Source organism: Sphingopyxis granuli, assembly GCF_001559015.1.
Taxonomy (GTDB): Bacteria; Pseudomonadota; Alphaproteobacteria; order Sphingomonadales; family Sphingomonadaceae; genus Sphingopyxis; species Sphingopyxis granuli.
Window position 1 is genome coordinate 2,482,174 of record NZ_CP012199.1, and the last position, 452,476, is coordinate 2,934,649.

Consider the following 452,476-nt stretch of genomic DNA (forward strand, 5'->3'; position numbering starts at 1 on the left):
CTTGCGCGCGCTGACGGTCGATCCGGCGCGCGAGGTCGTGCTGATCGCCGGCTCGCTCTATCTCGCGGGCGAAGTGCTCAGCGCGAACGGGGAACTGCCCGACTGAAGCGCCTATCCGGGTGCGGTTTCACCCTCTGCTTTCCCGGCCGAGCCAACCGACAGGTCGACGAGCCCGGTTCGCATCATCCACCAGAAAAGCAGGATTCCCGGCACCGCCGCGGCGGTCGTGAGCAGATAGAATTGCACATAGCCGAACTGCTCGATCAGCGCGCCGGCGGTCGTCCCGGTGACGAAGCGCCCGATGATGCTCGCTGCGGATGAAATCAGCGCATAGTGGGCCGCCGTGAAGCGCAGGTCGCACAACGCCGAGAAATAGGCGACGACCACCACGCCGCCGATGCCGCTCGCGAAATTCTCGAACCCAATCGCGCCCGCCATTCCCCAATTGCTCTTGCCGGTCGCGGCGAGCAGCGCGAAGCTGAAATTCGACACCGCCATCAGCACCAGGCTGAGCAGGACCGAGCGCTTCATTCCCATGCGGGCGTACAGGATGCCGCCGATGAAGATGCCGATCAGATAGGCCCAGAATCCGATCCCGACATCATAGATGGCGATTTCGTCATTGGTGTAGCCAAGATCGTCGAACAGCAGGCGAAAGGTCAGGTTTGCAAGCGTGTCGCCGATCTTGTGGACGAGGATGAAGAGGAGGACGAGCAGCGCGCCGTGGCGCTGGAAGAACTCGACAAACGGGCCGACGATCGACTGGATGATCGCGCTGCCGCCCCGGCGTTCGGTCGGATCGCGGTGTCGCTCGGGTTCGCCGACCCACAGCGCCGCGACGACCGCGGGCAAGGCGAACAGCGCGCAGGCCAGATAGGCCGGCTCCCATCCGTGCCGGGCCGCGAGATAAAGCGCCAGCGCGCCGGCGCTCGCCGAGCCGATGCGCCAGCCATACTGGCTCATGCCGGACCCGATGCCGAGTTGTTCGGGCTTCAGTATCTCGATGCGGTAGGCGTCGATCACGATGTCGAAGGTCGCACCCGCCAGCCCGACGAGGATCGCCGCGACGGCGGTTCGGTAAATGTCGGCCTGCGGGTCCTGCAACGCCAGATTGGCCACGGCCGCCATCACCAGCACCGCCGACAGGATGATCCACGACACGCGCTGCCCCATCCGCCCGAGCAGCGGCAGGCGCACCCCGTCGACGACCCACGACCATAGCGGCTTGAGATTGTAGACGAGGAAGGCGAGCGTGAAGGCAGTGACGGTCTTCTTGTCGATGCCGTCCTGCGCGAGTCGCGTCGTCAGCGTCGCGCCGATCATCGCATAGGGAAAACCCGACGATACACCGAGCAGGAAGGCCGCGATCGGCGCCCGCTCCAGATAGGGGTGGACGCTGGCCCACCATCCCTGCGGGGGCGGCGTCATGGTTTCCTGCGGCTGCACCTGGCGCTCCTTCCCCGGCAATCGAGTGATGAAGGCCTAAAGCCTTGGCGCCAAATTGGAAGCGGTGATTTGGCGGTCCGACGGATCGCGGCGGCGGCCGGTCGACTCAGGCTGCCTCGGGCCGCCAATAGGTCTGAAGCCCGCTGATCTTGCGCGGCTTCTTCTTCAGGCAGATCATCGTCTCGATCGCGCGCAGTGCGCCGATCAGCGCGGCGGCGGCGTGCGGCTTGGCGAGGCAGGCGAGCGCGATCTCGGCGGCATCCTCGGGCGGCAGGCCGGTGACGAGCAGCACCGCAATGCCGCGATCGCGTGCGATCCGGGCAACCTCGCGCCCCGTCATGTGGCCCGCGAGATTCAGGTCTAGGACGAGCGCGTCGACCTGGTCGATCGCCAGTACCGCCACCGCCGCCTCGCCCGAATCGACCGTCGCGACGACGTCGTAGCCCGCGTGTTTCAGCGTCCGTTCGTTGTCGAACGCGATCAGCGGATCGTCTTCGACGATCAGCAGGCGCTTGATGCACGACGGGCGGGACGCAAAGAGCATGAAAACTCCCTTCGATGGCGCCATGGCGCGCTCTAGCCCGTCCTGCAATATCGCTTCGGCATGCCATCGACGAAGCGGTGCGTTTCCGGCTATGAGCGTGACCACAAGGCCACAGTTTCCTTCCCCCCTCAACGCCATGAAAGCCGCTTGCGTTCCGATGACGACACGCCGACCGCCCCGCTCCGCCCCTCAGCCCGCCGCACCGCGCGGCCGCCGCGCCGCGCGTTCCGCGCAACCCCGCCCCCCTGTCGCCGCCGAACGCGAGGAAGAGGGGCCGCAGCGGATCGCCAAGCTGCTCGCCCGCGCCGGAGTCGGCTCGCGCCGCGACGTCGAGCGGATGATCGAGGAAGGCCGCATCGCGCTGAACGGCAGGGCGATCGCGCAGCCAGCGCCGCTGCTCTCCTCGCTCGAAGGCCTGACGGTCGACGGCAATCCGGTCGCGAAGCCGGTTTCGACGCGCCTCTATCGCTTCCACAAGCCGGCGGGCTGCCTCACCGCCGCGCGCGACCCCAAGGGCCGCAAGACCATCTACGACATCCTGCCCAAAGGCCTGCCGCGGCTGATGCCGGTGGGACGGCTCGACTATAACACCGAGGGGCTGCTGCTGCTGACCAACGACGGCGAGTTCAAGCGCCAGCTCGAACTGCCTTCGAGCGGGGTCGAACGCAGCTATCGCGCGCGCGCCTTCGGCGAGATCAGCCAGGCGCAGCTCGAGGAACTGGCGCTCGGCATCACCATCGACGGCGTCCGCTATGGAAAGATCGACGCCAACCTCGAACGCCGCACCGGGCGCAACCAGTGGATCGAACTGACGCTGACCGAGGGCAAGAACCGGGAGGTGCGCCGCGTGCTCGAACATCTGGGCTTGCAGGTCAGCCGGCTGATCCGGACGCGCTACGGCGCCTTCTCCCTCGATGGGCTCGACAGCGGCGCGGTCGAGATCGTGCCGCGCGACGCGCTGTTCCAGTTTCGCCGGCGGATGGGCTGAGGATGCGGGTGATCGCCGGCGAATGGCGCGGCCGCAAGCTGCTCGCGCCCCGGACCGATGCGACGCGGCCGACCGCGGACCGCACGCGCGAGACGCTGTTCTCGATGCTCGCGAGCCGCCTCGGCAGTTTCGAGGGGCTGCACGTCGCCGACCTGTTCGCGGGCTCGGGCGCGCTCGGCATCGAGGCGTTGTCGCGCGGCGCCGCGCACTGCCTGTTCGGCGAGCAGGACAGGGACGCGCTCGACGCGCTGCGGAAAAACCTCGCGGCGCTGGGTGCGGGGCCGCGCGCGGAGATACGCGCCGGATCGGTCCTTTCCCTCGGTCCCGCGCCGCGCGCCTGCGACCTGCTGCTGTTCGACGCGCCCTATGGCACCGGCGCCGGCAGCGTCGCGCTCGACAAGCTGGCCCGCCTCGGCTGGGCCGGCCCCGACAGCTGGGTTTCGATCGAGACCGCCGACCGGGAAGCGGTCGATGTCGCCGGCTTCGCGATCGAAGCGGAACGCCGCGTCGGCAAGGCGAAGCTGACCCTGCTGCGCCGCGCCTGACCGTCGTTCAGCCGGCGGCGGCGCCCTGCCGGCGCACCATCAGCAGCCCGATCCAGCTGACGACCCCGGCCAGCGCCAGATAGAGGCCGACGACCCGCGTCCCGCCCCAGTCGCCGAGCGCCTGCGCGATGATCGGCGCCAGCGCGCCGCCCAATATGCCGCCGACGTTGAAGGCAACCGACGCGCCGGTGTAGCGCACCTCGACGGGGAACAGCGCGGTCAGCCAGCTGCCGAGCGGGCCATAGACCAGCCCCATGACGAACAGCGACGCCGCGAGCCCGAGGAAGATGAGCAGCCACGACTGCGACGCCAGCGACGGCCCGAACAGCAGGCCGACGAGGATCGTCGCGCCGCACCCCCAGGTCAGCACCCGCTGCGCGCTGACCGCGTCGCTCCGGTAGCCGGCATAGACGATCCCCACCGCCATGAAGAGGATCGCGCCGAGCTGGATCAGCAGGAACTGCTCCTTCGGATAGCCGAGCGCCGTCGTCCCGTGGGCCAGCGCGAAGCTGGTCGCGAGATAGAAGATCGCGAAGCAGGCGACGACCGCGAAGGTGCCCGCGAGCGTCGGGACGAGGTGGCGGCGGAACAGTTCGCCCAGCGGCACCGCGACGGGCGCCTGCCTTTCCAGCGCAGCGGCGAAGGCGGGCGTCTCCCCGATCCTGAGCCGCACCCAGAGCCCGAGCCCGACGAGCACCGCCGAGACGAGGAAGGGGATGCGCCAGCCCCACGCCGCGAACTCCGCATCGCTGAGCCACAGGCCGAGCAGCAGGAACAGGCCGTTGGCGGCGATGAAGCCGACCGGCGCGCCGAGTTGCGGGAACATGCCGAAGCGCGCGCGCCAGCCCGGCGGCGCATTCTCGACCGCCAGCAGCGCCGCCCCGCCCCATTCGCCGCCGAGCCCGAATCCCTGTCCGAAACGCAGGATACACAGCAGCAGCGGCGCGACCCAGCCGACCATCGCATAGGTCGGCAGGAACGCGATCAGCAGCGTCGAGGCGCCCATCAGCATCAGCGAGGCGACGAGCGTCGACTTGCGGCCGATGCGGTCGCCGTAATGGCCGAAGACGATCGCCCCGACGGGCCGCGCCAGAAAGGCGAGCCCGAAGCTCATGAAGCTCAGCATCAATTGCGCCGAGGGTGATTCGGACGGAAAGAACAGCGGCCCGAACACCAGCGCCGCGGCGGTGCCGTAGATGTAGAAATCGTAGAATTCGACCGCGGTCCCGACGAGGCTGGCGGTCAGGATGCGCGCCTGCGCGCGATAGGGTGTCAGATCCACGGGCGGCGCCCCTTCCCTTCGTGATGGCGGGTCGCTTTGAACGGATCATGCGCTCCGGCGCAAGACCAAAGACCGTCCGCCGCGCAGCGCCGCCGCGTCCCGCCGCCTTGCACTGGACAGCATCGGCGCCGTTCCCTAATCGTTCGCGCGTGAACAGCCGCCCCGCCTCCCCGCCCGATCTTCCCCCGCCGCACCCGTCGGACCCGCCCTATCTGCAGGGGCTGAACGGCCCGCAGCGGCAGGCGGTGCTGACCACCGAAGGCCCGGTGCTGATGCTCGCGGGGGCGGGCACCGGCAAGACGGCGGCGCTGACGGCGCGGCTGGCGCACATCATCGCGACGCGGCGCGCGTGGCCGTCCGAAATCCTGGCCGTCACCTTCACCAACAAGGCGGCGCGCGAGATGCGCGAGCGCATCGGCCGGATGATCGGCGACGCGGTCGAGGGAATGCCGTGGCTCGGCACCTTTCACAGCATCGCGGCGAAGATGCTGCGCCGCCATGCCGAACTGGTGGGGCTGCAGAGCAATTTCACCATCCTCGACACCGACGACCAGCTTCGCGTCCTCAAGCAGCTCATCCAGGCCGAGGGGCTCGACGAGAAGCGCTGGCCGGCGCGCCAGCTCGCGGGGCTGATCGACAGGTGGAAGAACCGCGGCCTGACCCCGCCCGACCTCGACGCCGCGGACCGCGAAGCCTATGCCGATGGCAAGGGGCAGCATTTCTATGCCCTTTATCAGGCGCGGCTCAAGACGCTGAACGCCTGCGATTTCGGCGACCTGCTGCTCCACATGCTGGTGATATTGAAGACGCACCGCGACGTGCTCGAACAATATCAGCAGCGCTTCAAATATATCCTCGTCGACGAATATCAGGACACCAACGCCAGCCAGTATCTCTGGCTCCGCCTGCTCGCCCAGGCGCGCAAGAACATCTGCTGCGTCGGCGACGACGACCAGTCGATCTATTCGTGGCGCGGCGCCGAGGTGGCGAACATCCTGCGTTTCGAAAAGGATTTCCCCGGCGCGACCGTGATCCGTCTCGAACAGAATTACCGCTCGACCCCGCAGATTCTTGCCGCCGCCTCGGCGCTGATCGCTCAGAATTCGGGGCGGCTCGGCAAGACGCTGTGGACCGATCTCGAGGCGGGCGACAAGGTCCGGGTGGTCGGCGTCTGGGACGGGCCCGAGGAAGCGCGGCGGATCGGCGAGGAGCTCGAAGACCTCCAGCGCCGCGGCACCAGCCTCGACCGCGCCGCCATCCTCGTCCGCGCGCAGTTCCAGACCCGCGAGTTCGAGGATCGCTTCATCGCCATCGGCCTCCCCTACCGCATCGTCGGCGGCTACCGCTTCTACGAACGCGCGGAGATTCGCGATGCGCTCGCCTATCTGCGCCTCGTCCAGTCGAGCGCCGACGACCTGGCTTTCGAACGGATCGTCAACGTGCCGAAGCGCGGGCTCGGCGACAAGGCGGTGTCGCGCATCCACCAGTTCGCCCGGATCGAGCGCACGCCGCTGTTCCATGCCGCGGCGCGGATCACCGAGACCGACGAGCTGACCCCGCAGGCGCGCCGCCAGCTCGCGAACTTCGTCGCGATGATGCGGACCTGGCAGGCGAAGGCGAACGACCTGCCGCACCCCGAACTGACCCAGCTGATCCTCGACGAATCGGGCTATACCGCGATGCTTCAGGCCGACCGCAGCGCCGAAGCGGCGGGGCGCCTCGAAAACCTCTCCGAACTCGTCCGTGCGATGGAGGAATATGATTCGCTCGAAGCCTTCCTCGAGCATGTCAGCCTCGTCATGGATCGCGACAACGACGATCAGACGGAGACCGTCACCATCATGACGATCCACGCCGCGAAAGGCCTCGAATTCGATCATGTCTTCCTAGCCGGATGGGAAGACGGCGTCTTTCCGTCGCAGCGCGCGATGGACGAAGGCGGCACCGCGAGCCTGGAGGAGGAGCGCCGCCTCGCCTATGTCGCGATCACCCGCGCCCGGCAGCGCGCGAGCATCTATCATGCCGCCAACCGCCGCATCTACGGCCAGTGGATGAGCAGCATTCCGAGCCGCTTCATCGCGGAGATTCCGCCCGAGTTCGTCGACAGCGAGAACAGCTTCGGCGGCGGCGCTTCGCTTTGGCGCGCCAACTGGTCGGCGCAGGGCGACCCGTTCGCGCATGTCGCGACGCAGAGCCCGGCACGCACGGCGACCCGCGGCCCTGCATGGCAGCGCGCGCTGGCCGCGTCCTCGACCATCACCCGGGCCCCTGCGCCGAGCGAAGGCGCCCCCGCCGCCTCGGTCGGCGCGAAGCCGCGCGCCGACCTGGCGATCGGCATGCGCGTCTTTCACGAGAAATTCGGTTACGGCCAGATCATCGACGTCGACGGCAACAAGCTGGAGGTCGAATTCGAGCAGGCGGGCACCAAGCGGGTCCTCGACGGCTTCGTCCGCGCCGCCTGAGAGCGCAGGCGGGGCGATGGAGGCTTAGACCCACAAAAGCCCTGTATACGCGCATCGATTATGTGTCTTTTTGCGGCTTTATGGCCTTTAGGGATTCGGATTTCGACACGGTTTGTCCCTTTCGTCACCCTGAACTTGTTTCGCAATTACCCCCTTCCGACAGGTGAGCGTTCCCCGGCGAAAGCCGGGGTCCAGATGGCACAGCGCTACCTCGCATGGATCCCGGCTTTCGCCGGGGATCACCAGCGTCCCTGTCTCAGGGGTATAAACGCCAACTTGTTTCAGAGCCTGCCCCGGACCCGATCCGGGGGTCCATGGTCTGCCCTCACCTGAAAGGCGGCACAAAAGGAGAGGTCCGGCCATGGATGCTGAAACGAGTTCAGCATGACGAACGGATGAGGCGGCGCGCCGAACGCCAGATCCCCACAGACCATAGAGCATGATAATATTGGATCGACACTTCGTCATTGCGAGCGAAGCGAAGCAATCCAGGGCGGTTACCGCCACTCTGGATTGCCGCGCGGCTTCGCCGCTCGCAATGACGATTCCAGTCGATGTCATCACGCTCTGAGGAGAGCGCCGGCAGCCGACGACATGCGGGCGAACGGGCAATGGAAAGAGCCGAAGAATCGGGCTGGCACCGCCGGATAATGTAGGAAAGCCCTGATGCCGGCCGAACGACCGGCATTCTCCGACGCGAGGCGCGGCCACCGCCATCGCTCCACCAGCCTTGTTGCAAACACGCCGCGCCGCGCTATGCCGGGGCCATGACGCAGGGTGGGGACTGGATGGGACAGGCGCGCGCGGCGTTTCAGCGCGGCGACGATGCTGGCGAGATAGCGGCGCTCGAAGGCGCGATCCGCGCCGACCGTGGCAATATCCTGGCGCTGCTCGCCATGGCGGAGGCCAAGCGGCGGCGCGACGACTCGCGTGCCGCGTGCAGTTTCTACCGGCTGGCGCTGAGCACGGCGGCGATCATGCCCAACGTGCCGTCCTCGCTGCACGCCGGCCTGATCCGCGGCCAGGAATTCATCGCCGAAAGCGAGAAGATGCTGGCAGCGCATCTGGCGACCGAGTTGCGCGATGCGGGGATTTCGGCCGCCAGCGCGCCGCCTCGGGTCGCCGAAGCACTGCGCCTGCTGACGGGAGAGCAAGCGCTCTACCTCCAGCAACCAGCGATGTTCTATTTTCCCGGCCTGGCGCAGCGGGCCTTCTTCGATCGCGAGGAATTCGACTGGGTGCCCGCGATCGAGGCCGAGACGGCGGCGATTCGCGGCGAGCTGGAAGCGCTCATCGCCGATGCCGGCGACCGCTTCGCGCCCTATGTGACCGCGCATCCCGACCGACCGCCGCCGAACAATCCGCTGCTCGACAAACCCGACTGGGGCGCGGCCTGGCTGTGGCAGAGCGGCCGGATCGTCGACGGCATGGACCTGCTGTGCCCGCGGACGCTGGCGGCGCTCGAATCGGCGCCGCAACCGGTCATTCCGGAACGCGCACCGATCGCCCTCTTCTCCCGTCTCACCCCCGGCACGCACATCCAGCCGCATCACGGGCTGCTCAACACACGGCTGATCTGCCACCTGCCGCTGATCGTGCCGGAGGATTGCGCGATTCGGGTCGGCGCCGAAACGCGCGCGTGGCGCGAAGGCGAACTGCTGATCTTCGACGACAGTTTCGAGCATGAGGCGTGGAATCGCGGCACGAGCGACCGCACCGTGCTGCTGTTCGAGGTCTGGCGGCCCGATATCGATGCCGACGAGCGCGAACAGCTTGCACGAATCTTCACGGCGATCGCCGCCTATGACGAATCCGACCACGGATAAGGGAAAAGGGTCGCTGGTGGAGCCGAGGGGAATCGAACCCCTGACCTCTGCAGTGCGATTGCAGCGCTCTCCCATCTGAGCTACGGCCCCGCGACCGGGCGGCTCTTAACGAGCCTGCTTGACACTGGCAACGGCTTTTCTGACGATCTTTCGCGAAACGCGAAAATTGGGGAGATATCGAATGGCCAAGGCATGGCATCTGACCCGCCGCCCCTCCGCTTTGCCGACGATGGAGCATTTCGCACTGCGCGACCTGCCCGACGATCCCTTGCAGGAGAATCAGCTGCGCGTCCGCAACCTGTGGCTGTCGGTTGACCCCTATATGCGCGGGCGGATGAACGACGCGAAAAGCTATACCGCGAGCTTCCAGATCGACCAGCCGATGACCGGCGGCGCGATCGGCGAGGTCGTCGAAAGCCGGATGGAGGGCTTCGCGCCGGGCGACCTGATCCTGCACATGGGCGGCTGGCGCGACGGCGGCGTCATCGGCCTCGACATGGCGCCGTTCAAGCTGCCTGCCGAGGCGCTGGCGGCGGGGATGGCGCCGCAGACCTTCCTGCACAACATGGGCCTGACCGGCGGCACCGCGTGGATCGGCCTGCTGCGCGTCGCGGCGGCGAAAGCCGGCGACACCGTTTTCGTGTCCGCCGCGGCGGGCGCGGTGGGATCGGCGGTGGTGCAGATCGCCAAGGCGCGCGAAATGACGGTGATCGGCGCCGCGGGCGGCGCGGAAAAATGCGCCTGGGTCCGCGAACTCGGCGCCGATGCCGCCGTCGATTACAAGGCCGGGCCGGTGCTCGATGGACTATCGGATGCCCTTCGCACGCTCGGCAAGCCGGGGATCGACGTCTATTTCGACAATGTCGGCGGCGACCATCTCGACGCCGCTTTCGCGACCGCGAACGATTTCGCCCGCTTCGCCATCTGCGGGATGATCGACGTCTACAACGACGGGCATCCGCAGGAGATGAAATATCTGATCCGCGCCATCCCCGCGCGCATCCGCATGGAAGGCTTTATCTACACCGACCAGTTCTTCGATTGCATGGAAGAATTCTATGCCGACATGGGCAATCTGATCGCGAGCGGCGCGGTGACGATGCGCGAGACCGTGCGCGACGGCATCGAGTCGGCACCCGAAGCCTTCCTCGGCCTCTTCGCCGGCGCCAATATCGGAAAGATGCTCGTCCGCCTCTGATGACGTTTCCGGCAAGGTGGGATGATGGCTGGGATTGCTTCGTCGCCTGCGGTTCCCCGCAAATGACGGAAGTGGGTCAATCCAGCGCCATCATGTCCGGATGAACCGTGCCGCATCCCCGCGCAGGCGGGGGCCCAGAGCGTGCCGGCGCCGACCTTGACTTTCCCGCTCTGGGCTCCCGCCTGCGCGGGAGCACACGGCTTTGCAAGCCAAGACGATCAGGCGTCAGGTGCCGAAGCCGACCGAGAGGAAGTCCGGCATCGGGCCGTTCCAGCCGTCGTCGGGACCATCGTCGTCGCGACGAGTCGCCGCGGGAGCGGGCTTTCGGCCTGCGTCCTTCTTTGCGGCATGGCCGTCGCCGTTTCTGGGTTTCGCCTCGCCGCGCTTTGCCCGGGGCTTGCGCTCCTCTTCGCGGCGTCCTTCTTCACGGCGCCCCTCTTCGCGTCGTTTACCGTCGCGCGCGGGCTGCGTTTCTTCCTTGCGCTCGCCGGCGCTTTCGGGGCGTCCGAGGATCGCGATCTTCGAGCCGGTCAGCTTCTGGATATTGTCGATCGCCTCGTCGTCCGACGGCGTCACCAGCGTGAAGGCACGGCCTTTCGCCCCGGCGCGGCCGGTGCGGCCGATGCGATGGACATAATCGTCGGGATGCCAGGGCGCGTCGAAGTTGAAGACGTGGCTGACGCCCTTGACGTCGAGCCCGCGCGCCGCGACGTCCGACGCGACGAGGATGTTGATGTCGCCGTTCTTGAAACGGTCGAGTTCGGCGATGCGGCTCGACTGATCCATGTCGCCGTGAATCTCGCCCGCGCGATAGCGGTGCCGCTTCAGCGACTTGGCGAGCTCGCGCACCGTCGTCTTGCGGTTGCAGAAGATGATCGCGGTGGCGACGCCCTCTTCCTCGATCAGGTCGCGCAGCGTATCGCGCTTGGCGCGTTCGCTGGTCTTGACGAGGAACTGGGCGATGTTCACGTTGGTGCTCGCGGGCCGCGCCACCTCGATCGTCTTGGGATTCGACAGGAATTTGTCGGCAAGCTTCTTGATCGGCGGCGGCATCGTCGCGGAGAAGAGCAGGGTCTGGCGATTCGTCGGCAGCTTGGTGCAGATATTCTCGATGTCGGGGATGAAGCCCATGTCGAGCATCCGGTCCGCCTCGTCGATGACGAGCATGTTGCAGCCGGTGAGCAGGATCTTGCCGCGCTCGAACAGGTCCATCAGGCGGCCCGGCGTCGCGATCAGCACGTCGACGCCCTTTTCGAGCGCCTTGATCTGATCGCCCATCTGCACGCCGCCGATCAGCAGCGCCATCGAAAGCTTGTGATACCGGCCGTAATTCTCGAAATTCTCGGCCACCTGCGCGGCAAGCTCGCGCGTCGGTTCGAGGATCAGCGAGCGCGGCATCAGCGCGCGGGCACGGCCCTGCGCGAGGATGTCGATCATCGGCAGCACGAAAGAGGCGGTCTTGCCGGTCCCCGTCTGGGCGATGCCGATCATGTCGCGCATCATCAGGACCGACGGGATCGCTCCCGCCTGAATCGGTGTCGGTTCGTCATAGCCCGCTTCGGTGACAGCGCGCAAAAGTTCATCGGAGAGGCCGAGGTCGGCAAATTTCATAAAGGTCAACTGTCCGGATAGGTTCGAGCGCGGCGCCCACGCCCGCCGTCGCTGCCGCGGCCATTGGGCAAAAGGTCGGGAAAAGTCAAGGAATGCCGTTAAAAAGCCATGCGGCGGGACGGGCGCGATCAATCCTCCTCGCGCGGGACGGGCACGAGCAGCCGGAATTTGTCGATCTCGCACTTGGCGCCGGTCCGGGCGTGGATCTGGTCGCGATCCTCGCACAGCTTTCCGTCCTTGTTCCCCTGCATGTAGAAGCCGGCATAGAAATCGAGCGCCCGGCAGCCGCGGTTGAGCTGCGCGCGCAAGAGTTGGTTCTGGCGTGTGATCAGGTCGATGCTGTCACGCTGAACCGCCTGCATCCCCATGATGTTCCGCATCGGAATGCATTTCGGCGCCTTCTTTTCCTTCCACACGATCGTCGTCGGGCGGGGCGATCGCTGCGGCATCGGGCCCGCGGCGAAATTGTTGATCGGGCTGCGGCGCGCAGGCACGCGGATGATCAGTTCCTGCTCGATCACCACCTGCCAATAGGGCGCGGCGGGCGGTTCGGCGGGCGGCGGCACCAGCGACACCAGCGGCTCGGGCGGCGCGGCCGTGGGGGCGTTGGCGGCATTGGCCACCGGCGCCGCGGCGGCCATCAGCAGGGCAGCGGACGTCAGCACGGCCTTGCGACCGCTCCTGCCCCGTGCTGACCCATAATGCTTTTCACCAGTGCCTCCCGCACCCCCAAGCTGGACGGCGCCCCGCCGATCGTTCATTGCACCTTTAACCGCCATGATTGAACATCAAATGAATTGCTGTCGAGCCCCGAGGCGGAATCGTGCGCGGGCAGGCGCGGCAGCAAGCCGGACCGGGACCCGATGACACGCCCACCCTCTCCCTCGCTTCTTGCCGATCTCGCCGCGCTGCTGGGCCCCAAGGGCTTCACGACCGATCCCGAGGTCCTCGCGCCGTGGCTGACCGACTGGCGCGGCAAATATCACGGCGCCGCGGCGGCGATGCTGTCGCCCGCCACGACCGAAGAGGTGGCGGCGGCGGTGCGGCTGTGCGGCGAGGCCGGCGCCGCGATCGTGCCGCAAGGCGGCAACAGCGGCATGGTCGGCGGCGCCACCCCCGACGCGACCGGCACGCAGCTGCTGCTCAGCACCCGGCGGCTCGACCGCATCCGCGCCATCGACGCGGCGGCACGGCTGGCGGTCGTCGAGGCCGGCGTGGTGCTCGAGAATTTCCACAATGCCGTGCTCGCCCACGGGCTGCGCTTTCCGCTGAGCCTCGGCGGCAAGGGGTCGGCGACGATCGGAGGGCTCGTCTCGACCAACGCCGGCGGCACGCAGGTGCTGCGCCACGGCACGATGCGCGCGCTGGTCGCCGGAATCGAGGCGGTGCTGCCCGACGGCAGCATCTTCGACGGCCTGGCGCCGCTGAAGAAGGACAACCGCGGTTACGACCTGCGCCACCTGCTGTGCGGCGCCGAGGGCACGCTGGGAATCGTGACGGCGGCCTGCCTGCGCCTCGTTCCCGTCGCGGCCGCGCGCGCCACCGCGTGGATCGGGCTCGAATCGCCCGACCAGGCACTCGTCCTGCTGCGGCGGCTCGACGCGGCGCTGGGCGACGCCCTCGAAGGGTTCGAGATCGTCCCGCACACGTGCCTCGACGCGGTGCTGCGCCATATTCCGCAGACGCGCGCGCCGCTCGCCGCGCCCTGCCCCTGGTATGCGCTGATCGAACTCGCGGGCGACGATGCCGAAGCGCTCGACGCGGCGCTGCTCGCCGAACTGGCGCCGGCATTGGACGAAGGGCTCGTCCGCGATGTCGCGATCGCCAAGAACGAGCGCGAGAGCGAGGATTTCTGGCGCCTGCGCGATTCGATCTCGGAGGCGGAGCGCGCCGAGGGACCCGCGCTTCAGCACGACATCAGCGTGCCGGTCGACCGGATGCCGACCTTCATCGCCGACAATCCGGCGCGCCTGTCCGCCGCCTTTCCCGGCGCGCGCGCGCTGTCGTTCGGCCACCTCGGCGACGGCAATGTCCATCACCATGTCCAGCCGCCGGCGGGCTGCGACGGCAAGGCATGGATCGCCGAACATGGCGAGGCGGTCAGCCGGCTCGTCTATCGCCACGTCGTCGAACTGGGCGGCTCGATCTCCGCCGAACACGGCATCGGGCAGGCGAAGCGCGCCATGCTGGCGGAAATCGACAGTCCGGCGCGGCTCGCGGCGCTGCGCGGGGTCAAGGCGGGACTCGACCCGCTCGGCATCCTCAACCCGGGCAAGCTCGTCTGACGCATAAACCGCGCGTCGGCGGCAATCGGCCTCTTGCGCGGCGCGGCGCGGCCCAATAAGGCGCGAAAACCGCTTTCTTCCGCCACGCGGAAACCTGTTTCGGAGAATCATGATGGCCACGGCGCCGACCGCTTCCAATCTGCCCCTCTTCTACAAGGATCTGGTGCCGCTTTCGAGCGTCGACCACGCCGATTTCCATGCGCGCCCGCTCGACAGCGCCGATTTCCTGATCAACCAGCACGCCGTGCCGCTGACCTCCGACGAGTTCGTTTCCGCGTCGCGCCACTATCCGATCGTCTTCTCAGCCGGCGACAATCCGGTTCCGCTCGCGCTGATGGGCCTCAACGAGGGCATCAACACCTTCGTCAGCGAAGAGGGCAAGCTGATCAATCCGGTCTATGTCCCGGCCTATATCCGCCGTTATCCCTTCATGCTCGCCCGCCTGCGCCCCGACACCGACGAGCTTTCGCTCTGCTTCGACCCGACCTCGGGCGCGATCGGCAAGTTCGACGAGGGCGATGTGCTGTTCGTCGACGGCAAGCCGTCGGACGCGGTCAACAATATCCTCGAATTCTGCAAGAATTTCGAGGAAGCGGGCCAGCGCACCGGCCAGTTCGTCGAGGAACTGCAGAAGGCGGACCTGCTGATGGACGGCGAAGTCAGCATCCAGGCCGACGGCTATGAACAGCCCTTCGTCTATCGCGGCTTCAAGATGGTCGACGAAACGAAGCTGCGCGAACTGCGCGGCGACGTGCTGCGCAAGATGATGCAGAACGGCATCCTCGCGCTGATCTTCGCGCATCTCTTCTCGCTGCAGCTGATGCGCGAGATCTTTGCGGAACAGGTGAAGGCCGGCAAGATGCCGGCGGTGACGGTCGCCCCGACGACCGCCTGAGGGAGAACGAGCCATGGCCACCGACGCGACGGCGGGAACCACCGCGAGCCCGCGTTACACGAAGGTGGCCATCTGGCTTCATTGGCTGATCGGCGCCGCGGTCATCGTCAACATCGGCCTTGCGATGCTGACCGAGGGCCTGCCGCGCGAAACCCACCGCGAAGCGATGGCGATCCACAAGGCGCTGGGTGTCACGGTGCTGGCGCTGACCCTGATCCGGATCGCGTGGCGGCTCGGACACCGGCCGCCGCCGCTTCCGGCAAGCATTCCGGCATGGCAGCGCCCGCTCAGCCGGATCGTCCATTTCCTCTTCTATGCGCTGCTGATCCTGTTGCCGCTGTCGGGCTGGGTCTGGATGTCGGCGGCGGATCGGCCGATCGATTTCTTCGGCCTGTTCACTCTTCCCCCGATCGCCGCGCCGGGCAAGGCGCTCGCCGACACGATGCACGAACGGCACGAGATGCTGGGCCTGACGATGCTGGCGCTGGTGATCGTCCATGTCCTGGCGGCGCTCAAGCACCAGTTCGTCGACCGGTCGGGGGTCAACGCGCGGATGAATCCCTTTTGACAGGCACCGCTCCCCCCGCGTCAGAAGTCGATCGCCAGTCCCTTATATTCCCAGTCGCCATAGCGCACCGGGTCGCGGCCGCCCGGCTGGCTTTCCGCCGGGGCGGGTGCGGCGGCCGCGGGGGCCGGAACCGGCGTGGCGGTCCAGCCTGCCGGCGCCTTGACATGGGCCGGACGCCGGGTCGCGCGCGGCGTCCCGCTGATGCTGCCCTGTTTCGCTCTATCGGTCATGCCGATCCCATAGGCCGCCTTGGCGCCGCCGCCAAGCGCGATGGCACGGAAGGAGCGCACCGTGGCTGATGCCCGCAAGCGCAGGCGGGGGCGTGCCGATGCGGGCGATCCGCCGGGCACCGCGCCGCGCCGCGCGGCCCTGCGGCTGCTCGACGCCGTGCTGCGACGCGGCGAGCCGCTCGATCTTGCCGCCCATGCCGCGACGCAGGGTCTGACGCCGCCCGATCGCGCCTTTGCGATCGCGATCGTGTCGGAAGCGCTGCGCTGGCTGACCGCCATCGACGCGCTGATCGACGGAGCCACCGAACAGCCGCTGCCCGAGGACGTCAAGGCGCGCGCGGTGCTGCGGATCGCGCTGGCCCAGTTGCTCGTGCTGCGCAGCCCCGCCCATGCGGTGGTGGCGACGGCGCTGCCGCTCGTCGCGGGCGGACCCCGGCGGCTGGTCCACGCGCTGTTGTCGCGCGCGCAGAAAGAGGCATGGGAACTGCCCGACCGGGCGGCCCTGCCCGCCGCCGCCACCGCGCGCTGGGCCGAGCAATGGGGGACGGACATGGTCGAGGCCGCCGCCGCCGCGTGGAGCGCGCCGCCGCCCGTCGACCTGAGCTTCGCCGCCGAGCCGCTCGAACCGCTGCCCGAAGCGTTGGCGCTGGCGCCGCTGCATCGTCGCCTGCCGCGCGGCGGCGCGATCGAGGAGATCGCCGGCTATCGCGAAGGCGGCTGGTGGGTGCAGGATCTGGCGGCGTCGATCCCGGCGCGCCTGCTCGGCCGCGGCGAAGGGCGAAGCGTGCTCGACCTGTGCGCCGCGCCGGGCGGCAAGACGATGCAATTCGCCGCCGCCGGGTGGCAGGTCGTGGCGGTCGATGCCAGCGCGAAGCGGCTCGAACGGCTGCGGGCCAATCTCGCGCGGACGAATTTGCAGGCCGAGGTGGTGCAGGGCGACATCCGGCGCTGGCAACCCGACGAGCCCGCCGATGCTGTGCTGCTCGACGCCCCCTGCTCGGCAACCGGCATCTTCCGGCGCCACCCCGACGTGCTCCACCGCGTCGAGGCGGCGCAGATCGCCGAAATGGCGGCGCTGCAGGCCGACCTGCTCGACCGCGCCGCGGCGTGGGTCAAGCCCGGCGGGCGGCTCGTCTATGCCACCTGCTCGCTCGAACGCGCCGAGGGCGAAGAGCGGATCGCCGCTTTTCTGGACGAGCATCCGGGATGGGTCGTCCTGCCCGCGACGGCCGATGAACTGCCGGCGGGCGTCGAACCCGACGCGTCGGGCTTCGTCCGCACATTGCCGACGATGCTCGCCGACCGCGGCGGGCTCGACGGCTTCTTCGTCGCGCGGCTGGAGGCGCCATCCTGCTGACGGCAGGGTTCAGCGTGCAGCTTATGCCCTGAAAGCCGGGTGCTCGCGCGAAGGCGGGAGCCCAGTGCGTATCGGCGCTGCCTCTTTTGTCACACTCTGGGTCCCCGCCTTCGCGGGGACACCGGTTTCCATCACAAGCCCCGCAGGCTTAGAGCATCGAGCATTAAATCTGAACCGTTTGCCCTGAGCTTGTCGAAGGGCCGTTCTTTCTTTCGGGGACGCAAGAAGAAGGACGGTGCTTCGACAAGCTCAGCACGAACGGCAGAAAGGGTGATGCAGATTTAACGCACGATTTTCTAGAACACCGCCTTCGGCGCGTCTTCCTTCATCATCGCCTGACGCACCATCGGGATCGGCGGGCCGCCGTAGGACAGGAACTGGTCGTGGAAGGCCTTCCACTTGGTCCGGTCGCCCGCCCCCCCGTTCTTGGCTGTCCAGTCCTCGCGCAGCTTGCGGATCATCAGCTTGCCCATCGTGTAGTTGAGGTAGAGCGGGTCATAAGTGCCGCGCGCCGCCTGTTGCCGGGCGTTGCCCTCATCCTGCCAGCATTGTTCCTTGAACAGCTTTTCGGAGTCGGCGACGGTCATGCCCTTGGTGTGCAGGCCGATCGCCGAAAGATAGCGGCAGTCGCGCAGCAGCGCGTTCGAAAGCTGGCCGATATGCGTTTCGGGGTCGCCGTCCCCCAGCCCGGCATCCCACATCATCTCCTCGGTATAATGCGCCCAGCCCTCGGCGAAGGCATAGCCGACGAACAGCTTGCCGAAGATGCTCTCGGCGCGGTTCGAGTGGAGGAAGTTGAGGAAATGGCCCGGCCACACCTCGTGGACCGAGGTGAACATCAGGTCCTTGCGGCCCGGCACGAAATCCATCTGCGTCTGCTTGTCCCACGCGGGGTCGGGCGGCGAGATGTAATAGATCGACGGCAGGCCTTTCTCATACGGCCCGGGGATGTCGATATAGGCGCTGTTCTGCCGGTTGTAGGGCGGCGACTCCTCGACCTGCGCCTGTTCGGTGCCGGGAATCGTGACGAGGTCCTTTTCGACGAGGAAGGCGCGCAGGGCGGGAAGCTGCCGCCGCGCCTCGGCGACCGGACCGTCGGCGGGCTTGTCCGCGTTCATCTTCTTCATGCAGTCGGCGATCGTCATGCCCGCGGCATAGGTCGCGCAGGCGGCCTTGAGCGCGTCCTGGTTGCGCTTGAGGTCGGCCTGGCCGATGCGTTCGAGTTCGTCGAGCGGCGTGTCGACCCCCTCGTTGGCGAGCAGCATCTTCGCGAACCGGTCGGGACCCAGCGCCCAGCCGTCGGCGGTGCCGGGCTTCGAGCCGACATAGGCCGCAAGGTCCTTCATCGCCGCCGCCGCCTTTGCCGCCGCGTCGTCGAACTGCTTCTGGAGTTCGGGGTCCTTGACCTCTGCAAAGGCCTTCTTGGCGTCGCCGGTATAATAGTCGGCAAAGCCGCCGAAGCCCGCCGTGCCGAACTTGACGAAGGTCGCGGGCAGCGGAAGCGTCAGGTTCGCCTTGATCTGCTCCGCGGCGGCGGGGACCTTCTGCGCATAGGCGATGAACGCCTTCATCCGCGTCGCGGCGTCGGCATAGGGGCGCGAGACATAGACGTTGGGATCGAGCGAGCCGACGTAGAAGGCCGGGTTCCGGTGCGGGAAGTCCGCATCCTTCAGGAAGAAGAGCTGCCCCTCGGCCACATGGACCAGATAGTCGCGCTCGAATTTCTCGGCATCGGTCATCTGCGCGTCGAATGCCCTGGCGTCGGCGATCGTCTTTTCGAGATAGGCGATCTGCTTCTGGATGCCTTCGGGCGACCAGTCGGGCAGTTGCCCGTCATATTCATGCTTGCCCTGATAGACCGCGAAGTTCGGATTGAGCGGGAAATAGCCGGCGAGGAAATTGTCGCGGAACTCGGTCCAGTTCTTCGCCTGCTGCGTCGAGGCGGCCCCGTCGCCCGATGCGTCGCCCGACGCGTTGCCCGACGCGTTGCAGGCGGTCAGGACGAGGAGCGCGGCCGCCATCGCGGCCCCGCCGAGGTGGGCAAATCTGGGTTTCATGCGGGTATCTCCCTGTTTTCCGATAGAGCCTCTTCTGGCATCCGCCCCCGCGCGTGGCACCCGATAATCGACGAACGACAGCATCGCGCCTCTGGACAGCCGGGATTGCCGGGCTAGGAGCGGGACCATGGCCACCATCCCACCACCGCCCGACGAAGAGCCCGTGCTGCCGGGGGATGCCGCGGCCAAAGCCCCTTCCCCGCTGCGCTATGCCGATTACCGATATTACTGGTTCGCGCGCTTCACCGCGGTGATGGCGACGATGGCGATGGTGGTGGTCATCGGCTATCAGCTCTACGATACCGCGCGCACCGATTACGGCATGTCGATCCGCGAGGCGTCGTTTCAACTCGGCCTGCTGGGCCTCGTGCAGTTCGTGCCGCTGGCGATCCTGACCCCGGTCGCGGGCTGGGCGGCCGACCGGTTCGAGCGGCGCAGCGTCGCGATCTTTTCCAACCTGATCGACATCGGCATCGCCGCAACGCTCGGCTGGTTCACCTGGACCGGCGGGCTAACGCTGCCGCTGTTGTTCACGCTCGCCGCGCTGCACGGCGTGGCGCGGGTCTTTTCCGGCCCGGCGATGTCGGCGATCGCCCCCAATATCGTCCCCATCGAGGTGCTGCCGCGCGCCATCGCGATGAGCAGCATCGCCTGGCAGTCGGCCGCGGTCGTCGGCCCCGCCGCAGGCGGGCTGATCTACGCCGCGCATCCGGCCTCGGTCTATGTCTTCGCGGCGGTGCTGCTCGCGCTGTCGGCGCTCACCCTCGGCCGGGTGCGCCCCGTGCTACCGCCGCCCGCCGAGGTGCGCGGCCACCCGCTACGCGAGATGGTCGACGGGCTGCAATTCACCTGGAAGGAGCGCTTCCTGCTCGGCACGATCACCCTCGACCTGTTCGCGGTGATCCTGTCGGGCGCCACCGCGATGCTGCCCGTCTACGCCCGCGACATCCTGCACGCCGGGTCGGAGGGGCTGGGCTTCCTGCGCGCCGCGCCCGCGATCGGGGCGGCGATCGTCGCGCTGGGGCTCGCGATCCGGCCGATCGAGCGCAACGTCGGGGTCAAGATGCTGTGGGCGGTCGCGGTGTTCGGCGCCGGCACCGTGGCGTTCGGCCTGTCGACCAACTTCGCGCTCTCGATGCTGCTGCTGATCGTCATGGGCGCGGCGGACATGTTCTCGGTCTTCGTGCGCGGCACGCTGATCCAGCTCAACACCCCCGACCATATGCGCGGCCGCGTGAGCGCCGTGTCGGGCCTCGCCATTTCGGCGTCGAACGAGCTTGGCGAGATGCGCGCGGGCGCGATGGCCGCGGTGCTCGGCCCGATCGGCGCGGTCGTCGTCGGCGGCGCGGCGGCGATCGGCGTCACCGCGATCTGGGCCTGGCTGTTCCCCGAACTGCGCCACGCGCGCACCTTCAAGCCGCAGTTCGAACCGGCGGCGCGCTGAGCGCATCACCGCTGGTCGCAAAAGGTCCTCGCCCCGTCCAAAAGCCATTGTCTATTTATTTAGTTGAATTATGGTGAGCGCACCCGTCACCGCGGCTTCCTCTTCCCTCGATGGAGAAACCGCCATGCACAATGCCACCATCCGCCACCGGATCCTGACCATCCCCGGCCTCAACAACAGCGGGCCCACCCATTGGCAGAGCCTGTGGGAGCGCAAATTCTCCCGCTGCGAGCGCATCGATCTCGGCCGCTGGGACGCGCCCGACAAGGACGAGTGGGTCGGACGGATCGACCATGCGATCGCCGATGCCACCGACGACGAACCCATCCTGGTCGCCGCGCACAGCCTGGGTTGCCACGCCTTCGCCCACTGGTTCGCCGCCGCCGGCGGACTGGCCCGCGCGCGGCTGGCGGGGGCGCTGCTCGTCGCCCCGCCCGACCTGTCGCGCCTGCGGAACGATCACGGCCTGACCGGCTTCGCCGATGCGCCCTCCTTCACCTCGCGCGTCCCGATGACCGTCGTCGCCAGCGACAACGATCCCTATGCGAAGACCGCCCACGTCTGGCGCCTGTCGCGGCAATGGGACGCGCGCTTCGTCAACGCCGGTCCCTTCGGTCATCTCAATGCCGACTCGGGGCTCGGGGACTGGCCTTATGGACAGTATCTGCTGGCCTCGTTACAACCTGCGCCGACGCCCGCGCTGGCCGACGAAAGGCTTTGGATCCGCTCGGGAGACTGGCCGAACCGGGTCCGTCGCGATCCCCGCTTCGAACATAGGGAAAGTGCACACAGACGATGAAAGCCAATTCGATCCTCGAAACCATCGGCAACACGCCGCACATCCGCGTCGCGAAACTGTTTCCCGACGCGGAGGTGTGGATCAAGTCGGAACGCAGCAATCCCGGCGGGTCGATCAAGGATCGTATCGGGCTGGCGATGATCGAGGCGGCCGAGCGTGACGGCAGCCTGAAGCAAGGCGGCACCATCGTCGAGCCGACGTCGGGCAACACCGGCATCGGCCTGGCGATGGCCGCCGCGGTCAAGGGCTACAAGCTGATCCTCGTCATGCCCGAAAGCATGTCGATCGAGCGGCGGCGCCTGATGCTCGCTTATGGCGCGACCTTCGACCTGACCCCGCGCGAAAAGGGCATGAAGGGCGCGATCGAACGCGCGATCGAACTGGTCGAGACGACCCCCGGCGCCTGGATGCCCCAGCAGTTCGAGAACGACGCCAACGTCGAGGTCCACCTTCGCACGACGGCGCAGGAAATCCTGGACGATTTCGCCGATTCGCCGATCGACGCGCTGATCACCGGCGTCGGCACCGGCGGCCACATCACCGGCTGCGCCCAGTTGCTGAAACAGCATTGGCCGAATCTGAAGGTGTTCGCGGTCGAACCGACCGCGTCGCCCGTCATTTCGGGCGGCCAGCCGGGTCCGCATCCGATCCAGGGCCTCGGTGCCGGCTTCATCCCGCGCAACCTGCACACCGACCTGCTCGACGGCGTGATCCAGGTCGATGCGGGGGATGCCAAGCAATGGGCGCTCCGCTCCGCGGCGGAGGAAGGCCTGCTCGTCGGCATCTCCTCGGGCGCGACGCTCGCCGCGATCCACCAGAAGCTTCCCGACCTGCCCGCGGGCGCACGCATTCTCGGTTTCAACTACGACACCGGCGAGCGCTATCTGTCGGTCCCCGATTTCCTGCCCGAAATCTAGGGTCACCACTATGCCGGGCAGCGACGAACGCGATCCGCCGGCCTTGCGGCGCGACGGCGCGGGATGGCTGTTCGTCCTGCTGGCGGCGATCGCGATCGTCGCCGTCCTGCATGCCAGCGGGCGCGGACCGGGCGCGGATGCCGCCATCCGCCCGCACCCCGTCGCGCCGCCGCCCGACGTCGTGCCCGCGGTGCTACCGACCGAACTCGCCCCCGTCACCGAGGATGACGCGCGCACCGAAAACGCCCATATCCCGCTGGTGAAGAAGGGTTTCGTCGCGGCGCGACCCTTCGTCTATCCCGGCAATGGCGACAACCGCGCCCGGGCGCGCGATTGCCTTGCCTCGGCGATGCTCTACGAGGCCGGCGACGATGCCAAGGGCCAGCGCGCGGTCGGACAGGTCGTGATCAACCGCGTCCGCCACCCCGCCTTTCCCAAGTCGATCTGCGGCGTCGTGTTCCAGGGGTCGGAGCGGGCGACCGGATGCCAGTTCACCTTCACCTGCGACGGGGCGCTCGACCGCCGCTATTCCGATGCAGCTTGGACGCGCGCCCGCGCGCTCGCCGACCGGATGCTGTCGGGATCGACCGACCCCGAGGTCGGGCTCGCCACCCATTATCATACCGACTGGGTCCGCCCCTATTGGAGCGACAGCCTCGAAAAGATCGCGGTCGTCGATACGCATCTGTTCTTCCGCTGGCCGGGCTATTGGGGCACGCCCGGCGCCTTTCGCGGCGCCGTCGCGGGAAGCGACGGCCCGGTCGCCAAGCTTGCCGCGCTGTCCCCGTTCCATGCGGCAGCGCTGGCCGCGCCGGTCGAACTGGCGGGCGTCGATGCCAAGGCCGAGATCGGCGAGACGCGGATCGTTCCGGGTTCCGGCGGCGGCGCGGGGCGCGACGCCCTCTATGTCCAACTCGACCACCGCGCCGCGCCCGAAAGCTTCGTGGCCACGGCGCTGCGGCTGTGCGGCGACCGGCCCTATTGCAAGTTCATGGGCTGGACCAACCCGGTGCTGAAGCCCGATTCCGACGCGATGAGCGAAACCCAGCGCGCGGCGATGAGCTTTTCCTATCTGCGCGACGACAAGGCGGCGTTCGAGAAGGCGCTGTGGAACTGCACCGAATACAAGCGCGACGACAAGCGTCAGTGCATGAAGCGGTAAAGCGGCGCTGTTCCATCGTCGTTACGAGCGGAGCGAAGCAATCCAGAGCGGTTACCACAAGCTCCGGATTGCCACGCGGCTTCGCCGCTCGCAATGACGAGCGGGTTCATGCCGACGCTGCCCCGGATCAGCCGTGCGGACGGATCAGATATTTCTCGCCCGTCCGCTTGGCATTATAGGCGGCGACCGCATCGAGCGACAGCGTATCGACCAGCGAGATGTCGTGGCTGTAGTGGCTCTTGAAGGTCGTGGTCAGCTCGTCCGCGACGCGCTGGCGCATGCGGCCGACGACCTCGGCACCAGCCTTCTGCATGAAGGGGGTGAGCAGGAAGCCCGAGAGCGACCAGGCGAAGCCGAAGCTGCGGTTGAGCACGGTCGGCCCCATGTCGAGCCCGCCATAGATATAGACCTGCTTGAAGCTGTCGGAGCCATAGCGGCTGTAATTAGTCATCCGCTTCACCGCCGCGGCCTCCATCGCCGACAATATCTGTCCCGCCAGCTTGCCGCCGCCGATCGCGTCGAAGCCGAGCGTCGCGCCCGTCTCGGTGATCGCGGCGATCAGCCGGTCCATGAAATCATCGTCGCTGCTGTTGACGATATGCTTCGCGCCCAGCCCTTTCAGGATTTCGACCTGCGCGGCGCTGCGCACGATGTTGACGAGCGGAATGCCATCCTTCGCGCAGATCTTCACCAGCATCTGGCCCAGGTTCGACGCCGCCGCGGTATGGACGATCGCGCTGTGCCCCTCCATCCGCATCGTTTCCGTGAAGGCGAGGCTGGTCAGCGGGTTGACGAAGCAGGAGGCGCCGTCCTTCGGGTCGGTGCCGTCGGGCAGCGGCATGCACATCTGGACGGGCAGGCAGCGATATTCGGCGTACATCTCGCCGCCGAGCAAGGCTACCGTCCGGCCGAGCAGCGCCTGCGCCTCCGGCGAATCGCCGGCCTTGACGACAAGGCCGCAGCCTTCGTTGCCGATCGGCAGCGCGTCGCCGACGCGGCTCGCCATCGCGCGCATCCCCTGCGGCGGAATGTCGGCGGTGACGACCGGCAGGCCGTCGCGGGTCGCGGCGCGCGCCGTCGTCATGTCGGCCCCGCCGAACAGCAGGCCGAGGTCCGACGGATTGATCGGCGTCGCCAGCACTTTCACCAATACCTCGTGCGCTTTGGGTTCGGGCATCGGGCGCCGCTCAAAAAAGACTTCGAGCTCGCCCTCGGGCTTGACCAGCGTCAGCATGACGAGGTTGGTGGCTGGCAGGTCGGTCATCGCATATCTCCCGGTTTTCAGTTTCTCGATGCAACCGATCTAGGCGAGCGCGTGCCGGCTGGCAATGGCGACCTCACCCCTGCGCGGGTCGATATGCCGCTGCCAGTCGCAGCACCGCGTCGGCCAGCTCCTTCCGGCAGATCAGCAGGTCGGGCAGATAGGGATCGGGGTTGTTGTAGCGGATCGGCGACCCGTCGACGCGGCTGACGTGCAGCCCGGCGGCGGCGGCGACCGCGGCGGGGGCGCAATTGTCCCATTCATACTGGCCGCCGGTGTGGAGGTAGATGTCGGCCTGCCCCTGCACCACCGCCATCGCCTTGGCGCCTGCCGATCCCATCGCGACGAGTTCGGCGCCGAGCCGCTCGGCGACGAACACCGCTTCGGCGGCGGGCCGCGTGCGGCTGACGAGCATCCGCGGCGGCGTGTTGGCGGGGATCAGGGCGATGGGAGTGCCCGACGTCAGCGTCACCCCCTGCCCCGGCAAGGCGACCGCGCCGACGCTCGCCACGCCGTCGATCGCGAGCGCGACATGCACTGCCCAATCGCGGCGCCCCTCGCCATATTCGCGCGTGCCGTCGAGCGGATCGACGATCCAGACGCGGCGGTGCGCGAGGCGCGCGGCGTCGTCCTTCTCTTCTTCGGACAGCAGTGCATCGTCGGGGCGCGCGGCCCGCAGTTCGCGGCACAGCAGCGCATTGGCGCGCGCATCGCCCTCCGTGCCGAGCGCCTTGCCTTCGAGGCCACCATCGGCGCGCAGTTCGTCGAGCAGGCGCCCCGCCGCCGTCGCGAGCCGTTCGGCCAGCTGCTCGTCGCTTTCGGGCGCGCTCATCCCAGCAGCCGCTCGACGATCAGTTCGGCGGCCTGCTCGGGCGTCATATCGGTGGTATCGATGCGAATTTCGGGGTTCTCCGGAACCTCATAGGGGCTGTCGATGCCGGTGAAATTCTTGAGCTGCCCGGCGCGCGCCTTCTTGTAGAGGCCCTTGACGTCGCGCCTCTCGGCCTCGGCGAGCGGGGTGTCGATGAAGATCTCGATGAACTCGCCCTCGGGCAGCATCGCGCGCACCATCTCGCGCTCCGCCCGGAAGGGCGAGATGAAGGCGGTGATGACGATCAGCCCGGCATCGGTCATCAGCTTCGCGACCTCGCCGACGCGGCGGATATTCTCGATCCGGTCGGCCTCGGTGAAGCCGAGGTCCTTGTTGAGCCCGTGGCGGACATTGTCGCCGTCGAGCAGGAAGCTGTGGCGGTTCATCCGGTGCAGCTTCTTTTCGACCAGATTGGCGATCGTCGACTTGCCCGACCCCGACAGGCCGGTGAACCACAGCAGCGCGGGCCGCTGATTCTTGAGGTCGGCGCGCATCTCGCGATCGATGTCGGTCGCCTGCCAGTGGACGTTCTGCGCGCGGCGCAGGCTGAAATGCAGCATCCCCGCCGCGACCGTCGCATTGGTCAGCTTGTCGATCAGGATGAAGCCGCCGAGCGCGGGATTGTCGGCATAGGCCTCGAACACGATCGGCCTGTCGGTCGACACTTCGACGACGCCGATGCCGTTCAACTCCAGCGTCTTGGCCGCGAGGCGGTCGAGCGTGTTGACGTTGATCTCGTACTTCGGCGCCTGCACGGTCACCGACACGCTCTGCGTCGCGAGCTTGAGCCAATAGGCGCGGCCGGGAATCATCGCCTCGTCGGCCATCCAGACGAGCGTCGCCTCGAACTGGTCGGCGGCCTCGGGCGGCGCGTCGGCGGCGGCGATCACGTCGCCGCGCGAACAGTCGATCTCGTCGGCGAGCGTCAGCGTGACCGACTGGCCCGCGACGGCTTCGGAAAGGTCGCCGTCCATCGTCACGATCCGCCCGATCGTCGTGGTCTTGCCGCTTGGCAGGATGCGGATCGCGTCGCCCGGCGCGACCCGGCCGCTGGCGATCTGTCCCGAAAAGCCGCGGAAATCGAGATTGGGGCGGTTCACCCATTGCACCGGCATGCGAAACGGCTTCGCCTCGTCCGCGGCGCCGCCGACATCGACGCTCTCCAGATGCTCGATCAGCGCCGGTCCCTTGAACCACGGCGTGTTCGGCGACAGCGCGGTGATATTGTCGCCCTTGAACCCCGAAATCGGGATGGCGGTGAAATTCGTGATCCCGATCTCGCTCGCGAAGGCGCGATAGGCGAGCGCGATGCGGTCGAAGACCGCCTTGTCGTAGCCGACGAGGTCCATCTTGTTCACCGCGAGCACGATGTGCCGGATGCCGAGCAGGTGCGCGAGGAAGCTGTGCCGCCGCGTCTGGGTCAGCACCCCCTTGCGCGCGTCGATCAGGATGACCGCGAGGTCGGCGGTAGAAGCGCCCGTCACCATGTTGCGCGTATATTGTTCGTGCCCCGGCGTGTCGGCGACGATGAACTTGCGCTTTTCGGTGGTGAAGAAGCGATAGGCGACGTCGATCGTGATCCCCTGCTCGCGCTCGGCGGCGAGCCCGTCGACGAGCAGCGCGAAGTCGATCTCCTGCCCCTGCGTGCCGACGCGCCTGCTGTCGGCCTCGAGCGCGGCAAGCTGATCCTCGAAGATCATCTTGCTGTCGTAGAGCAGCCGCCCGATCAGCGTCGACTTGCCGTCGTCGACCGATCCACAGGTGATGAAGCGCAGCAGCGACTTGCGCTCGTGCTGCGCGAGATAGGCGTCGATGTCCTCGGCGATGAGGGCGTCAGTGACGTAGACGGGGTCGGTCATGCCCGATCCTCCCCGGAACGGGGAGGTGGCAGCGCGCAGCGCTGACGGAGGGGGCGAAACCTCTCCAATTGGCGGTGCGCTGAACCGATAGCCCCCGGTCCCTCCGCCACCCTGCGGGTGGTCCCCCTCCCCGTTCCGGGGAGGATTTGCAGGATCAGCCATCAGAAATACCCCTCCTGCTTCTTTTTCTCCATCGACGCGTCGCCGCCGTCCTTGTCGATGATGCGGCCCTGCCGTTCGCTGGTGGTGGTCAGCAGCATTTCCTGGATGACCGCGGACAGCGTCGCCGCCTCGCTCTCGACCGCGCCGGTCAGCGGATAGCAGCCGAGGGTGCGGAAGCGCACCGAGCGCTCGACCGGCACCTCGCCGTCGCGCAGCGGAAAGCGGTCGTCGTCGACCATCAGCAACAGGCCGTCGCGCTCGACCGTCGGGCGCGGCGCGGCGAAATAGAGCGGCACGATCGGGATATTCTCGCGCGCGATATATTGCCAGATATCGAGCTCGGTCCAGTTCGAGATCGGGAAGACACGGATGCTTTCGCCTTTGGCCTTGCGGGCGTTGTAGAGGTTCCACAGCTCGGGCCGCTGCTGCTTCGGGTCCCAGCCGTGGCTTGCGGTGCGGAAAGAGAAGATGCGCTCCTTCGCCCGGCTCTTTTCCTCGTCGCGCCGCGCGCCGCCGAACGCGACGTCGAAGCCGTGGAGGTCGAGCGCCTGCTTCAGTCCCTCGGTCTTCCACATATCGGTGTGGAGGGGGCCATGGTCGAACGGGTTGATCCCGCGCGCCTTCGCCTCCGGGTTCTGATAGACGATCAGTTCCATCCCGCTCTCGGCCGCCATGCGGTCGCGCAGCTCGTACATCGCGCGGAACTTCCACGTCGTGTCGACATGCATCAGCGGGAAAGGCGGCGGCGAGGGATAAAAGGCCTTGCGCGCCAGATGCAGCATCACCGCGCTGTCCTTGCCCACCGAATAAAGCATCACCGGCCGGGCGGCGTCCGCCATCACCTCGCGCAGGATATGGATGCTCTCGGCCTCCAGCCGGTCCAGATGGGTCAGCGTATCGATCATCCCCCGCCCTTGCCGTCCCGCTTCGCGCCGGGCAAGCTGTATGCCCTTTTCCCCGTGCAAGCCAGACTTGTGCGGCTTGGTCCTGACCCTAACCATCGACTTTCGCCGCGCGCCAGTCGGTCGCCGCGCGCTCGATCGCGGGCAGCGCGTGCGCGAGCCGCGGCGCGACATCGGCCTGCGCGCGCCACGCCGGATGGATCAGCAGGCCGAGTTCGCGGCGCAGATCATAGCCGCCGACGCGCAGCGGCACGATGCCCTCGATCGCGAGCGACACCGGCGCGGTGGTGATGCCCACCCCCGCCGCGACCATGCGCAGGCAGCGTTCGTCACTGTCGCTGCGCAGCGCGAAGCGCGGGCGAACGCGGTGGCGCGTGAAGAAGCGACTGGTCGCGTCGAGCAATTCGCAGGCGCGGCGCGCGATCATCGTCTCGGGCGCCAGCTCCTCGGGCCCGACCTCCCCGCGCCCGGCGAGCGGATGGTCGGCGGCGACGAACATCACCAGCGGTTCGTCATAGAGCGGGACGACATGCGGCCCGCGCTCGCCGGGGCGCAGCGGGACGAGCGCGATATGAAGCCGTCCGCCATGGACGCCGGCGCGCAGGTCCGACTCGCCATTCTCGACGACCTCGATCGCGAAGTCGCGCGCGAGCAGCGCCGCGACGGCCTGCAGGAACTCGCCGGGAACCGACCGGATCGTGCCGAGTTTCAGCGCCGGCCGGTCGCTTTCCTCGGCGCGGCCGAAGGTGTCGGCGGCGCGAAAACCGCGTTCGAGATCGCGCGCGATCGGCAGGAAGCGGCCGCCCGCCTCGGTCAGGCGGATCTGGCGGCGGTTGCGGATGAACAAAGGCGCGCCGACGAGCCGTTCGAGGTCGGCGATGCCGGTCGACAGCGCGGGCTGGGTCACGCGGATATGCTGCGCGGCGCGCGTGAAGCTGCCCGCATCGACGACGGCAAGGAACTGGCGGATATGCGCGCGCTTTATCATAAATTTTTCTTATGCTGAAACGCATGAAGTTTCAATTTTCATATGCTGCGGCTTTGCGGCAGACTCCGCGGCGACCACGTTCGTGCGGGCAGTTCGCGCGGGCGGGGGCATTGTTCCGCTCCCGATCAAAGGAACCCTGATGCGCGCCACCCCCGATTTCGATTTCGCGCTCGGCGAGACCGCCGACATGATCCGCGGCACCACCGCCCGCTTCGCCGACGAGGTGATCGCGCCGCTTGCCGACCGCGCCGACCGCGAGGACTGGTTCCCGCGCGCTGAACTGTGGTCCGCGATGGGCGATCTCGGCCTGCACGGCATCACCGTCGAAGAGGAATGGGGCGGGCTGGGCCTCGGCTATCTGGAGCATGTGATCGCGGTCGAGGAAGTGTCGCGGGCGTCGGGCGCCATCGGCCTGTCCTATGGCGCGCACTCGAACCTGTGCGTCAACCAGATCCGCCGCTGGGGCAACGAAGCGCAGAAGCGCAAATATCTGCCGAAGCTGATTTCGGGCGAGCATGTCGGCAGCCTCGCCATGTCGGAAGCCGGCGCGGGCAGCGACGTCGTGTCGATGAAGCTGAAGGCCGAGAAGAAGGGCGACCGCTTCGTCCTCAACGGCACGAAATACTGGATCACCAACGCGGCCCATGCCGACACGCTGGTCGTTTACGCGAAGACCAGCCCCGAGGCGGGATCGCGCGGCATCACGGCCTTCCTGATCGAAAAGGACATGCCGGGTTTCGCCATCGGGCAGAAGATCGACAAGGTCGGAATGCGCGGCTCCCCCACCGCCGAACTCGTCTTCACCGATTGCGAGGTCAGCGAGGAACAGGTCATGGGGCCGGAGAATGGCGGCGTCGGCGTGCTGATGTCGGGGCTCGACTACGAACGCGTCGTGCTCGCCGGGCTCCAGCTCGGCATCATGCAGGCGTGCCTCGACACGGTCATCCCCTATGTCCGCGAGCGCCGGCAGTTCGGCAAGCCGATCGGTTCGTTCCAGCTGATGCAGGCGAAGGTCGCCGACATGTATGTCGCGCTCCAGTCGGCGCGTTCCTATGTCTATAACGTCGCCAAGGCCTGCGATGCCGGGCAGACGACGCGCTTCGACGCGGCGGGCGCGATCCTGCTCGCGAGCGAGAGCGCGGTGAAGGTCGCGGGCGAGGCGATCCAGGCGCTCGGTGGTGCGGGTTACACCAGGGACTGGCCGGTCGAGCGCTATTGGCGCGACGCCAAGCTGCTCGACATCGGCGCGGGCACCAACGAGATACGGCGCATGCTGATCGGCCGCGAACTGATCGGCGCCGGCGCGTGAGCCTGCTCTGGCTGTCGGCGGCGCTGATGGCGGCCACGGCCTTCGTCCACGGCGTCCTCGGCGAGCGGCGGCTGATCGGACCGCTGATGATACTCGATCAGGGCGTGATGGGTGTCGATCTGGCGCGCCGCGTCTTTCGCCTCGCCTGGCATGCGCTGTCGCTGCTGATGCTGGTATCGGCGGCGGCGGTGATCTGGCCGGGAACGCCGCGCGGGCTGATCCTGCTGATCGGCGCGGCGTGGACCGCGACCGGGCTGTTCGATGCCATCTACACGCGCGGGCGGCACATCGGCTGGCCTTTCCTCACCGCATCGGGCGCGCTCGCGCTGCTGGGGGCGGCATGAGCGAGACGATGCTCGACGCGCTGCAATATTATGGCGCCGCCGCAGCGACGATCGCGGCGCTGCTCGTCTCGCTCAACCTCGGCGAGCGGTGGAACGGCTGGGCGTTCGTCATCTTCGTGACGAGCAGCCTCGCGCTGATCGCGTGGGGGTTCCTGCAATCCGACAGCGAAGGCATCGGATGGCAGAATGTCGCGCTGCTCTGCATCAACTGCGTCGGCGTCTATCGCCACCTGATCCGCAGGAAGCCGGTTGGCAAACAGGCCTCAAATGATTGACGTCATTGCGAGGAGCGGAGCGACGCAATCCAAGGCGATTACCGCACGCTCTACACCGAGCCTTAAATCTACACCGCTTGCCCTGAGCTTGTCGAAGGGCCGCTCTTTTCTTTGGCGCCGCAAAAGAAGGGCGGTGCTTCGACAAGCTCAGCACGAACGGACGATGGAGTGTCTCAGATTTAACGCACCCCGCTCTGGATTGCCGCGTCGCTTCGCTCCTCGCAATGACGGGGCTGAATCACCCCCACACGCGCACGCGCTTGTCGGGCGCGAGGTAGAGGGCATCGCCTTCCTTGACGTCGAACGCCTTGTACCACGCGTCGAGGTTGCGAACGGTCAGTGCGCGATACATGCCCGGCGCGTGGCCGTCGGTGGCGACGCGCTGGCGCAGCGCCTCGTCGCGCATCTTGGTCGCCCAGGTCTGCGCATAGGCGATGAAGAAGCGCTGGTCGCCGGTGAAGCCGTCGATCACCGGCGCGTCCTTGCCGTTCAGCGACGCATGATAGGCGTCATAGGCGGCCTGGAGCCCCGCGACGTCCGCGATATTCTCTCCCAGCGTCAGCTTGCCGTTCACCGCGAGGTCGGGAAACGGCTTGTAGGTGTCGAACTGCGCCGCGAGCGCCGCGCCCGCTTCCTCGAACTTCCTGAGGTCGGCGGCCGTCCACCAATTGCGCAGCGCGCCGGTCGAATCGAACGCCGCGCCGTTGTTGTCGAAGCTGTGGCTGATCTCGTGCCCAATCACGGCACCGATCGCCCCGTAATTATAGGCGGGATCGGCAGCCGCGTTGAAGAAGGGCGGCTGCAGGATCGCGGCGGGGAAGTTCAGCGCATTCTGCACCGGCAGGTTGACCGCGTTGACCGTCTGCGGCGTCATCCACCATTCGGCCTTGTCCATCGGCTTGCCGATCTTGGCGAGCTGGTGGACATATTCGGCCTTTTCGCCCGCGATCTCGTTCGCATAGGCGTTGTCGGCGCTGATCGTGTAGCTGCCATAGTCGCGCCACGTCTCCGGGTAGCCGACGCCGACGACGATCGTCTCGACCTTCTTGATCGCTTCCTTCTTGGTTTCGGGGGCCATCCAGTCGATCGCGCCGACGCGCTTCGCGAACGCCGCCTTGATCCCCTTCACCATGTCGCCGACCTCGGCCTTCGCCGACGCCGGGAAATATTTCTCGGCATAGACGCGGCCGACCGCGTCGCCGAGATATGTGTTCAGCGCGTCGAGCGCGCGCTTGTCGCGGCTGCGCTGCTGCGGCGTGCCGAAAAGCGCTGTCCCGTAGAAAGCGAAATGCGCCGTGTCGATCGCGCTCGGCAGCACGTCGGCGTGGCTGTTGATCTGGTGGAAGGCCAGCCAGTCCTTCCACGCATCGAGCGGCTCCGACGCCACGAGCGCCGACAGGCCGGTGATCGCCTTCGCATGATAGGCGCCGAACTTCGCCGCCTTGTCGAGACCCGCCGCCGCGAAATAAGCGTCCCAGTCGATGCCCGGCGCCTTTTTCGCGAAGTCGGCCCGCGTCCACACGTCGGCGGATCTGGTGAAATCCTCGCTGGCCTCGCGCGTCGCATGGGCGCGCGCGATCTTGACCTCCAGGTCGTAGATGCGCTTCGCCTTCGCCGCGGCGTCCGGCTGCCCCGCCGCGGTCAGCAGCTTGGCGATATAGGCCTGATATTGCGTGCGCAGCGCCGCCATCTTCGGATCGGCCGACAGATAATATTCGCGCTCGGGCAGCCCGAGCCCGCCCTGCAATATATAGGGAATGACGTCGCCGGGGGTCGCGAGGCCCTGCGTCACGAAGATGCCGAACAGGTTTTCGGTGTTGAAGTCGGTCGCGTTGAGCGGATCGACGTCGGCGCGCGTCTGTTCGCCCAGCACCTTCGCCAACGCCGCCTTGTCGCCGATCGCCGCGAAGCGCGCGAGGTCGGCCTCGACCGGCTTCATCCCCGCAGCGTCGATCGCGTCGGTGCTGACATAGGCCTTGTAGAAAGCGGCGATGCGGCCGGCGTCGCTGTCCGCGTCCCCGCCCCGCTTGACGATCGCGTCGACCAGTTCGCGCGTGCGCTTCTCGGTTTCGAGGAAAGCCGTATAGAAGGCGCCGGTCGACGAGCGGTCGGCGGGAATCTCGGTGGTCTTCTGCCAGTTGCCGTTCGCATAGGCATAGAAATCGTCGCCGGGCTTGACGCTCGTGTCCATCGCGGCCTTGCTGATGCCCAGCTCGGTGCCGACGGTGTAGCTCGCCTCCTGCTTGTCGCCGCCCTTCGAGCAGGCGACGGGCCCCGCGACGATCGCGGCGGTGGACAGGAGAAGGACGAAGACGGTTTTTCTCATGGAAGCGGCCTTGCTTGTTGGGGGTCGGTCGAGAGGCATAAGCCTGCGGCCATCCGGTTTCAATGCCAACCAAATTCGGCCTGCGGTCCTTCCCAACCGACGAACGGCGGGATAGGCCGACACGCCTGCAAAGGAGAGAGACGAAGGTGAGCGCACCGGTTCTGGGAACGATGGTCGATGCGGACGGCGACGCATTCCGCGCCAATGCCGCGCACAACCGCGCCTTGCGCGACGCGCTTCGGGCGCGCGTCGCCGCGGCGGCGCGGGGCGGGAGCGAGAAGGCGCGCGAGCGCCACACGAGCCGCGGCAAGCTGCTGCCGCGCGAACGCGTCGAGCGGCTGCTCGATCCGGGATCGCCCTTTCTCGAGATCGGCCAGCTCGCCGCGTGCGACATGTATGGCGGCGATATCGCGGGCGCCGGGATGATCACTGGGATCGGCCGCGTCGCGGGACGGCAGGCGATGATCGTCTGCAACGACGCGACGGTGAAGGGCGGCACATACTATCCGATGACGGTGAAGAAGCATCTGCGCGCGCAGGAGATCGCCGAAGCGAACCGCCTGCCGTGCATCTACCTCGTCGACAGCGGCGGCGCGAACCTGCCGCATCAGGCCGAGGTGTTTCCCGACCGCGACCATTTCGGCCGCATCTTCTTCAACCAGGCGACGATGTCGGCGAAGCGCATCCCGCAGGTCGCCTGCGTGATGGGAAGCTGCACCGCGGGCGGCGCCTATGTCCCCGCGATGAGCGACGAGACGGTGATCGTCCGGGACCAGGGCACGATCTTCCTCGCCGGCCCGCCGCTGGTGAAGGCCGCGACGGGCGAGGAGATCAGCGCCGAGGAACTGGGCGGCGGCGACCTGCACGCGCGCAAATCGGGCGTCGTCGACCATCTCGCCGAGAATGACGAACATGCGCTGACGATCGTGCGCGACATCGTCTCGACCTTCGGTGCCGAGCAAGGCTTCGAGGTGGCGATGAAGGACCCGCGCCCGCCAAAATATGATGCCGAGGACCTGTACGGCATCATCCCGCAGGACGTGCGCGCGCCCTATGACGTGCACGAGGTGATCGCGCGCATCGTCGACGGCAGCGAGTTCCACGAATTCAAGGCCGCCTATGGCACGACGCTCGTCTGCGGCTTCGCGCATATCTGGGGCATTCCGGTCGCGATCCTCGCGAACAACGGCGTCCTGTTCAGCGAGAGCGCGGTGAAGGGCGCGCATTTCATCGAACTGGCGCAGCAGCGCCGCATCCCCCTGCTCTTCCTCCAGAATATCAGCGGCTTCATGGTCGGCGGTAGATATGAGGCCGAGGGGATCGCCAAGCATGGCGCGAAGCTGGTGACCGCGGTCGCGACCGCGACGGTGCCCAAGATCACCGTGCTGATCGGCGGCAGCTTCGGCGCGGGCAATTACGGCATGTGCGGGCGCGCCTATTCGCCCCGCTTCCTGTTCACCTGGCCCAATGCGCGGATCAGCGTGATGGGCGGCGAGCAGGCGGCGAGCGTGCTGGCGACCGTCCACCGCGACGCCGACAGATGGACGCCGGAAGAAGCCGAAGCCTTCAAGGCGCCGATCCGCCAGACCTATGAGGACGAGGGCAATCCCTATTATGCGACCGCGCGATTGTGGGACGACGGGATCATCGACCCCGCCCAGACGCGCGACGTGCTGGGACTGGCCTTCGCCGCAACGCTGAACGCCCCGGTCGAGGATCGCGGGTTCGGCGTGTTCAGGATGTGAATATGATTATTCGAAGTAAGGTAGATTTGGCAACGGCTCTCAGGCAACGAGAGGAGAAGCACTACGTCTACATCCTGCGCTATCCGGACGATGTCATTGCTTGCGATGGCGAGGGGACGCCATTTTATGTCGGCATTGGTCAAAACGACCGACTCTTCAGCCATGAGGAGAATGCACTGCACAAAGGCGAGATCAGTGAGAAAGCGGATGCGATCCGAGAGATTCAAGCATCGGGTAGAGAAGTTGTGCGTACTATCGACAGTTTCCACTTTGTTGAGCCATTCATCCGGGAGGCCGAGCTCATCCTCGAAATTGGTCGAAAAGCTGAAGGGACTGGCCCTCTCCTGAATGCCCAGACCTATTCGCCATCGCATCGACTCGAGGGAGTCGAGCTACGAAAGTATGCTGTCAACCAAATCGCCGCAGGCGGTATCGACGCCATCCCAGCCAGATTCAAGCTGCGTAACGTGAGGCTCATGGGTGGACCAAACATCCCCAGATCAATACAGAAAAATGGGTCAAAAATCTGCGTGATGGGCAAGGTTTACCAGGCTGCTCAAGCCAATCCCGGTATAACCGGAGAACAGCTTGTCCATGCACTTGCAAAGCTTGACTGGAGTGAAAACAAGTCCGCCTACACTCAAGGCGGACAGGTCTGTGCTTCATGGTTGTGCGGATATATCGAAGGTGCATTTTTCCGTTCCGACAAGCTGCACCTGCAAGAGTTTCGGCCATGATCGCCTCTCTCCTCATCGCCAATCGCGGCGAAATCGCGTGCCGTATCATCCGCACCGCGCGCGAGATGGGCATACGGACCGTTGCGGTCTATTCGGACGCCGACGCCAAGGCGCTGCATGTGCGCGAGGCTGACGAAGTCGTGCATATCGGACCGTCGCCGGCGCGCGAATCCTATCTGGTCGGCGCGAAGATCATCGCCGCCGCCAAGGCGACCGGCGCCGAGGCGATCCATCCGGGATACGGGTTCCTGTCCGAAAATGCCGAATTCGCGCAGGCGGTGATGGATGCCGGGCTGGTGTGGGTCGGGCCGAAACCGTCGTCGATCACCGCGATGGGCCTCAAGGACGCCGCCAAGGCGTTAATGGCCGATGCCGGGGTGCCGGTGACGCCTGGCTATATGGGCGCGAACCAGGACCCCGCTTTCCTCGCCGAACAGGCGGCCGAGATCGGTTATCCGGTGCTGATAAAGGCGGTCGCGGGCGGCGGCGGCAAGGGGATGCGCAAGGTGGACGGCGCGGCGGACTTCGCCGATGCGCTCGCCTCGTGCCAACGCGAAGCGGCGGCGTCGTTCGGCAACGCCCATGTGCTGATCGAGAAATATATCCTGACCCCGCGCCATATCGAGGTGCAGGTGTTCGGCGATACGCACGGCAATATCGTCCACCTGTTCGAGCGCGACTGCTCGCTCCAGCGCCGCCACCAGAAGGTGATCGAGGAAGCCCCCGCCCCCGGCATGGACGACGCAACCCGGCAGCAGCTTTGCGCCGCCGCCGTGCGCGCGGCCAAGGCGGTCGACTATGTCGGCGCGGGGACGATCGAGTTCATCGCCGACGCCAGCGATGGCCTGCGCGCCGACCGCATCTGGTTCATGGAAATGAACACGCGGTTGCAGGTCGAGCATCCGGTGACCGAGGAGATCACCGGCGTCGACCTCGTCGAATGGCAACTTCGCGTCGCGAGCGGCGAGCCACTGCCGCTGACGCAAGACGATCTCACGATCGAGGGCTGGGCGATGGAGGCGCGCCTCTATGCCGAGGACCCGGCGAAAGGCTTCCTTCCCTCGACCGGCCCACTCGAACTGTTTCAACTGCCCGACCATATCGGCCGGGTCGATACCGGCGTCCATGAAGGCGCGGAGGTTTCGCCCTTCTACGACCCGATGATCGCCAAGCTGATCGCGCACGGCGAGGACCGCGAGGCGGCGCGCGAGACGCTGTCGGAGATGCTGGAGGACAGCGCGGTCTGGCCGGTCAGGACCAACGCGGCCTTTCTGATCCGCGCGCTCGATCATCCCGATTTCGTCGCGGGGGCGGTCGACACCGGGCTGATCGGCCGCGACGGCGAAGCGATGGCGGCCGCGCCGGAGCCCTCCGCCGCGGCGCTGACCAATGCGGCGATGGCGATGGTGCCGCGTTCGTTGCAGGCCGGCTTCCGCCTCAACGCCCCCGGCGTGCGTAGTGCGCCCTTCCTGCTCGACGGAAAGCGGGTCGACGTGGCGCTCCACGGACCCGGCACCGACGAACCCGCGCCCGCGATGCTCGTCGCCGAAGCGGGCGCCGTATGGCAACTCACCCCGTGGCGCGTCGAGGGCGGTGCGGGCGGCGCGGCAAGCGACGGCGCGATCCTGTCGCCGATGCCCGGCAAGATCATCGCGGTCGCCGTCGCCGCCGGCGAGCCGGTGGCGAAGGGACAGAAGCTGCTGACGCTGGAGGCCATGAAGATGGAACACAGCCTGATCGCGCCTTTCGATGGCGTGGTCGCCGAACTCAACGCCACGCCGGGGGCGCAGGTGCAGGTCGAGGCGCTGCTCGCGCGGATCGAGGCGGCCGGATGAGCGATCTGATCCTGCGCGATGCGACGACGGCGGACCTGCCCGCGATCCTGGCGATGCTTGCAGAGGAAACGATCCCGGCGAACCGCGAAGCCGACCCGTCCGACCCGCGCTACCTCGCCGCGTTCGAGGCGATCGAGGCCGACCCGAACCAGCGGCTTATCGCGGCCGAGCTGGACGACCGCGTCGTCGGAACGATGCAACTGAGCTTCCTGCCGGGGCTTTCCTTCATCGGAAGCTGGCGGGGACTGATCGAGGCGGTGCGCATCGTCGCCGACCTGCGCGGGCAAAGGCTGGGCGAACAGATGATCCTGTGGGCGGTGGACCAGTGCCGTACGCGCGATTGCAAGCTCGTCCAGCTCACTTCGTCTGCTACACGCACCGCCGCGCACCGCTTCTACGCCCGCCTTGGCTTCGTGCAGAGCCATGTCGGCATGAAATTGCACTTGAGGGAGTGACAATGGCAGGACGATTTTTCGACGAATGGAGCATCGGCGACACGCTGTCGCACGATATCCGCCGCACGGTGACCGAAACCGACAATCTGCTGTTCACGACGATGACGCATAATCCGCAGCCGCTGCATCTCGATATCGAGGCGGCGAAGGCGTCGGAATTCGGGCAGATCCTCGTCAACGGCACCTTCACCTTCAGCCTGATGGTCGGCCTGTCGGTCGGCGACACGACGCTCGGCACGCTGATCGCCAACCTCGGCTACGACAAGCTGGTGATGCCGAAGCCAGTGTTCCTTGGCGACACGCTGCGCGCGACGAGCGAGGTGATCGGTCTGCGGGAGTCCCAATCGCGGCCGAATGCGGGTATCGTCACCTTCCTCCACCGCTGCCTCAACCAGCGCGACGAGATCGTCTGCCAGTGCGAACGGTCGGCGCTGATCAAAAGGAAAGGCCCCTGATGCGTCTTCGTTCGCTCCTCTTCGTTCCCGGTGACAGGCCCGAACGCTTCGCCAAGGCGGCGGCGTCGGGGGCCGACGCGATCATCCTCGACCTCGAGGATTCGGTGTCGCCTGCGAACAAGGAGGCCGCGCGCGCCGCGGTGGCCGATTATCTGGCAGGAGAACGCGAGGTCATCACGCTCGTCCGCGTCAATCCGCTCGACGGGCACATGACCGCCGCCGACGTCGCCGCGATCGCGGCGGCGCGGCCCGATGCGATCATGCTGCCCAAGGCGGAAGGCGCACCGGCAGTCGCGCAGCTCGATACGATCCTGCGCAGCGAAAGCCCGGCCGGTGCCTCGCTGCCGCCGATCCTGCCGATCGCGACCGAAACGCCTGCCGCCATCTTCACGCTCGGCAGCTATCGCGAAGTCGGCGCACGGCTGATCGGCCTGACCTGGGGCGCCGAGGACCTGCCCGCCGCAATCGGCGCGGCGACCAGCCGCGAGGCCGACGGCGATTATACCGATCCCTATCGCGTCGCGCGCGCGCTGACCCTGTTCGCGGCGCACGGCGCCGGGGTCGCGGCGATCGACACAGTGTTTCCCGCGATCGACGACGCGGACGGGCTGGCAGCCTATGCGACGCGCGCGCGCCGCGACGGTTTCACCGGCATGATGGCGATCCACCCGGCGCAGGTGGCGCCGATCAACGCCGCCTTCACCCCTTCCGCCGAAGAGGTCGCGCGCGCGCAGGCGATCGTAGATGCCTTCGCGGCCAACCCCGGCGCGGGCGTGCTGCAACTGGGCGGCAAGATGGTCGACGCGCCGCACCTGAAACAGGCGCGGCATATCCTGTCGCTGGCGGACTGAGTCCGGCCTGTCATCGTCTATTTGAACGGCCGGTGGCGCTTCATCCATGCCTTGCCGCGGTGCCAGCTTTTCCGGAGGCCGCGCTCGGTCAGGCTTTCGAACATGGCATCGGGGCTCGTCGGGTCGAGCAATTCGTTCTCGGCGATATATTCGTCGAGCGGGCCGGGCGCAATCAGGTCGAGCCATTCGAGCGAGCGGCCGTCGCCGCGCAGCGCCTCTATGGTCTCGATCAACGATCCGGTGCGGTCGAAGGCGCGCGCGACGTCGTCGGGTTCGACGCCCAGATGCTCGGCGATCAGCGATTCGCGCAGGCGCCGGATCGTCGGCCCGACGTCGCGATTGGCGGGTAGCGCAGCGTCGATCGTCACGTCGCATTCGCTGTCGAGCCCCATCGAGCGGTTGTTGAGATTGGCCGATCCGACACGGATCAGCCGGTCGTCGACGATCGCGGTCTTGGCATGGACATAGATGGGATCGCCGCCCTCGGTATGCGGAACATAGATGCGCAGCCGGTCGCCGTGCTTCGCCTTGGCGATCTCGCGCACCAGCTTCGCGCGCGAAGCGTCCATGGCCATCTGTTCGAGCCAGCCGTCGGCCTGTTTCGGCATCACCAGCACGAATTCGGGCGGATCGTCCTCGTTCAGCCGTTCGGCGATCGCGGCGGCGATCTTGCCGCAGGTGAAATATTGATTCTCGAAATAGATGAAGCGCTTCGCACCCGCGATGAGGTCGAGATAGAGCTGCTCGATCTCGCGTATCTCGGGATAGCCGTCATATTCGGCGCGGGTGCGCGAAATGGCGACATCGACGTCGCGGAAATCGGGCTCCAGCCCCTCGGGCCACGGTTCGCCCGCGCCGCTCAGGTCGCGTAGCGGCTTGTTCGTCGCGCGCTGCCAGCGTTCGTTGCCGAGTTCGGCCAGCGCCTCGCCGACGGGACCGGCGAGGATCATCGTCGAATCGTGCCAGGGCATATAGGGCTTGCCGTCGGGGGTCGTGCGGTGCGGGTCGGCGTCGGCATGCGCGCGCGTGTCCCAGCGCCGCGCGCCGACATCGATTCCGCCGCACACCGCGAGATGATCGTCGAACACCGCGACTTTCTGATGATGGCTGCATCCCACGGGATGCGCGCTGTCGAGCCGGAAGCTGATCGATCGCGTGACCTTCCAGCGCAATATCATCGTGACGATGCTCGGCATCGCGAGTTGTTTGAGGCCGCCGAAATTCCAGCGCAATATGTCGATGTCGCGGTCGGGGCAGTTTTTGGCCAGCCGCAGCATGTAATGGCCGAGCGCCTCGCCGCTGCCGTCGGCATCGGGGGTCAGCGCGATCCGCGGGTCGAAATCCCAGCCGATCAGCAGGATGCGCTCCTTCGCATCGGCCATCAGCCGCGCGAGCAAGGCGTAATAATCGGCGGCATCGACGATCATCCGCGCCCTGCGCGCCCGCGCGACGCGCCAGCAATTGCGCCCCTCGGCGACGATCGGGGTCAGGTCGGCTGCGCTCATCGCCATCGCCACGCACGACGGCGGCAATGGTTGCGCGCGCCCATCGTCAGGCCCCGACGAACTGCTCCGGCGTCAACGCCATCATCGCTTCGCTGCCCGCCTCGATCTTGCGGCGCAGCGCCCCCGCGTCGGGGATGAAGCGTTCGCCGAAATGGCGTGCCGTAACCAGCTTGGCTTCGAGGAAGGCGGCATCGCCGCGGCCTTCGTCCAGCGCCTTCTGCGCCGCCTCGGCGATGCGCAGCCACATCAGCCCCAGCGCGACGATCCCCATGATGTGCATATAGTGATGCGCGCCCGCGCCGACATTGTTCGGATTGGCCATGCCGTTCTGCATGAACCACATCGTCGCGGCCTTGAGTTCGCCGTTCGCCTTTTCGAGGCGCCCGGCGAGGTCGGCAAAGGCGGGCTTATCTTTCGCAGCGGCACATTCGGCGTCGACGATGGCGAAGAAAGCCTGGATGGCGCGCCCGCCGTTCTGCGCGAGCTTGCGGCCGACGAGGTCCATCGCCTGCACCCCGTTGGCGCCTTCGTAGATCATCGTGATGCGCGCATCGCGGACATATTGGGACATGCCCTGTTCCTCGATATAGCCGTGCCCGCCGAACACCTGCTGCGCGTTGACCGCGACGTCGAATCCCTTGTCGGTGCCATAGCCCTTGATCACCGGGGTCAGCAGGCTGATCAGGTCGTCGGCCTGCTGGCGCTCCTCCTCGCTCTCGGCGGCGTGCGACAGGTCGACCTGCAGGGCGCCCCACAGGCAGAGCGCGCGCAGGCCCTCGACCACTGCCTTGCCGTCCATCAGCATGCGGCGCACGTCGGGATGGACGAACAGCGGATCGGCCTTTTCCTGCGAATCCTGCGGGCCGGTGAGCGCGCGGCCCTGGCGCCGGTCCTGCGCATATTGCACGGCGTTCTGGAACGCGATGTCGGCCTGCCCCAGCCCCTGGATGCCGACGCCGAGACGCGCCGCGTTCATCATCACGAACATCGCGGCGAGCCCCTTGTTCTCCTCGCCGACCATCCAGCCCTTCGCGCCGTCGTAGTTCATCACGCAGGTCGCGTTGGCGTGGATGCCCATCTTGTGCTCGATCGACCCGCACGACAGCGTGTTGCGCTCGCCCAGCGCGCCGTCCTCATTGACGAGGAACTTGGGCACGATGAACAGCGAGATGCCCTTGACGCTGTCGGGCGCGTCGGGGGTCTTGGCGAGGACGAGGTGAACGATATTGTCGGTCAGGTCGTGCTCGCCCGACGAGATGAATATCTTGGTCCCGGTGATGCCGTAGCTGCCGTCGCCGTTCGGCACCGCGCGGGTGCGGATCAGGCCGAGGTCGGTGCCGCAATGCGGCTCGGTCAGGTTCATGGTCCCGCCCCACTCGCCCGAAATCATCTTCGGAACATAGACGGCCTTCTGCTCGTCCGATCCCTTGACGAGGATCGCCGCGACCGCCGCCTGCGTCAGCCCCGGATACATGGCGAAGGCCTGGTTCGCCGCCATGCGATATTCTTCGACCGGAAAGCCGACGACGTGGGGAAGCCCCTGTCCGCCGAATTCCTCCGGCTGGGTCAGCAGCGTCCAGCCGGCCTCGCAATAGGCCTTGTACGCGTCCTTGAACCCTTCTGGCGTCGTCACGCTGCCATCCTCGTGACGCGTGCAGCCCTGCTGGTCACCCGAATAGTTGATCGGGAAAAGCACCTCCTCGCAGAATCGCCCCGCCTCGGTCAGCACCGCTTCGACCATGTCGGGGGTCGCGTTGGCGAAACCGGGAAGCCCGGCATAGCGTTCGATGCCGAGCACCTCATTCAACAGGAACAGCGAATCCTTCACGGGGGCGCGATAGACGGGCATGGGTCATCTTTCCGAAAGTCAGGTTGGCAACAATGTCCGTCCCGGGGAGGGTTTCAGTCGGCCTTTTCGCCTTGATCGACCTTTTTCACCGTATCGATGAAGCGCGTCAACTCCTCGACCGCGCTGTCGATATCGTCGCGCTGACGGCGCAACAGCGAGATGCGCTCCTGGCATTTCTCGATCGTCACCTGCCGCTGCAGCCTGCGGCCGTCGCCGACGTCGTAGAGGTCGATCATCTCGCGGATGTCGGCGAGGCTGAAGCCGGTGCGCTTGGCGCGCAATATCCACGCCAGCCGCGCGCGGTCGCGCTTCGAATAGATGCGCGACAATCCCTTGCGCGACGGACTGATGAGTCCTTCGTCCTCGTAAAAGCGCAGCGCGCGCGCGGTCACGCCGAATTCGGTGGAAAGATCGGTAATGCTATATTGCTCACGCCCCAGATGATCGGGCGTGTCGATATGGGCGTGGCCGTATTCTTCGGTCATGCGGGCAAGACTAGTTTCCGTTGACGTGAACGTCAAGGGCAGCAGGTCGGGTGGAAAGCCCGCGAGTCAGCGATCGCACGGCCGGAACCTGTTGCCGTCTTTTCCGGCGATCTGCAAGCGTCTCGCATCCTCTTCCGACCAGCTCGCGCGCGGGAGGCGGAGGCCAGCGAGCGACGCGCGCTCGGGGCAGAGGTTGGCGCATTGCGGCGGCAGGCGCCCCGGAAGGGCAAGCTCGTCGTCCTCCTCGCGCACCGCCACGTCGCACCCCGGCGTCCCGGCGAACGACAGGCGCCACCGCCCCTCGCCTTCCGCCGCGCGTACGAGCGTTCCCTTCGTCGTGCAGGAAAGGCCCGGACCGAAGGCGGCGGTCAGCGCGAACCGCCACCGCCCCGGCCCGTCGGGCACCACGCACATCGCGTCGCGGCCCAGGTCGTGGGCGCGCTCGAACACGCCGGCGGGCTCGCTCGCCTCGGCCCGGACGATACCGCGTTCGCGCGCCGCGCGTTCGAGCGGGTTGCGCGTGTCGATCGCGCCCTCCCCGTCCCCCGGCGGCGGCGAGCCGCATCCGGCAAGCAACGCCAGCGCGCCGAACAGCAGGCCGTCAGCCCTGCGCATCGTCGTCCAGAAAAGTCAGGCCGCCGTCGGCCTCGACCCGGCGATAGAAGCACGACCGGCGCCCGGTGTGGCACGCGGGTCCCGCCGGACGCACGCGAAGCAGCAGCGCGTCCTGATCGCAATCGACACGCATCTCGACGACGGTCAGCCCGTTGCCCGAGGTTTCGCCCTTGCGCCAGAGCGCCTGCCGCGACCGCGACCAGAAATGCGCCTGTCCGGTCGCGCGCGTCCGCGCGATCGCCTCCTCGTTCATATGCGCGACCATCAGCAGGGTCGAACGATCGGCATCGACGACGATCGCGGTCAGGAGGCCTGCGGCGTCGAAGCGCGGCAGGAAACGGTCGGTTGCATCGCGGGACGGGTCCATGAAACGGCGCTTTAGAGCAGGATCGGCGGGGCTGTCACCCCACCGCGGCCCGTCCGGGCGACCGGAAGGCGAAATGAGGGGGCGACATTTGCCATTGCCGCTCCTATATGCGCGGCAGTCCCAGCCCCCCTGCCCCCGGATTGACATGCTGACGACCCATCCTTTCGACGACGACAAGCTCCGCGAGGAGTGCGGCGTCTTTGGCATCCATGGCGCCGACAGCGCCGCCGCGGTCGCCGCGCTCGGCCTGCACGCGCTGCAGCATCGCGGACAGGAAGCCGCCGGCATCACCGCCTTCGACGGCCGCGATTTCCATACCCACCGTGCGATGGGCCATGTCGCTGGCAATTTCGACCGCGACGACATCATCCGCCAGCTTTCGGGCGCCGCGGCGATCGGCCATGTCCGCTATTCGACGACGGGCGAGACGGCGCTGCGCAACGTCCAGCCGCTGTTCGCGGAGCTTGCCACGGGCGGCTTCGCGATCGCGCACAACGGCAATATCTCCAACGCCATGGCGCTGCGCAAACAGCTCGTTCGGCGCGGTGCCATCTTCCAGTCGACCAGCGATACGGAGGTGATCATCCACCTCGTCGCCACGTCGAGCTATCGCACCCTGCTCGACCGCTTCATCGACGCGCTGAAGCAGGTCGAGGGCGCCTATTCGCTGATCGTGCTGACCGCGGAAGGCATGATCGGGTGCCGCGATCCACTCGGCATTCGGCCGCTCGTCATCGGCCGGCTGAACGACGCCTATATCTTCGCGTCGGAAACGGTGGCGCTCGACGTGGTCGGCGCCAAATTCGTCCGCACGGTCGAACCGGGCGAACTGGTGATCGTACGCGACGGCGAACTCATCTCGCACCACCCCTTCGCCAGCCATCCGGCGCGGCCCTGCATCTTCGAATATGTCTATTTCTCGCGCCCCGACTCGATCGTCGACGGCACCAGCGTCTATTCGGTGCGCAAGGCGATCGGCGCGGAACTGGCGCGCGAGAATCCGGTCGATGCCGACCTCGTCATCCCCGTCCCCGATTCGGGCACGCCCGCCGCTATCGGCTATGCGCAGGAATCGGGCATTCCCTTCGAACTCGGCATCATCCGATCGCACTATGTCGGGCGCACCTTCATCCAGCCGAGCGACAAGGTCCGTCACCTCGGCGTCAAGCTCAAGCACAATGCCAACCGGGCGCTGATCAACGGCAAGCGGGTCGTGCTGATCGACGATTCGATCGTGCGCGGCACCACCAGCCTCAAGATCGTGCAGATGATGCGCGATGCCGGCGCCGCCGAGGTCCATATGCGCATCGCGAGCCCGCCGACCTCGCACAGCTGCTTCTATGGCGTCGACACGCCCGAGCGCGCGAAGCTGCTCGCCGCGCAGATGACGGTCGGACAGATGGCGAATTTCATCAACGCCGACAGCCTCGCCTTCCTGACCATCGACGGCCTGTATCGCGCGCTCGGCGAAGCGCGGCGCACCGACGCCTGCCCGCAATATTGCGACGCCTGCTTCACCGGCGACTATCCGACCACGCTGACCGACTTCGACGAGAACAGCCTGGAAGATCAATTTTCACTGCTTGCCGAGCGGGTTGTCTGACGAAATGACCAAAACATCCGAAGAACTGGCGGGGCAGGTCGCGCTCGTCACCGGCGCGAGCCGCGGCATCGGCGAGGCGATCGCCTATTCGCTCGCGCAGCGCGGCGCGCATGTTGTGATCACCGCGCGCACCGCGGGCGGGCTCGAGGAACTGGAGGATCGCATCCATGCCGCGGGCGGCAGCGCGACGATCGCGCCGCTCGACCTGACGGACGGCGACAGCATCGCGCGGCTGGCGAGCGCGATGGCCGAGCGCTGGCAGCAGATCGACATGCTGGTGATGAACGCCGCGATGCTCGGCACATTGACCCCCGTCGCCGCGATCGACGGCAAGGAATTCAACCGGCTGCTGACGCTGAACCTGATCGCGCAACAGGCACTGATCGCCAATTTCGACCCGCTGCTGCGGCGGTCGGCGAACGGCCGCCTGCTCGCGCTGTCGACCGGCGTCGCGCGGAATCCGCGCGCCTATTGGGGCGCCTATGCAGCGTCCAAGGCGGCGTTCGAGACGCTGGTGACCTGCTATGGCGCCGAAATGCGCAACATCTCGACCGTGCGCACCGCGATCCTCGACCCCGGCGGCACGCGCACCCAGATGCGCGCCCGCGCCTATCCCGGCGAGGACCCGCAGAGCATCAAGGACCCGGCGGCGGTCGGCGAATATGTCGCACAGCTGATGGTCGAGGGCTTCGACAGCACCGCCTATCATGCGCTTCCCAAGGTGATGGAAGAGGCTTAACGCGATCTTTGCTTTCCTGTGGCAACAGGCTTGCTCGACAGGACCAATTCGCAAAGGCATCGGGAATGAGCAGCAACATCCTGCGTTCGGCGATCGCGGCCGTGGCCGGCATCGTCATCGCCTTCGGCCTGATCTGGCTCGCCCAATATGCGGGCAGCGAATTGTCGCCCGATGTCTATGATCCGCAGACCGGCGAAGTGCTGATCCCGGTCGGTTCGACCGTCGCGCTGCTCGTCGGCTGGTTCGTCGGCACCTTCGCCGGCGGCTGGGTCGCGATGCGCGTGTCGGGCGGCACGGGCGCGGGATGGATCGTCGCGGGCGCGGTGATCGGCGCCGGCGTCTATCGCGCGGTCACGCTCGCCGACGCCTGGTGGATCATACTGCTCGGCATCCTGATCCCGCTCGCCGCCGCATGGGCAGCGCAGCGCGCCACCGCCGTCGCGGCGCCCTGATCCGCGGCCCGGTGAGCGCCGGGAATACAGCATGACGCCTTGGAAGGAATCGTCATTGCGAGCGGAGCGAAGCAATCCAGGGCGGTTTACGCCACTCTGGATTGCTTCGCTCCGCTCGCAATGACGGAGAAGTTTCCGCGCCTTCGCGGGGATGCCGATGAAGGTCCCGGTTTTCGCTGGCAACGTGATTTTCGCGGGATGGCTATTGGCCTTCCCGGTCCACCGCCGCCTGCACCTGCTTGTAGAAAGCCTCGCGCGCCGCGCCGACGCCCTCGGGGTCGGTCGCGGTCGGCCAGTTGCCGTTCGACGCGATCACCAGCCGCCGCTTCGGGTCGATGAAGATGCCCTGGCCGAAGATGCCCTGCGCGGCGAAGCTGCCGTCGTCGTTGGTCCACCATTGATAGCCATAGCCGCGCCCCGGCATGTCGATATCGGCCTGCTTCGTCGTCGCGGCGGCAAGCCAGTCGTCGGGCAGCACCGTCTGCCCGCCCGCGACGCCGCCGCCGAGGATGAACTCGCCGAAGCGCGCATAGTCGCGCAGGCTCGCCGACAGGCAGCAGCCGCTGATCTCGTGCCCCGTCGGGCCGAGCATCCACACGGCGTTCTGCTCCATCCCGAACGGCCGCCAGACCTTTTCGGACAGATAGGCGGACAGCGTCTTGCCGGTCGCGCTCGATACGAGCACCCCGATCAGATTGGTCTCGCCGGTCTTGTAGACCCACTTCGACCCCGCGGGCGCTTCGCGCGGCAAGGTCTTCATATAGCTGACCGTTATATCCTCACCCGGGACCGGCTGTTGCAGGTTGAACTGCGCGACGTCGGATTTGGGATCGGTATAATCCTCGTTCCATTTGACGCCCGACGTCATCATAGGCCGAACCTTTCAGCCCCGGGATATAGGCGGTGACCTTGTCGTCGAGGCTCTTGATGAAGCCGTCCTTCACCGCGGCGCCGACCAGCGTCGAGGTGAAGCTCTTGGCCACCGAAAAGCTCGTCCAGCGCCCATCGGCGGCATAGCCGAGCGCATATTTCTCGAGGCGTATCTTCCCGTCCTGAACGATGATCAGTCCGGCGTTGCGCTGCCCCGCCATATAGGCATCGACGTCGATGCCGAGGTCGATCGGCGCGCCCTGCGGCAGCGGGTGGACCGGGCCGCCCGCCTCGACCGTGTGGACGACCACCTTCGGGACCGTCTCCATCGTGCGAAAGGCGAGGTCACGCTGGTCCTGGCTCCAAAACAGCACGTTCAGATCCTCCGGCAATTGGGTTGTCGTCTGGGCCGATGCGGGGGCACTCCCCACGGCCGCCGCGGCGCAAAGCAGCGCCGCCATTGCAAATCGTCGCAAATCCGCTCCCCTTCTTCCTCTTTTTCAGCCCGCCTTTTCGAGCGTGACCTGCGCGACGTCGATGCCGCCGCCACGGAAACCGCCCTCGCAATATTGCAGATAATAGCGCCACAGGCCGACGAAGCGGTCGTCGAAACCGGCGGGCAGGCGCCCGTCGCCGACCGCCGCGTCGAAGCGCGCGCGCCATTCGCGCAGCGTTTCGGCATAGTCGCCGCCGAACCGCCGGACGTCGCGCCACGCCAGCCCGCGCGCTTCGGCGAGCGCCCGGAAGCGGCTTTCCGAGATCAGGCAGCCGCCGGGAAAAATGTGGGCCTGAATGAAATCGCTGCTGGCGGCATAGCGCTCGAACAGCGCGTCGTTGATCGCGATGTACTGGATCGCCGCCTTCCCCCCGGGCCGCAGCAGCCGCGCGATCGTGTCGAGATAGGCGGGCCAATAGGCCTGCCCCACCGCCTCGACCATCTCGACGCTCGCGATCGCATCGAACGCGCCGGTCATGTCGCGATAGTCGCACAGGGCGATGCGCGAGCGGTCCGACAGGTCGACCGCGGCCAGCCGCGCGGCGGCGACCTCCGCCTGCGCCGGCGACAGCGTGATGCCGGTGTAGAGGACGTCGTGCCGCTCGACCGCGCGCTCGGCCAGCGCGCCCCAGCCGCAGCCGATCTCGAGCAGGCGGCTGCCCGACCGCAGGTCGAGCCGGTCGAGGATCGCATCGACCTTCGCCGCCTGCGCCTCCTCCAGCGTCTGCGCGGCGTCGGTGAACAGCGCGCTCGAATAGTTCAGCCCCTCGTCGAGCCACAGGCGGTAGAAATCATTGCCGAGATCGTAATGCGCGAGGATGTTGCGGCGCGCGCCGCGGCGGCTGTTGCGATTGAGGAAATGCGCGGCGCGATTGATCCAGCGCCATGGTCCGCGCGCGCGGGCCACCCGGCCCAGCGACTCCGCGTTGCGCATGAACAGATCGAACAGCGGCACCGGGTCGACCGACGACCATTCGCCGCGATCCCATGCGCGATACCAGCCCACCGAGCCCGAGAGCGCAAGGCGAACCAGCGCGGACCAGCTCTGCACATGGACGACCGCGACCGGTCCCTTGCCGCGGCCACCCAGCATGCGGACGCTGCCGTCGGGCAGATGCCCCTCGATCGCGCCATGGTCGAGCCCCGCGTCGATGCGGTCGAGCTGGCGGTGGAAGAAGGCGGCGGGCGCGTGCCGGATCAGCCGCGCCGCGAGCCCGCCGGAGCGGAACGAACGCTCCGCCCCCAGCAGCCTCTCGCCGCGCGCCTTCCTGACATGCGTGTTCATAGACCTTGTGTGCCGCAAAGCGGCGCGCAAGACAATCGCCTGTCGCGCGGCGCCATGACATCAGGGTCCGGCACCGTACATGGCGGAACCTAAAGGTCGGGTCCGCCTTCCTTCACCGTCCAGGTCTGCCCCTTCTTGAGCAGCCCCTGGAGGTCGGCCGTCTTGCCCGCGGCCGCCGCCTCGTTCTGGCGCCAAACATCGGCCTCGAAGGTCGGGCGCGGGTCGTCGTAGAGGACGCCGAGCGCCATCGGGAACTCGCCGAAGCGCATTTCGACCAGCATGTGCGCGACGCTGCGGTTGGTGACGTCGTGGACGATCACCCCCGCCGCCTGCCAGTCGCCGTCGACCACGTCGACGACCTTGAGCGTCAGCGCCGCATGGTCGAGCGCAATCCCCTTGGCGCCCTTGGCGAACAGCATCGGCTCGCCATGCTTCAGCCAGAGTTGGCGGTCCTCCGCCCCCTTGGGCGCGGCGAAATCCTCGAACACGTCCTTGTTATAGACGATACAGTTCTGAAAAATCTCGATAAAGGCCGCGCCCTTGTGGGCGTGCGCGGCCTTCAGCACGTTCGGCAGCTCCTTCGACACGTCGAAGCCGCGCGCGACGAAGCGCGCCCCCGCGCCGAGCGCGAAGGCACAGGGCTGCGCCGGGCGGTCGATCGAACCGAAGGGGGTCGAGGGGCTGTTCGTCCCGACGCGGCTCGTCGGCGAATATTGCCCCTTGGTCAGGCCGTAAATCTCGTTGTTGAACAGCATGATCTGGCAGTCGAGATTGCGGCGGATGACGTGCATCGTGTGGTTGCCGCCGATCGACAGCCCGTCGCCGTCGCCGGTGATGATCCACACATCGAGGTCCGGATTGGCGAGCTTCAGCCCCGTCGCGAACGCCGGCGCGCGGCCGTGGATCGTGTGGAAACCATAGCTTTCGACATAATAGGGAAAGCGCGACGAACAGCCGATACCGCTGATGAACACCGTATTCTCCGGCACCGCGCCGATGTCGGGCAGCGTGCGCTGCACCGCCTTCAGGATCGCATAGTCGCCGCAGCCGGGGCACCAGCGGACCTCCTGATCGGTCTCCCAGTCCTTGAGCGTCGTGGTGCGGGCGATGGTGGTCATCTCGTTCATGCTGTTTCCTCTCGGGGCAACGACGCTTTCGCGTCAGCCCAGCGCCTCCTCGATGGCGGCTTCGATCTCGGCGATGCGGAAGGGCTGGCCCGATACCTTGTTCACCGGTTTCGCGTCGACCAGATACTGGTCGCGGAGCACCGTCTTGAGCTGGCCGGTGTTCATCTCCGGCACGATGACCCGGTCGTAGCTCTTGAGCAGTTCGCCAAGGTTCGCAGGTAGCGGCCAGATGTGGCGGATATGGATGTGGCTGACGTCCGCCCCTTCGGCGCGCTTGCGGCGCACCGCCTGGTGGATCGGGCCATAGGTCGATCCCCAGCCGACGACCGCGAGCCGGCCGCCCTCGGCGCCGAGTTCGACGATCTGGTCGGGAACCTTGACCCCGTCGATCTTCGTCTTGCGCAGGTCGGTCATCGCCTGATGGTTGGCGGGCTGATAGTTGAGGTGGCCGGTGTCGACCTCCTTCTCGATCCCGCCGATGCGATGGAGCAGGCCGGGCGTTCCCGGCTTCACCCACGGGCGCGCCAGCTTTTCGTCGCGGCCATAGGGCTTGAATCCGCCCTCCGGCACTTCGGTCAGGAACTCGACCGGGAACGCCTCGTAAGCGGTCAGGTCGGGGACCTTCCACGGTTCGGCGGCATTGGCGATGTAGCCGTCGGTCAGCAGCATCACCGGCGTCATATATTGCGTCGCGATGCGGCACGCCTCGATCGCGCATTCGAAGGCGTCGCCCGGCGAGCGCGCGGCGATCACCGGCATCGGCGCGTCGCCGTTGCGGCCATAGACCGCCTGATAGAGGTCGGATTGCTCGGTCTTGGTCGGCAGGCCGGTCGAGGGGCCGCCGCGCTGCGAATTGACGATGACCAGCGGCAGCTCGGTCATGATCGCGAGCCCCATCGCCTCGCCCTTGAGCGCGATACCCGGCCCCGACGAACTGGTCACGCCGAGCGAACCGCCATAGCTGGCACCGATCGCTGAGCAGATGGCGGCGATTTCGTCCTCGGCCTGAAAGGTCGTGACGTCATATTCCTTGAGCCGCGACAGATGGTGGAGGATCGCCGACGCAGGCGTGATCGGATAGCCGCCGAAGAACATCGGCAGCTTCGCAAGCTGCGCGCCCGCAACGAGGCCGAGCGCGATCGCCTCGGCCCCCGTCAGCGTGCGATAGAGGCCCGGTGCGACGGGCGCCGGCGCGACGTGATGCTGCTTGAGCGGCCCCGACAGCTCGGCCGTCTCGCCGAAGGCGTGGCCCGCGTTGAGCGCCGCGATATTGGCGTCGGCGAGATTGGGGTCCTTGGCGAACTTCGCCTTGAGCCATTCGATCAGCGGCTGGCGGTCGCGGTCGAACATCCAGAGCGCCAGCCCCAGCGTCCACATGTTCTTGCAGCGCAGCGCTTCCTTGTTGCCGAGCCCGAAGGGCTTGACCGCGTCCATCGTCGCCTGGCTGATGTTGAGCTTGAGGAGCTGCCATTTGGCGAGGCTGCCGTCCTCGAGCGGGTTCGCGTCATATTTCGCCTTGGCGAGGTTGCGGTCGTTGAACTCGCCCTCGTCGGCGATGATCAGCCCGCCGGGCTTGAGCTGGGGGACATTGGTCTTGAGCGCCGCGGGGTTCATCGCGACGAGCACGTCGGGCGCGTCGCCCGCGGTCGTGATCTCGCTCGACCCGAAATTGATCTGGAAAGCCGAAACGCCGAACAGCGTGCCCTGCGGCGCGCGGATTTCGGCGGGAAAGTCGGGGAAAGTCGCCAGATCGTTTCCGGCCAGCGCGGTCGAAAGCGTGAACTGCCCCCCCGTGAGCTGCATCCCGTCGCCCGAGTCGCCCGCGAAACGCACCACCACCGCATCGGAAAGGGAGGACTCGGGTGCTGCCGCCTCGTCCGCTACCGCTGTCGCCATTCTATCTTCTGCCTTCAAAACCTGCGAACCGTGATTCGGCCTAGGCTCGTCCGCGCCAAGCCGCAATTGAGAAAAAATTGTCGGCGGCCAAGCAGCCGCGCACCCGCCATTCCAAAACCAGTTGTCAAATGCCATTGAATTATCCGCGGCGATGCCGAATAGCTTGCGCAGACCACAAGCAAGGGATCGACAGGATGACCGACGGCACCACCCCCTATGTCCGCCCCGATGTGGCGGGTTTTCTCGCCTTCCTGAACGCGCAGGAGGGCCCGAAGATGGAGGAACTGCCGCCGGAGGGCGCGCGCGGGATGATGCGCGCGATGGGGCAGCTTGCCGACGTCCCGCGCGGCGCCATCGCCAAGGTCGAGGATCGCACCATCCCGGGGCCGGCAGGCGCGATTCCGATCCGCATCTACGACGACCGCCCCGACCGCGAAGCGGGGCCGGTGATGGTCTTCTATCACGGCGGCGGCTTCGTGATCGGCGATCTCGAAACCCACGATCCCTATTGCGCGGAGGCGGCGCGCATCCTCGACATGCCGGTGATCGCGGTCGATTACCGCCTGGCTCCGGAACACCCCTTCCCCGCCGCGCCCGAGGATTGCGAAGCCGCGACACGCTGGGTCGCCGACAATTTTCCCTGCACCGGCCTGGTCCTGTCGGGCGACAGCGCGGGCGGCAACCTGACCATCGTCACGGCGCTGTCGCTGCGCGATCGGCCGGCGTCGAAACCGGTGATCGCCATCCATCCCATCTATCCGGCCGTGTCGACCCACAACGACTGGCAGAGCTACCGCGATTTCAAGGAAGGCCATTTGCTGACCGAAGCCGGCATGACCTGGTTCGGCGACCAGTATCAGTGGGTCGAGGACGATTACCGCGCCGCGCCGCTGAACTTCCCTGCCGAAGGCCTGCCGCCGACGCTGCTCGTCACCGCGGGCCTCGACCCGCTGCGCGACCAGGGCCGTGCCTATGCCGCCAAGCTGATCGAGGCGGGCGTGCCCACGACCTATCGCGAGGCGGCGGGCACCATCCACGGCTATATCTGCCTTTCGCAGGGCGTTCCGAGCGCCAGGGACGATATTCGCGGCAACCTGACCGTCCTCAAGGCGATCGTGGCCGAACAGACGGCATGAGCGACGCCGGCGCCCTGCCCTATCGCCCCTGCGCGGGGGTGATGCTGGCCAATCGGACCGGCCGCATCTTCGTCGGCCAGCGGATCGATTCGAGCGCCGACGCCTGGCAGATGCCGCAGGGCGGCATCGACCCCGGCGAGGATGCCGAAGCCGCGGCGCTGCGCGAGCTCGAGGAGGAAACGGGCGTCCACGCGGGGCTGGTCGACATCATCGCGCGCAGCCGGACCGAGCATCTCTACGACCTTCCCGACGATCTGATCGGCACGGTGTGGGGCGGCCGCTATCGCGGGCAGCGCCAGAACTGGTTCCTGATGCGCTTCATGGGCGAGGATGCCGACGTCCATATCGTCACCCCCCATCAGGAATTCCGCGCGTGGCGCTGGGCCGAGCTCGACGAGCTCGAAAGGCTGATCGTCCCGTTCAAGCGCGCGCTCTATCGCGCCGTGGTCGAGGAGTTCCGCCCGCTCGTTTAGATTCTGTGGGGATACGGTTTCGGCGCGGTTTCTCCCTCTCGTCACCCTGAACTTGTTTCAGGGTCCATGGTCTGCCCTCACCCGAAAGGCGGCGTAAAAGGGGAGGTCCGGCCATGGATGCTGAAACGAGTTCAGCATGACGAACGGATGAGGCAGCGCGCCAAAACCCGAATCCCCACAAGCCTTGATCTGCGCCCGGGACGGTGACTCGGATAGGGTGCACCAAGGGCGCACCCCACGGATTTCACACCAGGCTTACAATTGCCGGCCGCTTGCGATAGGCGCCGCCGCATGCGCGACGCGCCATCCCATGTTCCCGAGCCGCTGGCGCTCTATGCCATCGGGCTCGGGTCGAACCGTCGCCATGCGCGCCATGGCGATCCGCGGCGGGTGCTGCTGGCCGCGCTCGCCGCGATGGAGAGCGTCGGGATCGAGCCGGTCGACGCAAGTGCGATCATCGCCAGCGCACCGCTCGGCCCGTCGCGGCGGCGCTACGCCAATGCGGTCGCGCTCGTCGCGTCGCCGCTCAGCCCGCCCGAAATGCTCGATCGACTGAAGGCGATCGAGGCGGCCTTCGGGCGCCGCAAGGGCCAGCGCTGGAGCGCGCGGACGCTCGACCTCGATATCCTGCTCTGGTCGGGCGGGGCGTGGAGCGACGCGGCGCTGACCATCCCGCATCCAGAGATGGCGCGGCGCCTTTTCGTGCTGCGTCCCCTGACGACGATCGCGCCGCGCTGGCGCCATCCGCTGGCGCAGCACAGCATCCGCCAATTGCTGCGAAGACTCGAACGCCCGAGGCCCATCGACCGCAAGACACAGGCGCACGCGGCCGGCGGACGGTCGGGGGACTAGGTTTCGTTTACATTCACGCGGCACATTTGATGGCTGCGACGAGATTGAGGAAGCCAGCGTAGTTTCTGGCGAGCTTGTCGTATCGGGTTGCGATGCGTCGGAAGTGTTTGATCTTGTTGAAGAAGCGTTCGATGAGATTACGTTCTTTGTAGAGATGGGAGTCGAAGCTGCGCCATTGCGCGGTTGTTCGGCGCCGCGGGACGACTGGTTTTGCGCCGCTGGCGGCGATGGCGTCCATGGCGCGCTGCCCGTCATATCCCTTGTCCGCGAGAACATGTCTGGCCTGCAATCCGTCGAGCAGGCCTTCGATCTGGGTGATGTCGTTGCGCTCTCCGCCTGTCAGGAGGAAGCGGACCGGGTTACCCAAAGCGTCGGTAGCAGCATGGATTTTGGTGCTCAGGCCGCCTTTTGATCGGCCCAGCGCGTGAGCTTCAAACCGATCTTCGGATCGATCGCTTTTTTGGGGCACCGGCACTATGCTGATGCGCCCGCACGATGGTGCTGTCGACGAGGATGTACTCGAAGTCGGCATCATCGCTCAGCGCCGCAAAAAGCCGTTCCCAGACCCCATTGCGGCACCAGCGGTTGAACCGCTGATACACCGTGTGCCAGCGCCCGAACTCCTTCGGCAGAACGCGCCAATGCGCTCCCGACCGCGCCAGCCACAAGACCGCCTCGACAAACAGCCGATTGTCTCGGCCCGTCCGGCCAGGATCGCCTGCCTTGCCCGGCAAATGAGGTTCAATCCGCTCCCAAAGCGCGTCGCTTACTTCCTGTCGATCCATCCATGCCGACCTCCAAACAGCCAGCAGCTTGAATCACAATCCTGCGCCAATGGAAATCCTGAATGTAAACGAAACCTAGGCTCCGGAAGGTGAACCGTTCGGAGCGGGCGCGACGATGGTCGGGTCCAGCGGCACCTCCCTGGGTGTCGCATATCCCTGATAGCGGATCGCGTGCAGATCGGTCAGGCACTCGGCAACCTGGGCCCAGAAATCGGCTTCGGCCACTTCGCCGGATGCCTTGAACTGCTCGATCTTGCCGGCGATGATCCGCGGCGCATCGTCGCCATAACGGCTTTCGAACGCGAGCGCCTGGCCCCACAGGTCATGATCGGCATTGGCTCCCATATCGCGACTCCATTGTCTATGCCTGTGGGCTGCAAGGACGATATGGACCGCTCGCAATGGCTTCCATAACAAAGGTTAGGAACGCACGCGCGGTGCGAGCCCGTCAGTTTCGCGCAGCGCGCTATCGGCCGAAAGCAGACTTTCGAGCGCGAGCGCATCGCCCAGTGCGGCGAAGGACGCCGTATTGTCGAATATGCACCACGCCGGCGCCGTCGATTCCGCCTGCACGAGCTGCGCGCCATAGGCTTTCAGCCGATCGGCTCCATAGGGCGAATGATAGACGACCGGCGACCCGTGCAGCCGCCAATAGGAAAAGCCGCGCCATCCGCCGGGCATCGCCGCCGCAGGAACCCGGGCGGGATCGGCGGCGACCCGCGCGATCCGCAGGCTGGCGAGCAGGTCGTCGGCCTCGGCCGCGAACCAGCTTGCATGCCGTGGTTCGCACACCACGCGAGCCGCCGACGCGGCGGTAAGCTGGTGAAAGAAGGCTTCGGCAATAGCGGAATCGAAGACGAGCTTCGGCGGCAACTGAACGAGCAGCACGCCCAGCTTGTCGCCAAGACCGGCCGTCTCGTCGAGCAGCTTCGCGATCGGGTCGCCGCAATCGGCCAGCGCCCTTTCATGGGTGATCGTGCGGGGCACCTTGACCGAAAAGCGGAAATCGCGCGGCACGATGGCGCCCCATCGCGACCATGTCTCGGGACGGTGGGATCGGTAGAAGGATGAATTGACCTCCACGCACGAAAGCCGCGCGGCATAGCGTTCGAGCGCGAAGCCTTCGTGGGGAAAAGCGTCGGCGTAGCGCGCCGCGATGCTCCAGCCCGCCGTTCCGATCCTGACCGACATGTGTCTCCCAACGCCCTTGCGGAGCGGGCGTTCCGGTGTCGGCGGCCCTCGTCGAAGGCTTTATCCCGCCCGTTCCCTTCGGGCGAATTTCCGAACCGCGACGCAAAGCGCGATGGTCAGCGCAATCGCGGCGAGGTCGGCATACCAGTCGCCGATGTCGCCGTCGCGGTGCAGCGTCGGCACCGACTGCACGAACTCGATCAACGCGCCAAGCGCCGCCAGCGCCGCGAGGATCCAGAACCAGCGGACGGCGGGATAGGCCAGGAAGAACAGCAGGGTCAGCACCACGAAAGCCAGCATATGCTGCGATTTGTCGCTCTCGATCAGCATGGGGGGTTGCGGAGACCATGCGAACCAGAGCGTGACGAGCAGCGCCAGCCAGAAGAAGAGCCTGAACAATCGATCCATACGGCCGCCCTATACCGCATCAGGACCATGTGCGTGCAAGCACTTCCGCCCTCGCGTCCATCTCGCCAGGTTCGCTTTCGCCGACCAGCGCGTAGGACATGTCCCCGCGCCGCCAATAGGCGACCGACTGCGCGCCCTCGCGGATCGCGTCGGGCTGTTCGGGCGCCCCGTTCTTCCGGCGCTGCAGGAAGATGGAAAGCCGGTCGCCCTCCTGCGTCTGCACCGCCATCAGCAGCGCGGGGCCCCGCTCCGTCGGAAAGAGCTGTACGTCGGTGACCGTCCAGTCCTCCGGAACCGCGGGCACGGCGATGTTGGTCGCGCGGCGGATTTCCTGCGCGTTGAAGCGCGGCGCCTCGACCTGCGAATCCATCGCCGCGCGCAAAAGGGCGACACGGTGCGAGGTCAGCGCATCGTCGACATAGGCAGGCGGCGTGCGGATAACGATCGTCAGCACCAGCGCTGCCATTCCCGCGGCCGCCAGCCCGCCCAGCGGCGCCCAGAGCCGGCGCCACGCGGGTGCGGCGGAAAGCGAGCGCGCCGCCTCGATCAGATGCGCCGGCACCGGCTGCCGGCCGCGCGCGAGGAGTTGCAACGCGCTGCGCCGCCCCATGTCGCCCAGAACCGCCGCTGCCTTTTCGGGATGGCGGCGCAGATAGTCCTCGACCGCGAAACGGCCTTCGACATCGAGCTCGCCGTCGATATAGGCATCGATCTCCATATCGCTCGGTCCGTCAGTCACCCCGCCCTCCCACGATGCGCAGCGCGGTCGTCGGGACCGGCTGCTCGTCCAGTTCGCGAAGCGCCGTGCGCGCCCGGGCGAGCCGCGACATCACCGTCCCGACCGGAACATCCAGCAGGTCGGCGCATTCCTGATAGCTCAGCCCCTCGACCGCGGTCAGGTGCAGCACCGCGCGCTGATGCTCGGGCAGCGCCGCGAAGCAGCGCGCGATATCAGTTAGCCGGGCGTGATGTTCCTGCGCCGCGTCCGAATGGGCGACCAGCGTCTCGGCGAAGCGGTCGTCGCGCCGTCGCTCGGCCGCCCGCCGCCGGAGCCCGGAAACGAAGACGTTGTGAACGATCGCGAGCAGCCAGCGCCGGCGGCTCCGGCCCCGCTTGTAACCAGCATCGCGCTCGATCGCGCGAACGACGGCGTCCTGCACCACGTCGTCGGCGTCGTGGTGATCGCGCGCCAGCGCGCGAGCATAGCGTCGCATCGCAGCCAGCTCGCCGGCGATATCGTCGTCTTCATGGCGATCGGTCATCGCGGGCTCATATGCACCAAAAGCACCGGTTTCGCCATCGTCAGGCGACTTTCGCCAAGGTCGGAACGGATTCGCGGCGCGCGACGCGCTCATAGACGCGCGCGACCTCCGCCAGTATCTCGTCCCAGCGGAAGCGGTCGGCCGCGTCGCTCGCCGCGCGGCCCAGCAGGCGAAGGCGGGCCGGCTCGCCGATGAGCCGCGCCGCCGCGGCCGCATAGGCCCCGGCGTCGCGCGCCGGCACTAGCAGGCCGGTCCGTTCGTGATCGATCAGCGCCGACGCGCTCGCGACATCGGCCGACACCACGCCGAGGCCGGACGCCATCGCCTCCAGATTGACGTTTCCGAAGGCTTCGGTGACGCTGGGGTTGATGAGAAGATCGGCGCTCGCCACCGCCTGGCCCAGTTCGCTTCCTTCGAGCAGGCCCATGAAGGTCGCGTTGGGCAAACGGCGCGCGATCCAGTCGCGCGCCGGACCGTCGCCGACGATCATCGGGCGCACCGCCAACCCCTGCGACCGCAGTCGGGCGATCGTCTCGGCGAACAGGCCGAGCCCCTTTTCGAGCACCAGCCGGCCGAAGAACAGCGGCACGATCTCGTCCGGCTTGTAGCCCAGCCGGGCACGCAGCGCCTCGCTCCGCAGCGCCGGATGAAACATCGCGCGGTCGACCCCGCGCGACCATATCGAGACCTTCCGATCGCCGAAGCGGCTGGCCATCTCGTCGCGGATCGGCGGCGTCGGCGCGAGGATGTGATCGCTGTCGCCGTAGAAACGCGCCAGATAATCGACGACGGGCCGCCGCAGGAAGCCGAGGCGATAATAGTCGAGATAGGTTTCGAACCGGGTGTGCAGGCTCGCCACCACCGGGATGCCGGCGGCCCGCGCATACTTCTGGGCCTGCCGACCGAGAATGTCGGGCGCGGACAGGTGGACGATGTCGGGTGCAAAAGCCTCCATGTCCGCGCGGGCCGCGCGCGTGAAGCCGAGCGCGAGCCGATATTCGGGGCGCCCGGGAATGCAGGCCGAGCGGACCGACACGACGTCGCCGACCGAAGCGAAAGCCTTTTGCGGAGCCGTCGGCGAATAGATGCGCACCTGCGCGCCAGCCTGGCGCAGAAGATGGTCCACCAGACGGTTCAGGGCGCGGTTGGCGCCATCGCGAACGCAATCATAATTTCCGGAAAACAAGGCGATCCGCAAGGGAGCGGCCCGCGTGGACCGCGGATGGACAAGCAAGGGAGAGGAACGTGATAAAATGCCGGACATGCCAGGCATACGCCTGTCGCGGCCCGGTTATTCCATCGGCTCTCGCCCGATCTATGGAGCGCCGGTTCCCTCCCGGTCGATCAGCCCGGTGTCGAGCAGCGGCGCGGCGTCGATATCCGCGGCGCCCAGAAGCGCCGCCAGCCGCTCGGTACTCGCGAGGATCATCGCCTGTTCCCACGACGGCAGCGCGGCGAAGCGATGCGCGAAGATTTCCTGCAGCGCATCCGGCGCATCGGCGAGCCGCTGCCGCCCCTCCGCGGTCGCATCCAGGAATATCTGCCGCTTGTCCCGCTCGCTGCGCCGCCGCGTCACGAGGCCGAGGGCGACGAGCCGGTCGGTGATGGCCGTGATCGTGGCGTGGCTGAACTGGAGCCGCTGGGCGATCGTTCCCGGCGTGACCTCTTCCCGCGCCTCGACCTCGCGCAGGACGAGCAGTTGCGACGGGGTCAGGCCGGTCGCCGCTGCCAGCTTGCGGCTCCCACGATCGGTCGCGCGCAGGATACGCCGCAAGGCCTTCAGGGTCGCATTCGCAATCTCGGTCTGCATTCGCCCCTGTTAGCGGCACGGAGGGGCGGTACCAATCCCATTCTTCCCGATGAATGCGCACAAATATATTTCGTTTTATGAACCATTTTTCCCCACAGGGGTTGATCGCTTCTCAATAATGCGTATGTTTTTGCGCATCCCCACTCGCAATTTTTCATGCGACTCCGAAATATATTTCAGGAGATGAACGATACTGGATCAACGCCAGAATAATGAATCCTTGCCCTTGAGGCCTGTGTCGGACGCGGCGCCGGCATCGATGCCGGGTCTGCAACTGCGCAGACCGGTTGCCGAAGACGGACCGGCGATCACCGCCCTGATCGCGCGCTGCCCGCCACTCGATCGCAATTCCGCCTATTGCAACCTCATCCAGTGCGCACATTTCGCCGATCAGTGCATCGTGGCGGAAAAGGACGGCCGGATCGTCGGCTGGGTGTCCGGCCACCGCCCGCCGTCCGACCCGCACGCCTTTTTCGTGTGGCAGGTGGCGGTCGCGGTTGAGGGGCGCGGGAAAGGACTCGCCAGCCGGATGATCGGGGCATTGCTCGCCCGTCCGGCGCAGCAGGATGCAACGCATCTGACGACGACCGTCACCGACGACAATGATGCCTCGTGGGCGCTCTTTCGCGGCCTCGCGCGCGCCTGGGATGCGCCGTTCGAGCGCAGCGTCCTGTTCGACAACCAGACCCATTTCGCCGGTGCGCACGCCACCGAATATCAGGCCCGCATCGGCCCGATCGATCGCAGCAAGTTTCAGCAAGCACAGGGATAATCATGACCATGACACCTCAACCGTCCGGCGCGATTCCGGACAGGAGCATCTATGAGCGCCGTGAATCGGGGGTCCGCAGCTATGCCCGGTCGATGCCGCGCCAGTTCGGCAAGGCGGCGGGCGTGTGGATGCACGACAATCGCGGCGGCCGCTATCTCGATTTCCTGTCGGGCTGCTCGACGCTCAACTATGGACACAACCATCCGATCCTGAAGCAGGCGCTGCTCGACTATATCGGCGGCGACGGCATCGCTCACGGCCTCGACCTTCACACCGACGCGAAGGCGGCCTTCCTCGAAACCTATGAGGCGCTGATCCTGAAGCCGCGCGGGCTCGACTATCGCGCGATGTTCACGGGCCCGACCGGCACTAACGCGGTCGAGGCGGCGATCAAGCTCGCGCGCAAGGTCACGGGGCGCGAGATGGTCGTCGCCTTCACCAATGGCTTTCACGGCATGACGCTGGGCGCGCTCGCCTGCACCGGCAATGCCGCGAAGCGCGGCGGCGCGGGCGTGCCGCTGTCCCACGTCAGCCACGAACCCTATGACGGCTATCACGGGCCCGAAGTCGATACCGCCGACCTGCTCGCGCAGCGGCTCGCCGACCCGTCGAGCGGCCTCGACGCCCCCGCCGCGATCCTCGTCGAAACGGTACAGGGCGAGGGCGGCCTCAACACCGCATCGCCCGAATGGCTGCGCCGCATCGCCGCGCTGGCGAAAGCGCATGGCGCGCTGCTGATCGTCGACGACATCCAGGCCGGCTGTGGGCGAACCGGCTCCTTCTTCAGCTTTGAAGGGATGGGTTTCACGCCCGACATCGTCACCCAGGCCAAGTCGCTGTCGGGCATGGGGCTGCCCTTTGCGCTGACGCTGTTCCGGCCCGAATTCGACCAATGGTCGCCGGGCGAGCATAACGGCACCTTTCGCGGCAACAACCACGCCTTCGTCACCGCCACCGCCGCACTGCGCCATTTCTGGAGCGACGGGGCCTTCACGGCGGATATCGCGCGACGCGGCGACCTGCTCGCGGCGCGGCTCGATGCGATGGCCGCCGAGCATGGCTTCGAGACCCGCGGTCGCGGCATGATGCGCGGCATCAATGTCGGATCGGGCGAGCTTGCCGACGCGGTGACCGCCGCCTGTTTCGATGCAGGTCTGATCATCGAGACCAGCGGCGCGCACGGCGAGGTCATCAAGATCCTCGCCCCGCTTATCATCGACGACGCGCTGCTCGCGGGCGGCCTCGACATTCTCGAAACGAGCCTGCGCGAGGCGATGGCCGACGATTTCGCCGTCGCCGCCGAATAGGCCTCATCAACAGGAGACACATCCATGCTCATCCGCAATCTCGGCGATATCCGCAAATCGGATCGCAACGTCCGCTCGAACGGCTGGGTCAGCGCCCGCCTGCTGCTCAAGGACGACGATATGGGCTTTTCCTTCCACGTCACGACGATGTTCGCCGGCGAGGAATTGAAGATGCACTATCAGAACCACCTCGAAGCCGTGCTCGTCCTCAAGGGCACCGGGACGATCGAGGATCTCGCGACCGGCGAAATCCACAGGCTGCAGCCCGGCGTCATGTATGCGCTCAACGACCACGACCGGCACGTCGTGCGGCCCGAGACCGACATATTGACCGCGTGCGTCTTCAACCCGCCGGTCACCGGCAAGGAAGTGCATGACGAGAATGGCGCCTATCCGGCCGAGGCCGATCTCGTCGCCGCCGACTGAATCCATCCATCATCAGCAGGGGGACGTCCCGTGAAAGACCTCTACCCATCGCGGCACGCGGCGAGCGCCGAACTGCTGCCGCGTCTCGACCCCGTCGTCCATGGCGACTGGAACCCGGATGCGCCGATCAGCGAGGCGCAGGCCGCCCGGTTCGACCGCGACGGCTATCTCGTCCTCGAAGGCGTCTTCTCGGACGCCGAGGTCGCGCATCTGCAGGGGGCGGCGAGCAAGCTGCTCGCCGATCCCGCCGCGCTCGACGCGGAGACGATCGTCGCCGAGCCGCAGAGCCGCGAGATCCGCTCGATCTTCGAGATTCACCGCCAGAGCGACGCGATGGCGCGGCTCGCGTCCGACGCGCGGCTCGCCGACGTTGCGCGCTTCCTGCTCGGCGACGAGGTTTACATCCACCAGTCGCGCCTCAACTACAAACCGGGTTTCAAGGGCAAGGAATTCTATTGGCACAGCGATTTCGAGACGTGGCATGTCGAGGACGGCATGCCGCGGATGCGCGCGCTGTCGATGTCGGTGCTGCTCGCCGAGAACACGCCGCACAACGGACCGCTGATGGTCATTCCGGGGTCGCACCGATCCTATCTGACCTGCGTCGGCGAGACGCCCGACGACCATTATCTGAGTTCGCTCAAAAAACAGGAATATGGCGTGCCCGACGAGGACCACCTCGCCGAACTGGCGCACGATCATGGCATCGTCGCGCCGACCGGCAAGCCCGGCACCGTCATCCTGTTCGATTGTAACCTGATGCACGGATCGAACGGCAACATCACGCCCTTCCCCCGCGCCAACGCCTTCCTCGTCTATAACGCGGTCAGCAACCGGCTGGAAAAGCCGTTCGGCGTCGACAAGCCGCGGCCTTGGTTCCTGGCCCATCGCGGCGAGCCCGAGCCGCTGACGATCGCGTCGGGCACGCTCGTCGAAGCGGTGCCGGCATGAGGGGGCATCATAGCGTCGAGAAGGTCGGCGGCACCTCGATGGCCGCGACCGCGACCCTGTTCGACAATGTGCTGATCGCGGGACGTTCGGGCGGCGACCTCTATAACCGCATCTTCGTCGTCTCCGCCTATGCCGGGATGACCGACCTGCTGCTCGAAAACAAGAAGAGCGGCGAACCCGGCGTCTATGGCCATTTCGTCGACGACGACGATGCCGGAGCGTGGCGCGCGGCGATGGAGCGGGTGCGCGCGGCGATGCGCGCGCGCAATGCGGAGATGTTCGCGCGGCCCGAAAGCCGTGCCGAAGCCGACCGCTTCGTCGATGCGCGGGTCGATGCCGTCGCCGCCTGCCTCGACGACCTCGCGCGGCTGCGCAGCCATGGGCGATTCAGCCTGAAGGACCAGTTCGTGACGGTGCGCGAACTGCTCGCCGGGATCGGCGAGGCACACAGCGCGCACAGCACCGCGCTGCTGCTCCGCGACCGGGATGTCAACGCGCGCTTCGTCGACCTGACGCTGTGGGACGAGGACGACGTGCGCAGCCTCGACGCGCGGATCGAAGAGGCGTTCGCGGCGATCGACCTTCGCACCACCCTGCCGATCGTCACCGGCTATGCCGGCTGCGAGGGCGGCATGGTGCGGCGCTATGCGCGCGGCTACACCGAAATGACCTTTTCGCGCATTGCCGTCCTGACCGGCGCGCGCGAGGCGATCATCCACAAGGAGTTTCACCTGTCGAGCGCCGACCCGAAGCTGGTCGGCGAGCGGCGGGCGCGCAAGATCGGGCGCACCAATTATGACGTCGCCGACCAGCTCGCCAATCTGGGCATGGAGGCGATCCATCCGGGCGCGGGGCGCGGACTGCGCCAGTCGGGCATTTCGCTGCGCGTCCGCAACAGTTTCGACCGCGAGGATGCGGGGACGCTCGTCACCGGCGACTATGTCTCCGACGTCCCGCGCGTCGAGATCGTCACCGGGCTGCGCCAGATGCAGGCGCTGCAATTCTTCGAGCAGGACATGGTCGGGGTGAAGGGGTATGATGCCGCGATCCTTGCCGCGCTGACCCGCCACAAGCTGTGGATCGTCAGCAAATCGTCGAACGCCAACACCATCACCCATTATCTGTCGGCGAACGCCGCCACGGTGAACAGGGCGGCCGCCGAGTTGCAGGACCAATATCCCGACGCGTCGATCACCACGCAGCCGGTCGCGATGGTGTCGGTGATCGGCAGCGACATCTCGCGCCCCGGCCTCGTCACCGAGGCGCTGCGCGCGCTCGACGCGGCGGGGGTGCCGATGATCGCGATGCAGCACCAAATCCGCAACGTTGACGTGCAGTTCCTCGTCGCGCCGCGCGATTTCGATACCGCGGTGCGCGCACTGCACAAGGTGTTGGTCGAGGATGGGGCGCTGGTCGAGGACAAGGCTGCGTCAGCGGAGGATCGGCGCGCCGCCTGACGCGCCGCCTATGCTCGCCTCGATCCGCCCGGTCCGCAGCCTGCTGATCGCCATCTTCGTGATGATGGCGGGCAGCGGCTTTCTGTCGACGCTGATCGGCCTGCGGCTCGAACGCGAGGGCAGCGGCACGATGGTCATCGGCCTCGTCGCGACCGCCTATTTCGGCGGACTCGTGATCGGTGCGCTGCGCGCCGGGGGCGTGGTGCGGGGGGTGGGGCATATCCGGTCCTTTGCGGCGTTCGTTGCGTTGCTTTCGGCCAGCACCCTTGCCTATGCGCTGGTCCAGCAGCCATTGCTGTGGGGCGCGTTGCGCCTGATCGACGGCGTCTGCGTCGCGGGGGTCTTCGTCTGCCTCGAAAGCTGGCTCAACGACCGCGCCGAGCCCGATACGCGCGGCACGGTGCTCGCGTCCTACATGGTCGCCCTCTATTCGGGGCAGGCGATCGGCCAGTTGCTGCTCCGTTCGGGCAGCACGGCGCCGCAGGTGCCGTTCGAACTCGCCTCGATCCTGATCTCGCTCGCGATCATCCCGATCTGCCTGACGCGCAGCACCGCCCCGGCGCTGACGGAAGCCGCGTCGCTGCCGCTCCGCCGCCTGTTCGCCGCCTCGCCGCTCGGCGTCGTCGGCGCCGGGATCACCGGACTGCTGCTCGGCGCCTTCTACGGCCTCGCCGCCATCTATGCGCGGCGGCTCGGGCTCAGCCTCGCAGCGACCGCGACCTTCATGATGGTCGTGATCCTCGGCGGGGTGGCGCTGCAATGGCCGCTCGGGCACCTGTCCGACCGCTACGACCGCCGCCGCGTGATCGTCGGCGGCTTCGCGCTGACGCTGGCGGTCAGCGTCGCGCTGGCGATGCAGCCGTCGGGCGCGCTGCTGCTCGCGCTCGGCTTCGCCTTCGGCGGGCTCGGTTTCGCGCTCTATCCGCTCAGCGTCGCGCACGCCAACGACCGGCTGCTGCCGTCGGAGCGCGTGACCGCAAGCGGGCAACTCGTCCTCCTCTATTCGGTCGGCGCCGCGCTCGGCCCGATCGGCGGCGCGGCGGCGATGACGCTCGCGGGCGCTGGCGGCCTTTTCCTCTTCATCGCGCTCGCAGCCGGCGCGATGCTCGCCTTCGGCCTCTGGCGCCTCGCGGTGACCGACGCGGTGCCCGGCGAGGCGCAGCAGGATTTCCAGATCCTGCCGCGCACGACCCCGACCGCCGCGCTGCTCGATCCCGCCGCCGACCCGCAACAACAGGTGATGACATGACCACGCAAACCCTCGCGCAACCCGCCTGCGCGCCATCCAGCAGCGACCCCTCGACGCTGCGCCGCGCGATCGCCGCCTCGGCGCTCGGCAATGCGACCGAATGGTTCGACTACGGCATCTATGCCTATGGCGTCACCTATATCTCGGCAGCGCTGTTCCCGGGCGATACCGACGAGGCGATATTGTTCGCGCTCGCGACCTTCGCCATCTCCTTTCTCGTGCGGCCGCTGGGCGGCCTGTTCTGGGGGCCGCTCGGCGACCGGATCGGGCGCAAGTCGGTGCTCGCGCTCACCATCCTGATGATGGCGGGCGCGACGCTGTGCGTCGGGCTGATCCCATCCTATGACCGCATCGGCTTCTGGGCGCCGACGCTGCTGATCGTCCTGCGCATGATCCAGGGCTTTTCGACCGGCGGCGAATATGGCGGCGCGGCGACCTTCATGGCCGAATATGCGCCCGACGACCGCCGCGGCTTCTTCGGCAGCTTCCTCGAATTCGGCACGCTCGCGGGCTTCTCGCTCGGCGCTTCGCTGATGCTGATCTTCTCGCTGACGCTCGGCGACGCGGCGATGCACGACTGGGGCTGGCGCATCCCCTTCCTGATCGCCGCGCCCCTGGGGCTGATCGGCACCTATCTGCGCTCGCGGATGGAAGACACGCCGATCTTCCTGGAGGAATGCGTCGTTGCCGAAGCCCGGCAAGCCTCCGGGCTCGGCACGCTGATGCGCGATCACTGGCGCCCGCTGCTCGTCGTCGGCGGGCTCGTCGTCGCGCTGAACGTCGTCAACTATACGCTGCTCAGCTATATGCCCACCTATCTCCAGCGGCGCATCGGCCTGTCGCCCGACGAGGCGCTGATCGTGCCGATCGTCGGCATGTTCTTCATGATGCTGTTCCTGCCCTTCGCCGGCGCGCTGTCGGATCGCGTCGGGCGGCGGCCGATGTGGCGCGTCTCGCTGATCGGCCTGCTGATCGGCGTGGTGCCGCTCTACATGCTGATGGGCACGGGCCTTGCTGGCGCCACCATCGCCTTCATCCTGCTCGGCCTGCTCTATGTTCCGCAGCTCGCGACCATCTCGGCGACCTTTCCCGCGCTGTTCCCGACCCCGGTGCGCTTCGCGGGCTTCGCGATCGCCTATAATGTCTCGACCTCGATCTTCGGCGGCACCGCCCCGGCGATCGGCAGCGCGCTGATCGGCTGGACGGGCGACCAGCTCATGCCCGCCTATTACATGATCCTGTCGTGCCTGATCGGGCTCGCCGCGCTGCGCTTCATGCCCGAGACGGCGGGCAGCTCGCTGCGCAACGATCCGTTCGCGCGACCGGTATCGGTGATCGACCGCTAGCTCCATCGCGGATCGGCCGGGCCTGCCGCGATCCTCCATTCCCGAGGCAAATCTCGAGCCAGCGATGCATCGTTCGTCGAGGCAGTGCGTTGCACCGCAGGGCGCATCCGCCCCGACAGTGAAGGATATGGCGATGAATCGGCTACGCCAGATGTTCCCCGCCCCGCTCCTGACCCTGATCGCCGGACTGATCATCGCGTTCATCGCGCTGGTCCTGCTGATCGGCGGCGTCTGGCTCGCCGCGCTCGGCGGATCGGCCTATTATCTGGTGACCGGCGTCGCAATGCTCGCCTCCGGTCTGCTGCTGATGCGCGGGCGGATGCTCGGCGGCTGGATTTATGTCGCCGTCGTCTTCTTCACCCTGCTCTGGGCCTTCTGGGAGGTCGGGGGCAATGGCTGGGCGCTCGTGCCGCGGGTCGTCGCACCGGTCGTGCTGCTGGTCCTCGTCCTGTTCGCGATGGCGACGCTGTCGGTCCGCCCGCACCGCTGGCGGCTCGCGCTGGCGAGCAGCGCCATGGTTATCCTGCTCTGCGCGGCGGGCAGCGCGATGCTCGGCTGGCTCAACAACGCGCGGCCGCTGCAGCCGCTTCCCGGCCCGCGCTGGACGATGACCGATCCCGCGCCGATGCAGGCCGGTGCCGACTGGCCCGCCTATGGCGGTACCTACAGCGCGCGGCGCTATTCGCCGCTGGCCCAGATCACCCCGGCCAATGTCGGCAAGCTGAAGCGCGCGTGGACGATCCATACCGGCGACCTGCCCTCGTCGAAGCGGGTGCGCGGCACCTATGGCGCGGAGAATACGCCGCTGAAGGTGGGCGACAGCCTGTATGTCTGCACGCCGAAGAATATCGTCCTGTCGCTCGACCCCGCGACCGGCAAGCAGCGCTGGCGGTTCGACCCCAAGGTGTCCGACGATGCGATCCCCTATACCGCCGCCTGCCGCGGCGTGAGCTATTATGCCGTGCCCGGCGCCGCCGCCGAACAGGCGTGTGCGCGGCGGATCATCTTCGGCACGCTCGACGCGCGGCTGTTCGCGCTCGACGCCGCGACGGGGCGGCCGTGTCAGGATTTCGGCGCCAACGGCCAGGTCGATACCAAGATCGGCATGGGCGACACGCCGCCGGGCTATGTCTCGATCAACTCGCCGCCGACCATCGTGCGCGGCGTGGTGGTCACCGGGCACCAGGTGCTCGACGGGCAGGACCGCTGGGCGCCGTCGGGCGTGATCCGCGGCTTCGACGCGGTCACCGGCAAGCTCCAATGGGCGTGGGACATGATGCACCCCGACTGGGACGGCTATCCGCCGCCGGGACAGACATGGGCGCGCGGCACGCCGAACATGTGGACGATCGCGTCGGGCGACGAGCAGCTCGGCCTCGTCTACCTGCCGATGGGCAATGCCGCCGCCGATTATTATTCGAGCCTGCGCCGCCCGGCCGAGAACGACTATGCGACCTCGCTCGTCGCGCTCGACGTGACGACGGGCAAGCCGCGCTGGCGCTTTCAGGCGGTGAAGAAGGACGTCTGGGACTATGACTTCGGCGCGCAGGCGACGCTGATCGACTATCGGAGCGCGGGCGGGACGGTCCCCGCACTGATCCTGCCGTCGAAGCAGGGCGACGTCTATGTGCTCGACCGGCGCACCGGCCAGCCGCTGACCCCGGTCGGCACGATCAAGGCGCCCGGCGGCGGGGTCGAGCCCGCCGAGCGGTCGCCGACGCAGATCGTGTCGCTGTGGCATACACTGCGCAAGCCGGACCTGACCGAGCGCGACATGTGGGGCATGTCGCCGATCGATCAGATGATCTGCCGCATCCAGTTCCGCAAGGCGAGCTACAAGGGTTTCTTCACCCCGCCGACGAGCGATGGCCGCTCGATCGAATATCCGGGCTATAATGGCGGCACCGACTGGGGCGGCGTCGCGGTCGATCCGGTGCGCGGCGTGATCGTCGCGAACTATAACGACATGCCCAACTATGTCCGCCTCGTCCCCCGCGCCGAGGCCGACAAAAGGGGGTGGGCGCCACGCGACCAGGCCCGCGGCGAGATCGGCGGCCCCGAAGGCGCCGGCGATCCGCAGGCCGGGACGCCCTATGCGATCGACGTCAATGCGGGCTGGCGCCTGCCCTTTACCGGCATGCTGTGCAAGCAGCCGCCCTATGGCGGCATCCGCGCGATCGATATCGCGACCGGCAAGACGATCTGGGACCGTCCGCTGGGCACCGCGCGCACCAACGGGCCGTTCGGCATCCCGTCGATGCTGCCGGTGACGATCGGGACGCCGAACAACGGCGGCGCGGTGGTCACCGCAAGCGGGCTGATCTTCATCGCCGCCGCGACCGACAATCTGATCCGTGCGATCGACCTCGCCACCGGCAAGACCGTCTGGTCCAACGTGCTGCCCGCGGGCGGGCAGGCAACGCCGATGACCTATGAAGCGAATGGCAGGCAATATGTCGTCATCTATGCCGGCGGCCATCATTTCATGGAGACCCCGATCGGCGACGAGGTCGTCGCCTACGCCTTGCCGTAATCCGCCGCCATGGCCGACGGTCCGCGCATCGGACACATCAAGGCGAACATCGTCCTTTACGGAGCGCTGTTCGCCAATCTCGGCATCGCCGCCGCGAAGTTCGTCGCGGCGGCGATCAGCGGTTCGTCGTCGATGCTGTCCGAAGGCGTGCACTCGCTTGTCGACAGCGGCAACCAGCTTCTGCTCCTTTACGGCCAGGCGCGGGCGAAGCGGGCGCCCGACGATCAACATCCCTTCGGCTATGGCCGCGAACTCTATTTCTGGGCGTTCGTCGTCGCGATCCTGATCTTCGCGGTTGGTGCGGGCATTTCGATCTATGAGGGCTGGACACATATCGCCGCGCCCGAACCGCTGCGCGACCCGACGATCAACTATATCGTCCTCGGGGTCGCCTTCCTGCTCGAGGGGGCATCGTGGACAATCGCGGTGCGCCAGTTCGACGCCGGTCGCAACGGGTTGGGCTGGTGGCAGGCGATCCGGCGGTCGAAGGACCCCGCCGGCTTCATCGTGCTGTTCGAGGACAGCGCGGCGCTGGCCGGGCTGGTCATCGCGGCGGCCGGCGTCTGGCTGAGTCATGCGACGGGCGACGCGCGGATCGACGGGGTGGCCTCGATCCTGATCGGCCTGATCCTGGCAGCGGTCGCCGCGCTGCTCGCGCGCGAATCGAAGGAGCTTCTGATCGGCGAAGCCGCCGATCCGGCACTGATCGCGATGATCTGGCGGATCGTCGAGCGGCGACGCGAGATCAGCGCCGTCAACCATGTCCGTACCATCCACACGGCGCCCGATTCGATCTTCGTGGCGGTCAGCGCCGATTTCGAGGATGCGCTGACGATGGGAGACGGCGAGCGCCTGATCGAGGAGATCGAGGCCGAACTGAAGGCCGCGTCACCGGAAATCAGTTCGATCTACATCCGCCCCGAAAAGCGCCGCGACGCGGTCCTTCAGCCGCGCCCCAAGGCCTGAATCCGGCGGTCGGCGTGCCCGCTATCTGCCCAGTTGCAGTTCCGCCCGATAAGCGTCCACCGTCCAATCGCGGCCAAGGAAATTCCTGGCGAGCTGATTCATCGAGGCCGACCCGCCGGGGGCGAGGATGAGATCGCGGTAGCGCTTCGCTGTGGCCGGATCGCGCAGGCCATGTTTGCGGAACTCGCTCAGTAGGTCGCTCGAAAGCGCCTTGGACCATTGATAGGTGTAATAGGAGGCGCCGTAGCCGGTGAGATGGCCGAAAGCGGCATAGCCATGCGTGCCTTCGGGATCGGGAGCGAGAGCGTAGCGATTATAGGCCTCGTCATAGACTGCGGCCAGATCGCGATCCTTGGGAACGCCCGAATAGAAAGCAAGCGAGGCGCCGGCATAGCCGAGCTGCATCATCGTCCCGAACGCTTCCCCAAAACGGCGGCTGACGTTCATCTTCTCCACCAGAGCGGCCGGGATCGGTTCACCCGCCGCGTTGCTCGCGAACCGCTTCAACGTGTCGTAATCCCACACCCATTCCTCGAGCAGCTGCGATGGCGCCTCGATGACGTCATTCTCCAGCTCCATCGGATTCTGGGCTGCATAATCCTGCCCGCCGGCGAAGATCCAGTGCAGCAGATGCCCGAATTCGTGGAGGAAGGTGACGACGTCGCTATGCTCCATCAGCCCGTTGGGAAAGTTCGTCTCGAGCACCGCGACCGGCAGCACCCGGTCCCTGATGCCGAAGCGCAGCGGCGCCATCTGGGCATGGGTGAACTTGCCTTCGCGCGGATGCATGTCGAGGTAGAAGCGGCCGATGACCGCGCCGTCCTGCACCATTTCAAAGGCGCGGACGTCCGGATGCCAGACCTCGGTCGCCCAGGGCCTGATTTCGACGCCGAACAGATCGCGCGTTAGGTCGAGAATGCCGGCCTGGACCTTGTCGAACGCGAAATATTGACGGACCTGCTCCGGATCGACCGCATAATCCTCCTTGCGGATGAGCCGCAGGGCGTAACTGCTGTTCCAGGAGCCGAGCGAGGCGAGTGACGGATCATCCTTGTGCAACCGGGCCAGCATCCGCCCCGCCTCGGCCTCGCCGATCGGCCGGGCCACGCGGTCGATCTCGTCGAGAAAAGATTGCACTCGTCCGGGATTTTCCGCCATGCGATTGGCGAAGTCGTAGCCCGCGAAATCGGAATAGCCCAGCAGGCCGGCGAATTGGGCCCGATCGTCGATGAGCCGCCGCAGCACCGCGTTGTTGGTCGGATAGGCGCGGTTCGCGAAGGCCGTCATCACGCGCTTCCGCACGTCCGCGCGGTCGGCATAGCGCAACAGCGGCATGACGTCGGGATAGCTCATGCCGATCTGCACCAACCCGTCCGCGCCGGCCGGACGCGCCGCGAGCCAGTCCGGCGGCATACCCGCAAGCTCTTCGGGGGTCGCCGTGACGGTGCGGGTGTCGGCAGAGATATTCCCCTCGAACTCGATCGATGCGGCGGTGATGCCATTCTGGAGCTCGCCGATGCGCGCCCGCGTCGCCGCGTCCTTGTCGACGCCCAGGCGGCGGTAGGAATCGAGCTGGCGGTCCACCATATAGCGCAGAGCGGGCGAAATATCCGCCTTTCCGACCGTCAGCAGGCGTTCATAGATCGGCCGGGACATGCCCAGATCGACCAGCACAGCGCTGGCGCGTTGAAAACAGTCCTCGGCCGCCTTGCGGATCGCCGCATCGGGGTTCGTATCCTTGATGACGCCCGGTTCGGTATAGGCGGTGGTGAAAGCGAGATTATAGAGGTCGTCATAGGCGGCGAGCAAATCCAGCGGCTCGGTCGACAGCGGCATCGCCTCGACGCGCGCGCGCAGGCTCGCCAGCGCATCGAGACGGGTGTCGCATTGCGCGGTAACCTCGGCGGCGCTCTTCGGCGCCGCGCTGACAGCTCCGATGATGCGGTCCGACACGGGTTGATACTCCGCGCCGAGCGCCGGCATCGCCGTCCCGCTGAGCATGAGTGGAAACACAAACGAACGCAGCATCGACATGATGGTCTTCCCCCTTGAAATGGCTTCGATGCGGAGCCGCTCCATCGCCCGTCGCCGTCCGCCCGTATTTCCCTTCTGGCTCGCTAGCGCACTCCGGTCGGGCTGGCGCTGGAAATTTTTGCGTATATTTTCCGATCCATAGCTCCTACACGCTTTTTCGCTCAATAGACGTCGATTATCGCAAAGTAAGAGCGTGAACGCAGCCAGCTCCACCAAAGCCCATGACCCTCATTTCAAGGTCGATTATTGGTCCGCGGAATCGATCCTTCGCCATCCGGATTTCCCGCACGCGCGCAGAGCCTATTTCGACAAGGTGCTGGCACTCTACGGCGACGATCCGTTCCTCAACAAATTGCTGATGGAGGCGGTGCGGATCGTGGTCTTTGCCGTAGCCATCTGCATGGAGGCCGGATATCGCCCGGACGATCGGGACACATGGCCGACGATCGGCAACCTCAAAAAGGCGCTGGCGCTGTTCGGTGTCGCAAGCCCCCCCCACACCTGCGGCACCAATAGGGCGGCGATTGAGTAGTCAGTCGCCGCCCATTTTTCTGATCGCGATATGCGCCCCGCTGTCCGGTGTAGAGCGCGAGCATGTCAATCTGCGCGCAAAAGGGACCCCCGATCGGCGTCGAAGAGGGACCCCCTTATCGGATATGATGCTGGTTTGTTGAGGATGGCCTTGCGCCGCGTGCGGCGGAGGGCGGGCGTAGCCCGACCGGAGGCGCGCGCAGCGCAAGATAGATTTTTGAAGGCGCCGAAGATGGCGGTCAGCTGCGGTTTTTGAAGCGCCAGCTGTCGTTGCCCGTCTCGATGATATCGCAGTGGTGGGTGACGCGGTCGAGCAGCGCCGTAGTCATCTTGGGATCGCCGAAGACGGTAGGCCACTCGCCGAAGGCTAGGTTCGTGGTGATGATGACGCTGGTGCGCTCATAGAGCTTGCTGACCAGGTGGAACAGCAACTGCCCTCCCGAACGGGCGAACGGCAGATAACCAAGCTCGTCGAGCACGATCAGGTCGAGCCGCGACAGCTGTGCCGCCAGGGTCCCGCCCTTGCCGATCCGGGTCTCCTCTTCGAGGCGTGTCACCACTCTATGGCGAAATGCCCCTGTGGGCCTCTGACATCATCCGCACGGCGGCAGACCGTCGTGAACGACCAATCTTTGCGGTACCGCTGGAGACGGCCGTGAGAACGAATTGAAGCCCGTTTCGTGGTCGCGGGTGCGCGCCATCCTATTGGCACTGTGCGCGCGGTGGCTGCTGCCCTTTTCCATCTGAGCGGCAGCCACCGTTTCAACAAGGGGCGGGGAGGTCATCTTTGGAAAATGGTCGACCATCGCCCGCGCGCTGAAGATCGATGTCGACACGATGCGGAAGCATTTCAGCGCGGAGTTGGCCGATGGTTTCGCTCAGAGGAGGGCCGAATTGATCGGCATCTTGTTCGATGCGGCCCGAGCTGGGAAGGTCGCTGCCATCAATGCGCTCGACAAGATGGTCCGCGCAGCGCGTGCTGATGACGACGGGAATATTTCGTGATGCTGCGCCCGAAAGGCGCAAATGGCTTCAAGCCGCGTTCGCGCGTGTCGCCACCTTCGCCAGCAGCTTGAATGCGGCGTCCGGATCGACCTCTACCATTCCCAGTAGCGTCCGGGCAGGCCCTTCAGGCATACGGCGTCCCTGCTCCCAATCGCGCAAGGTAGCGGCGCTGATATGTAGTTTTTCCGCAAAGGCGGCCTGCGATAATTTCACCTTGCCGCGAATCGCCTTGATGTCTGGACCGACCGCAATCTTCCCCCGCGAGGCGTCACCCTCTGCAAAGGCGATGGCGTCGTTGAGACCAGCCGCGATCTTGTCGAATGCTCCCTTGGCCATGAATACCTCCTACAGTGTGCTCTTCAGGGTCTTTGTCAGGGCGGCCAGAGCATTGCGCTCGCCCTGCGATAGCGAAATCTTCTCTCCCTTGCCGAACACGGTCAGCAAGAAAGCGGGAACGTCCTCACCCGCGAAATAGGTGATGACGCGATAGCCCCCCGACTTGCCCTTCCCGGGCTTGGCGTAGCGCAGCTTACGGGCGCCACCACAACCGGGCATAATTTCCCCCGCCTGAGGATTGGCAGCGATCAGGTCGACCACCGCCGCGCGCTCGTCGTCGGACATGCCGGCATCTTTGGCGGCGGAGAGATAGGCATTGGTTTCGATCACCGTCTGCATGGAGAGAATATACGGCATTGCCGTATATAATGCAAGGTATCGATTATCAGCCAGACGGTGATCGCTCCACACTGATTGCCCAGCCCACCACCGGATATGCGCGCTTAGTTAGTTTCGGCGGAGACTGTCGCTCACCGATAGCATGGGCGCGGCGCAAGGAGGCGTATGAGGCGCTGCACCCGGAGACGGCCAACGGCGCTACCGGACGTGGGCGCGATAAGGTTCGCCAAGTTGGCGAAGCTAACGACCGCTTCACCGCCGACACCGCCAGCAAGACCCGACCGGTTGTTACCTTGTGCGTTACCTAGAAGCGAAAGGTGAAAACTGCCTCGCTCACAATTCCCATAAAACCGTTTAATATTATGGTGTTATGGTGAGCCCTGCTGGGTTCGAACCAGCGACCTACTGATTAAAAGTCAGTTGCTCTACCGACTGAGCTAAGGGCCCGTTGCCATTCGCGGCACCGCCCGGCAGCGGGCGGAACCCTTTTGCTGCGAAGCGAGCGGCCCGCTATCATGGCCTAACCCTCCGTGCAATAATATTGTTCAATATCCTTTACGGGCACGCCGGCATTTCTCTCATCGATGTATGAGGAAGTTTCCTCAGCGATGGGAAATCCCTATTAGCGTTTGACCAGTATAGAGGATTTCGTTCCCACGGATCGGTGAGCGAATGGAGACACGATGAAGGTTCTTCTGACAGGCGGCGCGGGCTATATCGGCAGCCATTGCGCGGTCGCCTTGATCGCTGCGGGGTATCAGGTCGTCTGTTTCGACAATCTGTCGAACAGCAGGCCGCAAGCCATCGAGCGGGTCGAAAGCATCACCGGCACGCGCATTCCGCTGGTCGTCGGCGACATTCGCGACCGGGAGGCCGTCCGCCGCGCCCTGACCGATCATGCCATCGAGGCCGTCGTGCATTTCGCCGGGCTGAAGGCGGTCGGGGAATCGGTCGAAAAGCCGATGCTCTATTACGATAACAATGTGCGCGGGACGCTGGCCCTCGTCGAAGCGATGGCCGAATGCGGTGTCCGCCGCCTCGTCTTCTCATCGAGCGCGACCGTGTACGGCCAGCCGCAATATCTGCCGCTCGACGAAGCCCATCCGACATCGGCAACCAACCCTTACGGCCGGACCAAGCTGATGATCGAGGAGATGCTGGGCGACATAGCCGCCGCCGATCCCGGCTGGCGCATCGGCGTGCTGCGCTATTTCAACCCGGTCGGTGCGCACGACAGCGCGTTGATCGGTGAGGATCCGAACGGCGTCCCCAACAATCTGATGCCCTTCATCAGTCGTGTCGCCGCGGGCCGGCTACCCGAACTGTCGGTGTTCGGCGATGATTACGATACCGCCGACGGCACTGGCGTGCGCGATTATGTGCATATCGTCGACCTGGCCGAAGGGCATGTCGCGGCGCTGGCAGCGTTGACGACCATCGACCGGCCGCTCTCGATCTGGAACCTCGGCACCGGTCAGGGCTATTCGGTCCTCGACATGATCCGCAGCTTCGAGCGCGTGAACGCCGTCTCGATCCCCTATCGCATCGCGTCGCGCCGCCCGGGCGACGTGGCGACCTGCTACGCGAGCCCGGCCAAGGCGCGCGACGAACTGGGCTGGCAAGCCAGCCGCGGGCTCGACGCCATGTGCGCATCGGCCTGGCGGTTCGAGCGCATGCTGGCGACGCGCAACAGCGGTTAGCCGATCCAGCCCGCGGTCTGCACAAGAACCCACAGTCCTATAATCAGGAACAGGCCAGCGGCGACCAGCCGCACCTTGGCGAGGTCGATACGCTTCAGCAATTCGTGGCCGAGGAAGATGGCGGGGACATTGGCGATCATCATGCCGAGAGTCGTACCCGCCGTCACGCTGACAACGTCGTGAAAGCGCGCGCCCAGGGCGATGGTGGCGATCTGCGTCTTGTCACCCATCTCGACGAGAAAGAAGGCGATCAGTGTCGTCAGGAACGCGCCGAAACGCGGCCGCGGCGCCTCTTCGTCGTCGAGTTTGTCGGGGATCAGCGTCCACGCCGCCATGGCGATGAAGGACATGCCGACCGCGTAGCGAAAGACCGGACTGTCGAGGAAAGCGGCGGCCTGCGCGCCAAGCAGTGCGGCGAGCGCGTGATTGGCCAGTGTCGCGACCAGGATGCCGAATATGATCGGCAGCGGACGTCGAAAGCGCGTCGCAAGCAGCATGGCGAGAAGCTGGGTTTTGTCGCCGATCTCGGCCAGCGCGACCACTGCGGTCGAGGTGAACAGGGCTTCCATGAAAAGACACTCCGGGGCCGGGCGGCGCAGCGAACTCCAACGGTCATCGTACCCCGCCGCCCGGCCCGGACGTGAGGTCGATGCCATTGGTCTCGCCCAAGCGGTGTCCCGCTTCCATCGCGCCACGACCTCTCGGCCGAGTATGTTGACGCGGTGGCCCGTCGGATCGACGGCTGGCTACTCCCCAGATGACGGCGGCGGGGTAGCCGCCTTGTCGTCGGTTGGCAAGGCGGAACTGCCCCCTTCCGTTTCGCCCGCCGCGCGGGCGGCTTTTTCGGATGCCGCGACGGCGGCATCCATGGCTTTCGCGCGCGCCTCTATTTCGCTGGCGACCGCGTCGTAGCGGGTGTCGAAATCGGGCTCCCGGTCGCAGGCCGCGAGCAGAAGAAGCGGCAGGATCATGAGGGCACGAGCCATCAATAATCCTTGCGATAGCGGATGCTGAGGTTCGACTGCCCCGAACCGCCGGCTTGGCTGAGCAGCGACAGGGCGCGGGTCAGGCTGATCTCCAGCTGCGTCGCGGTATAGCCGCGCGCGTCAGTGATCACCTCCAGATAGATGTCCTTCGAAATATATTGCCCCGCGGCGAGCGCGGTGCCGCGCCCGACGGTGTCGTCGGGGCCGAGCACGCGCAACCGGTCGATTCCCGTCGCCGATCGCAGGGCTCCGAGCGGGCTGAGCCCTCCGCCGCCGCCACGCAGCGTGTTGAGCGAAGCCGCGAGCTGGACGGCCTGCAAGGGCGACAGCGTGGTGATCGAGTCGCCGAACAGGATGCGCGAGAGGATTTCGTCCTGCGGCAGGCCGGGAACGCTGGAAAATGTCACTTGCGGATTCATCGCGCGGCCCGAAACATTGACGTTCACCGTAACCGTCTCGATCGTGTCGGTGGCGAGAAGCTGGATCGACGGGTCATAGGCATCGCCGGTCGGGAAGGTCACTTTCCCTTCCTCCAGGTCGAAGGAACGCCCGGCGAAGCCCAGCGTACCGCGTACCAGTTCGATGTCGCCCGTCACGCGCGGCGCCTGCGTCGTGCCCTTGAGCGTGATGTCGGCCTGCCATTCGGACTCGAGTCCCATGCCGCTGACATAAACCTCGTCGCCCGCGCGCAAGCGGATATCGAGGCGGATCAGGTCGAACAGGCTGCCGCCTGCGGCCGCGAGCCCGTCGCCGCTGATACGGCGCCGGCCCGCCGGGGGTTTCCGGCGCACGCCGGTCAGCACCGGGACGCTCGCCGCCCCTTCGCGTACGATGCGATAGCGGGTTTCGGGAAGGCGCAGGTCCCCCGACAGGAGCGCGGTCTGGCCCGCGACCTTGTCGAGCGTCAGATTGCCCGTTGCCCGCGCCGCGATATTGTCGCTGCGCGCGAGACGCGCATTGTCGAGCGTCGCCTCGATATGCATCGGGTAACCGTCCGCCGCGGCGAGGCTGACGAACCCCTTGGCCTTGACGGTGCCGTCACCCGCCGTCGCGGCGAGGTCTTCGATTTCGAGACGGTTGCCGGTGAAGCGGCCGTTGACCGCCATGTTGGTCAGCCGCGTACCATAGGTCTGGTTCTCATAGACCATGTCCTTGCCGCGTATGACGCCGTTGAGGCAGGGGTCGGCGACGCGACAGCTGAAATCGGCGGCAACGGCGATCGGACCGGAAACCCCCTGATCGGCGGGCCCGAAGAAGGAATAGAGCGTATCCGCCGGCCCGTTGTAGCGCAGCCCGCCACCGAGCGGCGCCGCCTGCAAACGGGTCGTCCACGGGCCGACCTCTGGCCCGAGCGGCCGCAGCGAGGCTTGCAGGCGTCCGATCACGGTGCCGCGCTTGCGCATCACCGCCCGCGCCTCCCCGCCATCGGGGAGCAGTTTGCCGACGAAGTTGACGTCGACCGGCTGGCTCACCGATGCGGCGCTGGTACGGGTGAAGTCGTTGATCGTCAGCCGGGCATCGGCGCGCGGAAAGGCGTCGGCATTCGCCTGCGCGAAGTCGAGACTGCCGGTCGCGTGGCCGCCCAGCCCCATATCGGGGTAGATGGCGTTGAGCAGTGCCATGTTGACGCGGTCGAGCCGGCTCTGGAGCATGATGCCCTCTCCAAAGCGTCCCGCGACACGCGCGCTGCTGCCACGTCCGAGGTCGATCGTCGTCGGCAACAGTTCATAGCCGTCCTTGCCCGGCACGATGCGCGCGGGTAACACGGTCCGGAAATTGACGCCGGTCGCGCGGCCCTGGACCGAGGCGCGCCACAGCTCGGGCTGAAGGTCCGCATTGGCGGCGATGCGGAACGGCACGCCGCTCGTCCCCTCGACAAGCGCCTGCGCCTTACCGCGGCCATCGCGATAATCGATCTTCACGCGCCCAACCGCGATGTCGAATTCGCGGATACGCGTGTCGGCAAGCTGAATGTCGGCGATCACGCGCGGCTGGTCATAGAGGGTGACGTCGGCGTCGACGATCGCCGAGCCGACCGCAAGCCGCGCAGGTCCGGGCAGAACGACGTTGTTCGCGCGCAAATTGACCGATGCCGCCTGATATTTGCCGTCGGCGCTCAGCCGGATGATTCCGCCAAGCCCCTGCCCTGCCGCGTCGAGCTGGCCGGTGAACGGTCCCGCCGCGCTCTGGACAAGGCGGCCCGTCATGCCGATGCCCGACAGGTCGGCGCGTTCGACGTCGATAGTCAGCGGCCCGGCGGCGGTGAGCAGCACGACATCGGCCGACAGCGGGCCATAATCGGTCGTGCCCTTCGCGGCCAGGCGATAGCCCTTCGGCGCTCCCGTGATCCGCGCTTCGAGGTCGGCGAGACCGATGCCCAGCCCGGGGCGCTTCGCGGTCAGCGTCGCGCGTGGATCGCTGATCGTTCCGGCAAGCTGGAGACCGAGCGGGCCATATTCGCGCGAATCCGCGCGCGCGCTGAGTTGGACGCGCCCGTCGGGGGCGTAGCTTCCCTGCCCGCTGACGACTCTCAGCAGCGGCGACGTCAGTCGCAGGTTGGCGAAACGGACGACACCATCGGTGCCATAACGCACGTCGCTGGTCGCCACCGCATTGCCGCCGAGCAAGTCGCGCACGCCAGAATTGAAGAGCCGCGTCGAGCGCGCGCGCACCCTGCCCGCGATTTCGAAACCGCCGCCGGGCGCCGTCTTGAGGTCGGCGTCGGTGTCGATATCGAAGATACCGACGCTTTCGATCCGGTAATCGTTGACCCGCCCGTCGATCGCGCCGGTGTAGAAGCCGCGGTTCATGTCGGCGACGATGATGGCCTTGGCATCGATGCGCGGCGAACGCAGGCGCAGATTGTCGCTGAGGATGCGCCCGTCCGCATAGGCGAGATCGCCGTCGAGCCGTACCGAAACGAGCGTTCCTCCGGCAACCGTGTCGAGCCCGCGGATGCGCGCGGCGCGCCCGGCGACGGGAATCAATATCTGGTCCGCATCGACGCGCGCCTTGCCGGAGAGGTTCAGCGATTCGACGACGATATCGTTGACAGCCAACGCCTTGGCGCTTGCCTGATAATCGACGGTCGGCAGCGCGAAGGCGCCGTCGAGCCGCGCTGTCGCGCGCACGTCGTTGCCGCGTACCGCCGGGGCCAACGCACCCGGCCGCAACAGCACGAACGCAAGTTGCAAGGCCTCATAGCGATTGGCGCCGAGATCGACGCCGCCGCTGATCCCCAGCCGAAACGCCTCGGATGCGACGCGTGCATCGAGATCGGCCTTGCGCTCGGCCAGGCGCGCCGTCACGTCGAGGTCGGTCTGCGCTCCCAGCAGCGATGCGGCCGGGCCGTCGAACAGGCGCGAAGCCTGCGTCGTCCCTTTCGCCGCGAACGTGCCGTCGCGCGCCGACAGCGCGATGCGCGCCAGCGGCCCCGTGCCGAGATCGGCGGTCAGATTGCCATTCCACGCCTTCCAGTCGCCGCGCCCGTCGAGCCGTGCGACGAGCGGCTCTTCGAACCCGCCCATCGCCACGAGCACGCCGCCCTGCGGCGCGGTGAGGTCGAGCGTCATCGCCAGCCGGTTCTTGTCCGGAATCGCGTCGAGCAGCAGCTTCAGCGCGTCGCCCTTGCCATTCGCTCCGATCGTCTCGGCATCGGCCTGCACCAGTGCGCGCCGGTCGGCGATCGCAATCTTGCCGGCGAGTCGAGCCTCCTGCCGTTCCCCTGCCACGGCCGGCGCAAAGACGATGCGATCGACCGACAGGCGCCCGACATCGATATCGATGTCGGGCAGCAGCGGCTCGCCGGTGTCGGGAACCGGCTTGAACTCGGGCAGGCGCTGAACCGTGATGATCTTGGCCGACGCCGACCGGACGTCGACATGGTTCGCCAGATAAGCGAAGGGCCGCCAGTCGATCCGCAATTCGGGCGAGGTCAGAAAACGCCCCTTGGGGTCGGATAACGAAAAATCGCGCACGATCATCTGGCTGTAGAGCGATCCGTCGAGCCGGCCGATGCCGATCTTCATTCCGTTTTCGAATTCATATTTCTCGATCTGGGTGACGACGAAGCGCCGCCCGGCGTCGCTGTTCAATCCGATGAGGAACAACGCCAGCAGCGCGACGATCCCGAGCAGTGTGATGCCGACCCCGCGCGCGATGCGCCACGGCCGGCTCGTTCGCGTCTGTGCCGACCCGGCTTCAACAGGCGCCGCTTCTCCCGCCATCAGAAGGCCTGCCCGATCGAGACATAAACGCTGATCCGCGCTTCACCCGGTTGGCGGTTGATCGGCGTTGCGACGTCGATCCGCATCGGTCCGAAATTGGTGTAATAACGCGCGCCGATCCCGGCGCCAAAACGCATGTCGGAAAAGGTCGGGGTCGAGCCGCGATAGACCTGTCCAGCGTCGACGAAGCCGACGACACCGAAGTTGCCGAAGCGATAGCGCGCCTCAACCGCCGCCTCGTTGAGGCTGCGACCGCCTATCGGATCGAGGTTCGGATCTTTCGGCCCGAGCTGCTGATAGCCGAAACCACGCACCGATCCGCCGCCGCCGGCATAGAAGCGCCGCGACGGTGCCAGTCGCTCGCGCGCCGCGCCCATGATCGAACCGACGCGCACCCGCCCGGCGAGCACGATGTTATCGGTCACGGGATAATAACCGCTCGCGTCGAGGCGCACGCGCGCATAGGGAGAGAAGTGCCCACGCATGGAGCCTTCGGGCTGGACGAGCGCGGTGATGCGGAAACCCTTGGTCGGATCGAGCAGGCTGTCGGTCCGGTCCATCCCGATCTGCCCGGTCAGGCCGAATATCGTGTAGAAATCGCGGTTGCGGGCGCCGCGTGTGAAATCATAATCATCCTCGCTCGTCGCGATCAGTTCGGCACCATAGGCATAGGTCCATCGCTTCTGCCACAACGGCGTCGAATCATAGCTCCAGCGCACGCCGACCCGCCCGGTCAGCGCCTCGAATGCATTATAGTCGCTGCGCGTCGCCTCAGCGACCAGCTCAAAGGTCTTGTCGCGGCGCCCGGCGTTCGAACGGCGGAAGGTAACGCCCAACCCCTGCTCCTGCGTCCCGGCAACGCCGCGCACGATCAGCGCGCCTTCGGGCGGGAAAAGGTTGCGATGCATCCAACTCCCCTCCAGCCGGATGCCCTCGCCGGTTCCATAGCCCGCGCTCGCCGCCAGCGTACGCGGTGGACCGGCCTGTTGCGTCACCATCATCGTCACATATTCGGTGTCGTCGCCGGCGCTCTCGCCGGTGCGTTGCGGCTCGACCGCTACTGTCGAGAAAAGGCCCGAGGCGACCATCGCCTGGCGCAGATCGTCGACCATCCGGCTGTCGTAAAGATCGCCGCGTTCGAAGCGCGAAAGCACCGCGACATGCTCGGCATCAAAAGCCAGGTCGCCGGTCGTCTCGAAACCACCGAATCGCGCGCGCGGGCCGATCTCGACCGGCAGTGTATAGGCGCCTTCGCCAGTCGCGCCATCGAGCAATATGTCGCGCTGTTCGACCTTGGCGAAGGGATAGCCTTCCTGCGGCAATTTGAGCGCGATCGCCGCTTCCGCCCCCTGCACCCGCTCGGCGACGATGGGTTCGCCGACCTTCAATGGGAAATTATCGTCGATCAGCCGCGGCGGCACCGTCGGGTCGGCCTTGATCGTGATTTCCGAAAATTTGTAACGAACGCCCGGCGTCACATCGACAACCGCTTTCAGCGGGTCACCCCGTTCGCGTCCGCTGCGGTCGATCCGCGTATCGACGACGGCGTCGTAATAGCCTTCCGATGCAAGGATGCGCTGCATCAGTTCGGCATCGGCGGACAGGCGCGCGCGGATCATGGCACCATTCGCAGCTTCGCCGTCGCCATCGTAGAGCGCCGACAGGTCGTGAAACAGGTCGGCCAGATCGATGTCAGTGGACTCGTCCGCCACGACCAGGCCGTTGACCTCCACCTTGTATCGGATCTTCACATCGTCGCGGTCGGGCTCGGATTCGGCGAATTGCACGGGTTCGACGTTGAAGCTGTCGAGCGGGGGAAGCGGTGCGGCGAGTTCGCTGTCGCTGATCGGCGCATCGCCGATCGCTTCAGCCGTATCACCGTCGGCGAGCGCGGGAACCGGCGTACCGCCCGCCACCGGAACGGCCGCATCTTCACCCTCCTGCCGTTCCTTGGCCGCCTGCCGGCGCTCGAATTCCGCGATCGATTCGAGCGGACGGTCGAGCTCAGGATCATCCTCGGCGCCGATCGGGGGGATGGCCTTTTGGAACTCTTCGTCTTCGATGATCGGCTCGACCTGCGGCAAAGACGCTCCGGGCGGCGGGGGCGCAGGGGCTGCAATATCCTTGCCGTCGGCTTCATCGGCCTCTGCTGGCGGCACGGACGGCGCTTCGGCCTGTTGCGCGGCCACCGCGCTGCCCGCGATGACGCCCCATAGCGACACGGAAAGGGTCAGCGCCCAGCGCGCTCCTTTTATGTCACCTGATTTTCGAGATTTTTCCGGAATTTGCATCTGTTCACAACCGATGCGCACTTGTGGCTTGCCCCGCGAACCGGCGCAACCGGATTTTGCGACGGGACTGATCCCGATACGGCATCTTCATGTCGAACGGCTTTCCCGGTTGCTGGCGGCCTGTTCCCCTAACGAGCCGAAACGGGTCAGGTTCCGCAAAAGGTCGTATAGGGACCAAAGGTTTCGGGCGCCGGCTGCGCATAGACTTCCCAATCGTCACGGCTCTCGAAGGGATGACGAACGACTTCCAGCAAATCCCGCCACGGCCCCATGTCGCCCGCTTCGGCCGCTTCAAGCGCCGCCTCGACGAGGTGGTTGCGCGGGATATACAGCGGGTTCACCGCATCCATCGCCGCCGCGCGCTCCATCAGATCGACCGTCGCGAGGTCGATCCGCTTGCGCCAGTTGTCGATCCAGGACGCCATGCCATCGCGCTGGGGAAGCAGCGCCGACAGCGGCGCGTCGTCACCGCGCAGCAGCATCGCGAGCGCCCGGAAGAAAGACGTGAAATCGACCGAGTGCCGCTCGAGCGCATCGAACAGGCCGTCGAACAGGTCGGCGTCGGTCTCGCTACTAGCGACCAAACCCAGCTTCGCGCGCATCCGTGCGAACCATGCTTCGCGGAAGCGTTCGGGAACCGCCGCGACGATCGCCTTCGCCTGCTCGACATCCACCGGGTCGACAGCATGAATCGCCGGTAGCAGCGCTTCGGCGAAGCGTGCCATGTTCCAGTGCATGATTTGCGGCTGCCGCCCATAGGCATAGCGGCCGTTGACGTCGATCGAACTGAAGACGGTGTTCACAGCGAAACGGTCCATGAAGGCGCACGGACCATAATCGAGCGTCTCGCCCGAGATCGCGATGTTATCGGTATTCATCACGCCGTGGATGAAGCCGACGCCCAGCCAGTGCGCGACAAGGTCGCATTGCAGTCCGATTACCCGGTCGAGTAGCGCGATATGCGGGTTCGCGGCATCGGCAAGGTCAGGGAAATGGCGGTTAATGCTGTAGTCCGAAAGACGGATCACATGGTCCGCACCGTAATGCGCGGCGAAGAATTGGAAGGTGCCGACGCGGATATGGCTACTAGCGACGCGGGTCAGCACCGCACCCGGATGCGCCCGCTCCCGCTGCACGCGGTCACCGGTCGCCACCGCGGCGAGCGACCGCGTCGTCGGCACCCCCATCGCCGCCATCGCCTCCGACACCAGATATTCGCGCAGCACCGGCCCGATTGCCGCCTTGCCGTCGCCATTGCGGGAAAATGGCGTCGGCCCCGATCCCTTGAGCTGAATATCGAAACGCGCGCCATCGGGCGCGACGATTTCGCCGAGCAGCAGCGCGCGGCCATCGCCCAGTTGCGGCGAGAAATGGCCGAATTGATGCCCGGCATAGGCGAATGCGAGCAGGTTGGCGCCATCTGGAAGCTTCTGCCCGGAAAGAATACGCGCCAAATCGTCTTCGCCGGCACCCGCTACCGGCAGACCCAGCCGCTTTGCAAGATCGTCGTTGAACGCTAGCAGTTTCGGCGCCAGCGGAGCCGCCACCTCGGCCGCGGCGTAAAAACCCTTCATCGTGACATAGAAGCTATTGTCGAAAGCGAAATCCATGGACGGCTCCTCCGGCCGCTAGCTTCAGGACGATTGCATGTTCTGCCCGTCGCAAGTTCTGGCGATTGCGATCGCCGGACAGGGCTGGCGATGCCTGCCCTATTTCGCGCCAAATCCACGAATTACGACTAGCACGGTCTTGAACAGGATCACCAGTTCGATCCACATCGAGAAGTTCTTTATGTAATAAAAATCGAAGCGCAGCTTGTCATGCACTTCACTGATCCCGGCAACATGCCCCTGGTTCACCTGCGCCCAGCCCGTGACGCCAGGGCGCACGATATGGCGATAGGAATAAAAGGGAATCTCGCGTTCATACCACTCGGACAGCGGCCGGGCTTCCGGGCGCGGGCCGATCCAACTCATCTCGCCACGCAAGATATTATAAAGCTGAGGCAATTCGTCGATCCGAGTCTGGCGAAGAAAACGGCCGACGCGTGTGATCCGATCGTCGCCGTCCCGGGTGATCGCCCGGTGCACCGGATCGTCGTCTGCCGCGGCGGGCGTCGAAATCCGCATGGTGCGGAATTTCAGGACGTCGAATGGCCGGCCGCGATAGCCGATGCGCTCTTGACGAAAAAAAACCGGCCCCGGCGAGTCCAGCCGTATCAGTACGGCGGCGACCAACAGGGGCACCAGCAGAAACGGCAGGATAAATACTGTCAGGACAACGTCGATCAGCCGTTTCATCTTCGCATAGGAATTGCTGGGAATCAGCGACCCGAGGCTGTTTTCTGACAATTTCTCGATGCGGACCATGCCGGTCTGCGCTTCCCACACCTGCTTATAATGATAGACGCCGATGCCGCGTAGCGCCGCCGTCGCGAACGCCCGCTCCCATTCGGCCGAATGATCGTGGTGCAGATCGGCAACGATAATCGCACCGGGTTGATGTGGCAGTTGCGGGCTGGTCAGCATGATGCAGGGGACTTCCAAGTCGCGCCTGATCCGTTCGATACCTCCGCCCGGCACCAGGAAATACAGCCTTTTGTCGGACCGCTGTTCCAATGCGCCGATTGCAAACCGTGTGACCAGGCTGGCGGAAAATATCAGGAACAGAAGAATGCCGCTGTAGGGCGCGCGGGCGAACAGGATGGTTGCCACCACAATGCTATACGTCGCGGCAAAGGCCGGAAAAATATAGCTTGCGCCGATGGTTCCGGGGAATTCGCCCAACTTGCGGACAACGATCACGCCGACCAGCGTTGCGATAGCCCCCGCGATAACCGAATTACGCGCTGCGACATTCGCGATGACCGCGCCCCAATTGCCGAAGACATAAAAGGCGTAGATGGACACCGGCAACAGGAGACCGAGCCCCAAGCAAAGCAACAATTGTATTCGAAACGAGCCTAGCGCGAAGGACCAGGATCGTCTGCTTCGGATCGGATGTTCTACAGCCTTCACGATAAACGGGCTTTCATGTTCGGCCTTTTGCCTCATAGATTTGCAAAACGATTTCGGGAGCCGGAAATCAACCCGTGTGCGTCCTGAACCGATGCCACAAATCCACTCCCCGATCCATTCCGGCAGAGCGATGCCTGCCTATCCGGTCGACATATAGATATGCCAACTCTGGCAACCGATGAAAAGTTCGGCCAAAGCGACAATTATTCGGGCGACGTGGCAGGAATTAAAAACTCCAGCATCTTCCGGTTGATGATCTTCACATCGAATTTTCTCGCGACGAGTTCAAGACTGGCCTGACCGTGCCGTGCCGCCAAATCTGGTTGCTCGGCATATTGGATCATGGCGTCGGCGAGGGCCTGCGGCGATCGAACAGGAACGAGAAATCCGTTTCGGCCGTCCTCCACGGTTTCCCGGCAACCGGGCGCATCGGTAGTAATGATCGCCAAACCCATTGCCATCGCTTCCTGTGTGCTGCGCGGTATGCCTTCACGATAATAAGACGGCAAAACAAATACATCTGCTTGCCCAAGCCATGAACGAACATCATCGACTTTGCCGGTCCAGTTTATGACGCCCGCGCTGTGCCATGCGGACACGTCTTTCTCTTGTAGAGAACTGGGGTTCGAATCGAGACCGCCGACAACGAAAACATCGACGTCATGCCCGCGTTCGCGGACGATCCTCGTCGCCTCGACCAGTTCCGCGACGCCCTTCTCGCGCAATAGGCGGCCCGTCCATATGAAGGTCAACGGACGGCCATTCCGAGGCGCAAGATTTTTTGACTGGAAACGATCCAGATTGACCCCGCTGCCATCGATTAACACCGCTCTATCGGGGGGCGCGGCGCCGGCTTCAACCATCACCGCCAAGTCGTCGCGATTCTGGAAGATGATTTTATCGACGCGATGGAAAACCAGGGAATAAAGCCACGTGACGAAAAGCCTTAGGAATCGAAGCTTTCGGGCTGGTTTTTGATCATTATCGATAAAAACATATCCAAGACCAGCAACCATCACAACTCGGCGGGGAACACGCGCAAGCCACGCTGCCAGCCCACCATAAATGACCGGTTTCATAAAATAACCGAAGAAGATGTCGGGGCGGATGCGGCGAAATAACTTACACAATTCCATCAGGCAAATGAAGTCGCGGATCAAATTCGTCCCATTGCGATCGAGTTGGATGTCGATAGGAATAGCGCCAAGATCTCTCAACCGGGCTTTGCTGACGGCATCATAATCGGGGGCCAGCGCGTAAGCTCGCATCCCATTGTCAACGAGCGAACGGATCAGGTCGCCGCGGAAATTATACAACGACTCCGCAGAGTTCGCTAAAATCGCGATCGACAGAGGTCGAGTTTCCGGACGAAATCGCAAATCCGATTTTCCTGTCAGCCATAAAGGCAGAAACATGGCGTCCCCGGCCTTAGGTGGTCTACCGGCCACTTTCAACGCAATATTATTGCCGATATTCGGACCACACGACCAACGTCGCTTCTACTGTGCGTCCAGCCAAGCTTGGAACATCAGTATGTCCCACACATGATAATGCAGACGACGACGGCCGCTCCGCGTGTCGGACCAAAGGCCGACGATCGAATCGACATCAAAGAAACCGTCGCGCTTCAGTCGATCAGGAGCCAGCAAATCATCGGCCCAGTCCCGCAGCGGACCGCGAAGCCAATGGTCGATGGGAACGCCGAATCCCATCTTGGGTCGTTCCATCATCGCGCGCGGTACATAGCGGTGGAGCAGTTGCCGCAGCGGCCATTTCGCTTGTCCGTGCCGCAATTTACAGGACAGTGGCAAGGCCAGCGCAAACTCCACAACTCGGTGGTCGAGCATCGGAACCCGCGATTCCAAGCTGACTGCCATGCTGGCGCGATCCACCTTCACCAATATGTCGTCGGGCAGATAGGTTCGCATGTCGAGATACATCATGCGTTCTCGGAAGTCACCGTCCACGGGCCAGTTCGGATCAGAAGTCGACAATAAAGTTGCCGGTTCCCTTCCGCCCAATACCAGATCGGCGGGACGTTTGGCATGTGATACCAACGAACGATAGAAATCATCCGCCCGGTCGGTGTCGATCACATCGGCCAGCTTGAGCAATCGGTCACCCACCGCCATGTTGCGGATTCGTGCAGGCGCCAGTTTCATCGTCGCATCTATCGCCCGCGCGGGCGTCTTCCGCAGCGCCTCAGCCGCGAATTTCCTCAGTCCACGCGGCATGACAGCCAAGTGGCGCCAGATATCGTAACCCTGAGCATAGCGGTTATAGCCGCAAAAAAGTTCGTCCCCGCCATCTCCCGACAAACTAACCGTAACCTTGTGTCGCGCAAGGCGGCTGACCAGCATCGTCGGAATCTGCGAAGAATCGGCAAAGGGTTCGTCCCAATGATGCGGCAACCCCGGAATTTCCGCCAGCGCGTCGGCCGGCGTCACATAAAGTTCGCTGTGGTCGGTCCCCAGATGCTCCGCCACCCGCTTGGCGTGGTGCGCCTCGTCATACTCAGCTTCGGAAAAGCCGATAGAAAAGGTCTTGATCGGGCGCGCCGATTGGCGTTGCATCAGGGCAACGACTGTGCTGGAGTCATATCCGCCCGATAGAAAAGCGCCTAGCGGCACATCCGCCATCATGCGAATACCGACCGCGTCTGACAATAGCCGTTCAAGCTCATCAACGGCCTCTTCAGGCGATCCGGAAAAGCGATTCGCTCTTCCTTCCTGTGCCCGTTCGGCGATGTCCCAAAAGGCCACCGGTTCGCCCGGTCTGACGTCTTCCGGACCGACCTCCAGATAATGGGCGGGCGGCAGCTTGCGAATGCCTTGAAATATGGAATAGGGGCCAGGCACATAATTGTGCCGCAGGAACAGGGTGAGCGCATCGCGATCGATCTCTCCCCGCCAATCCGGATGCTGGCGCAACGCCTTGAGCTCAGAACCGAAAAGCAGCGTCCCGCCCTGCACTCCATAATAGAGCGGCTTTTCTCCCATCCGGTCGCGCGCGAGAAATAATCTGCGCGTCTTGCGATCCCACAGGGCAAAGGCGAACATGCCGTTCGCGCGCCGCAACGTTTCCACAATGCCCCATGCGGAAAAGCCATGGAGCATGGTTTCGGTATCCGAATGGCCGCGCCAGCTTATCGCCCCCTGCTCCGCTTCCAACTCGGCACGCAGGTCGAGGTGATTGTAAACCTCCCCGTTATAAGTGAAGACATAACGACCGTCAGGGCTCACCATCGGTTGATGCCCCGCGGCCGTCACATCGATGATGGCAAGGCGTCGATGGGCCAACGCGATGCCCGCCTCAGCATCGATCCAACTCCCCTCGCTGTCAGGCCCGCGATGGACGATCGTATCGGACATCCGCTGAAGAATCGCCTCCCCATTGGCGAAACCGGCCCGATCCAGAAACCCTGCAAAACCGCACATCAAGCGTCTCTTTTCGTCAGAGTATCATAAAGCGCTCTATTGGCATCCAATGTGGCGCCAAAGCCATAATTATCGACGATTCTTTGCCGCGCCGCGGCCCCGATGGCCTGACGCTCTTCAGTCGTCAGCTGACAAATCTCGCTTATGGAATTCGCCATCGTGGCGGCATCGCCAGGCGGAACAATGCGGCCATGCCCACCCAGAACCCGTGCGCAATCGCCGACGTCGGTTGCTATACAGGGCAGGCCCGTCGCCATCGCCTCCCCGAGCACATTGGGAAAGCCTTCGCTGGCGGAAGACAGGCAAAACAGGTCAAATGCGGCCATCACCGCTTCGATATCGCTGCGCCGGCCGAGCATATGGACCCGCTCTGCCGGCAGACGCGCGAAACCGGACGCCAATGCCGGATTCTCCTCGTTCAACCCTTCGCCGACCAGCGCGACGTGCAGCCGGCGTTCCGCCGCCATCGCGCGCGCGCAGGCATCAAGGAAGGTCGGCACGTCCTTGATCGGATGATAGCGCCCGACAAAACCCAACAGCAGGTCGTCATCGCCAAGTCCGAGCGCGCCGCGGACGGCCCGGCGGCGCTGTGCGTCGGGACGCCAGCGCTGTGCGTCGAAGCCGTTGACGATCACCACCCCGCGCGCCGGCGCGAAACCGAAATCTTCATGGTGCGCGCGCGCTTGGTGGCTGTTGTAGACGATGGCGCGGGGCCGCCGCGACAATCGGGTGAGGGCGCGGATCACCCACCGAGTGCCGGTCTTTTCGGTGCCGATGTCGTAGAGGGACTGGCGGATATTCCACGCGACCGGAACCCGGCGGCCGGCGAACATGCCGGCGACCGAGGCCGCCAGGCTGCCGTGATACATCCAGCCCTGGATCAGTTCGGGCCGGGCCCGCCGCACGATCCGCCGCAGATGCCGAACCGCAGATGCCAGCGAGACGCCTTCCCCAATGCCCAGCGAATCGACGGGGACGCCGTGCGCCTCCAGGACCGGCGCATAATGACCCCTGCCGCCGAGCGACACGACATGCGCGCGGTCGCCCTCGCCCGGCAGCGTTCCGGCGAGCAGGTTCACCAGCGACCGCTCCGCGCCGCCGGTTTCAAGGCCGGTTATAATGTGCAGAATTCGCTGGGAGCAATCAGTCTTCACCTAGACCCCAATCCCGATATGTAAAAAAACCATTGGGCAGCCATATAAATTATCAAAAGGGTTAGCGAGAAATGCTTTAGTCCTGGCCTACAGGTTAGAATAGTTGCCAATATATACGGATATGACAATGCAAGAAATCTTACCGAATAAGACGATGTAAACAAGTTTACCGTAACCAGAGAAAGAATAAATAAGGAAAATCTTCCCTCCATGCTTTTTAAAAATATCTTTATAATTTATCATGAATAGAAAAAATAAAATAATCCAGAAACTTAGATACAAAGGACTACTAGACATTTCGATATATTCGGCACGTCGATCATTCACCGAACTTAGGACGAATTCCCGAAACGGACCAATTAGTATTCCTACAAATGCCCCCGCCCCTACTATAATAAGAAGGCGCATTTCCAATGACCATTTCGAGAAAATCCCTCCCTTCTCTGACGTGGATACACATAAGTAATAAATTGATAAAAATATCGACATTGCCGTATGAATTGATACTGAAAATATGCATAGAGCAGAAGATAATATCTTGGAGCTCGGCCTTACAAGGTATACAATATTAATTATGCATATCGCCAACGCTGTCCGAAGCTGTGAATATGCAAGGTCAAAAATTAAAGGATTTACCATTAGCGACAATGCCAACAGCCCGCCACGCCGGTAAACTATTAGAGAAGAAGTAACCAAAAAAGACGTACTTATAAACTGAAAAAAAGATTCATATTGAAACGGAAATTGTCCATTTTGAATAAAGTAAATTATACTTTGCCAAGTATATTCGAACGTAAAATATGATAATATATCATCATAATTAAAATAACTAAACAGGGAGTCGCCTGATGTTATTATTTGAATGTAAACTTCGCGATCCCATAATATAGCATTGTATTTATCAAGAATTATATCAACCCATGGGATTAGCGATATCAAGCCGACAAGCAATGATGCCAGCCAGAAATTCTTATAATGCGTCGTGTAAACTTGATAGCTAGGTGGACGTATGGTCATTCTAGGCGACACTGCCTTCTGATAATTAAGAATTCCACGGAGACCTGTAATGAAAATTCTTTTCCTGACTTCTTCAATGGAAGGTGGCGGCGCGGAGCGGGTCGCCGCCTTGCTGGCCAATGCTTGGGATGCCAAGGGCCATGACGTCACGCTGATGCCGACATTTTCCGGGCGGGGGGAATGCGTCTATCCTCTCTCCGCCGGCGTCCATCTTGAATTCCTCTCCGATGCAGTCGGCGAAAATGCGGGAAAAATAACCCGATTGAGGGCATTGCGCGCCATCATAAAGGCAGCGAATCCTGATGTCATCCTTTCATTCATGTCCCATGTAAATGTCGCGGCCCTGCTAGCGGCAGGAGGAACAGGGATTCCGGTCATTGCCTGCGAACGGACCTATCCGCCCGGTCTGTCCCCGCCCCTGCCCCTTTCCTATCGCCTGCTCCGCCGCCTGACTTATCCGTTCGCCGCCGCGCTCGTTGCCCAGACGCGGGCGACCGCCGACTGGATGCGCGCGCGCGCGCCGCGCACTGAAATCGCGATCTTGCCCAATCCGGTCATCCTTCCCATGAAGGATACCGACCCGGCGATACCGATCGCAGATCATCTGGAAACGCCGGACCGTTTAGTCCTGTGGGTGGGGCGGATGGATGACGCGAAGCGGCCCAGCGTCATGGTGGACGCCTTCGCCGCCGCCGCCGGATCGTTGCCGGGCTGGAAACTGGTCATGCTGGGCGACGGGCCGCTTCGCGACCGCATCCGAAGCGAATTGCCGGCCAGGGGGCTGGAAAGCCGCATATTGCTGCCCGGCTTCGCGGGCAATCTGCGCCAGTGGTACGAGCGGGCGGACATATATGCGATGACGTCCAGCTACGAAGGCTTTCCCAACAGCTTGCTCGAGGCGATGGCCCATGGCACCGCATCCGTCGTATTCGACGTAAAGACGGGGCCCGCGCAATTGAGCGACGCCGGGCAGCGGGCGATCCTGCTGCCGGACAATCGGCATGTCGAGCGTCTGGCCGCGAGCCTTTGCGACCTAGGCCTGCATCCGGAACGGCGGGCTGTGCTCGCCGCGTCCGCGCGCGAAGTCGTCGAACTTTATTCGCGGGAGGCGATTCTGGACCAATGGCAACGGCTGTTTGCATCCGCCACGGCGCGTCAGGACGATCCCAGCTCATCATAAAGAAAGGCGACGAATCCAATCGGCCACGCCAGCAATGCCAGAAAGCGTCCGGGAAACGTCCGGGGCGAATGGCGAACAGAACCGCCGCCGCGGCGCAGGTGTAAAGAAAAACGGCCATGATTCGCCGCAACCTTCAGCACCTTGATCGGCGCCCGGAAAAACCACCGCCACTCATGATCGGCAAAATCCGCGGCAGCAAAACATTGCCCCTCAGCCACGCCCCGCATCTTCGCGACCGTCTTCCGGCTGTGGATCAGCGAATCCTGCTCTATATGATATATACGAACGACATCGTTGACATAACGGGTGCGATATTTGCGGGCGATGGCGTTCCAGATCAGGCCTTCGCCGACTAGCCCCTCGATAAACTCGGGAAAAGGATATTCGCGCAGCACAGCCGTTCGCTGAAACCCCCATTTTTCTCCGCCAATGCCATCGCCGAGCGTCGAGGACAAGGTGTCGCTGTCATAAGGATCGGTCGGATAGCTGTCCCCCACGATCACCCCCTGTTCGTCGATGCACAGTCCCGTGACGCCGACATAAGCCCCGCGTTCCGCCTCAGGAATGCTGTTCCAACGATCGTGAAATATCCGAAGCGCGTCCGCGGGCGCCGTGTCGTCGCTGTCCCAACAGAGAAACAATTCGCCCCGCGCCTCGCGGACGCCATGATTGAAGGCCGTTTTCTTGTGGCCATTCGTCTGATGGAAGTAGCGGATGGGGAAATCCGCTTCCGCAGCCCAGCCGGCGATCAGTTCGGCGCTGTTGTCGGTTGAGCCGTCATCGACGACGACCCATTCGAAATCGCGAAATGTCTGCGCGGTAATGCTTTCGTATACGCGTGGCAGCGTATGCGCGCGATTATAGGTTGGGGTGAAAATCGTGAAGAGAGGTGTGGCCATGACTATTGGGCTAGCAACTGCCGTACCTGTGGATCACGCGACGCCACGACGTTCTGGACAAGCGGGAACGGATGGTCGCCATCGACAACCAGATGCCAGCCATAGTCTCCCTTCGCCTTGTCCTGGGCGAAAATGGTAAAGCCCTGTGCGGTCAGCAGTTGATGGATGTCGGCATAACGGTAACCGAATTGCTCAAAATGAGCGTCACCTACCTCGATGAGTAGGTGACGTGTGCGTCCCAAGGATTTCTCCAGCCCCTTGAGCACGAACAATTCAAAACCCTCGACGTCAATCTTGATCAAATCGATATCCGCTTCAGGTAAAAGATATTGCGCCGGGATGACCGGCACGACGATATCACCCTTGCCGATCTGATTCATGTCGTCGGACCGCATATCGCTGAACTGCGTCCAACCGAATTCCGAACCGCAAGCGGCATTCACGGGATGGATATTAGTCCGCTGATTCAGGCGCACATTTTGCGACATCAATCCGAAAATCCGAGGGTGCGCTTCGAATGCAAAGACTCTACCGTTGGCCCCGACGGCCTGGGCGCCCGCGAGAACGAGATCTCCAATGTTGGCGCCGATATCGACATAGATTCCGCCAGGCGCCAACAGCGACTGGATGATATTGACGTCGTCCGATCGTTCCTGCGCGTAAAGCCACAGGTTCATCGAAAGGGCCGTATTGAAGAAATGAAGTTGATAGCCGCGGCGGCGAATCTGCAACCCTAACCTTTCGGCCGCCCCCGTCCGCGCCAGTATGCGTGACGCCAAGAACCGAACAGGCTGCCGCTCTTCTCCCAGTCTTTTGACGATTTGCGAGATTTTCATGCCTGTTCCACATCTGTTCTGAAGGTTGCAGCAAGTGCCCTGTCGGGAACCGGCCCGAAAACTGCACAATTGATTCCGATCGTCCTGTACACAGCCCGGAACGCAAGCGCACGATAGCTGACCAGCGCGATCGATGCCGCCAAGCTAGCTCCCACTACGCCGAAAGGCGGGATGAGCGCGAGGCAGAGAACCACCGATATCGCAAGCCCCATCCCGACCAGCGCCGTAATTCGATTATGATGACCCGTCATATTCAATAAGTATATGGGATCGCCAAAAAAGAAGGTGATGAAATGGCCCATCGCGAGCACCGAAAGCGCCAGACCGGCACCGGCATAGTCAACGCCGAAAACCAGCGTTATGATCTGCTTTGAAAAAAAGATAAGCGGGACAGCGGCAAACACGCCCGCCGCCATGATCAATCGAGCTGTTTGCCGAACCAGTCGCTGCAGTTTCTCATGATCCTCCGCTGCATACAAGCGCGCATATTCGGGAGCGAGCACCGTCGTCGCCGCGCCATATGCGAACGCCACGAGCAGTCCGCCTTCCACGGCGACGCGATAGAGGCCGACCGCCTCTTCATTGGCGATCAGCCCCAGCATCAACAGATCGACCCGCATCAGCGCCATATACACAAGCGCATTCACCATGAATCCGAGCCCGGTGCGCACGAGCATTCCGCCACCGCGTTTTATACCGCTGTTCGGAATCTCCTGACCGCGCAAAAGCGACCACAGGTGAATGCAGGCGACTGACAACATAAAAAAAACGGCCAAAAAACGCGCTTCGACCGCTATTTCTGCATAATAGCGCCCCGTCGCCAACATCACGGCGGCACTAACAAGCAGCGTCACCAGCGACAAAAGCAGCGTGCCATAGAATTGGAACGCAAGAGTCCGGCCAAGGCCGCGAAGCACGCCGATCGTCACTTCGAAAAAAACCGTCGGAAAAATCAGCCAGAGGCCGATCTTCATCAACCGATTGAGCGAGGTCGGCGGAAGAAACTGCAGCACCAGCTGGCCGATCGCAACGATCACCAGCGCCGCTAGGCCGACCAGCAGATATCCCTTCCGGATTGTGTCGCGGATATCGACCGCCATGTCGCGCCCACGTGCCGCGGCGATATCGCGCGTCAACAATTCAGGCAGGCCAAGTCTCGCCGGCAACAGCAGCAGCCCCACCGCGGCAATGACGAAAGAATAGGCGCCGAATTCTGCGGGGCCGAGCCAGCGCGCGAAAACGATCCCCAGGCCGACCGCCACCGCGCGGTCCAACAGGCTTACCGCGCCTACTCCCGCCGCTTGTTGTATGAATGCGCGCAATTGCATCGGTATCGATCGTAAGCTCGTCGTCGATCTACAAGCGTAAATCGCTCTCGGCGAGAGGCAATATACCTTTCACGTCGACAAGAATCGAATCCGGCTTCCCAAACGCGCGCAGCGCCGCGCTTCCGTTCTCGGCAAATTCGCGATGTCCCACTGCCAGCACTACGGCGTCATATTCGCCTGCCGCCGGATGATCAGTGAGGTCGATGCCATATTCATGCTGCGCGTTCGCAGCATCAACCCAAGGATCATACACATCGACCTTGACGCCATATTCCATGAGTTCGGACACGACGTCGACGACGCGGGTATTGCGGATGTCGGGACAATTCTCCTTGAACGCCAGTCCAAGCACCAAGATACGCGCGCCCTGCACTGGCAGGGTGCGCTTGATCATCAGGCGCACGATCTGACTGGCGATATAATTCCCCATCCCGTCGTTGACCCGGCGTCCCGCCAGGATGACTTCGGGATGATAGCCGACCGCCTGCGCCTTGTGCGTCAGATAATAGGGATCGACGCCGATGCAGTGTCCGCCGACAAGGCCGGGAGTGAAGTTCAAGAAATTCCACTTGGTACCCGCCGCCGCCAGCACGGCCTGCGTATCGATCCCCAACCGCCCGAAGATGATCGCCAATTCATTCATCAGCGCGATATTCAAGTCGCGCTGGGTGTTTTCGATCACCTTCGCCGCCTCAGCCACCTTGATGCTTTGCGCCATGAAGGTGCCGGCGGTGATAATCTGGCCATAAAGCCGGTCGATCCACCGTGCGACTTCCGGCGTCGATCCGCTCGTCACCTTGCGGATTGTCGGCAGCCGATGTTCCTTGTCGCCCGGATTGATCCGTTCGGGACTGTAACCGCAAAAGAAATCCCGGTTGAACCGCAGCCCGCTTTCGCGCTCCAGGATTGGAACACAATCCTCCTCGGTGCATCCCGGATAAACAGTACTTTCGTAGATGACGATATCGCCGCGCTTCAGGACTCGCCCGACACTTTCCGACGCCTTGATCAGCGGCGTAAGATCAGGCCGCTTGTGCCGGTCGATCGGCGTCGGAACTGTCACGATATAAACGTTCGCATCGGCAAGATCGTCGATATCGTGCGAAAAGGTCAGCCGATCCGCTGCCGCCAGTTCGGTCGCCGTGGTTTCCAGCGTATCGTCGCGCCCGCTCCGCAGTGCGGTGATACGACCCACGTTGATGTCGAAACCGGTGACAAGCCGCTGGCGGCCGAATTCCACCGCCAGCGGTAGCCCGACATAGCCGAGTCCGATCACCGCGATCCTCGCGGCATCGAAATCGGGTAGCGCAGCTTGATCGGAGCCGGCGTCGATATCGGTCATTTGCGGAAATAATCCCTATACCAAGCGACGAACTGCGCGACGCCGACACGAAAATCGGTTTGCGGGCGGTATCCGGTCAGACGTTCAAGCAGGCCGGCGTCAGCCCAAGTCGCCGGAACGTCACCCATTTGCATCGGCATCAGGTTATGCTTTGCCTTCATGCCCAGGGATTCCTCGATCGCGGCCACGAAATCGAGCAACCGCACCTTGTCGTTATTTCCAATATTAACGATGCGAAACGGGGCGACCGGCGACAGGCTGTCACCCTCTTCTATATCCGACGCGTCCGCTGGCCGCTGCGGCACAGCGTCGATCAGCAGTCGGATGCCTCGGACCAGATCGTCGACATAGGTAAAATCGCGATACATGTTCCCGCCGTTGTACAAGTCGATCGGGCGACCATCGAGCATCGCATCGACGAATTTATATAGCGCCATGTCAGGGCGTCCCCATGGTCCGTAAACCGTGAAGAAGCGAAACATGGTGGTCGGCACATTCCACAGATGAGCATGAGCGTGCGCCATCGATTCCGTGGCTTTCTTCGTCGCCGCATAGATGGTCAGTTGCGTGTCCGCCTTTTCGGTCTCAGTAAAAGGCATATCGTCATTGGCACCGTAAACCGACGAGGTGGATGCCATCAGCAAATGCCCCACCGAATTGCGCCTCGCCGCCTCCATCACGTTGAAGGTGCCGACCACGTTGGCAGAGATATAAGCGTGCGGATTTTCCAGCGAGTATCGCACGCCAGCTTGCGCGGCAAGATGTACGATCACATCCGGCCGGAAATCATCGATCACGCCGTCGATGCCATCCCGATCCTCCAGCATCGCTTCGACAGCCTGGAAATGCTGGTTCTGCAGCAGTATCTGATGCCGCCGTCGCTTCAGTTCGACGTCGTAATAATCGGTCATCCCGTCAAAGCCGCACACCTCATACCCCTCGGCGAGCAACAGCCTAGCGAGATGAAAGCCAATAAAACCGGCGGTCCCGGTGACAAAAATCTTGCGGCGCACCATCTACTCCAATCTCTGCTCGTTCAATGTTGCACGGCGGTTTTCTGGTCATCATCCGAACGGCGAACATCATTCGACAGGGCCAGTCGGTTCAGCCTGACGTCGACCCCCGCATCGCTCTGCGTCGTGTCGAGTTCGATGCCCGCACGATACCAGCGACAATCGGACGGCGGGACAATCACCGTCTCGCTGCCGTCCCCTTCCGACAGCGTGACCGGGGCGATCGGGGTACCACCCTTCCCGCGTTCAGCGCAGGTCAGGCGAAACTTGAGCATTGCGCCGGGAGCCGCGGCAATTCCTGATACTTTCCAGTTCAGTCGATAACGCCCCGCTTGCGGTACCAGGGCAAGTTGATCGGCTGTTACGCCGTTTGCGGCGGGCAGACTCGATATGAAAAGGCCTTGACTGCCGCGTTCCATGGCCGCGCCGATCTCGCCCGTCTGCCGCAACTCCCAATCGAAAGGCATGAATTGCGGCGCGTGAGAGAAATCGGAATTCCGCAGGAAAGCGCCCGCCGGCGGCGCCTTCAGCCCGAGCGAGCGCGCAAGATCATAAGCCAGGTCGAAATGATTTGCGTGTCCAAGTTGCACAATTAGGGTCCGGTCCGTGTCCGACGCCTCGCGAAGATTCCACGGCGGCCCCGCAATTCGCAGTCTCAACTCGCCAGCTTGCGGCGCCACCGCCGGTACTTGTAAAATCGCGTTCCAATAATCGGTGCTCCAGCCCGGTAAATTCCCGAGCAAGGGAGCCAAGGCTTCCAGCGCGCCGGGACTGCCCGTCGCCGCCGCCATCCGATTCATGTAAAAGGATCGCATCTCGTAACTGACTGCCATTGCGCGCCCAAGCAACGTGATTGCGCGTCTCGGATTATTTTCCGCCAGTGCCTGATCGATCAACATGACGTTAACCAGATTTTCCCGCCGCGTTACCCGACTGGCAAGTTCCAGGAACTGTGATGCCCGATCCGTTGCTCCATTGACCGTCAATGCCCGAAACATGACGGGAAAAGCAGCCGAAGCGAGAGGCTCTTCGGCGAACCCCTCTTCGGCAAGCTTCCGTTCCAGCGCCGTCGGCATGGCTTGCGGATCTTTCGAAAGGCGCGCGGAATAGGACGATCGCGACAGTACCGCCTTGGAAAGGCCGGTCGGGAAAATCGCGACCTGCATTGCCCGCGCGGGCGCCCGTGATTGATTGACAAGCGTATAACTCATCAACCCCACAGCGATGGATGTCAGCAGGGCCGTGACCAGAAAAGCAGACAGCTTCATATAATCAGTCATGTCTTTGGCGACTTTTTGACGACGGGATCAATCCGTCTTTTCGGGGTTCGTGTCGACGCCGTAGCCATAGCCATAACCGTAACCATAGCCATAACCGTAACCATAAATCTCGTTCCTTCGGCCGACCTTGGTAACCAGGGCGCCGAATATCTGCGCATCTGACTGCCGCAGCCGACTGAGAGCCGATTTGACGGCACGCGAGCTATTGCTCGACGCATCGAGGGTGAAAATGATGCCTTCCACCTGTCTGGACAGCAAAGGCGCGTCGGCCAATCCGAGCACCGGTGGCGAATCCAGGATAACATGATCATAGTCGCGCAGCAGCAGGTCGATCAGCCTGCCCAGCCGCGATGAACTGAACAGTTCCGCCGCATTGGGCGGGGTCGGGCCAGCCAGCATATAGTCGAAACCGAACTGTTCCGATGGATGGACGAGCCCCGTCAGATCGTCGGCCCCGGTCAGATAATTGCTGAGACCATATTTGTTTTCGACCCCCAGCATTTCATTCAACGACGGGCTGCGAATATCGGCGTCGATCAGGACGATCCTCTTACCGGTGGCGCTGAATATATGCGCCAGGCTCAGCGCCGAGCTTGATTTGCCTTCGGCAGGACGAGTCGACGTCAGCATGAAACTGCGCGGGGCTCCGTGCTGAGTCAGGAAAGTCAGGTTAGACTGAGCAGCGAGATAGGATTCATAGATCATCGATTTCTTGTCTAGCAGCATATCCTTGAAATCGTCGGACGCGACCTGAGGGATAGAACCGAGTAGCGGCAATCCGAACCGTTTCGTCACATCGGCCGGGTCGCGAATGGACTGGTCCAGCTGTTCAAGGATGAAGACAAGCGCGACAGCCAACATCATACCCGCGATCAACGACAGCAGCAGGTTCAGGATCAACCGTGGACTCGATGGAGCATTTGCCGGTACCCCCGTATCCACCACCGCGATATTGTTGGTTCCGACGCCAGCTGCACCGATTTCCTTATACCGCTGCAACAGGCCGTCATAAAGTTGCCGGTTCGTATCGACTTCGCGTTGCAGGTTTGAATAAGCAATCGAACGGCGCTGTTGATCGCGGTAATCAGCCGTGATGCGATCCAATTCCGCTATCAGTTCGCGTTCCCGCTTTAACGCGGCGGTATAGGTTTCCTTGTTGATATTCCGGGTCCGCGCCGTTTCCGCTGCAACCCCGCGATTCAGAACATCTAGCTGTTCCTTTTTAGCGATAACCTCCGGATAATCGTCGCCAAAGGTCGCTTGAAGCTGCGACAGTTCCGCTGCAGCTTCCGTGCTTTTCTGCCGCAATACGCTGACCGCATTGTTGCTGGAGGTATCGGCCGTGGCGGTCGAATTCTGTAACTGGCTTTCGGCGATGATCCGGTTGTCGCGCGCCAGCGCCAGCGCCTGGCTGACCTGCTCGATATCACTCGACACCAATGTACGTTCGGCGACAGTGCGTCCCGTGAGAGAATCGGTCCGGCTTTGCAGCGTGATGATCCCGTTGTTCGTCGCATAGGTGATCAGCTGACGCTCTGAATCCTCCAGATTTTGCCGGAGGGTTCCTATGCGCTGCTCCAGGAACCGCCGCGCATCGCTGGTCGCTGCAAAGCGCCGGTCGAGGTTGGCGGCAATATACTGTTGAACCCACAGATTCGCCAATCGCGCAGAAAGGGCTGGCGACGGAGTGGAAAAGCCGACATCGATGAGGCTGGACGTGCGAACGGGCGTGATGGTGACGCTGTCCAGCAAGATGTCCATCGCACGCTTGGTCATGCGGTCGCGTTGCGCGCTGTTGGGCACGGCGTCCGCGTTTTCCATTTCATCCAATCCGAAAGCGCTGACAAACTCCTTATCGTTCAGCAGATTTCCAGCGCGAACGGCGCGCTCCGCCAGCGAGCGCGATTCCAACAGGCTGTATTGCGTGTTGTAAAACGCAATTTCGTTCGACATCGTCTTTTCGCGCGCACCCTCCACCTGCGTTTCCACGGGGGATTGCGGCGACACCTCGATGCGCGACGTGCTCGTGTAAAGCGGCGTCATCAGAAAGGTGATGGCCAACCCGAGACCGACGCATGCAGCAATACTGCCGATGACCCACGCCTTATGGCTCATCAATGCGACGAACGCCCGTTCGAGCACGTGCATGTCGAACAGGCCACGGTCATCGCGGGACTCGTCAACGTGATTTTCTGTTATATCGGAGGTCGCCACCAACTGCCCGCGCGCGCTGTCCATTTTTTGAATGATCCGTTTAGAGTTGGTTGCCAAGGATGACGAGCGGCGTGCTCAGCAGCGTAGAGGCTTTGAGAATATTATCGAGCATCCGCCGTTGCGGCGAATCCCCGACGACGACGACGTCGTTAGGAAAAACTTCCGGGTCTGCATAATTCCCCCGCCGGATAGCGAGGAGATTATAGACGCCGACATATTGCTGCCCGGCGACGTTACGAAAAACAAGCACGTCGTCCAGTTTCGAAAACTCGGTGGTGCCACCCGCCAGCGCGACAGCACGCATCAACGTCGCCTTGCCGGAAAGAGGATATTGCCCCGGTTTCCTCACCTCTCCGTCGATGGTCACGCCCTGCGCTTGAAACGTCAGAGGGTTTTGCGGCGTCCGGAAATTTACGGTCACGCGCGGATCGCGCAAATAGCGTCCGCGCAGTCGCGTCTCGATCTCGGTCGCAAGCTGTTCCGGCGTCTTGCCGGCGCCCTCCACGGCTCCGATCAAGGGGAATGTGAAGCGCCCCTCGCCGTCAGTCACGACGTCCAGCCGAAGGTCGCGAACCCCGAAAACATCCAGCGACAGCTCGGAAAAAGGGCCGACGAAGGAGGTCCGGACGCTCGACCGCACATCGTCGCCCGTCGGTACAGGCAAGCTTGTCAACAACGTAACCCCGCTGGCCGGATCGACGGCGACCGGCCCGGCGGGCTTCACGCAAGCCGACAAGCCCAGCATCGCGACAGCTGACAGAAAACGCAGATCCATCATAAACATATTCCAGAACGAAACCCAGCAGGCAGCGCCACGGCCATAGGGCGAAAAAAACGGATTAGGAAGCAGGTTTAGCCGCCTCGTCGATCCCGGCGGAGCGCGTTCGGCATTTGACAGAAAGGACGACAAGAAAGGCCGCGACCATTTCCAGCGACGGCACACGCAACGGATAATCGACGAAACTACATATCGCCAGACAGGCGAAGGCCGCACCCAGCAACATGGCCTCGACTTTCACCGGCGTCGTTACCCTTCCCCGGCCGAAAACCGCGCCGACCAGAGTCACGGCCAGCCACACAAGACCGGCCAAAGCGATCAGAACCCCCGGCAACCCGCCTTCGATGGGAAGTTGCAGCCAGTCGTTATGCGCCTGGTTGAAATAGGACGGCAACAGTAATGCGTCGGGTTCGACGGTTTGAAATAATTTGGAGAAGGAGCCAAATCCTCCTCCGAGGACCCATTGGGATTTCAGCAACCCCAGTACGGTGCCGAATGCCGCGAAACGCATGTCCGCCGCAGCATCTCCATCGCCGTCGATCAGGCGCACGATGGCATTGGAACGGTCGGACCAGTAGAAAAGCGCAATTAGTCCCCCGATGACGACAAAGGGCAGGACGATCACCGCCACGCGAACCAACGGTCGCGCCGGCATCGCTCCTGCCGTCCGCCGGCCCACTGCCTTTGCCCGTTGCCCCGATCCCCAGCGGATCGCGCCGAAAATGACGGTTAATGCGAGCAGTCCACAGATCAATCCCTGCCGCGATCCGATTGTCAGAATCAGCAGGATTAGGATCAATATGCTGCCGGACAGTGCCGGCACCACAACCGGGCGGGAATGCTTGCGCAGAAATTCCTGCGTTATCAGCCAGCCCGCCGCCAATATGCCCAGCGCCAGGAGCAGCGCCTGATGATTGCGGTTGGCGAACAAACCGACGAGAGCGCCCTCGTTGGTGATGCGATAGAGATAGAATGCGCTGCGCGCACCTGCGACGAACTGGAACAGGGAAAAAGCCGCGGACAGCATCGCGAAGGCCCAGATCGCCCACCATAGCCGGACACGTTCCTCAACCGGGATCGCGGCGGACAGCAACAAAGCGGCGGCAGGTACCGACAATGCCAGCAGGCTGTTCCGCGTCAGCGAAGGCGTCATGCTGATCGGCCGCCACCGGTCGGCATGCCCCAGCAGCCGGTCCATGCGGTATATAATATCGCGGCCTGGCAGCGATGACCAGACGTCCGCCGGCAGAGGAACCAATTGAGCGATCATCCATAGCGCCAGCAATCCCAGCAGGGTCAACGGCAGGCGAATTTCGCGCCATGTTCCCGTGCGCGTCGTGGCGAGCGCGAAAAAAGCGAACAGCACGGCAGAGGCGCGAAAAAATGGTAGCGATGCGATATCGCTTCGCGAGCTGCCGCCCATGACCGCGATGAGAAATCCGAAAGCCAGCAGAACCAGCCAGCGTTCGCGCGGTAGCATGTCGCCCGAAAAAATCGATCGAGTCTTCGTCTTCATCGAAACTCCACCCTCATCGATGTCCGCCGAACTGTTACCACCATGTTCCCGTCCCAAAGGGCATATACTATCATCCCCAAAATCGTCGCTGCGCTGAAAAATCAGTCAACGGTATCCAGGAACCAGCGATCCGTGCCTTCCAGGCCCACCGCGGTCAAACGACCGGTCATATAGGCGCCGGTATCGATGCCGATACGGTGGGGGGCTTCGTCGACGGTCTCCGATATCGTATGACCGTAGACGACAGTTGCGCCAAACCCACCCTCCGCATTCAAGAATTCCTCACGAATCCAGCGCAGGTCTGAAGTTTGCTGACGGTCGAGCGCAACACCGGGACGGACGCCAGCATGAACGAAGGCATAGTCCCCCTTGCGGATCATGTCATCGCCCCGGCCCAAGAAATTGACGTGCGACTGCGGCACCAGTTGCGGCAGCCGTTCGGCAACCTCGTCAAAACTGGCAGCCGCATACGCCGCGTCGTCGCGCCAATAGCTCTTGATGGTTGCGTCCCCACCGATACGGATGAAATAACGCACGCGCTTGAGTTCACCAGTCAAGGCGGCGAGAAAGCATTCCTCATGATTGCCAATCAACAGCCGGATATCGTCGAACGGAGCGCTCAGGCGCATCGCGCGCTCAATCACCGACGCGGAATCAGGTCCGCGGTCGATCAGATCACCCAGCATGATCAGCGTCGTCCGCGCCGGACCGCGGGCGCCATTGTCGACCTCGATCCGAGCAAGCAGTTCGGCGAACAGATCGTCGCGACCATGAATGTCGCCGATGGCATAGACACGCTCCCCTGCCGGTACGCGGGGGCGCTCTTGCGGCGCCGGCTTGCCAGCCTGCCGGCGTTTCAAAAATCCAAGGAACGACATGTGACTTTTTTGAACAATTTTAATATATTAATATATATGTCCTGATCGTCATCCAACATGGGCCCGGCCGGCATTTGGAAAATCCAGCCAGCTTTACACCATATCCCAACGATGGCTGCCGCGAATAGAGACAAGTTAAGCGACCAGCAAGACCTTTGCGCTAAGCCGTCTGAAATCATAGCCGGGGAATATCAAGATATGGTCGATGAAGCGCCGCTCTCGCTCGCTTCTTCCATTGCGCGGATCATGGTGGTTTTCGGGACTCGTCCCGAAGCGATCAAGATGTTTCCGGTCGTTCATGCCCTGCGCTGTCGCGACAATGTCGATGTTTCTGTCTGCGTCACCGCGCAGCATCGCGAGATGCTCGATCAGGTTCTCGACATCGCGCGCATCGCTCCCGACGTCGACCTCGACGTCATGACCCCCAACCAGTCGCTCGACGCGCTGCTCGCGCGGCTCGTGACCGGGCTTGGAGAGGTTTTCGATCGCGACAGGCCCGATCGCATACTCGTCCACGGCGATACGCTTACAACCATGGCGGCGACACTTGCGGCTTATTTTCGCAAGATACCGGTCGGTCATGTCGAGGCGGGGCTGCGCAGCGGTAACATCTATCACCCCTGGCCCGAGGAGGTGAATCGCAAGGTCGCGGGCGCGGTCGCCGACCTGCATTTCGCGCCGACCGAGACCGCCGCCGCCGCACTGCGTGCCGAAAATGTCCCTGCCGAGCGCATCCACGTGACCGGCAACACCGTGATCGACGCGCTGCTCGCCACGCGGGCGCGGATCGACGAGGAGCCGTCGCTCGCCGCCGGTCTCGATCCCCTGCTCGCGCGTTTCGCGGGCCGGCGGATCATCGCCATGACGTCGCACCGCCGCGAGAATTTCGGCAACGGGATGACGGCGATCGCCGAAGCCATCGCGGGGATTGCGGCGCGCGACGACGTCGCGGTGATCTTTCCCGTTCATCCCAACCCGCACGTCCGCGGCGCCATGGAACCGACCCTTGGAGGCCTGTCCAACGTGGCCCTGATCGACCCGCTCGATTATCCGCATTTCGTCCGGCTGCTCGCCGCGAGCGACCTGGTGCTGACCGACAGCGGCGGCGTGCAGGAGGAGGCGCCGTCGCTCGGCAAGCCGGTGCTGGTAATGCGCGAGACGACCGAACGGCCCGAGGGCATCGAGGCTGGCACTGCACGCCTCGTCGGAACCGACCGCAATCGAATCGTTGCGGAAATCTTCAGCCTTTTGGACGATAAGGACGCCTATGACGCCATGGCCCGCGCCCATAATCCCTTCGGCGACGGGTGTGCGGCGGAAAGAATTGCGGAGATTGTTGCGCGTGCCCATCGATAGCGAACAGAAAGTCACCGTCCTCGGCCTCGGTTATATCGGCCTGCCCACCGCGGCGCTGATCGCGCGGTCGGGGTGCCGGGTCACGGGCGTCGACGTCAGCCGGCATGTCGTCGACACCGTCAACAGCGGCCACGTCCATATCGAGGAGGTCGACCTCGACGGTCTCGTTCAGGGTGTCGTCGCGCGCGGTACGCTGACCGCCTCGACCGAGGTCGCGCCCGCCGACGTCTTCGTCATCGCGGTGCCGACGCCGCACGACGAGGAGCATCGCCCCGACATCCACCATGTCCTGTCCGCCGCCCGCGCACTGGCGCCGGTGGTGAAGGCAGGCGATCTCGTCATCCTCGAATCGACCTCGCCCGTGGGCACGACCGAAAAGGTCGCGGCGCTGATCGCCGAACTGCGCCCCGATCTGAAGGTGCCGGGCGCGTGCAGCGGCGCCGCCGATATCTTCATCGCCCATTGCCCCGAACGCGTTCTTCCCGGCCGCATCCTGATCGAGCTGGTCGACAACGACCGCTGCATCGGCGGCATCACCCCGCGCTGCGCGCGGCGCGCGATGACCTTCTATCGCCAGTTCGTGCGCGGCGCCTGCATCACCACCTCGGCGCGCGCCGCCGAAATGGTGAAGCTGGTCGAGAACAGCTATCGCGACGTCAACATCGCCTTCGCCAACGAGCTGTCGATGATGGCGGAGGAAATGGGCGTCGACGTGTGGGAGGTGATCCGCCTCGCCAACCGGCACCCGCGCGTCAACATCCTCCAGCCCGGACCCGGTGTCGGCGGGCATTGCATCGCGGTCGATCCGTGGTTCCTCGTCCACGGCGCCCCCGCGCACAGCCGCCTGATCCGCACCGCGCGCGAGGTCAACCTCGCCAAGACCGCGCATGTCGTCGGCGCGGCCGAAATGCTCGTCTCGCAGCATCCGGAGGCGCGCGTCGCCTGCCTCGGCCTCGCCTTCAAGCCCAATATCGACGATTTCCGCGAAAGCCCCGCGGTCGAGGTCGCCGCGGCGCTCGCGCGTCGGTTTGGCAAGCAAATCCACATCGTCGAGCCCTTCGCGCGCACGCTTCCGGCCGCGTTCGCCGATACCGGCGCCGAACTGATCGATCTCGATAGCGCGCTGGCGTCGTGCGACATCCTGATCGTGCTGGTCGATCACGACCTGTTCCGCTCGATCCCGCTCGAGGAGCGTGCCGACAAGATCGTCTACGACACACGCGGCCTCTGGCCCGACCAGCCGGGAGCGGCGACCAGCCACCGTCTGCACAGGGCGGCCTGACCCTTCCCGCTTGACGCAGCGGGGGCGGCTCCACATCTCTTCACCATGCTCGTGCGCCTGCAAACGCTTGTCGTGGAAAAGCCCTGGGGCCGAACCGACATACCCGGGGATTTCGGGGATTTCGGCGGCCGCCGGATCGGCGAGATCTGGTTTGCCCATCCCGATGGTGATAACGCGCCGATCCTGGTCAAATTCCTCTTCACTTCCGAACGCCTGTCGATTCAGGTCCATCCCGACGACGCGGCGGCGCAGGCCGCCGGCTTCGCGCGCGGCAAGGACGAGTGCTGGCTGGTGCTCGATGCCGATCCCGGCGCCGAACTCGGAGTCGGGCTGGTCGCCGAAACGTCGCGCGAGGCGCTGCGCGACGCCGCGCTCGACGGATCGATCGTCGACATGATCGACTGGCGGCCTGCACGGGAAGGCGATTTCGTCTATAATCGGGCGGGGACGATCCACGCGATCGGCGCCGGGCTGACGGTGGTCGAGGTGCAGCAGAATGTCGACTGCACCTATCGGCTCTACGATTACGGCCGGCCGCGCGAATTGCACCTCGACGCCGGGCTGGCGGTCGCGGCACCGGGGCCGCGCCCCGATCCGCGCGACGGCCGCGTCGAACCAGGCGACAATCGCTTGCTGGTCGACGGCCCGCATTTCCGCCTGCTGCATCTGGCGGGCCCGGACGCCGCGGCAATGCTGCCCCGCACGGACGGCACATACAGCTTCGTACCGCTCTCGCCGGGGTGCCGCGTCGATGACGAGGCGGTGGCGCTTGGCGAGTGCGTCGTCATCGACCGCGCCGACGGCATCGCACTGGCCCCGGATGCCCGCGCCCTTCTGTGCTGGTCCTGCTGATGGCGATGCCGGGCGAAGGGTGGTAACAGGAAGTCCATGATCGTCCCCGTCATCCTGTCCGGCGGATCGGGCACCCGCCTGTGGCCGGTGTCGACCAGCGCCGCGCCCAAGCAGTTCCAGCCGCTGATCGGGGAGGTCAGCCTGTTTCGCCAGACGCTGGATCGCGTCGCCGATCGCACGCGCTTCGCCGCGCCGCTGGTCGTCTGCGGCCCCGGGCACGTCGCGCCGGTCGAGGCCGATCTGGCGGCGGCGGGAATCGCCGACGCGCGGGTCATTGTCGAGCCCGCGGCGCGCAACACCGCCCCGGCGATCGCGCTGGCCGCGCGCGCCTGCGGCCCCGACTCGCTGCTTCTCGTCATGCCCGCCGATCATGTCATGACCGACGTCACCGCTTTCCTGCGCGCGATCGACACGGCGCGCCCCGCGGTCGAAGCGGGCGCGATCGCGACCTTCGGGATTGCTCCGTCGCATCCCGAAACCGGCTATGGCTATATCGCGGCGGGCGAAGCGCATCCCGATGCGCCCGGCGTCCACAGCGTGCGGCGCTTCGTCGAGAAACCCCCACGCGAGCGAGCGGAAGCGATGCTCGCCGAAGGCGGCCATTACTGGAACGCCGGCATCTTCCTGATGCGCGCCGATCATTTCCTGACCGAGCTCGAACGCCAGCAACCTGCGATGGCCGCGGCCTGCACCGCCGCGATGACGGACGCACGGCACGATGGCGGACGCGTCCATCCCGACACCGACGCCTTCCTGCGCAGCCCCGCCGATTCGATCGACTATGCGGTGATGGAGGGCGCGGACCGGGTCGTCGTCGCGCCAGTCGAACCCGGCTGGTCCGACGTCGGCGGCTGGGCAGCGCTGCACGCGCTCGGGACCAAGGACGACGCCGGCAACGTCCGCATCGGCGACGTCGTCACGCTCGACGCCGAACGCAACTATCTGCGCGCCGATGGCGGCAAGCGCATCGCCGTGGTCGGTGTGTCCGACCTGATCGTGGTGACGCACGGCGACGACATCTTGGTCATCCCGCGCGAGCGCGCGCAGGAAGTCAAGGCGATCGTCGAATATCTGGCCGCACACCCGCCGCGCTGACGCGGGAAGCTCCTTCCGTCCGCAGTAGTGCCCTTGCGCCGCGCGGTGGCGGCGTTAAACCGCTTTCATGCGAAACCATCTCCTGTCCAGCGCGATCGCGCTCGCCGCCGTCCTGTCCACCCCCGCCCTCGCCCGGCCGATGACCGAGGTCGATCTGGCGACAATGAAACGCGTTGCCGCTCCCGCCGCCTCGCCCGACGGACGCTGGGTCGCATTCCAGATCACCGAGACCGAGGCGGAGTCCTACAAGCGCTCGACCGGCCTGTGGCTTCTCGACCGCAAGGCGAAGGGAGCCGTGCCGGTGCGCGTCGCCGACACCCCGGGCAAGAACGAGACGAGCCCGGCGTTCGGCCCCGATGGCGCGCTTTACTTCCTCTCCGACGCGTCGGGCAGCGACCAGCTCTGGCGGATCGCCGTCGGCGACAGCGGCGCCCCGGCAACGCAGGTCACCAGCGAGAAGGCCGACGTCGCGGGCTTCAAGCTGTCGCCCGATGGCCGGCGCCTGCTCGTCTGGGGCGACGTGCCGCGCGAGTGCACGAGCTTCGGCTGCGATGCGAAGGAAAAAGGCGCGCTCGTCGGACCGGGCAGCGGCCGCCACTACAAGGACGGCGTCGGTTTCGTCCGCCACTGGGATCAATGGGAGACGCCGGGCACCCATAGCCGCCCCTTCGTCTTCGATCTCGTCGACGGCAAAGCGACCGCGGGGCGCGCGGTCGACGGCTCGCTGATCGGCGACACGCCGTCGAAACCCTTCGGCGGCGGCGAGGAGCTCGCCTGGGGCGCCGACAGCCGCACGATCTTCTTCACGCTGCGCAAGGCCGACCGCGACGAGCCGACCTCGACCAACCTCGACATCTATCAGGCGAAGGTCGATGCGCGCATCGCGCCGATCAACCTGACCGAAGCCAACAAGGCGACCGACACGCTGCCCACCCCTTCCCCCGACGGCAAGTGGCTCGCCTATGCCGCGATGGCGCGACCCGGCTATGAAAGCGACCGGCAGGTGCTGATGCTGCGCAACCTCGAAAACGGCGAGACGCGCAAGCTGACCGACGCCTGGGATCGCTCGGTCGCGTCGATCGCCTGGGCGCCCGGCGGCAAGGCGCTCTACGTTACCGCGCAGGAGGTGCTCGACCATCCCGTCTTCCGCGTCGATGTCGCGACAGGCAAGGTCGAGCGTCTGAAGGCCTCGAACGCGGCGACCGAGGGCAATATCGGCGACGTGACCCCGCTCGCCGACGGCGGTCTGCTCTATTCACGCAATTCGATCCTGCTGCCGACCGACCTCTACCTCCGCGATGCCAAGGGCAAGGTGACCCAGATCACCGACGCCAATGCCGCGATTCTCGCCGAACTCGATCCGGTCAAGGTCGAACGCATGCAATTCGCCGGTGCGAACGGCGACACGGTGTGGGGACAGATCATCAAGCCCGCCGATGCCACCGGCAAGCTGCCCGTCGCCTTCCTCGTCCACGGCGGCCCGCAGGGCAGTTTCGGCGACAGCTGGTCGACGCGCTGGAACCCGCGCCTGTTCGCGCAGCAGGGCTATGGCGCGGTGACCGTCGATTTTCACGGCTCGACCGGCTATGGTCAGGCCTTTACCGACAGCATCAACAAGGACTGGGGCGGCAAGCCGCTCGAAGACCTGAAGCTCGGCCTTGTCGCCGCGGGTCAGAAAGATGCGCAGCTCGACATCGGCAACGCCTGCGCGCTCGGGGCTTCCTATGGCGGCTACATGGTGAACTGGATCGCCGGGCAATGGACCGACGGCTTCAAATGCCTCGTCCAGCACGACGGCGTCTTCGACGCGCGCGCCATGGCCTATGAGACCGAGGAGCTGTGGTTCGACGAATGGGAGCATGGCGGGCCCTATTTCGCGGTTCCGCAGGAATATGAGAAATGGAATCCGGTGCACCATGTCGACAAGTGGCAGACGCCGATGCTGGTGATCACCGGCGAAAAGGATTTCCGCATTCCCTATACGCAGGGCCTCGCCGCCTTCACTGCCCTCCAGCGGCGGGGGGTGCCGTCCGAACTGCTCGTCTTCCCCGACGAGAATCACTGGGTGCTGAAGGGCGCGAACAGCGTCCAGTGGCACCGCACGGTGTTCGACTGGATGAAGCGCTATCTGAAGAAATAGCCTCTATTTCCCGCCTCTCGTCACCCCGGACGTAATCCGGAGTCTCGTTTATCCCACAAAAGCGGGATGCCGGATCAAGTCCGGCATGACGAAAGAGGCAGGGCGGCGAAACGATCACCCTCTTGCCGCATCGCAGCATGGCTGGCAAAGGCCCCGGTCATGCCGATGGAAAAAACCTTCGATCCCGCCGCCATAGAAGCGAAATGGGCCCATGAGTGGGAAAGCCGCGGGCTGTTCCGCCCCGCGCGCCCGAATGCGCAGCCCTTCACCATCGTCAACCCGCCGCCCAACGTCACCGGCGCGCTGCATATTGGTCATGCGCTCGACAACACATTGCAGGACGTGCTCGTCCGCTACGAGCGGCTGCGCGGCAAGGATGCGCTGTGGGTGGTCGGCACCGACCATGCCGGCATCGCGACCCAGATGGTCGTCGAGCGCCAGCTCGAAGCGCGGCAGGACAAGCGCACCAACTACACGCGCGACGAATTCGTCGAGAAGGTGTGGGAATGGAAGGCGACAAGCGGCGGCCAGATCACCCGCCAGCTCCGCCGCCTCGGCTGCTCGATGGACTGGAGCCTAAATTCCAGAGACAATAACGGGCAGTTCACGATGGACCCGCATTTCACCCGCGCGGTGGTCAAGGTGTTCGTCGACCTGCACCGACAGGGCCTGATCTATCGCGACAAGCGCCTCGTGAACTGGGACCCCAAGCTCAAGACCGCGATTTCGGATCTGGAGGTCGATGCCCGCGAAGTGAACGGCCACATGTGGCACTTCAAATATCCGCTCGCGGGCGGCGAAACCTATCGCTACGTCGAGCGCGATGGCGACGGCAACATCCTGTTCGAGGAAGAGCGCGACTATATTTCGATCGCGACGACGCGGCCGGAAACGATGCTGGGCGACGGGGCCGTGGCGGTCCATCCCGACGACGAACGCTATCGCCCGATCGTCGGGAAGCTGTGCGAAATTCCGGTCGGCCCCAAGGAACATCGGCGGCTGATCCCGATCATCACCGACGATTATCCCGATCCGAATTTCGGTTCGGGTGCGGTCAAGATCACGGGCGCGCACGACGAAAACGACTATGGCGTCGCCCAGCGCAACGGCATCCCCATGTATCGCCTGATGGACGAAGTGGCGGCGATGCGAACCGACGGCCCAAGCTATGCGGAGGCCACCGCCCGCGCGAAGGCCATCGCCATGGGCGAAAAAGCCAGCGCGGCGGAGATCGACAAGCTGAACCTCGTCCCCGAAGCCTATCGCGGGCTCGACCGGTATGAGGCACGCGAACGGGTCGTCGCCGACATCGACGCCGAAGGGCTGATGATCAAGGTCGAGGACAAGCTGATCATGCAACCGTTCGGCGACCGCGGCGGCGTGGTGATCGAACCGATGCTGACCGATCAATGGTATGTCGATGCCAAGACGCTGGCGCAGCCGCCGATGCAGGCGGTGCGCGACGGGCGCATCCGGATCGTCCCGAAGACGTGGGAAAAGACCTTCTTCAACTGGATGGAGAACATCCAGCCGTGGTGCGTGTCGCGCCAGCTCTGGTGGGGGCACCGGATTCCGGCGTGGTATGCCGCAGACGGCCGCATCTTCGTCGCCGAGACCGAGGAAGAGGCGCAGGCCGAAGCAGGTGCAGGCGTCGCCCTTACCCGCGACCCCGATGTCCTCGACACCTGGTTCTCCTCGGCCCTCTGGCCCTTCGCGACGCTCGGCTGGCCCGATGATACCGAAATGCTGCGCCGCCATTATCCCAACGACGTGCTCGTCTCGGGTTTCGACATCCTGTTCTTCTGGGATGCGCGCATGGCGATGCAGGGGATGCACTTCATGAACGAGGTGCCGTGGAAGACGCTTTATCTCCACGGCCTCGTCCGCGCGCCCGACGGGCAGAAGATGTCGAAATCGAAGGGCAACGTCGTCGATCCGCTCGGCCTGATCGACCAATATGGCGCCGACGCGCTGCGCTTTTTCATGGCGGCGATGGAAAGCCAGGGCCGCGACATCAAGATGGATGACGCGCGTCTCGCGGGCTATCGCAATTTCGCGACCAAGCTGTGGAACGCCGCGCGCTTCTGCGAGGCGAACGGCATTTCGGCCTCGACCAGCCTCGCAGCGCCCGCGGCGAGCCTGCCCGTCAATCGCTGGATCATTGGCGAGGTCACCGACACCGTCGCCGCGATGGAAAAAGCCTTTGCGGCCTTCCGCTTCGACGACGCCGCGAATGCGATCTACAGCTTTGCGTGGGACCGCTTCTGCGACTGGTATCTGGAACTGATCAAGGGTTCGATCGATGAAGAGACGAAAGCCGTCGCCGGCTGGGTTCTCGATCAGATTCTCGTCATGCTCCATCCCTTCATGCCCTTTATCACCGAAGAGCTTTGGACCGGCCTCGGCGACCGCGAAGGTTACCCGCTGATCACCGCGAAATGGCCCGAGCCGCAGGCGCAGCGCGATACGCAGGCGAGCGCCGACATCGACTGGCTGATCGGTTTAATACGAGAGATTCGTACCGCACGAAACGAACTCAATGTGCCGGCTGCGGCTCGACCAAAAATGATCATAGAGGTCTCGGTCGATGCCGAAATCGAACGGACATGGACTCATTCAAGCATTCTTGCCCGGCTCGCTCGTGTCGAATTGGTCGATGCAATGGGAATTGATGTTGCAGGCGGTAATGTGCAAGTCTCTGCTGGTAATACCGATTTCATAATACTGCTCGAAGGCGTGATCGATACCGCCGCCGAGCGCGACCGCCTGTCGAAGGCGCTCGCCGCGGCCGTCAAGGAACGCGACAGCCTTGCCGGGCGCCTCGCCAATCCGAATTTCGTCGAGCGCGCAAAACCCGAAGCGGTCGACAAGGCGCGCGCCGACCATGATGCCAAGGCGGCCGAGGCCGACCGGTTGACCGCCGCACTGGCGCGGCTGGGGTGAAGGAAGAGGCACCCGTCGCGCCCGTCGTCGCCGCGGCCGACCCCGCTTCGGGGCCGGTGCCGCCGCGCCAGACCGCGCGCGGCAATGGGCGGCTCGACCTGACCGACGGGCCGATCACGCGGACACTGGTCCTTTTCGCGCTGCCGACGCTGGCGTCGAATATTCTCCAGACGCTCTCGGGCTCGGTGAATTCGGTGTGGGTGGGGCAATTCCTCGGCGAAAGCGCGCTCGCCGCGACCGCCAATGCGAATATTGTCATGTTCCTGATGTTCGCGACCTTCTTCGGTTTCGGCATGGCGGCGACGGTGCTGATCGGCCAGTCGATCGGCCGCGGCGACATCGATGCCGCGCGCCGCGCATCGGGCGGCGCGATCGGCCTGTCGCTGTTCTTCTCGCTCGTCATCGCGGTCGTCGGCTGGTTCGCCTCGGATGCGATCCTGCGCCTGCTCGAAACCCCGGCGGAGGCCTTTGGGCTCGCGCACGACTATCTGCGCGTCACCTTCATCGCAATCCCCGCCAGCATGCTGATGGTTACGCTGATGATGGCGTCGCGCGGCGCGGGCGACGCAGTCACGCCGCTGCGCTTCATGATCCTGTCGGTCGTGCTCGACATCGTGCTCAATCCCGTGCTGATCCTCGGCCTGGGCCCCTTCCCGCGCCTCGGCATCACCGGGAGCGCGCTCGCCACTGCCAGCTCCGGGACGATCAGCCTCGTCGCGATGCTTGTCTGGTTCTACGCCAGGGATCATGTCCTGCGCCTGCGCGGCCGCGAACTCGCTTATTTGATCCCAAAGATCGACGAACTGCGCTTCATCGTCGCCAAAGGCGTACCGATGGGCGCGCAGATGCTCGTCATCTCGGGCGCCGGGCTGGTCATGGTCGGCCTCGTCAACCGCGAGGGGCTGGTGACGGCGGCGGCTTATGGCGCGACGCTCCAGCTCTGGAACTATGTTCAGATGCCCGCGCTCGCGGTCGGCGCCGCGGTCAGCGCAATGGCGGCGCAGAATATCGGCGCGCACAGGTGGGACCGCGTCACCGCGATCACCAACAGCGGCATGGCAATCAACCTCGCGATGACGGGGGTGCTGATCGCGCTCCTGCTCGCTTTCGACCGCGCCGCGCTCGGCCTGTTCCTTGGCAGCGGCAGCGAGGCGGTCGACGTCGCGCGGCACGCCCAGTATATCGCGACCTGGACCTTCCTCCCCTTCGGCACGACGATCGTCCTGATCGGCACGCTGCGCGCCAACGGATCGGTGGTGCCGCCGCTGATCATCCTCTTCCTGTCGATGTTCCCGATCCGTCTCGGCATCTATCATTTCGCCTATCCGTGGCTCGGCGGCGACGCGATCTGGTGGAGCTTCCCGCTGTCGTCGCTCACCTCGCTGGCGATGGCCTGGTGGGTGTACCAGCGCGGCAACTGGCGCAGAACCATGCCGCAGCCGGGGGTCGGATGAGGGCGCGGCACCCGACGACTTTCGACCAAGGCGCCCGCCGCTTCGACTGGCGGTTCGAAGCCCGCTGGCCTCGTCCCCGCCTTTACGGCTAGACCGGCGCCATGAACCGCGACCGCCACCCCGACCCGATGCGCGAGCAGCGCGCGCGCATGCTTGCGGCGGCGCCCGACTGGCGTGCGTCCGACGCACGCGTCAACCCGCGCGTCGCGATCGGGTCGATCATCGCGATGTGGCTGCTCTATTTCCTGATCACGACGGGGCTTTCGGCGCTGACCGGCGCGCCGGGGCAATGGTCCTTCATCAACCAACGCGGTATCGTGGTGGTCGCCGGAATCCTCTGCACCTTCCTGCTCTATCAGCTTCTCCAGCGTGTCCAGCCGCGCAGCTTCGGCGCGCGGCTCGCCGTCGCAATGGGAGCGGCGGTGCCGCTCGTCGCCCTTTATGCGAGCATCAACATGCTCGTCTTCTTCTATTGGTTTCCGTCGGACGAGACGGCCAAGATCATCGAGGATCTGCACGACAAATATCCGATCGCCTGGGAACTGGTGCTCATCCTCGACAGTTCGATCCGCTGGTATTTCTTCTTCGCGGTGTGGGCCGCGCTCTACGTCGCGCTCGGCTACGCGAACGAGATGCGCGCGGTCGAACGGCGCGCCAACGCCTATCGCCTCGAGGCGAAGAATGCGCAGCTTCGCGCGCTGCACTATCAGGTCAACCCGCATTTCCTGTTCAACACGCTCAATTCCTTGTCGACGCTGGTCATGCGCGGTTCGCAGAGCGAGGCGGAGGCGATGATCATGAACCTCTCCTCCTTCCTGCGGTCGAGTCTCGAGGTCGACCCCGAACAATTGGTCAGCCTCGACGAGGAGATCGCGCTCCAGCGTCTCTATCTCGACATCGAACAGGCGCGTTTCCCCGACCGGCTGCAGGTCGCGGTCGACGTGCCCGACGCGCTCGGCAATGCGTGCGTCCCGGTCCTGATCCTGCAGCCCGTCATCGAAAATGCGATCAAATATGGCGTCGCGCCCAGCAAGGGCCGCATCGGCATCCGCGTTACCGTGTCGAGCGACTACGGCCTGCTGATCCTGCGGGTCGAGAATGACGTCGACCCCGCAGCGCCCGCGCCCGATCCGGGGATCGGCCTTGGCCTCGGCAACGTGCGCGAGCGGCTGATCACGCGCTATGGACCCGTCGCGGGGTGCGAGTGGGGGCGGTCCGGAAAGGGCGGCTTCTACGTCTCGCTCTGGCTGCCGCTGGCGCGGGACGGATGCTGATGCCGCCGACGCTGCGCACCCTGATCGTCGACGACGAGCCGCTCGCGATCGAGCGGCTGCAGATTCTCGCAGGACAGCAGGACGGCATCGCACTCGTCGGCACCGCGGGCGACGGCGCCTCTGCGCTGCGTATGGTCGAAGCGCTCGCGCCCGATCTCGTGCTGTGCGACATCGCGATGCCGGACCTCAACGGCATCGAGGTCGCGGCGGCGATCGACAAGCTCGACAACCCGCCGGCAGTGGTCTTCGTCACCGCCTTCGATCGTTATGCGGTCGCCGCTTTCGATGTCGCGGCAGTCGATTATCTGCTCAAGCCGGTTTCACCCGACCGGTTGGCCCGCGCGATCGCGCGCGTGCGCGAATGGCGCCAGACCGACCACAGCCACGACATCAAAAGCCGATGGATCAACGAATTCTGGGTCCAGAACCGCGGCGAGATGCTGCGTATCGATGCCGGGCAGGTCGACCTGATCGAAGCCGAGCGCGATTATATGCGCCTGCATGTCGGCAGCCGGAGTTGGCTGATCCACCAGACGATCAAATCGCTCGAAGAACGGATGAATCCCGATCAGTTCATCCGCATCCACCGATCGAAGATGGTCCGCCGCGGCGGCATCGTCGGGCTCAAGCATCATGGCGACGGCGCGTGGAGCGTCGATCTGGGCGAAGGCGGGCTGCATCGCATCGGCCGCACCTATCTGCACGACGTCAAGGCGATCATGCAGGGGCGGTGATCCGACTACAGCCAACGATATGAAGCGGAACACGCAGGCCCGGACCGGGGTAGACCACCGCCTCCGTGTTCCACATCCGCATCATGCCGCGCGATGCGGCGATTCTCGGCCCGCTTTCGATCGAATCCTGTGGCCGGTCGACGGGCCGACGAAAGTCGCCCGACGATCGACCAACGGCGTCCGTATCAGCGCCTCATGTCAGCGCTGCGGTTCGGGCAATGGATGCGCGCAACGCGTGGTGTCACCGGCCTTGCAGGCCGCGACATCGGCTTCCCACTGCATCCGTTCCTCGGCGCCCATCGCCGCGACGCGGGCCTTCTCCGCCTCGTAGGCCGCGGTTTCGGCGGCGTATTTCTCCTGCTCCGCCTGTTCCTGCGCAGCGGCGGCGGCTACCTCCTGCTCATAGGTGACATTCTCGGCTTTCGCCCGCGCCGCCTGTTCCGCGTTGAGCCGCGCGGTATTCGCACGCTCTTCCGGTGTCGTGCCGTCGGGCTTGGTCTGGACGGCAGCGGCCGTGTCGGCGGCGTCGGGTTCGGTCTGGGCAGTAGCCTGCCTGGCTCCGAACAGCGCCAGCGCGGCGGTGGCGGCCAATAGCATCCTGGTCATCGAAGTTTCTCCTTCACGGCAACGGCGATTGCCTGCCGTGCAAACGCCTTCGCCGCGAAGCCGTTCCCAGACGGTTCCCGGTGCGGACGGCCGCCAGAGGCGCGCCGATCGCGACCTACCAGATCCGTGTCCGCGCCTCTGGCTTCAGATAATATTTCGCATCCGCCGGCACATCGAACGCCTTGTACCAGGCATCGACGTTGCGCAGCGGCCCGATGATGCGCCAGCGTGACGGGCTGTGTTCGTCGCTAGCCACCTGCTGCTTGATCGCATCGTCGCGCGCCTTGTTGCGCCACGCCTGCGCGAAAGCGAGGAAGAAGCGCTGGTCGCCGGTCAGCCCGTCGATCACCGGTGCCTCCTTGCCGCCCAACGAGCGGTGGTAGGCGTCATAGGCGATCTCCAGCCCGCCCAGGTCGGCGATATTCTCTCCCATCGTCAGTTCGGGATTGATGAAGGCGCCCGGTGCCGCCTCATAGGTCGCATATTGCGCGCCGAACCCTTTCGCCTGCGCCTCGAAGCGCGCGGCGTCCTCGGCGGTCCACCAGTCGCGCACCGCGCCTTCGGCGTCGATCTTGCGCCCCTGATCGTCGAAGCCGTGCACGATCTCGTGCCCGATCACCGCCCCGATCGCGCCGTAGTTGACCGCGTCGTCGACGGACTCGCTGAAGAAGGGCGCCTGAAGAATGCCGGCGGGAAAGACGATCTTGTTTTCCAGCCCGCCGTTATAGGCGTTCACTTCCTGCGGGTTCATCGCCCATTTCTTGCGATCGACCGGCTTGCCGAGGTCGGATAGCAGATAGGCATATTCGAAAGCGGCGCTGCGTTCGACGTTGCCATAGAGGTCGGCAGGATCGATCTTCAGTCCCGAATAGTCGCGCCACTTGTCGGGGTAGCCGACCATCACGTCCATCCGTGCGAGCTTGGCGAGCGCCGCCTCCTTCGTCGCGGGCGCCATCCAGTCGTTGGCGCGGATGCGGTCGGCCATCGCCAGCTTCAGATTCGCGACGAGCTTCTCCATTTCCGCCTTGGCGCTCGGCGGGAAATAGGCGTGGGCATAGGTTTCGCCGACCAGTTCGCCGAGGCTGCCGTCGACGAGCCGCAGGCCCCGTTTCCAGCGCGGCCGCAACTCCGCGACACCGCTCATCGCCTTGGTGAATTCGAACCGGCTGTCGACCCAGTCCTTCGACAGATAGTTCGCCGCATTGTCGGCGACGTGGAACTGCTGCCACGCCTTGATCGTGTCGAGCGGCGTCTTCGCATAGAGAGCAGCGATGTCGCGAACGGCGGTGTTTTCGTTGACGATGACGCGCTTCTGCGGCGCGATGCCGGCGCCCGCGAACCAGGCCGTCCAGTCGAGCCCGGGCGCATAGGCGGCCAGTTCGTCGGACGACATCGGATTGTTGATCTTGCCGAGGTCGCGGCGGTCGGCGATCGGCCAGCTCGCCCGGGCGATACCGGTTTCGAACGCCAGGATCGCATCCGCCGCCCCTTCGGGCGCCGGATCGCCGATCATCGTCATCGTCCGCACGATATAGGCGCGATAGGCATCGCGCTGCGCCTGGAAATCGTCCGACAGATAATATTCGCGGTCGGGCAGCCCCAATCCGCTCTGGCCGAGCCACAGCACGTTCGTCGTCGGATCGGCCGAGTCGGCATAGGGCTCGCCGGAAACGACGCTGAAACCGAAGGCACCCTGCGACTGCCCCATGAAGCGCGCCATCGCGCTCTTGTCCCCGATCGCCCGCACCCTGGCGATGTCGACCATCAGCGGCTTGCGGCCCAGCGCCTCAACCCGCGCTTCGTCCATGAAACTCTGGTAGAGGCCGCCGAGCTGGCTGGTCGCCGGTGCGCTCGTCACCAGTTGGCGGAGCTGGCGCTGGGTCAGGTTATAGACGTCGTAATCAACCCCCGCCGACGGCTGGTCGGCCGGAATCTCGGTGCGCGCGGACCAGCCGCCGTTGGCATATCGGTCGAAATCGTCGCCCGGCTTCACCGACGGATCGCGCGCCGACAGGTCGACGCCCCACGCCCCGAAGGTCAGCGCCCGAAGCGACGCCGCGTCCGCATCTGCCGCTGCGGCAGACGCCGTCGTATCGCGCGCCGGCGCCGGCATCCCCGTCAGCATCGCGGCCATCGCCAGCATCGCCGCCCCCATGTGGATCGACTTCATCTTCTTCTCCCCGTTTCGCACGCCGTCGCGGTCGGACGGCGGATATGCCATGCTTGTTCGCCCTTGGCGGCAGGGGGTCAAGCGAGCGGGCGAACATTGGTCGAAGGGTTCGGCGGGTTGGTGGAAAGTTCGCGTCGATCGTCGCATTGCGGGCCACCTTCGTGCTTCCTATTTAAGAGGCGACGCTCGCCTCTTGCGCGTCGAGAACAAATCTGGAACACACCCCTCCCATGAGTCTCACCCACATTTCGGTGCGCGGCGCGCGCGAGCATAATCTCAAGGGCGTCGACGTCGACCTGCCGCGCGACAGCCTGATCGTCATCACCGGCCTTTCCGGGTCGGGCAAGTCCAGCCTCGCCTTCGACACCATCTATGCCGAGGGGCAGCGGCGCTATGTCGAGAGCCTGTCCGCCTATGCGCGCCAGTTCCTCGAGATGATGCAGAAACCCGACGTCGAGCATATCGACGGACTGTCGCCGGCGATCAGCATCGAGCAGAAGACGACGAGCCGCAACCCGCGCTCGACCGTCGCGACGGTCACCGAAATATACGATTATATGCGCCTGCTGTGGGCGCGCGTCGGCATCCCCTATTCGCCCGCGACCGGCGAGCCGATCAGCGCGCAGACGGTCAGCCAGATGGTCGACCGCGTGATGGAATTGCCCGAAGGCACGCGCGCCTATCTGCTCGCCCCCGTCGTGCGGGGCCGCAAGGGCGAATATCGCAAGGAACTGGCGCAGTGGCAGAAGGAAGGCTTCACCCGCGTCCGCATCGACGGCGAATTCCACGCGATCGAGGACGCCCCCGCGCTCGACAAGAAATACAAGCATGACATCGAGGTCGTCGTCGACCGTATCGCGGTGCGCGAAGGCATCGAGACACGGCTCGCCGACAGCTTCGAGACGGCGCTGAAGCTGGCCGAGGGGCTGGCCTATGTCGATCTGGCGGACACGACGGTGGCGGAGGCGCTGTCTTCCCCCCTCCGCTTGCGGGAGGGGTCGGGGGTGGGCCGACTTCTGAACCGGCATCTGGGGGACATGCCCACCCCCAACCCCTCCCGCAAGCGGGAGGGGAGCCTGAAGGGGGCGGGAATCCCCGCGAACCGCATCATCTTTTCCGAGAAATTCGCCTGCCCGGTCTCGGGCTTCACCATCGCCGAGATCGAACCGCGCCTGTTCAGCTTCAACGCGCCGCAGGGCGCCTGCCCCGCATGCGACGGGTTGGGCGAGCGGCTCGAATTCGATCCCGACCTTGTCGTCCCCAACCACGCGCTCAGCCTCAAGAAGGGCGCGGTGGTGCCGTGGGCGAAATCGAACCCGCCCTCCCCTTATTATATGCAGGTGCTCGAAAGCCTCGGCAAAGCCTATGGTTTCGGCCTCGAAACGCCGTGGCAGGACCTGCCCGGCGAGGTGCAGCTCGTCATCCTCTACGGCAGCGGCGGCAAGCCGGTCGAACTGACCTTCCGCGACGGCAAGCGCACCTATACCACGCACAAGCCGTTCGAGGGGGTGATCGGAAACCTCAACCGCCGCATGCTCCAAACCGAAAGCGCGTGGACGCGCGAGGAACTCGGCAAATATCAGACCGCGCAGCCGTGCGAGACCTGCCACGGCGCGCGCCTGCGCCCCGAACCGCTCGCGGTGAAGATCGCGGGCGAGGACATCAGCCAGTCGGCGCGGCGGTCGGTTGCGGACGCGCTCCACTGGTTCGGCACGCTCGAAGCGAAATTGAACGCGCAGCAGAAGCAGATCGCCAAGGCGATCCTCAAGGAAATCAACGAGCGGCTCGGCTTCCTCAACAACGTCGGGCTCGACTATCTCAACCTCAACCGCACCAGCGGCACGCTGTCGGGCGGCGAAAGCCAGCGCATCCGCCTCGCCAGCCAGATCGGCAGCGGGCTGTCGGGCGTCCTCTACGTCCTCGACGAACCGTCGATCGGCCTCCACCAGCGCGACAACGACCGGTTGCTCGCGACGCTCAAGCGGCTGCGCAACCTCGGCAACACGGTGATCGTCGTTGAGCATGACGAGGATGCGATCCGCACCGCCGACCATATCGTCGACATGGGGCCCGGCGCCGGCGTTCATGGCGGCAAGGTGGTCGCCGAGGGCACGCTGGAACAGGTGCTGGCGAACGAGAAGAGCCTGACCGCCGCCTATCTGACCGGCGCGCGCAGGATCGAGGTGCCGTCGCATCGCCGCCCCGGCAACGGCTTCGACCTGGTGCTGAAGGGCGCGCGCGCGAACAATCTGCGGAACGTCACCGCGAAGATTCCGCTCGGCACCTTCACCTGCGTCACCGGGCTGTCGGGCAGCGGCAAGTCGAGCCTCGTCATCGACACGCTCTACGCCAGCGCGGCGCGCACCCTGAACGGCGCCCGTATGGTCGCCGGACCGCACGACAGCCTGTCGGGGCTCGAACATTGCGACAAGGTGATCGACATCGACCAGTCGCCGATCGGCCGCACCCCGCGCTCGAACCCCGCGACCTATACCGGCGCCTTCACCGTGATCCGCGACTGGTTCGCGGGGCTGCCGGAGGCGCAGGCGCGCGGCTACAAGCCCGGCCGCTTCAGCTTCAACGTCAAGGGCGGGCGCTGCGAGACCTGCACCGGCGACGGGCTGATCAAGATCGAGATGCACTTCCTGCCCGATGTCTATGTGACGTGCGAGACCTGCGGCGGCAAACGCTACAACCGCGAAACGCTGGAGGTGAAGTTCAAGGGCAAGAGCATCGCCGACGTGCTCGACATGACGGTCGAGGACGCGGCGGAATTCTTCAAGGCGGTGCCCGCGATCCGCGACAAGATGGCGATGCTCGTCCGCGTCGGCCTCGGCTATATCAAGGTCGGGCAGCAGGCGACGACGCTGTCGGGCGGCGAGGCGCAGCGGGTGAAGCTGGCGAAGGAATTGTCGCGGCGCTCGACCGGGCAGACGCTCTACATCCTCGACGAGCCGACGACGGGCCTGCATTTCGAGGATGTCCGCAAGCTGCTCGAGGTGCTCCAGGCACTGGTCGATCAGGGCAACAGCGTCGTTGTGATCGAGCATAATCTCGACGTCATCAAGACCGCCGACTGGATCGTCGACCTCGGCCCCGAAGGCGGCGTCAAGGGCGGCGAAATCGTCGCCGCGGGCACGCCCGAACAGGTGGTGAAGGAGAAACGCAGCTTCACCGGACAGTATCTGGCGCCGCTGCTGGGGAAATGAAGATGACTCCCTTCCCGCTTGCGGGAGGGGTTGGGGGTGGGCAGCGACGTTGCAGTGGCCCACCCCGCTGCGACTAACGAGCAAGCTCGCAAGTCTCGCTGCCCCTCCCGCAAGCGGGAGGGGAGGAAATCTCAGCCCATCAGCTTCGCGGTGATATCCTCGGCGGCGTAGATGCGGATCACGGGCGGTTCGGGCGAGAGACGGCGCATTTCGGCGACGAAAGCCCCCGACGCCGGCACCGCAAAATGCGCCCGCACCGCGTCGGCGCTCTCCCACTCCTCGACGAAAACGAGGCGGTCGGGGTTCTCGACATCGACATGGCAATGATGCGCCAGACACCCCGCCTCGCCCCGCGACCGCGCGCTATGCTCGGCGCCGAGCGCGATCATGCGCTCGCGATGCTCGGGGGTGAGGATGACGTGGCCGGTGATGAGGATCATCACTGTTCGTTCCTTTCCTGTTACGTTCGCAATGGCGGTCTTCGGATCGTCACCATCACGGCGTCCATGACACTTATGTGACGCCATCTGTCACATACGCGTCATACAAAACCCCCATTGGCGGTTCAGCGAGTCGCCCTCGGGGGTGGCGGCTTGGTTGGATAGCGACTCCCGACAGGATTTTTCCATGGCCAAGACATTTGCCCTTGCCATCGGCGTCGCGACCGCCGCGCTGGCGCTGTCCGCTTGTCAGGATCAGGCGGCATCGGGCGGCGGCGCGCGCGATTATATCAGCGCGGTCGGCTCCTCCACCGTCTATCCCTTTGCCACCGCGGCGGGCGAGAAATTCGCCGAGGCGACCGGCAACAAGGTGCCGAAGATCGACTCGACCGGCACCGGCGGCGGTTTCGAGCGCTTCTGCCAGGGTGTCGGCGGCGACACGCCCGATATCGCCAACGCCTCGCGCCGGATCAAGAAGAAGGAATTCGACAGTTGCGCGGCGAACGGCGTCAAGGACATCGTCGAAATCCAGATCGGCATCGACGGCATCGCGCTGGGCGAAGCGGCGCGCGGCCCCGGTTTCAAGCTGACCGAGGAAGACGTCTACAAGGCGCTCGCCGCCAATCCCTATGGCAAGCCGAACACCGCGAAGACGTGGAAGGACGTCAACCCCGCCCTCCCCGCGGTCGGCATCTCGGTCTTCGGTCCGCCGTCGACCAGCGGCACCTATGACGCGTTCAAGGAACTGATCATGGGCAAGGGCTGCGACGCCGACCCCGCGATGAAGGCGCTGAAGGACAGCGACAAGGACAAGCATGAAGCGGTGTGCACCGGCCTGCGCGGCGCGCCCTTCTATGTCGAGCAGGGCGAGAACGACAATCTGATCATCTCGAAGCTCGACAAGAACCCGAGCAGCCTAGGCATCTTCGGCTTTTCCTACCTCGACGCCAACAAGGACAAGATCAAGGCGGTGCCGGTGCAGGGCGTGTCGCCGACCTATGCGACGATCGCCGACGGCAGCTATCCCGGATCGCGCCCGCTGTTCGTCTACGTCAAGAAGGCGCACGTCGGCGTGATCCCCGGCCTGGCCGAATATGTCGCCGAAGTCCTGAAGGGCGCGGCCGAGGGCGGCTATCTGGCGCCCAAGGGGCTGATCGTGTCGCCGAAGGCGGTGGCGGACGCGGCCAACGCGGCGGCGAAAGCGATGACGCCGCTCGACGGGTCGGTGCTGAAATAAGCTTCTCCCCCGCCACCGATTTTCCCTGACCCCGTTCGTGTCGAGCGAAGTCGAGACACCCATCGAAGACGCGCAAGGCCGAGGGGCATCTCGACTTCGCTCGATGCGAACGGAACAAGATAGGCCGAAATTACTCCGTGACCTTCAACCCCGCCGCCCTTCTGCTCCTGATCCTCGGCCTCGCGCTGATCGGCTGGCTGGCCGGCCGCGCGCGGTCGGCGATGCTCGCGGGCCGCACGGGTACGAAGCTGCATTCGCGCCCGCAATATCACGGCTGGTACGTCGCGCTGTGGCTGTTCGCGCCCGCCGCGATCTTCCTCGCCGTGTGGACCAGCGTATCGCCGGCGCTGATCACCAACGAGGTGCTGACCAGCGAAGCGGCGAAGGACCTTCCCGCCTTCGGTTTCGAGCGCGGGGCGATCCTGTCCGACGCGCGCGGCGTCGCGCAGGGCAGGCAGGCCGCGGTGCGCCTCCCCGCCGCCGCGCCGCTGGTCCGGCCCTATGCCGAGGCGACGCGCGAATATGCGTGGATCGGCATCGCGGCGATGCTCGCGCTGGGGCTGGCGGGGGGCCTCTATGCCTTCACGCGCATTCGTCCCGATTTCCGCGCGCGGACGTGGGTCGAGCGGATCGTGATGGGGGTGCTGCTGCTCGCTTCGCTCGTCGCGATCCTCACCACCTTCGGCATCGTGCTGTCGCTATTGTTCGAATCGATCCGCTTCTTCCGCCTCGTTCCGGCGACCGAGCTGCTGTTCGGCACCAACTGGAACCCGCAGAGCGGCGCGCCGCAGCCCGGCACGTTCGGCGGCATTCCGCTGTTCTGGGGAACGGTGTTGATCGGGGCGATCATCGCGATGATCGTCGCGATCCCGATCGGCATGATGACCGCCGTCTACCTGACTCAATATGCCGCGCCGACGGTGCGCAAATGGGTGAAGCCGTGCCTCGAGATCCTCGCGGGGGTGCCGACCGTCGTCTATGGCTATTTCGCCGCGCTGACCGTCGCACCGGCATTGCGCGAGTTCGCGGTGATGCTCGGCATCCCCAACGCGTCGACCGAGAGCGCGCTCGCGGCGGGCATCGTGATGGGGGTGATGATCATCCCCTTCGTCTCGTCGATGGCCGACGACAGCATCAACGCGGTGCCGCAGGCGATGCGCGACGGCAGCCTCGCGCTGGGCGCGACGCCGAACGAGACGATCCGCCAGGTGCTGATCCCCGCCGCGCTGCCCGGCGTGATGGGCGGCATCCTGCTCGCCGTCAGCCGCGCGATCGGCGAGACGATGATCGTGGTGATGGCCGCCGGGCTGTCCGCCAACCTGACCGCCAACCCCTTCGCCAGCGTCACCACCGTGACCGCGCAGATCGTCAAGCTGCTCACCGGCGACCAGGAATTCGACAGCGCCAAGACGCTCGCCGCCTTCGCGCTCGGCCTCGTGCTGTTCCTCGTCACTTTGCTGCTCAACATCGTCGCGCTGCGCGTCGTCAAAAAGTATCGCGAAGCCTATGAATAGCGAGACCGCCCCCACCGACTGGAAAGGCCGGGCGATGCAGGCCCGCATCGCCAGGCGTTACGCCGCCGAGCGCCGCTTCAAGGCGCTCGGGCTGGGCGCGGTGCTGCTTTCGGGCGCCTTCCTCGCCTTCCTGCTGATCGTCATGGTCGGCAACGGCGCGCGCGGCTTCACCTATACGCACGTCGCAGTGCCGGTCGATTTCCGGACGACGCCGCTGACGATCGACCCCGCCCGCCTGTCCGACCCCGACGCCGATCAGGCGATCGCGGGCGCCGGCCTGTCCGACATCGTCGCCTTTGCCGCCGACGAGGCGCTGGGCGACGGCGGATCGGCGCTGATCAGCGAAAATGCCTGGAAAAAGGTCCGCAGCGCGATCAAGGCCGACCCCGATCTTCTCAAGCGCCGGACGGTGTTCGAGCTGCCCGCATCGAGCGCCATCGACATCGCCGCCAAGGAAGGCGCGAAGGGCGAACTGGGCGCGCGGGTCGATGCGCTGGAACGCGACGGACGGCTGTCGACCGGAATCCACTGGCCCTTCTTCCGCAACGCCGATGCCACCGACCCGGCGGTCGCGGGCATCTGGGGGGCGCTCAAGGGATCGGTGCTGACGATCGTCATCGCCTTCCTGATCGCCTTTCCGACCGGGGTGCTCGCGGCGCTCTATCTCGAGGAATATGCGCCCAAGAACCGCTGGACCGACCTGATCGAAGTGTCGATCAACAATCTGGCCGCGGTGCCGTCGATCATCTTCGGCCTGCTCGCGCTCGCGGTGTTCATCAACTGGTTCGGCCTCTGCCAGGCGAGCGCGCTGGTCGGCGGGCTCACGCTGGCGCTGATGACGATGCCGGTCATCGTCATCGCCGCGCGCAACGCGATCAAGGCGGTGCCGCCGTCGATCCGCGACGCGGCGCTCGGCGTCGGCGCCAGCCCGGTGCAGGTGGTGTTCCACCACGTGCTGCCGCTCGCGCTGCCCGGCATCCTGACCGGCACGATCATCGGCATGGCGCGCGCGCTGGGCGAGACGGCGCCGCTGCTGCTGATCGGGATGCGCGCCTTCATCGGCGACGTGCCGAACGGCATCTGCGCCCCCTCGACCGTGCTGCCGATGCAGATTTTCCTCTGGTCGGACGAGGTCGACCGCGGTTTCGTCGAAAAGACCTCCGCCGCGATCATCGTGCTGCTCATCGTGCTGCTGTCGATGAACGCGCTGGCCATCTATCTTCGCAACAAGTTCGAAAAACGCTGGTGATCATGACTCAAGACGATCTTATCATCGCCGACCCCAAGATGCGGGCAGAGGGCGTCGACGTCTTCTACGGCGAAAAGCAGGCCATCAAGGACGTGTCGATCGACGTCGGCACCGACCTCGTCACCGCCTTCATCGGCCCGTCGGGCTGCGGCAAGTCGACCTTCCTGCGCTCGCTGAACCGGATGAACGACACGGTCGCGAGCGCGCGCGTCACCGGGCGCATCGAACTCGACGGCGAAGATATCTATGCCCCGTCGATGGACGTGGTGCAGCTTCGCGCCCGCGTCGGCATGGTGTTCCAGAAGCCGAACCCGTTCCCCAAGTCGATCTACGACAATGTCGCCTATGGCTCGCGCATCCACGGGCTTGCGGCGAACAAGGCCGACCTCGACGTCATCGTCGAGCGCGCGCTGACCCGAGCCGGCCTGTGGGACGAGGTCAAGGACCGGCTGAACGAAAGCGGTACCGCGCTGTCGGGCGGCCAGCAGCAGCGCCTGTGTATCGCGCGCGCGATCGCGGTCGATCCCGAAGTCATATTGATGGACGAGCCCTGCTCGGCGCTCGATCCGATCGCGACGGCGAAGATCGAGGAGCTGATCCACGAACTGCGCGGCAAATATGCGATCGTGATCGTCACCCACAACATGCAGCAGGCTGCGCGCGTGTCGCAGCGCACCGCCTTTTTCCACCTCGGGACGCTGGTCGAATACGGCAAGACCACCGACATCTTCACCAACCCGAAGCAGGAACGCACCAAGGATTATATTACCGGCCGCTATGGTTGAGCCATAGGCGCGAAAGGACAGCATGATGGCAATAGTCAACGATCATACCGTCAAGGCCTTCGACGAGGACCTCAACCGCCTGCGCGGGTTGATCAGCGAGATGGGCGGCCGCGCCGAACAGGCGCTGCTTCAGGCGATGACCGCGCTCAACATGGGCGACCTCGACCTCGCGGCGCAGGTCGTACAGGGCGACAAGAAGATCGACGCGCTCGAAACCGAGGTCGAGCAACTGACCGTCCAGACGATCGCGCTGCGCGCGCCGATGGCCGATGACCTGCGCGAGATGATCGCAGCGCTGAAAATCGTGTCGGTCGTCGAGCGGATCGGCGACTATGCGAAGAATATCGCCAAGCGCGTCGCACTGATGGACCAGACGCGTTCGATCGAGGCGATCCCGGTGCTGATGTCGATGTCGTCGCTCGTCGTCGAACTGGTCCACGACGCGCTCGACAGCTTTGCCGCGCGCGATGCCGAACTCGCGGTGCGGGTGACGATCCGCGACAAGACCGTCGACGATTTCTACAACAGCATCTTCCGCGCGCTCGTCACCTTCATGATGGAAAATCCGAAGCATATCACCGAAAGCGCGCACCTGCTGTTCGTCGCCAAGAATCTGGAACGGATCGGCGATCACGCGACCAACATCGCCGAAATGGTCCATTATGTCGTCACCGGCGAGCGGATGGAGGAGCGCGAGCGCGGCGAGCAGCCCGAGGATGGCGCCGCGGAGCAGGAGCAAGGCTGATGCCGCAGCCCGACCTGCTGCTGATCGAGGATGACGAGGCGATCGCCGAACTGATCGTCTGGCATTTCGCGCGCGAAGGCTTTTCGGTGCGCCAGACCCCCGACGGCGAACAGGCGCTTATCCTGGTCGAGGAACGGGTGCCCGACATCGTGCTGCTCGACTGGATGATCGAAAGCCTGCCCGGGATCGAGGTATGCCGCCGGCTGCGCCGCAACCCCAAGTCGGCGAACGTGCCGATCATCATGCTCACCGCGCGCGGCGAGGAGGAGGACCGCATCCGCGGTCTCGAAACCGGCGCCGACGATTATGTGACCAAGCCGTTCAGCCCGCGCGAACTGGTGGCGCGCGTCCAGGCGGTACTGCGCCGCCTGCGCCCGGCGCTGGCGGGCGAGATGCTGACCTATGCCGACATCGAGCTCGATTCGGTCGCGCACAAGGTGGTGCGCGACGGGCGGCTGGTGAGCATGGGGCCCACCGAGTTCCGCCTGCTGCGCCATTTCATGGAGCATCCGGGCCGCGTCTTTTCACGCGGGCAGTTGCTCGACAGCGTGTGGGGGCAGGACAGCGACATCGAACTGCGCACGGTCGACGTCCATATCCGCCGGCTGCGCAAGGCGATCAACCTGCCCGGCACTGCCGACATCATCCGCACCGTGCGCTCGGCAGGCTATGCGCTGGATGCGGCGAATAGTGTGTAGGGATCATCGAGCGGCTGCAGGGATAGACCGTAGCCCCCGATCGTCATCCCGGACTTGATCCAAGATCCATTTGCTCGACGCGGGTGTGATTGGAACCCGGATCAAGTCGGCCATTATCCCTTTCCGGCAAGCAACCGTTCCCCGGCGAAAGCCGGGGTCCATGCGAAGCGGCGCTGTGCCATCTGGACCCCGGCTTTCGCCGGGGAACGGCTCCCGGCTTGCCGGAAGGGTGTATATGCCGATCAAAGTCCCGGATGACGGAATTTGGGGAACGCTCGCCGGCCCTTCAAAACCGCCCCGTCAGAAATCGATCTGCGTCCGCAATCCGAACGTATCCGCCGAATAATCGCGGTCGCCCGCCGCCGTCGCGATGCGCGCGTCGTCGATCCACAGCCTGCCGTAGTTGGCGGTGATGCGGACATAGTCGATCGGCGCCCAGACCAGCCCGATCAGGGCCGCCTTCTGCCGTCCCCCGACGATGCCCGCATCATTGAGGTCGAGATGGTCGTACCGCGCGTTCACCTCGAACGCGCCGATCCCGCCCGCGGTGATCGGGCTGGACGGTTTCAGCCGGTCGAAGGCGCCGTCCTTGTAGGTCCGGCTATCGCCCGTCAGCACCATGCCGACCTCCGCATAGCCGCCGAAGAAGGTCGGATCGGGAAGCCCCGGCCGCCGGACCGTCTGCCAGAAGGTTTCGCCCGCGGCATGGAAAGGCCCTGACAACAGCGCCGCCTCCAGCCCCAGCCCGCGCTCGCCGGTCGCTGCGATCGCGCCGGTATCGACCAGCCGGACGTCGGTGGTGTGCGCGAACGGGCGCGCGCGATAACGGGTCGTCGCCGCGGAATCGTTGAAGTCGCGCCAATGCGCCGATCCGCCGAGATGGAGTTGCGTGTCGCCGAACTTCGGCATCCACACGGCGCGGCCGTCGACGCCGAAACTGTTGTTGGCATCGTCGAGCAGGTCGTTGGCATTGTCGCCGAAGACGCCCGCCTGCGCGAGGAACGCCTTGCCCTTATACTGCGCCGACAGCCCCAGACGGCGTTCGAAACCGAACGCCTGGGTGAAGGCGGCGCGCTCCATGACGCTGGTGAACAGGTCGCTCGTCATCTCGTCGAGCGACCAGAAGGGTTTGACCTGCCCCGCCGTGACCGACAGCGGCCCCGGACCATAGGTGAGGTAGACGTCGGTCAGTTCCACCGATCCGTTCGCCAGATCCGCCTCGACCCGATAAGAGAAACCGCCCGGAATCTTGCCGTCGACGCCCAGATAAACACGGCGAAATTCGCTCCCGATACCGCCGCGGTTCCCGGTCGCGCCGGGCGTGTCGATGCCCGCGACGTCGATCTGCACCCGCCCGCGCGGCTTGAAGCTCCACCCGTCGGCATTGCCGATCTCGGGCGCGCCCTTCCACGTCGTCACCGGTGCGGCGGATGCCGCGGGGGCCGTTGCGGAGGCGGAAGGCGATGCGCCCGGCGATCCCGCGTCCGCCGCATCGAGCCGCGCCTCCAGCCTCTCCACCTGCGTCCGCAACGCGGCAAGTTCCGCGCGGAGCGCCGAAGCCTCCTCAGCAGTCATGGCCTGGGCGTGCGCGGTTGCAGGCAGACAAAGCATCGTGGTCGCGAGCAGAGCCGCTGGACAGGCGAGGCGCATCGAAATCGCTCCATTGCGAAAGGGTGGCTATTCGGGGGCCGTATGACCGATAGATGACAGTTGCACGTCATTTGAATGACATTTCGATGAATATCGCCCTTGTGTCCTTCCCCCTTGCCAGCACGGCCCGAACGGCTAAGGACATCCCCGTTTTCTTCCGCAACGCTTCGCGGACGGCTCAATTCAGGAGATCATCATGGCGATCAAATTCGACGGACGTGTAGCCATCGTCACCGGCGCCGGCGGCGGGCTGGGCCGCGCCTATGCGCTCGAACTCGCGCGGCGCGGCGCAAAGGTCGTCGTCAACGACCTCGGCGGCGCGCGCGACGGCACCGGCCATTCGGACGCCGCGCTGCAGGTGGTCGAGGAAATCCGCGCCGCCGGCGGAACCGCCATGTCGAACGGCGGCAGCGTCACCGAATATGAGCAGATGGTCGAAATGGTCGCCAAGGCGAAGGAAGAATGGGGCGGCGTTCACGTCCTGATCAACAACGCCGGCATCCTGCGCGACAAGAGCTTCGCGAAGATGACGATGGACGACTTCGACCTCGTCGTGAAGGTTCACCTGCTCGGCAGCGCCAACGTCACCAAGGCGTGCTGGGACATCATGCGCGACCAGGCCTATGGCCGCATCCTGATGACCGCCTCGTCGACCGGCCTCTACGGCAATTTTGGTCAGGCCAATTACGGCGCGGCGAAGCTCGGTCTGGCCGGCCTGACCAAGACGCTGCATCTCGAAGGCGCGAAATACAACGTCCGCTGCAACACGATCGCCCCGGTCGCGGGCACGCGCATGACCGAGGATATCTTCCCGCCCGAACTGTTCGAGAAGTTCACGCCCGAAAACGTCGTGCCCGCCGCGCTGTTCCTCGTCAGCGAAGACGCCCCGACCAACATGATCGTCGGCGCGGGCGCCGGGGCCTTCCATGCCGCCTATGTCACCGCCACGCCGGGCGTCGCGCTGCCCGAGGACGAGCGCACGCCCGAGGGCATCGCCGCGGCATGGGAGAAGATCATCGACCGCACCGGCGAAATCGTCCCGCAATCGGGCAGCGAGCAGTCGATGATCGTGATGAAGGCGCTGCAGGCGCTGGGCTGACGCGAAAATCCTCCCTGTCGCATGGCGATGGGGAGGATAGGCCGCCCGGTGGTGCCGTGGTTTGAAGGTTTCCTGCCTCAGAGCTTGGGCGACCCGTATCGACGCTGTATTGACACACTAACACGCCTATGCGATAACCGTCGTGGGGCAAGGGGATCGGACGAAAAGGACGACCCCGATGTATAGTGAAAGCGACCTGCAAGCCGCGGTCGATGCGAAGGTGTTGACGCCGGAAGCCGTTCAGGCCTTTCGGTCGCATGTCGCATCGGTGCGCGACGCCCCCGGAGCGGACGAGGAATCCTTCCGCCTCATCACCGGATTCAACGATATTTTCGTCAGCATCGCGGCGGTCATCCTGCTCGTCGCGGTGGGCTGGATCGGCGAATCGATCCACACGGCGCTCGCGGGCGCCTTCGTCGCGGCGTCGGCGTGGCTGCTCGCCGAATATTTCACCCGGCACCGCCGGATGGCGCTCCCCAGCATCGTGCTCGTCCTCGCCTTTTCGGGCGGCGTCTGCGCGGCGATGCTCGGCTTCTTCTTCCGGCACGGCGAGGCGCTGTTCGGTCCGCGTCTCGGCGACACGGCCGGCGCCCTGCTGATCGGCGGCATCGCGCTCGTCACCGCGGCGGCGACCTGGCTGCACTGGAAGCGCTTCATGGTGCCGATCACCGTCGCCGCCGGCACCGCCGCGCTCGCCGCGACGGCGGTCGCGCTGATCCTGTCGGTCGTCGGCAGCTTCGGGTCGCCCGACCTGGTGATGGCGCTGGTGCTCGTCGCGGGGCTCGGCGTCTTCACGCTCGCCATGTGGTGGGACCGCAGCGACCGCACGCGCACGACGCGCCGCAGCGACGTCGCCTTCTGGCTGCACCTGCTCGCGGCGCCGATGATCGCGCACCCGATCTTCCACCTGCTCGGCGTGACGCAGGGCGACGATATTTCCAGCGCCGCCGCGGTGATGGTCGTCGGCATCTATGTGCTGTTCGGGCTGATCGCGCTGGCGGTCGACCGCCGCGCGCTGCTCGTTTCGGCGCTCGCCTATGTGCTCTTCGCGCTGACCCAGCTTTTCCGCACCTTCGGCGCCGTCGAACTCAACGTCGCGCTGACCGCCTTCGTGATCGGATCGGCGCTGCTGCTGCTTTCCGCCTTCTGGCAGAATGCCCGCGCGGTGATCGTCGCGATGCTGCCCGCCGGGCTGGCGGAACAGCTTCCCGCTACGATCCGCCCGCAACCAGCTTCATAAGCTTGCGCTCGACGGGGGCGAGCACATTCGTCAGCTCGTCCCCGCGCTTCAGCACCGCTCCGCCCTCGGACACCAGCGCCCACATGCCCTGGCGGCTCCGCAAGGCGGGGCGTTTCTCTATGCGATATTCGGGACGCTCGGCGCTGCGGCGAAAGGCGGAGAAGATCGCGACGTCGTGATGGAAGTCCATCGCATAGTCGCGCCACTTCCCGGCCGCGACCATGCGGCCGTAGAGATCGAGGATGCGGGTCAGTTCGTGCCGGTCGAACCCCGTCTGCCGCGGCGTGGCGCGGCCGGCGAAGGGGAGCGGCGTGACCGTCCCCATCAGGCGCTTTTCCGACCTCCCTTGCGCCGCGGCGCATTGTCCTCGGCCCCGTCAGCATCGCGCTCCGCGATCAGCGCGGCGAGCTGCTTCTGAAGCTGGTCGAGCTGGCACTGGAGCAGTTCGATCTTCTGCGTCGCCGGATCGAAGGTTTCGCTGCACGGCGTGCCATAAGGCACGAACTCGCGCGCATATTCGGTCGCATCGACCAGCGTCGAGCGCGCCGGAATGCCGACCATTACCGCGCCCTCGGGCACGTCCCTGGTCACCACGGCGTTGGCGCCGACACGCGCACGCGCGTTGACGACGACCGGCCCCAATATCTGCGCGCCCGATCCGACGATGACATCGTCGCACAGCGTCGGATGCCGCTTGCCGCCGATGCCGTTGGCGGGATCGGTGCCGCCCAGCGTCACGTCCTGATAGATGGAGACATTGTCGCCGATCTCCGCCGTTTCGCCGATGACGACACCAAAGCCGTGATCGATGAACAGATGGCGGCCGATCGTCGCGCCCGGGTGGATGTCGATCCCGGTCAGCCAGCGCGCCAGATGATTGACGAAGCGCGCAAGGAAGAACAGGTCGGCCTCGAACAGCCAGTGCGCGATGCGGTGCATTCCGACCGCGAGCAAGCCCGGATAGAGCAGGATTTCCCAGCGGGTCCGCGGCGCGGGGTCGCGCGCCTTGATCGAATCCAGATAGGCGACGAGCCCGTTGAACATCGCATTTTTCCCCTGCGACCCTGTCTTGTTCGCGGCAAGATAGAGGTTCGGCGGGCGCATTTCCACCCCCGCCGCCGCACTTTCGTCAGCGGCCCAGAAGCCCGATCCGGAAAAGCAGCAGTTCCTCGCGGCGCCAGCGGCGCTCGCCCCCATGCGCAGCGATCGCCCCGGCCCAGCGGTCGAGCATCAGCAGCGCGCGATGACCGACGGCGGCCCGCGACGGCCGCGGACGGTCGCGGGCATCGGCGAACAGCCGGTGCGCCGCCTCCGCTTCGCCCTGCAATGTTGCTGCCCAGACGAGGCCCCAGCGCTCACCGCCGCCGCCGCCCGACAGGGCGAAAAGCGCCGTGCCGAAGTCACATGCGGCCGCGCTCCGTACCGCGCCATCGTCGGCGAGCAACAGCGCCTCGGCGGCATCGGGAAGCGCGCCAAGCCCGGCCTTCCCCGCCCAGTCCGTCTGCAGCTCGGCGAGCAACGGCTCGCCCTTCGGCAGCGCGGTCGGGTCGTTTTCGAGCGTCGCCATCATGTCGCGCCACCAGGCGAGCTTGATCTGCGCGATCAGCGGCTCGCGCGCATCGCGGACCAGCTTGCCCAGCCGCTCGGCCAGCGCCCACAGCGCCGTCATCGCGGCGCGGCGGTCGCGCGGCACGGCGACCATGACGCGCGGATCGCGCAGGTCGGGGTAGAGGCTTACCTCGGATTCGTCGTCGCCGGTCATGTGCGGCGCGCTATCATTTCAAAGCCGTCATTGCGACCTCGACACACTCATCGCCTGCCGCCCGACCGTCGCCCCGCCTTCGCGCGGACGACGGTCATGGCAAGGATGCGGTCAACCGCGGTTGCACACAGCCTTCACCGCCGCGATCACGCGCGGCGTGTCGACCAGCGCCGCCTTTTCGAGATTGGCGGCGTAGGGCAGCGGCACATCCTCGTCGGTCACACGCATCACGGGCGCATCGAGGTCGTCGAAGCCCTGCTCCATCGCGACCATCGCCAGTTCGCTGGCGATCGAGCAGGTCGGCCAGCCTTCCTCGACGATGACCATGCGGTTCGTCTTCTTCAGGCTGGCGAGCACCGTCGCGGTGTCGAGCGGGCGCAGCGTGCGCAGGTCGATGACCTCTGCGTCGATGCCCTCGCCCGCCAGCGCCTCGGCCGCCTCGAGCGCGAGCCCGACGCCGATCGAATAGCTGACGATGGTAACGTCGCTGCCTTCGCGCATGATCCGCGCCTTGCCGATCGGCAGCACATAATCCTCGACATCGGGAATCTCGAAACTGCGGCCATAGAGCAGCTCGTTCTCGAGGAAGACCACCGGGTCCTCGCTGCGGATCGCGGCCTTGAGCAGCCCCTTGGCATCGGCCGCGTCATAGGGCGCGATCACGATCAGGCCGGGGACGCTCGCATACCACGGAGCGTAATTCTGGCTGTGCTGCGCCGCGACGCGCGATGCGGCGCCGTTGGGGCCGCGGAACACGATCGGGCAGCGCATCTGTCCGCCCGACATGTAATTGGTCTTTGCCGCCGAGTTGATGATGTGGTCGATCGCCTGCATCGCGAAGTTAAAAGTCATGAACTCGATGATCGGACGCAGCCCGCCCATCGCCGCGCCGGTGCCCAGCCCGGCAAAGCCGTATTCGGTGATCGGCGTATCGACGACGCGCCGCGCCCCGAACTCGTCGAGCAGCCCCTGCGTGACCTTGTAGGCGCCCTGATATTCGGCGACCTCCTCGCCCATCACGAAGATGCGGTCGTCGGCGCGCATTTCCTCCGCCATAGCATCGCGCAGCGCCTCGCGGACGGTGAGCTTGACCATCGCGGTGCCGGCGGGAATGTCGGGGTCCGCGACCTGCGCCTTCGCCTTGACGGCAAGCTGATCGGTGCCCGATTCGGCCTTCTTCGGCGCTTCCTCGCTCTCGCTCTCGCTCTCGCTCTTCGCCTCGGCGGCCGTCGGCGCCTGTTCCGCGGGGGCGGGGGCGGGGGCAGGCGCAGTTGCTGGAGCGGCCTCCTCCCCCTCGCCCGCGATCAGCGCGATCACCGTGCCGACCTTCACATTGTCGGTGCCTTCGGGGATCAGGATCTGCGCGACCGTGCCTTCGTCGACCGCTTCATATTCCATCGTCGCCTTGTCGGTTTCGATCTCGGCGAGAATGTCGCCCGACTTCACCTCGTCGCCTTCCTTGACGAGCCATTTGGCGAGCGTGCCTTCTTCCATCGTCGGCGACAGCGCCGGCATCTTCAGTTCGATCGCCATCTCAATATTGCTCCACCAGCACATCGGTATAAAGGTCGGAAAGCTCCGGTTCCGGCGCGCTTTCGGCGAAGTCTGCGGCCTCGTTCACGACCTGGCGGATTTCCTTGTCGATCTCCTTGATCTTTTCCTCGCCGATCCCGGCATCGAGCATCAGCTTTTTCAGCCCCTCGATCGCGTCCGACTTGTCGCGCACCGCCTGCACCTCTTCGCGGCTGCGATATTTGGCGGGGTCGGACATCGAGTGGCCGCGATAGCGATAGGTCTTGAGTTCGAGCAGGATCGGTCCCTTACCCGCGCGCACCCATTCGAGCGCCGCCTCGGCCGCGCCGCGCACCGCGAGCACGTCCATGCCGTCGATCTGCATGCCGGGAATGCGGAAGCTCTCGCCGCGGCGATAGAGCTGGTCCTCGGCCGACGAGCGGTTGACCGACGTGCCCATCGCATACTGGTTGTTCTCGATCACGAAGATGATCGGCAGCTTCCACAGCTCGGCCATGTTGAAGCTTTCGTACACCTGACCCTGGTTCGCGGCGCCGTCGCCGAAATAGGCCATGGCGACGCCGCCGTCGCCGCGATATTTGTGCGCGAAGGCAAGACCGGTGCCGAGCGCGACCTGCGCGCCGACGATGCCATGACCGCCATAGAATTTATGCTCGACGCTGAACATGTGCATCGAGCCGCCCTTGCCGCGTGAAATGCCGGCGGCGCGGCCGGTCAGTTCGGCCATGATCACCTTGGGATCGATGCCATAGGCAAGCATGTGGCCATGGTCGCGATAGCCGGTGATGACGCTGTCCTTGTCGCCGTCGAGCGCCGATTGCAGGCCAACCGCGACGGCCTCCTGCCCGATATAGAGGTGACAGAAGCCGCCGATCAGGCCGAGGCCGTAGAGCTGGCCGGCCTTCTCCTCGAAACGCCGGATGAGCAGCATCTCGCGATAGAATGTCTCGAGTTCCTCCGGTGTCGCCTTATAGGGAGCAGGATCGCGCGGTGTTTCGCGGTTGGACGTGGGGGCTGGGGTGGATGCAGTTTTTTTTGGCGCGGCAGTCTTGCGCGCAGGTGCTTTGGCCAAGGCGGTTTCCTTTGCGTTTAGCCGTTACGGCAAGGCCTCCTATAGGACTGCCCAGCCATGATTGGCAACGCCCGCTTCGGGCCGCCCGATATGCCTTTCCGGGTTTCTCCGTCCGTCGGGACGTCTAGGTCTGTGACCTAGGGCTTTTCCGATCCGTCCATCGGAATGATCACCTCGTCCTGGTGATTGACGCCCAGCTTCTCGCGCACATATTCGTCCGCCAGATCGGGGTCGACGCGCCGCCGGTCGAGCAGGTTGACGCGGTTCTGCAGTTCGTTCTGCTTCTTGGCCAGTTCGCTCAGCACGACGCGCTTCTTCTCGACCGACTGGCTGTAATCGCCCCATGCGTAGAGCCCGGTCGGACCGAAGATGATATAGCCGATCATCGCCAGCACCGCGATCAGCGCCACCGCGGGACCGACGGCTCGGCTCATCGACTTGCGGAATTTGTGGCGCTGCGTCATTCGGGCGTTGAATCACAAGTGATTCCAGACGTCAAGCGGCATGATGCGATCCCCCTCCGCCTTCGGACGAAACAGGCGGGCACGGAACTTGCGCGGGGCAAAAGCCTGTGGGAAGACGCCCGGAATGAGCAGCCATCACGATGATCGCGTCCGCGAACAGTTCGGCCCGACCGCCCGGTCCTATGTCACCAGCGCCGTGCATGCGACGGGGGACGATCTTGCGCGGATCGCCGCGCGCGCCGCGGCGTTGCGGCCGCGGCGGGCGCTCGACCTCGGTTGCGGCGGAGGCCATGTCGCCTATGCGATCGCGCCGCACGCGGGTGCCGTCACGGCGTGCGACCTGTCGTCCGACATGCTCGCGGCGGTCGAGGCCGAAGCCGCGCGGCGGCAGATCGGCAATATCGAGACGATCGTCGCTTCGGCCGAAGCCCTCCCCTTTCCCGACGGCGGCTTCGACTTCCTCGCCTGCCGCTTTTCGGTCCACCACTGGCGCGACACCGAGGCGGGGCTGCGCGAAGCGCGACGCGTGCTGGCGCGCGGGGCCCCGGCCCTGTTCATCGATATCGTGTCCCCCGGCGAAGCCGCTCGCGACACGCACCTTCAGTCGGTCGAGCTATTGCGCGATACGTCGCATGTCCGCGATTATTCCCAGGCCGAATGGACCGCGATGCTGGCGCGCGCCGGCTTCTCGGTCGGCGCCGTCGTCACGGCGCGGCTGCGAATGGATTTCGCCGACTGGACCGCGCGCATGCGAACGCCGTCCGTCCAGGTCGAAGCGATCCGCGCGTTGCAGGCGGCGACGAGCGATACGGTCGCGCGCCATTATGCGATCGAGGCCGACGGCTCCTTCACGATCGACATGGCACTGTTCGAAGCGGCGTAGCTCAACCGAAGATCGACGCACCCGGATAGCGCGCCATATCGCCCAGTTCCTCCTCGATGCGGATGAGCTGGTTGTATTTGGCGAGCCGGTCGGACCGCGCGAGGCTGCCGGTCTTGATCTGGCCGCAGTTGGTCGCGACCGCGAGGTCGGCGATCGTCGAATCCTCGGTCTCGCCCGAACGGTGCGACATCACCGCCGTGTAACGCGCGCGATGCGCCATATCGACCGCGTCGAGCGTCTCCGACAGCGTGCCGATCTGGTTGACCTTGACGAGCAGCGAATTGGCGAGCCCGCCCTTGATCCCCTCTTCGAGACGCGCCGGGTTGGTGACGAACAGGTCGTCGCCGACAAGCTGGCACCGGTCGCCGATCAGGTCGGTCAGCGCCTTCCATCCGGTGAAATCATCCTCGCTCATCCCGTCCTCGATCGACTTGATCGGATAATCCCTGACCAGCGCGGCGAGATAATCGGCCATCTGTTCGGGGGTCAGCGACAGGCTTTCGCCGCTGATCTCATATTTGCCGCCCTTGAAGAATTCGGTCGCGGCGCAATCGAGCGCCAGCACGACGTCGCTGCCCAGCTTGAACCCGGCCTGCTCGACCGACGCGGCGATGAAGTCGAGCGCGTCGCGCGTCGAGGCGAGGTTCGGGGCAAAGCCGCCCTCGTCGCCGACTGCGGTCGCGAGCCCCTTTTGCGCGAGCCCCTTCTTCAGCGTGTGGAAGATTTCGCTGCCCCAGCGCACGGCATCGGCGATGCTGCCCGCACCGACCGGCATGATCATGAATTCCTGCACGTCGATCGGATTGTCGGCATGCTCGCCGCCGTTGATGATGTTCATCATCGGCACCGGCAGGGTACGCGCCGACACGCCGCTGACATAGCGGTAGAGCGGCAGGCCGCGCGCATCGGCCGCGGCCTTCGCGGCGGCCAGGCTGACGCCCAGGATCGCATTGGCGCCGAGGCGGCCCTTGTTGGGCGTGCCGTCGAGGTCGATCATCGCCATGTCGAGGTCGCGCTGATCCTCGGCCTCCATGCCGATCAGCGCCTCGGCGATCTCGCCGTTCACCGCCGCGACGGCCTTGGTCACGCCCTTGCCCAGATAGCGCGCCTTGTCGCCGTCGCGCAGTTCGACCGCCTCGTGCGCGCCGGTCGAGGCGCCCGAGGGCACCGCGGCGCGACCGAAGCTGCCGTCCTCCAGCAGCACATCGACTTCGACGGTGGGATTGCCGCGGCTGTCGAGGATTTCGCGGCCGTGGATGTCGATGATCGCGGTCATGGGTCGGGTCCTGTTGAAAAGGCCATCGCTGGCCGGATGAGGAAGGCGCCCGCCTGTTATCGACGCCGCGCCGGCAAGGCAACCGGTGCCGCGGGAATTTTCGCGGGAAATTCGCGGCGCTATGGAACCATTCGGCGCGCCTTGCTATATAATGGGGACAGGATCATCGACGGCACGGCAGGCGTGGCGTTCGACACAGATGAAGAGGATGACGTGATGGCCAAAGCCGCTACTCCCGCGACGAAAAAGGCTGCTCCCCGCGCCAAGGCACCGGCAAAGGCCGGTGCGACCAAGGCTGCCCCGGCTCGCAATCCCGCGACCGTGAAGGCGGCGAAGGACCATCCGATCCGCGATCAGCTTGCCGCGACGCGCGACACGATCAAGACCGAAGCCGGCAAGAAGGCCGCCTCGCTGAAGGACGAAGCGACGACGCTCGCCAACCAGGCATCGACGAAGGCCCGCGACGCGGCAGCCAAGGGCAAGGACAAGGCCGCCGAAGCCGTCGGCAACCTCGCCAAGATGCTCGAGGACAGCGCCGGTACCGTCGACAGCAAGTTCGGCAAGCAATATGGCGACTATGCTCGCTCGGCCGCCTCGACCGTCGCGGGCCTCGCCTCGACGCTCGACCAGAAGGATCTCGACGAACTCGCCGCTTCGACGCGCGATTTCGTCAAGAAGAGCCCGGCGGTCGCTGTCGGCGCCGCGGCGGTGATCGGTTTCGTTCTCGCCCGGATGCTGAAGGGCTCGAACAACGGCTGATCTGTCTTGCCGCCGCACGATCCCGACACGCCGCCCGCCTCCGATAGGCGCGCCTTCGATGGCGTAAGCCACGGTTACGCGCCCAACGGTCCCGCCGCGCCGCCGCCACCGGTGCCGCTCGAGGACATCGTCCGCGATGTCGTCGACAATCTGTCGACGACCGCCAGAGCGGAACTGGCGCTGCTCGAAGCACGCGGCGCGCTCGCCGGACACGGAATCAAATGGGCGTCGGCCTGGGGTTTCGTCGCCGCCTGCGCGCTGCTCGTGGCGATGCTGGCGGTGGCGTTCGGCGCGATCCTGGTCCTCGCACCGCACGTCGGGCCGTTGCTCGCGACGCTGATCGTCTTTGCGTCGCTGATCGCGCTTGCGGGCTTCGCCGGGTGGCGCGCAAAGATCAGCGTCGGCGATGTCAGGACGGCGCTGCGCCGCGACCTGATGCACGAGGGAGACGACGACTGATGCCCGCATCGCGCAACCGCCTGATCAACGCCGCGCGCCGGTCGATGATGCAGCGCGCGCAACTGCGCCGCAAACTGGACGTGGCGCAGCAGGCCTTCAAACCGCAGGCGCTCGTCGATCGCGGCAAATATCGCCTGAGCGCGGCGGTCGACGACACCGCGCACGCGGTCCGCAAGCAGTTTCGCGACAACCGCCTGCCGATCACGCTGGCCGCCGTCGCCGGGCTCGCATGGATGTTTCGCGAACCGATCAGAACGCACGCCCCCACGGTCGGGCGCAAGGCACGCGATCTCGCGAACGCGCTCGCCGAACGACTGCGCCCCGCCGACACGGCTACGGACGAAAGTGCACAGACGATGGAGAATGACGATGAAGCCCTTCGGTGAGACCGCCCGTGACGCGCAGGCGAAAGCGAATGAACTTGCGGAGAAAACCGCCGAAAATGCCCGCGCAACCGCCGAGGCGGCTAAGGCGCGCATCCAGGAAGGCTATGGCCGCGCCCGCGCGGCGACGAGCGATCTCGCGACCAAAGGCCGCGAACAGGCCGACGCGGCACGCGAGGTCGCTGAGCAAGCCTATGAGAAGGGCAAGGCCCAGGCGAAGCGTGCGGGCGGCAAGCTCAAGACCGTGGCCGAGGAACAGCCGCTTGCCCTGCTCGCCGGCGCCGCGGCGGTGGGGGCCCTGCTCGGCTCACTGCTGCCGAAGCGCGGGGATTCCGAATAGGCCGTCGCCCGCGCTGAACCGGGCGCGCTAAGCCAGGAGCGCCGAAGCTGGTCCACCGTGGCCTGCTGCGACCATGGCGGCCCCTTGCCGTAACGGCGCGGGGCTGTTAGGGGCGCGCCCTTCCCTCCCCAGCGCTGCACGCCAAGGAATATAGACAATGAGCAAGCTGCACCTCGTCTTCGGTGGTCGCGTCAGCGATCCCCAGGGCCTCGATTTCGTCGACCTGAACAACCTCGACATCGTCGGCCTGTTCCCCGACTACAAGGCCGCCGAAAAGGCATGGCGCGCCGCCGCGCAGCGCACCGTCGACGACGCTGAGATGAAATATGTCGTCGTCCACCTGCACAAACTGCTGCAGCCCGACGCCGACGCCTGATCCGTCGTTCCGCCGCAAGCCGCGATCACTCGTTTCCTTTCCCACATCCGCCGTCTGCTCCGTCCACGCTAATCGTTTGCGGATTCGGCGACGAAGTGGCAGATGACCGGCGCTGGATCGGTGGGAACGGGATATGCACTGGGGCGACACCGTAAAATCGAAGATCGAAACGGTCGGCTCCCTCGTTCTGGGAATCGATCCGGCGCCGGATCATGCACCCTTGTCGCTGTGCGACCGGTCCGATCTGTTCCTGGAACGATACGTCAAGGCCCTTCTCGACGGCGCGGAAGGCAAGGTCGGCTTCGTCAAATTCCAGTCGGCCTATTTCGAGGCATTCGGCAGCGGCGGGATGGCCAGCCTCGCACGATGCATCGCGATCGCGCGCGAACGTAGGATGGCGGTGATCCTCGATGCGAAGCGCGGAGATATCGGATCGACCGCCGATGCTTACGCGCGCGCCTATCTGGTGCCGGGCGGTTCGGACCTTGAAGTCGACTGCCTGACGGTCAATCCGTTCCTGGGGCCGGAAACGCTCAAGCCCTTCGTCGATTGCGCCCGCGATTACGGCAAGGGGCTCTTCATTCTCGTCAAGACCTCCAATCCCGGATCGGGATGGCTTCAGGACCAAATCGTGGATGGCACTTCGGTATCGGAGCGGGTGGCCGAAGCCGTAGCCGTCTGGGCGGACGAAACCATCGGCGATCATGGGATAGGCGCGGTCGGCGCCGTTGTCGGCGCGACTTATCCGTCGCAGGGGCAACGATTGCGAACTGTCATGCCGCGATCGGTCTTTCTCGCGCCGGGCCTGGGTTTCCAGGGCGGGGACCCGCGCGCGACGTCCGCCCTCGCGACGCCGACCGGGCCCGTGCTCATTTCCGCCTCGCGCGGCGTCGCAGCCGTCGAAGATCGCGAGATGCCGCTCGATGCCTATCGCGCCCTGATCCGAAGCCGCCTTGACGGATTTCGCCAGACCCTCAGCCCCGCCGCGATACCCGCTTCCTTGTCGGGCTGATGGTCAGCGGAAATTGTCGGCGTAGGCCTGAATCTTCAGACGGCGCGTCGGCGTCGGAATGATTTCGACCTCCAGCCCCTCGCGCTCGGCATAGGCGAGCGCCTCGTCGCGGCTCGCAAAGCCCAGGCGAAGCTGACGCTGCGTGTCGCCGCTGCCCGCCCAGCCCATCAGCGGATCGGCCTTGCGCGGTTCGGCGGGGGCGAACTCCAGCATCCAGCGCTGCGTTCCGGCGCGACCGGACTGCATCGCATTCTTGGGCTTCTGGAAAATCCGCGCTTTCATGGTTCGTCCTCAACTGGTGCTGGTGCCGATGCCGCCGCCTTAGCCATTTGCGGCGCGCCCGGAAAGAGGGCTTATCGCGCGTCGCGCCGCGCCTGCGCCGCCTTGGTGAGCAAGGTCGGCCGCGCGCTCGCCGGGTCGTCAGGCCAGCTGTGTTTCGGATAGCGTCCGCGCATCTCGCGCGCCACCTCGTGCCAGCTTCCTTTCCAGAATGAAACGATGTCGCGCGTCGTCTGGATCGGGCGATGCGCCGGCGACGTCAGCGCGAGGACGAGCGGCATCGGCGGATCGCCGACGGTCGGATGGCGCGCGAGGCCGAACATCTCCTGCACCCGCACGCTGACCGTCGGTCCGCCCTCGGCGCCATAGTCGATCGCGTGGCGGCTGCCCGCCGGCGTCGCATAGTCGGCGGGCGCCAGCTTTTCGAGCAACTGCCGTGCCGGCCAATCGAGCAGGCCCGCCAACGCGTCGGCCAGCCGCCGGTCGCCGATGTCGCGCAGCCCCCGGCAATTGCCGAGCAACGGTTCGAGCCAGATGTCGAGGCTGTCGGCAAGCGCGGCCGTCGACAGCGCGTCGAGCCCGGCGAAAGAGGCCCGCTGGCGCAGCGCCTGCGATGCCGGACCCCAGCCGATCAGCCCGAGCCCCTTATCGCGCACCGCGGCAAGCCGCACCGCGCCGTCGTCCTCGGCCCCGGCCTCGCGCGCCGTCCTGCCGCTTGTCAGCACAACCGCGCCCAACCGCCGTTCGCGGCGGTGGTCGACGCGGTCGGTATCGGCGTCGTAGCGGCTCGCCGTCTGCTGAACGATGCGGTCGGCGAAGATCGCCTCGACCTCGGCCGCGTCGATCGCCGCCGCGGCGAGGATGCGCACGCCCGCCGCATGCCCTTGCGCATCGGCTATGGCGAGCCATTCGCTGCCCGCGAGCGGATCGACGGGGTCGATGCGATAGGCCCGCCCGCCGACGCTCAGATATTCGCCGCGCTGGCCGGCGCGCCGGCGCGCGACGCGGTCGGGCCACGCCGTCGCGATCCAGCCGCCGATCGAGCGCGTTTCGCTCGATCCGGATGGCTCCGCCAATCGCTCGCCCAGCGCGGCAAGGCGCCGGGCCAGACGTATCGCGCCCTCGGCGCGGTCGCCCTTCATCGCCTTCCAGCGGCCGAGCCGCGCCTCGATATCGACGCCGCGACCGCCAAGCCCCGGCTCGGTGAGCAACACCGCGAGCCGCGCCGCGAGACCGGCCTCACCCGCCCCCGCCGCGTCGAGCAGCATGTGCGCAAGCGGCACCGGCAGCGGCACGGCCGCGAGCGCCTGGCCATGCGGCGTGATCCGCCCGTCGTCGCCGAGCGCGCCGATCGCCTGCAATCGCCCTTTGGCCTCGGCGACCGCGGCCGGCGACGGCGGATCGAGCCAGCCGAGCTGCCGCGGATCGACGATGCCCCAGCTCGCGCAATCGAGCACGACCGGCATCAGGTCGTTCTCGTGGATCTCGGGCGGGTCGAACGGCGGCATACCCGCGGTCGCCGCCGCTTCCCACAATCGATAGGCAACCCCCGGCGCCTGACGCGCCGCGCGCCCCGCACGCTGGGTCGCCGATGCCTGGCTTGCTCGTTCGGTGACGAGCCGCGCGATCCCCGCCGCCTTGTCGAAACGCGGGCGGCGCGACAAGCCGGCGTCGATGACGATGCGCACGCCGTCGATGGTCAGGCTGGTCTCCGCGATGCTCGTCGCGAGGATCAGCTTGCGCGCGCCATCGGGGTCGCGCACCAGCGCCTTGCGCTGCTGCGCCGGGTCGACCTGCCCATGGAGGCGATGGACGACGAGAGGCAGGCCGGCCGCCTCGACCGCCGCCGCGGCGCGCTCGATGTCGGCAGCGCCGGGCAGGAAGGCGAGCATGTCGCCCTCCGGTTCGTCGGCCATCGCCTGCCGCACCGTCGCCAGCAGCGATGCTTCGAGCCGATCCTCGGCACGGCGGCCGACATGCCGCAGGTCGAGCGGCCAGCTTTTCCCCTCGCTCCGGATCACCGCCGCGTCGCCGAGCAGGGCGCTAAAGCGTGCGCCATCGAGCGTCGCCGACATGGCGACGAGACGCAGGTCGTCGCGCAGCCCCTGTTGCGCGTCGATGGCCAGCGCGAGCGCGAAATCGCCGTCGAGGCTGCGTTCGTGGACCTCGTCGAACAGCACCGCCGACACGCCCTGAAGCTCCGGGTCGGCGAGGATGCGATTGCGGAACAGGCCGGGGGTCATCACCAGCAGCCGCGTCGCGGGCGACTGGCGGCTGTCGAGCCGCGTCGCATAGCCGACGAGCCCACCGACCGCGGCGCCCATTTCCTCGGCGATCCGTTCGGCCGCGGCGCGCGCCGCGAGCCGGCGCGGCGAAAGCAGCCATATCGCGCCCTTGCACCACGGTTGGTCGAGCAGGGCGGGCGCGACGCGCGTCGTCTTGCCCGCACCGGGCGGCGCGACGACGACAGCATTGGGTTTCAGGGTCAGCGCCGCCAATATGTCGGGCAGCACCGCGTCGATCGGCAGGATCGTCGACCCGCGCGTCATCCCCGGTTCAATAGGCGCGGGCGACCGCGAAGGCGACGGCTTCGGTCAGCGCCGCCTTGGCCCGGCTGGCACGGAAGCCGCCGATCGCATCGACCGCGCGCTGGCCGTAGTGACGCGCCCGCGCCAGCGTGTCGGCAATCGTGTCGTGCTTCAGCAGCAGCGCGGTCGCATGGGCGAGGTCGTCGTCCGAGGTCCGGTGGCCGACGATCGCCTGCTTCCAGAATTCGCGCTCCTCCGCCGTGCCGCGCGCATAGGCGAGGATGACGGGCAGCGTGACCTTGCCATCGCGGAAATCGTCGCCGACCCCCTTCCCCATCGTCGCCTCGTCGGAGACATAGTCGATCGCATCGTCGACAAGCTGGAAGGCGATGCCGAGATTGCGGCCATAGGCGTCGAGCGCCGCCTCGGTCGCCTCGTCGCGCTCGGCGACCACCGCCGCGATCTTGCACGCCGCGGCGAACAGTTCGGCGGTCTTGGCGTTGATGATCTCCAGATACTGGTCCTCGCTCGTCTCGATCCGGCGCTGCGCCGAAAGCTGGTTCACCTCGCCCTCGGCAATCACCGCGGACGCGCGGGAGAGGATCTTCAGCACCTTCAGCGAACCGTCCTCGACCATCACCTCGAAAGCGCGGCTGAACAGGAAATCGCCGACGAGGACCGACGCGCTGTTGCCCCAGATGATGTTCGCGGTCTTGCGGCCGCGGCGCAGGTCCGACCCGTCGACGACATCGTCGTGGAGCAGCGTCGCGGTGTGGATGAACTCGACCGCCGCGGCGAGCTTGCAATGGCGGTGGCCCGGATAATCGAGCAACTTTCCGCACGCCAGCGTCAGCATCGGCCGCATCCGCTTGCCGCCGCCCGCGATCAGATGACCCGCCAGCTCGGGGATCAAGGGCACCTGCGACTGCATGCGGTCGAGGATGACCGCATTCACCTCGTTCATATCGGCAGCGACGAGCGCCATCATCGGGTCGAGCGAGGGCGGCCGGTCGCCGTGGAGCTGGAGGATTTCGGCAGTCATGACGCGGCGAGCCTTGGCCGCGCGATCCCGATTTTGCAACGACTTTCGGCTTGCCAGCCGCCCCCCGCCGGTGCCAAGCGTGCCGGGCACGAGAGGAGCCGCGCATGGACGACCAGTTGAGCCGTTACCGCCAGAGCATCGACAATATCGACGCGGCGCTGATCTATATGCTCGCCGAACGGTTCAAGGTGACGAAGGCGGTGGGCGAGCTGAAGGCACGGATCGACCTGCCGCCTGCCGATCCCGACCGCGAGGCGCGCCAGGTCGAGCGGCTGCGCGGTCTGGCCCGCGAGGCCGACCTCGACCCCGAATTCAGCGAGAAATTCCTCCGCTTCATCATCGACGAAGTGATCCGCCATCACGAACATTTCAAAAGGGAGGCCGGTGCATGACCCTTGATCACCCCATTTTCGCCAAATGGCCGGCGCGCCATCCCGAGCGGCTGCAACTCTTCACCGCGCCGACCCCCAACGGCGTCAAGGCGAGCATCATGCTCGAGGAAACGGGCCTGCCCTATGAGGCGCATCGCATCGACATCATGGCGAACGAAAGCCATGACCCGGCCTTTCTGGCCCTGAACCCCAACGGCAAGATTCCGGCGATCTACGACCCCGATGGACCGGGCGGAAAGCCGCTGGCGCTGTTCGAATCGGGCGCGATCCTGATTTATCTCGCCGACAAGACGGGGATGTTCCTGCCCGCCGATCCGAACGCCCGCTACGAAACGATCCAGTGGGTGATGTGGCAGATGGGCGGTGCCGGCCCGATGTTCGGCCAGCTCGGTTTTTTCCACAAGTTCGCCGGACGCGAATATGAGGACAAGCGTCCGCGCGACCGCTACGCGGCCGAATCCGCGCGGCTGCTCGGGGTGCTCGACGACCGGCTCGATGGACGGACGTGGATCATGGACGAGGGTTACAGCATCGCCGACATCTCGCTGCTCGGCTGGGTGCGCAACCTGATCGGGTTCTACGACGCCGCCGACATCGTCGGGTTCGAGCGGTTCCGCAACGTGCAGGCTTGGCTCGACCGCGGGCTCGCGCGGCCGGCGGTGCAGCGCGGGCTGGAGGTCGGGGCGGCTTAAGCCACAAAAGCCCCGTATGCGCGATTGGGCAGGCGAACGGCGAACGGGTCAAAGAGTCATCGTCATGCCGGCACGGCCGGATAATGCAGGACAGCGGAATTTCGCGCGGGTTCGGTGAGCCGGGAGGTGGAGCGCCCTTCTTACTTTCACCTTGTCGTTCCCGCGAAAGCGGGAAGCCAGGGAAAGGTCAGCTGGCGCATGCTCTGGACCCCCGCTTTCGCGGGGATGACGAAGATGGGGAATGTCCACCGCTCCAGCAACCTGTACCGCTACCCCGCCGGTAGCCGTAGGCGCACGAGCGCGCCGCCCAAATCCTCGCTTTCCTCCAGCGCGACGCTGCCGCCATAGATTTCGGCGACGTCGCGGACGATCGCCAGGCCCAGACCGGTTCCGGGCTTGTTGCTGTCGAGCCTTACGCCGCGGTCGAAGATGCGATCGCGATCGGTCGGCGAAATGCCCGCGCCGTCGTCCTCGATCAATATCTCTGCCATGTTGCCGTCGCGCTGCACCGTGACGAAGACGCTGCCGCCGCCATATTTGGCGGCATTGTCGAGCAGGTTGCCGACCAGTTCGTCGAGGTCCTGGCGCTCGACGCGCGCGACGACATTCCTGTCGCCCGCGGCGTCCAGCCGCACGTCGGGATAGAGCGCGGCGACCGCGCGCGACACGCTGTCGACGCTGGCGAAGACATTGGCGCGCGCCTGCGCCGCGCCGCGCCGACCGACCGCGCGCGCACGCGCCAGATGATGGTCGACCTGCCGCCGCATCGCCGCCGCCTCGCGCCGCACGATCTCGGCAAGGTCGCTCGTCGATCCAGTGGCACTGGTGAGCAGGACGGTCAGCGGCGTCTTGAGCGCATGGGCGAGGTTGCCGGCGTGCAGCCGCGCCTCCTCCGCCTGCTTTTCATTGTGCGCGAGCAGCGCGTTGAGTTCGTCGACCATCGGCTGCACCTCCAGCGGCAGCGGCGCGATGATGCGGCGATTTTCCCCGCCGCGCATCGCCGCGATCGCGCGGCGGATATGGCGCAGCGGCCACAGGCCGTAGAAGGTCTGCAAGCCCGCGAGCACGATCAGGCCGAGGCCGAGCAGCGCCAGGCTGGGGATCAGCGTCGCGCGCACCGCCCGGATCTGAAGGTCGAGCGCCTCGCGCGACTGGGCGATCTGGAAGCGCCAGTTGACCTTGCTGCCGGGCAGCACGACATCGCGTTCGAGCACGCGCAGTTCCTCGTCGGGGAACTGGCGGCTGTCGTAGGTGTGGAGTTGCCGGTCGTCGTGCTTGTCCGACGTGTCGAGGCGACGCTCCCACAGCGAGCGCGACGGATAGGGTTCCTGCCCGCCGCCGCTGATCTGCCAGTAAAGGCCGCTGTATGGTTCGAGGAATCGCTGATCGCCGAGCGGCTCGATCATCCGCACCTCCCCGTCGGGACCGATTTCCGACGAGCGGATCATCGCGATCAGCACATATTCGAGGTTCGAATCGAAATTGCGCGTGATCGCGCCGGTCAGCACCCGGTCGAGCGCGAAGCCGCCGCCGATCAGCAGCAGCGATATCCACAGCGCGGCGATCGCGATCATGCGCCGCGCCAGCGAGCCGGTGATGCGGCTCGTCAGCGCCGGGCGCGATGCGAAATCGTCGCTCGCCGCTTCCGCTTTCGCCGCATCCCCCTCGGTCATCGGCCGACGGTCAATCCCGTGGATCGTCGAGCTGGTATCCGAGGCCGCGGATGGTGGTGATGATGTCGGCGCCCAGCTTCTTGCGGATGCGCGTCACGAAAACCTCGATCGTGTTCGAATCGCGGTCGAAATCCTGATCGTAGATATGCTCGATCAGCTCGGTGCGCGACACCACCTTGCCCTTGTGGTGCAGGAGGTAGGAGAGCAGCTTATATTCCTGCGCGGTCAGCTTCACCGGCTCGCCGCCGAGCGTCACCCGGCCCGAGCGGGTGTCGAGGCGCACCTTGCCCGCGACGAGTTCGCTCGACGCATTGCCTGAGGCACGGCGGATCAGCGCGCGCAGCCGCGCGATCAGTTCCTCGGTCTGGAAAGGCTTGGCGAGATAGTCGTCGGCACCGGCGTCGAGCCCGGCGACCTTGTCCGACCAGCTGTCGCGCGCGGTCAGGACGAGCACGGGGAAATTGCGCTTTTCCTTGCGCCAGCGGTCGAGCACGGTCAGCCCGTCGATCTCCGGCAGGCCGAGGTCGAGGATCGCGGCATCGTAGCTTTCGGTCGAACCCAGGAAATGCCCCTCCTCGCCGTCGGTGGCAAGGTCGACGGCATAGCCGTTCGCTTCGAGCGTCGCCTTGAGCTGCGGCCCGAGCGTGGGTTCGTCTTCAACAATCAGGATCCGCATTCAAAGACCTTTCTGCCGCGGACCGGCACCCGCCGGCCGCCTGGGTTGCGACTGTCTAACAACTCCGAACGATCATCGCAAAATGTCGTTGCACGAAGCGGGATTCAGCGGAAGGAATTCAGGGCTTGCGGCCCACGATGCGGCCGGTGCGCGCGTCGACATAGACGACGACGACCTGGCTGCCGTCCATGAACTTGAGCGCATAGACCATCTGGCTGGCGATGAACTGCGGCCCGCCGAGATAGGTCATTCCATTATAGGGCGGACGCGAGCGCACCTCCGCGATCAGCTTGTTGAGCGGGATCACCTCGCCCTGCGCCGCCGCCTCGCGCAGATGGTCCTGATCGCGGTCGCCGCGCGCGGCCGCGGGGGCGCCCGTCGAAAGCAGGACCGCCGAAGCGAGCGAAAGGATCAGGGCGCGGGTCATGACCGCATCCTGTAAGTCCGACGCATTGAATAGGCGATGAATGACGTGGTCAGCCCCCATATCGCTTCGGGTTCGGCCGTCCGGACCATGGTGGGCGCGGCAAGGATTGAACTTGCGACCCCACCCGTGTGAAGGGTGTGCTCTACCACTGAGCTACGCGCCCGTTCCGGCATGTTGCGGCTGATGCCGCGTCCGAAAGCGGGTCGTCCATAACCGCTGCGGCGATGATTGCAACGGGCTTTTGCACGCACCGCATGCAAATCGGGCCGCGACTTGCGCCGCGGCCCGAGATTTGTTCGCCAAAAGGCGCCTGCCTTAGTTGCAGGCGTCCTTGAGGGCCTTGCCGGCCTTGAACTTCGGCTGGTTCGACGCCGCGATGGTCATCGTCTCGCCGGTGCGCGGGTTGCGGCCGGTCGACGCCTTGCGCTTGCTGACCGAGAACGTCCCGAAGCCGACGAGACGGACTTCGCCGCCCTTCTTCAGCGATGCGGTAATCGCGTCGAAAACGGCCTCGACCGCCTTGCTCGCATCGCCCTTGGTCAGGCCGCTCGAGTCAGCGACGGTGGCGATCAGGTCTTGCTTGTTCATGCCTAAGGAACCCCTGTGAGTGGTTGTAAGTGATTCATGGCCTTGCCATGGCGCGTCACTAACGCCGTTTCACCCCGCCTTGTCAAAGCAAAAAACGGGGAAAAACGCCCCGAATCGGCGTTTTTGCGACGAAAAGCGCTCCGTACGCCACGCCCGGTCGGCGCCCGGTCAGTGCCGGATCGCCGATTCGGGGTCGGCGCCGGGCGCCAGCGGTGGCGACGCGGCCAGTTCGTCGGCCTCGGTCCACTCGATCGGTTCGACGGGTCCGGTCAACGCTTCGGCCAGGACCTGATCGGCGTGACTGACCGGCACGATCCGGAGCTTCTCGGTGATATTCGCCGGAATCTCGACCAGATCCTTCTCATTCTCCTCGGGAATCAGGACGGTCGTGATGCCGCCGCGCAGCGCCGCGAGCAGCTTTTCCTTGAGCCCGCCGATCGCGAGCACCCGCCCGCGCAGCGTCACCTCGCCGGTCATCGCGACATCCTTGCGCACCGGGATGCCGGTGAGCGTCGACACCATCGCGGTCACCATACCGACGCCCGCCGACGGACCGTCCTTGGGCACCGCGCCTTCGGGCAGGTGGATATGGATGTCCTTGCGCGCGAACAGGCTGGGCTTGATGCCATAGGCCGGGGCGCGCGCCTTCACGAAGGACAGCGCGGCCTGCACCGATTCGGTCATCACCTCGCCGAGCTTGCCGGTCGTCCGCACCTGGCCCTTGCCGGCGACGGTCACCGCCTCGATCGTCAGCAGTTCGCCGCCGACCTCGGTCCACGCCAGACCGGTGACCGCACCGACCTGATCCTCGCGATCGCCGACGCCGTGGCGGAATTTCCGCACGCCGGAAAACTCGGCCAGATTCTCGGGCGTGATGGTGACGCTCGTCGCCTTGCCTTCGAGAATCTTGCGCAGCGCCTTGCGCGCCAGCCGCGCGATCTCGCGCTCCAGCGTGCGGACGCCCGCTTCACGCGTGTAGTAACGGATGAGGTCGCGCAGCCCGTCTTCGGTCAGTTCGAACTCGTCGGGCTTCAGCCCATGCGCCTCGACCTGCTTGGCGATCAGGTGACGCTTGGCGATCTCGACCTTCTCGTCCTCGGTATAGCCTTCGAGCCGGATGATCTCCATGCGGTCGAGCAAAGGCTGCGGCAGGTTGAGCGAGTTGGCCGTCGTCACGAACATCACGTCCGACAGGTCGACGTCGATTTCCAGATAATGGTCCTGGAACTTCGCATTCTGTTCGGGATCGAGCACCTCGAGCAGCGCCGACGCCGGGTCGCCGCGGAAATCCTGGCCAAGCTTGTCGATCTCGTCGAGCAGGATCAGCGGGTTCATCGCCCCCGCCTTCTTGAGGTTGGTGACGATCTTGCCCGGCAGCGAGCCGATGTAGGTGCGGCGATGGCCGCGAATCTCGGCCTCGTCGCGCACGCCACCCAGCGACTGGCGCACGAACGCGCGGCCCGTCGCCTTGGCGATGCTGCGCCCCAGCGAGGTCTTGCCGACGCCCGGCGGGCCGACGAGGCACAGGATCGGCCCCTTCAGCTTGTTGGTCCGTGCCTGCACCGCGAGATATTCGACGATGCGGTCCTTGACCTTTTCGAGCGCATAATGGTCGTCGTCGAGCACCGCCTGCGCGGTGGCGATATCCTTCTTGAGCTTCGACTTCTTGCCCCAGGGCAGGCCGAGCAGCGTGTCGAGATAGTTGCGGACGACCGTCGCCTCGGCCGACATCGGCGCCATCGCACGGAGCTTTTTCAATTCGGCTTCGGCCTTGGCCTTGGCTTCCTTCGACAGCTTGAGCGTGTCGATCTTCGTCTGGAGTTCGGCGAGGTCGTCGCCGCCCTCGCCATTGTCGTTGCCGAGTTCGCGCTGGATCGCCTTCAACTGTTCGTTGAGATAATATTCGCGCTGGCTCTTCTCCATCTGCCGCTTGACGCGGCCGCGGATTTTCTTTTCGACCTGCAGCACGCCGAGTTCGCCCTCCATGAAGGCGAACACCATTTCGAGCCGCTTGGCGGGCGCCTCTTCCACAAGCAGCGCCTGCTTGTCGGCGACCTTGATATTGAGGTTGCCGGCGACCGAATCGGCGAGGCGCGAGGCGTCGTCGATCTGCGAGAGCTGGACCGCGGTTTCGGCGGGCATCTTCTTGTTGAGCTTCGCATATTGCTCGAACTGGTCGACCACCGACCGCATCAGCGCGGCGGTGTCGACGCTGTCGTCGACCGCGTCGGCGGCGGGCTCGACGGTCGCCATCACGGTCTTGTCCTCGGTCGCGAGGTCGATCAGCCGAGCGCGCTGCTTGCCCTCGACGAGCACACGGACGGTGCCGTCGGGCAGCTTCAAAAGCTGGAGCACCGTCGCGATCACGCCGGTATCGTAAAGATCGTCGCGTGCCGGATCGTCCTCGCCCGGATCGAGCTGGGCGACGAGGAAAATCTCCTTGTCGGCCTCCATCGCCGCCTCGAGCGCCGCGACCGACCGGTCGCGGCCGACGAACAGCGGAACGATCATGTGCGGGAAAACGACGATGTCACGTAGCGGAAGAAGGGGAAAGGTCTGGCTCATCAGGGCTCCTGGAAGGCGTTCCGAGCGGGCGCGCCTCCCTGTTCATAGGGTCGTTATCGCTAATATGGCGTAACCTGCCGCCTATTCAATGACACGGGGCTGAACGGCCACCTTCCGACCGCCGCGAACAGGGGGTCAGGGCGCCGGAGAGACCTCAGAACGGCAGCTTGAAGCCCGGGGGCAGCGGCAGGCCGCTCGTCATCTTGCCCATTTCCTCGTTGCTCGCCTGGTCGGCCTTGTCGCGCGCATCGTTGAAGGCGGCGGCGAGCAGGTCTTCGAGCATCTGCTTTTCGCCCGGGACCATCAGGCTGTCGTCGATCGCGATGCCCTTGATCCGCCCCTTCGCGCTGGCGCGAATCCGCACGAGCCCGCCGCCCGAGACGCCTTCGACCTCGATCGTGTCGAGCTTGGCCTGCGCCTCCTGCATCTGCGCCTGCACCGAGGCGGCCGCTTCCTGCGCCGCCTTCATCATTTCCTCGATGGATTTCATGACTGGAACCTTTGCTGATGATGCTCGTCCTCGACAAGCCTTGCGTCGGGAAAAGCCGCCAGGGCGGCCTTCACGACCGGCAGTTCGCGAATCCGCGCGTCATTGTCGGCGCTCTTCGCTTCCGCCACGTCCTTCAGGCTCGGGCGCGCCTCGCCTTCGCCGGCGCGCACCTGCCAATGACTGCCCGTCTGCGCGCGCAACACCTCCCCCAGCCGGCGCGCGAAATCGCCGTCGAGCGTCGGGACCGCGGCGAACACCAGCAGCCCGGGCTCCAGCTCGATCACGCGCACCTCGTCATGGACCTGCCGTGCGAGCTGCTGGTGCCCGCTGCTGTCGAGAAGATGATGAATCTGCCGGATGGTGAGCGCCGCCACCGGAGTCTCGGTGGGCGCCACTGCCGCGCTCTCCGGTCCGGCCGCCGCGGGACCCGGCGAAGGGGGCGCCGACAGGGCGGACGCACCGCCCGCCTCGATGCGCTTCGCAAGCTCGCCCGGATCGGGCAGCGAGGCGGCGTAGATGACGCGCAGCAGCAGCATTTCGAGATGTTCGAGCGGATTATTCGCGCGCAGCACCTCCTCATGCCCCTTGAGCAGGAGCTGCCAGAGGCGGTTCAGCGGCGCGAAGCCCAGCTTCTGCGCCCAGTCGCCGATGCGCGCGCGGTCATCGTCCGACAGCGCCGGGTCCTCGTGGCGCGACACCTTGGCAAGGGTGACGGCATGCGTAAGGTCCATCAGTCCGCGCACCATCGCGACGGGCTCGATCCCCAGCGCATATTGGGCGCGGGCGAGGTCGATCGCGCCGCCCGCATCGCCCTCCAGGATCGCCGCCATGAGTTGCGCGATCGTCGAGCGATCCGACAGGCCGAGCATCGTACGCACCTGCTCGGCGGCGATCCGGCCACCGCCGCCGCCGGATTCGAGATCGGCGTGCGCGATCGCCTGATCGAGGATCGACAGCCCGTCGCGCACCGAACCCTCGGCCGCATTGGCGATCAGCCAGATCGCCGGCGCCTCCGCCTCCACCCCTTCCTTCTGGAGGATGGCGCTGAAATGCGCGAACAGCATGTCGGGGGTGATGCGGCGGAGGTCGAAGCGCTGGCAGCGCGACAGCACCGTCACCGGCACCTTGTTGACCTCTGTCGTCGCGAACAGGAACTTGACGTGCGGCGGCGGTTCCTCAAGCGTTTTCAGCAGCGCGTTGAAGGCGTTGCGCGACAGCATGTGCACTTCGTCGATGATGTAGATCTTGTAGCGTGCCGACACGGCGGCATAGCGCACCGCCTCGATGATCTCGCGCACGTCGTCGACGCCGGTGTTCGACGCGGCATCCATCTCGATCACGTCGATATGGCGGCCTTCGGTGATCGCGCGGCACGGTTCGCAGACGCCGCACGGATCGATCGTCGGCCCGCCCTGCCCGTCGGGACCGATGCAGTTGAGCGCCTTGGCGATCAGCCGCGCGGTCGAGGTCTTGCCGACACCGCGCACCCCGGTCATCAGGAAAGCATGCGCGAGCCGATCGCGGGCGATCGCATTGCCGAGCGTGCGGACCATCGCGTCCTGGCCGATCAGTTCGGCAAATGTCTGCGGCCGATATTTGCGCGCAAGGACGCGGTAAGGCCCGGCCTGCGCGGCGGGCTGCGCCGGCGTTTCGGGCAGGTCCATTCCCGGCATCGCGGGTTCGTCGTCGGCGGAATCGCTCATGCGCCCGTCTTAGGGGCGGCCGGAGCGCTTGTCGAAGGGGAATGCGAGGCCGCCGCGCCCACATGCTTACGTCATCCCGGGGTGACGATTCAGACATGTCGTGAGGGTGGGAGCCGGAACGACCCGCAGCGAATTCGTTGCGGCTGCTTCCTTCCGGACCTGACCGGGTTGGCGAAGACTGCGTCCGCCCGACTCCCGGCGCGGATATGGCGGCGGATCGCGCGAAATGCAAGCAGGAGCCGTTCTGTAGGCGTCTTCCGGATTTGAATTTCCATTTCCGGCTTCCTACAGATCGTGGCCGCACCCGGAGGACGGACGATGGAAGCCAGCGTAAGAAGGTTCTTCGAAAGATATGAGAGCTTCTTCAACCGGTCCCTCGCCGGCGACACCGATATGAAGGAGGTCGCGGCGCTATACGCGTCGGAGTTCATCGCAGCATCGCCCGCGGGCGTGATGACCGGCAAGAACGACGACCAGCTGAAGCAGGTCATGGCGCAGGGCTATGAACGCTATCGGGCGATGGGAACGAAGGAGATGCGGATACGCGACATCCGCGTTTCCCCCATGGATGAGCATCATTGCGTGGCCCATGTCGCCTGGACGGCATATTATGCCCGCAAGGACGGACCGGACGTGACCATAAACTTCGATGTCCACTATTTCGTTCAGAAACTGGACGGCGAACCAAAGGTTTTCGGCTGGGTATCGGGCGACGAACAGGCGCTTCTGAAAGAGCATGGCATCGTCTGAGGCCGATTCAACGCGCGCCCTGCATGTTGCGGCTTTCCCCCGGGATATGCACGGTCAGCCCGTCGAGCGCCTCGGTCAGCACGACCTGGCACGACAGGCGGCTGGTGCGGCGGGCGCCGGCGGCGAGGTCGAGCATATCCTCTTCCTCTTCGCTCGCGGGCGGCAGGCGGTCGAAATCCTCGCGTGCGACAATGACGTGGCAGGTCGAGCAGGCCATCTGGCCTTCGCATGTGCCCTCGAGCGGCATCAGATGCGCCTGCGCGACGTCGAGCAGGATGTCGCCGGGGACCGCCTCGGCCTCGGTGCGGCCCTTGCCATCGGCGTGGATGAAAGTGACGCGCATCAATCGACTCCCTGCAGCCGCGCCGCGTCCCTGATCGCGGTCAGGCCGTCGCGCAATTCCGCCTCGCTGGTATAGCGCCCCCAGCCGAGGCGGATCGAGGCGCGCGCGTCGGCCTCGCCCACCCCCATCGCGCGCAACACATGGCTGACCTTTCCGGAGCCGCTGCCGCACGCGCTGCCGAGCGAGAAGGCGACGTTCCGCGCATCGGACATCAGGCGCAGTCCGTTCACCCCCTCGCGCCGGATATTGAGATTGCCGTGGTAGCGCCGCTCGACCGAGCCGTTCACCGTCCATCCGGGCAGGCCGTCGAGCGCGAGCGACCAGAGGCGCTCGACATGGCGCGCATCGGCTTCGGCGCGCTCCGCCATCAGCGCCGCCGCCGCGCCGAAACCAGCGCACAGTGCGGGCGACACGGTGCCCGACCGCATTCCCTGTTCCTGCGCGCCGCCGAGCAGCAGCGGCGGCAGGTCGACGCCGTCCTTCACCCACAGCGCGCCGATCCCCTTCGGCCCGTGAATCTTGTGCGCCGACAGCGCGATCAGGTCCGGCCCGTCGGAGATCGCGACGCGGCCGTAACCCTGTACCGCATCGCACAGCAGCAGGCTTTGCCTCGCATGCGCGGCGGCGACGAAATCGGCAACCGGCTGAATCGTCCCGACCTCGTTGTTCACCAGCATCGCCGCGACGATGCCGCCCTCCGGAATCAGCGCCGCATCGGGGGACAGCGCCAGCCCCTCGCCATCGACCGGCAGGACCGCCGCATTCAGGCGTTCGAGGCATTGCAGCGACGCGGCATGTTCGATGGCGAGCCCCGCGACGCCGCCCGGCTTCGCCTCCGCTCCGCGCAACAGCGCCCAGTTGAGCGCCTCGGTCGCGCCCGAGGTGAAGAAGACGCGCCCTCCCTTCGGCAGCAGCGCCGCGACCTGGTCGCGCGCGACCTCGACCGCGGCGGCGGCGGCGCGGCCGGCCTTGTGCGTGCTCGACGGATTGGCGAAGCTGTCGCCTTCATCCCCCAGCCAGCGCAGCATCGCCTCGCGCGCTTCGGGAGCGAGCGGCGTGGTGGCCTGGTAGTCGAGGTAGATCATTCCGCGAGCCTCTATTCTTCCGTCTCCATCCTCGTCACCCCGGACTTGATCCGGGGTCCCGCTCAGCGACGTGGGAAAGCGGGACCCCGGATCAAGTCCGGGGTGACGAATGAAGGGTAATCACCATCTTATTGCGAGCGATTCGCAAAAGTTGCAACTTGCCACCGATTTTCTATATAGGCGCCAATTCCGCTCCGCCACCCCGTACCCCACGCGAATCGGTGGCCAGCCCGACACAGATAAAGGTGCTCCATGCCCGACGTCATTTTCCCCGGCCCCGAGGGCCGCATCGAAGGCCGCTTCTCTCCCCCGCCGCGCCCGCGCGCGCCGGTCGCGCTGATCCTGCATCCGCATCCGCAGGGCGGCGGCACGATGAACGACCGCATCACGCAGGCGATGTACAAGAGCTTCGTCGCGCGCGGCTTTGCGACCCTGCGCTTCAACTTCCGCGGCGTCGGGCGCAGCCAGGGGACGTTCGACAACGGCATCGGCGAACTCTCCGATGCCGCGTCGGCGCTCGACTGGGTGCAATCGATCCACCCAGAGGCGCAGACGACCTGGGTCGCCGGCTTCAGCTTCGGCGCCTGGATCGGCATGCAGCTTCTGATGCGCCGTCCCGAGATCCGCGGCTTCCTGTCGGTGGCGCCGCCCGCGAACATGTATGATTTCAGTTTCCTCGCGCCCTGCCCTTCGTCGGGGATCATCGTCGCGGGCGGCGCGGACGAGATCGTGCCGCCCACCGCGGTGCAGAAGCTGGTCGACAAGCTGCGCACGCAAAAGGGCATCACCATCCATCACGACGAGATTCCGCGCGCGAACCACTTCTTCGAGCATGAACTCGACCAGTTGATGAAGAGCCTCGACAATTATCTGGACATGCGGCTCGCGCCCGATTCTCCGATCCGGTAACAACCCGTCGCGGGGGCGACGGATCAGGTCGTCGGGATCAGCCAGATCGCGACATTGGCGAACATCACCAGCGCCGCGACGAACATCAGCAGTGCGCGGCGCCGGTCTCCCTTGCGAAAGAGATAGGCGCCGCCGCCGGTCAGCGCGACCCCGGTGAACACCAGAACGGACATGATCGTGTCGGACATCGCGCCGCCTTATCGCCCGCGTCACAAATTTACCACCTCGCTTATGGCAAAGCGGGGCGGCTTCGCCTAAAGCGCGCTCATCCGATTCCCTCGAAACCCAGCGGGAGACGCGCCATGCGCATCGCCATTGCATCCGACCATGCCGCATATGAGCTGAAGGCCCTGCTGGCGGAATGGCTGCGCGGCGAGGGGTACGAAGTCGCCGACCTCGGCACCAACGGGCCGGAATCGGTCGATTATCCCGATTATGGCTACGCTCTCGCCGATGCGGTCGCGAGCGGCGACGCGGAGCGCGGCGTCGCGCTGTGCGGGTCGGGCATCGGCATCTCGATCTCGGTCAATCGCAACCCGGCGTGCCGCTGTGCGCTCGTTTCCGAACCGCTGTCGGCCAGGCTCGCACGCGAGCATAATGACGCGAACGTCATCGCGATGGGGGCGCGGCTGACCGGCATCGACATGGCGAAGGCGTGCCTGACCGCGTTCCTGTCCACCGATTTCGCCGGCGACCGCCACGCGCGCCGCGTCGACAAGCTTTCCAACCCGCAACTGGAGACCAGCCGATGACCACAGATACGCTCGACAAGCCCATCAAATCGGCCGGTTATTTCACCGACGGCGTCGGCACGACCGACCCCGCGGTCGCGGCGGCGATGCAGCATGAGCTGGAACGCGAACGCTATCAGATCGAACTGATCGCGTCCGAGAACATCGTTTCCAAGGCGGTGCTCGAGGCGCAGGGATCGGTCTTCACCAACAAATATGCCGAAGGCTATCCGGGCCGCCGCTATTATCAGGGCTGCGGTCCGTCGGACGAGGTCGAGACGCTGGCGATCGACCGCGCGAAGCAGCTTTTCGACTGCAATTTCGCCAACGTCCAGCCGCATTCGGGCGCGCAAGCGAACGGTGCGGTGATGCTGGCGCTGACCAAGCCGGGCGCGACGATCCTCGGCATGAGCCTCGACGCCGGCGGCCACCTGACGCACGGCGCCGCGCCGGCGCTGTCCGGCAAATGGTTTAACGCCATCCAATATGGCGTGCGCGCCGACGATCATCTCGTCGATTTCGACCAGGTCGAACGCCTTGCCAAGGAGCATCGGCCGGCGCTGATCATCGCGGGCGGTTCGGCCTATCCGCGCACGCTCGACTTCGCGCGCTTCCGCGCCATCGCCGACGATGTCGGCGCGCTGCTGATGGTCGACATGGCGCATTTCGCGGGCCTCGTCGCGGGCGGCGCGCACCCGTCGCCGATGGAACATGCGCATGTCGTCACCACGACGACGCACAAGACGCTGCGCGGCCCGCGCGGCGGCATGGTGCTGACCAATGACGAAGCGATCGCGAAGCGGATCAACTCGGCGGTCTTCCCCGGCCTGCAGGGCGGTCCGCTGGTGCATGTCATCGCCGCGAAGGCGGTCGCCTTCGGCGAAGCGCTGCGCCCCGAGTTCAAGACCTATGCCAGGGCGACGATCGCCAACGCGCAGGCGCTGGCGAACCGGCTGAAGGCGCGGGGCGCCGATATCGTCGCGGGCGGCACCGACACGCACCTCGCGCTGATCGACCTGCGCCCGCTCGGCATCACCGGCCGCGACGCGGACGAGGCGCTCGAACGCAGCGCGATCACCTGCAACAAGAACGGCGTCCCCTTCGACCCGCTGCCGCCGGTCAAGACCAGCGGCATCCGCGTCGGATCGCCCGCCGGCACGACGCGCGGCTTCGGCATCGCCGAATTCGAGGCGATCGGCGACATGGTCGCCGACGTGCTCGAAGCGCTGCGCGACAAGGGCGAGCAGGGCGACGCCGATGTCGAGGCCGACGTCCGCGCGCGCGTCCGCGCCCTGTGCGAACGCTTCCCCATCTATCAGGGATAGGATGATGGCGCGCCAGCACCCCGAGGAGCCGACGCTGGTCGAACTGACGATCGAAGAGGTCAAGGCGATGGGCCGTCAGGGGATGGACCATCCCTCGACGCGCCCGGTGCTGACCGGCGGGGCGATCGGCGCGGTCGCCGGTGCGTTGCTGCCCGTCGTGAGCTGGCCGGTCGGCCTGCTCGCGGGGGCGTCGATCGCGCTCTATGGCCGGGTGAAACGCTGAGCGATGCGCTGTCCCTATTGCGGCCATGAAGACAGCCAGGTGAAGGACAGCCGTCCGACCGAGGACGGCGCCGCGATCCGCCGCCGCCGCCAGTGCGAGGACTGCGGCGCGCGCTTCACCACCTTCGAGCGCATCCAGCTTCGCGAGGTCGCGGTGCTCAAGGCGGGCGGCAGCCGCGAACCCTTCGACCGCGAGAAGCTGATGCGCAGCGTCCAGATCGCGTGCCGCAAGCGCCCGATCGACGGCGCGCGCATCGAGCGGCTGGTGTCGGGCATCCAGCGCCAGCTCGAAACATCGGGCGAGAATGAGGTGAAAGCCTCGCAGATCGGCGCGATGGTGATGGAGGCGCTGAAAGGCTTCGACAGCGTCGCCTATATCCGCTTCGCCAGCGTGTATCGCGATTTCACCGAAGCGAAGGATTTCGAGGAGTTCGCCTCGACGATCAACGAAGCGGCGCACAAGGGCGGCTCGTGACCAAGGCGCCCGCCCCGGTTATCGTCCTCGTCCGTCCGCAGCTCGGTGAGAATATCGGCACCGTGGCGCGCGCGATGCTTAACTTCGGGCTGACCGAACTCCGCCTCGTCGCCCCGCGCGACGGCTGGCCCAATCCGGCCGCCGGCCCTGCGGCGTCGGGCGCCGACGTCGTGCTTGCCAACGCCCGGGTCTTCGACACGCTCGCCGATGCGGTCGCCGACTGCACTGACGTCTACGCCACGACCGTGCGCAAGCGCGGCGTCACCAAGCCGGTGCTGACGCCCGAAGCCGCCGCGACGCAGGTTCATGCCACGTCCGGTCGCTCGGCCTATGTCTTCGGCCCCGAACGGTCGGGGCTCGACAGCGACGATGTCGCGCTCGCGCACAACATCGTCACCGTGCCGATCAATCCTGCTTTCGGATCGCTGAATCTGGCGCAGGCGGTGATCCTGATCGCCTATGAATGGTCGAAGGGCGAAGCGCTCGCGAGCCCGCCCGAGGTGCCGCTCGATCCCCCTGCTCCGCATCGGGAACTGGAGGATCTGATCGATCACCTCGTCCGCGATCTCGATGCGGCGGGCTATTTCTTTCCGCCCGAGCGCACCACCGCGACGCTGCGCACGCTTCGCACCGCGCTGACCAAGACGGGATGGTCGCACAATGATATCAGGATGATGCACGGCATCGTTACGACGCTGGGGAAAGCGCGGAAATCGACTCGCGGCGGCGATAATTAGGCGCGCAGATCGTCCCAGCGGTCGAATTCGTGCGCGATCGACTGTTCGACCAACTCGTTCCACACGGCCCGGATGCGCGCCGCGTCGAGCCCCGCCGCTTCGGCCGCGCGTCCGACATTGTCGAGCACCTGCGCCTTGCGCGGCTCGTCGCGGACCGCGCCGCGCTCAGCCTTGATCCGCGCCGCCGCGTCCATATAGCCGAAGCGGCGCGCCAGCAGCGCGACCAGTTCGCGGTCGACCTGGTCGACCCCTTCGCGCACCTCGATCATCGTCTGGCATTGTTCGGGCGGTTTGGCTGTCATGTGCGTCGCCTTTAGCGGCTTTTTCGGCGCTGTCGAGCGGGTCGCCGCACTTGACTCGGACACACGCTCCGTCTAACCGCGCGCCTTCGCAATGGACCCCGCACCCCGGTGAAGCGGCGGTCGCGCAGGAAGGCTTTCCTGTGGTGCGACCCGGGACACAAGCCGAAATCCCTCGGCACACAGCAGATTGGAGACGACCGATGTCGAAGCGCCATAGCGCCAAGTACAAACTCGACCGCCGCATGGGCGAGAATATCTGGGGCCGCCCGAAGAGCCCGGTCAACCGCCGCGAATACGGCCCCGGCCAGCATGGCCAGCGCCGCAAGGGCAAGATGTCCGACTATGGCATCCAGCTTCGCGCCAAGCAGAAGCTGAAGGGTTACTACGGCGACATCACCGAAAAGCAGTTCAAGAAGAACTATATCGAAGCCGCGCGAATGAAGGGCGACACGAGCCAGAATCTGATCGGCCTGCTCGAACGCCGCCTCGACGCGATCGTCTACCGCGCCAAGTTCGCGCCGACGATCTTCTCGGCCCGCCAACTCGTCAGCCACGGCCACGTCTATGTGAACGGCGTCAAGTGCAACATCGCGAGCCGCCTCGTGAAGCCGGGCGACGAAGTCACGCTGGGCAAGAAGGCCCAGGAAATGGCGCTGGTCGCCGAAGCGCAGAGCCTGCCCGAGCGCGACCTGCCCGAATATGTCGCGGTCGACGGCACCAAGGCGACCTTCGTCCGCGTCCCCGCGCTCGACGAAGTGCCCTATCCGGTGAAGATGGAACCGAACCTGGTCGTCGAATTCTATTCGCGCTGATCGGTCCGGATCACGAAATCAAAGAGGCGGTCCGGCAACGGGCCGCCTCTTTTCGTTCACCCCTAATCTTCGCAGGCGCGTCAGGGATCGCGATCACCCTGTTCATGTGTGGTCTCCACGCCCTTGCATCGGTCCGACCGGGCTGCCAAAAGACGCCCTTCGTCGATTTTCGAGAAGGAATTTCCATGCCCCGCACCTCTCTGGTCGCGCTTTCGGTCACGGCGCTGCTCGCCGTTGCCGGGTGCAGCGCTCCCGACAAGGCGGCCTCTTCCGCCCTGCCCGACGTGCAGTTTCCCGAACTGTCGCTCCAGACGCTTCAGGACGCGACGAAGGAATTGTCGTCGGACGCCTACGAGGGGCGTGCGCCGGGCACCGCGGGCGAGGAGAAGACGCTCGCCTATCTGATCAGGCAGTTCGAGGCGGCGGGGCTTCAGCCGGGCAACGACGGCAAGTGGACGCAGGACGTGCCGCTGGTCGAGATCACCGCGAAGAATGCGACGCCGCTGACCTTCACCGGCGGAAAGACGCCCGTAACGCTGCAATATGCGAAGGATTATGTCGCGTTCAGCTATCGCGTCCAGCCGAAGACCGAAGTCAAGGACAGCGACGTCGTCTTCGTCGGCTATGGCATCAACGCCCCCGAAAAGGGGTGGAACGACTATGCCGGGCTCGACGTCAAGGGGAAGACGGTCATCATTCTCGTCAACGATCCCGATTGGCAGACCAAGGAAGCGAAGGGCGAATTCAACGGCCGTGCGATGACCTATTACGGCCGCTGGACCTATAAATATGAGGAAGCGGCGCGGCAGGGCGCGGCCGCGGCGCTGATCGTCCACGACACCGAACCCGCCGCCTATGGCTGGAACGTCGTCGAGTCGAGCAACACCGGCACGCAATATCTGGCCGACAGCCAGAATGGCGGCGCCGACCAGACCGCCGCCAACGGCTGGATCCAGCTCGGCAAGGCGAAGGAATTGTTCGCGAGCGCCGGGCAGGATTTCGACAAGCTGCGCGAAGCCGCGGGCAAGAAGGGCTTCAAGGCGGTCCCGCTGACCGGGGTCAAGGCCTCGCTGGGCTTCGACAACGCCATCACCAAGAAATTGTCGCACAATGTGGTCGGCATCCTGCCGGGCGCCAAGCGGCCCGACGAATATGTGCTCTATACCGCGCATTGGGATCATCTCGGCCGCTGCACGCCGGTGAACGGCGACGGCATCTGCAACGGCGCGGTCGACAATGCGACCGGCACCGCGGCGCTGATCACGCTCGCGCAGGCCTATCAGAAGGCCGGGGCTCCCGACCGCAGCGTCGTCTTCGTCGCCGTCACGGCCGAAGAATCGGGGCTGCTCGGATCCGAATATTATGCCGCCAATCCGATCTTCCCCCTCGCCCAAACGGTCGGCGGGGTGAACATGGATGCGCTGAATCCCAACGGCCCCGCCAAGGACATCGTCGTCGTCGGGCGCGGCAAGTCGGAACTCGATACCTATCTCGAAAAGATCGCCAAGGCGGCGAACGTCACGATCGTCGACGAACCGACGCCGGAAAAGGGCTTCTATTACCGGTCCGACCATTTCAGCTTCGCCAAGCGCGGCGTGCCCTTCTTCAACTTCGGCGCCGGCCAGGATCTGGTCGAAGGCGGCACCGACGCCGGCAAGAAGGCGTCGGAGGATTATGAGAAGAACCGCTATCACGCCCCCGCCGACGAATATGCGGCGATCAAGAACTGGGACGGCATGCTCGCCGATCTCAAGCTCTTCTATGCCGCCGGCCGCATGCTCGCATCGACCGACGCCTGGCCGAACTGGGTGAAGGGCGACGAGTTCCGCGCCGCGCGCGACAAGTCGCGCCCGACGAAGTAGGTCGGAGTCCGCTCCTCGTCATGGCGAGGGGCGACGCGGCACGGTAATCTCCGGCTGCCGTCCCGAAAGGGGCGCCGGCTGGAGATTGCTTAGCCCTGCTCGCCATGGCGGAGCAGGAAACAAGGATCGAGAGCAGACATGACGTTGCGCATGGCCGCCGAATGGGCGCCGCACGAAGCGGTGTGGATCGGCTTCCCGCACCTCGACGCGGAGTGGGCGGGCCGGATCGACGCCGCGCGCCGCGACGTCGCGGCGTTCGCCAATGCGGTCCATGACGGCGGCCGGGGCGAAGAGGTGCGGCTGGTCGTCAACGACGAGCGCCAGGCCGAGGTCGCGGCGGCGCTCGTCGATCCGGCGGTGCGCATCCTCGTCCAGCCGCTCGGCGACATCTGGCTGCGCGATACCGGGCCGATCGTCGCCGGAACCGGCGCGGCGCGACGGGCGCGAAACTTCGAATTCAACTGGTGGGGCGAGAAATTCGTCATGCCCGGCGACCAGGAGGTCGGCGCCGCGCTCGCGCGTGCCGGCGGCCTGCCGGTCGACGATCAGGACTGGGTGCTCGAAGGCGGCGGCATCGACGTCGACGGCACCGGCCTTTGCGTCACGACCGAGGAATGCCTGCTCAACACGAACCGCAACCCGACGCTGACGCGCGAGGATATCGCGGTGCGGCTTCACCAGTCGCTCGGCATCGAGCGGCTGCTATGGCTGGGCAATGGACTGATCGGCGACCATACCGACGGGCATGTCGACAATCTGGCGCGCTTCGTCGGCGAGGGGCGGCTGGCGATTCCCATGGCGACAGACGATCATGACCCCAACGCTTCCGTCTATGCCGACGCGCGCGCGCGCACCGCGGCGTTCGGTGGGATCGAGATTGTCGATCTACCCTCGCCCGGCCGCATCGAAATCGACGGCGACCTTGCGGCGGCGAGTTATATGAATTTCTATATCGGCAACAGCGTGGTAGTCGTCCCGACCTATGGCGCGGCGAACGACCGGGTGGCGGTCGACACGATCGGCGCGCTGTTCCCCGATCGCCGCACGGTCGGGATCGATGCGCGCGGGATCATCGTCGGCGGCGGCAGCTTCCATTGCTCGAGCCAGCAGCTTCCGGCCTAGGGCGGATCGCCATTCAGCCCTGACGGCTTGCAAATGGCGGCTTTTCGGCTCGCTATCTTCTGAATGGCGATCCGTCCTAGCATCGGGCGCAAAGCCCCCTATATTCCGGCTCGTTTCGAGCCCATCACGGATCCGCCATGCCCCGCACCCTCACCGTCGCCGCGCTTCAGCTTCCCCTGCCCGGTCCCGTCGAACCCAATATCGCGGCCGTGTCGACACTGGTCGAAGAGGCCGCAGCGCAGGGCGCGCAGGTCATCCTGCCGCCCGAACTGTTCGAAGGCCCCTATTTCTGTCAGGTCGAGGAAGAGGAATTGTTCGCCGGCGCGCGGCCGACCGCCGAGCACCCGAGCGTCGTTGCGATGCGGGCGCTCGCCGCCCGACTGGGCGTCGCCATCCCGACCAGCTTCTTCGAGAAGGATGGGCCGCATTACTACAACACGCTCGCGATGATCGGCCCCGACGGCGCCATCATGGGAACATACCGCAAGAGCCACATTCCCGACGGCCCCGGCTATGAAGAGAAATATTATTTCCGCCCCGGCAACACGGGGTTCAAGGTCTGGGACCTGTTCGGCACGCGGATCGGCGTCGGTGTCTGCTGGGACCAATGGTATCCCGAATGCGCGCGCGCGATGGCGCTGATGGGCGCGGAACTGCTTTTCTATCCGACTGCGATCGGATCGGAGCCCTATGACCCCGACCTCGACACGAGCCAGATGTGGCGCCGCGCGATGCAGGGGCACGCGGTTTCGAACTGCATGCCGGTGATCGCCGCCAACCGCATCGGCACCGAGGGCGAATCCGATTTCTATGGCCACAGCTTCATCAGCGACGAGTGGGGCAATTTGTCCAAGGCGTTCGGAGCGGTGGAAACGGGTGTGCTGGTCGAGACGATCGACCTCGACCGCGCCGCTAAGCATCGGGCAGGAATGGGTTTCTTCCGCGATCGCCGCCCGCAGCTCTATGGCCGGCTGGTCGAGGACGTCTGACCCTCGCTCCATTGCGTCCGCGACGGACCGATGGTACCTTTAAATCATGAATTCCTGCGATGCCTGCGTCGTCCGCAACCGGTCGATATGCGCTGCGCTCGACTCCGTCGAGGTTGAGGCGCTCAATGCGATCGGCCGTCGCCGCACGCTGGAGCCGGGAGAGTCGTTGATCTGGGAGGACAGCGAGTCCGTCCTCGTCGCCAACGTCGTCGAAGGCGTGCTCAAATTGTCCACCGGTACCGAGGACGGGCGCGAGCAGATCGTCGGCGTCGTCTATCCTTCGGACTTCATCGGTCGGCCGTTCGGCGCCACGACGCCGCATTCGGTGACGGCGATGACCGAAGCGAAGGTCTGCGTCTTTTCGCGCACCGATTTCGACGGCTTCGCGAGCCGCCACCCCGCGCTCGAACACAAGCTGCTCCAGCGCACGCTGACCGAGCTCGACCGGACGCGACGCTGGATGCTGCTGCTCGGACGCAAGAATGCCGAGGAACGGGTCGCGACCTTCCTGCTCGACATGTCGGAACGGCTCGTCGATCCGGGCTGCGACACGCCCGACCAGCCGCTCGATCGCTTCGACCTGCCCTTCTCGCGCCAGCAGGTGGGCGACATATTGGGGCTGACGATCGAAACCGTCAGCCGTCAGTTCACCAAGCTGAAGCGCGACGGAATCGTCGACCTGCCATCGCGCCGCGCGGTCGTCATTCGCGACCGCGCGGAGCTGAAGGCACTCGCCGGCTGATCAGAAGCGCAGCGCGACCCCGGCGCTGATCACCCACGGGTCGAGCTGGTGGCGCGTTTCCAGCACCTTCGTGGTACCGGCGAACCAGCGCGCATTGGTGTCGATGAAATAGCGCTTGGCATCGAGGCTGACCGCAAGCCCAGTGTCATTCACCGGAATATCGACGCCCGCCTGCAGAGCGAAGCCGAGTTCGTTCGACATGTCGAAGCGCGTCGCGCCGAGCGTGCGCGTCGCGGCGCCGGGCTTTTCCTTGAAGAACAGGAAATAGGCCGGCCCCGCTCCGACATAGGGCGACACGCCGCCGGGATTGAAATGATATTTGACCGTGACGGTCGCGGGCACCAGCTTTGCGTTGGACACCAGTTCGGCGCCGGGAAGCCCCGCGGTTCCGTCGACGTCATGCTGCGTCATGCAGCAGATGGTTTCGACCGACACGGCGGGCGAGACGAAATATTCGATAGCCAGCGTCGGGACGACATTGTCGTTCGCGCTGGTCTGCGTGCCCGCGGGGAGGCCGATCAGGTCGGTGCGCACCTTGTCGATCTTGCCGTCGGGCAGCACGCCCGTCGCCAGCAGCTTGACCTGCAACCGGCCCTGCCCTTCCTGGGCATAGACGGGCTGGACGGCCGCGGCGAAGGCAGCGGTTGCCAGCAGGAGGGGAAGCTTACGCATGGATAGTCTCCGTGCGCCATAGCGGCCGCCCTTCGCGGCCCAGGGTGATTATGGCGCGGCGGCCTGCTGCGCCGCTTCACGACCCGCGACATTGATCCTGCGCAAAAAGGGTTCCGCCCCGCCGAAGCGGCGCGAAATATTGGTCGTTCCCGGCTTGATAATTGATCCGGATCAATGTTTCACCGACAGGCGGGGCGCAGGGCGGCCCCGTTCAGTAGGGGTAAGATTCATGGACAAAGTCGTAGCGCGCGGCGGCATCTGGATCGCCGTGATGCTGGTGGCCCTGGTGGCCGCGGCCACCGCGAAGGACGCCGGCTTCTCGATCCACATGACGATCGTCGCCTTCACGGCACTGGTCATCATGGCGATCGGCGTCTCCAAGGCGGATTATAGCACGATCGCGCGCGGCGTCCTGCGGATGCCGTCGGGCGAGACAACCTATGACGACGATCCGGTGCGCTGGGGCGTGCTCGCGACCGTCTTCTGGGGAATCGTCGGTTTCCTGGTCGGCCTCTACATCGCCCTGCAGCTCGCCTTTCCGGCGCTGAACCTCGGCCTTGAATACACGACCTTCGGGCGGCTGCGGCCGCTGCATACTTCTGCGGTCGTCTTCGCCTTCGGCGGCAACGCGCTCATCGCGACGAGCTTCTACGTCGTGCAGCGCACCTGTCGCGCGCGGCTGGCCTTCCCCGGGATCGCCCGCTTCGTCTTCTGGGGCTATCAGATGTTCCTGGTGCTCGCGGCGAGCGGCTATGTCCTCGGCATCACGCAGTCGCGCGAATATGCCGAGCCCGAATGGTATGTCGACCTGTGGCTGACGATCGTCTGGGTCCTCTATGGCGCGGTGTTCGTCGGCACGCTGCTGAAGCGCAAGGAGCCGCATATCTATGTGGCGAACTGGTTCTACCTGTCGTTCATCATCACCATCGCGATGCTGCACATCCTCAACAATCTGGCGGTGCCGGTGTCGTGGACGGGATCGCTGTCCTACTCGGCCTTCTCGGGCGTGCAGGATGCGCTGGTCCAGTGGTGGTACGGGCACAATGCGGTCGCCTTCTTCCTGACCGTGCCCTTCCTCGCGATGATGTATTATTTCGTGCCCAAGCAGGCGCAGCGGCCGATCTACAGCTATCGGCTGTCGATCCTGCACTTCTGGTCGCTGATCTTCCTCTACATCTGGGCGGGCCCGCACCACCTGCACTATACCGCGCTGCCTGACTGGGCGCAGACGCTGGGCATGGTCTTCTCCGTCATCCTGTGGATGCCGAGCTGGGGCGGCATGATCAACGGGCTGATGACGCTGAACGGCGCGTGGGACAAGGTGCGCACCGACCCGATCATCCGCATGATGGTCGTCGCCCTCGCCTTCTATGGCATGGCGACGTTCGAGGGCCCGATGCTGAGCGTCAAGGTCGTCAACTCGCTGTCGCACTATACCGACTGGACGATCGGCCATGTCCACGCCGGCGCGCTCGGCTGGAACGGGATGATCACCTTTGCCGCAGTCTACTACCTCGTTCCGCGGCTGTGGAACCGCGAGCGGCTCTACAGTCTGCGCATGGTCAACTGGCACTTCTGGCTCGCGACGCTGGGGATCGTCTTCTATGCCTCGGCCATGTGGGTTGCCGGCGTGACCCAGGGGCTGATGTGGCGCGAATATGGCGCCGACGGCTATCTGGTGAACAGCTTCGTCGACACGGTCGCCGCGCTGCACCCGATGTACCTGCTCCGCGCGTTCGGCGGCGTGCTCTACCTCGCGGGCGGCGTGCTGATGGTCGTCAACGTCTGGCGCACGATCCAGGGTCGCCAGCGCGAAGAGGCCCCGATGTCCTCCGCTCCCTATGACGCGGCTGCCGATCGCCCGATCGCGCCCGCCCCGGCCGAATAAGGATAGTCGCCATGGCCAGTGTCACCCAACATCACAAGAAGCTGGAACGCAACGTCACCCTGCTCGGCGTCTTCGCCTTCATCGCGGTGGCGATCGGCGGCATCGTCGAGATCGCACCGCTGTTCTGGATCGACAACACGATCGAGAAGGTGAAGGGGATGCGTCCCTATACGCCGCTCGAACAGGCGGGGCGCGACATCTATGTCCGCGAGGGCTGCTATACCTGTCACAGCCAGATGATCCGTCCGTTCCGCGACGAGGTCGAGCGCTATGGCCACTACAGCCTTGCCGCGGAAAGCATGTACGACCACCCGTTCCAGTGGGGATCGAAGCGCACCGGGCCCGACCTTGCGCGCGTCGGCGGCCGCTATTCGGACGAGTGGCACGTCCAGCACCTCAAGGACCCGCGGTCGGTCGTGCCCGAAAGCATCATGCCGCCCTACGCCTTCCTCGCCGAGAAGGAACTGAAGGTCGGCGACCCCGCCGCGCGGCTGGAAGCGCTGCGCAAGGTCGGCGTGCCCTATACGAAGGCCGACATCGAGCAGGCGGAGGCCGACCTGCGCGCGCAGGCCGACCCTGATGCCGACGCCGGCGACCTCGCGAAGCGCTATCCCAAGGCGCAGATTCGCGATTTCGACGGCAATCCCGGCCGCGTCACCGAGATGGATGCGCTGGTCGCCTATCTCCAGATGCTCGGCACGCTGGTCGACGTGAACAGCGCGGCAGCGCAGGAAGAGCTGGCGTCGGAGAAGGGCCGATGAACGATCATTCGACCTATGAAACGCTGCGCCATCTCGCCGACAGCTGGGGGCTGCTCGCGATGCTGGTCGTGTTCGTGATCCTGTGCGCATGGCCCTTCCGGCCCGGCGCCCGGTCGCGCAATCAGGAAGCCGCCGAGGCGATTTTCAAGGACGACAACGATGGCGAATGACAAGCTCGCAGCCGGTAGCCGCCTGGACGAAGCGACGGGCACGCAGACCGTCGGCCACGAATGGGACGGCATCGAGGAACTCGACACGCCGATGCCGCGCTGGTGGCTCTGGGCCTTTTACGCCACGATAGTCTGGGGCATCGCCTATGTGATCGCCTATCCCGCCTGGCCGATGATCGATCGCGCGACCGAGGGCGTGCTCGGCTGGTCGAGCCGCGGACAACTCGCGACCGAGATCGCGGAACAGGACAAGGCGCGCGCCGCGACCGTCGCGGCGCTCGCCGACATGCCGATCGAGAAGCTGCCCGACGATCCGGCGCTGATGCGCGCCGCCGTCGCGGGCGGACGCGCCGCCTTCAAGGTCAATTGCGTCCAGTGCCACGGTGCCGGCGCGGCTGGTTCGATCGGCTATCCGAATCTCAACGACGACGACTGGCTGTGGGGCGGCAATCTGAAGGAGATCGAATATACGATCATCCATGGCACGCGCCAGCCGGGCGGCAAGGATACGCACACCAGCCTGATGCCCGCCTTCGGCCGCGACCAGATGCTGACCGACGGACAGATTTCGGCGGTCGCCGACCATGTGCTGAGCCTGTCGGGCCGGGCAAAACCGAATGCGTCCGGTGCACAGATCTTCGCCGACAATTGCGCGGCGTGCCACGGCGCCGACGGCAAGGGCGATCGCCAGTTCGGCGCCCCCAACCTGGCCGACGCCATATGGCTTTATGGCGGATCGAAGGCGCAGGTCGTGCAGCAGATCAGCAACGCGCGGCTCGGCGTGATGCCCGCGTGGGGCGGACGGCTCGATCCGGTGACGATCAAGATGCTGGCGGCCTATGTCCATTCGCTGGGAGGCGGCGAAGCCTTTGCGGCCACCGCTGCGGCGCCCGGCGAAACCGCCGCGGCGCAGGCCGGCGCGGTGCCGCAAGAGGCGGGCGATGTCCGGCCCTGACCCCCTGTCCGTACTCGCGGCGGACGCCGCGGCGCTGCGTGCATCGTCCCGCAAGCAACGCACGCCGCCGCCCCCGCCCGAGAACGAGCCGCAGCTCTACGAAAAGCGCCGGGGCGTCTACCCGCAGAAGGTGCAAGGCCCGTTCCGCCGCTTCAAATGGCTGGTGATGTTCGTCACCCTGGGCATCTATTACATCACGCCATGGATCCGCTGGGACCGCGGCCCCTATGCGCCCGATCAGGCGGTGCTCGTCGATCTCGCGCATCGCCGCTTCTACATGTTCGGGATCGAGATATGGCCGCACGAATTCTATTTCGTCGCCGGCATGCTGATCATGGCCGGCATCGGCCTGTTCCTCGTCACCAGCGCCGTCGGGCGCGCCTGGTGCGGTTATAGCTGCCCGCAGACCGTCTGGACCGACCTGTTCCAGCATGTCGACCGCCTGATCGACGGCGACCGCAACGCGCAGATCCGGCTCGCCAACGGGCCGTGGACCGCCGAGAAGATCGCGAAGCGCGCGGTCAAATGGACGATCTATCTGGTCATCAGCTTCTGGACCGGCGGCGCGTGGATCATGTATTTCGCCGATGCGCCGACGCTGACGCGCGATTTCTGGGCCGGCGACGCCGCGCCCGTCGCCTATGCGACCGTCGCCATCCTGACCGCGACGACCTTCACCCTCGGCGGTTTCATGCGCGAGCAGGTGTGCATATACATGTGCCCGTGGCCGCGCATCCAGACCGCGATGCTCGACGAGAAATCGTTGATCGTCACCTACAAGGACTGGCGGGGCGAGCCGCGCGGCAGCGTCAAGAAGGCGGCGAAGGACCCGGGGGCCTTCGGCGACTGCATCGACTGCAACCAGTGCGTCGCGGTCTGCCCGACCGGAATCGACATTCGCGAGGGGCCGCAGATCGGCTGCATCACCTGCGCGCTGTGCATCGACGCCTGCGACCGGGTGATGGGCGAGATCGGGCGGCCGCGTGGGCTGATCGACTATGCGACGCTCGACGACTGCAAGCGCGAAGCCGCGGGCGAAACGCCGCGTCCGGCGTGGAAGACGCTGCTGCGTCCGCGCACCATCGTCTATTTCCTCGCCTGGTGCGGGATCGGCCTCGGGCTGCTGTTCCTGCTCGGCGCGCGGACGCGGACCGATATTTCGGTCGCGCCCGACCGCAACCCGCCCTTCATGCTGCTCAGCGACGGCAGCGTCCGCAACGCATACACGATCAAGCTGCGCAACATGGAAAGCCGGCCGCGCGACATGGCGATCACGATCGACGGCGTCCGGGGCGCGATGATGTGGACCGACGAGATGGACCGCGCCGACGCGGCGCGGTCGCTGACCCTGACCGTCCCCGCCGACGCGACCCAGCCGCTGCGCCTTTATGTCGTCGCGCCGCGCGACACCCCGGCGCAAGCGATCACCTTCGCCGTCCGTTCGCTCGACGAGCGCGGCGAGCGGGACAGCAGCGAAACGCGCTTCGAAGCGCCGGAGGTCAATCCATGAACCGCCCCTTCACCGGCCGCCACATGGCGCTCGTCCTCGTCGGTTTCTTCGGCACGATCATCGCGGTCAACGTCGTCATGGCGCGCTATGCCGCGTCGACCTTCGGCGGCATCGTGGTCGAGAACAGCTATGTCGCGAGCCAGCATTTCAACAAGTGGCTCGACGATGCGGAGGCGGAACGCGCGCTCGGCTGGGACGCGGTGACCGCATGGCGCCCCGACGGCCGGCTGCTCGTGACGCTGAAAGGGCCGGGTGAGGAGGCCAGCGTGGCCGGCGTCGCGCGCCATCCGCTCGGCCGCCTGCCCGACCGGGCGCTCCGCTTCGAGGCGATCGGCGAGGGTCGCTATCTGTCGCACGAAGCCGTGCCGGAGGGCCGGTGGACGCTGCGCCTCGCGGTCGCCGACGGCGCACAGCGCTGGCGCCGCGAAGAAGCACTGCAATGAGCGCACAGCCGCGCCCCGACGTCGCGCCGCTGCGCACCGTGCTCGCAGTGCCGGGGATGCATTGCGCCGGTTGTATGAGCAAGGTCGAGCGCGGGCTGAGCACCCTGCCCGGCGTTTCGGGCGCACGCGTCAACCTGTCGGCGCGCACGGTGACCGTCGCGCACGGCGACCGCGTCGAGGAACGCGATCTGGTCGATGCACTTGCAGTGCTGGGGTTCGAGGCGCAGCCGCGCCGTGACGAACTTGCACCCAATCTGTCGGCGGTGAAGCCGCTGCTCGCCCCGTTCGCGGTCGCGGGCTTCGCCGCGATGAACGTCATGCTGCTGTCGGTCAGCATCTGGTCGGGCGCGGACGGCGCAACACGATCGTTGTTCCACTGGATTTCGGCGGCGATCGCGATTCCCGCGGTCGCCTACGCCGGACGCCCCTTCTTCGCCTCAGCATGGCGCGTGCTGCGGCACGGGCGCACCAACATGGACGTGCCGATCTCGATCGGCGTCCTGATCGCTACCGGCCTCAGCTTCTACGAGACCGCCGTCGGCGGCGAGCATGCGTGGTTCGACGGTGTGCTGATGCTGCTGACCTTCCTGCTCGCGGGGCGGGTGCTCGACGCGATGATGCGCGACAAGGCGCGCGCCGGTGTCGATGCGCTGATCCGCCAGGCGGCGCAGGGCGCGACGGTGGTCGCCGCCGACGGCACGCTGGCATGGCGCAAGGCCGACGAGCTCGCCGCCGGCATGGTGATGCGCGTCGCGGCGGGCGAACGCCTCGCCGCCGACGGAGAAATCGTTGCGGGGCAGAGCCGCTTCGACCAGTCGCTGCTGACCGGCGAAAGCGCACCGATCGCGCTGCATCGCGGCGATGCCGCGCTCGCGGGCACGCTCAACCTCGACGCGCCGGTCGACGTGCGCGTCAGCCATGCCGGGCAGGACACGACGCTTGCCGAGATCGCGCGGCTGATGGAAGCCTCGACGCAGAGCCGATCGCGCTACGTTCGCATCGCCGACCGGGCATCGCGCCTCTATGCGCCCGCGGTCCACACGCTCGCCGCCATCTCGGTGATCGGCTGGCTGATCGCGGGTGCGAGCCTGTACGAGGCGCTGGTCATCGGCGTCGCGGTGCTGATCATCACGTGCCCCTGTGCGCTCGGCCTCGCGGTGCCGGTGGCGCAGGTCGTGGCGAGCGGCGCGCTGATGCGTGCGGGGCTGATGGTTAAGGACGGCTCGGCGCTCGAACGGCTCGCGACCATCGACCGCGCATTGCTCGACAAGACGGGAACGCTGACGCTGGGGCGCCTGACGCCCGATCCGGCCGCGCTCGACGCGCTGCCGCCGACCGAGGCCGGGATCGCGCTCGCGCTGGCGTCGCACAGCCGCCACCCGCTGTCGCGCGCGCTGGCCGGTGCGCTCGCGGCCCGCGGCGTCCGCGCGGCGAGCCTGTGGGGCGTCGAGGAGCGACCCGGCGAAGGCGTGTTCGCGCATCATGACGATGGCGCAGTGGCCTTGCGCCGCCCCGAACAGGCGACCGGCACCGCCGTGGTGCTCGACATAGACGGCGCCCCCGCCCGGCTGATCGTCTGCAGCGACCGGCTGCGTCCCGACGCGGCGGAGGCGCTCGCCGGGCTGCGCGCACTCGGCGTCGAATGCTCGATCCTGTCGGGCGACAACATCGCCGCGGTCGCCGAGGTCGCACGCGAGACCGGCCTGACGGCGCAGGCGAGCGCGACGCCCGCCGACAAGCAGGCGGCGATCGCCCGCCTGCGCGCCTCCGGACACCATGTGCTGATGGTCGGCGACGGGCTCAACGACGGCCCCGCGCTCGCCGCCGCCGACGCCTCGATCGCGCCGGGCACCGCCAGCGATGTCGGATTGCAGGCGTCCGACCTCGTCTTCGTGCAGGATTCTTTGATCGCCCTGCCCCGCGCCGTGCGCGCATCGCGCGCGACGATGCGCATCGTGCGGCAGAATTTCGCGCTGGCGATCCTCTACAACGTCTTCGCGGTGCCGCTCGCCATCGCGGGGCTGGTGACGCCGCTGATCGCGGCGCTGGCGATGTCGATCAGTTCGCTGATCGTCGTCGGCAATTCCCTGCGTCTGGCGAGGGTCGCGCGATGACCGGCCTTGCGATCCTGATTCCCGCCGCGCTCGCGCTCGGCCTGCTCGGCCTCGGTGCCTTCTTCTGGGCGCTTCGGAACGGCCAGTTCGACGATCCCGACGGCTCTGCGGCGCGCATCCTGATCGACGAGGAAGACATATGACGCCCAGCCCGCTGCTCTTCGCGCTGTCGGCGCTGATCCCGGCGATGACCGGGCCGTTGCCGGGCACGTCGCAGCGAATGCTGGCGGTCATGCTTTGCGGCGGCGGCGCGACGTCGGTTCCGCTCGGCGGCCAGGCGCCGTCGGGCGACACCCCCGCGCCCTGCTGTGCGAAGGGGTGCCACAACAGCCGTTCGCGCAAGCAAATTGACCGGGCGCAATGACAGCCCGCCCGTCCTCAGCGACAAGCGCCTGCATGTGGCCCTATCATCCCGATCTGCTCGCAACGCCGGTCCCGCGCTACACCAGCTTTCCGACGGCGGCGGAGTTCACCCCCGACGTCGGTCCCGACCGGTTCGCCGAAGCGGTCGCCACCGCGACCGGCGACGTCTCGCTCTATCTCCATATCCCCTATTGCGAGCATATCTGCTGGTATTGCGGCTGCAACACGGGCGCCGCCAACAAGGCGCAGCGGCTGACCAGCTATCTGACCGCACTGCACCGCGAGATCGCACTGGTCGCCGGATTGCTGCCCGCGAGCACGCGGGTGCGCCGCATCGCCTTTGGCGGCGGCAGTCCGAATGCGATCGCGCCGACCGATTTCATCCACCTGATGGAAGCGCTGGTCATCCATTTCCCGCTCGACGATCCGACCATCTCGATCGAACTCGATCCGCGCGCCATGTCGCCGACATGGGGCGATGTCGTGGCCGGGGTCGGCGCGACGCAGGCCAGCCTGGGCGTCCAGACCTTCGCCCCGCATCTGCAGGCCGCGATAGGCCGCATCCAGCCGGTCGAGACGATCGAAGCGAGCGTCGAGACATTGCGCCGCGGCGGCATCCGATCGCTCAACTTCGACCTGATGTACGGACTGCCGGGGCAGACGCAGGAGGATCTGGCCGATACGCTCGACCGCACGGTGCGCTTCGGCGCCGATCGCATCGCGCTGTTCGGCTATGCCCACGTCCCGCACCTGATCCCGCGCCAGCGGCGCATCGACGACAGCGCGCTGCCGGGGCAAGCCGAGCGGTTCCGCATGGCGGCGCTCGGCCATCGGACGCTGGTCGAGGCAGGTTATGTCCCGATCGGTTTCGATCATTTCGCCCTGCCCGACGATCCGATCGCGCAGGCGGCGCGCGCCGGGCGGCTGCGGCGCAATTTCCAGGGCTTCACCGACGACGGCGCGCAGGCGCTGATCGGCCTCGGCGCGTCGGCGATCAGCAGCTTTCCCTCGCTGCTCGCGCAGAATGAAAAGAATTCGGGGCGTTATCGCATGCTGTTGTCGCACGACATCCTGCCCATCGCGCTCGGCAAGGCGCGCGACGTCGAGGATCGCCGGCGCGGCGCGGTCATCAGCGAATTGCTCTGCCACGGGCGGGCCCGGGCCGACAAGCCGCTGGTCGACGAGGCGTGGGAACGGCTGGCGCCCTATGTCGAGGCCGGGCTGTGCACGTTCGACCATGGCGCGGTAGCGATTCCGCCCGAGGGTCTGCCCTACGCCCGAAGCATCGCGGCGGCCTTCGACCCCTATCGCCAGCATTCGCCACGCCGGTTCAGCTCGGCGGTCTAGGTCGGGTTTCGACGCGCTACCTCATCCGTTCGTCATGCTGAACTCGTTTCAGCATCCATTTTCTGCCGTTCGTGCTGACTCCGGATCAAGTCGGCGTTTATACCCTTGAGACAAGAACGCTGGTGATCCCCGGCGAAAGCCGGGGTTCAGCTACGTGCGCCTGCCTCGCATGGACCCCGGCTTTCGCCGGGGAACGCTCACCTGTCGGAAGGAGATGATTGCCGACCTGATCCTGGGGAAGCACCGTCCCTTTTGTTGCGGCGCCAAAAAAAGGACCGCCCCCTTCGACTGCCTTGCATACGCTCAGGACAGGCTTCGACAAGCTCAGGGCAACGGTTCAGATTTAGAGCAGCGTGCCATAAACCCGCAACGCCCCTATATCCGTTCGTGTCGAGCGCAGTCGAGACACCCATCGGCCTTGCGCCGCGCTGATAGGTGTCTCGACTGCGCTCGACACGAACGGGACGATGGGTCAGATTTAAGGCTCGATGCTCTGACGATCACGGAAAAGCTGGTACGGGTGGCCGGACTCGAACCGGCATTCTGTTGCCAGAGGCGGATTTTGAATCCGCTGCGTCTACCAATTCCGCCACACCCGCACGGCGACCGCCCGGCGGGCCGATCGACAGATTCGCCCCTATAAGGATGCGCGCGGGGGATGGCCATAGCCTATCGTCGGTCCCGCGACGCCTCGGCCGGTGTGCCGTATGTTCCTATTTCTTGAGCTCGCGCGCCAGCGTCTTTTCGGTCGCCTTGCCATAGGGCGGCTTGAAACCCGCCAGCCCCGCGACATCGAATTTGGGCTGACGATAGACGGCACGGGCGTGGCTGAAGGTGCGGAAGCCGTCGACCCCGTGGTAATTGCCCATCCCCGACGGCCCGACCCCGCCGAAGGGCAGATCTTCCATCGCGTTGTGGAACAGCACGTCGTTGACGGTGACGCCGCCCGAGATGGTGCGGGTAAGCACGCGCTCCTCCTCGCTCCGGTCCTGGCCGAAATAATAGAGGCCGAGCGGACGGTCGTGCGCATTCACATAGTCGATGGCATCGTCGATCGTCCGATAGGTGCGCACCGGCAGGATTGGGCCGAAAATCTCTTCCTGCATCACCTTCATCTCGTCGGTCGCGCCGCGGACGATGTGGAGCGGCATCTTGTGGCCGTTCGAACTGGCGAAATCCTCGTTCCCCGGGTTGACCTCGATCACCTCGGCGCCCTTGTCGCGCGCATCGGCAAGGTAGGATTGCAGCCGGTCGTAATTGCGCGTGTTGACGACCGAGGTGTAGTCGTCGTTGGCGAGCAGGGTCGGATAGAGCGCGGCCGCCCCCTTGGCGACGCCGTCGATCACCGCCGCCTCCTGATCGTCGGGAACGAGCAGATAGTCGGGCGCGAGGCAGATCTGTCCGGCGTTCATCAGCTTGCCCATCGCGACGCGCTGTCCCGCCAGGTCCTTGTTCGCGCTGCGCCCGATGAAGGTCGGCGACTTGCCCCCGAGTTCGAGCGTCACCGGCACCAGATTTTCGGCGGCGGCGCGCATGATGTGCCGTCCGACGCTCGTCGCGCCGGTGAAGATCAGATGGTCGAAGGCGAGCTTCGAGAAGGCGATGCCGACCTCCGCATCGCCGGTGAACACCGCCATCTCGCTTTCGTCGAAATAGTCGGGAACGAGCCGCGCCATCAGCGTCGAGACATTCTCGGTGAACTCGCTCGGCTTGACCATCGCGCGATTGCCCGCGGCGAGGATGCCGGCCATCGGCACGAACACCATGCCGATCGGGAAATTCCACGGGCTCACGACGCCGACGACGCCCTTAGGCTGGTACATGACCTCTGCCTTCGCGCCGAGCAGGCCGAGCGGGAAGGTCGGTTTGCGCTTCTCCCCCCTCGCCCAGTTCGCCAGATGCTTCTTCGCATGCTTGAGCGCGCTGACCGAGGGCATGATGTCGGTCATCAGCGTCTGTTCGCGGCTGCGGTGGCCGAAATCCTCGCTGACCGCCTTGGCGAAATCCTCCGCATGATCGACGAGCAGCGCGATGGCGCGGTCGATGCGGTCGCGGCGCACCGCGAGGCTTTCGGGCATGGCGGCGGTGAAGCTCGCTTTCTGCGCGGCAAGGACCTGCTGCATGCGGGCGGCTTCCCCGGCGATATCCTGCTTGATGGCGGTGGCCATGACCGTCTCCCCTATGACTTGCGGCCGGCAATTGACCATGCCGCGCGGCGGGTTGCAAGATGAAACCCGCCTGACGCGCGCGCAACCGGGCGGAAGGCCGGAAAACCGTGCAACTTCACACTGGAACGAGAAACGCTGGCGCCTTATTCGAGCGACGGGGGACGAAAAGCCCTACAAGCAGGGTACGAAACTATGCCCTTTGCGACTTTAAGCCGATGGGGCGCCGCGTAGGACAGGAGCACACTGAAGCGTGGAAAGCATGCAAGAATAACGCGGCGAACGATTGTAGCACAGCGGTTTTCGGCAAACAAAAACCACAGGGGCCACCGCCCTCCTCCCCTCGCCGGCAGGCGGACGCAGGAGAGGAGGATTGCTCACCATGCCCCCTCCCTACCAGCCGAACGTGATACCGGCGCGCGCGCCCGTCGATCCTCCAACGGTCGATCCGGCGATGCCACTCGATACCCAGACACGCTCGCTGATACGGGCCACCAGAGACCCTGAAAATCCCTGCTGCCCGCGGAAAGTCGCCAGATTGAACGACAGGGCGAAGTCGACATCGGCGGGCATCACCGTTCCGCCCAACGCCATGGCCGTGGCAATCCCGCCGTCAGCACGGCGTGTCGCGCGGTTCAGGGCGCTGCCGATCGCGTTAACGCCGCTTTCGATCGCATCGAGCCTGTTTCCCAAATTCTGGAGAGCGTTGACGTCGAGATCGAGCGTCGCAAGATTGCCCGCGATGTCGGACGTCACGAGACTGACCGCGCCCTGCTGGGCGGCACGACTGGCGTCCGACGCGATGCCCGCCAGCTTGTATGTCGAGCGCGCGCTACCCAGCGCCACCTGATTGGCGCGCCCGGCCACCGCATCGGGGCCGATGGCGACCGCGCCGTCACCGGTGGCGCTTGCACCATTGCCCAGCGCAACCGCGCCGGCGCCATAGGCCTGATTGGCATTGCCAAGAGCAATGGCGCCGATACCCGTCGCGACATTGTCTTCGCCGATGGCAACCGCGCCGGTTCCGGTTGCGACATTGGGGTCGCCAATGGCAACGGCCCCATTGCCAGAGGCGATATTGCCGAAGCCGATCGACACCGCGTTGCCGTCCGTAGCCTGAGCGCCGCCACCGATGGCAACCGCATTGGGACCACTGGCGACCGGTGCGTCGCCCTCACCGCTGATGGCGATATGCTCGGTCCGGGCAAGCGAGACGCGGGCCTCCTGTGCCGCGCTGCGTGCATCCTCAGCCGCAGCGGTTGCCTCGACCGTAGCGGTGCGGGCGCCTGCCGCCGCATTCACGGCATCCGCTGCGGCGGTCGTTGCGCCCGCAGCGGCCAAATTGGCCGACTGCGCGGCATCCCGCGCTGCAGAGGTTGCCGCGGCGCTCGACTGAACCGCCGCACCCGCCTGATCTTCCAGCGTAGCGACACGCCCTTCCAGTCCCGCCACGGCCTGGTTGGTGTCATAAAGCTGGGCGCCCGTCACGGCGTCGCTGCTGTTTTCATCGATTGCGCCCGCTCCAACGCGGGTGATGACGCGAGTCTGCGACGCGTTGCCGACCGACAGCGTGTTCGCCGTATCCGCCAGCGATCCGGCGCCGAATGCGATAGCGCCTGCAGCAGACGCCGAAGCGCCCTTACCGATCGCTATGGCGTCGTCGGCGCTCGCCGAAGCATCTGTCCCGATGGCGATGGCATCATTCGCACTCTCGTCTTCAACCGCAGCCGCGGCTGCGAACAGGATCGGGCCCGTCGGAATCGAAAGGATATCGAAGCTCCGGCCACCCGTGCGTGCACCCGATCCGATAGCGATGGATGTCTTGCCTGCCGCATCCGCCTTGCCCCCGAGGGCGAGCGCCTGCTCCCCCGACGCCGCCGAAGAGGCGCCGATGGCAACGGCTTGCGTTCCCTGCGATGACGCATTGCCCCCCATCGCGAGCGATGTGTCGCCGGACGCATTCGATCCGTTGCCAAGCGCGAGCGTGCCAAGGCCAGCGACGACACCTGACGGAATGCTGGTTTCCAGTTGGGAAACGCGCTGGGACACGGCATCGAGTTGCCCCAAATTGACCGCGTCGGTTCCGCTTTGCCCGGCGGCGACATGAACGATGCGTCCGGGGGCATCAATCGAACCGACCGAAAGCGCGCCCGCGACGTCGCCGACTGCTCCGAAACCGATGGCCGTGGAACCGGTCGCGATGGCGATGGCGTTGACGCCGAACGCACTGCTGTAGTCGCCCGACGCGCGAACGCCGCTGCCTACCGCGACGGCGCTTATACCCATTGCCGCTGCGGTTTCGTCGGTGTCGACGTTCAGATAATCGGGGGACAGGAAGTTGCCGTCGCCGTTCCGGTCGTACCAGCCAGCCAGCGCCAGGCCGCCGGCGGCGCTCACGCCGGTGGCGGCATTCAGGCCCAGCGCGGTGCTGTAGTCGCCCAGCGCGGTGCTGTAGGTGCCGATGGCATGGCTGAATGTACCGGATGCGCCATTGCCGTAACCGAAAGCGGAGCTTGCTATGCCGCTCGTGGTGTTTGCGATGCCCAATGCGGTGCTTCCGGTGGCGGAGCTGTGATTGCCGATACCGGCCGCGACCGAGACGGCCGCGCCGTCCGCGACATTCTGCATCCCCATCGCCACATTCGTTTGTCCGAGCGCCTCATTGGCGGCGCCTATGGCGACGCCGTTCGAGCCATCCGCCAGATTGGCCGTCCCAACCGCGATGGCGCGCTGACCGCTGGCCGTGTTCGACACGCCGACGGCGACAGCGCCTTCGCCCATCGCCACCGACAGATCGCCGGTGGCGAAGCTCGCCTCTGGATCGACCGGCGTGGGAGTCGGGGTTGGGGTTGGGGTTGGGGTCGGGGCTGGGGTTGGGGCTGGGGTTGGGGCTGGGGTTGGGGCTGGGGTCGGGGTCGGTTGTGGAGGATCGGCGGGGCAAAAGCCGGTGAAACTGATCAAACCACCCGGACACAAAGTATAGCCCGGATCGTCCGCAAGGGCCGCCGAAGGCGACAGGGCGAACAGGAAGCCGGCGGCCCCCAGGACGCTTCCCGGCCATATGAAACGATCCCGGCGGACCAGACGCAGCCGACGTTCCGCGCGTGCGGCAGCGTTAACTTTGTGAAACTCATTCGACAATCGCCCCATCTCTACCTCCTTGGTCAGACCGGGCGCGTCGGGCCCCGGCCGCAGATCAAATCGGTCGCCTGCATAGACGCGGCGGATGCCCGGCCGTTAGTGCGGCTGTTCCAGCCTTCGGCCGCTTGTCTCGATGAAGCGAATCCCGGCCAGTTGAACGCCATCGAGAGATACGCTAGAAAAAAGGGGGGGCGAATATGGAGAAAAAACGCAATTTGAGCGCTCAACGGGCGGCGCGTTTCTTTTCGGTCAATACGAACGGTGTCGCTCCGGACGATGCATTCGAATTCTGGCGATCGCATTTCCCCGAGGTGGATCTGGCGCCGATGCCGCTGCTCGATCACAGCCACTATGGCGCGGGCGTCATCGGCTGCGAGGGAGACGACGGGATCGGCTTTTCCGAAACGGTCTGCGCTCCCACTAAAGCCCGGTTTACCGAAGTAGACGAGCGGGACATGTGCCTGGCGCTGGTCAGCGGCGGCGCGATCGAGGTGACCGACCGCGGCGACGGCCGGACCCTTTTTTCACACGCGTCCGGCATCGCCCTGTTCGACGCGCAGCGCGCACGCACGGCGAATTCGCCCGCCGGTTATCGCGCTTTCTATATCTCGTTGCCTCGCGCGTTGGTGCACCGGGCAACCGGCCTGTCCTCCTTGCGGGGAGACGACCCCCTGATGCGCCTTCCCGATACGCCGCTGGCGCGAATGATTGCGATCGACCTGCGGGCGATAGCGCAACTCGGCCCGAAGATGGACGCCGCGGCATCGGGTGCGGCCATGGATTCGCTCGGGTTGTTGGTCCGCGCCTATCTTGCACAATGCGGCGAGCGGTTCGGGGTGAACCGGCCCATGGCCGACCGATCGCTGTTCGCCGCCGCCTGCCGCTTTATCGATCAGCATCGCGCTGATACGCGCCTGACGGTCGGCGCGGTCGCGCAGGCGCTTCATTGCTCGCGCGCGCGCCTCTATCGCCTGTTCGATCGGCGCGGAGTGGCCGTAGCGGAATATATTCGCGATGTTCGGCTGAACGGTGCGCGCCAGTTGCTGCGCGACCTGAGCCTGGACATCGGCGAGGTCGCCCTGCAAAGCGGCTACGAAGACCCGTCCGCCTTCACCAAGGCCTTTCGCCGTCGCTTCGGCATGACTCCACGCGACTGGCGGTCGTCACTGGGCTGAAGACGGACGGTGGCCGGGTTCCGTCATCGCCCGGCGCTCGATCGACGATACGGCTCAATCTTCTTTCGCACGTGCAGCATTTCCGCTAGACCGGCGTCCGACCTTTTCCACCGGAGTCTCGCATCATGACCGCAACCGATCCCGTCGTCTTTCTTTCCTATGCCCGCACCCCGATGGGCGGCATGCAGGGCGTGCTGTCGGACGCGAGTGCGACCGATCTGGGCGCGACCGCGGTCAAGGCGGCGGTCGAGCGCGCCGGGGTGAAGGGCGAGGATGTCGAGCGTATCTACATGGGCTGCGTCCTCCCCGCCGGGCTGGGCCAGGCACCGGCGCGGCAGGCGGCGATCAAGGCGGGCCTGCCCAAGTCGGTGCAGGCGACCACCGTCAACAAGGTGTGCGGTTCGGGCATGCAGACCGTGATCATGGGCGCCGAGGCGCTGGCGGCGGGCAGCATCGACCTGGTCGTCGCGGGCGGCATGGAATCGATGACCAACGCGCCCTATCTGCTCAAGAAGCATCGCTCCGGCGCGCGGATCGGCCACGACACCGCCTATGACCATATGTTCCTCGACGGGCTCGAGGATGCCTATGAGGCGGGCCGCGCGATGGGCACCTTCGCACAGGACACCGCCGACGCCTATCAGCTCAGCCGACAGGCGCAGGACGATTATGCGATCGAATCGCTGAAGCGCGCGCAGGCGGCGATCGCAGGCGGCGCCTTCGCCACGGAGATTACCCCGGTGACGCTGACCACGCGCAAGGGCGAAGTCGTCGTCGACACCGACGAACAGCCCGGCAAGGGCAACCCCGACAAGATTCCGACGCTGCGCCCCGCTTTCGCCAAGGACGGCACGATCACCGCCGCGACCAGCTCGTCGATTTCCGACGGCGCCGCCGCGGTCGTGCTGACGCGCCAGTCGGTCGCCGATGCGAAGGGCGCAAAGCCGGTCGCGAAGCTGGTCGCCCACGCCGCACACGCGCAGGAGCCCAAGGATTTCACCGTCGCCCCGGTCGGCGCGATCAACAAGGTGCTGGAAAAAGCGGGCTGGTCGATTGCCGATGTCGACCTGTTCGAGGTCAACGAGGCCTTCGCCTGCGTCGCGATGTTCGCGATGCACGACCTGGGCATTCCGCACGACAGGATCAACGTCCATGGCGGCGCGACCGCGCTCGGCCACCCGATCGGCGCGAGCGGCACGCGGATCATCACGACGCTGATCGCGGCGCTCCAGCGTCACGGCAAGACGCGCGGCATCGCGAGCCTGTGCATCGGCGGCGGCGAGGCCACGGCAGTGGCGGTCGAACTGGTCTGACAAGGCATAGACCTCGTCATTGCGATCCCCGACCTGATCGACATATATATCCTTAAGGCAAGTAGGGGCCTGTTCCCCGGCGAAAGCCGGGGTCCAGATGGCATGGCACCGCTCCGCGTGGACCCCGGCTTCCGCCTGGGAACGGTTACCTGTCGAAAAGGGATATTGCCGAGCCGATCCGGGGGAAGCAATTCAGAAGGGGGCCGCCCACTCTGGATTGCCGCGGCGCTTCGCTCCTCCCGCCATTCGACCGCGACAAACTGCGACACTGATGAGCCGGAGATAAACGCGGCATTCCGGGTTCGTTCAAACCGACTCGCCTAATCCTTTCCCTGTCATCGGGCAGATCCCCTCCCCCGTGACCGATCAAAGGAATGGCACCATGAAGAATAAAATTCTCACCGCCGGCCTGATTGCCGCGATGATGGTTCCCGCAATGGCGCAGGCCCAGACCCACGAGCTGCGCCGCGACCGGCAGGATATCCGCTATGCGCAGACGCACGGCAACCAGCGCGACGTGCGCGATGCGAAGCGCGAATATCGCCAGGACGTCCGCGACTGGCGCCGCGACAATCGCTATCAGAACTGGCGCGCCCCGTTCAAATATCAGCAGTTCCGCGCCGGTTCGACGCTGCGCTCCAACTATTATGCGCCGGCCTATCGGCTGAATTACGACAGCCGCTGGGGCGTACCGCGTGCGGGCCGCAACCTCGCCTATGTCCGCCACTACAACGACCTGTTGCTGGTCAATGTGCGCAGCGGCAAGGTGATGAAGGTTTACCGCAACCACTTCCGCTGGCGCTGATCACCGGCGGGCGGGCGAAGGGTCGGGCGTTCGCGCCCGGCCCTTTTGTATCGCCCTGAATCAGGTCGGGAGGGTCGCGGGCAGCGGGGTCCTGCCGCCGACGGCTTTCGCGACCTGCCGGAGCCACGGGCGGCGCACCAGCCGGCCGGCCGCGACGAGCGCCGCCGCGGCGAGCGCGATCCCAGCAAGAACATCGACCAGATAATGTCCCCCGTAGATCGGCGTCGCCAGCAGCATCAGACCTGCCCACCAGACGCCGGGCCATCCAGCCCGGCCGAGTTGCGTGAAACCCCAGATGAAGATCGCGCCGAGTGCTGAGTGATAGCTGGGAAAGACGATGATGCCTTCGAGCCTCATCAGTTCGATCAGGCGCAAACTGCCATCGCGCACCCCGGAGAAATCGACATATTGCGCAAAAGTTGCGACCATAGCCCCTTGAAGGTTCGGCAGATCGCCAGGCCCGAGGTTCAGGTGGATATAATTGCCGACTGCCGGCGTCAGGCCCGAAAGCAGCACCGCCGCCAGCCCCGCGAGGATCGCGGCGCATATCGCGATCCGCATCTCGCGCAGCCGGCTCGTGGCGGTCAGAGCGAGCACCATTACCAGAAGCTGCGGGATCATGCTGACATAGGCCCAGCGATAGAGGGTGGCGAGCGTCGGATGCTCGTTGACCCAGCGCGCATAGCCGAGCCAGTCGAAGCCGAGCGCCAGGTCCCAGCGCTGAAGCCGCGCATCCCAGAGTGCCCCGCCCTGCGCGGCGACCAGATAGCTGAGGATGCCGCCGACGATCGAGAAGAGGATGATCAGCATGACCGACGTGACCAGCGCGGCAAAGGCCGGGCGGACGCGATAACGGGTATAGAAGCGGTCGGTGGTCCACAGCAGGCCGATCATCGCGGCAGATCCGCCGAAGCCGTTCGCCGCGAAAGCGAAGGGCGCGGCAAGCTGGAAAGCGATCAGGAACAGCAGGCAGAGCCCGATGAGCAGCCAGGACGCGTCGTCGAAACCCTGCGATTCGGGTTCACGATGGAGGGATGCGCTCATGGTCCGCCTGTTAGCGGCGCGCGCATAAAATTCGATTAATGGCGGCCCCGATCGGCCGCGCGTGCGCGAAAAATCAATCGCCCCAGATATGCGCGGTTTCGATCCAGCCGCGGCGGCCCTTGACGTCGAAACGGCACCAGCCGTCGCGGCAATCGCTGATCCGCCCGACGACGCCGGCTTCGGCGCGATAGGCGACGGGCGCGGATTCGTTCGGCGATTCGCGCATCGGGCGGGTTCCGCCGGTGACGATCGCGGTGCGCGTGCGGCTGAGCAGCCGCGCCGCCATCCAGCCGCGGGTGCCGTCGGGATCCTCGACCTTGCGCCACAGTTCGTGCCGCGCGATCACCTTCACCGGCAGGTCCCTGCGGCGATATTCCCAGATCACCGGCACGTCGGGCGACGGCCCCTTGCGCATCCGCGCCTCGTCGACGCTGATCGAGGCCCAATAGGGCAGTTGCGGGTCGGACTGGGCGGCGGCGGGGCCGATCACGGCCACCAGCGCCAGCACAGCGAGAATCTGGCGGCTTTTCATGGCCGATGCCTTGTCAAACTCCGCCCGCTTTTTCAACCGCTCGCGGCACACGCGGCACGGTTCGTCCACAGGCTTCGTCGCGCCCGCCCCTCTTGACCCCTTCGCCGCGGCACGCTCTATCGGCGGTCATGTCCGATTCCTCCCGTCCCCGGCGCCCGCGCGTCATCGTCACCCGCCAGCTCATGCCGCACGTCGAAGGGCGCATGGCCGAGCTGTTCGACGTCACCCTCTCGGCGCGCGACCGCGCCTTCACGACCGACGAACTGCGCGCCGCGGTGCAGAATTGCGACGTGCTCGTCCCGACGGTGACCGACCGCATCGACGCGGAGATCATCGCGGCGGCGGGCGAGCGGCTGAAGCTGATCGCCAATTTCGGCGCCGGCGTCGACCATATCGACCTGGCCGCGGCGCGCGCGAAGGGCATCATGGTCGCGAACACCCCCGGCGTGTTCACCGAGGACACCGCCGACATGACGATGGCGCTGATCCTGTCGGTCCCGCGCCGGCTGGCCGAGGGCGAGAAGCTGATGCGATCGGGCCGGTGGGAAGGCTGGGCGCCCAGCACGATGCTCGGCCGCCGCGTCGGGGGCAAGCTGCTCGGCATCATCGGCATGGGCCGTATCGGGCTGGCGGTCGCGCGCCGCGCCCGCGCCTTCGGCCTGTCGATCCACTATCACAACCGCCGGCGCCTGCCCGAAGCGATCGAGGACGAGCTGGGCGCGAGCTATCACGCGAGCGTCGACACGCTGCTGCGGATCAGCGACGTGGTGACGATCCACTGCCCGCACACCACCGAGACGCACGAGATGGTGAACGCGGCACGGATCGCGGCGATGAAGCCGACCGCCTATCTGATCAACACCGCGCGCGGCGAAATCATCGACGAAAAGGCGCTGATCGCGGCGCTGAAGAGCCGCCGCATCGCGGGCGCGGGACTCGACGTCTATGCGCAGGAACCGGTGGTCGATCCCGAACTGCTGACGCTCGACAATGCGGTACTGCTACCGCACCTCGCCTCGGCCACGATCGAGGGGCGCGAGGCGTCGGGCGAAAAGGTCATCGCCAACATCCGCGCCTGGGCAGACGGGCACCGGCCGCCGGATCAGGTGCTGGAGGGGTGGGTGTAGTTTCCCAACGGGCGCGTTGAGCCGCTCTGGATTGCTTCGTCGCTTCGCTCCTCGCAATGACGGAGTTTCGTAACGCACCGTCATTGCGAGCGAAGCGAAGCAATCCAGAGTGTCACTCGCTGCCGTCGAGAATGTCAGGCCACAAATCGCGCCAGAGCGGATTTTCCGCCTCGATCAGCGCCAGTTTCTTCGCGCGGCTGCCAGCTTTAAGTTGCTTTTCCCGCGCAATGGCAAATTCCATGTTTGCGTGAATTTCAAACCACACAAGCATCCCGCAATCATAACGACCGGAAAAGCCGCCCAATCCTTCGCGATGCTGCCACACGCGCTGCGCCAAGTTCGAGGTTACGCCAGTATACAGCGTCCCGTTGCGCCGGCTCGCCATGATATAGACCGCCGGCTGAGGTTCGCGCATGGCCTCACCTCAATAGAAGCGTGTCATTGCGAGCGCAGCGAAGCAATGACGGGGACATATTCAATCCCCCGTCAGGATGCGGTCCACCAGTTCCTTCACCGTCGGGGTGAAGTTGTTCGAGTAGAAGGGGTCGGTCTTGAAATTGAACGCGGCGTGGCCCGCGAACATCAGATTCTGTTCGACGTCGCCGCCGTGCGCGATGTCCTGCAGCGTCTTCTGGATGCAGAAGCTGCGCGGGTCGGCGAGATAGCCGGTCGAATAATCGTCATGGTCCTTCCACGACGAGAAGCCGCAATGCGACAGGCAGCCCATGCAGTCGGCCTGGTCCTTGCGGATCGTGGCCTTGTCGGTCTCGGTGACGAAGACGACCGTGTTGTCGGGGGTCTTGAGCGCGGTCGTATAGCCTTCGGCGACCCAGCCCCGCGCGCGGTCGCGGTCGTGCGGGGTAACCCAGAAATTCTTGCCTTTCACCCCGGCGTCGAGCTGGACGACATGGTCGCCCGCCTGCCGCTTCGAATAGGGAATCTGGCGTTCCGAGCGCGCCTCGAGGTCGCGCAGGAAGGGGTTGCGCACCGCGCTCGAATAAAAGCCGGTGGGCGAAAAGCGGTGGAGCAGCACGTCGCCGTCTTCTAGGGTGCGCAAGCGATCCTTCCACGCCTGCGGGATCGGGCTTTCCTGCGTCAGCAGCGGCCGCGTGCCGTACTGGAAGACGATCTGGCCGAGTTCGGGATTGTCGATCCAGTCCTCCCAGTCGCGCAGATACCAGACGCCGCCCGCCATCACGATCGGCACGCTGTCGGCGATCCCCTCTGCGCGCATCGTGTCGCGCAGCGCCTTGACGCGCGGATAGGGATCCTCGGGCTTCAGCGGGTCCTCGGCATTCGACAGGCCGTTGTGGCCGCCGGCGAGCCACGGGTCCTCGTACACCACCGCCGCCATCAGGTCGGCGACCTTGTTGTAGGCGCGCTTCCACAAGGCGCGGAAGGCGCGCGCCGACGAGATGATCGGCAGATAATGAACATTGTGCCGCGCCGCGATCTCGCTGAGCTTGTAGGGCATGCCCGCGCCGCAGGTAACGCCGGTGACGAGCCCCTTCGTCCGTTCGAGCACGCCTTCGAGCACGCGCTGCGCCCCGCCCATTTCCCACAGGACGTTGATGTTGATCGCACCCTGGCCGCCGGCGATGTCGTGGGCGCGCGTCACCTGCTCGACCGCGCCGTCGATCGCATATTGCACCAGCTCGTCGTGCCGCTCGCGCCGCGTCAGCGCGCGATAGACCTGCGGGACGATCTTGCCCTCCGCGTCATAGCTGTCGGCGTTGACCGCCGAAACCGTGCCGATCCCGCCCGCCGCGGCCCAGGCACCGCTGGAGGCGTGGTTGGTCGCCGACACGCCCTTGCCCCCCTCGACCAGCGGCCAGACTTCGCGGTCGCCGTAAAGGATGGGCTTCAAACCTTTGAACACTCTATACCTCTTTCTCTCGGCCAACCGCCTGCTCGGCCCCGGCCCCCATTTTCCGTTTCCGTAAGCGGAAGACGGCCCCCTTTGTCAATCGATCGCGACCCGTTCGCCGCCGAACAGGCCATATCCACCCAGCGGTCGAGCATAAAGCTTTTCATAGGCTGCGACCATCGTTGATTCGTCGAAGCGTTCGGCGGCGACGCGCCGATTCGCCGCGCCGACGGCCGCCCGCAATGCGGCGGCGCCCGCCATCCGCGCTAGCGCGGCGCGAAACGCGCTTTCGTCGCCGGCGACGAACGGCCGGTTCGCGTCCGACACCATCGCCGCGACGTCGCCGACGTCGGGGCTGACGACGGGAAGCCCCGCCGCCATCGCCTCGATCACCGCGATCGGCGCCTGTTCGCTGAGCGACGACAGCGCGAGCAGATCGAAATGGCCGATCCAGCGCGCCGGCTGCGCCATGAAACCGGGCATGACGAGACGGTCGGCGATGCCGCACGCCGCCGCCTCCGCGGCGATCGCGTCGCGATCCGGCCCCTCGCCGACGATCGCGAGCCGCACGTGCGGCGGCAACGTCGCCACCGCGCGCACGAGGCGCGGCAGGTCCTTCACCTTGCGCAGCCCGGCAACGGTGCCGATCACCACCTCGCCTTCGCGCCGGACGAGGCCGGGGATCGGCACATCCGGCGCGAGGCCATAGGCGGCGACGTCGATGCCGTTGCGGATCAGCCGGGTGCGGTCGGCAACGCCCCATTCGGCGGCGGCGATCCGCTGGAGCAGCGTCGAGGGCACGACGAGCGCCTCCGCCGAACGCAGCGCAAGGCGACGGAACAGATTGCGCTTCCAGTTACGCCGCGCGCTTTCATCCTCGTTGAACCCGTCCTCATGGTGGATCAGGCCAGGCAGGCGGCGCCGATGGAGCCGATGCGCCATCACCCCGTCCATGGCGCCCCAATTGTAGCTGAGCGCGAGATCGAAATCCTGCAAGTAGCGCGCGATCTCGCGGTAGCGCGCCAGCGACGGCCGCCCGGCGAGCGACGGCGCGTCGGCGGGGAAACGCACGTCGATGCCCGGCGCGATCGCGTCGCGCGCGCCGAGCGCGCCGGGCACCGCCGACAGCACGACGTGCCGCGCGCGATCCTCCATCAGGTTCATCAGCCGCACCGCCCGCGCCTCCTTGCCGCCCAGCGAAAAGCTGGAGTGGAGGTGGACGATGCGAACCGGACGCTCGCGCGCGATCGCGGGCCGGTCCTTCACGCCGCGGGCAGGTCCGCGATCCACGCGTCGATCGCCGCGCGCGCTTCGGGTTCGTCCATCGTCGGGGCATGGCCGACGCCGGGCACCTCGACCAGCCGCGCGCCCGGCAGGGCCGCCGCCATCTTCGCGGCCGCGCGTCCCGCCAATATGTCCGACAGCGCCCCGCGCAGGATCTGCACCGGCGCGTCGCCGAAGGCGCGATAGGCGGGCCACAGGTCGACCCCGTCGCCGGCGGGCAGGCGCAGCGGCGCGGCGATCTGCTTGTCGTAATCGGCGACGATCCGCCCCTCCGGGGTCAGCCGATGGGTGCGCTTGGTCAGCCGCAGCCAGTCGTGGATGCCATAGTGCGGAAAGACCGCGTGGTTCAGGTCGCGGAACGCGCGCGCGGCGTGCATCCACGTCGGCTGGCTGCCCCCCACGCCGATATAGTCGCGGATGCGGTCGAGCCCGGCGCTTTCGAGTTCGGGCCCGACATCGTTGAGCAACGCGCCGGCCAGCCGCCCCGGCAGGCTCGCCGCCATCAGCATCGACACCAGCCCGCCGAGCGAGGTCCCGACGGTCGCAAAGCGCCCGATCCCCAGTTCGTCGAGCAGCGCCACCATGTCCTGAACATAGGTCAGCGGGACATAGGTCATCGGGTCCTTCGCATAGGCGCTTTCGCCGCGCCCGCGGAATTCGGCGACGATCACGCGCCGCCGCGCCGCCATGTGCGGCGCCACCGCCTCGAAGTCGCGGGCGTTGCGCGCGAGCCCCGGCATGCACAGGATCGGTGGCAGCGCAGCCGCCTCCTCCGGGCCGGGATAGAGGCGCGCGTGCAGCCGGACGCCGTCGGCCGACCACCAATAATGGTCGTCCCACTCGCGGCGATGATCCTGTCTTGCCAAAATGGCGGGTCCCCTTCCTGTCCGCACGGACGCCCTGCTGCGTCTATCGCCAACCCGGCGCGCCGCGCAAGCCATCCCGCGCCGCCGCCGGTTGCCGCGGGCGGCTTTCACCGATAAGAGGCGAGCGACCATGAGCGAAGCCCTGCTTTCCTTCGAACCCGCCACCGGAAAAGAGCTTTGGCGCGGCGCGATCAGCGATGTCGACGCAGAGGTCGCGATCGCCCGCCGCGGCTGGCCCGAATGGGCGGCAAAGCCGCTTACTTTCCGCTCCGAAACGCTGCGCCGCTTCGCCGACCGGGTGAAGGCGGAGGGCGAGACGCTCGCCGACCTGATCGCGCGCGAGACCGGCAAGCCATTGTGGGAAGCGCGCACCGAGGCCGAATCGGTCGCGAACAAGGTCGACATCTCGATCAAGGCCTATGCCGAACGGACCCCCAACCGCCGCATCGAAGGCGCAATGGGCCTGCGCAACGCGGTGCGGCACAAGCCGCACGGGACGCTCGCGGTTCTCGGCCCCTATAATTTCCCGGCGCATCTGCCGAACGGCCACATCGTCCCGGCGCTGCTTGCGGGCAATTCGGTGCTGTTCAAGCCGTCGGAAAAGACCCCGGCGGTCGGCGCGAAGCTGGTCGAACTGTTCCACGAAGCGGGGGTGCCGCAAGAGGTGCTGCGGCTGATCGTCGGCGGCCCCGATCAGGGCAAGGCGCTGGCGGGGCACGAGGGCATCGACGGGCTGCTGTTCACCGGATCGGCACGGACCGGCGTCGCGCTGAGCCGCCAGTTCGCCGGTCAGCCGGGCAAGATACTGGCGCTCGAAATGGGCGGCAACAACCCGATCGTCGCATGGGACACCGCGGACATCCGTACCGCCGCCATCCTGATCGTCCAGTCGGCCTTCCTCAGCGCCGGGCAGCGGTGCAGCAACGCGCGGCGGCTGATCGTCCGGGACAGCATGGCCGACGCGCTGATCGAGGAGGTCAAGGCGCTCGCAAACCGGCTGATCGTCGATCATCCGCACGCCGACCCCGCCCCCTATATGGGGCCGGTGATCGACAATGAGGCGGCCGACGGCCTGACCGAAAGCTTCCTGATCCTGATGTCCAACGGCGGTCAGGTCGTCCGCCACATGACGCGGCCGGTCGAGGGTCGCCCCTTCCTGACCCCCGGCATCATCGACGTGACCGACATGCGCGAGCGCCCCGATGTCGAACTGTTCGGCCCGCTGCTCCAAGTCATTCGTGTCGACAGCTTCGAGGCGGCGATCGCCGAGGCGAACAACACCCACTTCGGCCTGTCGGCGGCGCTGATCGGCGGCAACCCGCAACTTTACGACCAGTTCTGGGCCAATGCCCGCGCCGGCGTCATCAACTGGAACCGGCCGACCAACGGCGCCTCGTCCGCCGCGCCCTTCGGCGGCATCGGGCTGTCGGGGAATCACCGGCCGAGCGCCTTCTACGCCGCGGACTATTGCGCCTATCCGGTGGCGTCGTCCGAAAGCGACGCGATGCGCGCCTCGATCGGCATCGGCCTGCGCGATCCCGAAGGGTCGAAGCTGATCCGCAAGGGTTTTCTCTGAGCGCGGGCCAATCCCGCGATTGACAGAAATGAAGCCACGGGCTACATCGTGCGCGTGAAGCCCATCGCCTACACCCGGTCCGCCATCAGGACGCTGGGCCGTATGCCGGCGAATACGGCGCGATTGATCCGGTCGAAGATCGAACAATATGCAAGCGATCCCGCATCGCTGGCGAACAATGTCAAAGCCTTGAAGGGGCGCGACGCCGTCCGCCTTCGCGTCGGCGACTGGCGTGTGATCATGGAAGACGGGGTCGTTGTCGCGGTTCTGGAAATCGGCTCGCGCGGCAGCATCTATGAGTGAAGGACGATGGCGTGAACAAGATGGTGACGATCCCGCAAGACGAATATGACCGCCTTCGCGAAGCGGCGGAGGAGCTAGTCGACCTTCGCGCCTATGATCGGGCGAAGGCGCGTCTTGATGCGGGCGAAGACGAGCTGGTTCCCGCCGAATATGCCGATCGCATCCTTGACGGCGAAAATCCGCTTCGCGTCTGGCGCGATCTGCGCGGATGGACCCAGCAGGGCCTGGCACAGGCGTCGGGCGTCAACCGGGTCCAGATCGCCGATATCGAATCGGGCCGAAAGCGGGGATCGGTGGAAACCATAGCGCGGCTGGCACGCGCGCTGCGCGTCGGAATGGAGGATCTGGTGCGAGGCTGAATTTCAATACGCAAATTTTGCTTCACCCCAGCAAAAAAAGCCTGCTTTGCCATCTTTCGGGCCGACGGCCACACCGGCGGCATGGACAAGCATCCTCTCCCCCAGGGCAAGCTGTGGCTTGTCGGCGCCGGTCCGGGCGATCCGGACCTGCTGACGCTGCGCGCGGCGCGCCTTCTCGAAAGCGCCGACCTGATCGTTCACGACGGGCTGGTCGGTGCGGGCGTGCTCGCGCTGATTCCGCCGCACGTCGAGCGCATCTCGGTCGCCAAGCAACGCAGCCGCCACACGATGAAGCAGGAGGCGATCAACGCGCTGCTGATCCGCGAGACGCGCGCGGGGCGGCGGGTCGTGCGGCTGAAGGGCGGCGATCCCTTCATCTTCGGGCGCGGCGGCGAGGAACTCGACGCGGCACGCGACGCGGGCATCGCCTGCGAGGTCGTTCCCGGCATAACCGCCGCGGCGGGCTGCGCCGCGCAGGCCGGCCTCCCCCTCACCCACCGCGAGGATGCCAGCGCGGTCAGCTTCGTCGCCGGTCAGTGCAAGAATCTGACCGATCAGGACTGGTCGGGTCTCGCGGGTCACGGCCGCACCCTCGTCATCTATATGGGGCTCGCGACCGCCTCGGCGATTGCCGACAAGCTGATCGCAGACGGGGTCTCGCCCGGTCTGCCGGTCGCGGTGATCGAGCGCGGCACCACCGCCGACGCCCGCGTGCTGCGCACCCTGCTCACCGACCTCGGCGATCTCGTCGCGCGCGAGCGGGTCGCCAGCCCCGCGCTGATTATCGTCGGCAAGGTCGCGGCGCGCGCCGACGCGCTCGACTGCCTCGGCGCGCCGGGACTGATTGCTTCATTGAAGGATATGGCATGCGACTCCTGACCGGAAACGATCTGAAGACGGGCGCCGTGATCTGGTGGACTGGCCGCGGCTGGTCGATCCACGTCGAGGACGCCGCCGACGTCGGCGAACATGGCGAGGCGATCCTGTCGGCCGAGGACGGCGCGCGCCGCGTCAACGGCGGCTATCTGATCGACGCGGTGGACACCGCCAAGGGACCGCGCCCCGCGCATATCAAGGACCGCATCCGCGCGCGCGGCCCGACGGTGCGCCCCGACCTGACATTGAAACCCGCCGATCCGGTGGCCGGCGACTGGGTGATCTGACATGTACAAATACGACCAATATGACCGCGCGATGGTCGATGCGCGCGTCGAGGAATTCCGCGACCAGACCCGCCGCCGCATCGCGGGCGACATGAACGACGACCAGTTCAAGCCGCTGCGGCTCAAGAACGGGCTCTACCTCCAGCTTCACGCCTATATGCTGCGCGTCGCCATTCCCTATGGCACGCTCAATTCGACGCAGCTTCGCAAGCTTGCCGAGATCGCGCGCAAGTATGACCGCGGCTACGGCCATTTCACGACGCGCCAGAATCTCCAGTATCACTGGATCAAACTGGAAGACGCGCCCGACATCCTCGCCGAGCTGGCGACGGTCGAGATGCACGCGATCCAGACCAGCGGCGAGAGCATCCGCAACATCTCCGCCGACCAATATGCGGGCGCCGCCGCCGACGAGATATGCGATCCGCGCCCTTGGGCCGAACTGCTGCGGCAGGCGACGACCTTTCACCCCGAATTCAGCTATCTGCCGCGCAAGTTCAAGATCTGCGTGATCTCGTCGCCGGCCGACCGCGCGGCGCTGCGCTGGCACGACTGCGCGCTGCGCATTGTCCGCAATGAAGCGGGCGAGGAAGGTTTCGAGGTCTATGCCGGCGGCGGCATGGGACGTACCCCCTTCATCGCCTACAAGATCCGCGATTTCTGCCCGGCGTCGCAGATATTCTCCTACCTCCAGGCGATATTGCGCGTGTGGAACCTCCACGCGCGGCGCGACAATATCCACAAGCAGCGGATGAAGATCCTCGTCCACGATCTGGGCGAAGAGGAGTTCCGCCGCCAGGTCGAGGAAGCGTTCCAGCATTTCCTGACGCTCGGCACCGACTTTCCGCAGGCCGAATACGACCGCATCGCCGCCTATTTCGCGCCGCCACCGTTCGAGGCGGGTCTGTCCGCGGCCATCGACCGGTCGGACCCCGATTTCTCGCTGTGGGTCGATCACCAGACCGTGGCGCACAAGGCGGCCGGCTATGCGATCGTCAACGTCAGTCTCAAGCCGATCGGCGGCATCGGCGGCGACGTCACCGCCGAGCAGATGGAGGCGCTTGCCGACCTCGCCGAACGCTACAGCTTCGACGATCTGCGCGTGACCCATGCCCAGAATGTCGTGCTGCCGCATGTCCGCAAACAGGACCTGCATGCGGTGTGGCAGGCGCTGAAGGCGGCGGGGCTCGCCGACGCCAACCTCGACCTCGTCACCGATGTCATCGCCTGCCCCGGCCTCGATTATTGCACCCTCGCCAACGCGCGGTCGATCCCGGTCGCGCAGAAGATCCAACAGCGCTTCGCCGACATGGATCGCCAGCGCGACCTCGGCGAGCTCAAGATCAAGATTTCGGGGTGCATCAACGCCTGCGGGCACCACCATGCGGGGCACATCGGCATCCTCGGCGTCGACCGCAAGGGCACCGAGAACTACCAGCTGCTGCTCGGCGGATCGGGCGCGGAGGACACGACGCAGGCGAAGATCACCGGCCCCGGCTTCGACGAGGACGGCGTCGTCGATGCGGTCGAGCGCGCAATCGAGCGCTACCGCGAACTGCGCACCGGGGACGAACGCTTCCTCGACACCTATCGCCGCGTCGGCCTCGACGCCTTCAAGGAGGCCATTTATGGCTGATGCCCTGCGTTTTCGGAACGACGAACCGGTCGAGGAACCCGCGGTCACGCTCGACGCCTTCCTCGAACAGCCCGACGCCAGCGCGGTGCGGCTCGAAGCGGGCGAGGACCCGCGGCGGCTGATTCCCGAACTCGGGCGGGTGAAGCTGGTCGAACTCGGCATTCCCCGCTTTCGCGACGGCCGCTGCTTCACCGCGGCGCGCATCCTGCGCGAGGCGGGTTATGAGGGCGAGATTCGCGCCGAAGGCGACGTGCTCGTCGACCTCGTCGCCTTCATGCGGCGCTGCGGCATCGACAGCTTCGCCCCGCACAGCCAGCTTAACCGCGCCGACATCGATGCGTCGCTGCGCCGGTACGATCATGTCTATCAGCATGCGGCGGACGGCGCGGTGCCGATCTGGAAACTGAGGCATGGCTGACACCTCTAAACTCCCGTTCGCGTCGAACGAGGTCGAGACGCCCCAAGGCCATGCGCGGCCGATGGGTGTCCCGACCGCGCGCGATGCGAGCGGTGATGCGGGGGATGACAGGAGGCGCGACCGGATCGACGTCGCGCCGCGCTTCACGCAGGCCGACGTCGTCCGCCTGAACAATCTGTTCCGCGGGCAGGACGCCGCGGAGGTGGTCGCGAGCGTGCTCGGCGCGGGCTTGCTCGGCGACACCGCGATCGTTTCGAGCTTCGGCGCCGAAAGCGCGGTGCTGCTCCATCTGGTGACGCGGGCGGCGCCCGATATTCCGGTGCTCTTTTTGGACACCGGCAAGCATTTTCCCGAAACGCTCGCCTATCGCGACACGCTCGCGGCGCGGCTCGGGCTCAACCTCGTCACGCTGACACCCGATCCGGAGGAACTGGCGAAGAAGGACGAGACGGGCCTGCGCTGGTCCTACGACCCCGACGGCTGCTGCGAGATCCGCAAGGTCAGGCCGCTCGAAAAGGCGCTCGCCGACTTCGACGCCTCGATCACCGGCCGCAAGGGTTTCCAGTCCGCGACGCGCACCGGCCTGCCGCGCTTCGAGCTCGATGGCAGCTCGGGCCGCCTCAAGTTCAACCCGCTCGCCAACTGGACACGCGAGGCGCTCGACGCCTGGTTCGAGGCGCACGACCTGCTGCGCCATCCGCTGGAGGCGGAAGGCTATCCGTCGATCGGCTGCTCGCCCTGCACCTCGAAGGTGAAGCCGGGCGAAGACCCGCGCGCCGGCCGCTGGCGCGGCTGGGACAAGACCGAATGCGGCATCCACGAAGCGGTGACGCCGATCGGCGACGATCCGGCGAACGACCCGGCGTTTTGAGGCTCTGTCATTGCGAGGAGCCGAAGGAATCTCCAGCTATCGACCTTGTGCGAGACCGATAGCTGGAGATTGCTTCGCTTCGCTCGCAATGACGACGCTATTGAGCGATCGGCCTACTCGTAATCCGCATAGGCCATGCTGTCGTCGGCGAGGTCGCTGAACTTGGTCGTCTTGGCCTCGAAGTGCAGGCGCACCTTGCCGGTCGAGCCGTGACGCGACTTGGCGACGATCAGTTCGGCCAGGCCGAAGACGCGCTCCATCTCCGCCGCCCATTCCTCGTGCGCGGCGTGGATCTTGATGTCGTCGCCTTCCACCGGGCGCTTCGGCTCGCGTGCCGCGACATAATAATCCTCGCGGAACACGAAGAGCACCATGTCGGCGTCCTGTTCGATCGAGCCCGATTCGCGCAGGTCCGAAAGCTGCGGGCGCTTGTCCTCGCGGCTTTCGACCTGACGGCTGAGCTGCGACAGCGCCATCACCGGCACATTAAGTTCCTTCGCCAACGTCTTGAGACCGCGCGAAATCTCTGAAATCTCCTGCACCCGATTGTCGCCGCTGCGCGACGAGCCCTGCAGAAGCTGGAGATAGTCGACGACGATGAACCCGATACCGTGCCGCCGCTGCAGCCGCCGCGCCCGCGTGCGCAGACCGGCGATCGTCAGGCCCGGCGTATCGTCGATGAACAGCGGCAGCGTCTGGAGCTGCTGCGCGGCGCGCGACAGTTGCTGGAACTGCTCCTTGCTGATCTTGCCCATGCGCAGCGCTTCGCCCGACACGCCCGACTGCTCGGCCAGAACGCGCGTCGCGAGCTGGTCGGCCGACATTTCGAGGCTGAAGAAGGCGACCTTCGCGCCCATGTTCTTTTCGGGCGGAATCCCGTCCTCCTCGTCGCGGCGCCAGCGCTCGGCGGCGTTATAGGCGATGTTCGTCGCCAGCGAGGTCTTGCCCATGCCCGGCCGGCCGGCGAGGATCATCAGGTCCGAATTGTGCATGCCGCCGATCTTGGCGTTGACGCTCGCGATGCCGGTCGTCGTGCCCGACAGGTGACCGCCCGAATTGAGCGCGCGTTCGGCCGCCTGGAGCGCGGTCAGGCTCGCGGCGCTGAAGCTCTTGACCGACCCCAGTTCGGCATCGCCGCCCGCGACCTTGTAGAGCGAGGTCTCGGCCTCTTCGATCTGCGCCTGCGGATCGACGCTCTCGCTGGTGTCGAGCGCATTGTCGACGAGCGTGCGGCCGACTCCGACCAGCTCGCGCAGCAGGGCGAGGTCGTAGATCTGCCGCGCGAAGTCGCGCACGCCGATCAACCCGGCGCCGCTGCCGGTGAGCTGCGCGAGGTAGCCGACGCCGCCGACCGCCTTCATCGCCTCGTCGCCCTCGAAAAAGGGTTTGAGCGTCACGGGCGTCGCGATGCTGTTGCGCTCGACCAGCGCCATCGCCTGCGCGAAGATGCGCCCGTGCAGCGGTTCGAAGAAATGCGCGGGCGAAAGCTGCACCGGCAGATCCTCGACGACTCGGTTGTCGATCAGGATCGCGCCCAGGAACGCGGCCTCGGCCTCGATATTGCGGGGCAATTGGCGGTCGTCCCCGGCGGGAGCCGGGATCGGGAAACGGGCGACTTCGGGCATGGCGACGCATAATGGAACCCCCTGAAACCATATGCAATGGCGTTGATCGTCGCAGCCACGCCTGCCGTGGAGCGTTCTGGGGATAGTTTTGCGGCCTCCCCCTCCCGCAGGCGGGAGGGAGTCCTCGCCGCCCCCTTGCCCTTCGCCGTGCGGCGGGTAGAAGCACCTTCATCATGACCGACGCCGACCCATCGAAGCAGCGCATCATCTCGGTCGAGCTCGACGAGGGCACGATCGTCTGGCGCAATCCCGATGTCGAGCAGGAACGGCGCGTCGCCATCTTCGACCTGATCGAGGACAACAAGTTCGTGCCGCAGCGCGGCCATCCCGACGGCTATGCCGGGCCCTATCGCCTGATGCTGCGGGTCGAGGACGGACGGCTGATCTTCGAGATCAGCCGCGAGGACGGTTCGCCGCTCGAGGCGGTCATCCTCGGCCTCGGCCGCTTCCGCCGCCCGATCCGCGACTATTTCGCGATCTGCGATTCCTATTATCAGGCAATCCGGTCGGCGACCGCGCAGCAGATCGAAACCGTCGACATGGCGCGCCGCGCGCTTCACAATGATGCGGCTGAGATGCTGATGGACCGGCTCGACGGCAAGATCGCGGTCGATTTCGACACCGCGCGCCGCCTGTTCACGCTCATCTGCGTCCTCCACATCAAGGGGTGAGCATGGCGAAGGGGGCGATCCAGCGCAGGAACAAGCCGGCGACGACCGGCTGGCGCGATGCGGCGGCGCGCGGCCTGCGGCGCATCGGCGGGGTGCTGCTGCTGGCCGTGCTCGCCATCGGGGTCGGATTATGGTGGGCGGCGCGCTGGACGCCGCAGCGCGCGCAATATCCGTTGCAGGGGGTAACGCTCGACGCCTCGAACGGCCAGGTCCACTGGGGTTCGGTCAAGGCGGCGGGCGCCGATTTCGCCTATCTGGCGGCGACCGACGGCGACAGCGGCGTCGATCCGCTCTACGCGCGCAACATGGCCGCGGCGCGCGACGCCGGGGTGCGCACCGGTCCGATCCACCATTACAGCCTGTGCCGCCTCGCCACCGACCAGGCGGCCAATTTCATCCGCCACGTCCCGCGGCGCACCGACGCGCTGCCTCCGGTGGTCTGGCTCGATTACGACGACCGCTGCCCCGACCGGCCGACGCGCGCGCTGCTGCTGAGCGAACTCGCGACCTTTCTGGCGCAGATCGAGGCGCATATGGGCAAGCGCAGCCTGATCGCACCCGGCGCCGCGTTCGAGGCCGATTACAAAGTGACGAGCGGCATCGCGCGCACCACCTGGCTGCGCCGCGATTTCTTCGAGCCCGACTATGGCGCCCATCCGTGGGTGATGTGGCAGGCCAACCATTATCTGCGCATCGCCGGCGCCGACGGCACGGTCGGCTGGAACGTCGTGCGCCCCGAAGGAACCACGCCATGACCGACGATCCGACCGATGCCGACCGCGACGCGCTGATCGACGCGGCGCGCGAGGCGGCCGCGCGCGCCTATGCCCCCTATTCGGGCTTTCACGTCGGTGCGGCGCTATTGCTCAAGAATGGCGACGTCGTCACTGGCGCCAATGTCGAGAATGCGAGCTATGGCCTGACGCTGTGCGCCGAAACCGCGGCGATCGCGAAGATCGCCAACGAAGGCTGGATCGGCGAACTCGCCGCGGTCGCGATCGTCGGCGGCCGCCCCGAAGGCGCGGCGCTGGCCGGTGCCGAGGCGGTGCATCCGTGCGGCCGCTGCCGCCAGATATTGAACGAGGCGGCCGAGCAGTCGAAGACCGACATCTGGGTCCATTGCGCATCGGGCGACGGCACGGCGGTGGAAAGCTATCGGCTGAGCGATCTGCTCCCCGCCGCCTTCGGGCCGAAGGATATGGGCCTCGTCCGCGACTGACCGCTTGCGCAAAGGCGCGCGCGCCGACAAGACGGCGGCATGGCCATTCTTTCCGACAAATGGATTCGCGACGCCGCCCGCACGCAGCAGATGATCGAGCCGTTCGTGGAGGCGCAGCGGCGCGACGGCTGCATCAGCTATGGCCTGTCGTCCTACGGCTATGACGCGCGCGTTGCCGACGAGTTCAAGATTTTCACCAATGTCGACAGCGCGGTCGTCGATCCCAAGGATTTCGCGTCGAACAGCTTCGTCGACCGCAAGACCGACGTCTGCATCATCCCGCCGAACAGCTTCGCGCTCGCGCGCACGGTCGAATATTTCCGCATCCCCAGGGACGTGCTCGTCATCTGCCTCGGCAAATCGACCTATGCGCGCTGCGGAATCATCGTCAACGTCACCCCGCTCGAACCCGGCTGGGAGGGTCATGTGACGCTGGAGTTTTCGAACACCACCCCCCTACCCGCGAAAATCTATGCCAACGAGGGCGCGTGCCAGTTCCTGTTCCTGCAGGGCAACGAGCCGTGCGAGACGAGCTACGCCGACCGCGCGGGCAAATATATGGGGCAGAAGGGCGTGACGCTGCCCAAGCTCTGATCCCGCGGAACCGCACCGCCCTCTCGCGCGTCATCTCCCCAAGCGGAAGGGGCGCGTGTCGGAGGATGTTCCATGTCCATGATCGCCGTCTTCATCGGCCGCCTGTTCATCGCGCTGATCTTCGTCGTCTCGGGGATCAACAAGCTGATCCACGTCAACGACACCAGCGCGATGATCTCCGCCGCCGACCTGCCCGGCTGGCTCGCCGTTCCGACCGGGCTGTTCGAACTGATCGCGGGCGTCTGCATCGCACTCGGCATTTATGCGCGAGCCTTCTCGCTGCTGCTGGCGGCGTTCGTGCTGCTCACCATCCTCTTCTTCCACCGCGATTTCACCGATCCCGTGCAGGCGATGGCGGCGATGAAGAATCTGGCGATCGCGGGCGGCCTGCTCTGCCTCTTCGGCTATGGCCACACGCGCTGGAGCTATGATGCGCTGCGCCGCAGGCGCCGCGACGAGATCGAATTGCACGAGGCCGAACTGCGCGCCGCGCGCGCCGAGGGTCAGGCCGAAGCCGTGGGCGCGCCGGTCGTCGTCAAGCGGCCGTGGTGGCGCTTCTGACGCTTCGCGCTTGGCATCGCGGTCCGCCTGCGCTAGCCTTCGCTTGACGTTTACGTAAAGGGAGGGTTTCATGGCATCCCGCGATCTCGACATCATCGTCTATGGCGCGACGGGTTTCACCGGGCGGCTCGTCGCCGAATATCTCGCGCATCATTACAAGGGCCGTGCGGACGCGCCGCGCTGGGCGATGGCCGGGCGCAGCCTCGACAAGCTGGCGGAGGTGCGCGACCTGATCGGCGCCGACGAGGAAACCCCGCTGATCGTCGCCGACGCCGACGATCCCGGCAGCCTCGACGCGATGGCCGCGCGCACGCGCGTGGTGTTGACCACGGTCGGCCCCTACCAGCTTTACGGCAGCGCCCTCGTCGCCGCCTGCGTGCGTGCGGGCACCGCCTATGCCGACCTGTGCGGAGAGCCGGGCTGGATGCGCGAAATGATCGACGCGCACCAGGGCGCGGCCAGGGCGTCGGGCGCGCGCATCACCTTTTCGTGCGGCTTCGATTCGATTCCCTTCGACCTGGGCGTGCTGTTCCTGCAGGCCGAGGCGGTGAAGCGCCACGGCGCCCCCGCGCCGCGCGTCAAGGGCCGGGTGCGCCAGATGAAGGGCGGCGCATCGGGCGGCACGATCGCCAGCCTGACCGAGACGCTGAAAGCCGTCGCGAAGAAGCCGTCGCTGGCGCTGCTGCTCAAATCGAGCTTCGCGCTCACCCCCGGTTTCGAAGGGCCGCACCAGCCGAGCGGGCTGGTTCCCGAACATGATCCGGCGACCGGCACCTGGACCGCGCCCTTCGTGATGGCGCCGATCAACACCAAGAACGTCCACCGCACCAATTTCCTGCTCGGGCACCGCTGGGGCACCGACCTCGTCTATGACGAAATGGTGATGACGACGATCGGCGACGCCGGAAAGGCGATGGCCGAAGCGATGGCGAAGGCGAATCCGTTCGGCGACGCGAAACTCAAGCCCGGCGAAGGGCCGAGCAGGGAGGACCGCGAGAACGGTTTCTACGACATCCTGTTCATCGGCGAATATCCCGACGGGCGGACGATTCGCGCCTCGGTGCGGGGCGACCGCGACCCCGGCTATGGCTCGACGTCGAAGATGCTCGCCGAAACCGGCATGACGCTGCTGGCGACCGAGGGCGAAGGCGGCATCTGGACGCCGGGCGCGCTGCTGGGGCAGGCGTTGATCGACCGGCTGACCGCCGAGGCCGGGTTGAGCTTCCAGATCGAGGAATGACCCATCTTCCGTTCGTGCTGACCCCGGATCAAGTCCGGGGGAAGCACCGTTCTTCTTTCCCTCGAAGGAAGGGCGGCCCTTCGACAGGCTCGGTGCGAACGGATTCATGACGAAATGACGGATATGACCCTCTCCTCTCTCTCTCCCCTCGACACCCTTCTCTCGACGCTGCGGACCGACGGCGATGTCGCGACCGCGCATATCGACGAAGGCTGGATGCAGGGACGCACCGCCTATGGCGGGATCAGTTCGGCGGTGGCGCTCGCGGGCACGATGGCGCTGCATCCGACCGATGCGCCGCTGCGCTATGCCCAGATCAGTTTCGTCGGGCCGGTCGCCGGCGATTGCACAGTCGAGACACGGGTGCTGCGCCGGTCGAAATCGAGCCTGTTCGTCGATGCGGGCGTGTCGAGCGAGGCGGGTTTCGGCACCGCCGCGGTGTTCGCCTTCTCGCCCGACCGGGAAAGCCACGTCGATCACAATCGCCTGACCATGCCCGACGCCCCGCCGCCCGAGGCGCTGGAACCGGTTCCTCAGCACAAGGTGCGCCCGACCTTCTCGAAGCATTTCGACATGCGCCCGACCACCGGCCCGCGCTTCGGCTGGAAGCAGGAGGTCGGCGAGTATCTGACCTGGGTGCGCTTCGTCGAGGAACCGCGGTGCCACCCCACCGTCGCGCTGCTCGCGCTCGGCGACGCGTTGCCGCCCGCGGCGATGGCGCTGTTCAGCGAATTCGGGCCGATCAGCTCGATGAACTGGACCGTCAACATGCTCACCGCGACGCCCGAGACCGACGACGGCTGGTGGCTTTTGTCGGCCAGGACAGGCTATGCGCGCCGCGGGCTGTCGGTGCAGGACATGATGCTGTGGAACCGCGCCGGCGAGCCGGTGCTGAGCGGTAGCCAGGCGGTTGCGGTGTACGCATGACGATCGCGATCTAACCGCCGATAGCAGGACGTCGCTTCACTCCGGAACCGGCAGCGCGATCACCGCGTCGAGGCCGCCGCCCGCGCGGTTGGCCAGCGTCAGGCGGCCGCCTTCGCTTTCGGCAATCTCGCGCGCGATCGCCAGTCCCAGACCGGCGCCGCCGGTCGCGCGGTTGCGCGATTCCTCGCCGCGCGCGAAGGGCTCCATCAGCGCTTCGATTTGCGTCTCGGCGAGCCCGGGACCGTCGTCGGACACGATCAGGCGCGCCTCGCCGTCCGCGACCTTCACCGACAGGCGTGCGCGCAGGCCATAGGCGACCGCATTGTCGATCAGGTTGCGCAGCGCCCGGCGCAGCAGCATCGGCCGCGCCTGCACCGTCACGGCGGCGACGGCGGCGAGCGAGACGTCCTTGCCCTGCTCGCGATAATCGGCCGCCACGTCGCCGGCCAGCACGTCCAGCCTCACCGCCTCGCGCGCTTCGGTGCCCGAGCCGGCGCGGGCCAGCGCCAATATGTCGGCGAGCATCGCCGTCATTTCCTCGATCGACGCGATCATCTTGTCGCGCAGCCGCGCATCCTCGACCTGCTCGACGCGCACGCGCAGGCTGGCGAGCGGGGTCCGCAGGTCGTGCCCGACCGCGCCGAGCATCCGGTCCTTGTCGGCGAGCATCGCCGCGATCCGCGCGCGATAGGCGTTGAAGGCGCTGATCAGGTCGCGCACGTCCGACGGCCCCGCCTCGACGAGCGGGGTCGTGTCGCGCAGCGCCGGATTGCCGCGCGCGGCGCGCGTCAGGTCGCGCAGCGGCGCGGCGGCGCGCCAGGCGATGAACAGGATCGGCACCAGCAGCAGCAGATAGAGCGAGAGCGTCTGCCACAGCAGGAAACCCTGCAGCCGCTTTCCGTCGGTCGGAATCCGGCTGCGCACCGCATAATAGCGATCCCCCACCTTTGCCGACACGACGACCGTCCGCGAGGAGAAGCCCGTGCGCTGCGCGTGCGGCCGCGGCGGCAGGGCCCAGGCATCGACCCGCTCGGCGCGGACGTCGGCTTCGTCGAGCAGCCCGGCGACATAGGCGGCGAGCGCGGGGGCCGCCTCGGCCTGCGGCGGCGGCCGGGTCGGTTCGTTCGATATGACGAGCCGCTGCACGCGCTCGCGCCGGTTGCGATCGCTGTCGTCGGCTTCGGCCACGCCGCGCCGGTCGCGTTCGACCGCGTCGATGATCCGCGCGACCGCCATGCCGCCGCCGTGAGCCAGGATCTGCTGCCGCTGCCCGCGCGCGAGCATCGCGAAATTGACCGCCTGCGCGATGAACAGCATCGCGGCAACCGCGAAGACAAGCTGCCCGATCAGGCTGCGGGGCCACAGGCGCAGCGTCATGTCGCCGCGTCCAGCCGCTTGACCTCGCACGCCAGCGTATAGCCGCCGCCCCACACGGTCTTGACGATCTGCGGCCGCGCCGGATCGTCCTCGATCTTCTTGCGCAGGCGGCTGACCAGATTGTCGATCGCGCGGTCGAAAATGTCGGCCTCCCGCCCGCGCACGAGGTCGAGCAGCCGGTCGCGGCTCATCACCTGCCGCGGGTGACGCACCAGCGCGTGGAGCAGGTGATATTCGCCCGACGACAACGCCACCTCGCGCCCGTCGCGATCGACCAGCACGCGCTCGACCTCGCGCAGCACCCAGGGGCCGAAGGCATAGCTCGTCCCGCCGGCGTCGAGCGCGCGGCCGTTCGCCTGCGTCCGGCGCAGCACGGTGCGGATGCGCGCGACCAGTTCGCGCGGGTTGAAGGGTTTGACGACATAGTCGTCGGCGCCGATCTCCAGCCCGATGATCCGTTCGGTGTCCTCGGCCCGCGCGGTCAGCAGGATGACGGGAATATGGCTCGTCTCGCGCAGGTGGCGGGTCAGCGACAGCCCGTCCTCGCCGGGCATCATGATGTCGCTCACCACCAGGTCGATGCTCTTGGCGCGCAGCACCGACCGCGCCTCGGCCGCGCTCGCGGCGTCGCTGACGGCAAAACCCTGTCCTTCCAGATACTCGGACAGCGGCTCGCGGATCGACGGCTCGTCGTCGATCAGCAGGATGCGGGGGGTATCGCTGTCGGTCATCGTCGATCTGCCTGAAACATGAGGTTCGCCCACCGGCCGGGGGCCGATGGGCGATACCGTGCTGGCAGCGGACTGCGGCAAAGGCAATGGCGAGACCGCCCGGCCGCCGTCCGCGCGCCGATCAGTTGGTGGCGGGGGCCGGAGCGGCGTTGCGCTTGGCCTGCCACTCGGCGCGCTTCGCCTCGCGCTGCGCCTTGCGTTCCTCGGCCGTCACCTGCCCGTCCTTGTTGGCGTCGAGGCGATCGAAGCGCGCCAGGGCGGCCGTTTCGAACTCGGCGCGGCTGATCGCCTTGTCGCCGTTGGTGTCGGCCTTCATCATCATCCCGCCGCGCATGCCATGGCCGCCACGCTTGCCGTGATGGCCGCGCATCGCGCGCGGGCCTTCGCGAGCCTCGCCGGCAGCGGCGGCGCGCTTTTCCTTCCGTTCGCCGCGCTTCGCCTGACGCTCGGCGGCGCGCTGGTCCCATTCGGCCTTGCTGATGCTGCCGTCCTTGTTCGCGTCGAGCCGTTCGAACATCTTCGCCTGCATCGCGGCGCGCGCCGCGGCGCGGTCGGCGGCATCGAGCTTGCCGTCGCCATTGGCGTCAAGCTTGGCGAACATCCGCGCGGCGTGCGCCTGCGCCTCGGCGCGGGTCAGCACGCCATTGCCATCGGCGTCGCCCATGGTGCGCGGGCCGCCCGCGGGGGCGGCAAGCACCGGACCCGCGATCAGCGCGGCGCCCAGTGTCAGAAAAGCGATCTTCTTTTTCACGTCACCTAACTCCTTGTTCTGGGACCGAGGGGAGAGAAGCCAGTCCCGATGACGGCCTTCTAGGGGTCATTTGTCCCAAGCTATTGCCCGCTCGACGAAAAATTGTCGCAAATTGTCGTAAAACCGGCGGTCCGTTCATGACGGCGCAAGCCGGCGGCCCGGTTGCGGCCCGCCCGCGCGAAGTCTAGCACGCGCGATCGATAAGGAGAAAAGACATGAGGGGTTTCGCACTCGACCGACGGACTTTGCTCGCAGGATTGGGGCTCGCCGGAATGGGGAGCGTCGCGGTCGCCGCGATCGCCCGGCCGGCGTTCGCGGCGGACAGCGCCGACGCGCGGCTCGACGCGCTGCTCGCGGCGCAGTTCGAGGCGGGGCTGCGCGACGACCCGACCCGCGCCACCTCGCTCGGGCTCGACACCGGCGCGCTCGCCGACCTGCGCGCGCGCTTTCCCGACTGGTCGCCCGCCGGGCGCGCCGCGCGCGACCGCCGCATCGACAGCGACCTCGCCGCGGTGCGCGCGATCGACCCCGACACGCTGGGCGACACCGCCCGCGCCGCGCACGACAGCGCCGAGTTCGACCTCACCGCGCGCCAGCGGCTCGCGCGCTTCCCCTATCACAGCGGCGGCTTCGGCCACCGGGCCGGTCCCTATGCCGTGACCCAGCTCGGCGGCTTCTACACCGGCGTCAGCACCTTCCTCGACAGCCAGCACCCGGTCGCGACCAAGGCCGACGCCGATGCCTATATGGCGCGACTCGAAGCGGTCCCGGCGCTTCTCGACGACGACACCGGCATCGTCGCCGCCAACGCGGCGATGAACGTCGTGGCGCCGCGCTTCATCCTCGAACAGGCGCTCCAGCAGCTCGCGCGGCTGCGCGACGGCGACGTCGCGAGCAAGACGCTCGTCGCCTCGATCGCGCGGCGCAGCGCCGCGATCGGTATCGACGGCTATGGCGAGCGCGCCGCCGCGGTTTTCGAAGGGCCGATCCGCGCCGCCCTCTCCCGCCAGATCGACGCGCTCACCGCGCTGCTGCCGCGCGCGGGCGATGCGGCGGGCGTCGGCCGCCTGCCCGATGGCGAGGCCTATTATGCCGCGACGCTTGCGCAGCATACGACGACCAGCCTGGGCGCCGCCGAAATCCATCGCATCGGCCGCGAGCAGCTTGCCGACCTGACCGCGCGCATGGACGAACTGCTCAAGGCGCAGGGTTACGCCAACGGCAGCCTTCGCGAACGGCTCGACGCGCTGGGCAAGGCGGAGGGACAGTTGTTCGCGAACGACGACGCCGGTCGCGCCGAGATGCTCGCCTACCTGAACGGACGCCTGACCGCGGTGCGCGCGCGCCTGCCGCAGGTGTTCAGCCGCATGCCCAGGGCGCCCTACGAGATCCGGCGCGTGCCGCCGGAGATCGAGATCGGCGCCCCCGGCGGGTCGGCGCAGGCGGGCACGCCCGACGGATCGCGCCCCGGCATCTTCTTCATCAACCTGCGCGATACCGGCGAATGGCCGCGCTACACCCTGCCCACCCTCGCCTATCACGAAGGCGCGCCGGGGCATCTGTTCGAGGGTGCGCTCAAATATGAGGATGCGGCGCTGCCGCTCTATCGCCAGACGGCGTCGGTGACGGCGTTCGGCGAAGGCTGGGGCCTGTATGCCGAACAGGTCGCCGACGAACTCGGCATGTACGACGACGATCCGCTGGGCAAGATCGGCTACCTCGCCTCCTATGCCTTCCGCGCGTCGCGCCTCGTCGTCGACACCGGGCTGCACGCGATGGGATGGAGCCGCGAACAGGCGATCGACTTCATGGTGCAGAATTCGTCGGAGGCCCCCAGCGCGGCGCGGACCGAGATCGACCGCTATATCGTCTATCCGGGCCAGGCCTGTTCGTACAAGATCGGCCAGACGGCGATCAGCCGGCTGCGCGACGAGGTGTCGGGGCGGCCGGGCTATGACATCAAGCGCTTCCACGACGTCGTGCTCGGTGCGGGTCGCATCCCGCTCGCGGTGCTCGAGAACCGGGTGCGCGCCGCCTTTCCGGCCTGAACCAAAAAGTAAGCCCCGTCGCATCTCTGCGGCGGGGCTTCCCTAGGTTGCGTCCGAAGACGCGAACCAAATCTACTCTTTCTTTCGATCAAGTAGGCCATGGAAACGCCCGGCGAAGCGGGAAGGTTCCATGGACGTTAAAAAAATCGGCGGTCAGGTGACTTTCCGGGCCGCTGCGGCGCCCAGGATCAGGAACAGAACCACCAGCGCCAGCCCGATGAAGAACAATATTTTCGCGATGCCGGCCGCCGCGCCAGCGATGCCGCCGAAGCCGAGCACCGCGGCAACCAGGGCGATCACGGCGAAAATAAGGGCCCATTTGAACATCCGATACCTCCTCCAAGCCGGCGCGCAAATCGGCCTTGGGAAACGCGCGTCAACGCAGTTTTCCAAGGACGGACGGCCCTTGGCCGCGCCGCAATCTGCTGAATAGCAAGGGCCCTGATCAAACGACCGCACCGGCCGAAAGTTCCGGGGCGTGGCCGGCACGGGATGGAGGCGCGACCCCTTGTCCGGCGTTACGCCGCCTGTTCCCGGTCTACCGCCGCCTGAACGCGCTTGTAGAAGGCCTCGCGCTCCGCGACGAGGCCGTCGGGATCGGTGGCGACCGGCCAGTTGCCGTTCGACGCGATGACCAGCCGCCGCGCGGCGTCGACGAATATGCCCTGCCCGTATATGCCCTGCGCCGAATAGCTGCCGTCGTCGTTCGTCCACCATTGATAGCCGTAGCCGCGGCCGGGAATGTCGACATCATACGCCTTCGTCGTCGCCTGCGCGATCCAGTCATCGGGCAGGACCTGCTGTCCGCCCGCCACGCCGCCGCTCATCATGAACAGCCCGAAGCGCGCAAAATCCCGTAACCTCGCGGAAATGCAGCAGCCCGCGATCTCGTGCCCGGTGGCGCCGAGCATCCATACCGCATCGTCCTCCATGCCGAACGGCTTCCAGATCTTCTCGGAAAGATAGTCGGACAGCCGCTTGCCGGTCGCCGCAGAAACGAGGACGCCGATCAGGTTCGTCTCGCCCGTCTTGTACACCCATGTCGTGCCGGGCGCCGCCTCGCGTGGCAGCGCCTTCATGTAGCTGACGGAGACATCCTCGCCCGGCACCGGTTTCTGGCTGTTGAACCGCGATACGTCGGACGCGGGGTCCTCATAATCCTCGTTCCATTTCACGCCGGAGGACATGGTGAGCAACTGGCGCACCGTCACCTCTTCGAGGGCCGAGCCCAGCAGCGCCGGAAGATAGGTCGACACCCTGTCGTCGAGGCTTCCGATATATCCGTCCTGCAGCGCCGCCCCGACCAGCGTGGACGTGATGCTCTTGGCGACCGAAAAACTCGTCCAGCGGCCGGTCGCGGTATAGCCGAGCGCATAGCGTTCGAACCGGATCGCGCCATCCTGGACGATGATCAACCCGGCGTTGCGCTGTTTCGCCATATGCGCGCCGATATCGAACCCCAGGTCGATGATCCGCCCCTGCGGGACCGGGTGCATCCGGTTTCCGGCGCGAATCGTGGCGACCTTGATGCCCGGAAGTTCCTCGACCGCGCGAAAGGCCGCATCGCGATGGTCCTGGCTGGCTAACAACATGGCTTATCCTCGATCGATGGATGGACGGGCAAAACGCCCCGCGCGGTTGCGGCGCGGAACGCGGAGCATCGCTTGCGGCAGCCCCGATCGCGAGGCCGCCGAAGCCGTGCCTAAGGTCTGTGGGGATTCAGAGTCTATCGCCGCGATATTGTATAAAGCCGTGTTCCCCCGCGAAGGCGGGGGTCCATCTTCGGCCGGTTCCATCTCGAAACCACCGCAGATGGGTCCCCGCCTTCGCGGGGACACACGATAAAGGACAGTTGCAAGATGAATCCCCACACGCCTTAAAGGGTGATGTCGGCCAACTGGTCGTGCATCTCTGCAAGAACGCGCAGCAGCGGCTTCGGCGCCTTGCCCATGTCGCCCTGCATCGAAACCCGACCGGCCTTCGCCATCGCCATGGCATGCACCGCCTGCGCCGCATTCTCCTCGGGCGTGGCGCGGCGCCGGTTCAGTCGCGCCGCCGGCAGCATGGCGTCATGGTCGCCCCGGACGACGACATCGGCGTCGATCTCCGTATCGAAGAATTCGACGCTCTCGCCCGTGATCCGCGCGGCGAGCACCACGGTCCCGCCGTCCGGCGGAACCGCCGTCACCACCTCGCACATGCGGAAATCCGCGTCGGGAAAATCGTGCCGATGCCGGTCGACCAGCGCGGTCAGGATCGCGCGCATTGCATCGCACCAGCCGGGCGACGCATAGGCGTGGCGCGCGGCGGTCATGGGACGCGATCCGGCCGGACGAGCGGCGCAGGTGCGGCGGCTTCGGCGCAGGCCGATGCGTGACGACGATAGGAAATGGAACCCTCCCGCAATAATATAGTGCAATCATAGCACTATATTATTGCGGGATCAACTGGCCCCCATAGAGATCGAGTACCGACGCCTCGCCCAGTTCGCCGAGCACGATGTCCTTGAGCTGCTGCATATGCTGCCGCCACACCGCGGCCGCGGCCTCGGCGTTGCGGGACTCGATCATGTCGGTCAGCAACGTGTGGTTCGCCAGCGCCACCTTGTTGAGCTCGAGCTGGTCCTCGCGCGCGCGGGCGATGAAATGCGTCACGTGACGGCGGAATATGTCGTCGAGCATTCCCGTCATCAGCGCCAGCACGACATTGCCCGCGCGCTGCATCAATATGCGGTGGAATTCGGCGGTCGCGAGCGCGAATACGTTGAAATTCTCCAGATTGTCGCGTTCCTTGGCCAGATGGTCGCGGAGCGCCTTCAGGTCATCGTCGGTGCGCGTCGTCGCCAGCGCGCGCATCAGCGGCGGCTCGATGATCAGGCGCGCCTCCAGCACCTCCTTGAGCGAGGCGCCGCGAATTTGCAGCAGGGTGCCGATCGACTTGGCCGCGATCTCGTCCTTGGGCAGCTTGATCCGCGCCCCGCCACCGGCGCCGCGCTTCACCTCGATCAGCGATTCGGCTTCCAACACGCGGAACGCCTCGCGCAACGAAGAACGCGAAACACTGAACTCAAGCATCATTTCCGCTTCTGCAGGCAGTGCGTCGCCGGCCTTGAGCTCGCCCAGAACAATACGGCGCCGCAGTTTCTCGGCAATGATCTCGGCCGCCTTGGGAACATGGATCGGCTGGGATTTGGCGACGGGTTCGCGCTCGCGGCGCGGCGTCTTCGTTCTGGTTGCCAAAGGCTTATTCCCTCGTAGAGTCCGGATAAGGTGCGATGATAGTCCTATAAAATGGGGAATCCCTCGTTTCAATGCCCCGTCGACGGTCGAAAAGGCCGAAAGAGGCGCGGAAACATAATTGGTGCACTCTTTTTATTGCGCAGTCCGCGGCTTTCGCACATGGTCGTGAAAACAACAACGACATGCGGGAGAGGATGTGACCACAGACGCATCGACGGCCACCCCTGGCCGTGAGCAATCGGCGGAGCGGCGCAACGCCCTGCACGGCTGGCGGACCATGGCCTTCGCGAGCCCGTCCTTCGCGCTGACGGCCATGCTGCTGCCGGTGCTGATGTATCTGCCCGATTATTATGCCCGCGACCTCGGCGTCGATCTGGCGGTCGTCGCCTTCGTGCTGACGACGGTGCGGATAGCCGACATCGCCTTCGACCCTGTGCTGGGGCTGATGATGGACCGCAGCCATCCCCGCACGGGGCGCTACCGGACATGGTTCCTCTGCGGTATCCCGCTGGCGGCGATCGCGATCTACATGCTCTATAACGCCCCCGTCGGCGTGTCGGGCGCCTATCTCTTCCTGTGGCTGGCCGCCGCCAACGTCGGGCAGTCGGTCAGCTATCTGGCGCATATCTCGTGGGCGGCCTCGGCGGCGCGCTCCTACGATCACCGGTCCAACATCTTCGGCTGGCTGATGGTCTTTTCAGTGCTCGGCATGTTCCTGATCATGGCGCTGCCCCCCGTGCTGAGCCTCACCCTCGGCTGGGAGCGGCCGCACGCCGTGCAATCGATGGGCTGGCTGATGATCGCCTCGCTGCCGCTGACCGCGCTGCTGGCGATCGCCGCGGTCGGCGAGCCGCCCCGCCGGCCGACGCTGGTACGCCCCTCGCGCCAGGAACTGCTCGCGTTGCTGCGCCGGGGGCTCGTGGTCCGGCTGATCGCCGCGGACATCGTCTGGGGCATCGGGCCGTCGGTCGCGGCGGCGTTGCTCTTCGCCTTTTTCGACAGCCTCAAGCTGATCGAGCGCGACCTCGCCGGGCTGGCGCTGCTCGCCTATTTCGTCGGCGGCATGCTGGGCGCACCGATCTGGGTCCGGATCGCGAAGCGCACGGGCAAGCATCGCGCGCTACTGTGGTCGGGGCTGACCTATGCCGTCGTCCAGTCGGCGATCCTGCTCGTCCCGGCGGGCAATGTGCCGCTCGCCCTCGCCGGAATGGCGATCGCCGGCCTGCCCAGCAATGCGGGGCCCATCCTCATCCGGTCGATGATGGCCGACGTCGCCGACGAAGTCCGGCTCGCAACGGGAGTCGATCGCCTGTCGCTGCTGCTGTCGCTGCTGTCGTCGATCGGAAAGATCGGGCCAGCGGTCATGACCGGGCTCGCCCTCTATGCCCTCAGCCTTGCGGATTTCGACATCGCGCTCGGCGCCCGCAACAGCACGGAGAGCCTGTGGCTGCTCGGCTTCCTCTATGCGATCGTTCCCGCCGCAACCGGCCTGCTGACCGCATGGGTTATCCGCGGTTACCGGCTCGACGCCACGACCCACGCCGATATCTGCCGCCAACTCGACGAACGCGACCGGACGGCGGAGCGCGAAGCGGAAACGCCCGAGCCGGCACAGAAAAAAACTTCGCTTGCATCAATTTAGTGTATTGAGTGCACTAATTAATAGCTTTATCGTCGACATGTTGCACCGAATCCCGCTGCGAGACGGCGACACGGCGCGACGAGGCAAACACAACATGTCTCTGGGGAGAGGCCTAAATGTCAGATAATTTCCGGCGCCTGCGCGCCCTGCTGTTCGTCTCCGCGACCTTCGCCGTTCCGCTTTCCGCCGCTCAGGCGCAGGACGCCGCCTTGCCAGCCGACATGGCAGCGACCGGGGGCGGAGCGAGCGACATCGTCGTCACGGCCCAGAAGCGAGTGCAGAATGTGAAGGACGTTCCGATCGCGGTGACCGTCATCGGCGGCAACCGGATCGAGGAAGAGCAGATCACCAGCTTCCACGACATCGAGCGCATCGCGCCGAGCTTCAAGTCGCTGCAGCTCGGCGATGCCCGCGCATCGACCATGAACATGCGCGGCGTCAGTTCGGTCCAGGGCAATCCCGGCCGCCAGTCGTCGCTCGGCGTCTTCATCGACGGGGTTTTCATGGCGCGAACCGGCATGGCGTCCTCGCAGGATTTCCTCGATATCGAGCGCATCGAGGTGCTGCGCGGTCCACAGGGCACGCTGTTCGGCATGAACACCGCCGGCGGCCTGATCCACATCATCACGCGCAAGCCGAACCTGTCCGAATTGTCGGGCCGGGCCGAAGTTGTCATCGGCGAATATGATACGCTGGAAGCGCGCGGCTATGCGACCGCGCCGCTGATCGAGAACAAGCTGGGCCTGAGCGTCTCGGCCGCGAAGAGCACGCGCGGCGGCCTTCTTTACAATTCGGTGCTCGACCGCCGGGTCGATACCGAGAACAAGTTCAACGTTCGCGGCAAGCTCTATTATGCCGACGACGGTATCGACGTCCTGCTGTCGGCCGACTACCACAAGGAAACGTCGATCTGCTGCAGCGCCGTCTTCACCCGGGTGACGGGCACGCCGGCGACCGGCCTGGGCGCCTATCCCGTCACCGTGCCCCCCGGCTCGCCATACAGCCGGATCACGATCCAGGACGGGCTCAGCACGAATCCCAACGAAGGCGGCGGCGTCAGCGCCGAAATCAACGTCGCCGTCGGCGATCACACGCTGACGTCGCTCACCGCATGGCGCCAGTGGACCGTTCGCTCGATCAACGATCCCGATTCGGTGAACTGGAATTTCCTCAACGATTTCCTGATCTATCAGAAGCACAGCCAGTTCAGCCAGGAATTGCGGCTCGCTTCGCCCGCAGACCAGCCGCTGACCTATCTCGCCGGCCTGTTCTTCTATGACCGGCGATCGCGTGACTACGAGGATCTGCACATCGGCAAAAATCCGCTGCCGCCCGTGCTGCTCACCGGACAGGCGGCGATCACCGATTCGCGGGTCAAAGACCGCACCTACGCCATCTTCGGCCAGGCGGAATACAAGCTCACCGACAAGCTGACCGCCGCGCTCGGCGCCCGCTACACATGGGAACCGCAGAAGTTCAGCTTCGACCAGCAGTCCCAGATCTATATCTATCCCAATTTCGGGCAGATCTATCGCAGCCGCACGGACAAGGCGCTCACCTGGAAGGCCGACCTGCGCTATGCCTGGACGCCCGAGGTGACGACCTATGTCAGCGTCGCGCGCGGCTTCAAGCCCGGCGGCATGACCATGACGCGCGTTTCCAGCCTGTCGGGCCTGATGTTCGAGGAAGAGACCAATATCAATTACGAGATCGGTCTGAAGGGCATTTTCTTCGACCGCACCCTTACCCTGAACACCGCCGCTTTCTACACCGAATATAATGACTTCCAGACGACGGCGTTCGACGGCACGCGCTACATCACCGCCAATGCCGAGCAGTTCACGACCCAGGGCATCGAAGTCGAAGGCCAGTGGGCGCCGTCACGGCACGTCTCGCTGTTCTTCGGGGGCAGCTATGTCGACGCGCATTACACCGATTTCACCAACGGCCAGTGCACCGGCGTCGCCGGCGCGTGCGACCTGTCGGGCCAGCGCCTGAACGGATCGGCGAAGTGGAATCTCAATATCGGGGGCAGTTTCTCCGCGCCGATCACCACCGGTCTCGATGGCTATCTCCGACTCGACTACGCATGGAAGAGCGATTCCTACGTCGCGCAGGACCTCGACCCGAATTCGCGCATCGCGCCCTATGGCGTCGCGAACGCACGTGTCGGGATCGAAACCGGCGACGGCTTCAGTGTCGAAGTCTTTGCCAAGAATCTGTTCGACAAGAAATATCTGCTCTTCACCTACGGCCTGCCCTTCGGCGCCGGCGGTCATGTCGGCTACGTCGGCGCGCCGCGCCTGATCGGCGTTCGTCTTTCGAAGGCCTTCTAGATGAGGGTCGCCCCAAAGGACGGACCGGGCGCCGGAGCCGACCGTTTCGGGACTTGCCGCTTTTTGAATTAGTGCTATGATTCAACTATAAATATATCATTGGGATAGCCTTGCCCTGCGCAAGCCAGAGGAGATGCACATGCCTTATGTTGAAAACCAGATCGTCCATGACGCCGATGCCCATATCGTCGAAATGCCCGACTGCCTCGATCCCTATTTCGATCCCGGCATGCTCGAAGTGTATCACGAGGCGCGCAATCAGGAACGCGAGTTCCGCGCGCGCATGGCCCCGCTGATCGAGATGGGGGCGTTCGACAAATGGGCGGCGAAACATGACGATCCCGAATTCCGCGCCGGCGCGGACGAGAATGTCCACAGGCGCAAAATGTATGAAGCGCTCGGCGCCTTCCGGGCCGATGACCGCCCCCATGTGCTCGATCTTCAGGGCTATGCCAGCCAGCTGATCTTCACCTCGCTGTGCCTGCGCAACTTCGACTTCGACAAGGGTCCGAACATGGACCTCGCCTATGCCTCGGCGCGGGCGCACAACCGGATGATGGTCGATTACTGCTCGGTCGACCGGCGACTGCTGCCGACGGCCTATATCCCGATCGCCGACATGAAGCGCACCGTGACGGAGGCTCGCTATGCGATCGAGCTGGGGGCCAAGGCACTGATGATCCCGGCCCACCCGCCGGCAACGCATTCGCACGCCCATATCGACCTCGAACCGCTGTGGGCGATGGCACAGGAAGCCGGTCTGCCGATCGTCTTCCATATCGCCGGGACCGAACTGCCGCAGGGGTACAAGTTCACGGGCCGCGCCAATGTGAACGACACGGTGAGCGGCGGCGACGGCGATCACAATTCGCTGGGCCTGATCGCTATCCCGCATCCTATCCTGCTCACGCTTTCGGCGCTCATGTTCGATGGCGTGATGTGCAAATTCCCGAAGCTGAAGTTCGGGGTCATCGAACTCGGCGCGTCGTGGCTGCCCAGCCTGATGAAACTGCTCGATTCGAGTGTCCTGGCCTTTTCGCGGCACGAGGAGCGGCTGCGCCAGCTGTCCGCGACGCCCAGCGAGATCATCCGCCGCCAGGTGCGCGTCACGCCCTACCCCACCGACGACACGGGCTGGATCATCGCCAATTCGGGACCGGAAATCTGCATGTATTCGTCGGATTACCCGCATCCGGAGGGCGGCACCGATCCGATGAAGCGGTTCCGCGCCTCGATGGAGGCCGCCAACCTGCCGCAGGCGACGTTCGACGCGTTCCTGCGCGAAAATTACATCGACATGATGGGCGAAGCGCTCGCGCCGGACCTGCGCTATCCCAAGCATCTGGTTGCCGCCTGATTTCCTTGCTTGGCGGGGCCGCCTCGGGCCGGCGTTTCCGGCGCCGGCCCATTTTTCCGGGGCAGACCCATCAAAACTGAATGCGCTCGAGGGATAGGTGAGGACGATATGACGTCAGCGAATGACAGCACGTTGCCGGACGGACCGCTGGCGGGGGTCAGAATACTCGAAATCGGGCATTATATCGCGGCCCCGCATTGCGCGATGATGCTCGCCGATCAAGGCGCCGACGTCGTCAAGCTGGAGCCGCTGTCGGGCGATCCCGGGCGGCAATCGCCTCCCCTCGCCGACAATGGCGAAAGCCTCGCCTTCGCCTGCCACAACCGCGGCAAGCGCAGCGTCGCGATCGACCTGCGCGATCCGGCGAACCGCCCTGCCCTCGACTCGCTGCTCGGCTGGGCCGACATCGTCGTCACCAACTATGCGGCCGGCATACCCGAAAAGCTGGGGTTCGGCTTCGACCGCCTGCAGGAGGTCAACCCGGCGGCGTCGATGGTTCACATCACCGGCTATGGCGCCGACGATCCGCGCCGCGATTTCCTTGCATTCGACCCGACGATCCAGGCGATGAGCGGCTTTGCGGCGCTCAACGCGACGATCGACGGCCCGCCGCTCGCCAGCCCCTTCTTCATGGCCGATCATTCGGTCGCGATGAACGCCGCCTTCGCCGCGATGTGCGCACTGTGGGAACAGCGTCGCACCGGAAAGGGCCGCTTCGTCTCGCTCTCGATGATGGAATCGATGACTTCGCAGCTCAGCTATCACATCCCCTCGGCGGGGGTGAAGGGCAAGGTCGCCGGGCGCGGCTCCGGCTTCGGCATGTTCGACATGTTCCCGACGAAGGATGCGCCGATCTTCCTGGCGCCCGGCGCGCCCGACATGTGGAGCGCGCTGTTCCGCCTGCTTGGCCACCCCGAATGGATACCCGAAAAGGGTGAGAAGCTCGACCTCGCGTCGAATCCCGCGCGCATCATGGAGGTGATGAAGGCCGTAACCGCCTGGCTCGCCGAGCGCAGTTCGAAGCAGGCCTTCACCGAATTGCAGCAGGTCGGCATCGCGTGCGGCGTCGCGCGCAGCGTCGAACAGCTTTATCAGGAGGAGCGCGCCGACGAGACGAGCGCCATCGTCTTCGCCGAACTGGCTCGCGATGGCGGCTCGGTGCCGGTGCCGGGCGCGGCGTTCCGCATGATGCCCGACGGATCGGTTCCGACCGGCGTCCCCAGTCTTGGCGCTGATACGCGCGCAGTGCTGGGCGATCTGGGGCTAAGCGGCGACCGGCTCGACGCGCTCCAGGGGCACACCGCCGCCGCGGCGTCCTGATCCGAACGAAACGAGCCCTCGATATGCCCGATTCCCATGCGGACGAGCCGTTCAGGCGCGAGGTCCGCGCATGGCTGGACACCCATTGCCCACTTGAAATGCGCGGCCCCGCCGACGGCGAAGAGGATCACTGCTGGGGCGGCCGCAACCCCGAATTCAAGAATGATGCGCAGCGACGCTGGATGGAGGCGATGGCAGCGCGTGGGTGGACCGTTCCCGACTGGCCGGTCGAATATGGCGGGGGCGGCCTTTCGTCCGGGCAATGCCGGATATTGAAGCAGGAACTGGCGCGTATCGAAGCGCGCAACCCGTTGTTCAGCTTCGGCATCTCGATGCTCGGCCCGGCGCTGCTGAAATTCGGCACCGAAGAGCAGAAGCGCCGCTTCCTTCCCGAGATCGCACGCGGCGAGATCCGGTGGTGCCAGGGTTATTCGGAACCCAACGCCGGCTCCGACCTTGCCGCGCTGCAGACGCGGGCGGACGACAAGGGAGACCATTGGCTGGTCAACGGCCAGAAGATATGGACCAGCTATGCCGACAAGGCCGACTGGATCTTCTGCCTGACGCGCACCGACCCCGCCGCGCCGAAGCATCGGGGGATCAGCTTCCTGCTTTTCGACATGGCCAGCCCGGGCGTCACGACGCGGCCGATCCGGCTGATCTCGGGCCTGTCGCCATTCTGCGAAACCTTCTTCGACGACGTCCGCGTTCCCAAAGACCAGGTGGTCGGCGAGGTCGGCAAAGGCTGGGACGTCGCGAAATTCCTGCTCGGCCACGAACGGGAGATGTGAGGTGGTCCCGCCTATTTGGACAGTTTGGCGGCTAAGTTAAGCTAATCCCGGTTGTCGTTCATGCCGCCTGTTTGATCATCAGATCATGGGGGGCATGCCCCCCATGATCTGATTGCCCGATCCGCCGATAGGCCTCTGCCGGGGTCCTCCCGGCAAGGCCCGAGTGTGGACGCTGGGTGTTGTAATAGGTGATCCACCGGCCAAGACCAGCCCGCAACTCGGAGCCGGTCTCGAAGGCGTGCAGATACACGCATTCGTATTTCAGGGAACGCCAGAGGCGCTCGATGAAGACATTGTCCATCCACCGCCCCCGGCCATCCATGCTGATGCGGACCTCTGCGTCGCGCAGCACGCTGGTGAAGGCAAAGCTGGTGAACTGGCTACCCTGATCGGTATTGAAGATCTCGGGGCTGCCGAAGCGCGTCAGCGCTTCCTCCAATGCCGTGACGCAGAAGCCCGCGTCCATGGTGTTCGACAGTCGCCACGCCAGTACCTTTCGGGTGGCCCAGTCCATGATCGCGACCAGGTAAAGGAAGCCCCGGCGCATCGGGATATAGGTCACGTCAGCGCACCACACATGGTTGGGCCGCTCGATCGTCAGCTTGCGCAGCAGATACGGATAAACCCGGTGCTGCGGGTGCGGATCGCTCGTGCGCGGCCGCTGATAAATGGGCGATAGCCCCATCTTCGCCATCAGCCGCCGCACCCGTCGTCGCCCAACGTCATGACCATTACGGCGCAGATGCCGGACCATCTGCCGACTGCCGTACCACGGCATGTCGAGGAACGCCGCGTCGATCACCCGCATCAGCGCCAACGTCTCCTCGGTCTCCGGCACTGGCGCGTAATAGTAGCTCGACCGGCTGATCGACAGCAGTCGGCATTGCGCCGCGATCGACAGGCGACGGTGAGCAGCCTCGATCATCGATCGCCTCCGTGCCACGCTCATCGACCGGAGGCTTTCGCTAAAAAATCCCGCTCGACCAGCAACTGCCCGATCTTCGCATGCAGCTTGTCCACTTCGGCCTCGCTGGCCGCCCTGGCCGCTTCACCTGCGCCGGAAAATGTGCCTGCCATCCCCGCAATCGCCTGCCGCTTCCACGACGCAATCATCGTGTGGTGAACGCCATGCTTGGCTGCCAGCTCCGCCAGCGTCAGATCGCCCCGGATCGCTTCAAGCGCAACCTTCGCCTTGAAATCCGCGCTGTACCGCTTCCTCGTCGTCTTCATTCCCGTACCATTCCTTCAGGTCGGGACTAGCTTAACACCCTGTCCAGAAAACCGGCACCACCTCAATGATCGCCGGCATCGGCCTGCTCGGCCCCGAGGAGGGGCTGGGCGCCGAATTTGCCGATCTGCTTGCGGCCGATCCCATCCTGCGGGCGGAGGTCGCGGCGTTCGACGTCGACGCGCTCGCCTTTCGCGCGATGAGCGAGCGCTTCGTCGACGAGCTGAAAAGCGGCCGGGCGCACCCCGTGCAGCCGTCCCTGATGAAATATGCCGCCACCGAATTGCACAAGCGCCGCCACGAACTGCGGATGGCGCTCGGCGGCACCGCCACGCTCGAATGGGAAAGCGAACGCACCGCTTTTGGCATACCGGCGCGAGAATGGTTGCGAACCAAGGGCAATTCAATCGAAGGCGGAACCAGCGAAGTCCAACTCGGCATCATCGCCAAACGGCTGCTGAACCTGCCGGGCGCCTGAACCGGAAGGCGGCCGAACATGTGGTAGCGGGAGCCACACCATCCACCTAATGGCATGTTAATATTGAATATTCTCTCCGATCGGACAGGACATACCCTCACTCATACCCTCACGCGACCACAAAGAAAAAATGGGAATCGAAAAGAGGGATGAAACGCGAAAAAAGGGAATCGAACACGCCGGTGGTGGGGCTTACTTGTCCTTCATCCTGCATTTGGCGAAAACGCGAAATTGCAGGATAAATTGCCTATGGACAGGCGCGAGCGATCTTGCCTGTCGTTCCTGCGGCTCGCTCATGGCACCTAACTTTTCTCGAACAGGCGCTTGAGACTGGCGTATCGGACGAAGGTTGATCGACCGACCTTTACCGTTTCAAGCTCGCCGGCCTTGATGAGTTCGTAGAGCGTCGATCGACCTATGCCGGTGAGTTTCACCGCGGCGGCTATGCGGACGCATACCCGAGCGCGTCGGGGCGAAGGCCATGACATGCTCCGGCCCGTCGTGGCGAAGATAGCGCCACCGCTTGCGGCCGAGAAAGACGCTGCTGTCGCTGAGCAGGCCGGCGCGGTCGATCTCGCCGTTTGTAGCCCAGCGCGCGGAGCCGTATGTGGTGACATGCCGCGACTGGCGCGCGCGCCATAGCGACCCGGCGATGGCGGACGCGCAGCCGAGAAAGCCGCTCGCTCCGGCGATCATCCCGGCCTTGTCGAAAACCTCGGGCGCGTAGGCTTCGTAGTGATACCACCACGGAAATATCGCCCACGGCCGATAGACCGGCGTGTCGAACAGGACAAACCATGCCGGTCCAAGCTGCGGCTGATAACCTAGCTGTGCCGCACACCATTGCGTGGCGATCCAGACGCCTGCGATTACCATCGCGAAAACGACGAAAATCTGTCCGACAAGGAGTTTGGTAGGCGTTAAGACATTTTCCCGGCGACGCAGGGATCGCGTCGGCGTCCCAAAAATCAGCCGGGCCGGTGAAATCTCATATGACGGTTATGGCGCGTGATGACGCGCCGCGACGCAGTGCGAAGGGCTATCAGATTTCGCTATAGGTATCGGCGTGACTGCATCGCGCCTGATGTCGGCCGTTCCACCTCTGATGAGCCCGAGCCGAAATGCGGGCACCGCCGTCCTTTTCGCTCTCCGCCAGCGGCCGGTCGAGCACGATGCCGCACGCCGTACGGTATTACTCGACATGCTTGGGCATTTGGCCGAGCACAGTTAGTGCTAGGAGACCGCGCCGCGGAGCGCGGAATAGGAAATTGATCGACGAGGCCGCGACTTTCGAAGGTTCCTCAACACTTTCAGCGTTTTGGGCGAATAGCGTTCCGACAGAGCGGCTGGCCGCCGGAGCATCCTACCTTTTGCGGATACCGTGATCGACCGAAGGGCGCTTATAGCCATCCCGTATCCGGTATTTGAAAGCCGATAGATTCGGGTTAGTCCCTCCCAGCTACAAGTAGCTCCCTCTGACCTTCATTTACGCTACCGACATAATTCAGGATTCCGGCGACTTGTTCGTCCGAACCGCCTTGAATATTTTCGAGAAATTCGACCATCCGATCAGCAGCAATTTCCATACGCCTGCTACCGATATGGATGTTGAAAGCGGTGATCTCTGCTGCGGGCCCATCGGACTTGGCATCATTTATAACGAAGCCGGATGCATCGGCGGCAGCGCGTATTTCGCTCAAAGCATGATCAACCGTCGCAACATCGTGCGAGGACACGATGATGTCGTCTACATATATCGACACTGGCCAGACTGCGTTGTTGACGCAAGCGATCGCCGCGCCGAGAGCCGAATGGTCAAGCACGACAGACGCTAACAATGGCGATTGAATTAAACCGAACCGCAGGCTGAAGTTCCGTTGCCCCCTTAACCGTCGCTATTATCGCAGATGGCCGCCGTGGTTTCGCAAGCCTCTTGGAACGGCGCTTATTGCAGAAGACATAGGAAGCTATGCATTGTGCGGCTCTGGAAGGTGGTTATTCCGCCCGGCACGGACATAGATACATCCAGCCAATCCCGCCGCGTTGGCGACGTCCCAATCAATAGCTCATGCAGAGCACACGACGCTTATATCGGCACCAGAGCTGACATCGACGCGCATCGCGCAGATCCGCCAGCAGGTCGAGAAGGCGACGAGAGGCCGCGACCGTAAGAAGCTGCGATTGAATAATTCCAGTCCTCAAAGAGAAAAACAGGAAACACCGCCCTCGCCATTTAATGAAAATCCAGGCAGAAACTTGACTTTTCGAAAAGGATGGCCCATATCACAGTTGCTAACGTCGCCTGCGACGGAATTTTGATACCCCGCTCCGGGGCGATTCTTCCCTTCTCACGCTTCCAGCTCTGTCGGTGCTTTTGCCGGCGGATATCCTGTTTTCGTGAAAGGAAACACTCATGCCGATCGGCAAAGTCAAATTCTTCAACAGCGACAAGGGCTATGGCTTCATCTCGAATGAAGACGGCTCGGGCGACAGCTTCGTCCATGTGACTGCCGTCGAGCGCGCCGGAATGGCGTCGCTGGGCAAGGACCAGCGCGTCTCGTACGAACTGGAAACCGGCCGCGACGGCAAGATCTCCGCGGTCAATCTCGAAGCGGCCTGACCCGGCCCTTCGGCAATGGCCAAGGAAGATGTCCTCAGCTTCGAGGGCTCGATCGAGGAAATCCTGCCCGACGGGCGGTTCCGCGTCATCCTTGAAAATGGCCATCGGCTGATCGCCTATACCGCCGGACGGATGCGACGCTTTCGTATCCGTTCGGTGGTCGGCGACGCCGTCCGCGTCGAAATGACGCCCTATGACCTGACCAAGGGCCGCATCGTCTACCGCGATCGCGGCCCCGGCGGTCCAGCCGGCGGCGCGCGCAAGCGCCGCTGACACCTGAGAATCAAGAAGACCAATATGTTTCAGACCAACACCATTCTACCCGCGCTCGCCGGCCTCCCGCTGGCAGGCAATCCGATCACTATAGGCCGCACGCCGCGCCGTTCGCCAACGCTCTCGCGCCGCGAACTGAAGCGGCTGATCGCCGACATGATCGATTGAACGAAAGGAAAGCGCCGTGGCAGCAACCAGCGACAATTATCGCGAACAGGCCGAGCGATGCGAGGCCGACGCCGCCGCGGCGGACCTGACACTAGTTCGCGAGCGCAATCTCCGTTCGGCCGCCGCGTGGCACGCGCTGGCCAACCGCCAGTTCAAATCCGAACAGGCCCGCGCTGACAGGGATCGGCTCGCCGAAGCGGTCCGTGCCCAATGTCTCGCCTGAATCCGCGAGCGCGAACCTGAATCACCGGCACGGCGGCCGTCAGCATGACGAAAGGCCCCACCAGGACACCATCATGGATATGAACCAGCTCTTCTATCATCATCAAATGGCCGTGATCGCTGCCGACCGGGCACACCGCGCCGGCGAAGCACCCGCCGGTTTCGATCTCCCGAACCACTATGCCCGGCGGATCAACCGGTTTCGCGAAAAACGCGGTCTCGAACCTGATTTTGTCGGATATAGCAGCGCGCATGCGCGGCGGCCCGTCGCGGTGATAAAGACCGGCTCGGGCGCGATCGCGCTCGACATCGCCTAGCATCGGCCTATTGTCGTATGACAAAGGCTTTCCTCGCGACCCGGGAAGGCCAATGGGGCTTCCTTTGGTCACGAGCGCAGAGGATGAAAGGGCTTCGCATGCAGATGCGAGGCCCTTTTGCGATGGAGATTTGCCCGATCGTCCGAAGTCTCTTCGCGATGGCCCGCACGATTTCCGGTGCAGCAGAAAGTCCAAATCCCGCGCGCTATCAAACGCGCGGGAGCGACAGCAAAGCAGCCGGCGGGAAACCGCCACCGTCGACGGTGAGATAAAAACGCCGCGACGAGCCGTGCTGTAGCGCCACGATATCGATCCTCTCTTCCTGGAACCATATCCAGAAGCGATGAACCTCGTCCTTCGTCCAGTCGATGATCTGATCGACGAGGAACAGGCTTTCGCCGACTTTTACCGCCGCGATATGATGCGTCCGTCCGTCCATCCCGCCTTGCCGGATGCCGGTGATTTCATAATCGGCCATGCCGGATGCTCCATCCCTGTGTCATGGCCACTAGTAGCGAACGGGCACGATGCGAATGCGATCGATCGCGCCGGGCGACGCCCGCGACCGGGCGATCGCTTCCGTACGCAGCATGTCGAGAGTAAGCGCGTCATAGTCCTGCTCGTCGGGCTGCATGGCCAGATCGGTTTCGACGACAAGAATGACTTTGCGTGCCAGCCCGTCGATTTCCCACTCGAACCATGTGCGCGTGATATGCCGCGCGGCTTCCCGATCACCTGACATGGCGCTCACCGGTCTCGGCCGCGCGCGAGCGGATTTCCCGCTCGACGAGAGCGTAGCCCGTATCGCTCAGGGTGGCGATTGCGATCGGGCGGCCGCGCAATTCGGCGCTTTCGCCATTCAGGAAGGTCAGCGCGGGATCGCGCCCGCCGAGCAACTGGAAAGCGAGCGCGCTGATCGCGCCCTGACGCTTCGCTTCTTGCGGCGGAAGCGGTGCGAAGGGCCGGCGCCGCCTGAACGGATTGGTCCGCGCGCGCGCCGCCGGCATCTCCTTGCGGTCAGGCATCATTGGCTTGCCTCCCGGAATTCGCAGCGCTCTCGCGCTGACGACGCAGCGCGGCGCGGGCATCCTCGATATTGGTATAGCGAAAGCTTCCCACGCTGAACTGGTCAACATAGCTATGGACGATGCCCTCGTCCGACTGCGGGCGGAAAGGCCGCAGATGCACGGCCTGCCGTTCGTGGGGGGGGGGCGGAGGCAGGTCGGCAGCCAGCTTCGCGAGTTTTTCCTCGTCGAGATCGAGGGCCTGGTAGATATCGTGTCCGATGACCCACAGCTCTTCGTGGAGATCGGTCAAGCGCTCGGCTATGCCGCCCAGCGCGCATGCCGCGCGCTCGGCCTCGGTCATGGCCAGCGCCTTGTTGACGAGAAGTTCGGCAACCAGCGTGTCGCCAAGAAAAACCGGATAGTCGTCGCCCTGTGCCGAGGTCGGAGGATCCGCGCGCGGGCCGCCGTCTCGATCGGCCATGAGGGCCGGACCGACGCCGAGGCCGCGCCGCGCGCGATACTCGCCGATCCGCTTCGCATAATAGCGCGGAAGATCGAAATTGGCGTGGGGCCGCCCATCGCGGTGGGCGCGGTTCGCTGCGATCAGCGCCATCTGGTGATGATAAAGGAGTTGATTGAGATCCACGTCCACCTCCCGTTCAGCGGGAGCGCGATGGTCTCTCAGTCCCCGGCAAGCGAAAGGACGCCGACGATCTCATGGAGATGGGGTAGCGGCTTCTCATTTACAAGAGAGGGGGTTCGGCCCCGTGCTTGCCGGCTCGCAATGCTGCGGATCGACAGCGGCTTGCAGCCGACAACCGGGCGGCGCCGAAATTCAGCCTGGGTGCTTTGATAGCCGATATTGAACCCGTCGAAGAGAAAGGGTCGAGCTAATCACTCTGAAACTGATCGACTGAGTTCAATTGCACGCGTTCCGCGGGTGTATCCGGCGAGGCCGAATTGCATGGCGTGTGTGCACTTTGGCGCTGGCCGCGCGGCCCGTCCATATTGACGGCGCAAGCGCCCGGCAGGCGGATCGCATGCAGATCGGTCAGGCATCCGGCGACCTGCGACCAGAATTCCGCGTCCTCGATTTCACCAGCATCGCGCAGCCGGTCGATACGCCGTGCGAGAACCTCGGGCCCACGATCGCCAAACTGATTTTCGATGGCGAGGGCTTGGCCCCACAGGTCGCGAGTGGCCTTCGTTCCCATAGGTGCGACTCCAATTATCTCCCGAATATATCGCCGGCCTTGCGGGAATCCAAAATCCGGCGCGCTTCGAACGGCTGACCAAATGTTTGGCCGGTGGCACCCCGTCGCTTCACAGCCAAGACCACAGCCGACGAGCCAGACGATTTTCGGCGATTTTCCGGGAGAGGGTCCTATGATTCAGATCTTGGGGGGCTTGGGTGGAACCGATTCATCCGGTACCGCTCCGGGCTGCGCTGATCCTGATTCCGTTCCACACGACCGAGTCGCGGATCGCACGCAGTGACATCTGGAATGCCGTCGCGCCGCGGTTGTTCGGCTTTGGCTAAGCTCGGCCGTCTCGGCAGGCATAAGTTGAACCGCCGTCGCGGCAGCCTTCTCGATCATGTGCGGCATTTGCGTCGCGCCGGGACGGCGCGAAGCCTTTCATCGACCTAAAGCTTGCGGGTACCGAGCCACCTCACCTTCGCCGGGTCGCGGTGATCGAAGAAGCTGCTGGCCTTCCGATCGAGGGTCGCGATCCTGGCGAGATCCTCGTCGTCGAGCTGGAAGTCGAGGATCGCGAAATTCTCGACCATGCGTTCCTGGCGCACAGACTTGGGGATCGCAACGATACCGCGGTGGTTCGCTGCGAAACGGGTCAGCGCGACCATCTGGCCTTGTAAAGAGCGGTTGTTCGCACCACCTACGGGGGTATCGTCAGCCTCATTTTTGCATGTTGGCGACCGAGAGACTTTCGCGCTCCCGCACGCGGGAGACGGAATATGGATTTCGATCAACTTCTCTATCATCATCAGATGGCCTTGATTGCCGTAAGCCGGGCGCGGCGCGACGGACATCCTCCGTCCAGCTTCGATCTGTCCGACTCTTATGCCAGGCGGATCGCCGAATATCGCGACCGGCGCGGTCTCGACGACGGGCCTGCCGACAAAAGGCGGCCCGGTTCCGCCCGCCTCAAAGCCGACCCGACAACCTCGGAGCAGGCTGCCGGATATGCGGATTTCCTCGGCGACACATTCATTGCCGAGCTTCTCATTCATAAGGCGCTCAGCATGACGCCCCAAGAACGCAGCGCCTCCGCACTCGAAGATATAGTCGATCGACTGGCCGAGATAGAAGAAGCGCGCTGGGTCATCGGCCGCGATATCTATCGGTCGCTCGGATACGATGAAATGGCGCTCGCAGCGCTTGCCGACAATATATCGATGGACGACGGTGGGAACAGCAGCGCCGTCAATCCCGGCTCTGCATGGCCATCGACGGACAAGGACATCGCGCGCGGCCATACCGGGCAATTGCCCTTGGAGACTTGGCGAAACGTCAACATCCATGATGAACGCGCCGAACTCCTCCGCCAGCGGATTCGGGAGCGCAGCTTGAGCGAACAAGCCGATGCGCCTGATCGCGAACAGGTCATTTCAAGGGCGATGCTCGACGCGGAATATCGCTACGGCAATGCTTCGGAACAATTTGCCGTCGACGAGGAAGCCGGGGCGGTTCGCCTTGGCGATCGCGGGGCCGCCCATATCTGGCAAATCGTCGGCGAGCGCCTTCATACGCTCCATGACATAGGCAGGCCGCCCAGGCAGGACTAATGAATTGATCGCGCGCGGCGCAACGCTGCGGAAACGACAAGCCAATAGCGAACGGGCTCGATACGAATGCGGTCGATTGCCCCCGGCGAGGCGTGCGGCCGACTGCGTTCGCAACCGCGCGCAAATCCTCCAAAATCAACAGATCATAGCCATTGCCGTCAGGTTGGTGTCGCTCTGCCCGGGAAGTGTTGGCCGCAATGATAAACATATAGGCATTCGAATTGCCCCGAATTCGTGGGGTGGTTTGCGCGATCCGTGGTATAAGGCCCTCATCACCTGAATTTTGAACAAGCTCCATGTGACAGAGGGACAAAAATTGTGCTCTCGCTTGATGCAGGAGCACGCACCATGTGCCTCAATCAGCTACTCGAAGACGAACAGATCGCGCTGATGCGCTATTCCGCCGCGACCAAACCCTCGGAGGTCATGCGATATCGGCGCAAGATCGAAAGCCTCGGTCAGTGCTTCAAATCCTTCCCCTACCGTCACCGTCCCTATCTTTCTCCGAATGTCCGGAGCGGAGCGATCGCTTCGGCCCGCCCGCGGCGTTCGGACGAATTCTCGTATCGGATGATCGAACGGAAGGACGTCTGACATGGCAAAATCGCAAAAGCGCAGCAATCGCGAGATCCGCAAGCCCAAGGCAGCAAAACCCAAAGCACTCACTGCCCTTGCCGCCCAAGAGGCGTCTGCGGTGAAAATGACCGCCAAACCGAAAGGCAAGCACTGAGATGGCCTGCACACGCCGGCGCTGCGGATCGCGTTCGTCGGCAATGCCCTCCCGCGCCGCTGCGGCATAGCCACCTTCACGACCGACCTCGAACTCGCGGTCGGCGCGCTCGGCGAGGTTGCGGATACGGCCATTGTCGCGATGATCGAGCCGGGCGGCGACCACGAATTTCCGCCAGCCGTCCGCAAGACAATCCGGCAGGGCCAGGTGGCCGACTATCGCGCCGCCGCCGATTTCATCAATCGCGAGGCGTTCGATCTCGTCTGCCTCCAGCATGAGTTCGGCATCTTCGGCGGCGAGGCAGGCGCGCTGATTCTCGGCCTCATAGCGAGGCTCGATGCGCCGCTCGTCACCACCTTGCACACGGTTCTCGATCGGCCGACCACGGCGCAGCGCCGCGTCATGAAGGATATCGTTACCGCATCGGCGCGGGTGGTCGTCATGGCCGACAAGGCCCGCGACATGCTGATCAATGTCTATGGCGCCGATCCGGGGAAGATTGACGTTATCGCCCACGGCATTCCCGATGTTCCGCTCGCCTCGGCGCGAGCCGCCAAGGAGCGGTTGGGGTTTACCGATCGCAAGGTGATCCTGACATTCGGGCTGATGAGCCCGAACAAAGGTATCGAGACGATGATCGAGGCCATGCCCGAGATTGTCCGGCGCACGCCCGATGTCCTCTATGTGGTGATGGGCGCCACCCACCCCGCCTTGCTGGCCCGTGAGGGCGAGCGTTATCGCGACACGCTGACGGCGCGGGTACGCGAGCTTGGCCTCGATGACCATGTCGCGTTCATCAACCGTTTCGTCGACCGCCCCGAACTGCTCGACCATATCGCGATGTGCGATGTCTATGCGACGCCCTATCTGGCGGCGGCGCAAATGACGTCGGGAACGCTCGCCTATTCGCATGGTCTGGGGCGTCCGGTCGTTTCCACGCCCTATTGGCACGCCGCCGAGTTGCTCGCCGACGGGTCGGGCGTCCTGATCCCGTTCGACAATCCGGCAGGCTTCGGCCCGGCGATTTCCGATCTGCTGGGCAACGACACCGAACGTCTGGCGATGGGGCGCAAGGCCTATGCGGCGAGCCGCCCCATGATCTGGGCCAATTCGGCGCGGCGCTATGCCGCGAGCTTTCGCAAGGCTTGCCGTGAGCGCAGGCTCGCGTCCGGCGGCCAGGCGGGGATGCCCGAACCCGGGCCAGTCCGCCTGCGGACGAACGTCCAACCCGACCTCCCACCGATCTCGCTCGACCATCTCGCCGCGATGTCCGACGACACGGGGATATTCCAGCATGCCGTTCACGCAATCGCCGACCGCAGTCATGGATATTGCATCGACGACAATGCACGGGCGCTGCTCCTGTGCTGCGGTCTCGCCGGCGGCCCCGATGCGCCGCTGGCGCGCCGGCTGTCATCCACATTCGCGGCCTTCATCCAGCACGGCTGGAATCCGGGCAATCGGCGTTTTCGCAATTTCATGGGCTTCGACCGGCGATGGCTGGAAGATGCGGGCTCGGAGGACAGTCACGGGCGGACGCTCTGGGCGCTGGGCGCCTATAGTGCGCGTGCCTGCTCCCTTGGCCATGCGCGCTGGGCAAAAGAGCTGTTCAGCGAGGCGCTGGCCGACGTCGAGGCCTTCACCTCACCGCGGTCCTGGGCGTTCACCTTGCTCGGCCTCGCATCCTATTGCGCGGTTTATGCCGAAGATCATGCCGCCGCGCGCCTGCGTGCCGAACTCGCCGGCCGCCTCGAAAGGTTGCTGGGCGAACAGGAAGGTCCCGAATGGACATGGTTCGAAAATGGCCTCAGCTATGACAACGCCCGGCTGCCGCAAGCGCTGATCGTCACGGGCGCCGCAGCGCTCTCGGCGACCATGGTCGAAGCGGGATTGCGAAGTCTGCGCTGGTTGGTGGCGATGCAGACGGCGCCCGAAGGTCATTTCCGGCCCGTCGGCTCGCATGGCTTCCTGATGACCTCGCGCAATAGTCCCGAACCGTTCGATCAACAGCCGCTGGAGGCTTGCGCGACGATCGCGGCCTGTATCGCGGCGAAAGGCGTCGATCCAGACTCTTCGTGGCGTGCGGAAGCCGAGCGCGCCTTCGCATGGTTTCTTGGCGCGAACGATCTCGGCATCAAGCTGGCTGACCTCGCGACGGGCAGTTGCCGCGACGGCCTCCACCCGGACCGCGCGAACGAGAACCGGGGGGCGGAATCGGTGCTATCCTTCCTGCTCGCGCTGGCCGATATGCAGCGCCTGAGAGCGGCGGACCGGCGGGCGCCGTCACAGCCGAGCCCATCCACACACGAAGCCATCAATGCCTGACGGGGCTCCGCCATCCGCGCCCTTCTTCAACCGGCAGGCGCTTCACTTGCGGCCCGACCCGTCGCGCGTCGTCGTCCGGCCGTTCCGGCCGGCGGTCGAACCCCGAGACCTGCATCCCGTCGACAAGACCCGCGCCAATCACATCGTCGACCGCGTCCTCGCAATGACCGCGGACGAGACCGACGCGCTGCTTGCCGAAACGCTGCGAAACTTCGACGACCGGCACCGCAACCTCCCCGCAATATTCGAACGGCGCGCCGCGGAAATGGAGGATGCCTTCACAGCTCACAAGAGCTTCTCGCAGGCGCAGCGTCAGCTCGTCGGCGCCTACTTTCTTCATGAGTACAGCTTCGAAGCAGCCGCGCTGTTCAATCCCAGCATCGTGCCGCACCCCGACCAGTCGGGAGTCGCCGCAGGATGCCGCCGCTTCATCCTTAGCCTGCGCGCGGTCGGCGAAGGCCACATCTCTTCCCTGACGTTCCGGTCGGGAATATTGGCCGCCGACGGAACCGTTACCATCGACCCGCCCGCGCGGCTCGCCGCGACGCCCGTCGTGACCGCCCGTGTCGGCGATCGTCTGGAACTCGGCTTCGATCCCGCCAGCGACATCGCGGAGCGGGTGATCTTCCCCGTCACCGAGAGGCAGGCGAACGGGATCGAGGATGCCCGCTTCGTCGCCTTCCACGACGAAGGCCAGACCATCTATTATGCGACCTTCACCGCCTACAGCGGAAGCGGCATAAGGTCGGAGCTGATCGAAACCCGGGACTTCGTGACATTCCATCTGGCACCGCTCAAGGGCGCTGCGGCGCACAACAAGGGGATGGCGCTTTTTCCGCGAAAGATCGGCGGGCGCTATGCGATGATCGCGCGCCACGACAATGAGAGCCTGCACCTCATCCTGTCGGACGACCTCCACGAATGGAGCCTCGGCGAGGTGATCGTGAAGCCCAAATATCCTTGGGAGTTCGTCCAAATCGGCAATTGCGGCTCGCCCATCGAACTCGACGAAGGCTGGCTGCTCTTCACCCATGGCGTCGGCCCCGTACGCCATTATTCGATCGGCGCGGTTCTGCTCGATAAGGACGATCCCTCGCGCGTGCTCGGGCGCTCGCGCGTACCGCTCGTCCAGCCCGCGACCGCGGAGCGCCATGGCTATGTCCCGAACGTCGTCTATTCGTGCGGCGCCATCAAGGTCGGAGAGCGCATCCTGCTTCCCTATGCCATATCGGACGCCTTTTCGACCGTCGCCACGATCAGGATCACGACACTTCTCGACCAGCTCAAGGATTGAAAGGCTTCGACATGGACAAGACCCCGTCCGGCAACGACCGGTCATGCAAATGCGGCGGTATCGACGCCGCCGAGCGTGAAACACTCGATCGATACGGCATTACCCGCGTGCCCGCCGCGACCTATCTCCTAGACGGCTATCGCTATGCCAGCCTTGCCGACGCGGTTGCACAGGCATGCCGTTCCCGCATGTGAAGGGAAATCGGATACTGTCGGCGAGCGGGAATGACTTGAAGCGCGGCAGGACACTTCCAAAACGAAACCGGGCCACGTATCGACACGCAGCCCGGCCTGGGGACGATCGGTTAGCTCGGACTAGCTGCTCTGCTTGCCCGGCTTTTCCGCTTCTCCACCCTGCTGAGGCCGCTTGTCGCGGTCCGGCTGGCCGGGCTGACGGCGGCCGCCGTCCTCCTGCTGGGGCTGGCGCTCGCCTTCCGACTTGCGGCCCGGCTGGCTGCCGGTCTGGTTCTGGTCGGGGTTGACCATGACCATTCTCCTCTCTTCAATTGCCCGGTAGTGGGCATGGAGAAGACGCGCGGGATAGGGCATTGTTCCTGTTTATCATGCCGGGTCGCTAATAGAGCGATTCCGTCCGGTCGAGCGGCAGAGCCGATCGTCTCAGCCCCGCCGTCCGCTCGCCTGCCATACCAAGCCGGGTAGTTTGACCATCTCGCAACCGCAAACGGTGCAATGGCTGACGAAGCGCCCCCGATCCCAGTGGCTCGCCTTGAAATCGACGAGGTGACGGCCGAAGAGATTGTGCAGTATCATGATCGCGTTCCTTTCGCTGGTTGTGCTCCGCCCTCATTGTCCCATTGCTCAAGGGCATGCTGGACAGAAGACGACGACACGACTTGAGGATGGGCTGTTTGCGGCGCCCCCGAGCAGGCGTCGTTTTCGCGCTCCCAGCTTTCGATTGCGCGCTCAAGGTCGTGTCGCCGGCGCCGCGACTGGTGAAACGCGTTTCCCATCGTTTGCGGAACATGTTCCAGCCCGTGATGGAGAAGCCGGTTCCACAACCGAATGATCCGGCCGAAAGATCGCGAGGGTTCGTGGATGGAAATCATCGAATAGACTCCCGCTGGGCAAGCGGGAGCTCGAGGTCTCTCAGTCACGGGAAGCTTGCGATCGAAATCGGGTGATGACACATCCTATCACAGACGGACATGATGCGGGCATCAATTCGCCACGCAGAATGGGCCTGCGCACCGGATCAGCCTGCATCCTCGTCATCCCCCCGGCGCTGGCGCAGTTCTGGCGCTTCGCGAGGCGGTATGTCGGGCCGGCGCTCGAACGCGCCGCCTTCCCCGGATATGCGCTCCTTCTGAACGATGGCCGCTACGCGCTTCTTCGAAATGCCGAGGCTGCGCAGCGCATAGCCGGCGAGGCCGAACGACAGCTCGCGCGCGCCCATGATCGCGAGGCCGACGCCCTGACCTTCGAGATGGGCGACCTCGGCTTCGCTGTGGGTCCGGATCGCGGTGTCGATTTCGGGATTGAGCTCGCGCGCGATCTCGATGATGCGCCGTGTCTGAAAGCCATCCGGCGTCGCGATCACGAGCAGCCGCGCCTGGGCGATATCCGCCGCCTCGAGAATACCCGGGGTCGATGCTTCGCCATAGATGGCCGTAATGCCGCGCTCGCGCAGCGCCTCGACGCGGCGTCGATCCTTGTCGACGAGGATAACGGGAAGACCTTCGCTCTTGAGCATCCTACCGACCACGCGCCCGACCCGGCCGTAGCCGACAACGACCGCGTGATGGCGAAAGCTGCTGTGCTTCGCGTCGGGCAGACGGGAAAGGCTCTCATCGCCTCCCCGCTCCAGCAATGCCAACAGCCGCGGTCGTCGTCGCAGCCATCTCTCGAAGCCGTCGAAAGCGATGAAGACGAGCGGATTGAGCGTAATCGACAGCAGCGCGCCGGCGAGGACCAAGTCCCTCGCTTCCGCCTCGACCAGCCCCAAGGTGACGCCCAGGCCGATCAGGATGAAGGAGAACTCGCCGATCTGCGCCAGGCTCGCCGAGACGGTCAGCGCCGTCCGCGCCGGATAGCCGAAGGCCAGCACGATCCCAAACGCCGCAACCGACTTGCCGGCCAGAATGATCGCCAGCACTGCCAGAACGGCGGACGGTTCACGGACCAGGATGCCCGGATCGAACAGCATCCCGACCGAGACGAAGAACAGGACGGCAAAAGCATCCTGCAACGGCAGCGAGTCCGCGGCCGCCCGATGACTGAAATCGCTTTCGCTGAGGATCACGCCAGCAAAGAAGGCGCCGAGTGCGAAGGACACGCCGAACAGGGCGGCCGAGCCGAAAGCGATACCGAGCGCGGTCGCGAGAACCGACAGAGTGAACAATTCGCGCGAGCCCGTTCGGGCGACACGTTCCAATATCCAGGGCGCGGCGCGCGTTCCGACGATCAGGACAAGCGCAAGGAACAGCGCAACCTTTCCGAGCGTGACAAGCAAGACGAGCGCGATATCGCCCGCGCCGCCCGAAGCTCCTTCCCCTCCCAGCGCGCGCCCTAACGCCGGCAGCAACACAAGGGCCAGCACCATGACGAGATCCTCGACGATCAGCCAACCCACGGCGATCCGGCCGTTGATCGAATCGAGCGTATTGCGCTGCTCGAGCGCGCGCAGCAGCACGACGGTCGACGCGACCGACAGGGCAAGACCGAAAACCAGGCCCGCCCCGGTGGTCCAGCCCCAGAGATGCGCCAGGCCCGCCCCGAGCAGGGCCGCAACCACGATCTGGACGAGCGCGCCGGGGATGGCGATCCTGCGGACAGCGACCAAATCCTTGATCGAGAAATGCAGCCCGACACCGAACATCAGCAGGATCACGCCGATCTCCGCGAGCTGGTTCGCCAGCGCAGCATCGCCGACGAAGCCGGGAGTGAAGGGGCCGACCGCCACGCCTGCGAGCAGATAGCCGACGAGCGGCGGCAGCTTCAGCCTGCTGGCAATGAATCCGCCGATGAAAGCGAGGACCAGTCCCATAACGAGCATGGCGAGAAGGCTGGTGTCATGGGGCAATAGCGATCCTTTCGGAAAGAGCCGCCATGCCGGCGGCACTCGGTATGATGGAGCGCCGATGGGTAAAGCGGCCGCGCTATCGGTGGCGGTGAAGGATCGACCCTACACCAGCGACGGCGCCAAGACCATGCTGCTCATCGGAAGCAGGAAAAGACACTGACAGGTGCGATGGCGCGACTGCGTTGCGCGGACCCGCCTAGAATTTTCGATGGAAGCTGACGAGGTCCGCGTCGGGATCGCCATAGCCGCAGATCAGCCCGCGCAGCATCTGCGCCGCCATCATCGAGAAGGTGATGCCATTCCCGCCATAACCCATGGCTGCATAGCAGTTGGGCATGCGCGGGATGCGGCCGATCGTCGGGGTGCCGACAGGGCTGTCGCCGAAGCTGCCGGCCCAGCTATGGACCGGAGTCGCGTCGATTCCCGGCAGCAGGGCGGCGAGCTTGCGCGACAGGGTTCTGGTCTTGTCGGGAAGTTTCGCATCGCGTTCGCCCGCGTCCCCGATTTCCTCATCCTCGCCGCCGCATATGACCTCGCCGCGCGGGGTGGTGCGGATGTAGAGATAGGGGTCGGCGGCTTCCCAGATCATCGCGGCCGTCGGCCAGATGGCGCGGGGCTGAGGGCGGGTCGCGATCGACCAGCTCGATATGATCCTGTTTCCCTTGCGCGGGATGCCCTTCATCATCTCGTAGCCCGTCGCCATGACCACATGGCGCGCACGGATCTCGGGACCGCGCGCGCTGTGAAGCGTCACGCCGTCTTCGCGCGCGTCGATGTCGCAGATATCGACCGGCGAATAGAGCCGGGCGCCGCGCGCGATGGCGGCGTTCAGATAGCCAAGGGTCATCCGGCGCGGGTCGGCGGAATAATTGCCGAAACCGATCAGCGCATGACGTCCCTCAATTCCGTATCGCTCCAGCACCGCGGCGGGTTTGAGAAGCTCAACCTCGAAACCCGCGCGCCGGCGGGCGTCGGCTTCGCGCGCCAGACCGTCGGCGTCGAGGACATTGCCATCGAGATAGATCGAACCGCGCGTCGCGCCGTCGACGGCGAGGCCCAGCCGCTCGGTCCGCTCGCGCAGCGCATCGACCGCCTGGCGCGAGCGGCGCCAGATGCGCTCGGCCTTTTCGCGCCCGATACGCGCGGCCATCAGCGAGAGCGGCGTGTCGAGTTCATATTGCAGCATAGCCGTCGATGCTGCGGTCGATCCTTCGGCGGGGCCGCGGCGATCGACGATGACGGTCCTGAGACCCGCTTCCGACAGCGCCTCCGCGATCAGCGCGCCCGATACGCCGGCACCGACGACGACCGCATCGCACACGATATCGCGCGTCAACGGCTTTGACGAGATCGCCGGACGACGCCGGGCCGACCAGATCGACCGCCCGGTGCGAAGATCGCGGTGACGGGTCGCGGACGCGGCCGTCATCAACGTGGGCGATCAGGCAAGATCGCGCACCTTGGCTTCGCGCGCCCAGTGGCGCCGCGTGCCGACGTCGGCGAACGCGTCGATCGCGACGACACCGCCGTCCTTTTCGACGCCCGCCTTGTCGAGCAGCAGCTGCGTCGCGTCGTCGTGGGCGATGGTCTTGCAATGGCCATAGGCGTCCATGAACCATTGCACCGCCGCGCCCTGCCCCGAAAGCGCCTTGGCCTGCTCGTCGGTGAGGATCGAGGCGACGGCGTCGAACAGCACGGACGGCGAACCGGCAAGCTGGCCGTCGGCCTTGAGCGTGCCGCCCTTTACCTTGATCCCGCCGACCTTCGGCGCGACGAGAAAGGGGGTGCCGCCCGCACTTTCGATATCGCCTTTCAGCTTGTCGATCGCCGCCTTGTCCGACCCTTCGGCGAACAGGATCGCGACCTTGCGGCCCTCCATCGTGTCATCGGCATTCTTCTGGATCGACAGCGCGGCGGAGGGTTTTAGGTCAACCGCGGCGCGCGCGGCCTTTTCCTTCGCCGGCAGGTCGATCGCGAGGCCCGCGGCGACGCGCTTCGCCAGATCCTCGTCGATGTTGCGGAGCTGGCCGACGACACGCGCGCGGACATGATCGAGCGTCACCTTCGACAGCTCGAACACCAGCGCCGAGGCGATATGCGCCTGCTCATTCGCGGTCTGCGACAGGTAGAAGAGCCGCGCCTGGGTGAAATGGTCGGCGAACAGTTCGGCGCGGATGCGCAGCTTCTGCGCGGGGTCGTTCCGTTCGTCATTGGCCATGTAGGTCGAGAAGCCCGTTTCGGCGCTCGCGCGTGGGCCGCCATGCTCTCCGGCTTCGGCAAGGCTGTTGGGTTCGTAATTGGCACGCCCCGTTGGCACGAGCGTCTGCATCATCCCGTCGCGCTGGAAATTGTGGAACGGGCATTTCGGCGCGTTGATCGGGATCTGGTGGAAATTGGTCGTTCCCAGCCGCGATTTCTGCGTGTCGAGATAAGAGAAGAGCCTGCCCTGCAAGAGTGGGTCGTTGCTGAAATCGATCCCCGGAATGATGTTCGACGGCAGGAAGGCGACCTGCTCGGTCTCGGCGAAGAAATTGTCGACATTGCGGTTGAGCGTCATACGGCCGACGATCTCGACGGGGATATCCTCCTCGGGAATCAGCTTGGTCGCGTCAAGCACGTCATAAGGCTGCTTCTTGGCGAAGGCTTCATCGAACACCTGGACGCCGAGATCCCATGCCGGGAAGTCGCCCGCATCGATCGCCTCGAACAGGTCGCGGCGATGGAAATCGGGATCGGCACCCGCGATCTTGACCGCTTCGTCCCATGTCGTCGACTGGATGCCGAGCACGGGCTTCCAGTGGAATTTGACGAATTTGCCTTCGCCCTTTTCGTTGACGAAGCGGAAGGTGTGGACGCCGAACCCCTCGATCATCCGCAGGCTGCGCGGGATCGTGCGGTCGGACATTGCCCACATGATCATGTGCATCGCCTCGGGCATCAGCCCGATGAAGTCCCAGAAGGTATCGTGCGCGCTCGCCGCCTGCGGATAGCCGCGGTCGGCCTCCATCTTCACGCTATGGACGAGGTCGGGGAATTTCATCGCGTCCTGGATGAAGAAGACCGGGATATTGTTGCCGACCAGATCCCAATTGCCGCTGTCGGTGTAGAGTTTGACCGCAAAGCCCCGCACGTCGCGCGGCGTGTCGACCGACCCGGCGCCGCCCGCGACGGTCGAGAAGCGAACGAAGACCGGACAGGTCGCGCCTTCCTTCTGGAAGATCGAAGCCTTGGTCAGCCCGGGGATTGCCCTGGTGCACTCGAACACGCCGTGCGCGCCCGAACCGCGGGCGTGGACGATCCGCTCGGGGATGCGCTCATGGTCGAAATGGAAGATCTTCTCGCGGAGGACGAAGTCCTCGAGCAGCGTCGGTCCGCGCTCACCGGCGCGGAGCGAATTCTGGTTGTCCGAAATCCGGTGGCCGAAATTGTCGGTGAGATAAGCCGCCGCATCGGCGACACCATCTCCGACTTGCTGATGCAGTTCATCGCCATCACCCCGGCTGTCGATCGGCTTCGGCTGGCCTTCTCCCGGTTGGTGGTCGCGAAGCGCATGGTCTGCGGCGGGTGACGGCACGGGCTTCTTCGCCATGATCGGATCCTTCGGTCAGCGGGGATAAGTTCTCAACCCGCGGCTTCCCCCTAAGTTTCGTCGCGCCCCTCTTTCTTCTGATCTGGTTTGACCGTCTCCGGCGCGATTGCGGGCAGTCAACTGGTCGAGGATGGCCGATAGAAGCGGAAGCGATCGACCGCGCCTTCGATCAGGTGGCCAGCGAGCCTGAGGCGGATTTCGTCGGCGCCGCTGGCGGTCGTGCAAACCAGGCGGGTGGCGCCTGACGGCAACCGCTCGATCGCGCTGATCACCACTCCCGATGCCTGGCAGATTTCCCTGACTTCAGCCTCAGGCAACGCGAGGTTGATCGCGCGGCTCACGTCGATTCCGGCACGGAAGCACCAGAGCGGATGATCTCCGCGACCTGCACATAGCCCTCCGGGCTGGCGGTTGCGATGGCGAGCGGCCTTCCGCCAAGCACGACATTTTCTCCATTGAGAAAGGCGATGGCAGGGTCGCGTCCGCCCATCACCAGATAGGCAAGCTGGCTGATGTCACCCTGACGCCGGGCATGATCGAGGGAGAGCGGGCTTCGATATTTGTGGAAATGGCGCACGGGGCGAGACGATGCGACGGTTCTTTCGGCGGTGTCGGGGCGATTCATGGCGTGGCTCCTCTGCGTAAGCGGGAGCACAGGCTCTCAGCCGCGGCGGCTTACAAAAAGGAGGGCCGCGATAGATGCTATATGGGTTTGTACACACGGATTGTAAGGACGAAAATCCAAGGGCCGCGGTCCGCGACATTTCGCCCCTAGCCGTGCCTGTCCTTCGTCGAAGCAGGGAGCCGCATCACCTTCCTAAGATGATGTTTATAATGAATATTATTTCCAATCGGCCGAGACATACCCTCGCTGACACCCTCACGCGACTATAACGAAAAATGGGAATCGAATAGAGGGTCGAACTTCGCGAAAATGGGAATCGAAAAAGTTCGGTGGCGGGCCTGCCGGTCCATTACCCTGCATCTGACGAAAAACGGAGAATTGCAGGGTAAATTGCCTATAGACAGGCGCAAGAGATTTTGCCGGCCATCCCCTGCGGCTCGCTCGCGGCGCCCTAGCTTTTCTCGAACAGGCGCTTGAGGCTGGCGTATCGAATGAAGGTCGATCGACCGACTTTTACAGTTTCTAGCTCTCCGGCCTTGATGAGTTCGTAGAGCGTCGACCGTCCAATGCCAGTGAGTTTAACCGCGGCGGATATGCGGACGCTGATCGGTTCGATATGGTGGCGGTCCTCGGACGCAACTTGCGGCCCTTGCCTGCTCTGCATCTTGCTCATGGCTTCCGCCTCCCTCGGTGAAAGCGGCGATCGGTTTCGATGAAAGCCGTAAGCATTGCAGGAATAAGGTCCGGCACGGATTCACGCCTGCCGTATGCCGCTTCGTAAGCGTCGGCATAAGCGTTCAATGCCTCGAACAAACCCGGCATGGCGTTGAACGTGATTCTCTTCGGCGTTCGCTCCGGCAGCTTCGGCAATTTCAGGTCAGCCATTTCCGCCTCCCCACGGCCGCCCGACGACAATATCCTTGTGGACGATGACACGCAGCGGCCAGCCGGGCCGGACGCGCATAGTCGGCTGGATATTGAGATTGCGGGTGACGAGCTGGTCGCCCGCGCGCGCGCCGCTCTGCTGCGCGGACTCGCGGATCGCTCGAACAAGGTCGCTCTCGCTGCTGCCAAAACTCAATTCCGAGCCGACACCAAGCAGCGTCGAGAGCGCGACGCCCTTCAAGAGCTGCCATCTGTGCCGGTCGATCTTGTCGGCGAGGCCCGCATAGCCCTGCGTGTCGGTCGCGGGAACATTGTCGATGCGGACTGACGAACCATCGGGAAGGATGATGCGCTGCCAGACCACCAGCGCGCGGCTTTGGCCGAACGCGACGACGCTATCGTAACTGCCGACCAGCCGCGAGCCTTGCGGGATAAGCAGGCTTCGCCCTGTCACGCTATCATAGACGTTTTCGGTGATCTGCGCCGTCAGCAGACCCGGAAGGTCCGAATTGAGGCCGGTAATCAGGCTCGCCGCGATGACGCTGCCAGCCTGCAAGGTCCAGGGGGAGACGGGTGCGGTCAGCCTGTGCGGATTCACGTCGCCGGCATCGTTCGCCTTACCGACCATCGCGTTCTTGCGCTGCTGTCCGTTCGGGTCATCGGCGATCTGCGCGGGCGCTGGCAATTCGGGCGTCTGTTCCGCCGCGACTGCGGCAAGGCGAGCGGATGCGGTGTTTCCGGCGACCTGCAACATCACGCTAGACTCGCGCGCCGCGCGCTGTTCGGCAGCGATGCGCTGGCGTTCGGCTTCGGCCTCTCGGGCCGCACGCCTTGCGGCCTCGTCGCCGGTATCGTCCGGCAGCATTTCCAGCCCGCGTTGATGATTGAGGATCGGCCGCCCCAAATCACCGGGCAGCGGCGCGCCGAGCTGCGGCACGTCGCCATAGTCAGTGGGCGCGCCCGCGAGAGCATCGGGCGGCGCCTTCGCCCCGACCAGCTTGTCATCGGTCGAGGCAATCAGGCCAATGCTCGCCGGTTTCAGCGCCAGCCATGCAACGCCGACAATCGCGGTCGATCCTACGGCGGCAATGGCGATGATTGCGCCGCGTCGAAACCGGGTGACGCGCCCCGGCGCCGCGCGCAAGACCAGCGTTTCGGGGTCGGCCTTGGCTGGCGCTGCGGGTGAAGTCGCGGGGTTGGTCATTTGGCCCTCCGCTTCGGCTGAGCCGTCTCGATCCGCACGACCTTCTGCTTCTTGCCGCCAAGGCGCAACTCGGCCGCGCCGAACAGACGATCGACGACATAATAACGGCCTGCGACACGATAGTTCACAAGCTGGGCCTCGCCGTCCTCGCCAATGACGAACAGCGGCGGCGCTTCACCCACGGCGATCGACGGCGGAAACTCGATGAAGGTTTGCCTTCCATCGTCGAAGGCGCGGACGGGACGCCATGCCGGCTTGTCGCCGCTGATCGCGTAATTGAAATTCAGCCCCTCGATCGCGAGGCCCGACGCGATCGGCGCGGCGGCGCTCGCGGCGTCCTGCTGGCGGCGAAGCGCAATCATTTCATCATGCGGATAGGTCCACGACAGCGCGGCCATTGCGCCAGTCGACCGGCTTTCGAGTTCGATATGATAGACGCGCCGCGAGGTCGTGATGACAAGGTTCGTGTGAAGCCCTGCCGAATAGGGCTTCACGAAAATATGGGTGCGCTGCTCGGCGCCGCTGCCGCTGGTCGTATCGCCCACGGTCCAGCGCACGGTATCGCCAGCGGCAACCGATGTGACGGCTTCGCCCGGCTGCAAGACAATATCGGTGATGCGCTCGGGCGCGGCATAGAGGCGATAGAGCGCCCCGTCGCTATAGGGATAGATTTGCACCGCGCCGAGATAACCGGCGTTCGACGGCTCACGGAGTGCGGCCTTGTTGGCGGCCGAAACCTTCGCGGTGGGCTGGGCGGCGGCCGGAACGGCAAGCGCAAGGACGCTCACCGACAGCATGACGGCGCGGATCATGGTTCATTCCTTTCGGGGGTCTGCGGCGATTGTTCGGTATCGAGCGACATATCTGCGGGCGGCGCGGTCGCGGCCTGCGGCTGCGGCGTGGCTCGACCGGCGGGGGTTTCCAATTCCTGCGACCAGTCGATCGCATCGACATAGACGCCGAGCGGGTTCTTACGCAGCACGTCGGCCGAGCGCGGCGGCTGCATCTTCACGGTGAGAATGGCGGTCCAGCGCGAGGTGCTGGCGAGACTGCCGCGCTCATATGCCTGTTCGGTCCATTTCACCTGAAAGCTGGTGTCGGACGCGCGGACCACGCTCGTCACCTGAACGGACACGGTGCGGTGCCCTACATCGGCAAAAGGATTGGAGGCGCGAGCATATTCGCCGAGAAAGAGTGACGCGCGTTCGGTCGCGTAGTCATAGGCCGATAGCCAATTCTGGCGCATCAAGACCGGATCGAGCGAGCGCGACCGGACGTTGGCGACGAACCTGCCAAGGTGCCACATGATTTGCGGGTCGGTCGGCCGATAGTCCTTGGTGGCGGGTGCTATCGCCTGCGCCTGACCGAGATTATCGACGGCGACTACATAGGGGATGACGCGGCTTTGCATCGACTGCCATATCAGCGTCGCCGACAGGCCGGTCGCGAGCAACAGTCCGCCGAACGCCATCAAGCGCCAGTTATAGGCTTGCACGCGCGCCGACCCCAAGCGATCGTCCCAAGCCTGGCTGCCGCGCTGGTGGTGCGGCTCCGGTTCGGGTGTCTGTCCGTAACGCTGCACGGCTCTTTTGAATTTCATGGCTTAATCCCTTTCTTTGATGTCGGGGGCAGCGCCCGCGCCGCCGCGGTCGCCTGATTGGATCGCGTGAATCGCCATCTGGCGGCGGTGCCTGCTGGTCTGGGTGGCGTGGAGTTTTTGCGCCCATGCGGGCGGCGTGGTTCCGGCGCCTGCGGCGGCGGTTCCGCCCGCCGAAGGCGCGCCCGTCGTTCCCGCCGCCCACGCGGCTTGCTGGCCGCGCTCGGCGGCGGCGCGAAGTCCAAGGGCGTTTCGCATCCGGTTTGCAGCGGCCCCTTTGGCGGCCGTCGCCATGCCGCCAATGCCTGCGCCGACCGTCGCGGCTCCTGATGTTTCCTGCCCCAGCTTGTAAGCCGTGGACGCAGCGCTTCCCATCGTCGTGCCTGTGCGCAGCGCGGCTAGGCCCGCGCCCCCTACGCCGCGCGCGGCGGCAAGCGCGCCGGCGCCGCCCATGACGACCGTTCCGCCCGCAAGTGCGGCTGTGGCGACAACCGACCCTGCGCCAAGCTGCGGCGCGCCGGCAATCAGGCCGGATGCGAGCGACGGGCAAAAGATGGCGAGCAGGGCGAACACGAGAGCCGCCAGCGCGAGAGTCATGGTCTGTGCGAGATCAACCTCCTGCCCGAGCAGTCCGCTGGTCAACTCGGAGAAGAAGTTGGAGCCGATGCCGACGATGACGGCGATCACCATCACCTTGATGCCGGAACTGACGACTGCCCCCAAAACGCGCTCGGCAAGGAAGCTGGTCCGGTTCCACAAGGCGAACGGAACGAGGACGAAGCCGACGAGGCTCGTCAGTTTGAACTCGATGATGCAAATGAACATTTGCCCCGCGAGGACAAAGAAGGCGGCGAGAACGATCGCCCACGAGAGGCACAGGACCACGATCTCGATAAAATTCGTGAAGAAGTCGATCGGGCCGAGCAGTTCCTTTGCCTGTTCGAGCAGCGGCCATGCGGCTTCAAAGCCGGTTCCCGCGAGCCGCCCCGGCATCAACAAATCCTCGGCACTGATCGCGCCGCCGCCCGCTGTCAGGCCAAGACCCGCGAAGGACCGAAAGATAATGTCGGTGAGTATCGGGAAGCTGTTGAGGATCAGCGCGAAGGCGCCGACGTAGAGGATTTTCTTGAGGAACTTGCCGATAACGTCATCTTCGCCGCCGAGCGCCCAGAAGAGGCCTGCGAGCGTAATGTCGATGCCGATCAGGACGGTGACGAGGAATCCCACATCGCCTTGGAGCAGCCCGAAGCCGCTGTCGATATAAGCGATGAACGCCTGCAAGAAGCGATCTATGATGTTCATATCGTTCATCGTCGCGGGACTCCTGTTGGAAGGTCGAAGTGTGTCGCGGGGGCCGCCGGGGGAGAGGGGGAGCCGGACGGCCCCCGCGACGGGACGGCACTCGACGGGGAGCTAGGTCGCAGCGCCGCCCCAAGCTCAATTGCGCGGCGTGTAGGCTTTGCCGGTGCCGAGGAATCGGGTCGCCCGGTCGCGGGCTTCGCGCTCGCTCTGGACGCGCCGCGCGGCTTCAAGCGACTCCTTGCGGAACTGCGACGCCATCAGGTTTTGAAGCTGGAATTGCTGCTTCGCGGTCAGGGCAAGAAGCTGATTGGTCGCCTGCTGCGCCTGCAAGCTGCCCTCCGCGCCCTGACTCTTGGCGACGATCGCCGCGAGCGCCTGCGCGTCGTCGCGCACATTCTCGACGATACCGCTCTGCACCTGCATGGTCTGCCGGAACGCGGCCATTTCATTATCGAGCCGCTGTTTCGCGACCGCAATCCGCTGGTCCCGTTTCAGCGCGGTCCCGAAGCTGTCGGGAAACTGCTGCCGAAACCGCTCGTCGAGTTGGTCGACGCGGAAGTCGATGCCCTGCGCCTGCCCCATCAGCTTGTCGATCTCGCCGAGCTTCTGGCGGAGCTGGTCGAGCTGCGGGAAGTCGATGCGCGAGAGGTTCTTGGCCTGACCCGCAAGCATCTGGGCTTCGTTCTGAAGGCTCTGGATCTGATTGTTGATCTGTTGAAGCGTCCGCGCGGCCGTCAGCAGATTTTGCGTGTAGTTGGTGGGATCGAACACGCTGATCTGCGCGGAGGCCGGCGCGGTGGCGAGCGATGCCGCACCGATCGCGCCGACGATGCCGGTTCCGATCAAGGCGGCGATGACATATTTCTTCATCTCATATCTCCTTAGGGTTGCACGGGGGACGCGGGGAAACAGGCGGCCGCGTCAGCCGCCCATTCGAGGCCGGAATCGGAGAGGAACCAGCCGACGAAATCGTCTGCGCCATGTGCGGCGAGCAGCGCGTCGATACGCTTTTGCGTGTCGGGATCGGATGCACCGCAAAGGGCGAGCGCGATCGGGCCTAGCCCCAGCTCGAACAGCCGGTTGCCGCGCGCCGATTGCAGATAATATTGCCGCTTCGGCACCGCGCGGCTGACCAGCTCGATTTGCCGCTCGTTGAGGCCGAAGCGAAGATAGGCCGCCTGGCTTTGCGGTTCGATCGCCCGATCGTTGGGAAGCAGGATGCGCTGCGGGCAGCTTTCGATGAGGACAGGCGCAATCGCGCTGGCGGCAATCTCCGAAAGGTTATGGGTGGCAAAGACGACCGACACATTTTTCTTGCGGACGGTTTTCAGCCATTCCCTGATGCGCTCGGAAAACAGCGGATGGTCGATATATTTCCATTACTCGTCGAGGACGAGCAGCGTCGGCTTGCCCGTGAATCGTTCTTCGAGACGATGAAACAGATAGGAGAGGACCGGCGCGACAACGCTTTCCGACCCCATCAAGGCTTCCATCTCGAAGCATTGGACGTCGGCCATATGTAGGTCGTCCTCGGCCGCATCGAGCAGACGGCCGAATGGCCCTTCGAGCGTATAGGGCGCGAGCGCCGATCGCAGCGGCGCCGATTGCAGCAGCAGCGACAGGCCGGTCAGGGTCCGTTCCTCCACCGGCGCGGTTGCGAGATTGGTGAGCGCCGACCAAACGGCTTCCTTGACCTCGGGCGTTATCGGGACATTCTCCTCGGCGAGCAGGGCGCCGATCCACTCGGCCGCCCATGCCCGCTCGTCGGGCCGGTCGATGTGTCGCAACGGCTGGAAAGCGATCGTCTCTCCGGCATCGCCGCCAAGCCCAAGACCATGATGCGCGCCGCCCATCGCCAGCGTCGCCGCGCGCGCCGACCGCCCCATGTCGAAGATATAGACTTGGGACTCCGCGTAGCGCCGGAACTGCAAGGCGAGCAGGGTCAGCAGGACGGACTTGCCCGCGCCGGTCGGCCCGACGATCATCATATGTCCCACGTCGCCAACGTGGGTCGAAAGCCGGAACGGGGTCGAGCCGCTGGTTTCGGCATAGAGCAAAGGCGGGCCGTCCAGATGGGTGTTGCGCGCCGGTCCCGCCCATACCGACGACAGCGGCATAAGATGGGCGAGATTGAGCGTGTGGATGATCGGCTGGCGGACGTTCGCATAGACATGCCCGGGCAGGCTCGACAGCCACGCCTCCACCGCGTTGACGCTCTCGCATATGCAGGTGAAGCCCAGCCCGTTGACGATCCGCTCGACCGCGCGCACCTTTTCCTCGACGCGGGCGCGATCGGTATCGGCAACGGTTATGGTCGTGGTCAGATAGCCGAACGCAACATGGTCGGCCCCGAGCGCCTGCAATGCCAGGTCAGCATCGACGACCTTGTTGTCGGCATCACTGTCGAGCAACTGGACCGGCTGATTATAGATAACCTCGCGCAAGAGCGCGGTGACGGATTTGCGCTTGTTGAACCATTGGCGGCGCAGCTTGGTCAGCGCCTTGGTCGCGTCCGTCTTATCCAGCGAGAGGAATCGCGTCACCCAGCGATAGCCGAAATCCTCATGGTTCAGCACGTCGAGGATGCCGGGCCTGCTGACATTGGGGAATCCCATTATGGTCAGCGTCCGCAAATGCTCGTCGCCCAGCATCGGCTCCAGCCCGCCGGTCAGCGGCGTGTCGCAAAGCACGGCGTCGAGATACATCGGAGTTTCGGGGACCGCGACGACATGGCGGTGCGTCGATATGGTTCCGTGCAGATAGGTCAGCGTCTCGCCGTCATCGAGCGCGCGCACCTCCGGCATGAAACCCGAAAACAGGTCCAGCGCCCTATCGGTTTCGGCGATGAAGCTCGCAAGCGCCTGCCGCCAGTCGCGGCCCTTCACGTCGTCGCTACGCTCGACCAGCGCGCGGCCCGCCGTGTCCGCCTGATCGGGCGGCGGCAGGAAGGTGAGCGTCACATAATAACGGCTCTCGAAATGCGCGCCCGCGCTCTCGAAGGCCGCGCGCCGCTCCTGATCGACAAGCCATGACGCGGCATCGGGAAAGCCGCTGTCGGGATAGCCCAGCGCCTCGCGCCGCTCCGCTTCCATGTGGAGCGCCCAGCCCGATCCGAAACGCTTGAGGACATTGTTAGCCCGCGCGCAGGCGCCGACCAACTCGGCCTCCGTTGCGGACTCCAAGTCCGGCCCGCGAAAGCGCAAGGTGCGCTGAAAGCTGCCGTCCTTGTTCAGCACCACGCCGGGGGCGACCAGCGCCGCCCACGGCAGATGATCCGCAAGGCGGTCGGCCCGGCTGCGATATTCGCGCAGGTTCAGCATGTCAGATAACCCCGCTGGCGAAGGTGGCGGGCGAGGACGGGCGCGAAATCCGGGTCGCGCTTTGCGGCGAACACCGCAACCGTGTGACCAAGCGCCCACATTGCGAGGCCAGCAATCCATTGCTGCAAGCCCAGCCCCAGCGCCGCCGCGATCGTGCCATTGACGATCGCGATGGCCCGCGGCGCGCCGCCGAGCAGGATCGGTTCGGCAAGCGCGCGGTGCATCGGCGCCTCGAAACCCTCGATGTGGCTGCCCGCGCCGATCATGCGATGAGCGCCCCGCCGCCGAAGCTGAAAAAGCTGAGAAAGAAGGAGCTGGCCGCGAACGCGATGCTGAGGCCGAAAATAATCTGAATCAAACGGCGAAAGCCGCCCGCCGTTTCACCGAACGCGAGGGTCAGGCCGGTGACGATAATGATGATAACCGCGATGATTTTGGCAACCGGCCCTTGCACCGATTCCAAAACCTGCTGCAACGGTTCTTCCCACGGCATACCCGATCCCGCGGCATGGGCCGCACCGGCGACGCCGAAGATAAGGCCAAGCTGGACGCTGACGGCGGCGAGGCGCAGCAGTTCGGGCGCGCGGACGCGAGCCTTTGTCAACAGAGGTGCGAGGGCGCGGACGTGCATGGTCATTCTCCTTTGGTTTCGGGGGGCTGGTCGGGGGTGAGGTCGCGGACGGCGTAATTCCCGTCGGGGTCGAGGCCGGCGACGCGTGCGACGCTATCGACGCGCCGCGCGAGGCCGCGGCCTGATATGAACACGATCATGTCGATGGCTTCGGCAATCAGGCGTCGCGGAACGGTGACGACGCTTTCCTGAACAAGCTGTTCGAGCCGATAGAGCGCTGCGGTGGCACTATTGGCATGGACCGTCGCGATGCCGCCCGGATGCCCGGTGTTCCAGCTTTTCAGCATGTCCAGCGCCTCGCGTCCGCGAACCTCGCCCACGATGATGCGATCCGGGCGAAGGCGGAGCGTCGAGCGCACAAGGTCGGCCATCGTGACCGCGCCGGTGCCTGCCGGCCCGACCGAGCGGGTGCGAAGCGCGACCACATCGGACGCGGCGCATTGCAGCTCGCGCGTGTCCTCTATGATGATGACGCGCTCGTCGAGGCCGGCCATTTCGGCAAGCAGCGCATTGGCGAGCGTCGTCTTGCCCGACGATGTGCCGCCCGCGACCAGGATGTTCCGCCGCTCTACGACGGCCATCGACAAGAGCCGCGCCGTGTCGGCCGACATGATGCCGTCCTTCACATAGTCGAGCAGCGTATAGATGCGCGCGGCGGGCTTTCGGATCGAGAAACAGGGCGCGAGGCTGACCGGCGGCAACACGCCCTCGAACCGCTCGCCCGCGCCTTCGCCGTGCGGCGGCAGTTCGGCCGATATGATCGGCGCCGCCGCATGGGCCTCGGTGCGCGCGTGGCTCGCGACCAGGCGAATGATGCGCTCGATCTGCGCTGGGTCGTAGCGGGTGCCGGTATCTATCCGGCCTTCACCAAGCCGGTCGAGCCGCAACACCCCGTCGGGGTTCACCATGATCTCGATGACGGCGGGGTCGGACAGTGCCGCCGCGATGCCCGGCCCCATAGCGGTGCGGAGCATCGCGCGGCGGCGATCTGCGGAAAGCGCGTCGGTCATGGCTGTGCCTCGATGATGTTTTGGGTGTCGAGTGTCCGCTTGCCGCCCGCGATCTGGCGGCCAAGCTGGGCGATGAATCGCTCGAAACGCTGATTGCCGATTGCGAGCGCGGCGGCGTCGGCCTCGGGGAGCGGCGCGGTGACGGTAAGCTGGTAGCGCACGAACAGCGCCAGCGCCTCCAGCACCACCTCCATGTCGCGGCGACCTGCCGCGACCTCGCGCGATATGCGGTCGAGCCGGACTTTCAGAAGGTCGTCGACCTCCTTGGTCGCGCGGCGGGCGAGCCAATCGCGCAGCGCCTCGTTGACGATACGCGACTTGTTGCCGCGGCGCCGAATGACCAGCGCGTCGAGCGCATCGCTCAAGTCGCTGTCGATATAGAGATTCTGCCGGACCTTCATCGCCTACAGTCCCGGCAACAGGTCTTGGGATTGCGATTGATTCATCGCGTGGCCGCGCACGAGCGAAGCGCGAACGCGGTCCATGACGCGCTTGTCGGCTGCCGCGTCGGGGTCATCGCGCTCCTTGTCGGGCAATTCGAGTTGGGTCGCCGGTTCGGGCTGCGGCGGCGTCTCGTCGATCGAAGGGTGCCGCTGCTGCTGCAAGCCGCCGTCCTCGTCCGCGCCGTCCTCGTCATCGGCTTTGCCGAGCCGGTTATCGGGCGCGCGAACCAGCCCGGTCCAGTCGTCGGGGCGGGCCTTCGGGCGATCGGCATAGTCGCCAACCGCGAGCGCGGGCGGTGGCAAGAGCCGCGCGCGGAAATTGGCATCTTTGAAATATTGCAGCTTCTTCGCCCGGATCGGGGCCATGCCCGACACAAGAACCAACTCGTCGGCGGGCGGTAGCTGCATCACCTCGCCCTGCGTCAGCAGCGGGCGCGCCGTTTCCTGCCGACTGACCATGACGTGTGCGAGCCAGGGGGCGAGCCGATGCCCTGCATAGTTCCGCATAGCGCGCTGTTCGGTCGCGACGCCGAGAGCATCGGAAATCCGCTTGCCAGTCCTTTCGTCATTCGTAGCGAACGCGATGCGGACATGGCAGTTGTCGAGGATCGAATTATGCTCGCCATAGGCTTTTTCGATCTGATTGAGGCTCTGCGCGATAAGGTAGGCACGGACCCCATAGCCCGCGAGAAAGGCTAGGCTCGTCTCGAAAAAATCGAGCCGCCCGAGCGCCGGAAACTCGTCGAGCATCATCAGGAGCCGGTTACGCGGCATCGAGCGTCTCCGTGAGGCGACGACCGATCTGATTGAGGACAAGCCGCACGAGCGGCTTGGTGCGGCTAATGTCCGATGGCGGAATGACGAGATAGAGCGAGACGGGATGGTCGGCTTCGACCAAATCGGCAATGCGCCAGTCGCAGCGCGACGTAACCGCCGCGACGGTGGGGTCGCGATAGAGGCCGAGAAATGACATGGCGGTCGAGAGGACGCCGCTGCGCTCGTTCTCCGATTTGTTCAGTACCTCGCGCGCTGCCGACGCGACGACCGGGTGAACCTGCGGCGCTTCCTTCGTGCCGACATGGTTCGTGGTCATCATCCGGCGCAGCGTCGTCACGAACGGCCGCTGCGGATCGGACAGGAAGGTCGCGACGCGGGCGAGCGTCTTTTCTTCCTCTGAATAGAGGATGTGAAGGATCGCGCCGACCAAGAGCGAGTGCGACGTTTTTTCCCAGTGGTTCCGACGCTCTAGCGCCCCTTCCGGGTCCACCAGAATGTCAGCGATGTTCTGAACGTCGCGAACCTCGTTCGCGCCCTTCCTGACCTCCAGCAGCGGATTATATTTTGCCGATCGCAAGTCGGTCGGGTTGAACAGCAGGACGTGCGAGAAGTGCGCGCGCCAGCCAGCAGTAAGCTGCCAGTTCTCGCCCTTTATATCGTGGACGATGGCCGAGCCGGTCCAGCTTAGCAGCGTCGGGATGACGAGGCCGACGCCTTTGCCCGAGCGGGTCGGCGCGAACGCCATGACATGCTCCGGCCCCTCGTGGCGAAGGTAGCGCCCGCGCAGACGACCAAGGAAAACCCCGCGCTCGCTAAGCAGCCCGGCACGGTCGATCTCGCCTTTTGTAGCCCAACGCGCGGAGCCGTATGTCGTGACATGGCGCGACTGGCGCGCGCGCCATAGCGACCCGGCGATGGCGGACGCGCAGCCGAGAAAGCCGCTCGCCCCCGCGATCATCCCGGCTTTGTCGAATACCTCGGGCGCATATGCCTCGAAGTGATACCACCAAGGGAATATCGCCCACGGCCGATAGATGTTCGTGTCGAACAGGACGAACCATGCGGGGCCAAGCTGCGGCTGATAACCAAGCTGCGCGGCGCACCATTGCGTCGCGGCCCAGACGCCTGCGATAACGATCGCGAAAACGACGAGGATTTGACCTATCAGCAGCTTTGTAGGGGTCACGATTTTCTCCCGGCGACGCAGGGGGTTGCGGCGGCGGGCCAAAAATCTGCCTGACCGGGAAAATCGGCTATGACGGTTACGGCGCGTAATGGCGCGGGACGGCGCAGCGGGCGTAAGTCGTCATTGGCATAATATGCCAATCGTGCTATAGAAGCCGCCAACGCAATCGAGAGAGGCCCGAGTCATGCCGACGCGAAATGTAGTGCTGACCGATCATCAGCAGGACGTGATTGAAACGCTGGTCGAGTCCGGCCGCTATCAGAACGCGAGCGAAGTGCTGCGCGAAGGTCTGCGGCTCGTCGAGCAGCGTGAGCGCGAGGATGAAATCAAACTCGAAGCCTTGCGCCAAGCCGCGCAAGTCGGCCTTGCCGACCTGGCTGCGGGCCGGTTCACCGAAATCGAGCCTGACGGCATCGACGCACTCATGGCAAGGTTGAGCGAAGAGGCAGGGCGGCGCGCGAGCGCGGACGCTTGATGCGGAGAATCCGCCTCTCGGCTGCTGCCGAAACCGACATTATCGAGATACTGGAAAATTCGGAACGTGAGTTTGGGCGCGCGGCGCGCGAGCGCTATGACAAGTTGTTGCGGGCGGCGCTGCGCGATCTGGCCGAAAGCGCGACCCGACCTGGAAGCGTGGCGCGTCCCGAACTTGGCGACGATATTCGATCATGGCACCTGCGGTTGAGCCGCAAGCGCGCCAAGCTGGACGGCCGCGCGGTGCGGCGGCCTCGTCATCTTCTGCTCTACACGCTCATCGGAGATAATGCGGTCGGCATCATGCGGGTGCTGCATGATGCGATGGAACTGCATCGTCACCTCGACGCCGGGATGTCGTTCCCGTCCAACGACTGACTGCTTTCGATTATCGGACCGATTTATTTCTCCACGGGATCGACTCGGTGGTCGTGCCGGTTGCCGCCGCGATCGCGGCCCGCCTGTTTTGGTGGGGCGCTGCTTCCGTTTCATCTTTGGCGGTGCGCCGTTGTTCTTTTTTCTTTTTGACTCAAGGATCGCATGGAAAGCCTCCGGTGCGGGTCGCCGGCGCCGACGCTATCCTCATCGCGATCGTCGTTCCGAGTTTTGGCTCCGCTATCGCTATGATAGTGAGCCGGACGACTAGAATAATTTCACCGGAAATCTATCCGACGTGCAATTTAATTGTATATCCCTTGGCCTTCGCAAGAGCTCTTAGCTTACTGGCTATGTTAATAGCATCGAGAAATCCCTCGCGACATTTCCTGATCTTTTCAGCAGCTTGCTTTGCTGATTTTGCAGGATGACTTGCAGTATTTCGAAATTCCTGAACGAATTCTCGGGCTCCGCCAAGCGCAGCCCGATGACCAGCAAGCGGCTGCGCACCATACATATTATCTATGCGATTGGCGAGCGCACCTCCCGAACTAGATGCCGTCAAATCCCCCTTCTTTACTGCTTGGTCTGCAATAGAAGTTAGAATGGCTTCAATTATCTGCCCCGCGTCCTGCAATCCCTGCGTTTCACTTGTCTGATAAACAGCATAGGCGGACCTAAATGCGACCTTCATTTTGGGACTTAGTTTTGAGATTGCCCTCTCAAAACTATCTGGCGATATATGCTGGGCAAGTGGAACGCAACTGTGTTGGATGACCGCATTTCCGTCTTCATCAACAGTAATTATCCCAAATCCATGATTCTTTAACAAATTTATATTCTTGTGATTAGGGTCTCCGAGATACGCCTCCAAAGTGCAGGCTTGATATACAGCGATAGGAAAGTCATAGTGACTAATGTCATGGGCAGCACCCTTAAGGCTTCCTGGGTACAAGTTATCCTCTACTTCAACTGCGATAAGCTTGAATTTTCCAACCTTCAAATAAAATGACGGTCTCCACATAATGGCGTCGTCAATGCCCTCTTCAATCTTGACTCCATTGCTGCCGTAGCGTTCTTTGCAGAACGCTAGCGCTCGCACCGCTACCACCCGTAGCCTCTCGCTGAGCGTCTCAAATGTCATCGGAATCCCGCAGCACTCGGTCAATTAGCTCCTTCAATTTGAGGAGTTGTTGCCTTAAATCTGCCCCTAAAGAATCTTCATCATCGCTTTCAATTGTTGCATCGAGATATTCATAAATGGAATCGATATTCAGAATTATCTTACGCTCATCGTAGCGCGTTTCAAATTGCTCTGCGTAAACGTCATGTATACTAATATTTTTATTTATATCAAAAATATCAAGTATGGCTCGACGAGCTTTATTTTCTTTTACGCCGACGTTACTAATAGACGTAGCTATCTTGGATAACTTACGAAAATCCGTAATATTATTTATTGTTTTTGCCCGGAATTTAGAAATCAGAGCATCCCTAGCTACGTTTAGATCGGGAACCGCCGAAGGCACGCGGTTTTGCACCGTCTTCAACGCCTTCTCCATCTCAATGAAGAAGTCTTCTGACAGCCGCTGAAGATGCTTAGGAAGTGCAAGCTCCTCTTCAAGCTGCTTTCTATAACTATCCGGCAGATCGAACAGAAGTCTACATCGACGAATCTGCCCTCTGGTTAAGCCTGTTATTTCACTAAGCTCGATTTCATTCGGCTCGCGGCCGTCGTTATCTGACGCAAACAGCTCTATAACGTCGGGTAATTTATTCGCTATAGTCAGGTAGTCCCACTGCTCCCGTAGAGCATGGATATTGAACATCAAAAGAAGATTGTTGAGCTTTGTTGGCTTAGGCTGAACCAGCGCCGGGATTTTCTTAAGGTTGAGCTTGCGGGCGGAACGCCACCGACGTTCGCCATCGATCAGGACGAAGGCTCCGTCATCTTCATAGACAGTGATCGGCACTTGAATACCATAACGCCGGATCGACGCCATCAAGGTATCCATCTCTTCTGGCCGGAAGAAGAGACGAGGATTTTCTGGATTACGCTTTATTCGATCTGGTGACAGGTCTTTGAGATAGCCGTGCGGCTGCTTGTCAGGAGTCATAGGCGTCCCCGGTAGATCATTTCAACAACCGAAGATTTTGCCGAACCTTTGGACGCGCCAAAAGTCGAATGATCATGCCCAATAGAATGACAGACTTCGACCGTCCCATAGTGCCGTTTTAGAATTTCCAGTGGATCGATCCCCGCACTATACACCAAACCGTTGCTCGGATAGCTTAACACAATATCGGAACCAAGTTGCGCCGACGATTGCACGAGGGAGTCCATCGCGGTTGCAGCCTTTGCCTTTAGTGAGAAATTTGTGCTGAATCTGTCTGGACGATAGAGACCCTTGCCTGTCATGGTCGGATAATCATACAAGACCAGGGTGTCGAGCAAATGATAGTAACGAGAATATTGATCATTTGTGTAAGGAGGGTCTGCATATATAACGGCAGGCCTTTCTTCTTCATTAAGCAGCTTAGGAAGGAGTAAAAGAGTGTCGCTATTAAAAGTCTTGTTATTTTTTCTCCAGAGAGAATTTCCTACGGGATTGACCTCGTCACTCCCCTCAAGAAATTCCTGCCAAATCTTTCGTTTTCGTTGCCTCTGGAATGTCCGAAAATTTCCAATTTTTGGCTGTAGATATTGAGCAAAGTGCCCAGTCGTATTGGAAACACGCAACATAGAGCGGCCTAGCGCAATAGTAAGCCATCGCGCATGATCAAAGGATGCCGAACTTTCGAGCTGGCTATTGATCGATGTGACAATTGCATCAATTTCCAGTGCTTGGCGAACTCCAATGAATGTATCGGAATACTGCTTCGAGAAAAGATGGAATTTCTGTGGGTGCGCGACTTGGCGGCAACAATCAAGAGCAACATTTAGGGTACGACGCTCTCGTTCAAACTCGTCAAAGTTCGAGGCGGCCATCACGGCGTCTTCAGCCTCCAATGCGCTCCCGTACACCGAAGACAATTTTCCATATGCTAGGGCGAAATCGTCATAGTACCGATCTGCAATCGCTTGCGACCGCAATGGGTGCTCCTGAGACGTAAATAGAGCTTGTGCGACCTCATAGGCGAACACCTGAATATCGTTCGTCCAGACTTGCCTAGACTGGGCTACGGCTTCACCTACGGAGCACATGCCCGAAAATACATCTAAAATTGGACCCGGCTGACAGTCTGCAATCACAAGGGAAACGGTCGTCGCAAGCTCGCGCTTCGTCCCCATGTAACTTATGCCAACACTCATCATCATCCCCCCGCGGCCCGTACTAGGACGAGACGCCCCAACAATGCAAATTTATCCACATCGCCAGCGACGGCAAGCCTCTTTGTGATCCCATGCGAAACCACTTGGTGTGGCCCTGTCCGAGAAGTCGCGGACAGGCCGTGGACGCTCTTTAGCTGGTGACGTAAACGTCGAGCGGTATGAGACATATCAAGAGAGGCGCGCATTAATCCTGATCAATCGTAAGTATGATCTATCAGATAGTTTGCGGGCAGATTTACATTAGATGTGCGGCCCGCTGCGCTGCCGTCCGAACGACCAACTTATGCCGCCGTCGCGCATGATGCCCGACAGGCTCTTGCCAATATGCCGCTCCATCACCGGACGCCACGGAACCAGAACAAAATCGCGCGACCGTTCGACCAGGGCTTGCCGTCCGCTCGTCATATCGACGGCGCGGACCAACCGGCCCTGAATCGGCTCTTGCGGCCTCGCTTCGGCGAAGGGTTTGCCGACCTCATCCGATAGCTGGCTCGCGACCCGGAGCAATTCGCGGCGCTGCAAGGACGCGAGCATATTGCGGCGATAGACGGTTCGCCCATCCTGTTCCTCGGCAAGCTGTTCGGCGACCAGCCATTGCCGCCGCATGGCCTGCGCTGCGCGAACCTCGCCGCCGAATCCGGCATCGCGAAGCGGCGCCGGACTATCGGCGACCAACTCCCGGTCGAGCCACGTCGCGGCCTCGGCCCCCGGCAGCTTGTCGAGCGGCAGCGCCGACATGGTTTCGACGGTGACAGGCCGGTCGCGAAGCTGGCGCGCCTCGAACGCTTCCGCCTTGTCGAGATGGTCAGGGGTAATGATCCAGCTTCCATCGGGTTCGCGCTCGACGTTTCGCATGACGCGCCGCATGGTTTCCAGACGCCGGACGTGGCTTTCGGCAAACCGTTCGCTGGCGGTCGGGTCGTGCCGCAAATGCGCGTCGATCGTGTAGCGCCCACCATTCGCGGTCGCGACCTCGGCAATCGTGCGATCGACGGGACGAACGCCGCCGCTGCTACGTGGTGAGATCTCGACAATCGCGTCTTTGGGGATCGGGCTGACCGCTTCTCCTTTGCCGATCTCGGCATAATGGGTGCGACCGTCGATCGCCTCGACGATGACATAGTGGCGATCGGCATATTCGTCCGACAGCCCGCGTTCGATGACACGGCCGATAAGCGGGCGGGCATCGGATGCGGTCGGGTCATAAATGACCTGATCGACGATCGCAGGCGCGTTTCCGCGCGCCGCATAGGCGCGCTGCATGGTGCGGATAATGTCGTCGCGCTCGCCCATGCGGCGCAGCGTGTCGGCAAGATCGGGGGCGAGCCGCCAATGCGCCGCGCCGTGCCGCGTCGCCAGCCCGAGACGTTCGAGTTTTCTGAACCGGCCCATGCGAATAGCCTGATCGAACGCGCCGCGCCCGCCCGAACTGACAAGAATATCCTTGTCGGCCTCGCGCAGCATCGCGCGGTCTATGCTGGTCAACCGCTCCTGCTCGACCTCGGCGCGAAGGCGCTGCTCGATCGCATGATCGGTGCGCGGGCCAAGGTCGAGGTCGACCAGCTCTGAGGCACGCTCGCGCAGGCCGTGGCTGATATAGTCGCGCGCGATAATCAAATCCTTGCCGCGCTCGTCCTTGCCGCGCACGATGATATGGGTGTGCGGGTGGCCGGTGTTATAGTGATCGACCGCCACCCAATCGAGTTTGGTCCCCAAGTCGTCTTCGACGCGCTGCATCAGTCGCCGGGTCAGCGGCTTGAGGTCGTCATATTCCATGCCGTCCTCTGCGCTGACGATGAAGCGGAATTGGTGGCGATCACCCTTCGCTGGTTCGAGCCAGGCATTACGGTCCACCGCGTCGCTGTCGGCGCTATAGAGTTGCCCGCGTCCACCCTCGCGCGTCGTGCCGTCGCGCTCGACGTAGCGCAGATGCGCGTTGGCAACGTCGAACCCGTTGCCGCCGAGTTTGACGGTGCGAACCTTGACGATCACGCGCCGCTGGCGAAAGGCGGCGAAGCGGTCGCGCGATGACAGGACGCGACCGACGCCGGCGCCGCGCCCGATGCGGCTGCCGGTGAAAGCCGACTGCCGCGCGCGACCGGGAGCGCCGCCGCGCGCGAGATTGGTTGCAGCAATCACGCGCGAGAGAAACTTGCGCGGGCGCGGCTTCCGGCCCTTGTCGCCAAGGCGGCCGAGCCGCGGCTCAAAATCGTCATTGGTGGACATGATCGGCGCCTTCGGTGGGAGAGAAAGCCCGATCATGCGCTCGGCCCGGAGACATGAAAATCGGTGCCGCCGAACATGGCGGAAAACCGCCGATTTTCGGCGCACCGGCACTGTCGCCAGCAGGGCGGCACTGTTTTCCTCTCCCTAAAAAGGATGTGCAGACAACAGCTTAGGCATCATCCGCATAAGCGGACGGTGCCGTAGCTTTATATCTTGCCATCGCTACCGCTCCTCCCGCAGCCCCTTCAATCAGGCTTCCCGATCACCGCGCGCACTGCCCGGCCAAGCTCGGCCGCCTTCCAAAAGTGCCACTCGTCGCCGGTGTCGCGGTCCCAGCTTTCATCCTCGTCGAACAAGCCTTTCGGAATCGCATGAGCCTCGGCAAAGCTCTGCGGACCCGACATTACGATGTCGCGTTGCCTGTCGGAGAGGCTGGCTGCAATGGCGTCAGGCGATGTTGTGGTCATCCCGGCACTATGACAGAACGTCGATTGCAGTCAGTCGCGATCGACCTTTTTGGGCGCTGGATTGCCGCGATTGGGCGCGACGGTGACCCGTGAAGCGACCGTGAGGAGAGCCAGGATCAGGCTCGCGGAAGTGCGCTGCATATGCTTTCGCTCGCGCCAGACCGCGACTATAGGCGTGATTTAATGAATGGTGGAACGACGATTGCGGGGCAGATCGAACGGCTGATCGTGCGGCTTGATGGCGCGGGCGTGTGCGATGCGTGCGTCACCGACCGGCTCAATTTGTCGGTCCCGGCACAAGCCAATGTCGTCACCCGCGCACTCGGCGGCACACGCGGCTTCGAGCGCAAGAAGGACGAATGCACCTTGTGCGGAAGCACTCGGACGGTGATCCGGCGCAGCGTTCGCTAGGTCAAGCGGCGGGAGCTTTCGGCGCACGACCGCGCCGCGTCGGGGCTGGCTTGGCGGCGGGTTTCGCGGCTGGCTTGCGCCCGCCACCGCGCCCCTTGGTGCCGAGACCGATCGCCTTTGCAAGCTCCCGGCGCTTCTCCGCATAGGCGGGCGCGACCATCGGATAGTCTTTCGGCAGACTCCATTTCGCGCGATAATCGTCGGGTGTCATGCCGTAATGCGTCATCAGGTGACGCCGCAGCATCTTCAATTTCTTACCGTCGTCGAGGCAGACGATATAGTCGGGCTTGACCGAAGCGCGGATCGAGACGGCGGGTTTCAATTCTTCGGCGGGCGCGGCGGCTTCGGTCCCGAGGCCCGCGAGCGCGGCATGAACGCGCCCGATCAGGTCGGGCAGGTCGGCGATGCCGACGCTGTTGTTCGACACATGCGCCGCGACGATATCGGTGGTGAGCGTGAGCAGGTTTTCGCTATTGTCGTCGGCCATGATTGCCTCCCTGAAATAATGATGGGAAGCACTAGATGTCAGCAAGCAAGGCGTCAATCGCTGTGTCCCGCGCGCAAGAAAAACCATATTGCATTCCTCCAAAGCGGTGAGTAGCGCCGCGTAATTCTGGCGTCGAACCAAATAGTAACCGCCCCACGCGAATAAGTGCCGGGTTTCCCACGAATCATGCTATAATGCCTGGGCGCGCTTATGCTTCCAACGCGCGGGAGCGGCTGCCGCCGATACCCGGACCCGGCTTTCACCTCCGCGAGCTTTCCGGTTTCCCCGAAGGGGACCATCATCGTGACCCGCAACACCCATCCCGACGTGGCGCACAATCTGGCGCTCGCCATCATCGCCTCATCCAATGCCCCGGCGCTTCTGCTCGGCGGCGATCTGAACATCATCGCCGCCAGCGCATCTTTCTGTCGCGGCTTCGCTTTTGATCCGCAGGACGTCGCCGGACGGCCGCTGTTCGAGCTGGGCGCTGGCGAGTGGGACGTGCCGCAGCTCCGCTCGCTGCTCCGCGCGACCCTCGCCGGTCATGCCAAAATCCAAGCCTATGAGATGGACCTAAACGGCGATGCCGAACCGCGCCGCCTCGTTCTCAACGCGCAGAAACTCGACTATGGCGATGCCGAACAGGTCCGTTTGCTCCTGTCGGTTTCCGATGTCACCGAGGCGCGGATCAGCGAAAAGCTCAAGGACGACCTGCTGCGCGAGAAGGCCATTCTGCTTCAGGAACTCCAGCACCGCGTTGCGAACAGCCTACAGATTATCGCCAGCGTTCTCATGCAAAGCGCCAAGCAGGTGCAGTCGGAAGAGACGCGGACGCACTTGCGCGACGCCCACAACCGGGTCATGTCGATCGCCACCGTTCAGCAGCAGCTCGCGGCCTCGCGGCTCGGCGAAGTCGAACTGCGCGGCTATTTCACGCAGCTCTGCGAGAGTCTGGGCGCGTCGATGATCCACGATCATAGCCAGCTCTCGCTCGACGTGAGCGCCGACGACAGCAAGGTGAACGCCGACATTTCGGTCAGCCTCGGTCTGATCGTCACCGAACTGGTGATTAACGCGCTCAAGCACGCCTTTCCCGGCGACCGCGGCGGCAAGATCCTCGTCGATTATCATTCGGAAGGTCAGGATTGGAAGCTATCGGTGAGCGACGACGGCGTCGGCACGCCCGAGAAGCTGGCTGCCGCCAAGCCAGGTCTCGGCTCCAGTATCGTCGACGCGCTTGCCAATCAGCTCAAGGCCACGGTGCAAACCGAAGGCAGCGACCCCGGCATTAAAATTTCGATTCAGCACGTCGATTCCGCTGCCGCCAAGACGGTTCCAAAATCGCGGGAGTAACCGTCTTGGACCCAATCCGCCGCGCCGGGCGCCGCGAAAGCGGCGCCCGGCGCGGCCTATTTGGGGAATGAAGCGGGCGACGGGCTTGCCGCCGCCCGCTCGATCCTATGCCGCTTCGCGCTCCGGCTGCGATGCGGCGGGCTTCCTGCGCTTCGGCTTCTTGGGCGCGGGCAGCGCGACGACTGCGCCGGGGCCGGTCGGCTTCGGTTCCCGTTCGGCGCGCGCCGCTGCGACCAGCGCGGCCTTTTCGACGGTGCCGACGCCGCCGCGCGCGGTGTAGGCGGCGGGCGGAAACGCCATCCATTTCGGCACCCAGCCATCGACCTTCGCGCGCCCGTTCGCTCCGTCCAGATGATCGCGGGCAATGCGTTTCAGCGTCTTGGCTTTCTCGTCCGCGTTCGCCGCCGCGACGGTTTCGCCACCGACCTCCGCGACGATCTGCGTCAAGACCTCCTTGTCGCGAAGCGTCTCGAAAAAGGCGTCGTCGGCTTGCCAGTAGCGGGCCATATCGACGCCGATTTCGCCGCCGACGGCCTCGACGGCCGCGCTGCCGACTGCCAGCGTCTCGCCCATCACGATCATAAGAACGTCCATCACGGCGCGCTCCGGCAAGTCGAGCAAGCGAAGGAACAGAGCGACAAGGTGGCTCTCGTCGCCGCGCCGGTCGCCATATTGGGCGGTGACGGTCGCGCGCTCCGGGTCGAAGGCGAGCAATGCGAGAACCGCGCGCCGCTTTGCGTCGAAGTCGGTTTCGGCCTTGCACGTCTCGAAGGACTCGCGAACATCGTCCTTGTTCGCGCGCTGCGGGTCGTGGCGAAGCGTCCAGAACGGCGAGCCGACAACGGCATGGGCGACCATCAAGCGAAGCGCGATCTTCGGATGCCGGGTCAGCGCCGCGCGCACGGCGGCATGGCGATGCAGGTCGATGTAATTCTGCGTCGTCCCCGTCACCTCCGGGCGCGGAACTTTCGGGCCGGTGTCGATCTTCTCACCGCGCTCGATGCGCTTGGCTTCCTTGCCGGTGACATAGCCCTCATGGAACTCGACTTCGCCGTTCGCGCGGACGTTGACATAGACGCGCCCGCCCTTGTCCTTCGGCATTTTCACGAACTCATGTCCGTGAAAATGCTCGGTGGGCGGCACGATGACAACATCGCTCCATCCGTCCTCGATGTAGCTGTCGCGGCGCTCGTCGACGGCGGCGTTCTGCGCGGACCAAAAGGCGTCCGCGTCCGCGAAATAGCTGACCTGCTCGAACAGGTCGAGCGTGATGCCCTTCATTCCCTCCGCGTCGAACAGCGCATGTTTGACGGGGATGCAGGTGCCGCCCAGCAACCAGCCTTTAAGCTGGTGGCCGCTCGGCGGGTATTGCTTCGGGTCGTCGAACAGCGCCAGCCAAGCCTTTTGCTGGCTCCTGCTCGCCATGGTCAGATGCCGGACGGTGGTGCGGTCGATCTTTCCGGCGCGGTAAAGGTTACGGATGCGCGGCAAGAGATTGCCAAGGGCAAGGATGCGCCGAACCATCAAGTCGGGGATGCCGAACGTCTCGGCAATATCCTCGGCATCGCGGCCCTCCCTGACCAGCTTCGCGAAGTTTTCCCATTGCGAAACTTCGTCGGGGTCGAGCCGCTTGATATTCTCGATCAACGACGCCTCGATGGCGTCGGCGTCGTCGCCGGCCTCGAGGATGGCGCACGGCAGGGGTTCACCATCGCCGCGCTCATCCGCGACGATCTTCGCGGCGGTGAAGCGGCGCGCGCCCGCGACAATCTCGAACGCGCCGGGGCCGCAATTGGGCCGGACGATCAAGGGAACGAGAACGCCGCGCTTGCGGACAGTCGGAAGAATGTCGGACACGTCCGGCGCTTTCTTCGCGTAGCGCATATTGGTTTTGCTGATCGACAGCTTGCCAAGGTCGATAAAATCCAGTTTCATTGTCGTCACCTTTCAAAAGGTGCCGGTTCGTCGTTTCTTTGCGGTGATGGCGAACCGGCTTTCGGATGCGGCGAAACGCGCCGCGCGTTATCCGCTCCCCTCATCATCGACAGGGGGCGGAATCTCGTCGCCGTCCGCTGCGCGGGTGAGTTGGCGGAGCAGGGTTTCGGCGGCGCTGATCGAACCGGCGCGGCGCGACCATGCGGCCCATGTCGAAAGCCGGTGGCCGGTGTGGAAATGCAGGTCGCGCTCGATGCAAAGGCCGAACGGCAAGCGGACGCTGGCAATCTCGCTCAAGCTGAAATAGCCAAGTTCGGGCGTGCCGAAACCAAGGTCGGCTAGGCCGAACAGCGTATCGTCATCCTCCTGCAATTCGGTCGCCAGCCATGTCGCCGCGCCGCACGGATTGAAGAATTTGACGAGGGGAACGGGGTCAGGCTCGGCCTGTCCGCCGATGGTGGCGGCGCGCCGCGCGTCGTCGTTCGCGCGCAAGGCGGCGCCAAGTTCGGGGGTGAGCAAGATCATGCCGCCCTCCGTTCGTTCGCCTGCGCCTCGTCGTAGCGCGCCAATATCCAGTCGGCGGCCTTGCTCGCCTGACTGGCGGCGCGGAAGATCGCGCGGCTATCCTCGCGCAAGACCTCAAGCCACGATGCCAGATAGTCGGCATGGCGGACGGTCGGCGCGATGCCGAGCGCGGCGCAAAGAAAGGCGCTGCCCATTTCGGCATTGGGTCGGGAGGGTCGCGCCTCGAGGAGGACACGCCTCTCCCGCCCACCGAACCGGACGTGATAGTTTCCCATCATCCGGCTCTCCGTGCTTGCATGTCGCCGCTATCGAGCGGCTTGAGTTGCCCGGCGTGAAGCGCCTTGTGGCAAGGCAAGCAGAGGACAACGCGTTTGCGCCGCCGTGCCGCCGCGACCTGTTTCCAGAGCGGGGTATCCTTCACGTCCGCCAGTCGGCGACTGTGATGGACCTCGCACGGATTTTCGGTCGAGCCACAATATTCGCACTGCTTTGCCCGAAGCCGATCCATCACGTCCGAGCGCCCCTTCGTGAAGTGAGGGACTGCCCAGCGATCAACATTCGGCCCGAGGTTCGGCAGCCGGTCGATATGCTTTAGATTGAAGACAGCAACCGACCGTTCCTTACCGTCCACCTTGAAGCGGACGGCGAGTCCATCCCGTGTCTTGAGACGGCGGGCGACCTGATTGACCGACAGCCGCAGCTTGAACGCCAGCGTCTTCAACAAGCTGGTTTCCCAGAGGAACCACAGCTTGCGAAGGCTGAACTTCGCGACGTAGGCCAACCGGTAATAGTTGGCGAGCCCGCGCATCTCGGCGTTGTATGCCAGCACGATCTCCAGCATCGAGCTGTCGACCAGATACCGGCGGTGCATCGCTTTCAGACGCCCGAGGTCACCATAGCCCTTGCGCTGATTGAACCGCACGAGCCTGTCGTGCGGAACGCGGAGGTGGATGCGGTCAGCGCAGTCGCGCGAACGCACGACCCGCCTGCCCAACTTCGTCCGCCGGACCCTGCTCCCGGTCACGGTGATGACCGTGTAGCCGAGGAACATGGTCCCCTTCGACGCCTTGCTCACCTTGCTCTTTTCCGGCGAAGCTTCGAGGCGAAGGCGGTGACGGAGATAATCCGTCACCTGTGCCATCACCTCTCGGGCATCCGCTTTCGAGCCGATCACGCCGATGATGAAGTCATCAGCATAGCGGCAGAACAACAGCCGTTTGAAGTTTGGGTCGAGCCCGTTCTTCGACGGCATGGTGGAGCGTTCCGTCTCCATCTCCCGGATCTTGGCAAGGACTGCCTGCGCTTCGGCCTCGCGGCCTTCGCTCAACAGCCTCTCGACCCGGAGGCGACGTTTATACATGCCGATGGTAAGGTTGCGGTATCGCGGATTCTCGGCCCTCCGCTTGCCCCGGTCGAACCGCGCCTTCATCTCCGTCAGGAACTGATCCAGTTCATGCAGATAGATGTTGGCAAGGATCGGAGAGACGACGCCACCCTGCGGCGTGCCGCTGTAGGTGGCGTTGAAGGACCAGTCCTTCATGTAACCGGCCTTGAGCATCCCCTCGATCAGGCGGATGAACCGCTTGTCGTCGATCTTCCGTTCAAGCAGGTCGATCAGGATGCCGTGATCGATATTGTCGAAGAACCCGACGACATCGACGTCCACCAGCCATTTCACACCAGTCCAGGTGTCCTTGATGTGCTCAAGGGCGGTATGGCAGGATCGGCCACGCCGGAAGCCATGCGAGCGCGGCGAGAACACCGGCTCGTATATGCGTTCCAACAGCAGCTTCACCGCCGCCTGAACCAGTTTGTCGCTGGCCGTTGGGATGCCCAGTGGGCGTGTTTTCCCATTGGCCTTTGGGATTAAGACCCTACGCACGGGGGCGAAGCGGTAGCTGCCGTTTGTGATTTGCCCGATGATCCGTTCGATCCGCTCTAGGGAGAACCCATCGAGCGTTTCGCCGGTGACGCCGGGCGTGAGTGCGCCTCGGTTGGAGGCGATCTCGGCATAGGCCTGCTCCCACAGGAGCGGGTCTGCCATCATTCGCGACAAGCCATTGATCCGCTTGCCCTGTCTCGACAGGATTGGGATCGATTCCAGTCGTCTTTGCAAGGTATCGGGTAGCATCAGCACGCCCACCCTGTTGACTGACCAGTCTCGCAAGCACTGCCGCCCTTCACCCGACCAGTGAGGAGTCCCGTGCCGGTTGCCCGGCAGCTTTCATCCGTGGCCGTCCATCCGAAGATGGCTGTCCGGGGCATTACCCCCGGCATTTGGCTACTATGACGGCTCTGTCGCCATGTGGGTCGCTGACGCGCCCATTTAGGCGATCCCGTGTTTACGCGAACAAGGAGATGCGATGCGGTTAGGCGCTCCGTTCGTCCCTTTGATCCCACCGATGGTGGGCAGGCCGCGCAGGCTGGGTCGAGGATGTCTAATAGCACCACCCTCTTCTTGGATCGGCTCTCAGTCGCAAACCGATCTCTGCGCGGTGCGGCGTTGCAACCATCGCTACGCCGCTGTCGAGGATAAAACCCTGAGGACTGGAGTTCAGGCAGTGTAGCTTTCGCCGTACGCACCTTGCGATGACCCGCCCGGCCTACGATGGCTTCGGCAGTTTGGGCCTTTTCCCGACATGCTATGGTCCCGTTCCTCTTTCGAGATTTCAGCCGGTTCATCACCAGCACCGGTAAGTCGGGGACGCATGGATTTTCCCAGCTATCCAGAAGACATATCTTCACTCCTTTATTCGCGCCGACACGGCGCACAACAAGTTCCTCGCGCGCATAATCCTTGTTGCCGAAGCTGGTCCCGAATTTGCGGGCGAGCCGCGACTTGTGGCCGGTCGCGTGGGTCAATTCGTGCAATGCCGTGCCGTAGTAATTGATCTGCTCGAAGAACGCCGGTTGCGGCGGCATCTGCACAAAATCATGGGTCGGGCTGTAAAACGCCTTGTTGCCGCCGATGCGATATTCGACGCCCGAGGCGGCGATAACCGCCTCGGCAACCGGCACGATCTGGCGCTCGGGGAGCGGCGCGGGGTCGGCGGCAAGGCCGGGGCGCAAGCCCTCGCATTGCGCGACATTGAACACGGTGAAGCGTTTGAGGAAGGGAATGGCCTTGGCCTCGTCGCCGGTCGCGCGGGCGCGCTCCTTCTCCCGTTCGGGGGTGAAGCGGTCGGCATAGACAACGGTCGTGCCGCGTTCGCCCTTCCTGACGTTGCCGCCCGCGTTCGCGGCTTGCCGGTAGGTCAGCCACGATTGCGAGGGATAGCCGTGCTCCATCACCGCGCCCCACAAAATGAGCACGTTGATGCCGCTATATGCGCGGTCGCTGATGGCGTTGCGGGGAAGGCCGGGGTTGACCATGCCGGTGCGGCCCCAAGGCTTCACCCAGGGCAAGCGCCCTTCCTCCATCTCGGCGATGATCCTCGCCGTCACCTCGGCGTAAATATCGCGCACGGCCTCGCCGCCGCGCGCATGGCGCGTCGTTTCCTTCGTCATCGGGAAGGCTCCTTCTCGAATGTAGGGGGATTATCGGGGGAGCGTTCGCGCGCTCCCCCGTGGGGTCAGTCAGGCGGCTTGCAGTTCCTCGCCAGCCGGTGCGGTGGCCGGTGCTTCGGCCGGGGTCTTGGCCTTGCGCTGGCGCTTCGGCGCGGCCGGTTCGGGCAAGGTCGCATCGCCGCTGCGGCTGCGGCGGCGGTCCTGATCGTCCTTGCGAAGAACGTCCCAGACGTTCGACAGTTCGCGCGAGCGATAGAGGCGAAGGCGAACGAAACCGCTCTGGCTGCTCCTGATGTAGCCACCGAAATAGGTTTCGCCGCTTTCGCGTCCCTTATGCTGCCAAAGATAGCCGATCGGCACGTCGCGACCGCGCGGGCTTTTGGTTATCAGGCGGAAGTCGGGCGCGTTCTCGCGCTCGATATTCGCGCGACCGAGCGCAATCTCGAAGTCGTAATGCGTTTCAGCAACGAAGCCGGTCACGGTTCCATTGTCGTTGCGGGTCAGGGTGCCAATGTTTTCCATGTCATTCACTCCATCTAGTCGGTTTCGGTTCAAGTAAGTCTGCCGCCCAGCGGCATCTATACTTATAGAGGACCATCAGAATACGCTCTATGACATTGATTTCTTGACACAAATCCATCGTGACTGGTGGGTCCGAGCAAGAAAAAGGGCCGCGACCAGCGGCCCCGGAAAACAAAGAAAGCGCATCGGCCGCCCAAGCGGCCGATCCCTTCTCGACAGGGACATGGAGCGTGGGGCCGGGCGCTTCCATCGCAACCGGAGCCGTCCTCGCAGAGTCCCAAGTGCCGCGCGGATTTCTTGGCGGAAAGAGGCACGGTCGAGGGGTTTGGCGCAGCTTGGCAAAATGGGGGCGGCGCTTCTCCCAGAGAAGCAAATGCCGCCGCCCCCATTTTGGCTAGCGGAGCTTCCCCTCGACGCAACTCCTTTCCGCCGAAAATCCGTGTGGCACGCCAGGGACTCTGAGAGACGGCGTAGGGTGTGATGGAAGCGACTGGCTCCAGATCCCCATCGCGCGCTACGCGCGCGATTCGATAGCTTTAGCTGTCCCCGTCAGGGGATTGTCGCCCGGATGGGGCGAGACGCGGCAAGCGGCTCGACGGAGCTTGGCGGGCGCAGCCCGCCTAGCGCAGCAAAGCCCCGGTGGCCCGGCTTGCCGGGACAGACGCCGCAACCTGCTGGGCGGGAAACCGCGCACCCTGCTTTTGGCCCGCGTCCCGTTTGAATATCGGCGCGGAATATCTCAATATGGACCGCAGACGGTGGAGGTGAAGCATGGCGATTTCGGACACGCTGTTCGACGCGATCGAAGGCATCAGGGACGAGCTTGCCAGCCACCCCGGCGCATATGGCGCGGTTCGCCCGCAAATCGAGGCGCTGCTTGCCGAGATGGAGCGTGTGCAGTTCCTGCTCGATGCGCCGCCGCCGACCGATCGCGGCGGCCCCGCTGCGCGCCCCGGCTGACGCCAGCCCGCGCGTCCGTCAATCCGAGACGCTATCCCGCTTCGGTTTCCGTCCCTTGCCGAGCGAGGCCATGAGTTGCCACGTCAAATGCAGCCCGACGCGCCGCGCGATGCCGGTCAAATTGGTCCGCGCGCGGGTATGCCGGACATATTCGCGCTCGCCGTCACGATCGCAGTAATCGAGCGGATCGCGCAGCCCGTTCCAATAATCATCGAACGGTTCGCGGTCCCCATCGCTCATCGCAAAGAGGACGGCGAGCGCAAGGCGCACGTCGAGTCCCGGCTCGAAGGCATCGGGTCCGGTGTCGTCGATGACATTGTAGAGCACCGCCAGCGCGAGCCAGCGGAGCCGCGTCGATCTGAGGCGCATGACATCAACCGAGCGGCAAGGCCGCCTGCGCCGGGCCGCCGCGCGCCGACCAAGGCTCGTCGGTGCGCTCGACGCCAAGCAAAGCAGCGGGATATTGCCGGACGAGCGCCATCGCCTCGGCCGCAGGCGCGCGAAGCCAGGCGTCATGCTCGTCGGGGTGCAGGATGACGGGCATCCGGTCGTGGATGTCGAACAGTTCCGCGGTCGCATCGACCATGACGCCGGTGTAGCAGTCGCCCCATTCGTCGGTTGGACGCCAGAGGCCGGCCCAGGCCGCCAGCGGCTGGTCGGCGACGCTGATCCATGTCTTGGTCATCGCCCCCGCCGGACCTTCGGCCTCGGCGAAGGCGGTGAAGGGAATGAGGCAGCGGTGCGCGGGCGCAACGAACCATTCGCGCCACATCCCGTAAGCGGACATCAGCTTGTCGTCGCGGGCGTTGTTGACCGGCGTGGGCTTGTTCGGTGCGCCGGTCCGCTTGTTGACCGAATGACGCGGGAAGCCCCAGTGCATCGCGTCCATGACGCGGGCGCCGGCATCCTCGCGCACGACGAAGCCGGTGCCGCCCTTCCAGACGTCGCCGGGTGCGGCGTTGGTCGCCTTCGGCCGCCGCGCGCGGAAGACCGAGGCCACCTCATCGACCGACGCTTTCATCGTCACCAGGTTGCACAAGGCGCGGGGCGCTCCTTCAGGCGGCGCCGGCCAGCAGTTCGTCGAATCCCTGCTGGATCGGCGGCATGATAAGGAAGCTATCCTTGGGGAAGGGCCGCAGCATGTCCAGCGGATCGCGTGCGCGCATCAGCCAGTCGAACCAATCGTCGGGGTGAACGACGGCGACATGGCGGTCCTTGTGGGGCGCGAGATCGGGATAGGCCGGGACGGTGAGCGCGGCGAAGCTGTCGGGCCAGTCGCGCCCGCCGGGGCGCCAGACGGCGGCGATGCAGAAGAATGGCTCGTCGCTGACGAGGCTCGCGGCATAGACGGTCTTGCCGCGCTTCACCAAGCCGAACTCGGTCGCGAGCAGCAGGCAGGGTCGGTCGATGATCGCGGTTTCGGACTTGAGCAAGGGTATCTGGAATATGTCGGGATCGCGCGAGGGCAGCCCCCAATGAAGCTCGACCTCGCGTTCCTTGTCTCCGTCCCAGACCATGACGCGGTGGCGCTTGCCGATGCCGACCAGCGCGTCGTCATTCTCGGCGTCCATGCGCTATCTCCTAGCAGCGGAAGCGGCGAACGGCGCGCTTCCATTCGTGATCGGGCGGATATTCGAGCTCGATGTCGTCGACCGATTGCTGCACCAGCTCGAACTTGACGGGGCGGACGCGGCGCCCGGTGCGCCATTTGCAGCGGATGCACCAGAAGCGCCCGAGCGCCTTGTCGAAGCGGACATCCCAGCCGCGCCGCTCGAAGCGCCACCAGAGGCCATGCGGGTTGAACGCGGTGCTATGGCCGCAGCGGCACACCGGCTTGACCGCATAATGCCAGGCCGCGGCCTCGAAGAGATTGGTCGCGATCCGCGACCCATCGGCCGCCCAACGGCCCATGACAGGGCGCGCCCCGTCACAGCGGCAAGGCCGGCTGGTCGGCCGCGGGCGCGCCTGTGCCGCCGCCCTCGATCGCGGCGAGGATGACGCGGGCCAGCTCGTGCGCGGCATCGGTGCGGACGTGCGGCGCGGGCGCGGTGATTCCGACGCGCGCCCAGCCGGGCGCGGTGAGGATGGTTTCGGCGATTCGACTCGGGTTGATCTGTTCCATTGCCAAATGAGAACATAGAGAGAACAGTATCGCAAGAGGCGTGCGCCGAGCCGAAGGCAAGGGCGCACGTTCGTAACCCGTCAACGTCAAGGAAATTCAGGCGTCGCCGCGTTATTGGCGAATGAAGAAAATTCGATGCGCGGCCTCGCGAGTGTTGCCCTCCGCGTCCCGATCCCGCCGCTCCGCGAACAGGGCGACGCGCCGCGCTCGTGTCGGCGCGGCGCGATTCGCGACAGTCGCCATATAGGCGCGCGTCTCGCCGGGTAGGTCCGACCGCCCCGCGAGCCAGGCCGAGTAGCGCGCCGGCCCCGCGTTGTAGGCTCCGAACAGGCCGGGATAACCGAAGCGGTCATACATGAGTCGCAGATAATAGGTTCCCGCCATGATGTTGTCGCGGGGATGATGCGGGTCATTCCCCAGCCCGAGCCGCGCGCGCATGTCCGCCCATGTTCCCGGCATGAGCTGCATGAGGCCCATTGCCCCCGCGCGGCTGGTTATCGGGCGGCCGCCCTGCGTCGTCCGTCCGCCGCTTTCGGCGCGCATCACGCGCTCGATCCATTCGACCGGGACGCCGGTGCGCGCCGATGCCTCGGCGATATAGGGGCGCCAGCGATCGACCGATTGCGCTTCAGCGGGCGAAGCCGCAAGCAGCGCGAGCGCGGCGAGCGCGATCCTCACCGCCGCCATATCAGTCGTGCCTTGCCGACAATATCGCCGGCCTCGCTCACGCCGAAATAGCGCCCGTCGAACGACGCGGGGCTGTCGGCCATCAACAGGAAAACTTGCCCGTCGCGGAGCAAGGCGCATCCCGACCACCACGGCATAGGCCGCCCTGCGCCGTCGCGATCGAGACGCACGGCGACGGCCCGACCGTTGACGGTAACGCGCGCGCCGTCGGCGCAGACCTCATCGCCCGCCGCGGCGGCAACGCGCTTCACTAGCGGAACATTCGCGGGAAGATAATGGCGACGCGCCGCGAACAACCGGAACTCGATCGGCACACGCGCAATCACCATGTCGCCGCGCGCGAGTGGCGCGCCGCCGCCGACCGCGTAGAGGCCGACCGGCGCGCTGGCGGTGACGTTCCATAGGAAGCGCGGACGGGGCGGCGTGACCAGCGTCCCCGCAAGCACGATCGCGAGACCGGCGCAGCCGATCGCCCATCGGCCGATCCGTTTTGCGCGCGCCGGGTCAGTCACGGCCCGGCACCTTGGCCTGTTCGAGCGACCAGGCATCGAGATCGTCGATATGGTATCGGATGCGCTGGCAGGGACGTCGGAAGCGCGGCCCGGTGCCGTTGGTGCGATGCACCTGCAAGGTCCGCAGCGAGACGCCGAGATAGTGGGCGGCTTGCTTGGGGCTTAGGAAGGGTGAGCCGCGCTTCGCCTGCCGCGCGCGCTCGATGCTGTCGTCGCTCTCCATGCTGTCTTTCGCTCCTTCGCGCCGTGTCGGCGAAAGAGGGAGCATGGCGCGCGGTTCACGCCCGCGAACGTGTCGGATTTGGCGATACGAGAATCCGACACCCCTAGCTTGGGAGCCGGGACAACCATGTCGGGGTGCTGCCGTATCGGGCCGCTTCCATCATGCGCAGGTCGGCGCCTAAGCGGCGAAGCCGCCATCGACGAACCAATGGGCGCGGTCGAGGTGCGATTGCCAGCAGTTCTTTGCGCCGCAAGGATCGGCCGCAACGTCGAGGTCAAGCACCTCCATTGCCACATCGCGCCAGTCGTAACCGTCGCGCTCGGCATCAAGCAGTCGAGCATAGGTCAATATATGAACGCGGTCGTAGTCGGTCATGACGGGAGCGTCGGGCGCGCGTTCCGCGATCCCGCACCGGCACCTATTCAGGAAGGATAAGGTCATCAATCAAGGGTCCATTGTTGCGAGTATTATAATACGTAGCATCAAAATGCCCGACTGTCCTCTAACCTCTGGATGGACGTGAGAAAGCTCGTCGGCAGCAATGCCCGCCGTTACCGCATTGCCGCCGGATTAAGTCAGGAAGAGGTTGGCGTCCGGATGGGCGTCGATCGCGCGCATGTCGGGCTGATCGAGCGCGGCGAGCAGAACGCGACCTTGCTCACCATCTGGAGTCTCTGCGAGGCGCTGAATATTCGACCGCAAGCCTTGTTCGACGAAAGTGAATATCCTGCGGACGACCGCAAAAGTCAGTGAGATTGAAACGCGCCGGACAGGATCGTCGCGGGTCCACCAGACCATAGGCGGTGGGCGAAGCCCACTAGCCGGCGCGCGGCGGATTTGGTCGACTCCCCGCGACCGGGCCAATCATCCGCGCGAACGAACGCTTCGCCAACGGTTCGCAGCGTCGCCCCTTCACCTAAAGCGTCGATGACGCGCAGCGCCAGCACGACGCGGTAAAGGCGCGGCGGGGTGATCGCCGCGAGCGGCTGGCCGCGCGCAAGGCCAACCAGTTGCCGGAACTCGGCAAGTTGCCTCGGCGCGACGGCGATGGTGAAAGGAAATATCAGCCGGTCGAGCGGCAACGGCTCAACGCTACTCGCAATGTCGATGCGGACGCCGTGATGAACGCCGCCGATGACGGCATGAAGCTGCCTGTCCCCGGCGACGGCGAGGTAGGTTGCGAGCGAAGGCGCGGCATCGGTAGGGGCTGCGCCCCGCGCGGGCCGGGCGCGCAATACCGAAGGATCGAAGGCGGCCGACCATAGGAGCCGTGCGGCGGACGCAGAGCGGCCCGGTTCCTCGGCGAAAGTGAAGCCCCCAGCGCACGGTGAACGCGGGATCGGCGGCGGTCAGCGGGCTATCACCTTCATCGTCGCCGCCGAGATAGTCGGGATAGCGGCGCAGCAGCTCCCATGCGAGGCCGCGCGCGCCAGTGGCGGCGAGCGCCGCATAGAGGCCGGCGTCGCGCCAGCTTCCGGGCGGCAGGACCGCGCGGGTCTCGATCGCCGGCATAGCCGCTACCCTTCGCCACGCTGCGTCTGGACATAGGTGCGAAGGGCGTCGGCCTGATCGGGCCGCAGCGCATCGACAGCCGCGACGTGATCGGGCCTTTTACCCGCGAGCAGATAGGAGGGGCAGCGCCCTTCGACATTGCCGAGATTGGGGCGGTGCTGGGCGTAGCCGACCAGCGCCGCTAGGTCGGGGTCGAAGTGCCGCGCGACCTCGGGCGGATAGACCAGCCATTGCAGCTCGAACGGCTTGAGCCAGCCAAGGCAATAGCTGACGATGATCCCGCGTCGAAGGTCATCGCTGACATTGGCTCCCGCGCCGTGCAGCGTCCCGCCGAGCCAGACCAGCGCGTCGCCGGGTTCGCAGGTCGCCGCGATCGCCGCGCTCTCGCTCACATCGCCGTCATAGGTGAGCCGGTGACTGCCCGGCCAAAACCGGGTCGCGCCGTTCGCCTCGGTGAACGGCGACAGCGGCCACATGACATTGACCTGAAATTGATGCCCGCCCTTGATCGCGGGCCATAGGTCATGGTCGCGGTGCGGATATTGGGCGAGCGCGCCGGGGTGGATTTCGACGGCCTGCGTCAGATTGAGCGCGATGCGGTCGCAGTTCGGCGACAGGACGCTTTGGGCAAGCGCCAGGATCGCGTCGTGCATGACCAGCGCGCGGGTCGCCGGGGCGCGGGTGAGCAGGCGCCCGAAACGCTTGGTCCGCTCGCCGAAGAAGTCGCCGACGCAATAGGGCGTCGCGGCAAAATCATAGTCGAGCGAGCAATCTATCGCGTCGATCTGATTGGCCGGGAGCAGATTGCGGATGACGCAAAAGCCGTCGCGGTCGAGCCTGACGGGCGCGCTATCGGGGGAGAAAGGCCCGGTCATGTCGCCGATCCCGCCGCGATCGTCCCCGCCGACAAGTCGGAAAGCGCATGGAGTCCGTTCGCTTCGAGATGGGCGGGCGTGGCCGGCTCGATCATCACGGCGAAGGCGCCGAGACGACCGCCGCCCAAATCTTGCCCCGGCCCCAGCGCCTCGCCCTGCCAGCCCATAGCGAGGATCTGTTCACGAAAGCGCGCGGTGACGACGCCGGTAAAGCGGTTGATGCCCCGATCCAGCGCATGATCGACCATCGCGCGGATAAGCCCGTCGCGAAGCCGCAGCCGTTCGGGCCGCAGCAGGTTGGGCGGCAGGCAAAGCCGGGTGATCTCGAAAATGTCGGGGCCGACCGGAACGCCGTCGGTGCAAAGCCGCTCGAACAACGTGCCGAGCAGATGCGGACGTGTGGAGGGCAGCAGCCGCATCGACGCCAGATGACGGCCAGCGCGATCGGCGGCGATGATATAGGTGGCATAGGCGTCGTCGAAGCGGTCGACCTCAAGCCGATCGTCAACGACCGTCAAATCCCAATCGAGCAGGTCGATGAACAGCCGTTTGCGGTCCTCGAACATGGAATCGAGCAACCGCTGGTCGGCCGCCTCGCCAAGCCCTTCAACGATATGTATCATGGTTTCGCTCCCTTGCGTGTGGTCACGCAAGGGAGCGAATTTCTTGCAAAAATATCAGGTCGCTAGGTAGCGATGTTGACGCGGTGCGATCTCGTGGATTCCCACCTCGCCGTCGAGGACGGCGGCAAGAACAAGCTGGGTGCGGTTGCTAACCTCGTAACTGGCACAGGCCCGTTCGACATAAGTTTTGACCGTCGCCGGCGTCAGGCCAAGGATCGTCGCGATGTCGGTATTGCTCTTGCCCTGTCCGGCGAGGACGACGCAATCGCGCCAGCGCGGGCGAAGCCGCGCGACGCGGACTTGCCGCAAGCGCCCGCCGTTCACGACCCGGCGCGCCTTTGAAAAGGCGAAACCGCCGATGGAATGAACGGCATCAAGATGGTGCCGGACGCTCCCCGGCTTGCGCGGGCTACAGAAATTGCACGATCCGCTGCGCTCGCCCAGCACGAAGGCCGGAACGGTGATGCCGTTGCTGACGCCATAATATTCTCCGCGCTCAAGGAAGGTGCGATGCCTCGGCCCAAGTTCGATCAGGTCAGCGATCTCGCACCACGTAAAACAGGCATTGGCCGCGATGCAGGCGTGAACGACGGGATCGTCGCGATGATAGAGGCCGCCGAAATATTCGGCGGCATAGTCGGGCACATAATTGTTCATATTGATGAGGCCCGGCGAGCCGCTGCGATGATCGTCGTGATGGATCATCGCATAGTGACGAAAGCCCAACTCATGCGCGACGGCCGCGAGAAGGCTCTCGATCGTGGGCAGGTCGTCCGCCCTCTGGATTTCGATCAGAAATGCCGCAGCGAGGCTTAACGCGCTCGCGTCCATATTTTGGTGCGGCAGAAGATAGCGGCCTTGCAACCCTTCACCTCCAGCTTGCCATCTGCGCGGAGCGTCAGCGTGCCAGCCGCCGCGCCGTCGCCCGATTCGGGATCATAGAGCGGGCCGCCCTTCCATTCGGCGGGTCCACCCTCGAATCCTTGCAACACGACCAGCCCTTTCAACCGCCGCTCGCGCAATTTGCGGTCGGGGTGCTTGACGTCGCGATGGTCGGGGTTGGCCCGCAGGGGAGCGGCATCGACCACCTTGCCGCAGATGGCCGCGCCGCAGCGATACAGCTCGACTTGCCCCCCGTTGCTTCCGGTCGACCACAGACCGGCGATGGCGCCGCTCCCCTGCGAAGCCTCGGCCGTTCCCCCTCCGGCGGCCGAAACCAATGTCATCGCGAACAAGACAGCCCTCATGCCCCGATCACCGCGGCAAGGGCGTGATGAGCGGCGGGGTCAGCGACGCGAGGGCGCGCCGCGCCAGCGCGCGGTCGTCGTGCTGCCACGGGTGAAAGCCGGGACGGAAATAGCCCACCATGCCGCGCGCGAGCAGGCGCATCGCGCCGGGATAGTCATAGAGATAGACGAGCAGGCGGCGCCATGTCGCAAGATCGTTCTTTCCATCCTGCGAGAGCAGGTTCGCGGTGTTGCGGAACACGACCCAATGGAAGCGCCATGCCGCGCTCACCATTGCGATCGACCGCAGCGACCAGCGCGCGAGGCGCGGCATGTTGCGGGTTGCGTTGAGCCAGGTGTCGTAGGCGACCGCCTTATGCTCGATTTCTTCGACCGCGTGCCAGCGCCACATGCGCTGCGCCTCCACGTCCGCGCCGGCGAGGTGCGCCGGATCGGACAGCACGGCATTGGCGAGGATCGCGGTGAAATGTTCGAGCGCGCAGGTCGCGGCGAGCTGCATGATCGGCGGGCGGCGCTTGGCCCAGGCAATCGTGCGGGCGGCGCGATCCTCGGACGAAGCCATGTCGTAACCCGCATCGCGGGCCTGCCGGTTGAAGAAGATATGCTCGCGCGAATGGGTCGATTCCTGAAAGATGAAATCGTCGATCTGCTCGCGCAACGGCTCGGGCGCGCCGTCGCGGTAATGGCGCACGGCCGCCATGAAGAACTTTTCGCCGACCGGGAAAGTCGATGAAAGGGCATTATAGAAAGCCGTCCGGCCGGGGTCGCCGCCGTGCCACCAGCGGCGCGGCAACATGTCGCGGCCGAATTTCCAGTTGCGCTTCTCGATGACGAGGCCGGCGGGGGTTTGGGTCCTGTCGGTCATCATCGTCTCCTTCCAGCGATAAGGGGAAATGGGCCGCCGCACGGCGCCGGGGAAGGAACCGGGCGACGGCCAGTGTCTCTCGGAGAGAGAGAGAGTGCGCGTGAAAGCATCCCGTCGGTCAATCGGTCTGCGAAAAAACTGGGCTGATATTTGCTCGGGAGCAAACAGACACCGGCCCAAGGTTGTTCCCCCAGTGGTGGAGAGACCTCAGAATTTCTTGCTGATGCTGAACCCGATGATGCGCGGGTCGAGCGTGAAGACGTTGGTGGTCAGGCCGCTGTCGTCGCTGTTCAGGAACGCATCGGTGATCGGCGTCGAGTTGAAGACGTTCTTCACATAAGCCTCGATCGACAGGTCATCGGGACCATCGACGCGGAGCGAGATGTTGAAGTTCGTCCAACTGCGCAGCCGGTCATAGGGGTTGAGATTGTAAACCCGCGCCCAGCTCTTGGCCTGCCAGTAACCATCGCCGCGGACCGTCGCGCTCCAGTCACCTTCGAAAGGAATGGTATATTCGGCGCCAAGATTGACGGTCCAGCGCGGCGAGTTGGGCAGTTCGTTGCCTTCCAACTCGGTGTGAAGGCCAAGGCCGCCGTTCAATTCGGGATAGTTGGCGACATCATATCTTTGCCCGGTCAGGGAGTCGATCGGCGGGTTGTAGCTAAAAAACCCGCGCACCCCGTTGCACAGATCGGCCGGCGCATTTAACGCGCCCGCTCGGTCCCTCGTCAACCAGGCCTCAGCGATATGCGTGGGGACGACGCAGTTGGAGGGCAATTGGATCCATGACTTGACGACGGTATAATCAGGATCGCCCAAATTGCGGTTCATCGGATCGATCGACTGCATCCCCTTGCCGATGCGAGTCTTGAGATAGCCGAAATTGGCGTTGAAGCGTAGCCGGTCGACCGGCTCAAACAGCGCGGAGAATTCGGCGCCCCACATCTTCGCATCGAAATTCTCGTTCACCGCCGTGCGGTCGCGAATCTGCGACACCTGATAATTTTTATAGTCGTAATAAAAAGCCGCGGCATTGAGCGTCAGCCGCCCGCCCATCAGCACATTCTTCATGCCGATCTCGAACGCATTGACGAATTCGGGCTTGAAAGATGGGCCATAATCGACCGCCAACAGTTGCAGTCCTGGGTACGCGTCGGGGAATCGATCCACCTGCAACTGCGTGATAAATCCGGCCTCCAGCAATTGCTCCCGCGTAATATAGCCGGGCGTCGGCGGATTGAATCCGCCCGCCTTGTAACCACGGCTGAAGAAGCCATAGACGAGTGTACTGTCTGTAAAGTCGAGATGCGGTTGCCAGTCGAGCCCGATGCGACCTGTGTATTCTCCCCATGTCTGCCGAAGCACACCCGTCGCCGGATGGCCCTTGTTGACGAAGCCGCCGCCCTCGTACGTCGTTGACAGTAGCAGCTGGCTAGGCACGACCGTGAAGCTCTTCCTGTCGTGTGTGTAGCGCAGACCCGCCGTCAGCTTCAGATTGGGATTGATGTTATAATAGGCTTCTCCGAACGCCGCCCAGCTTTCCAGCTTATAGGGGTTGGACGAACGGAAATAATTATGCCCCTCTCCGTTGATGCTTTCGACCGGATTTGGATCGATATAGGGGCAAAACCCTTCTTCGATCGGGACATAATATGTATTGAAAAAGTCCTTTCCGAATGTCTTCCGGCTGCAATGCGTCATAGTTCCCGTCTCATTGAGCGGTTCGGTCATGGCAAGCATCGTGAACATATTACTCATGACATAATAGTCATTCTGTGTCTTGAACTTGGTGTAATTGCCGCCGATGCTGAAATTGAAGGGGCCATCGAAATCGGATTGCAGGCGTAATTCCTGCGCGAACTGCTTCGATCGTGCGGACGAGACATCGAACGCCGCTAGCGTGTTCGAACAACCAATCTGGGGATCGCAGAAAATGCCGCCGGGCATCATGTCGCGCCACGGGCTGGGGTTGCCGTCATAGTCCACCCAACTCGAAGAATCATTGAAGATGGGCAGCGAGTTGAAGCGATTATAATCCTGGAAGCTGTAAACATTGTCCCAGTTCCACGCCGTCTGTGATGACAGGGTCAGACTGTCCGACAGCTTGGCGTCGAGATTGAGCGCCAATATGTCCGACTTGGCGCGATAGATGGGATCACGGACCGAGGCGATTTCGCGCAGGTCGCGTGACTGCATCATGCCACCGTAAGGGTCTGTCAAAGTATCAAAGAGGGGCGCTTTTACTCGCGGCATTCCGGGGAAATAGCGACCTCCGAATATCCCACTCGCAATACCCAAGCCATAGACATACGAAATCGACGTCCCGTTGGGTGTTCCGAACGCCGCATCGTCATAAAGGCTACCTGCCTTGCATCCCGTAGAGAAGGTCGCAGCTCGGATTTCCCGATATGGTGTCAAGCTCGCATTGGTAGGATTGGTTATGCGCGTCGGTGTCGATCCGATCATGTCGGGGGTATCGTCGCGGTGGCAAAGCTGCTTTCCGGTGCGTGAACGATTGTCGTTTTCGTGGAACCGCTCCCAAATGAAGTTGCCGCGCAGCCAGTCATTCTCGAAGCCCAGCGTCGCGCGGAGCGACCAAAGATCGCGCTTGTTGACCCGGTTCTGCGTCACCGAATTATAATCATAACCATCGCGATCGGTCATCGCCCCAGCGATGCGAAGGCCGAGTTGGTCGGGAACGATCGGCACGTTGAGCATCGCTGTCATCCGGCGGCTGTCGAAATTGCCAACCTCGCCCTTGATGCTGCCTTCGAACTCGCCCAGCTTCGGCTTGGCGGTAATCAGGTTGATGACGCCGCCCGTCGCATTGCGGCCGTAAAGAGTGCCTTGCGGACCGCGCAGCACCTCCAACCGCTCCATGTCGAAGAACTCCTGCTCGAAGAAGCGGTTGTGGATGATGCCGATGTTGTTGAAGGCCACCGCGACGCCGGGATCGCTGGTCGCCGAGATTGCCTTGGTGCCGATGCCGCGGATTGAGATATTGTAGCTGGTAAAGTTCGACTTGGAAAAGGTCAGGTTCGGCACCGCGCGCATGATGTCGGCGCCGCTTTCGATCTTCTGCTCTTCCAGATTCTTCTGCGATAGCGCGGTGATCGCGATCGGCACATCCTGCACAGACTCCACGCGCTTCTGCGCGGTGACGACAATTTCGTTGGCGACATAGGTGTTGTCGGTGGGCGCGTCAGCCGCCGCTGATGAAGCCGAAGCAAGCGTATATGTCCGACCATCGTTCGACACGACCCGCAGGCCGGCATCGGCGGCCGCCCGACGCACGGCCTGATCGACGCTCATAGAACCCTTGATCGCACGGATAGTCTTTCCCCGCACGGCGTCTGCGCTGACGAGAATCTGGACATCGGCCTGCGTCGCCAGTTCCGGGATGCCGGTCGCGGCGGACTGCGCCGGAACGTCGAAACTCTTGGTCTGGGCCATCGCCGGCGTCGCAGCCGCCACCGCACAAATTGCCGCCGAAGACGCGAGAGCGCCGCGAAGATCGCGATACCGCATATTATCCTCCCCCATGTAATCCGGCCCGATCATTCGGGCTCACATGGACAACGATGCTTGAGCGAAACTTTTTTGTAATTTTTTCTGAAAAAATCCGTCAATCCGACGATAGGATGATCCGGTCGGCGGTGATAACGGCGCGAGAATCCGTCAGTATCTCAACGGCGTGCGCGAAGGCGTCGGGTTCATTCGTGCGAAAGCGGCCGATCATCTTTTTTTGCCCGAGCGCCGCGCCGGAAAGCTCGATCTTGCGGACATTGTAGCGGTTGAACTCGGCCACCGCCTCCGCAACCGTGTCCCCGTCGAACACGAGCTGGCCGGTGCGCCATGCCAGCGCGTTGTCGATTTCCTCGCTCGCAGCGGCAATGGACACTACGGCTTTGTCGGGTGCAATGAAGGCGCGCGTCCCCGCCTCGACGCGGCGGATATTGGCTTCGTCCCCGACGCGCCACACCTCGACGACGCCTTCGGTCACTTGCACATTGACGCCGTTCGCTTCCCGCCTGACGGAAAAGGCCGTGCCGACTGCGCGAACGCGCACGTCGCCGATTTCGACCAGGAAAGGCCGCGCGCGATCCTTGGCGACCTGAAACCACGCCTCGCCGCCCTTGAGCGCGATCTGGCGCAGCTTCGGCTTCATGGTCACGTCGAGCGCGGTTTGCGTGTTCACCGCGGCAAGCGAGCCGTCGCTTAGCGGCACGCGCCGGATTTCCCCTATTGCCGTCTGGATTTGCTCATCCGGCGCAGCGAAGAAATCCATGCGCGGAAGGCCGACCACCAGTGCGGCGGCGGCAGCGGCGGCACCGCCGCCCAATATGACGAGCCGCCTTGAAAACCAGCCGCCGCCAGCGGCGGCCACCTCGTAAGCTGGCGGTTGTCCGGCGCGAAGGACGCTCGCGCGGTCGAGCATGTTCCATGCGACCTTGGCACGGAAATAGGCGCCGCGACGGCGGTCATCACCCGCGAGCCATGCCTTGAGTTCGGCGCGCACGGCAGGGTCATGGCCCTCGCGGTCCATGCGGGCGACCCACTCGGCCGCGCGATCATTGATCGCTTGTGCTGTTTCGCGTTCGCTCATCATATCCCATTCTTGCCATTGCTCGCGCGGTCTTGCGATCGCCATCGGCTATCGACTGCAATATCAGCTTCATGCCCTTGGCGACCTCATTCCCGATCACATATTCCGTAACGCCAAGCTGCTCGGCAACCTCGCGCTGCGACAGTCCATCGACCTTGCGAAGCTCGAAAATCCTTCGGCAGCGGTCGGGCAGTTCCTCGATAAAACGCTGCACCCGTTCCAGTTCGCGCCGGGCGGCGACAACCCGTTCGGGTGTCGGCTCGTCCATTGCGATGCCTGTGCTCTCGATCTCCGTAACCGATTCAATGCTGACCACGCGCGCCCGGCGCAATCGCATGAGAACGATGCTGCGCGCGGCAGTGAAGAAATAGGCGCGACCGCTGGCGATATGGCTCACTCCTTTCAGGCCCGCGATCTGGCAATAGGTTTCCTGTATCACGTCTTCCAGGTCGTCGGGATCGAGCGTGCGGAGAAGCCAGGCGCGCACGTCCGCTTCGTGCGGCAGGATTTCCCGCCCCACCCAGGCCATGATTTGCGCGCGCTTCTCCCGGTTCACGTCATTCGACTTTTTCGCTCCCGTTCACCCCAACGATGCACGACGGAGGGTTTCCCGTAAATTTTGTTCAAATTCTTTCCGGTTGCGGCGATGATAGCATGACTGCGCGCGCTTAGGATTGTCAGCGGAACACAAAAAAAGGGCGGGAAAATCCCGCCCTTTTCTCGATTTCAGAGGCTCTTAGCGGCTCGGATCGGCCGCCGGTTCGTCGGTCGCCGGTTCTTCCGCAGGCTCCGCGGCCGGTTCGGCAGCGGGTTCGGCGGCAGGTTCCGCCGCGGGTTCCGCAGCCGGTTCGACCTGTTCCGTGTCGGCCGGCTGTTCGGTCGTCTGTGCAGCGACGACCGGCGACATGGCGAAGCCGGCAGCGGCGACGATCGGGAAAGTAATTTTACGCATATCAGGATGACCCCTTTGTGGTTGATGCGCCTAAAGCATGGGAGGCAAATTTCGCATTTGTAACCATGCGAACGGGCGGCCCGTCCCGAGCTTCGCTCGGCTCATCCCGAAGCGCGGTCGCCGCCAAACGCAGCAACACATTAAAAAGTGACCTAGATGCGAAATTTTGTTTCGCGCGATTTACCGATTCGCGAGCAGCGATCCGTCCGATCGGTTCGCGTTCACTAAACGAGAAAAGCACCGCCGCGCATCGTTGGAAGGAGCAGGAGAATATAGAAGCATGAACGAACAAGCGACGATCACGCGACAGGAAATTTACGACCTCGTTTGGCGGAAACCGTTGACGCACCTTGCCATGAAATTCGGGGTTTCCGACCAACAGCTTGCCCGGCTGTGCGAACGCGAGGAAATTCCGCGCCCGTCTTCGGGCTATTGGAACAAGATCGCTGCTGGTAAATGCGTAGGTGCCAGGCCGCCGCTTCCTGCCGGGAAGCGAGGCGCGGACGCCATCGTTTTTCGTTCCTTTGCCCTGTCAGACCAGCCCATCACGCCGAAGTTGCAAGTCGAACAGCTAAAGGCGGAGCTACCGGCCATTCGCTTTTCCGAGCGGCTGATTCAGCCTCACCCTATTGTTGCCGAGCGCATCGCCTCCCGCAAAGAGGAGCTTCGCGCGCGCACGGAATATTATGATCGCGGCTCGCGAGAGTGGGAGAAGGTTGCGCCCTTCGACAGCGCCGATCGCCGCCTTCTGTGTGTCCTCAACGGCATATGTCAGACGCTCGACGCGCACGGGGTAGCCTTGGGACGCAATGGGCGCGGCGAACTGACGGCGCGTTCGGGCGTCGATGCGATCGTATTTCAGCTTCGCTATCGAATGAGGCGGGTCAAGATACCGACCGCACCGGACAAATGGAGCGCGCCGCTCAAGGGTCCAGACGTGATGCGCTGCGATCTGGAATCGACGGGCGACCTCATATTCGAGGTGACAAGCTGGCTGCCCGCGGGCTTTCGCCGAAAATGGTGCGAAGGTCCAACGTATCGGCTCGAACATTTCGCGAGCGACATTGTGGCGACCGTGATCTTGGCGCTCCCTGCCATTGCCGCCGAGCGTGAAGCGAAGGAGGAACGCGCGCGCCTTTATGAAATGCGGGCGAAACAGCAGCGCGAACAACAAGCGCAGCGCCGTTTGGACAAAAATCGCTTTCGGCGGCTTACCGAATATGCCGAAGCATGGCGCACAACATCGCTGGTTCGCCGCTTCATCGCTGCCATGCGGGAAACCGACCTCGACATGGATGCGGTGATCGACGGCATGACCGTGGCGCAATGGCTCAAATGGGCCGATGTCGCGGCCGATCGTCGCGACCCGCTTTTGCGCTCTTTGGGTGTCATCGAATCCATCGCGGACGTGGATCGTTGGACCTATCCCGACTGATCGGCCGTCAGCTCCAACGCCGTTCGCCCACGACCAGCTTCACCGGCTCGAAGTTTTTCCGCAAGCGATCCAGCTCATCCGACCAGAATTGCATCATCTGAACGCGCTCGTCCCAATATTCGCCTCTGGCATAAGCGCGCCGCACCGCGTTGCCTTCGGCATGGGCGAGCTGCCGTTCGATCGCGTCGGGGTTCCAGCGCCCCATTTCGTTGAGCAAGGTGCTCGCCATCGCGCGGAAGCCATGCCCTGTCATTTCGTCCTTGGCGTAGCCGAGACGACGCAGCGCGCCGTTGATGGTGTTTTCGGACATGGGGCGACTGGCCGAGCGCAGCGACGGGAAAAGGAACCGGCTCAAGCTGGCGTCATGCTCCAGCGTGGCGATGATTTCCAACGCCTGACGGGAAAGCGGAACCTTGTGGACCCGGCGCATCTTCATCTTGCTCTCGGGAATGGTCCAGACCGCGTTGTCGAGGTCAAACTCCTTCCATTCGGCATAACGCAATTCGCCGGGCCGAACGAATATATGGGGCAAGAGGCGCAGCGCCGCCAATGTGGACGGATGGCCCTCATAGCCCTCGATCGCGCGCAGCAATGCGCCGACCTCCGTTGGCGTCGTGATGGCAGCGCGATGCGTCACCTTCGGAGTAATCAATGCCCCGCGCAGATCGGCGGAAACATCGTGGTCCGCCCGAACGGTAGCGATCGCATAGCGGAACACCTGACCGCAAATGCTCCGCAGACGATGGGCGGTTTCGTGCTTGCCCTTCGATTCAAACTTGCGAAGCAAGGTCAGCAGTTCAAACGGCTTGATTTCCGCGATCGGCCGATGCCCGATCGACTGATAGGAAAAGTCCAGCAGCCAACGGTTCTTCTTGAGCGTGGCGGGCGCGAGGCCTTCCTTTTCGACCTTGGCTAACCATTCCTCTGCGACCGCCCGAAACGTGTTTGCCGCCGCGACACTCGCCGCCGCCTTGTCTAGCCGGGCTTGCTCTGCCGGATCCTGACCAGTGGCTAGCAGCCGCCGCGCGTCGTCTCGCTTGGCCCTGGCCCCGGCAAGGTCCAAATCCGGCCAGATGCCGAATGCGAGCGTCTTGCCCTTACCAAGGAAGCGATAGTTCATCCGCCAGTATCGCCGCCCGGATGGCGTGACGAGCAGATAGAGCCCGCCCGAATCGCTCATCTTGTATTGTTTGTCGCGGCCTTTCGCCGCCTTGATCGCTACCGCCGTCAGTCCCATGAGGGTATCTCTCCATCATCGCTCGGGACATACCCTCAAAAATACCCTCAAATTTTCCGGGTGCGTCGAGATACGTCCGCATCAACAGGGACGGTTATAGCAGAAAAAGTGGGAGAAATCAGCCGTTTTTTGGACGTTGCCGGACGTTCTCGGAAGGGGGTCTGGAGCGGGTAGCGGGAATCGAACCCGCCTAGCTAGCTTGGAAGGCTAGAGCATTACCACTATGCTATACCCGCGTCTCCAAGGTCGGCGGCGATTGCCATTTCGGCCCGCATTCGTCAAGCGTCGACGTCGGATCGGGCGGGGGCAGCGGGCCGGCGCCGCGATTGAGAACATCATGGCAACATGATAGGATGGGCGCGTGAGCGAGGGCAGCGACAGCGGTGCGGAGGGCGCAGGCGGCCCGGTGCGCAAGATCATCCATGTCGACATGGACGCCTTCTACGCTTCGGTCGAGCAGCGCGACGACCCGGCCTTGCGCGGAAAGCCCGTTGCGGTCGGTGGCTCATCGCGGCGCGGCGTGGTTGCCGCCGCTTCTTATGAGGCTCGAAAATTCGGGGTTCGCTCCGCAATGCCGAGCGTCACCGCCAAGCGGCGCTGCCCCGACCTAGTCTTCGTCCCACCGCGCTTCGACGCCTATCGCGAGATTTCACACCAGATCCGCGCCATCTTTCGCGACTATGCCGACGAGGTCGAGCCGCTGGCGCTCGACGAGGCCTATCTCGACGTCACGCGCGACAAGGCCGGACTGGGCAGCGCGACCGCCGCGGCGCGTGCGATCCGCGCCCGTATCCGCGCCGAGACCGGCCTCACCGCGTCAGCCGGCGTCTCCTACAACAAGTTCATCGCCAAGCTTGCCTCCGACCAGAACAAACCCGACGGGCTGACCGTCATTCCGCCGCGCCGGGGCGCCGCCTTCGTCCAGACGCTGTCGATCCGCCGCTTTCACGGCATCGGCCCGGTGACGGCGGCGAAGATGGAGGGGCTCGGCATCTTTTCCGGTGCCGATCTGGCGGCGAAGGACAGGGCGTGGCTCGCCGCGCATTTCGGCAACAGCGCCGAATGGCTCCACAATCTGGTGCGCGGGATCGACCATCGCCGCGTCAAGTCGAACCGGCCGCTCAAGTCGCTCGGCGGCGAGCGGACCTTCTTCCACGACCTGATCGCCGACGTCGAGATCCGCGAGGCGCTCGCGCATGTCTGTACCGTCGTCTGGGACCGCGCCGCCAAGCGTCATGCGCGCGGCCGCACGGTAACGCTCAAGCTGCGCTACGCCGATTTCCGGACGATCACGCGGGCGAAATCGGTCCCCTTCCCCATCGGCGACGGCGCGGCGTTGCTCGCGGTGGGCGAGGCGATCCTGGCCCCGCTGCTGCCCGTCGAGCAGGGCATCCGCCTGCTGGGGGTGACGCTGAGCAAGTTCGAGGGGGAAGAGGAGGAGGAAGCCCCCGCCGCACCTAGTGACCTGCTCAGTCTTATCTGACCGCTAGCGCGGGCGCGAAGCGGCGGATCGCCACCTGCATCTTCGGTGACATCGCCTTGAAATCGCAGCGGATCAGCGGCTCGTCCATTTCCTGAATCTCGTCCCGAAAAGGTGCGCCAACGCGGTAAAGCGCGCGATCCGTTTCGACCCGCTTGATGCGGAAATAGCCCGCGCCGTCGTAGCCGCCGAACTGCATCTGGGTGAAGCCGTCCGGCCCCGCGCGCGTCTGCGTGATCGGTTCGAGTTCGGCGGCGGGGCCCATGCTGCCGTTGGGGCCATAATAATAGAGCGCGCCCCAGCGCGTTCCGTCGAAGACATAGCCGTGATGCACCGTGGCGCATTTTTCGGTGTCGTTAGTCCAGAAACCCGGCGCGATCGGCAGTTCGATCGCAGGCTGTGCCCCGGCCGGCGTTCCGTTCATCAGCGCCGCGGCGGCGATCATTCCCAAAGCGCGCATCCATCCCCTCCCCACCCATGGTCGAACGTGACGTCATGGTGGCGGAATCGCTGCGGGCGATCAACCCGCGTCGGCGAACCGCCGCTCCTTGGTCGCGGTGAAGCGGATGGCGGGGTGGCGCTGCGTCACATAGCCGACCTCCCACGCGTCCTTCGCCATGAACACCGGCGCGCCATCGCGGTCGGCCGCGCTCGCGCCACGATGGTCCGACTGAAAGGCCTTGAGCGCCGCCGGATCGTCGCTCGCGATCCAGCGCGCCGTGTCCCACGGCGATGCCTCCAGCTTCGCCTCGACCTTATATTCGGCCTCGAGACGGCTGATCAGCACGTCGAGCTGCAACTGGCCGACGACGCCGACGATCATGTTCGACCCGATTTCGGGATAGAAGACCTGGATGATCCCCTCCTCCGCCATGTCGTCGAGCGCCTTTCGGAGCTGCTTGGTCTTGGTCGGATCGACCAGCGCGACGCGGCGCAGGATTTCGGGCGCGAAATTGGGCAGGCCGGTGATGGTAACGTCGCTGCGTTCCGACAGCGTGTCGCCGACGCGCAGCGTGCCGTGGTTGGGAATGCCGATGATGTCGCCGGGCCACGCTTCCTCGGCCATTTCGCGGTCCTGCGCGAGGAACAGCATCGGGCGGCTGATCGCGATCGCCTTGCCCGTCCCGCCCTGCGTCAATCGCATGCCGCGCTCGAACTTGCCCGAGCACAGGCGCATGAAGGCGATGCGGTCGCGGTGCGCGGGGTTCATGTTCGCCTGCACCTTGAAGATGAAGCCGGTGACGGCATCGTCGTCGGGGCGCACGGGCGCAGGCTCGGCGGGCTGCGGCTGCGGCCCCGGCGCATGCGCGGCGAGTGCGGCGAGCAGGTCGACGACGCCAAATTCCTTGAGCGCCGACCCGAAATAGACTGGCGTCAGGTCGCCGCCGCGATAAGCCGCCGCGTCGAAGGGCGCATAACCCGCCGAAGCCAGTTCGATCTCTTCGTTGAACTGGTCGAGCGCGCGCGAGTCGACCGCCGCCGCCAGCTTCGGATCGTCATGGCCGGCGAGCGCGATCCGCTCGCCCTCGAATGCGCGCGAAGCTTCCTTGCCCGGGACTGCCAGCGACGGTTCGACGAGATCGTAGAGGCCGGAGAAGGTTCCGCCCATCCCCACCGGCCAGTTCATCGGGCAGACGTCGAGCGCGAGCCGGTCGGCGACCTCGTCGAGCAGTTCGAAGGGCGACTGACCTTCGCGGTCGACCTTGTTGATGAAGGTGACGATCGGCACCGATCGCAAGCGGCACACTTCGAACAGCTTCAGCGTCTGCGGCTCGATGCCCTTGGCGGCGTCGATCACCATCACCGCACTGTCGACCGCGGTCAGCGTGCGATAGGTGTCCTCGCTGAAATCCTCGTGCCCCGGCGTGTCGAGCAGGTTGAAGACCAGCCCCGCATGCTCGAAGGTCATCACCGACGATGTGACCGAGATGCCGCGCTGCTGCTCGATCTTCATCCAGTCGGAGCGCGCGCGCCGCGCCTGCCCGCGCGCTTTCACCTCGCCCGCCATGTGGATCGCGCCGCCCGCGACGAGCAGCTTTTCGGTCAAGGTGGTCTTGCCCGCGTCGGGGTGCGAGATGATGGCGAAGGTGCGGCGGTCGGGACGGTTCTGGGACATGGCGCGGGCGGTTAGCAGGGTGCGGGGCGAGTGGAAAGGGGCTGGCGCCGCCGCCATCGCATAGGCAAGAGCGGACAATGCGAAACTCCCTTCTTGCCCTCGCGCTGATCGGCGCGCCCGTCGCCGCGCAGGATTCACCGTTCATCGGCGAATACGGCCTTGCCGAAGGCCCCGACGTTGGCGGCGGCCTGCTGATAAGGAACGACGGGCGTTTCCAATATGGGCTCGCTGCGGGTGCGCTCGACGAACGCGCCGAGGGGCGCTGGGAAGCGCGCGGGGCCATGATCTGCCTGACCACCGACCCCAAGCCGGTGCCGCCGACGATGTCGAAAGGCACGACCGGCGAGATCGACGGCGCGGTGCCCACCATCCTCGTCACCTGGCCGAACGGCCGGACCATCGCAGGCGTCGATTTCACGATCGGTTTCGACAGCGGCGCGCCGATCGACGGCTACACCCAATATGACGGCTGGACGATGCCCGACGACGACCCGCGCATCCCGCGCTGGATCGAGGTGCGCGAGCCGATTTACGGCATCACCGCGCCGCGCTTCGACCTGACCGGAGCCGACGGCGGCAAGCTGCGCGTGATCATCGAACCCAACGACATCGGCGTCGTCGATTTCGAGGGTGCGTGCGCTGAGCGCACCGAGCGCGGCCTGACATTGCATCGCGCCGAGGGCACCATGCGGTTCGTGCGGGTGGGTGACGAATAGGGCCTATCGACATATGGCGAATCACCCGCGACATTTTATTTCAAAGTATACGAAAGTCACACGACGTCCCCCTCCATTTCGTCTCCTGAGCCGGGCTGAAGCCGTGGCGGAAGGGAGGAGAGAGGGCGAACGGAGCGGCGCATCGCGAAAGGGCTATCATGCCCCGATATTAGGAAAGCGCTGCGGTTCCGGGAGTAGCGCCCGCCCTTCACCTTCGTCATGCTGAACTTGTTTCAGCATCCATGGCCGGGACTCGAAATCGGCGCCGCGCCGAAGGAAACGGCAGACCATGGACCCCCGGATCGGGTCCGGGGCAGGCTCTGAAACAGGTTGGGATATGTACCCTTCAGGCAAGTAGGGAGCTGTTCCCCGGCGAAAGCCGGGGTCCACGCGGGGCAGCGTTGTGCCATCTGAACCCCGGCTTTCGCCGGGGAACAGTGACTTGTCGAAAAGGGATAATTGCCAAACCGGTTCAGGGTGACGAGAAAAGGAATATCGCGCTTCGGCCGATACCTGGCATTCCACGAAATTTGCGCAGAGGCGCAAAGATCGCAGAGATGAAGCGCGCGCGCCTCTGCGATCTTTGCGCCTCTGCGCGAATCCGATTCAAGGTTGGCGCCCATGACCGCTATCGGTCGTTTCCAGCCGTCGCCATCCGATCTCCCCTCCCCCTTGCACTCGCCCCACAAATGGGTCACATCCTTACGTGAACGTAAAGGTAAAGCAGCCCCGAGAGGATTTCTTCCCCATGACCGACCTTCCGACCTTCGACACGATCAAGCTTGCCGTCGCCGACGATGTCGCGACCATCACGCTGAACCGGCCTGAGCGGCTGAACTCGATGCCACCGGCGATGGCCGACGATATTCGCGCGGCGCTCGACTGGATGGGCGTGCTCGGCGCGCGGGCGCTGCTGATCACCGGCGAAGGGCGCGGCTTCTGTTCGGGCGCCGACCTGGCAGGCGACCGCAGCGCGTCGGCGGTCGGCGGCGGCGCTAACAGTCGCAAGGCGCTGCGCAACCATTACAATCCGATGCTGCTCGCGCTCGCGAACCTCGACATTCCCGTCGTCACCGCGGTCAACGGCCCCGCCGCCGGCGTCGGATGCAGCTTCGCGTTGTCGGGCGACTTCACCCTCGCGGGCAAGAGCGCCTATTTCCTCCAGGCCTTCGTCAACATCGGACTCATCCCCGACGGCGGATCGTCGTGGCTGCTGCCGCGGCTGATCGGCCTACCGCGCGCCACGCAGATGATGATGCTGGGCGAAAAGATTCCGGCCGAGCAGGCGGCAGACTGGGGCCTGATCTACAAGGCGGTCGCGGACGACGCCCTGATGGCCGAAGCCCAGGCACTGGCGAAGCGCCTTGCGAGCGGCCCGACGGTCGCGCTCGGCACGATGCGCCAGGTGCTGCGCGGCGGGCTGACCCAAAGCTATTCCGATACGCTCGATGCGGAGGCGATGGGCCAGTATCGCGCCGGCAACAGCGCCGATGCGGTCGAAGGCGTCGCGGCCTTCCTTCAGAAGCGCAAGGCCGCGTTCAAGGGGCAGTAAGCCCTTCACCACCGAATCCGGCATTGTCGTCATTGCGAGCGCAGCGAAGCAATCCAGAGCGGTTTACGCACACTCTGGGTTGCTTTCCTCGGATCAGGTCCGGGGCAGCAATGACGGAGAAGTGAAAGATTCCGGACGCTTCATCGTGATGCCGCCTGATACTTCGGCGGGATAACGTCCGTTGCGACGCCCCCGTCACTCGACCGCGTAGGTCACGCCATATTTCAGCGCCTCCTCCAGCGTCAGGCAGCGGCGGGTCGACTTGTCCGCCCCGCTGCCCTTGACCGCCTTTTGCCGATACATCACCTCGGTCAGCAATTTGCGCGACACGCCCATCCGGATCAGGAAGTCGTTGTCCTCGCTCGCCAGCAGCGCGCTGTCCTGTTCGACGTCGCCGATCAGTTCGGTGGTCGCATCGGTGCCCATCGCCACGCTCTGGTCGATCGCGGCGCGGTCGCCGGTGCTGGTGAACATGTGGACGATGAACTCGCCGCCGGGTTCGATGATTCGCGGGGCGCCGCCCATGAACACGAAGTTGCAGGCGCTGAAGCAGGCCCAACCGCTGGGGATGCGCGTGCCGAGACCGGTGTTCGACCGGATGATGCGCCCCGCAGCATTGCCCGCGCGCGCGTCGCCGCCGGGCGAACGCAGCCAGATCTCGCTGACGTCGGGGTTGGCCTTCAGCGCCGCGGCGAGGCGTTCGGGCAGGCCCGGATCGACCCGCCCTTCGGCCAGCATGACCTTCATCCGACCACGCGTCTCGACGGTCAGCGTCATCGTCGCATTGGTCGACCAGTTGGGATTGAGCGGACAGGTGGGGTTCAGTGGGTCACGCTCGGTCGCCGCGGTCAGCGAGGTCAGCGCCAGTGCCCCCGCCAGCACGCGGGACAGGTCAGGCAGCCAGGACATAGCGCGCGTCGTCCGGCCCCTTGCACATCCGCTTCGTGACGCGCGTCTCTTCCCCGTCGACGATGATGAAATCGTTGACGGTCATACACTTGCGGCCGCCGTCCTCCTGATTGATCGACGCGACGGTCGACGAACCGCTGACATTCTCGCGCGTTTCGCTGGTCCAGTTCGACGTCGCGCCCACCGCCTCGCCGCGCGTGACCTCTTCGGTTGCCTGCGCCGCCTGCACCTGTTCGGCGGGATCGAGCCGGCAGGCGATCGCATCTGTCAGCGTCCCGCTCACCTCCGCGATCGGCACATAGCTGTAGACGCCGGCCCTGCTCGCCGCGTCGCCGACGGCATCGCGGATCACTCCGCCCAATATGCTGCGCCCGACGCCGCTGCCCTTCTTGCCCTTGGGACAACCGCCATTGTCGTCACTGCTCGGGCTCGGTGCCGGCGTCGTCACTTTGCGCAGCAGGCCGCCGAACTGCGCCTGGGCCGGCCCAGCGACCAGCATGCACGCCGCGAGAACCGCCGGGCCTTCGAATAGCTTCCGCATCGCCCTATTCCTTGTCGCGCCCGAAACGGGCAAACTGCGCGATCCCATTGGCGTCGATTCATGCCACCCACTGTGATTTTCATCAACCTTTCCCGAATCTCATCCAGACAGGTTGAATTAAGCTGGAATATGTCACAGTAACGCCGCCATGCTCTCGCAAAAGACCCGCTACACGATCCGCGCCTTTCAGCATCTTGCCGACCATTGGGGCAAGGGGCAGGTGCAGCTTGCGGATATTGCAGACGCGCAGAACATCCCGCCCAAATTCCTGACCGTCATCCTGTCCGAGATGGCGCGCGAGGGGCTGCTGATCTCGCAGCGGGGGCGCGATGGCGGCTACCAGCTCGCGCTGCCGCCGGTCGACATCAGCTATGGCGACCTCGTCCGGCTGACGCGCGGATCGCTAGCGCTCGTGCCCTGCGCGGCGCGCAACGCGCACGAGCATTGCAAGAACTGCCTGCCCGAAAGTGAATGCCGGCTGCGCAGCCTGATGCTGCGGGTGCGCGACGACACCGCCTCGATCCTCGACCGCATCACGCTCGCCGATCCGATCATGCTGGAACCGCTATTCGAGAAAGAGGAACTCGCGCTCTGACGTCCCCTGTCAGTTTCGCAAGAAAAAGACCCGCATGCTGTCGCATCGGGCCGTTTCCGGGTCGGGTTGTCGAAATGGTGGAGCCTACCGGGATCGAACCGGTGACCTCTACAATGCCATTGTAGCGCTCTCCCAGCTGAGCTAAGGCCCCGCGCCATTTCGGACGATCGCTCTGGGTGATGCGATCGGGACGCCGCCTTTACCAGCGCGTGTCCCATATGCAAGGGGCCAAATGCATCGCGCGATGCTTTTTTGGCCCCATGCGTCCGATTGTCAGTTTTCGTCGTCCTCGTCGTCGCCGGTCGCGACGCCCAGATCGTCGTCGCCGCCCAGATCGACGTCATTGTCGGGCGAATCGCTGTCCTCGTCGACATCGACGTCCAGATCCAGATCGTCGTCGGCCGCCTCTTCCTTGGCCTTGCCGGGCTTCTCGACTTCCTCGAACGGCATCGGCTGCTTCGATTTCAGCACCGATTCCGGAATCCAGGCATAGCCGCAGTTGATGCAGGTGACCGGGTCGTCGTTGGTCAGATCGTAGAATCGCGTCGCGCATTTCGGGCAGCTTCGCTTCGCGCCCCATTCAGCCTTTACCATAGAAGCCTCGTAACCCTTTGAAGGAATAAGATAAATTTCGGAGAAAGGGCGGCACCGGAACAGCCACCCGCCAAATCGGCGTGCGCCTTGCCAGATTGTTTGCCCGCTGTCAAAAGCCGCACGCCATGACAGACCCCAACCCCAGCCCGCGCGCCTTTTCCGCTTCCGCTCCGCTGAAAGGTAAGATCGCGATTCTCGGCGACAAGAGCATTTCGCACCGGGCGCTGATGCTGTCAGCGCTGGCGGTCGGCACGAGCCGCGTCACGGGGCTACTCGAAGGGCATGACGTGCTCGCGACGGCGGCGGCGATGCGCGCGATGGGCGCGAGCATCGAGCGGACGGGCGACGGCGAATGGGTAATCGACGGCGTAGGCGTAGGCGGCCTGCTCCAGCCGCGCGAAGCGCTTGAAATGGGGAACAGCGGCACCTCGACGCGCCTCCTGATGGGCCTTGTCGCGAGCCATCCGATCACCGTCACCTTCACGGGCGACGCCAGCTTGTCGAGCCGCCCGATGGGACGCGTCATCGACCCGCTGTCGCAGATGGGCGCGGACATATCGGCCTCGCCCGGCGGGCGCCTGCCGCTGATGGTCCGCGGCCTCGCGCCGGCGATCCCCCTCGCCTACCGCCTGCCGATGGCGTCGGCGCAGGTGAAGAGCGCGGTGCTGCTCGCGGGACTGAACACGCCGGGCATCACCGAGGTGATCGAGCCCATCCCGACGCGCGACCATAGCGAGCGGATGCTGAAGGGCTTCGGCGCCGACCTGAACGTCGAGACCGACGGCGACGGCACCCGCCGCATCCACATCCGCGGCGAGGCCGAGCTTCGGCCGCAGACGATCGCCGTCCCCGGCGACCCCTCGTCGGCGGCCTTCTTCATCGTCGCGGCGCTGATCGTGCCCGGATCGGACGTCGTCATCGCCAATGTCGGCCTCAACCCCACGCGCGCCGGGCTGGTCGAGGTGCTGCAGGCAATGGGCGGCGATATCGAACTGCTCGACCCGCGCGAAGTCGGCGGCGAGCCGGTCGCCGACCTGCACGTCCGCCACAGCGCGCTGAAGGGGATCGAGGTCGATCCCGCCATCGCGCCGAGCATGATCGACGAATATCCGATCCTGTTCGTCGCCGCCGCGCTTGCCGAAGGGCGCACCGTCACCACCGGCCTCGACGAACTGCGCGTCAAGGAGAGCGACCGGCTGGCGGTGATGGCCGCCGGTCTCACCGCCATCGGCGCGCAGGTCGAGGAAAGCGCGGACGGGCTGGCAATCGACGGCACCGGCGGCGACCCGCTGCCCGGCGGCGCGACCATCGCCGGCCACCTCGACCACCGCATCTGCATGAGCTTCGCGGTCGCGGGCCTCGTCGGCAAGGCACCGGTGACGATCGACGATATGGGCCCGGTCGCGACCAGCTTTCCCAATTTCGAGGCGCTGCTCGAAAGCCTGCAGGCATGATCGTCGCCGTCGATGGTCCCACCGCTTCGGGCAAGGGGACAATCGCGCGCGCGCTGGCGGCGCATTTCGGGCTGCCGGTGCTCGACACGGGGCTCCTCTATCGCGCCGTCGGCTATCAGACGCAGCTCGACCATGGCGATCCCGACGATGCGGACGATGCGCTCGCCGCGTGCGATTTTCCCGACAGTCTGCTGAACGATCCGGCGCTGCGCTATGAAAGCACCGGCAGCCTCGCGAGCCGTGTGTCGATCCATCCCGCGGTGCGGGCGGCGCTGTTCCAGCGGCAGGTCGATTTCGCCAACCAGCCGGGCGGCGCGGTGCTCGACGGACGCGACATCGGCACGGTGATCGCGCCGCACGCCGACGCCAAGCTGTTCGTGACCGCCACGCCAGAGGAGCGGGCGCGGCGGCGCCATGCAGAGATGCTGGGGCGCGGCGTCGAAGTCACCTATGACGCGGTGCTCGCCGACATCCATGCCCGCGACGCGCGCGACACCGGGCGCACCGACGCACCGCTGCGCCGCGCGGCGGATGCACTGCTGCTCGACAATACGACGCTGGACCGGGATGCGGGCATCATGGCAGCGATCGCATTTGTCGAGGATAAAGTCGGGAAGCGGGGCTGAAAGAAGATATTCGCGCAGAGGCGCAGAGATCGCAGAGGGTAAAGTGAAAAGGATTCACGCGGAGGCGCGGAGAGATGGCGCTTGCCGCGAAGCGGCTTTCTTCTGCAACCTATCTGGAACCGCGATGCGGGGGAGCAAGAAGGGCCTATCGGCCCAAACCATAATCTCCGCGCCTCCGCGTCTCCGCGTGAACCAAAATCCTCTGCGATCTCTGCGCCTCTGCGCGAATATCATCTGCTCCACCATTCAAGGCTCAGCCGTCTCGACCGGCACGCCCTTTTTCCTTGCCGAAAACCGCCTCCCCGCTTATATGCGCGCCGTCCGACGGGCGGTTTGCCGGTCGAGGCACGGATGAACCGTCGCTCCCACCGGAGCGTCGGGCGTGACGGGGCACCCTCGTCGCGCCCTTTTTGCTTTGCCCGTGGCTCACCTTGCGAGGCGCCCCGACGACGTCCTGTTTCGCATTCGGCGGGCAGGACGGTTCGGCCACAAGACCAGCGGACCCAACCGCTTGGCCGGAAACATGTGAAGTAAGGAAATCATCTATGGCCTCTACGGCTTTTCCGACGCGCGACGATTTCGCCGCGATGCTCGATGAATCGCTGGGCGGCGCCGACGGCGGCTTTGAAGGCCGCGTCGTCAAGGGCACCGTGACCGCGATCGAAAACGACCTGGCAGTGATCGACATCGGCCTGAAGAGCGAAGGCCGCGTGGCGCTTCGCGAATTCGCGATGCCGGGCCAGAAGGCCGACCTGAAGGTCGGCGACGAGGTCGAAGTCTATGTCGACCGCGTCGAGAACGCCAATGGCGAAACCATGCTGTCCCGCGACCGTGCTCGCCGCGAAGCCGCCTGGGACCGGCTGGAAGAAGAATTCAACAAGGAAGCCCGCGTCGAGGGTGTCATCTTTGGCCGCGTCAAGGGCGGCTTCACCGTCGACCTCGGCGGCGCGGTGGCCTTCCTTCCGGGTTCGCAGGTCGATATCCGCCCCGTGCGCGACGTCGGCCCGCTGATGGACCTGCCGCAGCCCTTCCAGATCCTGAAGATGGACCGTCGCCGCGGCAACATCGTCGTGTCGCGCCGCGCGATCCTCGAGGAAACGCGCGCCGAACAGCGTTCGGGCCTGATCCAGAACCTGGAAGAAGGTCAGATCATCGAAGGCGCGGTCAAGAACATCACCGATTACGGTGCGTTCGTCGACCTCGGCGGCATCGACGGCCTGCTCCATGTCACCGACATGAGCTACAAGCGCGTCAACCACCCGAGCGAGGTGATCAATATCGGCGACACGGTGAAGGTGCAGATCATCCGCATCAACCGCGACACGCAGCGCATCAGCCTAGGCATGAAGCAGCTTGAGGCCGATCCGTGGGAAGGCGTCGCCGCCAAATATCCGGTCGGCGCCAAACTGAAGGGCACCGTCACCAACATCACCGACTATGGCGCGTTCGTCGAGCTGGAGCCGGGCATCGAAGGGCTGGTCCACGTCAGCGAGATGTCGTGGGTCAAGAAGAACGTCCACCCCGGCAAGATCGTTTCGACGAGTCAGGAAGTCGACGTCATCGTCCTGGAAGTCGACAGCGACAAGCGCCGCATTTCGCTGGGCCTCAAGCAAGCGCAGTCGAACCCCTGGGGTGCCTTCGCCGAAGCGCATCCGATCGGTTCGGTCGTCGAAGGCGAAGTCAAGAACGCGACCGAGTTCGGCCTGTTCGTCGGTCTGCCCGGCGACGTCGACGGCATGGTCCATATGTCGGACATCGCCTGGGGCATCTCGGGCGAGGAAGCGCTGCATCTCCACCGCAAGGGCGAGCAGGTGCAGGTCGTCGTTCTCGACGTCGACGTCGAGAAGGAACGCATCAGCCTCGGCATCAAGCAGCTTGAAAAGGGTGCTCCGGCGGTCGGCGCCGGCGCCGGCTCCGGCTCGCTTAAGAAGAACGAGACCGTCACCGTCACCGTGCTCGAAGTCCGCGACAACGGGCTGGAAGTGCAGGCCGGCGACGACGGCGCGACGGGCTTCATCAAGCGCGCCGACCTGGGCCGCGACCGCGACGAGCAGCGCCCCGAGCGCTATCAGGTCGGGCAGAAGTTCGACGCGATGGTCACCGGCTTCGACCGTTCGAAGAAGCCGACCTTCTCGGTCAAGGCGCTGCAGATCGCCGAAGAGAAGCAGGCCGTCGCGCAGTACGGCTCGTCGGACTCGGGTGCGTCGCTCGGCGACATCCTCGGCGAGGCGCTGAAGGCCGGCAAGAAGGACTGATTTCCTCCTTTCGCGCCAGAGCGAAGAAAAGGCCCGCAGAGTGTCCCTCTGCGGGCCTTTTTCTTTCGGCGATAGATTTTGACGGGATAGCGATTCGTGATAATCTCGGCGCCGCGTCGGGAGGGGTCCTACGCATCGTCGCCGGCAACGGCCGGATAACCCGCGTCCGCGGGATGCGCGTGGCACATTTAGGGGAAGCAGATGATCCGGTCAGAACTGGTTCAGAAGATCGCGAGCGAAAACAGCGATTTGCGCCTGGAGGAGGTCGAGAGGATCGTCGACGCCTTCTTCGATTCCATCATCGAGCAGCTCGCTGCGGGCGGACGGGTGGAATTGCGTGGTTTCGGCGCCTTTTCGACGCGCGCGCGCGAATCGCGAACGGGGCGCAATCCCCGCACCGGGACGCCGGTCGCGGTCAAGGCGAAGAACGTCCCCTATTTCAAGCCCGGCAAGGAAATGCGCGAACGGTTGAACGACTGAGGGGGTCACATCTTACGGCGGTTGGCGATGTGCTTGCCTCAATTCTTGAGCCGATATCCCGTCCGGAACACCCAGAAGATCACCGCAAGGCACAGCGCGAGAAAGATCGCGACCGCGCCCATGCTGACGCCGATGCCGACATCGCCGCGGTCGAAGAAGGTCCAGCGGAAGCCGCTTATCAGATAGACGACCGGGTTGAACAAGGTCAGCGCGCGCCACGCGGCCGGCAGCATGTCGATCGAATAGAAGGCGCCGCCGAGGAAGGTCAGCGGGTAGACGACAAGCAGCGGGATGACCTGCAACTGCTCGAAGCTTTGCGCCCAGATGCCGATGATGAAGCCGAACAGGCAGAAGGTCACCGCCATCAGCACCATGAAGGCGGCCATCAGCAACGGATGCGCAACCTGGACATCGACGAACAGGTGCGCGGTCGCGAAGATGATCGCACCGATGATAACCGACTTCGTCGCCGCCGCCCCGACATAGGCGATCAGCAGTTCGAGCGGCGACATGGGCGACGAGAGCATCTCGTAGATCGTCCCCGTCCATTTGGGCATGTAGATGCCGAAGCTGGCGTTGCTGATGCTTTCGGTGAACATCGTCAGCATCATCAGCCCCGGCACGATGAAGGCGCCATAGGGCACGTCGCCGACCGCGCTCATCCGGCTGCCGATCGCCGAGCCGAAGACGACGAAATAGAGCGTCGTAGTGATCACCGGCAGCAGCAGGCTGGTCCAGAAGGTGCGCCCGAAGCGCGCCATTTCGAACCCGTAGATGGCGCGGATGCCGCGGAAATTCCCGATCATGCCGTGGCCCCCTGCGCGCCCGCGTCGTCGCTTTTCGATTCGTGGACCAGCCCGACGAAAATCTCCTCGAGCGAGCTTTGCCGTGTGTGGAGGTCGCGAAAGGGAATGCCAAGATCGCTCAACCGCCGCAGCAGCGACGGGACGCCGGTCGCCTCGGCCTGGCTGTCGAATTCATAGACGAGTTCGTGCCCCTCGCCCGCGAGTTCGAGCGACCAGTCGTCGAGCCCGGCGGGAAGGGCGGCCAGCGGCTCCGACAGGTTGAGCGTCAGCGTCTTGCGGCCCAACTTCTTGATCAGCGCGTCTTTGTCCTCGACGAGGATGAGCTTGCCCTTGCTGATCACCCCGACGCGGTCGGCCATCTCTTCGGCCTCCTCGATATAATGGGTGGTCAGGATGATGGTGACGCCGCGGTCACGCAGGCCGCGCACCATGTTCCACATGTCGCGGCGCAGTTCAACATCGACGCCCGCGGTCGGTTCGTCGAGGAAAAGGATTTCGGGTTCGTGGGACAGCGCCTTGGCGATCATCACGCGGCGCTTCATGCCGCCCGACAGTTCGAGGATCTTCGCGTTTCGCTTGTCCCAAAGCGACAGGTCGCGCAGCAGTTGCTCGATGAACGCCGGATCGCGCGGCTTGCCGAACAGCCCGCGCGAGAAGCTGACCGTCGTGATGACCTTTTCGAATGCGTCGGTATGGAGTTCCTGCGGCACCAGCCCGATCATCGACCGGGCGGCACGATAGTCGCGTTGATGATCGTGCCCGCCGACAATCACCGCCCCCTCGCTCGGCGTCACGATGCCGCAGACGATGCCGATCAGCGTCGTCTTTCCCGCGCCGTTCGGTCCCAGCAGCGCGAATATCTCGCCTTTGTCGATCGTCAGGTCGATGCCGCTCAGCGCGCGGTGGCCGCTCTTGTAGGTTTTGCCGAGGTTGGAAATCTGGAGCACGGCCGTCATTGCGCCAGTCTAGCCGACCCCATTCGCCGGGTGAAGCGGCAAAGATCGCTTGACCTCCCCTCCCCCTTCGGCTTGACCGGCGCGCGGCACGCGGACGTGGCGGAATCGGTAGACGCAGCAGACTTAAAATCTGCTATCCATCTGGGTGTGCGGGTTCGAGTCCCGCCGTCCGCACCAGCGAGGAGAGGCAGGACATGAAGGCTGGCGGCAACGGCGCGCGGTTCGTCCCGGCCGGGCTTCTGGCCCTTTTGCTTGCCGGTTGTGGGCTGTTCGGCGAGCGCGGGCCGGTCCGCGTCGCGGCGATCGGGCCGCTGAATCCCACCGCCAATCCGGCGAACGGCGAATTGTCGGCCGCCAATGCCGCGCTGCTCGATGCGACCGCGCAGGGGCTGGTCAGCTATGATGGAGAGGGGCAGATCGACGTCGGCCTCGCCGAGCGCTGGACGGTGACCGGCGACGGGCTCAGTTATATCTTCCGCATCCGCGAGGCAAAATGGAGCAACGGCCGCAAGGTGACGGCCGAACGCGTCGCCGCGATCCTGCGCACCTATCTGTCGCCACGCAGCCGACATGTCCTGCGCGACGATTTCCCCGAGATCGAGACGATCAAGGCGATGACCGACAGCGTCATCGAAATCCGCCTCGCCGCGCCGCAGCCCGCGATTCTCGAACTGCTCGCCCAACCGTCGATGGCGATCGTCGACAAGGATATGGGCTGGGGACCGATGCGACCGAAACGGCACGGCCGCGCGATGCTGTTGTCGCCCGTTCCCGATCCGCTCGCGGAAGACCCCGAGGAGGCCGAGGAAGCCGCAAATGATCCCGCCGCCTCGATCGAACTCGTCGGAACGTCGCCCGCAGGCGCGCTGGCGCGGTTCAAGAACGGCTATGCCGACGCGGTGATCGGCGGACGCTTTTCGACGCTGCCCTATTTCGTCGCGTCGAACATCGGACGCTCGCGCCTTGTCGTCGATCCGGTTCCCGGCCTGTTCGGGCTGGCGTTCGTCCGCGCCGAAGGATTTCTGGCCACCGATGCCAACCGCGAGGCGCTGGTGCGCGCGATCCGGCGGCAGCGGCTCGTCGATGCCTTCGGGCTCACCGAATGGCAGCCGCAGATGACGCTGCGCCCGGCGCTCTATCGCCGCGACGGCGGCCCGGCGCCGCTGCTGCCCGCCTGGGCCGACTTCGATGACGATTCGCGCCTGATCCAGGCGCGGCGCGTCGTCGACCGCTGGCGCGCGGCACGCGGCGACATCGCACCGCTGCGCATCGCCGTGCCCGATTCGCCCGGCGGCCGCATCCTCTTCGCCTATGTCGCCGCCGATTTCGCGGCGATCGGGGTGCCTAGCCGCCGCGTCGATGCCAACGCCGAAACCGACCTCAAGCTGATCGACGAGGTGACGCCCAACGACGATGCGCTGTGGCCGTTGCGCCGGCTGTCGTGCCGCCGCGACACGTTGTGCAATCGCGAGGCGCAGGCGCTGATCGACCGTGCCGCGCTCAACGACGATCCCGCCCTGCGCGCGGCGCAGATCGCCGAGGCCGAGGCGGTTCTCGCCCGCTATGTCCCCTTCATCCCGCTCGCGACGCCGCTGCGCTGGTCGGTCGCGTCGCAGCGGACCACCGGACTGCGCGCCAACGCCCGTGCCCAACACCCATTGAATCGCCTGATCGCCGCCCCCACCTGATCGGACGGCGTCCAGCTTCGGGCGCTTGCTGAAAGGACCCCGATGGCCCCTTCTTCCCCGAATACCGACGCGATCTTCGAGGCGCTGATCCCGAACCGGCGCGATCCTGCGGCGCTGCGCAAGCGCGTCGAGACGCTGGAAATCATTCTCGAACGCAGCTTCACCATCCCCGGTATCAACCGGCCGGTCGGGCTCGACGCGATCGTCGGCCTCGTTCCGGTGGTCGGCGACGCGATCACCGCGGTGATGGGCGCCTATATCATCTGGGAGGCGCGCAACCTCGGCATGTCGAAATGGCAGATATGGCGGATGATCGGCAATCTGGGCGTTGACACCGCGCTCGGCGCGATCCCGCTCGCGGGCGACGCCTTCGACCTGCTGTTCCGGTCGAACACGCGCAATCTGAAGATCATCAAGAAACACCTCGACAAGCATCATCCGGGCACGGTCGTCATCGACCAGTAAGAGCGGCAACGGTCGCCCCTTCCCTCGCGGTGTGTGATGATGCTAGCACAGCATCAGCCAAAGGATGCTTCAGGGGAGATGATGATGATCCGCGCCAGCCTTGCCGCGCTTGCCCTAGCCTGTTCGCTGTCCGCCGCCGCACCGGCCGCAGCGGAAGACAAGGATCGCTGGCTGTGGCTCGAGGAGATCGAGGGGGCGAAGGCGCTCGACTGGGTGAAGGCGGAAAATGCCGCCACCGACAAACTGATCCTGTCGCGCCCCGGCTTCGAGGCGGATCGCCGGCGCGCCCGTGCGATCCTCGACGACGAACGCCAGATCGCCATGCCCGACGAGGTGATGGGCAACGTCGTCACCAACCTGTGGCGCGATGCGAAGAACCCCCGCGGCCTGTGGCGCCAAAGCCCGCTCGACGCCTGGCTGGCGGGCAAGCCCGAATGGCAGGTTCTGATCGACGTCGACGCACTCGGCAAGGCGGAAGGGAAAAGCTGGGTCTGGCACGGAGCCGACTGCCTCGCCCCCGAATATCGCCGCTGCCTCGTCTCGCTGAGCCCCGGCGGCACCGACGCCGACGTCGTGCGCGAATGGGACCGCACGACCGGCCGCTTCGTCGACGGCGGCTTCGCGCTGCCGGAAGCAAAGAGCAATGCCGCTTGGGAGGATGCCGACACGCTGCTGGTCGCGACTGACTTCGGCGCGGGCAGCATGACGGTGTCGGGCTATCCGCGCATCGTCAAACGCTGGAAGCGCGGCACGCCGCTGTCCGATGCCGTCGTGGTGGCAGAGGGCGAGGCGAGCGACGTCAGCATGGCGCCCTTCACGCTCGTCGACGGCGACAGGCTGTGGACGCTGATCCGGCGCGGCAAGAGCTTCTACACCACCGACTATCTGATCCCGAGCGCCGACGGATCGCGCTTCGTCGCCGCGCCGATCCCCGACACCGCCGACCTGCGGGACGTGCTCCGCGGACAGGCGATCGTCTTCCTCAACAAGTCGGCGGGCGCGATCGCCGAAGGTTCACTGGTCGCGATGTCGCTTGCCGACATGGCCGCGGGGCACCGGACGGCGATGGTGCCGGTGATGACCCCGACGCGCGCGCAGGCGATCGAGGAGGTCGCGGCGAGCGATAACCTGCTGTGGGTCAAGGCGCTCGACGATGTCGAGGGCAAGCTCTTCGCCGTGCGCCGCGATGCGGCGACGGGCGCCTGGTCACAGCACGAGGTGCCGCTCGCGACCAATGCGACGGTCAACCTCGTGGGCACGATCGGCAAGCGCGATATCGCGCTGGCGACCAGCGAGACCATGCTCGACCCGCCGACGCTGTATGCCATCGCCGAGACCGGCGCGCCGCAAACGGTGCAAAGCCTGCCCGCCACCTTCGATGCGGCGGGCATGACGGTCGAAAAGCGCTTCGCCACCTCGAAGGACGGAACGAAAATCCCTTATTTCCTCGTCCGCAAGACGGGCGCGAAGGGACCAGTTCCGGCGCTGATCCATGCCTATGGCGGTTTCCGCGCAGCGCAGACGCCGGGCTATCTGACCGGCCAGCCCTATCGCGCCGGGCCACTGGGCCTGTTCTGGGTCGAGGACGGCAACGCCTATGTGCTCGCCAATATCCGCGGCGGCGGCGAATATGGCCCCGCCTGGCATCAGGCGGCGCTGCGCGAGAAGCGCCAGAACAGCTTCGACGACCTCCACGCGGTCGCCGAGGATCTGGTGAAGACCGGGGTCAGCGCAAAGGGCCGGATCGCCATTTCGGGCCGGTCGAACGGCGGCGTCCTGGTCGGCGCGGCGATGACGCAGCGTCCCGACCTGTATGGCGCGGTGATCTCCGGCTCGCCGCTCAAGGACATGAAGCGCTATTCACACCTGCTCGCGGGCGCGTCGTGGGTCGCCGAATATGGCGATCCCGACAAGGCGGAGGACTGGGCCTTCATGGCGCAATATTCGCCCTATCAGAATGTGCGCGACGGCGTCTCCTATCCGCCGATCTTCCTCTACCTGTCGACCAAGGACGACCGCGTCCATCCCGGCCACGCGCGCAAGTTCGCGGCGAAGCTGGAGGAATATGGCAACCGCGTCTATTACCACGAATATCTGGAGGGCGGCCATTCGGTCGGCGCCGATCACGCCGAGGATGCCGTGCGCGCGGCGATGCTCCACGCCTTTCTGCTGCGCGAACTGGTGGAAAGGAAATAGGGCCGGAAACGCCGCATGGCGCGCGTTACGGAACCAGACTCGCGCCGCTGAGACGGACGCCGGCTACAGACGATCCATGCGAAGCCAGCGCCGATCGCCGAGCCACGCCTTCGACAGTGCCCGGTCGGCGGCGGCGGCTTCGAGCCTGCGTCCACGCGCGGACTCGCTCCGACCGAGCCCGTAAAGCGCCCAGCCGTTGTTCGGCGCCCGCGCCAGCGCGCCGCGAAACGCCTCGCTCGCCTCGTCGTACCGCCGCGCCCGGAACAGCGCCGCGCCGAGCGATTGGCGGACCGGATAATACCAGAAGGTCGGCTCCTGATAGGGCAGGCCATCCTCGATCTCGATCGCCTGCCGATAGAATGCAATCGCCTCGTCATAGCGGCCGAGCGATGCCGCGAACCGGCCGCGCGCGACCCGTTCGGCCAGCATCACCAGATCCGTCGCGGGCAGGCCCTGCTCGATCAGGTCGGCGAGCGCGCCAGATGTGCGGAGAGTCGCCAGCGCGGCCATCTCGCCTTCGAATCCGGCACGATCGCGCAGCGCGGCATAGGCGACGCCGCGCGCATAGTGGCGCATCGCGGTCGGATAGGGCAGACGCGCGTCGGGCGCGGCCATCGCCAATATAGCCTTCGGATCGGCGAACTGCGCCATCGCGAAATAGGGCGCGGCATCGATCGCCTGGATCCAGCCGATCCGCGCCGAGGTCGCGGGGTCGAGCACGCTGCGCAGGCGCCGCGCCTCGCGGACCGCGGTGCGCATGTCGCCCGCCATCTGCGCCGAGGTGACGATGAAGTGGATATTGTGCGGATAATAGCCATAGCGCACCAGACCGTCGTCGCCCGCGCTGCGGATAAAGGCTTCGTCCGCGCGCGCCGCGGCGATGTTCACGCGGATCGAATCGGCGTGCCGTCCGCGCAGCTGATAGATATGCCCCGGCATGTGGACGAGATGCGCGGCGCTCGGCGCCAGCGGGCTCGCCAGCCGGTCCGCCGCTGCCTCGGCCCGCTGCGGATCGCGCGCCTCCATCAGGTGGATATAGAGGTGGTTCGCCTGGACATGGTCGGGGTTGCGGCGCAGCACGGTTTCGATCAGCCGCACCGCTTCGCCAATGCGGCCCACCGGTGTCTTTCCGTCGGCTTCCCAATAGTTCCACGGCGTCGTATCCATCGCCGCCTCTGCCGCGAGCACCGCGACATCGTCGTCGCCCGGAAAGGCGCGCGCGACGCCGAGCATCGCATCGGCGTAACCGGCGTCGAGCGCGGCGCGATCCGCGCCGGCATCGCGCGAATAGCGATGAGCGACGGCTTCGATCAGCGCCCGCTCCATCGGCGACGCCGCGCCCCGCAGCGCCATCGCCCGGTCCATGGCATCAAGCGCCGCCGCGCGGTCGCGCTCGTCCATCGGCGCGTTGATGTTCGGCCCCAGCGCCACCGCCTCGCCCCACCAGCAGAGCGCACAATCGGGATCGCGGCGCTGCGCCTCGCGGAAGGAACGCACCGCGCCGGCGTGGTTGAAGCCGTAATTGAGGAGCAGGCCCTGGCTGAAATAGCTTCGCGCCTGCGCATCGCGGGTCGAGACGGGGAACGGCGATGCGGCAAGATCGGGATAGAGCGGAATCGGCCGCACCTGGCTGGCGGGCGCCGCTATCGCCGCCGCGACGAGCAGATTCTGCGCCAGCGCCGAACCCGCGCGCTGCACCCCGCAGCTCAGTCCGGCAAGCCGGCTCGGGTCAAGCGCGTCGAGCGCCGCGGTCGAAAAGCCCGGCAGGGGCGCGAAGCTGGCGAGCGAAAAGCCGATGCCGACGATCGCGGCCGCCTTGAACGGATGACGCATCCCGGCCCCTTCCCCCCGAAGGTGAATATCGCAGCAATCTATCACGAAGGGGGCCCGCTCAAAAGAGCGGCGGGAACATTTCAGTTGATGGAATGACGAAGGTCTTGGTGCAGGCTGCATCTCGGCCTTTCCGGCGCGCTGGAGTCGAACCTTCAACGCACGCGCGTCCCAGACCTAGTACGACGGAACATGGTCGCTTTGCATCCTTTCGCCCCGAGCCGCGGAAAGGCGGGCCGCCGTTCGCCAATGAAAGGCGAGCGACGGCCCGGAGTTTCCCCAGTGGTGGGGCAGAGAGGATCAGAACTTCTTGGCGATGCTGAACCCGATGATCCGCGGATCGAGCGTGAAGACGTTGGTGGTCAGGCCGCTGTCGTCGCTGTTCAGGAAGGCATCGGTGATCGGCGTCTTGTTGAACAGGTTCTTGACATAGAATTGGAACGCAAGGCCGCTATCGGGCCGCTCAACGGTGAGCGACACATTGGCGTTGTCCCATGATTTCAGGCGGTCGATCGCGGTGTTATAGACGCGCGCCCAACTTTTGCCCTGGCGATAATAATCGCCGCGCAGCGTGAACTCCCAGTCGTTGACCGGCAGCGTATATTGCGCGCCCAGATTGACGGTCCAATGCGGCGCGTTCGGCAGTTCGTTTCCGCCGAGATCGGCTTCGAAGCCCCGGCCCTGATTGGGCGCGTCGGTCGTCGGATCATAGGTTATGCCCATAATTTGTCCGAGAAACGAACCCGCTCGATAATCGCCTTGCCAGGACGCTCCGCATAAGGGGAAAATCACCCCCTCAGGACCAACGTTAAACAGCCCCGTTCGATGATTGACGATTTCTTCCACCAAGCTTCTGGGCGCAATGCAATTGGAAGCAACCTGCAGCCACGGTTTAACCAGCACCCAATCCGGATTGCCCTGCGTCCGGTTCATGACGTCGATGGATTTCATGCCATCGGCTATCCGCGAGCCCAAATATCCGAAATTGGCATTTGCACGAAAACGCGGCGTCGGACGCCATGCCAGCTCCAGTTCCGCGCCCCACATTGTTGCGTCGAAATTCTCGTTGAGGGCCAATCGGTCTACGATCTGGGATACCTGATAGTCGGTATAATCATAGAAAAAGGCGTTGGCGTTCAGGGTAAACTTTCCGCCGCTGAAACTATTCTTCATGCCAATTTCAAAGGCGTTGACACTTTCCGGTCGGAACGTTTCGGGAAGAGGAATAAACTGCAATAATTCCGGGTTCCCATCAATGCTCGGGGGATTGGCCCCGCCGCCTTTATAACCGCGTGCATAAGACGCATAAAGCAGAGTGCTGTCGGTGAAGCTGATATTGGGTTTCCAGTCCAGCACCGCTCGTCCTGTGAGCCTCGTCCACTTCTGCTTGATGTCGGGGGATACTCGATATCCGAAATTTACGAATCCGGAAGCAACATATCCCGCTCCCAAAAGAAGCTGCGATTTGATCGGTGTTGCGACTTTCTTATCTTCTGTCAGCCGCAACCCGGATGTGAACTTCAAATTGTCGGATAAATCCCAATAAATCTCTCCGAACACCGCCTTCGACTGCGTTTTGTTAATGTTTATGCTACGAAAATAATTATGTCCGTCCCCATCTATATTATCCAGGCTATTAGGGTCAGTATATACGCACCAGTCGAACATGCTCTGCGAAACATAATTCGAACAGTCTCTTACAGGCAAACTGCTTAAGCCGCCGGCAAATATTGCCCTGGCTGCAGCCGTAAAAAGATTATTAAATACATAATAATCTTCATTTATCTTATGCTTCAGATAATTTGCGCCAACAATGAAATTGATCGGCCCGTCAAATGAAGATTGCAGACGCAATTCCTGATACCATTGATTGCTTCGTGCCTTGACCATGTCAATACCCAGAATCGTGTCCGAAGGTCCAAGCTGGGGATCAAGCAGCATCCCGCCGGGCGTAAGCCCGACCGTTGGGAGTGGCTGTCCCAAACCGTCCACTAAGGTGGACGAATCACGAAAAAGGGGGCCAGCGGGGTTAAACCTGTTATAATCCTGCGTAGAATAATAATTGTCCCGGGAGTATGATGTTTGAGAATACAGTTTTATGTCCGGACCAACGGAAAGTTCGGCATTGAACTGAAAAACATCGTTTTTTGCACGAAATGTCGGATCATAATGGGTCGATATTTCCCTTAGATTCCGAGATTGTACAATTCCCGCATAGGGATCCTTGGTTTTATCCAATAAGTTAACAAACTCCCTTGCGCCGTTGCTCATTCGATCCCCGTAGCCTTGATTGATCACCAAGGCCGCCGCTGTGATATGGGGGAGAGCATAGCCATTCGGCACGCCATAAGCATCATCGTCATAGAGAGAGCCGGGCAGGCAACCCTGACTGAAAAAACCGCGGTGTGCAGGCCGGTCGCTGATGTCCACGCCGCCGACCGACGTTGGCCCCGGGTCTCTGGTGCAAAGCTGCTTGCCGGTCCGCGAGCGGTCGTCATTCTCATAAAAATGCTCCCAGATCGCGTTGACCTTGAAATTGTCGCTCGGTTCCCACGCCGCGCTGATGCGCGTCGACCACAGGTCGCGTCCGTTGACGCGGCGATTCGTCACCGTGTTGAAGTCATAACCGTCGCGGCTGGTCCAGGCGCCCGCCGCCCTGACGGCCAGCGTCTCGCCGAGAGGGATATTGACCATGCCGCTCGCGCGCATGCTCTTGTAGTTGCCCGCCTCCAGTTTCAGGTCGGCGCCGAAGTCGCCCGGTTCGGCGATATTGGGGATCATGTTGACCACGCCGCCGGTGGCGTTGCGGCCGTAAAGCGTGCCTTGCGGGCCGCGCAGCACCTCGACGCGCTCGACATCGAAATATTCCTGCTCGAACAGGCGATTGCGGATCAGCGGCGTGTTGTTGAAGCTGACGGCGACCGCCGGGTCGGACGCCACCGACAAGGCCTTGGTCCCGATGCCCCGGATCGAGAAATTATAGCTCGCGAAATTGCTCTTGGAAAAGCTGACGTTCGGGACGGCGCGGACCAGTTCCGACCCGCCCTCGATCTTCTGCTCGTCGAGCGATTGGGCAGAGAAGGCGGAGACGGAGATCGGCACATTCTGCACGGACTCGACGCGCTTTTGCGCCGTGACGACGATTTCCTCCGGACGATAGCCACCGTCATCGGTCGTCGAACCGCGCTCAATCGTATAGGACTCGCCCCCCGAACGCGGAGACACCACAAAGGTGTTCGCATTGACCTGACGTGCGGAGAAGCCCGTGCCCGTCAGCAGGCGGTCGAGCGCCTCTTGCGGCGTCCATTGCCCTTGCACGGCGCGCGACTTTGCCCCTGTCAGCCGCGCCGGATCGAACATCACCGACCGGCCGCTTTGCCGTCCGAACTGTTCGAGTGCCCGCGCCGCGTCCTGTGCCGGAATGTCGAACGGCTTGCGCTCCGCCGTTTGCGCGAAGGCCGGTGAAAACGGCAGGGCCAGCGCGGCGAGCGACGCGCCGCTCATTGCGGCGGCGGCCAGTCTGCGACTCAAATGATTGTGCATATTCATACCCCTCCCTTGCGGGGCTGTTGAGCGCCCCTCCTAAACAAGACGAGGAGATTTCGGACCTCCGAACGGCCGAAGGCAAAATAGTTTCAGTTTCGCTCCGCCCCGGCCCGCCAGAGCAATCGCACGGTCCCGGCGCTCTCCGGCTTGCTCTCCACCGGATAGAGCGCCTCGATCGCCGCCAGAAAGTCCTTGCGATCGGCGGTCGGGAAGACGCCGGAGACCTTGAGCGCGCCGACGCGGGGATCGTCCACGACGAGCTGGACGGTCGAATAACGGTTCACTTCGCGCACCGCGTCGCTCACGCTATCGTCGCGAAAGATCAGGATTCCCCGGTTCCAGGCCGTATCGCGCTCGACGTCGCCCGACGATACAGCCGCTTCGCCCGCAGCGGGCGCGACAAGCTGCTGCCCCGGCGACAGATCGGTGCGGGCGAGATTGGGCAGGATGCGCGCCAACCCCGCGCGCGCGACCGGATCGACCCGGACCCGCCCCTCGACCAGCAGCACCTTCACCTGACCGTTCGTGTCGAGCCGGACGTCGAAGGCCGTGCCGAGCGCGGTGATCTGCCGGTTCCCCGCGCGCACGATGAACGGGCGATTTTCGTTGTGCGCGACATGGAACATCGCCTGCCCCTGCAACAACCGGACTTCGCGGCGCGCGGGTGCGCCGTAATCGACCTCGACGAGCGAAGCCGTGTTCAGCGCAACCCGCGACCCGTCGGGCAGCATGACGTCGCGGCGTTCGCCGACGGCGGTTGCATAGCGCCGGACGTTTTCGACCTCGGCGATATCGGTTGGCGCCACGGAACTGCCGACACGGCTGACGATCCCGGTGAAGGCAAGGACGAGGCTTGCCGCGATGGCGGCGCCCAGGAACCATCGGCCCCGCGTGGGCCGCCGCGCCTGCTGCGCCTTGGCGAGCGCGGCCTGACGCATCGCCCGGACCTCGGGCATGGTCGCGAACGCTCCGATGCCCTCGACGCGCCAGTCAATCTCATGCCAGGCGCGCGCATTCTCCTCGTCCTCCAGCCAGACGAGAAAATCCGCGTCCTCGGCGAAGCGCGCAGGATCGATCTGGCGGCGCGTCGCCCACCAGATGGCGGCATCTTCGGGCCGCTCGGGCGGCCGTTCGGCTCTGAGCAGTCTCATGGCATCTGTTCCCTTAGATGCGCCAGCACGCGGCTGATATCCTTTTCGATCTGTCGCTGCGAAAGGCCGAGCGCGACGGCGATCTCGCGCCCGCTCATATCCTCGAAGCGATTGAGGATGAATACCGTGCGGAGCCTTTCGGGCAGCATGTCCATCGCCTCGACGAAGCGCTGATAGTCCTCACGGCCCATCGCTTCCCGTTCGGGGGAGATTTCGTCGATGAGCCGCCCGGACGGATCGGCAAAGCCTTCAAGGCCGATATCGGGACGAACCTGCTCGCGCCGGAAACGATCGCGCAGCAGGTTCGCGGCGACCTGGAACACATAGCCTTCGACATTCTCGACCGGATCGTCGTTGGCGCGCTGCGAGAGCCGGGTGAACACATCCTGCGTCAAATCCTCCGCTTCGGCCGCATCGCCGATGCGGCGAAGGAAGAATGCGTGAACCGCATTCCTGTAGCGAAGCGCAATCGCTGCGACATCGCGCCGCCCGTCCCGTTCCCGTCGCATCATCATATCCGTTTGTCGTATCATAAGACGGGCGATCTGGCGGGTTCCGAACGAGCCTAGTGCGCTTTCTTGCCGGGAAGCGGCACGACATTGCCAGCGCCAGCCGCCCCGCTCGCACAATAGCGTCCCCATGCGGCCATCAGCTTCACGCGCGCGCCTGGCTGATCGGGAGTGCCGAGATAGGTGGTGCGGCGATAGGCAGCCTGCACCGCATCCGGCGTCTTGTGGGCCAGTGCGGTCTCGATCACGGCATCGGCAAAACTCTCGTTCGCGGCCCAGTCGGTGAAGGCGGAACGGAAGCCGTGGAGCGCAGGACTTTAAGCAGCGTTATGTCCGACATCGGCTTGCCAGCCAAGCCGGGAAAAACGACATCACTTTCCGCCATCCTGAACGTCGCCGCCTTTGTCAGCACCGTCAGCGTCGCGTTGGAGAGCGGAACAATGTGAGCCTTGTTGTTCCGCTTCATATGATTGTCGGGAACCGTCCATAAACGGCTCTCAAGGTCAAATTCGATCCATGTGGCAAGCCGCACCTCCTGCGAGCGGACGGCGCATAGAATAAGCAACTCCAGCGCCAGCCGCCCAAATGAGGGTTTGCGCCCAAGCGCGACCATGAAGCTAGGCACCGCGACATAGGATATGGTCTTGCGGTTTTCGCGTTCCTTCACCTGCCGGGGCAGCCCACGCCCGGCTTTCAGGCTTCCGTTGCCCGATGGGGCTTCGGTCGAACGCTAGCCCTTGGCGTGGGCGTAATCTAGCACGGCGCAAATCCGGTTGCGGACTTGGCCGGCGGTTTCGGGAATCCCCTGCCAGATCGGCGTCAGCACGGCGATGATGTAGGCCGTGATGCCGCCGGTCGGAACAACACCCAGTTTTCGCGAAAGCGTAATTTTCCAGACTGGCGAGCCACTGGCGGGCATAGACGGCGCTTTTCCAGCCCGCCTTGTTCTCGGCATGATATTGGCGCGCGGCCTCGCCGAACGTAACTTTCGCGACGGCTTCGTCTTTCCGTTCGGCCAGAACGTCGCGCCGTTCCACCTTGACCGCTTTATGCAGTTCCCTCGTCTTCTCGCGGGCCGCCACCAGCGTGAGCAACTTGGCGCTGCCCAGACCGATGTCCTGCCGCTTGCCATCGCGCTGAAGCCGTAAAAGCCAGTAGGCTCCGCCCCGCTTGTCCACCCCTGAGCACAAGCCCGCCACCGTCCTGATAGGTGCCGGGAATCGCCAAAGCTGCCTTGACTGCAACCGCTGTGAGCTCGCCCATCGCTTACTCCCACATTTTGACACCGCTTGCGGGAGACGCACGGTATGGGAGTAAGTCAATTTACTCCCACATCCCTCCCACACTTGCATCCGGTTGCAGGCAAGCGCCAAGGGACGCGAGCGGACGGCGGGAGCGATAATACGCTAGGTTTTCTGAGATTTCTAGGGACTTCTGGGGACGCCCTCGGATAGGAGGGTGGTGGACAGGGCTGGATTCGAACCAGCGTACGGGAAACCCGGGCAGATTTACAGTCTGCTGCCTTTAACCACTCGGCCACCTGTCCATGGGGCCCCTGCGGGGAAGCGGTGCCATGGCGAAACGAGGCTTGCCTGTCAATGGCAGTCGTGGGAAAGGCCGCGCGGCTATGCGACAAATTTCCCGTCATCGCCGCCCGCAGGGCGGCAATCCGCGCGGTCAGGGCGTCCGGCTTTGGGGCCGGCACGCCGTGCTGGCCGCACTCGCCAATCCCGAGCGCCGCGTCCGGCGCATATGGGGCACGCGCGAAGCGCTCGGTCAGCTCGACCTGCCGCCGGTGGTTCCGATCAGCTATGCCGATGTCGCCGACCTTGCGCGACTCGTCGCGCGCGATGCGCCGCATCAGGGGCTGGTGATCGAGGTCGATCCGCTCGACGATATCTTCCTCGCCGATATATTGCAGGCCGAGGTCGATGCCGACAGCCGGCGCCCGCTCATCCTGCTCGATCAGGTGACCGACCCGCACAATATCGGCGCGGTGCTGCGCTCATCCGCGGCCTTCGATGCCGCCGCCATCATCACACAGGACCGACACAGCCCGCCCGAAAGCGGCGTTATCGCGCGCGCTGCATCGGGCGCGCTCGAAACCGTGCCGTGGATACGCGTCGTCAATCTGTCGCGCGCGCTCGAGGAGATCGCTGAGGCGCAATATTGGCGCATCGGTCTGACCGGCGATACCCGGACGACGCTCGGTGAGACACTCGACGGCAGCAAGGTCGCGCTGGTGCTGGGGTCGGAGGGCGACGGCATGCGCCACAATGTCGTCGAGCATTGCGACGTGCTCGCGCGGCTACCGATCTCGCCGCGCATGGAAAGCCTGAACATCTCGAACGCTGCGGCGGTCGCACTCTACGCAGTTGCCACGACGGCGGCCTGATCATCGTCCCGGCAAAGACCGGGACTGCTACCGCCGTACAGAATGCCAGAGGTCCCAGCTTTCGCTAGGGCGACCTTCGGTCTCAGTCCTCTTCGGCGATCCGCACCCGCAGACCGTCGAGTTCGGCGGTGAAGGGAATCTGGCACGACAGGCGCGAATTGCCGTCGCGATCGCTCGTCGAATCGAGCAGGTCGTTCTCGTCCTCGCTCATCGCGGGAATCGCATCGCGGTTGCCTTCTTCGACATGGACATGACACGTCGCGCACGAACAGCAGCCGCCGCACAGCGCCAGCAGTTCGTCGAAGCCCGCATCGCGGATATTCTCCATCACGGTCAGGCTGGTATCGCCTTCGATCTCATGCTCGGTCCCGTCACGCGTCACGACAATCAGCTTGGCCATGCTCATCCCCATAATTTTCGAGTCGGCTGGCCTATGTCGCGCGTTGCACGGCAAATCAAGCGCTGCTAGGGAAACGATCGGAACAAAAAGGGAATATCGAATGGGCCTGAGCCACGAGCAGCTGACCGCGGGAATCGACGCGCTGGCGGCGGTCGAACCGAATTTTGCGCGCGCGCTGGGCAACGCCGGCTATCCCGAACCGCGCATCCGCGAGCCCGGCTACACGACCTTGCTGCGCACGATCGTCGGCCAGCAGGTCAGCGTCGCCGCCGCCAATTCGATCTGGAACAAGCTGGAGGCCGGGTTCGGCGAAGGCTGCCCGGCGGACGTGATGGCCGCGGCCGAGTTCGACGCGCTGCGTGCCTGCGGCCTGTCGGCGCAAAAGCAGAGCTATGCCAAGAGCCTCGCGCAGCTCGTGCTCGACGGCGCGCTCGATTTCGACGCCCTGCCCGCCGACGACGAAGAGGCGATCGCGTTGCTCACCAAGGTCAAGGGCATTGGCCGCTGGTCGGCCGAAATCTACCTGCTCTTCGCGGAGGGACGTCCCGACATCTGGCCCGCAGGCGACCTTGCGGTGCAGGAAGCGGTCGGCCGCATCCTGTGCCTTCACGCGCGGCCGAGCGAGAAACGGGTACGCGAACTCGCCGAACCCTGGCGGCCGCACCGCGGCGCGGCGGCGATCTTCAGCTGGCACTGCTATAACATGGACGTGATCTGACGTCTCTGCCCCTACCCCAAAAGCCCCGTCAGGATGCGCATTGCTCCAACGCCTGCGTTACCGGTTTCAGATTGTTCTCGCGGTCATATTCCGACAGCGTTCCGTCCTTCTGATAGGCTTGCATGATGGCCAAGGATTCGCGCAAGGCCGGGCATTGCAGATCCGGGCGTCCGAGTGCGGCATAGACTCCAGCGCCATCTTTCAACCCCACGGCGAGATGCAGCCGAGCACCCTTGTTGCCGCCACTCTTGGCGGCCAGCGAACGGCGAATGGCGATCGCTTCCTGCGCCGCGGCGATCGCCGCCGGACCGTCGCGGCGCGCGCCTTGTATCTGGGCCAGCACCATGCCGGTCAGCGCCACCGATTCGGGCCAACCCGCATCCTTGGGGTTCGCCGCCTGCTGCGCCCGCGCGAGGCTCTGCCCTTCGTTGATCGTCGTCAAAGCGTCCTCCAGCCGGCCGGCGACGCGGTACATGTCGCCCAGCGACCAGAGCGATGCGACCAGCTTTCGGACCGTGGCGGGGTCGCCCTCCGAGGCGCGAACGATATCGCGGTTGAGGGCCACCGCTTCGCGCATGCGCGCGATCGCCTGATCGGGCTTGTCGGCATAACGATAGACTTCGCCGCTCTGGCGCAACAGACCCGACAGGGCAATGCGGGTGGCCTGCTCGTCGCGAAGAGCCGGCGGCATCGCCTGCACCAGCTTGATGCCTGCTTCGTAGGTCGCCCCCGCCTTCGGCAGATCATTGTCCCAGCCATAGCTGTCGCCCAGATACAGATAGGCACCAGCTAGGGCGCCGGCGCTGCGCGGCGTCTGCCGCGCCAGCCCGCCGAGAAGCCGCTGCGCCTCCTGGGCCTGCGCACGCGCGACCTTGGCGTCGCCGTCGCCGTACAAGCTTTCTCCGGCCGCGGTCGCCAACAGGTGGCCGAGCGACAGGGATATATCGTCGCGGCGCGGATAGTCGCGATGCAATTGCCCGAGCAGGTTCAGCGCGTGCTGCCGAAGCCGCTTCCCCTCCTCGCGCTTGCCCAGCGATCCCCCGCCGGTGAAGCCAATCAGCTTCGATAGGCGGAAATAGCCCTCGCCCACCTCCAACCGCACGTCGATCGGCGCGTCGCGGTCCGCGGCCAGCTTGTCGAGATAGGTCTTGCCGCTATCGGCGAGCAGCAATTTGGCATCGGTCGTTCCGGGTACCGCGTCGATGGCGTCATAGGCGTCGAACAGCAATATCTTCGCCAGGGCGCGCACATCGTCGAACCGGGCCTCCGCGCGCAAGCGGGCGTCCTCGGCACGGGCGTTGGCGACCAACACGGCGATCAGCGCAGCCGTCAACCCCAGCAGCGCCGCCGATGCGAACGCAACCGGCCACCGATTGCGCCGGACGAATTTGGCGAACAGATAGCGCTTGCCGCCGCCATATGCCGACACCGGCCGGTCGGCGCGCCAGGCTGCGACGTCCCCGCGCAGCATCTGCGCGGTCTCGTAGCGCTTGCCGGGATCGGCCTCCGTAGCCTTGGCGATGACGGCATCGAGTTCCGGGGCGCGTTCGGTGCCATTGACGAGGAACGCCAGCACCTTGCCGAGCGAATAGATGTCGACCAGCGTCGTCGCCTCGCCGCCCGTCATCCGTTCGGGCGCGGCGTAGCCGGGAGTCAGGCTGAGCGTGGCCAGCGACGGGCCGACGCCGGCGCGGTCCTGCCACAGCGCCGATACTGGCTTGGCGATGCCAAAATCGATCAGTTTGGCGACGCCGTCGCGCGTCACCAATATGTTGGACGGCGTGATGTCGCGGTGGATGATCAGGTTGCGATGGGCGAAGGCCACCGCGTCGCACACGCTTTCGAACAGATCGAGCCGCCGGTCGAAGCCGGGCTTTTCCTTCGACAGCCAATCGCCCAGCGAATCCCCGTCGATATATTCCATCACGATGTAGGGCAGGCCGCCGTCGGTCTGTCCGCCGTCGAAAAGCCTTGCGATATTGGGATGACCCAGATCGGCCAGCGCCTGGCGTTCGTGCTGAAACCGCTCAATCAGCGCTTCGGACAGCAGTCCCGGTTTGATGAGCTTGATCGCGACGACGTGGTTGAAATCGCCGCCGACCCGCTCCCCCTTGTAGACGGTGCCCATGCCGCCTCGACCGATGACGTCGATGATGCGATACTGCCCGATCCGTTCGGGAACCGGTTCGTCGTCGATCATCGACGCAGCCATGCCGGTCTGCAGACCGGGGTCGGCACTTGCGGCCAACAGCGACTCAAGCCGCGCGCGTAGTTCGGGTTCCCCTGCCGTTCGCGCATCGATCCACGCAGCCCGTCGCTCAGGGGCAACCGCGAGCAATTCCTCGAAAAGCCGAAGCACCCGTATTTCGCGTTCGCGCTCGTTCATGCTGATCCCCTCGATCTCGCCCGGGTCGATCCTAGTATATTTTCGCGGCAGGTCGATCCTTTGGATCGCCCTGCGTCCCGGGATGGGAACACCAACGAAAAAGGCCGGGCGGAGCATTCCCCACCCGGCCTTTCGGTCTCTTGCGACGCGAAGAAGTTATTTCTTCGCGGCGGCTTTCTTTGCCGGAGCCTTCTTCGCCGCAGGCTTGTCCTCGACCGCCTTGGCGGGCGCCTTTTTCGCAGCCGGCTTGTCATCGGCTTTGGCGGCAGCAGCTTTCTTCGCCGCCGCCTTCTTGGTGGGCGCGGCTTCGGCGGCCTCTTCCTTCACCGCTTCCTTCTTGGCGGCGGGCTTCTTCGTCGCCGCCTTCTTGGTCGGCTTAGCGTCGTGATCATGGTCGTGGCCGCAGCCGGGACCGTGGACATGCCCGTCGTCATCGGCCTCGATCGCCGCTTCCAGTTCGTCGCGGGTCACTTCGCGATCGCTGATCTCGGCCTTCTCGAACAGGAAGTCGACGACCTTGTCCTCGTAAAGCGGCGCGCGGAGCTGCGCGGCGGCGAGCGCGTCCTGCTGGATATATTCGACGAAGCGCTGGCGATCATCGGGACGATACTGCTGTGCCGCCTGCATCACCAGCCGCTGCATTTCTTGCGCGCTGACCTGAACCCCGTTCGCCTGCCCGATCTCGGACAGCAGCAGGCCCAGACGGACGCGACGCACCGCGATCGCATGATATTCGTCGCGATCCTTCTCCAGCTCGGCCTTTGCCGCCTCGGGGTCTTCCTCGTGGCTCGCTTCATGTTCGAGCTGCTGCCAGATCTGGTTGAATTCGGCCTCGACCATCGTCGGCGGCACTTCGAAATCGTGACTCGCCGCGAGCTGATCGAGGAGCTTGCGCTTCATATAGGTGCGCGTGAGCCCGTTATGCTCCTGCTCGACCTGATCCTTCATCAGCTCTTTGAGCTTGTCGAGGCTTTCGAGACCGAGCGACTTGGCGAACTCGTCGTCGATCTTCGTGTCGGCGGGAACCTTCACTTCCTTCACCGTCACAGCGAATTCGGCGGGCTTGCCCTTGAGATTCTCGACCGGATAGTCCTCGGGGAACGACACTTTGACGGTCTTCTCGTCACCGACCTTCACGCCGACGAGCTGATCCTCGAAGCCGGGGATGAGCTGGCCCGAGCCGATTTCGACCGCCATGTCCTCACCCGTGCCGCCGTCGAAGGCGACGCCGTCGACGCTGCCCGCGAAATCGATGATCACCTGATCGCCGCTCGCGGCCTTCTTCGTCTTGGGGGCGTCCTCAAAGCGCTTCATCTGCGCGGCGAATTCCTCGATCTTCGCCATTACCGCCTTGTCGTCGGCGGGGACAGTCAGCCGTTCGAGCGTCAGCCCGTCGATCGACGGCGCCTCGATTTCGGGCAGCACCTCGAGCGCGACGGTCAGTTCGGCATCCTTGCCGCGCTCGTAACCGTCGGCGAGGGTGACCGCGGGCTGCAGCGCCGGGCGCAGCTTCTGCTCCGCCATCAGCACCTTGACGCCTTCGTCAATCGCCTTGTTGAGCGCATCAGCGGACAGCGCCTCACCATGCATCTTGCGGATGAGGTTCGGCGGCACCTTGCCGGGGCGGAAGCCGGGCATGCGCACGGTCGGTGCGATGCTCTTCACTTCGTCATCGACCCGCGCGTCGATGTCATTCGCGGTGATGATCAGGCGATACTCGCGCTTCAGCCCTTCGTTCAGCGTTTCGACGGTCTTCATTGCCTTGGTCTTATCCTTGCTCAAAATCTCGTAACGATGAACCCCGCCCGAAGGGCAGCGTTCCCCATATCCCGATCGAAGCTCGCGGAGGTGGTGCGGGCGAAGGGACTCGAACCCCCACATCTTGCGATACTGGTACCTAAAACCAGCGCGTCTACCAATTCCGCCACGCCCGCAGGAGCTGTCGGCCGGGTGCACGAAATCGCGCGCTGCCGCGCACGCCCGTGCGGGCCGCGCGGGGCTATAGCAGACGGGACGCCCAGGGCAAGGGCGAACGCCGCCTTTTCCCATGGATGCGGGGGAACGGAACATGGCATCATCCCATTCGTTGAAAGGACAAGGAGATGCATGATGGCGACCAATCCCGACCCGTTGCCCAAACCCAAACCCGATACCATCGAGCCGCAGGCGCCGCCCGAGCAGCCGGTGCAGCCGAACCCACTGGAAGACCCGGCCGGCCGGCCCGTCGAATTGCCCGACGGCCCCGGCGGCGGCGATCTCGACCAGCCCGGCCGGGGTCCCGACGAGTTGCCACCGCAACCCTGACCGGCCCGCCAATCCGGCCTTGACCCGCCCGCCGACTATCCGCACGGTAGGGGCGGGAGAGACGCATGACATCCAGAATCCGGGCCACCGCCCTTTTCGCGGCGCTGCTCGCGCTGCCTGCGACTGCACAGGAACGGCCGACCATCTATCGCGGCGGCACGATCATCACCATGGACGGCGACGCGCCGCAAACCGTGTCGGCGGTCGTCGCAAAGGGCGGAAAGATCCTGTTCGCAGGCGACGAGGCGCGCGCCCGCCGTGCCGCCGGCAAAAAGGCCGAGGTTCACGACCTGCACGGCGCGACCATGCTGCCTGGCTTCATCGACGCTCATTCGCATTTCGGAATCGCGATGCAGATGGCGGGCGGGCTCGACCTGTGGGACACGGGGCTTCCGCCCGTCACCAACATCGCCGCGCTGCAGGGCGTTATCCGCGACCATATCGCACGCCATGGAATCGCGAAGGGCGACTGGGTGGTGGTATGGCAATATGACAATGAGAAGCTAACCGAAAAGCGCCACATCACCCGCGCAGAACTCGATGCGGTGTCGCCCGATCACAAGATCGTCGTGCTGCACCAGTCGCTGCACGCGCTCGTCGCAAACAGCGCCGCGCTCACCGCGGCTAGGCTGACCGACGCAAGCGAGCCACCCCCCGGCGGCCTGATGCTGCGCGATGCCGAGGGGCATCTGAACGGCGTGCTGCTCGAAAAATCGACCTTCCTGATGCTCGCCGCGATGCCGCAGCTCACGCCCGAGCAGAAGCTCGAACGCCTCGTCGCCGCACAGCAGCGTTATTTCGCCGAAGGCTACACCCACGCGCAGGACGGCGCGACGATGCCCGCCGACCTTGCTTTTTTCACCGGCCCCGACGCGAAGGCCCAGTTGAAGATCGATCTGGCGCTACTGCCAATCTACATGGGGCTCGACGCGCTGTTGGCGCAGCCCGACCTGCACTTCGGCACCTATGACCGGCATGTGAAGCTGCAGGGGATCAAGGTCATCCTCGACGGGTCGGTGCAGGCGCGCACGGGCTATTTCACCCGCGATTACGAGCGCGGCAGCCCCGACGGTATCCATCCGTGGCATGGCCATCCCGCGATGGACCAGCCAGCGTTCGACGATCTTGCCCGCAAGGTGACGACCCGCGGCTGGCAGCTGTTCGTCCATGCAAACGGCGACGCGGCGATCGACATGGCGATCAGGGGATTCGACGCCGCGGGAATCACCGCCGCCGACGACCGCCGACCGGTCGTCATCCACTCGCAGTTCCAGCGCCCCGATCAGCTCGCCGATTATCGGCGCATCGGCGTCGGGCCCGCCTATTTCTCCAATCACGCCTGGTATTGGGCCGACGTCCACCGCACCAACTTCCCAAAGGAGGTCGTCGATTTCATCAGCCCTTTCCGGTCAGCACGCGCCGCAGGGCTAATCGCATCGAACCACAGCGATTTCAGCGTCACGCCGCTCGACACGCGCTTCATGCTGTGGACGTCGATGGCTCGCGTCTCGCCGACCGGGGTGGTCAGCGGACCCGACGAACGGCTGGGCGCCTATGAGGCGCTCCAGGCGCTGACCACCGGCCCCGCGTGGCAGGCATTCGAGGAGGATCGCAAGGGCCGCATCAAAGCGGGCTTACTCGCCGATTTCGTCATCCTCGACCGGAACCCGCTGACCACCCCGGTCGACGGCATCCAAGCCATCAAGGTGCTGGAGACGGTGAAGGAGGGCGAGACGGTGTGGGAGGCGAAGGCCGGCTGATCCCGGCTAATCCCGCAAACCGGAAAGCATCGACACGATAGCGGGCGGCATCAGGCCCGCGGAAACGACGCCGTCCATTGGGCCACTGCCGCGCCAAGGACTTCCATAGGCAACGGCCCCGAGGCCAGGACCATATCGTTGTAGGCCCGCAAATCGAATCGGGATCCCAGATCGGCCCGGGCCTTCTCCCGCAGGTCCACGATCTGCTGCTTGCCGACCATGAAGCTGCAGGCCTGCCCCGGATAGACGCAATATCGGTCGATTTCGCGCTCGGCCGCGTCGCGATTCTCGCCCGCGTTGGCGACCATCCAGTCGATCGCCTGTTCGCGTGTCCAACGCGCATGGTGGATGCCGGTATCGACGACCACGCGACAAGCGCGGAACAATTGCCCCTGAAGATAGCCGATACGTCCCGTCGGATCGTCGTCATAGGCACCGATCTCGGCCGCCAACTGCTCGGCATAGAGCGCCCAGCCTTCCGTCCAGGCCGAGAAGCGCACCGTCCGACGAAACAGCGAAAGCTTGCCCGCTTCCTTCAGGATGCTGGCCTGAAAATGGTGGCCGGGGATACCTTCGTGATGCAACAGCGTGGGAATCCGCCACAGGGCGTTCTCTTCGACCGACCGAAGGTTGATGTAGATGACCGATGGCTGGGCCGGATTGCTGCTGGCGCTGTAGAAGCCGCCTGGCGCACCTTTCTCGATCGCGGGTGATACCCGCCGGACCTCTATGGGAAGATCAGGCACGAAAGCGAACCCGCTAGGCAGGAGGTTTCTTATCCGAGCCAGACGCGCGGTCGCATAATCGATGATCTCCCGTCGCCCCGCATCGCTGTCCGCCTTGAGGAAGCGCGGGTCGCGGTCCAGCGCGCTCATCCGCGCGGCGACGCTGCCTTCGGTGAGCCCTTGCGCGCGTAGCAGGCGATCGATCTCGGCGGTCAGTTCCGCCACCCACGTCAGCCCCAGCCGGTGAAGCTCCGCCGGCGCGTAGCCGGCCGTGGTGTTGGAATGGAGACCCGACGCGTAATAAGCCTCCCCGTCCGGCTTTGCCCACACGCCGGCCCAATCGGCGGCACGCGGACGCAGAGCATCCAGCGCCGCCATCTGGCGGGTAAGCGCCGGCGCGACCTGCGCGGCGAAGATCGCCGCGGCACGACTTTCCAGATCGTTCAGGCCGGCGGCACGCGCGCGGGCCACGGCAGGCCCGATCAGGGGATTCGAAGCAGCGGGCATATCGCGCAGCGTCGCGATCTGCGCCACCGTCTTGGCGAGAATGAAGGCCGGTGGCACGACGCCAAGACCGGCGTCATGGGCGATCTGCTCCGTTTCCTGATCGAGGGCGACCGCCAGTTGCCGCAGCTTGTCGAGATATCGCTCGGCATCCGCTTCGTTCGTCAGGGGGGAGCGACCGGCGATGCCGTCCGGCAACCAATAATAGGCCCCGTTCATCTGGCTGACGACATAGGGGCTGGGGCGCAGATTGATGTCCGAGAAACCGTAGCGCCCATATTGATCGTCCATGGCCCCATAGACGAAACGCGCGGTGTCATAGTCCAGCGCGGCCGCGGGCGAGAGGGCGGAGCGATCGACGCCGTTCAGTTCGACCAGGCGCGCCGCATTGGCCCGGCGTGCCCGCGCACGCGCCGCGAGGGAGTAATCGCCTAGCCTGTCCGGTCCGCCCTCCTCGTCCCGCAAGGCTCGGGCGTGCCTCTCGAGCATCGCGGCGAGACGGACATCGGCGGACGTTCCCGCCGCACGGCCCGCAGAGGCGCAGCCGGTGAGAGAAAAAGTGGCACCCAGCGCAGCCGCACCGGCCAGAAGATCACGACGACGCATCAGGCGGCGCTCCATTGTTGAACTAGGGCGTCCAGAACCTCCATCGGCAGGGGGCCGGACCGCAGGATGAGATCGTTATAGTCGCCAAGGAAGAAGCGCGACCCCATGGCGCGTCGCGCTGCCTCACGCGAGGCGCGAATCTCGCTGCTTGCCGACCATGAAGCAGCAAGCCTGCCCCGGATAGACACAATAGCGGTCCACCTCGCGCGCGGTGGGTCCGGGCAATTCGCCGACCGTATCGACCATGAAGGCAATAGCCTGTTCGCGGGTCCAGCGCTCGTGATGGATACCGGTATCGACAACCACACGTCCCGCGCGCCAGAGCTGGGCCTGCAGATAGCCAATCCGCCCGAAGGGGTCGTCTGCATAAGCGCCGATTTCGTCCGCCAGCGCCTCGGCGTAGAGCGCCCATCCTTCGGTCCAGGCCGAGAAACGCACCGTGCGCCGGAAAAGCGAAAGGCCGCCCGCGTCCCTCAGCACCGCTGCCTGAGTGTGATGGCCTGGCACACCTTCATGGTGAACCAGTGTCGGCAGGCGCCAGGACGGCAGGTCGCTGGGCTTCTTGAGGTTGAGCAGGACCGCGCCGGAAGTACCATCTCGCGGACCGTTGTAGAAGGCGATGGGCGAACTGTCCTCGCTGGTCAGCGGCATGCGCCGGACCTCGACGGGATCATCTACGAAATGGTCGAAGGCGCGGGCGGCGCGCCCCCGCGCGGCGGCCAGATAAGCCTTGGCCTGGCGATGGACTTCAGCCCGGCCCGCGTCGGTGTCCGGCTGGATGAAGCGGGCATCCGTATTCAGTGCCGCAATGCGCTCGCCGACCGAGCCGCGGGTCAGGTTCAGGGCACGCAGGTCGTGGTCGATCTCGGCGCTCAGCTCCCGCACCCATTCCTGCCCCATGCGGTGCAGATCGCCCGGCGCGATATTGGCAGTGGTGTTGGCGCGAAGCGAGGAGGCATAGTTCGCCTCGCCGTCGGGTTGGGCCCAGACCCCGGCCTTCGAGGAAGCGCGGGGCATCAGTGCCTGGAGCGCCTGAGCCTGTCTGTCGAGTGCCGGCCTCATCAGGCGGTCGAAGCGCTCGGTCGCCTGCGCACCGACCGTGCCCGACGCCGCGATAGCGGGCGCCAGAAGAGGATTGGCCACGGGCGCGCTGTCCCGCAGCGCACGCAGTTGGGACAAAGTCGCGGCAAGGATAAAATCGGGCGGAACGACGCCCAGCCCGGCATCATGCGCGATGCGCTCGCTTTCCTCGTCGATGCCCCGAGCCAGGGCCTCGATATTGTCGAGATAGGCGCGGCGATCTTCCGCTTCTGCGCTGGCCCCACCCGTGCCGAGCCTGGACGGCAGCCAGTAATAGGCGCCGTTCATCTGGCTGACCACATAAGGGCTGGGACGCAGGTCGAGGTCGACCGTTCCCGGCCGTGCCAACTGGTCGTCGAGAACCCCGTAGACGAAGGCTGCCGTATCGTGGTCGATCCGTGCGGCGGGTGACAGCGCGCCGTGGCCGATCCCGACCAATTCCTTCATGCGGGCCGCATTCTCGGCATGCGCCCTCGCACGATCGGCCAGCGACCGATCTCCGACCGGATTGCCCGGCTCCGCGCCAAACCGACGCAAGGCGTTCGCATGACGCTCAAGCAGCGCTTTCAGCCGGGCATCGGCGCCTTCGCTCGCGAACAGCGGCCCGGCGCCGGTCCCGACCATCGCGATGCCGGCGGCGGCGCCCAGGAGTATCTGCCTTCTGTTCATTCCCATCTCCGGCCGGCGGCGGCCCTCAAGCAGATGCCAGCCAGCGATCGACCTTGGCTTCCAGCACATCGAGCGGCAGGGCACCGGTATCGAGTACCTGGTTGTGGAAGTGGCGGATGTCGAAGCGGCTGCCCAACTTTTCGGTCGCGCGGCGCCGCAGTTCCTGAATCTTCAACTCGCCGACCTTGTAGGCGCTCGCCTGCCCAGCATTGGTGATGTAGCGGTCGATCTCGACCACCACGTCGCGCGGCGCCATGGACGTGTTCGTCATCATATAGTCGATCGCCTGCTGCCGCTCCCAGCGCAGGGCGTGCAGGCCGGTGTCGACCACCAGACGCACGGCGCGCAGCATCTCCATGTCGAGATGGCCGAACCACTGATAGGGATCGGTGAACAGGCCCAGCTCCTTGCCGAGCGACTCCGCGTACCGCCCCCACCCCTCGGTGTAGGCCGTCGCCGGCGCTAGCCGGAAGCGCAGCATGTCGGGCAGGCTTTCATCTTCCTGCACCAGCGACGACTGATAATGATGGCCGGGCACGCCCTCGTGAAGCTGGAGCGTTTCCAGCGTCGGGATCGGACGCGTGTTGAGCATCGCCATGTTGAAATAGAGCACGCCCGGTTCAGACGCGTCGGGTGGCCCGGAGCGGTAATAGCCCGTGCCGCGCTGATCCCCCAGCGCCGGCAGCGGGCGCACCTCGAACTCCGCGCGCGGACGCCGTGAGAAGAGGGTGGGCATGTTTTGCCAGACTTTTGCTTCGATCCTCTCGAAATGGTCGATAAGGTCTTGAGGTTTGGTGTAATAAAAACTGGGCTCGGTGCGGATATGTTCGAAAAAGGCGTGAAGATCGCCGGTGAAGCCGGCGGCCTGACGCGCGCCCTCCATCTCTTCGAGAATGCGCGCCACCTCGGACAGGCCGACGCGGTGGATCTCCTCCGCGCTCATCGTCGTGGTGGTGTGCCGCACCAGATCGGCCGCATAGACCCGGTCGCCGTCCTTCATCGACCACAGGCCCGCGCCGGCGGCGGCGGTGGGCAGATAGTCGTTGCGCAGGAAGGTGCGCCACTGGTCATAGGCCGGATAGGCACGCGTCTCGACCGCCTTGCGATAGGCGGCCTCCAGACGCGCGCGGTCCGCGGCCGCGATCGATTCGGGAAAGCGGGTGACGGGCGAATAGAGCGGGTTCTGCTCGACCGGCAGCGCCAGGAACGCCTCCACCTGCTTCAGCACATTGTTCACCACGACCTTCGGCTGGTGATAGCCGTCGGCCATGCCCTGACGCAGGCGCGCGACCGTGTCGTTCATGAAGCCCGTGAAGCCGTCGAGCTGTTCCAGCGCGATCTCGTAATCCTCGACGCTCGCCAGCGACACGCCGGCCGACATATAGTCCGGAAACTCCACATGCAGCCCGAAGGAGGCGTTCAGGGGCGCCTTGCGCCGGATGGCGTTGACGCCGCTGTCGAACTCCCCGACCGCCTTTTCGGCCTGATAGCGGAACACCTCATAGGCGATCTGGTCGCCCTCCGGCAGCGCCGCCCGGTCGATCCTGGCGAGGCCCGCGAGTTCGGCGCGCTTGTTCGCTTCGAGCCGGGTGGCATAGGCCTCCCCCTGCGGATCGACGAACACCGGCCCCAAAGGGCGCTTCCCGCGGCGGGCAAGGCGCATGGGGTTGAGGAGATCGTCGGCCTGCTGACTGTCGCGGACCAACTGGGCGAAGCGTTCCCGCGCGGCCGGCTGGCCAAGCGCCGCTGCGACCGGCGACCGGGAAATCAGGGCCAGAGAGGCTACGCCGGCGGCTCCCGCAAAGAGTTCACGTCTTTTCATCGTCCGTCCTCGTTCCTTGTTCGCCCGCCCCAAGGCCGCGCGGTTTTTCCAGATGGGCGGATCGTGCGCCCATATCGTCACCCCACCATAGCCATCCATGGTGAAGCGGCGACAGGCCCTCGGGACAAAAAAGGCCTGTCGCCGCCCCGAGCGGATCAGAAGCGACTCGTCACGCCAACGAAGAAGCGGCGACCCAGGATGTCATAGGTCGACGGATCGGTGTTGGACTGGATGCCCGGCGTCCAGGTGCGCGGCGCCTTGTCCGTCAGGTTGTTGACCCCCATGCGCAGCACGAAGCTGTCGCTGACGTTCCAGCTGGTGAGCAGATCGAAATAGTTGATCGCAGGCAGGCTGTTGGCGGTGTTGTAGATGTCCATCTTGCCGACCCGGCGCCAGCGCAGGCCAAGACCGAACGGGCCGTTGCTGTAGTTGACCGAACCCAGCATCTTCCACTTCGGGAAGGTGAAGCCGTTGGTCGAGTCGATGGTGCCGACCCGCTCGTTGAACGGTCCGCCCGCCGCGTCCTGACGCTGCCAGGCGCGCAGCCAGCCGACCACATAGTTGAGGTTCAGCGAGCCCAGATTGCCCAGACCGGCATCGGCGAGATCGAAGCTCCAGTCGACCTGCAGGTCGATGCCCGACGTCTTCAGGGTCGCCAGATTCTGCTGGAGGCCCAGGCTGTTGATCACGTTTCCGGTCAGCGGATCGCGCTCGAACAGCTGGCAATAGCCATTGTTGACGTCATAGGTCGGATTGGTCACGCCCGTGGCATTGAAACAGCCCTGAAGCTGGTTCGTCGCGGTGATGCTGCCGACCACGTCGGTGATCTTGATGCTGTAATAGTCGATCGAAGCCGAAAGACGCGAGAACAGCGCACTGCCGAAGTTGGGGCGATAGACGGCACCGACCGTCCAGGTATCGGCCGTTTCCTCCTTCAGATTGACGTTGCCGCCGACGAAGCCCTGAATCTGCGTGCTGTTGAAGACATAGCTGTCCACCGCAGCGGCCGACAGACCCTGAGCGAGGCAGAGCTGGCGCACCTGAGCCGCATCCGGACCGTTGCGATAGGCGCCGCGAATATCGCACGGGTCGCCGCCGAAGACCGGAGCGCCCTGCGCGTTCACCGGCCCGCCGATCTGGGGCGAGCTGATGTCGCGATTGCCGTAGAACAGCGCCCCCGCCATGGTGCCGAGTACGATGGCGATGGTCAGGCCGAGGATCACGAGGATTTCGCCTCGTCGGAGGGTTCGGAGAAGGAGTCCGGCTCGTCATTCGCCTCGATGCGCTCGTCGCGCGCGAAGACGAAGCCGATGGTGGCGCTCGCCACCAGAATCCCGCACATCTGCCACAGCATCGGCAGCGGCAGGGAAAAGACGCGAACGGCGGCGGTGTTGACCAGCGGGGTCCCGCCGACCTGCCAGATGAAGGGAATCAGCAGGAGCCAGCGGTGCGCATAGCGCCGGTGGGTCGGCGACAGCAGGGATCGGAGCGTCATGGAGTCACGCCGCCCGGATCACCGGACCTGGCCCGAAAGGCCATGGTCGTCGCGCACGACCTGTCCGCCCTTCATGACGAAGTCGATCGAGCGCAAGGCGCGGATATCGCGGGTCGGGTCGGCATCGACGAGCACGATGTCGGCAAATTTGCCGACGGCGATGCTGCCGATGTCCGCGTCGCGGCGCATCATGCGGGCCGGCTGGATGGTCGCCGCCTGCAGCGCCTGGAGCGGGGTCATTCCCGCGTCGACGTAAAGCTCCGCCTCGCGCACGGTGGCGGTCGTGCCTTCATTGTCCTCGAAGGGAAACTGGTCGGTGCCCAGCGCGATCGGCACGCCGAGGCGGATCGCGGACTGCAGCATCGCCCAATGGTCGCGGCCGACGCTGTCCACCCGCTGCAGATACCAGTCCGGCGACCCGATGCGCTGATAGAAGGCGCGCGCGCCCGGCTGGCTGACCACGATCGTCGGCACCAGCCACACCTTGTCCTTCGCCATGCGGCGCAGCACCGGCTCGGTCAGGTGATAGCCGTGTTCGAAACCGTCGATGCCGTAGGTCAAGGCCTGCATCGCCGCCTCGGGCGAACCGTTGTGCGCGGTGACGCGCACGCCGTTGCGGTGGGCCACGTCGATGAGGACCGACAATTCGTCGTTGGTCATCGGGGCGGCGGCGATGGCGCCGTGCGTGTCGGAGATGCCGCCCGAAATGGCGATCTTGATCCACGAGGCGCCCTGGCTGATCTGTCGACGCGCCGCCTGCGCGAAGGCGTAGGGGCCGTCGACCTCGAGGAAGCCGTGCCCGCCGGTGGGCACGATCAGTTCGCCGGCCGTTTCGATGCGCGGCCCGACGGCCTCGCCCCGGTCGATGGCGCGGCGAAGCGCGAAATCATTGCCGTGGATTTCGGACACCAGGCGAACCGAGGTGACGCCGGCGCGCAGCGAAAGGCGCGCATTGTGCGCCATGCGCAGCGCCTGCTGCGCGTCCGTCTCGTTCTGCAGTTCGGCCCCGGCACTGCCGGGAAGCTTCAGGCCGAAATGCACGTGCATGTTCATGAGGCCGGGGATCAGCCAGCGCCCGTCGACGGGGACGATGCGCGCGCCGGGCGGGGGCTGGAGTCGGCCGCGCGGGCCGAGCTGAACGATCCGCTCGCCCTCGATGACGACGACGGCATCCTCGATGACGCGGCCGTTTTCCACGTCGACCACCGCGCCGCCGACCAGCGCGACGACATCGGGCGCCGGCGACTGGGCGACGGCGGGAGCCGTGACGAGGACGGCGGCTGCGAGACCGGTCAGATACCGGGCGATACGGCGAAGGGTGTCGATAGGCATAGGGATTCCGCGATCAGTCCGGAACCGCCCGGAACCAGCGAAGTCTAGGGCCTGCCGCGGCCAAGACAATGCCAGGAGCTGATGCATGATGTTGCGCTGAATGCAACGATCCTGATGCAGGCCGCCTTTCGGATCAACAATCGGGAGGCCTGCGCGGGCGAACGATGGCGATGCGGCGAATCGCCGCGGCAAAGCCCGGGGGCGCGCGGCCGGAGCCGCGACCGCTTATCCCAGCGCCTTCTTCAGCAGTTCGTTCACCACCTGCGGGTTCGCCTTGCCCTGCATCGCCTTCATCGTCTGGCCGACGAAGAAGCCGAACAGCGCTTCCTTGCCGCCGCGATATTGTTCGAGCTGGTTCGGATTCTTCGCCAGCACCTCGGCGATCACCGCCTCGATCGCGCCGGTGTCGCTCGTCTGCCGAAGGCCCTTGTCCTCGACGATCTTCGCCGCATCGTCGCCGGTTTCGAGCATGATCTCGAACACCTGCTTGGCGATGCTGCCCGAGATGGTGCCGTCGGCGACGAGGCCGAGCAGTTCCGCCGCCTGCGCCGGGCCGACCGGCGAATCGGCGATCTCCCTGCCCAGCCGGTTGAGCGCGCCGAACAGTTCGCTGGTCATCCAGTTGGCGGCCGCCTTCGGCTCCGCGCCCGCGTCGAGCAGCGCGTCGAACCAGCGCGCGCTCTCGACCTCGGCGGTCAGTACGCCGGCGTTATAGGCCGAAATCCCCAGCGCCTCGTAGCGCGCGCGCTTGGCGTCGGGCAGTTCGGGCAGGCTCGCCCGGCATTCGTCGAGGAACGCATCGTCGAGTTCGAGCGGCAGCAGGTCGGGGTCGGGGAAATAGCGGTAATCGTGCGCGTCCTCCTTCGACCGCATCGTCCGCGTCGTGCCGCTGTCGGGGTTGAACAGGCGCGTTTCCTGGTCGACCGTGCCGCCCGATTCCAGCACCTCGACCTGGCGCTTCGCCTCATATTCGATCGCCTGCATGACGAAGCGGACCGAATTGACATTCTTCGTCTCGGTGCGCGTGCCCAGCGCTTCGCGGGGCTTGCGGACGCTGACGTTGACGTCGGCGCGCATCGAGCCTTCTTCCATGTTCCCGTCGCACGAGCCGACGTAGCGCAGGATCGCGCGCAGCTTGCGCAGATAGGCGCCGGCCTCGGCGGGCGAGCGCATGTCGGGCTTCGACACGATCTCCATCAGCGCGACGCCCGAGCGGTTGAGGTCGACGAACGACATCGTCGGATGCTGATCGTGCATCAGCTTGCCGGCGTCCTGCTCGACATGGATGCGTTCGATCGCGATGCGCTTTTCATCGTCGATTCCCGCCTTCTCGTCCGCCTCGATCGTCAGCGAACCTTCGCCGACAAGCGGATGATAAAGCTGCGAAATCTGATAGCCCTGCGGCAGGTCGGCATAAAAATAATTCTTGCGGTCGAAGCGCGACCATTTGTTGATCTGCGCGTCGATCGCCATGCCGGTGCGCACCGCCTGGCGGATGCATTCGCGGTTCGGCACCGGCAGCATGCCGGGCATCGCGGCATCGACCAGCGACACCTGCGTGTTCGGCTCGGCCCCGAACGCCGTCGCGGCGCCCGAAAAGAGCTTGGCGTTGGAGGTGACCTGCGCATGGACCTCGAGGCCGATCACGACCTCCCACTCGCCGGTTTCGCCCTTGATGCGATAGTCCGTCATCTTACCACCATTTCTCCGCCCGCGCGGTAAAGCCCGCGCGTTCCTCGATCGCCAGCCCCGCGTTGAGCACGCCCTGCTCGTCGAAGGCCTTGCCGATGATCTGCAGGCCCAGCGGCAGGCCTTCGCGGTTGAGCGCCGCGGGGACCGACATCGCGGGCAGCCCCGCGAGGCTGGCCGGCACCGCGAACACATCGTTCAGATACATCGACAGCGGGTCGGCGGTCTTTTCGCCGAGCCCGAACGCCGCCGACGGCGCGGTCGGGGCGAGGATCACGTCGCAGCGTTCGAACGCCGCCGAAAAATCGCGCGAAATCAGCGTACGCACCTTCTGCGCCTGCGTGTAATAGGCGTCGTAGAAGCCCGCCGACAGCACATAGGTGCCGATCATGATGCGGCGCTTGACCTCCGGCCCGAAGCCTTCGGCGCGCGTCGCGGCATACATGTCCTGCAACCCCGCACCCTGCGGCAGATCGCGCAGCCCGTAGCGCACCCCGTCATAGCGCGCGAGGTTCGACGAGGCTTCGGCGGGGGCGATGATATAATAGGCCGGCAGCGCATATTTGGTGTGCGGCAGGCTGATCTCGACGACCTCGGCCCCGGCATCCTTGAGCATCGCGATGCCGGCATCCCACATCGCGTCGATGTCGGGATCGATGCCCTCCAGTCGATATTCCCTGGGAATGCCGACTTTCTTGCCCTTGAGATCGCTCGACAAAGCGGCTTCCCAATTCGGCACGGGCAGGTCGAGGCTGGTCGCGTCCTTGGGGTCGAAGCCCGCCATATTCTGAAGCATGATCGCGCAGTCGCGCACGTCGCGCGCCATCGGCCCCGCCTGGTCGAGCGAACTGGCGAAGGCGACGATGCCCCAGCGCGAGCAGCGGCCGTAGGTCGGCTTGATCCCCGAAATGCCAGTGAAGGCCGCGGGCTGGCGGATCGAGCCGCCGGTGTCGGTGCCCGTCGCGGCGGGGCAGAGCCGCGCCGCGATCGCCGCCGAACTGCCGCCCGACGAGCCGCCAGGCGCGAGCGCGGCATTGCCGCCATCGTTCCGCTTCCACGGCGAGATGACGTTGCCGAAAAAGCTCGTCTCGTTCGACGAGCCCATCGCGAACTGGTCGAGGTTGAGCTTGCCGAGCATCCCCGCGCCCGCGTCCCACAATTTCTGCGACACGGTCGATTCGTAGCGCGGCACGAAGCCTTCGAGCATATGGCTCGCGGCGGTGGTCTGGACGCCCTTGGTCGCGAACAGGTCCTTCATGCCGATCGGCACGCCCGACAGCGGTTTCAGCGTTCCCGCGGCCCGGTCGGCATCGGCCTGCTTCGCCGCGCCGAGCGCCTGTTCGGGCGTCTCGACGATGAAGGCGTTGAGCGCTTTCGCGGCCGCGACATTGGCGTTGAACGCCTCCGCGACCTCGACGGCGCTGAAATCGCCCGCGCGGTGGCCGTCGCGGATCTGCGCGACGGTGAGATTGGTCAAATCGGTCATCATCAAAACCCGTTCGTGCTGAGCTTGTCGAAGCACCGTTCTTTCCCTGCCGCGTCGAAGAAGGACGGTCCTTCGACAAGCTCAGGACAAACGGCTGGAACCATAGCGTCAGTCATCACTCGATCACCTTGGGCACGCCGAAGAAGCCGTGCTGCGGCTCGGGTGCGTTCGCCAGCACGTCGTCGCGGCGGTTGCCGCCGGTCAGCGGATCGGCGTCGACGATATCGTCGCGCAGCCGCAGCGTGTTCGGGATCACCGCCGTCATCGGCTCGACCCCGCTCACGTCGACCTCGCCGAGTTGCTCGACCCAGCCGAGGATGTTGTTGAGTTCGCCTTCCATCGCGGCGGCCTCCGCATCGCTGATCGCGATGCGCGCCAGCGACGCGATCTTCTTCACCGTTGCCTGATCGATTGCCATAGCTTCCTGCCTCGTGCGGGGGACGCCGCGCCGCTAGCACCCTCCCCCCTGCGCATCAAGCGGCGCCTAATCGAAAGGGCCGGTTTCGGGCACGCCATCGACCGTGATGCGCCGCTGGCGAACCGTTTCGACCTCGACCCGCGCCTTCGACAGGTCGAGCCCCGGCCGCGCCGGACGCGGGCTCGCCGCGTCGCCCTGTACCCACTGACCCGCGGCATTGCGCGTCACATGGTCGAATTGCAGCGCCTCGCCCGCTTCCTGCTGCCCCAGCACGCCGATCCGGTCGTCGGAAAGCCATATCGCGACGCAGGCTTTGGCGCGGGCGCACATATAGCTCGCCTCGATCCGCGCGAGCGCTTCGGCGGGGAGCGCGCGGTCCGCCGGGACGATGCGCAGCCGCTCCGCGAACGGTTTCAGCAGCGTCGGCCCGCGCGGCCCGGCGAGGTCCCAGCGATTCTTCGCCGCGAGCGCGGCCCTTGCGGCGTCGGCGCGCGCCTTCTGCGGCGACCGGGTCATGTCGCGCAGCGCAGCCCGCCCCGCCGGCCCGAAATCGAACGCCATCGCCGCCCAGTCGAACTTTTCGGCCGGGGTCGCGCCGCTGTTCAGCCGCGCCAGCTGATCGCGCGCCGAAATCGCCCCGAAATCGAGGATCGGCAGCGCCAGAAACAGCGCGAGCAGCATCAATCCGATCGCGAGCTTCTGTTGCAGGGGGCGCAGCCAGTCGTCGAAATCGCGCCGTCCGCGGACCACCGCCCACACCCCGGCGACGCCGTAGGCGAGCGCGACCGCCGCCGCGATCACGCCCCACAGGCGTTCGGGGGTCCAGCCATATTGGCCGATGCGCAGACCCATCGAATAACAGGCGATGCCCGCGAGCGGCAGCACCGCGACCGCCAGCACCGGCGCGGCCCAGCGCAGCAGCGGATTGGTCGCGCGATCCTCGCGCCCGTCGCCGATCACCGCATTGGCGAGCAGCACCGCGAAAGCCGCCGCCGCCATCATCAGCGCGGCGGTCGAAAAGCCTGAATCCCACAGCTTCTGCAATCCGGTTCCGAGCAGCGAGACGAGGAAGAGGACCAGCGCGACCGCGAGCACCGGCGCCAGCACCGCGAGCACGATCATCACCAGCCGCTGGAGCGTCGCGACCAGCCGGTCGCGTTCGCGCAGCAGCCCCACCGCGCCGCCGAAGGCCGCCCCCGCGAGCATCCAGCCGAACCATTCGTCATTGAGCAGCCGTTCGATGACGTCGATCCCGATCAGCTTGAACATCTGTCCGATCAGCACGACGAGCAGGAAGGTGACGCCGACGAAGGCAAGGCCGGCCGCGCCGATCACGGCATCGGTCCACGCATGACCGTGCAGCCGGTCGTAGGGCATCCGCCACAGCCGCCAGAAGCGGGCATCGGGCGCGACGTCGCGCCGCGTCTGGAACAGGGGCGTCGCGACGAGCACCGCGAGCATCCCCGACCAGAACGGCCATTCGACCGGCGATCCGTGGATATTGTAGCCCGCCGACTGCCAGACGATGAGCCCCATCACCGCGCCCCACAGCAGCGCGAAGCCCAGCGCCCAGTGCCAGCGGCGAAGCTCGACCCCCAGAACGAAGGTGATCGTCCCCACCGCGACCGCGGCGGCGAGCGCGCTGCGCCAGGCGGCGAGCGGGTCCTCGTACAAATGGTCGACGAGCAGGTGAAAGGCGAGCCCCGCGACCGAGCAGACCGCCGCCATGATCCACGGCCGCAGCGGCCACGGCGGATCGCTGCCGTCCAGACGGTGCGACTCGGGGGCGGGCGAGCTGGCGGGCGCATCGGTCATGCGCGACATCTAACGCCTCAACTCGTCATGCTGAACTTGTTTCAGCATCCATGGCCTGTCCTTTCGTCCCGCACGGCATCCCGTTCAAGGACAGGCCATGGACCCTGAAACAAGTTCAGGGTGACGCCGATTTGAACGGCGGCTAGAGATTTGACAAATCCTGCCCCTCTCCCATGGAGCCCGCATTTGGCCCGCAAATTCCTCTATCTGATCGCCGCGATCATCCTGCTGATCCTTGCCGCCGGCGTCGTCTATCAACTTTTCCCCGGCTGGGTCGCGCGGGTCGCGTTCGTCCCCAGCGCCGAATTCAAGCCGCAGGTCGTTGCCGCGCCCAACGCCTATGACGATCCCGAAATGTGGTTCGCGCGGCCGGGGATGGAGGACGATCCGTCGAAATGGCGCCCCGACCTTGCCGACGATGCGTCGGGCAGCGACGCCTCCGGCGGCGACGCGGCGCAGGCGCGCGGCCAGATCGTGCCGCCCGCCCGCGCCGCCGCGCCGGCCGCCGCATCCGCCCCCGCTGTTCGAGGCGACGCGGCGATCTTTTTCGTCCATCCGACGAGCTATTACAGCAAGTCGAGCTGGAACGCCCCGCTCTCCGACCGCGACGCCGACCACCGCGCCAACCTGTTCGTGCGCGGCATGGCAAGCGCCTTTTCCGACGCGGGCGAGGTGTGGGCGCCGCGCTATCGCCAGGCGACGCTGGGGGCTTTCCTCGCCACCGACCGCGTCACCGCCGGCAAGGCGATCGACGCCGCCTATCGCGATGTCGAGCAGGCGTTCGACGCCTTTCTGGCCGCGATCCCGAAGAACCGGCCGATCATCCTCGCGGGGCACAGCCAGGGCGCGCTGCACCTCGAAACGCTGCTGAAGAACCGCGTCGCCGGCACCCCGCTCGCGAAGCGCGTCGTCGCCGCCTATATCGTCGGCTGGCCGATCTCGGTCGAAACCGACCTGCCCGCGCTCGGCCTTCCCGCCTGCACGACCCCCGACCAGAAGGGCTGCATCCTGTCGTGGGCGAGCTTTGCCGAGCCCGCCGATCCGGCGATGGTGACCGAGGCCTATGACGGCACCATCGGCTTCGACGGCCGCCCGCGCGCCGAAACGCGCATGCTGTGCACCAATCCGATCACCGGGATTCCGGACACCGATGCGCCCGCAGAGGCCAATCTGGGCACGCTGAAGCCCGAGGCGAAATTCACCGAGGGGCGCCTGATCCCCGGCAAGGTCGGCGCGACGTGCGACGATGCGCGGGGCTTCCTGATGATCGGGCAGGCCGATGTCGTGAAGGATTATGTCGTTCCGGGCTATGTGCTGCCGGGCAACAATTATCACGTCTACGACATCACCCTGTTCTGGGCGAACGTCCGCGCCGACGTGCTGCGCCGGCTCGCGGCGTTCGAGGGCAAGCCTTCGCCGGTTCCGCCTGCCGTGGCGCCAACGGCTGCCGCAACACCCGAATCCGCTCCCTCGTCACCCCGCACTTGATCGGCAATCTTCCCGTTCCCCGGCGAAAGCCGGGGTCCAGACGGCATCGCGCGCTCCGCGTGGACCCCGGCTTTCGCCCGGGAACAGGTCCTCGATCGGGGGGCTATTCGGCGCCCCATTTCGGGCGAGGCGCCGAATGGATGCCGAATCAAGTTCAGCATGACGGAATCCGGCGATAAGGACCGATCGATGATTTCCACCCTCACCCCCGATTTCGCCGCCGCGCTTCCCGACGGCGGGCGCCTCGCCGGGCTCGATGTCGGGACGAAGACGATCGGGGTCGCGCTGTGCGACGCGGGGTGGAGCTTCGCGACCCCCGACCGGACGATCCGCCGCGGCAAGTTCGCCGCCGATCTCGACGCCCTGCGCGGGCTCGTCGCCGCGCAGTCGGTCGTCGGCCTCGTCGTCGGGCTGCCGCTCAACATGGACGGCAGCGACAGTCCGCGCACCCAGTCGGTGCGCGCCTTCGCGCGCAACCTCGCGCCGCTGGGCCTGCCCGTGCTGCTGTGCGACGAGCGCTGGTCGACCGCGGCGGTCGAGCGCGCGATGATCGCCGCCGACGTCAGCCGCGCGAAACGCGCCGAGCGCATCGACAGCGCCGCCGCCGCCTTCATCCTGCAAGGCGCGATCGACGCGCTGGTGCGGGCGTGAGCGCCTGACCCGATCGGCGGATCGCCGTGGACGGAATCAGGCGCCGTCCGACATCTTCGCCAGTTCGCGGGCAAAGGCGCGAAAGCCCACGGTCAGGATGATCGCCGCCAGCGGCATGGCGACGCCGGTCACCAGCGCTATCGAATAGCGCAGCGCCGCATCGTCGCCGAACAGCTGGTCGGTGAGCAGCGCCATCAGCATCGGACCGAAACCCAGCCCGGTCAGGTTGACGATGAAGAAATAGAGCGCCGTCACGCGGGCGCGATATTCGTTCGGGGTGATGAGCTGCAACGCCACCGTCCCGACGCCGTGCATCGTCAGCATCGGAAAGGCGATCGCCAGCATCGCGAACGCCAGCACCGCATCGGGCATCAGCGCCGCGGCGAGCAGCGGCGGGCCGCCCAGCAGGATCGACAGCCGCATCACGCGCAGATGCGCGTCGGCGACGCCCTTGCCGAACATCCGGTCGGCCAGCGTGCCGCCGAGCACCAGCCCCGCCGCGCCGCCGATCGCCATGATGACGCCGAACCACAGCCCGGCCCGCGACACCTCCATGCCATAGGTGCGGAAGAAGAAGGTCGGAACCCAGGCGATCACGCCGTACATGACGAGCCCGATCAGCGCCATGCCGACGAACAGCGCGCCGAGCGCCGCGCGCTGCCGGACGAGGTGGGCGAGAAAGCCGGGCGCCGGCGGCTCGTCGGCGTGGGCGGCAGCCTGCCGGCGTCCCTGGCGCAGCGGTTCGCGGACGGTGAGGAGCAGCAGGCAGACCAGCAATCCCGGCGCCGCGACCCACAGGAAGATCGTCCGCCACGCCTCGACCGGGCCGACGAACGGCAGATCGACCATCGGCGCGGCGAGCACGGCCTGGACGACGAAGGCGCCGAGGATCATCGCCACGCCCGAGCCGAGCGGCACCCCGATCGAATAGACCGCCAGCGCGCGCGCCAGACGGTCGCGCGGGAAGGTGTCGCTGAGCATCGAATAGGCGGCGGGGGACAGCGCCGCCTCTCCCACCCCGACGCCCATACGCGCGAGAAACAGCGTGGCATAGCTTCCCGCGAAGCCGCAGCCCGCGGTCATCACGCTCCACAGCGCGACGCCGACGAGGATCAGGTTGCGGCGGTTCCAGCGGTCGGCGATCCACGCCAGCGGCAGGCCCAGCAGCGTGTAGAAAAGCGCGAAGGCCAACCCGATGAGCAGGCTGACCTCGGTATCCGAGATGTCGAGCGCGGCGCGGATCGGCGCGACGAGCAGGCTCAGGATCATCCGGTCGACGAAGGACAAGGTATAGGCGAGCAGGAGGACGCCGACGACGTACCAGCCATAGACCGGGCGCGGCCATTGCGGGGATTCGGCGCCCGCGTCGGGCGATGGCTCCTGCCGCGATCGGATCGTTGCGCCGTCGTTCGCCATCATCCCGTCCCTTCGCGCACGGCGCGCCCTTGCGCGCTCGATCATGCTGTTATATATGAAATATTACTTAGAACGCTAAGTAAAAATAAGGCTGAGTCAAGCGGATATGAGCCGCGGGCCGGCGGGTCGGGAGATGAGAGATGGCTAGAACGGAAATCAGGATAACCACGCTGCTGCTCGCGGGCACCGCGGCGATAGCCGTGCCCGCCGCGGCGCAGGACAGCGCGCCGCGCGACAGCGACGACATCATCGTCACCGCGCAGCGCCAGGAACAGCGGCTGCAGGACGTGCCCGTTTCGGTCACCGCCTTCGGCGCCGACCAGCTCCGCGACAACAGCGTCGAGACGGTGCAGGACATCGCGATCCGCACCCCCGGCCTGGCGATCAGCGCGGTCGACCCGGTCAACACCAACTTTTCGATGCGCGGCATCGGCAGCGCGCCGGGCATCAGCCAGAATGCCGGCGGCGACCCGTCGGTGGTCGTCTTCGTCGACGGCGTCTATGCCGGGCGCGGCGGCACGCCCGACCTCGACGCGCTCGACCTCGAACGGGTCGAGGTGCTGCGCGGACCGCAAGGGACGTTGTTCGGCAAGAATGCGATCGGCGGCCTCGTCCAGTTCGTCAGCCGCAAGCCGACCGACGAGGAAAGCTTTCATTTCGAGGGCACCTACGGCAATTACGACCGCATCGGCGTGACCGCCCGCGGCAACATGGCGCTGACCGACACCATCTATTTTTCGGCCGGCCTTTCGCACAAGCAGCGCGACGGCTTCGAATATAACGAGACGACGGGCCACCGCGTCAACGACCTGAACCTGACGACGGGCCGCGCGGCGTTGCGCTTCGTCCCGAACGACACGCTCGACATCATCCTGCGCGCCGACATCTCGCACCAGGACCAGAAGGGCAATCCGCGCCACAACAATTGCGACAGCAGCTTTCAGGACGGCATCCACTGCGTCGGCATCAATCCCGACCCGCGCGTCGTGAACGCCTATATCGACGGCGAGATCAAGCGGACGATCCAGACCTATTCGGGCGAGGTCAACATCGACCTGCCGTTCGGGACGCTGACCTCGCTCACCGCGCTGCGCAAGGTCAAGTTCAACTTCGTCACGCCCTTCTTCAGCAACCCCATCAACCCGCCGGCGCAGATCGAATCGACCAGTTTCGGCGAGGAGAACAACAGCCAGTTCAGCCAGGAACTGCGCCTGGCCTTCGACGCGTGGGACGGCCGCCTGAAAGGCCAGACCGGCGTCTATTTCCTCAAGGAGAACAACGACCGCGTCGAAGGGCAGATTCAGGATTTCCCGACCCCCGAAGGATCGGGGACCGGCATCTATCCGCAGTCGGTCAACGCGCGCAGCTTCGCGATCTTCGGCCAGGTCGACGTCGAGATCGTCCCGTCGCTGACCGCGACGGTCGGCGCGCGCATGACGTGGGAGCGCAAGAGCGGCCGCTTCGCGGGATACAAGGCCGACGACGGTCCGGGCCTGCCACCGCCGCTCGGGTCGCTCGACGGCTATGACGTTACGGGCAAGAAGAGCTGGAAGGCCTTCACGCCGCGGTTCGCGCTCAACTGGAAGGCGACCGACGACGTCCTGCTCTATGCCTCGGTCGCGCGCGGCTACAAGAGCGGCGGGTTCCAGGGGCTGTCGGGCACCGCGGCGGGCGCCTCCACCCCCTACGACCCCGAATTCGCCTGGGGCTATGAAATCGGCGCGAAGACCGACTGGCTCGACCGCCGGCTTCGCCTGAACGTCGCGGCCTTCCGGACCGATTATTCGGACCTGCAGATCTCGCAGCTCGTCCCGCTCTGCTGCGTCGTCGTCAGCAATGCGGCCAAGGCGCGGATCAAGGGGATCGAGGTCGAAGCGGTCGTACGCCCGGTCGACGGGCTCCAGATCGACGGCAGCTATTCGTGGCTCGATACCAAGTTCATCGAATATGCGATCCCCGGCACCGACTATACGGGGAACCAGCTGCCGCGCTCGCCGCGCAACAAGTTCAACATCGGCGGCCAGTTCGAACGCCCGATCGGCGACCTGACGGCAAAGCTGCGGGTCGATTACAGCTGGGTCGACGACGCCTATTTCGAGGCGTCGAACATCCCGCAGCAGCTTTGGCCCGCGCACGAGAATGTCGACGCGCGCCTCTCGCTGTCGAACCCCGACGATGGCTGGGAGCTGTCGCTGTGGGGCAAGAATCTGACGAACGAGCTGACGCCGACCTATGTCACCTGGTTCTCCGCCTATCGCCAGCTTCTGACCCCCTATGCGCCGCCGCGCACCTATGGGGCGACGGTCGCGTTCAGCTTCTGACGCGGCGGGCGGCTCCGCCCCGATGGAGCCGCCCTCCCCCTTTCCGCTTTCCGCCTTTTTTCCGAAAGGATGACCGATGGACGAACCCCGCTTCCGCTACCTCTGTTCCTATCGCGCCGCTTTCACCGAGCCCCAGCAGATGATCGGCAAGGCGCATTTCGGACGCCGGATGATCGCGGCGCTGACCGGCGGCGAGGTCGAAGGCGAGCGACTGCGCGGCCGGGTGATGCCGAGCGGCGGCGACTGGGCAACCATCGACGACAACGACACGCTGCGGCTCGACGCCCGCATCACGATGGAAACGCACGACGGCGCGCTGATCTACGTTTCCTATCGCGGCGTGCTGCGGCCGCTTTCGGCCGCGCACAAGCATGCGCGAAACGGCGGACCGCAGACTGCGGAGGACAAGGCCGAAGTCTATTTCCGCACCACGCCGATGTTCGAAACGGGCGACGAGCGCTATCGCTGGCTGAACGACATCGTCGCGGTCGGACTCGGCGCCAGCGTCGGCGGCGCGGTCCGTTACGACGTGTTCGAACTGCTGTAGCGCGGGCGGGATCGATCGCCCGATCGGTCACGGCCCCTTTTCGCCAGCCAACCGTTCCCCGGCGAAAGCCGGGGTCCATGCCGCGCGGCACCATGCCATCTGGCCCCCGGCTTTCGCCGGGGAACGGGCCTTGCGTGTCTGAAGTCCATATATGCACGCCCGATCCCGGCCGGCGCGGCGCGGGATCGGGGTTGGCAACGCCGTGCATCTGGTCCATCGCCGCCCCCGATGAGCAACAGGACGCAGGAAACGGGCCCGCCCATGACGCAAGCATCCCATCACCCGATGACGATGATCCACCTGCTGCGGGCGGTCTATTGGTATGACGAGGCGCTCCAGTCGAACCTGCGCCGCGACGGCTGGCCGACCCCGACGCGGACCCAGTCGATGCTGTTCGCGAACATCGCCATGGGCGAATCGCGCCCCGCCCGCCTCGCCGCCAACCTGGGGATCACGCGCCAGTCGATGAGCGAGATGATTGCGACGCTGGTCGAACAGAATATCCTGGTGGTCCGACCCGACCCGCAGGACAGGCGCGCGCACAAGATCAGCTTTCATCCCGATTCATCGCCGCTCCGGCACGCCGCCGAAGCGGTGATGAACGCCTTGCACCAGCATCTGGGCGCCCGTCTGGGGAAGGATCGCCTCGACGCCCTCGACGACGCGATCTCGGCGGACTGGGGCCCCATTCCCGATTTGAGCGCCCCCGAAAGAAAATAGTTAGTATACTATTGACTTTGTCAGGCAGCCTGACAAACTCCCTCCAAAGACATGAGGGAGAGAATAGCCGTGGCCGACATGGAATTACCGCCGACCGTCCAACCCGCGATTCCGGTCGGGGATGATTTCCTGACGCGCGAGCAACTGGCCCAGCTCACGCCCGAAGACCTGGTCCGCCGCACCACCGCGCTCAAGCCGCTGTTGCAGCGGCACGCCGCGGCGTGCGAGCGCGAACGGCGCCCGATCGTCGAGGTGTGGAACGCCATCCGCGCGACCGGCTGTTTCTATCACTTCATGCCGCGCAAATATGGCGGGCTGGAATTCGACGTCGACAGCTTCCTCGACGCGATGCTGCCGCTGGCCGAAGGCTGCGCGTCGACCGGCTGGGTCACCGCATTCTGCGTCGAGCATATCTGGATGCTGTCGCAATTTCCCGAGCCGTTCCAGGACGAGATTTTCGGCGGCGGCGGAGACCATGTCCCCTATGTGATCGCGCCCGGCGTGACCGCCCCCCCGGGCAAGGCGATTCCGGTCGACGGCGGCTATCGCATCTCGGGCCGCTGGAAATGGGGCACCGGGATCATGAATTCCAACTGGGCGATGGTGGCGTGCGCGATCCCCGACGACCCCGAGCGCCGCGCCCTGTTCTGCGCCCTGCCGACGAACGAGGTCAAGGTGCTCGACACCTGGCATATCGACGGGATGGAGGGAACGGGCAGCCACGACCTGCTGATCGAGGACGCCTTCATCCCCGAATATCGCACGATGAACATGAACGACATGCGGGCCGGAACCGGCCACGGCGCGCGCCTGTACGACAATCCGATCTATCGCCAGCCGATGACCCCCTTCCTGGGCGTCACCGCGGCGATCGGCGGCGTCGGGGTCGGGCGCGCCGCGGTCGCCGCCTTTGCCGAACAGCTTCAGCAACGCGTCATCCCGGGAAGCACGACCCGGCAATCGGACAAGCCCGCGGCGCAGATGCGCCTGGCCCATGCCGACGTGCAGATCGCGACCGCGGAGATGTTGCTGCGCGCCGCGGTCAATCGCAACGTCGAACTCGCGGCGGGGCCGGTGCCCGCCACCTTCGAGCAGCGCAGCTTCATGCGCCTGCAGATCGCGCACGCGATGGAAATCTGCCGCGAGGCGATCCGCACGCTGGTCGAGGCGGCGGGCGCCGGCGCCCACATGCGGGGCAATCCGCTGCAGCGGCATCTGCGCGACATCAACGTCATGTCGAACCACGTCATCTACGACATCGACGCGGCATCCGAACTGCGCGGCCGTGCGATGCTGGGGATGGAACCCAATTCGATGATCTACTGATCGCTTGCGGCGGGCGAAAGGCGCGCGCCCGCGGCGAAAGGACCGGCGCCGACAACAAATGGGGCCCGCGAAACCCGTCATGGCGACGGGGCGGAGCACCCGAAAATGGGAGGGAATAATGAACCGGATTACGCTGTTCCGTTTGATGCTGCTTGCCAGCCTTGCCGTTCCGACGTCCGCCTATGCCCAGGCCGACGGCGCATCGGCCGCCCGCGATTCCGAAATCGTCGTCACCGCGACCAAGCGCGAGCAGACGCTGCTCGACGTGCCGCTGTCGGTCGCGGCGGTCAGCGGCGAGGGCATGGAAGCGATGGGCATCCGCCAGTTCAACGACCTCCAGTCGAGCGTCCCCAACCTGCAGATCGACCAGACCAACGGCAATTTCGTCGTGTCGATGCGCGGGCTCGGCTCGGGCGGCGGCAACCTGGCCTTCGAACAGTCGGTCGGCTTCTTCATCGACGGCGTCTATTCGGGCCGGTCGCGGTCGATGCAGACCGCGATGATGGACGTCGCGCGGGTCGAGGTCGTGCGCGGTCCGCAAGGCGCGCTGTTCGGCAAGAACACCAACGCCGGCGCGATCAGCGTGATCAGCCGCGCGCCCACCCGGCAGTTCGAAGCGCAACTGCGCGGCCGCTACGAGTTCGAGAATGACGGCTATGGCGGCGGCGGCTTCGTATCGGGTCCGTTGACCGACAGCCTCAGCACCCGGCTCAGCTTTCAGGCCGGGCACGAGGGCGGTTACATGTACAACCGCGTCACCCGACGCGACGACAACAGCAACAACAATATGGGCATTCGCGGCCAGTTGCTGTTCGAACCCGCCGGCGGGGGCGGATCGATCCTGTTCAAGGCCGAATATGCCGAGAACAACTACAAGGGCGGCAACCTGACCTACAACGGCCTGGGCAACTGCGTCTTCTGCGACCAGATCCGCGCCGCGTCGGCCGCCGTCGGCGGCCCGCCCGAACGCCCCTCGTTCGAGCGCGCGCAAAGTTCGGCCTATCCCGAATTCTCGCGCACCAACAACCTCAACCTCACCGTCACCGCCAAGCTCGACCTCGGCGGGGGGTTCGAGCTTTCGTCGATCTCGGGCTATCAGCGGCTGCGCGCCCGGACGCAGAACGATATCGACATCAGCCCCATCGCCTTTTCGGATTCGATTCATACCGAAAACAGCTCGCAGCTTTCGCAGGAGATCCGGGTCGCGGGCGCCGTCGGACCGGTCGACCTGATCGTCGGCGGCTCCTATTTCTACGCGCGGTCGGACATCCTGCAGGAAATCTACTGGAACGGCGCCGACAAGGTGCTGACCCCGCCGATCGGCCCCTTGCTGCAAGGGACGGCGCGGCTGCCGTTCCACCAGACGAGCGAGGCGCTGTCGCCCTTCGCCGCGATCGACTGGCACCTGACCGATGCGCTGACCTTCAGCGGCAGCCTGCGCTACAACCACGAATCGAAGCAGGCGCGCGTCGCCGGGGAAATGAGCGTGCTCGCCTATCCCAGCTATGTCTTCATCCGCTCGCGCAGCGAGGCGCTGTGGGACTATTCGGCGAAGCTCAGCTACAAGTTCGGCCCCTCGGCGCAGGTCTATGTCAGCTATGCGACCGGGTCGAAGGGCGGCGGCTATGTGTCGAACGACAGCCGCCTCGGCCTGACCGGGCGCGTCGAGTTCGAGCCCGAACGGGCGCGGTCGTGGGAGGCCGGCGCCAAGCTGCGCCTGCTCGACAACCGGCTGCACCTGAACATGGCCGCCTTCACGACCGATTTCACGAACCTTCAGGTCTCCTCCTTCACCGGATCGTCCTTCACCACCGGCAACGCCGCCGAAGCGCGGTCGCGCGGGATCGAGGGCGACGCGGCGTTGCGGATCGGCGACATGCTGACGATCGGCGGTTCGCTGGCCTATCTCGACGCCTATTACACCGACTACCCGGGGGCGGCCTGCACCTATGACGCGCCCGCGGGCTGCACGACGATGAACCTTGCCGGCTACCGGCTGACGCGCGCGCCGAAGTGGAAATGGAACAGCTATGCCGAGGTTCGGGTGCCGGTGGCGTCGGACTGGGCGCTGACCGGCCGCGTCGCGGCGGACTATACCGGCACCTCCATCTATCAGGACGACCGCCATCCCAACAATATCATGCCCGGCTATACCAAGCTCGACGCGCGGCTCGCGCTCGCGTCCGAGGCGAACGACCTCGAGGTCGCGCTGATCGGCCGCAACCTGACCAACAAGGTGTCGTTCAGCCAGTCGTTCGGCGTGCCGCTGGTGGCGGGAAGCTGGGCGGTGTTCGTCAATCCGTCGCGAACCATCGCGCTGGAGGTCACCAAGGGCTTCTGACCCGGCATTGCAGAGGGGCCTGCCATGCGGAACGCTCTGCGGGAAAACGGACCGGATGTGCAAGACGGCGGCGCCGAAGACGGCGGACAGCTGCACGATCTTGCACGTCTGGTCTTCCAGTCCTTCCAGCGGCTGCTGGAGCACCGGACCATGGTGCATGACGTGTCGGCGAGCCAGTGGAGCTTCCTGCGGCAGCTGTGGCGCACCGACGGCATCTGCCAGCGCGAGCTGGCCAACCGGTTGGGAATTTCCGAAGCCACTGCTACCATCGCGCTGCGCAGGCTGGAGGAAAAGGGTTTCGTCAGCCGCTGGCGCAATGCCGGCAACCGCCGCGAGATGCTGGTCTTCCCGACCCGGCGCACGCAGGCGCTGGAGGCGGTGCTGATCCCCCTCGCCCGCGACGTCCATGTCCTGGCGACGCAGGATTTCACGGCGGCGGAGGTCGCGACGCTCGAACGGCTGCTGCGCAGCGTGATCGCCAATCTTGCCGCAGCCTGAGGAGACGCACGAGGTGAAGATATTGCATATCGCGGGCAGCCCCAAGGGCGAGCGGTCGGCTTCGCGAAAACTGGCCGACGTCTTCCTGCGCCGCTATCGCGCCCTGCATCCCGACCATGAGATCGGCGACATCGACGTGTTCGACGCCGCAGCGAATCCCGATTTCGGTGCGGTCCACGCCATCCACAAGCTGGCGCCGCTGTTCGGCGAGGAACGGAGCGAAGCGGGGACGGTCGCGTGGGTCGATACCGAGCGGCTGATCGCGGATTTCGACCGCGCCGACAGGATATTGCTGTCGTGCCCGATGTGGAACTATTCGGTGCCGTGGGCGGTGAAGCGCTATCTCGATCACCTGATGCAGCCCGGCCGGACATTCGGGTTCGATCCGAAGACCCGGCAGCACTTCGGCCTGCTCCGCGACCGCCCCGTCCAGTTCATCCTCACCCGTTCCTCGACGGGCGACGACGATCCGGGGGATTTCCAGCTGCCCTATCTGCTGCACATCTTCCGGCAGATGGGCCTGCACGATATTCGCGTGATCACCGCCTGCAAGACCACGAAAGCCACCGCGCCGGAGCGGCTCGCCTATCTCGATTCCTTCACCCCGGAGCTGGAGGCGGCCGCCGCCCGTTTCTGAACGCCCAGGACCGTCACAACCAATATTTCACTCCCGGCCCCTATACGCCGCACGATGACCCCCTATGTCCTTTACTGGTTGATCGCGGCCAATCTGATCGCTTTCATCCTGATGCTCGTCGACAAGCGCCGGGCGGAAACGGGGGCATGGCGGATACCCGAAGCGACGCTGCTCCGCTGGGCGATGCTGGGCGGAGCCATCGGAACATTCACGGCATCGCGGCTGATCCGTCACAAAACGCGCAAACAGCCCTTCGCGGGAACGATGCACTTTCTGGTGGGGGCCGAGATCATTCTCCTCGCGCTATGGGGGCTCGGCCTATTGAATCCGCTCATCCGGCAGGCGCATATTCATCTGGATCCGCTCGCCGCCACGGCGCTTGCCTATTTCCCTTCCGCGTCCTAGACGCTGCGCTTTAATGACAAGCGCAACCACCCGACCCGCCAGCGACTACCCGCCCGGTGGCGATGCCTTTCGCCATCGCGACCTGACCGGCATCGCCCAGCTCGCCCCATGGGAAATTTCCTATATCCTCGACGCCGCCGAACAGTGGGTCGAGCTGAACCGTTCGGGGGCGGCGAAGCATGACGATGCGCTGAAGGGCCTCACCATCATCAACGCCTTCTTCGAGAATTCGACGCGCACCCTGCTGTCGTTCGAGATCGCGGGCAAGCGGCTCGGCGCCGACGTCGTCAACATGCACGCGGCGCAGTCGAGCGTGAAGAAGGGCGAGACGCTGATCGACACCGCGATGACGCTGAACGCGATGCGCGCCGACGCGATCGTCATCCGTCATTCGGCATCGGGCGCGGTGCAACTGATCGCCGACAAGGTCGACTGCCCGGTGCTGAACGCCGGCGACGGGCGGCACGAGCATCCGACGCAGGCGCTGCTCGACGCGCTGACCATCCGTCGCCGCAAGGGCAAGGTCGAGGGGCTGACCGTCGCGATCTGCGGCGACGTGCTGCACAGCCGCGTCGCGCGATCGAACATCCTCGCGCTGACCCTGCTCGGCAACGAGGTGCGCGTGGTCGCGCCGCCGACGCTGATCCCGCCCGCGCTCGACCGCATGCACGCCGTCCCCTTCACCGACATGGACGAGGGGTTGCAGGGCGCCGACGTGGTGATGATGCTGCGCCTCCAGAACGAGCGCATGGACGGCGCCTACCTGCCCAGCGCGCGCGAGTATCACGCGCTCTATGCGCTGACGCCGCAGCGGCTGGAGAAGGCGAAGCCCGACGCGATCGTCATGCATCCCGGCCCGATGAACCGCGGGGTCGAGATCGACAGCAGCATCGCCGACGACCCGGTGCGATCGACGATCACCGAGCAGGTCGAAATGGGGGTCGCGGTGCGCATGGCGTGCCTCGACATATTGACCCGCCGCAAGCGGGGGGTGCCCGGATGGAACTGAAGCCGCTCCTCATCGCCAACGCCCGCCTGCTCGGCGGCGACGTCGGCAGCCTGCTTGCGGTCGGCGGCCGCATCGCCGCGATCGACCCCGCCGAGCGTCCCGAGGGCACCGAGACGGTCGATGCGAAGGGCCAGTGGCTCGCCCCCGGCATCATCGACCTCGGCGTCTTCGCGACCGACAAGCCGGCCTTTCATTTCGGCGGCATCACGCGCGCCGCGCTGATGCCCGACAGCGGCCCGCTCGACGGCGCGGGGCTCGTCGAGCGCGCGGCGAAGGGCGGCAAGCCCGACCTGTGGGTTCATCCGCTCGCCGCCGCGACCAAGGGGCTCGCAGGCAGGGAACTGGCGGAAATCGGGCTGATGAAGGGCGCGGGCGCGCGCGCGGTGGCGACGGGCCGGGGCCGGATCGCCGATGCCGGCGTGATGCGCCGCGTCCTCTCCTACGCCGCGTCGCTCGGCCTGACCGTCATCGCGCATGCCGAGGACGAAGGGCTGACGCACGGCGCGGTCGCGACCGATGGCGAGATGGCGACGCGCCTCGGCCTCGCCTCCGCGCCCGCGGTCGCCGAGGCGATGGCGATCGCGCGCGACCTGCTGCTGGTCGAGGAAACGGGAGCGCCGCTGCATATCCGCCAGGTCACGACGCGGCGCGGGCTCGACCTGATCCGCGCCGCGAAGGCGACGGGACTGCCCGTCACCTGCGGCATCACGCCCGCGCACCTGTTCCTGTCCGACATCGCGATGGGCGATTTCCGCACCTTCGCGCGCCTGTCGCCGCCGCTGCGGTCGGAGGACGACCGCCGCGCCTGCCTCGCCGCCATCGCCGACGGCACGATCGACATACTCGCTTCGGGGCACGACCCGCGCGGGCCCGAGGACAAGCGCCTGCCCTTTGCCGAGGCGCTGCCCGGCATGGCGGGCGCCGAGACGCTGCTCGCGATGGGGCTGCAACTCGTCCGCGACGGCCACGCGACGCCGGCGCGCCTGTTCGACCTGCTCGCCGCGAACCCGGCGAAGCTGCTCGGCATTAATGCCGGAACGCTGGCGGTCGGCGCCGAGGCCGACCTGATCCTGATCGACGACGGCACGCCGTGGCAGGTCGATGCGAAGAAGATGGCGGCGTGGGCGGGCAACACCCCCTTCGACGGCATGCCGATGCAGGGCCGCGCCACGATGCTGTGGAAAGGCGGCGTGCGGATACGCTGAGGCGCGATGGCTTTGGATTGCCGCGTGGCTTTGTCGCTCGCGGATGACGAACCCGTTCAATGTCATCGGGCCGTCGCGCGTCAAATCCGAACCGTTTGCCCCCCGCTTTCGCGGGGGCAGGCTCTGAGCTTGTCGAAGCCTGTCCTGAGCACCTGCAAGGCCGTCGAAGGGCCGTTCTTTCTTTTGACGCCGCAGGAAGACGGGCGGTGCTTCGACAGGCTCAGCACGAACGGAACGGGGATGAGCAGATTTGACGGCAATCATCCCTTTTCGACAAGTCATTGTTCCCCGGCGAAAGCCGGGGTCCAGATGGCACAGCGCTGCCAAGCATGGACCCCGGCTTTCGCCGGGGGACAGGTCCTGACTTGCCTGAAGGACATATGCCCCAACCAAGTTCAGCATGACGAACGGATGAGGTGGCGCGCCGAAACCCGAATCCTCACGGGCCATGGCGCAGCGAAGCCTACCGCCCCCCGACGGCCAGCCGCGCGCGCAGGTTTTGCAGGTCGCGCTGCGACAGCGGCGCCAGCGCGGCGGCGGGCTTGCCCTTGCGAAGGCGCGCGCGGTCCTTTTCCGACGGTTCGACGCGCCGCACGCGCACCGGGGCGTGGCCCTGCGCCTTCATCCCGAGCTGTTCGGCCGCGCCGCGCGACAGGTCGATGATGCGTCCGCCGCCCGCAAAAGGGCCGCGATCGTTGACGCGCACGACGATCCGCCGCCCGGTGTCAAGCGCCGTCACCTCGACATAGGTCGGCAGCGGCAGCGTCGTGTGCGCGGCCGTGACCCATCCGGGGCGGAATTTCTCGCCATTGGCGGTGCGGTTGCCCGATTCGCTGCCGTACCAGCTCGCATAGCCCACCACGTCATAGGCGGGGGCGGCGGCGGGCACATAGGTCGTGCCGCGAACCGCATAGGGCTTGCCGATCCGCACCGGCGAATCGCTGACCGGCCGGAAATTCCCGCCCGCGCAGGCCGAAAGCATCAGGATCGCCGCCGCGGCCCCGGCCAATCGGGCCGAGCGGCGAACGGGACGGCCCCGCATCGCTACCCCAGCACCCAGCTTCGCCGCGGATAGCCCTGGGCCCACAGGAGCGCGGTCAGGTCGTGATGGCGGATCGCGGCGTCGGCGGCGTCGGCGGCCGCCGGGTGCGGGTGATAGCCGATGCCAAGCCCCGCCGCGGTGATCATCGGAATGTCGTTGGCGCCGTCGCCGATCGCCAGCGTCTCGGCCAGCGGCAGCCCGCGCGCCGCGGCCTCGGACTGGAGCATCGCGAGCTTCGCGCCCGAATCGACGATCGGTTCGCGCACCTGTCCGGTCAGCCGGCCGCCCACGATCTCCAGCTCGTTCGCGACCACCTTGTCGAACCCGACCGCTTCCGCGACCGGCCCGGCGAAGGGCATGAAACCGCCCGACACCAGCACCGACCAGGCGCCATGCGCCTTCATCGTCTGGACCAGCGTGCGCGCGCCGCGCGTCAGCCGGACCCGCTCCATCCGGCATTCGGCCAGCGTCGTCTCGGCCATGCCGCCCAGCAGCCCGACGCGCTCCGCCAGCGCGCCGCGAAAGTCGATCTCGCCGCGCATCGCCTTTTCGGTGATCGCCGCGATCTGCGGCTTCAGCCCCGCATAGTCGGCGAGTTCGTCGATGCACTCGACGGTGATCATCGTCGAATCCATGTCGGCGATCAGCAGCTTCTTCGTCCGGTCGCCGAGCGGCTGGACCACGATGTCGAGCGCGCCATGGTCCATCTTCGCAAGCTCGCTGCGCGCGCTGACCAGACTGCCCTGAAAGACGATGTCGGCCGCGTCGCCTTCGTCGAGCCAGTGCGGCGCGCCCACGTCGTGCCCGGTCGCGGCGAGGCGGTCGATCGCCTCGCGCACCACCTCGCCCGTCAGCGCTCCGGCTGCTATCAGCGTCGCAACGAACATGGCATCTCCTTCTTCATCCTCGAGCCAGCGGCTTCCTGTGGCGCTTATCGCCGGGCCGACCGCCAGCGGCAAGAGCGCCCTTGCCGTCGCCTTGGCGCAGGCGGTGGGGCGTGCGCAAGTCATCAATGCCGATGCCAGCCAGGTCTATCGCGACCTGACCATCCTGTCGGCGCGCCCGACCGCGGCGGAGATGCAGGGCGTCCCGCATCATCTGTTCGGTCATGTCGACGGGGCGGACGGCGCCTATCACGCGGCGCGCTGGGCCGCCGAAGCGCGCCGCGCGCTGGCCCGCGCGTGGGAGGATGACGATATCCCGATCCTGGTCGGCGGGACCGGCCTCTATCTGCGCACGCTGCTCGACGGCATCGCGCCGGTGCCCGCGATCGCCCCCGATATTCGCGCCGAAGTGCGCGCGATGGCGGTGGCCGACGCCCACGCCGCGCTTGCGAAGGCCGATCCCGCCGCGGCGGCGCGCCTGCACCCCGCCGACACGACCCGCGTCGCCCGCGCGCTCGAAGTGGTGCGCGCCACGGGGCGGCCGCTCGCCGACTGGCAACGCGCGCGCGAGGGCGGCATCGCCGACTCCGTCGCGCTCGTCCCGCTGGTCCTGCTGCCGCCGCGCGACGAACTGCGCGCGCGCTGCGACGCGCGGCTTGCCGGGATGTTCGAGCGCGGCGCGATCGACGAGGTCGCGGCGCTGATCGCCCGCGATCTCGACCCCGACCTTCCCGTCATGCGCGCGATCGGCGTGCCGCAGATCGCCGCCCTGCTGCGCGGCACCCTGTCGCGCGCCGAGGCGCTCGACCGGGCGCAGGCCGCGACCCGCCAATATGCGAAACGCCAGTTCACCTGGCTGCGCCATCAGCCGCCGGCCGGGTGGCCCCGGCATGAAGCGTCATTATCCGTCGATTCCATAAAGGAAATAGCAATAAAATTACAACATGTACTGTTGACAGGATAGAATCATATACCTATTGCCCGCAGCCTTGTTGCGTCGCACAAGCGCGTGCCTTGCGTGCGGGCGAAATGGAGAAAAGGAGCAGTGTCGTGACGGAAATGAGCGGTGCCGACATGGTGGTTCAGGCGCTGGTCGACCTTGGGGTCGATACAGTGTTCGGCTATCCGGGCGGCGCGGTCCTTCCGATCTATGACGCGCTGTTCAACCACCCGACGATCCGGCACATCCTGGTCCGCCACGAACAGGCGGCGACCCACGCGGCGGAGGGCTATGCCCGCGCCACCGGCAAGCCCGGCGTCGTGCTCGTCACCTCGGGCCCCGGCGCGACCAACGCCGTGACCGGCATCACCGACGCGCTGCTCGATTCGATCCCGATGGTCGTGCTGACCGGGCAGGTGCCGACGACCCTGATCGGAACCGACGCATTCCAGGAATGCGACACGGTCGGCATCACGCGCCACTGCACCAAGCATAATTATCTGGTGATGGACCCCGACCGGCTGGGCCCGATCATCCACGAGGCTTTCTTCATCGCGACGCATGGCCGGCCCGGTCCGGTGGTGATCGACATTCCGAAGAATGTGCAGGTGGCGACCGGCACCTATCGCGTGCCCGAACTGATCGAGCACCAGAGCTATCGCCCGCAGGTCGAACCCGACGCCGATGCGATCGCCGATGCGATCGCGCTGATCGCGGCGGCCGAGCGCCCGATCTTCTACACCGGCGGCGGCGTCATCAACGCCGGCCCGGACGCGAGCGCGGCGCTGCGCCAGCTCGTCGGGCTGACCGGCGCGCCGATCACCTCGACGCTGATGGGGCTCGGCGCCTTTCCGTCGGACGATCCGAAGTGGCTCGGCATGCTCGGCATGCACGGCACCTATGAATCGAACATGGCGATGAACCGCGCCGACCTGATCATTGCGGTCGGCGCGCGCTTCGACGACCGCGTCACGGGCCGCCTCGACGCCTTCGCGCCGCATGCGAAGAAGATCCACATCGACATCGACCGGTCGTCGATCAACAAGATCGTCCCCGTCGACGTCGCGGTGCTCGGCGATGCGGGGCGCGCGCTCGACGCGCTGATCGGCGCGTGGCAGGACAAGGGGCACAAGGCGCGCGACCTTGGCGAATGGTGGCGCCGCATCGACGGCTGGCGCGCGACGCGCTGCCTCGACTTCCCGGAGAAGAAGGAAAGCGGGGCGGAGATCATGCCGCAGCGCGCGGTCAAGGCGCTGTTCGAGGCGACGCGCGGCCGCGACCCGATCATCACCACCGAGGTCGGACAGCACCAGATGTGGGCGGCGCAGCATTTCGGCTTCTCCGCCCCCAACCGCTGGCTGACGTCGGGCGGTCTCGGCACCATGGGCTATGGCTTTCCGGCTGCGGTCGGCGCGCAGGTCGCGCGGCCCGACCGCCTCGTCATCTGCATCGCGGGCGAGGCCAGCCTGCAGATGAACATCCAGGAAATGGGCACGGTCAGCCAGCACCGCCTGCCGGTGAAGATCTTCATCCTCAACAACGAATGGATGGGGATGGTCCGCCAGTGGCAGGAACTGACCTATGAAAGCCGTTATTCGAACAGCTATTCGGACAGCCTGCCCGATTTCGTGAAGCTGGCGGAGGCCTATGGCTGGACGGGGCTGCGCATCGACACGCTGGGCGAGCTCGAGGACGGCATCCGCACCATGATCGACACGCCCGGCCCGGTGATCGTCGACTGCCGCGTCGCCAAGCTCGCCAACTGCTTCCCGATGATCCCGTCGGGCGCGGCGCATACCGAAATGATCCTCCAGCCGAGCGACGTCACCGGCACGATGGACGACGAAGCGAAAGCGCTGGTGTAATCGACATGAAAATCATGACCGAAGCGGGCGAGCGCCACGTGCTCGCCATCACCGTCGACAACGAGGCCGGGGTGCTCGCCAAGATCACCGGGCTGTTCACCGCGCGCGGCTATAATATCGAAAGCCTGACGGTGGCGGACATCACCGCCGACCATGCGCTGTCGCGCATCACCATCGTCACCTCCGGCCCGCCGCCGGTGATCGACCAGATCATCGCGCAGCTCGACCGGCTGGTTCCGGTCCACAAGGTCATCGACCTCGCCGACCAGGGCGCGCATGTCGAGCGCGAGATCGCGCTGGTCAAGGTCGCGGGCACCGGCGAGAAGCGCATCGAGGCGCTGCGCCTCGCCGACGTGTTCCGCGCCAAGGTCGTCGACACGACGCTGACCAGCTTCGTCTTCGAGATCACCGGCAACAGCGACAAGGTCGACCGCTTCATCGCGCTGATGCGCGAATGCGGCCTCGTCGAGGTCGGGCGCACCGGCATCGTCGCCATCTCGCGCGGGCCGGAGGCGGTTTAGGGTTTACTGGGTTTCAATCGCCGTCACCCCGGACCTGATCCGGGGTCCCGCTTGCCACCGTCGTTCAGCGGGACCCCGGATCAGGTCCGGGGTGACGAAAGAAGGATAGGGAAGAAAGACATGCAGGTTTACTACGATCGCGACGCCGACCAGGATCTGATCAAGAACAAGAAGGTCGCCATCCTCGGCTACGGCAGCCAGGGCCACGCCCATGCGCAGAATCTGCGCGACAGCGGGGTCAAGGAGGTCGCGATCGCGCTGCGCTCCGGTTCGGCGACCGCGAAGAAGGCGGAAGGCGCGGGCTTCCGGGTGCTGTCGAACAAGGAAGCCGCCCAGTGGGCCGACGTCATCATGATCGCCGCCCCCGACGAACATCAGGCGAAAATCTATTACGACGACCTCGCCGACAATCTGAAGCCCGGCGCCGCGCTCGCCTTCGCGCACGGGCTCAACATCCATTTCGGCCTGATCGAGGCACGCCCCGACATCGACGTCTTCATGGTCGCGCCCAAGGGCCCCGGCCACACGGTGCGCAGCGAATATCAGAAGGGCGGCGGCGTCCCCTGCCTGATCGCGGTCGCGCAGGAAGCGTCGGGCAACAGCGGCAACGGCCACGCCAAGGCGCTCGCCCTCAGCTACGCCAGCGCCGTCGGCGGCGGGCGCAGCGGCATCATCGAGACGACCTTCAAGGAAGAGTGCGAGACCGACCTGTTCGGCGAGCAGGCGGTGCTGTGCGGCGGCATCACCCACCTGATCCAGGCCGGGTTCGAAACGCTGGTCGAGGCGGGTTACGCCCCCGAAATGGCCTATTTCGAATGCCTCCACGAAACCAAGCTGATCGTCGACCTGCTCTATGAGGGCGGCATCGCCAACATGCGCTATTCGATCTCGAACACCGCCGAATATGGCGACATCAAGACCGGCCCGCGCATCATCACCGACGAGACCAAGGCCGAGATGAAGCGCGTTCTCGCCGACATCACCTCGGGCCGCTTCGTCAAGGATTTCGTCCTCGACAACCAGGCCGGTCAGCCCGAACTGAAGGCCAGCCGCAAGGCCGCCGCCGCGCACCCGATCGAACAGACCGGCGCCGCGCTGCGCGCGATGATGCCGTGGATCGCGAAGAACAAGCTGGTCGACAAGGCGGTCAACTAAGTCCGCCTCATCCCTTCTCGTCATTGCGAGGAGCGTAGCGACGAAGCAATCCAGAGCTCGGTAAACCGCTCTGGATTGCTTCGCTTCGCTCGCAATGACGGACAAAGGAAGCTGAATGGCGAGTTCCCCCTTCCACGCCCACCGCGCCGATCTCGCCGCGCTCGCGGCCGAAGACCGGCGCCGCGCCCTCGTCCCGCGCGCCGGGATCGATTTCGCCTCGAACGATTATCTCGGTCTCGCCGGCTCCGCCGCGCTGCGCGACGCGCTCGCTGCCGGGATCGCGCGCGGCCTTCCCGCCGGCTCGGGCGGCTCGCGCCTGCTGCGCGGCAATCATGCGGAACATGAAGCGCTCGAAACCCATGCCGCGCGCCACTATGGCAGCGAGGCGGCGCTTTTCTTTCCCACCGGCTTCGCCGCCAACGCCGCGCTGTTCGCGACGCTGCCGCAGCGCGGCGACCTGATCGTCCACGACGAATTGATCCACGCGAGCGCGCACGACGGCATGAAGCTCGGCCGCGCGGACATCCGTGCCGCCGCGCACAACGACGCGCAGGCGTTCGACGACGCGGTCGCCGCATGGCGCAAGGCGGGCGGCACCGGCACGCCGTGGATCGCGGTCGAAAGCCTCTACAGCATGGACGGCGACACGGCGCCGCTCGCCGACCTCGCGATCGTCGCCGCGCGCCATGACGCGGTGCTGGTGGTCGACGAGGCGCACGCGACCGGCGTTTTCGGTCCTGCCGGACAGGGGCTCGCGCACGGCCTTGCGTCCCGCGAAAGGCTCATCACGCTGCACACCTGCGGCAAGGCGCTGGGCTGCGAGGGGGCGCTGCTTTGCGGGCCGCAGATCGTCCGCGATTTCCTCGTCAACCGGGGCCGCCCCTTCATCTTCTCCACCGCGCCGTCGCCGCTGATGGCGTGGCTCGTCCGCCAGGCGCTGGAGATCGTGGCGACCGAGCCCGAACGGCCCGCGCGCCTTCACGCGCTCGTCCGCCATGCCGAGGCGCGCCTTGCCGCGCTCGGGCTGCCCGCGAGCAGCAGCCAGATCCTTCCCGTCGTGATCGGCGACAACGCCCGCGCGATGCGCGTCGCCGGCGCGTTGCAGGCCGCAGGCTTCGACGTCCGCGGCATCCGCCCGCCGACCGTGCCGCAGAGCACCGCGCGCCTGCGCATCGCGATCACGCTCAACGTCGCGGAAAGCGATATCGACGCGATGACCGGCGCGCTTGCCGACGCGATGGCAGCCGCCTGATGCCGCGCTTCGTCGTGACCGGCACCGACACCGGCATCGGCAAGACCGTCTTCACCGCCGCGCTGGCGGGGGCGCTCGGCATCCCCTATTGGAAACCGATCCAGTCGGGGCTCGAAGAAGAAACCGACAGCGAGGTCGTCGCGCGGCTGGCCGGTGTGCCGGTCCTGCCCGAGGCATATCGCCTCGTCACCCCCGCTTCGCCGCACCTCGCGGCCGAGATCGACGGCGTCGCGATCGATCCGGATGCGCTGACGCCGCCCGCGGGCGACCTGATCGTCGAGGGCGCGGGCGGTGTCCTCGTCCCCGTCACGCGCACGCTTCTCTATGCCGATCTGTTCGCGCGCTGGCGGATTCCGGTCATCGTCTGCGCGCGCACGGGTCTCGGCACGATCAACCACAGCCTGCTGACGATCGAGGCGCTGCGCGCGCGCGGCGTGCCGATCCACGGCATCGCCTTCGTCGGCGACGCGGTCGAGGACAGCGAGGCGATCGTCGCGAAAATTGGCGGCGTCCGCCGTTTGGGCCGCCTGCCCCCGATCCACCCGCTGACCCCGGAGACGCTGGCAGCCGCCTTCGCCGCCAACTTCGATCTTGCCGGCTTCACCTGAAACCAGAAGCCGCTCGCCCTGAGCCTGTCGAAGGGCTGTCCTTTTCTCCATCCGGCGCCAGAAGGAAGAACGGTGCTTCGACAAGCTCAGCACGAGCGGTAAGAGAGGTCGCACTTATGTCACCCATCTGGCATCCCTTCACCCAGCACGGGCTCGGCGAGCCGATACCGCTGATCGACCGGGCCGAGGGCGCGCGCCTTTACGACGCGCAGGGCAACAGCTGGATCGACGCCATCTCCTCGTGGTGGGTCACCACCCACGGTCACGCGCATCCGCGCATCATGGCCGCGATCCGCGAGCAGACCGAGAAGCTCGACCAGCTCATCTTCGCGGGCTGGACGCACGAGCCGGCCGAAGCGCTCGCCGCCGAACTGGTCCGCATCACCCCCGATCCGCTGACCCGCGTCTTCTTTTCGGATTCGGGTTCGACCAGCGTCGAGGTCGCGCTGAAAATGGCGCTCGGTTACTGGTTCAACATCGGCGAGGCGCGCAGCCGCATCCTGGTGATGGAGCACAGCTATCACGGCGACACGATCGGCGCGATGTCGGTCGGCGAGCGCGGCGTCTACAACCGGGCGTGGCAGCCTTTGCTCTTCGACGTCGGCACCATTCCCTTCCCCGCCGAGGGACGCGAACAGGTGGCGCTCGACGCGCTCGAAGCCGCCTGCGCCGAAAAGCCCGCCGCTTTCATCGTCGAGCCGCTGATCCTCGGCGCCGGCGGCATGCTGATCTACCCCGCCTGGGTGCTCGCGGAAATGCGCGCGATCTGCGCCCGCCACGGCGTCCTGTTCATCGCCGACGAGGTGATGACCGGCTGGGGCCGCACCGGCACCCGCTTCGCCTGCGACCAGGCGGGAGTGATCCCCGACATCGTCTGCCTGTCGAAAGGGCTGACCGGCGGCGCGATGCCGCTCGCGGTGACGCTGTGCATCGAACCGGTCTTCGAAGCGCATTATTCGACCGACCGCGCGAAGACCTTCTATCATTCGTCGAGCTACACCGCGAACCCGATCGCCTGCGCCGCGGCGGTCGCCAATCTCGTCATCTGGCGCGACGAGCCGGTGCAGGCGCGGATCGACGCGCTCGCCGAAGCGCAGGCGGCGCATTTGTCGCTGCTGACCGGCGATGCGCGCATCGCGAACCCGCGCCGGCTGGGCACCATCGCCGCGCTCGACGTCCGCGTCCGCGACGGCGGCTATCTGTCGACGCTCGCGCCGCGCCTGATCGCTTTCTATCGCGAACAGGGCGTCCTGCTCCGCCCGCTCGGCAACAGCATCTATGTCATGCCGCCCTATTGCATCGCGCCCGACGAACTCGCGCAGGTCTGGAACGCAATCGCCGCATCGCTCGATCTCGATCCATCGCCATAGGTGGTGGCGCGTCCGCCAGAGCATTCTCCAGGCAGGTGGAAACGCCTCTATGGCGTGTGAGGATTCGGGTTTCGGCGCACTGCCTCATCCGTTCGTCATGCTGAACTTGTTTCGCAATTATCCCCTTCCGACAGGTGAGCGTTCCCCGGCGAAAGCCGGGGTCCATGCGGGGCAGCGCTGTGCCATCTGGACCCCGGCTTTCGCCGGGGAACAGCGCTGACTTGCCTGAAGGGTATATGTCCCAACCAAATTCAGGGTGACGACGGGAGAATTCAGGGCGAAAGGGAGAAACCGTGCCGAACTCCGAATCCACGGGCCTCAGTTCGGCCTGGGTTCATCTGCGGCGGCCCATCGTTGCAGGCCACGACATCGGGAACGCGATCCGGAATGACAGGAAAAGCCGCTCTTCTGACTTGTCTCGCGGCTTTCGCCTCCGCGGCCCCGGCGCTTGCGCAGGAGGAGGAAAGCCTCGCGCAGTCGGCGCAGCCGCCGCAAAAGACCTCGATCCTCTATACCTATGGCGACGAACCCTGTCCCGAGGCGCAGGGCGACGAGATCGTCGTCTGCGCGCAGCAGCCCGAATCCGATCGCTACCGCGTCCCCAAGGAATTGCGCGAGGAGATCAAGGACGACGCCCCGGTCGGCGGCGGCAGCTGGGCGTCGCAGGTCGAGGGTTATGAGACGATCGCCCGCGCCACCCGGCCGAACAGCTGTTCGCCGGTCGGCAGCTACGGCTTCACGGGCTGCGCCGCCGCGGCGCTGCGCGAATGGTTCGAGGCGCGGCGCGCGACGCACCCATAGGGTCATATTCCGGAAACCGTGCGTTTCGCCGCGACGACATTGACGCCGCGCCGCCCTCTCGCCTAGCCTCGCCGCTCTCGGAACAGGAGCCCCCCCATGCGCCATACCCTTCCCTTCGCCGCTCTCGCGCTCGCCGTCGTCGCGGTCCCGGTCGTCCTTGCGCAGGGCGGCCCCGCCGTCCCCGGCGCGCCCGACAGGAGCCGTGTCGCCGCCGGAACCTACGCCGCCGACCCCGGCCACACGATCGTCGTGTGGGAGGTCGATCATTTCGGCTTCAGCAAATATCAGGGGATTTTCGGCGACGTGACCGGCACGCTCGTCCTCGATCCCGCCAACCCGGCGGCCGCGAAGGTCGACGTGACGATCCCGGTGTCGAAGGTGACGACGGCAAGCGCCGGGCTGACGGGCCACCTGCTTCGTGCCGGCAAGGACGGCGCCAAGCCCGATTTCTTCGGCCCCGCCCCCGCCGACGCGCGTTTCGTGTCGACCCGCGTCGTCCTCGACGACGATGGCGACGAGGCGAAGGTGACGGGCAACCTCACGCTCAACGGCGTGACCCGGCCGGTGACGCTCGAGGTCGATTTCCACGGCGCGGGCACCAATCCCGGCAGCAAGAAGGAAACCGTCGGCTTCGAGGCGGAGGGCGAGATTCGCCGCAGCGACTTCGGCATCCTCTATGGCATCCCGCTGGTCAGCGACCGTGTCGAGCTGAAGATTCACGCGGCGTTCGAGAAGCAGTAGGCGCCTTCCCACCGCACTTTTTGCGGCCGCCCTCTTGCCAAGCCCGCGCTTTTTGGTCATGAGCGCGGGCGATGCACATGCGCGGCCTCCTTCTTCTGCGACTTACACGCCCTTGGGCGTGACTTTCGGCCTGCGCCTTTCGCGGCGGGCCACGCGCTCAAGGGCCTGACGACACAGCATCCGAATCCACGCAAGCAGAAGAAGCCAACCCATGCCCATGCTCCGCGACCCCTCGGCCAAGTACCGACCCTTTCCGCAGGTCCCGCTGGAAAACCGCCAGTGGCCCGCCCGCACGATCACCAAGGCCCCGATCTGGCTCTCGACCGATCTGCGCGACGGCAACCAGGCGCTGATCGATCCGATGGACGCCGAAAAGAAGACGCGCTTCTTCGACCTGCTCGTCAAATGCGGACTCAAGGAGATCGAGGTCGGCTTCCCCGCCTCGGGCGCGACCGACTTCGACTATATCCAGAACCTCGTCCGCTCGGGCCGCATCCCCGACGACGTCACGCCGCAGGTGCTGACGCAGGCGCGCGCCGACCTGATCCGCACCAGCTTCGACAGCCTGGCAGGCGCGAAGACCGCGATCGTCCACCTCTACAACGCGGTCAGCCCCGCGTGGCGCCGCATCGTCTTCGGCATGGAGATGCCCGAGATCAAGCAGATCGCCGTCGACGGCGCGAAGCAGCTGCGCGACAATGCCGCGCGCCTGCCCGGCACCGACTGGCGCTTCGAATACAGCCCCGAGACCTTCTCGACCGCGGAGATCGATTTCAGCATCGAATGCTGCGCCGCGGTGATGGACGTGCTCCAGCCGACGGCGGACAAGCCGATCATCCTCAACCTGCCCGCGACGGTCGAAGCGGCGACGCCCAACATCTATGCCGACCAGATCGAATATTTCTGCAAGCATCTGCCGAACCGCGACCGCGCGCTGATCAGCCTGCACACGCACAACGACCGCGGCACCGGGGTCGCGGCGGCCGAACTCGGCCTGCTCGCGGGCGCCGACCGCGTCGAGGGCTGCCTGTTCGGAAACGGCGAGCGCACGGGCAACACCTGCCTCGTCACCATCGCGCTCAACATGTACACGCAGGGCGTCGACCCCGAACTGGACTTCTCCGACATCGATCAGGTCATCCAGACGGTCGAATATTGCAACCAACTGCCGGTCCACCCGCGCCACCCCTATGGCGGCGAACTGGTCTACACCGCCTTTTCGGGCAGCCACCAGGACGCGATCAAGAAGGGGTTCGCGGCGCGCGAGCGGCAGAATGACGACAAGTGGGAAGTCCCCTACCTGCCGATCGACCCCGCCGACCTGGGGCGCAGCTACGAAGCGGTGATCCGCGTCAACAGCCAGTCGGGCAAGGGCGGCGTCGCCTGGGTGCTCGAACAGGACAAGGGGCTGAAGCTGCCGAAGAAGATGCAGGCGAGCTTCAGCCACATCGTCCAGGCGGTGGCGGACCAGACGAGCCGCGAGCTGACCGCCGACGACATCTGGACCGCCTTCGAAGGGCATTATCTGGCGGCGGACGGCAAGCGCTTCCAGCTCGTGAGCTGGGCGGAAAGCCAGAGCGGCGCCGACCGCATCTTCGCCGGCAAGCTGACCATCGACGGCGCCGAGCGCAGCATCAGCGGCCGCGGCAACGGCCTGATGTCGAGCGTCGTCGCCGCGCTGGCCGAATCGGGCGGCCCGGCGATGGACATCGTCGATTATTCCGAACATGCGATCGGCCAGGGCAGCAATGTGCAGGCCGCCGCCTATGTCGAATGCCGTACCCCCGACGGCCGCAGCCTGTTCGGCTGCGGTCTCGACACCGATGTCGCGACCGCCAGCGTGCGCGCGATCCTGTCGGCGGCGAACGCGATCTGATCCGGTCGCGGCGCCCGGGGCGGCGCGGGCCGCCCCGGCCTCCTCGCACCCCTTCCCTCTCCCGTCCGCCGCATCCCGGTCACGACTGGCCCGATCGGCGTTTCGCGGCGCGCGCATTTGGTCCTAAGCCGATGCGCGCAGCCGGGGGGCGGCGAAGGAGAAGGACCCGTGAACGCATCCCAGGCCTCGTCCGCCAGCGGCCCGAGCGCGCCCGTCGCTCCCGCCGGGCCGCTCCCCGCCGTCGGGGGAAGCAGCGACCTGTTCTGGAGCCTGCAATATTGCCGCGCAAGCGCGCTGTCGCTGACCCGTCTCGAACTGGCGCTCGCCAGCAGCGACCGGCGGCGGATCGTCGAGGCGATCGATCGCCTCCACGCGCTCGACCGCGAAATCGAGCGCAGGGTCGCAAGCCTGCCGCCGCCGCCCGATCCCGACCCCGAGCGCGAGGCGATCGACCGGCACCTCGACCGCGAGAAGATGGCGGTGGCGTTCGAAAAGCTGGCGCTCGCCAGCGGGATCAGCGGCCCCGCCCTCGCATCGCCGCCCGCCTTCGCGGCGCGCACGCGGCCCGAAACCGAGCTTTCTCATGAGGTCGAAGGGCCGCCCTTCGATCGCCGGCGAACCCATATTCTCGCCTCGCACGGTCCGAAGATCGCGCTCCTGCTGGCGATCGCGGCCGCCACCGCCGCGCTGCTGGCGACCGCCTTTTAGGATAGGGCCAATCACCAGCCAACACATATAAAGATTTCTTTATATAGCGCTTGACAGGATTGCCGCGGCGCCTATTCTTCATGCTGTCGAGGTTCTTCGCGCCGGGCATCCGGGGCGGAGCGAAGATGGGAAGCCGGTGCGAAACCGGCGCTGCCCCCGCAACTGTAAGCGGCGAGCGGCGGTCGATCATGCCACTGGTTCGGCAAGGAACCGGGAAGGCCAGACCGCTGCGGCGACCCGCGAGCCAGGAGACCTGCCTCGTCAGATACGTCCTCCGGCGGGGTGCCCGGTCAGGCCGCATGCATGGCTGCGTCCGACCCTTGCCCTGCGGACGCGGGATATCGTGCGTTCGCGTCTGTCCGTCGCCCTTGCCCCCTGCAAGGTGCTCGAAATGACTGTCAGCGTCGCCACTTTAGGCTTTCCCCGCATCGGCCTTCGCCGCGAACTCAAGGTCGCGCTCGAATCCTACTGGTCGGGCAAATCGACCCTCGCCGACCTGCACGCCGCGGCGGCCGGCCTGCGCGTCGCCCATTGGGCGCGGCAGAAGGCGCTGGGGGCCGACATCCTGCCGTCGAACGATTTTTCGCTCTATGACCATGTGCTCGATACCTCGGCGCTGATCGGCGCCGTCCCCGCGCGCTACGACTGGGACGGCGAGACGGTCGATACCGATCTCTATTTCGCGATGGCGCGCGGCGCACAGGGCGATCCGGCGCACGCCGGGTGCGGCCACGCCGCCGATACGACGGCGCAGGAGATGACCAAATGGTTCGACACCAACTATCATTTCCTCGTCCCCGAACTCACCGCCGGCCAGACCTTCCGCATCGCCTCGACCAAGATTTTCGACGAATATGACGAAGCGAAGGCGCTGGGGTATCAGACGCGCCCGGTGCTGCTCGGCCCGGTCAGCTACCTGATGCTCGCCAAGGGCAAGGCGGTCGAACCGCTCGCCCTGCTTCCCGCGCTGCTCGACACCTATGCCGAGATCCTCGCGCGGCTGGCGAAACAGGGCGCCGACTGGGTGCAGATCGACGAGCCCTGCCTCGTCCTCGATCTCGACGACGCGCAGCGCGCCGCGTTCGAGCGCGCCTATGCGCGGCTGGCGACGGCGGGGCCGCGCCTGATGCTCACCCCCTATTTCGGCGGTCTCGGCGACAATCTCGATCTCGCCGCCGAACTGCCCGTCCACGGTCTCCACCTCGACCTCGTCCGCGCGCCCGAACAGCTCGGCCCGGCACTCGACAAGGTGCGGCCGCACGTCCTGCTGTCGCTCGGCGTCGTCGACGGCCGCAACATCTGGCGCGCCAACCTTTCCGACCTTTACTGGCGGCTCAAGGAGCTGGCGGCGACGCGCGACCTGATCCTCGCGCCGTCCTGTTCGCTGCTCCACGTTCCGGTCGATCTGGCGCTCGAAACCGCGCTCGATCCCGAAATCGCGCAATGGCTGGCTTTCGCGGCGCAAAAGATCGAGGAACTCGCCGCGCTCACCAAGGCGCTGAACGAAGGCGAGGATGCCGCCTTCGCCGCCTTTTCGGCGTCGCGGATGGCCGCGGTCGCCCGCGCGACCTCGCCCCGCATCCACGATCCCGCCGTCGCCGCCCGCCTTGCCGCGCTCGACACGGACGCCGCGCGCCGGGCCGCGCCCTTCGCCGCGCGCCGCGAGGCGCAGCGCCGGCGCCTTCCGCTTCCCCGCTATCCGACCACGACGATCGGCTCCTTCCCCCAGACGGCGGAGGTCCGCAAGGCGCGCGCCGCGCATATCCGGGGCGAAATCGACGATGCGGCCTATGACCGCTATCTGAAGGTCGAAACCCGCGCCGCGATCAAGTGGCAGGAGGAGATCGGCCTCGACGTCCTCGTCCACGGCGAGTTCGAGCGCAACGACATGGTGCAATATTTCGGCGAACGGCTTGCCGGATTCGCCTTCACCCGCAGCGGCTGGGTGCAGAGCTATGGCTCGCGCTGCGTGCGGCCGCCGATCCTCTATGGCGACGTGTCGCGTCCGCGGCCGATGACGGTCGACTGGTGGCGCTATGCCCAGGATCAGACCGACCGGCCGGTGAAGGGCATGCTCACCGGGCCGGTGACGATCCTCAACTGGTCGTTCGTCCGCGACGACCAGCCGCGCGAAGCGAGCTGCCGCCAGATTGCGCTGGCGATCCGCGACGAGGTGCTGGACCTTGAGGCCGCGGGCGCCGCGATCGTCCAGATCGACGAGGCGGCGCTGCGCGAGGGGCTGCCGCTGCGCCGCGGCGAATGGCCGCATTATCTGGGCTGGGCGGTCGAATGCTTTCGCATCGCGGCCTCTGGCGTGCGCGACGACACGCAGATCCACACCCACATGTGCTATTCGGAATTCAACGACATCCTTCCCGCGATCGGCGCGATGGACGCCGACGTCATCTCGATCGAAACCGCGCGGTCGCAGATGGAACTGCTCGGGGCCTTCGCAAGCTATGCCTATCCGAACGAGATCGGTCCCGGCGTCTATGACATCCATTCGCCGCGCATTCCGGCCGAGCGCGAGATGACCGACCTGCTGACCCTCGCCGGACGGCACCTGCCGTCCGATCGTATCTGGGTGAATCCCGATTGCGGGCTCAAGACGCGCAAGTGGGACGAGGTGCGACCGGCCCTCGTCTCGATGGTCGCCGCGGCGCAGCGGATGCGGATTCGGGAGGCCTATGATGCCTGACGAAACCATGCCCGCGGGCCAGCCCACGATCCGCGTCACCGCGATGCCCGCCAACGCCAATGTCTATGGCGATATCTTCGGCGGCTGGCTGATGGCGCAGATGGACCTGGCCGCGTCTTCGGTCGCGTCGCTCCACGCGCGCGGTCGGGCGGTCACGGTCTCGGTGGAGGGCATGGCCTTCCACCGCCCCGTGTTCGTCGGCGACGAGGTGTCGGTCTTCGGCCGGCTGGTGAAGGTCGGCCGGACCTCCATGCATGTCGAGGTCGAGGCCTGGGCGCGCGACCGCCATGCCGAGGACGGGCACAAGGTGACGCAGGCGGTCTTCATCTTCGTCGCGGTCGGCCCCGACCGGCGCCCGCGCGCGCTCGGCCGCCCGGCCGCCGGTCCCCCGCCGTCCTGACCGGCTCGCGCTTGCGGCGGGCGGCCGCGATCCCCCTTGCGCAGCCTTCCGTTTACGTTAAGGTCAGCCGAAACCTCTATTCGGAGAGCGACGCCCATGGCCCTTCCCGCGATTTTCGACCGCCTTCGCCTGCCCGTCATCGGTTCGCCGCTGTTCATCGTCTCGGGCCCCGACCTCGTCATCGCGCAGTGCAAGGCGGGGATCGTCGGCAGCTTCCCGGCGCTCAACGCGCGCCCGCAGACGCTGCTCGACGAATGGCTCCACCGCATCACCGAGGAACTGGCGGCATGGGATCGCGAGAATCCCGACCATCCCTCGGCGCCGTTCGCGGTCAACCAGATCGTCCATCGCTCGAACGACCGGCTCGAGGCCGATATCGCGACCTGCGAGAAGTGGAAGGTGCCGATCACCATCACCTCGCTCGGCGCGCGCGAGGAACTCAACCAGGCGGTCCATAACTGGGGCGGCATCACGCTTCACGACGTCATCGACGACCGCTTCGCGCGCAAGGCGGTCGAAAAGGGCGCCGACGGCCTGATCCCCGTTGCGGCCGGCGCGGGCGGCCACGCCGGCACCCAGTCGCCCTTCGCGCTGGTGCAGGAAATCCGCGAATGGTTCGACGGGCCGGTCGCGCTGTCGGGCGCGATCGCGCACGGCCGCTCGATCCTCGCCGCGCAGGCCTGCGGCGCCGATCTCGCCTATATCGGCAGCGCCTTCATCGCCTGCGCCGAGGCGAATGCGGACGCCGGATACAAGGCCGGGATCGTCGAGGGGCGCGCCGCCGACATCGTCTATTCGGACCTGTTCACCGGCGTCCACGGCAATTATCTGCGCGGCTCGATCGTCAACGCCGGGCTCGACCCCGATGCATTGCCGAAGGGCGACCTCAAGACGATGAACTTCGGTTCGGGCGGCAATACCAAGGTCAAGGCGTGGAAGGACATCTGGGGGTCCGGCCAGGGAATCGGGTCGGTGCGCGCGGTGCGTCCCGCCGCCGATTTCGTCGCCGAACTGACCGATCAATATCGCGAGGCGTGGCGCGAACTGCAGGGCAAGGTCATCGGCTGAGCGCGCCGCAGCCGCCGAACAGCCGCCCGATCGCGTCGTCCAGATAGGGGCGATCGGCGAAAATCCGCATCGGATCGCGCCGGTTGAGCCAGAAGCCGGCACCATGCCGGTCGGTCAGCGCGCGCCGCGCGGTATCCTGCAACAGTCGCAGCCGCATCACCGCGGTCCGCCGCGCCGCGATCGGGTCGCCGGGCGCCTGCGCGGCGAAATGGGCGCGGATACGCTCGACCCGCGCGACCATCACGTCGCTATAGCCGGGGTGCGGCCCGCGATGCAGCGCGTGGCCCGACGACAGTGCGCCGCCCTCGCTTGCCGGCAGCATCAGGCCGTTGAGGTCGAAGCGCTGGAGCAGGAAGCCCTCGGCGCGCAGGCAGTCGAACATCGCCGCCATCTGCGGGCGGCGGAGCAGCAGGACGGGCAGCAGGTGATGGCGCTGGAAACCGGGCCGCGGCGGCGGCGCCCCGCGCCATCGCCGCGAATCGCACCGCAACGCGGCCTCAGCCGCCGCGGTCGAAGGCGACGTCCACCACCGCATGCCCCCGATCGGCATCGAGGCGCGGCGACAGATCGACCCATTCGCCTTGTTGCAGCCCGCGCGCCCGCTGCGTTTCGAGGATCGGGCCGTTGACCATGATGTCGAGCGCGAGGCGCGCCAGCCGCCGCACCATGTCCGCCACCGTCCAGCCGGCCGGGATCGCGGCGGTGAGTTCCTGCCCGGCAAAGGCGGCGAGCCCGCGCGTCCCGACATGCGCACCGCCCGCCGTTTCGTGCCGGCGAAAGGCGACGAGGTGGAGGACGGGCGGCATGCCGCTCGTCAGCATCTCGGCAACCGCGGCGCGGAACTGCGGGGCGTCGGACCACAGCCGCGCGGGGGACCAGAAGATGTGGCTGGCATCGAACAGATCGATCAACAGCACCAGCGTCTTGAACAGTTCGCGCATGCGCGTGGCCTGACCGCCCCCGGCGGATGGGGTCGCGCCGCCGGCCGCGACGAACGCCCAGCATCGCCCCGCCCCGCGCCAGTCGGGCGGCAGCCCTGCCGCGAGCTGGCTCGTCGCCGGCGCATCGGGATCGGCAAGGTCGAGCGCCGCCGAGCCCGCCGGTCCGGCGACCAGGTCCGTCGCGCCGAGCCGCAGGTGGAATGTCGGCGAATCGGGGTCCGTCGCCAGCAGCCCGCCTTGCCCGTCCGCCGCGACGCCCTCCGGCCGCAGGCCCATGTGACGCAGCGCGCGCTCGACCTCGGCCGGCGACCGGCGTCCGAAACCCTGCGCGACGATCAGCGCAAAAGGGCCAGCCGAAACCAGCCCCCTCGTCCCTTCATTGCTGTTGTCGTCGCCATCCATCGCCGCGCCGGCCTTCGTCGATCGCACCGGGCATCGCAGGACGGGCGCCCTTGATCAAATGCTAATTGCGATCCTGTCGACAAGTTAATCCGCCGCCGCGCGGCAGGTGATCAAATCGCGACCTGGCTGCCCAGTTCGACGACGCGGTTGGTCGGCAGGCGGAAATATTCCATCGCGCTTTCCGAATTGCGCAGCATCCACGCGAACAGTTTCTCGCGCCAGATCGGCATGCCGGGCTTGCTCGCCGCGATCAGCGTCTGGCGCGACAGGAAGAAGCTGGTCTCGATCATCCGGAACTCGCCGCCGCAACTGGTGACGCGCTTCAGCGCCGCGGGCACGTCGACGGGCTGCATGAAGCCATAGTTCAGCACCAGCCGGTGGAAACCCTTGCCCAGATCCTCGAGCAGGCAGGAATTCTCCTCCTTCACGAAGGGGACATCGGCGATCTTGACCGTCAGCAGGATGATCCGTTCGTGCAGCACCTTGTTGTGCTTGAGGTTGTGGAGCAGCGCGTGCGGCACCCCGTCGGCGGTGGAGGTCATGAACACCGCGGTGCCAGGGACGCGCGTCGCGCTGTCGGCGGCCGACTTCACGAACACCGGGATCGGCATCGCGCCTTCGGCCATCCGCTGCTGCATCAGCTTACGCCCGCGCGACCAGGTGGTGAGCATGGTGAAGATGCTGAGGCCGATCGCCAGCGGCACCCAGCCGCCGTCGGGAACCTTGATCAGGTTGGCGGCGAAATAGGCGATGTCGACGACGAAGAACAGCACGAGCAGCGGCACCGCCTTCCACGCCGGCCACTTCCACAGCATGAACAGCACGACGCACATCAGACAGGTGTCGATGAACATCGCGCCGGTCACCGCGATGCCATAGGCCGCGGCGAGATTGCTCGACGATCCGAAGAAGAGGACGAGGATGATGACCATCGTCATCAGGAACCAGTTCACGACCGGGATATAGATCTGCCCCGCCGCAGAGGCGCTGGTATGTTCGACGCGCAGGCGCGGGATGAAACCGAGTTGGATCGCCTGCTGGGTCAGGGAGAAGGCGCCGGAGATCACCGCCTGGCTGGCGATGATCGTGGCCGCGATCGCCAGCATCACCACCGGAATGCGCCAGCCTTCGGGCATCATCAGGAAGAAGGGATCCTGGATCAGCCCGAGCCGCTGTCCCAGGTCGGCCTCGAGCACCATCGCGCCCTGCCCCATATAGTTGAGCATCAGCGCCGGCAGCACAAAGCAGAGCCACGACAGGCCGATCGGCGCGCGCCCAAAATGCCCCATGTCGGCATAGAGCGCCTCCGCCCCCGTCACCGCGAGGACGACCGCGCCGAGCGCGATGAAGGCGGTGAACCCGTCGTAATAGAAGAATTTCAGCGCGTTGATCGGGTTGATCGTGTGCAGGATGATCGACGGATGATCGACGATATGCGTCACGCCCAGCACTGCGAGCATCAGGAAATAGGCGAGCATGATCGGGCCGAACAGCGCCCCGACCTTTGCCGTCCCGCGCGATTGCAGCGCGAAGATGCCGATCAGGATCGCCAGCGCGATCGGCACGATATAAGGCTCGAACCCCTCGTTGACATAGCTCAGCCCCTCGGTCGCCGAGAGCACCGACATGGCGGGGGTGATCATGCTGTCGCCATAGAAGAGCGCGGTCGCGAACACCCCCAGCAGCACGATCGGCCAGGTCCAGCGCGCCTCGCCCGACGAGCGGCTGATCAGCGCCAGCAGCGCGAGGCTGCCGCCCTCGCCCTTGTTGTCGGCCTTCATGATCGTCAGCACATATTTGAAGGTGACGACCAGCATCATCGACCAGAAGACCAGGCTGAGCACGCCATAGATGTGCAGCCGGTCGGCGTCGATCGAATGATGCCCGGCGAAGGTTTCGCGAAACGCGTAGAGCGGGCTGGTGCCGATGTCGCCGAAAACGACGCCGATCGCGCCGACGGCCAGCTTAATCCGGCCGTCGCCGGCGTGCCCGTGCGGCGCGTGGCCGGCACCGGCGTCTCCGTCGACGGCCATGCCGGTCATCCCCGCCGCCTGTTGCGACTCAGCAGTCATGCCGCCGCCTTTAGACGAGCCCGTTGCGGTCGAATAGCATCGAAATCACGGCCCGTTCCCGGCTTCGGACGGCAGCTCCGGCCCCATCGCGCGGCGCAGCTGGTCCAGCCGCATTTCGAGGTCGGCGCGCCAGGGCGCATCGGCCGGCGAGCGGGCGAGAAGCCCGCTCCACACCGCCTCGGCCCCGCGCAGGTCGCCGCTCTGCGCCATCGCGAGCCCCGCGAAGAAGGGCGGCGCCGGGTGGGTCGGATCGCGCTTCGCCGCCTCGTCGAAGGCGAGCGCGGCGGCGGGCGACATCATCCCGCCGCCATGCGCGACCAGCGCGTTGCCCAGCCCGACCCACAGGTCGACATTGTCGGGATATTTCTGCAGCCCCTTCTCGAGCGTCTGCGCCGCCAGCGCGGTCTTGCCGGTGCGCGCGAAGCCGTCCGACATCGCGAGCCACTGCGCCGCGGGGCCGAAGCGGTCGGCCATCCCCTGCCGCCGGTCGGTGATCGCCTCGCCGAAGCCCTCGGGCTCCTCGGGCGCCGCCACCGGCTTGCCCGGCAGCGCCGGACTGCCCTGCAACGCATAGCCCGCGAGCCCCAGCATCACCGCCGCCGCCGCGAGCGGCCGCGCCGCGGCGGGCACCCGACCGAACCAGACGATTCCCCCGGCCGTCACCGCCGCGACGAGCAGGAGCCACAGCCAGATCACGCCTCGCCCCCCTCTTCATCCGCACCGCGACGGAAACGGCCGAAGGCTAGCCAGCCGCCGAGCGCGAGGAACAGCAGCGGCCCCAGCCACAGCAGCGCGGTCGCAGCATCGAAGGGCGGGTCGTAGCTGACCCAATTGCCGTAGCGCGCGATCAGCCAGGTGCGGATCGCGTCGGGGCTTTCGCCCGCGGCGATCTTGCTGCGCACTTCGTGCCGCATGTCGCCGGCCAGCGGCGCGTCGCTGTCGGCGATCGACTGGCCCTGGCAGACGAGGCAGCGCAGCGTTTCCATCAGCGCCTTCGCCTGCGCCTCCTGCGCGGGGTCGGCGAGTTGCTGATAGGCGTAGGGCGCGGGCGGCAGGCGGTCCTGCGCCATGGCGGGGAACGCGAAAAGCGCCGCCAGCAGCAACAGCAGACGCGCGCTCATTTCATCGCCTCCAGCCTGGCGACGATCTCGGGCACATTCTCGGCGAGGATCACGCCCTGAATCTGCTCACGGATGATGCCCTTGCCGTCGATCAGGAAGGTTTCGGGCACCCCCGACGATCCGAGCGCGATCTGGACGCTGCTCTGCATGTCGGCGCCGATGCGGTCGAACGGATTGCCATTCTCGCGCAGGAAGGCCGCGACATCCTCCGGCCGGTCGCGGATCGCGATGCCGTCGATCGGCACCCCGGCCGCCTTCAGCGCTTCGAGCTGGGGCGCCTCGGCGCGGCAGGGGATGCACCAGCTTGCGAAGATGTTGACCAGCCGCGGCCGGCCGTCGGCGAGCTGGCTGCTCTTCAGCCCCTCGACCCCCGCGGTCGCAGGCGGCAGGTCGAACAGCGGCATCGGCTTGTCGATCCACTGCGACCGGATCAGCGTGTCGTTGGGCGTCACCAGCCGATAGACGAAGGCGCCGAACAGCAGCCCCATGATCGCCAGCGGAACGAACAGCACCCAGCGCGACCTCATGCGAACCGCTCCTGTTTCCTGCGCGCGCGCCGGGCGCGCCATAGCGCGAGCAACTGCGCGCGGCCGAGCAGCGCCAGCGTCCCGCCGACGGCGATCAGCCCTCCGCCCAGCCATATCCACCACACCAGCGGTTTCCACCACAGCCGAAGCTGATAGCGGTCGGTGCGGCCGTCGGCATCGGTCACCGGTTGCCCCAGCACCGCATAAAGCTGCCCCCCCGGCCGCGTCAGCAACGCCGCCTCGTTCGTCTCGGTCGGCGGCGTGCCCATCAGCCCGGGGAAGGTCCGCGCCGCCGGGCGCAGCGTGAAGCTGTCGCCCGCAGACGTCGTGGCGACGAGCGTGCCCTCGATCGCGGTGTAATTCGGCCCGGCGACCGGCTGTACGCCGACGAATTTCACCGCGAAATCGCCGACCCTGACCGTCTCGCCCGGCGCCGCCGCGACGAGCCGTTCCTTGATGAAGGCGCTTTCGGCGGCCATTCCCGCCAGCGCGACCGCGACGCCGAAATGCGCGATCACCATTCCCCAGGTCGGCAATGGCGTGCGGCGCAGATTGCGGCCCCACAGCGGGGCGAGGCTCGCCACGCCGACGACCGCCGCGACCGTCATCCCGAGCAGCGGCAGCACGCCGACATGGCCGCCGAACAGGACGAGCCCGAACAGCACCGCCGCCCCGGCCAGCACCGCGGCGGGCAATCGCGACCACAGCTTCCGACCGTCGTCGCGGCGCCAGTTGAGCAGCGGCCCCGCCACCATGACGAGGCAGAGGATCAGCGCCAGCGGCCCGGCGACGCGATTGTAATAGGGCGGCCCGATCGAAATCTTCTCCCCCATCGCCTCTGCGACGATCGGGTAGAGCGTGCCGAGCAGCACCAGCGCGAGGATGGTGGTGAGCAGCAGATTGTTGATGACGAGCGAGCCTTCACGGCTGAGCAGCGCGAATTTCTTGCCTTCGGCGACCGCCCCAGCGCGAAAGGCGAAAAGCGTCAGCGCGCCGCCGATGTAGAGCGCCATCAGCACGAGCAGGAAGGTGCCGCGTTCGGGATCGACCGCGAAGCTGTGGACGCTGGTGAGCAGGCCGGAGCGCACGATGAAGGTGCCGACCATCGACATGGAGAAGGCGATCACCGCGAGCATCACCGTCCAGGCGCGCAGCGCGTTGCGCGTCGCGGTGACGCTGACCGAATGGAGCAGCGCCGCGCCCGCGAGCCACGGGATCAGCGACACATTCTCGACCGGGTCCCAGAACCACCAGCCGCCCCAGCCGAGTTCGTAATAGGCCCAATAGCTGCCCGCGGTGATCCCCAGCGTCAGGAAGATCCAGCTCCCCAGCACCCACGGCCGCATCGCGCGCGCGAAGGCGGGCCCGATCTCGCGCGTCACCAGCGCGCCGACCGCGAAGCTGAACGCGACCGACAGGCCGACATAGCCGATGTAAAGCGTCGGCGGGTGGAAGGCGAGGCCGGGGTCCTGGAGCAGCGGATTGAGCCCCTGCCCATCGGGCGGCGCGATCGGGAGCCGCTTGAACGGGTTCGACGAAAACAGCAGGAAGGCGAAGAAGCCGAGGCTGAGCGCCGCCTGCGCCGCGAGCGTCGCGATCAGCGTATCCTCGCGCAGCCGCTTCTCGAACAGCGCGACGAGCGCGCCCGACAGGCCGAGGATCGTCAGCCACAGCAACATCGACCCTTCGTGATTGCCCCACGCGCCCGCGACCTTGAACAGCATCGGTTTCAGGCTGTGGCTGTTGCGCGCGACCAGTTCGACCGACATGTCGGACCGCACGAACAGGGCGATCAGCACGCCGAAGGCCGCGGCGGTCAGCGCACCCTGCGCGACGCTGGCCGGGCGCACCAGCGCCGCGAGTTCGCCCTTGCCGCTGCGCAGATAGACGATCGCCGCGACCAGCGACAGGCAGGCCAGCGCCGCCGCGATCCACAACAGGGCCAGGCCGAGTTCGGCGATCATCGCGCAGGCCCGCCTATCCGAAGCTCGTCATTGCGAGGAGTGCAGCGACGAAGCAATCTTCCGCCATCGCCATGGCAGGCCGCATGCGGGAGATTGCTTCGCTTCGCTCGCAATGACGGGATTCGAGAGGCCCTCATGCCGTCGGCGCCGCTTTCCCGGTCTTGGGCGGGTGGCTCATTTGCGGCGGGACGTAGCGCTCGTCATGCTTGGCGAGGATGCGGTCGGCGACGAAGACGCCGTCGGCGCGCATCCGGCCGTCGGCGATCATCCCCGAATCCTCGGCGAACAGGTCGGGGACGATACCCTTATATTCGACCGGCACCGACGCTTCGCCATCGGTGGCGACGAAGCGGATCGTCAGCCCATCGGGCTGCCGCTGGAGGCTGCCCGACGCGACCATGCCGCCGAGCCGCATCGCCTCGCCTGTGGCGGCGGCGCCCGCCGCAACTTCCGTCGGCGTGCGGAAATAGGCCGCCTCGTCGCGCAGCGCGCTCGCGGCGAGCACCCCGGCCCCGGCGACGCCGACCAGCGCGACCAGCGCCAGGATCAATCGTTGATGCTTCGCTTTCATGCCCGATCCCTGCGTAGCGCGTCGCTGCGGCGTTCGGCCTTGCGCATCGCGCGCCAGCTATGTCCCAGCACCGCCGCGATCAGCAGAGCGGTCAGTGCATAGGCCGCGACGACATAGGCCCATTGGCCGCTTCCGCTGATGACACCGGTCACACCCCGCTCCCTTCGTCGTCGGCGAGCCGCCGCAGTCGTGCCGCGACGCGGTTGTCGGCGATGATCCGCCGCATCCGCATCAGCACGATCGCCCCGAACAGGAACGAAAATCCCAGCAAGGTCAAGCCCAGCGGCCACAGCAGCGCGCCGTCGATGCTCGATCCGCGCACCGTGATGCTCGGTCCCTGGTGCAGGCTGTTCCACCACACGACGCTGCGGTTGATGATCGGGATGTTGATCGCCCCGACCAGCGCATAGACGGCGGCGCCGCGCGACAGCGATCCGCCCTGCCGCTGCCCCCCATTCCCACCGGCATCGCCCATCGTCAGCGCGATGAAGCCCGCATAGAGAAAGAGGAGGACGAGCATCGAGGTCATCCGCCCGTCCCATTCCCACCAGGTTCCCCACGTCGGCTTGCCCCAGATCGATCCGGTCGCGAGGCAGAGCGCGGTGAACAGCATCCCCGGCACCGCTATGGCGCGCGCCGCGATCCCCGCGAGCGGGTGGCGCCAGACGAGCTGCACGAGCCCGCTGACCGCGAGCGCGGTCCACCCCCCCATGCCGAGCCATGCGGCGGGGACATGGACATAGAGAATCCGCGCGGTCTCGCCCTGCTTCGCCTCGCCGGGGACCACCGCCAGCCCGGCCCAGGCACCGGCAAGCAGCAATGCGGTGCCGAGCCCCAGCAGCCACGGCGTCAGCGGACGCGCGATCGCCAGAAAACGGGTCGGATTGGCATAGGCGTGCATGGCGCGCGAAGCCTTAGGCGAGCCGGCAACGCCGGTCCAGCCTGTAGGTGGCGGCCGCCGCCGATTTGCCCGGCCGGCGCGCCCGCTTTCGCTGCCGCGCCGGAGCCGTTCCGGTCCGGCCATGAAGATCGAGGCGCGGGCCATCTGTGTCAAATTTGCAACAATTTCGACAAAAGCACGGAAAATCAGCCGGATTCTTCAAACCATGGGTGGAAACCGCCCGCCTCCCTCCCAATCTGGCAGCGGATCGGGCCCGACGGACCCGCAACGACAGGGGAAAACCATGCGTACCACTCAGCTCTCCACCTTCGCCCTCGCCGCCGCGCTCGTCGCGGGCGGCTGGACCACGCCCGGCTTCGCGCAAGAGGGGGCCGACGAAGCCGCCGACAGCGCGACGATCATCGTCACCGGCACACGCCGCACCGACCGCACCATCGCCGACAGCACGGTGCCGATCGACGTCATTTCGAGCGATTCGCTCCAGAACAGCGGTTCGACCGAAACCAACCGGCTGCTGGGCCAGCTCGTCCCTTCGTTCAACTTCCCGCAGCCGTCGCTGACCGACGGCACCGATTCGCTGCGCCCGGCGACGCTGCGCGGCCTCGCGCCCGACCAGGTGCTCGTGCTGGTCAACGGCAAGCGCCGCCACCTGTCGTCGCTGCTCAACCTCAACGGCTCGGTCGGCCGCGGTTCGGCGGGTGTCGACATGAACACGATTCCGCCGCTCGCGATCGAGCGGATCGAGGTGCTGCGCGACGGCGCCGCCTCGCAATATGGCTCCGACGCGATCGCAGGCGTCATCAACGTCCAGCTCAAGAAGAGCGTCGGCGGCCGCGCGCAGATCAGCTACGGCAAATATATCACGACGATGGAGGATGTGGAGCAGGTCGCGAACGTGCTGCCGACCACCGGCGCGTCGGACAATCCGGCGATCAGCTTCACCGGCAAGGACCGCAAGCGCCGCGACGGCGAAACCTATACCATGGCGACCAACATCGGCCTGCCGGTCGGCGACAGCGGCTATCTGAACTTCACCGCCGAATATAAGGACCGCTCGCCGACGAACCGTTCGGGCGCCGACCTGCGCCGCAACTATGCGGCGGCCGGCGATCCGCGCGAAGTGACGATCGACCGTTACTGGCACCGTTTCGGCGACGGCGAATCGAAGGACATGAACTTCTTCTATAACGCCGGCATGGACGTGGGCGCCGATTGGGAGCTCTACAGCTTCGGCAGCTATGGCGTGCGCGACGGCAATGGCGCGGGCTTCTATCGCCGCGCGCTCGACCCGCGCAACGCCGACTGGGACAATGGCGGCGCGCCGATCTACGCCGACGGCTATCTGCCCTATATCACCAGCGAAATCCGCGACATCGCCTTCACCGGCGGGCTGCGCGGCATGGCGGGCGGCTGGAACCTCGACCTGTCGTTCGGCTATGGCTCGAACCGCCTCGACTATGGCGTGGAGAACACCGTCAACGTCTCGCTCGGCGGCAATCACAGCCCGCGCAAGTTCGACGCGGGCGGCATGCGCTATGGTCAGATGGCGGTGAACTTCGACGCCCAGCGCGACCTCGACCTCGGCTTCGGCGATACGTCGCTGGCGCTTGGCGCCGAGTGGCGCAACGAGAATTACAAGATCGTCGCGGGCGAACCGGCGAGCTATGCGGTCGGCCCCTATTTCTATACCAACGGCGCCGGTGTCGGGTCGCAGGTGTTCGGCGGCTTCATGCCCAGCTCGGCGGTCGACAAGTCGCGCGACAGCTTCGCGGGATATGTCGAACTCGACGCCGATCTCAGCGATATGTTCAACGTGCAGGCTGCCGGCCGCTACGAGCATTTCTCGGACTTCGGCGACACGGTGAACGGCAAGCTCGCCGCGCGCTTCGAGCCCGTCGACGGCCTCGCCCTGCGCGGATCGGTCTCGACCGGCTTCCGTGCCCCGGGCATGGCGCAGCAGTATTTCTCGACCACCTCGACGATCAGCCAGGGCGGAACGCTGGTCGAAGTCGGCACCTTCCCCGTCTCGTCGCCGATCGCGATCGCGCTCGGCGCGCAGCCGCTCAAGCCCGAAAAGTCGGTCAACTTCGGCGGCGGCCTGGTGTTCGACATGGTGCCGGGGCTGAACGTGACGGTCGATTACTACCGGATCAAGATCAAGGACCGCATCACCCTGACCGAGACGCTGTCGGGGGCGGACGTCCTGGCGCTTCTGCAGGCCGCCAATGTTCCGGGAACGTCGGCGCGCTTCTTCGTCAACGGCGTCGACACGCGCACGCAGGGTCTCGACATCGTCGGCAGCTATCGCGTTCCCGACTTCGGTCTCGGCACGCTGCGCCTGAACGTCGGATATAATCTGAACGACACCAAGATCACCGATCGCCGCGTCTTCAGCGCCTTCACCGCGCAGCGCCTGTTCGCGCGGCAGGAATCGCTCCGCCTGACCGACGGTCAGCCGAGCAACAAGTTCAACGCCGGACTGACGTGGGACATCGGCAAGTTCGGCATGACGCTGAACGCCAATCGCTACGGCAAGGTGTTCCTGCCCGACAGCGTGACGGCCGTGGCGGCCGACGGCAACCCCGTCACGCTCAACAATCCCGCGATCCGCGACGACATCCGCATCGCGGCGGGCGACGCGCCGGGCGACATCACGCTGTCGCCGAAGTGGGTGGTCGACCTGGAAGTCCGCTTCCGCCCGGTCCAGCCGGTGCAGATTGCGGTCGGCGCGAACAACCTGCTCGACGAATATCCCGACCGCCTGCCCTTCGGGCTGGTGAACGGGGTCGATTATGGCGCGAACAACAGCTTCCTGCCCTATTCGTCCTTCTCGCCGTTCGGGTTCAGCGGCCGCTTCGTCTATGGGCGCGTGTCGGTCGATTTCTGACCGCGCGGCCGGATGGAAAATCGGCGAGGCCGGGAGCTATGCTTCCGGCCTCGTCCATATCCAGCTCCCGGTGACGGCGGCGGCGATCACCGGTGCCATCACCCACGGCCATGGCGAAAAGATCGCCGCCAGCACGATGCTGAACGCGAAGGCCGCGGTCGCGGCGAGCTTGCCCCGGCGGCTGATCGCGCCCTTTTCGCGCCACGCGACGATATGATGGCCGAAGCGCGGGTGCGTGATCAGCCAGCTTTCGAGCCGCGGCGACGAGCGCGCGAAGCAGAAGGCGGCCAGAATGACGAAGGGCACCGTCGGCAGCAGCGGCAGGAAGGCGCCCAGCGCCCCGAGGCCCAACGAAGCCCAGCCGCTGACAAGAAAGAAATGCCGCTTCATCGCGCGCTGGCTTAGCGGAAATCATAGGCCGCGCCAGCCGGCAATCGTCGCCCAGCGAAAGCCGGGGTCGCTATCGGCATGGCGGAACGGTTGCAAGCGGCCCCGGCTTTCGCTGGGGCGACACTGGTCTATCCGCGTCCGATCAGCGCCTGCGCCATGCGGTCGGCGACGTCCGACGCAGGGGTGCCGCTGGCCCGGCTCTCGGCCCAGATATCCGCGAGCCGTCCCGGAATCTGCCCGATGCGGCGCTCGACTTCCTCATGGCTGCCCTGCCCCAGATATTCGAGCGCGACGTTGATGATGCCGCCGGCGTTGATCACATAGTCGGGCGCATAGACGATGCCGCGATCGTGCAGACGCTGGCCGTCGGCCTCGGTCGCCAGCTGGTTGTTCGCGGCGCCCGCGACGATCGACACCTTCAGTTTCCCGATGCTCTCCTCGGTCAGGATCGCGCCGAGCGCATTGGGGCTCAGCACGTCGGCCTCGACCTCCATGATCGCCGCCGAATCGGCAAGGTCGGCGCCCAGTTCCTCGGCAAGCGCCTTCGCGCGGGCGAGGTCGACGTCGGCCAGCGTCAGCACCGCGCCCTCGGCCGCCAGCCGCCGCGCGACCCCGGCGCCGACGCTGCCGACGCCCTGCACCGCGACGCGCACGCCGCTGGCGCTGTCGACGCCCAGCTTTTCGCGAATCGCCGCCCTGATGCCCAGATAGACGCCGAGCGCGGTCAGCGGACTCGGGTTGCCGCCCACCTTGTCGCCAGCCGCCGGAAGGCCGCTGACATGGCGGGTCGCGCGCGCGATCTCGACCATGTCGGCGACCGACATGCCGACATCCTCGGCCGTGACATAGGCGCCGCCGAGCGATTCGACCGCACGGCCGAAGGCCGCAAGCAGTTCGGGGCTCTTCGCCTGCCCTTCCTCGGCCAGGATCACGCCCTTGCCGCCGCCCAGCGGCAGGCCCGCCATCGCATTCTTGTAGCTCATGCCGCGCGACAGCCGCAGCGCATCGACGATGGCGTCGGCCTTGTCGGGATAACGCCAATATCGCACCCCGCCAGCACCGGGGCCGAGATGCGTCGAATGCACCGCAACGACCGCCGTCAGGCCGCTCGCCCGATCGCGGAACATATGGACATGTTCATGATCGTCGAAATCGGCAAAATCCCAGACGGCGGACATGGCAGAACCTCATATTCAAAAATTACGCATACGCGTAATAAAGAAACAGAGGTATAAAGTCACGCCGTTTTGCGTCCGAGCGGGACGCGGACGTCTCTCACATATCCGCCATCGCGTGTCGGGCCGCCACACGCCGGGCATGATCGCTGAACTTTTCACTGCCATCGGCCAGAGCCGAGATGCCGTTGGCCTTCCACGGCTTGCAAAGCTTGCAACCGGCCCGCTGGTTTCGGGATCTGCCGCGCTTGTGGTGCATGCGAAGTCTCCCCGGCGGCCGCCGGAGCACTCGTCCGCAGCCGTGAAAGCGGGTTCATTTGAACCTTAGGCCTCCGGTGCTTTTCGAGCTAAGTCCTTGAAAAGCTGGGGCGACCGATGGGACTTGAACCCACGACCCCCGGTACCACAAACCGGTGCTCTAACCAACTGAGCTACGATCGCCACATGCCGGGCGTAACGCCATCGACAGCGCGCGGCGATAGGCGGGGGACCGCTGTTCGTCAAGCATTGTTCGCGGGCACCGCGGCCGGTAAAAGCCGCGGCATGGCTGGAAACGAGCATGTCGACATGGCGACCTCCGGCGCCGACCGCACCGCCGAGCGGCTGGCCGCGGTGCCCGGCATCCGGCGCTCGCCGAGCCCGAAGCTTGCGCAGTTCATGCTGCCGCATTTCCTGGATGCCGAAACCTGCGCCGCGCTGGTCGAGCGGATCGATGCGGGGGCGCATCCCTCGACCATCGCCGACCCCAATGGCGACACGGCGTTTCGCACCAGTTCGACCTGCGACCTCAATCATCGCGACCCGCTGGTCGCCGCGGTCAACCGGCGACTCCACGATCTCACCGGCATTGCGCCCGAATATGGCGAGCCGCTGCAGGGCCAGCGCTACGACGTCGGCGAGGAATTCAAGGCGCACACCGACTATTTCGATCCGCACGGCGCCGATTGGGAAACCTTCTGCGCGGTGCCCGGCCAGCGAAGCTGGACGCTGATGATCTACCTCAACGAACCCGCGGCGGGCGGCGCGACGCGTTTCCTCGCTACCGGCAAGCTGCACCAGCCCGAAACCGGCAAGCTGCTCGCGTGGAACAATGTCCGCGCCGACAGCACCCCGAACCCCGACACGCTCCACCACGGGATGAAGGTGCGCAAGGGGCGCAAATATATCATCACCAAATGGTTCCGCGAACGGCCGTGGCCGTGGGCGGACGGGGAACTGGGCTGACCGCCGAACAGCAGGGCCCGCCCGATCCGGAACCGCTTGCCCGAACCGGCGTTGAAAGAGCGTTCGGCAATCGCCGAAAGCCTTTCGCCCGCGCCGCGTCGCGGGTGCCATGATGGGAGGGTGGAATGACCGCACGAGCAGCCGTCCGCAGCACGGCGAAACGCAAACCGGAACAGCAGGCCAAGAGCGAGGCGATCGCGAAAGCCCGGGCGGTCGCGCCCGACGTGGCGGCGCGCATCGGCAGCACGCCGCGGACGAAATTTCGCGGCGACGCCGACATATTCGGCCGCCTCGTCGAGGATCACGACCGCCACCGCGCGCTGCTGGCGATGATCGAGGAGACCGAGGGCAAATCGCCCGACCGCCAGCGGCTGTTCCGGGAACTGACCAAGGAACTCAAGGCGCATGCGGCGGCCGAGGAACAGGCGCTGTGGTCGAGCGTGCTGCGCGATCCCGAGACCACCGACTTCGCGCGCCACGCGATCGCCGAGCACAAGGAGATCGACGACATGCTCGCCGACCTCGCCGCCCGCGACATGGCGTCGTCCGGCTGGCTGCGGCGGTTCGCCGGGCTGAAGGACGAATATCTCCACCATATCCGCGAAGAGGAGCAGGAGCAGTTCGTCGCCGCCGAGGCGCATCTGAACGCCACCGACGTCCGCTATATGCGCCGCGTCTTCAATCGCCGGAAGCGCGAGGAAAAGGCCGCCGCCAAGATCGAGCCGAAGATCAAGCTCAAGGCCTGACGCATCGCGGTGGCGTCGCGCAGGATTTTCCGGCTACGCCCCTCCCCTCGTATATCCGCGTGCAAGTGCGGGTCTGCTCCCGCGGCGAAAGCCGGGGTCCACGCAGGGCAGCGCTACCCTTTCTGGACCCCGGCTTTCGCCGGGGAACGGGCCCTGCCGGAAAAGGGACACCCTCCCCCGAAGGGGAGGGTTCGCTTCGCGCCGCCTTACCGCACCAGCCGATACTGGAAGTTCAGCGTCAGCGTGTTGCCGACCTGTCCCGGCTCGACCGGCGCCGCCGCCTTGGCCTCCTGCACCACCATGCCGCGCGCATAGGGCATCGGCGGCTGCGGGCCCGAAAAGCCGCCTTCGCTGATCGACACCAGTTCGGCGCCGCGATAACCCGCGAGCCGCGCATAGTCGGCCGCCTTCGCCTCGGCCGCCTTGATCGCCGCGCCGCGCGCGCCGACCAGCATCGCGTCGGGGTCCTTCATCGCGAACCACGGCCCGTCGATATTCGTGCCACCCGCCGTGACGAGCGTGTCGAGCAGTTCGCCGATCCGGTCGATCTGCCCCGTCGTCGCGCGCACGCTGTTCGTGACCTGATAGCCCAGGAAACGCGGCGGCTGGCCGTCGGTGCGATTGCTGTAGTCATATTGCGGCGACAGGTTGATGCCGCTCGTCTGAATGTCCTCAGCCTTGATCCCGGCCTTCTTCGCCGCCGCGATCAGCTTGTCCATCGCCGCCGCATTCGTGCGCATCGCCTCGACCGCGGTCGGCGCGGTCGTCTGGACACCGGCGCCGATCGTCGCCTGGTCGGGACGCGCCCGCACCTCTTCGTTGACGCTGAAGGAAAGAATCGGTCCCTGCGCCGTCGCTGTCGTCACCGTCGAACCTCCTGCCCCTTGCTGCGCAATCGCGGGCGCCGCAGCCGCCAGCATCCATCCGGCAGCCATAGCGGTGAGCATCTGCTTCGTCATTTCATTCTCCTGTTCACCGGAGATCCGGTTCCTGATGATCGTCCCCCCGTAACGCCGACGGAGCGAACCCGTTCCGGCCTTTGACCGCGCGGCGCTTGCATGAGGCTGAACGGACCGGTAGCGAGCCGTTCATCATGGCGGCACCAATCTTATCTTATGAAGGCCTGGGCCTGGTGCAGGGCACCGGCTGGCTGTTCCAGGATCTCGACATCTATATCGGCGCGCGCGACCGGCTGGCGCTGATCGGCCGCAACGGCGCCGGCAAGACGACGCTGCTCAAGCTGCTCGCCGGCCACATCGAACCCGACAAGGGCAAGCGCACCATCGTCCCCGGCACCCACGTCGTGCTGCTGGAGCAGGAACCCGACTTCACGGGCCATGCGACGCTGATGGACTATGCGACCGGCGGCGACCACGCGCCCGAGGCGCATGAAGTCGCGGCGATCGCCGACCAGCTCGGCATCGATATGGACCGCGCCGCCGCCAGCGCTTCGGGCGGCGAGCGCCGCCGCGCCGCCATCGCCCGCGCGCTTGCGCAGAACCCGGACGTGCTGCTGCTCGACGAGCCGACGAACCATCTCGACCTTGCGGCGATCGACTGGCTCGAATCCTGGCTGTCGCGCTTCACCGGCGCCTTCGTCGCGATCAGCCACGACCGTACCTTCCTGACCCGTCTGACGCGCCAGACGCTGTGGCTCGACCGCGGCAGCATCCGCCGCAAGGAAATCGGCTTCGGCGGTTTCGACGAATGGACCGAGGCGGTGTTTGCCGAGGAAGCCCGCGCCGCGCAAAAGCTGGATTCCAAGCTTCGGCTGGAGGCGCATTGGCTGGAGCGCGGAGTCACCGCGCGGCGCAAGCGCAACCAGGGTCGACTGGAAAAGCTCAAGGAAATGCGTGCGACGCGCGCCGCGATGATCGGCGGCCCCGGCGTCGCCAAGCTGGGCCTCGCCAACGACGACGTGCGGTCCAAGTCGGTGATCGTCGCGGAGAATATCTCCAAGACGTTCGGCGACCGCACGATCATCAGGGATTTCACCTTCCGCGTCCAGCGCGGCGACCGCATCGGCATCGTCGGCGCGAACGGCGCGGGCAAGTCGACCCTGCTCAAGCTGCTGACCGGCGAGATCGCGCCCGACGAAGGCACGGTAACGCTTGCGCCCACGCTCGACGGCATCGTCATCGACCAGCAGCGCAGCCTGCTTTCGCCCGACAAGAGCGTGCGCGACATCCTCGCCGACGGCGGCGACTGGGTCGACGTGCGCGGGGTGCGCAAGCATGTGCAGGGCTATCTGAAGGATTTCCTTTTCGATCCCTCGGTCGCCGAAGCGAGCGTCGGCGCGCTGTCGGGCGGCGAGCGATCGCGTCTGCTGCTCGCGCGCGAATTCGCCCGCGAATCGAACCTGCTCGTCCTCGACGAGCCGACCAACGACCTCGACCTCGAAACGCTCGACCTGTTGCAGGAGGTGATCGCCGATTATCAGGGGACGGTGCTGCTCGTCAGCCACGACCGCGATTTCCTCGACCGCACGGTGACGGTGACGCTGGGCCTCGACGGGTCGGGCAAGGTTGACATCGTCGCGGGCGGCTATGCCGACTGGGAGGCGAAGCGCAGCAAGCCGACGGCGGCGAAGGCCCGCGCCGCGACGGCCGACGCGGCTCCGCCGCCACCGCCGCAGGCGCGCAAGAAGTTGAGTTACAAAGACCAGCGCGACTACGACCTCCTGCCGGCCCGCATCGAGGAGATCGAAGCGGAAATGGCAAGAATCGAGACCGAACTGTCTGACGGCAGCCTGTTCACGCGCGAAAATGCACGCTTCACCGCGCTGACGACGAAACTCGACATGTTGCGCGACGAAAAGGCGGCGGCGGAGGATCGCTGGCTGACGCTCGCCGAGGAAGTCGAGGCACTGGGATAACGTCGACTTGGGGGTTGTAAGCGGCCATCCCCTTCTTTCATCATCCCGGACTTGATCCGGGATGACGGTCAGAGAGATTCGCTTGCAGCCCCCCGTCCGAAATCACCCTATCCCGTAAAACCGCGCCAGCCGGTCGAGCGCCAGCCCCAGCACCAGCTTCCCCGACCGCGCTGGCCAGCCGAGCGCCTTTTCCGCGCCGCCGATCCCCTCGCCCGCGCAGATCACGCGCCAGCAGATGTCGGCGAGCCCCGGCCCGACATGGTCGATCGCCGCGTGAAAGCGCCGGTGCGCGTCGATCCGGGCGAGCGAGGCGTCCGATGCGCGCGCGCCGCCGCGGCTCTTCGCGGGCGGCGCCGCATCCCAGCGCATCGTCACCCGCGCCGCCAGCCCCGCGCGCTCATAATCGGCGCGCAGCCGTTCGCCCGCGGCCAGTTGCGGCGCGGTCAGCAACCCGCGCGCGGCGAGCCAGGCGATCGGGCTTTCGGCGACATTGACCGTGACATGCCGCATCACCTGCGGCCCCGTCTTGCCGGGGTCGATCCGGTCGTCGGGATGGAGGCGGGTTTCGAGGCGGCGTGCGGTCATCGGCTTCTCCTTTGGGGTGTCCGGAAAGATTCGCGTCCAAACCGCGCTTGACATCTGGATATTTGTAGGAAAGAAAAAACCGATTTGGTTATCGGAGCCGCACCATGATCAACAGCATCCGCACCGTCCGCCGCGCAAAGGGCCTGACATTGGAAGAGGTCGCGCAGCGATGCGATCCGCCGACGACCGCGCAAACGATCGGCCGTCTCGAAACCGGCACACGCACGCTTTCGCTCGGCTGGATGAACCGGATCGCGAAAGCGCTCGGCGTCGAGGCAGCCGAACTCGTCCGGCTTCCGCAGGACGCGCAACTCACCATCACCGCGCTGCTCGGCGCCGACGGCGCGCAGGCGCCGACGCGGGTCGAACAGGCGCTGACCGCGCGGCCGGGCGAGGACATGGTCGCCGTGCGCGTCACCTCGTCGATCGGCGATTATCGCGCGGGCGACGAAATCTGGTGCCGGCGGATCGAAAGCGACTGGACGGCTGCGCTCAACCGCGACCTGCTCGTGCCGCGCCCCGCCGGACGCTATATCTTCGCCCGCCTGCTCAACGTCGACGGCGAAAAGCTTCATCTGCTGCCGCTCGGCGTCGGGCAGCGGCAGCAGGTGGTGAGCAATCCGCCCTGGGCTGCGGTCGCGGTGCGGCTGATCCGCACGCTGTGAGGTTCGCTCCCATGTGCCAGACTCTCGCCCTTGCGACTCCGGACCCGATCGGCAATTATTCCTTTTCCACAGGTAACCGTTCCCCGGCGAAAGCCGGGGTCCAGATGGCACAGCGCTGCCCCGTGTGGACCCCGGCTTTCGCCGGAGCACAGACCCTTACTTGCCTGAAGGATATATACGCCGACCCGATCCGGGGGAAGCAATCCAGGGCGGTTCGCGCACGCTCTGGATTGCCGCGTCGCCTTCGGCTCCCCGCAATGACGCATTCCGTCTATCCGTCGCCGTGACGCTCCGCATCCTCTCGATCGCCACGCTGTTTCCCGACGCGGCGCGGCCGAACTTCGGGCTGTTCGTCGAAAAGAGCCTGCGCGCGCTGGCGCAGCAACCGGACATCGCCCTGACCGTCGTCGCGCCGGTCGGCCTGCCGCCCTTCCCGCTGTCGCTCCACCCGCGCTATCGCGCGCTGCGCAGCCTGCCGCGAACCGAGACGTGGAACGGCCTTGTCGTGCATCGTCCGCGCTTCCCGCTGATCCCGCGCCATGGCGCGCGCTTCAACCCCGCGCTGGTGGCGCGCGCGGTGCTGTCGGCGGTGCGCGGCGCGGCGTTCGACGTCGTCGACGCGCAATTCTTCTATCCCGACGGCCCAGCCGCGATGCGGGTCGCGGCGGCGCTCGGCCTGCCCTTCTCGGTCAAGGCGCGCGGCGCCGACATCAGCCATTTCGGCCATGCCGCGGCGACGAAGGCCCAACTGCTCGCCGCCGCCGACGGGGCCGCCGGGCTGCTCGCCGTCTCCGAATCGATGCGCCGCGACATGGCGGCGATCGGAATCGATCCCGGCAAGGTCGCGATCCATTACACCGGCATCGACGGCGCGCGCTTCCGCCCCGGCGATCGCGCCGCCGCGCGCGCGGCGCTCGGCATCGGGACCGATCCCGTCATCGCCACCGTCGGCGCGCTGATCCCGCGCAAGGGCCAGGCGCTGGTGATCGAGGCGCTGCCCATGCTGCCCGGCGTGCACTATTGGCTTGCCGGCGCGGGGGAAGAAGAAGGCCGCTATCGCGCGCTTGCCGAGCGGATCGGCGTCGCCGGGCGGGTCCACATGATGGGCCCGGTCGCCAACGCCGACCTGCCGACGCTCTATCGCGCCGCCGATGCGGTGGTGATGCCTTCGGTCAGCGAAGGGCTGGCCAATGCCTGGGTCGAGGCGCTCGCCTGCGGCACGCCGATCGTGATCAGCGACGCGGGCGGCGCGGCAGAACTCGTCGCCTCACCGGCCGCCGGGCGGATCGTCGAACGCACGCCCGACGCCATCGCCGCGGCGGTGCGCACGATCCTCGCGGCGCCGCCCGGGCAGGCAGAGGTAGCGGCGAGCCTGGCCGGCCGCTTCGACTGGGACCGCAACGGCCGTGAACTCGCCGACCATCTGCGCCGCTGCGCGGGGCGATAGGCCCCGCCGGGTATCAGACCACCGCGCCGTCGTCCGAGCGCGCGACACGCTCGGCGCCGCTGGTCGCGGCCGAGGTGCGCGGCACGAAGCTATGCGGGCCGACCTTCAGCCAGACCAGCACCGGCGTCGACATCAGCACCGACGAATAGGTGCCGACGAACACGCCGAGCAGCATCGCGGCGGTGAAGCCGAAGATCACGTCCGGCCCGAAGACGAGCAGCACGCCCAGCGCCAGGAACATCGCGACGCTGGTCATCACCGTGCGCGACAAGGTCTCGTTGATGCTGAGGTTGAGCAGCGGAATGATCTCCATCTTGCGGTATTTCTTCAGATTCTCGCGAATCCGGTCATAGACGACGATCGTGTCGTTGAGCGAATAGCCGACGATCGTCAGCAGCGCCGCGACGCTGTTGAGATCGAACTGCAACTGCGTCACCGCAAAGAAGCCGAATGTCAGCGACACCTCGTGGAACAGGCGGCCGAGCGCCCCGACGCCGAACTGCCACTCGAAACGCAGCCAGATATAGATGGAGATGCCCAGCACCGCGAGCGCAAGGCTGATCGCGCCGGTTCGCAGCAGTTCGTCCGATACCTTGCCCGAAACGGTTTCGACCGCGCCCGTTTTCGCGTTGGGGAAAGCCTTGTGAATCCCGGCGACCAACTGTTCGCCGGCACGGTCGGCGCTTTCCTTGTCGCCTTCGGGCAATCCCGTGCGGATCGACACCGCGCTGTCCGAACCGAACTGCTGGATCGTCGGTTCGCCGAGGCCGATCTTGTCCACCTCGCTCCGGATCTCCTCGATCGGCGGCATGGTGCCCACGAAATCGACGCGGACGGACTGGCCGCCGACGAAATCGACGCCCAGGTTCAGCCCGCGCACCGCGACGAGCGCGATCGAGAGGACGACGAGCAGGAAGCTCATGGTCGAGGCGACCTTCCGCCAGCGCAGAAAGTCGATGTTCGTATCGTCGGGGACGAGTTTCAGCAGGCGCATCGTTCAGCTCCCTCAGATATGGATCGCCGTCGGGCGCTTGGCGCGAAGCCAATGCGCGACGAACATGCGCGTGACGGTGACGGCGGTGAAGACGCTGGTGACGATACCGATGGTCAGCACCACCGCGAACCCCTTGATCGGGCCCGACCCGAACCAGAACATCAGCGCCGCCGCGATGACGTTGGTGACGTTGGCGTCGAAGATCGCGCGGCTCGCCTCGGTATAGCCCAGCTCGACCGCCTGGAACGGCCGGCGTCCGCGTTTCAGCTCCTCGCGAAGCCGTTCGTTGATCAGCACGTTCGCATCGACCGCGGCACCGATGGTCAGCACGAAGCCCGCGATGCCCGGCAGGGTCAGCGTCGCGTTGAACGCCGCCATGGTCGCGATGATCAGGAAGACGTTGAAGATCAGCGCGATGTTCGCATAGACGCCGAAGCGGCCATAGACGACGAGCATCAGCACCAGCACCGCGACGGTCGCGATGATCCCGGCGATCACGCCCTTCTCGATCGAATCGGCGCCGAGTTCGGGCGTCACCGTCCGTTCCTCGACCACCGTCATCTTCACCGGCAGCGCGCCCGAGCGCAGCGAGATGGCGAGCGCATTGGCGCTGGCGACCGAGAAGCTGCCCGAAATCTGCGCGCTGCCGCCCAGGATCGGTTCGTTGATCGACGGCGCCGACAGCACCTGGCCGTCGAGCACCATCGCGAAGCGCTTGCCAACATTCTGCGCGGTGACGCGCGCGAAAGTATTCGAGCCCGCGGCGTCGAACCGGATCGTCACCACCGGCTGGTTCGACTGCGGATCATAGCTTTGCCGCGCGTCGATGAGCTGCTCGCCGCTGATCATCACCTGCCGGCTCAGCACCTCGAACGGCGCCCCGCCGCCTTCGCCCTTGGCATAGGGCACGATCTCGCTGCCGACCGGCACGCGGCCCTGCATCGCCTCGTTCGGGTCGGCGTTGGCGTCGACCATGCGGAATTCGAGCCGCGCGGTCTTGCCGATCAGGTCCTTCAGCGCCTTCGGGTCCTGAAGTCCCGGCACCTGGACGACGACCCGGTCGTCACCCTGGCGGATGATCGTCGGTTCGCGCGTGCCGAGCGCGTTGACGCGGCGGTCGATGATGTCGCGCGCGGTGTCCATCGCACGGCTGACCGCCTGCGCCTGTCCGGCACGGGTCGGGGTCAGCACGATGCGCGTCGTGTCGACGACGTCGATGTTCCAGTCGCGCTGGCCGGTCAGCCCGGCGCCCTGCGTCTCGGCGAACAGCCGCTCGCGCGCGGCGTCGAGCTTCGTCTGGTCGCGGACGAGGAAACTGATCTTGCCACCCGCGTTCGACAGTTCGCCGATCGCGATGTCGTCGTCGGCGCCGCGTTCGCCGCGCATCGCGGTACGCACCGTCTTTTCCATGTTGGACAACTGCGTCTTCTGCAGGTCGGCGACGTCGGCCTCGAGCAGAAGGTGGCTGCCGCCCGCAAGGTCGAGGCCCAGGTTGACCTTGATCTGGGCAAAGCCGGGAAGGCTTTCGAACGCCTTCGTTGGCAGGAAGCTGGGAATGGAAAAGAGGATGCCGGCCAGCAGGATGAGGCTGATGCCGAGGGTCTTCCAGCGCGGGAAATCGAGCATGACTGGGATTCCGTTGGTCTGGGCGGAAGCGGCGGTCGCCGCCGCCGCATCAGTCGTTGGCGGGCTTGCCGCCGGGCTGGAGAACGTCCGACAGGGTCGATTTGACGACCTTGATCTTCACGCCCTGCGCGATTTCGACATCGGCGAAATCATCGTCGACGCGCGTCACCTTGCCGACGATGCCGCCGCCAGTAACGACCTGGTCGCGCGGCTTCACCGCCGCGATCTTGGCGCGATGTTCCTTCATCCGCACCTGCTGCGGGCGGATCAGGAAGAACCAGAACACAACGAAGATCAGGACATAGGGCGCCAGCATCAGCAGGCTGGCGGCCCCGCCCCCCGATCCGGCCGCCTGGGTCAGAAGCAATGTCGTCGACATGGATGAAAACTTTCCGTTCGAAAGCGCCGCCGCCCGCAGGAAGGGCCGGCGCATAGAAATATGGCGCGGCGCCTATCACGCAGGGGCGGCGCGCGCAACCGGCGGCTTGAGCCCTCCCCGCGACAGGCCGCGGCAAGATGGGGACCGGACAGCGCCGATCAAGAGCCGCCATCCGTCCGTCGCATACCGCCCCCGGCTCTCCTCAGGAGAGCCTTGCATCGCCGGCCAAGCCGCGCTAGGGGCCTCGCCTGCCCAATCGGGCCGGTCGGGACGTAGCGCAGCCTGGTAGCGCATCACACTGGGGGTGTGGGGGTCGGAGGTTCGAATCCTCTCGTCCCGACCAAATTTCTTCGATTATATTCAATCGCTTGTGCGAGCTCTTTTGGCGACTGGACTTCGATTCGCGCCTATTCGCCACCCGCTGATGGTGCACTGGTGGTGCAGTCGATCCGGAACGTCCGGGGAGTATGAGCGGCGATATTTCGCGATACGGCGGATGATTCCAAAGGCGCGGGCGGGAGAAGCGGCGGAACGCTCCTCCCCGCACCGCGGTCAGAAAATCTCGAATAGACCGGCGCCGCCCATGCCGCCGCCCATGCACATGGTGACGACACCATATTTGATGCCGCGCCGCTTGCCTTCGTGCATCACATGCCCCGTCATCCGCGCGCCCGACATGCCATAGGGGTGGCCGATCGAGATCGCACCGCCCGACACGTTGAGCCTGTCGTTCGGAATTCCGAGATGATCGCGGCAATAGAGCACCTGGCTCGCAAAGGCTTCGTTCAGTTCCCACATGCCGATGTCGTCGATCGACAGGCCGTGCTTTTCCAGCAGTTTAGGAATCGCGAAGACGGGGCCGATGCCCATCTCCTCGGGCCCGCAGCCGGCGACCGCCAGCCCGCGATAGGCGCCCAGCGGCGTCAGTCCGCGCCGCTGCGCCTCTCCCGCTTCCATCACCACCACGGCGGCGGCGCCGTCGGAAAGCTGCGAGGCGTTGCCCGCGGTGATGAAACGGCCTTCCTCGATCCGCTGGCCATTCTTGTGAACGGGTTGCAGCCGCGCCAGATCCTCGATCCGCGTCTCCGGCCGGTTGCCTTCATCGCGATCCAGCGTCACCTCTTTGCGCGAGGTTTCGCCGGTCGCCTTGTCGGTGACCGTCATGGTCGTGGCGACCGGTATGATCTCCGCATCGAAACGGCCGGCACGCTGTGCCTCCGCGGTTCGCTGCTGCGATTGAAGCGCATATTCGTCTTGCGCCTCGCGGCTGATGTTATAGCGATCGGCGACGATCTCCGCCGTTTCGAGCATCGCCATATAGAGTTGCGGCACCTCGGCAATCAGCTTGGGGTCGCCGGCACGATAACCGTTCATGTGGCTGGTCTGGACGAGACTGATCGATTCGACGCCGCCGGCGACGGCGATCGCCTGCTCGCCGGTCTGAATGCGATTGGCCGCGGCGGCGATCGCCATCAGGCCCGAGCCGCATTGCCGATCCAGGGTCGTGCCCGGCACCGACTGCGGCAACCCCGCCCAGAGCGCGCCCTGCCGCGCCACGTTGAAACCGGTGGACCCTTGCTGAAGCGCGCAGCCCATCACGACATCCTCGACCTCGCCCGGATCGATCCCTGCGCGCGCGACCGCTGCGCCGATCGCGTGGCCGGCCAGCGCCTGGCCCTGGGTGTCGTTGAACGATCCACGATAAGCCCTGCCGATCGGGGTGCGCGCGGTTGCGACGATGACAGCTTCCCTCATGAAAACTCCTGCGAATGGTAAATTAAGAATATAAGTATGGTTGCAATGCACGACACATAATGTCAATAGCACCGAAATTGAGAGTTATAGAAGGCTTTGGCGCCCGCGCGCGACACATGCCGGAAACGAGGGGGAGGCAAGATGGTGGCTTGCACGCGAAGGCCGGTCGAACTGTTCAGCGAGGGCACTCGCCTCGCCGCCGAAATCTTCATGCCCGAACGACCGTCTCCGAATGGCTTCCCGGCCATTCTCCTCTGCCACGGATGGGGCGGGCTGAAGGATCATCTCGCGCGCTATGCCGGGAAATTCGCCGAGGCCGGCTATGCGGCCATGACCTTCGATTACCGCGGCTGGGGCGAATCCGACGGCCGGGTGATCGCGGCCCGCGATGTGCCGCCGCTGCGCGAGGCGGGCGAGCGCACGCTGAACGTGCGCGTGTTGCGCGAAATCGTCGACCCCGTCGACCAGACGACCGATATTCGCAACTGCCTTGCCTATCTGGCGAGCGAACCGGGCGTCGATGCGGGCCGGATCGGTATCTGGGGCACCAGCTATGGTGGCGGCCATGCGGTCTTCACCGCGGGCCACGATGATCGCATCAAGGTCGCGGTGGCCCAGATCGGCGGTTTCGGCTTTCCGCCCGAGCATCGCGAATGGGCGCGCGGCCGCGCCGCCGACAAGGCGCGCGGGCTGATCGACACGATTGTTCCGCAGAACGGGGTCGATGGCGTCGAGGGCCTGAAGGGCACGCCCGACGTCGCTCGCATGGCCGAGCATTCACAGTTGCAGGCCGCGGCGAGAGTGAGCGTCCCGACGCTGATCATCGACGCCGAATATGAGGAACTCAACAACCGGCTCGAGCACGGCTTCGCCGCCTATATGATGATCCGGCAGAATGCGCCGGCCGAATATCACACCTACCCGTGCAAACATTATGACGTTTACGAAGAATATTTCGACCCATCGACCGATCTGGCCCTGGGCTGGTTCGACAAATATCTTTGATTCCCGAGGATGATATCATGAGCACCAACGACGACATCGCGGCCTATATCGACGAAGCGCTGCGCAGGGCGCGGGTCGTCGACGACGTGCCCGCGGATACCCCCCTCCTGCCGATCGCCAAGGTGGGCATAGTCGGGGCCGGCACGATGGGCGGCGGCATTGCGATGAACTTCGCCAATGTCGGCATCCCCGTGCATATCGTCGAGGCGCGGCAGGATGTGCTCGACCGCGGCCTCGCGACCGTGCGCGGCCATTACGAGCGCAGCGCAAGCCGCGGACGCTTCCCGCTCGAAGAGGTCGACATGCGGATGGCGCGGATCGCATCGTCGCTCGACATGGCCGATCTTGGCGACTGCGACCTGATCATCGAGGCCGTGTTCGAGGATATGGAACTCAAGAAGAGCATCTTCGCGCGGCTCGACTCGGTCGCCAGGCCGGGAGCCATCCTCGCATCGAACACATCGGGTCTCGACGTCGACGAGATCGCGGCGGCGACGAGCCGGCCCGAATCGGTGATCGGCCTCCATTTCTTCTCACCCGCCAACGTGATGAAGTTGCTGGAGATCGTTCGCGGCAAGGCAACGTCCGACAGCGTCATCGCCACGTCGCTGGAGATGGCGCGGCTGATCCAGAAGATCGCGGTCGTGGTCGGCGTCTGCCCCGGCTTCGTCGGCAACCGCATGCTCTATCCCCGGCAGATCCAGGCGCAGGAACTGCTGCGCCGCGGCGCGATGCCGTGGGATGTCGATCGGGTGCTGAAGGATTTTGGTTTCAAGATGGGACCGTTCGAGATGAGCGACCTCGCCGGGCTGGACATCGGGTGGAGCAAGGGCGCCAGAACCGACAGTCCGCTCCGCGATGCGCTGTGCGAACGCGACCGGCGCGGGCAGAAGACGGGCGCCGGCTATTATGATTATGACGAGAACCGCCGGGCGATTCCGTCGGACGAGGTCGCCGCGCTGATCCGCGAAACACTCGATGTCGAGGAGGATAGCGACATTCCTTCGGATCGGGATATCCTCGAAACCTGCCTGTTCCCGCTCGTCAACGAAGGCGCGAAAATCCTGGAGGAGCGGATGGCGCAACGGCCTTCCGACATCGATATAGTCTGGATGTTCGGCTACAACTGGCCCCAGCATACCGGCGGCCCGATGCGCTGGGCGGACGGCGTCGGGCTCGATCGCGTCAAGGCCAAGGCCGACGAACTGGGCGCCGGCAATCCGTGGTACAAGCCCGCGCCGCTGCTGGCCGAGTTGGCGGCGAGCGGACGGAGTTTCGCCGACCTATAGGCGGTCGGCCTCTTCGTCGGCCGAACCCCGGAAACCGTAGAGAAGCGGTCGGACGAACAGGTCGGCCGCATTCTCGCGCGTGGCCGCCGGCACCCAGCGTTGCAGTTCCTGGGCCGAGTTGATCGTCGCCGTCACCATTTCCGCCGCGATGCGCATGTCGCAGACGCGGACCGAGCGGTCGATCAGCCCGTCGTTGAGCATGTCGGCAAAGCGCAGCGTCGACAATGACAGGCGGCGCGCCATCTCCTCGCGAAGGTCGAGACCGACCGCGGTCAGGGCCGATGTGCGCAACAGGATGCCGCTCGGGTCCATCTGCCGCGACACCAGCGAGACCGTGGCGGCCGCGACATGCGACAGCCCGTCCATTTCCCCGGCCATGGCGATGTCCTGCGCCTGGCGGATGATATCGAAGGTGCGTTCGAAACAGGCGACGACCAAACCGTCGCGCGTGTCGTTATAGTGGTAGAACGCCCCCTTGGTAACGTGCAGGCTTTCCGAAATGCGATCGACCGCCGCCCCTCGATACCCGATGTCGTTGATGAGTTCGGTCGCGGCGCGCAGGAAGGATTCCTGGGTCAGCCGTTCGGAATCCTCGAAAGGCGTGGGCATGTCGCGATGGCTCGCCAGCAGGTCGGCGGGTTTCTCGGCGATCCCGTTGAGCAGGATATTGCCGAGATGCCCCGCGACGCGCGAGAAGTCGGAGGGCATGTAGCCGCCGATCCAGACTACCGACCACAGCAGTTGCGAGATCAGGAAATGCGCATTGGCGGCCCGCTGGTCCGCGGTCCAGGGCGCGTCGCCGGGCCGGAACAGCCGGCAGGTCGTCCGAAAGAATTCGACATAGGCCTTGCCCACCGCCTGCCGCTGCGGGTCGGCGAGCGCACGCAGGTCGCCGAAATGAACGGTCTCCGGCCGCCGGCCGCTGCGAATCTCGGCCTGGAGGCTGAAATAGCCTTCGACGAAGGCCGCAATGCGCTCCTCGAAGGAGTCGATAGGCAGGACATCTTCGACCAGTTGCTGGTGGACCGCGATCGAATGGAGGAACGCCGCGCCCGCCAGATCGTCCTTGCGCTTGAAATAATAGCGCAGGCTTTTGAGGTTCAGCCCGATCTCCGCCGCGACGACGGCCAGCGTGGCATCCTTCAGCCCCAGCCGGTTGATGACGGCCGCCGCGGCATTCAATATCTCCGCCTTGCGCCGGTCGAACTTCGAAAGCGTCCGCTCCCTGGGGGGCTCGAGATGCAAGATGCCGTGGTCGCTCAATCTGGTGCCTTCGATGAATTGCGGTGGCGGCCGCCCTCCGGGCTGCGCCGGTCGCACACTAGCCGCCGATCCGCAAACGACAAGACCCCGCAAGCAACGCGCTTGCGGGGTCGGATGTCCTCGCCTCGATTCCCGGCGGTCAGAAGCGATAGCGGCCCGTGACGGTCCAATAACGGTCGGGACCGTAATAGCCGCTGAGGCGCTGGACCGTGCCGCCGACGTTCTGAATGATCGAATTGTCCGAATAGATCTTGCGGAACAGGTTGCTGACCGTGCCCGTGATATCGAGACGCTCGTCCCTGGTGCGATAGGTCAGCGTCAGCCCGACGACGGTGCGGCCGCCGACGCGGTTGCGGTTGAAGGCGTCGGTATAATAGCCGCTCTGATACGTGACCGAACCGCCCGGATAGAGATAGCCGGTCGAACCGAGGTCGAAGCCGTAATAGCCATAGAGCGATGCCTTGTGGCGCGGCGTGCGCGGCACTTCGTTGCCCGACAGGTCGCGGAAATAGAGCGGGTTGATCGTCTGGTTGTCCGGGTCGTCGCCCACCGTAGGCGGCTGCGTGATGTCGATGACGCCGCAGCTGGTCGAACCGACGACGGGAGGACAGAAGCTCTTAAAGGTCGGATGAAGATAGGTATAGGTCGCGACGATGTTGGAATGGACGTTCGGCCGCCACGTCACCTGCATTTCGGCGCCGTAGATTTCCGCGAGCCTGGCATTGGTGAAGGTGGAGAATACCGGCCCCAGCGACGGCTCCGTGCGCGGCGGGACGGGCGGCAGGATGTTGGCCGAACTGATCGGAATCTGCATGTCGTGGAACTTCTGATAGAAGATCGACCCGTCGAACCGCAGCCCGCCCGCCGTATAGTTTCCGCCGATTTCATAGACGTCGAGATGCTGGGAATCGGAGATATTATAGGGCGGAAGCCCCTGCCCCAGCGTGAAGGCGGACGACTGATAGCCGCGCGAATAGCTGAGATAGAGCTGGTCGCCCGACGACGGCCGCCACGCCAGCGCCGCCCGGCCCGACAGGCCGCGATCGCGCCGGAACGGGTTCGCCGAATGCACGGCGGGGCTGACGTCGCTCGCATAGAAAGGCGGGTAGTAATAAATATAGCGGAAGTCGGTCAGCGCTTCCTTTTCGTCCCACGTATGCCGCAGGCCGCCGTCGAAGCGGATCGTGTCGGTGATGTCGTAGGTGACGTTGCCGAACAGGGCGGTCGAACGGATGTCGTATATGTTGCGCTGCTCGAATTCGGCTTTGAGCGGGTTGCCGCCAGGGATGATTCCGCCGCCGCCGCCCTCGACCAGCACGTCGTCGGCGCCGGGAATCGCTTCCCAATAATGCTCGTTGAAATGCTGGTTGAAATAATAGGCGCCGAGAATCCAGCTCAGCCGCGATCCCGGCTTGCTTTCCAGCCGCGCTTCCTGCGACCAGAAGTGGTTATCATTCTCGTAATTGCTCGTATATTGGGTCGGCACGATCGTGCCGGGGGCAAAGGGGTCGGTCGGCGCCGCCGCGTAGCTGGAGCGCGAGGTCAGGTCGCGATCCGCCGTTCCGGTCGAGACATAGGTCTGGTAGCCGCCGACATAATAGAGCGTCGCGAAGCCGAGATCGAGGTCGGCGTTGGTGATCGTCTGGAAATTGTCCCGCAGCCGGTCATAGCCGACGGTATCGACGTTGATCTGATAGGGCTCGGTCGCCGTCGGACCCGTATATCCATATTGCGGATTGGGCGACAGGCCGCCGAACACGGGACCCGCGCTGTTATAGCTCGTCATCGTCGGATAACCCGGCTGATTGCTATAGCGGAAGGTCGTCGACCGGTTGCGGATATGAAACCCGCCGATCCGCCACTCGAGTTGCAGTTCGACATAGAGATTCTTGACCGCGAAGCCCGCGTCCTGCAGGCCCAGCGAACCCGGCGCCAGATTCTTCATGATGCTTGGCGTGATGTAGCGCTGCGCCCCCAGACGGAAACCGAGGTTGTCGGTGATCGGCCCCGAAATGTTCATGCCGTAATTATAGGCGCCTTCGCGACCGATGCCGACCTGCGCCTGACCGACGAATTCAGGCGTCGGCGCGCGCGACTGGACGTTGATCGCCCCGGCGAGCGCGTTGCGCCCATAGGTGGTTCCGGCCGGACCGCGCGTGAACTGGACATTGCCGCCGAACAGCGTGCTTTCCGCGATGTTCGAAGGCACCAGGTTGATGAAGCCGTCGACATATTGGATGACGGTATTCTCCTGGCCGAGCAGAGTCTGCGCAGTCTGGCGGCCGACGCCGCGCACGTTGATGCCGAAATCCTCCGTGAAATTGAATCCGGGCTGGATGTCCAGCAACTGGCGGGCGGTCCCGACACCGGCGAGGTTGCGCTGTTCGGCGGTGATGACCGCCTTCGACTGCGACGATTCGAGAAGCTTCTGGAAGCGGCTGCCCGACACGACGATCGCGCGTTCCTCGACCACATCCTTCCTCTGCGCCGTCTCGGCATCCTCCGCCCGATCGCCCGTCTCCGGCGCCTCCTGCGCCATTCCGGCGAGCGGCGACGCCGCCAGCATCATGGCAAAATATGCACCGCCTGCGCGCAAAAATCCTTTCGACCGCATAAATCCTCCCCTGTTGCCCATTCATCGGGTGCCGATGATGACACACCATATTTCTCAAAAATACTCTGAACCGATTCGATCTCTCCGTCAATATCTGGATTTTAGGGCGGAATAGAGGCGGAAAAGCTCCCGATTATGCCTTCGCCACAAGCACATACCTTTATTCTTATCCGGTGTTATGCCAACCCCGCCGACTGCGGGCCGTCCATCAGGCCGAAGCCAACCCGGTGATCGTCCCGGCCCAAGCCGGCCCGCCTCGCCCGCCATCGCGGGGAAAGGTACCGATAGAGATTTCAAGAATGCAATATATTCAGATATTGTCCGCGATTAGTAAAGGTATCGAATCATATTGAGAAAATAGGTTTGCAATATCCGGCATCGGGGATAGAGCATTAGCGTCGAGTTGCCGGGGAGAGGTCGAATGCGCGAATTTGAAGGCAGAACCGCCGTGATCACCGGCGGGGCCAGCGGGATCGGTCTCGCCTTCGCTCACCTGTTCGGCCGGAACGGCTGCCGCATCATGCTCGCCGACATAGAATCGACCGCGCTCGACAGCGCGGTCGAGGGTCTGCGCAAGGCCGGCATCGCCGCTTTCGGCGAGATCGCCGACGTCGCCGAACCCGCGTCGGTCGAACGGCTCGCCGCGCGCACCTTCGACCGGTTCGGCAAGGTGCATCTGCTCTTCAACAACGCCGGCGTTTCGATTACCGGCCCGACCTGGCGGATGAGTCCCGACGACTGGCGCTGGGTGTGGGACGTCAACGTCTGGGGCGTCGTCAACGGCATCCGGGCCTTCCTGCCCGCCATGATGGCCCATGGCGAGGAGGCGCATGTCATCAACACCGGCTCGCTCGCTTCCTTTTTCGGCAATGGCGACCATGCGCCCTATTGCTCGTCGAAGGCCGCGGTGCTCGGGATAAGCCAGTCGCTCTACAGCGAAATGAAGGCAATGAAGACGCGGGTCGGCGTCACGATCGTCTGTCCGGGCATGGTGGCGACGCGGATTCACCAGAGCTGGCGCAACCGCCCCGACGCGGATCGGCCCTGGAGCGATCGCGAATATGCCGACCTGGCGTTCCGGGAAGGCAGCGAGGCCTTCCAGGGCGCCGGCCTCTCGCCCGACGTGATCGCCGAGGCGACACTGGACGCGGTTCGCAACGATCGCTTCTATTCCTTCTCGGGCGACCGCTGGCCTTTCTTCATACGCGGCGCGCTGGAACCGACGCTGCGCGGCGACAATCCCCCGGTCGCGACCTGGGGAGAAGACCGGCGGAGCGAGCAGGAGCGCGCCCCCGCCCCATGGGCAGCCGCGGCAAGCGGGGCATAGGGCGATGTTCCGCACCCCCGACGCGGCCGAGCTGGCCTGTCATGAGGAGCATCTCGCACGTGAAGGCTATGTCATCGTTCCCGAGCTTCTCGACGCCGCGGGATGCGGGACGGTGCTGGCGGCGATGCAGGCCCTCCACGCACCGGAGACTTTTGGCGACAACGACTTCACGGGCTTTCGCACGAAGCGGGTGTTCAATCTGTTCGCCCGGACGCGCGCGCTCGATCCGCTGCTCCGCAACCCCGCCCTGCTCCGTCTCGTGCGCTCGATACTGGGGCCCGAAGCCCAGCTTTCGATCGCTTCGACGATGGAAATCCATCCCGACGAGACACCGCAGGCGCTGCACCGCGACGATGCCTATTTCCCCGTCAATCCGCATCCGCCGCTGGTCGTCAATACGATGTGGGCGCTCTCCGACTTCACCGACGCGAACGGCGGAACGCGGATCGTCCCCGGATCGCACCGCCAGCCCGGCCCGGTCGACCCGGCCGCCGCGTCGATCGCGGTGGAGATGCCGCGCGGATCGGTGCTGCTGTGGGATGGCCAGCTGTGGCACGGCGGCGGCGCGAACCGCACTGGCGAACCGCGTTTCGGCGTCTCGCTGAATTTCTGCCGCGGCTGGATCCGGCAGCAGGAAAACCAGTATCTCAGCCTCGATCCGGCGCTCGTTCGCATGCTTCCCGACGAGGTGCAGAAACTGCTCGGCTACGACATATGTCAGTTCGTCGGCTGGGTGGACGGCCGCCATCCGATGCGCGCCATCGTTCCCGAGGTCCGTGCGCGCATCCACGCCGGCCTCCATCGCGGGACGCCGGCGCGCTAATATGGTGGAATCAAAGTTCTTGTCCTCATCGTCACCCCGGGCTTGACCCGGGGTCCCGCTTTTCCTCCGTCCGTGCGCGAAAGGAAGCGGGATCCCGGGTCAAGCCCGGGATGACGGAATCGATGGGGCGAACTTCAATTCCAGATGACTATACCCCAATGACATCAGACGGACTCGTCACCCGCGAGCGGCAAAGCCGCGCGGCAATCCAGAGTAGGCTTAAAAACGCCCTGGATTGCTTCGCCGCCCCCAATGACGAGGCCATTCCGTCACCACGGCCCGGGCGCCGCCGGCGCTTCCCTCATCCGCCGAATTGCGTCTTTCCGGCGGCCGTCATCCCGGCGTCGATCACCAGATCGTGGCAGTTGACGAAAGCCCCCTCGTCGCTGGCGAGATAGAGCGCGCCATAGGCGATGTCGCGCGGCAGGCCCGCGCGGCGCAGCGGCGTCGCATTCGCCAGGTTGCGCTGAAGCTTGGCCATCGTCGCCTCGACCCGCTCGCCCTCCATTCCCGCCGCCCTTTCCGATCCGCCGAAGAAGATCGGCGTCGCGATGCCGCCGGGCGCGATGCTGTTGACCCGCACGCCGAAGGGCGCCAGTTCGATGCCCGCGACCTTCGTCAGGTGCCGGACGGCCGCCTTCGCGGGGCCATAGAGATATTCGCCGTAATCGGTTCGCAGCGCCGCGACGCTGGCATTGTTGATGATCGCGCCCGATTTCTGCGCCTTCATCACCGGCGCGGCATGTTTGATGCCGAACAGGACGCTGCCCAGCAGCAGATTCATCGCATGATGGAATTCGTCGCCCGTTACCGTTTCCATCGCGCCGGGGGTGGGACCGCCGGCATTGTTGAACAGGCAATCGAGGCGACCGTGGGCGGAAAGCGCGGAATCGATCGCCGCCTTGATGTCGGCCTCCCGGGTGACGTCGCCTTGGACGAAGCGGGCTGACGGCCCGACCCGCGCCGCGATCTCCTGTCCCTTGTCGGCATTGCGGCCCGTGAAGACGACCCTCGCGCCCTCCTGGACGAACAATTCGACCGTCGCCTCGCCGATACCGCTGGTGCCGCCGGTGATCACCGCCACCTTGCCTTCAAGGCGCTGCCCCATGATTCGTCTCCCTCAATAAGTCGCGGATTCGTCCGCCAGGCGGTCCTGAAGCTCGCGCTTCAATATCTTGCCGATCGCGCTGCGCGGCAGTTCGTCGACGATGCGCACATCGGCCAGCCGCTGCATCTTGCCCAGCCGCGCATTGGCGAAATTGCGCAATTCGCCGCCGCCGATCGTCGCGCCGGCGGCCAGCGTGACGAAGCCGACGGGCGTCTCGCCCCACTGGCGCGATGCGGCGCCGATCACGGCCGCTTCGTCCACGGCGGGATGCTCGCGCAATATCTCTTCGAGATCGACCGGATAAATGTTGAACCCGCCCGACACGATCATGTCCTTCCGGCGCCCGATCAGCGTGAAGAAGCCTTCCGCGTCGACCATCGCCAGGTCGCCGGTGCGGATGAAGCGCTCCCCCTCGGGGCTGATCCATTCGGCCTCGGCGGTCTTCGCGGGTTGATTGTAATAGCCGGTCATCATCGCGCCCGATCGGCCCACGACCTCGCCGACCTCGCCTGCGCCGAGGAGCCGGCCCTGCCCGTCGATCAGGCGAATATCGTGTCCGGGCATTGGCTGACCGACGGTGGCCAGCTTGTCGGGATGCTCGTGCGCGACGAGCATGCAGGACCCGCCGCCCTCGGTCATGCCATAATATTCGATCAGCCCTCCCAGCCAGCGCTTCAGCACCTCGGCCTTCAATTCGGCGGAGAAAGGTGCCGATGTCGCGAATTTGAGCTGGAAGCTCGACAGGTCGAACTTGTCGAAATCGGGAACGTCGAGGATGCGGCGATATTGCACGGGGACGAGCATCGTGTGGGTGACGCGATGGCGCTCGGCCAGTTCCAGATAGCGCCTGGCGTCAAATTTGGGCATCAGTACGACCGTGCCGCCGCCCGCCAGCGCCGGAATGAAATGGACGAGGGTCGTGTTCGAATAGAGCGGGGTCGAGACGAGCGCCACCGCGTCCGGCCCAAATCCCGGCGGGTCGGCCGGATTGTTGTGAGGCCAGCGCATGCGGTGCGACTGCACGATCCCCTTCGGCGTGCCCGTCGTCCCGGACGAATAGATGATGTTGAAGGGCAGGTCGGGATCGATCTCGACCGATCGCAATACCGATGCGTCTTCGGGTAGCCAGGCCGCGATCGCCTCGCCCTTCGCCCCCTCCTCCAAAGCGACGCGCCGGGCTCGCAGGCCGGGCTCCACGGGCGCCAGCGTTGCCGACACGGCGGCATCGGTGAACAGGTGGCTCGCGCCGCAATCGTCGAGCATCGCCGCAAGCTGGGCCGGCGTCGCCGAGGGGGCGAGCGGCGAAATCGCCGCGCCGGCGCGCAGCGTTCCGATGAACACCGCGGCATAATCGATGCTGCTGCTCGCGCAGATCGCCACCACCCCGCCGCGGCGCACGCCGTCGCGTTGCAGGCCGGCCGCCACGCGATCGGCAAGCCCGTCGAGTTCGGCATAGGTTGCCCGCGCATCGTCACAGACGATCGCGACACGCTCCGGGCGCTCCGCCGCCTGCAACGCCACGAAGTCCGCAAAAGTCCCGAAATCCCGCCCAATATATTCCGCCATCGCGGCGCTGGCCCCGCTCATTTGAGCTTTTCCAGATACTGGGCGATCGCCATGCGATCGGCGGCGGAGGCGACGGATGGATTGATCATCTTCGTCCCCGGCACCGTTTTCGCCGGATCGGCGATATAGGCGATCATCTCTGCACGGGTCCAGACGCGGCCACTCTTCTGGAGCGCCGGCGAATAGGCATAGTCCGGACGCGTGCCCGCCTTCTTGCCCGCGATGCCGAACAGATTGGGTCCGACGCCGTGCGCCGCACCCGGCGTCGTGGCATGGCATGCCACGCAACGGGCAAAGGCGGGCGGCACGGCGGGCTTCGCCTTGGGTGCCGCCTGTCCCGGCACCGAAGCGATCCACAGCATGGCCGCGCCCCCTGCTGCCACCGAAAGCGTGCGGATAAGGAAAGTCGTCATCATCTATCGTTCCATTATTCAGAAATGCAGCATGTCAAAGCTGGTATCGGTCGGATGAACCGCGCCGAAACCGCTCGCCGTCCCGTCATTTGCCGTCTACGGAAAAGGCCATCAGGACATTGCCATCGGCGTTGCGCATGCTGGCACCGCCGGTTGCCCCCGAACGACCCGCATAGCCGGAATGGACATAAACCATTCCGCCCGCGACCGTCGGCCCCCCGCCGTCCATGACGCCGCCATAGGCGGTCCGCCCGCTCAGCGTCATGATCGGTTCGCTGCCGGTGTCGACGTCCCAGACGATCTTGCCCGTTCCCGCGTCATAAGCGCGGAAATGACCGTCATAGGCGCCCGCGAAGACGATGCCGGGGACGACCGTGATCGCCTGCGACATCGCGCCGTGGCACCAGAAGCTGGTCCAGCGGCATTTCGGCGTCGGCGAATTGGGGCTGTTCCAGATGACCGCGCCGGTCGCGGGGTCGAGCGCCCACAGCCCGGGCTTGCCCTTCGGCCCGAGAACGATGTCGGAAATCGCAGCATAGACGCGCTCCTCGTCGGCGGCGAGACCGAATTCGACACCGCCAAGCGCGCTGCCCTCGCTCAACTGCCGTTCCCAGACGATACGGCCGTCGAGCGGGCTGATGCCGAAGACCTTGCCCGATTTCTGACCGACGAGCAGGATGTCGGTCCCGTCCGGCAGCGCATGCAGGATCACCGCGGCGCCGATCGAGAAGTCGGGTCCCAGCGGATCGGGGCAATTCGCCGGCCGGGCCGGGCCGGTCCGCCAGCAGCCGTCGATGTAATTGTCGTTGGGCGTAAGCTGGCGCGCCCAGCGGATCTCGCCGCTGTCCACGTCGATGGCCAACACCGAATCCGCATTGTCATAGGGCATGTCGGTATAGCTGTTCGACGTGCCGACATAGACGGCGCGGCGCTCGGGATCGATCGTCGGCGCGACCCAGATGGCTCCGCCCGATGGCCCCCACATTTCCTTGCCCGCGCTGTTGATCTTGAACGGCCGGGGTTCGGCCTCGGTGGTATAGCGTTTCCACAGGATGCGGCCCGTCACTGCATCGAGCGCGACGAGGGCGCCGCGGAACTTGCAGCAGACCCAGTCGGGCGATTGCGCGAACGCTTCGTTGCCCGACGATATGGGCACGAAGATCTTGCCCTCCCAATAGACGAGCGAACCCGTCATCTGCAGGCCGGGCTGGTCGTCGATGACGGTTTTCCAGAGCTGCTTGCCGGTGTCGGCATCGATCGCGACCGCGCTCTTGGTCCAGTCCGAATAGAAGAGCGCCGTGCGCGCCTGCGACCCCGCCGGCATTTCTGCGGCGACGACGCTGGTTCGGGTCGCCGCTCCGGCGGCGTGGCGCCAATACACGCAGCCCGTCTTGGCATCGAGCGCATAGACGGCGCCCGACATGCTGGTGGTGAACAGCCTGTCGCCGATCACCGTCGCCTGTCCGTTCTTCGCGCCCGGATATTGGAACGCCCATTTCAGCTTCAGCTTCGGAACATCGGCGGCCGCGAGCCCCGGCTTCGGCTGATAGTGCGCATTGTCGAGCGTGACGCTCCAGCCGTTCCATTGATGCTCGGCCGCCAGGTTGAGGGGGCGCGGCGGCGTGGCGCATTGCGGCGCGTCGAGCGGCGTTCCCTCGACGCCGTCGCCCCAGATCGCCTTGGGATCGACATCGGCCAAGGAGCCTGTATCGACCTCGCTGACATGCCGCGCGATCGCGATCATCTCAGCGTCGGAAAGTCCCGCCGCCATCGGTACCATTGCGCCCGACTTCATCGAAGCGAGGATGAAGCTCGGCGGGTTCTTCGACAGCACTTCGCGCGTCGGCGTGCGATCGGTGGCATTGTCATGACAACTCGCGCAGCGGCTCTGATAAAGGGCGGCGCCGTCGGGCGCCGTCGCATGCGCGGGTGGCGGGCCGGCCTCTTCGGAGGGCGTCGCCGCGGCGTGAGCACAGGCGGCCGCCAGCAACGTGGCGGCAACCCCAAGCAGCCATTTGTATCCGCGACGCGTTTCGCGGCGAGCGGCATCGTTCGCAACCCGATACGCCATCAATAATGATCCTCGAAACGGCCGATCTTGCAGGCATAGCCGTCCGGCGGTGGGGTCAGCCTGAAGCTCTCGGGACTGCTGCCCTTCGGGTGTGAAGCGAGCGTCCGCAACGCCCACAGGTTGAACGCATCGGTGCCGATCTGCGGCCACATATGGCCGTGCGTCGAACTGCACGCGACATGCACCACGTTCGGCTGGCTGCTGAAATAGTTCGAGGCGGCCTGCGTGCTGGGACGGTAATCTGCGCAAAGGCCGATCGCTCCCCCGCAATCCCAGAGATCCTTCTCACCGCCCCAGACGGTAATGACGATTTCCGGCCCTAGTCTCGCAGGCAGCGGATGCGGACCGACCCGGCCCTGAAAGACCTTTTTCGGATCGGCCGCAACCGCTGCGCGGGCGTCGTTGAACGACAGGGGAGAGCCATCGTCGTTCCCGACATACCATTCGCCCGAAATCGGCATCCCGCCCGCCCAGAAGTGCGAATCGAACAGCAGCGCGCGATTGGTCATCGTGCCGCCGGCCGAAATGCCGCCGATGTAATAGCGCTTTCGGTCCAGTTTCCATCGGGTCGCGACGCAGCCGACCATCGCCTTGAAGAAGCGGGCGTCGGGTCCGGCGTCCTGCCGCCATTTGTCGCCTTCCGGGCCCGCGGCCCGTCCGTCGTTCCAGGGATTCCAGTTCCAGCCGTTGCTGCCCGGACCGTTGCAGGCCCCCGCTGCCAGGTCGGGGTCCTGTTCGGCGCATTGACGGATCGGCGCAATGACCATGAAACCCGCCTCGGCCAGCTTCGCGTTGTTGCCGCTCCGCAGGACATGGAGGTTCCAATTGGCTGATTCCACCGTGCCCGACATCGGCACCCACACCGGCGGCAACCTGTCCGTGTCGCCGACCGGCGGCACGACGATGAAAGCCCGCTTCTGTCCCTCGAACTCGAAATCCTTGTTCAGTCCCGCCTGCGGTTCGAATCCTTCGGGACACGCCGGCCGTTCATGCGCGGCCGCGGCGACGGGAGCGATCAGAAGGGTCAGGGCCAGCGCGGCGCCCGAACCGGATCGGCGCATCGCGCGACTCGCAGGAATCAAGACATTTCCCATGATCCACTCCCATATAGCTTCCCCCCTTGCATACTGCGTTTCTCAATATTGTCCAGCACCGCGTTTAACGCCCTGCCCTTCACGCATCGCTGTCCTCACAACGGGATATAAGAAAATGGGGATGCAAAATTCTCCATGAATTTTGATAATTCTGGGTGAAATCGTCATTTTTTGAGAATTTATCCATGTTCCCCTTGCATGCAGCGGCGAAGGCAATATGAACGGCGGGAAAGGAGGCGCCGACCTCCGGAGCGGGAGCGCACGCGCGATGACTTCAGCCACAATGCATTCGCCCGCGGACTCGCAACGGCGGCTCGTGCTCTGGCTCCTCGTCGCCGCCTATACGCTCAATTTCGTCGACCGCACGATCGTCGCGGCCATCGGCCAGGCGATCAAGGACGACCTCAAGATTACCGATACCCAGCTCGGGCTTCTCGGCGGGCTCTATTTCGCGCTCCTCTATACGATCCTGGGGATTCCGCTGGCCCGGCTGGCCGAGCGCGCGTCGCGGGTCAAGATCATCTCGGCGGCGATCTTTATCTGGTCGGGCTTCACGGCGCTTTGCGGCATGGCCTCCAGCTATGCCATGCTCGCGGCCTGCCGCTTCGGCGTCGGCGTCGGGGAGGCGGGGCTTTCGCCGCCCGCGCATTCGCTGATCAGCGACTATTATGAGCCCAAGAAGCGCGCGTCGGCGTTGTCCATCTATTCGCTGGGCGTCCCGATCGGCGTGATGATCGGCGCCGTCGGCGGCGGATGGCTGGCACAGAATTATTCGTGGCGGGTGGCCTTCATCGTGCTCGGGCTGCCCGGTGTGCTGCTGGCCCTCGTCATCAAGTTCCTCGTGCGTGAACCCGTGCGCGGGGCAATGGAAGCCGAACCGTCCGGCCCGCTCAAGCCCTATGTGCTGCGCGAGGATGTTCTCGAAACGGGTCGCGTGGCCCGCGCGATGTTCAGAAACTGGACACTCTTCAACATGATGATGGGGATCACGCTGATCAGCTTCGCCGGCTATGGCGGCGGCGCCTTCGTGCAGCCCTATTGGAGCCGGACGTTCGGGCTCGACTATGCGCAGGTCGGATTGATCACCGGCCTGATCGGCGGGGCCAGCCAAGGCGCGGGGGTCCTGCTGGGCGGGCTCGTCAGTGACCGGCTTGCGCGGCGCGGCGCGACCATATGGTATGGGCTGGTGCCCGCAATCGGCATCGCGCTGTCCTATCCGCTGATCGTGGCGATCTACACCGCCGACAGTTGGCAGGCGGCGGCGGCGTGGATGCTGTTCCCCGGCGCCCTGTCCTATACCTATATGGGTCCGACCTACGGCGTGGTGCAGAACGCCTTTCCGCCGGAACGGCGCGCGACCGCGACGGCAGTGCTCTTCTTCGTGCTCAACCTGATAGCCCTCGGCTTCGGCCCCCCGCTGACCGGGTGGCTCATCGACCATCTGGGCGCCTTCCATCACGCCTATCCCGCAGTCGAGGGCGTCCTGCCGGCGCTCGTTCATCTATTCTCGATCGACGCGGGGGCGTTCCAGGCGGCATGTCCAGGCGGCGCCGGGCCGATAGCGGGAAGCGCCGCCGACCGTGCATGCCGGGCTGCGGTCGAACTGGCCACCCGCCAGGGGGTGCTGATCGCTTATGCAGTCGGCCTGTGGGCGGCATTGCATTATCTGCTTGCCGCCCTCGGCCTCCGCCGCGGGATGCCACGCACAGATTGAACGCCATCCGCCACGACGTTGCACGGGACGCCCATGCAATCCGGCGGCGCGGCCTTTTCGGGCAGAATCGCCGTATGGCCCTGCATCGCCAGCTAGGCTATGCGCCGCTCGCTCCCATAGCCCGCAGTCCATGAAGAGCAGCGAGATCCGCGGGCGCCTGTCGAGAAAAGGCGCCGACCGCTGTTAGTTTCTCCCGATTGGCTCAAGACGCCGCCAGCGTCACATCATAGGTCGCTGGCGATTTCAGGCTCATCGGCCTGCTGCATTGCGATCTTGCGGAGATTTGCCTCATGGACCTCGCGATTGATGGGAAAGGCGATGATGGCGAGCAAGCCGCATATCTGCAGCGCCATGATTACCGCCGGCTCGGTCAGCGCCAGCATGGTCAGGACGTCGGCCGGCACCTCGCCTTGCTTCGCGCTTTCGGGAAAGGCGACGAAGGAGAGGATCAGTCCGGCGCCGAACACGCCGACCCCCGACATTGCCTTCAGGAGGAACGCGTTGGCCGAAAAGATCAGCCCGGCGGAATCGCGGCCCGTGCGCACCGCGGCATATTCGACCACGTCAGCGAACATTGACGAGCCCATCGTGCCCGCGCTGACCGCGATCGTCGTATTGATAAAGCCCATCACGAACAGCGCGACATAGAGCATCTGGGTGCCGTTCTCCGGCGCGATGCCGAGCAGGCGGCTGAAATACATGATCGGGCTGCAGATGATCGCGGCGATCGACAGCATGATCGCCGCGCGCTTCTTGCCGAGCTTCGCCCCCAGCCACGGCGCGAAGAAAAGCGCCGTGACCAGCGCCGCGAAATAGCCGATCATCAGGCCTGAAATCTGGTCGCCGGTCAGCTCCCAGAAATAGATGCGGAAATAGGTCAGCGTCGCCGCAACGACCCCCGCCGACGCCGAGGCGAAGAAGGTCCCCACCGCCAGCAGCAGGAATGGCTTGTTGACCAGCGTATCCCATACTTCGCGCGCGCTCTGCGCCAGCACGAACGGACGCCGCGGCGGCGGCGGCGCGAAGCTCGGGATGTGCCGCGCGGTGCCGAGCGAGGAGATGACGATCGCGGCGAGCATGATGAGCGAGGCGACGAGACCGTAATCGGCATAGCCCTGCACGTTCAACTGGCCACCGGGATCGTCCGGACCGGGGCGCAGGAAATAGCTGAAGGCGAGGATGTTGCTCCCCAGCCCGCCGACATAGCCGAAGAACCATCGCCAACTCATGAAGGCGGTGCGCTTGTCATAGTCGCGGACCAGATCGACGACGAGCGCGCTCGACGGGATTTCGTAGACCGAAATGAAGACGCGGATCAGGATCGCGAGCCATGTCAGATACCAGAACAGGCCATCGGGCCCGAGTCCCTCCGGCGGGTTCCACAGAAAATAATAGCTGATCGCGATCGGCAGGGCCGCGCCCAGCATGAAGGGGTGCCGCCGCCCCCAGCGCGAGCGGACGCCGTCGCTCATCCGCCCGATGAACGGATCGGCCACCGCATCGACAACCAATGCAATCATGATCGCGAACCCGACGGTCGCGGCCGGCAGGCCGAGCGCCTGATTGTAGAAGATCATCAGCAATACGGTGAAGCCGGTGTCCTTGACCCCGAACGCAATCGATCCGATCCCATAGAAGATGCGGTCGACGACCGTCTTCTCCTTCGGTGCGGCGGGCATCGGTCCGGTGCCCCCCAAAGGCGCGGTTTCGCTCTCCATAGAGACGGTCGCCATATGCATCCTCCTGCGGCGCCTCTCGTGAAGCGCTCCCATACTTATTTTCTTAAATTGAAGCTACAGGAGCTTGCCGCCCACGTCAAACCGCTTTACCAGCTATCGATCCAGCGCAATCGCTTGCCGCTCTCCGGCACGGTTGCGGCCGGCGCCGTCCTCAGCGCGGCCGCGATCCATTGCCTTGTATCCGCCGGGTCGATCACATCGTCGATGCCATAATAGCCCGCCGTCGTGAGCGCCTTGCCGTGCTGATAGAGCTGCGCGACCATTTCCTCGAATTTCGCTTGGCGTGTCGCAGGGTCCGCGATCGCATCCAGTTCCTTGCGATACCCCAGCCGCACCGCTCCCTCGAGGCCCATGCCGCCGAATTCGCCCGTCGGCCACGACACCGCGAACATCGACGCCTGATAACTGCCGCCAGTCATCGCGATGGCCCCCAACCCATAGCTTTTGCGGAGCACGACCGACAGCAGGGGCACCGTCAGATTGGCGCCGATCAGGAACATCCGTGCCGCGTGCCGGACCAAACCCGTCTTCTTAACATCTGGACCGACCATGATGCCGGGCGTGTCGCTCAGCGATACCACCGGCAGGCCGTGCGCCTCGCAAAGCTGAAGAAAGCGGGCGGCCTTGTCGGCGGCGTCGCTGTCGATCGCGCCCCCCAGGTGCGCGGGGTCGTTCGCGACGATGCCCACGGGCCTTCCTTCGATCCGCGCCAGCCCGACGATCATGGAAAGCCCGAAGCCGCGGCGCAATTCCATCCAGCTTTCCCGGTCGACGAGCGTCTCGATCAGAGCACGGATGTCATAGACGCGCAGCCGGTTCTCGGGAATCGCATGTCGCAGCGCGCGCTGATCGGCGCACGTCCAGTCCGCCAGCCTCCCCTGAAAATAACCAAGATAGCGCTTGGCGGTCGCGACCGCCGCCACCTCGTCGTCGACCAGCAGGTCGACGACGCCGTTCGCGACATGGACCGCGACCGGCCCGACCTCTTCCGGCCGGAACACGCCGAGACCGCCGCCTTCGATCATCGCCGGACCGCCCATGCCGATCGTGGCATTGCGGGTGGCGATGACGACGTCGCTGCAGCCGAGGAAGGAGGCGTTGCCGGCAAAGCAGCGCCCCGACACGATGCCGATCATCGGCACCCGCCCGCTGAGCTTGGGCAGCCATTCGAAAGCGCGGATGAAGCCGCCGCCATCGGTATCGCCCGGCCGGCCGCCCCCACCCTCTGCGAACTGAACGAAGGGGATGCGCCAGCGGTCGGCGAGTTCGACCAGCCGGTCGGTCTTGATATGATTGCGCGCGCCCTGCGTGCCGGCGAAGACGGTATAGTCGTAGGCCATCGTCGCGACCCGCGCGTGCTCCTCGCCGAACAGGCCCGCGTTGACGGTGCCGATCCCCATCACCAGCCCGTCCGCCGGGCTCTGTGCGATCAGTTCCTCGGTGGTCGCGCGCCGGCTCCGTCCGGCGATGGCGAGACCGCCATATTCGATGAAACTGTCGTCATCGAGCAGGGCGTCGATATTCTCGCGCGCCGTTCGATGCCCCGTCTTACGGCGCTTGGCCACCGCGTCGGGGCGCGCGATGTCGAGCGTGCCGCGACGCCGCGCTAACACCTCCGCCAGATCGGCCCGGATATGATCGGGATCGACGGCCGCCGCCTTGGCCGGGACAGCCTCGGCCGCATCCCCGGCTTCGGATTCGATGAACAGGATCGGCTGTCCTTCGGCGAGCGTATCGCCGACCGCCGCGACGAAAGAGACCACGATGCCGGCCGCTGGCGCGGCGACGCCGTGCTGCATTTTCATCGCCTCAACCACCGCGATTTCCTGGCCGGGGACGACGCTGTCGCCCGGCTTCACGGTGACGGCGACCAGCGCGCCGAGCATCGGCGCCGCTATCGCCACCATGCCTTCGGGTATTTCGGCGAGTGCGGATACGGCGGGAATAGCTTCGCGGCCTTCTTCTCCGTCCGAAACCGGCAACGCGGCCTCGGCGGCGAGCAGCGCCGTCAGCCGCTCGTCGACGAGCTGCACATGGGCGCGGCCTGCCAGCACCTCGGGATCGGCGAGCAATGCTCGCAGGAACCCGATATTCGTCGGCACGCCGACAATCCCGAAGCGATCGAGGGCGCGGCGCGCCTTGGCCGCCGCAGCCGGAAAGCCGCCGTAGGGAACACTGACGATCAGTTTGGCGAGCAGGGAATCATAGCGCAGGCTGGTGCGATATCCCTCGCATCCGAACGTATCGACGCGAACGCCACGCCCCCCCGGCTGCGCGAAGCGCACGATCGTCCCCGCGGCTGGACGCGTCCCATCGGCCGTCATCGTCTCCATGTTCACCCGCACCTGGAGCGCGCATCCGCGCGGCGCCGGCACGCTTGCCTGTTCGAGACCGAGGTCCGCGAGCGTCGCGCCATCGGAAATCGCGAGTTGCAGCCGGACGAGGTCGAGGCCCGTAACCTCTTCGGTCACCGTATGCTCGACCTGAAGGCGGGGATTGACCTCGATGAACGCCCAGTCGTCGCCATCGGACGCGACGAGGAACTCGACGGTGGCGAGGCTGCGCAGGCGCGCTTCCGACGCCATGCGCACCGCCGCGTCGAGCAGCGCTGAACGCGTCGCGGGCGGCAGGGCGTCGGCGGGCGCCCATTCGACGATCTTCTGCCGCGCGCGCTGGAGCGAGCATTCGCGGTCCCACAAGTGAGCGACCGCGCCGCTCCCGTCGCCCACCACCTGCACTTCGATATGGCGCGCATGCGGAAGCAGCCGCTCGATATAAAGCGCGCCGCTGCCGAAACTGCTCTCGGCCTCGGCCGCGCAGCGTGCGAAGGCGGCGTCGAGGTCCTCCCGCCGTTCGACCGGCCGCATCCCCCGGCCACCACCGCCTGCGATCGCCTTCAACATCACCGCCGCGCCGTTGCCGAGCCGGTCGAAGAAGGCTCGCGCTTCCTCGAACGTCACCGGTTCATCGGTCCCTTCGGGCAGCGCGGCGCCGCACAGGCGGGCATGGGCCCGCGAGCGCGCCTTGTCGCCGAACAGGTCGAGCGTTTCCGGTTCCGGTCCGACAAAGGCGATGCCGGTCGTGGCGCACGCACGCGCGAAGCGTGCATTTTCAGACAGAAAGCCATAGCCGGGATGGATGGCGTCGGCGCCCGCTCGCTGTGCGGCCGCGATCAGTTCCTCGATCGACAGATAGGCCGCGGTTCCCACACCGGCCAGCGGGATCGCTTCGTCAGCCTCACGGACGTGGAGCGAACCCGCATCGTCTTCCGCATGAACCGCTACCGTCGCGATCCCGGCCTCGGTCGCGGAGCGCATGATACGGACGGCAATCTCGCCGCGGTTGGCAACCAGCAGTTTCTTCATCGCGTTTCCGCCCCTCCCGGCAGCATCTCCGTCCCTCTTCTCATACAGGTGCGGCCGTTCATCCTGTCGCCGGGGCTACGAAATCGCTGGAAACGGTCATATCCTTTGCGACCGGAAACTCGGCCGGACAGACATCGATCGATTTCTCCGCCGCACCGCGGCGGCTTCCCGCGGGGCGCGGCATTGTGCGGGTCCCGTTGATCCTCGCGTATTTCAGAATCGGGAGACACAGGCATGGACCCTCCCAATTTATGAGAATTATAGTATGCCTGCGATAATACCGGAATCATGTCAATAGATTGACGTTCGATCGGCGCCCGCGGCCTGGTTAAGCGCGGAATCCCGATGATCGACGCGGAAGCGCGACTGCGCGACCCGATCGCCGTCGGTCTCGGCGGTGCTCGGCCCGCATCCTGCTGGTCGGTTTGCCATGACTGCTGCGAACCGCGATAGCAAGTTCGGGACATGTCATCGCTGGACGCCGTGCCAGCATGATCCATTCGCCGCATGCGAGCCGGAACGAGCCGCAACGAGCCCGCGCCGGCGCCGCCCCATATGGCGGCATCTCCCGGTTGCGATCCACACGAGCAACTGGGGGGGTCGGAGCGCGGGCGCGGGGTTGGGCGCGCGGGGCATTCGGCCGCACGGCAAAGCCGGACGCAGGCTCGCGGAAACAACCCGCTCCATCAGACATCCGGCACGCGTGCCGATCCCGCCCGTCCCCGGGCTCATTCGGGGAGTCGGCTAGACCATGGACATGCTCAGCCCCGACCTCCTCTGGCCGATCGCCGGTGCCGTCGTCGCCGGTGCCGCGATCAGAGCCGAGCGCGAATATCGCGCGAGCCCGGCCGGACTGCGCACGCATATCCTCGTCGCGCTGTCGTGACGGCTTCGAGGAAGAGAAGGCCGAAGCCCTCGTCGCCGCGATCCGCGGGGGCAGCGCGCATCACCGGTTTCGACATCCACCCCCAGCAAGCTTGACGCACGACGTCGGCGCCACACGCTCGTTAGACGGCCCCGACCCCGAGCCGTTCGGGCGCAAGATGGGCGGGTGCGATGCCCCAGTCGGTCAGACCCGCGGGCCATATGCCGCCGGTGATGAGCGCCTCGGCGATCGCGCTCATCGCCGGGGCGGTCTGAAGGCCATATCCGCCCTGGCCCGCGAGCCAGAAGAAGCCGTCGGCGTCGGGGGCGAAGCCGGCGACCGGAACGCGGTCGTGCGTGAAGGTGCGCAGCCCCGCCCAGCTATGGCCGATCCGCCGGACGGCGAGCGAGGTATAATGTTCGACCTTCGCCGCCGCGAGCGCGATGTCATATTCCTCCGGCTGGGCGTCGGTCGGCTCGCTCGGCACCTCGTCGACGGGGCACGCGAGCAGCCGCCCCGATTCGGGCAGCATGTAGAAATCGTCGACCGCGGTCTTGGTGAACGGCCAGTCGCGAACCTCCTGACCGGGCGGCGCGTCGAGGACGATGATCGTCCGACGCAGCGGTTGCAGGCCCAACGGCGCGACGCCCGCCAGCCGCGCGATCCCGTCGCACCAGGCGCCCGCCGCGTTGACGAGGACGGGGGCGGCGAACCGATCGCCGGCCGCGGTGGTCGCGACCCAGGCCGCCCCGTCGCGGGCGATCGCAATGACGCGGGCGCCCGCGATCGATCGGCCGCCTTCGCGCTTGATCGCGGCGCGATAATCCTGCTGCAGCGCCTCGCTGTCGAGGCGGCGCGCGGTCCGGTCGAGCACCGCGGCGACGATCCCGTCGCCGCCGCAGCGCAGGACCGGCACGACGGCGCGCACGGCATCGGCGTCCAGGCGTTCGAGCCCGTCGCTATAGGGCCGCATCTCCGCCTCCAGCGCGTCGAGCCCGGCAAGCATCTCCGGCGGCGCGATGAACAGCGCGGAGGAAGGACGCGACAGCGCGGTGCCGTTGGCGCCCACGGTTTCGAAATGGGCGCGGCTGAACGCCGTCATGCCGCGCACCACCGATTTGCCGATGCCGAAATGATAATAGGTCGCGCTGCGGCCGCTCGAATGATAGCCGAAACCGTCCTCGGCCTCGAGCAGGATGGTCCGGCCGTACGGCGCGAGCCGTGCGACCGCGGACACGCCGGCGATGCCGCCGCCCACGATCAGGAAATCGGCGGTCTGCAAGTCTCACTCCTATGAAACGGTGGCCGGCGGCGGGCGCGGCGTGGGCCTAGCCCGGCCTAGTTCGCGACGCGGATGATGCCGACGCCCTTCACGATGTCGATCCGCGTGCCGAAAGGCGCCGACAGCCGCTGGAGCCGTTCGAGGATGCGGGCACCGGTTGCCGCGTCGGCCATGTTCGGCACCCCGCGCGCCGCGCCCGTCGCGGTGACGCCGAGGTCGATCGGATACAGGCGCACCTCGGTCAGCCGTCCGTCGCGAAAATGCGTGGTCGCGATCACCGATTCATAGAGGTTGGGATCGGAAAAGCTCTTCGCATTGCGCGCCTGGAGCAGTTCGGGGGTCGTCACGCTGCCCGGCGTGACGCCGAACTGGTCGAACATGTCGGCAGGCACATCGTCGAGCGAATTGTTCATCATCGCGAAGTTGCCGAGCGAATAGAAGATCGGCTTGCCCTTGTATATCTCGATGCCGCGAAGCTGGTGCGGCCCGTGCCCCATATAGACGTCGGCGCCCGCATCGATGATCTGGTGGGCAAGACCGGGCGCGAAATCGGCGGGGGTCTGGCTGGCGTTGCCGGGTTCGTGATTGTGCAGCGAAAAGACGACGAAATTGCCGTTCTGCCTGGCCTGCCGTACCGCGAGCAGGTTGGCGGCGAGATCCTTCTGGTTGAGATCGTAGCCGATCGTCATCGGGGTCGTCGGAGCATCGACCGCGCGAAAGTCGCGGCCCTTGATCCGCACCGGGGCGCCCGGCTTCGTTCCGGTGATGCGCGCCAGCACCGTAAGGTCGGCTTCGGACACCTGTCCGATCTCGGTGCTGCGGATCGTGTTGGCGCCGGGACGGCCCGGCACCCGGCCCAGCGGGTCGGCCGCGGGGGTCATGGGGGTGAAGGTGGTCGTCGCCGAAACGAGCGCGACGCGCCCCTGCGGTCCGTCATAATAGGCGGGCGCGCGCGCCTCAGCCATCGTCCGCCCGGTTCCGGCGCGCACCAGCTTCGCGGCATCGAGCAGCTTCAGCGTCTCGATCATCCCCTCGACGCCCCAGTCGGTCGCATGGTTGTTGGCGTGGCCGACGATGTCGACCCCCATGGCGGCGACGTCCTTGGGCACGCCCGGGTCGGCGAGCATCCAGGTTCCGCCCGATTCGGCCTGCGGCGACCCCTTGAAGGTCGCGAGGTCGAGCGCGGTGGTCTCGAAATTGCCGAAGGTCACGTCGGCACCGCGCAGGATGCGCAGCATCTCGGGCGCCTGCTTCTCCAGCGTCGCCAGCATCGGGCGCAGATAGATGAGGTCGCCGACGGCGGCGAGGCTGAAATCGCCCGCGATCGGCGTGCTGGGGACCGGCGCGGTTTCGAGCGTCTGGCCGCCGCGCTGCTGGGCATGGACCGAAAGCCCGTTCAGCGCCGCCGCGGCCGATCCGGCCAGCAACAGGATGCGCAGGACCTTGGGGCAGGCAAAGGGACGGGCGAAATTGGTCGACATGCGGATGCTCCCCTGATGTGAAGCATAGCGAATAGGCGGCGGCGCTGACACCAACCTGTCATCGGTCAATCGGCGCGCAGAAAACGCACCGTCACGCACAACCCCCGACCGCTCCGGCCGTCCGCCAACTCGATCTCCGCGCCCATGCGCTGCGCCAGCGCGCGCGCGATCGGCAGGCCCAGGCCGGTCCCCGACGGCTGCCCGCGCCCCTGGATGCGGTAAAAGCGATCCCATACCTTCTCGCGCTCCGCCTCGGGAATGCCGGGGCCGTCGTCGTCGATCTCGACCAGCGGCCCGCGCGCGTCGTTCGTCAGGCGGACCGAGACCATCCCCCCGGGGCGGCTGTAGCGTATCGCATTGTCGAGCAGATTGCCGATCAACTCGGCGGCAAGCGTGGGCTGGCCCATCGCCATCACCGGCCCCTCGCCCTCCTTTTCATAGCTGATGGCCCGGTCAGCCGAAGCCTGTGCGGCGCGCTCGCCCGTCACGCCGGCGGCGATGTCGGCGAGGTCGAACGGCTGCACCGATATCATCCCCTGATCCTCGCTCCGCGCGAGCGCGATCAGCTGGCGCAGCAGTTGCTCGAGCGTGTCGATGGCGTGCGGAATGTCGGTCAGCGCCGCCTGCCCCTGCCGCGATTGCGGGCCATAGCGTTCGAGCACATCGAGCTGCACGCGCACGACCGCCAGCGGCGTGCGCATCTGGTGCGAGGCGTTCGAGGTGAATTGGCGCAGCGATTCGCTCGCGCGTTCCAGCCGCGCCATCAGTCCGTTGAACGCGGCGACGAAGGGACGGATTTCGGTCGGCGTCGCCTCGTCCGCATCGAGCCGGACCGAGGGAGAGGCGGCGCGCCGTGCCGCCTCGACCTGTTCGGTCAGCGTGCCGAGCGGGCGCAGACCCCAGCGGATCGCCAGCCAGAACAGCAGACCGGTCACGAACAGCGCCGTCAATCCGATCATCAGGACCTGCCGCAGGAAGGCGCGCTCGTGCGCCAGGCGGTCGTCGACATAATCGGCGATCTGGATCGCGATCAGCTGGTCGTCGCCGTGCGCGCGGCGAATTTCCATCGCGATCCGCGCGGGCTTGCCGTGCAATGTGCCATCACGCAGATAGGCGGCCTGCGTCACCGCGCGCGCATCGGCGGGGTCGAGATAGCCGCGCACCAGCCGGGTCTGGCGATAGGCGTTGGTGAAGACCGTCGGGGGATGGCGGTCGATCGTGCCGTCGTCGACCGGGCTATAGTCGGCGGGGGGGCGCAGCGCCGCGTCGCCGGCGATCAGCCGGTCGCCGCGCCAGACGCTGTAATGCACGACCGGACGCGCGCGCCGCTTGAGCAGGTGAACCGCGAGCGGGATCAGTCGTTCGCGGTCGGCCGCCGGGCTGTTGTACGCGAGACTGAGAGTGCGCACCGACCCGATCAACACCCGGTCGACGGTATCGGCCTCGTTGTTGCGCGCGACCAGCGTCGTGATGATGCCGAAGAACAGCACGAGCCCCGTGAGCGGCAGGAGAACGGCGGCGGTCAGGCGAAAGCGCAGCGAAGGGGGAAGACGGCGCATCGGTCAATCGGTCTCGATCATATATCCGAGGCCGCGCACGGTGCGGATCGCGGGGCCCGACGGTTGCAGCTTGCGGCGCAGGCGCCCGACATAGACCTCCAGCGCGTTGGGCGTCACGGCATCGTCGAAATTGAAGACTTCCGCCGCCAGCCTTTCCTTCGGGATCACCTTGCCCGGCCGCCCCATCAGCGTTTCGAGCACCGCGAGCTCGCGGCGGCGCAGATTGATCGCCCGGCCGTCGAGCGTCACCGTCCGGCTCGACCGGTCGAACGACAGCGCGCCGATCCGCAGCACCGGGTCGGCCGTCCCCTGGCTGCGCCGGACGAGCGCCCGCAGGCGCGATTCGAGTTCGCGCGGACTGAACGGCTTGGCCATATAATCGTCGGCGCCGCGATCGAGGCCGGTGACCCGGTCGTCGATCATGTCGCGCGCGGTCAGGATCAGGATCGGCGTCGTCACCCCGCGTGTGCGCAGCGCCCCCAGCACGTCGAGCCCGTCCATGTCGGGAAGTCCCAGATCGAGGATGATCGCGCTGTAGGGCTCGCTTTCGGCGAGATGCAGCGCGTCTTCGCCATTGGCCAGGCAATCGACCGCGAAGCCGGCCGCCTCCAGCGAGGCGGCCATGCCGCGCGACAGGCGCTCGTCGTCCTCCACCAACAGCACGCGCATGATCCGATTCCGCTTCGCTCCCTGCCCTGTTTCGATGGAAATTACGGCCAGCCTCTATCTCCGCATACGGAAATGTCACGCCCGGCACCGATAATTTTCCATTCATTACCCGAAAGCCGGGCCGCCGTCGTTGGTGTCAGCTTCGTGACAGCGACCTCTATTAGGGAGGCGCGCTCGAACCTTGTCCGTAGCGCCACGGGAGAATCGGATATGAAGACCAGCCTGCCTCTGCTTGCGGGGGCGACCTTGGCCTTGTGCGGCGCGACGCCGGCCGTGGCTCAGGCGCCCGCGCCCGGCGACGCCGCTACCATTGCGCAGCTCGATGGGCTGTTCGCACGCTGGGCGCGCGACGATACGCCGGGCTGCACGATCGCCATCTCGCGGGGCGGACAGCCGATCGCGATGCGAAGCTATGGCATGGCCAGCCTCGAACTCGGCGTGCCTGCCACCGTCGACAGCATCTACGAAGCCGGTTCGGATTCGAAGCAATTCACCTCCGCCGCGATCCTGATGCTGGCGCGCGAGGGCAAATTGTCGCTCGACGACGATATCCGCAAATATCTTCCCGAAATGCCGGCCTATGCCGCACCGGTCACGATCGCGCACATGCTGCACCACACCAGCGGCCTGCGCGACTGGGGATCGGTTTCGGCGATCGAGGGCTGGCCGCGCAATTCGCGTACCGCGAACAACGATGACGTGCTGCGGATCGCCGCGCGTCAGGCCGAGCTCAATTTCGCGCCGGGCAGCCATTATCTCTACAGCAACAGCAACTATAACCTGCTGGCGATCATCGTCGACCGGGTCAGCGGGCAATCGCTCGCCGATTTCACCCGCGACCGCATCTTCGCCCCGCTGGGCATGACCAGCACGCGCTGGCGCGACGACCATGGCGACATCGTGCCCCGCCGCACCGGCGCCTATGAATTCGAAGACGGCGTCTGGCGCAACGAACAGGTGATCGAGGACGCCTATGGCAATGGCGGCCTGCTCACCACCGTCGGCGACCTCGTCAAATGGCAGGCGGCGCTCGACAGCGATTTCTTCGGGCCGGGTTTCACCGCCCAGATGCAGCAGACGACGAAGCTCAACGACGGAACGCCGATCGCCTATGCGCTCGCGCTGGTGAATCTCGACCATCGCGGGCAGCAGGAGGTCGGCCATTCGGGGTCGACCGGCGGCTATCGGGCCTGGATGGCGCGCTATCCGGCGCAGCGGCTCGCCGTATCGCTGCTGTGTAACGCGGGCGATGCCGATGCGCCGGCGCTGGGGCGCGCGGCCGCCGATATCTTCCTGCCGCCCGACAACGCCAGGACCTATGTGCCGCGCGGCGCCGCCCCGACCGGTCTCTATGCCGACAGCGTGAGCGGCGCGCCGCTCCGTTTCGACGTCGACGACAAGGGCGGCCTGCGCGCCGACGGCCGCGCGCTCGTTCCGGTCGGACCGGGGCGCTGGATGCTGCGCGAGGATATCTTCGCCTTCGGCGCGAAGGGCAGCCTGGTCCGCGAAACGCGCGAGGGGGAAAAGATTCCCTATCGCAGGGTCGACGCCGTGACCGCGCTCGATCCCGCGCCTTATACGGGACGCTTCTGCTCGGCCGAAACCGGAACCTGCCTCAGCTTCCAAGCCAGCGGCGACCAGCTTGTCTACAGCGGTCCGCGCTGGACCGGCCAACCGCTCGCACCGGCCTATCGCGACGTGTTCATCGGCGCCGCCGCGCCGCGCGCCTCGCGCATCGTCGTCAAGTTCCAGCGCGATGCCGCGGGCGCCGTCACCGCGCTCCGCTTCGGCGAGAACCGTGCCTTCGACCTGCTTTTCACGCGCGCGGACTGACCGCCGATTTCATTCAACGACATTCAAAAAAGGGGAACATCTATGCGTAACGATCGGACCGGGTTGAAAACCCTGTTGATGGGCGGCAGCGCCGCGGCGGGGCTGATGCTCGCGCTGGCCTGCGGCGGCACGGCCGCGGCGCAGGAAGCCGGCGACGAGGGCGCCGCTGCCGATTCGGCGATCGTCGTCACCGGCTCGCGTATCGACCGCAAGGGCTTCGACGCGCCGACCCCGACGACCGTCGTCGGCGAATCCGAACTGGCGCAGGGCGCACGTCCCAGCATCGCGCAGGTGCTGAACGACCTGCCGCAGTTCCGCGCCACCGTGTCGCCGAACAGCACCAACGCCAACACCAATTCCAGCACTTCGGCGATGGACCTTCGCGGCCTGGGCGCCACGCGCACGCTGACCCTGCTCAACAACCGCCGCTTCAACGGCGCGTCGGACCTCAACAGCATTCCGCAGGACATGGTCAAGCGCGTCGAGATCGTCACGGGCGGCGCCAGCGCGGCCTGGGGTTCGGGCGCGATCGGCGGTGTCGTCAACATCATCCTCGACGACAATCTGTCGGGCCTGAAGCTTGGCATCCAGAACGGCCTGTCGACGCGCGGCGACGGCTATCGCTACAGCATCAACGGCAGCTTCGGCACCGAGTTCGCGGGCGGCAGCGGCCATTTCATGATCGGCGGCGAATATCAGAACGACGAGGGCATCCTCAGCCGCAACGCGCGCAAGAATGTCGGCAGCGCCGACCTGTTCACGCCCGCCGGCAGCACCGAGCAGATATTGATCCGCGACGTCAATCCGGCGAACACCGGCCTCGACGGCCTGATCACCACCGGCGCGCTCAAGGGCATGACCTTCGCGGCCGACGGCTCGCTGCGCCCCTATCAGTACGGCAGCATGATCAATGGCGACGGCACGCTGATGGTCGGCGGCGAAGGGCGCGGGATCGGCGACCAGAAGTCGCTCGCCAACCCCTATCAGCGCGTCAACGGCTATGCCCGCGCCAGCTTCGAGGTCGGCGACGCGACCTTCTGGATCGACGGGCTCTACAGCCGCATCTGGGCCAAATATCCCTTCTATGCCGAATATGGCAATTACACGCTGAAAGCTTCGAACCCCTATCTCGACGGCATCCGCAGCCAGCTCGGCGCGGGCGAGACGACGGTCAGGATCGGCCGCGTGTTCGAAGATTACGGCATGCGCACCTTCGATTACTACCGCCAGAACGTCGAGGGCGGCATCGGCGTCGACGGCAGCTTCGCTGACGGCGCGTGGCGCTATTCCGCCTATTACAACCATGGCGAACTGCGCAACATGCAGAGCTATCACAACCAGATCGTCGGCGCGAAGATGACGGAAGCGCTCGATGCGGTCCGCGTCGGCAGCGACATCGTCTGCGCAGTCGCGCTGACCGACCCGAACACCGCGTGCCGCCCGCTCAACATCCTGGGTGCCGGTCGCGCCGATCCGGCCGCGATCGACTATGTGTTCGGCGACCTCGCCAAGGTCGTCTACACGACCAGGCTCGACAGCATGGGCGCCAGCCTGCGCGGCGACCCCTTCTCGACCTGGGCCGGCCCGGTCTCGATCGCGTTCGGCGGCGAGGCGCGCTGGGAAAAGCAGGTGACGAACAGCATCGATCCCATCTCGACGGCGCGCGGGTTCAGCCGCTTCAACTTCTCGCCGCTCGACGGCGGGTTCAACGTGCAGGAAGGGTTCGGCGAAGTCGCGATACCGCTGCTCGACCAGCCGTTCAGCAAGCTCGATTTCAGCGCCGCCGCGCGCTACAGCCACTATAGCACCAGCGGCGGCATCTGGTCGTGGAAGATCGGCGCCACCGATCGCATCCTCGACAATCTGCTGCTGCGCGTCTCGCGCTCGCGCGACATCCGCTCGGGCAGCCTTGCCGAACTGTTCACGACGCGCACGACCACCTTCTCGACGGTGTCCGAGAACGGCCAGTCGTACAGCGTCACGCGCTACGGCGGCGGCAACCCGAACCTGAAGCCCGAGATCGGCAGCACGCTGACGCTCGGCGCGGTCTTTACCCCGACCTTCCTGCCGGGCTTCAACCTCGCGGTCGATTATTTCGACATCAAGCTGCGCGATGCGATCACCTCGCCGAACGCCCAGGACGTCATCACCGCCTGCGGCAACGGCAACCAGAACGCCTGCTCGCAGATCACGCGCGACGGCCAGGGCCGCCCGACAGAGATCAACTCGACCTATCTGAACCTTGCCCAATACAAGACCAGCGGCGTCGATATCGAGGCGAGCTATCAGCAGCCGGTCGGCGGCGGGACGCTTCGCCTGCGGGCGCTGGCGACCTATGTGTCGAAGGTCGTGATCGACGACGGCATCTCGGTCATCGACCGCGCCGGCGACGTCGGCGACGTCACCTTCGGCACGCCGCACTGGCGCGGGACCGGCAGCGTCACCTATGGCGACGATCATGCGACCTTTACCGCACGCGTCCGCTATGTCGGCGGCGGGCAGTACAACCATCTGCTGAACATCTCGAACAACGACACCTCCGCCCGGGTCTATGTCGACCTCAATGCGCAGGCGAATATCGACGAGCGGTTCACGCTCTTCGCCAACGTCAACAACCTGTTCGATCGCGATCCGCCGCTGAGCCCCGCCGGATCGGTCCACTACGACTCGATCGGCACCTATGTGACGGTCGGCGCCAAGCTTCGCCTCTGACCCCCGATAGCATCGAGGCGAAGGGAAAGGTGGGCATCCCATGGGGTGCCCACCTTTTTGCCGTTCCGGCGCCGGGGCGAACGAGAGCAAACGCCGCTCGCGCCAATTGCGCAACGCGGCTTCAGGCAGGCGGCGGCATCGCCTTCGCATAGCTGTGCGGGACGAGAGGGATCGTCAGCAGCATCACGACGACCACACAGGCCAGATGCAGCAGCCATCCCGACAGGAAGCCACCGGTCGCGTCGTGCAGCACGGCGACGATCCACGGCGGGATCGCCGCAATCAGGAACCCCCCGCCCTGCATGACCGCCGACAGCGCGCCCGCATGCGCCGGGTCCGCCAGATGGTCGAGCGCCACCACCATCGATAAGGCAAAGCAGCCGCCCAGTCCGGCGCCGACCAGCGCGGTCCAGAGCGATGGCGCAAGTCCCGGCCAGAATGCGAACCCCGCAAAGCCCGCCGCCTGACAGGTCAGAGTCAGCCACAGCCAGCCTCTTCGGTCGCCCCCGCGCCGGATGAGCAGCGGCAGGACCAGCGCCGCCATCGCCTGGCAGACGGCCATCAAGGCGAGCAGGCTGCCGCTCGCATTACGGTCCCATCCCAGCGCCTGATAGAAAGGGGGAAGCCAGGCGATCACCGACGAATATCCGCCATTGGCAATCCCGAACCAGACCATCAGCAACCAGGTCCGCCGAAGCCTCAACAAGTGGAGCATCACCCCGTCGCCGGGCGCGGCACCGCCGTCCGCGGGCAGATAGCGGGCGGCGAGCAACACGGCGAGCACCGCGGGAAGGACGAGCCATGCCAGGCCCATGTGCCAGTCGCCGGCCCATCGGGCGACGATCGGCGATGCCTTGGCTCCCAGCGCACCGCCGCCCATCAGCGTCGCGGAGTAAAGCCCCATGACCTTGGCGTTATGATCGGGGAACATGCGTTTGATGATGCTCGGAAACACCGCCTGGACGATCGCAACGCCGAATCCGATGACCGCCGCCGTTCCGATCAAAGCCCAGCCGGTCGTGACGAACAGCCGCAGCCATGACCCGATCCCCAGCACCGCAAGCGCCGCGATGACCGACCGGCGCGCGCCGGCCGCGCGTTGCAGCGACGGCCCGGCAAAGGCGAAGGCACCCATCAGCAGCATCGGCACCAGCGTCAGAAGCGACAGGCCCTGAAGGCCAAGGCCCGTCCCCTCCCGAATATCCTGGGCCAACGGTCCGACGCCGGTAACGAACGGCCGCAGGTTGAGGCCGACGATCGCGACGACGAACAGCAGCGGCCATGCGGCGCGCGAAGGGTCGGCCGTCTTCATCCGCAGTCAGTCCTGCCGGCGCTTCCAGTCGGCATAGAGGTCCGGCTGCGATTCCAGGCGAACCGGGACGTGGCGGATCGTCATCGACTGCTCGGCGAAGGGTTTTGCCAGTTCCGCATAGATCGCCGCGGTCGAGAGACCGAACGGCGCACCGTCGTCGTTCGAATAGGCAAAGACGACCGCGCCCACCCCCGCCATCCGCATCGCCGCCATACACATCGGACAGGGGTGGCCGCTGGCATAGACGGTGCAGCCCCGAAGGTCGGGCGAGCCGAGCCGCCGACTGGCGCTGCGGATCGCGTTCATCTCCGCATGGGATGTCGGATCGTTGGTGGCGAGTATCTCGTTGACGCCGGTCGCGACGACTTCGCCGTCCCTGACGAGGACCGCGCCGAACGGGCGCCCGCCCGCCTCGGCATTGGCCTGCGCCAACCCGATCGCCTGGCGGAGAAATTCCGTTTCGCCGGTCATCATGTCCTCTTTCATTTCGCGCCCGCTCCGACGAGGATACCGGCGATTTCGGCATGGCCCCGACTGCGGGCAAGGCGGAGCGGCGAGACTCCGTCGCCATCGGCGAGGTTCACGTCGGCGCCGGCATCGATGAGCGCGTGAACGATCGCCTGATGCCGCGCGCCGCCGTCGCCCAGGATGATCGCCTCGATCAACGCGGTCCAACCCAGATTGTTGACGTGATCGACGTCCACACCGGCGGCGATCAGGATTCGCACGACCTCGACATGACCGCGCTCGGCCGCGGGGATGAGCGCGGTTCCGCCGAAGCGGTTCGTGCTCGCGAGGTCGGCGCCATGGGCAAGCGTCAGCCTGAGGATGTCGAGATGCCCGTGCGCGCCGGCATAGAGATAGGGGCTGTCGTTGATGCGATCCTTGGCATTGACGTCGGCGCCGGCCTCGATCAGCACCTTCGCGGCGTCGGCCGCGTTGCCGCGCGTCGCGACCAGCAGCGGCGTCGCGCCCGCCGCATTGCGCGGATCGATCGCGACGCCCGCGGCGACGATCCTGCGCACCGTGCCTGCATCGTTGTTGGCCGCGGCCCGGAACAGGTCAGCCTCGTTCATCGCACCCTCGTTCACCGTCTCGCCGGAAACCGGAAACGGCCCGCACGCGACCGCTGTGAAAAGGCACAGACCGGCAAGCATCAACCTTCGCATCCCTGCGCTCCCTCCGCCAGTTGCCGGAACCGCGACGGCGCAGCGTCCGGGCGCACGACCTCGCCGCGCTGGACGAGGAGGCGCCCGGCGGGCGGGGCGGCAACGGCCGCCGCGGCGTTATCGGCCTCGATCAGGACGAACGTCGCCTGCTTGCCCACCGCGATGCCATGGTCGTCCAGCCCCAGCGCGCCGGCCGCACCGGTCGTCGCCATCTCCAGCGCGAACATCAGGTCTTCGTCGCTGTGGAAGCCGGAGCGATAGGCGATCAGCATCGCGCGGTTCAGCATGTCGGCGTCGCCATAGGGCCACCAGGCATCGCGGATATTGTCGCTGCCCGCAAAGATGCGAACCCCTTCCGCCCGCAGCATGGCGACCGGCGGAAAGGGGTGATCGCCCGGCGCGTTGGTGAGGATCGAGACACCCGCGGCCGCGAGCGTGGCCGCGGTCCGGCGGGCGAGATCGGCGCCGACATCGCCCAGCGCATAGGCATGGCTGACCGTCACGCGCCCGCCCAGACCGGCCGCTTTCGTGTAGCCGGCGATCCGCTCCAGTTGCGCGATGCCGCCTTCGCCATGCTCGTGCAGATGAATGTCGACCTTCGCACCATGCTTTCCGGCCAGGCCGAAGACGATATCGAGATGCGCCGCTGCGTCACCGTCGAACGCAGTGGGGTCGATCCCGCCGATCGCATCGGCGCCAGCACCGAGCGCCGCGTCCAGCATCTGCGCCGTACCCGGACAGGTGAGGATGCCCGCCTGCGGAAAAGCGACCAGCTCGACATCGACGCGACCGCGCCACGCCTCGCGCGCCTCCATCACGGCATGAAGGTTCGCAAGGCCGGTGGTGGCGTCGACATCGACATGGCTGCGCATCGCTACCGTGCCGCGCGCATAAGCGCTGGCGATCAGCCTGTCCGCTCGCTCCGCGACCGGCAGCGCTTCACCCAGCAGCCGCTTCTCGACCGCCAGACGCTCGCGCAGATCCGCGGCGGGCTGCCAGGGGCGCCAGCGATCACCTAGGAAGCTCTTGTCGAGATGGATATGGCCGTCGACAAGGCCGGGCAGCGCCAGCAGCCCGCCAAGATCGACGGTCTCGGCCGTGCCGGACACGTCCTGCGCCCGCACGAAACGGCCGTCGCGAACGGCGAGATCGGTGACGCGGCCGTCTGCAAGCTGCACATTCGTGAATCGCCGCTCCGTCACTCGATCGTCTCCTTGCCTTGCTCGCCAGTTCAGCAGGGTCGCGGTGCCGGCATCGTTTCATGCCCACCGCTGCCGCTCCCATCCGCGGCTCAGTGCCTTGCGCGAATTACCGTCCTGCGGCATTATTCACAAATGGAATATCTCTATATATATTATTCAGGAACTTAATGATTATGCTGGATCAACGCCTGTTGCGTGCCTTCGTGGCGATTGCCGACACGGGAAGTTTCACCACGGCCGCGCAGCGACTCCACATGACGCAATCGACGATCAGCCAGCAGTTGGGACGGCTCGAGCAGGCGGTCGACCGCACGCTGATCGACCGGACCGACCGACCCGTCCGGACCACCGAAGCCGGCGAGCGATTATTGGGATATGCCCGCCGCATCCTCTCGCTTCAGCAGGAGGCCGAGCTTCTGTTCACCGACCCTTGGGGAAGCGCCGCAATCCGGATCGGCCTGCCCGACGACATCGTGACGCCGGCCATGAGCGAAATCTTTGCCAGCTTTGCCGACAGGCATCGGGAAATCCGTCTCGATGTGACGGCGGGGCTCAGCCGCGACCTCACCCGGCGTTTCCGTGGCGGGGAATTCGACATCGTCGTCGTCAAGGAACCGGCCGCCAGCGCCGATCGGCACGCCAGCGTCGCGGAGGCGATCGGCTGGTTCGAGGGCGCCGGGGCGCCGCGCGTCTGGGATGACCCCATCCCGCTCGTCGCCTTCCCCGTCGGCGGCCTCTATCGCGAGACGATGTTCGAGCGGCTCGAGCGCGAGCGCCGCCGCTTCTACATCGCCTTTACCGCCACCAGCCTGAACAGCGTGCTCGTCGCCGTGGGCGCGGGCCTCGGTATTTCGCTCGTGCCGATCCATGCCGCACGGCATTACAATGTCAGGCCGGCCGATTTCCTCGGCACGGAAGCCGCGATGGTCCTGTCCGTCTATGCCTGGGAGAAAAAGGGCAAGGTCGCCGAACTGGCCGAACTCATGTCCGGGCAACTGGCCGCACAACGCCAGAATCCGCGTCATTCGACCGACTCGCCGGGCGAGGGTCGACCTGTATGACCCGAACCCGCGTCATTCGTCCTGTGCGCGGTCGATCATGTCCATGAAATCACGCGCCGAATCGCGGTCGGCCGCATCGGGAAAGGCGACTTCCAGATCGGGTGCTGCGCCCAGCATATAGAGCAGCGCCCACAGCGCGAAGCGGCGGCCCGCATGCGTCTCCAGCGCCAGATCAACGCGCATCCGCTCAGTCCCCGCCGCCAGCGCCGCGGGCGAAATTGCGCCCATGTCGCGGGTGCCGAAATAGCGAAAGAGCTGGTCGTCGAAATCCATGGCCGCGCCCTTGTGGCAGACAGCGCGCGATATTCCAACGCCGCGGACGCCGCTTGGTTGTTTTCGGGCGGGGCGCGGATTAGGGGCAGCGGGGTGAACAACAGCATCGAAATCGGAATCGACGAGCGCGGTCAGGGTGTGCGCATCGAGGTGCAGGAGCTGCTCGCCACGCGTCTGCTCGTCCAGGGCAATTCGGGATCGGGCAAGTCGCACCTGCTGCGCCGCCTGCTCGAACAGAGCGCGGGCCTCGTCCAGCAGGTGGTGATCGATCCGGAGGGCGATTTCGTCACCCTCGCCGACGCCTACAGCCATGTCGCGATCGACGCCGGCGACTATAACGAGCGCGAGATCGCGACGATGGGCGCACGCATCCGCGAGCATCGCGCCTCGGTCGTCCTCAACCTCGAAGCGCTCGATATCGAGGCGCAGATGGGCTGCGCCGCCGCCTTTCTGAACGCGCTGTTCGACGCGCCGCGCGAGCATTGGTTTCCCGCACTCGTCGTCGTCGACGAGGCGCAGATGTTCGCGCCGAGCGCGTCGGGCGACGTGTCCGACGCGGTGCGCCGCGCCAGCCTGTCGGCGATGACCAACCTGATGTGCCGCGGCCGCAAGCGCGGCCTGGCCGGCGCCATCGCCACCCAGCGCCTCGCCAAGCTCGCCAAGAATGTCGCGGCAGAGGCAAGCAACTTCCTGATGGGGCGCACCTTCCTCGACATCGACATGGCGCGCGCCGCCGACCTGCTCGGTATGGAGCGGCGGCAGGCGGAGGCGATCCGCGACCTCGAACGCGGGCATTTCCTGGGCCTCGGTCCCGCAATCGCGCGGCGCCCGGTCGCGATCCGCATCGGCGCGACCGAAACGCGCAGCCGCGCGGGAACGCACAGCCTGCTGCCGCTGCCCGACGCCGAGCCGCAGGACATGCGCACGATGCTGTTCGCCGAGATGGAGAGCGCGGCGCCCCCGCCGGTGCCCCTGCGTCCCGCCCCGGTCGCCGCGGCCGAGGTGATCGAGCGCATCGCCCATCACGAAGCCGACGCATCCGCCGCGGACGACATATCGGCGCCCGCGGCCGCCGACAGCATTGATGCCGACGCGGTGGTCGAGGCGGTGCTGCGCGACATGCTCGGCGATGCCGAAAGCGCCTATCAGACCGATACGATCCTCTATCAGGATTTCTCGGTGCGCTGCCGGATGCAGCGCCTGCGCGCCGCGCCGTTCGACCTTGCCGAGTTCCGCCGTCGCTTCGCGCTGGCGAAGGGCGGCATCCTCGACCCGGCCGATCCGCACTGGCGCGACCTGCTCGGCGCGGCGGCGCGGCTGCCCGACGACATGCTCGCGCCCTTCCTGCTGATCGCCCGCGCGGCGATGGACGGGGCGCCCTGCCCCGACGAGGAAGCGCTCGGCCGTGCTTACGGCACGCGGTCGCCGGGGCGCGTGCGGCGGCTGCTCGACTATATGGAGAAACAGGGCGTCATCGTCGTACGGTCGAGCTTCGGCGGCCAGCGCTCGGTCCACATCCCCGAGCTCGGGCTGGCGACCGAAGCGGCCTGAGGATGGCTTTCGGGCGCGATCGCCCTTGAATGAATGGCCGTGTGCTCCCGCGCAGGCGGGAGCCCGGAGCGTCAAAAGGCCTGCGCCGCGCCAACGCGCTCCGGGTCCCCGCCTTCGCGGGGACACAATGATGTTTCACCCGGAGGGGCATGCTATCATTGATGGCTGGACATGGTTTCATCGCCACGCTCCTCGCCATGACGCGACGCCGTCCCTTCACGGCCGTAGCAAGACCTTTCCGATCACCTCACGCCGTTCGAGCATCGCGAAAGCCTCGCGCCAGTCGGCAAGGTCGAGCGCGGCGTGGACGTGCGGGCGGATCGTCCCCTCGGCCGCCAGTCGGTCGACCGCGGCGATATTCTCGACCCCCCGCTCGGGAAAGCGGCGGCCATATTCGCCGGCGCGCACGCCGACGACCGAAAACCCCTTGATCAGCGGGATGTTCGCCGAAACCGCGGGAATGCGGCCCGACGCGAAACCGACCACCAGCAGGCGCCCGCCAAAGGCGATGCAGCGCGTCGATTCGTCGAACACGTCGCCGCCTACCGGGTCGAAGATCACGTCGGCGCCGACCCCGCCGGTCAGCGCCTTCACCGTGTCGCGGAACCCCGGATCGGCGGCGATCAGCGCATCGGGGGCATAGAGGCGCGCGATCGCCGCGCGCTTGGCTTCGCTGCTCGCCGCCGCGATCACGCGCGCGCCGAGCGCCTTCGCGAGGTCGACCGTCGCCAGCCCGACCCCGCCCGCCGCACCGTGCACCAGCACCCAGTCGCCGGGCTCGACGCGCGCGCAGCGAACGAGCGCGACATAGGCGGTCAGATAGGCGACCGGACAGGCGGCGGCCGCCTCCCATCCCAGCCGATCGGGCTTCGGCCGCAGCGTGGCGGCCGGGGCGACGATATATTCGGCCATCGCGCCGAAACGGTTGCCGCCGACCACCGCGTCGCCCTTGTGCCAGGCCGTCACCCCTTCGCCGACGACATCGACCTCGCCCGCGAATTCGAGCCCCGGAACGAAGGGCAGGTCGGGTTTGAGCTGATAGGCGCCGCGCGTCATCAGCAGGTCGGGGAAGTTGACCGCCGCCGCGCGCACCCGCACCCGCACCTCGCCCGGACCCGGCTGCGGCACCGGCAGGTCGGCAAGCGCGACGCCGGCATGATCGGGCAGCAGTTCGCGAACCTGCAACGCACGCATCAAAAAAGCCTTTCCTGCATTATTCCTATATGGTTCGTTTTATCACTTCTACAAACCACAGGAGTGAAACATGCCGAATGCCGATCCATCGACCTGCGATGCCGACACCCTGATCGATGCCGTCATCGACCGCGAAGGCCGATATGTAAACCACCCGACCGACCGCGGCGGCCCGACCTGCTGGGGAATCACCGAAACGGTCGCGCGCGCCGAGGGCTATGCCGGGGACATGCGCGCGCTGCCGCGGACGGTGGCCGCCGCCATCTATCGCCGCCGCTATTGGCTGCAACCGCGTTTCGACCGGGTCGCGCTGCGTGCACCGCGGATCGCGGCCGAACTGTTCGACACCGGCGTCAACATGGGCACCGCGACCGCGACGGGCTTTCTCCAGCGCGCGCTCAACGCGCTCAACCGCGGCGCGCGCGACTATCCCGATATCGCGGTCGACCGGCTGATCGGCCCGCGCACCCTGTCGGCGCTCGACGGCTTTCTCGCCGCGCGCGGCAAGGGCGGCGAGACCATCCTGCTCCGCGCGATGGAGGCGCTACAGGGCGAACGCTACATCGCGCTCGCCGAACGCCGCCCGAGCCAGGAAGCCTTTCTCTACGGCTGGCTCGCCAACCGCATCGGGCAGAACTGACCCGATGCGATTCACAGTGAAGTTGCACGGATTCTCTAGCGGAAAGGAACAATCGACATGAGCATCTTCGAAGGGCTGATCGGTCCCGTCGCGGGCCTGATCGACAAGATCATCCCCGACCCGGAGGCGCGCGACCGCGCCAAGCTCGAACTGCTGAAACTCGAAGGCAGCCAGGAACTGGAAACGATCCGCACGCGGATGAGTGCGATCATCGCCGAGGCGAACAGCGCCGACCCGTGGACCAGCCGCGCGCGGCCCAGCTTCCTCTACGTCATGTATGCACTGCTGCTGTGGGCGATCCCGATGGGACTGATCGCTGCCGCACGGCCGGAGATGGCCCAGGGCATCGCCGACGGCATGAACGCCTATCTCGCCGGCATCCCCGAATCGCTCTACGCGCTCTTCGGCACCGGCTACCTCGGCTACACCGCCGCAAGGGCATGGGGCAAAGCCAAGGGGATCGAAGGCTGATCGCTTGGGGTAGGCTGCCTCCTCTCCCGCAAGCGGGAGGGGAGATCAGGCGCAGGACTACCCCGCCAGCGCGGCCTTGACCGCCGCGACCGCGGTTTCGGCCGCGGCGCCGTCGGGGCCGCCGCCCTGCGCCATGTCGGGACGGCCGCCGCCGCCCTGCCCGCCAAGCGCCGCCACCGCCGTCTTGACGAGGTCGACCGCGCTGCGGCTGCCCGCCTGATCATCGGTCACGCCGACCGCGACCGAAGCGCGCCCGTCGTTGACCGCGACAAGCATCGCGACGCCGCTGCCGACCTGTTTCTTCATGTCGTCGACCGCGCCGCGCAGCCCCTTGGGGTCGAGCCCGTCGACGACCTGCGCCAGGAACTTCGTGCCGCCGACCTCTTCGATCGCCGGGCCGCCGCTTGCCGCGCCGCCGCCCCCGCTACCGCCGAGCGCGAGCGCCTTCTTCGCCTCGGCCAGTTCGCGCTCCGCCTTCCGGAGCGCCTCGGCCATCGCCGCGGCGCGCGCGGGCACTTCGTCGGGCGCGGTCTTGAGCGCCACCGCCGCCGCCTTCAGCGCCTCGTCGCGGCCGATCAGCCACTGGCGCGCCGCTTCGCCGGTCAGCGCCTCGATGCGCCGCACGCCGGAGGACACCGCGCTTTCGCTGACGATCTTGAACAGGGCGATGTCGCCGAGCGCACGCACGTGGGTGCCGCCGCACAGTTCGACCGAATAGCTGCGGTCGTCGGCCTTGCCCATGCTGAGCACGCGCACCTCGTCGCCATATTTTTCGCCAAACAGCGCCATCGCACCCGCCGCGATCGCATCGTCTGGGGTCATCAGGCGCGTCGACACCGGCTCGTTGGCGCGGATATGCGCATTCACCTGCGCCTCGACGTCGGCGATCTCCTCGGCGGTCAGCGCCTTGGGGTGCGAGAAGTCGAAGCGGAAGCGATCCTCTGCGACGAGGCTGCCCTTCTGCGTGACGTGCGCGCCCAGCCGGTTGCGGAGCGCCGCGTGCAGCAGGTGCGTCGCGCTGTGATTGGCGCGGATGCGGTCGCGGCGCGCGGCATCGACGCTCAGCCGCACCGTGTCGCCGACCTTGAGGCTGCCAGCCTCGAGCGTCGCTTGGTGCGCGTGCAGCCGGCCGAGCGGCTTGCTCGTGTCGCGCACCGTCGCCTTCGCGCCGCCCAGCGTGTCGATCGTTCCGGCGTCGCCCATCTGGCCGCCGCTTTCGCCATAGAAGGGCGTCTGGTTGGTGAGCACGACGACGGTGTCGCCGGCCTTCGCCTCTTCGACCGGAACGCCGTCGCGAACGAGCGCGATCACCTCGCCCTCGCCCTCGGTCGAGGTGTAGCCGGTGAATTCGGTGCCGCCGTTCGCTTCGGCGAGGTCGAACCAGATTTCGTCCGACGCCTTTTCGCCGCTGCCCTTCCACGCCGCGCGCGCCGCCGCCTTCTGCTGCGCCATCGCGGCGTCGAAACCCGCGCGGTCGACCGCGATGCCCTCTGCGCGCAGCGCATCCTCGGTCAGGTCGTAGGGAAAGCCGTAGGTGTCATAGAGCTTGAAGGCGACGTCGCCAGGCAGCGTCGCGCCCTTGGCCATTCCCACCGTTGCCTCGTCGAGCAGCCGCAGCCCCTTGTCGAGCGTCTGGCGGAACTTGATCTCCTCGCGCTCGAGCGTTTCGGAGATCAGCGCCTGCGCGCGGATCAGTTCGGGATAGGCGGCGCCCATCTCGGTGGTCAGCGCCGGCAGCAGCCGGTGCATCAGCGGGTCCCGCGCGCCGAGCAGGTGCGCGTGGCGCATCGCGCGGCGCATGATCCGCCGCAGCACATAGCCGCGCCCCTCGTTCGACGGCAGCACGCCGTCGGCGATCAGGAAGCTCGACGCGCGCAGGTGATCGGCGATCACGCGGTGGCTGGCCTGCGTCGCGCCCTCGGTCGGAACGCCGGTCAGGTCGACCGACGCGGCGATCAGCGCCCGGAAGGTGTCGATGTCGTAATTGTCGTGGACGCCCTGCAGCACCGCCGCAAGACGTTCCAGTCCCATGCCGGTGTCGATGCTGGGCCGCGGCAGGTCGACGCGCTCGCCGCCGGGCAACTGTTCATATTGCATGAACACCAGGTTCCAGATCTCGATGAAACGGTCGCCGTCCTCTTCGGCCGATCCCGGCGGGCCGCCCCAGATATGGTCGCCATGATCATAGAAGATTTCGCTGCACGGCCCGCACGGCCCGGTGTCGCCCATCGACCAGAAATTGTCGCTGGTCGGTATGCGGATGATGCGTTCCTCGGGCAGCCCCGAAATCTTGCGCCACAGGTCGAACGCCTCGTCGTCGGTGTGGTAGACGGTGGCGGTCAGCTTGTCGGCGGGCAGGCCCCACGTCTTGTGGACGAGGGTCCAGGCATGGTGGATCGCCTGTTCCTTGAAATAGTCGCCGAACGAGAAATTCCCCAGCATCTCGAAGAACGTGTGATGGCGCGCGGTGTAGCCGACATTGTCGAGGTCGTTGTGCTTGCCGCCCGCGCGGACGCACTTCTGCGACGAAGCCGCGGTGCTGTAGGGCTTCTTCTCCAGCCCCGTGAAGACATTCTTGAACGGCACCATCCCCGCGTTGACGAACATCAGCGTCGGGTCATTGAACGGCACCAGCGGCGCCGACGGTTCGATATGGTGCCCCTCGCCCGCGAAATAGTCGAGGAAGGAGCGGCGGATGTCGTTGGTCGATGTCATGCGCGCGAATTAGGGATTTTGGCGCGGTGCGACAAGGTGATTAGTGGTCCGCACGATTATCGGCCTTCCGCCGGTTCGACGGAAGGCGCCTCCGCATCAGAAAGCCGTCGCGATCCCCTTGCCCAGATAGCAGGGAAGCTGGTGCAGCACGTCGGCCTTGGGCACGCCCTCCTCGATCAGTTCGGGCGGCACTTCGGAGGTATCGGTGCGGACGATGGTGAAGCCGGCGCCCGGCGTTGCGCGATGGACGACGACATAGCCGCAGTCCATCGTTCCATCCGCCCGGTCGCCCCGGAAATCGAACGCGGCATAGACGCCGGGCGGCTGACCCGCGGGGTCGAGATACCAGCTCAGCCGCAGGATACGCAGCCTCCCGTCGGCCCATAATGTGCCGCGCTTGCGCAGGTTCATCTCCCATTCGAGCCGCGGGCTCGACGCCTGCAGCGACAGGCGCAGCATCGCATAGGCGGCATCGTAATCGCGCTTCGCCAGCGCCGCGACATAGGCGGCGAAGCGGTCGATCGCCCCTTCCTCGTCGACTGCGGCGGGCGCGAAGGCGACGCCTTCGGGCGCGACGACATCGCGCTCCACCTCCGGGCCGAGTTGCGGCGGTGCCGCCATCGCGGCGCCGGCCGCGAACAGCGCCGCGCCGATCGCCAATGCGATGCGCCGGACGGAAGAAGTATCAATAGCCATAATAAGCGCCGCCCTTGTCGCGCGCGCGGCGCCACGCCGGACGGTCGTGGCAGGCGTTCACGAACGCCGCCAGCTTCGGATAGCGCGGCGCCATGCCCTGCATGATCGCGATCTCGGCGGGAAAGCTCAGCATGATGTCGGCGGCCGACAGGCTGTCGCCGATGAAATGGCCGTTCGTGCCGAGACGGCTTTCCATATAGGCGAAATGCGCATCGAGCTGCTGCACGATCCGCGGTTCGAGGACCGCCGCCGCCTCGCCGAGCCGCGCGGTGTAGATGCGCAGCAGGATCGGCGTCATCGCCGACCCCTCGGCGAAATGCAGCCATTCGAGATGGCTGACATGATCGTCGGTGCCGTGCGCGGGAACCAGATGCCCGCCGCCGTGCCGATCGCACAGATATTCGACGATCGCCCCCGATTCGACGATCACGCGGCCGTCGTCCTCGATCACCGGCGACTTGCCGAGCGGATGGACCGCCAGCAGTTCGGGCGGCGCGAGGTTGGTCGCCGGGTCGCGGTCATAGAAGCGGATGTCATATGGCGCGCCGATTTCCTCGAGCAGCCAGAGGATACGCTGCGAACGGCTGTTGTTGAGGTGGTGGACGATCAGGCTCATCGATTCTCCTTTCGCGGCACGGTTTGTCCCTTTCGTCACCCTGAACTTGTTTCAGCATCCATGGTCTGCCCTCACCTGAAAGGCGGCGCAAAAGGAGAGGTCCGGCCATGGATGCTGAAACGGGTTCAGCATGACGAACGGATGAGGCAGCGCGCAGAACGCCAATCCCCACAGACCATAGAACGCAATCGGGCTCGGATGGAAGCAATGTCGGGTCTGCGATGGGAAAACCTGCGCGGGATCGAGATCGGCAAAGCGGCGAAAGATCGAAGGTCGCGCTCATCGGCTTTCGAAGCCGGGCACGCACGAACCTTTCGGCCGCTCCCGGCCCCTTTTTGCCCGACCATCCCGCAAGTGGCATCGCTCATCCGACATGATTTGACACAAAGGAGTGTTGCTAATGCGACTAATTCCTATTAGCGGACAGAAAGCCGCCGATGGGAGCGGCATTCACAGGAGCCCATTATGCGTGCCCGCCTTACCGGCCTGACCATTGCCGCGCTCGTCCCCTCGGCGCTCGCCGCCCAGACGAATGCCGGCGACGGCAGCGACGCCATATCGAACGAGATCGTCGTGATCGCCACCGGCCAGAGCACCGCGTCGGCCAGCACCAAGACCGACACGCCGCTGATCGAAAATCCGCAGACGATCACCGTCGTCAATCGCGCCGAGATGGATATTCGCGCGGTCGATACGGTGTCCGACGCGCTTTCCTATGTCGCGGGGGTGCAGGCGCAGCCGCAGGGCAACGACAACCGGGTCGACGAGATCACGGTGCGAGGCTTCGGTGCCGGCGGCTTCGGCAGCAACAACAATTTCGTCGACGGCCTGCGCCTTCCCGCGGGGGGACAGTGGACGCGCCCCGCCTTCGACCCGTTCGGGTTGCAACAGGTCGATGTGCTGAAGGGGCCGTCGAGCGTCCTGTATGGCCAGACTGCGCCCGGCGGGATCGTCAACCTCGTCACCAAGAAGCCGACCTTCCGCGCGCATGGCGAGGTGCTGTTCCAGGGCCAGGCCTTCGGAGACCTCGACCGTGCGCGCCTGCTGGCGGGCGCCGATGTCGGCGCGCCGTTGTCGGATAATGTCGCGGTGCGGTTCGTCGGTCTCGCCTCGCATGGCGAAACGCGCGCGAAGGACATGCCGAACTCGCGCTATTACATCGCGCCGAGCGTGACCTTCCGCCTCGGCGCCGACACGACATGGACGCTGCTCGGCCAGTATCAGCGCGACGAGGGCGCTTCGACCTTCCAGTTCCTGCCGATGCGCGGCACGCTCAACGCGTCGAACGGCAAGTATATCCCGCTCGACGCTAATCTCGGCGAGCCCGGCTGGAACGATTTCGACCGCAATCAGTATCTGGTCGCCTCCTTCTTCGAGCATCGCTTCGGCGACGGTTTCGCGATCCGCAACAACACGCGCTACACGAAGATCGACAGCTTCTATCGCGCGGTGGTGATGGGCGGCGACACGCTGACCGCCTGTCCCGCCAACATCCCCGGCTGCATTCCCGGCCAGACGATTCAGCGGCGCGCGGTGCAGGGGCGCGGCGAATCCGAAGGTTGGGCGACCGACACGCAGATCGAGGCGCGCTTCGCGACCGGCGCGATCGAACATGTCGTGCTGGGCGGCGTCGATTATTTCCACACCGACTGGTCGCACGATCGCGATGGCGTCGCGCCGGCGCTGGTGCTGCCGCTCCTCGACATTTTCGATCCCGTTCCGCGCGGTGCCTCGGGCTATGCCGCGGCGCTGAGTCCGCAGATCTATGGCGGCGCTGTGTCGAAACAGACCGGCCTCTATCTGCAGGACCAGCTTTCGGTCGGCAATCTGCGCCTTTCGATCGGCGCACGCAACGACTGGGCGACCGACAATCTGTCGAACAGCCTGAACAACACGGGCTTTCGCCTGAAGGCGGAGGCCTTCACATGGAACATCGGCGGCGTCTACCTCTTCGATTTCGGCCTCGCCCCCTACGCCAGCTATTCGGAATCCTTCCTGCCGCTGCAGAACGATCCGGTGACCAACGCCACCGGCCAGCCTTTCGTGCCGACGACGGGCCAGCAATATGAGTTCGGCCTGCGCTATCAGCCGCCCGGGCAGAACATCTATCTGACGCTTTCGGCCTTCCAGATCACGCAGCAGAACCTGCTGACGGCCGATCCGGCGGGCGCCCGCTGCGGCCCGACCCTGACGCCCTGTCAGGTCCAGCTCGGCGAGGGCCGCTATCGCGGGCTCGAATTCGAGGGCCGCGCGACGCCGACCGACGCGCTCACGCTGATCGCCACGGCGACGCGGATCAAGGCGAAGGTGACCGAAGGCGCGGCGGCGCAGATCGGCAATGCCCTGCCGCAAATTCCCGACTGGCAGGCATCGCTCTTTGCCGATTACCGGATCAAGGCGGGGCCGCTCGACGGCTTCGGTTTCGGCGGCGGCGTGCGCTACACCGGCGACAGCTGGGGGCTCGTCAGCAACGACCCGCTCTTCGCGATCCCCTCCTACACGCTCTTCGACGCGTTCCTCCGCTACGACGTGCCCGATTCGGGCCTGTCGCTCGCGGTCAACGTCCGTAACCTCGCCGACAAGCGCTATGTCGCGACCTGCACCGCGACGCAGGCCTGCTATTACGGCCAGGGCCGCACCGCGACCGCGCGCCTGCAATATCGCTGGTGACGATGGAGGCTCATCGGATGCAAATCGAACGATCGATCCCGTCGCGACGCGCGGCGCTGACGCTGCTCGGCGCCCTGCCGCTGGTGCTTGCCGGTTGCGGCAAGGCCGACGACAGGCGCAAGGCGGGCGCGGATGCCCCGCTCACTGACCTGCGCGACCGCCCGCTCGACCTGACGCTGCCCGCGACGCCGCTGACGATCGACGACGGCCGCTACCTGATCGCGCTGTCGCTGATCCATCCCGATCCGGTCAGCCTGCTGTCGGGGTGGTCAGGCGACGTCAACCGGATCAGCCCCGAACAATATAAGGCCTATGTCGCGCGCTTTCCGAAGCTCGCCACGCTGCCCAGGACGCCCAACTCGTCCGACGAGTTCAGCGTCGAGGCGGTGCTCGCCGCGGCGCCGAAAGCGGCAGTCGTCTCGCTGGGATCGGGTCCGACCGACGCGCAGGTCGCGCAACTGACCGGCGCCGGCGTCGATGTCGTCTTCATCGACTTCTTCTCGCACCCCTTCGAAAATCAGGCGCGCAGCCTGACCCTGCTCGGGCGCCTGATCGGCCGCGAGGAGCAAGCGACGGCCTACAACAAATTCCGTCAGGACAAGCTCGACGTCATCAGCAAGCGCGTCGCCGCCATCCCCGCCGACAAGCGCCCGACGGTGTTTCTGGAGGCGCACGCCGGCAACGGTCCCGATTGCTGCAATTCGCCCGGCAAGGGCAACGTCGGCGACTATATCAGCTTCGTCGGCGGCAGGAATATCGGCGAGGATGTGATCAAGGCGCCGTTCGGCAAGCTCAACCTCGAATATGTCATCGACCGCAATCCGGACGTCTATATCGCCACCGGCGGCCCGCATCTGGAAAAGGCCGGCGGCTTCGTCGTCGGCCCGCAATATGACGAAGCGCGGTCGCGCGCGTCGCTGCGGAAAGTGACCGAACGCCGCGGGATCGCCAGCCTGTCGGCGGTACGCGCCGGACGCGTCCACGGCCTGTCGCACCAGATGATCAATTCGCCCATCGACATCGTCGCGACCGAGGCGCTCGCCAGGTGGATCCATCCCGACCTGTTCAGCGATCTCGATCCGCAGGCGACGCTCGACACAATCAACAGGCGGTTTCTCGCGGTCCCCTACACCGGGAGCTACTGGACCGATCTCCAGCCCTCCCCCGCTTCAACAGGAGAATGACATGATTATGCGCAACGCCTTCAAATTGTCGGTGGCTCTCGTCACGCTGGCCGGTGCAACCGCCGCATGGGCGAAGCCGGCGGTAGACCGCTCGGTCAAGGTCGCTCCGGGCGGGCTCTACGAGATCGTGCAGAACGGCGCCGACAACGACATCTATATCGCAGCGGTCGGCCCGCGCGGCGAAGACAAGGGCGCGATCGTCCGCCTCGACGGCAAGACGCTGCAGCCGAAGGGGTCGATCGACGTCTCGACCAGCCCGCTCTACGGCCTCGCGATCAACCAGACCACGCAGATCCTCTACGGCACCGATACGCGCAACGGATCGGTATCGGCAGTCGACCTCGCAACGGGCAAGGTCGTCGGAACCGTCAAGGTCGGCGAAAAGGCCCACGTCCGTCAGGTCGCCGTCGATGAGGGCGCGAACAAGGTCTATGTCACCGTCGTCGGCGCGATGCGCGGCAGCGATACGCCCAGCGCCATCTGGGTGATCGACGGCAAGAGCAACACGCTCGACCGCGTCATCGAGGTGCCGGGCATTTCGCTCACCGGACTGGCGCTCGATCCGGCGAACAAGCGGATCTTCTCGACCGGCATGAGCAGCAACGACGTGATCGTCCTCGACAGCGACAGCGGCGCGGTGAAGGCCCGCTGGCCGAGCGGCGGCGAGAATGCCATCAACGTCGCCTATGACGGCGCGACACAGCGTCTGTTCGTCGCCAACCAGGGCAACGGCGTGCTCGGCGTGATCAACGCAAAGGACGGCTCGCTGATCAAGGCGGTCCCGACCGGGGAAGGCGCGCTCAGCGTCGCCTACAACGGCGCCGTGGACCAGATCTATGTCGCGAACCGCCGCGCCGGAACGGTCAGCGTCGTCGATGCGAAGACCTACGAAAAGCTCGCCGATCTGGAAACGGGTACCTTCCCGCAGACGATCGCGATCAATCGCGCCGACAACAGTGTCTATGTGACGAACAAGGCCCGCGGCCTGCCGCGCGACGCCGCACCGGGGACGCCGCCGGTCGACGATCCGAAGGGCGACACGGTCACGCTGATCCGCCCCTGACCGTCGGACGAACGCACCGAAAGGCCGCCCGATCCCAAGCGGAACGGGCGGCTTCCTTACAATATATCGTCGATCACCATGCGCAGCGACCCGCGCTCGCAATGATCGATGCGCGCCCGCACCCGCCAGACGTCGGCCAGCACCGCGGGCGTGATCGCTTCTTCGGGCGGCCCCGCGGCGGCCACCTGCCCTTCGGACAACACTACGACGCGGTCGGCAATCCGCGCCGCCGCCTGCAGGTCGTGAAGCACGAGCACGGCGATCATGTCCTGCTCGCGCGCCAGCGAACGCACCAGATCGAGCACGCGCACCTGGTGATTGAGGTCGAGCGCACTCGTCGGTTCATCGAGCAGCAGCAGGCGCGGTGCGCGCACGAGCGCCTGCGCGAGCGCCGCGAGTTGCCGCTGCCCGCCCGACAGCTGATCGATTCCGCGCATCGCCAGCGCTTCGATCCCGACCCGCCCGAGCACGGCCATCGCGCGCTCCGCCGCATCGCCACCATGGCCCTGCCCGGTGGGCGACGCCTCGAGCGCGCCGATCACCGTTTCGAGCACGGTGAGCGCGATCCCCTGCGGCAGCGTCTGCGGCATGTAGGTCACAGCTTTCGCACGGTCGGCGAGCGGCAGGCCGTTGAGTTCGTCCCCGTCGAGCCGGATCGAACCGCGCGCGGGCGTCAGGCCGGCGAGCGCACGAAGCAGCGTGCTCTTCCCCGCTGCATTGGGCCCCAGCAGCGCGACCGTTTCGCCGCGCGCGATCGGCGGCAACGACAGATGCTCGATCACCGCGCGGTCGCGATATCCGGCCGATAGGTCGGTGACATGAAGGCCGGCGCTCATGCCCCCTGCCTTCCGCTGCGAAAGATCAGGAACAGGAAGATCGGGACGCCGATCATCGCGGTCACGATGCCGACCGGCATCAGCACCCCCGGCACCAGCAGCTTCGACAGTGCCGACGCGACCGACATGATCGCAGCACCGGTGAACAGGCTGGCTGGCAGCAGATAGCGATGATCCTCACCCAGCAGCATCCGCGCGATATGCGGGCCGACGAGGCCGATGAACCCGATCGCGCCGACGAAGGCCACCGCGGTCGCGGCCAGCAGGCTGATGCGAAAGAGCGA

Annotated in this window: 417 protein-coding genes, 11 tRNA genes, 1 other RNA gene, 11 pseudogenes and 2 riboswitches (2 of these 442 running past the window's edge); of the genes and pseudogenes, 198 read left to right on the top strand and 242 right to left on the bottom strand. The window is 65.7% G+C overall.

Features of this window, described 5'->3' with window-relative positions:
• Positions 1 to 106, top strand: partial view of a bifunctional folylpolyglutamate synthase/dihydrofolate synthase gene (locus SGRAN_RS11490; protein ID WP_067183750.1) — the final stretch only. The gene continues 1,211 nt to the left of window position 1, outside the view; 106 of the gene's 1,317 nt are visible here — the last part of the coding sequence; its start codon lies off the left edge, out of view; it ends in the stop codon at positions 104 to 106.
• Between the two features lie 5 nt (positions 107 to 111).
• Here SGRAN_RS11490 and SGRAN_RS11495 read toward each other — a convergent pair whose 3' ends face one another.
• On the bottom strand, positions 112 to 1,428 hold the full coding sequence (locus tag SGRAN_RS11495; RefSeq protein WP_067187049.1) for an AmpG family muropeptide MFS transporter: 1,317 nt from the start codon (positions 1,426 to 1,428) through the stop codon (positions 112 to 114).
• A 124-nt stretch (positions 1,429 to 1,552) separates the two neighbouring features.
• Complete coding sequence (locus SGRAN_RS11500) at positions 1,553 to 1,990, bottom strand: response regulator (RefSeq protein WP_067183753.1); 438 nt, start codon at positions 1,988 to 1,990, stop codon at positions 1,553 to 1,555.
• Between the two features lie 157 nt (positions 1,991 to 2,147).
• On the opposite strand from SGRAN_RS11500, the gene SGRAN_RS11505 reads away from it, so the two are divergent.
• Positions 2,148 to 2,978, top strand: coding sequence for a pseudouridine synthase (locus SGRAN_RS11505; RefSeq protein ID WP_067183756.1), 831 nt, complete (start codon positions 2,148 to 2,150; stop codon positions 2,976 to 2,978).
• A gap of 2 nt (positions 2,979 to 2,980) precedes the next feature.
• Entirely contained in the window at positions 2,981 to 3,523 is a 543-nt protein-coding gene (rsmD, locus tag SGRAN_RS11510) for a 16S rRNA (guanine(966)-N(2))-methyltransferase RsmD (protein WP_067183758.1), read from the top strand.
• A 7-nt stretch (positions 3,524 to 3,530) separates the two neighbouring features.
• Here the strand turns inward: rsmD and SGRAN_RS11515 are convergent, their stop codons facing one another.
• Positions 3,531 to 4,799 carry an MFS transporter gene (locus tag SGRAN_RS11515; protein WP_237234021.1) on the bottom strand — a complete coding sequence of 423 codons (1,269 nt, stop codon included), beginning with the start codon at positions 4,797 to 4,799 and terminating at the stop codon, positions 3,531 to 3,533.
• A 155-nt stretch (positions 4,800 to 4,954) separates the two neighbouring features.
• On the opposite strand from SGRAN_RS11515, the gene SGRAN_RS11520 reads away from it, so the two are divergent.
• Both SGRAN_RS11520 and SGRAN_RS11525 read left to right on the top strand, forming a co-directional pair.
• Positions 4,955 to 7,267: an ATP-dependent helicase gene (locus SGRAN_RS11520; protein ID WP_067183760.1), complete on the top strand. Its 2,313-nt coding sequence runs from the start codon at positions 4,955 to 4,957 to the stop codon at positions 7,265 to 7,267.
• 767 nt (positions 7,268 to 8,034) lie between these two features.
• A complete protein-coding gene (locus SGRAN_RS11525) occupies positions 8,035 to 9,093 on the top strand; it encodes an aspartyl/asparaginyl beta-hydroxylase domain-containing protein (protein ID WP_067183763.1) in 1,059 nt (352 codons plus the stop codon).
• A 14-nt stretch (positions 9,094 to 9,107) separates the two neighbouring features.
• Here SGRAN_RS11525 and SGRAN_RS11530 read toward each other — a convergent pair.
• Positions 9,108 to 9,183 (bottom strand) — tRNA-Ala (locus SGRAN_RS11530).
• A gap of 91 nt (positions 9,184 to 9,274) precedes the next feature.
• On the opposite strand from SGRAN_RS11530, the gene SGRAN_RS11535 reads away from it, so the two are divergent.
• A complete protein-coding gene (locus SGRAN_RS11535) occupies positions 9,275 to 10,291 on the top strand; it encodes an NADP-dependent oxidoreductase (protein WP_082737217.1) in 1,017 nt (338 codons plus the stop codon).
• Between the two features lie 225 nt (positions 10,292 to 10,516).
• On the opposite strand, the gene SGRAN_RS11540 is transcribed toward SGRAN_RS11535, so the two are convergent.
• Together SGRAN_RS11540 and SGRAN_RS11545 are read right to left on the bottom strand one after the other, a co-directional pair.
• On the bottom strand, positions 10,517 to 11,902 hold the full coding sequence (locus SGRAN_RS11540; protein WP_067183766.1) for a DEAD/DEAH box helicase: 1,386 nt from the start codon (positions 11,900 to 11,902) through the stop codon (positions 10,517 to 10,519).
• A 128-nt stretch (positions 11,903 to 12,030) separates the two neighbouring features.
• Positions 12,031 to 12,567, bottom strand: coding sequence for a hypothetical protein (locus SGRAN_RS11545; RefSeq protein WP_104959641.1), 537 nt, complete (start codon positions 12,565 to 12,567; stop codon positions 12,031 to 12,033).
• Positions 12,568 to 12,765: 198 nt separating this feature from the next.
• Between SGRAN_RS11545 and SGRAN_RS11550 the strand changes: the two genes are divergently transcribed.
• The 3 genes from SGRAN_RS11550 (at position 12,766) to SGRAN_RS11560 (ending at position 15,650) form a co-directional block, all read left to right on the top strand.
• The gene (locus SGRAN_RS11550) at positions 12,766 to 14,187 is read left to right on the top strand and encodes an FAD-binding oxidoreductase (protein WP_067187053.1); all 1,422 of its coding nucleotides are present in this window, start codon (positions 12,766 to 12,768) and stop codon (positions 14,185 to 14,187) included.
• A gap of 112 nt (positions 14,188 to 14,299) precedes the next feature.
• Entirely contained in the window at positions 14,300 to 15,082 is a 783-nt protein-coding gene (locus tag SGRAN_RS11555; protein WP_067113017.1) for a SapC family protein, read from the top strand.
• A gap of 13 nt (positions 15,083 to 15,095) precedes the next feature.
• The gene (locus tag SGRAN_RS11560) at positions 15,096 to 15,650 is read left to right on the top strand and encodes a cytochrome b (RefSeq protein WP_067183769.1); all 555 of its coding nucleotides are present in this window, start codon (positions 15,096 to 15,098) and stop codon (positions 15,648 to 15,650) included.
• 20 nt (positions 15,651 to 15,670) lie between these two features.
• On the opposite strand, the gene SGRAN_RS11565 is transcribed toward SGRAN_RS11560, so the two are convergent.
• A complete protein-coding gene (locus tag SGRAN_RS11565; RefSeq protein ID WP_067183772.1) occupies positions 15,671 to 15,880 on the bottom strand; it encodes a DUF1674 domain-containing protein in 210 nt (69 codons plus the stop codon).
• 40 nt (positions 15,881 to 15,920) lie between these two features.
• Between SGRAN_RS11565 and SGRAN_RS11570 the strand changes: the two genes are divergently transcribed.
• A complete protein-coding gene (locus tag SGRAN_RS11570; RefSeq protein WP_067183774.1) occupies positions 15,921 to 17,237 on the top strand; it encodes an RsmB/NOP family class I SAM-dependent RNA methyltransferase in 1,317 nt (438 codons plus the stop codon).
• Between the two features lie 296 nt (positions 17,238 to 17,533).
• On the opposite strand, the gene SGRAN_RS11575 is transcribed toward SGRAN_RS11570, so the two are convergent.
• Entirely contained in the window at positions 17,534 to 19,294 is a 1,761-nt protein-coding gene (locus SGRAN_RS11575; RefSeq protein WP_067183776.1) for a DUF885 domain-containing protein, read from the bottom strand.
• A gap of 127 nt (positions 19,295 to 19,421) precedes the next feature.
• Here SGRAN_RS11575 and SGRAN_RS11580 point away from each other — a divergent pair, with 127 nt between their 5' ends.
• The 4 genes from SGRAN_RS11580 (at position 19,422) to SGRAN_RS11595 (ending at position 23,616) form a co-directional block, all read left to right on the top strand.
• The gene (locus SGRAN_RS11580; RefSeq protein ID WP_067183779.1) at positions 19,422 to 20,738 is read left to right on the top strand and encodes an MFS transporter; all 1,317 of its coding nucleotides are present in this window, start codon (positions 19,422 to 19,424) and stop codon (positions 20,736 to 20,738) included.
• Positions 20,739 to 20,862: 124 nt separating this feature from the next.
• Entirely contained in the window at positions 20,863 to 21,537 is a 675-nt protein-coding gene (locus tag SGRAN_RS11585) for an RBBP9/YdeN family alpha/beta hydrolase (RefSeq protein WP_067183781.1), read from the top strand.
• A complete protein-coding gene (cysK, locus tag SGRAN_RS11590; protein WP_067183783.1) occupies positions 21,534 to 22,454 on the top strand; it encodes a cysteine synthase A in 921 nt (306 codons plus the stop codon). Before SGRAN_RS11585 ends, cysK begins: the two co-directional genes overlap by 4 nt.
• A gap of 10 nt (positions 22,455 to 22,464) precedes the next feature.
• Positions 22,465 to 23,616 carry a cell wall hydrolase gene (locus SGRAN_RS11595; protein ID WP_067183786.1) on the top strand — a complete coding sequence of 384 codons (1,152 nt, stop codon included), beginning with the start codon at positions 22,465 to 22,467 and terminating at the stop codon, positions 23,614 to 23,616.
• A 127-nt stretch (positions 23,617 to 23,743) separates the two neighbouring features.
• On the opposite strand, the gene SGRAN_RS11600 is transcribed toward SGRAN_RS11595, so the two are convergent.
• The 5 genes from SGRAN_RS11600 to SGRAN_RS11620 all read right to left on the bottom strand — a co-directional run bounded on the left by SGRAN_RS11600 (position 23,744) and on the right by SGRAN_RS11620 (position 29,659).
• Positions 23,744 to 24,880, bottom strand: coding sequence for a zinc-binding dehydrogenase (locus SGRAN_RS11600; protein ID WP_067183788.1), 1,137 nt, complete (start codon positions 24,878 to 24,880; stop codon positions 23,744 to 23,746).
• Between the two features lie 73 nt (positions 24,881 to 24,953).
• Entirely contained in the window at positions 24,954 to 25,709 is a 756-nt protein-coding gene (locus tag SGRAN_RS11605; RefSeq protein WP_067183793.1) for a 3'(2'),5'-bisphosphate nucleotidase CysQ, read from the bottom strand.
• Positions 25,706 to 27,607 carry a sulfate adenylyltransferase subunit CysN gene (cysN, locus tag SGRAN_RS11610; protein ID WP_067183796.1) on the bottom strand — a complete coding sequence of 634 codons (1,902 nt, stop codon included), beginning with the start codon at positions 27,605 to 27,607 and terminating at the stop codon, positions 25,706 to 25,708. The genes SGRAN_RS11605 and cysN overlap by 4 nt, the downstream gene beginning before the upstream one ends.
• 161 nt (positions 27,608 to 27,768) lie before the next feature.
• Complete coding sequence (gene cysD / locus SGRAN_RS11615; RefSeq protein ID WP_067109884.1) at positions 27,769 to 28,674, bottom strand: sulfate adenylyltransferase subunit CysD; 906 nt, start codon at positions 28,672 to 28,674, stop codon at positions 27,769 to 27,771.
• A gap of 88 nt (positions 28,675 to 28,762) precedes the next feature.
• A complete protein-coding gene (locus SGRAN_RS11620) occupies positions 28,763 to 29,659 on the bottom strand; it encodes a LysR family transcriptional regulator (protein WP_067183798.1) in 897 nt (298 codons plus the stop codon).
• A gap of 139 nt (positions 29,660 to 29,798) precedes the next feature.
• Between SGRAN_RS11620 and SGRAN_RS11625 the strand changes: the two genes are divergently transcribed.
• Genes SGRAN_RS11625 through SGRAN_RS11635 form a run of 3 tightly spaced genes read left to right on the top strand, consistent with a single transcriptional unit; the run spans position 29,799 to position 31,587 of the window.
• Positions 29,799 to 30,968, top strand: a complete 1,170-nt coding sequence (locus SGRAN_RS11625; RefSeq protein WP_067183800.1) for an isovaleryl-CoA dehydrogenase — start codon at positions 29,799 to 29,801, stop codon at positions 30,966 to 30,968.
• Positions 30,965 to 31,312, top strand: coding sequence for a hypothetical protein (locus SGRAN_RS11630; protein ID WP_237233490.1), 348 nt, complete (start codon positions 30,965 to 30,967; stop codon positions 31,310 to 31,312). The genes SGRAN_RS11625 and SGRAN_RS11630 overlap by 4 nt, the downstream gene beginning before the upstream one ends.
• On the top strand, positions 31,309 to 31,587 hold the full coding sequence (locus tag SGRAN_RS11635) for a hypothetical protein (RefSeq protein ID WP_067183803.1): 279 nt from the start codon (positions 31,309 to 31,311) through the stop codon (positions 31,585 to 31,587). The genes SGRAN_RS11630 and SGRAN_RS11635 overlap by 4 nt, the downstream gene beginning before the upstream one ends.
• Positions 31,588 to 31,825: 238 nt before the next feature.
• Here SGRAN_RS11635 and SGRAN_RS11640 read toward each other — a convergent pair whose 3' ends face one another.
• Positions 31,826 to 33,913 (bottom strand): M13 family metallopeptidase, encoded by a 2,088-nt coding sequence (locus tag SGRAN_RS11640; protein ID WP_067183805.1) that lies wholly within the window; start codon positions 33,911 to 33,913, stop codon positions 31,826 to 31,828.
• Between the two features lie 146 nt (positions 33,914 to 34,059).
• Here SGRAN_RS11640 and SGRAN_RS11645 point away from each other — a divergent pair, with 146 nt between their 5' ends.
• Genes SGRAN_RS11645 through SGRAN_RS11670 form a run of 6 tightly spaced genes read left to right on the top strand, consistent with a single transcriptional unit; the run spans position 34,060 to position 39,991 of the window.
• Positions 34,060 to 35,658, top strand: a complete 1,599-nt coding sequence (locus SGRAN_RS11645) for a carboxyl transferase domain-containing protein (RefSeq protein WP_067183807.1) — start codon at positions 34,060 to 34,062, stop codon at positions 35,656 to 35,658.
• A gap of 2 nt (positions 35,659 to 35,660) precedes the next feature.
• Positions 35,661 to 36,395, top strand: coding sequence for a GIY-YIG nuclease family protein (locus SGRAN_RS11650; protein WP_067183809.1), 735 nt, complete (start codon positions 35,661 to 35,663; stop codon positions 36,393 to 36,395).
• Positions 36,392 to 38,230: an acetyl/propionyl/methylcrotonyl-CoA carboxylase subunit alpha gene (locus SGRAN_RS11655; RefSeq protein WP_067183812.1), complete on the top strand. Its 1,839-nt coding sequence runs from the start codon at positions 36,392 to 36,394 to the stop codon at positions 38,228 to 38,230. Before SGRAN_RS11650 ends, SGRAN_RS11655 begins: the two co-directional genes overlap by 4 nt.
• Complete coding sequence (locus SGRAN_RS11660) at positions 38,227 to 38,685, top strand: GNAT family N-acetyltransferase (RefSeq protein ID WP_067183815.1); 459 nt, start codon at positions 38,227 to 38,229, stop codon at positions 38,683 to 38,685. Before SGRAN_RS11655 ends, SGRAN_RS11660 begins: the two co-directional genes overlap by 4 nt.
• A 2-nt stretch (positions 38,686 to 38,687) precedes the next feature.
• A complete protein-coding gene (locus SGRAN_RS11665; protein ID WP_067183818.1) occupies positions 38,688 to 39,140 on the top strand; it encodes a MaoC family dehydratase in 453 nt (150 codons plus the stop codon).
• Complete coding sequence (locus tag SGRAN_RS11670) at positions 39,140 to 39,991, top strand: HpcH/HpaI aldolase/citrate lyase family protein (protein WP_067183820.1); 852 nt, start codon at positions 39,140 to 39,142, stop codon at positions 39,989 to 39,991. Before SGRAN_RS11665 ends, SGRAN_RS11670 begins: the two co-directional genes overlap by 1 nt.
• 17 nt (positions 39,992 to 40,008) lie before the next feature.
• Here SGRAN_RS11670 and SGRAN_RS11675 read toward each other — a convergent pair whose 3' ends face one another.
• From SGRAN_RS11675 to hisI, 5 genes are all read right to left on the bottom strand, one after another.
• The gene (locus tag SGRAN_RS11675; RefSeq protein WP_067187055.1) at positions 40,009 to 41,496 is read right to left on the bottom strand and encodes a phospholipase D-like domain-containing protein; all 1,488 of its coding nucleotides are present in this window, start codon (positions 41,494 to 41,496) and stop codon (positions 40,009 to 40,011) included.
• Between the two features lie 46 nt (positions 41,497 to 41,542).
• The gene (locus tag SGRAN_RS11680; protein ID WP_067183822.1) at positions 41,543 to 43,345 is read right to left on the bottom strand and encodes an acyl-CoA dehydrogenase C-terminal domain-containing protein; all 1,803 of its coding nucleotides are present in this window, start codon (positions 43,343 to 43,345) and stop codon (positions 41,543 to 41,545) included.
• A 53-nt stretch (positions 43,346 to 43,398) separates the two neighbouring features.
• The gene (locus SGRAN_RS11685; protein WP_067109923.1) at positions 43,399 to 43,830 is read right to left on the bottom strand and encodes a MerR family transcriptional regulator; all 432 of its coding nucleotides are present in this window, start codon (positions 43,828 to 43,830) and stop codon (positions 43,399 to 43,401) included.
• A gap of 66 nt (positions 43,831 to 43,896) precedes the next feature.
• Entirely contained in the window at positions 43,897 to 44,445 is a 549-nt protein-coding gene (locus SGRAN_RS11690) for a hypothetical protein (RefSeq protein ID WP_067183825.1), read from the bottom strand.
• On the bottom strand, positions 44,432 to 44,812 hold the full coding sequence (gene hisI / locus SGRAN_RS11695) for a phosphoribosyl-AMP cyclohydrolase (RefSeq protein WP_067183828.1): 381 nt from the start codon (positions 44,810 to 44,812) through the stop codon (positions 44,432 to 44,434). Before hisI ends, SGRAN_RS11690 begins: the two co-directional genes overlap by 14 nt.
• Positions 44,813 to 44,957: 145 nt before the next feature.
• Here hisI and purF point away from each other — a divergent pair, with 145 nt between their 5' ends.
• From purF to SGRAN_RS11710, 3 genes are all read left to right on the top strand, one after another.
• Positions 44,958 to 46,415 carry an amidophosphoribosyltransferase gene (gene purF, locus SGRAN_RS11700; protein WP_067183831.1) on the top strand — a complete coding sequence of 486 codons (1,458 nt, stop codon included), beginning with the start codon at positions 44,958 to 44,960 and terminating at the stop codon, positions 46,413 to 46,415.
• Between the two features lie 4 nt (positions 46,416 to 46,419).
• Entirely contained in the window at positions 46,420 to 47,154 is a 735-nt protein-coding gene (locus tag SGRAN_RS11705; protein WP_067109934.1) for an SDR family NAD(P)-dependent oxidoreductase, read from the top strand.
• 65 nt (positions 47,155 to 47,219) lie between these two features.
• Positions 47,220 to 47,606 (top strand): hypothetical protein, encoded by a 387-nt coding sequence (locus SGRAN_RS11710; protein ID WP_067183833.1) that lies wholly within the window; start codon positions 47,220 to 47,222, stop codon positions 47,604 to 47,606.
• A gap of 202 nt (positions 47,607 to 47,808) precedes the next feature.
• Here SGRAN_RS11710 and SGRAN_RS11715 read toward each other — a convergent pair.
• From SGRAN_RS11715 to SGRAN_RS11730, 4 genes and pseudogenes are all read right to left on the bottom strand, one after another.
• A pseudogene (locus SGRAN_RS11715) lies at positions 47,809 to 48,937 on the bottom strand (serine hydrolase domain-containing protein).
• A 39-nt stretch (positions 48,938 to 48,976) separates the two neighbouring features.
• Positions 48,977 to 50,257, bottom strand: coding sequence for an SAM-dependent methyltransferase (locus SGRAN_RS11720; RefSeq protein WP_067183836.1), 1,281 nt, complete (start codon positions 50,255 to 50,257; stop codon positions 48,977 to 48,979).
• An 89-nt stretch (positions 50,258 to 50,346) separates the two neighbouring features.
• A complete protein-coding gene (locus SGRAN_RS11725) occupies positions 50,347 to 51,384 on the bottom strand; it encodes a 2-oxoacid:ferredoxin oxidoreductase subunit beta (RefSeq protein WP_067109946.1) in 1,038 nt (345 codons plus the stop codon).
• A gap of 33 nt (positions 51,385 to 51,417) precedes the next feature.
• On the bottom strand, positions 51,418 to 53,280 hold the full coding sequence (locus tag SGRAN_RS11730; RefSeq protein ID WP_067183838.1) for a 2-oxoacid:acceptor oxidoreductase subunit alpha: 1,863 nt from the start codon (positions 53,278 to 53,280) through the stop codon (positions 51,418 to 51,420).
• A gap of 194 nt (positions 53,281 to 53,474) precedes the next feature.
• Between SGRAN_RS11730 and SGRAN_RS11735 the strand changes: the two genes are divergently transcribed.
• The 3 genes from SGRAN_RS11735 (at position 53,475) to folK (ending at position 55,741) form a co-directional block, all read left to right on the top strand.
• A complete protein-coding gene (locus tag SGRAN_RS11735) occupies positions 53,475 to 54,416 on the top strand; it encodes an alpha/beta hydrolase (protein WP_067109953.1) in 942 nt (313 codons plus the stop codon).
• On the top strand, positions 54,413 to 54,889 hold the full coding sequence (locus SGRAN_RS11740) for an RNA pyrophosphohydrolase (RefSeq protein WP_067109955.1): 477 nt from the start codon (positions 54,413 to 54,415) through the stop codon (positions 54,887 to 54,889). The genes SGRAN_RS11735 and SGRAN_RS11740 overlap by 4 nt, the downstream gene beginning before the upstream one ends.
• Before the next feature lie 291 nt (positions 54,890 to 55,180).
• Positions 55,181 to 55,741: a 2-amino-4-hydroxy-6-hydroxymethyldihydropteridine diphosphokinase gene (gene folK, locus SGRAN_RS11745; RefSeq protein ID WP_082737220.1), complete on the top strand. Its 561-nt coding sequence runs from the start codon at positions 55,181 to 55,183 to the stop codon at positions 55,739 to 55,741.
• Between the two features lie 13 nt (positions 55,742 to 55,754).
• Here the strand turns inward: folK and SGRAN_RS11750 are convergent.
• From SGRAN_RS11750 to SGRAN_RS11790, 8 genes and pseudogenes are all read right to left on the bottom strand, one after another.
• Positions 55,755 to 56,526 (bottom strand): annotated as a pseudogene (locus tag SGRAN_RS11750) (IS5 family transposase).
• Between the two features lie 75 nt (positions 56,527 to 56,601).
• Positions 56,602 to 56,871 carry a DUF6961 family protein gene (locus tag SGRAN_RS11760; protein WP_067183845.1) on the bottom strand — a complete coding sequence of 90 codons (270 nt, stop codon included), beginning with the start codon at positions 56,869 to 56,871 and terminating at the stop codon, positions 56,602 to 56,604.
• A gap of 75 nt (positions 56,872 to 56,946) precedes the next feature.
• Positions 56,947 to 57,717, bottom strand: coding sequence for a DUF72 domain-containing protein (locus SGRAN_RS11765; RefSeq protein ID WP_067183847.1), 771 nt, complete (start codon positions 57,715 to 57,717; stop codon positions 56,947 to 56,949).
• A 60-nt stretch (positions 57,718 to 57,777) separates the two neighbouring features.
• Positions 57,778 to 58,125 carry a VanZ family protein gene (locus SGRAN_RS11770; protein ID WP_148650861.1) on the bottom strand — a complete coding sequence of 116 codons (348 nt, stop codon included), beginning with the start codon at positions 58,123 to 58,125 and terminating at the stop codon, positions 57,778 to 57,780.
• Between the two features lie 19 nt (positions 58,126 to 58,144).
• Positions 58,145 to 58,864, bottom strand: coding sequence for an anti-sigma factor family protein (locus tag SGRAN_RS11775; RefSeq protein ID WP_067183852.1), 720 nt, complete (start codon positions 58,862 to 58,864; stop codon positions 58,145 to 58,147).
• Positions 58,857 to 59,387 carry a sigma-70 family RNA polymerase sigma factor gene (locus SGRAN_RS11780; RefSeq protein ID WP_067183854.1) on the bottom strand — a complete coding sequence of 177 codons (531 nt, stop codon included), beginning with the start codon at positions 59,385 to 59,387 and terminating at the stop codon, positions 58,857 to 58,859. The genes SGRAN_RS11775 and SGRAN_RS11780 overlap by 8 nt, the downstream gene beginning before the upstream one ends.
• A 40-nt stretch (positions 59,388 to 59,427) precedes the next feature.
• Positions 59,428 to 60,660, bottom strand: coding sequence for a glycosyltransferase family 4 protein (locus SGRAN_RS11785; protein ID WP_067183857.1), 1,233 nt, complete (start codon positions 60,658 to 60,660; stop codon positions 59,428 to 59,430).
• 42 nt (positions 60,661 to 60,702) lie between these two features.
• Positions 60,703 to 61,197, bottom strand: coding sequence for a MarR family winged helix-turn-helix transcriptional regulator (locus SGRAN_RS11790; protein ID WP_067110876.1), 495 nt, complete (start codon positions 61,195 to 61,197; stop codon positions 60,703 to 60,705).
• Positions 61,198 to 61,456: 259 nt separating this feature from the next.
• Here SGRAN_RS11790 and ectA point away from each other — a divergent pair, with 259 nt between their 5' ends.
• The 9 genes from ectA to SGRAN_RS11835 all read left to right on the top strand — a co-directional run bounded on the left by ectA (position 61,457) and on the right by SGRAN_RS11835 (position 72,204).
• On the top strand, positions 61,457 to 61,969 hold the full coding sequence (ectA, locus tag SGRAN_RS11795) for a diaminobutyrate acetyltransferase (RefSeq protein WP_067187057.1): 513 nt from the start codon (positions 61,457 to 61,459) through the stop codon (positions 61,967 to 61,969).
• A gap of 2 nt (positions 61,970 to 61,971) precedes the next feature.
• Positions 61,972 to 63,276: a diaminobutyrate--2-oxoglutarate transaminase gene (gene ectB, locus SGRAN_RS11800; RefSeq protein ID WP_210434130.1), complete on the top strand. Its 1,305-nt coding sequence runs from the start codon at positions 61,972 to 61,974 to the stop codon at positions 63,274 to 63,276.
• A 24-nt stretch (positions 63,277 to 63,300) separates the two neighbouring features.
• Positions 63,301 to 63,702, top strand: a complete 402-nt coding sequence (locus SGRAN_RS11805; RefSeq protein WP_067110882.1) for an ectoine synthase — start codon at positions 63,301 to 63,303, stop codon at positions 63,700 to 63,702.
• A 30-nt stretch (positions 63,703 to 63,732) separates the two neighbouring features.
• Positions 63,733 to 64,653 (top strand): ectoine hydroxylase, encoded by a 921-nt coding sequence (gene thpD / locus SGRAN_RS11810; protein WP_067183859.1) that lies wholly within the window; start codon positions 63,733 to 63,735, stop codon positions 64,651 to 64,653.
• Positions 64,650 to 66,110, top strand: coding sequence for an aspartate kinase (locus tag SGRAN_RS11815; protein ID WP_067183861.1), 1,461 nt, complete (start codon positions 64,650 to 64,652; stop codon positions 66,108 to 66,110). The genes thpD and SGRAN_RS11815 overlap by 4 nt, the downstream gene beginning before the upstream one ends.
• Positions 66,111 to 66,120: 10 nt before the next feature.
• Positions 66,121 to 67,359, top strand: coding sequence for an MFS transporter (locus SGRAN_RS11820; protein ID WP_067183863.1), 1,239 nt, complete (start codon positions 66,121 to 66,123; stop codon positions 67,357 to 67,359).
• Positions 67,356 to 68,705, top strand: a complete 1,350-nt coding sequence (locus tag SGRAN_RS11825; protein ID WP_067183865.1) for an MFS transporter — start codon at positions 67,356 to 67,358, stop codon at positions 68,703 to 68,705. The genes SGRAN_RS11820 and SGRAN_RS11825 overlap by 4 nt, the downstream gene beginning before the upstream one ends.
• A 151-nt stretch (positions 68,706 to 68,856) precedes the next feature.
• Positions 68,857 to 71,238: a membrane-bound PQQ-dependent dehydrogenase, glucose/quinate/shikimate family gene (locus SGRAN_RS11830; RefSeq protein WP_067187059.1), complete on the top strand. Its 2,382-nt coding sequence runs from the start codon at positions 68,857 to 68,859 to the stop codon at positions 71,236 to 71,238.
• 9 nt (positions 71,239 to 71,247) lie between these two features.
• On the top strand, positions 71,248 to 72,204 hold the full coding sequence (locus tag SGRAN_RS11835; RefSeq protein WP_067183868.1) for a cation diffusion facilitator family transporter: 957 nt from the start codon (positions 71,248 to 71,250) through the stop codon (positions 72,202 to 72,204).
• 21 nt (positions 72,205 to 72,225) lie between these two features.
• Here SGRAN_RS11835 and SGRAN_RS11840 read toward each other — a convergent pair whose 3' ends face one another.
• Complete coding sequence (locus SGRAN_RS11840; RefSeq protein ID WP_148650863.1) at positions 72,226 to 74,451, bottom strand: M3 family metallopeptidase; 2,226 nt, start codon at positions 74,449 to 74,451, stop codon at positions 72,226 to 72,228.
• Between SGRAN_RS11840 and SGRAN_RS11845 the strand changes: the two genes are divergently transcribed.
• The gene (locus SGRAN_RS11845; protein ID WP_067183873.1) at positions 74,432 to 74,770 is read left to right on the top strand and encodes a hypothetical protein; all 339 of its coding nucleotides are present in this window, start codon (positions 74,432 to 74,434) and stop codon (positions 74,768 to 74,770) included. The genes SGRAN_RS11840 and SGRAN_RS11845 overlap by 20 nt on opposite strands.
• A gap of 238 nt (positions 74,771 to 75,008) precedes the next feature.
• Here SGRAN_RS11845 and SGRAN_RS11850 read toward each other — a convergent pair.
• From SGRAN_RS11850 to SGRAN_RS11865, 4 genes and pseudogenes are all read right to left on the bottom strand, one after another.
• A pseudogene (locus SGRAN_RS11850) lies at positions 75,009 to 75,329 on the bottom strand (ATP-binding protein); the annotation flags it as partial.
• Positions 75,330 to 75,801: 472 nt separating this feature from the next.
• Positions 75,802 to 76,110, bottom strand: coding sequence for a helix-turn-helix domain-containing protein (locus SGRAN_RS11855; protein WP_067183876.1), 309 nt, complete (start codon positions 76,108 to 76,110; stop codon positions 75,802 to 75,804).
• Between the two features lie 9 nt (positions 76,111 to 76,119).
• The gene (locus SGRAN_RS11860; protein ID WP_067183878.1) at positions 76,120 to 76,449 is read right to left on the bottom strand and encodes a type II toxin-antitoxin system RelE/ParE family toxin; all 330 of its coding nucleotides are present in this window, start codon (positions 76,447 to 76,449) and stop codon (positions 76,120 to 76,122) included.
• Between the two features lie 371 nt (positions 76,450 to 76,820).
• Positions 76,821 to 76,896 (bottom strand) — tRNA-Lys (locus SGRAN_RS11865).
• A 236-nt stretch (positions 76,897 to 77,132) separates the two neighbouring features.
• On the opposite strand from SGRAN_RS11865, the gene galE reads away from it, so the two are divergent.
• Complete coding sequence (gene galE / locus SGRAN_RS11870; RefSeq protein WP_067183881.1) at positions 77,133 to 78,149, top strand: UDP-glucose 4-epimerase GalE; 1,017 nt, start codon at positions 77,133 to 77,135, stop codon at positions 78,147 to 78,149.
• Here the strand turns inward: galE and SGRAN_RS11875 are convergent.
• From SGRAN_RS11875 to SGRAN_RS11915, 9 genes are all read right to left on the bottom strand, one after another.
• Positions 78,146 to 78,718, bottom strand: a complete 573-nt coding sequence (locus SGRAN_RS11875) for a TMEM165/GDT1 family protein (RefSeq protein WP_067183883.1) — start codon at positions 78,716 to 78,718, stop codon at positions 78,146 to 78,148. The two genes, galE and SGRAN_RS11875, sit on opposite strands and share 4 nt — an antisense overlap.
• A 98-nt stretch (positions 78,719 to 78,816) precedes the next feature.
• Positions 78,817 to 78,919, bottom strand: a riboswitch (yybP-ykoY riboswitch).
• Entirely contained in the window at positions 78,896 to 79,135 is a 240-nt protein-coding gene (locus SGRAN_RS11880) for a hypothetical protein (protein ID WP_067183885.1), read from the bottom strand. Its footprint overlaps the riboswitch before it by 24 nt.
• Entirely contained in the window at positions 79,135 to 83,361 is a 4,227-nt protein-coding gene (locus SGRAN_RS11885; protein WP_067183888.1) for a translocation/assembly module TamB domain-containing protein, read from the bottom strand. The genes SGRAN_RS11880 and SGRAN_RS11885 overlap by 1 nt, the downstream gene beginning before the upstream one ends.
• Positions 83,361 to 85,583: an autotransporter assembly complex protein TamA gene (locus tag SGRAN_RS11890; RefSeq protein ID WP_067183891.1), complete on the bottom strand. Its 2,223-nt coding sequence runs from the start codon at positions 85,581 to 85,583 to the stop codon at positions 83,361 to 83,363. Before SGRAN_RS11890 ends, SGRAN_RS11885 begins: the two co-directional genes overlap by 1 nt.
• Before the next feature lie 215 nt (positions 85,584 to 85,798).
• Positions 85,799 to 87,262 carry a protein adenylyltransferase SelO gene (locus SGRAN_RS11895; RefSeq protein ID WP_067183893.1) on the bottom strand — a complete coding sequence of 488 codons (1,464 nt, stop codon included), beginning with the start codon at positions 87,260 to 87,262 and terminating at the stop codon, positions 85,799 to 85,801.
• 99 nt (positions 87,263 to 87,361) lie between these two features.
• A complete protein-coding gene (locus SGRAN_RS23150; RefSeq protein WP_311880703.1) occupies positions 87,362 to 88,561 on the bottom strand; it encodes a sugar transferase in 1,200 nt (399 codons plus the stop codon).
• 311 nt (positions 88,562 to 88,872) lie between these two features.
• The gene (locus SGRAN_RS11905; RefSeq protein ID WP_082737223.1) at positions 88,873 to 90,084 is read right to left on the bottom strand and encodes a glycosyltransferase family 4 protein; all 1,212 of its coding nucleotides are present in this window, start codon (positions 90,082 to 90,084) and stop codon (positions 88,873 to 88,875) included.
• 84 nt (positions 90,085 to 90,168) lie between these two features.
• Complete coding sequence (gene asnB / locus SGRAN_RS11910; protein ID WP_067183900.1) at positions 90,169 to 92,106, bottom strand: asparagine synthase (glutamine-hydrolyzing); 1,938 nt, start codon at positions 92,104 to 92,106, stop codon at positions 90,169 to 90,171.
• Positions 92,106 to 93,260 (bottom strand): glycosyltransferase, encoded by a 1,155-nt coding sequence (locus tag SGRAN_RS11915; protein WP_082737224.1) that lies wholly within the window; start codon positions 93,258 to 93,260, stop codon positions 92,106 to 92,108. The genes asnB and SGRAN_RS11915 overlap by 1 nt, the downstream gene beginning before the upstream one ends.
• Positions 93,261 to 94,326: 1,066 nt before the next feature.
• Between SGRAN_RS11915 and SGRAN_RS11920 the strand changes: the two genes are divergently transcribed.
• Positions 94,327 to 95,457 (top strand): glycosyltransferase, encoded by a 1,131-nt coding sequence (locus tag SGRAN_RS11920; protein ID WP_082737225.1) that lies wholly within the window; start codon positions 94,327 to 94,329, stop codon positions 95,455 to 95,457.
• On the opposite strand, the gene SGRAN_RS11925 is transcribed toward SGRAN_RS11920, so the two are convergent.
• The 10 genes from SGRAN_RS11925 to SGRAN_RS11970 form a co-directional block, all read right to left on the bottom strand.
• Positions 95,433 to 96,356: a glycosyltransferase family 2 protein gene (locus tag SGRAN_RS11925; protein WP_067183906.1), complete on the bottom strand. Its 924-nt coding sequence runs from the start codon at positions 96,354 to 96,356 to the stop codon at positions 95,433 to 95,435. The genes SGRAN_RS11920 and SGRAN_RS11925 overlap by 25 nt on opposite strands.
• Before the next feature lie 2 nt (positions 96,357 to 96,358).
• Entirely contained in the window at positions 96,359 to 97,192 is an 834-nt protein-coding gene (locus SGRAN_RS11930) for an FkbM family methyltransferase (protein WP_082737226.1), read from the bottom strand.
• Positions 97,189 to 98,520 carry an oligosaccharide flippase family protein gene (locus SGRAN_RS11935; protein WP_082737227.1) on the bottom strand — a complete coding sequence of 444 codons (1,332 nt, stop codon included), beginning with the start codon at positions 98,518 to 98,520 and terminating at the stop codon, positions 97,189 to 97,191. Before SGRAN_RS11935 ends, SGRAN_RS11930 begins: the two co-directional genes overlap by 4 nt.
• Before the next feature lie 28 nt (positions 98,521 to 98,548).
• A complete protein-coding gene (tviB, locus tag SGRAN_RS11940) occupies positions 98,549 to 99,862 on the bottom strand; it encodes a Vi polysaccharide biosynthesis UDP-N-acetylglucosamine C-6 dehydrogenase TviB (RefSeq protein WP_067183913.1) in 1,314 nt (437 codons plus the stop codon).
• On the bottom strand, positions 99,859 to 100,878 hold the full coding sequence (locus SGRAN_RS11945; RefSeq protein WP_067183916.1) for an NAD-dependent epimerase/dehydratase family protein: 1,020 nt from the start codon (positions 100,876 to 100,878) through the stop codon (positions 99,859 to 99,861). The genes tviB and SGRAN_RS11945 overlap by 4 nt, the downstream gene beginning before the upstream one ends.
• A gap of 20 nt (positions 100,879 to 100,898) precedes the next feature.
• The gene (locus SGRAN_RS11950) at positions 100,899 to 102,155 is read right to left on the bottom strand and encodes a hypothetical protein (protein WP_067183918.1); all 1,257 of its coding nucleotides are present in this window, start codon (positions 102,153 to 102,155) and stop codon (positions 100,899 to 100,901) included.
• 27 nt (positions 102,156 to 102,182) lie between these two features.
• Positions 102,183 to 104,393 carry a GumC family protein gene (locus SGRAN_RS11955; protein ID WP_067183921.1) on the bottom strand — a complete coding sequence of 737 codons (2,211 nt, stop codon included), beginning with the start codon at positions 104,391 to 104,393 and terminating at the stop codon, positions 102,183 to 102,185.
• A 16-nt stretch (positions 104,394 to 104,409) separates the two neighbouring features.
• Positions 104,410 to 105,147, bottom strand: coding sequence for a polysaccharide biosynthesis/export family protein (locus SGRAN_RS11960; protein WP_237233492.1), 738 nt, complete (start codon positions 105,145 to 105,147; stop codon positions 104,410 to 104,412).
• Positions 105,148 to 105,208: 61 nt separating this feature from the next.
• On the bottom strand, positions 105,209 to 106,663 hold the full coding sequence (locus SGRAN_RS11965; RefSeq protein ID WP_067183924.1) for an O-antigen ligase family protein: 1,455 nt from the start codon (positions 106,661 to 106,663) through the stop codon (positions 105,209 to 105,211).
• Positions 106,664 to 106,764: 101 nt separating this feature from the next.
• The gene (locus SGRAN_RS11970; RefSeq protein WP_067183926.1) at positions 106,765 to 107,541 is read right to left on the bottom strand and encodes a metallophosphoesterase family protein; all 777 of its coding nucleotides are present in this window, start codon (positions 107,539 to 107,541) and stop codon (positions 106,765 to 106,767) included.
• Between the two features lie 198 nt (positions 107,542 to 107,739).
• Between SGRAN_RS11970 and wecB the strand changes: the two genes are divergently transcribed.
• The 9 genes from wecB to SGRAN_RS12015 all read left to right on the top strand — a co-directional run bounded on the left by wecB (position 107,740) and on the right by SGRAN_RS12015 (position 120,671).
• Positions 107,740 to 108,897 (top strand): non-hydrolyzing UDP-N-acetylglucosamine 2-epimerase, encoded by a 1,158-nt coding sequence (gene wecB / locus SGRAN_RS11975; protein WP_067183929.1) that lies wholly within the window; start codon positions 107,740 to 107,742, stop codon positions 108,895 to 108,897.
• Positions 108,884 to 110,179, top strand: a complete 1,296-nt coding sequence (gene wecC / locus SGRAN_RS11980; RefSeq protein ID WP_067187061.1) for a UDP-N-acetyl-D-mannosamine dehydrogenase — start codon at positions 108,884 to 108,886, stop codon at positions 110,177 to 110,179. The genes wecB and wecC overlap by 14 nt, the downstream gene beginning before the upstream one ends.
• A gap of 72 nt (positions 110,180 to 110,251) precedes the next feature.
• Positions 110,252 to 111,031, top strand: a complete 780-nt coding sequence (locus SGRAN_RS11985) for a class I mannose-6-phosphate isomerase (protein ID WP_237233493.1) — start codon at positions 110,252 to 110,254, stop codon at positions 111,029 to 111,031.
• 36 nt (positions 111,032 to 111,067) lie between these two features.
• A complete protein-coding gene (locus SGRAN_RS11990) occupies positions 111,068 to 112,126 on the top strand; it encodes a mannose-1-phosphate guanylyltransferase/mannose-6-phosphate isomerase (RefSeq protein WP_067183934.1) in 1,059 nt (352 codons plus the stop codon).
• 67 nt (positions 112,127 to 112,193) lie between these two features.
• Positions 112,194 to 114,266: an alpha/beta hydrolase family protein gene (locus SGRAN_RS11995; RefSeq protein ID WP_067183936.1), complete on the top strand. Its 2,073-nt coding sequence runs from the start codon at positions 112,194 to 112,196 to the stop codon at positions 114,264 to 114,266.
• Between the two features lie 159 nt (positions 114,267 to 114,425).
• A complete protein-coding gene (locus SGRAN_RS12000) occupies positions 114,426 to 117,209 on the top strand; it encodes a valine--tRNA ligase (RefSeq protein WP_067183939.1) in 2,784 nt (927 codons plus the stop codon).
• A 125-nt stretch (positions 117,210 to 117,334) separates the two neighbouring features.
• Positions 117,335 to 118,663 carry an MATE family efflux transporter gene (locus SGRAN_RS12005; RefSeq protein WP_404950421.1) on the top strand — a complete coding sequence of 443 codons (1,329 nt, stop codon included), beginning with the start codon at positions 117,335 to 117,337 and terminating at the stop codon, positions 118,661 to 118,663.
• 101 nt (positions 118,664 to 118,764) lie between these two features.
• On the top strand, positions 118,765 to 119,937 hold the full coding sequence (locus tag SGRAN_RS12010; RefSeq protein ID WP_067110166.1) for a sensor histidine kinase: 1,173 nt from the start codon (positions 118,765 to 118,767) through the stop codon (positions 119,935 to 119,937).
• The gene (locus SGRAN_RS12015) at positions 119,937 to 120,671 is read left to right on the top strand and encodes a LytR/AlgR family response regulator transcription factor (RefSeq protein ID WP_148650972.1); all 735 of its coding nucleotides are present in this window, start codon (positions 119,937 to 119,939) and stop codon (positions 120,669 to 120,671) included. The genes SGRAN_RS12010 and SGRAN_RS12015 overlap by 1 nt, the downstream gene beginning before the upstream one ends.
• A 198-nt stretch (positions 120,672 to 120,869) precedes the next feature.
• On the opposite strand, the gene SGRAN_RS12020 is transcribed toward SGRAN_RS12015, so the two are convergent.
• Together SGRAN_RS12020 and SGRAN_RS12025 are read right to left on the bottom strand one after the other, a co-directional pair.
• Entirely contained in the window at positions 120,870 to 121,277 is a 408-nt protein-coding gene (locus SGRAN_RS12020) for a hypothetical protein (protein ID WP_067183942.1), read from the bottom strand.
• Between the two features lie 115 nt (positions 121,278 to 121,392).
• The gene (locus SGRAN_RS12025; protein ID WP_237233495.1) at positions 121,393 to 123,498 is read right to left on the bottom strand and encodes a M13 family metallopeptidase; all 2,106 of its coding nucleotides are present in this window, start codon (positions 123,496 to 123,498) and stop codon (positions 121,393 to 121,395) included.
• Positions 123,499 to 123,677: 179 nt separating this feature from the next.
• On the opposite strand from SGRAN_RS12025, the gene uvrA reads away from it, so the two are divergent.
• Positions 123,678 to 126,656, top strand: coding sequence for an excinuclease ABC subunit UvrA (gene uvrA, locus SGRAN_RS12030; RefSeq protein ID WP_067183945.1), 2,979 nt, complete (start codon positions 123,678 to 123,680; stop codon positions 126,654 to 126,656).
• 131 nt (positions 126,657 to 126,787) lie between these two features.
• Here the strand turns inward: uvrA and SGRAN_RS12035 are convergent, their stop codons facing one another.
• Positions 126,788 to 127,096 (bottom strand): putative quinol monooxygenase, encoded by a 309-nt coding sequence (locus SGRAN_RS12035; RefSeq protein ID WP_067110153.1) that lies wholly within the window; start codon positions 127,094 to 127,096, stop codon positions 126,788 to 126,790.
• A gap of 187 nt (positions 127,097 to 127,283) precedes the next feature.
• Between SGRAN_RS12035 and SGRAN_RS12040 the strand changes: the two genes are divergently transcribed.
• The 6 genes from SGRAN_RS12040 to phoB all read left to right on the top strand — a co-directional run bounded on the left by SGRAN_RS12040 (position 127,284) and on the right by phoB (position 133,324).
• Positions 127,284 to 128,333 carry a substrate-binding domain-containing protein gene (locus SGRAN_RS12040; RefSeq protein WP_067183946.1) on the top strand — a complete coding sequence of 350 codons (1,050 nt, stop codon included), beginning with the start codon at positions 127,284 to 127,286 and terminating at the stop codon, positions 128,331 to 128,333.
• Between the two features lie 137 nt (positions 128,334 to 128,470).
• A complete protein-coding gene (pstC, locus tag SGRAN_RS12045) occupies positions 128,471 to 129,847 on the top strand; it encodes a phosphate ABC transporter permease subunit PstC (protein ID WP_067183949.1) in 1,377 nt (458 codons plus the stop codon).
• Complete coding sequence (gene pstA / locus SGRAN_RS12050) at positions 129,840 to 131,096, top strand: phosphate ABC transporter permease PstA (RefSeq protein WP_067183951.1); 1,257 nt, start codon at positions 129,840 to 129,842, stop codon at positions 131,094 to 131,096. Before pstC ends, pstA begins: the two co-directional genes overlap by 8 nt.
• 2 nt (positions 131,097 to 131,098) lie before the next feature.
• A complete protein-coding gene (gene pstB / locus SGRAN_RS12055; protein WP_067110142.1) occupies positions 131,099 to 131,881 on the top strand; it encodes a phosphate ABC transporter ATP-binding protein PstB in 783 nt (260 codons plus the stop codon).
• A 25-nt stretch (positions 131,882 to 131,906) separates the two neighbouring features.
• Positions 131,907 to 132,626, top strand: coding sequence for a phosphate signaling complex protein PhoU (gene phoU / locus SGRAN_RS12060; RefSeq protein ID WP_067183954.1), 720 nt, complete (start codon positions 131,907 to 131,909; stop codon positions 132,624 to 132,626).
• Entirely contained in the window at positions 132,626 to 133,324 is a 699-nt protein-coding gene (gene phoB / locus SGRAN_RS12065) for a phosphate regulon transcriptional regulator PhoB (protein ID WP_067183957.1), read from the top strand. Before phoU ends, phoB begins: the two co-directional genes overlap by 1 nt.
• 300 nt (positions 133,325 to 133,624) lie before the next feature.
• Here phoB and SGRAN_RS12070 read toward each other — a convergent pair whose 3' ends face one another.
• A complete protein-coding gene (locus SGRAN_RS12070) occupies positions 133,625 to 134,899 on the bottom strand; it encodes an OprO/OprP family phosphate-selective porin (RefSeq protein ID WP_237233496.1) in 1,275 nt (424 codons plus the stop codon).
• 271 nt (positions 134,900 to 135,170) lie between these two features.
• Here SGRAN_RS12070 and SGRAN_RS12075 point away from each other — a divergent pair, with 271 nt between their 5' ends.
• Positions 135,171 to 136,073 (top strand): SDR family oxidoreductase, encoded by a 903-nt coding sequence (locus SGRAN_RS12075; protein WP_067183961.1) that lies wholly within the window; start codon positions 135,171 to 135,173, stop codon positions 136,071 to 136,073.
• A gap of 178 nt (positions 136,074 to 136,251) precedes the next feature.
• The gene (locus tag SGRAN_RS12080) at positions 136,252 to 137,313 is read left to right on the top strand and encodes a hypothetical protein (protein ID WP_067183964.1); all 1,062 of its coding nucleotides are present in this window, start codon (positions 136,252 to 136,254) and stop codon (positions 137,311 to 137,313) included.
• On the opposite strand, the gene SGRAN_RS12085 is transcribed toward SGRAN_RS12080, so the two are convergent.
• From SGRAN_RS12085 to SGRAN_RS12110, 6 genes are all read right to left on the bottom strand, one after another.
• Positions 137,285 to 137,638, bottom strand: coding sequence for a DUF2794 domain-containing protein (locus SGRAN_RS12085; protein WP_067183966.1), 354 nt, complete (start codon positions 137,636 to 137,638; stop codon positions 137,285 to 137,287). The genes SGRAN_RS12080 and SGRAN_RS12085 overlap by 29 nt on opposite strands.
• Positions 137,638 to 138,357, bottom strand: a complete 720-nt coding sequence (gene epsC / locus SGRAN_RS12090) for a serine O-acetyltransferase EpsC (RefSeq protein ID WP_067107799.1) — start codon at positions 138,355 to 138,357, stop codon at positions 137,638 to 137,640. Before epsC ends, SGRAN_RS12085 begins: the two co-directional genes overlap by 1 nt.
• A gap of 85 nt (positions 138,358 to 138,442) precedes the next feature.
• Positions 138,443 to 139,075, bottom strand: coding sequence for a hypothetical protein (locus tag SGRAN_RS12095; RefSeq protein ID WP_067183968.1), 633 nt, complete (start codon positions 139,073 to 139,075; stop codon positions 138,443 to 138,445).
• 111 nt (positions 139,076 to 139,186) lie between these two features.
• Positions 139,187 to 140,608, bottom strand: coding sequence for a pyruvate dehydrogenase complex E1 component subunit beta (locus tag SGRAN_RS12100; protein WP_067183971.1), 1,422 nt, complete (start codon positions 140,606 to 140,608; stop codon positions 139,187 to 139,189).
• Between the two features lies 1 nt (position 140,609).
• Positions 140,610 to 141,680 carry a pyruvate dehydrogenase (acetyl-transferring) E1 component subunit alpha gene (gene pdhA, locus SGRAN_RS12105; RefSeq protein WP_067183972.1) on the bottom strand — a complete coding sequence of 357 codons (1,071 nt, stop codon included), beginning with the start codon at positions 141,678 to 141,680 and terminating at the stop codon, positions 140,610 to 140,612.
• A 137-nt stretch (positions 141,681 to 141,817) separates the two neighbouring features.
• Entirely contained in the window at positions 141,818 to 142,144 is a 327-nt protein-coding gene (locus SGRAN_RS12110; protein WP_067107690.1) for an FtsB family cell division protein, read from the bottom strand.
• Positions 142,145 to 142,268: 124 nt separating this feature from the next.
• On the opposite strand from SGRAN_RS12110, the gene SGRAN_RS12115 reads away from it, so the two are divergent.
• A complete protein-coding gene (locus SGRAN_RS12115) occupies positions 142,269 to 143,027 on the top strand; it encodes a class I SAM-dependent methyltransferase (protein WP_067183975.1) in 759 nt (252 codons plus the stop codon).
• 1 nt (position 143,028) lies between these two features.
• Here SGRAN_RS12115 and eno read toward each other — a convergent pair whose 3' ends face one another.
• The gene (gene eno / locus SGRAN_RS12120) at positions 143,029 to 144,303 is read right to left on the bottom strand and encodes a phosphopyruvate hydratase (protein WP_067183976.1); all 1,275 of its coding nucleotides are present in this window, start codon (positions 144,301 to 144,303) and stop codon (positions 143,029 to 143,031) included.
• Between the two features lie 216 nt (positions 144,304 to 144,519).
• On the opposite strand from eno, the gene SGRAN_RS12125 reads away from it, so the two are divergent.
• From SGRAN_RS12125 to pyrF, 6 genes are all read left to right on the top strand, one after another.
• A complete protein-coding gene (locus SGRAN_RS12125) occupies positions 144,520 to 145,062 on the top strand; it encodes a hypothetical protein (RefSeq protein ID WP_067187064.1) in 543 nt (180 codons plus the stop codon).
• 6 nt (positions 145,063 to 145,068) lie between these two features.
• The gene (locus SGRAN_RS12130; protein ID WP_067183979.1) at positions 145,069 to 145,521 is read left to right on the top strand and encodes a phage holin family protein; all 453 of its coding nucleotides are present in this window, start codon (positions 145,069 to 145,071) and stop codon (positions 145,519 to 145,521) included.
• Entirely contained in the window at positions 145,521 to 145,907 is a 387-nt protein-coding gene (locus tag SGRAN_RS12135; RefSeq protein WP_067183981.1) for a hypothetical protein, read from the top strand. The genes SGRAN_RS12130 and SGRAN_RS12135 overlap by 1 nt, the downstream gene beginning before the upstream one ends.
• Positions 145,891 to 146,244 carry a hypothetical protein gene (locus SGRAN_RS12140; protein WP_067183983.1) on the top strand — a complete coding sequence of 118 codons (354 nt, stop codon included), beginning with the start codon at positions 145,891 to 145,893 and terminating at the stop codon, positions 146,242 to 146,244. The genes SGRAN_RS12135 and SGRAN_RS12140 overlap by 17 nt, the downstream gene beginning before the upstream one ends.
• Positions 146,245 to 146,401: 157 nt before the next feature.
• The gene (locus tag SGRAN_RS12145) at positions 146,402 to 146,620 is read left to right on the top strand and encodes a DUF4170 domain-containing protein (RefSeq protein ID WP_067107700.1); all 219 of its coding nucleotides are present in this window, start codon (positions 146,402 to 146,404) and stop codon (positions 146,618 to 146,620) included.
• Between the two features lie 133 nt (positions 146,621 to 146,753).
• Positions 146,754 to 147,632: an orotidine-5'-phosphate decarboxylase gene (pyrF, locus tag SGRAN_RS12150; RefSeq protein WP_067183985.1), complete on the top strand. Its 879-nt coding sequence runs from the start codon at positions 146,754 to 146,756 to the stop codon at positions 147,630 to 147,632.
• A gap of 3 nt (positions 147,633 to 147,635) precedes the next feature.
• Here the strand turns inward: pyrF and SGRAN_RS12155 are convergent, their stop codons facing one another.
• The 3 genes from SGRAN_RS12155 to SGRAN_RS12165 all read right to left on the bottom strand — a co-directional run bounded on the left by SGRAN_RS12155 (position 147,636) and on the right by SGRAN_RS12165 (position 151,481).
• Positions 147,636 to 147,914 carry an ETC complex I subunit gene (locus SGRAN_RS12155; RefSeq protein WP_067183988.1) on the bottom strand — a complete coding sequence of 93 codons (279 nt, stop codon included), beginning with the start codon at positions 147,912 to 147,914 and terminating at the stop codon, positions 147,636 to 147,638.
• A 71-nt stretch (positions 147,915 to 147,985) separates the two neighbouring features.
• Positions 147,986 to 150,460 carry an ATP-dependent helicase HrpB gene (hrpB, locus tag SGRAN_RS12160; protein WP_067183990.1) on the bottom strand — a complete coding sequence of 825 codons (2,475 nt, stop codon included), beginning with the start codon at positions 150,458 to 150,460 and terminating at the stop codon, positions 147,986 to 147,988.
• A gap of 7 nt (positions 150,461 to 150,467) precedes the next feature.
• The gene (locus SGRAN_RS12165; protein WP_067107808.1) at positions 150,468 to 151,481 is read right to left on the bottom strand and encodes a polyprenyl synthetase family protein; all 1,014 of its coding nucleotides are present in this window, start codon (positions 151,479 to 151,481) and stop codon (positions 150,468 to 150,470) included.
• A gap of 104 nt (positions 151,482 to 151,585) precedes the next feature.
• On the opposite strand from SGRAN_RS12165, the gene SGRAN_RS12170 reads away from it, so the two are divergent.
• Together SGRAN_RS12170 and SGRAN_RS12175 are read left to right on the top strand one after the other, a co-directional pair.
• Entirely contained in the window at positions 151,586 to 151,873 is a 288-nt protein-coding gene (locus SGRAN_RS12170; RefSeq protein WP_067107705.1) for a chorismate mutase, read from the top strand.
• Positions 151,870 to 152,565, top strand: coding sequence for a glutathione S-transferase N-terminal domain-containing protein (locus tag SGRAN_RS12175; protein WP_067183993.1), 696 nt, complete (start codon positions 151,870 to 151,872; stop codon positions 152,563 to 152,565). Before SGRAN_RS12170 ends, SGRAN_RS12175 begins: the two co-directional genes overlap by 4 nt.
• A 269-nt stretch (positions 152,566 to 152,834) precedes the next feature.
• On the opposite strand, the gene SGRAN_RS12180 is transcribed toward SGRAN_RS12175, so the two are convergent.
• The 9 genes from SGRAN_RS12180 to ffs form a co-directional block, all read right to left on the bottom strand.
• On the bottom strand, positions 152,835 to 154,238 hold the full coding sequence (locus SGRAN_RS12180) for a sensor histidine kinase (RefSeq protein WP_082737229.1): 1,404 nt from the start codon (positions 154,236 to 154,238) through the stop codon (positions 152,835 to 152,837).
• A gap of 10 nt (positions 154,239 to 154,248) precedes the next feature.
• Positions 154,249 to 154,914 carry a response regulator transcription factor gene (locus SGRAN_RS12185; RefSeq protein ID WP_067183996.1) on the bottom strand — a complete coding sequence of 222 codons (666 nt, stop codon included), beginning with the start codon at positions 154,912 to 154,914 and terminating at the stop codon, positions 154,249 to 154,251.
• Positions 154,915 to 155,032: 118 nt separating this feature from the next.
• Positions 155,033 to 155,341 carry a hypothetical protein gene (locus SGRAN_RS12190; protein ID WP_067183997.1) on the bottom strand — a complete coding sequence of 103 codons (309 nt, stop codon included), beginning with the start codon at positions 155,339 to 155,341 and terminating at the stop codon, positions 155,033 to 155,035.
• Between the two features lie 88 nt (positions 155,342 to 155,429).
• A tRNA-Val gene (locus tag SGRAN_RS12195) sits at positions 155,430 to 155,504 on the bottom strand.
• A gap of 152 nt (positions 155,505 to 155,656) precedes the next feature.
• On the bottom strand, positions 155,657 to 155,929 hold the full coding sequence (locus SGRAN_RS12200; RefSeq protein ID WP_067107716.1) for an HU family DNA-binding protein: 273 nt from the start codon (positions 155,927 to 155,929) through the stop codon (positions 155,657 to 155,659).
• A gap of 168 nt (positions 155,930 to 156,097) precedes the next feature.
• Positions 156,098 to 158,494, bottom strand: coding sequence for an endopeptidase La (lon, locus tag SGRAN_RS12205; RefSeq protein ID WP_067184000.1), 2,397 nt, complete (start codon positions 158,492 to 158,494; stop codon positions 156,098 to 156,100).
• Between the two features lie 154 nt (positions 158,495 to 158,648).
• The gene (locus SGRAN_RS12210; protein WP_067107723.1) at positions 158,649 to 158,984 is read right to left on the bottom strand and encodes a YbaB/EbfC family nucleoid-associated protein; all 336 of its coding nucleotides are present in this window, start codon (positions 158,982 to 158,984) and stop codon (positions 158,649 to 158,651) included.
• Complete coding sequence (locus tag SGRAN_RS12215; protein WP_082737230.1) at positions 158,981 to 160,687, bottom strand: DNA polymerase III subunit gamma/tau; 1,707 nt, start codon at positions 160,685 to 160,687, stop codon at positions 158,981 to 158,983. The genes SGRAN_RS12210 and SGRAN_RS12215 overlap by 4 nt, the downstream gene beginning before the upstream one ends.
• A 102-nt stretch (positions 160,688 to 160,789) precedes the next feature.
• Positions 160,790 to 160,887, bottom strand: an RNA gene (gene ffs, locus SGRAN_RS12220) — signal recognition particle sRNA small type.
• Positions 160,888 to 161,005: 118 nt separating this feature from the next.
• Between ffs and SGRAN_RS12225 the strand changes: the two genes are divergently transcribed.
• A complete protein-coding gene (locus SGRAN_RS12225; protein ID WP_067184002.1) occupies positions 161,006 to 161,437 on the top strand; it encodes a DUF6841 family protein in 432 nt (143 codons plus the stop codon).
• Positions 161,438 to 161,444: 7 nt separating this feature from the next.
• Here SGRAN_RS12225 and SGRAN_RS12230 read toward each other — a convergent pair whose 3' ends face one another.
• Positions 161,445 to 161,783 (bottom strand): 2Fe-2S iron-sulfur cluster-binding protein, encoded by a 339-nt coding sequence (locus tag SGRAN_RS12230; protein WP_148650866.1) that lies wholly within the window; start codon positions 161,781 to 161,783, stop codon positions 161,445 to 161,447.
• Positions 161,780 to 162,865 carry a cysteine desulfurase family protein gene (locus SGRAN_RS12235; RefSeq protein WP_067184007.1) on the bottom strand — a complete coding sequence of 362 codons (1,086 nt, stop codon included), beginning with the start codon at positions 162,863 to 162,865 and terminating at the stop codon, positions 161,780 to 161,782. The genes SGRAN_RS12230 and SGRAN_RS12235 overlap by 4 nt, the downstream gene beginning before the upstream one ends.
• 252 nt (positions 162,866 to 163,117) lie before the next feature.
• Between SGRAN_RS12235 and SGRAN_RS12240 the strand changes: the two genes are divergently transcribed.
• On the top strand, positions 163,118 to 163,774 hold the full coding sequence (locus tag SGRAN_RS12240; RefSeq protein ID WP_067107735.1) for an alpha/beta hydrolase: 657 nt from the start codon (positions 163,118 to 163,120) through the stop codon (positions 163,772 to 163,774).
• A gap of 23 nt (positions 163,775 to 163,797) precedes the next feature.
• On the opposite strand, the gene SGRAN_RS22590 is transcribed toward SGRAN_RS12240, so the two are convergent.
• On the bottom strand, positions 163,798 to 163,962 hold the full coding sequence (locus tag SGRAN_RS22590) for a hypothetical protein (RefSeq protein WP_169799658.1): 165 nt from the start codon (positions 163,960 to 163,962) through the stop codon (positions 163,798 to 163,800).
• Positions 163,963 to 164,076: 114 nt separating this feature from the next.
• On the opposite strand from SGRAN_RS22590, the gene rpiB reads away from it, so the two are divergent.
• Genes rpiB through SGRAN_RS12265 form a run of 5 tightly spaced genes read left to right on the top strand, consistent with a single transcriptional unit; the run spans position 164,077 to position 167,264 of the window.
• Positions 164,077 to 164,526, top strand: coding sequence for a ribose 5-phosphate isomerase B (gene rpiB / locus SGRAN_RS12245; protein WP_067184009.1), 450 nt, complete (start codon positions 164,077 to 164,079; stop codon positions 164,524 to 164,526).
• Positions 164,523 to 165,830 carry a serine hydroxymethyltransferase gene (glyA, locus tag SGRAN_RS12250; protein WP_067107740.1) on the top strand — a complete coding sequence of 436 codons (1,308 nt, stop codon included), beginning with the start codon at positions 164,523 to 164,525 and terminating at the stop codon, positions 165,828 to 165,830. The genes rpiB and glyA overlap by 4 nt, the downstream gene beginning before the upstream one ends.
• 4 nt (positions 165,831 to 165,834) lie before the next feature.
• On the top strand, positions 165,835 to 166,053 hold the full coding sequence (locus tag SGRAN_RS12255) for a hypothetical protein (RefSeq protein ID WP_067187067.1): 219 nt from the start codon (positions 165,835 to 165,837) through the stop codon (positions 166,051 to 166,053).
• A 3-nt stretch (positions 166,054 to 166,056) separates the two neighbouring features.
• Positions 166,057 to 166,527, top strand: coding sequence for a transcriptional regulator NrdR (gene nrdR, locus SGRAN_RS12260; protein ID WP_067107743.1), 471 nt, complete (start codon positions 166,057 to 166,059; stop codon positions 166,525 to 166,527).
• Positions 166,524 to 167,264, top strand: coding sequence for an RNA methyltransferase (locus SGRAN_RS12265; RefSeq protein WP_067184011.1), 741 nt, complete (start codon positions 166,524 to 166,526; stop codon positions 167,262 to 167,264). The genes nrdR and SGRAN_RS12265 overlap by 4 nt, the downstream gene beginning before the upstream one ends.
• On the opposite strand, the gene SGRAN_RS12270 is transcribed toward SGRAN_RS12265, so the two are convergent.
• Positions 167,261 to 167,566, bottom strand: coding sequence for a chorismate mutase (locus SGRAN_RS12270; protein WP_067107749.1), 306 nt, complete (start codon positions 167,564 to 167,566; stop codon positions 167,261 to 167,263). The genes SGRAN_RS12265 and SGRAN_RS12270 overlap by 4 nt on opposite strands.
• Positions 167,567 to 167,766: 200 nt before the next feature.
• Between SGRAN_RS12270 and rpsD the strand changes: the two genes are divergently transcribed.
• The 5 genes from rpsD (at position 167,767) to SGRAN_RS12295 (ending at position 173,093) form a co-directional block, all read left to right on the top strand.
• Positions 167,767 to 168,378, top strand: coding sequence for a 30S ribosomal protein S4 (gene rpsD / locus SGRAN_RS12275; RefSeq protein ID WP_067107752.1), 612 nt, complete (start codon positions 167,767 to 167,769; stop codon positions 168,376 to 168,378).
• 185 nt (positions 168,379 to 168,563) lie between these two features.
• Entirely contained in the window at positions 168,564 to 170,240 is a 1,677-nt protein-coding gene (locus tag SGRAN_RS12280; RefSeq protein WP_067184013.1) for a M28 family metallopeptidase, read from the top strand.
• A 138-nt stretch (positions 170,241 to 170,378) separates the two neighbouring features.
• Complete coding sequence (locus SGRAN_RS12285) at positions 170,379 to 171,362, top strand: agmatine deiminase family protein (RefSeq protein ID WP_067184015.1); 984 nt, start codon at positions 170,379 to 170,381, stop codon at positions 171,360 to 171,362.
• 137 nt (positions 171,363 to 171,499) lie between these two features.
• Positions 171,500 to 172,351, top strand: a complete 852-nt coding sequence (gene aguB / locus SGRAN_RS12290) for an N-carbamoylputrescine amidase (RefSeq protein ID WP_067107761.1) — start codon at positions 171,500 to 171,502, stop codon at positions 172,349 to 172,351.
• Between the two features lie 46 nt (positions 172,352 to 172,397).
• Positions 172,398 to 173,093, top strand: a complete 696-nt coding sequence (locus SGRAN_RS12295) for a Crp/Fnr family transcriptional regulator (RefSeq protein ID WP_067107764.1) — start codon at positions 172,398 to 172,400, stop codon at positions 173,091 to 173,093.
• On the opposite strand, the gene SGRAN_RS12300 is transcribed toward SGRAN_RS12295, so the two are convergent.
• Positions 173,094 to 173,765, bottom strand: coding sequence for an OmpW/AlkL family protein (locus SGRAN_RS12300; RefSeq protein ID WP_067184018.1), 672 nt, complete (start codon positions 173,763 to 173,765; stop codon positions 173,094 to 173,096).
• Between the two features lie 229 nt (positions 173,766 to 173,994).
• Here SGRAN_RS12300 and ccoN point away from each other — a divergent pair, with 229 nt between their 5' ends.
• From ccoN to hemN, 10 genes are read left to right on the top strand one after another with little or no spacing between them, the layout of a single operon-like run.
• The gene (gene ccoN, locus SGRAN_RS12305; protein WP_067107770.1) at positions 173,995 to 175,653 is read left to right on the top strand and encodes a cytochrome-c oxidase, cbb3-type subunit I; all 1,659 of its coding nucleotides are present in this window, start codon (positions 173,995 to 173,997) and stop codon (positions 175,651 to 175,653) included.
• 11 nt (positions 175,654 to 175,664) lie between these two features.
• A complete protein-coding gene (gene ccoO, locus SGRAN_RS12310; protein WP_067107773.1) occupies positions 175,665 to 176,414 on the top strand; it encodes a cytochrome-c oxidase, cbb3-type subunit II in 750 nt (249 codons plus the stop codon).
• On the top strand, positions 176,411 to 176,584 hold the full coding sequence (locus SGRAN_RS12315; protein WP_067184021.1) for a cbb3-type cytochrome c oxidase subunit 3: 174 nt from the start codon (positions 176,411 to 176,413) through the stop codon (positions 176,582 to 176,584). Before ccoO ends, SGRAN_RS12315 begins: the two co-directional genes overlap by 4 nt.
• Positions 176,574 to 177,539 carry a cytochrome-c oxidase, cbb3-type subunit III gene (gene ccoP / locus SGRAN_RS12320; RefSeq protein ID WP_067184023.1) on the top strand — a complete coding sequence of 322 codons (966 nt, stop codon included), beginning with the start codon at positions 176,574 to 176,576 and terminating at the stop codon, positions 177,537 to 177,539. The genes SGRAN_RS12315 and ccoP overlap by 11 nt, the downstream gene beginning before the upstream one ends.
• Positions 177,526 to 179,049 (top strand): cytochrome c oxidase accessory protein CcoG, encoded by a 1,524-nt coding sequence (ccoG, locus tag SGRAN_RS12325; protein ID WP_082737231.1) that lies wholly within the window; start codon positions 177,526 to 177,528, stop codon positions 179,047 to 179,049. Before ccoP ends, ccoG begins: the two co-directional genes overlap by 14 nt.
• Positions 179,046 to 179,492, top strand: a complete 447-nt coding sequence (locus SGRAN_RS12330) for a FixH family protein (protein ID WP_067184025.1) — start codon at positions 179,046 to 179,048, stop codon at positions 179,490 to 179,492. Before ccoG ends, SGRAN_RS12330 begins: the two co-directional genes overlap by 4 nt.
• Entirely contained in the window at positions 179,489 to 181,606 is a 2,118-nt protein-coding gene (locus tag SGRAN_RS12335; RefSeq protein WP_067184027.1) for a heavy metal translocating P-type ATPase, read from the top strand. The genes SGRAN_RS12330 and SGRAN_RS12335 overlap by 4 nt, the downstream gene beginning before the upstream one ends.
• Positions 181,603 to 181,749 (top strand): cbb3-type cytochrome oxidase assembly protein CcoS, encoded by a 147-nt coding sequence (gene ccoS / locus SGRAN_RS12340; RefSeq protein ID WP_067107787.1) that lies wholly within the window; start codon positions 181,603 to 181,605, stop codon positions 181,747 to 181,749. Before SGRAN_RS12335 ends, ccoS begins: the two co-directional genes overlap by 4 nt.
• On the top strand, positions 181,746 to 181,970 hold the full coding sequence (locus SGRAN_RS12345) for a hypothetical protein (RefSeq protein WP_067107790.1): 225 nt from the start codon (positions 181,746 to 181,748) through the stop codon (positions 181,968 to 181,970). The genes ccoS and SGRAN_RS12345 overlap by 4 nt, the downstream gene beginning before the upstream one ends.
• Before the next feature lie 32 nt (positions 181,971 to 182,002).
• Positions 182,003 to 183,316 (top strand): oxygen-independent coproporphyrinogen III oxidase, encoded by a 1,314-nt coding sequence (gene hemN / locus SGRAN_RS12350; RefSeq protein ID WP_067184029.1) that lies wholly within the window; start codon positions 182,003 to 182,005, stop codon positions 183,314 to 183,316.
• Positions 183,317 to 183,828: 512 nt separating this feature from the next.
• Here the strand turns inward: hemN and SGRAN_RS12355 are convergent.
• The 3 genes from SGRAN_RS12355 to SGRAN_RS12365 form a co-directional block, all read right to left on the bottom strand.
• Positions 183,829 to 183,915, bottom strand: a tRNA-Leu gene (locus SGRAN_RS12355).
• Positions 183,916 to 184,029: 114 nt separating this feature from the next.
• Positions 184,030 to 185,484 carry a coniferyl aldehyde dehydrogenase gene (locus tag SGRAN_RS12360; protein ID WP_067184032.1) on the bottom strand — a complete coding sequence of 485 codons (1,455 nt, stop codon included), beginning with the start codon at positions 185,482 to 185,484 and terminating at the stop codon, positions 184,030 to 184,032.
• A 390-nt stretch (positions 185,485 to 185,874) separates the two neighbouring features.
• Positions 185,875 to 188,262 (bottom strand): YadA-like family protein, encoded by a 2,388-nt coding sequence (locus SGRAN_RS12365; RefSeq protein WP_067184035.1) that lies wholly within the window; start codon positions 188,260 to 188,262, stop codon positions 185,875 to 185,877.
• Positions 188,263 to 188,819: 557 nt separating this feature from the next.
• Between SGRAN_RS12365 and SGRAN_RS12370 the strand changes: the two genes are divergently transcribed.
• The 3 genes from SGRAN_RS12370 (at position 188,820) to SGRAN_RS12380 (ending at position 191,915) form a co-directional block, all read left to right on the top strand.
• Positions 188,820 to 189,797: a helix-turn-helix transcriptional regulator gene (locus tag SGRAN_RS12370; RefSeq protein ID WP_067110032.1), complete on the top strand. Its 978-nt coding sequence runs from the start codon at positions 188,820 to 188,822 to the stop codon at positions 189,795 to 189,797.
• 125 nt (positions 189,798 to 189,922) lie between these two features.
• Positions 189,923 to 191,110 (top strand): acetyl-CoA C-acyltransferase, encoded by a 1,188-nt coding sequence (locus tag SGRAN_RS12375; protein ID WP_067110029.1) that lies wholly within the window; start codon positions 189,923 to 189,925, stop codon positions 191,108 to 191,110.
• 382 nt (positions 191,111 to 191,492) lie between these two features.
• Positions 191,493 to 191,915 (top strand): RcnB family protein, encoded by a 423-nt coding sequence (locus tag SGRAN_RS12380; RefSeq protein WP_067110026.1) that lies wholly within the window; start codon positions 191,493 to 191,495, stop codon positions 191,913 to 191,915.
• Positions 191,916 to 191,975: 60 nt separating this feature from the next.
• On the opposite strand, the gene SGRAN_RS12385 is transcribed toward SGRAN_RS12380, so the two are convergent.
• Together SGRAN_RS12385 and SGRAN_RS12390 are read right to left on the bottom strand one after the other, a co-directional pair.
• Complete coding sequence (locus SGRAN_RS12385; RefSeq protein ID WP_067184037.1) at positions 191,976 to 192,959, bottom strand: phosphatase PAP2 family protein; 984 nt, start codon at positions 192,957 to 192,959, stop codon at positions 191,976 to 191,978.
• A 73-nt stretch (positions 192,960 to 193,032) separates the two neighbouring features.
• Positions 193,033 to 193,491 carry an SH3 domain-containing protein gene (locus SGRAN_RS12390; RefSeq protein ID WP_067184039.1) on the bottom strand — a complete coding sequence of 153 codons (459 nt, stop codon included), beginning with the start codon at positions 193,489 to 193,491 and terminating at the stop codon, positions 193,033 to 193,035.
• A gap of 128 nt (positions 193,492 to 193,619) precedes the next feature.
• On the opposite strand from SGRAN_RS12390, the gene SGRAN_RS12395 reads away from it, so the two are divergent.
• Positions 193,620 to 194,618: a 2-hydroxyacid dehydrogenase gene (locus tag SGRAN_RS12395; protein WP_067184042.1), complete on the top strand. Its 999-nt coding sequence runs from the start codon at positions 193,620 to 193,622 to the stop codon at positions 194,616 to 194,618.
• Between the two features lie 112 nt (positions 194,619 to 194,730).
• Here SGRAN_RS12395 and SGRAN_RS12400 read toward each other — a convergent pair whose 3' ends face one another.
• From SGRAN_RS12400 to SGRAN_RS12415, 4 genes are all read right to left on the bottom strand, one after another.
• Positions 194,731 to 195,033 (bottom strand): GIY-YIG nuclease family protein, encoded by a 303-nt coding sequence (locus SGRAN_RS12400; RefSeq protein WP_067184044.1) that lies wholly within the window; start codon positions 195,031 to 195,033, stop codon positions 194,731 to 194,733.
• Between the two features lie 60 nt (positions 195,034 to 195,093).
• A complete protein-coding gene (locus tag SGRAN_RS12405) occupies positions 195,094 to 196,497 on the bottom strand; it encodes an NAD(P)H-dependent flavin oxidoreductase (protein ID WP_067184047.1) in 1,404 nt (467 codons plus the stop codon).
• A gap of 84 nt (positions 196,498 to 196,581) precedes the next feature.
• On the bottom strand, positions 196,582 to 197,775 hold the full coding sequence (locus SGRAN_RS12410; RefSeq protein WP_237233497.1) for a glycosyltransferase: 1,194 nt from the start codon (positions 197,773 to 197,775) through the stop codon (positions 196,582 to 196,584).
• On the bottom strand, positions 197,748 to 198,635 hold the full coding sequence (locus SGRAN_RS12415; protein ID WP_067184049.1) for an alpha/beta fold hydrolase: 888 nt from the start codon (positions 198,633 to 198,635) through the stop codon (positions 197,748 to 197,750). Before SGRAN_RS12415 ends, SGRAN_RS12410 begins: the two co-directional genes overlap by 28 nt.
• 130 nt (positions 198,636 to 198,765) lie before the next feature.
• On the opposite strand from SGRAN_RS12415, the gene astD reads away from it, so the two are divergent.
• The 8 genes from astD (at position 198,766) to SGRAN_RS12455 (ending at position 204,961) form a co-directional block, all read left to right on the top strand.
• The gene (gene astD, locus SGRAN_RS12420; protein ID WP_067184052.1) at positions 198,766 to 200,211 is read left to right on the top strand and encodes a succinylglutamate-semialdehyde dehydrogenase; all 1,446 of its coding nucleotides are present in this window, start codon (positions 198,766 to 198,768) and stop codon (positions 200,209 to 200,211) included.
• A gap of 48 nt (positions 200,212 to 200,259) precedes the next feature.
• A complete protein-coding gene (locus tag SGRAN_RS12425) occupies positions 200,260 to 200,514 on the top strand; it encodes a type II toxin-antitoxin system RelE family toxin (protein WP_234002626.1) in 255 nt (84 codons plus the stop codon).
• 20 nt (positions 200,515 to 200,534) lie between these two features.
• Positions 200,535 to 200,873 carry a helix-turn-helix transcriptional regulator gene (locus SGRAN_RS12430; protein WP_076077898.1) on the top strand — a complete coding sequence of 113 codons (339 nt, stop codon included), beginning with the start codon at positions 200,535 to 200,537 and terminating at the stop codon, positions 200,871 to 200,873.
• An 81-nt stretch (positions 200,874 to 200,954) separates the two neighbouring features.
• A complete protein-coding gene (cobA, locus tag SGRAN_RS12435; protein WP_067184056.1) occupies positions 200,955 to 201,752 on the top strand; it encodes a uroporphyrinogen-III C-methyltransferase in 798 nt (265 codons plus the stop codon).
• On the top strand, positions 201,740 to 202,036 hold the full coding sequence (locus tag SGRAN_RS12440) for a DUF2849 domain-containing protein (protein ID WP_067110003.1): 297 nt from the start codon (positions 201,740 to 201,742) through the stop codon (positions 202,034 to 202,036). The genes cobA and SGRAN_RS12440 overlap by 13 nt, the downstream gene beginning before the upstream one ends.
• A 1-nt stretch (position 202,037) precedes the next feature.
• Complete coding sequence (locus SGRAN_RS12445) at positions 202,038 to 203,672, top strand: nitrite/sulfite reductase (RefSeq protein ID WP_067184059.1); 1,635 nt, start codon at positions 202,038 to 202,040, stop codon at positions 203,670 to 203,672.
• Positions 203,665 to 204,090, top strand: coding sequence for a DUF934 domain-containing protein (locus tag SGRAN_RS12450; protein ID WP_067184061.1), 426 nt, complete (start codon positions 203,665 to 203,667; stop codon positions 204,088 to 204,090). The genes SGRAN_RS12445 and SGRAN_RS12450 overlap by 8 nt, the downstream gene beginning before the upstream one ends.
• 61 nt (positions 204,091 to 204,151) lie before the next feature.
• A complete protein-coding gene (locus SGRAN_RS12455; RefSeq protein ID WP_067184063.1) occupies positions 204,152 to 204,961 on the top strand; it encodes a phosphoadenylyl-sulfate reductase in 810 nt (269 codons plus the stop codon).
• 113 nt (positions 204,962 to 205,074) lie between these two features.
• Here SGRAN_RS12455 and SGRAN_RS12460 read toward each other — a convergent pair whose 3' ends face one another.
• Entirely contained in the window at positions 205,075 to 206,586 is a 1,512-nt protein-coding gene (locus SGRAN_RS12460; protein ID WP_067184065.1) for a replicative DNA helicase, read from the bottom strand.
• A gap of 173 nt (positions 206,587 to 206,759) precedes the next feature.
• Between SGRAN_RS12460 and SGRAN_RS12465 the strand changes: the two genes are divergently transcribed.
• The 7 genes from SGRAN_RS12465 to SGRAN_RS12495 all read left to right on the top strand — a co-directional run bounded on the left by SGRAN_RS12465 (position 206,760) and on the right by SGRAN_RS12495 (position 211,798).
• Entirely contained in the window at positions 206,760 to 207,257 is a 498-nt protein-coding gene (locus SGRAN_RS12465; protein WP_067109990.1) for a UPF0262 family protein, read from the top strand.
• 2 nt (positions 207,258 to 207,259) lie between these two features.
• Positions 207,260 to 208,012 (top strand): glycoside hydrolase family 25 protein, encoded by a 753-nt coding sequence (locus tag SGRAN_RS12470; RefSeq protein ID WP_067184067.1) that lies wholly within the window; start codon positions 207,260 to 207,262, stop codon positions 208,010 to 208,012.
• Complete coding sequence (locus SGRAN_RS12475; protein ID WP_067109982.1) at positions 208,009 to 208,476, top strand: cytidine deaminase; 468 nt, start codon at positions 208,009 to 208,011, stop codon at positions 208,474 to 208,476. Before SGRAN_RS12470 ends, SGRAN_RS12475 begins: the two co-directional genes overlap by 4 nt.
• 39 nt (positions 208,477 to 208,515) lie before the next feature.
• Positions 208,516 to 209,070, top strand: a complete 555-nt coding sequence (gene dcd, locus SGRAN_RS12480) for a dCTP deaminase (RefSeq protein WP_067109979.1) — start codon at positions 208,516 to 208,518, stop codon at positions 209,068 to 209,070.
• Positions 209,071 to 209,142: 72 nt separating this feature from the next.
• A complete protein-coding gene (locus tag SGRAN_RS12485) occupies positions 209,143 to 209,631 on the top strand; it encodes a DoxX family protein (protein ID WP_082737232.1) in 489 nt (162 codons plus the stop codon).
• A gap of 70 nt (positions 209,632 to 209,701) precedes the next feature.
• Positions 209,702 to 210,871, top strand: a complete 1,170-nt coding sequence (locus SGRAN_RS12490) for a saccharopine dehydrogenase family protein (protein ID WP_067184073.1) — start codon at positions 209,702 to 209,704, stop codon at positions 210,869 to 210,871.
• A 114-nt stretch (positions 210,872 to 210,985) separates the two neighbouring features.
• Positions 210,986 to 211,798, top strand: a complete 813-nt coding sequence (locus tag SGRAN_RS12495; RefSeq protein WP_234002625.1) for an acyl-CoA thioesterase — start codon at positions 210,986 to 210,988, stop codon at positions 211,796 to 211,798.
• Between the two features lie 36 nt (positions 211,799 to 211,834).
• Here SGRAN_RS12495 and SGRAN_RS12500 read toward each other — a convergent pair whose 3' ends face one another.
• The 3 genes from SGRAN_RS12500 to SGRAN_RS12510 form a co-directional block, all read right to left on the bottom strand.
• Entirely contained in the window at positions 211,835 to 213,175 is a 1,341-nt protein-coding gene (locus SGRAN_RS12500) for a sensor histidine kinase (RefSeq protein ID WP_067184077.1), read from the bottom strand.
• Positions 213,172 to 213,906: a response regulator gene (locus tag SGRAN_RS12505; protein WP_067184080.1), complete on the bottom strand. Its 735-nt coding sequence runs from the start codon at positions 213,904 to 213,906 to the stop codon at positions 213,172 to 213,174. Before SGRAN_RS12505 ends, SGRAN_RS12500 begins: the two co-directional genes overlap by 4 nt.
• A 121-nt stretch (positions 213,907 to 214,027) precedes the next feature.
• Positions 214,028 to 214,657, bottom strand: a complete 630-nt coding sequence (locus SGRAN_RS12510; RefSeq protein ID WP_067184083.1) for an EF-hand domain-containing protein — start codon at positions 214,655 to 214,657, stop codon at positions 214,028 to 214,030.
• Positions 214,658 to 214,872: 215 nt separating this feature from the next.
• On the opposite strand from SGRAN_RS12510, the gene SGRAN_RS12515 reads away from it, so the two are divergent.
• On the top strand, positions 214,873 to 216,705 hold the full coding sequence (locus SGRAN_RS12515) for a DUF885 domain-containing protein (protein WP_076075690.1): 1,833 nt from the start codon (positions 214,873 to 214,875) through the stop codon (positions 216,703 to 216,705).
• 153 nt (positions 216,706 to 216,858) lie between these two features.
• On the opposite strand, the gene SGRAN_RS21735 is transcribed toward SGRAN_RS12515, so the two are convergent.
• From SGRAN_RS21735 to SGRAN_RS12530, 4 genes are all read right to left on the bottom strand, one after another.
• Positions 216,859 to 217,032, bottom strand: a complete 174-nt coding sequence (locus tag SGRAN_RS21735) for a DUF1328 domain-containing protein (protein ID WP_076075692.1) — start codon at positions 217,030 to 217,032, stop codon at positions 216,859 to 216,861.
• A 191-nt stretch (positions 217,033 to 217,223) separates the two neighbouring features.
• The gene (locus tag SGRAN_RS12520) at positions 217,224 to 218,297 is read right to left on the bottom strand and encodes a serine hydrolase domain-containing protein (RefSeq protein ID WP_082737233.1); all 1,074 of its coding nucleotides are present in this window, start codon (positions 218,295 to 218,297) and stop codon (positions 217,224 to 217,226) included.
• A gap of 284 nt (positions 218,298 to 218,581) precedes the next feature.
• Entirely contained in the window at positions 218,582 to 219,019 is a 438-nt protein-coding gene (locus tag SGRAN_RS12525; RefSeq protein WP_067184088.1) for a hypothetical protein, read from the bottom strand.
• Positions 219,020 to 219,137: 118 nt separating this feature from the next.
• Positions 219,138 to 219,944: a FadR/GntR family transcriptional regulator gene (locus tag SGRAN_RS12530; RefSeq protein ID WP_067105470.1), complete on the bottom strand. Its 807-nt coding sequence runs from the start codon at positions 219,942 to 219,944 to the stop codon at positions 219,138 to 219,140.
• A gap of 196 nt (positions 219,945 to 220,140) precedes the next feature.
• Here SGRAN_RS12530 and SGRAN_RS12535 point away from each other — a divergent pair, with 196 nt between their 5' ends.
• From SGRAN_RS12535 to SGRAN_RS12555, 5 genes and pseudogenes are all read left to right on the top strand, one after another.
• Positions 220,141 to 221,586 (top strand): MFS transporter, encoded by a 1,446-nt coding sequence (locus tag SGRAN_RS12535; protein ID WP_076075695.1) that lies wholly within the window; start codon positions 220,141 to 220,143, stop codon positions 221,584 to 221,586.
• 116 nt (positions 221,587 to 221,702) lie between these two features.
• On the top strand, positions 221,703 to 223,922 hold the full coding sequence (locus tag SGRAN_RS12540) for a TonB-dependent receptor (RefSeq protein WP_067184094.1): 2,220 nt from the start codon (positions 221,703 to 221,705) through the stop codon (positions 223,920 to 223,922).
• Positions 223,923 to 224,061: 139 nt separating this feature from the next.
• On the top strand, positions 224,062 to 225,279 hold the full coding sequence (locus SGRAN_RS12545) for an amidohydrolase family protein (protein WP_067184097.1): 1,218 nt from the start codon (positions 224,062 to 224,064) through the stop codon (positions 225,277 to 225,279).
• 108 nt (positions 225,280 to 225,387) lie between these two features.
• Positions 225,388 to 226,599, top strand: coding sequence for a CaiB/BaiF CoA transferase family protein (locus SGRAN_RS12550; protein WP_076075696.1), 1,212 nt, complete (start codon positions 225,388 to 225,390; stop codon positions 226,597 to 226,599).
• 23 nt (positions 226,600 to 226,622) lie between these two features.
• Positions 226,623 to 227,387 (top strand): annotated as a pseudogene (locus SGRAN_RS12555) (acyl-CoA dehydrogenase family protein); the annotation flags it as partial.
• 61 nt (positions 227,388 to 227,448) lie between these two features.
• On the opposite strand, the gene SGRAN_RS12560 reads toward SGRAN_RS12555, so the two are convergent.
• A protein-coding gene (locus SGRAN_RS12560; RefSeq protein ID WP_148650813.1) for an IS3 family transposase occupies positions 227,449 to 228,620 on the bottom strand; the annotation gives its coding sequence in 2 pieces (ribosomal slippage) (positions 227,449 to 228,356 and positions 228,356 to 228,620; 1,173 coding nt in all).
• A 65-nt stretch (positions 228,621 to 228,685) separates the two neighbouring features.
• Between SGRAN_RS12560 and SGRAN_RS12570 the strand changes: the two are divergent.
• A pseudogene (locus SGRAN_RS12570) lies at positions 228,686 to 229,096 on the top strand (acyl-CoA dehydrogenase family protein); the annotation flags it as partial.
• Between the two features lie 302 nt (positions 229,097 to 229,398).
• Here the strand turns inward: SGRAN_RS12570 and SGRAN_RS21740 are convergent.
• From SGRAN_RS21740 to SGRAN_RS22245, 3 genes and pseudogenes are all read right to left on the bottom strand, one after another.
• A complete protein-coding gene (locus SGRAN_RS21740) occupies positions 229,399 to 229,584 on the bottom strand; it encodes a helix-turn-helix domain-containing protein (protein WP_082737236.1) in 186 nt (61 codons plus the stop codon).
• Positions 229,553 to 229,972, bottom strand: a pseudogene (locus tag SGRAN_RS22240) (conjugal transfer protein TraG); the annotation flags it as partial. The gene SGRAN_RS21740 and the pseudogene SGRAN_RS22240, both read right to left, overlap by 32 nt.
• Positions 229,973 to 230,541: 569 nt before the next feature.
• Entirely contained in the window at positions 230,542 to 230,919 is a 378-nt protein-coding gene (locus SGRAN_RS22245) for an RNA-dependent RNA polymerase family protein (RefSeq protein WP_169799620.1), read from the bottom strand.
• Positions 230,920 to 231,509: 590 nt separating this feature from the next.
• On the opposite strand from SGRAN_RS22245, the gene SGRAN_RS12585 reads away from it, so the two are divergent.
• The 5 genes from SGRAN_RS12585 to SGRAN_RS12600 are packed head-to-tail and all read left to right on the top strand — an operon-like array spanning position 231,510 to position 232,696.
• Positions 231,510 to 231,716: a cold-shock protein gene (locus tag SGRAN_RS12585; protein WP_067105477.1), complete on the top strand. Its 207-nt coding sequence runs from the start codon at positions 231,510 to 231,512 to the stop codon at positions 231,714 to 231,716.
• A 15-nt stretch (positions 231,717 to 231,731) separates the two neighbouring features.
• Positions 231,732 to 231,989: a translation initiation factor IF-1 gene (gene infA / locus SGRAN_RS12590; protein ID WP_067105478.1), complete on the top strand. Its 258-nt coding sequence runs from the start codon at positions 231,732 to 231,734 to the stop codon at positions 231,987 to 231,989.
• Positions 231,990 to 232,013: 24 nt separating this feature from the next.
• Entirely contained in the window at positions 232,014 to 232,157 is a 144-nt protein-coding gene (locus tag SGRAN_RS22595; RefSeq protein ID WP_156482936.1) for a hypothetical protein, read from the top strand.
• Positions 232,158 to 232,173: 16 nt separating this feature from the next.
• Entirely contained in the window at positions 232,174 to 232,380 is a 207-nt protein-coding gene (locus tag SGRAN_RS12595) for a hypothetical protein (RefSeq protein ID WP_067105479.1), read from the top strand.
• Positions 232,361 to 232,696: a hypothetical protein gene (locus tag SGRAN_RS12600; RefSeq protein WP_141237178.1), complete on the top strand. Its 336-nt coding sequence runs from the start codon at positions 232,361 to 232,363 to the stop codon at positions 232,694 to 232,696. The genes SGRAN_RS12595 and SGRAN_RS12600 overlap by 20 nt, the downstream gene beginning before the upstream one ends.
• A gap of 208 nt (positions 232,697 to 232,904) precedes the next feature.
• On the opposite strand, the gene SGRAN_RS12605 is transcribed toward SGRAN_RS12600, so the two are convergent.
• From SGRAN_RS12605 to SGRAN_RS12630, 6 genes are all read right to left on the bottom strand, one after another.
• Positions 232,905 to 233,174, bottom strand: coding sequence for a hypothetical protein (locus SGRAN_RS12605; RefSeq protein WP_067184110.1), 270 nt, complete (start codon positions 233,172 to 233,174; stop codon positions 232,905 to 232,907).
• 30 nt (positions 233,175 to 233,204) lie between these two features.
• Positions 233,205 to 233,438, bottom strand: a complete 234-nt coding sequence (locus SGRAN_RS12610; RefSeq protein ID WP_067105482.1) for a hypothetical protein — start codon at positions 233,436 to 233,438, stop codon at positions 233,205 to 233,207.
• A complete protein-coding gene (locus SGRAN_RS12615) occupies positions 233,428 to 233,703 on the bottom strand; it encodes a hypothetical protein (RefSeq protein ID WP_067184112.1) in 276 nt (91 codons plus the stop codon). The genes SGRAN_RS12610 and SGRAN_RS12615 overlap by 11 nt, the downstream gene beginning before the upstream one ends.
• Before the next feature lie 10 nt (positions 233,704 to 233,713).
• Positions 233,714 to 234,355 (bottom strand): hypothetical protein, encoded by a 642-nt coding sequence (locus SGRAN_RS12620; protein WP_141237177.1) that lies wholly within the window; start codon positions 234,353 to 234,355, stop codon positions 233,714 to 233,716.
• 238 nt (positions 234,356 to 234,593) lie between these two features.
• On the bottom strand, positions 234,594 to 234,917 hold the full coding sequence (locus SGRAN_RS22250) for a DUF6961 family protein (protein ID WP_067105485.1): 324 nt from the start codon (positions 234,915 to 234,917) through the stop codon (positions 234,594 to 234,596).
• A gap of 431 nt (positions 234,918 to 235,348) precedes the next feature.
• Positions 235,349 to 235,567: a hypothetical protein gene (locus tag SGRAN_RS12630; RefSeq protein WP_067184118.1), complete on the bottom strand. Its 219-nt coding sequence runs from the start codon at positions 235,565 to 235,567 to the stop codon at positions 235,349 to 235,351.
• A gap of 111 nt (positions 235,568 to 235,678) precedes the next feature.
• On the opposite strand from SGRAN_RS12630, the gene SGRAN_RS12635 reads away from it, so the two are divergent.
• The 6 genes from SGRAN_RS12635 to SGRAN_RS12655 all read left to right on the top strand — a co-directional run bounded on the left by SGRAN_RS12635 (position 235,679) and on the right by SGRAN_RS12655 (position 241,052).
• Entirely contained in the window at positions 235,679 to 236,509 is an 831-nt protein-coding gene (locus SGRAN_RS12635; RefSeq protein ID WP_067184121.1) for a hypothetical protein, read from the top strand.
• A 318-nt stretch (positions 236,510 to 236,827) separates the two neighbouring features.
• Positions 236,828 to 237,103: a hypothetical protein gene (locus SGRAN_RS12640; protein WP_148650869.1), complete on the top strand. Its 276-nt coding sequence runs from the start codon at positions 236,828 to 236,830 to the stop codon at positions 237,101 to 237,103.
• A gap of 1 nt (position 237,104) precedes the next feature.
• Complete coding sequence (locus SGRAN_RS23155; RefSeq protein WP_255211373.1) at positions 237,105 to 237,239, top strand: hypothetical protein; 135 nt, start codon at positions 237,105 to 237,107, stop codon at positions 237,237 to 237,239.
• A 141-nt stretch (positions 237,240 to 237,380) separates the two neighbouring features.
• Positions 237,381 to 239,564 (top strand): glycosyltransferase family 4 protein, encoded by a 2,184-nt coding sequence (locus SGRAN_RS12645; protein ID WP_237233498.1) that lies wholly within the window; start codon positions 237,381 to 237,383, stop codon positions 239,562 to 239,564.
• Positions 239,557 to 240,858: a glycoside hydrolase family 130 protein gene (locus tag SGRAN_RS12650; RefSeq protein WP_067184126.1), complete on the top strand. Its 1,302-nt coding sequence runs from the start codon at positions 239,557 to 239,559 to the stop codon at positions 240,856 to 240,858. The genes SGRAN_RS12645 and SGRAN_RS12650 overlap by 8 nt, the downstream gene beginning before the upstream one ends.
• 11 nt (positions 240,859 to 240,869) lie before the next feature.
• On the top strand, positions 240,870 to 241,052 hold the full coding sequence (locus SGRAN_RS12655) for a hypothetical protein (protein WP_067184129.1): 183 nt from the start codon (positions 240,870 to 240,872) through the stop codon (positions 241,050 to 241,052).
• A gap of 120 nt (positions 241,053 to 241,172) precedes the next feature.
• Here the strand turns inward: SGRAN_RS12655 and SGRAN_RS22600 are convergent, their stop codons facing one another.
• From SGRAN_RS22600 to SGRAN_RS23255, 20 genes and pseudogenes are all read right to left on the bottom strand, one after another.
• A complete protein-coding gene (locus SGRAN_RS22600) occupies positions 241,173 to 241,349 on the bottom strand; it encodes a hypothetical protein (protein WP_156482939.1) in 177 nt (58 codons plus the stop codon).
• 126 nt (positions 241,350 to 241,475) lie between these two features.
• Positions 241,476 to 241,628 (bottom strand): hypothetical protein, encoded by a 153-nt coding sequence (locus SGRAN_RS22605; protein WP_156482940.1) that lies wholly within the window; start codon positions 241,626 to 241,628, stop codon positions 241,476 to 241,478.
• Positions 241,629 to 242,070: 442 nt separating this feature from the next.
• Positions 242,071 to 243,870, bottom strand: a complete 1,800-nt coding sequence (gene ybaL / locus SGRAN_RS12660) for a YbaL family putative K(+) efflux transporter (protein WP_311880704.1) — start codon at positions 243,868 to 243,870, stop codon at positions 242,071 to 242,073.
• Positions 243,871 to 244,093: 223 nt separating this feature from the next.
• On the bottom strand, positions 244,094 to 245,326 hold the full coding sequence (locus tag SGRAN_RS12665; RefSeq protein ID WP_067184131.1) for an NAD(P)/FAD-dependent oxidoreductase: 1,233 nt from the start codon (positions 245,324 to 245,326) through the stop codon (positions 244,094 to 244,096).
• A gap of 12 nt (positions 245,327 to 245,338) precedes the next feature.
• On the bottom strand, positions 245,339 to 247,486 hold the full coding sequence (locus SGRAN_RS12670; protein ID WP_148650870.1) for a catalase: 2,148 nt from the start codon (positions 247,484 to 247,486) through the stop codon (positions 245,339 to 245,341).
• 116 nt (positions 247,487 to 247,602) lie between these two features.
• Positions 247,603 to 247,827, bottom strand: coding sequence for a hypothetical protein (locus SGRAN_RS12675; protein ID WP_067184134.1), 225 nt, complete (start codon positions 247,825 to 247,827; stop codon positions 247,603 to 247,605).
• A complete protein-coding gene (locus SGRAN_RS12680) occupies positions 247,824 to 248,111 on the bottom strand; it encodes a hypothetical protein (protein WP_067184137.1) in 288 nt (95 codons plus the stop codon). The genes SGRAN_RS12675 and SGRAN_RS12680 overlap by 4 nt, the downstream gene beginning before the upstream one ends.
• Positions 248,112 to 248,562: 451 nt before the next feature.
• Positions 248,563 to 248,784, bottom strand: a complete 222-nt coding sequence (locus tag SGRAN_RS12685) for a helix-turn-helix domain-containing protein (RefSeq protein ID WP_082737238.1) — start codon at positions 248,782 to 248,784, stop codon at positions 248,563 to 248,565.
• Entirely contained in the window at positions 248,781 to 248,996 is a 216-nt protein-coding gene (locus SGRAN_RS12690; protein ID WP_067105495.1) for a DUF2274 domain-containing protein, read from the bottom strand. The genes SGRAN_RS12685 and SGRAN_RS12690 overlap by 4 nt, the downstream gene beginning before the upstream one ends.
• Positions 248,989 to 250,200, bottom strand: a complete 1,212-nt coding sequence (locus SGRAN_RS12695) for a TrbI/VirB10 family protein (protein WP_067184140.1) — start codon at positions 250,198 to 250,200, stop codon at positions 248,989 to 248,991. Before SGRAN_RS12695 ends, SGRAN_RS12690 begins: the two co-directional genes overlap by 8 nt.
• A complete protein-coding gene (trbG, locus tag SGRAN_RS12700; RefSeq protein WP_067184142.1) occupies positions 250,197 to 251,012 on the bottom strand; it encodes a P-type conjugative transfer protein TrbG in 816 nt (271 codons plus the stop codon). Before trbG ends, SGRAN_RS12695 begins: the two co-directional genes overlap by 4 nt.
• A complete protein-coding gene (gene trbF / locus SGRAN_RS12705) occupies positions 251,009 to 251,800 on the bottom strand; it encodes a conjugal transfer protein TrbF (RefSeq protein WP_067184145.1) in 792 nt (263 codons plus the stop codon). The genes trbG and trbF overlap by 4 nt, the downstream gene beginning before the upstream one ends.
• Before the next feature lie 3 nt (positions 251,801 to 251,803).
• Positions 251,804 to 253,108: a P-type conjugative transfer protein TrbL gene (trbL, locus tag SGRAN_RS12710; RefSeq protein WP_067184148.1), complete on the bottom strand. Its 1,305-nt coding sequence runs from the start codon at positions 253,106 to 253,108 to the stop codon at positions 251,804 to 251,806.
• A 126-nt stretch (positions 253,109 to 253,234) separates the two neighbouring features.
• Positions 253,235 to 253,969, bottom strand: a complete 735-nt coding sequence (gene trbJ / locus SGRAN_RS12715; protein ID WP_067184150.1) for a P-type conjugative transfer protein TrbJ — start codon at positions 253,967 to 253,969, stop codon at positions 253,235 to 253,237.
• 11 nt (positions 253,970 to 253,980) lie between these two features.
• Positions 253,981 to 256,419 (bottom strand): annotated as a pseudogene (gene trbE / locus SGRAN_RS12720) (conjugal transfer protein TrbE).
• Positions 256,413 to 256,685 (bottom strand): VirB3 family type IV secretion system protein, encoded by a 273-nt coding sequence (locus tag SGRAN_RS12725; protein ID WP_067184153.1) that lies wholly within the window; start codon positions 256,683 to 256,685, stop codon positions 256,413 to 256,415. The pseudogene trbE and the gene SGRAN_RS12725 overlap by 7 nt, the downstream one beginning before the upstream one ends.
• Positions 256,682 to 257,050, bottom strand: coding sequence for a TrbC/VirB2 family protein (locus SGRAN_RS12730; protein ID WP_237233499.1), 369 nt, complete (start codon positions 257,048 to 257,050; stop codon positions 256,682 to 256,684). Before SGRAN_RS12730 ends, SGRAN_RS12725 begins: the two co-directional genes overlap by 4 nt.
• 2 nt (positions 257,051 to 257,052) lie before the next feature.
• Positions 257,053 to 258,060, bottom strand: coding sequence for a P-type conjugative transfer ATPase TrbB (gene trbB / locus SGRAN_RS12735; RefSeq protein ID WP_067184156.1), 1,008 nt, complete (start codon positions 258,058 to 258,060; stop codon positions 257,053 to 257,055).
• A complete protein-coding gene (locus SGRAN_RS12740) occupies positions 258,057 to 258,461 on the bottom strand; it encodes a ribbon-helix-helix protein, CopG family (RefSeq protein WP_067184159.1) in 405 nt (134 codons plus the stop codon). Before SGRAN_RS12740 ends, trbB begins: the two co-directional genes overlap by 4 nt.
• Before the next feature lie 3 nt (positions 258,462 to 258,464).
• Positions 258,465 to 260,466: pseudogene (locus SGRAN_RS23255) on the bottom strand (conjugal transfer protein TraG).
• Positions 260,467 to 260,650: 184 nt separating this feature from the next.
• Here SGRAN_RS23255 and SGRAN_RS12750 point away from each other — a divergent pair.
• Together SGRAN_RS12750 and SGRAN_RS12755 are read left to right on the top strand one after the other, a co-directional pair.
• Positions 260,651 to 260,941 carry a type II toxin-antitoxin system ParD family antitoxin gene (locus tag SGRAN_RS12750; protein ID WP_067184162.1) on the top strand — a complete coding sequence of 97 codons (291 nt, stop codon included), beginning with the start codon at positions 260,651 to 260,653 and terminating at the stop codon, positions 260,939 to 260,941.
• A complete protein-coding gene (locus SGRAN_RS12755; protein ID WP_067184165.1) occupies positions 260,941 to 261,318 on the top strand; it encodes a type II toxin-antitoxin system RelE/ParE family toxin in 378 nt (125 codons plus the stop codon). Before SGRAN_RS12750 ends, SGRAN_RS12755 begins: the two co-directional genes overlap by 1 nt.
• Positions 261,319 to 261,604: 286 nt before the next feature.
• Here SGRAN_RS12755 and SGRAN_RS22255 read toward each other — a convergent pair whose 3' ends face one another.
• The 5 genes from SGRAN_RS22255 to SGRAN_RS12770 form a co-directional block, all read right to left on the bottom strand.
• Positions 261,605 to 262,459, bottom strand: coding sequence for a hypothetical protein (locus SGRAN_RS22255; protein WP_148650871.1), 855 nt, complete (start codon positions 262,457 to 262,459; stop codon positions 261,605 to 261,607).
• Positions 262,449 to 263,432 carry a ParB/RepB/Spo0J family partition protein gene (locus SGRAN_RS12760; RefSeq protein WP_082737239.1) on the bottom strand — a complete coding sequence of 328 codons (984 nt, stop codon included), beginning with the start codon at positions 263,430 to 263,432 and terminating at the stop codon, positions 262,449 to 262,451. Before SGRAN_RS12760 ends, SGRAN_RS22255 begins: the two co-directional genes overlap by 11 nt.
• Positions 263,429 to 264,631 carry a DNA adenine methylase gene (locus SGRAN_RS21750; RefSeq protein ID WP_210434133.1) on the bottom strand — a complete coding sequence of 401 codons (1,203 nt, stop codon included), beginning with the start codon at positions 264,629 to 264,631 and terminating at the stop codon, positions 263,429 to 263,431. The genes SGRAN_RS12760 and SGRAN_RS21750 overlap by 4 nt, the downstream gene beginning before the upstream one ends.
• 258 nt (positions 264,632 to 264,889) lie before the next feature.
• Entirely contained in the window at positions 264,890 to 266,875 is a 1,986-nt protein-coding gene (gene rlxS, locus SGRAN_RS12765) for a relaxase/mobilization nuclease RlxS (protein WP_067184170.1), read from the bottom strand.
• A gap of 245 nt (positions 266,876 to 267,120) precedes the next feature.
• Entirely contained in the window at positions 267,121 to 267,342 is a 222-nt protein-coding gene (locus SGRAN_RS12770) for a hypothetical protein (RefSeq protein WP_067184173.1), read from the bottom strand.
• 183 nt (positions 267,343 to 267,525) lie between these two features.
• On the opposite strand from SGRAN_RS12770, the gene SGRAN_RS12775 reads away from it, so the two are divergent.
• The gene (locus tag SGRAN_RS12775) at positions 267,526 to 267,753 is read left to right on the top strand and encodes a hypothetical protein (RefSeq protein ID WP_067184176.1); all 228 of its coding nucleotides are present in this window, start codon (positions 267,526 to 267,528) and stop codon (positions 267,751 to 267,753) included.
• Between the two features lies 1 nt (position 267,754).
• On the opposite strand, the gene SGRAN_RS12780 is transcribed toward SGRAN_RS12775, so the two are convergent.
• Positions 267,755 to 268,240, bottom strand: coding sequence for a MucR family transcriptional regulator (locus SGRAN_RS12780; RefSeq protein WP_067184179.1), 486 nt, complete (start codon positions 268,238 to 268,240; stop codon positions 267,755 to 267,757).
• A 303-nt stretch (positions 268,241 to 268,543) separates the two neighbouring features.
• On the opposite strand from SGRAN_RS12780, the gene SGRAN_RS12785 reads away from it, so the two are divergent.
• Positions 268,544 to 269,593 carry a sensor histidine kinase gene (locus SGRAN_RS12785; protein ID WP_067184180.1) on the top strand — a complete coding sequence of 350 codons (1,050 nt, stop codon included), beginning with the start codon at positions 268,544 to 268,546 and terminating at the stop codon, positions 269,591 to 269,593.
• A 105-nt stretch (positions 269,594 to 269,698) separates the two neighbouring features.
• On the opposite strand, the gene SGRAN_RS12790 is transcribed toward SGRAN_RS12785, so the two are convergent.
• From SGRAN_RS12790 to SGRAN_RS12815, 6 genes and pseudogenes are all read right to left on the bottom strand, one after another.
• Positions 269,699 to 271,528, bottom strand: coding sequence for a ParB/RepB/Spo0J family partition protein (locus SGRAN_RS12790; RefSeq protein WP_067184183.1), 1,830 nt, complete (start codon positions 271,526 to 271,528; stop codon positions 269,699 to 269,701).
• Between the two features lie 87 nt (positions 271,529 to 271,615).
• Entirely contained in the window at positions 271,616 to 272,053 is a 438-nt protein-coding gene (locus tag SGRAN_RS12795) for a DUF2958 domain-containing protein (RefSeq protein WP_067184184.1), read from the bottom strand.
• Positions 272,050 to 272,253 (bottom strand): annotated as a pseudogene (locus SGRAN_RS12800) (zincin-like metallopeptidase domain-containing protein); the annotation flags it as partial. The gene SGRAN_RS12795 and the pseudogene SGRAN_RS12800, both read right to left, overlap by 4 nt.
• A 74-nt stretch (positions 272,254 to 272,327) precedes the next feature.
• The gene (locus SGRAN_RS12805; RefSeq protein WP_067187072.1) at positions 272,328 to 274,184 is read right to left on the bottom strand and encodes a reverse transcriptase domain-containing protein; all 1,857 of its coding nucleotides are present in this window, start codon (positions 274,182 to 274,184) and stop codon (positions 272,328 to 272,330) included.
• A 641-nt stretch (positions 274,185 to 274,825) separates the two neighbouring features.
• Positions 274,826 to 275,560, bottom strand: a pseudogene (locus SGRAN_RS23010) (ArdC family protein); the annotation flags it as partial.
• Positions 275,561 to 275,629: 69 nt separating this feature from the next.
• Positions 275,630 to 276,082 (bottom strand): DUF736 family protein, encoded by a 453-nt coding sequence (locus tag SGRAN_RS12815; RefSeq protein WP_067184190.1) that lies wholly within the window; start codon positions 276,080 to 276,082, stop codon positions 275,630 to 275,632.
• A 771-nt stretch (positions 276,083 to 276,853) separates the two neighbouring features.
• Here SGRAN_RS12815 and SGRAN_RS12820 point away from each other — a divergent pair.
• Complete coding sequence (locus tag SGRAN_RS12820) at positions 276,854 to 277,042, top strand: hypothetical protein (RefSeq protein ID WP_067184192.1); 189 nt, start codon at positions 276,854 to 276,856, stop codon at positions 277,040 to 277,042.
• Positions 277,043 to 277,060: 18 nt separating this feature from the next.
• Here SGRAN_RS12820 and SGRAN_RS12825 read toward each other — a convergent pair whose 3' ends face one another.
• From SGRAN_RS12825 to SGRAN_RS12865, 9 genes are all read right to left on the bottom strand, one after another.
• Positions 277,061 to 277,411, bottom strand: coding sequence for a hypothetical protein (locus SGRAN_RS12825; protein WP_067184195.1), 351 nt, complete (start codon positions 277,409 to 277,411; stop codon positions 277,061 to 277,063).
• A gap of 4 nt (positions 277,412 to 277,415) precedes the next feature.
• Positions 277,416 to 278,081, bottom strand: coding sequence for an SOS response-associated peptidase (locus tag SGRAN_RS12830; RefSeq protein ID WP_067184197.1), 666 nt, complete (start codon positions 278,079 to 278,081; stop codon positions 277,416 to 277,418).
• Positions 278,082 to 278,097: 16 nt separating this feature from the next.
• On the bottom strand, positions 278,098 to 278,613 hold the full coding sequence (locus SGRAN_RS12835; protein WP_067184200.1) for an SOS response-associated peptidase family protein: 516 nt from the start codon (positions 278,611 to 278,613) through the stop codon (positions 278,098 to 278,100).
• 10 nt (positions 278,614 to 278,623) lie between these two features.
• Positions 278,624 to 278,953, bottom strand: coding sequence for a hypothetical protein (locus SGRAN_RS12840; protein WP_067184202.1), 330 nt, complete (start codon positions 278,951 to 278,953; stop codon positions 278,624 to 278,626).
• 16 nt (positions 278,954 to 278,969) lie between these two features.
• Positions 278,970 to 279,164 (bottom strand): DUF6771 family protein, encoded by a 195-nt coding sequence (locus tag SGRAN_RS12845; RefSeq protein WP_067184205.1) that lies wholly within the window; start codon positions 279,162 to 279,164, stop codon positions 278,970 to 278,972.
• A 111-nt stretch (positions 279,165 to 279,275) separates the two neighbouring features.
• Positions 279,276 to 279,851: a lytic transglycosylase domain-containing protein gene (locus SGRAN_RS12850; RefSeq protein WP_067184208.1), complete on the bottom strand. Its 576-nt coding sequence runs from the start codon at positions 279,849 to 279,851 to the stop codon at positions 279,276 to 279,278.
• Positions 279,839 to 280,399: a S26 family signal peptidase gene (locus SGRAN_RS12855; RefSeq protein WP_067184210.1), complete on the bottom strand. Its 561-nt coding sequence runs from the start codon at positions 280,397 to 280,399 to the stop codon at positions 279,839 to 279,841. Before SGRAN_RS12855 ends, SGRAN_RS12850 begins: the two co-directional genes overlap by 13 nt.
• The gene (locus tag SGRAN_RS12860; protein ID WP_067184213.1) at positions 280,356 to 280,586 is read right to left on the bottom strand and encodes a helix-turn-helix domain-containing protein; all 231 of its coding nucleotides are present in this window, start codon (positions 280,584 to 280,586) and stop codon (positions 280,356 to 280,358) included. Before SGRAN_RS12860 ends, SGRAN_RS12855 begins: the two co-directional genes overlap by 44 nt.
• Before the next feature lie 177 nt (positions 280,587 to 280,763).
• Complete coding sequence (locus SGRAN_RS12865; RefSeq protein ID WP_210434134.1) at positions 280,764 to 280,961, bottom strand: hypothetical protein; 198 nt, start codon at positions 280,959 to 280,961, stop codon at positions 280,764 to 280,766.
• Positions 280,962 to 281,099: 138 nt separating this feature from the next.
• On the opposite strand from SGRAN_RS12865, the gene SGRAN_RS12870 reads away from it, so the two are divergent.
• Positions 281,100 to 281,339, top strand: coding sequence for a helix-turn-helix domain-containing protein (locus SGRAN_RS12870; RefSeq protein ID WP_067184218.1), 240 nt, complete (start codon positions 281,100 to 281,102; stop codon positions 281,337 to 281,339).
• Here SGRAN_RS12870 and SGRAN_RS12875 read toward each other — a convergent pair.
• The 11 genes from SGRAN_RS12875 to SGRAN_RS22845 all read right to left on the bottom strand — a co-directional run bounded on the left by SGRAN_RS12875 (position 281,333) and on the right by SGRAN_RS22845 (position 291,266).
• On the bottom strand, positions 281,333 to 281,668 hold the full coding sequence (locus SGRAN_RS12875; protein WP_210434135.1) for a DNA -binding domain-containing protein: 336 nt from the start codon (positions 281,666 to 281,668) through the stop codon (positions 281,333 to 281,335). The two genes, SGRAN_RS12870 and SGRAN_RS12875, sit on opposite strands and share 7 nt — an antisense overlap.
• 10 nt (positions 281,669 to 281,678) lie before the next feature.
• The gene (locus SGRAN_RS22840; protein WP_210434136.1) at positions 281,679 to 282,098 is read right to left on the bottom strand and encodes a transcriptional regulator domain-containing protein; all 420 of its coding nucleotides are present in this window, start codon (positions 282,096 to 282,098) and stop codon (positions 281,679 to 281,681) included.
• 5 nt (positions 282,099 to 282,103) lie between these two features.
• Positions 282,104 to 282,973, bottom strand: coding sequence for a phytanoyl-CoA dioxygenase family protein (locus tag SGRAN_RS12880; protein ID WP_067184230.1), 870 nt, complete (start codon positions 282,971 to 282,973; stop codon positions 282,104 to 282,106).
• A complete protein-coding gene (locus SGRAN_RS12885) occupies positions 282,970 to 283,596 on the bottom strand; it encodes an acyl-homoserine-lactone synthase (protein WP_067184233.1) in 627 nt (208 codons plus the stop codon). The genes SGRAN_RS12880 and SGRAN_RS12885 overlap by 4 nt, the downstream gene beginning before the upstream one ends.
• Before the next feature lie 54 nt (positions 283,597 to 283,650).
• Positions 283,651 to 284,427 carry a helix-turn-helix transcriptional regulator gene (locus SGRAN_RS12890; protein ID WP_067184236.1) on the bottom strand — a complete coding sequence of 259 codons (777 nt, stop codon included), beginning with the start codon at positions 284,425 to 284,427 and terminating at the stop codon, positions 283,651 to 283,653.
• On the bottom strand, positions 284,409 to 284,843 hold the full coding sequence (locus tag SGRAN_RS12895) for a DUF2147 domain-containing protein (RefSeq protein ID WP_067184239.1): 435 nt from the start codon (positions 284,841 to 284,843) through the stop codon (positions 284,409 to 284,411). The genes SGRAN_RS12890 and SGRAN_RS12895 overlap by 19 nt, the downstream gene beginning before the upstream one ends.
• 7 nt (positions 284,844 to 284,850) lie before the next feature.
• A complete protein-coding gene (locus tag SGRAN_RS12900; protein WP_067187073.1) occupies positions 284,851 to 285,708 on the bottom strand; it encodes a metal-dependent hydrolase in 858 nt (285 codons plus the stop codon).
• 207 nt (positions 285,709 to 285,915) lie between these two features.
• Positions 285,916 to 289,020: a TonB-dependent receptor gene (locus tag SGRAN_RS12905; RefSeq protein ID WP_082737454.1), complete on the bottom strand. Its 3,105-nt coding sequence runs from the start codon at positions 289,018 to 289,020 to the stop codon at positions 285,916 to 285,918.
• A 313-nt stretch (positions 289,021 to 289,333) separates the two neighbouring features.
• Positions 289,334 to 290,317: a FecR family protein gene (locus tag SGRAN_RS12910; protein WP_210434137.1), complete on the bottom strand. Its 984-nt coding sequence runs from the start codon at positions 290,315 to 290,317 to the stop codon at positions 289,334 to 289,336.
• Positions 290,280 to 290,870 (bottom strand): RNA polymerase sigma factor, encoded by a 591-nt coding sequence (locus SGRAN_RS12915; RefSeq protein WP_210434138.1) that lies wholly within the window; start codon positions 290,868 to 290,870, stop codon positions 290,280 to 290,282. Before SGRAN_RS12915 ends, SGRAN_RS12910 begins: the two co-directional genes overlap by 38 nt.
• Positions 290,871 to 291,050: 180 nt before the next feature.
• Entirely contained in the window at positions 291,051 to 291,266 is a 216-nt protein-coding gene (locus tag SGRAN_RS22845) for a hypothetical protein (protein ID WP_067184247.1), read from the bottom strand.
• A 280-nt stretch (positions 291,267 to 291,546) separates the two neighbouring features.
• On the opposite strand from SGRAN_RS22845, the gene SGRAN_RS12925 reads away from it, so the two are divergent.
• Positions 291,547 to 292,701 (top strand): hypothetical protein, encoded by a 1,155-nt coding sequence (locus SGRAN_RS12925; RefSeq protein ID WP_067184248.1) that lies wholly within the window; start codon positions 291,547 to 291,549, stop codon positions 292,699 to 292,701.
• 7 nt (positions 292,702 to 292,708) lie between these two features.
• Here the strand turns inward: SGRAN_RS12925 and SGRAN_RS12930 are convergent, their stop codons facing one another.
• Together SGRAN_RS12930 and SGRAN_RS12935 are read right to left on the bottom strand one after the other, a co-directional pair.
• Complete coding sequence (locus tag SGRAN_RS12930) at positions 292,709 to 293,938, bottom strand: tyrosine-type recombinase/integrase (RefSeq protein WP_067184250.1); 1,230 nt, start codon at positions 293,936 to 293,938, stop codon at positions 292,709 to 292,711.
• 162 nt (positions 293,939 to 294,100) lie between these two features.
• Positions 294,101 to 294,174, bottom strand: a tRNA-Gly gene (locus SGRAN_RS12935).
• A 125-nt stretch (positions 294,175 to 294,299) separates the two neighbouring features.
• Between SGRAN_RS12935 and dinB the strand changes: the two genes are divergently transcribed.
• Entirely contained in the window at positions 294,300 to 295,421 is a 1,122-nt protein-coding gene (gene dinB / locus SGRAN_RS12940; protein ID WP_067184251.1) for a DNA polymerase IV, read from the top strand.
• Here dinB and SGRAN_RS12945 read toward each other — a convergent pair.
• Together SGRAN_RS12945 and SGRAN_RS12950 are read right to left on the bottom strand one after the other, a co-directional pair.
• Complete coding sequence (locus SGRAN_RS12945) at positions 295,414 to 295,878, bottom strand: hypothetical protein (protein ID WP_148650873.1); 465 nt, start codon at positions 295,876 to 295,878, stop codon at positions 295,414 to 295,416. The two genes, dinB and SGRAN_RS12945, sit on opposite strands and share 8 nt — an antisense overlap.
• A 60-nt stretch (positions 295,879 to 295,938) precedes the next feature.
• Positions 295,939 to 297,534: a peptide chain release factor 3 gene (locus SGRAN_RS12950; protein WP_067184256.1), complete on the bottom strand. Its 1,596-nt coding sequence runs from the start codon at positions 297,532 to 297,534 to the stop codon at positions 295,939 to 295,941.
• 77 nt (positions 297,535 to 297,611) lie between these two features.
• On the opposite strand from SGRAN_RS12950, the gene SGRAN_RS12955 reads away from it, so the two are divergent.
• Both SGRAN_RS12955 and SGRAN_RS12960 read left to right on the top strand, forming a co-directional pair.
• Positions 297,612 to 298,250: a hypothetical protein gene (locus SGRAN_RS12955; RefSeq protein WP_067184259.1), complete on the top strand. Its 639-nt coding sequence runs from the start codon at positions 297,612 to 297,614 to the stop codon at positions 298,248 to 298,250.
• Positions 298,251 to 298,998: 748 nt separating this feature from the next.
• Entirely contained in the window at positions 298,999 to 299,802 is an 804-nt protein-coding gene (locus tag SGRAN_RS12960) for an enoyl-CoA hydratase-related protein (protein WP_067184262.1), read from the top strand.
• A 195-nt stretch (positions 299,803 to 299,997) separates the two neighbouring features.
• Here SGRAN_RS12960 and SGRAN_RS12965 read toward each other — a convergent pair whose 3' ends face one another.
• Complete coding sequence (locus tag SGRAN_RS12965) at positions 299,998 to 300,711, bottom strand: COG3904 family protein (protein ID WP_067184265.1); 714 nt, start codon at positions 300,709 to 300,711, stop codon at positions 299,998 to 300,000.
• Complete coding sequence (locus tag SGRAN_RS12970; protein WP_067184267.1) at positions 300,695 to 301,252, bottom strand: hypothetical protein; 558 nt, start codon at positions 301,250 to 301,252, stop codon at positions 300,695 to 300,697. The genes SGRAN_RS12965 and SGRAN_RS12970 overlap by 17 nt, the downstream gene beginning before the upstream one ends.
• Before the next feature lie 148 nt (positions 301,253 to 301,400).
• On the opposite strand from SGRAN_RS12970, the gene SGRAN_RS12975 reads away from it, so the two are divergent.
• A complete protein-coding gene (locus SGRAN_RS12975; protein ID WP_067107506.1) occupies positions 301,401 to 301,847 on the top strand; it encodes an RrF2 family transcriptional regulator in 447 nt (148 codons plus the stop codon).
• A gap of 75 nt (positions 301,848 to 301,922) precedes the next feature.
• Here SGRAN_RS12975 and SGRAN_RS12980 read toward each other — a convergent pair.
• Positions 301,923 to 301,998, bottom strand: a tRNA-Ala gene (locus tag SGRAN_RS12980).
• 122 nt (positions 301,999 to 302,120) lie between these two features.
• On the bottom strand, positions 302,121 to 302,441 hold the full coding sequence (locus SGRAN_RS12985) for an FYDLN acid domain-containing protein (protein WP_067107503.1): 321 nt from the start codon (positions 302,439 to 302,441) through the stop codon (positions 302,121 to 302,123).
• A 125-nt stretch (positions 302,442 to 302,566) separates the two neighbouring features.
• Between SGRAN_RS12985 and aroA the strand changes: the two genes are divergently transcribed.
• The 4 genes from aroA (at position 302,567) to SGRAN_RS13010 (ending at position 307,256) form a co-directional block, all read left to right on the top strand.
• The gene (gene aroA, locus SGRAN_RS12990) at positions 302,567 to 303,895 is read left to right on the top strand and encodes a 3-phosphoshikimate 1-carboxyvinyltransferase (RefSeq protein ID WP_067184269.1); all 1,329 of its coding nucleotides are present in this window, start codon (positions 302,567 to 302,569) and stop codon (positions 303,893 to 303,895) included.
• On the top strand, positions 303,892 to 304,521 hold the full coding sequence (cmk, locus tag SGRAN_RS12995; protein WP_067184272.1) for a (d)CMP kinase: 630 nt from the start codon (positions 303,892 to 303,894) through the stop codon (positions 304,519 to 304,521). The genes aroA and cmk overlap by 4 nt, the downstream gene beginning before the upstream one ends.
• Before the next feature lie 545 nt (positions 304,522 to 305,066).
• Positions 305,067 to 306,776 (top strand): 30S ribosomal protein S1, encoded by a 1,710-nt coding sequence (gene rpsA, locus SGRAN_RS13005; RefSeq protein WP_067107495.1) that lies wholly within the window; start codon positions 305,067 to 305,069, stop codon positions 306,774 to 306,776.
• A 201-nt stretch (positions 306,777 to 306,977) separates the two neighbouring features.
• The gene (locus tag SGRAN_RS13010; RefSeq protein WP_067107492.1) at positions 306,978 to 307,256 is read left to right on the top strand and encodes an integration host factor subunit beta; all 279 of its coding nucleotides are present in this window, start codon (positions 306,978 to 306,980) and stop codon (positions 307,254 to 307,256) included.
• 38 nt (positions 307,257 to 307,294) lie between these two features.
• Here the strand turns inward: SGRAN_RS13010 and SGRAN_RS13015 are convergent, their stop codons facing one another.
• Both SGRAN_RS13015 and SGRAN_RS13020 read right to left on the bottom strand, forming a co-directional pair.
• Positions 307,295 to 308,062: an ABC transporter permease gene (locus SGRAN_RS13015; RefSeq protein ID WP_067184276.1), complete on the bottom strand. Its 768-nt coding sequence runs from the start codon at positions 308,060 to 308,062 to the stop codon at positions 307,295 to 307,297.
• Positions 308,059 to 309,018, bottom strand: coding sequence for an ABC transporter ATP-binding protein (locus SGRAN_RS13020; protein WP_067184279.1), 960 nt, complete (start codon positions 309,016 to 309,018; stop codon positions 308,059 to 308,061). Before SGRAN_RS13020 ends, SGRAN_RS13015 begins: the two co-directional genes overlap by 4 nt.
• A gap of 90 nt (positions 309,019 to 309,108) precedes the next feature.
• Here SGRAN_RS13020 and SGRAN_RS13025 point away from each other — a divergent pair.
• From SGRAN_RS13025 to SGRAN_RS13040, 4 genes are all read left to right on the top strand, one after another.
• A tRNA-Leu gene (locus tag SGRAN_RS13025) sits at positions 309,109 to 309,195 on the top strand.
• Between the two features lie 17 nt (positions 309,196 to 309,212).
• Complete coding sequence (locus SGRAN_RS13030; protein ID WP_067184282.1) at positions 309,213 to 310,706, top strand: ABC transporter substrate-binding protein; 1,494 nt, start codon at positions 309,213 to 309,215, stop codon at positions 310,704 to 310,706.
• A gap of 42 nt (positions 310,707 to 310,748) precedes the next feature.
• Positions 310,749 to 311,171, top strand: coding sequence for a DUF4112 domain-containing protein (locus SGRAN_RS13035; RefSeq protein WP_067184285.1), 423 nt, complete (start codon positions 310,749 to 310,751; stop codon positions 311,169 to 311,171).
• 84 nt (positions 311,172 to 311,255) lie between these two features.
• Positions 311,256 to 313,367 (top strand): prolyl oligopeptidase family serine peptidase, encoded by a 2,112-nt coding sequence (locus SGRAN_RS13040; RefSeq protein ID WP_210434242.1) that lies wholly within the window; start codon positions 311,256 to 311,258, stop codon positions 313,365 to 313,367.
• Between the two features lie 63 nt (positions 313,368 to 313,430).
• Here the strand turns inward: SGRAN_RS13040 and SGRAN_RS13045 are convergent, their stop codons facing one another.
• From SGRAN_RS13045 to SGRAN_RS13070, 9 genes and pseudogenes are all read right to left on the bottom strand, one after another.
• Positions 313,431 to 315,200, bottom strand: a complete 1,770-nt coding sequence (locus tag SGRAN_RS13045; protein WP_082737245.1) for a tetratricopeptide repeat protein — start codon at positions 315,198 to 315,200, stop codon at positions 313,431 to 313,433.
• Positions 315,201 to 315,497: 297 nt separating this feature from the next.
• Positions 315,498 to 318,746, bottom strand: coding sequence for a TonB-dependent receptor domain-containing protein (locus tag SGRAN_RS13050; RefSeq protein WP_237233501.1), 3,249 nt, complete (start codon positions 318,744 to 318,746; stop codon positions 315,498 to 315,500).
• A gap of 86 nt (positions 318,747 to 318,832) precedes the next feature.
• Complete coding sequence (locus SGRAN_RS13055; RefSeq protein WP_067184289.1) at positions 318,833 to 319,894, bottom strand: FecR family protein; 1,062 nt, start codon at positions 319,892 to 319,894, stop codon at positions 318,833 to 318,835.
• Positions 319,891 to 320,535 (bottom strand): RNA polymerase sigma factor, encoded by a 645-nt coding sequence (locus tag SGRAN_RS23260; protein ID WP_082737246.1) that lies wholly within the window; start codon positions 320,533 to 320,535, stop codon positions 319,891 to 319,893. The genes SGRAN_RS13055 and SGRAN_RS23260 overlap by 4 nt, the downstream gene beginning before the upstream one ends.
• The gene (locus tag SGRAN_RS23020; RefSeq protein ID WP_237233503.1) at positions 320,460 to 320,651 is read right to left on the bottom strand and encodes a hypothetical protein; all 192 of its coding nucleotides are present in this window, start codon (positions 320,649 to 320,651) and stop codon (positions 320,460 to 320,462) included. Before SGRAN_RS23020 ends, SGRAN_RS23260 begins: the two co-directional genes overlap by 76 nt.
• A complete protein-coding gene (locus tag SGRAN_RS23025; protein ID WP_237233504.1) occupies positions 320,648 to 321,070 on the bottom strand; it encodes a tyrosine-type recombinase/integrase in 423 nt (140 codons plus the stop codon). The genes SGRAN_RS23020 and SGRAN_RS23025 overlap by 4 nt, the downstream gene beginning before the upstream one ends.
• 63 nt (positions 321,071 to 321,133) lie before the next feature.
• A complete protein-coding gene (locus tag SGRAN_RS23265; RefSeq protein WP_404950375.1) occupies positions 321,134 to 321,535 on the bottom strand; it encodes a phage integrase central domain-containing protein in 402 nt (133 codons plus the stop codon).
• Positions 321,465 to 321,755 (bottom strand): annotated as a pseudogene (locus SGRAN_RS23270) (hypothetical protein); the annotation flags it as partial. The gene SGRAN_RS23265 and the pseudogene SGRAN_RS23270, both read right to left, overlap by 71 nt.
• 107 nt (positions 321,756 to 321,862) lie before the next feature.
• Positions 321,863 to 321,949, bottom strand: a tRNA-Tyr gene (locus SGRAN_RS13070).
• Positions 321,950 to 322,030: 81 nt separating this feature from the next.
• On the opposite strand from SGRAN_RS13070, the gene SGRAN_RS13075 reads away from it, so the two are divergent.
• The gene (locus SGRAN_RS13075; RefSeq protein WP_067184294.1) at positions 322,031 to 322,798 is read left to right on the top strand and encodes a TrmH family RNA methyltransferase; all 768 of its coding nucleotides are present in this window, start codon (positions 322,031 to 322,033) and stop codon (positions 322,796 to 322,798) included.
• Between the two features lie 82 nt (positions 322,799 to 322,880).
• On the opposite strand, the gene SGRAN_RS13080 is transcribed toward SGRAN_RS13075, so the two are convergent.
• Positions 322,881 to 323,198, bottom strand: coding sequence for a 2Fe-2S iron-sulfur cluster-binding protein (locus SGRAN_RS13080; protein WP_067187076.1), 318 nt, complete (start codon positions 323,196 to 323,198; stop codon positions 322,881 to 322,883).
• 100 nt (positions 323,199 to 323,298) lie between these two features.
• Between SGRAN_RS13080 and SGRAN_RS13085 the strand changes: the two genes are divergently transcribed.
• Positions 323,299 to 323,916, top strand: a complete 618-nt coding sequence (locus tag SGRAN_RS13085) for a DNA-3-methyladenine glycosylase family protein (protein WP_067184296.1) — start codon at positions 323,299 to 323,301, stop codon at positions 323,914 to 323,916.
• A 28-nt stretch (positions 323,917 to 323,944) separates the two neighbouring features.
• On the opposite strand, the gene SGRAN_RS13090 is transcribed toward SGRAN_RS13085, so the two are convergent.
• From SGRAN_RS13090 to SGRAN_RS13100, 3 genes are all read right to left on the bottom strand, one after another.
• Positions 323,945 to 326,302, bottom strand: coding sequence for a serine/threonine-protein kinase (locus SGRAN_RS13090; RefSeq protein ID WP_172709649.1), 2,358 nt, complete (start codon positions 326,300 to 326,302; stop codon positions 323,945 to 323,947).
• Positions 326,303 to 326,458: 156 nt separating this feature from the next.
• A complete protein-coding gene (tig, locus tag SGRAN_RS13095) occupies positions 326,459 to 328,060 on the bottom strand; it encodes a trigger factor (protein WP_067184301.1) in 1,602 nt (533 codons plus the stop codon).
• A 91-nt stretch (positions 328,061 to 328,151) separates the two neighbouring features.
• A tRNA-Leu gene (locus tag SGRAN_RS13100) sits at positions 328,152 to 328,236 on the bottom strand.
• A 175-nt stretch (positions 328,237 to 328,411) separates the two neighbouring features.
• Here SGRAN_RS13100 and SGRAN_RS13105 point away from each other — a divergent pair.
• Both SGRAN_RS13105 and SGRAN_RS13110 read left to right on the top strand, forming a co-directional pair.
• The gene (locus SGRAN_RS13105; RefSeq protein ID WP_067107446.1) at positions 328,412 to 328,606 is read left to right on the top strand and encodes a hypothetical protein; all 195 of its coding nucleotides are present in this window, start codon (positions 328,412 to 328,414) and stop codon (positions 328,604 to 328,606) included.
• Between the two features lie 65 nt (positions 328,607 to 328,671).
• Positions 328,672 to 330,366 (top strand): amidohydrolase, encoded by a 1,695-nt coding sequence (locus SGRAN_RS13110; protein ID WP_067184303.1) that lies wholly within the window; start codon positions 328,672 to 328,674, stop codon positions 330,364 to 330,366.
• 50 nt (positions 330,367 to 330,416) lie between these two features.
• Here SGRAN_RS13110 and SGRAN_RS13115 read toward each other — a convergent pair whose 3' ends face one another.
• The 10 genes from SGRAN_RS13115 to SGRAN_RS13160 form a co-directional block, all read right to left on the bottom strand.
• The gene (locus SGRAN_RS13115; protein WP_237233506.1) at positions 330,417 to 332,201 is read right to left on the bottom strand and encodes a DUF885 domain-containing protein; all 1,785 of its coding nucleotides are present in this window, start codon (positions 332,199 to 332,201) and stop codon (positions 330,417 to 330,419) included.
• A gap of 123 nt (positions 332,202 to 332,324) precedes the next feature.
• Positions 332,325 to 333,950 carry a DUF885 domain-containing protein gene (locus SGRAN_RS13120; RefSeq protein WP_067184307.1) on the bottom strand — a complete coding sequence of 542 codons (1,626 nt, stop codon included), beginning with the start codon at positions 333,948 to 333,950 and terminating at the stop codon, positions 332,325 to 332,327.
• Between the two features lie 25 nt (positions 333,951 to 333,975).
• A complete protein-coding gene (locus SGRAN_RS13125) occupies positions 333,976 to 335,772 on the bottom strand; it encodes a DUF885 domain-containing protein (RefSeq protein ID WP_067184309.1) in 1,797 nt (598 codons plus the stop codon).
• A gap of 155 nt (positions 335,773 to 335,927) precedes the next feature.
• Entirely contained in the window at positions 335,928 to 336,995 is a 1,068-nt protein-coding gene (locus SGRAN_RS13130) for a TonB-dependent receptor domain-containing protein (protein WP_067184311.1), read from the bottom strand.
• The gene (locus tag SGRAN_RS13135; protein WP_067184314.1) at positions 336,992 to 337,267 is read right to left on the bottom strand and encodes a DUF3311 domain-containing protein; all 276 of its coding nucleotides are present in this window, start codon (positions 337,265 to 337,267) and stop codon (positions 336,992 to 336,994) included. The genes SGRAN_RS13130 and SGRAN_RS13135 overlap by 4 nt, the downstream gene beginning before the upstream one ends.
• 18 nt (positions 337,268 to 337,285) lie before the next feature.
• On the bottom strand, positions 337,286 to 338,599 hold the full coding sequence (locus SGRAN_RS13140; RefSeq protein ID WP_067184317.1) for an amidohydrolase family protein: 1,314 nt from the start codon (positions 338,597 to 338,599) through the stop codon (positions 337,286 to 337,288).
• A gap of 225 nt (positions 338,600 to 338,824) precedes the next feature.
• Positions 338,825 to 340,291 carry an Asp-tRNA(Asn)/Glu-tRNA(Gln) amidotransferase subunit GatB gene (gene gatB / locus SGRAN_RS13145; RefSeq protein WP_067184320.1) on the bottom strand — a complete coding sequence of 489 codons (1,467 nt, stop codon included), beginning with the start codon at positions 340,289 to 340,291 and terminating at the stop codon, positions 338,825 to 338,827.
• Position 340,292: 1 nt separating this feature from the next.
• Entirely contained in the window at positions 340,293 to 341,774 is a 1,482-nt protein-coding gene (gene gatA / locus SGRAN_RS13150; RefSeq protein WP_067187077.1) for an Asp-tRNA(Asn)/Glu-tRNA(Gln) amidotransferase subunit GatA, read from the bottom strand.
• A gap of 115 nt (positions 341,775 to 341,889) precedes the next feature.
• The gene (gene gatC / locus SGRAN_RS13155; protein WP_067109613.1) at positions 341,890 to 342,192 is read right to left on the bottom strand and encodes an Asp-tRNA(Asn)/Glu-tRNA(Gln) amidotransferase subunit GatC; all 303 of its coding nucleotides are present in this window, start codon (positions 342,190 to 342,192) and stop codon (positions 341,890 to 341,892) included.
• Positions 342,193 to 342,258: 66 nt separating this feature from the next.
• A complete protein-coding gene (locus SGRAN_RS13160; protein ID WP_237233507.1) occupies positions 342,259 to 344,007 on the bottom strand; it encodes a DUF4153 domain-containing protein in 1,749 nt (582 codons plus the stop codon).
• A 186-nt stretch (positions 344,008 to 344,193) separates the two neighbouring features.
• Between SGRAN_RS13160 and SGRAN_RS13165 the strand changes: the two genes are divergently transcribed.
• Both SGRAN_RS13165 and ruvX read left to right on the top strand, forming a co-directional pair.
• Positions 344,194 to 345,495 (top strand): DUF3089 domain-containing protein, encoded by a 1,302-nt coding sequence (locus SGRAN_RS13165; RefSeq protein WP_067184325.1) that lies wholly within the window; start codon positions 344,194 to 344,196, stop codon positions 345,493 to 345,495.
• Positions 345,496 to 345,684: 189 nt separating this feature from the next.
• Complete coding sequence (gene ruvX / locus SGRAN_RS13170) at positions 345,685 to 346,146, top strand: Holliday junction resolvase RuvX (protein WP_067187078.1); 462 nt, start codon at positions 345,685 to 345,687, stop codon at positions 346,144 to 346,146.
• 36 nt (positions 346,147 to 346,182) lie between these two features.
• Here ruvX and SGRAN_RS13175 read toward each other — a convergent pair whose 3' ends face one another.
• Positions 346,183 to 347,562 (bottom strand): spinster family MFS transporter, encoded by a 1,380-nt coding sequence (locus tag SGRAN_RS13175; RefSeq protein WP_210434139.1) that lies wholly within the window; start codon positions 347,560 to 347,562, stop codon positions 346,183 to 346,185.
• A gap of 140 nt (positions 347,563 to 347,702) precedes the next feature.
• Here SGRAN_RS13175 and SGRAN_RS13180 point away from each other — a divergent pair, with 140 nt between their 5' ends.
• The 10 genes from SGRAN_RS13180 to SGRAN_RS13225 all read left to right on the top strand — a co-directional run bounded on the left by SGRAN_RS13180 (position 347,703) and on the right by SGRAN_RS13225 (position 358,571).
• Positions 347,703 to 349,883, top strand: a complete 2,181-nt coding sequence (locus tag SGRAN_RS13180; RefSeq protein ID WP_067184328.1) for a TonB-dependent receptor — start codon at positions 347,703 to 347,705, stop codon at positions 349,881 to 349,883.
• A gap of 76 nt (positions 349,884 to 349,959) precedes the next feature.
• Complete coding sequence (locus SGRAN_RS13185; RefSeq protein WP_067184330.1) at positions 349,960 to 350,430, top strand: DUF3237 domain-containing protein; 471 nt, start codon at positions 349,960 to 349,962, stop codon at positions 350,428 to 350,430.
• Between the two features lie 261 nt (positions 350,431 to 350,691).
• Positions 350,692 to 351,150 (top strand): MarR family winged helix-turn-helix transcriptional regulator, encoded by a 459-nt coding sequence (locus SGRAN_RS13190; RefSeq protein ID WP_158682148.1) that lies wholly within the window; start codon positions 350,692 to 350,694, stop codon positions 351,148 to 351,150.
• Positions 351,151 to 351,228: 78 nt separating this feature from the next.
• Entirely contained in the window at positions 351,229 to 352,476 is a 1,248-nt protein-coding gene (locus SGRAN_RS13195) for an acyl-CoA dehydrogenase family protein (protein ID WP_067184334.1), read from the top strand.
• Positions 352,477 to 352,594: 118 nt separating this feature from the next.
• Positions 352,595 to 354,817, top strand: coding sequence for a TonB-dependent receptor (locus SGRAN_RS13200; protein WP_067184337.1), 2,223 nt, complete (start codon positions 352,595 to 352,597; stop codon positions 354,815 to 354,817).
• 24 nt (positions 354,818 to 354,841) lie between these two features.
• Positions 354,842 to 355,315 (top strand): MarR family winged helix-turn-helix transcriptional regulator, encoded by a 474-nt coding sequence (locus SGRAN_RS13205; protein ID WP_067184340.1) that lies wholly within the window; start codon positions 354,842 to 354,844, stop codon positions 355,313 to 355,315.
• Positions 355,316 to 355,328: 13 nt separating this feature from the next.
• Complete coding sequence (locus SGRAN_RS13210) at positions 355,329 to 355,952, top strand: FMN-dependent NADH-azoreductase (RefSeq protein ID WP_172709651.1); 624 nt, start codon at positions 355,329 to 355,331, stop codon at positions 355,950 to 355,952.
• Between the two features lie 54 nt (positions 355,953 to 356,006).
• Entirely contained in the window at positions 356,007 to 356,357 is a 351-nt protein-coding gene (locus tag SGRAN_RS13215; protein WP_082737253.1) for a DUF1294 domain-containing protein, read from the top strand.
• Between the two features lie 13 nt (positions 356,358 to 356,370).
• Entirely contained in the window at positions 356,371 to 357,366 is a 996-nt protein-coding gene (locus SGRAN_RS13220; protein ID WP_067184344.1) for an aspartate carbamoyltransferase catalytic subunit, read from the top strand.
• Positions 357,357 to 358,571, top strand: a complete 1,215-nt coding sequence (locus SGRAN_RS13225) for a dihydroorotase (RefSeq protein WP_067184347.1) — start codon at positions 357,357 to 357,359, stop codon at positions 358,569 to 358,571. Before SGRAN_RS13220 ends, SGRAN_RS13225 begins: the two co-directional genes overlap by 10 nt.
• Before the next feature lie 463 nt (positions 358,572 to 359,034).
• Here SGRAN_RS13225 and SGRAN_RS13230 read toward each other — a convergent pair whose 3' ends face one another.
• Positions 359,035 to 359,613, bottom strand: coding sequence for a septal ring lytic transglycosylase RlpA family protein (locus SGRAN_RS13230; RefSeq protein WP_067184349.1), 579 nt, complete (start codon positions 359,611 to 359,613; stop codon positions 359,035 to 359,037).
• Between the two features lie 2 nt (positions 359,614 to 359,615).
• Positions 359,616 to 360,500, bottom strand: coding sequence for a phosphoserine phosphatase SerB (serB, locus tag SGRAN_RS13235; protein ID WP_067184351.1), 885 nt, complete (start codon positions 360,498 to 360,500; stop codon positions 359,616 to 359,618).
• Here serB and miaA point away from each other — a divergent pair.
• The 14 genes from miaA (at position 360,499) to SGRAN_RS13305 (ending at position 376,500) form a co-directional block, all read left to right on the top strand.
• Positions 360,499 to 361,461, top strand: a complete 963-nt coding sequence (gene miaA, locus SGRAN_RS13240; RefSeq protein ID WP_067184354.1) for a tRNA (adenosine(37)-N6)-dimethylallyltransferase MiaA — start codon at positions 360,499 to 360,501, stop codon at positions 361,459 to 361,461. The genes serB and miaA overlap by 2 nt on opposite strands.
• 86 nt (positions 361,462 to 361,547) lie before the next feature.
• On the top strand, positions 361,548 to 363,302 hold the full coding sequence (gene ilvB / locus SGRAN_RS13245; RefSeq protein WP_067184356.1) for a biosynthetic-type acetolactate synthase large subunit: 1,755 nt from the start codon (positions 361,548 to 361,550) through the stop codon (positions 363,300 to 363,302).
• 5 nt (positions 363,303 to 363,307) lie between these two features.
• Positions 363,308 to 363,823 (top strand): acetolactate synthase small subunit, encoded by a 516-nt coding sequence (ilvN, locus tag SGRAN_RS13250; protein WP_067184358.1) that lies wholly within the window; start codon positions 363,308 to 363,310, stop codon positions 363,821 to 363,823.
• Between the two features lie 120 nt (positions 363,824 to 363,943).
• A complete protein-coding gene (gene ilvC / locus SGRAN_RS13255; protein WP_067184360.1) occupies positions 363,944 to 364,978 on the top strand; it encodes a ketol-acid reductoisomerase in 1,035 nt (344 codons plus the stop codon).
• A 115-nt stretch (positions 364,979 to 365,093) separates the two neighbouring features.
• Positions 365,094 to 366,230 (top strand): 8-amino-7-oxononanoate synthase, encoded by a 1,137-nt coding sequence (locus SGRAN_RS13260; protein WP_067184363.1) that lies wholly within the window; start codon positions 365,094 to 365,096, stop codon positions 366,228 to 366,230.
• On the top strand, positions 366,230 to 366,838 hold the full coding sequence (gene bioD / locus SGRAN_RS13265; RefSeq protein ID WP_067184364.1) for a dethiobiotin synthase: 609 nt from the start codon (positions 366,230 to 366,232) through the stop codon (positions 366,836 to 366,838). Before SGRAN_RS13260 ends, bioD begins: the two co-directional genes overlap by 1 nt.
• A 116-nt stretch (positions 366,839 to 366,954) precedes the next feature.
• Positions 366,955 to 368,208: an adenosylmethionine--8-amino-7-oxononanoate transaminase gene (locus tag SGRAN_RS13270; protein ID WP_067184366.1), complete on the top strand. Its 1,254-nt coding sequence runs from the start codon at positions 366,955 to 366,957 to the stop codon at positions 368,206 to 368,208.
• Between the two features lie 387 nt (positions 368,209 to 368,595).
• Positions 368,596 to 369,009, top strand: a complete 414-nt coding sequence (locus SGRAN_RS13275) for a hypothetical protein (protein WP_067184368.1) — start codon at positions 368,596 to 368,598, stop codon at positions 369,007 to 369,009.
• A gap of 96 nt (positions 369,010 to 369,105) precedes the next feature.
• Positions 369,106 to 369,750 carry a YceI family protein gene (locus tag SGRAN_RS13280; protein ID WP_067184370.1) on the top strand — a complete coding sequence of 215 codons (645 nt, stop codon included), beginning with the start codon at positions 369,106 to 369,108 and terminating at the stop codon, positions 369,748 to 369,750.
• A gap of 211 nt (positions 369,751 to 369,961) precedes the next feature.
• Positions 369,962 to 371,626, top strand: coding sequence for a 2-isopropylmalate synthase (leuA, locus tag SGRAN_RS13285; RefSeq protein WP_082737255.1), 1,665 nt, complete (start codon positions 369,962 to 369,964; stop codon positions 371,624 to 371,626).
• A gap of 168 nt (positions 371,627 to 371,794) precedes the next feature.
• A complete protein-coding gene (locus tag SGRAN_RS13290) occupies positions 371,795 to 372,334 on the top strand; it encodes a hypothetical protein (RefSeq protein ID WP_067184372.1) in 540 nt (179 codons plus the stop codon).
• A gap of 72 nt (positions 372,335 to 372,406) precedes the next feature.
• Positions 372,407 to 372,609: riboswitch (cobalamin riboswitch) on the top strand.
• A 116-nt stretch (positions 372,610 to 372,725) separates the two neighbouring features.
• Positions 372,726 to 375,032, top strand: a complete 2,307-nt coding sequence (gene metE, locus SGRAN_RS13295; protein ID WP_067184375.1) for a 5-methyltetrahydropteroyltriglutamate--homocysteine S-methyltransferase — start codon at positions 372,726 to 372,728, stop codon at positions 375,030 to 375,032.
• Positions 375,025 to 375,432, top strand: a complete 408-nt coding sequence (locus SGRAN_RS13300; RefSeq protein WP_067187081.1) for an acyl-CoA thioesterase — start codon at positions 375,025 to 375,027, stop codon at positions 375,430 to 375,432. Before metE ends, SGRAN_RS13300 begins: the two co-directional genes overlap by 8 nt.
• A gap of 96 nt (positions 375,433 to 375,528) precedes the next feature.
• The gene (locus SGRAN_RS13305; protein ID WP_067184376.1) at positions 375,529 to 376,500 is read left to right on the top strand and encodes an NAD(P)H-dependent flavin oxidoreductase; all 972 of its coding nucleotides are present in this window, start codon (positions 375,529 to 375,531) and stop codon (positions 376,498 to 376,500) included.
• Here SGRAN_RS13305 and SGRAN_RS13310 read toward each other — a convergent pair.
• From SGRAN_RS13310 to ccmC, 10 genes are all read right to left on the bottom strand, one after another.
• Positions 376,490 to 377,035, bottom strand: coding sequence for an AHH domain-containing protein (locus tag SGRAN_RS13310; protein WP_172709652.1), 546 nt, complete (start codon positions 377,033 to 377,035; stop codon positions 376,490 to 376,492). The two genes, SGRAN_RS13305 and SGRAN_RS13310, sit on opposite strands and share 11 nt — an antisense overlap.
• Entirely contained in the window at positions 376,998 to 377,870 is an 873-nt protein-coding gene (locus SGRAN_RS22610; RefSeq protein WP_172709653.1) for a hypothetical protein, read from the bottom strand. The genes SGRAN_RS13310 and SGRAN_RS22610 overlap by 38 nt, the downstream gene beginning before the upstream one ends.
• 83 nt (positions 377,871 to 377,953) lie before the next feature.
• Entirely contained in the window at positions 377,954 to 379,885 is a 1,932-nt protein-coding gene (locus SGRAN_RS13320; protein ID WP_067184384.1) for a potassium transporter Kup, read from the bottom strand.
• Between the two features lie 75 nt (positions 379,886 to 379,960).
• The gene (locus tag SGRAN_RS13325; RefSeq protein ID WP_067184386.1) at positions 379,961 to 380,611 is read right to left on the bottom strand and encodes a tetratricopeptide repeat protein; all 651 of its coding nucleotides are present in this window, start codon (positions 380,609 to 380,611) and stop codon (positions 379,961 to 379,963) included.
• Positions 380,608 to 381,036 (bottom strand): cytochrome c-type biogenesis protein, encoded by a 429-nt coding sequence (locus SGRAN_RS13330; protein WP_067184388.1) that lies wholly within the window; start codon positions 381,034 to 381,036, stop codon positions 380,608 to 380,610. The genes SGRAN_RS13325 and SGRAN_RS13330 overlap by 4 nt, the downstream gene beginning before the upstream one ends.
• Positions 381,033 to 381,563 (bottom strand): DsbE family thiol:disulfide interchange protein, encoded by a 531-nt coding sequence (locus SGRAN_RS13335; RefSeq protein ID WP_067184391.1) that lies wholly within the window; start codon positions 381,561 to 381,563, stop codon positions 381,033 to 381,035. Before SGRAN_RS13335 ends, SGRAN_RS13330 begins: the two co-directional genes overlap by 4 nt.
• Positions 381,560 to 383,527, bottom strand: a complete 1,968-nt coding sequence (locus SGRAN_RS13340) for a heme lyase CcmF/NrfE family subunit (protein ID WP_067184393.1) — start codon at positions 383,525 to 383,527, stop codon at positions 381,560 to 381,562. The genes SGRAN_RS13335 and SGRAN_RS13340 overlap by 4 nt, the downstream gene beginning before the upstream one ends.
• 133 nt (positions 383,528 to 383,660) lie before the next feature.
• Complete coding sequence (ccmE, locus tag SGRAN_RS13345; protein WP_067184397.1) at positions 383,661 to 384,098, bottom strand: cytochrome c maturation protein CcmE; 438 nt, start codon at positions 384,096 to 384,098, stop codon at positions 383,661 to 383,663.
• Entirely contained in the window at positions 384,095 to 384,250 is a 156-nt protein-coding gene (ccmD, locus tag SGRAN_RS21760; RefSeq protein WP_082737258.1) for a heme exporter protein CcmD, read from the bottom strand. The genes ccmE and ccmD overlap by 4 nt, the downstream gene beginning before the upstream one ends.
• Positions 384,247 to 384,999 carry a heme ABC transporter permease CcmC gene (gene ccmC / locus SGRAN_RS13350; RefSeq protein ID WP_067184400.1) on the bottom strand — a complete coding sequence of 251 codons (753 nt, stop codon included), beginning with the start codon at positions 384,997 to 384,999 and terminating at the stop codon, positions 384,247 to 384,249. Before ccmC ends, ccmD begins: the two co-directional genes overlap by 4 nt.
• Before the next feature lie 283 nt (positions 385,000 to 385,282).
• On the opposite strand from ccmC, the gene SGRAN_RS13355 reads away from it, so the two are divergent.
• Positions 385,283 to 387,886 (top strand): TonB-dependent receptor plug domain-containing protein, encoded by a 2,604-nt coding sequence (locus tag SGRAN_RS13355; protein ID WP_067110071.1) that lies wholly within the window; start codon positions 385,283 to 385,285, stop codon positions 387,884 to 387,886.
• 36 nt (positions 387,887 to 387,922) lie between these two features.
• Here the strand turns inward: SGRAN_RS13355 and SGRAN_RS13360 are convergent, their stop codons facing one another.
• The 4 genes from SGRAN_RS13360 to SGRAN_RS13370 form a co-directional block, all read right to left on the bottom strand.
• Positions 387,923 to 388,276, bottom strand: coding sequence for a YbaN family protein (locus SGRAN_RS13360; RefSeq protein ID WP_067110067.1), 354 nt, complete (start codon positions 388,274 to 388,276; stop codon positions 387,923 to 387,925).
• A gap of 128 nt (positions 388,277 to 388,404) precedes the next feature.
• Complete coding sequence (locus SGRAN_RS13365; protein WP_067184403.1) at positions 388,405 to 389,454, bottom strand: Glu/Leu/Phe/Val family dehydrogenase; 1,050 nt, start codon at positions 389,452 to 389,454, stop codon at positions 388,405 to 388,407.
• A 97-nt stretch (positions 389,455 to 389,551) separates the two neighbouring features.
• Positions 389,552 to 389,710: a hypothetical protein gene (locus tag SGRAN_RS22615; RefSeq protein ID WP_172709654.1), complete on the bottom strand. Its 159-nt coding sequence runs from the start codon at positions 389,708 to 389,710 to the stop codon at positions 389,552 to 389,554.
• 105 nt (positions 389,711 to 389,815) lie between these two features.
• Positions 389,816 to 389,892, bottom strand: a tRNA-His gene (locus SGRAN_RS13370).
• Between the two features lie 102 nt (positions 389,893 to 389,994).
• Between SGRAN_RS13370 and SGRAN_RS13375 the strand changes: the two genes are divergently transcribed.
• Positions 389,995 to 390,675, top strand: coding sequence for a prolyl hydroxylase family protein (locus SGRAN_RS13375; protein ID WP_237233508.1), 681 nt, complete (start codon positions 389,995 to 389,997; stop codon positions 390,673 to 390,675).
• 125 nt (positions 390,676 to 390,800) lie between these two features.
• Entirely contained in the window at positions 390,801 to 391,421 is a 621-nt protein-coding gene (locus SGRAN_RS13380; protein WP_082737259.1) for a hemerythrin domain-containing protein, read from the top strand.
• Positions 391,422 to 391,627: 206 nt separating this feature from the next.
• Here the strand turns inward: SGRAN_RS13380 and SGRAN_RS13385 are convergent, their stop codons facing one another.
• Entirely contained in the window at positions 391,628 to 392,380 is a 753-nt protein-coding gene (locus tag SGRAN_RS13385; protein WP_237233509.1) for an SIMPL domain-containing protein, read from the bottom strand.
• Positions 392,381 to 392,514: 134 nt separating this feature from the next.
• On the opposite strand from SGRAN_RS13385, the gene SGRAN_RS13390 reads away from it, so the two are divergent.
• Positions 392,515 to 394,296 carry an ABC-F family ATP-binding cassette domain-containing protein gene (locus tag SGRAN_RS13390; RefSeq protein ID WP_067184406.1) on the top strand — a complete coding sequence of 594 codons (1,782 nt, stop codon included), beginning with the start codon at positions 392,515 to 392,517 and terminating at the stop codon, positions 394,294 to 394,296.
• 102 nt (positions 394,297 to 394,398) lie between these two features.
• Here the strand turns inward: SGRAN_RS13390 and SGRAN_RS13395 are convergent, their stop codons facing one another.
• Positions 394,399 to 394,881: a DUF6456 domain-containing protein gene (locus SGRAN_RS13395; RefSeq protein ID WP_311879805.1), complete on the bottom strand. Its 483-nt coding sequence runs from the start codon at positions 394,879 to 394,881 to the stop codon at positions 394,399 to 394,401.
• Between the two features lie 104 nt (positions 394,882 to 394,985).
• On the opposite strand from SGRAN_RS13395, the gene SGRAN_RS13400 reads away from it, so the two are divergent.
• Both SGRAN_RS13400 and SGRAN_RS13405 read left to right on the top strand, forming a co-directional pair.
• Positions 394,986 to 395,546, top strand: coding sequence for a helix-turn-helix domain-containing protein (locus tag SGRAN_RS13400; protein ID WP_067184409.1), 561 nt, complete (start codon positions 394,986 to 394,988; stop codon positions 395,544 to 395,546).
• A gap of 283 nt (positions 395,547 to 395,829) precedes the next feature.
• Entirely contained in the window at positions 395,830 to 396,993 is a 1,164-nt protein-coding gene (locus SGRAN_RS13405) for a glycosyltransferase (RefSeq protein ID WP_067184411.1), read from the top strand.
• A gap of 13 nt (positions 396,994 to 397,006) precedes the next feature.
• Here SGRAN_RS13405 and secF read toward each other — a convergent pair whose 3' ends face one another.
• Genes secF through yajC form a run of 3 tightly spaced genes read right to left on the bottom strand, consistent with a single transcriptional unit; the run spans position 397,007 to position 399,992 of the window.
• Positions 397,007 to 397,987, bottom strand: a complete 981-nt coding sequence (gene secF, locus SGRAN_RS13410; RefSeq protein ID WP_067184413.1) for a protein translocase subunit SecF — start codon at positions 397,985 to 397,987, stop codon at positions 397,007 to 397,009.
• Positions 397,988 to 397,999: 12 nt separating this feature from the next.
• Entirely contained in the window at positions 398,000 to 399,613 is a 1,614-nt protein-coding gene (gene secD / locus SGRAN_RS13415; RefSeq protein ID WP_067184416.1) for a protein translocase subunit SecD, read from the bottom strand.
• Between the two features lie 49 nt (positions 399,614 to 399,662).
• Entirely contained in the window at positions 399,663 to 399,992 is a 330-nt protein-coding gene (gene yajC / locus SGRAN_RS13420) for a preprotein translocase subunit YajC (protein WP_067105717.1), read from the bottom strand.
• A 266-nt stretch (positions 399,993 to 400,258) separates the two neighbouring features.
• On the opposite strand from yajC, the gene SGRAN_RS13425 reads away from it, so the two are divergent.
• A tRNA-Pro gene (locus SGRAN_RS13425) sits at positions 400,259 to 400,335 on the top strand.
• 209 nt (positions 400,336 to 400,544) lie between these two features.
• Here the strand turns inward: SGRAN_RS13425 and SGRAN_RS13430 are convergent.
• On the bottom strand, positions 400,545 to 401,747 hold the full coding sequence (locus SGRAN_RS13430) for an acetyl-CoA C-acyltransferase (protein WP_067184418.1): 1,203 nt from the start codon (positions 401,745 to 401,747) through the stop codon (positions 400,545 to 400,547).
• A 141-nt stretch (positions 401,748 to 401,888) separates the two neighbouring features.
• Between SGRAN_RS13430 and SGRAN_RS13435 the strand changes: the two genes are divergently transcribed.
• Positions 401,889 to 402,752, top strand: coding sequence for an alpha/beta hydrolase (locus tag SGRAN_RS13435; RefSeq protein ID WP_067184421.1), 864 nt, complete (start codon positions 401,889 to 401,891; stop codon positions 402,750 to 402,752).
• Positions 402,753 to 402,769: 17 nt separating this feature from the next.
• Complete coding sequence (locus tag SGRAN_RS13440; protein ID WP_067187086.1) at positions 402,770 to 404,041, top strand: 3-hydroxyacyl-CoA dehydrogenase; 1,272 nt, start codon at positions 402,770 to 402,772, stop codon at positions 404,039 to 404,041.
• On the opposite strand, the gene SGRAN_RS13445 is transcribed toward SGRAN_RS13440, so the two are convergent.
• Positions 404,036 to 405,304, bottom strand: coding sequence for a TetR/AcrR family transcriptional regulator (locus SGRAN_RS13445; protein WP_067184423.1), 1,269 nt, complete (start codon positions 405,302 to 405,304; stop codon positions 404,036 to 404,038). The genes SGRAN_RS13440 and SGRAN_RS13445 overlap by 6 nt on opposite strands.
• 139 nt (positions 405,305 to 405,443) lie before the next feature.
• Positions 405,444 to 407,873, bottom strand: a complete 2,430-nt coding sequence (locus SGRAN_RS13450) for a TonB-dependent receptor (RefSeq protein WP_067184426.1) — start codon at positions 407,871 to 407,873, stop codon at positions 405,444 to 405,446.
• A 466-nt stretch (positions 407,874 to 408,339) separates the two neighbouring features.
• Here SGRAN_RS13450 and SGRAN_RS13455 point away from each other — a divergent pair, with 466 nt between their 5' ends.
• Positions 408,340 to 409,245 (top strand): SDR family NAD(P)-dependent oxidoreductase, encoded by a 906-nt coding sequence (locus SGRAN_RS13455; protein ID WP_067184429.1) that lies wholly within the window; start codon positions 408,340 to 408,342, stop codon positions 409,243 to 409,245.
• Positions 409,246 to 409,249: 4 nt separating this feature from the next.
• Positions 409,250 to 410,068 carry a phytanoyl-CoA dioxygenase family protein gene (locus tag SGRAN_RS13460; protein WP_067184430.1) on the top strand — a complete coding sequence of 273 codons (819 nt, stop codon included), beginning with the start codon at positions 409,250 to 409,252 and terminating at the stop codon, positions 410,066 to 410,068.
• A 301-nt stretch (positions 410,069 to 410,369) separates the two neighbouring features.
• Here the strand turns inward: SGRAN_RS13460 and SGRAN_RS13465 are convergent, their stop codons facing one another.
• From SGRAN_RS13465 to SGRAN_RS23170, 5 genes are all read right to left on the bottom strand, one after another.
• Positions 410,370 to 411,176 carry an SDR family NAD(P)-dependent oxidoreductase gene (locus tag SGRAN_RS13465; RefSeq protein WP_067105734.1) on the bottom strand — a complete coding sequence of 269 codons (807 nt, stop codon included), beginning with the start codon at positions 411,174 to 411,176 and terminating at the stop codon, positions 410,370 to 410,372.
• Between the two features lie 12 nt (positions 411,177 to 411,188).
• Positions 411,189 to 412,763, bottom strand: coding sequence for a class I adenylate-forming enzyme family protein (locus SGRAN_RS13470; protein WP_067184433.1), 1,575 nt, complete (start codon positions 412,761 to 412,763; stop codon positions 411,189 to 411,191).
• Positions 412,760 to 413,158 (bottom strand): c-type cytochrome, encoded by a 399-nt coding sequence (locus SGRAN_RS13475; protein WP_148650876.1) that lies wholly within the window; start codon positions 413,156 to 413,158, stop codon positions 412,760 to 412,762. Before SGRAN_RS13475 ends, SGRAN_RS13470 begins: the two co-directional genes overlap by 4 nt.
• Before the next feature lie 82 nt (positions 413,159 to 413,240).
• Entirely contained in the window at positions 413,241 to 415,226 is a 1,986-nt protein-coding gene (locus SGRAN_RS13480; protein WP_067184434.1) for an outer membrane protein assembly factor BamB family protein, read from the bottom strand.
• On the bottom strand, positions 415,226 to 416,287 hold the full coding sequence (locus SGRAN_RS23170) for a hypothetical protein (protein WP_311879816.1): 1,062 nt from the start codon (positions 416,285 to 416,287) through the stop codon (positions 415,226 to 415,228). Before SGRAN_RS23170 ends, SGRAN_RS13480 begins: the two co-directional genes overlap by 1 nt.
• 301 nt (positions 416,288 to 416,588) lie before the next feature.
• Between SGRAN_RS23170 and SGRAN_RS13490 the strand changes: the two genes are divergently transcribed.
• Positions 416,589 to 418,034, top strand: a complete 1,446-nt coding sequence (locus SGRAN_RS13490) for a spinster family MFS transporter (RefSeq protein WP_067184439.1) — start codon at positions 416,589 to 416,591, stop codon at positions 418,032 to 418,034.
• 224 nt (positions 418,035 to 418,258) lie between these two features.
• On the opposite strand, the gene SGRAN_RS13495 is transcribed toward SGRAN_RS13490, so the two are convergent.
• Positions 418,259 to 419,767, bottom strand: a complete 1,509-nt coding sequence (locus tag SGRAN_RS13495; RefSeq protein WP_172709655.1) for an MFS transporter — start codon at positions 419,765 to 419,767, stop codon at positions 418,259 to 418,261.
• Positions 419,768 to 419,859: 92 nt separating this feature from the next.
• Positions 419,860 to 423,138 carry an acetyl-CoA carboxylase family protein gene (locus SGRAN_RS13500; protein ID WP_067184443.1) on the bottom strand — a complete coding sequence of 1,093 codons (3,279 nt, stop codon included), beginning with the start codon at positions 423,136 to 423,138 and terminating at the stop codon, positions 419,860 to 419,862.
• Between the two features lie 751 nt (positions 423,139 to 423,889).
• Between SGRAN_RS13500 and SGRAN_RS21765 the strand changes: the two genes are divergently transcribed.
• A complete protein-coding gene (locus tag SGRAN_RS21765) occupies positions 423,890 to 424,024 on the top strand; it encodes an MgtC/SapB family protein (protein WP_082737261.1) in 135 nt (44 codons plus the stop codon).
• Positions 424,025 to 424,145: 121 nt separating this feature from the next.
• Here the strand turns inward: SGRAN_RS21765 and SGRAN_RS13505 are convergent, their stop codons facing one another.
• From SGRAN_RS13505 to SGRAN_RS13520, 4 genes are all read right to left on the bottom strand, one after another.
• Positions 424,146 to 425,285: an NAD(P)/FAD-dependent oxidoreductase gene (locus tag SGRAN_RS13505; protein ID WP_067184445.1), complete on the bottom strand. Its 1,140-nt coding sequence runs from the start codon at positions 425,283 to 425,285 to the stop codon at positions 424,146 to 424,148.
• A gap of 56 nt (positions 425,286 to 425,341) precedes the next feature.
• On the bottom strand, positions 425,342 to 426,766 hold the full coding sequence (locus SGRAN_RS13510; RefSeq protein ID WP_067184448.1) for a CapA family protein: 1,425 nt from the start codon (positions 426,764 to 426,766) through the stop codon (positions 425,342 to 425,344).
• Positions 426,767 to 426,831: 65 nt separating this feature from the next.
• Positions 426,832 to 428,325 (bottom strand): sensor histidine kinase, encoded by a 1,494-nt coding sequence (locus SGRAN_RS13515; protein ID WP_067184451.1) that lies wholly within the window; start codon positions 428,323 to 428,325, stop codon positions 426,832 to 426,834.
• Positions 428,326 to 428,328: 3 nt separating this feature from the next.
• Positions 428,329 to 428,994: a response regulator gene (locus tag SGRAN_RS13520; RefSeq protein WP_067105752.1), complete on the bottom strand. Its 666-nt coding sequence runs from the start codon at positions 428,992 to 428,994 to the stop codon at positions 428,329 to 428,331.
• Positions 428,995 to 429,204: 210 nt separating this feature from the next.
• Here SGRAN_RS13520 and SGRAN_RS13525 point away from each other — a divergent pair, with 210 nt between their 5' ends.
• Positions 429,205 to 430,827, top strand: coding sequence for a serine hydrolase domain-containing protein (locus tag SGRAN_RS13525; RefSeq protein ID WP_067184454.1), 1,623 nt, complete (start codon positions 429,205 to 429,207; stop codon positions 430,825 to 430,827).
• A gap of 42 nt (positions 430,828 to 430,869) precedes the next feature.
• Entirely contained in the window at positions 430,870 to 433,539 is a 2,670-nt protein-coding gene (locus tag SGRAN_RS13530) for a TonB-dependent receptor plug domain-containing protein (protein ID WP_067184457.1), read from the top strand.
• A gap of 121 nt (positions 433,540 to 433,660) precedes the next feature.
• On the opposite strand, the gene SGRAN_RS13535 is transcribed toward SGRAN_RS13530, so the two are convergent.
• The 4 genes from SGRAN_RS13535 to SGRAN_RS13550 form a co-directional block, all read right to left on the bottom strand.
• Complete coding sequence (locus tag SGRAN_RS13535; protein ID WP_067184460.1) at positions 433,661 to 434,851, bottom strand: cyanate transporter; 1,191 nt, start codon at positions 434,849 to 434,851, stop codon at positions 433,661 to 433,663.
• Positions 434,852 to 434,857: 6 nt separating this feature from the next.
• Positions 434,858 to 435,322: a nucleoside deaminase gene (locus SGRAN_RS13540; protein ID WP_067187088.1), complete on the bottom strand. Its 465-nt coding sequence runs from the start codon at positions 435,320 to 435,322 to the stop codon at positions 434,858 to 434,860.
• A gap of 11 nt (positions 435,323 to 435,333) precedes the next feature.
• Entirely contained in the window at positions 435,334 to 435,927 is a 594-nt protein-coding gene (locus SGRAN_RS13545) for an ankyrin repeat domain-containing protein (RefSeq protein WP_210434141.1), read from the bottom strand.
• Positions 435,928 to 436,007: 80 nt separating this feature from the next.
• Positions 436,008 to 437,222, bottom strand: coding sequence for an amidohydrolase (locus SGRAN_RS13550; protein ID WP_067184464.1), 1,215 nt, complete (start codon positions 437,220 to 437,222; stop codon positions 436,008 to 436,010).
• A gap of 173 nt (positions 437,223 to 437,395) precedes the next feature.
• On the opposite strand from SGRAN_RS13550, the gene SGRAN_RS13555 reads away from it, so the two are divergent.
• Complete coding sequence (locus SGRAN_RS13555; protein ID WP_067187089.1) at positions 437,396 to 438,283, top strand: LysR family transcriptional regulator; 888 nt, start codon at positions 437,396 to 437,398, stop codon at positions 438,281 to 438,283.
• A gap of 12 nt (positions 438,284 to 438,295) precedes the next feature.
• On the opposite strand, the gene SGRAN_RS13560 is transcribed toward SGRAN_RS13555, so the two are convergent.
• Complete coding sequence (locus tag SGRAN_RS13560; protein WP_067184467.1) at positions 438,296 to 438,556, bottom strand: hypothetical protein; 261 nt, start codon at positions 438,554 to 438,556, stop codon at positions 438,296 to 438,298.
• 93 nt (positions 438,557 to 438,649) lie between these two features.
• Between SGRAN_RS13560 and SGRAN_RS13565 the strand changes: the two genes are divergently transcribed.
• The gene (locus SGRAN_RS13565) at positions 438,650 to 440,107 is read left to right on the top strand and encodes a helicase HerA domain-containing protein (RefSeq protein WP_067187090.1); all 1,458 of its coding nucleotides are present in this window, start codon (positions 438,650 to 438,652) and stop codon (positions 440,105 to 440,107) included.
• 216 nt (positions 440,108 to 440,323) lie between these two features.
• Here SGRAN_RS13565 and SGRAN_RS13570 read toward each other — a convergent pair whose 3' ends face one another.
• Positions 440,324 to 441,301 (bottom strand): NADPH:quinone oxidoreductase family protein, encoded by a 978-nt coding sequence (locus tag SGRAN_RS13570; protein ID WP_067184470.1) that lies wholly within the window; start codon positions 441,299 to 441,301, stop codon positions 440,324 to 440,326.
• 70 nt (positions 441,302 to 441,371) lie between these two features.
• Between SGRAN_RS13570 and SGRAN_RS13575 the strand changes: the two genes are divergently transcribed.
• Positions 441,372 to 441,941 (top strand): glycoside hydrolase family 108 protein, encoded by a 570-nt coding sequence (locus SGRAN_RS13575; RefSeq protein ID WP_067184473.1) that lies wholly within the window; start codon positions 441,372 to 441,374, stop codon positions 441,939 to 441,941.
• Positions 441,942 to 441,998: 57 nt separating this feature from the next.
• Entirely contained in the window at positions 441,999 to 442,412 is a 414-nt protein-coding gene (locus SGRAN_RS13580; RefSeq protein WP_067105766.1) for a holin family protein, read from the top strand.
• A 57-nt stretch (positions 442,413 to 442,469) separates the two neighbouring features.
• Here SGRAN_RS13580 and alaS read toward each other — a convergent pair whose 3' ends face one another.
• The 3 genes from alaS to SGRAN_RS13595 form a co-directional block, all read right to left on the bottom strand.
• On the bottom strand, positions 442,470 to 445,127 hold the full coding sequence (alaS, locus tag SGRAN_RS13585; protein ID WP_067184475.1) for an alanine--tRNA ligase: 2,658 nt from the start codon (positions 445,125 to 445,127) through the stop codon (positions 442,470 to 442,472).
• A gap of 96 nt (positions 445,128 to 445,223) precedes the next feature.
• Complete coding sequence (locus tag SGRAN_RS13590) at positions 445,224 to 445,823, bottom strand: hypothetical protein (protein ID WP_067184477.1); 600 nt, start codon at positions 445,821 to 445,823, stop codon at positions 445,224 to 445,226.
• On the bottom strand, positions 445,813 to 446,439 hold the full coding sequence (locus SGRAN_RS13595) for a glutathione S-transferase family protein (RefSeq protein WP_067184478.1): 627 nt from the start codon (positions 446,437 to 446,439) through the stop codon (positions 445,813 to 445,815). The genes SGRAN_RS13590 and SGRAN_RS13595 overlap by 11 nt, the downstream gene beginning before the upstream one ends.
• A gap of 465 nt (positions 446,440 to 446,904) precedes the next feature.
• Between SGRAN_RS13595 and SGRAN_RS13600 the strand changes: the two genes are divergently transcribed.
• The 3 genes from SGRAN_RS13600 to SGRAN_RS13610 are packed head-to-tail and all read left to right on the top strand — an operon-like array spanning position 446,905 to position 451,356.
• Positions 446,905 to 449,109 (top strand): TonB-dependent siderophore receptor, encoded by a 2,205-nt coding sequence (locus SGRAN_RS13600; protein ID WP_067184481.1) that lies wholly within the window; start codon positions 446,905 to 446,907, stop codon positions 449,107 to 449,109.
• 17 nt (positions 449,110 to 449,126) lie between these two features.
• Positions 449,127 to 450,293, top strand: coding sequence for an ABC transporter substrate-binding protein (locus SGRAN_RS13605; protein WP_067184484.1), 1,167 nt, complete (start codon positions 449,127 to 449,129; stop codon positions 450,291 to 450,293).
• 1 nt (position 450,294) lies between these two features.
• Positions 450,295 to 451,356, top strand: a complete 1,062-nt coding sequence (locus SGRAN_RS13610; protein ID WP_067184487.1) for a YncE family protein — start codon at positions 450,295 to 450,297, stop codon at positions 451,354 to 451,356.
• Between the two features lie 56 nt (positions 451,357 to 451,412).
• Here SGRAN_RS13610 and SGRAN_RS13615 read toward each other — a convergent pair whose 3' ends face one another.
• Both SGRAN_RS13615 and SGRAN_RS13620 read right to left on the bottom strand, forming a co-directional pair.
• Positions 451,413 to 452,192 (bottom strand): ABC transporter ATP-binding protein, encoded by a 780-nt coding sequence (locus tag SGRAN_RS13615; RefSeq protein WP_067184488.1) that lies wholly within the window; start codon positions 452,190 to 452,192, stop codon positions 451,413 to 451,415.
• Positions 452,189 to 452,476 carry the final stretch of a FecCD family ABC transporter permease gene (locus SGRAN_RS13620; RefSeq protein ID WP_237233510.1) on the bottom strand. Its footprint extends 762 nt past the window's final position, so only the last 288 of its 1,050 coding nucleotides appear in the window; its start codon lies beyond the right edge, outside the window; it ends in the stop codon at positions 452,189 to 452,191. Before SGRAN_RS13620 ends, SGRAN_RS13615 begins: the two co-directional genes overlap by 4 nt.

Excerpts from the sequence above, each read along its gene's own strand:
- SGRAN_RS11495 (WP_067187049.1), bottom strand. The coding sequence starts at position 1,428 with ATGACGCCGCCCCCGCAGGGATGGTGGGCCAGCGTCCACCCCTATCTG.
- SGRAN_RS11500 (WP_067183753.1), bottom strand. The coding sequence starts at position 1,990 with ATGCTCTTTGCGTCCCGCCCGTCGTGCATCAAGCGCCTGCTGATCGTC.
- SGRAN_RS11505 (WP_067183756.1), top strand. The coding sequence starts at position 2,148 with ATGACGACACGCCGACCGCCCCGCTCCGCCCCTCAGCCCGCCGCACCG.
- rsmD (WP_067183758.1), top strand. The coding sequence starts at position 2,981 with ATGCGGGTGATCGCCGGCGAATGGCGCGGCCGCAAGCTGCTCGCGCCC.
- SGRAN_RS11525 (WP_067183763.1), top strand. The coding sequence starts at position 8,035 with ATGACGCAGGGTGGGGACTGGATGGGACAGGCGCGCGCGGCGTTTCAG.
- SGRAN_RS11535 (WP_082737217.1), top strand. The coding sequence starts at position 9,275 with ATGGCCAAGGCATGGCATCTGACCCGCCGCCCCTCCGCTTTGCCGACG.
- SGRAN_RS11540 (WP_067183766.1), bottom strand. The coding sequence starts at position 11,902 with ATGAAATTTGCCGACCTCGGCCTCTCCGATGAACTTTTGCGCGCTGTC.
- SGRAN_RS11550 (WP_067187053.1), top strand. The coding sequence starts at position 12,766 with ATGACACGCCCACCCTCTCCCTCGCTTCTTGCCGATCTCGCCGCGCTG.
- SGRAN_RS11555 (WP_067113017.1), top strand. The coding sequence starts at position 14,300 with ATGGCCACGGCGCCGACCGCTTCCAATCTGCCCCTCTTCTACAAGGAT.
- SGRAN_RS11560 (WP_067183769.1), top strand. The coding sequence starts at position 15,096 with ATGGCCACCGACGCGACGGCGGGAACCACCGCGAGCCCGCGTTACACG.
- SGRAN_RS11565 (WP_067183772.1), bottom strand. The coding sequence starts at position 15,880 with ATGACCGATAGAGCGAAACAGGGCAGCATCAGCGGGACGCCGCGCGCG.
- SGRAN_RS11570 (WP_067183774.1), top strand. The coding sequence starts at position 15,921 with ATGGCACGGAAGGAGCGCACCGTGGCTGATGCCCGCAAGCGCAGGCGG.
- SGRAN_RS11575 (WP_067183776.1), bottom strand. The coding sequence starts at position 19,294 with ATGAAACCCAGATTTGCCCACCTCGGCGGGGCCGCGATGGCGGCCGCG.
- SGRAN_RS11580 (WP_067183779.1), top strand. The coding sequence starts at position 19,422 with ATGGCCACCATCCCACCACCGCCCGACGAAGAGCCCGTGCTGCCGGGG.
- SGRAN_RS11585 (WP_067183781.1), top strand. The coding sequence starts at position 20,863 with ATGCACAATGCCACCATCCGCCACCGGATCCTGACCATCCCCGGCCTC.
- cysK (WP_067183783.1), top strand. The coding sequence starts at position 21,534 with ATGAAAGCCAATTCGATCCTCGAAACCATCGGCAACACGCCGCACATC.
- SGRAN_RS11595 (WP_067183786.1), top strand. The coding sequence starts at position 22,465 with ATGCCGGGCAGCGACGAACGCGATCCGCCGGCCTTGCGGCGCGACGGC.
- SGRAN_RS11600 (WP_067183788.1), bottom strand. The coding sequence starts at position 24,880 with ATGACCGACCTGCCAGCCACCAACCTCGTCATGCTGACGCTGGTCAAG.
- SGRAN_RS11605 (WP_067183793.1), bottom strand. The coding sequence starts at position 25,709 with ATGAGCGCGCCCGAAAGCGACGAGCAGCTGGCCGAACGGCTCGCGACG.
- cysN (WP_067183796.1), bottom strand. The coding sequence starts at position 27,607 with ATGACCGACCCCGTCTACGTCACTGACGCCCTCATCGCCGAGGACATC.
- cysD (WP_067109884.1), bottom strand. The coding sequence starts at position 28,674 with ATGATCGATACGCTGACCCATCTGGACCGGCTGGAGGCCGAGAGCATC.
- SGRAN_RS11620 (WP_067183798.1), bottom strand. The coding sequence starts at position 29,659 with ATGATAAAGCGCGCGCATATCCGCCAGTTCCTTGCCGTCGTCGATGCG.
- SGRAN_RS11625 (WP_067183800.1), top strand. The coding sequence starts at position 29,799 with ATGCGCGCCACCCCCGATTTCGATTTCGCGCTCGGCGAGACCGCCGAC.
- SGRAN_RS11635 (WP_067183803.1), top strand. The coding sequence starts at position 31,309 with ATGAGCGAGACGATGCTCGACGCGCTGCAATATTATGGCGCCGCCGCA.
- SGRAN_RS11640 (WP_067183805.1), bottom strand. The coding sequence starts at position 33,913 with ATGAGAAAAACCGTCTTCGTCCTTCTCCTGTCCACCGCCGCGATCGTC.
- SGRAN_RS11650 (WP_067183809.1), top strand. The coding sequence starts at position 35,661 with ATGATTATTCGAAGTAAGGTAGATTTGGCAACGGCTCTCAGGCAACGA.
- SGRAN_RS11655 (WP_067183812.1), top strand. The coding sequence starts at position 36,392 with ATGATCGCCTCTCTCCTCATCGCCAATCGCGGCGAAATCGCGTGCCGT.
- SGRAN_RS11660 (WP_067183815.1), top strand. The coding sequence starts at position 38,227 with ATGAGCGATCTGATCCTGCGCGATGCGACGACGGCGGACCTGCCCGCG.
- SGRAN_RS11665 (WP_067183818.1), top strand. The coding sequence starts at position 38,688 with ATGGCAGGACGATTTTTCGACGAATGGAGCATCGGCGACACGCTGTCG.
- SGRAN_RS11670 (WP_067183820.1), top strand. The coding sequence starts at position 39,140 with ATGCGTCTTCGTTCGCTCCTCTTCGTTCCCGGTGACAGGCCCGAACGC.
- SGRAN_RS11675 (WP_067187055.1), bottom strand. The coding sequence starts at position 41,496 with ATGAGCGCAGCCGACCTGACCCCGATCGTCGCCGAGGGGCGCAATTGC.
- SGRAN_RS11680 (WP_067183822.1), bottom strand. The coding sequence starts at position 43,345 with ATGCCCGTCTATCGCGCCCCCGTGAAGGATTCGCTGTTCCTGTTGAAT.
- SGRAN_RS11685 (WP_067109923.1), bottom strand. The coding sequence starts at position 43,830 with ATGACCGAAGAATACGGCCACGCCCATATCGACACGCCCGATCATCTG.
- SGRAN_RS11690 (WP_067183825.1), bottom strand. The coding sequence starts at position 44,445 with ATGCGCAGGGCTGACGGCCTGCTGTTCGGCGCGCTGGCGTTGCTTGCC.
- hisI (WP_067183828.1), bottom strand. The coding sequence starts at position 44,812 with ATGGACCCGTCCCGCGATGCAACCGACCGTTTCCTGCCGCGCTTCGAC.
- purF (WP_067183831.1), top strand. The coding sequence starts at position 44,958 with ATGCTGACGACCCATCCTTTCGACGACGACAAGCTCCGCGAGGAGTGC.
- SGRAN_RS11705 (WP_067109934.1), top strand. The coding sequence starts at position 46,420 with ATGACCAAAACATCCGAAGAACTGGCGGGGCAGGTCGCGCTCGTCACC.
- SGRAN_RS11710 (WP_067183833.1), top strand. The coding sequence starts at position 47,220 with ATGAGCAGCAACATCCTGCGTTCGGCGATCGCGGCCGTGGCCGGCATC.
- SGRAN_RS11720 (WP_067183836.1), bottom strand. The coding sequence starts at position 50,257 with ATGAACACGCATGTCAGGAAGGCGCGCGGCGAGAGGCTGCTGGGGGCG.
- SGRAN_RS11725 (WP_067109946.1), bottom strand. The coding sequence starts at position 51,384 with ATGAACGAGATGACCACCATCGCCCGCACCACGACGCTCAAGGACTGG.
- SGRAN_RS11730 (WP_067183838.1), bottom strand. The coding sequence starts at position 53,280 with ATGGCGACAGCGGTAGCGGACGAGGCGGCAGCACCCGAGTCCTCCCTT.
- SGRAN_RS11735 (WP_067109953.1), top strand. The coding sequence starts at position 53,475 with ATGACCGACGGCACCACCCCCTATGTCCGCCCCGATGTGGCGGGTTTT.
- SGRAN_RS11740 (WP_067109955.1), top strand. The coding sequence starts at position 54,413 with ATGAGCGACGCCGGCGCCCTGCCCTATCGCCCCTGCGCGGGGGTGATG.
- folK (WP_082737220.1), top strand. The coding sequence starts at position 55,181 with ATGCGCGACGCGCCATCCCATGTTCCCGAGCCGCTGGCGCTCTATGCC.
- SGRAN_RS11760 (WP_067183845.1), bottom strand. The coding sequence starts at position 56,871 with ATGGGAGCCAATGCCGATCATGACCTGTGGGGCCAGGCGCTCGCGTTC.
- SGRAN_RS11765 (WP_067183847.1), bottom strand. The coding sequence starts at position 57,717 with ATGTCGGTCAGGATCGGAACGGCGGGCTGGAGCATCGCGGCGCGCTAC.
- SGRAN_RS11770 (WP_148650861.1), bottom strand. The coding sequence starts at position 58,125 with ATGGATCGATTGTTCAGGCTCTTCTTCTGGCTGGCGCTGCTCGTCACG.
- SGRAN_RS11780 (WP_067183854.1), bottom strand. The coding sequence starts at position 59,387 with ATGACCGATCGCCATGAAGACGACGATATCGCCGGCGAGCTGGCTGCG.
- SGRAN_RS11785 (WP_067183857.1), bottom strand. The coding sequence starts at position 60,660 with ATGCCTGGCATGTCCGGCATTTTATCACGTTCCTCTCCCTTGCTTGTC.
- SGRAN_RS11790 (WP_067110876.1), bottom strand. The coding sequence starts at position 61,197 with ATGCAGACCGAGATTGCGAATGCGACCCTGAAGGCCTTGCGGCGTATC.
- ectA (WP_067187057.1), top strand. The coding sequence starts at position 61,457 with ATGCCGGGTCTGCAACTGCGCAGACCGGTTGCCGAAGACGGACCGGCG.
- ectB (WP_210434130.1), top strand. The coding sequence starts at position 61,972 with ATGACCATGACACCTCAACCGTCCGGCGCGATTCCGGACAGGAGCATC.
- SGRAN_RS11805 (WP_067110882.1), top strand. The coding sequence starts at position 63,301 with ATGCTCATCCGCAATCTCGGCGATATCCGCAAATCGGATCGCAACGTC.
- SGRAN_RS11815 (WP_067183861.1), top strand. The coding sequence starts at position 64,650 with ATGAGGGGGCATCATAGCGTCGAGAAGGTCGGCGGCACCTCGATGGCC.
- SGRAN_RS11820 (WP_067183863.1), top strand. The coding sequence starts at position 66,121 with ATGCTCGCCTCGATCCGCCCGGTCCGCAGCCTGCTGATCGCCATCTTC.
- SGRAN_RS11825 (WP_067183865.1), top strand. The coding sequence starts at position 67,356 with ATGACCACGCAAACCCTCGCGCAACCCGCCTGCGCGCCATCCAGCAGC.
- SGRAN_RS11830 (WP_067187059.1), top strand. The coding sequence starts at position 68,857 with ATGTTCCCCGCCCCGCTCCTGACCCTGATCGCCGGACTGATCATCGCG.
- SGRAN_RS11835 (WP_067183868.1), top strand. The coding sequence starts at position 71,248 with ATGGCCGACGGTCCGCGCATCGGACACATCAAGGCGAACATCGTCCTT.
- SGRAN_RS11855 (WP_067183876.1), bottom strand. The coding sequence starts at position 76,110 with ATGGCCAAGGGAGCATTCGACAAGATCGCGGCTGGTCTCAACGACGCC.
- SGRAN_RS11860 (WP_067183878.1), bottom strand. The coding sequence starts at position 76,449 with ATGCAGACGGTGATCGAAACCAATGCCTATCTCTCCGCCGCCAAAGAT.
- galE (WP_067183881.1), top strand. The coding sequence starts at position 77,133 with ATGAAGGTTCTTCTGACAGGCGGCGCGGGCTATATCGGCAGCCATTGC.
- SGRAN_RS11875 (WP_067183883.1), bottom strand. The coding sequence starts at position 78,718 with ATGGAAGCCCTGTTCACCTCGACCGCAGTGGTCGCGCTGGCCGAGATC.
- SGRAN_RS11880 (WP_067183885.1), bottom strand. The coding sequence starts at position 79,135 with ATGGCTCGTGCCCTCATGATCCTGCCGCTTCTTCTGCTCGCGGCCTGC.
- SGRAN_RS11885 (WP_067183888.1), bottom strand. The coding sequence starts at position 83,361 with ATGGCGGGAGAAGCGGCGCCTGTTGAAGCCGGGTCGGCACAGACGCGA.
- SGRAN_RS11895 (WP_067183893.1), bottom strand. The coding sequence starts at position 87,262 with ATGGATTTCGCTTTCGACAATAGCTTCTATGTCACGATGAAGGGTTTT.
- SGRAN_RS11905 (WP_082737223.1), bottom strand. The coding sequence starts at position 90,084 with ATGTTTCTGCCTTTATGGCTGACAGGAAAATCGGATTTGCGATTTCGT.
- asnB (WP_067183900.1), bottom strand. The coding sequence starts at position 92,106 with ATGTGCGGTTTTGCAGGGTTTCTGGATCGGGCCGGTTTCGCCAATGGG.
- SGRAN_RS11920 (WP_082737225.1), top strand. The coding sequence starts at position 94,327 with ATGAAAATTCTTTTCCTGACTTCTTCAATGGAAGGTGGCGGCGCGGAG.
- SGRAN_RS11925 (WP_067183906.1), bottom strand. The coding sequence starts at position 96,356 with ATGGCCACACCTCTCTTCACGATTTTCACCCCAACCTATAATCGCGCG.
- SGRAN_RS11930 (WP_082737226.1), bottom strand. The coding sequence starts at position 97,192 with ATGAAAATCTCGCAAATCGTCAAAAGACTGGGAGAAGAGCGGCAGCCT.
- SGRAN_RS11935 (WP_082737227.1), bottom strand. The coding sequence starts at position 98,520 with ATGCAATTGCGCGCATTCATACAACAAGCGGCGGGAGTAGGCGCGGTA.
- tviB (WP_067183913.1), bottom strand. The coding sequence starts at position 99,862 with ATGACCGATATCGACGCCGGCTCCGATCAAGCTGCGCTACCCGATTTC.
- SGRAN_RS11945 (WP_067183916.1), bottom strand. The coding sequence starts at position 100,878 with ATGGTGCGCCGCAAGATTTTTGTCACCGGGACCGCCGGTTTTATTGGC.
- SGRAN_RS11950 (WP_067183918.1), bottom strand. The coding sequence starts at position 102,155 with ATGACTGATTATATGAAGCTGTCTGCTTTTCTGGTCACGGCCCTGCTG.
- SGRAN_RS11955 (WP_067183921.1), bottom strand. The coding sequence starts at position 104,393 with ATGGACAGCGCGCGCGGGCAGTTGGTGGCGACCTCCGATATAACAGAA.
- SGRAN_RS11960 (WP_237233492.1), bottom strand. The coding sequence starts at position 105,147 with ATGATGGATCTGCGTTTTCTGTCAGCTGTCGCGATGCTGGGCTTGTCG.
- SGRAN_RS11965 (WP_067183924.1), bottom strand. The coding sequence starts at position 106,663 with ATGAAGACGAAGACTCGATCGATTTTTTCGGGCGACATGCTACCGCGC.
- SGRAN_RS11970 (WP_067183926.1), bottom strand. The coding sequence starts at position 107,541 with ATGTCGTTCCTTGGATTTTTGAAACGCCGGCAGGCTGGCAAGCCGGCG.
- wecB (WP_067183929.1), top strand. The coding sequence starts at position 107,740 with ATGGTCGATGAAGCGCCGCTCTCGCTCGCTTCTTCCATTGCGCGGATC.
- SGRAN_RS11990 (WP_067183934.1), top strand. The coding sequence starts at position 111,068 with ATGATCGTCCCCGTCATCCTGTCCGGCGGATCGGGCACCCGCCTGTGG.
- SGRAN_RS11995 (WP_067183936.1), top strand. The coding sequence starts at position 112,194 with ATGCGAAACCATCTCCTGTCCAGCGCGATCGCGCTCGCCGCCGTCCTG.
- SGRAN_RS12000 (WP_067183939.1), top strand. The coding sequence starts at position 114,426 with ATGCCGATGGAAAAAACCTTCGATCCCGCCGCCATAGAAGCGAAATGG.
- SGRAN_RS12010 (WP_067110166.1), top strand. The coding sequence starts at position 118,765 with ATGAACCGCGACCGCCACCCCGACCCGATGCGCGAGCAGCGCGCGCGC.
- SGRAN_RS12015 (WP_148650972.1), top strand. The coding sequence starts at position 119,937 with ATGCCGCCGACGCTGCGCACCCTGATCGTCGACGACGAGCCGCTCGCG.
- SGRAN_RS12020 (WP_067183942.1), bottom strand. The coding sequence starts at position 121,277 with ATGACCAGGATGCTATTGGCCGCCACCGCCGCGCTGGCGCTGTTCGGA.
- SGRAN_RS12025 (WP_237233495.1), bottom strand. The coding sequence starts at position 123,498 with ATGGCATATCCGCCGTCCGACCGCGACGGCGTGCGAAACGGGGAGAAG.
- uvrA (WP_067183945.1), top strand. The coding sequence starts at position 123,678 with ATGAGTCTCACCCACATTTCGGTGCGCGGCGCGCGCGAGCATAATCTC.
- SGRAN_RS12035 (WP_067110153.1), bottom strand. The coding sequence starts at position 127,096 with ATGATCCTCATCACCGGCCACGTCATCCTCACCCCCGAGCATCGCGAG.
- SGRAN_RS12040 (WP_067183946.1), top strand. The coding sequence starts at position 127,284 with ATGGCCAAGACATTTGCCCTTGCCATCGGCGTCGCGACCGCCGCGCTG.
- pstA (WP_067183951.1), top strand. The coding sequence starts at position 129,840 with ATGAATAGCGAGACCGCCCCCACCGACTGGAAAGGCCGGGCGATGCAG.
- pstB (WP_067110142.1), top strand. The coding sequence starts at position 131,099 with ATGACTCAAGACGATCTTATCATCGCCGACCCCAAGATGCGGGCAGAG.
- phoU (WP_067183954.1), top strand. The coding sequence starts at position 131,907 with ATGGCAATAGTCAACGATCATACCGTCAAGGCCTTCGACGAGGACCTC.
- phoB (WP_067183957.1), top strand. The coding sequence starts at position 132,626 with ATGCCGCAGCCCGACCTGCTGCTGATCGAGGATGACGAGGCGATCGCC.
- SGRAN_RS12070 (WP_237233496.1), bottom strand. The coding sequence starts at position 134,899 with ATGACTGCTGAGGAGGCTTCGGCGCTCCGCGCGGAACTTGCCGCGTTG.
- SGRAN_RS12075 (WP_067183961.1), top strand. The coding sequence starts at position 135,171 with ATGGCGATCAAATTCGACGGACGTGTAGCCATCGTCACCGGCGCCGGC.
- SGRAN_RS12080 (WP_067183964.1), top strand. The coding sequence starts at position 136,252 with ATGTATAGTGAAAGCGACCTGCAAGCCGCGGTCGATGCGAAGGTGTTG.
- SGRAN_RS12085 (WP_067183966.1), bottom strand. The coding sequence starts at position 137,638 with ATGGGGACGGTCACGCCGCTCCCCTTCGCCGGCCGCGCCACGCCGCGG.
- epsC (WP_067107799.1), bottom strand. The coding sequence starts at position 138,357 with ATGTTCAACGGGCTCGTCGCCTATCTGGATTCGATCAAGGCGCGCGAC.
- SGRAN_RS12095 (WP_067183968.1), bottom strand. The coding sequence starts at position 139,075 with ATGACCGGCGACGACGAATCCGAGGTAAGCCTCTACCCCGACCTGCGC.
- SGRAN_RS12100 (WP_067183971.1), bottom strand. The coding sequence starts at position 140,608 with ATGGCGATCGAACTGAAGATGCCGGCGCTGTCGCCGACGATGGAAGAA.
- SGRAN_RS12110 (WP_067107690.1), bottom strand. The coding sequence starts at position 142,144 with ATGACGCAGCGCCACAAATTCCGCAAGTCGATGAGCCGAGCCGTCGGT.
- SGRAN_RS12115 (WP_067183975.1), top strand. The coding sequence starts at position 142,269 with ATGAGCAGCCATCACGATGATCGCGTCCGCGAACAGTTCGGCCCGACC.
- eno (WP_067183976.1), bottom strand. The coding sequence starts at position 144,303 with ATGACCGCGATCATCGACATCCACGGCCGCGAAATCCTCGACAGCCGC.
- SGRAN_RS12125 (WP_067187064.1), top strand. The coding sequence starts at position 144,520 with ATGGCCAAAGCCGCTACTCCCGCGACGAAAAAGGCTGCTCCCCGCGCC.
- SGRAN_RS12135 (WP_067183981.1), top strand. The coding sequence starts at position 145,521 with ATGCCCGCATCGCGCAACCGCCTGATCAACGCCGCGCGCCGGTCGATG.
- SGRAN_RS12140 (WP_067183983.1), top strand. The coding sequence starts at position 145,891 with ATGAAGCCCTTCGGTGAGACCGCCCGTGACGCGCAGGCGAAAGCGAAT.
- SGRAN_RS12145 (WP_067107700.1), top strand. The coding sequence starts at position 146,402 with ATGAGCAAGCTGCACCTCGTCTTCGGTGGTCGCGTCAGCGATCCCCAG.
- pyrF (WP_067183985.1), top strand. The coding sequence starts at position 146,754 with ATGCACTGGGGCGACACCGTAAAATCGAAGATCGAAACGGTCGGCTCC.
- SGRAN_RS12155 (WP_067183988.1), bottom strand. The coding sequence starts at position 147,914 with ATGAAAGCGCGGATTTTCCAGAAGCCCAAGAATGCGATGCAGTCCGGT.
- hrpB (WP_067183990.1), bottom strand. The coding sequence starts at position 150,460 with ATGACGCGCGGGTCGACGATCCTGCCGATCGACGCGGTGCTGCCCGAC.
- SGRAN_RS12165 (WP_067107808.1), bottom strand. The coding sequence starts at position 151,481 with ATGACTGCCGAAATCCTCCAGCTCCACGGCGACCGGCCGCCCTCGCTC.
- SGRAN_RS12170 (WP_067107705.1), top strand. The coding sequence starts at position 151,586 with ATGGACGACCAGTTGAGCCGTTACCGCCAGAGCATCGACAATATCGAC.
- SGRAN_RS12175 (WP_067183993.1), top strand. The coding sequence starts at position 151,870 with ATGACCCTTGATCACCCCATTTTCGCCAAATGGCCGGCGCGCCATCCC.
- SGRAN_RS12180 (WP_082737229.1), bottom strand. The coding sequence starts at position 154,238 with ATGACCGAGGGGGATGCGGCGAAAGCGGAAGCGGCGAGCGACGATTTC.
- SGRAN_RS12185 (WP_067183996.1), bottom strand. The coding sequence starts at position 154,914 with ATGCGGATCCTGATTGTTGAAGACGAACCCACGCTCGGGCCGCAGCTC.
- SGRAN_RS12190 (WP_067183997.1), bottom strand. The coding sequence starts at position 155,341 with ATGACCCGCGCCCTGATCCTTTCGCTCGCTTCGGCGGTCCTGCTTTCG.
- SGRAN_RS12200 (WP_067107716.1), bottom strand. The coding sequence starts at position 155,929 with ATGAACAAGCAAGACCTGATCGCCACCGTCGCTGACTCGAGCGGCCTG.
- lon (WP_067184000.1), bottom strand. The coding sequence starts at position 158,494 with ATGAGCCAGACCTTTCCCCTTCTTCCGCTACGTGACATCGTCGTTTTC.
- SGRAN_RS12210 (WP_067107723.1), bottom strand. The coding sequence starts at position 158,984 with ATGAAATCCATCGAGGAAATGATGAAGGCGGCGCAGGAAGCGGCCGCC.
- SGRAN_RS12215 (WP_082737230.1), bottom strand. The coding sequence starts at position 160,687 with ATGAGCGATTCCGCCGACGACGAACCCGCGATGCCGGGAATGGACCTG.
- SGRAN_RS12225 (WP_067184002.1), top strand. The coding sequence starts at position 161,006 with ATGGAAGCCAGCGTAAGAAGGTTCTTCGAAAGATATGAGAGCTTCTTC.
- SGRAN_RS12235 (WP_067184007.1), bottom strand. The coding sequence starts at position 162,865 with ATGATCTACCTCGACTACCAGGCCACCACGCCGCTCGCTCCCGAAGCG.
- SGRAN_RS12240 (WP_067107735.1), top strand. The coding sequence starts at position 163,118 with ATGCCCGACGTCATTTTCCCCGGCCCCGAGGGCCGCATCGAAGGCCGC.
- SGRAN_RS22590 (WP_169799658.1), bottom strand. The coding sequence starts at position 163,962 with ATGTCCGACACGATCATGTCCGTTCTGGTGTTCACCGGGGTCGCGCTG.
- rpiB (WP_067184009.1), top strand. The coding sequence starts at position 164,077 with ATGCGCATCGCCATTGCATCCGACCATGCCGCATATGAGCTGAAGGCC.
- glyA (WP_067107740.1), top strand. The coding sequence starts at position 164,523 with ATGACCACAGATACGCTCGACAAGCCCATCAAATCGGCCGGTTATTTC.
- SGRAN_RS12255 (WP_067187067.1), top strand. The coding sequence starts at position 165,835 with ATGGCGCGCCAGCACCCCGAGGAGCCGACGCTGGTCGAACTGACGATC.
- nrdR (WP_067107743.1), top strand. The coding sequence starts at position 166,057 with ATGCGCTGTCCCTATTGCGGCCATGAAGACAGCCAGGTGAAGGACAGC.
- SGRAN_RS12270 (WP_067107749.1), bottom strand. The coding sequence starts at position 167,566 with ATGACAGCCAAACCGCCCGAACAATGCCAGACGATGATCGAGGTGCGC.
- rpsD (WP_067107752.1), top strand. The coding sequence starts at position 167,767 with ATGTCGAAGCGCCATAGCGCCAAGTACAAACTCGACCGCCGCATGGGC.
- SGRAN_RS12280 (WP_067184013.1), top strand. The coding sequence starts at position 168,564 with ATGCCCCGCACCTCTCTGGTCGCGCTTTCGGTCACGGCGCTGCTCGCC.
- SGRAN_RS12285 (WP_067184015.1), top strand. The coding sequence starts at position 170,379 with ATGACGTTGCGCATGGCCGCCGAATGGGCGCCGCACGAAGCGGTGTGG.
- aguB (WP_067107761.1), top strand. The coding sequence starts at position 171,500 with ATGCCCCGCACCCTCACCGTCGCCGCGCTTCAGCTTCCCCTGCCCGGT.
- SGRAN_RS12295 (WP_067107764.1), top strand. The coding sequence starts at position 172,398 with ATGAATTCCTGCGATGCCTGCGTCGTCCGCAACCGGTCGATATGCGCT.
- SGRAN_RS12300 (WP_067184018.1), bottom strand. The coding sequence starts at position 173,765 with ATGCGTAAGCTTCCCCTCCTGCTGGCAACCGCTGCCTTCGCCGCGGCC.
- ccoN (WP_067107770.1), top strand. The coding sequence starts at position 173,995 with ATGGACAAAGTCGTAGCGCGCGGCGGCATCTGGATCGCCGTGATGCTG.
- ccoO (WP_067107773.1), top strand. The coding sequence starts at position 175,665 with ATGGCCAGTGTCACCCAACATCACAAGAAGCTGGAACGCAACGTCACC.
- SGRAN_RS12315 (WP_067184021.1), top strand. The coding sequence starts at position 176,411 with ATGAACGATCATTCGACCTATGAAACGCTGCGCCATCTCGCCGACAGC.
- ccoP (WP_067184023.1), top strand. The coding sequence starts at position 176,574 with ATGGCGAATGACAAGCTCGCAGCCGGTAGCCGCCTGGACGAAGCGACG.
- ccoG (WP_082737231.1), top strand. The coding sequence starts at position 177,526 with ATGTCCGGCCCTGACCCCCTGTCCGTACTCGCGGCGGACGCCGCGGCG.
- SGRAN_RS12330 (WP_067184025.1), top strand. The coding sequence starts at position 179,046 with ATGAACCGCCCCTTCACCGGCCGCCACATGGCGCTCGTCCTCGTCGGT.
- SGRAN_RS12335 (WP_067184027.1), top strand. The coding sequence starts at position 179,489 with ATGAGCGCACAGCCGCGCCCCGACGTCGCGCCGCTGCGCACCGTGCTC.
- ccoS (WP_067107787.1), top strand. The coding sequence starts at position 181,603 with ATGACCGGCCTTGCGATCCTGATTCCCGCCGCGCTCGCGCTCGGCCTG.
- SGRAN_RS12345 (WP_067107790.1), top strand. The coding sequence starts at position 181,746 with ATGACGCCCAGCCCGCTGCTCTTCGCGCTGTCGGCGCTGATCCCGGCG.
- hemN (WP_067184029.1), top strand. The coding sequence starts at position 182,003 with ATGTGGCCCTATCATCCCGATCTGCTCGCAACGCCGGTCCCGCGCTAC.
- SGRAN_RS12360 (WP_067184032.1), bottom strand. The coding sequence starts at position 185,484 with ATGGCCACCGCCATCAAGCAGGATATCGCCGGGGAAGCCGCCCGCATG.
- SGRAN_RS12365 (WP_067184035.1), bottom strand. The coding sequence starts at position 188,262 with ATGGGCGAAGGCGCTGTCGCCGTCGGCGTGTCGAACACGGCCAGCGGT.
- SGRAN_RS12370 (WP_067110032.1), top strand. The coding sequence starts at position 188,820 with ATGGAGAAAAAACGCAATTTGAGCGCTCAACGGGCGGCGCGTTTCTTT.
- SGRAN_RS12375 (WP_067110029.1), top strand. The coding sequence starts at position 189,923 with ATGACCGCAACCGATCCCGTCGTCTTTCTTTCCTATGCCCGCACCCCG.
- SGRAN_RS12380 (WP_067110026.1), top strand. The coding sequence starts at position 191,493 with ATGAAGAATAAAATTCTCACCGCCGGCCTGATTGCCGCGATGATGGTT.
- SGRAN_RS12385 (WP_067184037.1), bottom strand. The coding sequence starts at position 192,959 with ATGAGCGCATCCCTCCATCGTGAACCCGAATCGCAGGGTTTCGACGAC.
- SGRAN_RS12390 (WP_067184039.1), bottom strand. The coding sequence starts at position 193,491 with ATGAAAAGCCGCCAGATTCTCGCTGTGCTGGCGCTGGTGGCCGTGATC.
- SGRAN_RS12395 (WP_067184042.1), top strand. The coding sequence starts at position 193,620 with ATGTCCGATTCCTCCCGTCCCCGGCGCCCGCGCGTCATCGTCACCCGC.
- SGRAN_RS12400 (WP_067184044.1), bottom strand. The coding sequence starts at position 195,033 with ATGCGCGAACCTCAGCCGGCGGTCTATATCATGGCGAGCCGGCGCAAC.
- astD (WP_067184052.1), top strand. The coding sequence starts at position 198,766 with ATGAGCGAAGCCCTGCTTTCCTTCGAACCCGCCACCGGAAAAGAGCTT.
- SGRAN_RS12430 (WP_076077898.1), top strand. The coding sequence starts at position 200,535 with ATGGTGACGATCCCGCAAGACGAATATGACCGCCTTCGCGAAGCGGCG.
- cobA (WP_067184056.1), top strand. The coding sequence starts at position 200,955 with ATGGACAAGCATCCTCTCCCCCAGGGCAAGCTGTGGCTTGTCGGCGCC.
- SGRAN_RS12440 (WP_067110003.1), top strand. The coding sequence starts at position 201,740 with ATGCGACTCCTGACCGGAAACGATCTGAAGACGGGCGCCGTGATCTGG.
- SGRAN_RS12445 (WP_067184059.1), top strand. The coding sequence starts at position 202,038 with ATGTACAAATACGACCAATATGACCGCGCGATGGTCGATGCGCGCGTC.
- SGRAN_RS12450 (WP_067184061.1), top strand. The coding sequence starts at position 203,665 with ATGGCTGATGCCCTGCGTTTTCGGAACGACGAACCGGTCGAGGAACCC.
- SGRAN_RS12455 (WP_067184063.1), top strand. The coding sequence starts at position 204,152 with ATGGGTGTCCCGACCGCGCGCGATGCGAGCGGTGATGCGGGGGATGAC.
- SGRAN_RS12460 (WP_067184065.1), bottom strand. The coding sequence starts at position 206,586 with ATGCCCGAAGTCGCCCGTTTCCCGATCCCGGCTCCCGCCGGGGACGAC.
- SGRAN_RS12465 (WP_067109990.1), top strand. The coding sequence starts at position 206,760 with ATGACCGACGCCGACCCATCGAAGCAGCGCATCATCTCGGTCGAGCTC.
- SGRAN_RS12470 (WP_067184067.1), top strand. The coding sequence starts at position 207,260 with ATGGCGAAGGGGGCGATCCAGCGCAGGAACAAGCCGGCGACGACCGGC.
- SGRAN_RS12475 (WP_067109982.1), top strand. The coding sequence starts at position 208,009 with ATGACCGACGATCCGACCGATGCCGACCGCGACGCGCTGATCGACGCG.
- dcd (WP_067109979.1), top strand. The coding sequence starts at position 208,516 with ATGGCCATTCTTTCCGACAAATGGATTCGCGACGCCGCCCGCACGCAG.
- SGRAN_RS12485 (WP_082737232.1), top strand. The coding sequence starts at position 209,143 with ATGTCCATGATCGCCGTCTTCATCGGCCGCCTGTTCATCGCGCTGATC.
- SGRAN_RS12490 (WP_067184073.1), top strand. The coding sequence starts at position 209,702 with ATGGCATCCCGCGATCTCGACATCATCGTCTATGGCGCGACGGGTTTC.
- SGRAN_RS12495 (WP_234002625.1), top strand. The coding sequence starts at position 210,986 with ATGACGGATATGACCCTCTCCTCTCTCTCTCCCCTCGACACCCTTCTC.
- SGRAN_RS12500 (WP_067184077.1), bottom strand. The coding sequence starts at position 213,175 with ATGACGCTGCGCCTGTGGCCCCGCAGCCTGATCGGGCAGCTTGTCTTC.
- SGRAN_RS12505 (WP_067184080.1), bottom strand. The coding sequence starts at position 213,906 with ATGACCGACAGCGATACCCCCCGCATCCTGCTGATCGACGACGAGCCG.
- SGRAN_RS12515 (WP_076075690.1), top strand. The coding sequence starts at position 214,873 with ATGAGGGGTTTCGCACTCGACCGACGGACTTTGCTCGCAGGATTGGGG.
- SGRAN_RS21735 (WP_076075692.1), bottom strand. The coding sequence starts at position 217,032 with ATGTTCAAATGGGCCCTTATTTTCGCCGTGATCGCCCTGGTTGCCGCG.
- SGRAN_RS12520 (WP_082737233.1), bottom strand. The coding sequence starts at position 218,297 with ATGTTGTTAGCCAGCCAGGACCATCGCGATGCGGCCTTTCGCGCGGTC.
- SGRAN_RS12525 (WP_067184088.1), bottom strand. The coding sequence starts at position 219,019 with ATGACCGCCGCGCGCCACGCCTATGCGTCGCCCGGCTGGTGCGATGCA.
- SGRAN_RS12540 (WP_067184094.1), top strand. The coding sequence starts at position 221,703 with ATGTCAGATAATTTCCGGCGCCTGCGCGCCCTGCTGTTCGTCTCCGCG.
- SGRAN_RS12545 (WP_067184097.1), top strand. The coding sequence starts at position 224,062 with ATGCCTTATGTTGAAAACCAGATCGTCCATGACGCCGATGCCCATATC.
- SGRAN_RS12550 (WP_076075696.1), top strand. The coding sequence starts at position 225,388 with ATGACGTCAGCGAATGACAGCACGTTGCCGGACGGACCGCTGGCGGGG.
- SGRAN_RS21740 (WP_082737236.1), bottom strand. The coding sequence starts at position 229,584 with ATGTCATGGCCTTCGCCCCGACGCGCTCGGGTATGCGTCCGCATAGCC.
- SGRAN_RS12585 (WP_067105477.1), top strand. The coding sequence starts at position 231,510 with ATGCCGATCGGCAAAGTCAAATTCTTCAACAGCGACAAGGGCTATGGC.
- infA (WP_067105478.1), top strand. The coding sequence starts at position 231,732 with ATGGCCAAGGAAGATGTCCTCAGCTTCGAGGGCTCGATCGAGGAAATC.
- SGRAN_RS22595 (WP_156482936.1), top strand. The coding sequence starts at position 232,014 with ATGTTTCAGACCAACACCATTCTACCCGCGCTCGCCGGCCTCCCGCTG.
- SGRAN_RS12605 (WP_067184110.1), bottom strand. The coding sequence starts at position 233,174 with ATGGCCGATTATGAAATCACCGGCATCCGGCAAGGCGGGATGGACGGA.
- SGRAN_RS12610 (WP_067105482.1), bottom strand. The coding sequence starts at position 233,438 with ATGTCAGGTGATCGGGAAGCCGCGCGGCATATCACGCGCACATGGTTC.
- SGRAN_RS12615 (WP_067184112.1), bottom strand. The coding sequence starts at position 233,703 with ATGCCGGCGGCGCGCGCGCGGACCAATCCGTTCAGGCGGCGCCGGCCC.
- SGRAN_RS22250 (WP_067105485.1), bottom strand. The coding sequence starts at position 234,917 with ATGGGAACGAAGGCCACTCGCGACCTGTGGGGCCAAGCCCTCGCCATC.
- SGRAN_RS12630 (WP_067184118.1), bottom strand. The coding sequence starts at position 235,567 with ATGGTCGCGCTGACCCGTTTCGCAGCGAACCACCGCGGTATCGTTGCG.
- SGRAN_RS12635 (WP_067184121.1), top strand. The coding sequence starts at position 235,679 with ATGGATTTCGATCAACTTCTCTATCATCATCAGATGGCCTTGATTGCC.
- SGRAN_RS23155 (WP_255211373.1), top strand. The coding sequence starts at position 237,105 with ATGGCAAAATCGCAAAAGCGCAGCAATCGCGAGATCCGCAAGCCCAAG.
- SGRAN_RS12645 (WP_237233498.1), top strand. The coding sequence starts at position 237,381 with ATGATCGAGCCGGGCGGCGACCACGAATTTCCGCCAGCCGTCCGCAAG.
- SGRAN_RS12650 (WP_067184126.1), top strand. The coding sequence starts at position 239,557 with ATGCCTGACGGGGCTCCGCCATCCGCGCCCTTCTTCAACCGGCAGGCG.
- SGRAN_RS12655 (WP_067184129.1), top strand. The coding sequence starts at position 240,870 with ATGGACAAGACCCCGTCCGGCAACGACCGGTCATGCAAATGCGGCGGT.
- SGRAN_RS22600 (WP_156482939.1), bottom strand. The coding sequence starts at position 241,349 with ATGGTCATGGTCAACCCCGACCAGAACCAGACCGGCAGCCAGCCGGGC.
- SGRAN_RS22605 (WP_156482940.1), bottom strand. The coding sequence starts at position 241,628 with ATGATACTGCACAATCTCTTCGGCCGTCACCTCGTCGATTTCAAGGCG.
- ybaL (WP_311880704.1), bottom strand. The coding sequence starts at position 243,870 with ATGCTCGTTATGGGACTGGTCCTCGCTTTCATCGGCGGATTCATTGCC.
- SGRAN_RS12665 (WP_067184131.1), bottom strand. The coding sequence starts at position 245,326 with ATGACGGCCGCGTCCGCGACCCGTCACCGCGATCTTCGCACCGGGCGG.
- SGRAN_RS12670 (WP_148650870.1), bottom strand. The coding sequence starts at position 247,486 with ATGGCGAAGAAGCCCGTGCCGTCACCCGCCGCAGACCATGCGCTTCGC.
- SGRAN_RS12680 (WP_067184137.1), bottom strand. The coding sequence starts at position 248,111 with ATGAATCGCCCCGACACCGCCGAAAGAACCGTCGCATCGTCTCGCCCC.
- SGRAN_RS12685 (WP_082737238.1), bottom strand. The coding sequence starts at position 248,784 with ATGAGCAAGATGCAGAGCAGGCAAGGGCCGCAAGTTGCGTCCGAGGAC.
- SGRAN_RS12690 (WP_067105495.1), bottom strand. The coding sequence starts at position 248,996 with ATGGCTGACCTGAAATTGCCGAAGCTGCCGGAGCGAACGCCGAAGAGA.
- SGRAN_RS12695 (WP_067184140.1), bottom strand. The coding sequence starts at position 250,200 with ATGACCAACCCCGCGACTTCACCCGCAGCGCCAGCCAAGGCCGACCCC.
- trbG (WP_067184142.1), bottom strand. The coding sequence starts at position 251,012 with ATGATCCGCGCCGTCATGCTGTCGGTGAGCGTCCTTGCGCTTGCCGTT.
- trbF (WP_067184145.1), bottom strand. The coding sequence starts at position 251,800 with ATGAAATTCAAAAGAGCCGTGCAGCGTTACGGACAGACACCCGAACCG.
- trbL (WP_067184148.1), bottom strand. The coding sequence starts at position 253,108 with ATGAACGATATGAACATCATAGATCGCTTCTTGCAGGCGTTCATCGCT.
- trbJ (WP_067184150.1), bottom strand. The coding sequence starts at position 253,969 with ATGAAGAAATATGTCATCGCCGCCTTGATCGGAACCGGCATCGTCGGC.
- SGRAN_RS12725 (WP_067184153.1), bottom strand. The coding sequence starts at position 256,685 with ATGATCGGCGCGGGCAGCCACATCGAGGGTTTCGAGGCGCCGATGCAC.
- SGRAN_RS12730 (WP_237233499.1), bottom strand. The coding sequence starts at position 257,050 with ATGCACGTCCGCGCCCTCGCACCTCTGTTGACAAAGGCTCGCGTCCGC.
- trbB (WP_067184156.1), bottom strand. The coding sequence starts at position 258,060 with ATGACCGACGCGCTTTCCGCAGATCGCCGCCGCGCGATGCTCCGCACC.
- SGRAN_RS12740 (WP_067184159.1), bottom strand. The coding sequence starts at position 258,461 with ATGAAGGTCCGGCAGAATCTCTATATCGACAGCGACTTGAGCGATGCG.
- SGRAN_RS12750 (WP_067184162.1), top strand. The coding sequence starts at position 260,651 with ATGCCGACGCGAAATGTAGTGCTGACCGATCATCAGCAGGACGTGATT.
- SGRAN_RS12755 (WP_067184165.1), top strand. The coding sequence starts at position 260,941 with ATGCGGAGAATCCGCCTCTCGGCTGCTGCCGAAACCGACATTATCGAG.
- SGRAN_RS22255 (WP_148650871.1), bottom strand. The coding sequence starts at position 262,459 with ATGACATTTGAGACGCTCAGCGAGAGGCTACGGGTGGTAGCGGTGCGA.
- SGRAN_RS12760 (WP_082737239.1), bottom strand. The coding sequence starts at position 263,432 with ATGACTCCTGACAAGCAGCCGCACGGCTATCTCAAAGACCTGTCACCA.
- SGRAN_RS21750 (WP_210434133.1), bottom strand. The coding sequence starts at position 264,631 with ATGATGAGTGTTGGCATAAGTTACATGGGGACGAAGCGCGAGCTTGCG.
- rlxS (WP_067184170.1), bottom strand. The coding sequence starts at position 266,875 with ATGTCCACCAATGACGATTTTGAGCCGCGGCTCGGCCGCCTTGGCGAC.
- SGRAN_RS12770 (WP_067184173.1), bottom strand. The coding sequence starts at position 267,342 with ATGACCACAACATCGCCTGACGCCATTGCAGCCAGCCTCTCCGACAGG.
- SGRAN_RS12775 (WP_067184176.1), top strand. The coding sequence starts at position 267,526 with ATGAATGGTGGAACGACGATTGCGGGGCAGATCGAACGGCTGATCGTG.
- SGRAN_RS12780 (WP_067184179.1), bottom strand. The coding sequence starts at position 268,240 with ATGGCCGACGACAATAGCGAAAACCTGCTCACGCTCACCACCGATATC.
- SGRAN_RS12790 (WP_067184183.1), bottom strand. The coding sequence starts at position 271,528 with ATGAAACTGGATTTTATCGACCTTGGCAAGCTGTCGATCAGCAAAACC.
- SGRAN_RS12795 (WP_067184184.1), bottom strand. The coding sequence starts at position 272,053 with ATGATCTTGCTCACCCCCGAACTTGGCGCCGCCTTGCGCGCGAACGAC.
- SGRAN_RS12805 (WP_067187072.1), bottom strand. The coding sequence starts at position 274,184 with ATGCTACCCGATACCTTGCAAAGACGACTGGAATCGATCCCAATCCTG.
- SGRAN_RS12815 (WP_067184190.1), bottom strand. The coding sequence starts at position 276,082 with ATGGAAAACATTGGCACCCTGACCCGCAACGACAATGGAACCGTGACC.
- SGRAN_RS12820 (WP_067184192.1), top strand. The coding sequence starts at position 276,854 with ATGGCGATTTCGGACACGCTGTTCGACGCGATCGAAGGCATCAGGGAC.
- SGRAN_RS12825 (WP_067184195.1), bottom strand. The coding sequence starts at position 277,411 with ATGCGCCTCAGATCGACGCGGCTCCGCTGGCTCGCGCTGGCGGTGCTC.
- SGRAN_RS12835 (WP_067184200.1), bottom strand. The coding sequence starts at position 278,613 with ATGGACGCCGAGAATGACGACGCGCTGGTCGGCATCGGCAAGCGCCAC.
- SGRAN_RS12840 (WP_067184202.1), bottom strand. The coding sequence starts at position 278,953 with ATGGGCCGTTGGGCGGCCGATGGGTCGCGGATCGCGACCAATCTCTTC.
- SGRAN_RS12845 (WP_067184205.1), bottom strand. The coding sequence starts at position 279,164 with ATGGAACAGATCAACCCGAGTCGAATCGCCGAAACCATCCTCACCGCG.
- SGRAN_RS12850 (WP_067184208.1), bottom strand. The coding sequence starts at position 279,851 with ATGGCGGCGGTGAGGATCGCGCTCGCCGCGCTCGCGCTGCTTGCGGCT.
- SGRAN_RS12855 (WP_067184210.1), bottom strand. The coding sequence starts at position 280,399 with ATGCCTGGTCGCTCGAACAGGCCAAGGTGCCGGGCCGTGACTGACCCG.
- SGRAN_RS12860 (WP_067184213.1), bottom strand. The coding sequence starts at position 280,586 with ATGGAGAGCGACGACAGCATCGAGCGCGCGCGGCAGGCGAAGCGCGGC.
- SGRAN_RS12865 (WP_210434134.1), bottom strand. The coding sequence starts at position 280,961 with ATGACCGACTACGACCGCGTTCATATATTGACCTATGCTCGACTGCTT.
- SGRAN_RS12870 (WP_067184218.1), top strand. The coding sequence starts at position 281,100 with ATGGACGTGAGAAAGCTCGTCGGCAGCAATGCCCGCCGTTACCGCATT.
- SGRAN_RS22840 (WP_210434136.1), bottom strand. The coding sequence starts at position 282,098 with ATGCCGGCGATCGAGACCCGCGCGGTCCTGCCGCCCGGAAGCTGGCGC.
- SGRAN_RS12880 (WP_067184230.1), bottom strand. The coding sequence starts at position 282,973 with ATGACCGGGCCTTTCTCCCCCGATAGCGCGCCCGTCAGGCTCGACCGC.
- SGRAN_RS12885 (WP_067184233.1), bottom strand. The coding sequence starts at position 283,596 with ATGATACATATCGTTGAAGGGCTTGGCGAGGCGGCCGACCAGCGGTTG.
- SGRAN_RS12890 (WP_067184236.1), bottom strand. The coding sequence starts at position 284,427 with ATGGACGCGAGCGCGTTAAGCCTCGCTGCGGCATTTCTGATCGAAATC.
- SGRAN_RS12895 (WP_067184239.1), bottom strand. The coding sequence starts at position 284,843 with ATGAGGGCTGTCTTGTTCGCGATGACATTGGTTTCGGCCGCCGGAGGG.
- SGRAN_RS12900 (WP_067187073.1), bottom strand. The coding sequence starts at position 285,708 with ATGACCGACAGGACCCAAACCCCCGCCGGCCTCGTCATCGAGAAGCGC.
- SGRAN_RS12905 (WP_082737454.1), bottom strand. The coding sequence starts at position 289,020 with ATGAGCGTCGATCAGGCCGTGCGTCGGGCGGCCGCCGATGCCGGCCTG.
- SGRAN_RS12910 (WP_210434137.1), bottom strand. The coding sequence starts at position 290,317 with ATGATGAGCGAACGCGAAACAGCACAAGCGATCAATGATCGCGCGGCC.
- SGRAN_RS22845 (WP_067184247.1), bottom strand. The coding sequence starts at position 291,266 with ATGCGTAAAATTACTTTCCCGATCGTCGCCGCTGCCGGCTTCGCCATG.
- SGRAN_RS12925 (WP_067184248.1), top strand. The coding sequence starts at position 291,547 with ATGAACGAACAAGCGACGATCACGCGACAGGAAATTTACGACCTCGTT.
- SGRAN_RS12930 (WP_067184250.1), bottom strand. The coding sequence starts at position 293,938 with ATGGGACTGACGGCGGTAGCGATCAAGGCGGCGAAAGGCCGCGACAAA.
- SGRAN_RS12945 (WP_148650873.1), bottom strand. The coding sequence starts at position 295,878 with ATGCGCGCTTTGGGAATGATCGCCGCCGCGGCGCTGATGAACGGAACG.
- SGRAN_RS12950 (WP_067184256.1), bottom strand. The coding sequence starts at position 297,534 with ATGTCCCAGAACCGTCCCGACCGCCGCACCTTCGCCATCATCTCGCAC.
- SGRAN_RS12955 (WP_067184259.1), top strand. The coding sequence starts at position 297,612 with ATGCGAAACTCCCTTCTTGCCCTCGCGCTGATCGGCGCGCCCGTCGCC.
- SGRAN_RS12960 (WP_067184262.1), top strand. The coding sequence starts at position 298,999 with ATGACCGACCTTCCGACCTTCGACACGATCAAGCTTGCCGTCGCCGAC.
- SGRAN_RS12965 (WP_067184265.1), bottom strand. The coding sequence starts at position 300,711 with ATGTCCTGGCTGCCTGACCTGTCCCGCGTGCTGGCGGGGGCACTGGCG.
- SGRAN_RS12970 (WP_067184267.1), bottom strand. The coding sequence starts at position 301,252 with ATGCGGAAGCTATTCGAAGGCCCGGCGGTTCTCGCGGCGTGCATGCTG.
- SGRAN_RS12975 (WP_067107506.1), top strand. The coding sequence starts at position 301,401 with ATGCTCTCGCAAAAGACCCGCTACACGATCCGCGCCTTTCAGCATCTT.
- SGRAN_RS12985 (WP_067107503.1), bottom strand. The coding sequence starts at position 302,441 with ATGGTAAAGGCTGAATGGGGCGCGAAGCGAAGCTGCCCGAAATGCGCG.
- aroA (WP_067184269.1), top strand. The coding sequence starts at position 302,567 with ATGACAGACCCCAACCCCAGCCCGCGCGCCTTTTCCGCTTCCGCTCCG.
- cmk (WP_067184272.1), top strand. The coding sequence starts at position 303,892 with ATGATCGTCGCCGTCGATGGTCCCACCGCTTCGGGCAAGGGGACAATC.
- rpsA (WP_067107495.1), top strand. The coding sequence starts at position 305,067 with ATGGCCTCTACGGCTTTTCCGACGCGCGACGATTTCGCCGCGATGCTC.
- SGRAN_RS13010 (WP_067107492.1), top strand. The coding sequence starts at position 306,978 with ATGATCCGGTCAGAACTGGTTCAGAAGATCGCGAGCGAAAACAGCGAT.
- SGRAN_RS13015 (WP_067184276.1), bottom strand. The coding sequence starts at position 308,062 with ATGATCGGGAATTTCCGCGGCATCCGCGCCATCTACGGGTTCGAAATG.
- SGRAN_RS13020 (WP_067184279.1), bottom strand. The coding sequence starts at position 309,018 with ATGACGGCCGTGCTCCAGATTTCCAACCTCGGCAAAACCTACAAGAGC.
- SGRAN_RS13030 (WP_067184282.1), top strand. The coding sequence starts at position 309,213 with ATGAAGGCTGGCGGCAACGGCGCGCGGTTCGTCCCGGCCGGGCTTCTG.
- SGRAN_RS13035 (WP_067184285.1), top strand. The coding sequence starts at position 310,749 with ATGGCCCCTTCTTCCCCGAATACCGACGCGATCTTCGAGGCGCTGATC.
- SGRAN_RS13040 (WP_210434242.1), top strand. The coding sequence starts at position 311,256 with ATGATCCGCGCCAGCCTTGCCGCGCTTGCCCTAGCCTGTTCGCTGTCC.
- SGRAN_RS13045 (WP_082737245.1), bottom strand. The coding sequence starts at position 315,200 with ATGCGTCATCCGTTCAAGGCGGCCGCGATCGTCGGCATCGGCTTTTCG.
- SGRAN_RS13050 (WP_237233501.1), bottom strand. The coding sequence starts at position 318,746 with ATGAATATGCACAATCATTTGAGTCGCAGACTGGCCGCCGCCGCAATG.
- SGRAN_RS13055 (WP_067184289.1), bottom strand. The coding sequence starts at position 319,894 with ATGAGACTGCTCAGAGCCGAACGGCCGCCCGAGCGGCCCGAAGATGCC.
- SGRAN_RS23260 (WP_082737246.1), bottom strand. The coding sequence starts at position 320,535 with ATGGGGACGCTATTGTGCGAGCGGGGCGGCTGGCGCTGGCAATGTCGT.
- SGRAN_RS23265 (WP_404950375.1), bottom strand. The coding sequence starts at position 321,535 with ATGGCAAGCGGCAGGACATCGGTCTGGGCAGCGCCAAGTTGCTCACGC.
- SGRAN_RS13075 (WP_067184294.1), top strand. The coding sequence starts at position 322,031 with ATGCGACAAATTTCCCGTCATCGCCGCCCGCAGGGCGGCAATCCGCGC.
- SGRAN_RS13080 (WP_067187076.1), bottom strand. The coding sequence starts at position 323,198 with ATGGCCAAGCTGATTGTCGTGACGCGTGACGGGACCGAGCATGAGATC.
- SGRAN_RS13085 (WP_067184296.1), top strand. The coding sequence starts at position 323,299 with ATGGGCCTGAGCCACGAGCAGCTGACCGCGGGAATCGACGCGCTGGCG.
- SGRAN_RS13090 (WP_172709649.1), bottom strand. The coding sequence starts at position 326,302 with ATGAACGAGCGCGAACGCGAAATACGGGTGCTTCGGCTTTTCGAGGAA.
- tig (WP_067184301.1), bottom strand. The coding sequence starts at position 328,060 with ATGAAGACCGTCGAAACGCTGAACGAAGGGCTGAAGCGCGAGTATCGC.
- SGRAN_RS13105 (WP_067107446.1), top strand. The coding sequence starts at position 328,412 with ATGGCGACCAATCCCGACCCGTTGCCCAAACCCAAACCCGATACCATC.
- SGRAN_RS13110 (WP_067184303.1), top strand. The coding sequence starts at position 328,672 with ATGACATCCAGAATCCGGGCCACCGCCCTTTTCGCGGCGCTGCTCGCG.
- SGRAN_RS13115 (WP_237233506.1), bottom strand. The coding sequence starts at position 332,201 with ATGCGTCGTCGTGATCTTCTGGCCGGTGCGGCTGCGCTGGGTGCCACT.
- SGRAN_RS13120 (WP_067184307.1), bottom strand. The coding sequence starts at position 333,950 with ATGAACAGAAGGCAGATACTCCTGGGCGCCGCCGCCGGCATCGCGATG.
- SGRAN_RS13125 (WP_067184309.1), bottom strand. The coding sequence starts at position 335,772 with ATGAAAAGACGTGAACTCTTTGCGGGAGCCGCCGGCGTAGCCTCTCTG.
- SGRAN_RS13135 (WP_067184314.1), bottom strand. The coding sequence starts at position 337,267 with ATGACGCTCCGATCCCTGCTGTCGCCGACCCACCGGCGCTATGCGCAC.
- SGRAN_RS13140 (WP_067184317.1), bottom strand. The coding sequence starts at position 338,599 with ATGCCTATCGACACCCTTCGCCGTATCGCCCGGTATCTGACCGGTCTC.
- gatB (WP_067184320.1), bottom strand. The coding sequence starts at position 340,291 with ATGACGGACTATCGCATCAAGGGCGAAACCGGCGAGTGGGAGGTCGTG.
- gatA (WP_067187077.1), bottom strand. The coding sequence starts at position 341,774 with ATGACCGATTTGACCAATCTCACCGTCGCGCAGATCCGCGACGGCCAC.
- gatC (WP_067109613.1), bottom strand. The coding sequence starts at position 342,192 with ATGGCAATCGATCAGGCAACGGTGAAGAAGATCGCGTCGCTGGCGCGC.
- SGRAN_RS13160 (WP_237233507.1), bottom strand. The coding sequence starts at position 344,007 with ATGACCGATGCGCCCGCCAGCTCGCCCGCCCCCGAGTCGCACCGTCTG.
- ruvX (WP_067187078.1), top strand. The coding sequence starts at position 345,685 with ATGATTTCCACCCTCACCCCCGATTTCGCCGCCGCGCTTCCCGACGGC.
- SGRAN_RS13175 (WP_210434139.1), bottom strand. The coding sequence starts at position 347,562 with ATGGCGAACGACGGCGCAACGATCCGATCGCGGCAGGAGCCATCGCCC.
- SGRAN_RS13180 (WP_067184328.1), top strand. The coding sequence starts at position 347,703 with ATGGCTAGAACGGAAATCAGGATAACCACGCTGCTGCTCGCGGGCACC.
- SGRAN_RS13185 (WP_067184330.1), top strand. The coding sequence starts at position 349,960 with ATGGACGAACCCCGCTTCCGCTACCTCTGTTCCTATCGCGCCGCTTTC.
- SGRAN_RS13190 (WP_158682148.1), top strand. The coding sequence starts at position 350,692 with ATGACGCAAGCATCCCATCACCCGATGACGATGATCCACCTGCTGCGG.
- SGRAN_RS13195 (WP_067184334.1), top strand. The coding sequence starts at position 351,229 with ATGGAATTACCGCCGACCGTCCAACCCGCGATTCCGGTCGGGGATGAT.
- SGRAN_RS13200 (WP_067184337.1), top strand. The coding sequence starts at position 352,595 with ATGAACCGGATTACGCTGTTCCGTTTGATGCTGCTTGCCAGCCTTGCC.
- SGRAN_RS13205 (WP_067184340.1), top strand. The coding sequence starts at position 354,842 with ATGCGGAACGCTCTGCGGGAAAACGGACCGGATGTGCAAGACGGCGGC.
- SGRAN_RS13215 (WP_082737253.1), top strand. The coding sequence starts at position 356,007 with ATGACCCCCTATGTCCTTTACTGGTTGATCGCGGCCAATCTGATCGCT.
- SGRAN_RS13220 (WP_067184344.1), top strand. The coding sequence starts at position 356,371 with ATGACAAGCGCAACCACCCGACCCGCCAGCGACTACCCGCCCGGTGGC.
- SGRAN_RS13225 (WP_067184347.1), top strand. The coding sequence starts at position 357,357 with ATGGAACTGAAGCCGCTCCTCATCGCCAACGCCCGCCTGCTCGGCGGC.
- SGRAN_RS13230 (WP_067184349.1), bottom strand. The coding sequence starts at position 359,613 with ATGCGGGGCCGTCCCGTTCGCCGCTCGGCCCGATTGGCCGGGGCCGCG.
- miaA (WP_067184354.1), top strand. The coding sequence starts at position 360,499 with ATGGCATCTCCTTCTTCATCCTCGAGCCAGCGGCTTCCTGTGGCGCTT.
- serB (WP_067184351.1), bottom strand. The coding sequence starts at position 360,500 with ATGTTCGTTGCGACGCTGATAGCAGCCGGAGCGCTGACGGGCGAGGTG.
- ilvN (WP_067184358.1), top strand. The coding sequence starts at position 363,308 with ATGAAAATCATGACCGAAGCGGGCGAGCGCCACGTGCTCGCCATCACC.
- ilvC (WP_067184360.1), top strand. The coding sequence starts at position 363,944 with ATGCAGGTTTACTACGATCGCGACGCCGACCAGGATCTGATCAAGAAC.
- SGRAN_RS13260 (WP_067184363.1), top strand. The coding sequence starts at position 365,094 with ATGGCGAGTTCCCCCTTCCACGCCCACCGCGCCGATCTCGCCGCGCTC.
- bioD (WP_067184364.1), top strand. The coding sequence starts at position 366,230 with ATGCCGCGCTTCGTCGTGACCGGCACCGACACCGGCATCGGCAAGACC.
- SGRAN_RS13270 (WP_067184366.1), top strand. The coding sequence starts at position 366,955 with ATGTCACCCATCTGGCATCCCTTCACCCAGCACGGGCTCGGCGAGCCG.
- SGRAN_RS13275 (WP_067184368.1), top strand. The coding sequence starts at position 368,596 with ATGACAGGAAAAGCCGCTCTTCTGACTTGTCTCGCGGCTTTCGCCTCC.
- SGRAN_RS13280 (WP_067184370.1), top strand. The coding sequence starts at position 369,106 with ATGCGCCATACCCTTCCCTTCGCCGCTCTCGCGCTCGCCGTCGTCGCG.
- leuA (WP_082737255.1), top strand. The coding sequence starts at position 369,962 with ATGCCCATGCTCCGCGACCCCTCGGCCAAGTACCGACCCTTTCCGCAG.
- metE (WP_067184375.1), top strand. The coding sequence starts at position 372,726 with ATGACTGTCAGCGTCGCCACTTTAGGCTTTCCCCGCATCGGCCTTCGC.
- SGRAN_RS13300 (WP_067187081.1), top strand. The coding sequence starts at position 375,025 with ATGCCTGACGAAACCATGCCCGCGGGCCAGCCCACGATCCGCGTCACC.
- SGRAN_RS13305 (WP_067184376.1), top strand. The coding sequence starts at position 375,529 with ATGGCCCTTCCCGCGATTTTCGACCGCCTTCGCCTGCCCGTCATCGGT.
- SGRAN_RS13310 (WP_172709652.1), bottom strand. The coding sequence starts at position 377,035 with ATGCGGTGGTGGACGTCGCCTTCGACCGCGGCGGCTGAGGCCGCGTTG.
- SGRAN_RS13320 (WP_067184384.1), bottom strand. The coding sequence starts at position 379,885 with ATGACCGGCATGGCCGTCGACGGAGACGCCGGTGCCGGCCACGCGCCG.
- SGRAN_RS13330 (WP_067184388.1), bottom strand. The coding sequence starts at position 381,036 with ATGAGCGCGCGTCTGCTGTTGCTGCTGGCGGCGCTTTTCGCGTTCCCC.
- SGRAN_RS13335 (WP_067184391.1), bottom strand. The coding sequence starts at position 381,563 with ATGAGGTCGCGCTGGGTGCTGTTCGTTCCGCTGGCGATCATGGGGCTG.
- SGRAN_RS13340 (WP_067184393.1), bottom strand. The coding sequence starts at position 383,527 with ATGATCGCCGAACTCGGCCTGGCCCTGTTGTGGATCGCGGCGGCGCTG.
- ccmE (WP_067184397.1), bottom strand. The coding sequence starts at position 384,098 with ATGAAAGCGAAGCATCAACGATTGATCCTGGCGCTGGTCGCGCTGGTC.
- ccmC (WP_067184400.1), bottom strand. The coding sequence starts at position 384,999 with ATGCACGCCTATGCCAATCCGACCCGTTTTCTGGCGATCGCGCGTCCG.
- SGRAN_RS13355 (WP_067110071.1), top strand. The coding sequence starts at position 385,283 with ATGCGTACCACTCAGCTCTCCACCTTCGCCCTCGCCGCCGCGCTCGTC.
- SGRAN_RS13360 (WP_067110067.1), bottom strand. The coding sequence starts at position 388,276 with ATGAAGCGGCATTTCTTTCTTGTCAGCGGCTGGGCTTCGTTGGGCCTC.
- SGRAN_RS13365 (WP_067184403.1), bottom strand. The coding sequence starts at position 389,454 with ATGTCCGCCGTCTGGGATTTTGCCGATTTCGACGATCATGAACATGTC.
- SGRAN_RS22615 (WP_172709654.1), bottom strand. The coding sequence starts at position 389,710 with ATGCACCACAAGCGCGGCAGATCCCGAAACCAGCGGGCCGGTTGCAAG.
- SGRAN_RS13375 (WP_237233508.1), top strand. The coding sequence starts at position 389,995 with ATGGCTGGAAACGAGCATGTCGACATGGCGACCTCCGGCGCCGACCGC.
- SGRAN_RS13380 (WP_082737259.1), top strand. The coding sequence starts at position 390,801 with ATGACCGCACGAGCAGCCGTCCGCAGCACGGCGAAACGCAAACCGGAA.
- SGRAN_RS13385 (WP_237233509.1), bottom strand. The coding sequence starts at position 392,380 with ATGACGAAGCAGATGCTCACCGCTATGGCTGCCGGATGGATGCTGGCG.
- SGRAN_RS13390 (WP_067184406.1), top strand. The coding sequence starts at position 392,515 with ATGGCGGCACCAATCTTATCTTATGAAGGCCTGGGCCTGGTGCAGGGC.
- SGRAN_RS13395 (WP_311879805.1), bottom strand. The coding sequence starts at position 394,881 with ATGACCGCACGCCGCCTCGAAACCCGCCTCCATCCCGACGACCGGATC.
- SGRAN_RS13400 (WP_067184409.1), top strand. The coding sequence starts at position 394,986 with ATGATCAACAGCATCCGCACCGTCCGCCGCGCAAAGGGCCTGACATTG.
- secF (WP_067184413.1), bottom strand. The coding sequence starts at position 397,987 with ATGCGCCTGCTGAAACTCGTCCCCGACGATACGAACATCGACTTTCTG.
- secD (WP_067184416.1), bottom strand. The coding sequence starts at position 399,613 with ATGCTCGATTTCCCGCGCTGGAAGACCCTCGGCATCAGCCTCATCCTG.
- yajC (WP_067105717.1), bottom strand. The coding sequence starts at position 399,992 with ATGTCGACGACATTGCTTCTGACCCAGGCGGCCGGATCGGGGGGCGGG.
- SGRAN_RS13430 (WP_067184418.1), bottom strand. The coding sequence starts at position 401,747 with ATGAGGGAAGCTGTCATCGTCGCAACCGCGCGCACCCCGATCGGCAGG.
- SGRAN_RS13435 (WP_067184421.1), top strand. The coding sequence starts at position 401,889 with ATGGTGGCTTGCACGCGAAGGCCGGTCGAACTGTTCAGCGAGGGCACT.
- SGRAN_RS13440 (WP_067187086.1), top strand. The coding sequence starts at position 402,770 with ATGAGCACCAACGACGACATCGCGGCCTATATCGACGAAGCGCTGCGC.
- SGRAN_RS13450 (WP_067184426.1), bottom strand. The coding sequence starts at position 407,873 with ATGATGCTGGCGGCGTCGCCGCTCGCCGGAATGGCGCAGGAGGCGCCG.
- SGRAN_RS13455 (WP_067184429.1), top strand. The coding sequence starts at position 408,340 with ATGCGCGAATTTGAAGGCAGAACCGCCGTGATCACCGGCGGGGCCAGC.
- SGRAN_RS13460 (WP_067184430.1), top strand. The coding sequence starts at position 409,250 with ATGTTCCGCACCCCCGACGCGGCCGAGCTGGCCTGTCATGAGGAGCAT.
- SGRAN_RS13465 (WP_067105734.1), bottom strand. The coding sequence starts at position 411,176 with ATGGGGCAGCGCCTTGAAGGCAAGGTGGCGGTGATCACCGGCGGCACC.
- SGRAN_RS13470 (WP_067184433.1), bottom strand. The coding sequence starts at position 412,763 with ATGAGCGGGGCCAGCGCCGCGATGGCGGAATATATTGGGCGGGATTTC.
- SGRAN_RS13475 (WP_148650876.1), bottom strand. The coding sequence starts at position 413,158 with ATGATGACGACTTTCCTTATCCGCACGCTTTCGGTGGCAGCAGGGGGC.
- SGRAN_RS13480 (WP_067184434.1), bottom strand. The coding sequence starts at position 415,226 with ATGGCGTATCGGGTTGCGAACGATGCCGCTCGCCGCGAAACGCGTCGC.
- SGRAN_RS23170 (WP_311879816.1), bottom strand. The coding sequence starts at position 416,287 with ATGCGCCGATCCGGTTCGGGCGCCGCGCTGGCCCTGACCCTTCTGATC.
- SGRAN_RS13490 (WP_067184439.1), top strand. The coding sequence starts at position 416,589 with ATGACTTCAGCCACAATGCATTCGCCCGCGGACTCGCAACGGCGGCTC.
- SGRAN_RS13495 (WP_172709655.1), bottom strand. The coding sequence starts at position 419,767 with ATGGCGACCGTCTCTATGGAGAGCGAAACCGCGCCTTTGGGGGGCACC.
- SGRAN_RS13500 (WP_067184443.1), bottom strand. The coding sequence starts at position 423,138 with ATGAAGAAACTGCTGGTTGCCAACCGCGGCGAGATTGCCGTCCGTATC.
- SGRAN_RS21765 (WP_082737261.1), top strand. The coding sequence starts at position 423,890 with ATGGACATGCTCAGCCCCGACCTCCTCTGGCCGATCGCCGGTGCCGTC.
- SGRAN_RS13510 (WP_067184448.1), bottom strand. The coding sequence starts at position 426,766 with ATGTCGACCAATTTCGCCCGTCCCTTTGCCTGCCCCAAGGTCCTGCGC.
- SGRAN_RS13515 (WP_067184451.1), bottom strand. The coding sequence starts at position 428,325 with ATGCGCCGTCTTCCCCCTTCGCTGCGCTTTCGCCTGACCGCCGCCGTT.
- SGRAN_RS13520 (WP_067105752.1), bottom strand. The coding sequence starts at position 428,994 with ATGCGCGTGCTGTTGGTGGAGGACGACGAGCGCCTGTCGCGCGGCATG.
- SGRAN_RS13525 (WP_067184454.1), top strand. The coding sequence starts at position 429,205 with ATGAAGACCAGCCTGCCTCTGCTTGCGGGGGCGACCTTGGCCTTGTGC.
- SGRAN_RS13530 (WP_067184457.1), top strand. The coding sequence starts at position 430,870 with ATGCGTAACGATCGGACCGGGTTGAAAACCCTGTTGATGGGCGGCAGC.
- SGRAN_RS13535 (WP_067184460.1), bottom strand. The coding sequence starts at position 434,851 with ATGAAGACGGCCGACCCTTCGCGCGCCGCATGGCCGCTGCTGTTCGTC.
- SGRAN_RS13540 (WP_067187088.1), bottom strand. The coding sequence starts at position 435,322 with ATGACCGGCGAAACGGAATTTCTCCGCCAGGCGATCGGGTTGGCGCAG.
- SGRAN_RS13545 (WP_210434141.1), bottom strand. The coding sequence starts at position 435,927 with ATGAACGAGGCTGACCTGTTCCGGGCCGCGGCCAACAACGATGCAGGC.
- SGRAN_RS13555 (WP_067187089.1), top strand. The coding sequence starts at position 437,396 with ATGCTGGATCAACGCCTGTTGCGTGCCTTCGTGGCGATTGCCGACACG.
- SGRAN_RS13560 (WP_067184467.1), bottom strand. The coding sequence starts at position 438,556 with ATGGATTTCGACGACCAGCTCTTTCGCTATTTCGGCACCCGCGACATG.
- SGRAN_RS13570 (WP_067184470.1), bottom strand. The coding sequence starts at position 441,301 with ATGCGTGCGTTGCAGGTTCGCGAACTGCTGCCCGATCATGCCGGCGTC.
- SGRAN_RS13575 (WP_067184473.1), top strand. The coding sequence starts at position 441,372 with ATGCCGAATGCCGATCCATCGACCTGCGATGCCGACACCCTGATCGAT.
- SGRAN_RS13580 (WP_067105766.1), top strand. The coding sequence starts at position 441,999 with ATGAGCATCTTCGAAGGGCTGATCGGTCCCGTCGCGGGCCTGATCGAC.
- alaS (WP_067184475.1), bottom strand. The coding sequence starts at position 445,127 with ATGACATCGACCAACGACATCCGCCGCTCCTTCCTCGACTATTTCGCG.
- SGRAN_RS13590 (WP_067184477.1), bottom strand. The coding sequence starts at position 445,823 with ATGGCTATTGATACTTCTTCCGTCCGGCGCATCGCATTGGCGATCGGC.
- SGRAN_RS13595 (WP_067184478.1), bottom strand. The coding sequence starts at position 446,439 with ATGAGCCTGATCGTCCACCACCTCAACAACAGCCGTTCGCAGCGTATC.
- SGRAN_RS13600 (WP_067184481.1), top strand. The coding sequence starts at position 446,905 with ATGCGTGCCCGCCTTACCGGCCTGACCATTGCCGCGCTCGTCCCCTCG.
- SGRAN_RS13605 (WP_067184484.1), top strand. The coding sequence starts at position 449,127 with ATGCAAATCGAACGATCGATCCCGTCGCGACGCGCGGCGCTGACGCTG.
- SGRAN_RS13610 (WP_067184487.1), top strand. The coding sequence starts at position 450,295 with ATGATTATGCGCAACGCCTTCAAATTGTCGGTGGCTCTCGTCACGCTG.
- SGRAN_RS13615 (WP_067184488.1), bottom strand. The coding sequence starts at position 452,192 with ATGAGCGCCGGCCTTCATGTCACCGACCTATCGGCCGGATATCGCGAC.